Source organism: Nocardia sp. NPDC006630 (genome assembly GCF_040611495.1).
Classification (GTDB): domain Bacteria; phylum Actinomycetota; class Actinomycetes; order Mycobacteriales; family Mycobacteriaceae; genus Nocardia.
Window position 1 is genome coordinate 358,348 of the sequence record NZ_JBEXOK010000002.1, and the last position, 435,114, is coordinate 793,461.

Genomic DNA, 435,114 nt, shown 5'->3' on the forward strand with positions numbered 1-435,114 from the left:
TCGGCACCCGGCCCAGCCACACCTGATACAGCGAGCTCACATCCGACGTAATGGTCACATCGACCGGAAAACCCGGATCGGAATCGCATACCGACGGGATACCGGACTCCACCACGATCCAGTATCGGCGCGGATCATCGGTGAACAGGACGCCGAGCACATGCCGTTTGCCCGGGAATCCGGAGGTGTCCAGCCGGGTGTGCATCCACCAGACCAGCAGCTGCGCATCCAGCTCCGCAGGCTCCGGCTCACCGAAGGTCCAGCGCGCACCCCAGGCGCCCAGGCCGAAGAGAATCGGCTCCAGCTCATACCCGGCAGCGCTGAGCACATAGCCGCCGTCCGCGGTCCGCTCCACCAGACCGGCCCGCTCGAACCGGCGCAGCCGGCGCGCGAGCAGACTGCGCGAGAGCCCGGGCAGCCCGCGCGCCAGATCATTGAATCGCGAAGTGCCGGTGAGCAAATCACGCAGAATGAGCAGCGACCAGCGCTCCCCCAGCAGGTCGAGCGCCCGCGAAATCGGGCAGTACTGGCCGTAGCCTGCGGTCGCGGAGTTCACGGTTCACCTCTGTGCGATTCGGACGAGTCCACTTTCTGGACTATTCGGTTATCGCGAGAATCCATAGTTTCGGAAACATGACATCGACTCTTCCCGAAACCACCAGCTCCGAGTGGGTCGCGGCCGCCACCGGCGTCGGCGAAACGCTGCGCGCGGGCGTCGGCGATCGCGACCGCACCGGCGAACTCTCCCTCGCCGCCTATGATCTGCTGCGCTCCTCGGGGCTCAACCGGGCGCTGGTGCCCGCCGAATTCGGCGGCGGCGGGGCCACCCATCGCCAGATGGGCGACATACTGCGGGAATTGGGCAGACACGATCCGTCCACCGCGGTGGCCTTCGCCATGCATTCGCATCTGGTCGCCGCGCAGGTGTGGCGGCACCGGCACGGCATCGACGCCCGGCCGATGTTCGAAAAGATCACGGCGGGAGCGATTCTGGTCAGCACCGGCGCGTCGGACTGGGTGGATTCCAATGGCAGCGCGGTCCGGGCCGAGGGCGGCTATCGGGTCAGCGCGCGCAAGGCCCCGGCGAGCGGATGCGAAGCCGGAACGGTGGCGGTGAGCAGTATTCGCTGGGACGACGCCCCCGAGGGTCCGCAGGTGCTGCACTTCGCCGTGCCGCTCGACGCCGCCGGTGTGCGCATCGAAAAGACCTGGGACACCATGGGTTTGCGTGCCAGCGGTTCACACACCGTGGTCTTCGACGAGGTCTTCGTCCCCGACGCCGCGGTCTCGCTGATCCGCCCGGCGGGCGTCTGGCCGCCGATCCTCAATATCGTGGCGGGCGCCGCCATGCCGCTGGTGATGGCCGCCTACCTCGGAATCGGCGACCGCGCAGTGGAATCGGCGACCGAACTGATGGCCGGTCGCGGCGAGGCGCACACCGTGAGCCTGGCCGGCGAGATGATGAACTCCTACACCACGGCCGTCGATCTGATCGATGCCATGTTCACCGCCTCGGACAATCTGCGCTTCGCCAATACCGACGCGCACGCCGCGCGCACCCTCAGCCGTAAGACCGTGGCCGCCGACGCGCTCGTCGCCACCGTGCGACTGGCCATCGAAACCGTCGGCGGCGCAGGCTATTCCCGCGGTTGCTCACTCGAGCTCTGGTACCGCGATATCCACGGATGTCTGTTCCACCCGCTCCCGCGCGCCAAGCAGACCCATTTCACCGGGCAGGTACTGCTCGGACACGCACCGCGGGGCTGAGGAGCCCGGACTACCTCACGGGTTCGTGGTGCCCAGCGGGTTGATCACGAACACCGTCGCCCAATATTCGGCCGCAGAGGGGCCCAGGTACGGCATCAGGAAGTCGTAGAGCAGATAAGACACGAATCAGTTCACCTTCCACACACGGCCGGCCGCATCTCGTATGCGGCAAACCGAATCGACCCTAACCGAGATGCGGACCCGCCACATCCCGATCAAGCATTGCCCTGGCGGGCCCGCCCCAAACCTCGCTCAATCCCAGCGATCGAGGACGTAACGCACCCGCATCGCCGCCCGTGGTGACCCGGAAGGTGTGCCCGACCTTGCCACCTTTCGACAACAGCAGCCCGCACACTTCGGCCTCGTCCTTGCCTGAAGGGATCAATGTCCTTGCCTGATAGGGATCAATGCGGTGCCGCCGGGTCAGCGCACGCGGGCGGCGCTGTCGGCGAACCGCAATTCCATGGTGACCGGAACGACCCCGACCCCGAGCGCCTCCCGCAGCCGCGCCACCGCCTCACCGAGAATCCGGCGGCGCAGCGCGGTGATATCCGCACCGGGCTCGGCTGTGACGATGAGATGCAGTTCCGGCGCGCGCCCCGGACCCGACAGGAACGCCGACACCGACCGGGCGTCGGCATAGCTCTCGATATCGGCCGCCACCGCATCGGCGGCGACCGATGAGGCCAATACCGTTGCACCGGAGGACTGCTCGCTGGACAGGTCCCATTCCACCGCGCGCGGCAATCGGAACACCTGCGCGAGTAGCCAACGCAGACAGAGCAATCCGATCACAATGGCGCCGATCACAATGACCACCAACACCCAGTGCGGCGGCGCGCCCGTGCCCGGCGCCAGCGTTCCCTGCGAATCCAGCCAGCCGAGATGGCCGCGATTGGCGGCAATCGCGTACCCGCCCGCCGCCAGTAGCAGCAGCCCGAGCAGACCGAGCAGTGCCCGATTGAGCCGGGCCGGACGATTGATCGACGTCATCGATTCTCCCCTTTACCGGTCGATCGCAGCCGGGTCCGGACGGTCGCCGGCCGAGCCGGGGCGATGCGCTCCAGCGTGCCGGTCACCGCATCCCGCACCGCGCCGTCCACCTCGTCCGAGCCGATGCGCCCGGTACGCGCCGACACCAGAATCTTCTTGCTCCCCACACGAACTCGCGCCGAATCCACGCCGTGCACCGCACCGGCCGCGCGGCGCAGAGCGGCACGCAGACTGCGCCGCGACACTCCGGCGGAGCTGCCGTCGACCTCGTCGAGCGCCACCACCACCGGCCGTCCGGGCAGCAGTGCCAGCGCGAGCAGGAGCACACCCGCCACCGCGGCGGCCACTCCCACGCCGAGCACCAGCCCGTCACTCCAGTGGGTGTCGTGCAATCGGTGCGCGACCGAGTCGTAGGACACCACTTCCGATCTGCCCAGCAGCCGCCCGATCAGCGAGACCGCCGTGACGACGCACAGTGCGAGCAGCACCACCGCCACCACCACGGCCGGGCCGACCCGGCGCGGGCGGCGGATCATCGCACCCTCCGCCCGGAACCGGTTGCCGCCGAGACGGATTCGACAACCATGGCGGCGATCGCGATATCCAAAGCCGTCACCGTCACCCCCGTGAGCTCACCGGTCCGGCTGATCACATGGGTCCGGCACTCCTCGGCGATCCGGAGCACCGGCAGCGGATACCGGATCGGCAACCGCATGCGCAGCACGGCGGAATCACCCGTCACGCTGGCATCCACCGTGACCCCGTCCGCCACGCCGTCGATCTCGCGGGCGGCGCGCGCCGCAATGCGTTCCACGGCACGCTTACTCACCGTCGTCCGTCCCGCAGGTTCGAGTACGACGGCGGTGGTCATCGCCGGCCCCGGTCCCGGGCCGAACGCAATAATCCGGACAGGTCGATCTCACCATCCAGCCAGCGCCCGGCGACCAGGCCCAGCGCGGCGAACACCAGGACGATGGCGAAGGCGCCGAATCCGCCGAAGGCAGCGGCGAATCCGAGCGCGAGACCGACGGCCAGGCAGATCGATGTGGCGTTCATCTGCGACTCCCTCTACGAGGCGGGCGACTTACTGGACGCGAGTGGCTCCGGAAGCGGGGGCGTCATCGTCCTCGGGGATGTAGACGTCATTGACATTGATATTGACCTCGACGACCTCGAGCCCGGTCATCTGCTCGATCGCGGAGATCACATTGCGGCGGATCGAATGCGCCAATTCGGCGATGGCGACACCGTATTCGACGACGATCTCCAGATCGACCGCCGCCTGGGTCTCGCCCACCTCCACCGAAACACCCTGTCCCACACTGGCGGAAGCACCGGGAATGCGGTCGCGGAGGGCGCCGAACGCCCGGGCCGTGCCGCCGCCGAGATCGTGCACACCGCGTACATTGCGGGCGGCCAGGCCCGCGACCTTCTGCACCACGACATCGGCGATGGTGGTGGTGCCCTGCTCACTCTGCAGGGCGCTGGACGAGTTGGCCGAAGCCTTTGCAGTCGCGGTCTCGGCCTTCGGCTTCTCGGTTGCGGTAGCGGTCATGTCTGCCTCCTGATTCCCTTGTGTTGGAACGGATGAAACGAAACTGCACTGGTGGGACCCGGCATTCGGCCGCCTGTCACGGCGGCGTGACACAGGTCACGGACCCGCCCCGAATGCGGCGGCCTCGAGCTGGGTCACGATCAGGCGCACGGTCGCCCCGGCCCAGCGGGTGTCCACCAGCAGTGGCTCGACCGCGGCCGCCACCCTCTCCAGCAGCGGCGGCAGCGGCAAAGTGCTTGCGACGGCGCGTATTTCGACAACACCGTTGCCCAGATCGATCGCGGTGGACCGGCTCGGCCAGGGCAGGCGCACACCGTCCTTGATCGAGGATTCCAATCGCAGACCGGTCAATGCCGAGACCGCCTCGGCTATCTTGTCGGTCAGCTCCCCCGTGTCCTTCACCGCGCCTCCGGTTCGATATCGACAACCAGCACCGACACCTCGTCGATGCGCACCCCGGTCTGCTCGCGCACGGTCTGGATCACCCCGTGCTGCACCGCGGTCGCGACCACACCGGCATGCCGTTCCGGGCCGATGGCGATCTCCAGCTGCACCGCGAGCACGCCGTCATCACGCAGCACGCGCACGCCGTCGGTGGGCGCGGTCTCGAAGCCGGTCCACAGCTGCCGTCCGGCCCGGGTCAATTCGGCGACCAGGCCGCGCAATCCGGGTTCGACCCGGATCACACCCTGCACCGCGGCCGCGGCCCGGGCGGCGACGCCCGCCACCACCGCGTCCGCGACCACGAGTTCGGACCGGGTTGCCGCAGCGCTCACCGGCCGCCCTCCTGATAGACATCCACGATCGCGATATCCAGCCGTCCGACCAGCAGTCCTGTGCGGGCGGACGCCGCGGCCGTGACGCGCTCCCGGACCTTCGGCACCAGGCCCTGGACGCCGTCGCCGTTGACGTGCACCGCGATGGTCATCGAAATGTGCACGACGGTCTCACCTTCCGGGCCGATGCCGACATTGCTTATCCGGCAGCGCCGGGCACGGACACCCGGCACGCTGTCGGCGGCGAAACGCAGCACCACCGCGGCGGCCTGCTCGCTCACCGCGACCATGCCCGCATGCGGGGTCGGCAGGCCCAGGGCTTGGCCGCGCCGCAATTCCGCGCGCACCGCGGACATGATGCGCTCCACCAGATCCGAGGGCGGCGGATCGGGTTCGTCGATCAGCTCCTGGGTCGCGGTGCGCAGGCCCAGCAGGCTGTCGCGTGCCGTCCGGCAGTGCACACAGGTAGCCTCATGCGCGTCCCCGCCACCGTTCTGCACGCTGTCGAGGCGTTCCCACACGCGTTCCAGGCCACGGCCGCAGGGCAGTAGATAATCTTCCTGCTCGGTATCGGTCACCGCCATGGCTTCATCACCTCCGCCAACTGTGCTCGGGCCCGCGCGATGCGACCGCGTACCGCGGTGGCATTGGCGCCGACGATCTCGCCGATTTCCTCATAGGACCGGCCGTGTACCTCACGTAATAGCCAGCAGGCCCGCTGTTCGGGGGTGAGCTGCTGCAGCGCCACGGTCAGCGCCTCGAGCTGGCTGCTGACCTGCACCGCCTGCTCGGGCTGGGTCTCGGTGCGCGGCGAGGCGGTGGCGTCGGGATCGACGTCGGCCGGAAGTTGCCGGGACCGCAGCAGATTCAGGCAGCGGTTGGTGGTCATGCGGTAGAGCCAGCCCGCGAAGGCGCCGTCGTCCTGCAATTGGCCGATACGCCGCCAGGCGGTCAGGAAGACCTCCTGCACGATGTCCTCCGCCTCGGCCCGATCCGCGAGGATCCGCGACGCCAGCCGGAACATCTGCCCCTGATAGCGAACAACTAGCTGCTCATAGGCTCGGACATCACCGTCACGCACCCGAGCGGCCAGGGTCGCATCGTCCGACTCCACCTCGAGTGCTGCCTCTGGCACGGTCACAGCACCTCCTCATCGCTTACGACAGGAAGACACCCGCCGTCGCAGATCGTCACGCAGCTGTATCAGTGATCGTTGTCTCATCGGTTGCCGCGTGACAGTAGGCTGGCCGGAGTGTCCTGTCCGAGTACGACAAAGTTCGACCACCCCTACGGAGGATTCGAAATGTCTCTCAACGACAAGATCGGCCAGAAGGCGCAGGAAGTCGGCGGCAAGGCCAAGGAGGCCGCCGGCAATATCACCGGCGACGACGATCTGCGGGCCGAAGGCAAGGCCGATCAGATCGAATCGGGCCTGGAGAAGGCCGTCGACGAGGTGAAGGACGCCGTGGGCGGCGCCGTCAAGGCGGTCAAGGACAAGCTCGGCCGCTAGGCGCTCCGCGCGGCCCCCGATGACGAGAAGGGCTCGCTACCACCACATTCCGTGGTGGTAGCGAGCCCTTCTTCATGCCAGGAGGCGCAGCCGTCGGGCATTGTAGCCGAAAATGTGAAACGAATCACAGTTTGCATGAGATTAACCAGATAGATCCGCACCGCGCGGATCCGAAGGGAAAGACCATCATGTTGCTCTCACTGCTGATCAACACATTCGGCGCCTCCGCCGCGCTGGCCGCGAAGGCATTCCTCGCGACGCTGGGCTTCTTCATCTGATCGACGCCCAGTAATCCGATAGCCACCACAGGTAGCCACTGGTTACCGGCGGTGGCATTCGGCGTTTTCGGGCGTCAGAGTTTGTAGACGTACCGGCTGGTGGGGACCAGGTCCAGGTCCAGGTGGGCGCCGAAGCTTACGACGCTCTCCATCATGCGGGTGACGCGGCGCTGGAGTTCGGCGTCGTCATCGCCCGCGCCGTAGAAGGCGTGGGCACTGGTCATGGCCGCCATGGGGAACAGCTCCTCGACGAGAGCGTCGACGCGCCCGCCCTCCGTCACCGGTTCCAGGACGGTGTTCTGGACGTAGCCGAAGGTGTCCTGGGTTTCGATGGCCACCGGGGTGTGCAGGTCGTGCCAGCGGTGCAGCCATTCCTCGCGGGTCAGCTCGGCGGGGATGCGGAGTAGGGCGAAGTTCGCCAGCGCCGGCGTGCGCACCCCGTTCTCGACCGGCGGCGGCACGATCGGCGCCCGCTCGTCGACGATCCAGCCGTTCACCTCGGTGGCCACGGTGGTCAGGGCGGCCGTGACGCCCTCGTGCCCGCCGCCGGTGCGCACGCTCACAATGGCGGCGATCGGCTCGTCATAGGTGCTGTGCCGCACCTGGGCCGCGGCCACGTCGGCGTCACGGACGTTCACCTGCCACTCGGTGGCCCCGATATCCGCCAGCCGGTGCCGCAGCTCGGCGGCATGCAGCCGCTCGTCCAGATCGGCACCCCACAGCGCGTACATCAGCTTCATTTCGGACGTCCCTATCGCATAGCCGTTGTTGAACGGCCCACGGTAATGCCGGCGACGCGAGCGGCCACGCGCTTTCGGGCTCCGATCCCAGCCACCGGACTGCGAGAACGGTGGCCGGTCAAACACCTATTTTGATTTTGTGCCGAAAAAGGTGAAACGCATCACGGTTTGCGTGAGATTAACCGTGTAGATCCGCAAACAGCGGACACACGAAAGGAAAGAAATCATGTTGCTAGGACTTGGACTTGCCACTCTCGGCGGTGCCGCTTGGATCGCCGCCACCGCATTCCTCGCCACACTGGGATTCTTCATCTGACCAGGACAGCGCATGAGGGCTCGATAAGATATTCGGAGCCCTTTTCTCCGGAGTCCGAACGCCACCACAGACGACAACAGTTGTCTACGGTGGCGTTCGGCATTTCCGGGTATTTCAGCGAATCGAGCGGACCTCAGGGTCGGCATGGCCGTCAGCTGCGGCGATGGCTTCCTCCAGCAGCTCGTCCAGATGATAGGGATACACCGTTTCACCGGACCGATCGAGGGCTGCGATATCCCCGGCGTGACACCATTTGCTACCGGTAATAGACCGTCGCTCGACAAAATCCAATTTTGCCGGATTAGGTTCGAAGTTTTTAGCCCGCAGGACGAAGAAGAGTTCTTCGGAACGAATCAGTTCGCCATTGAACGGGAATACCGCCACACGACGCCAGAGCGGACCGTGCAGTGCGGAAGAGTCGGCGGGATAACCGGTTTCTTCGTATAGCTCGCGAATTGCGGCCTCACGCAAGGTTTCACCCGGATCGACACCGCCGCCAATGGTGAACCAGAATTCGACATCGGGGACTTTGGGATCGCGGCCGCGCAGCAGCAGTACCCGATTGTCCTCGTCCAGCAGCAGCACCCGCGCGGAGGTGCGCACGGTATCGACCTCCAGACCGGTGGAGGCGGCGGCCGTCACGCGTTCGGCGATCTCGAAATACGTGGGCAGCGGCGCGGTTCCGCCCAGGTGCAGCAGGCGGACCGAGCGGCGGGTACGCAGCGCGAGCGTGTCGCGCACCGCGTCATTGTGAAAACGCCTGGCAATCAAGACCCGTGCCTCGGCATCGGCGAGCTCGGCCACCAGCTGCGGCGGCAATTGCGAGATCTCGACCGCGGAAAGCGCTCCGGCCAGCTGATTCTCGACCGTTTCCCGGTCACGCCAGTCGGTGCGCTCGGCCCGTCCGGCCAGGGCGCCGAGGTGCCGGGCCTGGTCAGCGCGTTCCGGCTCGGCATCGACACCGAGCACGGTGGCCACCGTCCGGGCCACCACCGCGCGCCGATCGAGCGCGGCGCTCAAGGCATTCCGCGCCTGATCACTGCGCACGTGCAGCCGGTCGAGGCGATTGGCGGTGGTGTAGGCCCAGACGCCCAGGGTGATGACAAGCGCCGCGATTAAGGCCAGAACCAGAATCGTGGTGGCGGAGAAAGTGATCATCCAGCGGTCCTGACGCGGGAATCGCCCACGGTGACGGTTTCGTAGACTCGCAGAATCTGCTCGGCGACGACCGGCCAATCGTATTCGCCGACAACCTGATTCGCGGTGCGGATGAGTTCCGCACGGCGATCGGAATCGGTGAGCACCTCATCGAGCGCCGCGGCGAGCAGCTCCGAATCGCCGACCGGCACCAGCATGCCCGCGGTGCCGTCGCGCAGCACCCGGCGGAAGGCGTCCAGATCGCTGGCGACCACGGCGGTTCCGGCGGCCATGGCCTCCACCAGCACGATGCCGAAGCTTTCGCCGCCGAGATTGGGTGCGCAGTACACATCGGCGCTGCGCATGGCCGAGGCCTTCTCCGCATCCGAGACCTGCCCGAGAAAGCGCAGGTGCGAGGCGTTTTCACCGGCCTCGCGGCGCAGTCGCTCCTCATCGCCGCGGCCCACGATCAGCACCTCGATATCGGGATGGCGGCGTACCAGTCCCGGCAGTGCGCCCAGCAGCACGTCCATACCCTTGCGCGGCTCGTCGTAGCGGCCCAGAAACAGCACGGTGCCACCGGCGCGCGGGTAGCCCTCCAGCAGCGGGGCGTGCGCGAAAGCGGGAACATCGACGCCATTGGGGATTTCGACGGCATCCCCGCCGAGCGCCTCCACCTGCCAGCGCCGCGCCAGCTCGGAGACAGCGATCCGCCCGCTGATCTTCTCGTGGTACGGCCGCAGCACACCCTGAAAAGTGCTGAGCACCAATGATTTTGTGGTCGAGGTGTGGAAGGTCGCGACGATCGGGCCCTCGGCGATCTTCAGGGCCAGCATCGACAGGCTGGGGGCGTTCGGCTCGTGGATATGCAGCACGTCGAAGTCGTTGTCGCCGATCCAGCGGCGGATGCGGGTGTACGCGGTGGGGCCGAAGGACAATCGCGCGACGGACCCGTTGTACGGAATGGCGACCGCTTTACCGGCCGACACCACATAGTCCGGCAGCGGTGTGTCATCGGCGGCGGGTGCGAGCACGCTCACCTTGTGACCGCGTTCCAGCAGTACCTGGGCCAGTTCCACGACATGCGACTGCACACCACCCGGCACATCGAACGAGTACGGGCAGACCATGCCGATTCTCATAGTGCTGCGTCTCCCCTGTGCCCGTCGACGCCGTTCGCGCTGTGTACATCAACGCCTTCGGCACGGTGTACATCAACGCCTTCGGCTGTGCCGGGCTCCCGAATCCCCACACGATCCTTTGTGACAATCTGCTGCGCCGCCGCGATGCGGTCCAGCCGCGACTGCGACAGATCACTTTCCCACAGCGGTTGCAGCATGTGCCAGTCGGCGGGATGTTCGGCGATATTGGCCGCGAATCGATCCGCCAGCAGCTGGGTCGCCGCCGCCGCGCCACCCGAAACATCCAGCGCCGCTTCGGTCTTGAAACCCCAGCCTTCGCGGCCCTGCGCATCGACGGTGTTCCAGCAGTGCACCGGAATCAGCGCCGCGCCGGTTTCGATTGCCAGTTTCGCCGCACCGGCGGGCATCCAGGTGCGCTCGCCGAAGAAGTCGACCGGCACACCCTTGCCGGTGAGATCGCGCTCGCCCATGAGACACACCACGCGGTTGTGCCGCAGGCGATCCGCCAATTGCGGGAACGGCGGCTGCTCACCACCGGTGAGCGGGAACACCTCGAAGCCGAGGCTCTCGCGGTATTCGACGAAGCGCTCGAACAGCGATTCCGGCTGCAGCCGTTCATTGACCGTCGAGAAGGGGCCGTGGTTCTGCACCAGCCACACTCCGGCCATATCCCAGTTGCCGGAATGCGGGAGCGCCAATACCGCGCCGCGACCGGCGGCCAGTGCTGCCTCGAGATGCTCGACCTCGTTGACGAACAGCCGGCCCGACCTGACCATCTCCGCATGGTCCATGCCGGGCAGCCGGAACGCCTCACGCCAGTAGCGGGCATAGGACCGCATACTCGCACGGACCAGATCATCGGGCACCTGCTCGGGCGTTGTGCCGATGACCCGGGCGAGGTTGCGCCGCAACTGATTCGGATGCCCGGTGTGCGCCTTCCGATTCATCCGGCGGGCGGCCACATCGGCTCCGGTATCGAAACCGCGGCGCGCCGCGCCCTCCGGAAGTCCGCGCACCAGAGCCCATCCGGCCGCGTACGCCTTATCGGTCATCGCGGACGTGAAATCGGTGCTCACCGCTGGTGTTCCTCCGGCGCCTTCGCCACGGGGGCGATAATGTCGCGTGCGCCAGGCGAATTGCGCACGGCCAGCACACGCTGGAAGACAGTGACGATGCTCAGCACCGCCAGAACATAGATGGCCACATACACCGCGTAGGTGAGCCAGTCGATCTCGAAATACCCGCCGATGCCGGTGAATCCGGCGCCGACGAGACCGATGACCAGACGGTCGGGGCGCTCGATGATGCCGCCGTCGGCCGAGAGTCCGCTGGCCTCCGCGCGCGCCTTGGCGTACGAGATGACCTGCGAGGTCACCAATACCACCAGGGTAGCCGCGAAAAGCACCTTCGAGTTCTCGTGATAGACGGCCCACCAGGCCAATCCGCCGAAGATCGCGCCGTCGGCCACCCGGTCACAGGTGGCATCGAGCACGGCGCCGTATTTGGTGCCACCGCCACGCGCCCGGGCCATGGCGCCGTCCAGCATGTCGAACATGACGAACAGCCAGATCACCATGGTTCCCCAGAACAGGTGACCGGACGGGAACAGCGTCACCGCCGCGGCAATCGAGGCGGTGGTGCCGATCAGCGTCATGGCATCCGGTGTGAGTCCGGTGCTCACCAAGGCTTTGCCCAGGGGCGCAGTCGCTTTGGCGAACGTCTCGCGACCGAAGAAGCTCAGCACGCTATTCGGATTCCTTCCATGCTCCCGCCAGCAATGCCCGGGTTTCCCGTAGCAGCTGCGGCATGACCTTCACTCCGCCGACGACGGTAATGAAGTTCGCGTCGCCACTCCAGCGGGGCACGATATGTTGATGCAGGTGATCGGCGAGTGAACCACCGGCAACGCCACCGAGATTCAGGCCGACATTGAAACCCTCCGGCCGCGAGACCCGCTTCATCACGCGAATCGCCTGCTGGGTGAAGGCCATCAGCTCGGTGCTCTCGTCGAGCGTGAGGTCCTCGAGATTGGCCACCCGGCGGTAGGGCACCACCATCATGTGGCCGGGGTTGTACGGGTACAGGTTCAGGACCGCGTATACGAATTGACCGCGCGCCAGGACCAGGCCGTCCTCATCCGACATCTCGGGGATGTCGGTGAAGGGATGGCCGGTCTTCTTGGGCGCGTCTGTATCCGAGTCATCGGCGGGCTTGCGCTCGCCGGTCGCCCCGGTGATGTAGGACATGCGGTACGGCGTCCACAGCCGCTGCAAGCGGTCCGGGTCACCGGCGCCGCGATCGACGATCGTCTCTCGCGGCGAATCTCCAAGCCCCGCAGCGTCTTCGGAGAGACCGCCGGGCGCCGTGAATTCGCTCATGCCCTACCCGTTCGCCTTCTCGAAACGCTGCGCGGTCGGAGACTCGTTCTCGCGGCGCCTGATCCACTCGATGATCGTGGACACCGCCTCCGCGACCGGCACACCGTTGACCTGGGTGCCGTCGCGGAAACGGAAGCTGACCGCGCCCGCCTCCACATCCTTCGCGCCGGCGAGCAGCATGAAGGGCACCTTCTGCGCGGTCTGGTTGAAGATCTTCTTCTGCATGCGGTCGTCGCTACGGTCCACCTCGGCGCGCACATCGTGCTCGCGCAGCTGCTCGATCACACCGTCGAGGTGTTCGGCGAAGGCCTCGGCGACCGGGATGCCGACCACCTGCACCGGCGACAGCCAGGCCGGGAACGCGCCCGCGTAGTGCTCGGTGAGCACGCCGAAGAAGCGCTCGATGGATCCGAAGAGCGCGCGGTGGATCATGACCGGCCGGTGCTTCTGGCCGTCGGAGCCGGTGTACTCGAGCTCGAAACGCTCGGGCAGATTGAAGTCCAGCTGGATGGTCGACATCTGCCAGGTGCGACCCAGCGCGTCCTTGGCCTGCACGGAGATCTTCGGGCCGTAGAAGGCCGCGCCGCCCGGGTCCGGCACCAGGTCCAGGCCGGAGTCGGTGGCCACCTTGCGCAGGGTTTCGGTGGCCTCTTCCCACAGCTCGTCGGAGCCGACGAACTTCTTGGGGTCCTTGGTGGACAGCTCCAGGTAGAAGTCGTCGAGGCCGTAATCGCGCAGCAGGCTCAGCACGAACTGCAGCGTGGAGGTGAGCTCCGCGTGCATCTGCTCCTTGGTGCAGTAGATGTGCGCGTCGTCCTGGGTCATGCCCCGCACCCGAGTCAGGCCGTGGATGACACCGGACTTCTCGTAGCGGTAGACCGAGCCGAATTCGAACATGCGCAGCGGCAGTTCACGATACGAGCGCCCGCGCGAACGGAAGATCAGATTGTGCATCGGGCAGTTCATCGGCTTGACGTAGTAGTCCTGGCCGGGCTTGCGCACGGTGCCGTCGTCATTGAGTTCGGCATCGAGGTGCATGGCCGGGAACATGCCGTCGCGATACCAGTCCAGGTGACCGGAGACCTCGAAGAGATGACCCTTGGTGATGTGCGGGGTATTGACGAATTCGTAGCCCGCGGCGATGTGCCGGCGGCGCGAGTAGTCCTCGAGCTCCTTGCGGATAATGCCGCCCTTGGGGTGGAACACCGGCAGGCCGGAGCCCAGCTCATCGGGGAAGGAGAACAGATCCAGCTCCAGACCGAGCTTGCGGTGATCGCGCTTCTCGGCCTCGGCGAGCAGGTTCAGGTACTCGTCCTGCGCCTCCTGCGATTCCCAGGCGGTGCCGTACACGCGCTGCAGATCCTCGCGGCTCTGATCGCCCCGCCAGTAGGCGGCGGAGCTGCGGGTCAGCTTGAACGCGGGAATATACTTGGTGGTCGGGATGTGCGGGCCGCGACACAGGTCGCCCCACAGCTTTTCGCCGGTGCGCGGGTCCAGATTGTCGTAGATGGTCAGCTCTTTGCCGCCGACCTCCATGACCTCCGGATCGTCGATGCCCGACTTATCGGAGATCAGCTCCAGCTTGAACGGCTCCCCGGCCAGTTCGATACGAGCTTCCTCGACATCGGTCACGCGGCGCGAAAAGCGCTGTGCGCCTTTGATGATCTTCTTCATCCGGGATTCCAGCTTGGCCAGATCCTCCGGGGTGAAGGGGCGCTCGACCTGGAAGTCGTAGTAGAAGCCGTCCTTGATGGGCGGGCCGATGCCGAGCTTGGCCTCCGGGAACTCCTGCTGCACGGCCTGCGCGAGCACATGCGCGGCCGAGTGCCGGATGACGCTGCGGCCGTCCTCGGAATCGGCGGTGACGGCCTCGACCTCGGTGTCGGCGTCCGGAATCCAGGACAGATCCTTGAGATTGCCCTCTGCGTCACGGACGACGATGACGGCGTCGGGGCCCTTGCTCGGCAGGTCGGCCTCGCGCACCGCGGCACCCGCCGTAGTCCCGGCCGACACCCGGACGAGGGCGACGGGGCTCTTCGGGGCTGTGGTGGTCACGGCTGCGCACTCCTAGGCATTGTCGTAAGCGCGGGAATTCCCCGCGATGTCTGGCCGGTCCATGCTATCGGCACGGTGGTGGCGGTGCGCCGATGGACCGGGTGCCGGGGTGTCAGCCGCGCGCGGCCAGCTCCGCGAGCAGTCTTTCGCGCTCAGCCGCAGGTCGTTTCGGGCAACTCGTGCACATCTCGCAGCCCGGCACCTCGAATACCAGGCAGCAGGAGATGCGGCGCACAAAAGTACGGCCTCCGATATCACTGAATCGAGGCACCGGCAGCCGCCCCGCCACCTCCCTGGCCAGCAGCGCACCCGATTCCTGGGCGCCCGCATCGAGCGCACGATTGCCGATGGCATCCGCGACGATCGCCCACAGCGCAGCCACCCCCGCACCGGACACCTCCGCCACCACAGGCACCACCCGTGACAGCGTGTGCCGCAGCGCATGCCCGACAGATTCCGTCGGCAGTTCGTCAGCGGCCGTCCCCGTCAGCGGCAGCACCCGCTCCACTCCCCCGTCGGGCCGAATCTCACACCCGATCCGCTCCAAGGTGGGATCCAGCGCCGGCACCCCCTCCGCATAAGCCCCGACGATCGGATCCACCAGCGACGACGCTGCCATGCACCACCACAGGGTCCCGGAGACCCGAGCATCCCCCGTCCCCCACGAAATACCCATATCGGAGATCCGCTCAGCCAGCCACTGCGGATCCAGTAGCCGAGTACCGGGCACTTCACTCATCCGAACAGGGGGCTGCGCAACCATTTCCATCGGACTCCGATCCAGCCGCCACCACGGGGCTCACCAACCAGGATGTCACCGCGAGGTCGTCTTTTCCTCAGCAGCCGCTCCACCCTATGTCGACCGCCCCGGGCGCCTTCCGCAGGCGCGCCGTTCGACGGTTCCGGCAGCCGGGCGAATGCCCGCACACCACAACATGATCCAGGTGCGATTCGATCACTTCCGTCCAGCGTAATCTAGGTTAAACTGGACTAGTGTCATATGTGGAAGTGCTGATCCTGAGGCATCTCATGCGCAGCCCGGCGCACGGTTACGAGCTGCGCAAACATGTCGAACAGGACACCGGAATCACGCTGAACAACAACGCGCTGTATCCGGCACTGCGGCGGTTCGAGGACGCCGGTGCCGTCACCAAGACCTCGGAGCAGCAGCAGGGCCGCCCGGCCCGCACCGTGTACACCCTGACCACGGTGGGGCGGGAGCTGTTACAGGACATGCTGATCGACCTGCCGCCCGACCAGGCCGGCGACGAGGCCGAATTCCTCTCGCGGGTAGCACAATTCGCAATGCTGACACCCGATGAGCGCGGCACCGTTCTCGATGCGCGAGCCGGCGCGGTCCAGGCCCGGGCCGATCACCTGCGGGCGCTGTCGGCCCGCGCGACCGGCGAGGCGTGGGGCCTGCGCATCACCGAGGAGTTGATTCGGCGGTGCGACGACGAGATCGCTTGGCTGACAACACTGCGCGAACTCGCCGAACGCGCACCCGTGCGGCCCGAGGGCGAATAATGAAGGCCGCGACGGACTCCCGCGACAATGCTGCACGACTGCGGCCCGTCGTGCAGTACGCGCTGCTGGCCGGCCCGCTGTTGTCGATGCTCGATTCGAGCATTGTGAACGTCGCGGTCGCGCCCATCGCCGCCCGATTGCATGCGAATCTGCCGACCGTGGGCTGGACGATCAGCGGCTATCTGCTGGCCATGGGAGTCGGGCTGACAGCAACCGCGTCCCTGGCCCGGCGCTTCGGCACCCTCCCGATCTACCGCGCGGCGCTGGTCGGGTTCACGCTGTCCTCGGTCGCGTGTGCGATCGCACCCACGGTCGGCGCGCTGATCGGGGCGCGGGTGTGCCAGGGGCTGACCGGCGCGGCGCTGGTTCCCCTGGCAATGAGCATGCTGCTGGGCAGTGGCAGCACCACGCGGTCGATGTCACCGGCCGCGGGCATTCTGTTGTTCCTCGGCCCCGCGCTCGGACCCAGCGTGGGCGGGGCACTGATCGGCGCCGCGGGCTGGCGGGCCATCTTCCTGATCAATGTTCCAATAGCCGTGGCGGCAATCGTTGCGTCCCTGCGCATTCCGCCTGCGCTGGCACCCGGCCGAACCGCGGGCGCCCGGTTCGATCCGGTCGGCCTGATGCTGCTCGGGACGGGCTTGACGCTGCTGCTGTACGGCACGGGACAGGGCGGTTCACACGGATGGGCGGCAGCCGGGACGTGGACGCCGATAGTGCTCGGCATCGTCCTGTTGACGGCATACGGAGCCTGGGCCCGCCGCAGCACCCATCCCGCCCTCGATCTCGAAGTGGCACAACACTCTACGTCGATGTTGGCGTTGCTGCTCTGCGCCGTCGCATCGGTGGTGACTTTCGCCGCGGTGTTCCTGCTGCCTGTCTTTCTCCAGACAGCACAACACCATTCAGCATTGGCCGCAGGAATGGCGCTCCTCCCGCAAGGAGTGGTGACAGGCGTCAGCACCGTCGCCGGCCAGCGAATACTGACCCGAATCACGGTGCGTACCACAGTGATCGCGGGTTTCGCCGTACTCGTCGCGGCAACGGCAGCCCTCTTCGCGATCGACACCCACACCCCGATCTGGATAACCGCCGCGCTCCTGGCGGCCCGCAGCGCCTCCATCGGACTCGTGATCACCCCGCTGCTCACGGTCATGCTGAAACCCCTCAACACCGACCAATTGGCCGATGCCAACACACTTTTCAATATCTGCCAGCGCATAGCCGCATCCCTGGGAGTCGGCGTATTCGCAGGCTGGTACACCACCGTGGCCACCTACCACGGCCCCGTCACCGCACTCCATCAAACCGCCCTCGGCCTCACCGCACTCGCCGCCCTCGGGGCCACCATCGCCCTCGCTCTACCCTCCACCAGAAACACCGCCCTCACTCACCGCTGACCCTGTTCATCCGGCCTGGGGACAGTAAGCGGCGAGAAATGCGGTAGCGCCGGTATCGGCGATTTGTTCCAGTTCGTCAGGTGGTGGCGGCGGGGCGTCGGGGGTGAACAGGGCGGTGTCCAGAACTGTGCCCAGAACGAGGTACGAGTAGTGCTCGGCGGCGCGCCGGGGGTCGGGGGCGTGTAGTTCGCCGCGTTGATGGAGGGCCTGGAATGCGGTGGTCAGGGCGTCGATTACGCGGCCGGGGGCGCGCTGGTAGTACTCGGCGGCGAGGTCGGGGAAGCGGGTCGCTTCCAGGATGATCAGGCGGCGGAGTCGCAGGACGTGGGGTTGGGCTACGGCGGCCAGGTGGCGGCGGGCGAGGGATCGAATGGCGGCGGGTACGTCGGCCGCGTCGGCGAGGTTGGCGACGAGCTGTTCGGTGAACTCGGCGGCGGTCGGGGTGGCCCCGAGCACGATCTCGGTGAACAACCGCTGCTTGTCGCCGAAGTTGTTGTACACGCTGCGTTTTGACACCCGGGCCGCCGCGGCGATGTCGTCGATGCTGGTGCCCTGATAACCCTGGTGCAGAAACAGGGTGGTCGCGGCGGCGGCTATTGCTGTTCTGGTTCGCACAGCGCGTGGGTCGAGGCCCTGGCGCGGGCGTAGGTCACCGCCCGGCTTCGCCATCGGAATCCGCACCACCAGCATGTTCTCCGGGTTGCCGAGATCTTCCCCTGCCATGCGGCCCTCCTGTCATGCCTCCGACCAAACTGTTGCACCCTATCGTGCTACTAGGTACTGTACTGTGCATTATCCTTGGTACTGGTAAGTGCAAGAGGAGGGTGTCATGGCGGTTTCGGTACACACTGACCGCTGCGATCGCGAGACGGCGGTGACGCGGTCGCTGCTCGGGTACGGCATCCTGGCCGGCCCCTGCTATCTGATTGCCGGCCTGATCGAGGCGTCCACCCGGCAGGGATATCGCATCGCCCACCACGATCTGAGCCTGCTGGCCAATGGCCCACTCGGCTGGATCCACATCACGGTCCTGGTGGTGACCGGGGTGATGGTCCTGGCGGCGGCGACCGGGCTGCGCCGAGCTCTGGCGGGGCAGCCCGGCGGCGCGTGGGGGCCGGGTTTGATCGGCGGGTACGGGCTCGGGTTGATCGCGGCCGGGGTCCTGATCGCCGATCCGATGAACGGTTTTCCGACCGGCACGCCTGCCGGGAAGCCGGTACATCCGACACTCCACGGCACCGGTCACCTGATCGCCGGAGCAGTCGGTTTCGGCTGCCTGATCGCGGCAATGTTCTTGTTCGCCTGGGCATTTCGCCGCGCGAACCGTCCCGGCTGGGCTTGGTACTCGCTGGTCAGCGGCATCGTCTTCCTTGCGGGCTGGGTGGGCATCGCGACCGGCTCCGATAGCGCGGTGATCGTGCTGGCGTTCTGGGTCGCGGTCGCCGCCGGTTTCGCCTGGCTGGCCGCGGTGTCCGCCGCGCTGTACCGAGCACTCGCTCCCGCACGAGAAGCACTGTCTCCCAGCCGAGAAGGAGCCCCGCAATGAAATTCCGCACCACCGTCGAGGCCACCGGAAAGAACACGACCGGGATCGAGGTGCCCGCGGACCTGGTCGCGGCACTCGGGGCCGGTCGCCGCCCACCGGTCGCGGTCACGATCAACAGCTACACCTACCGGACCACCGTCGGAGTGATGGGCGGGCGGCAATTGCTCAGTGTCAGCGCCGATATCCGCGCCGCTGCCGGAGTAGCAGCGGGCGATGAGGTGGACGTCGAACTCGAACTCGACACCGCACCCCGCACCGTCGATGTCCCCTCCGACCTCGCCGCCGCCCTGGACAAGTCCCTGCGCAGCACCTTCGAGCAGCTGTCCCACAGCCGCAAGCAGCGCCTCCTCACCCCGATCGAGCAGGCGAAAACCCCCGAAACCCGGCAACGCCGCATTACCAAGGCCATCGACGAACTGCGCGCCGCACAACCGTCAGGCTGACCGACCCACCGAACGGCCGCACGGGCAGTCGATTACCGAATCACCCTGTACAACAATCCGATTCACACCGCACGCCGACCCAAACCAGGGCGTTTCGAATAATCGGTCGGGCCGGGTTTATCTGGGCCGGTTCGTTCGCGCCTGCTCTATGCGCGCGGCGAGTTCGACCAGGTCCTCGGCGGGACCGCTGGGAGGTGTCCGGCGGTGCCAGATCGCGCGGAACTTTCGGGTCAGGATGACCCCGTCGGCTAGCGGTACCTCGTGAAGGGTGCCTGCACGGAGCTCGTGCGCCACGATGAGGCGGCTGACCACAGCGGGTGCGGCACCGCTGCGGGCAGTAGTGAGAATCGCTGCGGCCGAGCCGAATTCGGCGGCTGGTTGCGCCGGGGCGCCGTGAATTTCGAGGGCTTCCCATACGGTGTCCCGGGTTCCGGAACCCTTCTCCCGCCACAGCAGCGGGGTGTCGGCGAGTTCGCGCGGCGTCACCGGACGGTGGCGGGTCGCCCAGGGATGCGTCCGGCCGACAACCACCACGAGCTCATCGGCGACGAGTACGCGGCTGCCCAACCCCGCCGGCGGATGGGGCCCTTCGACAAAGCCGAGTTCGGTCTCGCGGTCGCGCACCGCCACGGTCACCTGCCGGGAGTTCGCCACATCCAATTCCACGGCCAGTTCGGGGTAAATCTTCCGCAATGCGTTCAGCCAGTGCGGAATTCGATGATCCGCAATGGTCGTCGAGGCCAGAATGCGCAGACTCGGGCGCGCGACGCGATGCAGAGCCGCGACTCCTTCCGCCAGTTCCAGTGCGGCCGCCAGCACCGGTCGACCGAGTTCCACCAGGGTGTGCCCGGCGTCGGTCAAGGCCGACCCGGTGGGCCCGCGATCCAACAGCCGCAAGCGAATTCGCCGCTCCAGGGCTTTGATCCGCATACCGGCAGCAGGCTGGCTGATGCCGTGCCGCCGCGCGGCCGCGCCGAGACTGCCCAGCTCCGCCACTGAGACAAGCAGATCCAGCACCTCCAGATCGGGTGTCCCGGGCGGCAAGCTCATAAGGACACCTTATGAGGTGCGTGGCGTCAGGCCACTACCCGATCGCCTGCGCGAGCAACAGGATCGTAGATACCCCCGGTCGTGGGGCCAGCACCTCAGAGGAGAACATCGTGACGTTCGTAATCGGCGCCGCCTGCGTAGATGTACTCGATCGGTCCTGCATCGAGGAGTGCCCGATGGATTGCATCTTCATCGGCAACCGGATGGCCTACATCCAACCCGACGAATGCACCGACTGCGGTGCCTGCGAACCGGTCTGCCCGGTCGAGGCGATCTATTACGAGGATGACATGCCGCCGGGACAGGAGCAGTTCGTCGCCGAGAACGCCCGCTTCTTCGACGAGCCGCTGCCCGGGCGCACAGCACCACTCGGGCATCCCGGCGGCACAAGAGGTGTCGGCGCGCTGGGAGTCGATACCCCCTACGTGCAGGAATACCAGCCACATTCGCAGTAGATGGGCGATCGTGCGCAGTGAGCACCGATGAATTCGGCGGGGTCGGGTCGTCCTCATTTCATGACCAAGACGACATGTGCCGGTGTGCTGACTGTGGCTGTTCCCGTGACCGACCAGGACCGCAGTAAGGCGTTATGGCAGCAGCTCGGGTTCGAGACTCATATGGATGCCGAGTTGCAGCCGGGCTTTCGGTGGCTGGAGTTGCGGGTGCCGGGGGCCGAGACGACGCTCTCGTTCGTGCGCGCATCCGAGGAGCTGCCTGCCGGGATCGATACCGGGATCCGGCTGGCGACGCCCGATGCGCGCGCCGCGCACACCACCCTCGCCGAGCTCGGATTCACGGTCGGAACGCTGCTCGAATGGGAAACCGCCCCACCGATGTTCGCGTTCCGCGATCCGGACGGAAACACCTTCTACATCACTCAGACGGACTGAACGTTCGTCGTCAGCGCGGGAGGAGCGTGCTCAGTTCGTCGGCGAAGAGGAGCGCGGGGTCGAACTCCATTCCGGCGAATTGGCCGGCCAATTCGAGGGAGAGGACGCCGTGCAGGCGGGTCCAGAACGAGAGCGCCTGATGCAGGGTTGCGGCTGGGACCGGGTGACCGGCGGCCCAGCCGCCGTGGGTCTCGAGGTGGATGTCGAAGGGGGTTGGGGTGCCGATCCGGGGCTGTGCGGCAAAAGCTTCGAGCAGGACCGACATGATTTCCGAGGAGATCGCGGTGGTGTCGTCGGGGGCGTGATAGCCGGGGGTCGGAGTGCCGTAGATGAGGAAGTAGCGCTGCGGATCGTTCAGCGCCCAGTCGCGCAGGGCGTGGGCGAGCGCGGCCACGTCCGCGCCGGCGTCGAACTTCGCCCGGAGGGTGTCGGCGAGGCTGCGGTAGGCGTCGCGGATGAGTTCGGTGATCAGATCGTCACGGCTGGCGAAGTACGAGTACAGGGCGGGGCCGCTCATACCGACGAGTTTGGCGATGGCGTTGAGCGACAACGCCGATACGCCCGCGGTGGCGATCTGCTCCCAGGCGTGCTTCTTGACTTCCTCGCGCACCTGGGTGCGATAGCGCTCTCGCGAACCCGTCCGGCTCGGTGCCATTGTCGACCGCCTCCCTCTCAGAACTGATGACTTAGAGGCTATCAGCATCTCTACCCTCACTCAGATTTCTGATTGACACCCAATCTGTTCACTTATAACCTCTAAGTAAATCGAGTGTCATTAGATGGAACTGAACGAGGAGCGACCATGTCCCACCCGCACATCCGCCGCCGGTCCACCGCGCGCACCGCCCTGTTCCTGATCCCCCTGGCCGCCGCGATCACGCTGACCACCACCGCATGCGGTACCGACAGCAAGTCCGCCGACACCACCCCGAGTCCGACCACCACAACCGCCGCCCCCGCCGGATTGACCTGCGGCGGAGCCGGTATCGACAGCAAGGCCCCGATCCACTACCGGACCGAAGCCCTGATCAAAGCCCCGCTCGGCACCATCTGGAATCTGCAGACCGATGTCGAACACTGGCCCGCCTGGCAAAAGCCGGTCACCAGCAATAAGCGCCTGGACCAGGGACCGTTCCAGCCGGGCTCGCAATTCCGCTGGACAACTCCGGTGCCCGTCACCGCCACCACCCCCGCGACCACCCTCGTCATCACCTCCACCGTCCGGAATGTGCAGCCGGACAGCTGCATTCGCTGGAGCGGCCCCGCGCTCGGCGACGGGCTGAACATCGACAACGGTGTGCACGTCTGGAACTTCACCGAGGTCGACGGCGGCGTTCTGGTGCGCACCGAAGAGAACTGGAGCGGCGCACAGGTCGAAGCCGACGTCCCCACCTCCACCGCATTCCTCGGCGCTGGCCTCGAGGCCTGGATGAAGGACCTGAAGGCAGCCGCCGAGGCGCACGCCTGAACGCGACGCCGATCCTGCGAATAGTCCACTGCCCCAACAAGAAACGAGCCCCCGGTAGTCAAACCGGGGGCTCGTTCTGGGAAATGGAGCGGTCAGTGAGTCACTGCTGCCAGGACCGCTAGGTCAGGGTCCGATATCTCGGACAGATCATCGGCGGTTATCTGCAGCACCCTCGCGGTCCCGATGTCGAAGAACAACCCGGACACCGCGATCTCGCGCTGCTGCATGGTTCTTCGAATCACCGGGTGCGCGCGCAGGGTTTCCAGCTGGACCGCGACATTGACCATGGCCAGCTGGTCGGCCGGATCGAAACCGGCGGCCGCGGCAGCCGTGCCCACCGGATGACCCCGGTGCCAGCGGTCGACGCTGGCGTCGGCATTGGCCAGCCAGTCCCCCAGGCCGGGGCCCGCGGGAACTCCGCCGAGCAGGGCCTTCATCGCCCCGCACCCCGAATGTCCGCACACCACAACCTGATCCACCCGCAACTCCTCCAGGGCGAAGGACAGCGCCGCCTCGATGGAGTTGTCACGACCGTCCTTCGGAATCAGATTGCCGACATTGCGGACGGTGAACAGGTCGCCGGGCCCGGTATTGGTGATCAGGTTCGGGACGATCCGGGAATCCGCGCAGGTCACGAACAGCGAGTGCGGATTCTGCCCGTCCCGCAGCTCGTCCATGTGCGGACGCACCACATGCGCATTACGACGGTGATAGGCGGCCACACCGGTGGTGATGGGATTGCCGTCCGCACGCCACGGGCGCAGCACCCCGTCCAGCAGCCCCCGGGCCTGACCGCGCACCGGCGGTCCGGTCAGGGCATCGGCCATGGGCGCCGACCCCAGTTCCACGAATTCGACTCGGCCACCATGAGATTCGTGCTGTGCGGCCCAATCGTGAATGGCCTCGTACGCCGCGTGATCCAGGAAGTCGACGCTCAGCTCGACCAGCGCGTGTGCCCCCTCAGGCACCTTGGCCAGTTCCGCGGACAGCTTCGGCAGCGCCAGGAAGGTGCAGGTGCCGTCGATGCTGATCAGCCAGCGGTCGGTACCCGTCACCGGAGTCGCCGACACCGAAACCCGCACCACCCGCCACAGCAGCAGCGCGAAGGCCAGCAGCAACCCGATGAGCACGCCCTCCAGCAGGTTCAGGAAGACCACGGCCACCACGGTGACCAGATAGATCATCAGATCGCCGGTGCGATGGGCGAGCCGGATGTGCGCCAGCTTCACCAATTGGATGCCGACCACGATGAGCAGTCCGGCCAGCGCCGATTTGGGAATCTGCTGCACCACCGAGACCAGCGCCACCGAGAACACCAGGATCCAGATGCCGTGCAGGAAGGCCGAAGCGCGCGTGCGGGCGCCGGCCTGCACATTGGTGGCGCTGCGCACGATGACACCGGTGACCGGCAGTCCGCCGAGCAGACCGGAGGTCACATTGGCCGCACCCTGCGCCATCAGTTCCCGATCGAAATTGGTGCGCGGGCCGGTGTGCATCTTGTCGACGGCGACCGCCGACAGCAGACTCTCCACGCTGGCGATCAGCGCGATCGTCAGCACCGCGAGGGCGACCGCACCCCAGCCGCCGGACGGGATCTCCGGCAGGCCGATGGCGTCGAAGAGCGAGCCGCTCAAGACGATTCGTTCCACATTGCCGGGCAGGATCAGCGACAGCCCCGTGCCGATGGCGACCGCGACCAACGGTCCGGGCAGCACCCGCAGGCGTCCGGGGGCGTACTTCCAACTCAGCATGATGGCGATGACGACGGCGCCGATGAAGAAGTCGTCGCCGTGCAGCGAGAGCAGCTCAGCGGGCATCTCGGTCAGGTTTTCCCAGGCGCTGCTGCGCGAGGACCCGCCGAGCAGCACATGCAGCTGCTGCAGCGCGATGGTGATACCGATACCGGCGAGCATGGCATGCACCACCACAGGTGCGATGGCCAGTGCGGCGCGAGCAATACGGCTGAGGCCGAACAGAATCTGCAGCAGACCGGCGGCGGCGGTAATGAAACACGCCGTGCGCCAGCCGAATTGGTTGATGGTCTCGGCGACCACCACGGTCAGACCGGCGGCCGGTCCGCTGACCTGCAACGGGGAGCCGCCGAGCAGTCCGACCACCACGCCGCCGACCACAGCGGCGATGAGACCGGCGGCGATCGGGGCGCCGGAGGCGACGGCAATGCCGAGAGATAGCGGTAGCGCAACAAGGAATACGACTACTGAAGCGGGAAGGTCATGACGCAGCAGGGTGGCAGACCAGCGGTCCGCACCGCTGCGAAGCGGCGCATCGTTACCGCCTGGTGGTGAATCGGTGTCGGTGGACATCTCGGCTCCTTCTCCGGGCCGAATGACCCGGAAGCGTCGAATATGTTCTGTGGGCATCGAATTGCTGCTGTGGACAGCGTTGGCCACAGACTCACCGGACGAGCTCCGCCAAGATTAGAAGTAAAGACTTAGTAAACCCTGAGAAAAGCGAGGCCACAATGTAAAACGGGCGTGAATCCTTACGGATTCACGCCCGAAAAGCGACCTACGTCACACTGGCAATACCGCGATGACAGTTTGCAGCCGACCGCCCACATCCCCGATTTCGGCAATGCCCTCCACCGTGACCTCGATGACGCGAGCAGTCGCGATATCGAAGAAGAGTCCGGACAGCACCACCCCCCGGTCGACCGCACCCCGGCGTACCACCGGATGCGCGTACAGGGTTTCCAGCTGCACAGCCACATTCACCATGCCGAGCTGATCGACCGGACCGAATCCCGCGGCCGCGGCGGCCAGCGCCACCGGATGCCCGAGCCGGTACAGCTCCAGACTGGGCCGGGCATTGGCCAGCCAGCCGTCGAGTTCGGAGCCGGTCACCAATTCCGAATGCAACGCCGCCATCGCGCCGCAGCCGGAGTGCCCGCACACCACCACCGATCGCACATCCAGCTTGTCGAGGGCGTAGATGAGCGCGGCCTCCATCGAGAAGTCCTGGCGATCGGCCGGAACCAGATTGCCGATATTGCGGATCGTGAACAGATCGCCGGGACCGCTGTTGGTGATCACATTCGGCACAATCCGGGAGTCGGCGCAGGTGATGAACAGCGAATCCGGTTCCTGCCCATCGCGCAGCACATCGAGATGCGGGCGCACCACATGCGCGTGACTGCGGTGGTACGCCGCCACCCCCGCCACGATCGGATCGACATCGCCGCCGGAGCGCCGCCACGGCGCCAGCGCCTCATTGAGCATGAGCCGCGAGTCACCGCGCGCGGGCGGGCCGTCGGTCGCGCCTTCCATGCGCACCGAGCCCATTTCCACGAATTCGACGGTGCCGCCCCCGGCGCGGTGCTCGGCCACCCATTCCTCGATGGCGTCGTAGGCCGCGTGGTCCAGGAAGTCCACGGTCATTTCGAGCGTCACGTCCGCACCCGCGGGCACCCTCGCGAGCTCGGCCGCGAGTTTCGGCAGCGCGAGGAAGGTGAAGGTGCCGTCGACGGTGACCCGCCAGCGGTTGCGTTGCACGGCTTCGGCATTCACCGAGACCCGCACCACCCGCCACAGCAGCAGCGCGAAGGCCAGTGCGAGGCCGACGAGCATGCCCAGCAACAGATTCCAGAACACCACCACGATGATGGTCGCCGCGTAGACGATCAAATCACCGGTGCGCTGGGCGCGGCGCACGTGCGCGAGCTTGATCAGCTGAATGCCGACCACAATGAGCAGTCCGGCGAGCGCGGCCTTCGGAATCTGCCGCACCACCCCGACCAGCGCCACCGAGAACAGCAGCACCCACAGCCCGCACAGCATGGTCGAGGCCCTGGTGCGCGCTCCCGCCTTCACATTGGTGATACTGCGGACGATGACGGCCGCCACCGGCAGACCGCCGATCAAGCCGGACACCATGTTCGCGACGCCCTGCCCGATCAGTTCCCGATCCAAATCGGTACGGCGCGAGGCGTTCTGCCGGATCCGGTCGACCGCCACGGCCGATAGTAGAGTCTCCACACTCGCGATGAGCGCGATGGTCACCGCCATGAGCGCGATCGTTGCCCAACTGCCGTGCGGCAATTCGGGCAGGCGCAGTTCGTCCAGCAGCGAGCCGTTGAGCACGATGTGCTCGACCCGGACCGGAAGCACCAGTGCGAGCGCCGTCGCCGCGACGACCGCGACCAGCGGGCCGGGCACCGCGCGCACCGGGGCGGGCATGCGTTTCCAGGCGACCAGAATGACGATCACCAGCAGGCCGACGGCGAGATCGCCGCCGTGCACCGAGCGCAGCTCCTGCGGCAGCCCGGCCAGGCTGTCCCACGAGGAGCTCAGGGAATTGCCGCCGAGCAGGACGTGCACCTGCTGCAGCGCGATGACTATGCCGATCCCGGCGAGCATGGCGTGCACCACGACCGGCGCGATGGCCAGTGCGCCGCGCGCTATTCGGCTGAGCCCGAACACAATTTGCAGCAGGCCGGCCGCGACGGTGATGAAACAGGTGGCAGCCCAGCCGAATTGATTGATCGCCTCGGCGACGACCACGGTGAGACTGGCGGTCGGACCACTGACCTGCAGTGTCGAACCGCCGGCTAGTCCGGCTACCACCGCCCCTACGACCGCGGCGATCAGACCGGCGGCCACCGGGGCTCCGGCGGCGACGGCAATACCGATGGACAGCGGCAACGAGACCAGAAATACCACTAGCGAAGCCGGTAGATCGTGGCGTACCAACTCGGCGAGGCCTGGAAGCGACGTCCGGGGAGGCTGTTCGGTGTCGGTGGACATATTTCTCCTTCGCCGGCACGGCGGAAGCCGCCCGGTTCATCGGTCAACATGTACTGGCATCGAGAGCGAGCTGCGGGCGAGGCTGTGGACAGCACGACGCGCTATGCAGAACGCGGTAATCGTAAAGACTATGCAAAGGGTCTGGAAAGAGTTTGCGGCGATTGCGGTGAACCGCTATCAAACTGTGACCCGCGCCACTCTCGCCCGAGAGTAGACGTTTGCCATCGCCCGCCCAAATCGACTCAATCAGACATTCAATACAAAACAGTCCGGTCGGTGTGTTTCACTGGTTCGGTTCCAGCCCATCCGCATGACTTCCCCAACGGGAGGTTCGACATGTTGGCTCTCGGCAGAATTCTGACCAGTATCGGATCGATCGCGGCCGCTTCGATTTTCGCCGTCGGGCTGACACCCGGGACGGCCGCGGCCGACGGTCCCGCCGTTCTGGGCGGCGGCTCCGGTATCGCGATCAGCACCGACGATCCTCAGCTCTACGCACTGTGCACCGTGACCGCCGTGGGATTCGACGGCGGGAATCGGCTGGTCGCGGTGACCGCGGGACACTGCGGCGAGGTCGGCGCCTCGGTCTGGTCGGAGGGGTCGGTGCGCACCGGTGTGATCGGCAGGGTGGCCGAGGTCGACGACTACTGGGACTGGGCGGTCATCGAGCTCGATGCGGCCAAGGTGGTTCCGGTGCGGCAGATCACGCAGAGCGTGGTGAATGGAATCGGTTCGCCGCCGGGACTTTTGGAGACGGTCTGCAAGAACGGGCGCACCACCGGGTTCACCTGCGGCCCGGTCTGGCAGACGCTACCGGAGGGCTTCAGCAGTCATGTGTGCGCCGATCACGGGGATTCGGGAGCGCCGGTACTGGTCGGCGACCGACTGGTCGGCATGGTCATCGCCGGGCAATTACTGGACCTCGGCAGCGTGGTGCTGCAGATGCCCTCCTGCACCAACCCCGCCGACCCCGTGCACGAGCCCGACCTCTCCACCAGCATCGGCAATGTCCTGACCAGTATGGATCAGCACGGCGGCGCCGGAGCGGGCTTCCGGCTCCTCTGAGCACGGGGCCGACCTGCCGAGCGACCTCCGGTGCGCCGGGTCACCTTGCAATGCCGACATGGTTGGCGAATAGTCAGCAAATACTGCACGGTTGCGCCTGGCGATTCAGGAGGGTCTTCGATGCGTGGGCTTCGCAAATGGACCGGCGCCGTCATCGCGGCCACCGCGTCGGCGAGTATGGCGGTCGCCTTCGCTGCCGTACCCGCGGCCGCAGATCCGCCCGGGACACTGATCTCGGCCGAATCGCAATCGGACAGCTTCCACGGCATCCCCGGCGGATCGGTCGTCCGATACTGGATGGCCGATTCCGGCGGCGCGCCGAAGCAGGCCAGCGGCGCACTGTTCGTCCCGGCCGGACCGGCGCCCGAAAACGGCTGGCCGATAGTCGCTTTCGATCACGGCACCACCGGTTTGGGCATGGGCTGCGGCGGTAAATCCGATCCGAGCACCGCGCCGTACGACCACTTCATCGCGGATGAGGACAATGTCATGCGCTCCCTGGTCGCCCAGGGCTACGCGGTGGTGGCTCCCGATTATCTCGGGCTCGGGTTGTACGACACCGGCCCGCATCCGTACCTGGAACTGCAGAGCGAGGCGACCGCCACCATCGATATGGTGCGCGCGGCCCGAGCAGCCCGTCCCGAGCTGTCGAGGACCTGGGCCGTGGTGGGTCCATCGCAGGGCGGTCAGGCCGCATTGGCCACCAGCCACCTGCAAGCTACCTACTCCCCCGATCTCGACTTCCGCGGCACCGTCGCCATCGATCCCGAATCCGATGTCGAGAAGGCGCTCACGATCGCCGGGCCCACGACCCCGGCCATCCCCGGCACCGCCGAGACGGTCGGCTATCTCACCGACATTCTGGCTGGGCTGCGCGCCGCACGTCCCGACGCCGCCGTCGACAGTTATCTGACGCCGCTGGGTCATTCCGTGCTCGATCGGATCGGGACCATGTGCCAGCCGCAGATCAATGCCACCATCAGCGATCTGGGCATCGGCCAGCTGCTGAGCCGCCCGCTCGCCGACGGCCCGCTCATCGGGGCGGTGAACAGCTATATGGCCGTGCCGACCACCGGGTACAACCGGCCGATTCTCTTGCTGCTCAACGCAACCGACACCAGCGTGCCCTCGCCGCTGCACGCCGCTCTGGCCGCACAGTTCGCCGCGAACGGGGTCGATTTCCGCAGCGTTGTCGGCACCGGCGGCCATACGCAGCTCAATCCGCAGATGTGGGCCGCGCTCAACGACTTCCTCGCCGCCCACGTCCGCTCGTGAGCCGCGGATTCAGCTCGCGGGGTTCAGCGTCACCTTCACCGTGACCCGGCCCTTGTCGTCGCGCTTGGCGATCGCGAGCCCGGTGCGGTCGGAACCGTTGAGGTGCAAGGAGATCGGGCCGCCCTCGCCGAGGAAATTGCGCCACCACGACTTCGAATCCGCCATGGCGACACCGATCGTGAGCGTGTCACCCGAGCGCCAGTAGTTCACCGGCGTGCTGAAGGTCTTACCCGAGCGCCGCCCGACATACGTGATGACCACAAAACCCCGACCCAGCAGCGGGCCGATCACAGGTGCGTCGATCAGCTTCACGATCACACCGTTCATGCCGCGTGCGGCCTGTCCCAAAACTGATCCGAATGCCATGCTTCCTCCTGCTCATCTCCGGGAGTCCGCCTGCCGCACGGCCGCCCACCCCGGCGCCACCAATGATCTTGCTGCTTCGACCTTCAGCCTACGACCTCGCGGCCGCACTATCGACCGCTGAGGGACGGTGACTACACGCCGAGGGCGGCGGCGAAGACCGGCCAGGAGTCGTGCAGATCGTCCTGCCAGTAGGGCCAGGCGTGGGTGCCGTTGCGGAAGACCGCGGTGGCCGGGATGCCCAGCGAGGCGAGCCGCCCCGCAAGGGCGGCCGCACAGCCGTGCACCACCGATTCCATGCTGCCGCCCACCGCGAGGCGGTCGGTCAGCCGGCCGATATCGCCGCCGATCGACGGATCGGCGAGGGTGTCGTGCACGCCGGGGAGGCCGTTGCCGGCCGAAAGGTAGAGCGCCACACCGCGCAGCCGGTCGGCATTGAGCACCGCGTCGTGCGCCGCCCAGGCCGGATTGCCGGGTCCGCCCCACATATTGTCGGCGTTCGCGCCGAACAGTTGCAGTTCGGAGCGCACGACCGCGGCGGACATCGGATCGCTGGTGCCCGAGCAGCCGCTGAACGCGCCGACCGCCTGATACCGGCCGGGCGCCTCGATCGCCAGATCCAGCGCCGAGGTCGCCGACATCGATGTTCCGGCAATGGCATTGCGGCCGGTCAGGGCGAAACGGTCGGACAGCGCCACGGGCAGCTCGTCGATCAGGAAGGTCGACCACTTGTTCCGGCCGAGCACCGGATCATCCGCGGCCCAGTCGGTATAGAAGGAGGCGCGACCGCCGATCGGCTGAATCACATTGACCTGCTTGTCCGCGAAGAACTGCGCGGCATCGGTGCGATTGGTCCAGGGCCCGCCGGACTCGCCACCATCGACGGCATTGAGCAGATACAGCGCGGGTGCGGGACCGTCGGGGTGCGAAATCCACACCGGGATGGTCCTGTCCATGGCGGGCGAATAGACGTCGACCTCGAACTGCCTGCCACCCAGCGGCCGGACATCGACAATCGCCGCGGCGGCCCCCGCCGGGGCGGCTGCCATCACTGGCAGCAGACCAGCTACTACGGCGGTCAGGGTGGCAAGGCAAAGCGGTAGCCGGCGCATTATTGGAGTATCCCCCGTAAGAAGCCGGTTTTCCGTAATCACCGCGCGTGTTCGTCCGCGGAATGCATGCGCAGCGAGGTGATCCGCCCCGCGTCCGGACCGTCTACCCGCATTCGTTCGGCAATCGACCAGCGCAGCTTGCCGGGCAGATCCGGTGCGAATCGCGTGAAGTATGCGTACAGCCACTCGGTCCGGGCGACCAGGAACGGGAAGTCGGTGCTCATCATCGGACGGAGCACCAGCATCGGCACGGGGGCCTCGAGGGGATGGAAGTCGCTGTTCCACAGCCCCGGGACCGTGCAGCCCGGATAGAACTGGCCGAGCATCAGGCCTGCCGAGACCGCCTGCGTTTTACGGGCGCGGTGCACGGCATCGATCAGCTCGTAGCGGGTCAGTTCCGGGAAGAGGGTGACAAGCGCCAAACCCCTGGAGTCCACGGGGTTTTCCTGCCGCAGTCGCGCGTACACCGCGAACGCGTCGTCCATCACCTCCCCCATGCCCTCCGGCGACAAGTCCGTGCCGGTGGCCGCACCGGCCCAGAGCAGCTGCCGAGTGGTCGTATGCCGCATGAAGGGGCACACCGGGCCCGGACGGCCCAGTCCCGCATGGGGATTCAGCAGATGATCGCTCACCCACCGCACCAGGGTCGCGGCCGCCGGCCCCTGCTGATCCCAGCGCTGCGGATCTCCGTACACATTGCACCAGGTCACCGCGGCGCTCATCCGGCGTCCTGGCGTGCGAGGTGTGCGGCGAGCAGTGGGCCGATGACCGCGACGGCATCGGGGTTGGTGAGCTGGGCATGGGTGGCGGGGACGGGATGCTCGACGAGCGCGCCGGAGATGTACGGACGCCACATCTCCACCCCGAACGATTCGGTCATGCCACGAGTGGCCGAGAAGTACAGCAGGTCGCCGTCGAAGACGCCGGGGCGATAGCCGTGGGACAGGCGCACACCGTCGACGTAGCCGTGATGCAGGCGGGTGAGCTGCTCGGCCGTGAGGCCGGTGCCGAAAGACGCTGCCGCGGCAGCCAATTCGGCGGCCGCCTGATCGGCGGTGAGGTCGGGTAGCGCATCACCGTCCTCGGGTTCGTCGCCGAGCAGATGGGTCAGCAGATCGCGCATGCGCGGGACCGGTGGCGGCGGCATGTCCTCGGGGAAGACGATGCTGTCGAGCATGACCAGTGTCGCGACGGTGGCCCCGCGCTCCCGCAGGCGGACGGCGATGGCGTGTGCGATCTGCCCGCCCAGCGACCAGCCCAGCAGATGGTAGGGGCCGTGCGGTTGCACTCGAAGGATCTCGGCGGCATAGCCGTCGGCCAGATCGTCGATGGTGACGTCCGAGCGCGGCTCGCCCTCCAGCGTCAAAGCCTGCAGCCCGTACACCGGACGATCGATGAGATGGCGGGCCAGACCGGCATAGCACCAGGCCAGCGGGACGGCCGAGTGCACGCAGAACAGCGGGGGCCGGAAGCCGTTGCGGTGCAACGTGAGTACTACGCCCAAAGCGTCGTCGGTCGCGGTGCTGCCATCGTGAGCGGCCAGGCGATCGGCGAGTTCTCGGACCGTGGGTGCGGTGTAGAGCCAGCGGACCGTGACCGGCAGGCCGGTGGCGGCGGCGAGTTGGGCCGAAAGTGCCACGCCGAGCAGCGAATTGCCGCCTGATTCGAAGAAGTCGTCGTCGAGGCCGGCGCGCGGGGTGCCGGTGATCGCCGTGAAGTGTTCGGCGACCAGACATTCCAGCTCGGACTCGGGGGCGCGGTAGGGGCGCTGAACGGGCGTCGGGGCGGGTAGTGCGGCGCGATCGATTTTGCCGTGCGCGGTGACCGGCAACCGATCGAGCTCGACCAGCTGCGCGGGAACCAGAGCGGCGGGCAAGAGTTCGCGCAGCCGGCGGGTCAGAGCGGAGTGATCCGGCTGAATCCCCTGCGCGGCAACGATATAACCGATCAACCGGGTTCCGCCCGTACCCTCGTGTGCGGTGACGACAGCGTGTGAGATCTCGGGCAGCGCCGTCAGCGCGGCTTCCACCTCGGCGGGCTCCGCGCGCCGCCCGCGCACACTCAACTGGTCGTCGGCCCGGGCGAGGAACTCCAGACTGCCGTCCACCGCCGAGCGCACGAGATCACCGGTGCGATAGATCCTTTCGCCCTTGCCGAATGGATCGGCGACAAAACGCTGGGCCGTGCCGCCCGGGCGACCCCGGTAGCCTTCCGCCACCCCGGGACCACCCAGATACAGCTCACCGGTTCCGCAGCGTGCGGCGGATCGCAGCCGGTCATCCAGGACCAGCGCGCGCACCCCGGGCAGCGGTGCGCCGATCGGCACCGGTCCACCGGCGGTCAATGCCGCGGATTGGGTTGCCATGACAGTGGTTTCGGTCGGGCCGTAGCCATTGAACAGCCGTAGCTGAGGCGCCCAGCGTCGTACCAGTTCGGCAGGACAGGCTTCGCCGCCCACCACCGCGACCCGCAATCCCGGCACCTGGTCGGGGGTGAGCGTCGCCAGTACCGCCGGGGTGGTGAGGAAGTGGGTGATGGCGGCCTCTTGCAACAGGGCGGCCAATTCGGGTCCGGCCACCACCGATGGCGGTTCGACGACCAACCGGGCCCCGCCCGCGAATGCGGCCAGCAGCTCCAGCAGATGCGCGTCGAACGAGGGCGCGTGCGCGTGCAGGATCCGTGAATCCTCGTTCACGCCATAGTGTTCGACAATGTGGTCGGTGAGCGGACCGAGTCCGCGGTGAGTGACCGCCACACCCTTCGGCGTGCCGGTCGTGCCCGAGGTATAGATGAGGTAGGCCGGATACTCGGGGAACAGGGGCCGTGTCCGCCCGGAGTCCTGGATCGGTGCGACGGAGTGCCGGCCGACCCGCGCGAGAGTGTCCGGATCGTCCAGCACAATCCAGCCGGGTCCCGCAGGGAGACCGGCACGGGCGGCGCTCACGGTCATACCCCACCGCGCGCCGGAATCCGCTGCGACGGTGGCCGATCGAGGTGCGGGATCGGCAGGATCGACAGGGACGAACGCGGCTCCGGTCTTCGCCACGGCCCACACGGCGAGCACCGATTCGGCCGATCGCGGCACTGCCAGCAGTACGAAATCACCCGGGCCCGCGCCCGACTCGATCAGTTCACGCGCCCACTGTGACGACATTTCGTCCAGCTCACGGTATGTCCACGTACGCGCACCGTCCCGCACCGCGACCCGATCGCTCCCGTGCCCGCTGATCACCTTGCCGCACAGCAGATCCGGCAGCAACCGGTCGGTGCGCGCCGCCGGGGTGACCGGCAGGGCACGGTACGAGGTCAGGGTCCGCACGGGCTGATCCAGGTCGGCGAGGAAGTCATCCAGGTACGCCAGGAATTGCTGATGATGCCCGGCCAGCGCCTCCACCGAGTACATCCGCGAGTTCGCCTGCATATCGATGACGATCGACCGGTCGTCGGGCCCGATCTGATAGCCGTTGACCAGCAGGTCCTCCACGGGCCCCAGCGCCAGCAGTCGCATCTCCGCGGTGAGCGGCCCGATGCGCGGAGTTTCGACGAACCTGAGCATATTCAGCACGGGCCCGAAACCACCTCGCACAGTGTGATTTTCGCCGAGCCCGCGCTGCATGTCCTCATACCGGTACCGCTGATGCCGCAGCGCCCCCACCACCCGCGCCCGCACCTGTGCGACCATCTCTCCCGCCGTGGCCGCACCGAATCCACTCAGCCGCAGGGGAACCACGTTCGACACCGATCCACCCGACCGCCGCAGCGCTGCGCTCGGCCGCGCCGCCACCGGCAGGGACAGCAGCACCTCGTCCGCACCCGCCATCGCGGCGAGATAGCAACCGAACGCCGCAATCGTCAACTCCGGGAACAGATGCCCGTACCGCTGCCGCACCACGGTCAGCCGATCCGCGGTCTGCGGCGGCAGCGTCGCTCCCACCCGATGCGGTCGCAGCCCTGCGGGTTGCACACCCGCCAATCGCGCCGGCTCCCCGATGCCCGCCAAGTGCTCCACCCAGTACGCACCATCGGAGTGCGCGCGCGCGGAATCGGCGTAGGCCCGCTCCTCCTCCAGCAGTTCACCGATTGTCATCGGCCGTCGCGACAAACCGTTCGACTCGAGGGGCGAACCCGTTGCAGCCGCATACAATTCGGCCGTCCGGCGCAGTACCCCCGCCGCACCCATACCGTCGAGCACAATGTGATGGCTACGCAGATACAGCAGATTCACATCCGACCCGACGTGAAACAGAGTGGCGACCGTCAATCGATCGGTCAGCAAATCCAGCGGCGCCCCGTAATCCCGATCCATCGCCTCCCGCGCCACCGCAATCGGATCGGCACACCCACTCACATCCTCGAACCCCACCGCCCCGAACGCACCCAAGTCCACGTACTGCCGCGGATACCCCGCAACAATCCGAAACCGCACCAGCGGGGACTGCAACTCCCGAGCCGCCCGTCCAGCACACTCCCCCAGCAACCCCATCTCGAGCGGCCCCCGCAACTCCAGATACATAGCCACGGTATTGGGCACATCCGGATACAGCTGCTGCGCGACCCACCACCGCAATTGCGTAGCGGAAAGCGCAAAGTCGGCCTCCCCCGTGCCCCCGCCGCACACCACAGTTCCCGCCGCATCCAGGTCCCCGTCGACCCGCGCCAACGCACCTCCTCACGCCCGAACAGCAGGGTTTGAACCGTCAACGAGCAAACCTACGGCATCGCCCGACAACCCACCCGGTACCGCACGCGACGGCGAGTTCGATTCCGCACGGCATCGAGCCGCCGGCAGCGTTGGCGGTACGCTACGGCGTCCGGTGAGACCGGGGCCGCACGACCGAAGGGAAAATCGAGCGTGCGTATCCGGGAGCCGGCTATCGCAGTGGTTGCGGCCGCCTGTCTCGCGGCTGCCCTCGGTGCGGATGCGGGGGTTATTCCGACACCTGTCCGGGCCGCGCCCGCGGTTGCCGCCCGGGCGGTGCCGCCGATGGGGTGGAATTCCTGGAATTCCGGAATCTCTCTGTCCGACAAGAATATTCGGGCAACGATCGATGCCATGGTGGCCTCCGGAATGCGGGACGCGGGATACCGGTACGTGAATCTCGATGCCGGGTGGGCGGCGCCGACCCGGGATGGTCAGGGGAATCTGCGGGCCGATCCGGGGCGGTTTCCCGGGGGTATCGCCGCCTTGGCGCAGTATGCGCATGACCGCGGTATGTACCTCGGGTTGTATTCCAGTCCGTACAACCAGGTCTGCGGGCAGACCACGCGGAATGCCTCGCTGGGCCACGAGGTCGCTGATGCTCGCATGTTCGCCGCGTGGGGCGTCGACTATCTGAAGTACGACTGGTGCCGGAACGATGCGGATCTGGGCGATCAGGTGCGCGCCTTCACCGCCATGCGGGATGCCCTGCGGGCCAGTGGGCGGCACATCATCTACAGCATCAATCCGCACAGTTCGGCGGATCCGGCGGCGGATGCCGGCTATGACTGGTCGACGGTCGCCGATATGACCCGCAATAGCGGCGATCTGATTCCGCTGTGGCAGAACACTTTTTTCACGGTGCAGACGTACGGCTACTCGACCAGCTCGTATCTCGGCATCCTCGATCAATTGCAGGCCGCCGCACCACTGGCCGCGCGCAGCCGGCCGGGTTACTGGAACGATCCGGACATGCTGGTGGTCGGTGTCCCGATCGCCCGGTTCTTCGGCGTCCAGCTCAGCAATACGCCCGATTTCGCGCTCCCGGACAAGCTGACTCCGGACCAGACGCGACAGCTCGCCTCGGGAGTGCCGCTCACACCGGATGCGATTGCCCGGCTGGGTGATCTGCAGGAGGGCCTCACACCCGATGAGCAGCGCGCCCATTTCTCGCTGTGGGCCATGCTCGCCGCGCCTTTGCTCGCGGGCAATGATGTCCGCACCATGACCGAGCCGACGCGGGCGCTGCTGACCAATTCCGAGGTCGTCGCCATCGATCAGGACGCGCTCGTCGCGCAGGCCACGCCACTGCCGGGCGACGATCGGGTGCTGACCAAACCGCTGGCAGACGGCTCGCTCGCGGTGGCCCTGATCAATCGGGGCGGCCTCCCCACCACCATCGAAACCAGCCTTACCGCACTGGGCCTGCGGTCCGGGCAGTGCTATCAGGTGCGCGATCTCTGGGCGCACACCGGCGGTACCACCACCGACCGGGTAGCGGGCCGGGATATCCCCGCGCACGGCGTGGCACTGCTGAAACTCACCCGCTGCTGACCGATCTCGGACCGAATCCGGGCCTATCCGATTAATGCGTCAGCTTCTGGGTATTCCTTGACCCCATTGAGCGCCGTCGCGCAGACTGTCGGCGTGCGTCGCACCGTGTTGGGCTGGCTCGCTGCCGGTTTCGCTGTTCTGTCGGTTTCCGCTGTGTCGTCCTCGGTCGTGGCCTACCACGAGGATGCGCGCTCGCGGCCCGCGGTAGTCGCCCTCGTGCACGGGGGCCCGCACGCGGTGAACACTGCGGCGGCGAACCTCCCGGTGCTCGCGGTGGTCGGCGCGTCGTTCTCCGCCGGAACCGGAGCCGCCTCACCCACCCAGGCCTGGCCCCAGGTGCTCGCATCCTCGATCGGCTGGCGCGCGGTGGTCAGCGCCGATTCCGGCGCCGGCTACCTCGTCGGCGGTGCGCATGCACTCGGCCCGCTCAATAGGTTGCTGACGAAACTGGATCTGCCGCATCTGAAGCCCGCGCTGGTGATCATCCAGTCCGGTCACAATGACGTCGGCCAGCCCGATGCGCGCGTACGCGCCGGTGTGGTGCAGCTGATTCGGGAGATTCGCACCGAGTCACCCACCTCGGCAATCGCCGTGCTCACCGTCTTCCCCACCGGCGACCATCCCTCGAAGATCGTGTGGGACACCGACTCCGCCATCGTCTCCGCCGCGCGATCGGCCGATCCGGGCGTGTACGTCTTCGATCCGCTGGTATCGAGCTGGCGCTTTCCGCGGCTGCCCGACCAGTTACATCCGACTCCCGCGGGGCATCGCTGGATAGCCGACCAACTCGCGTCGGACCTGCGGGCCGACGGTCTCGTGCACGGCCCCGCCCAGGTGCCCGCCGTGCGCAGGCCGACCGCCTAGCCCGAGTTGACGGCAGGTTCGCCGGGCCGCGCACAGCAGGTTCACAGAACCGGGAAACGGGTATCACAGGTTCGGCGACGACCATGTGAGGAATGGATGCGGTGACCAAGTGTCAGGATCCAGCCGAGGACCCTTCGCACGCAGAGACACTCGTGACGATGATCGCCACGCGCGCCGATCTACATGCCTCGAAACCGATATTCGAGGATGCGCGCAGTGGCCGGACCGTCACCTACAGGCAATTGCACTCCGCGGTATCCGAGTGGTCCCGGCGCCTCGACGCGGTGGGCGCGGGACCGGGTGCGGTCGTGGTGGTCGATGTACCCGACCCGCTGACCTTCGCCGTGGTCTTCCTGGCGGTGATCGCGTCCGGGCGCTGCGCCCTCCCGGTCGACCCGCGCGCGCCGATCGGCGAACTGCTGCGGGTGCTGCTCGGCGTTCGCCCGGTCGTGGTGGTCGGCACCCGGCCTGAGCTGGCCGTGGTCTGCGATGCCCTGTTCATCTCCCCGACCGCCGAACCGGTGCGTTCCGGCCCGATATCGCTGGCGCGCCGCGGCTCGGTCCTGCTGTCGACCTCCGGTTCGACCGGAGAACCCAAAGCCGTCCCGCTGACCGAACAGCAATTGCTGCATGTCGCGGGCGCGGTGGTCCGGCATCATCGGCTCACCGATCACGACCGCGGCTACAACTGCCTGCCGCTGTTCCATATCAACGGCGAAGTGGTCGCGCTGCTGGCGACGCTGACCGCGGGCGGCTGCCTGGTACTGGATCAGCGGTTCCATGCCTCCGGATTCTGGGAACTGCTCGCCGCCAAGCGGATCACATGGCTCAATGCGGTGCCCGCGATCCTGTCGGTGCTCAGCGGCGATCTCACCGGCCACGAAAGCGCCTGTCCCGAACTGCGTTTCATCCGTTCCGCGTCCGCACCGCTGCCCAGCCCGGTGCGCAAGCGAATCAGTGCGGCCAGCGGCGTGCCGATCGTCGAGAGCTACGGCATGACCGAGGCGGCCAGCCAGATCACCGCCACACCGCTGGACGGTCCGACCCCGCTCGGTTCGTGCGGGCGCCCCGTGGGTGTTCAGCTGGAGATCCGGGACCAGGACGGCGCGGTGCTGCCACCGGAACAGATAGGGCACGTGCATATTCGAGGCGCCGGGGTGATCAGCGGCTATCGCGGTGGTCGCGCCCGCGAACGCTTCGATGCGCAGGGCTGGCTGGATACCGGTGATCTCGGGCACGTCGACGCCGCCGGATTCGTGTACCTGACCGGTCGCAGTGACGATGTGATCAATCGGGGCGGCGAACTGCTGTACCCGCGGGAGATCGAAGAGGTGCTGCTGGCCGATCCGGGCGTGCGCGATGTGGTGGTGGTCGGCCGCAGCGATCCCGTTCTCGGTTCTGTACCAGTCGCTTTCGTCGTTTCGACGCTGCCCCAGCGGGATGGCGGAATGGCATTGGCGCAGCAGCTGCACGACCTGTGCGCGCGTCAGCTGACCAGTTTCAAGCGGCCGACCGAGATTCGATTCGTCGACGACTTCCCGCGCGCGGCGACGGGCAAGGTGCGGCGCCATGTCCTGCGCAGCCAGGCTCACGATGCGGTCGGAACATGAGTACCGACGCGGCAATTCGTCCGCCCGAGACGACAGGTCGCCGGCAGAAGCGCCCCTACCTGCATCAGATCGACCTGTTCCGCATTCTCACCTTCGCCTGTGTCATCGCGGTGCACGTCATCGGCGGGGTGAACGATTCGGGCAGCGTCTCGGCGAACGGCGCCATGGCGCTGCTGCACTTCACCCGCTACGCCTTCTTCGCGCTGACCGGATTCGTGCTGATCTACCAGTTCGCGAACGACTCCTTCCGCGCCCGGAATTTCTGGCCGCGGCGGTTCGCGCTGGTCGGCATTCCGTATGTGGCCTGGTCGGTGGTGTATTGGGCGTATTCCATCTATCTGGGCCAGAACTACGGCAGCGTGGGCTGGCTGCTCAGCCGACTCGGACTGGACCTGGTATTCGGCACCGCGTACTACCACCTCTACTTCCTGCTGGTCACCATGCAGGTATACCTGCTCTTCCCGCTGCTGCTGAAGCTCTTGCGGCGCACCGAAGGACGGCACCGCTGGGTGCTGCTGGTCAGTGCCGCACTGCAATTGCTGTGCCTGTGGTCCCTGACGTATCCGCCGTTCACCACCGGTTTCGCGGGGCAGCTCTGGATACATCTGTACGCCACATTCATTCCGTACCAGTTCTTCACCGTGCTCGGCGCCATCGCCGCGTGGCATATCGATGCGGTGCAGGCTTTCCTGCGCAGACATGCCCGGGTGCTCGCGATCGCCGTGATCGCGACGGCCGTTGCCGCCGAATGGGATTACCTGCGCCTGGTGCACGGCGGTATGGCGCCGTGGATGGCCTCCGGTGAGTTCATGCCGGAGCGGATCATCTGGTTCATCGGGGTCACCGTCGGGCTCTACCTGATCGGAACGCACTGGGCCGCACAGCGACGGGACCACGATCTGCTGGCCCGCATGGTCCGCTACGGCGCGGATCGCTCGTTCGGCATCTTCCTGATCCATCCCCTCATGATCGAGATTCTGGCTCCTGCCTTCGTCTCCTGGGGATCGACGATCGGGCATTTCTGGGAGACCGTCCTGCTGTTTTTCGGGGTCGTGGCGCTATCGCTGATCGGGACCGAAATTCTGCGCCGCAGCCCCGGAAGTCTCTGGCTCACCGGACGACCCATGCTCCGCACCGACTTGTCCGTGCTGATCCCCCGGCGATTCCGCACCCCGGCGCCCGCCCGCGATTCCTCCAAGGAGGTCGTATGTTCGCCCACACCCTGAACCTGCCCGGCCGGGATGCCAAGCCGCGCGAGCGCGGTCTGACGATGGTGATCGACCCCGGACTCCCGAACAGCGTCTTCCGCGACATCATGGCGAGCTACGGCGATTTGATCGACTATGTGAAGTTCGGCTGGGGTACCTGCCTGGCCACCTCCGGCATTCTCGGCAAAACCCGCGCCGCCCGCGACTACGGTGTCGAATTCTATTTCGGTGGAACACTTTTCGAGAAGTTCCTGATCAACGATCGGGTCGACGAATGGTACAAGCTCTGTAGTGACGCGGGCGCCACCGTGGTCGAGATCTCCAATGGCACCATCCCGCTGTCCAATGCGGAGAAGGCCGGCTACATCCGGCAATTCGCCGACGAGTTCACGGTGCTCTCCGAGGTCGGCTTCAAGGATCCGGTCCGCTCGGAGACCTTGTCGCCCGCCCGCTGGATCGACTACATCCAGCAGGATCTGGACGCGGGCGCGCATTTCGTGATCGCCGAAGCCCGCGAGAGCGGCCGCAGCGGTATCTGCCGCCCCGACGGCGAACTGCGCTACGGGCTGATCGAGGAGATCGCCGAATCCGCGATCGATGTGAACCACTTGATGTTCGAGGCCCCGACCAAGGATTTGCAGATCTATCTGCTGCGGCGTTTCGGCCCGCAGGTGAATCTCGGCAATATTCCTTCCGGTGAGGTGATCGGGCTGGAAACCCTGCGGCTGGGCCTGCGCGCCGACACCCTCACCGATTTCGATGCGCTGGTGGCGCAGGAGCAGACCCATGCGTGAGATGCGCGACGCCTTTCACCTGGCAATCCCCGCACTCGATCTCGACGCCGCGGAGGAGTTCTATGTCCGTGGCCTCGGCGCGAAACTGGCCCGCCGCTACCCCGACCGCATCACCCTGGACTTCTTCGGCGATCAGGTCGTCTGCCATCTCTCGGACCGGATCGACCACGAACCCGATCTGTATCCCCGCCACTTCGGCGTGACCTTCCGCAGCAAAGAAGATTTCGACCGCCTGGTGCGCCTGGCCGAAACCCGCAAACTCCCCTTCTACGCACCGACATTCACCCGTTTCGCCGGAACCGCCGAAGAACACGTCAGCTTCGTTCTGCGGGATCCGTCCAATAATCTCCTGGAGTTCAAGCACTACCTCGACCCCCGCATGATGTATTGAGCAGACCCGCGTAGCTCCGGCGGCTTTCACGCCGAGCCGAGTCGTTCGCCGGCGCGGGCGAGCAGGCGTCGCGCCGAAACCGCCAGCGCTTCGTCGATCATTCGCCCGTCGAGCGCTATGGCCCCACGGTTGGTCGTCCGCGCCGCGGCGAGGGCATCGACGGTGGCGCGCGCCTGCGCGATCTCCCCTGCGCTCGGCGTGAAAACAGCTGTGACGGTCTCGATCTGGCGCGGGTGAATGACCCATTTGCCGTCGAAGCCGAGAGCCGCCGCATGTTCCGCGGATTCGCGGAGCTCATCGTCATCAGCGACGCCGAGGTAGGGCCCGTCGAGGGCGGCCAGGTCTGCGGAGCGGGCGGCAGTCAACACCGCCTCCTGGGCATAGAGCCATCGGTGTGCCCGCCGTGCGGTCGAGCGGCCGAGGGAGGCACCGAGGTCGGCGTATCCGAGCACCAGTGCACCGGTCCGATCCGAGGTCGCGGCGATCTCCCGCACATTGGCCAGTCCGGTCGCGCTTTCGATCAGCGCCAGCACCGCCAGCGGAGTCGTTCGACCGGATAGCGCCTCGGCGCCGGAGAGCAGGCGATCGAGGAATTCCAGGTCACCGGGATACTCCACTTTCGGCAGCATGATCGCGTCCGGTCCGCCGGGCACAGCGCAGGCCAGAACATCCTGATGACACCACGGCGTACCGACCGCGTTGACTCGCACGATTGTCGGCCTCGCACCGGCGATATCGGCGACAGCGTGGCGGGCGGTGTCCTTATCCCCCGGCGCGACCGCGTCCTCCAGGTCGATCAGCACCGCATCGGCATTCGCCGCCCTCGCCTTTGCGATCAGGGCGGGGCGGGAGGCGGGAACCGACACCAGGCAGCGGATCGCCTGCCACTCGCTGCTTTGCATGGTACATATTTTAATCTATATTAAAGTAAATAGTCCAGGTGCTGGAGGGACAACGGTGTCAAGCCTTTCCGATGACGAACAGATCGTCGTCAAGACCGTCCGCGAATTCGTCGACCGGGAGGTCCGGCCGGTCGTCCACGATCTCGAGAAGAACAACACCTACCCCGAGGCACTCATCGAGCAGATGAAACAGCTGGGAATCTACGGGCTGGCGGTGCCGGAATCCTATGGCGGAGCACCGGTTTCGATGCCCTGCTATGTCGGGGTCACCGAGGAGCTGGCACGCGGCTGGATGAGCCTGGCCGGCGCGATGGGCGGTCACACCGTGGTGGCGAAGCTGCTGCTGGCCTTCGGGACCGAAGAGCAGAAGCAACGCTATCTGCCCGCGATGGCGACCGGCGAGGTCCGCGCGACCATGGCCCTCACCGAACCCGGTGGCGGATCCGATCTGCAGGCCATCACCACGGTGGCGCGCCGGGAGGGCGAGGAGTACGTCATCTCCGGCGCCAAGACCTGGATCAGCAATGCCCGGCATTCGAAACTGATTGCGCTGCTGTGCAAGACGGACCCGAAGGCGCAGCCGCGCCATCAGGGTGTCAGCATCCTGCTCGTTGAGCACGGCCCGGGTCTCACCGTCTCGCGGGACCTGCCGAAACTCGGCTACAAGGGTGTCGAGAGCTGCGAGCTGTCCTTCGACGGCTACCGCACACCCCTGGATTCGGTACTGGGCGGTGTGGAGGGCCAGGGTTTCGCCCAAATGATGAAGGGCCTCGAAACGGGCCGCATCCAAGTCGCCTCCCGCGCACTGGGTGTCGCGCAGGCGGCCTTCGACGACGCACTGCGGTACGCACAGGATCGCCAGTCCTTCGGCAAGCCGATCTGGAAGCACCAGTCGATCGGCAACTACCTCGCCGATATGGCCACAAAGCTCACGGCCGCAAGACAATTGGTACTGCACGCCGCCGATCGCTTCGAATCCGGCGCCCGCTGCGATATGGAGGCGGGCATGGCCAAACTGTTCGCCTCCGAGGTGGCCATGGAGATCGCCCTCGACGCGGTCCGCATCCACGGCGGCTACGGCTACTCCACCGAATACGACGTGGAACGCTACTTCCGCGACGCACCCCTGATGATCGTCGGCGAGGGCACCAATGAGATCCAGCGCAATGTGATCGTCAATCAACTCATCAGCCGCGGCGGCCTGCCGCACTGAGCAAGGCTTCGCGCGCTCAGCGAAGAGCCCCTGGTCCGGTTGGGCCAGGGGCTCTTTCAGATCAGTTCGCTGTCACCGGGTGAGCGTCGCGGATCTTGTCCACGACGATCTTGGCCGTCTCGGCGCAGGCGGTGGTGCCGCCATTGGCGTATTCCTTGACCGCGTCACCGACATTCCAGAGATTGGCGATCGGGGTGTCGTGGGGGAGGTCGAAACCGGCTACCGCGCGCTGGGGCGGCCAGCCGTCGCGGGTGACATTGATCGAGAGGATGCGGGCCTCGTCGAAGCCTTCGATCTCATCGCGCAGATCCTGCAGTAGCAGTTCGGTTTCCGAAGCCTCGTCGAAGTCGCCGACGGCGGGTTTCGGGACTGCGGTGCCCTGGTAGAGGTACCAGCCCTCGGGGGACATCTCCGGGCACAGCTCGCTGAAATTCGCTACGTAGCACAGCCTTCGGGTCTGGGCGAAGCTGAGCAATCCCGGGGACTGCACCAGTTTGCGCTGGGCGGCGAAGTTCACCGAGATCATGCCGCAGGGGTTGTTGCCCGTCTCCACGGTCTCGACGTACTCGGCCGGAAGGTTGGCCCGGCCGACAAGATCGAGGGTGGCGAAGGGGCCGATATCGCTGACCGTGAAACGGCTGGAGATCTCGACGGTTTCGCCTGCCCGCTCGACAACGGCGCCGGAGATCACGCCGCCGGTGAGTGTCAGCGACTTGACCTCACTGCCGAGCCAGATCGCGCCGCCATTGCTTTCGATGACCTCGGCCAGCGATTTCCAGACGCCGAGGGTGCCGTCGGGACTGAAGCCGAACTTCTTGAATGCGCTCTTGCGGGTGAAGTAGGTGAGGAACACCCGGGCGGGCAGTTCCTCGGAGCCGACCGCGAATACCGAGCCGCACATATTGCGGAAGATGCCGTGCACGGCTTCGTTCTTCGTGTACTTGGCAACCCAGGCGGCCGTGGACAATTCGGCCTCGGGCAGGCCGCTGTCATTGCGCGCGGCGCCGAGGCCCTTGACCAGCTTCGCGCCCTGGCGGGTCAGTTTGGACAGCAGGAAGCCCCAGCCGCCGCCGGTGACGTCGACATCCTTGCCGCCGATGCGGTAGAGAATCGGCGGTTCGGGGCGGCGGATATCGAATTTCGCGCCGACCTCGTCGAAGGTCTCCTCGGTGATGCCGTCGAGTTCGATCACGATGGCGCCGTTATTGACCTTGAAGCCATCGATCTCATCCGTGGAGGCACGGCCGCCGACCTTGTCCAGTCGCTCGACGACCAGCGTCTTGTAGCCCAGGTGCGTCAGCCGTGCCGCGGCGAAGAGTCCACCCGCACCCGCGCCGACAACCAGTGCATCCCAATTGTTTTCGGTCATGTGAAGTCCTCCGGCTCAGCCGAGCGGGTTGATGCCGAGCTCCGCGCCCGACATATCGGTGATCTCGCCCCACTGCGCGGCGACCTCGTCGATGCTCGGCGGCGCGGTGAACACCGCGCCCTTGTTCTGGAACTGCGCGACCCGCTGCACGCGCCCGCCGCCGGCAACAACAACCGTTGCGGTGTCGGAGCATTCATCGCTCATCAGATACCCGACGACTCCGGCGACGTATGCGGGCGGCAGCTTGTCCAGCATCTCCTTGGGCGCGATGTCCTCGGTCATGCGCGTGGCCGCCAGCGGCGCAACGGCATTCGCGAGAATATTGTTTCTGGCGCCCTCGATCGCGAGCGTATTGATCAGTCCGACCAGACCGAGCTTGGCGGCACCGTAGTTGGCCTGACCGAAGTTGCCGAACAGACCGCTGGTCGAGGTGGCCATCACGACGCGGCCGTGGCTCTGCTCACGGAAGTACGGCCATGCGGCGCGCGTGACGAAGTACGCGCCCCAAAGGTGTACGCGCTGCACCGATTCCCAGTTCTCGGTGGTCATCTTGGCGAACGAGCCATCACGCAGAATGCCCGCATTGTTGACCACCCCGTGCACAGTCCCGAAGGCGTCCACCGCGGTTTTGATCAGCGCGGCCGCCCCCTCCTCGGTCGCGATGCTGTCGTAGTTCGCGACGGCGGTCCCGCCCGCGGCGCGAATCTCCTCGACGACGGTATCGGCCATCGAATGACCGGCACCCGAGCCGTCACGGGCGCCGCCCAGGTCGTTCACCACGACCAGCGCGCCCTCCCGCGCCAGTAGCAGGGCGTACTCGCGGCCGAGTCCGCCCCCGGCTCCCGTGACGACGATGACACGATCGGTTACTCCGGGCATTGTTCTTGTCTCCCTTGCTGAATCAGTAGGACGCGGGCAGTTTCAGGCTGGTCTGCGCGACAAAATTGAGGACCATCTCCCGGCTGACCGGCGCGGTCTTGAGCAGGCGTGCAGAGAACCAGAGTTCGGCCAGGCCGTACTCCTTGGACAGGCCATTGCCGCCGTGGGTCTGGATCGATTGATCGAGCGCCCGCAGCGAGGCGTCCGCGGCGGCGAGCTTGGCGATATTGGCGGCTTCGGCGGCGGGTTGTCCGGCATCGAACAGTTCGGCCGCGCGATAGGTCGCAAGCCGGGCGAGCTCCACGGCGATATGCGCCTCGGCCAGCGGATGCGAAATGCCCTGGTGCGCACCGATGGGCATATTCCACACCTTGCGATCGCGAGCATAGGCAACGGCCTTGGTGATGGCGAAGCGGCCGATGCCATTGCTGATGCCCGCCGCGAGAATACGTTCCGGGTTCAGCCCGGCGAAGACCTGGCGTAAACCATTGCCCGCCTTGCCGATCAAGGCCTCAGGCTCCACCCGGACCTCGTCCAGGAAGACGGTGAACTGCCCGTCCGGTGAGACCACCGCCGTCGGCAGCGGCTGCAGGGTCAGACCGGGAGAATCGGCAGGCACCACGAACATCGACAGCGGTGAGCGGGAATCGCCGACGAATTCCTGATCGCGCGCGACGATCAGCACCGCGTCCGCCTCGTCGATGGCCGAGATGAAGTACTTGCCACCGGAAATCAGCCAGCCGTCACCGTCGCGCCGGGCGGTGGTGCTGACATTGTGGCTGTTGGAGCCGGCATCCGGCTCGGTGAGTCCGAAGGCCATCTTCTTCGTGCCGTCGGCAATGCCCGGAAGCCACTGGGATTTCATCTCCGCCGAACCGTGCGCGGCGAGAATCGAACCACAGATCGCGGGCGAGATGACCGTCAGCAGCAGTGGAATACCGTGCGCGGCAAGCTCTTCGATGACGATCAGCAGCTCGGACATCCCCGCGCCGCCGCCACCGTATTCCTCAGGCAGATGCATGCCCAGCAGTCCGGCCTGACCGAGATCGGCCCAGAGCTCGTCGACCTTGCCCTGTGCGCGAGATCGCTCCAGAAAGTACTCCTGGCCGTATCTGGCCGCGATCTTGCCCGCGCTCTCGCGCAGTAGTTTGTGCTCGTCGGAATCGACGACGAATGCGGACACAGTTGTGCTCACTTTCCGGTGAAGGTCGGCTGCCGTTTGGCGAGGAAGCTGTTGATGGCGGCCGGGGCGTCGGCGGTCCGGGCAATGCGGCGCAGCGCGGCGGTCTCCTCCGACAGTGCCTGATCGAGATTGGTGGTCCAGGAGTTGTGCAGCAGGCGGCGCATTTCGCCATAGCCGCGGGTCGCACCGGCGGCGAGCTTGCGCACCACCGCTTCCGCCTCGTCGGCGAGCCGGTCGGCAGGCACGACCCGATTGATCAGCCCCCAGTCGGCGGCGGTCTCGGCATCGATGACGCGATCTTCGAAGAGCATTTCGGTGGCGCGCCGGATTCCGATGAATTTCGGTAGGTACCAGGTATTTCCGGAGTCGGCGGTAATGCCGATCCGGCCGAATCCGGTGGCGAATTTCGTACCCGCGGCGGCGAGGGTGATATCGGCCGGGTACAGCAGGGCGAGCGCACCACCGGCACACGCGCCGTGTACGGCAGTGACGATCGGCACCTCGACGCGGGCGAGGATGCGGATGGCGTCGTGCATGAGCAGCGCCATCCGGGCGAGCGTGTCCGGCAGATTCGCGGCGCCCTCGGCGAACGCGCCGATATCGCCGCCGACGCTGAACGTGGGCCCATTGCCGGTGATCAGCACCCCGCGCAGACTCTCGTCACCGGCAATGACCGTCGCCACCTCCAGCAGCGCCTCCCCCATCTCCTTGCTCAAGGCGTTGCGGGCCTGTGGGCGGTCCAGCCGGACGTATCCGATGCCGTCCTGCACGTCGTACGAGATCACACTCGCTCCCTCCGATTCGAATTTAATATAGATTAAACAAAACCGCAGGGTCAAGGTAGGAGAGGATCGAGGAATCATGAGTGGACTGGAGAGCTATCTCGCGCACTGGCAACCGGACCCCGTCGTCGAGCACGACGAGATGTCCGCACGGGAGTCCACGCGCTTCGCCGCACTCCTCGACCTCCCCGCAGCGCCGACCCCACTCCCCCCGCTGTGGCATTGGTTCCACTTCCTCGACTGGCCCGCACAGCGCGAACTCGGCACGGACGGACACCCCACGAATCGCGGCTTCCTGCCGCCGATTCCGGACCGGCGGCGCATGTTCGCCGGCGGACGCCTGCAGATCACCCAGCCGCTGGACATCGGACAACCGGCCGAACGCATCTCACGGGTATCGAAAGTAGCTGTCAAACAAGGAAAGTCCGGCGAACTCGCCTTCGTGACGATCCGCACGGACTACAGCCAGGCAGGCACCCCCCGCCTGACCGAAGAACAGGACCTGGTCTACCGCAGCGGCCCCGGCACACCCCGCCACTTCCCCACCACCACCCCCGCCCCGCAACCCTCCACGGCCCCTTGGCAATCCGAGCCCGATCTCTCCCCCACCCTCCTGTTCCGCTTCAGCGCCCTGACAGCCAACGCCCACCGCATCCACTACGACGAGCCCTACACCCGCGAAACCGAGGGTTACCCCGCCCTCGTCGTACACGGCCCCCTCCTGATCCTGCTACTCCTGGAACTGGCCCGAAAACACCGGCCGCACCGCCGAATCCAATCCCTGACCTACCGCTTACAGCACCCGGTGTTCCTCGGCAATCGAATACTGTTGTCCGGCACTATGACCGGCCCGGACACCGCGACCCTGACAGCCCGCGCCACCGCGAACACCAGCAACGCCTTCGCCGAAGTGCTCTTCGACGACCGATGCTGACTCCCGGTCCGGTGGTTCGGTGGCGTTTCAGTGGTCCCGGTCGGCGCGGAAGATCGGCCAGCCGATGTCGGTTTCCCAGGAGTCGGGGGCGGCACCGTCGTGGGCGCCGCGGCGGTAGTACTCGCGCAGTGATCCTTCGACGCTGATTTCGTGGCGGGTGGCGTAGGAGCCGAGTTCGCCGTAGGTGATATCCACGCTGTCGAGGGGACCGTGGTGGGTGATGATCGCCAGTTCCGCCGGTGGGACCAGGAAGGGTTCGGCTCGGCCGACGGTGCGCACGGCGCCGTGGACGGGGATGAACACGGTCGCCTCTCCTCGGTCGTGTTGGTAGAGGCCGCTGGTGAACAGGCCGCCGCTGGGTCCGGTCGGCGTGAGGTGCTGTGCGCGGACGGTGGCATGGAGTTCATCGAGCGCGTTGCGCCACCAGGCCAGAATGTCGTGGCGGTCGACGAGTTGCCGGATGGCGACGGCGGGGGTCGCCGGGACCGTGCGGTGCTCGACGGACGGTTGGGCCGGAGGGTGGGTGAGAAGGTTGCGCAGGGAGCTGACCGCCTCACGGGTCTGGGCCAGTTCGGTTTCGAGGCGATCCAGGTGCCCGGCTATCAAGGCATTGCGGCTCGTGGAATCCGGGGCTGCGAGTACGGCTTTCACGCCGGGGATGGGCATATTCAGGTCACGCAGGCGGCGGATCACCTGTGCGGCGGGGATCTGATCGACGGAGTAGTAGCGGTAACCGTTGCGCGAATCGATCTGGGCCGGTTCCAGCAGGCCCACCTGGTGGTAGTGGTGCAGCGTCTTGACGCTCAGGTGCGTCATTCGAGAGAAGTCCCCGACCGTGAGTCCCGCGTTCATGGTTCCAGTGTCGTTCCTCCGGTTACCGGAGGGTCGAATCGCGACGTGTGTGTTGACCCTCCCCCTACCGGAAGGGCGAGGGTGAACACCGAGGCCGCCGGACCCCGGCGGCACCGACCGAGGAGAACCATCATGACCGTCACCACCCTCACCGGAGTCCTGGCCGAGCACGTCAAGGCGGTGAACGCCTTCGATACCGACGCCATCGTGTCGACCTTCGCCGAGGACGCCCTGGTCAATGACGTGCGCCGGGAGTTCTGGGGTATCGAGGCGATCCGCGAATGGGTGATTCGGGAACTGGTCGGGGACAAGGTCACCCTGGAGGTGACCGAGATCCTGGACCACCACGGTGACACGATCGTGCGGGCCCGCTACGACGGTGAGTACGACAAGACCGGCCTGCCCGACGAGCTGATCCTGACCAACTACTTCACCGTCCGCGACGGCAAGATCGTCACCATGATCGTCATCCGCAACGAGCCGGTCTCCTGAAGCTGGCCGGCCTGGCAAGATGCTCGAGCTCTATTCGGGCTCAACATCATTCGCGCCGATACCGCCGGCGATGTCCCTGCTCGCGTGCTGAGTCAGCACAGCGCTGGCATCGACTTCGCGGGAGATGACCGCGCGCGCGAGATCGGCCAGGCGGGTATTGGTGTGGCGGGCGTGGGTGCGCAGCGCCTGGAAAGCGGCGTCCATATCGAGGCCGCCGTGTTCGGCGAGCAGACCCTTGGCCTGTTCGATGACGACGCGAGTATTCAACGCGCCCTGCAGGTGTGCGGCGACGGTGAGGTGATCGGCCAGTACGCGGGCATGCACGATGCCGATGGTCGCGACATCGGCCAGGGCCTGGGCGATCGCGACCTGGTCCTCGTCGAGGCGGCCGGGGCTGGTGGCGAACAGGTTCAGCGCACCGATGCGTTCCTCGCGCAGCCGCATCGGCAGTGCGTAGACCGATCGCAGTCCGTCCTCGCGCGCTCGCCGGGCGAAGGCGGGCCACCGATCCTGGTCGTGATCGAGGTCTTCGACCAGCACCGCGTGCCCGTCGCGGAATGCGGTCAGGCATGGCCCCGCGCGGGATTGGAGCTCGAACAGCTCGAGCAGCCTGGCCGCTTCGCTGGTGGAGGACAGCACCTGCAACTGGTCGCGGTAATCGACGAGCAGCACACCACCGGCGGTGACCGGCAGCAGTGCGACTGCGGCATCGACCAGCTCCTGGGCCAATTCGACCGGATCGTAGTCCGCGACCAGGGTGTCGGCCAGCTGCACGAACGCCGCGATCAGCGCACGTTCTCGCCCCGTCATCGTGTCGAACCTCCTGTAACGCAACAATTTCAAGTGGGGCCTGGATCGGGTTTCATGCCGTCGTCGGGGCGGAAGAGTACGCGGTGGGCCACCACCTCGGCACTGACCTGCGCGATCGGCAGGCCCGCGGCCAGCGCGTAGCCGACCAGTCGCGCATAGGCCGTGGTGATATCGGTGCCCAACTGTGCGGCGATCATCCCGGTGGCCTGATGAATCTCCCGGGTCGACTGCGCCGGCTCCCACCACGACCCGAGCCGATAGCTGTCATTGATGGCGTGTGTGAAGACGTCGATCGCATCGGCGCGGTGCTGCTCGGGCGAGACCGGCCGCAGATCCGGTGTGGCCGAAAGCAATAGGGTGGTAATCAGTTCGGCGACCTGCACCGCGGCGGCGAACCCGGCCTTGTCCAGCATGGCGGGGGCTTCGGCGTAGAGGTCCAGTGTCCCGACCCGGATCGCCCCCAATTGCAGTGGAAACGCGAAGACCCCGCCATCCTTGTGTGCGAATCCGGCCGCCGCCAGCATCGGCCACTTACCCGCCCCCAGCGCCGCCGCGATATCGGGGACCAGCACCGGTGCCTGGTATCGGTGAGCCTGCGGACCCGGACCCTCCCCGGTCGCGGCCTCCAATTGCGCGTTGTCGGCCGCCTCGGAATCGGAGGCGCCGAGCATCTCCCACCCGCCCGGCCCGGTACAGATCATGATCGCGGCGCGCGTCACCGGCAGCACCTGCACGCACGCAACGCTCAGCAGACCCGCACCGCGCGGACTCCCCGAACCGGCCGCCCGCGCCAGCGCTGCGACAAACCGCGCCCCGACCTCCTCGACCCCGGTCATCACATCCACCGAGCCGGTCCCGCGCGCCACCCCGCAGTCCCCGCGGTGAAAGCGCTACCGCCGTCTACCTTCAGCATCATTGTCCACGCCGCCAAGAAGCTGTGACGCCGACCAGCATTCACGGAGGGCGTCCATCTCGCCTACTCATTCCACCGTAGCCGTGAAATCGAATGCTGAAATTCTATCGCCGCACGCCTGCGGCGAAAAGCATTCCGGCGGCGGCGGGGTTGACCTCAACCATGGTTGAGGGGACACAGTAGAGGTATGACTAGGCCTGCTGAGTTCTGGGATTCCGTCTACGACAGTGGCGTCGCACCGTGGGTGATCGGCGAGCCGCAGCCCGCGATCGTCGAGTTGGAGCGGGCGGGGTGGATACGGGGGCGGGTGCTCGATCCGGGCACGGGCGCCGGCGAGCACACGATCTTGTTGACACGCTTGGGATATGACGTCCGGGGCGTCGATCTGGCCCCAGCGCGGTGGAGTGGGCGCGCCGCAATGCCGCGGAACAGGGTGTGCCACAGGCTCGTTTCGATGTCGCGGACGCATTACACCTGAGCGAGGCGCCGACTCTCGCCGATGACGGCGCGCCCGTATTCGACACCATCGTCGACAGCGCCCTCTTCCACATCTTCGGAACCGACCCCGATGCCCGCGCCGAGTACGTCCGCAGCCTGCACGCCGTATGCCGCCCCGACGGCTTGGTGCACGTACTGGCACTATCGGACAGCGAGGCCGGCTTCGGTCCCCGCATCAGCGATTCGGTGATCCGCGAATCCTTCACGGAGGGCTGGGAATTGGAAGACCTGCGCCCGGCCCGCTACCGCGGTCGCGTCACCGATTCGGTTGCCGAGGCGGCCGCCCACCTGGAACAGCACAACGGCCGGGTCGACGTCGCCGCCTGGCTGGCCCGCATCCGCCGCGTCTAGGGCAGACAGCGAAGTCGGCACGTTCACACGAGCTGGAAAACGTCTCAGCCCGTCGGCGTGCCGATCTGGTCGGGTTCCGGGCCGGAACGCAATGTCGCGAGGGCTTGTGCGGCGGCCGCCAGCGGGGACGCCTCGAGGGTGTCTTCAGCTGAGATCGCTGTTGTCCGCGGTTCAGTGTTCGGGCACGGCGTCAGCCGAGTTCCGAGCCGACGACCGAGACGAAGGAGACGCAGGCGCCGGGGCGGCCACCGAGGTTGTGGGTCAGGGCAAGTCGTGGATCCGCGAGTTGCCGGTCTCCGGCGGCGCCCTGGAATTGCAGCCAGCATTCGTAGAGCATGCGCAGGCCGCTGGCGCCCACCGGGTGGCCGAAGGATTTGAGGCCACCGTCGGGATTGACGGGCAGGCGGCCGGTCAGGTCGAAATCGCCTGCGAGGCTGTCTTTCCAGGCGCGGCCCGGGTCGGTGAAGCCGAGGTCTTCCATCAGGATCAGCTCGGTCGGGGTGAAGCAGTCGTGCACCTCGGCGAAGGACAGTTCGGTGCGCGGATCGCCAATACCGGCCTGGGCATAGGCGTCCGAGGCGGAGGCGACCACCTCGGGGAAGGTGGTGTAGTCGTACTCCGGATCGACCGCGCCGAGTCCCGCCCCCGCGGTGAGGGACAGGCCCTTCACGTAGAGCGGAGTGTCGGTGTAGTCGAGGGCATCCTCGGCACGCACGATAACCGCGCAGGCCGCGCCGTCGGAGACGCCCGAGCAGTCGAACACTCCGAGACGTCCGGCGACCAGCGGGGCACGGGCGATCTTCTCCTTGGAGACCTCGGAACGGAACTGGGCCTTGGGATTTCGCGCGCCGTTATGGTGGTTCTTCCACGCGACGTGGGTCATCGCCTCACGCATGGCGACCGGGTCCACGCCGTACTTGGCGCAGTAGGCGGGATCGAGGAGGGAGAACGCGGCAGGGGCGGTCAGGGACAGTTCGGCGGCGGTTCCGTCACTGGGCGGATCACCCCGCAGCAGACCGGAAAAGCCGGAGTCCTTGAGCTTTTCCACGCCGATGGCGACCACGCGATCGTAGGCGCCGGAAGCGACCGCGTAGCAGGCATTGCGGAAGGCTTCCGAGCCACTGGCGCAGTAGTTTTCGACGCGAGTGACCGGAATATTGGTCAGCCCGAGTGGCTTGCTGACGGTGAGTCCGCTCTGGCCGGTAGCCAGGGTGCCGAGCCAGTAGGCGTCGATCTCGCGACGGTCCAGTCTCGGGTTGCCGTCGAAGCAGTCGGCCATGGCATCGACGAGCAGATCGTCCGCCGAGCTCTCCCAGCGTTCGCCGAATCGGGTGCAGCCCATGCCGACAATGGCGACCTTGTCCCGAATCCCGTTGCTGCTCATATCACTCGCGCTTTCCAGAAGTAGTTGTGCACTCCCCCGGCACTGTGCAGCCGCCGGAACACCGTCTCCACGCGCGCGCCGACAGCAAGCCGGTCCGCGCCGCCGTCGGCGATCTCCAGGGTGTAGCGGCCGCCGCCCTCGAAATCGACGACGGCTTCGACAACCGGTGGGGCCGGAGAATAGGCGAGACGGTCCACGGTGAAGGTGGCGACCGTCGCCTGGCGATACGCCATGGATACAGCGGTCAGCTCGTCGATCGCACCGCAGCGCTTACAGATTCGGGCAGGTGGCAGCTGCACCAGATCGCATGCGGCGCAGCGACTGCCGATGAGGGAGTACTTCCAGCGAACGGCACGAGCCGAGGGTGGTGCGGCAACCCGGTCGGGTTCCGGGCGGCGCGGCGGTTCGCGATCGAGAATGCCCCGCCAGACGAGATAGCTCGGGTAAGGCACGGGCGTACCCGCAGCGAGCTGGTCCGCCACCGAAATCCGCTGCCTGCCTTCGGCCAATCGATCGGTGACACGCAACACCCACGCATCGCAGCCATCAGCGGCCGAGACCAGCAGCACCGTCTCGCCGGGTGTGGCGATATCCAGGGTCGCCGCCAGTGCTACACCGATATCCGCGGCGCCCGCGTGACCGATCGGAGAGTTCGTGGTGCTGAGCTTGCCCGGCAGCGCGAAGGCGGCACGCTTGGCCACCGCGAGGTTCGGTGATACCAGCACGACGTGGTCTGCCTCGGCAATGCCGGCTTCCGCCAGCACAGCCGAGACCGCTCGATCGATCAGCGGCTGATACCGCTGGACGCCGAAGCGCTCCTCCCACTGGGTTCCGGTCTGCGCCAGCGGATCACGCCAGCGGTCCAGAAACTCCGCGGTCATGCTGGATTCGGCAATGATCTCGGCGATCGGGTCCGGTCCGAACAGGAACGCGGCGGCGCCGTCACCACCGCCGCGTTCATCGGCGGAGCCGGGGCGCCCGACCCGAACATCGGCGAGTACCGCGAGCCCGCCCGAGGCGGCAGCGGCCCGCAGTGCGGCCACCCCGCTGCGGGCCGAGCCGGCCAGATCGACGGCGAAGCAGGACTCCGGAAGGTTCAGTGCGGCATGGATTGCCGTGGCATTGGTCTTGTCCGCGTACGCCGGTGTGGTGGTCGCGAAGTAGAGCGCAACAGCATCGGCTCCCGCGGGCAGCGCGCTTGCGGCGGCCGCCACACCCATCGTGGTGCTGTCCTCGTCATAGGACGCCACAACACGAGAACCCTTGCCCGCGTTGGTTCCCAGTGTCGCCCCGATACCGGCGTGCGGTACCCGATGCGCGGGCAGATACGTGCCGTAAGCGGTGATCCCGTAACTCATCACGGCGCCTCGAACAGTGCGGCCATACCCTGGCCACCGCCGACGCACATGGTCTCCAGTGCGTATCGCCCACCGCTCCTGCGTAATTCGTGCAGCATGGAGGTGAGAATGCGGACACCGGTCGCGCCGATGGGATGTCCGAGCGAGATACCCGAGCCGTTCACATTCAGGCGGTCGATGTCATCGAAGCCCCAGCCCTTCATGACGGCGAGCACCTGAACCGCAAAGGCCTCGTTGACTTCCACCAGGTCTATGTCGTCGAAGGTATGCCCGGTGCGCTGAAAGAGCTTGGCCACGGCGGGAACCGGGCCGATTCCCATCTCGGCGGGCTCGCAGCCGGCCGCCGCCCAGCCGACCAGATAGCCGAGCGGTTCCAGCCCCAGCTCGTCGAGCTTGTCCTCGGCGACCACCAGACAGGCCGCGGCCGCATCGTTCTGCTGACTCGAATTGCCCGCTGTCACTGTGCCCTCCGGCATGACGGTGCGCAGCCGAGCCAGGGTGTCCGCCGTCGAGTCGGCGCGCACGCCCTCGTCTCGGGTGAATTCAAGGGGTTCGCCCTTTCGCTGCGGCACCGATACCGGCACCACCTCATCGTCGAACTTCCCTGCCGCCCAAGCCGCAGCGGCGCGCTGATGGCTACGCGCGGCGAACTCGTCGGCCGCCGACCGGCTGATGTTGTATCGGGACGCCAGATTCTCGGCGGTCTCGATCATCCCGCTGATCTTCCCGAACCGCTCCTCGGGCTGGGAGCGTTCCCGTCCCCGTTCCAGCCGGTCGTAGAACGCGACATTGCCCGCACGCGAGCCCCACCGCATGTCCTGGGTGTAGTACTCGATATTGCTCATACTCTCGACGCCCCCGGCCAGCACCACATCGGCTGCGCCGGTCTGCACCATCATCGCCGCGGTGACCACGGCCTGTAGGCCACCACCGCAGCGGCGGTCGATCTGGAAGCCCGGAACTTCGATGGGGAGCCCGGCCGCCAACCCCGCCCAGCGGCCGATGCAGGGCGCCTCGGAGTTGGTGTACGACTGTGCGAACGAGACGTCGTCGATGCGCGCGGGATCGATGCCAGAGCGTGCCAGCACCGCCTTGATGATCAGGGCCGCCAGCTCCTCGGCGGGCATCGGCCGCAGCGCGCCGCCGAAGGTCCCGACGGGCGTGCGCAGCGGATTCACGATTGCCGCCCGCCTCATCGCGCCGACCTCGAATCCTCGAACCGGCTCAGCATGGAAACTCCTTCGCCCGCAGGGCTTCTCGATGGTCGGGGTGGGCGATCGCGAGCAGCCGTTCCCGGCGCTCGGACAGTGTGGTCCCGCGCAGATCGGCGACCCCGTATTCGGTGACGACGACGCCGGCATCGCTGCGCGCGGTGCTCACCGGGCCGGACAGCCGATCGACAATGCGCGTGCGGGCGCCCGCCGTCGCGGGGAGCGCCACAATCGGGACCCCGCCCACCGATCGTGCCGCACCACGCAGGAATTCGGCTCCGCCGCCGACGGCTCCCACATAGCGTCCGCCCGCGACCTCGGCATTGACCTGCCCGGTGAGATCTACCTCGATGGCCGAATTGATCGCTACGAAACGATGTTGTGCGGCAAGCCGTGCGGGATCGTGCGTGTACTCGATCGGCCGCAGCGAGACGGCCGGATTGTGGTGCGCGTGGTCGAACAGCCGTTGCGAACCGAGCAGCAGTGCGGCCACGGACACACCGCGATCGGCGGTCTTGCGGTCATTGGTGACCACGCCCTTGTCGATCAGGTCGACAACCGCGTCGGTGAGTATCCCGGAGTGGATGCCGAGGTCATTGTGCTCGCCGAGCGCCCCCAGCACGGCTTCCGGCACCGAGCCGATGCCGAATTGCAGGGTGGCTCCGTCGGGGACCACTCCGGCAATGCGCTCGCCGATCGCCGTCACTTCCGGTGATGCCGGAGCGGACAGGCTCTGCACCACCGGTCGCGAGGTCCGGACCTCGATATCGATATCACGCGCGGTGAGATACCGGGAACCCGATGTCGCCGGGGCCTGATCATTCACCTCGGCCACCACCACACGCGCGGAATCTATTGCAGCGGTGAGATAGTCATCCGCCAGCGAGAGGCTGTAGCGTCCCTGGGCATCCGGCGGTGCGCACTGGACCAGCACCACATTCGCCCGCGAGACGTATGCGGGCAATGTCGAATAGTGGCCCGGATAGATATCGAGCACCCCGGCGGCGGCCAGCGCGCGGTGGCCGCCGGACCCGCAGTACCCCACGAACCGAATATGGTCCGCGTGTTCGGGGGTCACCGTATCGGCGACCGGAATTCCGAGAAAACAGGTGATTCCACCGAACTCGGCGCGCTGGGCCAGCAGCCGTTCGGTGAGCGGCACCGGCTCCGCGCAGGCCTGACCCCACACCACGAAGTCGCCCGCGCGCACGATATCGCGAAAGTCGATGTCCGCCACCGTCACCGCTGATCCTCACGCCAGCGATCGGCGGATGGGTCGAGTAACTGCTCCAGCCGTCCGTCCGGCAGCCAGAGGATCGTCTCCAGTTCGAGAGCATCCAGATACCGGACCCGCCCCGACTTCAGATCCGTCAGCCGCAGCCGCGGGCCATTGCCCTCCTGGTCGATATCGACACGGACACCGGCGAATTCGCTGCTGATCACCCCATCCATCTCAGATCAGGAATCCGAGAGTGGGCAGCGCCTCGGCATTGTTCACCAGCAGTACGGTCTTGCCGACCAGCTTGATCTCCCCCTCCACCCGGCGCAACCGGTACAGATACCGGCCCGCCCAGGTCACCAACCCGCGCGGCTTCGACTCCAGCAGCACAAAATTCGCGCCGACACCGATATCACCGTCCTCGTTGCCGAGCAGTTCGACATTGGAAATGGTCCGGCGCAGATTCGACGGCGGCGATTGCGCATACCGCTTACCGGTACGCAGCTGCGCCAGCCGAGTGCTGATCCGGCGGCGATTGTCGTACATCACCGACACCGTCCGCTCCGGGTCGGCGAGTGAGCCGGCCACCGGCACCCAGTACAGCGCATCGTCGGTCCACAGCGCTTCCCACGCGTCGTACTGATGCTCGTCGGCGAAACGCGCTTCGCGGTAGAGGAATTGCTCGACTTCGCGAAGATCGATCAGCGCCGAGGAGTCGAGAGCGGGCTCGGATTCCATGGTGGTCATCACTTCTCCATGAGGGATTTGTAGTGCTGCCAGAACGCCCGCATCGCGGTCTCGTCGGTGGCGCCGCCGATGCGGAATCCGTTCTCGTCATCGGACTCTCGCTGCACGCCGCGGCGGACGTCCAGCCATTCGGGCAGCAGCTGTTCGACGCCGCGCTGATTGCGCTCGTACATTTCGGTGTCATCGGCCAGCAGCATGCCCGCCGGACCGACCGATCCGATCGACTGCGACAGCATGCGCTTGTTCAATTCCGGTGCGCCGTCGAGCTGTACGGCGGTGGAGAATTGGACGCATTCACGCTCGGAGATCGGCTGGATATTGAAGACCTGGATCTCGGCGACAAAAAGGTTCGGGAAGATCATGACGTGCGGCGCGCCCTCGATGAGGATCTCTTCGGCCGCGTCGCCGTGTTTTTCGCGCATCGCGGCCACATAGTCCGGCACGCGGGATTCGGTGGTCCCGAACCAGCGCATGGGCTCGGCGAACTTGCGGAACTCGGGGCGCAGGTCGTTCTCGCTGTGCCCGTTGCCGAAGGCCCGGGTCACCGCGCTGGAATTGTCGCTGTAGAGCGGCCCGATGGTGGAGCCGGTCACCGAGAAGATCGAGCTGTGCACGAATTGCGGGTGGTAGCCGTCGGTTTCGTTCTCCGCCAGCAATTTCCAATTCGCGTGTGTGCGGTGTTTGAGCCAGCCGGCATCCAGGGACACCTTGCCCACGGGTGAGAGTCGCGCCAGCCGGTCGAGTTCACCGGCTGCCCCGCCGAGATGCTCGGCGAGCGGCGGCACATCGGCATTGAAGCTGCCGAAGACGAACCCGTGATAGGACTCGACCCTCGGCACCGCACCGAGTCTGAGATCCAGCGCACCCTTGCCGCCGTAACCCTTGTTGAACGGCGCACCCAGCAGCTCACCGGAATTGCGGTAGGTCCACCCGTGATACGGGCAGCGGAACGAGCTGGAATTGCCGCTCGGCGCATCACAGACCAGATTGCCGCGGTGCGCGCAGCGGTTCACCAGCAGGTGCACCTCGCCGGTGCGGTCGCGGGTCATGATGATGTCCTGCGGCCCGATATTCTTGCGCACGTAGTCGTTCGGCTGCGGCACCTCACTGGTGTGCCCGACGAAGACCCAGCCGCCGTACCAGATCCGTTCCAGCTCATCGGCGAAGACTGCCGGGTCGGTGTACAGCGAGCCGTGCACGCGCTCGGGTTCGATGAGCGCGGAGTAGTCGACCCGTGGGGCCGTGCATGTTCCGACCGTCATAGTTGCTCCAATCGCTGTTTGAGCTGTGCCACCAGCTTGTACTTCTGAACCTTGCCGGTCGGCGTGGTCGGCAATTCCGAAGCCTCCAGGAACACAACATGTTTCGGTACTTTGAATCGAGCCAATCGCGCCTTGCACAGGGCGATCACAGCATCGGTGTCGATAAGGCTGTCCGGTGCGCGCACCACACAGGCGCATCCCGCTTCACCCCAGCGGTCGTCGGGAATGCCGACGGCGTAGGCCTGACTGATCTCTGGGTGCGCGGTGAGCAGTTCCTCGATCTCCTTGGGCATCACCAGTTCACCGCCGCTCTTGTAGAGCTCCTTGCTGCGGCCGGTGATCTCGAGATAACCGTCCGGGCGGACCCGGCCCAGATCTCCCGAGTACACCCAGCCGTCGCGCAGGCCGCGGGTGGTCTCCTCGGGCTTGTCCCAGAATCCCAGCATGCTCGTCGGGCCGTGTGACACCAGTTCACCCTCGGCGCCCTCGGGCAATACCTCACCGGTCGCCGGATCGACGGTGCGATACCACACCAGCAGGCCGTCGGAGAGTCCAGCTGCCCCAGCCGATTTCGGTTTGCCCACGGTGGTCGCGGTGAGTTCGAAGGAATCCTCGGGCCGGGTCAGCGTCATGGCGCCCCCGCATTCGGTCATGCCGTATCCGGTGACGATCTCGGTCGCACCCAATTCATCACGCACGCGCTCCCACAGCCACACCGGAGCTGGGGCAGCGCCCGACAACACCGCCGACAGCGAGGACAGATCGTAGGTGTGCCGGTCCGGATGCTCCAGAATCGCGACGGTCATGGTCGGCACGCAGAGGATGTCGTCGGCCCGATGTGCCTCGATCCCGGCCAGATACTGCACCGGATCGAACGCGGCCTGCATGATCACCGCACCGCCGACCATCATCGCCGCGATGAGCCCTTCGACATAGCCGAACATGTGATAGCAGGGCAGCGAGAACAGGATTCGCCGCCCGTCACCGAATGCCCGCGTCAGCGCCGAGGCGTAGCCGGTGCGCAGGACCGCGTCATGGGTGATCAGGACGCCCTTCGGCGATCCGGTGGTGCCGGAGGTGTAGAGAATATCGCCCACCTCGGCGGGGTCCACCGAAATGCCCTGGACGGCACCCACATTCGCGAGGCCGAGCGCTTCGAGGTCCGATAGCGTGCGCACCCCGGTCCGGGCATTGCCGTTCGCTGGTACTTGGATCACGGTGCGCAGCAACGGCAATCGCTCGGTCACGCCGTTTTCCCAGCCGGGTGCGATGGTATCGAGCATGCCCGGGTAATCGAGCGTGGCGAATCCGGTCATGGTGATCAGTACCCGGGCCTGCGACTGCGCGAGTACATACGCCAATTCCTCGGTGCGATAGAGGAAGTTCATCGGAATGGCTACGGCACCGGCCAGTGCGATGGCGAACTTCACCGGAACGAACTCCGGATAGTTGGCCATCAGCACACCCACGTGCTCGCCCGGCCGCACCCCGAGCGCCACCAGGCCATCGGCCAGGCGGGCAGCCCATTCCGCGGTCTCGCGGTAGGTGAGGGTGCGCTCGTCGGTAATGACGAGCGGGCGGTCACCGTACTCAGCCGCACACGTGCCGAGCCAATCCCCCAGCGAAGACGGCTGCCACTCGGGAAACCGTTCGATCAGTCGCTGCCGACGAGCGTCGAGGCCGTCCATGCCGCTCACCCGATCTCGTCGACGGATGCGGCGAGAATGGCCTCGCGCAGTTTGAATTTCTGGATCTTGCCCGACGGTGTTGTCGGCAGTTCGGTGGCGACGAACCAGCGGCGCGGAGTCTTGAACGGCGCGAGCCTCGCACTCAGATGCGCCTTCACCGAATCGACCAGATCATCGGGTCGTTCCCCGCGCACCACCAGCACCGCGGCGACGGTCTCACCCCATTTGTCGTGCGGCACGCCGACCACGGCCGCCTGCCGTACCGCATCGTGTTCGACCAGTCGTGATTCCACCTCGGCCGGCGCGATGTTCTCACCGCCGCTGATGATCATGTCCTTGAGCCGCCCGGTGACGGTGATGAAGCCCCGGCTGTCCATCGATCCCAGATCTCCGGTGTGCAGCCAGCCCTCGGCGTCGATGGTCGCGGCGGTGGCTTCCGGGTCCCGGAAGTACTCGATCATCTGCTGATAGCCACGCGCGCAGATCTCACCCTCGGCGCCCAGCGGCGCGACTCCGGCGCCGTCGCTGCCCGCGATCTTGGCCTCCACCTGGCCGATCGGACGCCCGACGGTCGCGAGCTGGTCCTCGATGGAATCCGACTTGCGCGTCAAGGTCAGGACCGGCGCGAGTTCGGTCTGACCGAACAGGTTGTGCACGGACGCGCCGAACGCCCGCGCCGAGCCCTCGATCAAGAACCGCGGGACATTGGCGGCGCCGCCGACAATGCTCGCGAATCGCGGTGCGGTGTCCTCTTTTCCGCGCACCTCCTCCAGCAGTGCGGCGAGCACCGTCGGAACGAAGAAGAGCACCTCGGCCCGCTCCTGCCTCGACCACTCCAATATCGCTGCCGGGGTGAAGGTTTCGACCAGTAGCAGGGTTCCCGCCTTCCAGACCGGGCCCAGCGTGCCGATCACGCAGGCGGCGGTGTGGAACATCGGCAGTGGATTGACGAAGACCGATCCCTCGGCGATCTCGGCGGCCTCCATGGTCATTCTGGCGACATTGACCAGCGAACGATGGCGCAGCAGCACACCTTTCGGATTGCCGGTGGTGCCCGAGGTGTACTGCAGCATCACCGGTGCGTCCGGATCGCTCGCCCAAGGACCGAATTCGGTACCGGCAAGGTACGGGGACTGCCACCGCTCGCGCTCGGACAGACTGATCAGGTGTTCCACACCGGGCGCCTCGGCGGCGGCCGCCTTCGCCACAGCCGCCATGTGGTAACCCCGGTTCTCCTCGGCGTGGATCAACACCTTCGCGCCGGAATGCCGCAGCGCGTAGGCGAGTTCACCCTGCCGGAATGCCGGATTGATCGCGACGAGCACCCGCCCCGACAGGGCCGCACCGAATTCGATGACCGGCCACTCCGCGACATTGGGAGCCCACAGGGCCACGAAGTCACCGGGTTCCGTCATGGTCGTGAGCGCGGCCGCGACGCGTAGCGCCTTGCCGTACAGCTCGGTATAGGTGAATCGGCACGGTTCCGTCGTGCTGTGCGGTGTGGCGACCAGGGCGATGGTGTCACCGTGGTGCGCGGCACGGTCGGCGAGCAGGGCACCGACGGTGTGATCGGACAGCGGCACGCTATTGTCGCGCGCCCAATACGATTCGATGAGGTTGCGTTCTGCCACAGAGGTCATGGGCGGGCTTCCATCTACTTCCCGCGAAACGCGGGTGTTCGCTTCTCATGGAACGCCGAGACTCCCTCGGCGAAATCTTCGGTGTCGAACAGCCGCACCTGGGCGTCGACCTCGCGCTCCAGCACCGCGAGCGGGTCGCCGGGCCAGCGTGCGAGCAGCGACTTCAGGGCGGCGATCGCCAAAGGTGGTGCGGCAGCGATGCGTTCGGCATCTGCCACGGCGCATTCCAATGCGGTGCCGGAGGGAACAACCACATCGGCGAGGCCGAGCATCGCGGCCTCGGTACCGGACAGCCGGGTCGGCAACAGCATCAGCTGCCGGGCCTTCGCAGGGCCGACCCGGGCCGGGAGCGAGGCGAAAATGCCCATATCCCCGGCCAGCCCGACACCGGTGAAGGCGGTGCTGAATACCGCGTCCTCAGCGGCGACCACGCGATCGCAAGCCAGGGCCAGCGATACTCCGGCGCCGAACGCGGACCCCTCGACAGCCGCGATCACCGGAGTGCCGCCCTGCCAGATCGCACGGACGACCCGCTGCGCGGCCTGCGCACGCGGGCGGGCTTCCGACTCGTCCATCCGCCGCATGGTCGAAATATCGCCGCCCGCACAGAATCCGGAGCCCGCGCCGGTCAGTACGATCGCACGGACAGTCGTATCGGCCATCGCCGTTTCGAGTCGATCGGCGAGGGCGAGCCGCAGTGGAATATCGATGGCATTGCGCCGATGCGGGCGGTTCAGCGTGATGATGCGGACCGCGCCGATGTCCTCGGTCAAGACCGGCGTCGCGGCAACAGGTTCAGTCATATTGTCGGACACCGTTATTCGCCCCGGAACTTCGGTTCACGCCGTTCGATCACCGCGGCGAGCCCCTCGCGGGAATCCGCCGTGCCGGACAGTTCGGAAACGGTGCGGGCTTCCTCCGGCAGGCGGTCGGCGAGCGTCGCACCGAGGCCACCCCAGACGAGCCGCTTGGTCGCACCGATCGCTTTCGGTGCGGTGTCGACGAATTGCCGGGCATAGGCAAATGCCTCCTGCTCGAGTTCCGCGGCCGGTACGACCTGTGTCAGCAATCCGATATCGAGCGCCTCCGCAGCGTCGAGCACCGGATTGGTGAGCAGAATGTGCATCGCACGGCGCAGGCCGACCAGTTGGGTAAGAGTCACCGAGACACCCGCGTCCGGAGCCATGCCGACACGCACCGCACCGGACATGAATTTCGCGGAGTCCGCGGCGATCACGAAGTCCGAGGCGCAGACCAGTCCGAATCCCCCACCACCGGCGGCGAATCCGTGGACAGCGGCGATGACCGGAGGATTCAGTTGTGTGAGTGCGGCCACCGCGATCTGCAACCAGGCCGTGGCCTCGCGCAGATAATCCGGCAGCTGCTCGCCCTTGGCAGCGAAGACCTTGATATTGCCGCCGGCGCAGAAGTTCCGCCCCGCGCCGGAGAGCACCACCGCCCGCACCCGGGGCTCACCGTGCACCCGCAGAATCGCGGCGTGCAGCGCCTGCAGGAACGGCACATCCATACCGTTGGAGGTCTCCGGACTGTTGAGCAGCAACCGGGCGATGCCATCGGCGTCGATATCGAGCCGGACCAGATCGGACATTATTTGCTCCCGCTCGGACACTATTTGCTCCCGCGATCCGTGGTGAACGAGGCGATTCCGGCTCCTGCCGTCGCACCCGAGAGATGGTCGAGCACTGCGTCGAATTCGAGATCGAGACCTTCGGTGAGCGGCAGGCTCAGACCGGTGCCGACCAGATGCTTGATCTCGGCCAGTGCTGCACGATCCTTGGAGGCCAGCCGCCGGGCGAATGCTGTGACTGCGGTATCGAATTCGGCGGCCGCCAGCTTGCGATAGGCCAGGCCCCAGGCCACCACCTCATCGGCCGAGAGGCTGTCACCGGTGAGAATGTGCGCCAGCGCCCGCTGGCGGCCGACCAGCCGGGGCAGGCGCTGACTGCCGCCGCCACCGGGTATCTGGCCGAAGCGCGAATGGGTATCCGCGACCACCGCCTGCTCGTGGATCAGGACGATATCGGCGGCCTGCATGAGTTCGAATCCGCCTGCCATGGCGTAACCCTCGACCGCACACACCACCGGTACCGGCAGGGTGGCAATGGCATCGCACGCCGCGCGGAAGTTGGTGAACAGCGGCGCCATGGCCGCCCGGCCCTGCGCCCGCAATTGCTCGAGTTCCCGGAAATCGCCACCGACACAGAAGTTTCCGCCGCTACCGCGAATCACGATCACATCGGCGGCGGCGGCCAGCGTCAACAGCTCGGCATGCAGTCGCGCACCCAATTCGACCGAAATGGCATTCATCTGCTCGGGCCGGTTGAGGGTGATGGTGGCGACCCCTTCCGACACCTCGGTCAGCACAATATCGCTCACATCAATCGCCCCCCGCCCACCTCGAGCACCGCGCCGGTCGTATAGCTGGACAGATCGGAGGCGAGATACAGTGCGGCGCCTGCGACTTCACGGGGCTCACCGGCGCGCTTCATCGGAATCGCGGCCTCGCGCTCGGCGAAGACCTCCGGCGGCATGGCCTCGGTCATGGCGGTGCGAATCAGGCCGGGCTGGATCGCATTGACCCGGACACCCTTGTGCGCCAATTCTTTTGCGCTCGCCTTGGTCATGCCGACAATGCCGGCCTTGGCGGCGCTGTAGTTGGTCTGCCCCGGATTGCCCGACTTTCCGGACAGCGAAGACATATTGATGATCGAGCCGCCACCGGCGTCGCGCATGACCGCCGACGCGGCGCGCACACCCAGCCAGGTGCCGCGCAGGTGGACGGCGATGACGGTATCGAAGTCGGCCACGGCCATCTTCCGCAGCGAGGCGTCGCGGGTGACCCCGGCATTGTTCACGAAGGCGTCCAGGCGACCCGACCAGCGCACGGCCTCATCCACCAGGCGCTGGACCGAATCCTCGTCGGTCACATCGCAGCCCACGCCGATGGCCCGAGCCCCGACCAGTTCGGCGGCGGATCGCGCACCGGCCTCATGGATATCGGCCAGCACCACCGCCGCACCGTGCTCGTGGAACAGTTGTGCGACAGCGAGTCCGATGCCACCCGCCGCGCCGGTCACCACGGCCGTCTTCCCGCTGAGCAGGCCCGTCATGCGAGGAACCGGGCGATCGATTCGGCGACACACGCGGGCTTGGCCGCGCCGTCGATCTCGATGGTGGTGCTGAACTTCGCCTGAACACCGCCGGGCACCTCGGTCACCGATTCGATCGTGGTGCTGCCGCGCACCCGGGAGCCCACCGGCACCGGAGCGATGAAGCGCACCTTGTCGAAGCCGTAATTGACTGCCATCGTGACGTTTTCGATCCGATAGAGCTCGTGATTGAGCACCGGCAGCAGCGAGAGCGTCAGCAATCCGTGCGCGATGGTCGACTTGAACGGTCCGTCCGCGGCCCGCGCCGGATCGGTGTGGATCCACTGGTGATCCCCCGTTGCATCGGCGAACCTGTTGATCCGGTCCTGATCGATGTCGAGCCATTCGGTGGTCCCGAGCGAGGTCCCCTCGGCGGCGGCGAACTCTTGGATGTTGGCGAAAACCTGCACGTCATCACTCCTGCCTGAATTTGAATCTAATATAGATTAGAAGATATGAGTGGTCAACGACACATCACCGGACGCCCGGGGGGCGCGCTGTCCGAGCAGGGCCCGACCTGGCCCTATAGTCGTCCCGTGGCCAGGAAATCAGCTTCAGCACCGACCGGCGACAGCATCGAGACCGGTGCCGAGTCGAAGGCGGTGCGCACCCGGAAGCGCATTCTCGACGCGGCCGCATACGTGCTGAGCCGCAAGGGATATGCCGGCACCCGGCTGTCGGAGGTGGCGGAGATCGCCGAGCTGCAGGCTCCGGCGATCTACTACTACTTCCCCTCCAAGGACGATCTGGTCGAGGAGGTCATGTGGGCGGGCATCGCCGATATGAATGTGCACGTGGGCGGCGTCCTGGCCGAGGTGCCCGCCGAGGTCCGGCCCATCGACCGCATTCTGGTCGCGGTCGAGGCGCATATGCGGCACGAGCTCGAGATCTCGGACTACACCACGGCTTCCATTCGCAATGCCGGTCAGGTTCCCGAGAAGATTCGGGTGCGGCAGCTGGAGGAGGAGGCCAAGTACGGCAAGATGTGGCGCGCCCTGTTCGATGACGCCGTGGCCGCCGGTGAATTGCGGGCCGGGCTCGATCCGGTCATCGCCCGCATGCTCGTTCTCGGCGCGCTGAATTGGGCGGCCGAATGGTGGACGCCCGAGCGCGGATCGCTCGATACCGTGGTGCGGACGGCACAGGATATCGTCCGCAACGGGCTCAGCCCGGGCCGCTAGCGACTGCTTGCAGGTCGCTCGAAACGGCACCGCTAGCGACTGCTTGCAGGTCGCTCGAAACGATACCGCTCAGCGACCCTCGAATGTGGGGCTGCGCTTGGCCGCGAAGGATTCGATCGCGTGCGTGGCGTCGGCCGAATTGCCGGTTGCGACAAGCGCTTCGGACTCTTCGACGAGCTGTTCGGAGAGGGTGTTGTCCCAGGACGCTCGTAGCAACGCGCGCATCTGACCGAAGGCCTTCGTCGGCCCGGCGGCAAGTTCACGAGCCAGGTCTTCGGCGCGATCCGTGAGTTCATCGTGTGGTACCACCTCCGTGATGAGCCCCCATTCAGCGGCCTCGCGCGCATCGAGAACCTTGTTCCGCAAATACATTTCGGCAGCGCGGCGCGGACCGACCAGGCGCGGCAGGAACCAGGTTCCACCGCCGTCACCGGAGATCCCGATCGCGGCGTACCCGGTGGCGAACTTGGTGCGCTCGGCCGCGAGCACGAAGTCGGCGATATACACCAGGCCGAGTCCGCCACCGGCCACCGAACCGTGGGCGGCGGTGACAATCGGCGGGTCCAGCCTGCTCAGAATGCGGAAGGCCTCGTGGAGCGGACCGGTCATGCGCCGGAACAGATCTCCATAGGGCTGCGCGGATTCGGTGAAGTAGCGAATATCGCCGCCGACGGTCAGCGCCGGTCCATTGCCCTTGATCAGGACCGCGCGAATATCGCGGTCGGCGGCGCAGCGCCGGGCGACGATCAGCAGCTCTTCGGCGAGCTGCAGGTCCATCGCATTGCGCGCCTCCGGACGGTTCAGGCAGAGGGTCGCAATGCCGCCGGCCACGGTGTATTCGATGGTCTCGAGCGGTCCGCCCGCGGCTACGACACCCATGGCTCACACTCCTGTTCGCAGCATCGTGCATGCCGCTCTGGCAATCGGCTGTTGTGAACTGCCCTGGTAGACAATCGCGTTCGCGGCCACGATCCGCTGTCCGGCGCGTTCGACCACGGCACCCGCCGTCACCGGCACAGTGCCGAGCAGACCGGGACGATGGAAGGTGATATCCACTCCGAGCGTCCGCACCCGGCCGGCAGCCGCGGCCGCGGCCTCCGCCAGCGCGAGTCCGGCCAAGGCGACCGGAATACCGCCGTGCAGAATGCCGTACGGGTTGGCCATCCACTCCGCGGGCCGCAGCACGAATCGGGTTTCCCCCGGGCCACCGGCGGCGGGCTCCGCACCCAACTGCACGGCGAGCGAATCCGTCTCGGGCACAGTCAGTTCCGATCCGGCGCCGGCAACCGGCTGCACGGAACCGGGAACGATTATGAATCGCCCGGTCACCTCCGCGACCAGGGTTCCCGCCTCATCGGTGATCCGCCCGCTCGCCAGGACCGAATGCGCACCGATCTCGACGACCTCCCCGGTGGCCAGAATGCGATGGCCACCGCGCAATCCGCCTGCACCGACCTGCATATGCAGCGACAGCGTACGAATGCCGACATCGGGGACGAGCGCCGATTGCACCGCACGCCCGGTGACAAAATCCGCGAGCGGACCGAGCCAGCCGATCGGCAACTCCCCCGCGCTTCCTACGGGCAAACGCTGCTCGACGGCGATTCGCTCGGGACCGTGGCCGATCTGGCGGACACCGAAGCGATCCTCCGGCCCGAGGTTCGGGAATCCGGCCACCTCCGCAGCTCGCGCCACCGGATCGGCCGCGGCAATCGCGGACAGCTCCACCGTCATAGGACCTCCTTGTCATATACCAGCCTTGCTTATTGAATTGAATATAGATTAAATTAAGCCGCAGGCAACAACGAAGGGGTACGACCGCATGGATCTTCAGCTGCACAACGCGCGCGTGCTCGTCACCGGCGGCGGCTCCAATATCGGCCGGGGCATCGTGCACGGCTTCGCCCGCGAAGGCGCGCGCATAGTGATCAGCGATATCGATGGGCCACAGGCCGAGAATGTGCGGGCGGAGGCGCTGGAACTGGGCGCCGCGGCCGTCGAGGTCGCCGCGGGTGATCTCACACTCGACGGCGTCGCACAGGAGGCGGTCGATCGCGCGGTACAGCACTGGGGCGGGCTCGATGTGCTGGTCAACAATGCGGGCTGGAGTGTGCCCGGCTTCATTGCCGAGGACACCGACCGCGCGAAATGGCAGCGCACCATCGAGATCAATCTCTACACCGCCATTGCCGCCACCCAGGCAGCGATTCCCGCCATGCGCGAGACAGGCTCCGGCGCCATCGTTTTCATTGCCAGTGACGCGGCCTTCGGGCAGATCCGCCAGGGCATCTACGGTGCGACCAAGGCCGGGTTGATCGCCCTGGCGCGCACCACCGCCCGCGAGCACGGCCGCCACGGCATTCGCTCCAATGTCGTATGCCCCGGCCTGGTCATCCCCGACGGGCCCGATGCGGTCGGGCCGAGCAGCCTGTGGGCGGTCGGCCAGGACGCGGTCTTCAACGAGAAGCAGATCGAGTTCCTGCGCAAGGACATTCCGCTGCGCCGGCTCACCACCGCCGAGGACATCGCCAATTCGGTGCTCTGGGTGTCCTCCGACAGTGCCGCGCGCCAGGTCACCGGTCAGGTGTTCTCGGTCAGCGGCGGATACACGATGCCGTAGCGATGGCCAGGCCGGCGAGGAATCCGGGCAATGGCAGCCGCGACCGCATTTTGGCGGCCGCCGCGGCCGTGCTGACCGAAAAGGGTTATGCAGCAGCGCGACTCACCGATATCGCCGAGGTCGCGCAGTTGCGCGCACCCGCCGTGTACTACTACTTCGATTCGCGGGAGGCCCTGGTCGCCGAGGTGATGATCGTCGGGCAGCAATGGCTGCGGCGGCACGTCACCGAGGCGCTCGATGCCCTGCCACCCGGTACCGCGGCCCTGGACCGGGTCTGCACCGCCGTCGACGCGCATCTGCGAGTCGAGCTGGAGCTCTCCGACTTCGCCACCGCCGTCACCCGCAATGCCGGGCAGCTGCCCGCCGATGTGCGCGCGCAGGTCGGCCGGGAAAGCGCTCAGTACCACGCCATTTGGCGCGCGCTCATCAGCGAGGGTCAGTCCGACGGCTCGATCCGCACCGATATCGATCCACGCTCGGCCCGCATGCTGATCATCGGCGCGTTGAACTGGGCGCCCGAATGGTGGCATGCCACAGCACAATCCATCGATCTGCTGATCAGCACCGCACAGTCGTTCATTCGCGCCGGCCTGTCCGCGCACTGAACTCCCCCACCGCACACCATCACCGGAGGAAAACCATGCCCGAGGCCTATATCGTCGACGCCACCCGCACCCCGGTCGGCCGCCGCAAAGGCGGTTTCAGCGACACCCATCCGGCCGATCTCGGCGCCCATGTCATTCGTGAGCTGGTCGAGCGCGGCGACTTCGATCCGGCCGCCATAGACGATGTGATCTACGGGTGCCTGGACGCGATCGGTTCACAGGCGGGCGATATCGCGCGCACCGCCGCGCTCGCGGCCGGGCTGCCGGAGACCGTTCCCGGGGTCACCATCGACCGGCAGTGCGGATCCTCGCAGCAGGCAGTGCATTTCGCGGCGCAGGCCGTGATGAGCGGGACCTGTGATCTGATCATCGCCGGCGGCGTGCAAAAGATGACCCAGTACCCGATCCTCAGTTCGTTCACCGCGGGCGAGCCGTTCGGTGCGACCGATCCGTGGACCGGATCCAAGGGGTGGGCAGCACGCTACGGCTCTGCCGAGGTCTCCCAATTCCGCAGTGCGGAAACGATTGCCGAGCAGTGGGGCATCTCGCGGGAGGATATGGAGCGCTTCGCTCTGGAGAGTCATACCCGCGCCGTTCGGGCCCGCGACGAGGGGCGGTTCGATCGCGAGATCTCCGCATTCGACGGGGTGACCCGGGACGAGGGGCCGCGCCCTGACACCACGCTGGAAAAGATGGCCTCGCTGCCGGCACTGGTCCCCGGCGGACGGGTCACCGCGGCGGTCTCCAGCCAGATCTCCGATGCGTCCTCGGCCGTGCTGATCGCGTCCGAGGCGGCGGTCGAGGCACACGGGTTCACCCCGCGCGCCCGCATCCATCACCTGTCGGTACTGGGCGCAGATCCGGTGAACCTTTTGACCGCACCGATTCCCGCCACCCGGCGCGCGCTCGCCAAGACCGGTCTGACCATGGCCGATATCGACCTCACCGAGATCAATGAGGCCTTCGCCTCGGTGGTCCTGGCGTGGTTGCACGAGCTTAAGGCCGATCCGGCGAAGGTCAATGTGAACGGCGGCGCCATCGCCCTCGGGCATCCGCTCGGCGCTTCGGGCACCCGGCTCATGATCACCCTGCTGCACGAACTCGAGCGCACCGGCGGCCGCTACGGGTTGCAGACCATGTGCGAGGGCGGCGGTCAGGCCAATGTCACCATTATCGAACGGCTCTGAGCCATGGACCGCGACTTCTACACCGAGGACCACGAACTCTACCGGCAGACGGTGCGCGAGTTCCTGACTCGCGAGGTGATTCCGCACCGCGAGCGCTGGGACGAGGAACGCTGGATAGATCGGAGCGCCTTCGCGGCGGCCGCGAAAGCGGGGATCTACGCCTTGCAGATTCCCGAACAGTACGGCGGCGCAGGCGAACTCGACTACCGCTATCGAATGGTCGTGTGCGAGGAGGTCTCCCGTGCGCACGCACTGTCCTTCGCGCTGACGCTGGCGCTGCAGGACGATCTGGTGCTGCACTATCTGCTCGATCTGACCACCGAGGAGCAGCAGCAGCGCTGGCTGCCGGGCTTCGCCACCGGCGAGATCATCGGCGCGCTGGCCATGACCGAACCGGGGGCGGGCAGCGATCTGCGGGGGATCCGGACCGAGGCGCGACAGGACGGTGCGGACTGGATCCTCAACGGGCAGAAGACATTCATCTCGAGCGGCATCATGGCCGATGTGGTGATCGTGGCGGCCCGCACCGATCCGGCCGGCGGTACCGGGGCCTTCACGCTCTTTGTCGTCGAGCGGGATATGCCCGGCTTCGAGCGGGGTCGCAAGCTCGCGAAGATCGGACTGCCGGGCCAGGACACCGCCGAACTGTTCTTCGACAATGTGCGGGTGCCGAGCGCCAATGTGCTCGGCGGTGTCGGACGCGGACTGCAGAATCTGATGAGTCATCTGCCCCGGGAACGACTCGGGATCAGCGCCGGGGCCATTGCACTGTCCCGGGCGATCTTCGAGGTGACGCGCGAATACTGCTTCACCCGAACGGCATTCGGCAAACCCATCGGCGATAACCAGCATGTGCGCTTCGAACTCGCCGAGATGGCCACCGAACTGGATATCGTCGAGGCCTACGTCGACAAGTCGGTGCACGCCTACAACGCGGGCACGCTGACGCCCGTCGACGCGGCAAAGGGCAAGTGGTACACCAGCGAACTGCAGAAGCGGGTCGTCGATCGCTGTCTGCAACTGCACGGCGGGTACGGGTACATGTCGGAGTATCCGGTGGGCCGCGCGTACACCGATACCCGCGTGCAAACGATCTACGCGGGCACGACCGAGATCATGAAGGAGATCATCGGACGCGATCTGGCTCGAAAGCCGTTGGGCTGAGCCGGGGTTCAGATGCCGGCGGCGCGGACCAGAGCATCGGCGAGACGTGGTGAAACGGTGGAGAGCAGGCGCAGGGCGGCGGCGTAGGTGGGGTACAGCTCGACCGGGCGATCGCGGATCGCGGTGAGTACCCACTGCGCGGCCTGCTCGGGAGTCAGCGTGGATTGGGTGTCGTAGTCGCCGGTGGGGCTGATCATGGGTGTGCGCACCAGCGGGAATCCGATTGTGGTGACCGCGATTCCGGTGCCGTGGCATTCGGCGCCGAGGCTGCGGCCGAAGGCCGAGAGCGCGGCCTTGGAGGCGTGGTAGGCGGTGAATTTGGGCATCACTCCGGCGGTGGTGCCCCAGGTGCCGATATTGATGATGTGGCCTCGACCAGCCTCGCGCAGGGCCGGGAGCAGCGCCAGGGTCAACCGGACGGGGCCGAAGTAGTTGACCGCCATGGTGCGTTCGTAGTCGTGCGGGCGATCGGCGGCCTCGAGCGCGGTGCGGCGGATCGAGCGGCCGGCATTGTTGATGACGATAGCGGGCGGGCCGAAGCGGTCGAGCACATCGGCGGCGAGCGCTGCCACCTCGTCGGCACTGGTCATATCGCAGGGCATGGGGTGAGCGGTGCCGCCTGCGTCCGTGATCACCTTGCACGCGGTGTCCAGTCGTTCGCGGTCGCGGGCGACGGCGAGGATATGAGCGCCGCGCGCGGCCAGCAGCTGTGCGGTCGATTCACCGATACCCGAGGAGGCTCCGGTCAGAACGACCGTCTTGCCGCGCAGATCGGGCGCGCCGCCGAAGAAGTCCCTGACCGACGGTGTCGGGTTGAGCAATGCGGTGATCAGTGGGTTCTTCATTCGACGCCGTCCTAGGTGATGTTCATGGGCTGCCGCAGCCCGGCGCACATTAATTGACTATTTGGTAAATTACCGAGAGCTCAATCCGGTGTCAAAGGGTGCGGACGGAAGGCGGCAGTGGTGAGCGGTGCGGGAACCAAAGGTGTGCCGCGGGCGCAGCGGGAGGCGCAGATCCTCGATGTCGCGGCCGCGGAGATCGCCCGGGTCGGTTATGCGGGCCTGTCACTCGGCGTGGTGGCCACCCGGGCCGGTGTGTCGAAACCGCTGGTGTACGCCTACTTCGACACCAAGGACGGGTTGTACGTGGCGTGTGTGCAGCGGGCCGCAGCCGCACTCGGCGATTCGATCGACGAGGCGATCAGCGGTCCGGCGACGCTGCAGATGGCCGAGCACACGCTGGCCGCCATCTTCACCGCGCTCGAACCGCGACCGCATGATTGGAAGGTCATTTTCGACCGCTCGCATCCCGCCGACGGGGCCGCCGCGCAGGCCGCCCAGGGTGCGCGGCGGCGCATTGCCGAACAGGCCGGACAGGGCGTGGGCCGGGTCCTCGACGGACGCGGGCTGACCGATCCGGAGGATCTGTCGGCGGTCACCGCGGTCTGGATGGGCACGGTCACCGCGCTGGTCGATTGGTGGCTGCACCATCCGAACGAGAGCGCCGCGGCGATGATCGCGCGCAGCCGCCGGCTCCTCGCGATCTTCGAATAGCCCGTGTCCCGTTTGTGCCAACCCACCGACGCGCCGTGCCATCCACTCCCCTCGGTTCGACGTCGGCCCCCACGTCCGTGAGACTTCTTGTGACCGGCGGAGATTCACCAGCAGTGGCGATCGCCGCCCGGTCTGCTCCGGGCACGGTGCGGCGCACCGCAAGCGTGCAGATATCGGGGAATGCGCTGGTCGTCGCGGCAACGCAGACTGCTTGCGATGATGGCGCACGATCCGATGGTGCCCAGCGGGACGCTGATACACAGCGCCGGTGGCCGGAACACGAAACGGTCCGGGAGTCGACCCCTCGACTCCCGGACCGTTGCCCAATCTCCCCGTGTGAGCTACATCAAGGTTCCGCCCGTCGGGACTTTTGCCTCTAACGAACACCGACATTCCCTGGTGAATTGGTCCGGACAACTCGGCCGCAGCGCAGCAGGCGCGGGCCCCGGATCCCAGGAGGATGGTTTGCCGCGTCAGCTGACCCAGCGAGAGATCCTGTCCGAGCTCGAACCCGTCGCCGAGGAATGCGTGCACCAGCATCTGGCGCGGGCCAAGGATTGGCATCCGCACGACTACATTCCGTGGGACGCGGGCCGGAACTTCGCCATGCTGGACGGAATCGACTGGGCGCCGGAGCAATCCACGCTCAGCGAGGTCGCCAAGGCGGCAATGATCACCAATCTGCTCACCGAGGACAACCTGCCCTCCTATCACCGCGAGATCTCCGAGAACTTCTCCCGCGACGGCGCCTGGGGCACCTGGGTGGGCCGCTGGACCGCGGAGGAGAACAAGCACAGCGTGGTCATCCGCGACTACCTGGTCGTCACCCGCGGCGTGGACCCCGTCGCGCTGGAGAACGACCGAATGGCGCATATGACACACGGTTTCAGTGCACCCACCGCCGTGCTCGACGGCGAAGCCGGCTTCCTCTACTCGGTCGCCTACGTCAGCTTCCAGGAGCTGGCCACCCGCGTCAGCCACCGCAATACCGCCCGCGTGTGCGACGACCCCATCGCCGACCGCATGCTGCAGCGCATCGCGGCAGACGAGAACCTGCACATGATCTTCTACCGCACCATGTGCGGCGCGGCCCTGGATCTGGTCCCGGACCAAGCCATGGAAGCCATCGACACCATTGTCGAGAACTTCCAGATGCCCGGCGCGGGCATGCCGAACTTCCGCCGCAACGGCGTCCTGATGGCCAAACACGGCGTCTACGATCTGCGCCAGCACCTCGAAGACGTCCTCATGCCCGTGGTCCGCCAATGGAACATCTTCGGCCGCAACGACTTCACCGCCCGCGGCGAACAAGCCCGCGAACGCCTATCCCGTTTCCTCGACGATATGCAGCACGTGAGGATCCCCCGCTTCGAGGAACAGCGCGACCGCGCCCTCGCCCGGGACAGAGCTCGCGCCTGAGCTCCCGGCACAGGCCATCCGCCCGGCCGGTGCCGGCCAGGCGGATGGAGCGTGCGCGTATTCAGCTGGCGGAGCGGGTGTTTCGGAAGGTCAGAGCGACGGCGAAGGTCAGGGTTGCGATGGCGGCGGCCGCGGTGAAGGCGGTGGTGATGCCGGTGACCAGGGCGTGCTGGGCCGAGCCGCCGGCGCTGCGGGATGCGGTGCCGAAGATGGTGACCAGGATGGCCAGGCCCAGGGAGGCGCCGGTTTGCTGAAGGGTTTGCAGTGCGCCGCCGGCGGCCCCGGCGTCGTGGGGTTCGACGTTCGACATGATGATCACATTGAGGGGCGAAACCGCCAGGCCGAGACCGAAACCCATCAGGAGCATGGCCACGAACAGCAGTGGGAAGTAGCCGCTGTCGGCCGTCAATCGAGTCAGCAGGACGAGTCCGGCGACCATCGATGCGGTGCCGGTCATGGCCAGAGGCTTCGGGCCGAAGCGCGGGAGTAGGCGCGGAATGGTGCGGATCATGGTGAACATCAGCAGGGCGGTGGGCAGGAAGGCGAAACCTGTTGCCAGAGCGCTCAATCCGAGGACGTCCTGCAGGAACTGGGTGAGGAAGAAGAACATCGACATGCCTGCCATGGGCGCCAGGAACATGCTCGCGTAGGCGGCGGCGCGATTGCGGTCGGCGAACAAGCGCAGGGGCAGAAGTGGCTGGGCCGTGCGCGATTCGATGACGAGGAAGACGGCGATCAGGATGACGCCGGCCGCGAGGGAGATATCGGTTGTCGCAGTGCCCCAGCCGTCCGACGCGGCGCTGATGAAGCCGTAGACCAGTGCGGCCACACCGGTGGTGGCGGTGATCGCGCCGGGCAGGTCCAGATGCGCGGATTGCCGCTCGGCCCTGGGCAGATAGCGCAGCGCCAGTGCCACCACCACCAGCCCGAAGGGCACATTGATGAACAGCACCGATCGCCAGCTCAGCCATTCGGTCAGCAGGCCGCCGACAATGAGGCCGATAGCGAAACCGGCACTGGACATTCCGGAGAACAGCGCCAGTACGCGGATTCGGGCCTTGGGTTCACGGAAGGTGGTGGTCAGCAGTGCGAGCGTGCTGGGCCCGGCCATCGCCGCGCCGATGCCCTGCACCACACGTGCGATGAGCAGCCAGGTCGCCGACGGCGCGAGACCGCCCGCGAGCGAGGCCACGGTGAACAGGGTGGCGCCGGCGATGAAGAGATTGCGGCGGCCGAACAGATCGCCGGCGCGCCCGCCGAGCAGCAGCAGTCCGCCGAAAACCAGGGTGTAGGCGTTCATGACCCAGGACAGGCTGGTGGCGCTGAAATGCAGATCGGCCTGAATGCGCGGCAGTGCCACATTCATCACCGTGACGTCCAGGACGATCATCAATTGGCAGGTCAGCAGCGTGACCAGCACAATGTTCGATCGAAATCGGCTTGATTCGGGGGGTGTGGAGACAACGGTGTCCGCGACAGCATTGTTCGAAGAAAGTGTGGTCGACAAGGAACGCTCCATCGAATGAAATCAAACGGAGGATGCCTCCGTTTCCATAGAGCTATCATATGGAGGGTTCCTCCACTTGCGCAAGTCTATCCGGAGGGTCCATCCGTTTTCTACTGGAGGGTCCGTGGAAGCACCGCCGACGGGAAAGCCGATGCGCGCCGATGCGCGGCGCAACTATGAGCGGATCGTGTCGGCCGCTCAGGAGGCATTCGCCGAGCTGGGTCCCGACGCACCGCTGGAGGAGATCGCGCGCCGCACGGGCGTCGGCATCGGCACGCTGTACCGGCACTTTCCTAATCGAGAAGTGCTGATCGAGGCCGTCTACCGCTCCAGCATCGAGCAGCTGAGCCAGCGCGCCCACGAGCTGCTCGAAAAGCACACGCCCGAAGAGGCATTCACGATCTGGCTCCGAGAGCAGGTGGAATGGGTGATGGCCAATCGCAGCCTCGCCACCACCCTGAAGGCCGGGATGGATCACAACACGCCGACCTTCATGCTGTGCCGCACGGCGATCACCGGGGCAGCGTCGGCGGTACTGCAGGCGGCGCAGGACGCGGGCGCGATCCGCAGGGATATCGAACCTCGCGATGTGCTCCGGTTCGGCCACGGGATCGGCGTGGCCTGCGAAACGACGCCCGAGGCGGCGGAACGACTGCTCGCGGTGACGCTCGACGGCCTCCGCGCGGCGCCCACCGACGCGCAGCCCTGATTTCACGAGGCGAAAACCGCTGCGGCGGTTGATTCGTGGAGGATTCTCGCAATCCCGGTGCGCTTGAATGCCTGTGCGCGCCGCAATCGGTACGTTGGCGAGCATGCGAACCGATGGAGATTCCTGGGATATCAATACCGGTGTCGGATCCACGGCATTGTTCGTCGCGGCGGCCCGCGCGCTGGCCGGCCGGGCGGCCGATGCACCGGCCCACGACCCGCTCGCCGAGATCTTCGTGCGGGCGGCCGGCCCGGAGTGGGTCGACCTGCTCGAGGGCCGTGTGCCCGGCCATCCACTGCTGACCCCCGAATTCGGGATGCAGTTCCAGCAGCATCAAATCACCCGCACCCGCTACTTCGACGATTTCCTGAACGCCGCTGCGGCCACCGGCATCCGGCAGGTGGTGATCCTGGCCGCCGGCCTGGACGCCCGCGCGTACCGCCTGCCGTGGCCCGACGGGACCGTGGTCTACGAACTGGACCGCCCGCAGGTACTGGAATTCAAACGCGAAACTCTCACCAAGGCGGGCCACAAGCCGCGCGCACAGCGCCATGAGGTGCCGGTGGACCTGCGCGAAGACTGGCCGAAAGCCCTGCGCGAGAGCGGCTTCGACCCATCCCTGCCCAGCGCCTGGCTGGTCGAGGGCCTGCTGATCTACCTGCCCCCGGCCGCACAGGACCAGCTGTTCGACGCCATCGACGCACTCAGCGCCCCCGGCAGCCGAATCGCGATCGAGCAGATGGATCCCCTGCCCGAAGCGGCCACCACCGCCATGGCCGACAGCGACGGCGGCTCGGACTGGGTACGCCTGATCTACAACGAGCCCCGCAGCGAAGCCACCGCATGGTTCGGCAACCGCGGCTGGACCGGCGACCGCGTCTACCTCACCGACTACATCCAGGAACTCGGCCAACCCCTCGCCGACGGCCCCCAGCAGCAGTCGTTGATCAACCTGGTGACCGTCGCACGCGACCGGACACCGATTCGGTAACCGATTGCAGCGCTGGAATAGTCGACCATAGTGGTCTACCGCGACATTGCGGTCGCCACCACCGCTTCGGTGACATGGGCTATTCGGGAGAGGCATCGGTGGGGGACAGCAGCAGTACAACCGGGGAGGGCGAGCATCTCGACGCCGAAGCGGTGGTCGCGGCACTGATTGCCGCGCACAACCGCGGCGATCATGAGCTGGCGCTGGAAAGCAGTTGTGGCGCATTGCGATCCGAGCTCGAGCAGATGACGGCCGCGGCCTTCGCCGAGCAGGCCCGGCGCGATGTCGAACGGCGGGGATCGGGCATGCTGTGGGGTGTCGTATCGATCACACTCACGCCACCCAGGGGATCACTGACGGCGTTCATTCGCTATACGACCGAACCCGATAAGAAGGGCGATCGGTACCTGTTCACCCTGGCGAAGACCGACAGATGGCGCGTCTGCGATCGGCCGGTACCGCAGGCGGACATGCGGCGGTAGGCAGCAGCCGCCAGTCGGGGGGCGATCCATTGCCTGCGTCGAATGGGCGCGGTTACAGTGAGTTAGCAAGATGCTTGCAGTTGTTAGCACCGACTTTGCTGTGAGCGCGACAGACAAAGGAGTCTGACTATGGCGGCTGCACACGCGTCGATGGTGATCGATGACCGGTTCACGGCGGTCGCGGCGAAGTTCTTCCATATGTTCCGCCGGAAGCGGCAGGGCGGCGGGGGGCTGTCGGTGTATCTGCACGGTGAGCCGGTGCTGGATATCTGGTCGGGGTGGGCGGCACCGGATCGGCGCTGGCAGGCCGACAGCATCGCACTGTCGTACTCCACGGGCAAGGGTGTCGCCGCGACTGTCGCGAACCGCCTGATCGACAGTGGCGTACTGGAATTGGATGCGCCGGTCGCGACCTACTGGCCGGAGTTCGCCGCAAACGGCAAGGCCGACATCACGATTCGCGATGTGCTCAGCCATCGTGCCGGACTGCAGCGCATTCGCGATCTGCTTCCAGACGCGCACCAGCTGCTCGACCACGACCTGGTGGCGGCGGCCATCGCCACGGCCGCACCGGATCCCCTGCGCCTGCGCGCCTCCGGCTATCACGCCATCACCTTCGGCACCCTCATCGCCGAGATCGCTCAGCGCGCCACCGGTCGCGACTTCCGCGATGTGCTGCGCAGCGAAGTGGCAGAACCCCTCGGCGACAATGACTTCTGGTTCGGCGTCCCCGAAGATCAGCGTCACCGCATCGCCACGCTGGGTCCGCGCCTGGGCGTCGCCCGCATACCGATCGATACCCTCATCGCACCCTTCGCCGGCGTCCGGCAGGTCCGCTCCGCCCGCAGCGCGGTCTATGACGGCTGGGCCGATATGACCACCGGACAGCGCCCGTACGACGCCATGATGCCCGGCTGGAACGGCACCTTCACCGCCCGCGCGCTCGGCAAGATGTATGGCGCCCTGGCCAATGACGGCCAACTGGGCCAGCGCCGCCTGCTGCGCTCCGAAACCGCTGCGGCCATTGCCCATATGCCCGCGAACAGCCGCTACGACTATGTCCTCGGCGCCGCACCACACTTCGCCCGCGGCTACCACCGCGCGATCGTCGGCACCCGCCTCACCCGCCGCGCCTTCGGCCACTTCGGCCTGGGTGGTTCCGGCGCGCTCGCCATCCCCGCCCTCGGGCTCTCCGTCGCCTTCGTCACCAACCACCTCGGCAGCATTCCGACCTCGGTGGCCGACACCCGCCTCCCGTTCCTCGCGGGCGCGGCACAGCGCGCGGCGCTGGAAGCAGCCGGCGCGAGCGCGGCACCGGCACGCTACGCACAAGCGGGTTAGGAAGTCCGGCGCGGATGGTCGATGGCGGCCATCCGCCCGCTACGCCGCCGCTTCCTGTGAGGTTCCTGGATATGCATACAGAACGAACCCACGCGCACTAGCCTCCGAAACACATTCGTTTCAGATGATTGAGGACCCCCTATATGCGCAAGTCACTCTGGGTCAGCGGGCTCGCTCTCGCCGCTACCGCCGTATTGAGCTCGACCGGTACCGCGAGCGCGGCCGGTACCAGCATGAGCACCGACTCCATCTTCAATGTCGGCACCGATATCCAGGCGGGCACCTACACCACCACCACCGCTCTCAGCACCTGCGCCTGGGCGCGACTGTCGGCGCTCACCCCCAGCGCCACCGCGGTGCTGCAGACCGGCGGGGCGGTGAACGGCTCGGCGAGCGTCACCATCCAGTCGACCGATATCGCGTTCTTCACCACCGGCTGCGGCACCTGGAACCTGCAGGTTTCGACCGGATCCTCGAGTCTGGGCAGCGGCAGCGCCAGCGGGCTGCTGTCCGGCCTGCTGTCGGGCACCGGATCGTCCTCCTGAGCCGAAACCGATGACGCGGCAACCGCATTCGCGGTGAGGCGCGCACATCGCGGAGGCCGGCCGGTCCATCACGAATCTGTGATGGACCGGCCGTTTCTCATGTGGGAGCTCAGTCGTGCGCGGGAACTCAGTCGTGCGCGGGCGCGACCACGGCAGCGGCGGTGACCGGTTCCACCTGCGGCGCAGTCGCTTTCGCGAGACCCGGATCGGGCATCCTGCGGTGCAGTTCGCTCAGCCCGCGACGAGCCACATCGGGCAGCAGCAGGTTGAACCACAGCGACAGCGCGCCGTGCAGGTTCTCCAGATGGGCGGGACGGCGCACGATGGCGTCGGACAGCATATCCACCGCGGCCTCGGCCGACAGCGTCTTGTAGCCGCTCCAGCCCAGCGAGGCGCTCATATCGGTGGCGACCAGCGGCAGCCGCACATCCGTGAAAGAGATTCCATCGGAAAGGCATTCGACCGCCGCCACCCGCATGACCGCCTCCAGCGCGGCCTTGGAGCCGAGGTAGGAGGAGAACCGGGGCACATCGGTGATCACGCCCAGCGAGGAACTCGACACGATATGCCCGGAACCGCGGCGGCGCATCTCCGGCAGGAACCGCAGCATCAGCCCGACCGGACCGAAGTAGTTGATCCGCATGGTGCGTTCGAAATCGTGCAGGCGGTGTTCGGAACTGGCGATCGAACGCCAGATGGAACGGCCCGCATTGTTGACCAGGATATCGGGCGCACCGAACTCGACGAGCACCTGATCGGCGAGCTTGTCGATGCCCTCGGCGGTGGACAGATCCGAGGTGAGCGCGAACGCCCGCCCGCCCCGCTCGCCGATCTCGGCGACCAGCTGATCCAATTCGCTTGTGCGGCGGGCCGTCACGATGACGGTCGCGCCCTCGTCCGCAATCCGCAGCGCCAGTGCGCGGCCGATACCGCTGGACGCTCCGGTGATGAGCACCGTCTTACCCTCGACCCGCTCACGCAGCGTCGGACCCCACGGCAGTGGCAACCGCTGCGGCACTGTCAGGACATTCACTACCTTCCGGACCAACTCGATCTGGACTCCCGCAATGACCTTACGAACGCTCATCAACGCACTACCCATACTTCCCTGAAACCGAATCTCACTGCGACGCGATCGTATTCGATCTTCGCGACCTGAGGGCTACCAGCGACCACGCAGCAGACGCCGACTGCGTCACTCGCCGAGCGCGTAGACCACGGCGTTCGCGCTCGACATGTCTTCGCCGGCCCGGCTCGCGGCCGCGAATCCCGCTGTACCCAGCGCCGATTCGGCAACCCGGACGCACTCGACGTGGCTGGCCATCAGATTCGGCAGCGAGATCGGCCAGCTGCTCGCCGCGGCGCCCCGCGCGGTCGCGGCACCCATGAGCACCGCGGCACGCTCCGGATCGCCGGTGTCGCAGGCGATCCAGGCCAGGGCCTCCAGGCACATGGCGGTGCCGACCGGATCGTCCACCAGCCGGGCCAGGCGCGTGAGCGCTTCACCCAAAAGTTCCGTGGCCCGGCCTGATTCACCGCTGTGCCACTGCAATACCGCCATGGACCATTGCGCATAGGATCGGCCCACCGATTCGCCTCGCGATTCGGTGATCTCCAAAACCTGTGTGTAGCAATCGCGTGCCTGTTCGGTGGCCCCGGACAGCGCGTGGCACAGGCCCAGAATGATCAGCGCCTCGACCAGCGGGGCGACTCGCTGCTGCCGGCCGAATTCCGCCACCGCATCGGTCAGCAGGGCGCGGGCGCGCGGAATCTGCCCGCCGCTGTAGGCGAGAAAGCCTGCCGCATAAGCCGCCATCGCCGCGACGGCCGGGTCCGCCGATTCCATTGCGAGCGACTGTCCTTCCCGGACCAGTGCCCCGGCGCCCTCGAGATCGCCCTGCATATCGGCGAGCGCGCTGTCGGCGTAGATCGCCATGACATGCTCGGCACGGTGGTTGCCCCGATCGCCGTCCAGCAGCCGATCGAACCAGCGCCGTCCCTCGCCGTACAAACCGCGCGAACTCCAGTACTGGTACAGCGCCGACGCGATGCGAAGTCCCGCGACCGGATCGTCGGAAACACTGAACTCCATGGCATCTCGCAGATTCGGCTGTTCCCGCTCGAGTCGCGCGATCCATTCCAGCTGCCGCGCACTGACCCATTCCTCCTGCGCCCGCAGTGCCAGCCGCAGGAACCAGTCGCGATGCCGGCGCCGCAGCTCCGGGTACTCGGCACTGTGCTGTGCCTGCTCGCGGCCGTAGTCACGCAGGATCTCGAGCATGCGGAAGCGCACCGACGACCCGTACGGCTCGCAGATCAGAATCGACTTGTCGACCAGCGCGGTGAGGAGGTCGAGAACGTCCCCGGAGGCCATCTCCGCAGCGCAGACCTGTTCTGCGGCTTCGAGATCGACGCCGCCCGCGAATACCGACAGCCGCGCCCACATCAGCTGCTCCTGCGAGGTGCACAACCGGTAACTCCAATCGATGCACCGCCGCAGCGCCTGCTGCCGAGTGGACGATCCGCGGGCGCCGCGGGTCAGCAATCCGAAGGAATCGGCGAGGCGGCTCAGGAGCTGTTCGGGAGACATGGCCCGCAGCCGCGCGGCAGCCAGCTCGATCGCCAGCGGCACACCGTCCAGCCGCCGGCAGATGTGAGCGATGACTGCCCAATTGTCCGCGGTGAGTTCGAATGTCGGCACCGCCGCCCGCGCTCGTTCGGCGAACAGCGCAACCGCCGCATACCGCTCCGATGCCAGCGGCGCCGGCGCACTGCGGGATTCGGGAATCGTCAGCGGCGGAACCCGCAGTACAGCCTCCCCGCCGATACCCAGCGCCTCTCTGCTCGTGACCAGAATCTGCAGCCGCGCACAGCCTTTGAGCAGGGTCTCGCAGAGTTTCGCCGCGCCGTCGATCACCTGCTCGCAATTGTCGAGAATCAGCAGTCCGCGGCGTGCACCCAGAAAATCGAGCAGCGTGTCCTCGGGCGACTGCACCGACTCGCGCAATCCCAGCGCGGCGACCACCACACCGGGCAGGAGCGCCTCGTCGACCAGCTCACCCAGCTCGACGAACCACACCCCGTCCGCGAAGTCGCGCGCGACCGCTGCGGCGAGGCGGACAGCCAAGCGGGTCTTGCCGACCCCGCCGATACCGGTGAAGGTGACCAGCCGGGCAGTCGACAGCAGACGCGTCGCGTCCGAGACTTCGCGGTCGCGACCGATGAGGCTGGTCAGTTCCAGGGGCAGGTTTCGGATCCCCCCTCCCTCGGGCACCGCCTCGGTCACCGGGCGTGATACCGATGGAGCACTGGGCCGAGATTCATCGGCGCCGAGCCGCAATGCCATGTCATCAACACGAAATCCATTGCGGTGCTGGATATTACGCAACTCCTCCCCCAGTGTCGCAGCGCTCGGCTGCCGATCCTCTGGGCGTGTGGCCATTGCCCGCTCGAGCACCGCGCAGACATCGTCGGGGACGCCCGCCGCGCGGAGATCCGGAACCGGCTGGGTGGTGATCCGCACGAATTGCGCCACCACCTGCTCCCCCGAATGCCGCTCGAACGCCGCATGACCGGTGAGCGCGCAGAAGAGGGTGGCGCCCAGGCTGTAGATGTCCGAGGCGATGCTCGGACTCCCCCCGGTGAGCACCTCGGGTGCGGTGAAGGCCGGGGATCCGGTCACCACCCCGGTCTCGGTCTGGAAGCCTCCCGAGAAGTGGGCTATCCCGAAATCGGTGAGCGCCGGCTCGCCGTAATCGGTGCGCAGAATATTGCCGGGCTTGATGTCGCGGTGCAGCACGCCGAGACGGTGGACGGTTTCGAGCGCACCGGCCAGCCGAACACCCAGTCGGAGAATGTCTTCCACGGGAAGCGGTCCGGTGGTCCGGATTCTCGCGTCGAGTGAGCCCTGGGCGCAGTACTGCATGACGATGTACGGACGCCCGCCGGTGGTGGTCCCGACCTCCAGCGCATCGACCACATTGGGGTGGCCGGTCAGTCGTCCCATCGCACGCTGTTCCCGGAGGAATCGCTCCCGGTTCTCGGCGTCGAGATCGGCGGTGAGCACCTTGACCGCAACCGTCCGGTCCAGGGCAGGCTGGCCGCAGCGATACACGACCCCGAATCCACCCCGCCCGATTTCCTCGACCTGCTCGAACCCCGCCGACTCGAGCTCAGCGAGCAGTGACGAGGCCACGTGGTCACGCTGCGTGTCGAACGGCTCGGGATCGATCATCGGCTACCAGGATCTATCGGGGACTCTCACCATATCGCTGTCCCAGTGGCCGCCGTGACCCTGATCAGGGTTTACGGCCCACACCGCAGTAACAGGACACCTTGGCATCGAAGGACGCGGAGATCTCCGTCGTCTCCGCCAAACCCCACCGATGCGGCGGCACCACACCCGGCTCGACCAACTCCAAACCCGAGAACCAACCGGTCACCTCATCACGGGTACGCACCTGCGCCGGCAACTTCCGCACCCGGTACACATCCTGCGCAGCAACCACCTGCTCCGGGGCGAAGTCGGCCGTGATCGTGCAGATCACCAGGAACGACCCCGGCGCCAGCGCGCTCAGGAACGCCGACACGATTGCCGGAATGCTGGCCTCCACGAAATGCAGTAGCGCGATCATGCTCAATGCGACCGGCTCGGAGAGATCCAGCACCTCACCCAACTCCGGGGCCGCCAGAATCGCGAGTGGATCGGTCACGTCACCCTGGATGTAGGTCGTCGCCCCAGCCGTTCCTCCGGGCATCAACGCCCGCGCGTGCGCCAAGACCACCGGATCGTTGTCCACGTACACCACCCGCGCATCGGGGGCGGCCCGCTGGGCGATCTGATGCAGATTCGGCTCGGTCGGAATCCCGGTCCCGATATCGAGGAACTGCCGAATCCCCGCCTCCGCCAGGTACCGGGTACTGCGCTGCATGAACTGCCGATTCACCCGCGCCGCGGTCCGAATATCGGGCCAGGCCTTCAGGATCTCGTCCGCGGCCTTGCGATCGGCCTCGTAGTTGTCCTTGCCGCCGAGGAAGTAGTCATAGATACGCGAGGTATGCGGCTGATCCAGCGGGATAACCCTGTCCAATCCAATCACCACTTCAATCGATCGACCGACCACATGCCCACCCGCACAGGCTAGTCCGCTACCCACCCGGACCGAAGGGTTTCATGTGGAAGGGATTCGGCTCTCCCGATATCCATTGCCGCCGGTCAAACCTTTGTCGCGTATGCCCGAAATGCCGTGCGTGACAGCTTCGATCGCGGTGCCCGCGCTTCTTCCAGAAGGAACGAAAACGGGGAAATCGCCATGAGCGGCGCCGAGGCGTGGATCATAGGCGCTGTGCCGTCGATCAACAGTCGTGTCGCCAGCATTACCGCCGAACTCGCGGAGCTGTACCGAGACCTGCACGCACATCCGGAATTGTCCTTCGCCGAGCACCGCACCGCGGCGATCGTCGCCCGGCGTGCGAAGGCCCTCGGCTATGAGGTGACGGAAGGAGTCGGCGGAACGGGTGTGGTCGCCCGCCTGGCGAACGGTCCCGGCCCGCTGATCATGCTGCGCGCGGATATGGACGCGCTGCCGCTGCGCGAGCAGACCGAACTGCCCTACGCCTCGACCGCCACCGATCCGGACAGCGGCCGGCCGACCATGCACGCCTGTGGCCACGATATGCACGTCACCTGCCTGCTCGGCACGCTCGACACGCTGGCCGCCGAGCGGGATCGCTGGTCCGGCACCGTGCTCGGGGTCTTCCAGCCCGGTGAGGAGATCGGCCTCGGCGCCCAGGCGATGGTCGACGACGGATTGTTCGAACGCTTCGGGAAGCCGGAAATCGTGCTGGCCCAGCATGTCCTGCCGATCGCGGTGGGCACCGTGGCGACACGCCCGGGCGCGATCCTCTCCGCGAACGACAGCTTACGGATCACCCTGCACGGCCGCGGCGGGCACAGCTCACGCCCGGAGACGACGGTCGATCCGATCGTGATGGCCGCCGCGACCGTCATGCGCCTGCAGACCATCGTGTCCCGCGAGGTCGCCGCGTCGGACCAGGCCGTTGTCACCGTCGGCACACTGCACGCGGGCACCAAGGAGAACATCATCGCCGATCAGGCCGAACTCGGCCTGAGCATTCGGACCTACTCCCCCGAGCTGCGCGCCAAGGTGCTCGAGGCGATACGGCGGATCGTGCACGCGGAGGCCGAAGCCGCGGGCGCGGACCGCGCGCCGACGATCGAGGCGCTGACCCGGCTGCCCGTCACCATCAACGAACCTGTCGCACTGGACAAGACGCGCGCCGCGCTGCGGGCCGCCCTCGGCGACGAGCAGGTCCTGGAAATGGGCGCCTTCCCGGCCAGCGAGGACGTCAGCATCCTTGCCGACGCCGCCGGGGCACCGCTGTCCTTCTGGTTCTTCGGCGGTGCGGACCCGGCGAAAGTCGCGGCGGCACAGGACAAGGGCACGGTCGACCAGGACATCCCGATGAACCACTCGCCGTATTTCGCACCGCTTGCCGAGCCCACGATCGCCCACGGCGTCACCGCGCTCACCGCGGCGGCCCTCGGCTGGCTCGATACCAGCCGCGCCGGTGCCGTCCCGGCGTAGGTAGTCGCGCCACTCGGGTCGGTGAATCCCGGCCCTGCACAGCACTTCCCGAACCGCCCCGGCCGCCGCGCCGAGGGCGCTCCCCCGCGTGTAGATCGCCGCCGGTGAGCGCCTGCCGACTCGTCGCCCATCGCGTTGTACGCGGTCGACTTCGCCTCGGACACACCACGGCGATTTGTCCAGTTGGTCATTTGCTCCATCGCACAGCTACTATTTAGCAACACGACTCGTTGGCCCCTCACGGCACGAGAAAAACGTGTTCTTCCTGCTTGAATTCGCTCAGACGTTGACGCACTCCGCTCGTCCGCATCTACGCACAGCACACTCAGCAAACGAATTCCTGGAAAGGATCCATGCACGTGTCGGTATCTGGCGGATCTCGCATGTCCATCGACGGACACGATATCCGGAACCGCAATCCTGATGTGCAGTGGCATGTTTCGGCGTTCCAAGCACCCCGCAGCGGGGCCGACCCCACCGGTCAGGTGCGGCGGTTACAGGAGCTGCGGGCTCGAATCCTGTACGACAACGGCCGGCGGCCGGGCTTCCGCGACGCCGCCGGCGCCCATGTCGACGATCAGGAATTGGATTACGGTGCCTGGCATTTCGTCGCCCGGCGACATCCGGACGGCCCGGTGCTGGGCTACATCCGGCTGTCGACCCCGGCGACCGGTGAGCTGTTCCAGTCCCGGGCGCATCTGGGTGAACAGCAGTACGAACAATTGCTGGCCGCCGAAGGCGCGGGGGTCGAGGAGACCTTCGAGCACAGCCGGCTGGTGGTGGAGCATCGAGCCCGGAAACTGGGGCTGGGCGCATATCTGAACGCGGTCGCGATCGGCGCCGCGCACTATCTCGGAGCCAAGATCATGATCGGCACCTCGGGAACCAGGGACGGCCAGGATCAGTTCCACGGCCGGTTCGGTTTTCATCCGGTGCCGGGGACGCGCTGCTATGTCGAGCGCTATACCGAGGAGGTGGTGATCCTGCTGCACCGGACTGCGGCGGGAGCGGGTGAATACACCGACCTGGTGAGCCGGATGTGTGCGGAGTTCCCGGCACTGACGAGCGGTGATCTCGGCGCGCCGGCGAGCGGCGATCTCGGCGCATGGACAGCGGCCGGGCTCGAAAGCCGCGACGCGCCAGCGGCTCTGGTGCAGGCCGCCGTACCGGATGGCGACGGGTGGCAGCCGGTGCTGCTCGAACCCACCCATGCCGCCGACTACGCGGCATTGACCGCACTGCTCGAATCCGGCCGCGTCACCGCCGTACACGACACCATCACCGCGCAGTTGGCCGAGCTGATCCGCTGCCGCGAGCCCGATCGCCGCTATGCCGGGGCCGAACTCGAGCGGAAGATCGAGGAGCAGCTGGCCGGGGTCGAGGCCTGGGCCTACGGGAGCTGGGTCTGGTACCCCTGGTCGGGGCGGCTGGTGCATGTGCTGCCGCGTGCGGAGTACCGGCTGGTCCGCACCGACCGCAATCGCGAAAAGATCCAACGTCCCCAGCAACGCGGGCTGCTCGATCGGCGCATCGGGATCGTCGGACTGTCGGTGGGCAACAGCGCCGCGGTCACGCTCGCGCTCGAAGGCGTCGGCGGCGCATTCCGGCTCGCCGACTTCGACGAGTTGAGCCTGTCCAATATGAACAGGCTTCGCGCGGGAGTGCATCACCTGGGCGTCGGCAAGGCGGTGATCTGCGCACGCCAGATGTTCGAGATCGACCCGTATCTGGATATCGAGATCATGACGAGCGGGCTGACCGAGACCACCATGGCCGAGTTCTTCCACGGCGATCGGGCACCGATCGATCTGCTGGTGGAGGAGTGCGATACGCCGTACGTCAAGATCGCGGCCCGGGAATACGCTCGCGCACTGGGGATTCCGGTGGTCATGGATTGCAATGATCGCGGCATGCTCGATATCGAACGTTTCGATCTGGAGCCGGACCGCCCCCTGCTGCACGGCAGAATCGGCGACCTGCGCGCTGCCGATCTGCCAGAACTCTCCGATCAAGAGAAAGCGGACCTCATCTTGTCCATGGTCGATGCCGAACGGATCAGCCCCGAACTCGCCGCCGCGTTCGGGGAAATCGGCCGGACACTGAGCAGTTGGCCGCAACTGGCCTCCGATGTGGCGCTCGGCGGTGCGCTCGTCACCTCGGCCGCCCGCCGGATTCTGCTCGGCAGCCACTGCGCATCGGGCCGGTTCTACATCGACCTCGATACGCTGATCGCTCCCGAGTACAACACCGCCACCGCGCTGGACGGTGCTCTCACATGACCATGGCGTACGCGACCGATCAACCGCGGTCCCTGCCGGTGCGGCCGCCCGTTCCGCTGCCGATCACGGTGTCGGGCTCCGGCATTCATCTGCCCGATACCGTCGTCACCAACGCGGACCTCACCCGGACGCTCGATACCTCGGCCGAATGGATTGTCGCGCGCACCGGTATCCGGGAACGCCGGCGTCTGGCGCCGGAGCTGGCGGTTTCGGATATGTGCATTGCGGCCGCACCCGCGGCGCTCGCCGAGGCGGGGATCTCGGCGCGCGATCTCGACGCCGTCATCGTCGCGACCTACACCTACGACCAGCCGCTGCCCTCGACGGCACTGATGGTCAAGGACCGCCTCGGCGCCGGTCGTGCGCTGCCGATCGACATCACCCAGGCCGCCTGTGCCAATGGGCTGCAAGCCATCCTGCTTGCCGCGCATCTGCTTCAGGTTTCCGCGCGGGCGATACTGGTCATCGCCGCCGACTGCGCCTCCCGGGTCACCGATCCGCTGAACCGCACCACGGGCGTTTTCTTCGGCGATGCGGCCGGCGCCGTCGTGCTGACCCGCACCGAAACCACCGGGGCCGGACTCCTGGCCTGGGACTTCGGCTCTCAGCTCTCCCATGACGTGGAAATCCGGGCCGGTGGATCTCGGCTACCGACCAGTGCCCAGACCGTCGCCGAGCGCGAGCACTATCTGCGGATGGACGGTCGCGCGGTCTGGGCGGCGGCGACCACGCGGTTGCCTGAGAGCATTCGCGCCGCCGCCTACCGCGCCGGGCTCGACGTCACCGAGATCGACCATTTCTTCCTGCACCAGGCCAATCTCAATATCCTCACCGCCGCGATGACCGAACTCGAGGTGCCGATGCAGCGTGCGCCCGTCACCCTCGACACCCTCGGCAATACCGGCTCGGCCGGGGTTCTCACCGCGCTGCATCAGGCGCGGACCGAGGACCGCCTCCTGCCCGGCGACACCTATGCACTGTCCGCCATTGGAGCCGGATTCCAGTGGGGCACATTATGTTTCCGTCAGGGATAGGCATCCGGCCGTCGCATACCTGATCGCCTGCTCGGCGTAGCGGATTCGGTCCGGGAGGCCACGTGCCTTCTGGACCGTTCGCCGACTTACCGCGCAGCGGGCAGTCGTCCCGGTTTGCGGCCGAACACCATCGAGGTCGGGCCGATCAAGTGCCGCTTCTTGATGTGGACGAATCCTGCGTCGCGAAGCCAGCCCGAGCACTGGGTGGTCGTGGCTTCGAAGCCCTCGCGCATCTCCAGCATGATGTTCAAGCTGGAGAGGAAGCTGATGAGGTTGTTCCTGCGGCCCGGGTCGGTCATGGCGTCGTAGACGAGTAGTACGCCACCGGGCGGCAGTGCCTCATAGGATTTGGCGATCAATTCGCGCCGCTTGGTTTCGCTGTAACCGTGCAGCAGATGGCCGAAGCAGATCACGTCCCCGCTCGGCAGCGGGCCCTCGTTCATATCGCCGGCAACGAAGGTGATCCGGTCCGCGAGTGCGAACGACTCGACGTATTCCTCGAAAATCGGGCCCACGGCGGGCAGGTCGTAGCTGACTCCCCTGATATGAGAGTGGGTGAGCGCGACCCGTACGGGCAGCGCCCCCTGCGCCGCGCCGACATCCACGAACGTCCGAAAACGCTGCCAGGGAAAACGTTTGGCAATGAGCATCGCCTCGCCGGTCGAGATTCCGGTCATCCCGGCCAGGAAGTTCCGCAGCGCCGCCTGGTCACCGTAGAGGGAGGAGAAGAATTCACTCTCCCCGTGTTCCTCCTCGGCCCCGGGACTGCCGGTCCGCAGCAGATCCCCCAGCCCCGACCAGAGGTCGTAGAGCCGGGTGCTCGACAGCTCCATCAACCCGCCAATGTAACTGGGTTTGGCGCGGTCCAGGAACAATGCGGCCTGACGCGAATTGGCATAGACCCCGCCGCGATTTCGCCGCAGCAGTCCCATATCGACCAGCGCCCCGAGAAACGGTCCCGTAGCCCGCGGATGCCACCCGAGCCGGTCCATCAATTCCTGCTCCGACAGCGGACTCACCGCCAACTCCGTGAAAACCCCCGCCTCGACCGCCGTGAGCACAACCCGCGAGGACCAGAACGCCATCCCCTGCTCCAGAATCTGCTGCGGATCGGCAAACCGCCGCAGCACCGGCCCGCCGATCCGACTCTGAAATGCCCGCATCAACAACAACTCTCGGCGAATACCACGATCCGCACCGGCTACCGCGGCCTCCCCCGACGACACCTCACGACCCGGGAGAAGCGGCCCGCCATCGATCGAACTCTCAGGATGCGCCATGTGCAATTCCTCCAGTGCTATGACCGACCTGCGAACCGGCAGCCAACGGCAATCCGCGCCGAACGCAAGGCTCGGCTCAATCACATCACCAATTGCCCGCCCACGGTGACGCAGCAGGAGATCGAGCCCGAGGCGGCCTGATTCTGCGCCTTCATGAACACTAACTGAGCCCACCGACAGGCCTCGGCGGCGCGGATCAGTGCTCGATTTCGGCCACAGAACAGGCAGAGTCCGGTTTCTGTATGCGGGAGCTTCAGGATCCTGGCTTCGGGGCAGGGCATTCGTTGGGCGCCGGGAGGTCGCGGAGGCGCTGGTCGAGCCAGTCGATGGCGCCGGGGAAGCCGACCATGAGGGTGATGGTGTGTTCGCCGGGGATGGAGCGGTAGACGGCGGGGACGCCTCGGGAGCATTGGTCGGCGAAGAGGTTGAGGGATTCGGTTTCGGGGACCCAGATGTCGAGCATGCCGTGGTAGATGTACAGCGGCGCAGCGGATTTGCGGTCGCGGAAGTCGGAGTTGCCGAACATGGCGGCGGCGACCGTGGTGTCGAGGGGGTGGGCATTGTTCGTGGCGATCTCGATCGGTACGCCGGTGATGCCGAGAATGCCGTTGCTGTCGCCGCAGGTGTCCTTGACCGGGGACGTGGCCAGCCATTCGCCGAGATTGTTCAGCTGGGTGAGCAGTTCGGGATGTTCGCGGGCGAAGGCGAGTGCGACCACCATCAGGATCCCGGATGCGAGACCGCCGTCGAAGTGGTGCGCGACCTCTCGATAATCGGTGACCAGCCCGCCCAGCGCGACACCCGCCAGGGACCCGGACAACTCCGGTGCGTACTCCCCCAGCAGCATATCCGCCGCATAGGCCGCGATCGCACCGCCGGAGTAACCGCCGATGGCAAACCTGCTCTGCCCCAGCGTATTCGGCTCCACATTACGAACGGACCGGATGGCGTCCAGCATCACGTGGCCGGCCACCCGGGGTTCCGCATAGGCCATCCGCGGCCCCTCGTGATCGGGGATGAGCACCCCGTAACCCCGTGACAGCGCCAGAAAGGTAGCGGGCGGAAACAGATCCCCGACGCTGAACTTGCTGTTCACACCGTGCGCCATCGCATAGCTGGGCGTGCACTGCAGCCCGAGCGAATTGATCGGTATCGCGTTCACCAGCACCGGCCGGTCCCCCGGCCCGGTCCAGCTCGCGGCCGGGACGAGCAGGGTGGCGGTGCCGAACGACGCCCCGCCCGAGGCCCCGGTGGTCCGGAACTTCAACAGCAGCGCCCGGGAGATCGGCACCCCGGCCAGTGGCGCAGCCGTCGCTGTGACGTCCCGAACCTCGATCGGATCACCGGGCTTCAGGGCATCCAACCCGCTCGGCCAATCGTCGAACAGCGGATCGCCACTGGCGGGCGACAGCGTGGACCGCCACAGCGAGGCGAGCTCGGGCGACAACTGCGCGTTCGGCGGCGACGGCGCCGGCGGCAGCACCGGCTTCGGCACGGTGTGATCGATCCAGCTCTGCCACTCGTTGGCATCGGTGGGCGCCGCATCCGCGGGCCCCTGATCGGTATGCCCCACCGGGGCGTAGAGCAGCACCGCGGTCACCGCCGAGGCGACGGCCACCAGTATCCGGACACGCTGCAACCAACCACTGAAAGACACTGTGCCCCTTAATAAATCAAGCTGCCCCGACGCGTCCCCAGACTACGGTCGACTGCCCCCGCCAGCAGTTTTCCCGTAGATCTCACAAAACATACCGCGCCCGGCTCCTCCTACACCACAACCCGTGCGCGTGGCGCACGGTATGGCGCGCGGATACCGGCGGAACTTGTCGGTGCCGTCACATACCTTGAGCGCATCTTGATCGATCGGGAGGGAGAACGATGGCCTCGAATTCGAGCGCCACGCCGGAGCAGCCGGCTTGGGAAAGCGCTTCTGTCGTAAGGGTTTTGCTCGCTGTCGCACCGCGCAAGCTGAACAAGGTGCCGTTCGTGGAGCTGGCCGACGGACGCTTGCAGGGGGTGGTGTCCAGTGGGTCCGATATTTCGCGGGTGTATGTGGCGTCGGTGACCGCGGGGACGCACGGGTTGAGCTGCAGTACCAATAACAACCGGCCGTGTGGCGGGTTGAACCAGGGGTGGGGGTGCTGCAAGCATCTGGATTCGCTCATCGAGGAAGCGGTGCTGCAGTACGGGCAGGACCGGGTGGCGCGGTTCCTGCGGGTCGAGGTGCCCGAGGGGGCACGACTTTCCGGTTGCCTCGAGGGAACTCGCGATCCGGCTCCGGCCGCCGCGGTGTTCAGCCGGTTCCTGCGGCACCTGACCTACCTGGAGTTGCCAGGTAGCGCGACGCCGATTCCGGAGTTGCACTGGTTCCCGGCGGGGGTGGGTCGCTGATGCAGGCAGTACAACTGACCGCGCTGGCGGACGCGCCCGCCGGTGTCACGGATGCCCTGGATGTCGTGAGCGGGTTCGATACCGCGCTGGTCAATGGCTTCGCCCGGGTTTCCGAACCGCAGGGCGCGGCGCTGACCGCGCTGGCCGGAGCCGTGGCGGGATCGCCACTGACCGGGGCGGTAGCCGCGGCGGTGTCGAAGGTGAGCACCGGGGCGATCGGCACGGATGAGCTGTCGGCATTGGCTGCCGCTCGGGCCGCAGTACTGGGCTCGGTGCACGACGCACTGGTCGAACAGGCCGATAATGCCTTGGGCCGCAACAGATTCGAGTGGACCACCGCACCGGATGCCGCCGCTCCGAGCCCGCTCGCGGCGGGTTCCCGCGCCTGGCTCGGGGAACTGGCCATCGCCGGATGGCGCGGCGTGGACCATGACCTGGTGGCCGCGGCGGATCGCACCGTGGAAGCGCTGCTGGCCGAACCCGCGCTGCGCCGGCTGGCGATGCTGCTGGATGGCTTCACCGCTGAACTGGGCGCGTGCGCACCGATCGCCACCATGGATCGGATACCGGCGCGCCGCTGGGCCGATCTGTGGACGCGCGCCCTGCTGCTGTCCTGGCGCGGCACGGAATCAGCTGCGCCCGAGGCAGTTTCGGGCCGCCTCCTCCCCCTGGGCGTGGACGTTCACGAGCACGGGACCGCCGTACAGGTACAAGTGCACGGCGTGCTGGGGACCGCGGGCGCACCGGCCCGCCAGGTGCGCGTGTCGGTCGCCTCGGCCAAGGTGGACACCATTGTTGGGCCTGCGGTATGGCAGCTACTCGGTACCCATCGGCAGTTGCTCACCGCGCTGGCCGAACACCGCGCGCTGGAGCTCACCGATATGCCGGTGACGGCAACCGGTGACCTGCTGTGGGATGACGATCGGGCGAAGGCTGGGGAGGCCGCCGATCCGTTCGTCACCGCCACCGTGCAACTGCCGCAGGCGCAGGCTCCGGCCGTCGCGCCGCTGGATCGCGATCCGGTGCATATCGCGGTACCGGTTCTGCTCGAGGGGTACCGGTTCCGCGACGGTGTACTGGAATTGGATGGGCAGCGCCTCCGGGTGGAGCTGGACGCACTGCCGTCCGCCGGTCCGCTCACTCCGGCCGGGGTGACCGGTTCCAGCACCATGATCGGATTGCTGCGCTGGGATGCGAGCGGCTGGTCGGTGCGACCGCTGGCCGTGCAGCGCAAGGTCAAAACCGTGCTCACCGCCTTCCACAACGGCGATTGGGCCCTCGGCCCGACCGACCCGAAAGTCGCCAAGGCACAGGCGAAGTCGGGCGATGCCGTGGCGGTGCTGCGTGAGCGCGCGGGACGGTTGCTGCGCAAATGACGAATCACGAGACACGACGCCAGGTCCTGTACTGGCGTCTGCTGGCCGGTGTCTTCACCGGGGATCAGCAGCCGACGCTGGAGCAGGCGAGCGCGGGGATCGTCGACGATCTGGGATTGCCGCTCGCGGTGCTTGATCCGGGCATCTCCATCGACAATGTGGTGCAACGGTATCCGGAGATGCAGTCGGAATTCGACAACCTGGACTTCTCCGAGACCGAACCTTCCGAGACCGATGCTTCCGAGACCGACGCGCAGGCCGCGGCCGTCGCCGAGACGCCGCAATCCATCGGCGCGGCCGATGTCCGCACTGCCGCACTGGTTTCCAAGCTGCTGCTGAACGTCTTCGCCACCGGCTCCGGCCAGGTCAGCGCGACCCAGCTGGCGGGCTGGCAGTCCGATGCCAATTGGCTGCGCCGCTGCCTGGGCGAAGAGCAGGCCGGCTCCGTGCAGGGCGTGCTCACCGGCCTGGAGGGCGAGCTGGTATCCCGCATGCGGCTGCGCGAAGTGCTGGCAGATCCGCATCTGGCCGCCCAGCTCACCCCGAGCATGTCGCTCATCGAACAGCTGCTGCGCGATAAGCACAATCTGTCCGGTGTGGCCCTGGCCAATGCCAAACGCCTCATCCGCCGCTATATCGACGAGGTCGCCGAGGTCCTGCGCACCCAGGTGCAGCAGACCAGCGTCGGCACCGTCGACCGCTCGGTCCCGCCCAAACGCATTCTGCGCAATCTGGACGTGGACCGGACCATCTGGAAGAACCTGCCCAACTGGAATCCCCAGGACGAGCGCCTCTACGTCGACCGGCTCTACTACCGGCAGACCGCCAAGCGCACCGTCCCCGCCCGCATGATCGTGGTGGTGGACCAGTCCGGTTCGATGGTCGACTCCATGGTGAACTGCACCATTCTGGCGTCGATCTTCGCGGGCCTGCCCAAGGTGGATGTGCATCTCATCGCCTACGACACCCGAGCCCTGGATCTCACACCGTGGGTGCACGATCCGTTCGAGGTGCTGCTGCGCACCAATCTCGGCGGCGGCAATGACGGCCCGATCGCCATGGCCATGGCCCAGCCCAAGATCACCGACCCGAAAAATACCGTGCTGGTGTGGATTTCGGACTTCTACGAATTCGACCGCTCGCAGCCGCTGTTCGAGTCCATGGAGGCGGTGCACCGCTCCGGGGTGAAGCTCATCCCGGTCGGCTCGGTCAACAGCTCCGGCCATCAGAGCGTCAACCCGTGGTTCCGCGAACGGTTCAAAGCCCTTGGCACCCCGGTGCTTTCCGGACGCATCCAGAAGCTCGTGCACGAACTCAAGAACTTTCTCGACTAGGAGACACAGCCCTCATGAACGACGTTTTGCGCGCCCCCGCCGAGATCAAGTACGCCGAGGAACTCGATTGGCTGGAGTCCATCGACGACGGCCCCAAGCCGTACACCTGGCGGCTGAGCCCGAAGATGGTGCGGCTGTTCATTCTCGGCTCCGAACGCGCCGACGGACTGGACCGGGAGGTGAGCCAGAAGTGGTTCGGTGACCGCAGTTTCGTCGAGCGCAGCATTGTCACGCTGGCCTCGGACCGGGGCCTGCTGCTCATCGGCGATCCGGGCACCGGCAAGAGCTGGCTGGCCGAACTGCTGGCCGCGGCCATCAGCCGCAATTCCACGCTGGTCGTGCAGGGCACCGCGGGCACCACCGAGGACCACATCAAGTACTCGTGGAATATCTCCATGGTCATCGCCAAGGGCCAGTCGCGGGAGTCGATGATCCCGTCCCCGATCATGACCGCCATGGAGCAGGGTGTGATCGGCCGCTTCGAGGAGCTCACCCGATCCACCAGCGATGTGCAGGACGCGCTGATCTCGATCCTGTCGGAGAAGTACGTCTCGATTCCCGAACTCGACGACGACAATGTGGTGTTCGCGCAGCCGGGCTTCTCCATTATCGCCACCGCCAACAGCCGCGACCGGGGCGTGAACGATCTGTCCTCGGCGCTCAAGCGGCGCTTCAATTTCGTGCGAATTCCGGTGGTGTCCAATAAGAAGAGCGAGGCGGAGATCGTGCGCTTCCGCACCGCGGAACTGCTGCGCCGGCATTCCCTCGAACTGGAACTGCCGCCCACGCTGCTGGACATCCTGCTGGAGAGCTTCGCCGATCTGCGCGCCGCCGCGGCCGCCGCCACCAGCGATGACGACAAGCTGGAGTCGGCGCTGTCCACCGCCGAGCAGATCGGTGTGCTCGAGGACGCCATCCTGCACAGCGAGTTCTTCGGTGCGAAGGAGCTGAGCGCCGAAACCCTCGCCGGGTCGCTGGTGGGATCCCTGGCCCGGCGGCAGCCCGAGGATCTGGCCATTCTCAACAAGTATCTGCACGGTGTGGTCGAGCCGCGCACCAAGGACAAGAAGGGCAAGGCGCCCTGGGGCGAGTTCCTGGAGGGCGGCCGGGCCGCGATCGCGAGGCTCTCGTGACCGTCTCCGATATTCGGCCCGCGCCGAATACCTTTGCCGCACTGCGGGATCAGCTGGCGGACGCGGCGGTCGCGTTCGCCGGCGCGCCCGGGGCGGCGGGCGATATCCTGGCGGGCATCGTCGATGATGTCGACCGGGCGCTGACGGAGCGGCTGGAGATCTTCCCGGTCTGCCACCACTCCCCCGCCTCCGGTCTGGCGATGGTGCGGCGGCTGCGCGAAAAACAGCCGAGCGTCATCTATTTGGAGCTGTGCGAGGATCTGCGGCCGCTGCTGGACGAACTGCGCAACTGCCGGTTGCCGGTGGCGCTGCAGGCCTTCGCCACCGATACCACGGGATTCCCGGCCGACTGGGCGCCGCTGTCGGTGGTCGCGCCGATCACCGAATCCTCGGCCGAGTATCAGGCCATCGCCTACGCGCTCGATACCCCGGGCGTCGAACTGGTGCTGGTGGATCGGTCCACCGATCATGTCTTCCAGTGGGCGCCCACCGCGGAATCGGCGCAGACGCCCGACGAGGGCGAACAGCCCGAGGACGACGGCCTGCACGGCGCGGCGGTGGGCATCGAAATCGGTGATCTGCGACCGCGTTTCGCCGAATTGGAAGAACACCTGCTGCACCACGGCAAGGTCCGGCACTGGTCGGAATGGTGGGATCAGTACGTCGAACAACCGCTCGCCGACGCCGACTACGACACCTACCGCCAGGTCATGGTGATGATCGGCAGCCTGTTCCGGCGACTGCGGCGCGGCAGCACGGCCGAGGACGAGGATCGCGAACGGTATATGTGGACCCGTATGCGGGAACACCTCTCCGCCGGCAAGATCGACCCGGCACGGGTGCTGTACGTATGCGGCGCGGCCCATGCGGCCAGCCCGGTCGAACAGTTCGGACTGGAGTCGGACGCGGCGTTCGAGATCTCGCCGCGCTCGGCCACCACCTGGCACTACGGGCTGATTCCGTCCAGCCACTCCGCGATCGAGGCGCAGTTCGGGCTGGCGGGCGGTGCGGTGTCGATCGCGGCGGCCACCTGGGCGAAGGGATTGCGGCGCGGCCGAGTGCAGCCGTTCCAGCTGGAAGGCCAGCCGGGGGCGAAGAAGGCCACCAAGAAGCTGCCGCTGCTTCCGGCCGAGTCGGAAGCCGAAGTGGCGGATCAACTTTCGGGATTCCTGTCCCGGCCGCCGGTGCTGGACCCGCTCGACGAGGCCGAGCTGCTGGAATGGTCGGTGGATATCGTCCGGCTGGCCCGGCGCAATGGCTATCTGGCCAGCACCGCCGACGCCATTGCCATCTTCGAGACCTCGATCCTGCTGGCGGGCTTGCGCAATCGCGCGCGGCCGACCCCGTACGACTTCCAGGACGCGGCCGTCACCTGCATCGAGAAGGACCGGGTGCCCGGGCGGCGCGATGTGCGGCGGCTGTGCGAAATCCTGCTCGGCGGCGACCGTATCGGCCAGGTCGGCTATGCGGCGCTGCCGCCGCTGGCCCGCGATGTGCTCGATCGGCTGCAACCGCTCGGACTGGATCTGTCCAAGCGGACGCTGCAGCGCGCACTGCTGGATCTGAAGGCGAATCCGGACCTGCGGCCGTGCTCGGATCTGCTGTGGCTGCTGCGCAGACTGCTGCCGCAGGACGCGCTGCGGCCGATCATGGGCTCGCGCGGACTGGGCGAGACTTCCATCCAGGAGAGCTGGGATATCGGGCTCGGCAAGTATCAGCGGTCGCTGGTGGAGCTCGGCTACGAGGGCGTATCGGTGGAGCAGGTGCTGGAGCAGCGCCTGCGGCGTGCGGTGACCGCACCGGACGCGACGGCCGCCGTCGCACTGGGTGCGGTCGAGGACGCGCTGGTGTATCTGGGCTCGGTCCGGCTCGCCGGCGAGCTGGGCAATCGCGCGGTCGAACTCCTCGCCGCCGAGCGAACGGTGGACGACGCACCCGTCGTGCTCCGCCGAATCCGGCTGCTGCTCAACTACTTCCGATCCACCGAAGGTGGCTTGCCGGCCTGGTGCGAACGGTTCGTGACAGCCGGATACTCGCACTACTGCACCCTGCTGCCCACCGCCTTCGCCGCCGAGGAGACCGGACCTGCGCAGGTGGCGGCCATGCTGGGCTTCCTGTTCGGGATGGAGAACCTGGCACTGTCGCTGGGCTGTGATCACACTCAGCTGGAATTGGCTGTGCTGCAATCACATCCGGAAGCACCGGCCAAGGTGGCGCTGCTCTGGGCGGCGCGGTTCCAGCTCGGCATGCTGACCATGGCCGAGCTGCGCGAGCGGTGCGACGCAATGCTCGCCAATCCGCTGGTGCTGCCCACGGTTCCGCATTACGTCAGCGGTTTCGTACAGGCCATCGACCCGGCCCCGGCGCTGAAGCCCTTTGTGGTGGAGCTGTTGTCGAAGGCATTCGGCACACTGCCGGACGCGGTACTGCTGCCATGGCTACCCAAGCTCATCACCACCCTGAAGGATCAGGCGGGCGACCTCATCCCGGGCCTGGTCCGGGAGGCAGCCCGCACCTTTCCCGGCGCACTGCCCGCCGTGGACGCCTTCGTACCGCCCTGGTCGATCGAATCCGCCACGGTCACAATGTCAACAGCAGCAGCGCCGAGCGGACCGGTCACCGAACTACTGGCCGCCCACCCCGCCGCCTGTGACGCACTCGCCGGGCTCCTCGGTATCGAGGGCAGCTGGCAGCAGACCGGGTCGGCCGGACACCGCGAGGTGACCGACCTGCTCGACCGGTTCCCCGCCACTGCCGCCGCTCTGGCGACGCAGCTCGGAGTGTCAGCCGCACCGAGCTGACAGCGACCCGGCCGGTTCGTCCCGGAAATCGACGGCCGGCCGGGCCTCCGGACACCGCTTCCGGAAAGTTGGGCTTTCGACCAATCGTTTCGACCGCGCATGACGAACTACCGAAGAAGTGCATTTTCAAACAGAGGTTGATCGAATGCGGTTTTTCGGCGGGATTTCAGCGGAACGGTCGGTGGTGCGCGGGGCACTACTGCCGGATCCGGCAGGCAGGCAGCGGGATTCGCCGGCGTCGAGCGTACTGGAACAGCCGGTGCGGGATGAACCGGTCGATACCGTCGTTCTCGAAGTGCTCGACGCGCTCGCCCGGGACGCACCGGAGATCAGCGATGTGGCGGTCGTATACCGCACGGTCACCGAACGGCGCGCCACCGTCTCGGCGCTCGCCGACGGGAAATGGCAGCGCGCCTCACACGTTTCGATCAAGGTCGCACTGCTGGCCCTGGCACAGGAGGCGGCCGGCACCGGGAATCTGATGGTGCTCGAACTGCTCGATCATCACACCGCATTCGTGCTGGCCACGCCCCGGCGCACCCAGATCATGGCGGCGGACTCCTGGTCCACCGGTGTCGTCGACGCACCCAGCACACAGGAGGCGATCGGGCGGATCCGGCCGATCCTGGACGCGATGGGTCTACGGCCGGACGCAGTCCTGGTCTGCGGTTCGGCGTTGGCCGATCCCGCTGTCGCCGAGGCGGTGCGGCTCGGATTCACCATGCCCGTCACCGAGGCGCCCGACGCCGCGAACGCGGCGGCGCGCGGCGGGGCACTGGTGGTGGCCGGACAGTCGCGACAACTGGAAGCCGAAGTCCCCAAGGGAAACCGCCGCCCCGGCCTGGTCCTGCTGGGAGTCGCCGTCGCCGCGGCGACACTCGCCGCCACCGGCTTCACCCTGGTGCAGATCCGCGAACACACCGCCGCGGTGGCACAGGTTCACATGACCCCCGCCGGCTCCAGCGCCGCACTACCTCCCACAACGCAAGCCCCCGCACCGATCCCGCCGCCGGCGGTTGCGACCGACAACCCCGCACCGATCCCAGCGCCGGACCCGGTCACCGACAACCCCGCGCCGGTCGCCACCACTCCCCCGAAACACACTCATCCTCCGCGCCCCACCACCACCGAGCCTGCCCAAACCACAACCACCACCGACCCGACTACCCCGGATGCCCCGCCCACCTCCACCAAAGTCGGTGCACCGGACGCCAACTGGCTCTTCCCCGGCGAATCCCCGCCCCCACCCGCCGGTTCGGACCCCGCGCGGATCCAAGCCTGGTGGGACAACCACCTCGCGCTGAAAGACCGCTGGTTGCACGGGGGTTAGGCGAAGTCCGCAATCAGCTCTGGGCTGATGTATCCAAAACCCACCGATCGTCGTACTGACGGCAGTGCACGCACGCCTCCGGGAGTTTGCGCGGGATGATTGCGCCGGCACCGCAAACCACCGCGCACCGAAGGCAAAAGGTCGGCTACTGGATGCCGAGGCGCAATGGGGCGCGCACAACGCCGGCCGCCACGACAACTACGGAGGAGCCATGAACGCTCGCACTCGTCAGACGGTGATCGGCGGTATCGCGTGGATCCTGGTGGTGCAGTACTTCGTCATGCTGGTCGTATCGCAGAGTCGATGGACCACCCCCTACAGCTGGTCGCGCAATGCGATCAGCGATCTGGGCGCCGCGACGTGCCATCGCTCCGATCAGCTCGAGGTGTGGGTGTGCTCGCCATGGCACGTGGCGACCAATATCTCGTGGACTATCGCCGGGGTGTGCATCTCTTTGGGGGCAGCACTCGTGAAACCCGCGCTGCCGCCGAGCCGGATCGCCGCGTTCGGGCTGGGTTTGGTCTTCATCGCGGGAATCGGCCTGTGCCTGGTCGCATTCAATCCCGAGGACACCGGCAAGACCATGCACGTGCTGGGCGCGACGATAGCGATCGGGAGCCTCGCCTTCGGGACATTCATGATCGGCGCGGCGCTGTGGCGAGCAAACCGGTGGAACCGGCTCGGGGCCTTGGGATTAACACTCGGGACGACGGCGATCGTGGGAATCGGCTTCATGCTGGCCAAGTTCGGCGGACCCGCGCAGTTCGGACTGTGGGAACGCATCGCCGCCTTCCCCGGCCTGCTGTATCTGATCGCCCTCGGCTTCCAGATTCAGCGACCGAGCGCCGCCGCACCCGCCTGAGCGAACTTCTCGTCCTGATCCCCACTCGGCGCGCCCGCCACACCGATACCGGCGACCGGCGCGCCCTTGGCGGCCACCGGCGCCCCACCCGCCAGGAACAATGTCCCCGGGATATCCGCCAGCTGCGGCGCCGACGACAACCGCTCCACCAGCTTGGAGGTGGGCGCATTCCACGACACCGCCGTAAATGCCTTCTCCCGGGCCGAATCGAACGACTGCGGACCCGCGCCGTCCCCGCGCAGCACCACGATGGTGTTGCCGTCACGATCCACCACGGCCACGCTGACGCGCTGATTCTCCTGCCGCGCCGCATCCAGCGCCGCCTGTGCGGCCCTGGTGGCAGCCGCCAGGGTGAGATGCGTACTCTGCTGCAGATTTCCGTCCGCCGCATCCGCGACCACAGGCGCCTTGGTTCCGGGCTCGGTGCTGTCCGCATTCGAAACCACCACGCCGACGACTCCCGCGGTCACCGCCACTGCCGCCACCCCGCCGATCAGAATTCGGGTCCGGGTCGATACACGCTTGTCGCTCATGCTATTTCCTCACGATCGCCATCGGTTCGGGCCGAGCGGCCCGTTCCCGATCAATCCTGCGAGCCCGCGCCGCACCTGCCATCGACGTCCCGGCCAGTGTCCGCGCCCCACCCGGCCGACCCAGGTATCAGCCGATCGGTTGACCCGCGCACCCGCCCGCGGCAGGCACAATGACACTGTTTGCCCAGTTCACCATCGATCCGAGGAGGTACCGAAGTGGCACCCAGCGCCGATTCGCGCCGCCTCGGCCTGATCATGGACGCTGCCTTCTACATCTTGCTGGCGGCCTCGCTGGCCCGCTTTCTCATCCGGCACCACGAAACGCCGCGCGCTCCGTGGGTGATCGCGCTCTCCCTCGGATTGGCCGTGCTGTACGTCCTGGGCTCCCGGCGCACGGTGTGGTTCGTTCCGGTGGTCGCGGTCTGGGCGGTCCTGGTGATCCTCGGTCCGAGCTTCGCCTGGTGTGCGGTACCACTGCTGTATCTCGCCCTGCGCATGCTGCCGCTGCGCGTGGCATTGGGTTTGGTGGTGCTGCTGACCGGGCTGGTGGTGGTCACCCAGGTGCGTTTGGCGGGCTGGCTGGATCCGAATGTGCTCTTGGCGCCGCCCGCGGTGGCCGCCGTCGCCACCGCGGTCTTCGTGCACATGCGACGGCAGACCGATCGTGAGGCGGCGCTCGAACGGCGTGCGGGGATGTTGGCGGAGCGCCAGCGGCTGGCCATGGAGATCCATGACACGCTGGCACAGGGGCTTTCGAGTCAGCGGATGCTGCTGCAGGCCGCCGAGCGGGTGTGGGCGGACGATCCGGCCCGGGCCCGGGAACATGTGGGCACCGCGGCCGAGATCGCCGATCGGAATCTGGCGGAGGCCCGGCGGTTCGTGCACGATCTGGCGCCCGCCGAATTGGCCGAAAATGGTTCGCTCACTGCGGCTTTGCGCACCCTCGCCGGGCGCGAGAGTAGTGATGCCCTCACGGTGAGTTTCCAGTCCGACGGCGTCCCGGCCGACCTGCCCGCGCGCGTGGAATCGACGCTATTGCGAATTGCCCAGGGCGCGTTGGCGAATGTGCGTGAGCATGCGCGCGCCACCACCGCCACCATCACGCTGTCCTACCTGGGCGATCAGGTCGCCCTCGATATTGCCGACGACGGTTGCGGTTTCGACCCCGAGCGCCCCGCCGTCGCCACCGCCGAGCGAGGTCACGGGCTCCCCGCCGTGCGCGCCCGCCTGCGGCAGTTCGGCGGCGCCCTGACCATTGAATCTGCGCCGGGCGAGGGCACAGTGCTCTCCGCCGCCATCCCCCTGGAGGCGAGATGACGGATTCCCCTGTGCGCCTGCTGATCTGCGATGACCACGCGGTGGTGCGCGCGGGGCTGCTGGCGCTGCTCTCGAGCACACCGGGCATCGAGGTGATCGGCGAAGCGGGCAGCGGCGCGCAGGCGGTCACACTGGCTGATCGCCTGCGCCCCGATGTCGTCCTCATGGACCTGCAACTCGGCGCGGATATGGACGGCACGGAAGCGACCCGCCGAATCACCGAACTCCCCGCTCCCACGCCCCGGGTCCTGGTGCTGACCACCTACGACACCGACGCCGACATCACCCGCGCGATCGCCGCCGGCGCCACCGGCTATCTGCTCAAGGCCGAGAGCCCCGAGGAACTCTTCACCGCGATTCAGGCTGCGGCCCAAGGCCGTACAACACTCTCCCCACCGGTGGCCCACCGTGTCATGGCCCACCTGCGCAACCCGCGACCCACCCTCACCGCCCGCGAACTGGACATTCTCGCCCAGCTCTCCCGAGGCTCGGGCAATCGCGAAATCGCGCGCGCCCTGCACATCAGCGAAGCCACCGTGAAGACCCACCTCGGCCGCATCTACGACAAACTCGCCGTCGACACCCGCGCCGCCGCCGTAGCGGTGGCGAAGGAACAGCGCCTGCTGCCCTGACGGAATCCGCTGAATCCGCTGGCTGGACCTCCTGCTCACCGCATACGAGCGGGAGCAGGAGGTCGAATGTCAGATGCCCGACACGCCCTGGCCCTGCTGGGAAATGACGAAGCCGCCTTCACCATTGGGGTCCTGACCGGTATCGAGGACCTTGTCGTCCAGGAATGCGGCGGCCTGCTGATCCAGGAACACTCGCGATCCCTCGGCGGTCACGACCTGATCCTGCTCGGCCGGCACCGGGGCGACCGCGAGCTGCAGGGTGGCGGAGTCGTCCGCCGTGAAAATTCGCAGCCCGGCATCCTCCGGCATGCCCTCCGCATGCGTGAGGGTGCGAACCACCTCGATGGCAGTGGGGGTGAGCGTCAACATATGTCTGGTTCCTTCCCGCTGTCGTGAAAGTCAGCCAGGTAAACGGCGAACTCCGGTTCCGCGGGGCAGCCTCCGACACGTTCATCATCGGCATCGGAAGGCACCACCACGTTCTTCAGGGGTAGCCATCGGTTGCTTCGCGAAACAATGTTTTTGGGCATGCGCCCCATTTCCCCTGCTCGGGGCCACGAACTCTGATCCCACCCGGTCAGTCGAGCGGCGTTCCAGCGGTCTCCGGTGTCCACGCCGCCACCGCTGCGCTGATCACCATGAGGACGAGCACGTAACCGGCGAAGAGGTTGGTGCGGCCCGAGGTGGTCAACCAGGTTTGCAGATAGGGCGCGGTGCCGCCGAAGGCGGCGGTAGCCAGTGCCGCGCCGAAACCGCTTCCGGTGGCACGCATTCCGGCCGGGAACAGTTCCGCGTATACCGCCGGAATGACCGCCGCGAACGGGGCCAGGAACACCATTGCGACGAACAGTGCGACGGCCATGGACCAGGCGCCGCCGTGCAGTAGCGCCATCGCGGGGAAGACCACGACCGCGGTGCCGAGGAACGACAGCAGCAGCAACGGGCGCCGGCCTATTCGATCCGACGCGATACCGCACAGCGGCAGCAGCGCGATCAGGAACGCCGAGGCCAGGACGCTGATCCACAGCGCCTGCGATGCCGGAATCCGGTGTGCGGCAACAGCTTGCGCCGGTGTGCCGATCACCCAGAGATAGAAGGCGACGGTGCCGCCGATGGTCAGCCCGAATGCTCGGGCGCATCCGGCGCGCTGCTGCCACAGGCCCCGCAGGAGCCGGCCGCCTGCGCTGGTCCGCGCCACGACGCGGGTTTCCGGCAGCCGCAATCGCATCACCAGCGTGTAGATGCCCACCACGCCGCCCAGTACGAACGGCAGTCGCCAGCCCCAGGATTCCAGCTGCGCCTTGCTCAGCAGACCCGACAGCACGGCGCCGAGGACCGTCGCCGCCACGATCCCGGTCGTCCCCGACACGTAGATGAAGCTGGCCCAGCGTCCCCGCCGACCCGGCGGTGCGGATTCGGCGAGATAGGTTTGCACGGCAGGCATTTCGCCACCGTGCCCGAGGCCCTGCGCCAGCCGGGCGAGGACGAGCAGGACCGGAGCCGCCACGCCGATCGCGGCGTGCGTGGGCGCGATACCGATCAGCAGGCTACCTGCCGCGGCGAGCGCGATCGCCCCGACCAGCGCCGGGCGGCGCCCCCGCCGATCGGCGTACCAGCCGAACACCAGGCTGCCGACCGGCCGGATGACAAACCCGACAGCGAAGACGACCAGCGCCGACAGCAAGGCCAGGGTGCCGGTTCTGGAGGGAAAGAACGCATGGGCGAAGAACGGTGAGAAGGTTCCGAAGATCGCCCAGTCGTACCATTCGAGCGCATTGCCGACCCCGGTCGAGGCGAGAGTGCGCCATGGACGAGAGGCCGTATCGCTTGCAGTGGAACCGGATTCGATGGGCGGGAGCGTGCGGACGGGGTGCGGGGCGGAGCCGATATCGGACATGAGCGACCTATCCGGTGTGGGCGTCGGCGGTCAGCCGATCGGCGGCGGCCAGTCTGCGGGCGGCGATCTCGGCATGCAGCAGCGCACCGTCGGTGAGCACCGCATCGTCGAAAACCGCGTAGGGCGAATGGTTGTCGAAGGCATCGGCGGGATCGAGCTCCGGTGGGCACGCACCGAGCAGGATCATCGCTCCCGGTACCCGGTCCAGGACCCGGCAGAAGTCCTCTCCGGCGCAGAGTGGTTGCGGCAGATCGCGATACCGCTGCGCGCCGTGCACCTCGGCCGCCACCATCGCGACGAAATCAGCCTCGTCCGGGTCATTGGCCGTCACGTCCAGGTACTCGACCACACCCGGCTCGGCGGTCACACCGTGTGCACGGGCGATCGAGTGGCACACTTCGGAAAAACCCTCTCGCAAGGCGTCGCGGGTGCGCACATCGTGCCAGCGCAGTGTGCCGAGCAGTTCGGCGCGCTCCGGAATGACGTTCCCCGCGGCGCCCGCGTGCATGGCACCGATGGTGAGCACCGCCGTATCGGCCGGGTCGACGGTCCGGGTGAGAAGACCCGGCAGCGCACCGACCACGGCCGCAGCAGCGGGGATCGGATCCCGGGCCAGGTGCGGGGCCGAGCCGTGTCCGCCGCTGCCGTGCACGGTCACCGACAGCAGGTCGGCACCGGCCATCAGGGGTCCCCTGCGAGTGGTGAAGATGCCGTGCGGGAATCGCGCCGACATGACGTGCGTGGCATAGGCCGCCACCGGGAGCGACCCGGCCGCCTCCAGCACGCCCTCGGCGATCATCTTCGCGGCCCCGTCCTCGCCCTCTTCGCCGGGTTGGAACATGAAGACCACATCGCCGGTGAGCCCATGCCGGCGCGCACTGAGCAGCCGGGCGGCGCCGACCAGCATCGCGGTGTGCAGATCGTGCCCGCAGGCGTGCATCGCGCCATTGCCCGAGGCGTAGTCGAGCCCGGTGCGCTCCACCACGGGCAGCGCGTCCATATCGCCCCGCAGCAGTACCGAGGGTCCCGGCCGACCGCCGCGGAGCACGGCGGTCACCGATCCGATATCGCGGCCGAGGGTGATCTCGAGTGGCAGCCCGGCGAGCGCGTCGAGCACTCGCTGCCGGGTGCGCGGCAATTGCAGTCCGACCTCCGGGTCGGCGTGCAGCTCGCGGCGCAGCCGGACCAGATCATGTTGGAGCACAAGCCTTTTCTGTGAAGTTCGCATTGCCGAGTCCTCCTGAGATGCGGAATCGTGACAGGATGGCGAGGCCTGTCGAAGAATGCGTAAATCCGCAGGATCTTCGAGGAATCGGGGTGAAGATGCAGGATTCTGCCATCACGCTGGACGAGCTGGATCTGGTGCTGATCAACTGCCTCGAGATCGCCCCGCGTGCCACCTGGCAACGAATCGGCGCGGCGCTGGACGTCGACCCCGTCACGGTGGCGCGGCGCTGGCAACGGCTCAGCGCCGCCAGGGCGGCCTGGGTCGGCGGCCGCGCCACCGGTGTGCCGGACGGCTGTCAGGCCATCGTCCTGGTCAGCTGCGCCAACGGGGCGGTGAGCGATACCGCGCAGCGGCTGGCCCGCTGGCCGCACGTCCTCAGTGTCGAACACATCAGCGGTGACCACGATCTCTCGCTGCTGATCAATGTGCCTGGGCTGGTGGCACTCTCGCGGCTGCTGCTGGAGTCGCTGTCGGCGGTCCCCGGGGTGGCCGCGACCAGCACGATGCTGGTGACGCGGGTGTACCGGATGGGCGACCAATGGCAGCTGAACGCACTGGATGCCGCGCAGCGGTCCCGCCTGATGGACGGTGCGCGGCCGTGGCCCGTGCGCCCACCGCCGACCCGGCCGCTCGATGCTGCCGACCGGACCCTGATCCTCCGATTGGGACACGATGGCCGCACCCCGCTGGCCGAGCTGGCGAGCGAAACCGGCTTGAGTATCAGCACAATTCGCCGCCGGCTCGACCGCATGATCACCGGCGGGCAGCTGGTGCTGCGCTGCGATCTGGCGCTGTCGCTGTCGAGCTGGCCGGTGGGCATGTGGCTGTGGGCGCGGGCCGATCCGAACGACCGGGCGACCGTCGAGGCGTTGCTCCGGATGCCGGGGGCCCGCGTGTGCATGCGGGTCTCCGGCGGCGAGCCGAGTCTCGCCGTCGGCTTCTCACTGCCGACCATTCACGAGGTGCTCGTGGTCGAGTCCCGGCTCTCGACCGAGGTACCGCGACTGACGATCCTCGGCACCTCGATCGTGCTGCGTTTCATCAAACGCATGGGGCGCGTGCTGGATTCGGCCGGACGCAGTGCGGAGACGGTCCCGATGGCCATCTGGACCGACCCCGACGGCCTATCGCACGGTCATGAATGACACTGCCCCGCAGTGGATTCCAGCGACAAGGCAGGCGCGGAACCGTTTGTCGTTCTCCGAGAATCCGGGTGGAGCCGGTCGGGAAGGCCGAACGCTGGGAACAGGGCCGGATCCAGGAAGGCGGCAACGCGGGAGATTCCTTCGGGAACAACGGTCAACACGTGAATGGCGTGTGCGCGCCAGTCTCCGGTGGTGTCGCGGGTATACAGGGCAAGTGCCGGTTGTCCGTTCGCCGAAATCGGCTGGACCAGGGCGGAACCCAGTTCCTCCATCCGGCTTCCGAGGAAGGCCACCGTAGCCGCCCGGTCCGCGAACCAGAGCGGGTCCGGCGGCATCTCCCAGGTGACGTCGTCGGTGAGCGCTGCCACGAGACCTCGGACATCCGCGTTCTCGAACGCGGCCGCGTATCGGTCGAGCAGCTCGCGCTGCCGAGCCTGGGTCGGTTCGGTCAAACCTTCTTCGGTGACGGGCAATTGGGCGCGGGCACGCTGCAGCGCGCTATTGACCGCGGCAACGGTCATCTCGAGCGCGGCCGCGACTTCCGTTGCGTGCCAATCGAGTACGTCGCGAAGTATGAGTACGGCCCGCTGCCGGGCAGGCAGCTTCTGCAGCGCGGCCACCAGCGCCAGCCGGGTGGTCTGTCGCGTTATCACCACCGAGGCCGGGTCGGACATGATCAGCCGGTCGGGGAACGGTTCCAGCCACCGCACCTCCGGGTCGCGCGCGCCCGCATCGGTGCCCGGCGGACCCAGACCCGACGGCAGCGGCCGATATCTGGCGCGTTCCAGCGCCCGGAGCGAGGCCCTCGTGGCAATCCGGTACATCCAGGTGCGCAATGACGAACGGCCTTCGAAACGGTCGTGGGCCCGCCACGCATCGAGGTAGACCTGCTGGACCACTTCCTCGGCATCGTGCAGTGAGCCGAGCATCCGGTAGCAATAGCCGATCAACTCGCGCCGCAGCGGCTCGGCCGACCGGGCGAAGTCCTCGTCACGCGAGCGATCCTCGATATCAGTGTTCATGACTGCCTCCAATTGTGGTCGTAGCCGCGCGCTTTGTCAGAGGTTGGCGCTGCCGTGGGCGCGGGATGGCGACGATGACGCCCAGAGCCGCGGCGACGGCGATGACTGCATATCCGCCGTGTACGCCGTGCAGGAAGTCGGCATGCGCGCCCAGCAGGACGGTGGACGCCGAGGCGATCACCACCGAACCACCGAACTCGCGCGAGGTCTCCATGAGACCCGAGGCCGCACCGAAATCGGTATCGGACACCTCGGTGAGGGCCGCGATCTGTACCGACGGTGCGAACAGGCCGACAGCAACCCCGGCGATCACCAACGTGGGCAGTAGGGAAACTTCGAAATGCGGATGCTGCGGAATGACCATCAGCCCGAGGGCACTAACCACCATCAATATCGATGCCAGCCCGATCAACCGGCGCGGACCGAAGCGTTTTGCCAGGACTGCGCCGGTCAGGCCCGCGAATACGAAGCCGGTGCCCGAGGTCAGCAGCCACACCACGCCGGTCTTCGTCGGTGAGTAGTGCAGTTGCTGTTGCATCAGCAGGGTCGTCAGGAAGATGAAGGCGAAGAAGCTGCCGTAGCCGGTGGCCGCCGCCAGATTCGCCTGCACTACCGGCCGGTTCGCCAGCAGCGAGGGTGGGATCAGCGGAGTGCGGCTGCGCGATTCCGACCAGGCGAACACCATCAGTGTCGCGATCGCCGCGGCGGCGAGCGCGAGCGTTGTCGCCGAGGTCCACCCGTCCACCACGCCCCGGTTGAGCGCATACAGGCCCAGCATCGATCCGCTCGTCACCGCCAGGGCGCTGCGCGGCTCGAAACCAGCTCCGCGACGGACGATTTGGCGTCCGCGCAGCAACACGACGGTGGCCGCCGCCAGCACCGCGCCGATCGGCACATTGACGAAGAAGATCCACTGCCAGCCGGGACCATCGGTGAGGAACCCACCGGCCAGCACGCCCACCGAGGCGGCCGCGCCGCCGAGCGCGCCATAGATTCCGAGAGCGCTGTTGCGTTCCTTTCCCTCCGGGAAGGTGTCCGCGACGACTGCGAGCGCCGATGGTGCGATCAGTGCTGCCCCGACGCCCTGTGCGGCACGCGATGCGATCAACATCGTTGTGCTGGTGGATAATCCGGCGATCAGTGACGCCAGGGTGAAGATCATCAGGCCGGCCAGTAGGACGCGGCGCCGCCCCAGCATGTCGCCGACCCGCCCGGCCAGTAGCAGCAGGCCGCCGAACGGCACGCTGTATCCGATGACGACCCACTGCAGGGCGTCCTCACCCAGCCCGAGATCCAGGGCCATCCTCGGCAGCGACACATTGACGATCGTCAGGTCGACCACCGTGATGAACATGGCGGCGCACGCCAGCGCCAACACCCGGTAGCGGCTGCGCACCGCCTGCTCCGTTCCGGAATCCATTGCCGTTTCCATGCTTCTCATTCCTTCGCTCGTCATTCGATTCCGTACGTGCCGACAACGGCTGCCCGCAGTACCGTCGCGGGTCCGACCAGGCGCGCGGGAAACTCCGCATGAAACGCCGCGAAGGCGCACGAATCCCCGAATGGGTCTGCTGTGCCGTCGAATACGGCGATGTGCACGAATCCCACACCGTCCTCGAGCCGGAACACCTGATAGCGCAATCCGCCCGGATCTCGTGCGTTGAGCTCCTCGACAACCCGCTCGGCAAGCCGTTGATTGTGTGCCGCGGAATCGGCCCTGGTTCGGTACTGCACCACGATCGCTGCGGTCATCTCGATCACCTCCTGCATGGATAGAGGCAACGACAGACCGGAACTAATCGCCGGCGCGGTGTGACCGCTCCGATCAGCGGGAGAAGCCGACGGTGTGGAACCACCACAGGGCCGCCGCCGACCAGGCGAGCACGAAGGTTCCGAAGACGAGCCCGCCCAGGACCGGCACCAGCCAGGCCGGTGCGTTGCGCAGGCGTAATGCCAGCATCTTGGCGGCGAACGCGCCGTAGAAGGCGGTGCCGGCGATCGAATGGATCAGGATGCGCGGTGGGATGCCGTCATCCAGGTGGAAACCGAAGCTGTAGAGGCAGTAGTAGCCCACCGGGAGGCTTGCGGTGAATGTGAGCGCGCCGGCAATGCGGTGGTAGCGATGCACCCAGCGTCCCGCGTGCCACCGGTAAATCCATACGGCCGTGAGCAATTGGGCGAGGATGAATATCAGCACCAGGCTGCTCAGATATGCCTTGAAGGTTTGTGGTGCGGAGAAACCCCAGGTGGGCAGTGGTCGAGGGACGGGCCCGAAGTGGGTGCCGAGCACCCCGAGTGTCACTGCGATCGCGGCGCCGGTCAGCAGCACCGCCACCGCGATCAGTTGCCGGACAGCGGTATTCGGCACGACGCCCGCCGGGCCCGATACGGTCGACTTCATACAGACAGATACGGCAACGGGTTACGCGGGTATCGATCGAACTCTCACCAGACCTGGATGGTCCCGAAGCAGCCCTTGCCCGCGCTCCCCGACACCCAGGGCGTCTCGAGCTCGAAGGGAATCGGCCCCGGCGGCTGCGGGCCGATCTCGACCCGGGTGTGCGGGTTGAAGTAGGCGCTCGGCAGGATCACCCGGATGCCCAGTGCGGGAATCCGGAACTGGGACGTATCGGTGAACTGGAAGGTGGTGTCGATATCGATATCGAACGCGGTATTCGCCGGCACACCGACCTCGGTCGTCGAGCAGTAGCCGTTGTGGAACCCGAGCTGCACGATCGGCAGCGGGTCCGCGAGTGCGGGGGACGCACCGATCAGCAGCACAGCAAGAACGCTCGCCGACACGGCTCCGAACACACCTCGGTGCATGCCCCGCATGGTCGATCCCTCTCGTTCCTGACCGATAGGACCCTCCAATGGACAATACTCCGCAACCTCACCGTCGCATGCGAACCGGAGATACTGGTTGCACCCGATTCCACAGCGGGTCACCCACCGCCGCGAGCGGGTTGCCGGTCGAGCTGTAGGACACCCGTCTGCTCAACTGCCGCTCCGCAATCCGCTCCACCAGCAGCGGTATGAATTCCCGAACCCGATGACCGTCGAATTCACGGTGTATCCCGCGCACTTCCTCACCGACCACCCGCGCCGCCAGATGCGGGAATTTATCGGCCAGCCGGCCGACGAGCTCACTGATCTGCCGCTCCTCTTCGGATGCGCTCATGCTCTGATTTCGCCTCCATATGCCAATGGATGACGCCGATAACCAAATCCTCATCAGGTGCCCGGCGACGGCCCCGCCCGGGCCGCATCCATGTAGTCTCGCGGCTACCGGCTGGCCCACCTACTCCGAATTCGTTTGTGGCACAGCGCGTCAGCCACTAGGCACCACATGTCCTCGACATCGACACCTGCAAGCGACAAATGAAATTGCAACTGCAACAGCGTGTTTACTCGGGCCGGCAAACGCTCGAACTCACCCGCCATCGCTTCCGGGCGGGTGAAGCAGTTGTCCGATGAGATCGCGGCGGCTGCGCACGCCGACTTTGTCGAAGACGGCTTTGAGATGGTCTTGGACTGTGTGCGGGGAGATGTGCAGGGTATCGGAGATGAGTTGGGTGGAGGTGCCGCGCAGCACGAGCCGTGCGACCTCCGCTTCACGCGGGCTGAGGCCGTGGGCCGACAGCAGGAGCGGAATCGTTGCGGCGGTTTCAGCTGTTTTGATCACGACGCTGATGCGTTGCTCGCTGGGTGGCCCTTGCAGACGGGATGCGTACACGGTGAGCCACTGTCCGTCGATGGTGCGAATTCGACTGGTGGGCAGTGTCCGCGACGGCGCCGTGCCCTGCTCGATCGCACGCAGCGCCATGGCCACGGTGTAGACGGCCAACGGAAGTGGGAGCTCGAGCGACCGGCGCTCCTCGACCAGGGACAGCAGGTGCGCGGCCTCCGGGGTGACAGCCACGATGCTGAGGTCTTCGGCGAGCAGCACCACACCCGGTTCCCCGCTACCACCGCTCGCCGGGGAACCGTGCAGCAGCACGGCTTGGCGGAGACCGTGGGCGAGATGCGGACCGATGCTCGCGATCAGTGCGGCCTCGGAGTCGGTGAAGCCGAGCGGATGGTCTTCGCGATGCAGGCACAGGTAGCCCCAGCACTGCGAACCCACGACCAATGCCGCACGCAGTTCGTCACCGAGCCCCAGCGGTCGCATGATCTCGCGATACCGCCCACTGGACCAGCGGTCGGAGTGTGTCGCGGTATCCAAAGAAGCGACATGATCGGCCGAAATGGCAAGTGACGTAAACCTGTTCACATCCGCGCCGCCGAATTCGTTGTCCAGGAACAGCGGTGTCGCCGCGTTCAGAGGTTCGTCGGCATACGCTCCGGTGAACAACAGGGTCTCGGGATCGGCGGTGGCGAAGAACGCCGCATCCACCGGCATGAGCCGCCGCACCGATCGCAGCATTTGCGCGTGCAGCCCGGGTACATCCAGCCCGCCGTGGCAATGGCGGATCAGGTCGTGCACGGCGCGAGCCGTATCGGTCGTTCTCGACACCTCCTCAGTATCCTCGGCCGATTCCGGTTCGGAACCCCCAACTACCTGGGATGGTGCGGCGCCCCGGCCGGTTCGACGATCAGACCATGACAATCAATCGCACCACTCAGAACAAGCAACTCGTCGAGACGTTCATCCAGGAACTGTTCACCAAGGGCAACCTCGATGCCGTCGACCACTTCCTCGACCCGGGTTTCGTCAATCACGACGAACCGTTTCCGGGAGCTCCGGCCGGTCCGGAAGGCCTGCGGCTCGCGGCCGCGATGTTCCGCGCGGCGCTCCCGGACTGGCACAGCGATATCGATCAGCTCATCGCCGAGGATGATCTGGTCGTCGAACGATTCACCGCCCGCGGCACCCATCGCGGCGAACTGATGGGCGTCGCGCCCACCGGAAAGACCCTCGTACTCAACGGCATTCAGGTGTTTCGCATCAGCGGTGACCGGATCGTCGAACGCTGGGGCCGCCTCGACGACATCGGCCTGCTCCGCCAGCTCGGCCTGATCCCCGGCTGATTCAGCGGCAGGCCGGGAATGCCGGCGAAACGGGTCAGTGTGAGGGTCCGCTGCTTCCGGCAGACCCCAGGTCCAGCTGGTTGAGGAGGTTCTGAATTACGACCCAGGGGTTCATCTGCTGGTCCTTCATCTCGGTTGGTAGCTGTCGGCGATTTCTGCCGATCGGTTGTGATGGCAGTCACCGTGTGCTGTCATAAAGATACTCAGATACATCACTCGTGTCTTTGTATCAGACTCAACGAAGAGGGACCTCGGGATGGATGCACATCGACTCAGCAGGCGTGACGCACTGAGGGCTGGCGGCGGATTTTTGGGCGCGGTCGGCGCGCTGGCACTGACGGCGCGCACGGCGAGGGCGGAGCCGTGGTCGTGGTCGCCGAACGATTCGGTGGTCGGCAGCGGAGGTGGGGCCGATCCGCTGACGGTGTACGACCCCGACGCCGATTCGGTGCTGGCGGATGTGATGGACCACGCCGATGTGCCCGAGGTGAACAGGCTGCTGGCGACGTGGACCCGCAATGGTCAGCCCCTACCGGCCGGATTGCCCACCGGGCTGGCCGATTTCATCGAACACGCCCGGCAGCTGCCGTCCTGGGCCGATCAGGGCAAGCTGGCGAACTCGTTCGAGTTCACCAAGAAGCGCGGCCTGTATCTGGGCGTGCTCTACGCGTTCGCCAGCGGGATGATGTCCACGGTCATTCCGCACGAAGCGCTTGCGGTGTACTACTCGCGGGGTGGTTCGCACCTGAAGGAACGCATCGCCAAGACCGCGAAATTCGGGTACGACATCGGCACGGTCAATGCCTACGGAGATGACGGCGAGATGGTCGTGACCTGCGTGAAGACCAGGATCATCCATGCGTCGGTCCGGCATCTGCTGCCACAGTCGCCGCACTGGCCCGCCGGCGTCACGCCGATCAGCCAGGACGATCTGATGGTCACCTGGCACAGTCTGGCGACCACGATCATGCGGACGCTCAACGCGTGGAAGGTGCCCATCCCCGCCGCCGAATCCGATGGCTACCTGCACAGTTGGCAGCTGGCCGGTCACCTGCTCGGCATTCGCGACGAATACATCCCCGCGACATGGGATCAGGCCGATGCGCAGGCCGCGCAGATGCTCGACCCGATCCTGGCGCCGACCGCCGAGGGCAACGACCTGGCCAACCAGCTGCTCAACCTCGGCGAGGACCTGGATCTCACCCTGATCAGCCGGGGCGTCCTGGGGGCGTTCACCCGATTTGTCATGGGAGACAAGGTCGCTGACTGGCTCACCATTCCCCGAGAGCCGGTGTGGAGCCCACTGCTCGAAGTCGCGTGGGGCCCGTTCGTCGCCGTCCGGGAAGGCGTGTTGTCGGTGGCACCGGTCGTGGACGCGCCGTATTGGATGTTCGACGAGTTCCTGCGCCAGTTCGCCCTCTGGTACGTGGCCGAGCTCCGGATGCCGCTCAGCATCGAAATCCCTTTGACCAACCGCTGATTCACGTCTGCGGCAGATATGCCCGCGGCGGGTGAAAGGAACAGTGCTGCCCTGCACCCGCCGCGCCGCTGCGTTCGGCCACCGAGGCCATACGATGGAACAGCTGACGTACCTACGTATCTCCGAGGAAGGCACCCGTGGAATCCGCGCTACCCGCTGGTACTCCCCCAACCGGTAAATCCCTGCTCGAGCGCGCCTACCTCGAGGCCATCGAACAGACCGGCACTACCGACGGGATTCGCGCACGTATTCTCGATGCGGCCAACCAGCAATTCCAACGGTGGGGCATCCAGCGCTCGACCATGGAGGATGTCGCCAAGCAGGCGGGCGTCTCACGCATCACCGTCTACCGCCGATTCGCCACCAAAGACGATCTGGTCGAACATGTTGTCCTGCGTGAATTCCGCCGCTACTTCGACAAATTCCTCGTCGACATCACCGCGGCCGCGACCCCGGGCGATCGCGTAGTACTCGGCTTCGTGAGCTCGCTGCGCGCACTGCGCGGCAATCCGCTGATCGGCTCCCTCATCACCGAGGAACCCGATCATTTCGTCAGTTCGCTCATCGGTGACGGCGGGCGCGCGGTAGCCATGGTCAGTGAATTCGTCGCCCACCAGCTCCGCCAGGAGCAGCGCGCCGGCACCATCTCCCCGGACCTGCGCACCGACTTGGTCGCCGAGCTGATGGTCCGAATCTGCGCCTCGTTCCTGGCGATCCCGAGCCATGTCATCGATCTGGACGATGACGAGCAACTGGCCGCGATCGCCCGCCAATTCCTCGTCCCGATGCTCGAGCCACCGACCGCAGGTTAGAAGTCCGGCGTCAGTGGTTGCCGAGGTATTCGATATACCCTGTGCCGCTGACGGGTTCACCGCGGAACCGGCCGGTGTACCGGTAGCTGCCGGCGTATCCGCCCGCCATTCCGAAGACGTAGTCGTCGTTGGTTGTGCCGTGGATTTCGATGAGTTCGGCGCCATCCTCATCGTCGACGCTCCAATCGAATTCTGACGCAAGGTGCATCGACAATCCGTTGGGTGTGCGGCGTGCAGCGGGTTCGAGGCGGCGGACTTCGAAACGGAAGTTGTTCTCGTACGTGCCGCCATGGTCGGTGAGCGAGCGGACGTAGACCGAACGCTGGACTGCCAGACCGAGCGGACCCAGCACCTCGACCATGAGAACTTGAGTCGTGTCGTCGATATTGATGATGTGGTAGGTGAAGAACGTGAACGGCAGCTTGATGTGCGCGCCGCGCGCGTATTCGAGGGTGTTGAGACCGGAGATTTCCAGGGTATCGCCCTGATAGGTGACGGCGCCCTCGTACTGGCACAGCAGTGACCAGTGGTCGTAGAGACCGCCGCGCAGTTTGACGAAGTGCGAGATCTTGTCGGTGGCGCGCACCCGCAGGTCCAGATCGAACGCGGGGTTGCGGTAGGTGACAGTGAAATTGGGGTAGGTGCCTTCGATCCGCAGATCGTCACCGAAGCGCACCAGGCTCGAGTCAGGAGCCAGCTCCAGATCGCGACCGACCCGGTAACCGCGGAACTGACCGGGGAATTCGACGCCGGTGCCGATGAGCAGGCTGGCGGTATCGGCGGCACTGGTTTCGACGAGGTGGTGGTTGTTCCACAGCGCGATTCTGGGCTGACCGATGACGGCGATGACGTCGATAAAGTTCAGTGGCGCAGGCAGATTCGGCAGCATCAGCCCGTAGTGCACGGTGCTGTGCCAGCCGCGGGGCGGGTGAAACGCGGTCGCGGGATCGAACGGAGTGCCACGCAACGCGTAGGAGCCGGAGATGCCGCGCTGGGCAGCGTGCAGTGCTACGTCTTTCAAGCTCACTTCGAGAGTCCTTTTCGCGAGCGCCAATGTATACGTAACCGACAGTATCGTATAGATTTGACTTACAGGTCATATGAGCGAGGCGGTGAGACGGTGACGGTGAGAACGGGCAGCAAGGGCATGCCGCGTGGCGAGCGCGAAGCGCAGATCCTGAATGCAGCCGCGATCGAGTTCGGAACCCGCGGGTACGCCTCGGTCCTCGTCGCCGATGTCGCCGTTCGCGCGGGAGTTTCGAAACCGCTTATCTACCTGTACTTTTCCTCAAAAGACGGATTGGGCGCCGCATGCGCGGAGCGTGCCGGGTCCGCACTGGCGGCAAAGATCGCCGAGGCGATGGGAGCGCCCGCACCGACCTTCCTCGCCGCCGCCGCGGTGCTCGACGCGATCTTCACCGCGCTCGAACCACGCCCGCACGATTGGAATGTGCTCTACGACCACGGCGCCCCACCGGACACCGAAACTGCCACCGTCGCCCGCCGGTACCGCCGGATCATCGCCGAACAGGCCGCCACCGGCGTCTGGTCGGCGCTGGCGGCCGGCGGCCTGTCCGACGGACGCGACCTGTCACTCCTCACCCACATCTGGATGAACAGCGTGACCGCAGTCGTGTCATGGTGGCTGGACAATCCCGATCAGTCAGCCGACGACATGAGCGCTCGCGCACACCGCATCCTGACCGCATTGACCACCGCCTGAACCTCGGCTAGGGCAACCCCGTCCAGGAGGTGCCGGACTCCCGGTGGCGCTCCCAGATCGACTCGTCGATCGGCCCGGCGCCCAGGTCGGCGACGAATTCGGCGGCGATTCGCTCGGCGACCGCCCGATCGAGTGTCGCCGCGCACCAGTTCATCGACACGTGGATGCGCCCATAGGCTTCGACGACATTGAAGCCCACGAAGTTCGGGCCCGGCGGTGCGATCGACACGGTGATCCGCGGTGGCGCCGAGCCGGCGGGCTGTGGCGCGTTCACCCACTTGGTCGCGTACGAGATCATCAAGCGGACGGCGCGGTCTCCGCGACTGCTCACCGCTGACCGGCCGGGGCGCGGAATTGCGTAGTGCCGCAAGGCATCACCGAAGATCAGCAATGGCAGACCGCTGTCGAGGATGCCGGCGATCCGGGCGCTCAGCTGCGTCGGCGTGTCCGAATCCGGGACCGGAACCGACTTCGACCAGCTGAAGTTGCCGTCGACCGACGCGTCGGCCACCAGATACCGCCGCAGGTCGACCATGAACGCGATCGAGCCGTCGACCGTGAGCCCGTGATGGCGGCACAGCAGCAGCGCCCGCATCGTCATGATCGACATCACCGACGCCGCCGATCCCCGCGCCGCGCGAAACACGCGGACCCGCTGGGTAAACGAATCGGGACTGACCGCTGTCACCACGGAGGAGGAATGGGAGCGACCCGCGCCTTCGACCGCACGCCGGGTGCCCGGCGGCCGCAGTTGCCGCAGTTCTCGGCGAACCGCGATCGCGTGCGGAAGTCGTGATCCGGGCGGACCGAATGCCCGCATCAGTCCACGAGTCAGTGGCGCGCCGGTCCGCTGACCGGATCGCATATCGTCCCGATCGCCCGGCGCCAGCAGCACTCCGAGGAAATACCATGCGGCGAAACCGTCACCCGGCGCATGCGAGTGACTGAACTGCACCCAGTCCCGGCCCAGGGTGAGCCGGAACGGCAACCCGCCCAAGTCGAGCCCGGCAGGATCCAGCGCATCATCCGCCGGACAGCTTTCGTCGGAGGCTGTCACAAGCGCCAGCAGAAAAGCCGCCTCCCGTCCCGGGCCCGGACGGCCGGTGCACCCACGCTCGGCACAAAGCAGCCGCACCCAGGGATCGTCGGGGTAGGCGACCGCCCAGTCCGCAAGCCGGGCCCGGACCTCCTCGACGCCGGGCGTCACAATCGACCGAATCACCTTCACAACTGGCACGCCGCACCACATGCGATCGCGGCGGCGGAGCCGGCGGATGTCGACTGCGGGCCAGCCGGCGATGTCCCCGACACTCGGGTTTCTCGCAAATCGCAGATCCAAGCGGTGATGTGCGTTCACCGGTCACAGTGTGCCCTCGGCGCACCCCGTGCGAGCCCGAAGCCGATTACTGGTACAGCATGTGCCAAATCTCACCTGTTACCGAAAGTTGCTGTGCCAGTTTCGAATCGAAGATTTCGATCCGATAATTTCGTGCCGGCTATTCCTCGGGAACCCTGCATGACACGAGCGGGTTCCGAGCCATCCCTCGCCCTGACCATTCCGAGCCAGGTCATCGAGCCCTCCCGGTGAACAGGCTCGGTCGAGCTGGGCGGGCCGTCCGGTGGAGGCGGGCAATCTACGTGAGCCCGAGAGCAACTCGGATGCTGTGTGTTCCACCGACCGGACCCCGCCGACTTCGGCGTCGATTTCTCGTGCGGTAAGCTCGCGAAACTTGAGGTTACTCCTCCATTTTCGGCTTTCTGTCGATCGGCCAGTCGTGCGGTGCGGTAGATCGGCAGAGCGGGCCGGGGGAACTGTTCGCATGCGTTGCGGGCCGCGGAAGTGTTGTACACGGGCCCCGAAATCGGCACACCCGGATACCACCTAGGAGAACCCTTCGTGTCCGTATACCTTTATCGGTGGGGCAAATTCGCGTTCAGACGCAAGTGGATCGTTCTTCCGGTGTGGCTCCTGCTGCTCGCGGCGCTCGCAGTCGGGGGCAGCATGCTGAGCAAGCCGATGAGCGACAAGTTCAGCATGCCGTCGCTACCGTCCGAGCGCGCCACCGACATCTTGGACAAGCAGTTCCCAGGCATGTCGGGACAGTTCGGCATCGATGCCGTCAGCGGAACGTACGTCATCAAGGCGCCCGCGGGTACGAAGCTGACCGATAAGGACAACACTGCCGCCATCGATGCGCTGATCACCGATCTCGGGAACCTTTCGGTCGAGGACGGCCACCAGCGACTCGTCACCGAAAAGGACTCCGCGGCACTGAAGAACCCGATCGCGGTGACCAAGGCGATGGGATGTCTGACCGAGGCGAACCCGGCGGTGTGCGCCGGTGCGCCGCTGAATGTGCTGAACAAGGATGCGCCGGCCACTGTCGCGATGCTCTCGGTGCCGTTCGATATCGCCTCGGCAGCGGACATCACCGACGCGCAGCGCCGGGCCGCCTACGACGTTGCCGCCCCCGCTCGCGCGCACGGGTTGACCGTCGAGATCGGCGGGGCGATCGAGCAGAAGCAGGGGAAGCCGAGCGGTCACTCCGAGATGATCGGCATGGGGGTGGCGCTGGTCGTCATGGTGATCGCCTTCGGGGCCATCGTGGCAGCCTTCGTGCCGATCGTCACCGCCATCGTCGGGCTCGGCGCCGCCATGATGGTGATTTCGCTGAGTACCTCGATCATCGAGATACCTAGCTTCACAACGTTTCTGGCGTCGATGATCGGTATCGCACTTTCCATCGACTACGCGCTGTTCATCGTCTCCCGCTACAAGCATGAACTGCGGGTCGCGGAGAGTTCCGAAGAGGCCGCGGGCATCTCGGTCGGTACCGCCGGTTCGGCGGTGGTGTTCGCCGGACTCACTGTCATTGTCGCCCTGGGTGCGCTGAGCATCGTCGGGGTGAACTTCCTGACGTTCATGGGCCTCGGCGGGGCCGTCGCCGCCTTCTTCGCGGTGCTCACCGCCATCACCCTGATGCCTGCTCTGCTAGGCGCTTTCGGCCGTTTCCTGTTCACGCCGAAGCTGCCGATGGTCGCTCGGCACGACCCGGAGGACAATACCTCGGTCACCCTCGGTACCCGGGTGGCCCGCCTGATCGGCAAACGACCATGGGTCGCATTAATCATCGCCGTGGCGGCCTTGGGCGCGTTGGCCGCTCCGGCACTCGGGTTGCAGTTGGGGCTGCCGGGTGAGAACAGCTTCCCGACCGATTCCACCGTCCGGCAGGCCTACGACATCAGGACCGCGGGCTTCGGCGAAGGCAGCAACGGTGTGCTGACCGTCGTTGCCGATCTGGAGAAGGTCCCGGCGGGCGAGCGTGATGCCGCGGTCGCCGCGCTGCGCGATCGGCTTGCCGGGTTCGGGCAGATGAATTACGTCACCGCACCGCAGCTCAGTGCGAACAAGCTCGGCGTAATGCTCAGTGGTGTCCCGAAATCGGGGCCCAACAACCAGGCGACCAAGGATTTGGTGCGCGCGGCCCGCGATGCCGAAGGCGAGCTGACCGCGCGGTACGGCATCGAATACGGAATCACCGGAACCACCGCCATTTACGCCGATATGGACCACGTCCTACTCGGCAAGATCGTGCCCTATCTGGCGATCGTGGCCGGCGCGGCCTTTGTGCTGTTGATTCTGGTTTTCCGGTCGATCCTGGTGCCGTTCACCGCGGCTGTCGGTTTTCTGCTGTCGATGGCCGCCACCTTCGGCGCTACCGTTCTGATCTTCCAGGAAGGCACCTTCGGCCTGATCTCCGATCCGCAGCCGATCATCAGTTTTCTGCCGATCATGTTGATCGGCTTGGTATTCGGGCTCGCCATGGACTATCAGGTGTTCCTGGTGACGCGCATGCGTGAGGAGTACGTCCACGGTAAGTCTCCGAAGGACGCGATGATCTCCGGGTACCACCACGGAGCCCGTGTGGTCACCTCGGCGGCGATCATCATGATCTCGGTGTTCGGCTCCTTCCTGCTGGAATCCGATGCCACCGCCAAATCCATGGGCTTCGCCCTGGCCTGCGGCGTAGCGATCGATGCTTTTGTGGTGCGCATGGTTGTGGTGCCGGCCCTGCTGGTGATCATGGGACACCGCGCCTGGTGGATTCCGCAGTGGCTCAACAGCATCCTGCCCGATATCGATGTCGAGGGCGCGAAACTGCGTGAGTTGCACCGGCCGCCGGTGCATCCCGACGTGCCCGCGCCAGTCGATGCCGCGCAGTCCGAGGCGGAGGAGCTCTCGCCCCCGGCCGGGGGCACGCAGGTCGTGGTCGAACAGAATCGCACCGATCAGATCGCGACGCGCAGTCGAGAGGCGGCCGACTCCGAACCACCCACCCCGGTCGATCACGACGCCGCGCACCTCGGGCTCGTCGCCCGCGAGCTGCGCCGGGGTGGACGGACCATTGGCGGCCGCATTCGCCGGGATGACCAGCACCCTGTTCCTGCGGCCATGTTGACACTGATCAGTCAACGCGGACAACAGGTTTCGCGAACAGTCGCGGACAGCAGCGGCAGTTACACGATCGAGCCGCCCGCACCTGGCAGCTACGTCTTGATCGTCTCAGCGGACGGACATGAACCGACCGCGCTGAACGTCACGGTGCGGAATGACGGCGCACACCGGCTCGACGTCACACTGTCGGGATCCGGCGAGGTGTCCGGCGTGGTGCGCACGACCGCGCACGAGCCGGTGCCGGACGCCACGGTCAGCGTGACCGACCTGCTCGGTGATGTAGCAGCTACCGCCGTCACAGCGGCGGACGGCACGTACACCTGCCATGGTGTGCCCGCCGGAACCTACACACTGGTGGCGGTCGCCGCCCGGATGCGGCCCACGGCAACAACATTGACAGTCCCCGACAGCGGCCGACTCCGTTTCGACGTCGTGCTGGCACCGATGGCGATGTTATCGGGCACGGTGCGCGCCAACGGCCACACGGTGCGCGACGCCAGAGTCACCGTGCTCAACTCGGCCGGCGACACCGTCGGAACCGCCCGCACCGACGAGTACGGCCGCTACACGGTGACCGGCCTGCCCGCCGACGAGTACACCGTCATGGTTCGCGGATATTCGATGGTGACCGATCAGGTCACCATCACCGGCGGCGCCGATCACAACCTGCGGCTCGGCTTCGACGAATACGCGCAGGTGCAGTGAAGCGTCAACTGATACATCGTGTGCGATGCTTTCCATATGGTGATCCACGGTGAAAGTTCGTCCAGGGTTCGACTAGCAGCGCAGGCCTTCCTCGGCGTGATGCTGATGTCCGCGGGCACGAGCCATCTGACCTTCGCTCGCAAAGATTTCCGCGCCCAGGTGCCGTCCTGGTTCCCACTCGACACCGATTTCGTCGTGCTCGCCTCCGGAGTCGTCGAGATCACCCTCGGCGCGGCACTTCTCAGCATGTGGAAGCAGCCCCGACGCGCACTCGTCGGAGCGATCGTCGCCGCGTTCTTCGTTGTCATTTTTCCCGGGAACATCGCGCAACTGGTCGAGCATCGCGACGCGTTCGGCCTCGATTCCGACACCAAACGCGCTGTGCGACTGGTGTTCCAGCCGGCTCTCGTCGCCTGGGCGTTGCTGGCCACCGACGCGATCGGCGTATGGCGCAGCAGCCGGGCACTAACAACCTCCTAGCCGGTCGGCGAAACTGCTCTGTGGCGCATGCCGAGTCGTCCCGCCATCGAATCCACCGGTGCGCGTTGGGAAGTCGAGCACTACCTCACAAATCTCAACGGCGCGTCATCGGTCACAATGAATCACTCATACCGGGGCGAGGTCAGCGCGAATAGCTGCTGATCGAGGCCGCAGCGCTGGAATCGGTCCGCAGAACCGATGTCCCGGACAGTTGTTCGCGTTCGCTGGTATCACACCGAACGCCGTTACCGGTCGGCGCGACCGTGACGATTTTTGTCGTCCCGCTTCGCGTGCGGGGGACGATCAGCACATGAGCCGCCGAGCGCCGAGCCACCTCGGTGTGAAACGAGCCGAACAATCGCCGCCATGAGGCGTCGAAGACACGCTCGCCGACGACGACCAGGTCTGCGCGGCAGCTTGCCGCCGCAGCGAGCAACACCTCGATCGGAGTACCGGGCATACTGCGCCCCACCGCTTCTGCCACCCCCGCCGCCCGGGCGTCGTCCACCGCAGCAGCGAGTAACTCGTCCATCGCCGAGACCGGCATGGAACTGTATGCGTCGCGACCCAGCAGGTCGTTGACGCGCGCCTGATCGCGCGTACGCACTCTGCGGTAGGCGCCCACGATGGTGAGCGTGGCGCGCGCATCCTTGGCCAATCGCGTTGCGGCCGCGATCGCCGGCTCCGATCGTGGCGTGTCAGCGATGCCCACCACGATCGAACGATAGCCGCCCAGAGTATGCGCTGGTGGGCAGCAATTCGTGACCTGCATCAGAACTCCCTCGATTATGTTGCTTCATCAATCCGCCGGTCCCGGTCGAGTCTTTTCATCGGCCCACCGCGCCGTTGACATCGAAAGGCGGGCAGTGCCCCTCCCCGGTTGCCTTGCGGTAACTAGCAGTACATTCGATGCGGCCCGTTGTCCGGACCGGTGCAGAAGTCGCAACAATCCACGCGGCAAACCGGACCGTCATAGCCTGAGGCACTCGCCGCGTTGCGCCACCCAGCCGGCCCCGGCACCCTGACCTAGTCACTCAGGAGTTCGGCAATGCGGAGACGGTCGTGTTCGGTCGCGGGCAGTTGCTCGACCAACACCAGATCGGGGTTCTCCACCAGCCGCAACTGGTAGAGGTCCAGGTTCAATACACCGGCCGGGGGGTGGTCGATGCCGATCGTCGCGGCCCGGAAGTCCTGCACCGGGTACTCCCGCCACCAGGTGCGGAACTCCTGGCTGGCATCGTTGAGACCGGCGACGATGGAGGTCAGGTAGGGATGATCGGGCGTCCGGCCGACGATGACACGGAACTGGCCGAGGATGGCGCGGGCGGCGGGTTCCCAGCGCAGCATCATGGCGCGATTGCGCTCGTCGGTGAACATCCACCACATGAGGTTCCGCCGGTCCTCGGGGAGATCAGCGGGGTCGACGCGAACGCGCGCGAATGCGATGTTCCAGACCACGAAATCAAAGAATCCATTATGGACCACCGCGAGGTTCGGCATCATCGAGTCGACGAGCCGCTGTAGCCGGAAGTCCTCAGTGTTCTTGTGCTCCACCGGATCTGCCAGCCCGGCAAGGCGACGAAGGTGTCGATGCTCTACCGGTTCCAGCTGCAGTGCCCGCGCCAACGCGTCGATCACCTGCGGGCTGGTCGCGATCTTGCGCCCCTGTTCCAGCCAGGTGTACCAGGTCAGACTCATCCCGGCCAGCTCGGCGACTTCCTCCCGCCGCAATCCAGGAGTGCGGCGTCTACCCGGTTCCATGTCCTCGAGCAGGCCGACCTCTTTCGGGGTCAGTCGCGCGCGCTGCGCCTTCAGGAATTCCGCCAGTTCGGCACGGTGCTCGTTGGACATTGAATTCGCCTCCCTGGCAAGCACTATCACTACCAGGACCGGGCGATCGATCATCCCTAGCGTTGTAGTCATCAGGTGATCGACAGACATCACCGGCCACTGAAGAGAGCATGACATGACGAACAACAAGGGACCGGTACTTGTCATCGGCGCGACGGGCCAGCAGGGCCGGGCAACAAACGAGCAGCTGCTGAAGCGCGGCTGGGAAGTACACGCTTTCGTGCGCAACCTGAACGCGCCCGCCGCGATGGCACTGCAGTCCCAGGGGGCCAATCTGATCGAGGGCGATCTGGACGATTCCGAATCGATCAGGGCGGCGATGGAAGGCGCATACGGCGTCTTCATGATGCTGACGATGATGACCGGGATCCATATCACGGCCGAAGGTATTGCGGCAGAACAGCGTTGGGGCAAGCAAGTAGCGGACATCGCGAAGGAGCTGGGAGTCGCGCATCTCGTCTACAGCTCGCTGCGCGGCGCAGAAGGAAACACCGGCGTCGAGTACTACGCGGCCAAGGAAGCGATCGAAGCGCACATCAGCCAACTCGAATTACCGGCGACCGTCCTGCGACCCACCTTCTTCATGGACAACCTCAATGCCTTCAACCGCCCGGTCCTGGACGAGAACGGCGAACTGGTGGTGAATCTCCCGGTACGCAGCGACATGCCGATCTCACTGATCTCGACACAAGATATCGGCGCCTTCGCCGCCCTCGCATTCGACCGTCCCGAGCAGTTCCTCGGCCGCACCATCCCCCTCGCCGGCGACTACCTGACCCCACCCCAGATCGCCGAGATCATCGGACGCCACGCCGGCCTGCCCACCCGCAGCAACCAGGTCCCCCTGGAACAGGTACGCGCCTTCGACAAGCACGTCGCCCAGATGTTCACACACTTCAACGAGAACCCCGACGGCCCACTCGACATCCCAGCACTCCGCACCGAGCACCCCGGCCTAATGGACCTGGATGCCTGGCTCCGCTCAGTCGCCTGGAAGCCGTGACTCCCCTACGGACCCACGAAGCTCGAACCGGAACACAAAATGCCCTCTCGCCCAGCGTTATCGCTGAGCCGGAGGGCATTCTGCCGATCAGGCGTAGAGCGCCTCGATCTCGGCGGCGTATTTCGCGTCGATGGGTTTGCGCCGCACCGGCGGGAGAGGAGTCTGAGGTTCTCCCGCCGGCACGTTGCGCGATCTCATGCTCGGTCCCCACCCCTGAGCAGGGGAGAACCGAAGGGCTACCTGGCGATGCAGCCCGGGTTTCCGAGAGCGGGGAGGACCAGTCCTCGCCGACGAATCCCCAAGTCGGACAGTAGCGCTGCTCGTTTCCTAGGCACATACCTCTTGCTCGATACGGCACGTCCGGTCCGTATTCGGCACGAGCTGTCACGCCGCACCGGGCCGCTCGATGGACGTGCGATGCCCGGCCGGCTGTCATGTGGCTGCTCCAGATGCATCAACGGCCTCGAACAAGTACTCGGGCAATGTATTCCGGACGGCTGTCCGCAGCGTACCGCCGCGAAGACACCCACTTCCAGATCCTGCTCGGCGCTGGCGTGGGCGGTTTCGGATCATCGCAACCGGGGTAAATCGGCCGCATCCGAACAGTGACGCAGGAGGTGAGGGTTATGGCGACACCGATGACCGATGATCTGCACCGCACCACAGACCGCGGCGTTGCGATGGATCTCGATCTCGACCAGATCGCACCGGCTCGGGCGCGGGCGATGATGCGCACGCTGCTGGCGCCGCTGCCGGAAATGGCGGTCGCGGACGCGATTCAGGTGTTCGACGAGCTGGCCACCAATGCCCGCCGCCACGGACGCGCGCCACGGCGAGCCCGGGTGTCACTGCCGGCGGACTGTTCGCTGCTGCGCATCGAAGTAGACGACACCGGCCCCGGTGACCCGCGCCCACGCCCGCCGGACGGGACCGGCGGACGCGGCATACTCCTGATCGACCGCCTCGCCACAGCGTGGGCGCACAACCGCCACCACGACCACAAGACCGTGTGGGCCGAGATCGCCGTGGACCGGCATCGGGGGTGAGTGCCGCACAGATCAGCGAGCTGGACCGCCGCCGGATCGCTGCCTGCGTGTGGAAACGCCGATGCGGAATCTGAATACAGGTCGAGCAGTTCCAGTGGCGCGGGTCGGCTCAGGGATGGTTCCAGTCGATGCAGACCACGACCGCGTCGTCGAGCAGATCGGTGTCCTCGTGATAGTCGAGCAACTCGGTGATGATGGCCCGCGCGGCTTCGGAGGCGGGCAAATTGCTGGAGGCGACTATCGAGAGGTCGAGGTTGGTCGTGCCGTATTCGACACCGGTCGGGGCTTGGGCGGTGTGCACTCCGTCGCTGACGATGACGAGCCGGTCGCCGGGTTCGACCTGGAAGGTTTGTTCGCGATAGTCGGTGCGGTCGAACATTCCCAGCGGCAGTTGCGCGTCGAACTCGATCAGCTCGACCACCCCGTCGCGCAGCCGCAGCGCGCGCGGGGAGCCCGCGTCGATCACTCCTACACGGCCGGTGGCGACTTCGAAGCGCAGCAGCAGGGTCTCGACGTACTGGCTGCCCCCGTACTGGGCGTAGAGGGCCTGATCGGCCAGGGCAGCCTGGTCGGCGATGTCCAGTCCGGCCCGGCGTGCGTTACGCAGCGCGCTGATGGCCAGGTTCGTCAGCAACGCGGCCCCGATGCCCTGGCCCAAGCCATTGGAGACGGTCACGGTGAGGTAGTCCGCGGAAGTGCTCCAGTCGAAGTTGTCCCCGCCGATGGTGTATGCCGGTTCGAGTTGCCCGCCCAGGGCGTACTCGGCGCGAGAACAGCCGCGTCCCGGCAGCAGTTGCCATTGCATCTCCGCGGCGAGGCTCAGTCGTTCGCGGCGGCGCGCTTGCAGATAGAGGTCGGTGTCGCGTTCGGCGACGATCAGTTCGTGTCCCAGCATGGTGGCCAGCCCGGCCAGGACGTCCTGCTCGGCGCCGGTGGGCGCGTGTGGCAGCAGCACCCGCAGAATGCCCAGCCGGTCACCGCGCACGGCCACCGGCAGGTGGATGACGACCCCCTCGGTGGCCGGGCCGGGTTCCAGGAGCACCTGCTGGGCGGTGAATGCCCGGCCGGCGGTCGTGGTCCTGATCGGTAGTGGCGGTGCGGTGTGGGGCAACTGGGTGACCGGCTGCAGCATCGACAATCGGTAGTCGGCCAGCAGCAGGTCCACCGCGGTCGCCGCGAAGTCCGTCTGCAGCGTGGCGCGGATGACATCGAGCAGCGCATGCGGGGCGCTGGCGCGCAGGGCTGCCTCGGCGTGAGCGATCGGGTCACCGTCGCGGGTCATATGGGCCTCTGAGAGTCGGCGAGCCCCCGGGGGCTTCGTGGCTGCGGTCGATCGCGGCAATTGTCGCGTGACACGGGTCCGACGACGTTACCCCGCGCGGGGGTGTCGTCACGGCGGGGGGCGACGTGTCAAAGTAGTGGCATGAGCAGTACGCGGCGGCCGGACCGCCCCGGGAGCGATCTCACCGCGGCCGTGGAACAGGCGGCGGAAGGACTGGTCGTGCTGTGGGGTCAGGCCCAGCAGGCCGTGGGGACACGAGTGTCACCGTCGCAACTGCAGGCACTGACGATTGTGCAGCACCATGGGCAGATCAATCTCAACGGCTTGGCCGTCGAGTTGGACGCGATGCCGTCCTCGGCAAGCCGGCTGTGCGACCGGCTACAGGCTGCGGGATTGCTCGCTCGCACAGCCAGTCCGGCCAACCGCCGCGAGGTGATGCTCATGTTGACCAGGGACGGGCAGCGGCTGCTCACCGAGGTCAGTGACACCCGGCGGCGGGACCTGGAACAGGTGCTGCAAGGGATGAGCGCGGCAGGTCGGCAGGCACTGCTGGCGGGTTTGGCGGAGTTCACCGCGAGCGCGGAAAACGGCACCGACACCGCGCCCCGGAAGCGCCGCGCCTGACCCGCTACACGGTCAATATTTTCTGTGCGGCAATCAATGAAACCGCCAGCGAATCGGGCGGTTGGAACGCCGTTTCTACCGAGAACTCACGCCGGGAAACCACGATCGCGGCGCGCGAGGGCGCTCACCACTCCCCAGCGGGAGGCAGGGGGTCTCCAATCCGGGATCGACATGCCACTTCCCGCCCACGGGCTCGCTTCTAAATATTTGTCGTGCGACAATTGTTCATCGGACCGCACCGGCCCGATGGAGACGAGGTCGATCGTGAGTTCATGCAGCGTCATCCCGGAGGTCTCCTCGATGCCCCGTCGATATCGGGACCGACAGCGTGGCGAGGTGCGGTGCTTCCCTCACGAACGACCCCCGCGGGTGGCGATGTACGGCGAGGTCGATCTGACCACCGAACCTCAGCTGAACGATGCCCATCGAGAACTTGCGCGGCTGGCGCCTGACGATGTTGTCCTCGACCTGGCCGGGGTCACCTTCTTCGGATGTGTGGCATTGCGGCTCGTAGTCCGGCTGACCGCACAACTCTCACTGACCGGGCACAAGCTGATCATCCAAACGCCCAGCCGGTCCGCGCAGCGCCTGCTCGAGCTCACCGGCTTTCTGTAGCCCGGCACTGACGGCGTGATGGTCGCGCTGGGCCTGCGCCTCGAGAGAATTTCCGCCGTCGGCCAACTCGGGTCTCACGAGTGTCATGCCGCTGCTGTGCGTTCAGCATGCTGGGCGAGAAATGTTACAGCAGAGGCGATTTCAACCGGATCGCGGTCAGCGGTGGGCGGCGATGCGGGCGGGTCGGGAGCGATGCGAAAAAGGATTGCGGGCCCGTGGGTGCCGGGGATCGGGGGATCTGGGTACGGCCGGGTCGGCGGGCATGGCGGGTTGCATGATCGATTCCCACCATGGGCGCAGGTGGCTCGGTTCGGGCCACCGCACCACCTCGGTGTTTTCGGGATCGGCTGCACGGGTTGATATCCGGCGCGCGGCCGGGGTAGGCCGGGCGAAATCGCGAGTGTCCTGAGGTGAGTGTGTCGATGTCATGGCGTCTATACCGGTTGTAGTGATTGCGTAGTCACGGTGAGGGATCGGGAGGGGCCGGGTGAGCCCGCAAGCCTGCGGCTGAACGAGCTCACCCGTCGACGGAGGATTTCGAAATGTCGTTCTCGCGCAACGACTTCGGACAGACATCTTCTCCCGAGTGCGCCGTCGCGGGACCCCCGAGAGAGTGGGCGCGTTCAGGCGTCGATGGCCTGGCGGTCGGGTTCGGTGCGGGTGATCTCGATCTTGCGGGGCTTGGCCTTCTCCGCAACCGGGATGCTCAGCCGTAGCACGCCGTCGCGGTAGTCGGCGCGGATCGCGTCGGTGTCGAGGTTCTCACCGAGGAACAGTTGGCGGGAGAACACTCCGCGAGTGCGCTCGGCCGCGATCATCGCCCGCCCCTGGTCCAGCTCCGGGCGTGAGGCCTTCACGGTGACCACATTGCGCTCGACATCCAGATCCAGGGAATCGGGGTCGATACCGGGCAGATCGAACTCGACGAAGAACTCGTCGCCCTCACGCCAGGCGTCCATCGGCATGACCACCGGACGCGCCGGCGTGCCGAAGACCTGCTGCGTCAAACGATCCAGGTCACGGAAGGGATCGGTACGCATCAGCATGGTCGCCATCTCCAACTCACTCCATTCTCGATCGAAGAGGATTCAGATAACCTCTGTCATCTGACAGAGATAATTTTTAGCACTCCCAATAGGAGAGTGCAAGAGTGCCCGGAAGGTAATCTGAAGGCTGGAGATCATGAACGAAGACAGGGAGATCGACACGATGCCGGGGCACGAACAAGGCCACCTCCCACTGCCGGGGCAGGCGGTCTACGCGATCTCAGTGGCCGCCGACCTCGCCGGCGTCGGCGTGCAGACACTGCGCCTATACGAGCAGCACGGACTGATCACCCCACTGCGCAGCGCCGGTGGCACCCGCCGCTACAGCGGCGAGGACCTTGCCCGCCTGGCCCGCATCATCGAACTGGCCGCCCAGGGCATCAACCTCACCGGAATCGGGCGCATCCTCGACCTCGAAGACACCAATACCGCCCTACGCGAAGCCAACACCACCCTCACCGACACCAACACCGCCCTGCACCGATCGAACACCGCACTCACCGCCGAACGCGACCAACTGCGCCCCCGCCGCTAGCGCGCCGAAGCCGGCCCTCGACGACCGGCAGGCATCGACGACAACTCGGACAGGGGATGACATTCAGGCGGTAGGACAAGCGCCGCAAGTGATTTGGCCTGGCATCGACACGACAGCAGACACGGTGGGGCATGATCATTTTCGTTGGCCACATCCCGGCCGAAGTCATCGAAAAACCGGTGGTCGAGCACCACCGCTCAATCCACGGAAAGCAAAAAGGGGCTTACCCCTGCCAGCGAGCGAACGCTGATTGGAATAAGCCCCTTTTGGTGGTCCCAGCTGGGATTGAACCAGCGACCCTTCGCGTGTGAGGCGAATGCTCTCCCGCTGAGCTATGAGACCTTACGGGTTGTTCGGCCGGTGTTTCTGTGCTGGTCGAACGAGAAAGAACATTAACACGCACTACCGGTGACATACCAAATCGCGTGGACAACGGCGTAAAAACGCGGTGCGACCGTGGGATGGGGGTGGTGGGTCCGCGTGGCGGAGTGGCGGCCTCAGCGGCGTCGCGGGCGGCTAGTGGGCGACGCGCCCGGATGCCGTGGACACACCTGTCATTGCCTTCTGTGACGTCGTCGCACTGGAGGCACAATCCGGGTCGTACGCTGCCGAACGTTCATTGACCCGTTCTCGAATCACATGCCTGTAGTTCACTTTTACCCCCATCTACCAGGCGATTTGTTGCTTGCGCAGATAGTCGGCTAATGTTCTCTCTCGTCAGCCGGACAGCCGCGAGGCACCGGGGGACAGAATGCGGATGTAGCGCAGTGGTAGCGCATCACCTTGCCAAGGTGAGGGTCGCGGGTTCAAATCCCGTCATCCGCTCGAAGGCCAACCCGGCCTTGGTTGGCGGTGTGGCCGAGTGGTGAGGCAACGGCCTGCAAAGCCGTGCACACGGGTTCGATTCCCGTCGCCGCCTCTTAAGAGGCAAAAGGAAATCTCGCGCGATTAGCTCAGCGGGAGAGCGCTTCCCTGACACGGAAGAGGTCACTGGTTCAATCCCAGTATCGCGCACCAGAGTTGCAGAAGGGCCCGGCAGAGATGCCGGGCCCTTCTGCTGTTTCCGGACCGGCCAATCCGTTGACAGCGGCCCGCACTGACAATAACTTGTTGGTTGACTAGTAAGTAAGTGGACCGAGGGGTTCGCCAGGGTTGAAGGGGCCGCCTCGTGAAGGTTCGGCATTTGAACTGCGGCACGATGCGTTTGCCGACCGGGGTCGACGTGGTCTGCCATGTGCTGCTGATCGAGACCGACAGTGGGCTGGTGCTCGTCGACAGCGGGTTCGGGCTCGAGGACGTCGCACAGCCTGCGCGGCGGATCGGGGCGTCGCGGCGATTGCTGCGACCGGTGCTCGATCCGGATGAGACGGCTGCTCGCCAGGTCGAGTACCTCGGGTTTCGACGGGCGGATGTGCGACACATCATCACCACACACTTCGATGCCGACCATATCGGCGGGCTGTCCGACTTCCCGCACGCCACCGTGCACACCACGGCGGCCGAATATCTTGGCGCGGTGGCGAATCCGACGCTGAGAGAGCGAATGCGGTTTCGCACATCGCAGTGGTCTCATGATCCGGCGATCGTTCAGCACGAACCCGACGGCGAGAAGTGGCGTGGTTTCGCCGCGGCGAAGGAGCTCACCGATATCGCGCCGGGAATCGTGCTGCTCGCGCTGCCGGGCCATACTCGCGGCCACGCTGCCGTGGCTGTTGATGCCGGTCATCGCTGGGTTCTGCACGCCGGCGACGCTTTCTACCATCCCGGCACCCTCGACGGTCGTTCTCACGTGCCGGCGGTGCTCTCCGGGATGGAGACCGCTATTGCCTGGAATGTGAAGCAGGTCCGCGACAATCACGCCCGCCTCGCCGAGCTCTACCGCCGCAATGACCCGGACCTGCTGCTGGTCTGCGCACACGATCCCGCCCTGCTGGAACACGGCAGGGCGACCGAATAACCGCCCGGCAGCACCACATTGGTGACAGGAGACGATGATGAGCCCAGGTAGTGCCTCCGAACGCCGCTCGCAGGAAGAACGCCGCGGCGAGGCGGAGCGGCGGTTGCTGGAGGCGGCGGCGGAGGCGGTCGCGGAATTCGGGCCCTCGCAGCTCACACTGGCCACCGTCGGTGAGCGTGCGGGGTACAGCCGCGGGCTGGTCACACACCATTTCGGGTCGAAGGGCGCGATGATGGAGCGGCTCGTGGGCACCGTCTCCGAGCAGTTCCGCGACGAAATTCTGGGCACGACCGGCTCGGGATCGGCCATCGAGGCACTGCGCGGATTCCTGGATATCTATTTCACGGTGGTCGCCGATCTCCCGCCGATCAATCGCGCCCGGCTGGTGCTGTGGGCCGATGCGGTGGCGACACCCTCGGAGCGGCGGGCAATCGTGCTGGCCTCCGATCGGGAGTTCCGCGAGGAGTTGACCGAACGCATCACGCAGGGCCAGCGAGCCGGGGAATTCGCCACCGAGGTCGATCCGCGGGGACTGGCCATCACGGTGGTCGGCGTATTGCGCGGTATCGCACTGCAATCGATGCTCGACCCCGAACTGGACCTCGCCGCCGCCCGGCGCGAACTCGAGCAGATGCTCTTCGCACGGCTTGCCCCACAACATATTTCGGATCCCCACAAGGAAGGGCAGCACCGATGAGCCGGATCTTCGGCAATATCACCCAGCTCGGTTACGTCGTCCGCGATATCCGGACCGAGATGCAGCGCTGGATCGATCAGGGCGTCGGCCCCTGGTTCTACGTCCACGACGTGCAGACCGATGACTTCACCCACCGGGGCACGCCCTCGCCGATGAAAATGAGTGTGGCGCTGGCGAACTCGGGCGACTTGCAGATCGAGCTGATCCAGCCTCGCAATGACGCGCCGTCACTGTACAAGGAGTTTCTCGACTCCGGTCGTGAGGGATTGCAGCATATTGCGTACTGGACCAACGATTTTCAGGGCCTGTACGACAGGGCGCTGGGCCTGGGCTACACCGTCGGGCACGAGGGCTCCATCGGCGGCGAACTCGGCCGCTTCGCCTATCTCGATACCGAGGAGTCCCTGGGGCACATTATCGAGATCTCCGATATCAGCGGCCCCAAGGGCAAGTTCTTCGAATACATCCGGGAGGTCGCGGCCACCTGGGATGGCAGTGAGCCCATCCGCGGCGAGGTCGACAAGCTCGCCTGACTCTATTCGTACTGCCTCGCAAAGGATTTCACTATGGAATACCCCGATACAACGAACCTGCCGAGCGAGCTGCAGGAGGCGCTGAGCACCCACAGCGCCAATATCTACCGGATGGTGGCGCACTCCCCCGGCATGGCCGCGAGCTTCCTGTCGATGGCCGATGCCATGCTGCAGGCCAACTCGCTCCCCCTGCCACTGCGGGAACTCGCGATCCTGCGCGTCGGCCATATCTATTCCGCGCCATACGAAATCCATCACCACGAGAGATTCGCTCGCGCCGTCGGCCTCGGCGATATCGCGATCGCGGCCGCCGCCACCGGATCCACCGACGGCCTCAGCTCCGAGGAGGCAGCGATTCTCGCGCTCACCGACCGGCTGCTGCTCAGCCACACCCTCGATGACAGCGACCGCAAGAGCGCACTCGAATTCCTCACCGTCACCCAGCTGGCCGACCTCGTGCTGACCGTCGGCTTCTACCAGCTGGTCTGCAATTTCCTCAACGCATTCGAAGTCACCACCGACGGCGAGCCCTTCTGACGCAGCGCGCGGCAGCGTCCGGAATCTGTCATGCTGCACGACTGATACCCGTCCTGATCCGAGGAGAGGTAGGTCGAGGGATGAAGGCTCTGGCACTGGTGGCGGTGTCGTCGATACTTCTGCTCGCCGGGCAGTTCGGAACCGAGGGCGCGGCCGCGGCGCAGAGTTCCAGCTCACTGGACTATCTGGTCGGGCTGCTGGCCGATCGTATCGATACCGCTGACACGGTGGCCGCGGTGAAGTGGGCTGTCGCGAGCCGCGACGGGCAGGAGCCGGTCATCGACGATCCGGTGCGGGAAGCGGCGATCTACGACGCGATGGCGCAGCTGGGGGCGCAGCGGAACCTGCCGGAGTCGTGGGTGCGCGAGGTTTTCCTGGGGCAGATCGAGGCGAGCAAGCTGGTGCAGCGTGGTCTGGTGCTGCAGTGGCGCTCGGGGCTCACGGCCGCTCCCACGCCGGCAATGGATCTCGCGGCGGTGCGTCCGGTGATCGACCGGGTCGATGCGGAGATCATTGCCGAATTGGCCGCTCGGCGAACCGAACTGGCGAGCGCCGATTGCGCGGCCCGGTTGGCGAGCAGCGTACTGGCGACCGCCGGCGCACGTCGGAGCGATCCACTGCACGAGGCAGCGCTGGTACGGGCGTCCACCCCACTGTGTGCCGCGCCGGGCCCGCGTTAGATACGACGCTCCCACCTCCTCGATAGTCGGTGGTGCGAGTCCTACCGCGGGTGCTAACGTTCGGCGCGGCCGGACCGACCGGTACGGCCGAACTGCATCGGGGGGGTTCCCGTGTTCAATTGGTATGTCGGTTTGCTGGCCATCAGTGGGGTTGTGATGCTCGCGATGGCGGCGGTGAAAAACGGGCAGAGCACCGGCTCACGCAGCATGAATGCCATCTTCGGCGCCGGATTCCTGGGCTATGCCGGGTATCTCGCGTTCCTGTTCGACGGCGGCTCGTATCTGATCTTCTTCCAGGCGTTCCTGCTGCCGGTGATGATGGTGGTGAACTTCTTCCGCAACCGCACCCCGCGTCCGAAACTGACCGAAACGCAGAAGGCATGGCGCGAGTACCAGAGCTCCGAGCAACAGCGGTAGGCGAGTGATCAGTCCTCGGCGTCACGGACGATGAGCGCCAGCTGGACTCGGTTCTCCACGGCGAGTTTGGCGAAAAGCCTTCCGGTGTGGGTCTTGACCGTGGCGACACTGAGGTAGAGCTCGGTGGCGATTTCGGCGTTGGACAGGCCGCGCGAGATTGCGCGGGCAATGTCGAGCTCTCGGGTGGTGAGTTGATCGAGCGCACGGCGGGCGGTGGCGTGGGCCGTGCGGCGAGCATCGGTGGGTACGCGTGCGGTGGCGGCGGTGATGAGTTGTGTTGTGACGCTGGGAGAAAGCATCGGCCGACCGGCTGCGGCGCCCTTGATCGCGGCGATGAGGTCCGGCGGCGGGGTGTCCTTGAGCAGGAAGCCGTGGCTGCCCAGGCGCAGGGCACGCAGCACCATATCGTCGGAGTCGAAGGTGGTGAGGACGACTATGCGGGGCGGCGTGCGCCAGGTGAGCAGTTCCGCGGTGGCGCTGAGGCCGTCGCGGACCGGCATGCGAATGTCCATGAGCACAACATCGGGATGCTGTTCGCGGACCACGTCGATAGCTTGGGCGCCGTCGGAGGCCTCACCTACGACGAGCAGTCCGGCATCGCCCCCGATGATCAGCGATAGGGCCGCCCGCACCAGTTGATCGTCGTCGACGAGCACTATGCGAATCGGTGGTGGGACAACGGCATTCATGAGACCTGCACCGACGCAGGCCAGGGCAGAATGGCGCGCAACCGGAAGCCGCCCTCGGGCTGTTGACCGAACGATATTGTGCCGCCCAGCAACTCGGCTCGTTCGGTGAGTCCGAGCAGGCCGTATCCGGAGACGGGCGCGGGCGCCGCGGACCCGGTGGAACCGGAGTCCAGTACGGTCACGGTCAATTCCTGCCCTTCCGCGCCTTCGATGCCGACCCAGACCGTCGCGCCGGGTGCGTGTTTACCGACATTGGTAAGCCCTTCCTGCACAATGCGATACGCCGTGCGAGCGCTCTTCGTCGGCGGCTCACCGGCGGTGCTGTCGGTGAGCGTGACATTCAGCCCGGAGATGCGCGCATCGGCCACGAGGGTGGGCAGCGCCGCGAGCGAGGGTTGCGGTGGTTCGGGTGGGTCGGTGGCATTGAGTTCATCGGCGCGCAGGACGCCGAGCACATCGCGCAGTTCCTCCAGTGCCTGGCGGGAGTTGTCGGCAATGGATTTCGCGATGGCGCCGACCTGTTCGGCAGATAGATCGGGACGGTAGCTGAGCGCTCCGGCCTGCATGGCGACGAGTGAAATCCGGTGCGCGAGTACGTCATGCATTTCGCGCGCGATACGGTGCCGTTCGAGGATTCTGGCCTCAGCGGCACGCGCGACCTGCTCACGTTCGGCTATTTCGGTGCGCTGCTGCAGCGACCACAGTTCCTCGCGGCGCGCCCCGACCGCGAAGCCGATCGCGACGATGGCCAGGACGGAGACGATCATGAAACCGGCAGTGAACCAATACTGCCCAGGTCCATCGGTCTGCACGTCGAGAGTCGGATAGAGGACGCTGATCGCCACGCCCGCGAGAACGAAGCCCACCCCGACCGCAAGGGTTTCCGCATAGCGCCGCCGGGTCGCCAGCGAGCACATCGCCAGCAGCCCGGCTCCGCTGGCGGTTGTCGATACCGCGGAAGCGGCGGTCGTGATGGCGGCGACAGCAACCGGGTAGCGGCGCCGGAACAGGACCAGCACGATGCTGAACACGCCGATGATCGGGTCCACGGCGAACAACCAGACCCGCAGCATCGGATGGACGCCCGAGGGCAGCCCGTTGGCGGTGAGAATCCAGGACAACACGCTGAAAGCGAGCACCAACAGCAGTCGCCAAGTCTGCTGCCACCGCTGTAGTGGCGCCGGAGATGGGCGCAGGGGTGCGATGCTGGCGGTCATCGGGTCAGCATTGCCGGTGCGACGCCCGCGCGCATCCGCCTGTGGTCTACGGCTCGATCACCCGAAGTATGACGCCGCCCCGACCGGCGATCGATGTGCCCGCCGCCGGAGGCCGTCAGGATGGAACCGCAGCGGGCAACCAGACCGCGAACCTGAGGAGTGTCGTGCGGATCTCTCGGCTGATCATTTCAGGCGTGCTCGTGGCCGGGCTCGCGGCCTGCGGGACCGACAACCACGCGACACCGGCCGACAATCTCGCGAGCACGCTCGAGCCGATCCGGAGCGAAGCCGCGATTCCGGGCATGGCGGCGGCGGTGTGGCGGGACGGCCGGCTCATCGCTCTCGGCGCGACGGGTGTGCGCAAGTTCGGCGATCCCACGCCTGTCACCGTTGATGACCAATGGCATCTGGGTTCCGATACCAAGGCGATGACCGCGACGCTCATCGGCCTGTATATCGATCGCGGCAGACTGCATTTCGACGATCGGCTCGGCACGCTCTTCGCCGGTGATCCGATCGACCCCGTCAATGCGAATGTCACCCTCGAGCAGTTGATGCAGCATCGCAGCGGCATGGCCGACGGGCCACCGGACAGTGATTCCGACGATTACCTGCACGGCACGCCCTCGGATATCCGGACCCGGGCTGTGCGCGCCGTGCTGGCCGCTCCCCCGGCTCGGCCGGTCGGGACATACGCCTATTCGAATATGGGATATGTGACGTTAGGTGTTGTGCTGGAACGGATTACGGGCAAGACCTGGGAGGATCTGATGCGGTCCGAGCTGTTCGGGAAGCTCGAAATGGATTCGTGCGGCTTCGGCCCGCCGGGAACTCGCGACACGGTGGATCAGCCGTGGGGGCACACCGTGGTCGATGACAAGCCGGTGCCGATGGCGCCCGGGGATCCGGCTTCGGACAATCCGCCCGCGCTCGGTCCGGCTGGGACCGTGCACTGTTCGCTCACCGATTGGGGCAAGTTCCTCGCCGTGCACCTGGCGGGCGCGCGCGGCGAGTCCACGATGTTGACCAAGGACACCATGACCAGGCTGCATCAGCCGCCGAGCGGTGGCGATTACGCCGCGGGCTGGATGGTCGCCGACCAACCCTGGGCGGGCGGACGCGTGCTGGCCCACGACGGCAGCAATACCTTCTGGTACGCATCGGCGTGGATCGCGCCCGAGAAGAATATGGTGCTCACGGTGGTCGCCAATCGGGCCGACGAGCGTGCGACCACCGGCATCGGCAAGGCGGTCACCGCGCTGGCCGACACCTACGCTGGGCACTGACGCCGCGCGAGGAACCCATCGTGGTCGCGGTCAAAGCTTCCGTCGAGCACGACCGATTCCGCGCTCAGCACATCCCTGACCGATCGCCGACCATTTTCGGCCGCTCGCGGTGTCCATCTCTATGAAAGGACCATCTTTCGGAGAGTAGGAGCCACTATGCGAGGGATTCCGGCGAGTAGGGGCGAGGCTCGGGCGACGGAGCTGCTGGAGCTGGCTCGGGGCGGGGACGGTGAGGCGTTCCGCGGGCTCGTCGAACCGTATCGCCGCGAGTTGCAGGTGCACTGCTATCGCATCCTCGGCTCGGTGCAGGACGCCGAGGATCTGCTGCAGGAGACATTGCTGGCGGCGTGGCGCGGGCTCGGCGGTTATGAGGAACGGGCGTCGGTGCGGACCTGGCTGTACCGGATCGCGACCAACCGCTGCCTCAATGCCTTACGGGCCGGCTCCCGGCGTCCGCATGATCTCACGGTCTACGAGACGGAGGTTCCGTTGCCCGAGCCATCACATCGCCGGCCGGAACCGAGCTGGCTGGAGCCGTACCCCGATCTGCTGCTCGACCGGATCGCCGACGACCTGCCGGGACCGGAGGCGCGATATGAGGCCAGAGAATCGGTGTCACTGGCGTTTCTTGCTGCACTGCAAGAACTTCCGCCGAGGCAGCGCGCGGTGCTGGTGCTGCGCGATGTGCTGGGATTCCGGGCGGCCGAGGTGGCGAACATTCTCGACACGAGCGAGAGCTCGGTGACCAGTGCGCTCAAACGCGCGCGCACCGCCCTGGCGGATCCGGCGACCGGTCTCGATCGGGAGAGCGCTCCCCTGCCGAACTCACCGCAGGAGCGCCGCGTGGTGGAGGATTTCATCCGCGCGTTCGATGCCGGGGATGTCGAGGCGATCGTGGCCGTGCTGACGGACGACGCCTGGCTGACCATGCCTCCGGTCCCACTGGAATACCAAGGCGTGGAGGCGATCCGGCACTTCCTGACCACGGTGGTGATGCGCAACGGCCCCCGCCATGTGCTGATCCCGACCCGCGCGAACGGCCAACCGGCGTTCGGCTACTACCTGCGTGATCCGCGGACGCCGATTCTGCACGCGCACGGAGTGCTCGTATTGACGTTGAGCGGCAGTCGAATTGCCGCGATGACCCGATTCCACGACAACTCACTGCTGCCGATATTCGGGCTGCCGCGCTCACTGCGGTACTGATCGCCGTTTGGTACCGACAATATTCAGCTTTGCACTAAGGAGTATCGGTGAATACCGACGAAGGACGAATGACGTCCAGGCAAGCATGGGTACTGGGGCTTGCTTCGGTGGCGTCATTCATGATGGCCCTGGACAGTTTGGTCGTGACGACCGCCCTGTCCACGATCCGGAAGGATCTCACGGCATCGGTCGAATCACTCGAATGGACTGTCAACGCATACAATTTGACGTTCGCGGTACTGCTGCTGACCGGCGCCGCACTGGGTGATCGCTACGGCCGCCGCCGCATGTTCAGCACCGGGCTGGCGGTGTTCACCCTCGCCTCGGTGGCGTGCGCGCTGTCGCCGAATATCGGCACGCTGATCATGTTCCGGGCGCTGCAGGGCGTCGGCGCCGCCATTGTGCTGCCGCTCTCGCTCACCCTGCTCACCGCCGCCTTTCCGCCACAGCACCGAGGCCGGGCGATGGGGCTGTACATGGGCATTACCGGGCTGGCGACATTCAGTGGGCCATTCATCGGCGGCGCCATTGCCGAAGGACTTGCGTGGCAGTGGATCTTCTGGCTGAACCTGCCGATCGGGCTGATCACCATCGCGTTGACGGCACGGCGCATCGACGAAAGCTTCGGTGCGAATGCGCGTTTCGATCTGCCGGGGGTCCTGCTCGTGACCGCGGGCGGGTTCGGGATCATCTGGGGTCTGGTGCGTGGAAATACCGCGGGCTGGAGCAGTTCGGAGGTATTGAGCACACTGATACTCGGTGTTGCGCTGTTGATTTCATTCGTATTGTGGGAGCAGCGCTCGACGGCGCCGATGCTGCCGATGCGGTTCTTCCGCGTGCGGGCGTTCGCCACCGGCAATCCGGCCAATGCGCTGCTGTTCGCTTCGCTGTACGGCACGCTGTTCTTTCTCGCGCAGTACTTTCAGATCGTGCGGGGCGACGGGCCGCTCGGTGCCGGACTGCGGCTGATGCCCTGGACCGCAACACTATTGGTGTGCGCGCCGATCGCCGGAAAGCTGACCGATAAGGTCGGCGAGCGGAAGTTCGTGATCGGCGGGCTGCTGCTGCAAACGATCGGCATGGGCTGGATCGCCCTTGCCGCCGAAGCGAATTCGAACTATCCGACCCTGTTGCCCGCGCTGATCATCGGTGGGGTCGGGCTGACCATGGCCATGCCGGCGGCGCAGAAATCTGTGGTCAGCGCGGTACAACCACACGAGATCGGTCAGGCGTCGGGAGCGTTCATGATGCTGCGCACCTTCGGTTGTGTGTTCGGTGTCGCGGTGGCGGTTGCCGTCTTCTCGAGCGTGGGGGGCTATTCGTCGCCCGAGCAGTTCACCCGGGGATTCTCGGCGGCGATGGGCGCGGTTGCCGCCTTCGCGTTCATCGGGATGCTCATTGCGATTGGAATGCCCGGGAAGCGGGTGGGCGAACAACCGCAAACGGCAAGTGCTGAGCCGGAGAGTGTGCCCTCGCCGCTCTGACCAACTCGGTCGAAATATGCAGTCATACTTCTGATTTGGAGGATATCGATGAGTACAGATGTGACAGTGCTGAAGGTGCGTGCCGAGTTGCTGCGGGATCTCCATCGCGGTGCGATGCTCGTCCTCCCCAATGCCTGGGACGCGGCCAGCGCGGCGATCGTGGCCGAGGCGGGGTTTCCCGTCGTCGCCACTGCCAGCGCTGCGATCTCAGCGATGCTCGGCTACCCCGATGGTGAGGGTGCGCCGTGGCAGGAGATGTTCGCCGCGGCCGGTCGTATCGCACGGGCGGTTTCGGTCCCGGTGACGGTGGATGCCGAGGCGGGCTACGGTATGCGGCCGCGCGAACTGGTGGATCGACTGCTCGATATCGGCGCGGTCGGCTGCAATCTCGAGGACACCGACCATCGGGCGGGCGGTCTGGTTGACGCCGAGACGCACGCTCAGTGGCTCGCCGGCGTCCGTTCCGCCGCCGATGATGCCGGAGTCCCGATTGTCATCAATGCGCGCGTGGATGCCTTCCTGCCGGTCGCCGGGATACCCGAGGCGGAACGGCTCGCGGAGGCCGTCCGGCGCGGCCGGCGCTATCTGGATGCCGGGGTCGACTGCGTCTATCCGATCGGTGTGCGGGACAAGCGCGATATCGCCACGCTGGTGAGCGAGCTGCCCGGCCCGGTCAATGGCAATACCGGGGAGTTTCTGGATCTGGCGACGCTGCGGGAGGTGGGTGTGGCACGCGTGTCGTACGGCCCCCGGTTCTACCGGGCCGCCCTGGCCGATCTGAAAGTTGCTGTCCAGCACCTGCGCAGCTGACTTACGATGCAGCTCAGGTCCCGCATTGCGGTGGGTTCGAGCCGCGGTGCGAGTCGCCCCGAGCGAAAGGCAGCGCCGCATGACCACCGCACGCATTATCGCCGTCGTGGCTTTTGTCCTGGCTATTTCCGGAGTCGGCGCGGTCGCCGGCCCCGCCGGTCCGGCACAGGCGTACGGACCGGCGTCGTGTGTGGCGGGAAATCCGTTGCAGCCCACCGCCGAACTGTTCGCGACCGATAACACGGACACGATTACCGATCCGAATGATCCGCGGTTGAATGATCAGCTGGGATCGTTCGAGATCGGGGTGGATGCGACCGCGGTGACCGAGCTCGCGCTGCCGATCTGGTCCGATCTGCTGGAGGGCGTCTTCTGGTCGGAGCAGAGCGGTGCGGCGACCTATGAGCGGTCCCGGGATTTCCACCTGGCGTGTACGGACAGTCGCAATCTGTTCTGGATCGCCGATGATGTGCGCGTGCGGTACCACCAGGAATCGGTGCTGACTTTCGAATTGCTGCCCGCCGATGATGCGCGGGCGAATGCCGTCAGCATTACCGTCACCGGGGTGGATCGGACGCGTTTCCACGATGCGCTGGAGGCTGATCCGCAGGTGTGGGATCGGATCGGCGGCGGATCGATCACCGATTCCGGGGCGCTGATTCTGGTGATCGATCGGGCCGATCTGGAGTTGACTCGGGATTTTGTCAGCGGTCTTGGCGGGCAATGGGATTCGGCCGGGCTGCAATATGGTGATCGGGAATTCGTCGACTCCTGAGTGTCAGCCGAGGAGATGCCTGGCGGCGACTTCTGTGCCATCGGTGCGTATTTCGGTGGTGAGCGAGCCGGCTCGGGCTACCGTATCGGCGGCCAGCGCTCGATCCAGCGCTGCGACAAGGGAATCCGTAGCGGGTTCACCGAGCGGCAGGGCGACGCCTATGCCGAGAGCCTCCGCTCGGGACGCCCAGTAGGGCTGGTCGTAACGCTGCGGGATGACCACCTGCGGCACACCTGATTTCGCGATTGCCGTGGTGGTTCCGGCGCCGCCGTGATGGACGACGGCGACCACCCGGGGGAACAGCGCCTGCTGGTTGACTTCGCCTATCGCCAGGCAGTCCGAGGCATCGTCGATCGGAGACAGGTCGGTCCAACCGCGTTGGACCACTGCGCGATAACCGAGTTTGCGAGCCGTCTCGATGAGGGTCCGGCCGATCTCCGGGGCCACGTGCATGCTGCCGAAGCCGAAGTAGATCGGCGGCGCCCCGGCTTCCAGGAAGGCGTCCAGTTCGGCGGCGAGTGGGCGGTCGTCGGGGACCAGCCACGCGCCGGTTTGCAGGACCGGCAGCGCGGCCGGTTGCGGCCACGGACCCAGGATCGGGTCGGCGGCGAGCCAGGGGCTTTCGGTGAAGATGTAGCCGCGGACGTCGGCCACCGGAGGCAGGCCCAGCGCTGCACGCTGAGAGTTGAGCGGGCCGGACCAGATCTGGTTCCAGCGTTGCGCGTCCTGCTCCCAGAGGGTCGGGACGTCGGTGGTCGCGGGCGGCGGGCCCGGCATGGGCGGCGGGGCCAGCTGTGGATTGGGGAGGGTATTGGGGCTGTAGGCGGCGTAGACGTACGGGATGCCACGTTGTTCGGCAAGACTGCGCGCCGCGATTTGCAATGCGCCGCAACCCAATACGATATCGCAGTCGTCAGCGGCGGGAGCGATGAACTCGAACTGGGTGGCCACCGTGTCCGGAATCCGGCTGCGCAATTCCGCGGGCGTGGGCTTGGCCCCGCCGCGGCCGAAGTGGCGGACTTCGGGACCGATCGGAACGAACGGAAGGTCGTAGCCCGCGATCAACTCCCGGAAATCCGGTGGTGCGCAGAGCCGGACCTCCTGACCGAGCGATCGCAGCCGCAGCGCCAGCGCCAGCACCGGCTGCACCTCACCGCGGGATCCGATCGTCGACAGCAGGACGCGCATGGGAACTCCTCTCGAAATGGCTTACGACCAGCGATTATGGTGGGCCACCGGGGTCTTGCGGCAAGAGGGTGTGTGCGCTATACATTGAAATGGGAAGAAGACCCGGCGCACCCCCGTTATGGTGGCGATTTGCAATCTGCGGCGGTTTGTCCCTAAAGTTCTGTCCCGCAAGCCGATCGGCTCCCGAGCCCCGGCAAGCAAGCGGATGTAGCGCAGTGGTAGCGCATCACCTTGCCAAGGTGAGGGTCGCGAGTTCGAATCTCGTCATCCGCTCAAAGGGGGAACACGCGCGATTAGCTCAGCGGGAGAGCGCTTCCCTGACACGGAAGAGGTCACTGGTTCAATCCCAGTATCGCGCACCATAGTTCGACCGGCCAGCGAGTTCCGCTGGCAGCCAGCCGATTTGATCCCACGCTGGGCGCTCTATGCTGCGGTGGGTGGTTTTGGCTGTGTGGTGATGTGGGTCTACCCGGGGGTTTGATATCGGCCGTCGGCAGCTGCGGTAAGTCGGCGAGCCAGGGCGCGTACGGCGTCATTGAGGGCATCGGGGCGTTCGATGATGAACGGGCGGTTCAGGCCGGCGAGCAGGGGAGGAATCCAGTCGAGTTGTTCGGCTCGGATTCGGACCCGGACCCACGGGCGGGCCTCGGGTGCGGAGTCGATTTCGTGCACCGTCGCGATCGTCGCGGGGAGCAGCGGGCGGACTTGGGCGAGCGTGCCCTGAACTCTGATCGATACGTCGTACCGGTAGGGCGCCGTGGCAAGTGCGGACAGCAGATGCGCGGCCGGGGTGAATCCGGCTGGTGGGGTGAATGTCCCGGGCAGCGTGGTCACTGCTGTGATGCGGTCCAGCCGGAACGGGCGTAGTTCGTTGCTATCGCTGTCCTTCCCGGTCAGGTACCACCGGCCGGAATGCGCGACGAGCCCGTAGGGGTAGACGGTCCGCTCGCTGGACCGCCCACCGCGGTCGGTGTATCCGATCGTGACCGGTTGGCGTTCGCGGGTGGCCTCGGCGAGCCGGAGCAGGACAGTGGTCTCGACGGCGGTTTCCGGGCTCTGGTCGGCGGTGAATTCGACGGTGTTGATCAGTGCGTCCAGCCGGGCCGTCAGATGGGTGGGCAGGACGCGACGGAGTTTGGCCGTGGCGCTGGCGGCGGCGTCGACGGCCGTTGCCGAGGAGCCGGTGCCGGTGGTGAGCAGGCCGAGTAATACGGCCACCGCCTCGTCGTCGGTCAGCATCAGCGGGGGCATTCGGTACCCGGGTGCGAGCCGGTACCCCCCGTAGCGGCCACGCACCGATCGAACGGGGATATCCAGATCGGTGAGATGGTCGACGTATCGCCGGACGGTGCGTTCATCGACTCCGAGCCGTCCGGCGAGTTCGCCGACGGTATGGGTGCCGCCGGTCTGCAGCAGTTCGAGTAGAGCCAGCACTCGGGCGGTGGGTCGCGTCATCGGGAAATTCTCGCATCTATACCGGGCGGAAACTGTCCGGTATTGACTCTACGGTGGCAGACATAGGCGGAACCACCGCCTCATCCGACAGAAAGGGCACACAGTGAAGCTCGTCTCGATTCGCCTGATCACTGACAACATTCAACGACTGGTCGGCTTCTATGAGCAGGTGACCGGTGTCGAAGCAACCTGGGCCACACCCGATTTCGCCGAAATCGGCACACCGGCAGGCACACTCGCGATCGGAAGCACCCGCACCGTGGCGCTGTTCGGGGCGGGCAGCGCGCGTCCGGCCGACAATCACACCGCGATCATCGAATTCCTGGTCCCCGACGTCGATGCGGATTACGACAGGTTGCGGGCTACCGTCGGCGATTTCGTCAACGAACCGACGACCATGCCGTGGGGCAACCGTTCGCTGCTGTTTCGCGATCCCGACGGCAACCTGATCAATCTCTTCACCCCGGTCACCGCGCAGGCCATCGCAAAATTCGCCGGTTGACCACGTCGGTCGAAACACAAGTTCTCACCGGCGAAGGTGACACGGAGGGCGCGGTCGAAATCGCGCACATAGCAACCTAACCCGACTGGAACTCGTGCACGGACACACCGCATAGTGTGAGGCATCGACCGATACGGCCGCCGCGCTACGGCACGAGGGTCGGCTGGTCTGCGGCCCACAGCCACGACCCAGCCCGTCGACGTCATCGGTCGCGCCCGAGATCGATATTTTTCCATCAGCCCTGATGGTGAGATCGTCTGGGAAGCAAGCTTTTCCAGCACTGCCGAGAGGAAATCGATGACAGAGTCGTTGCCAACAAAGGCCGTCGTCCGCGTCGGGCGAGTGACCTTCGATCCGAGCCTGTACGACGCGGTCGTCGCTGCGGACAAGAAGACGTCGGAGTACCTGATCCCGGCAATCCTGGCGCTGCCGGGCCTTCTGCACTGGTATGCGGGCGTCTCCCCCGAAGGCTCGCTCTCCCAGGTCAGCATTTGGGACTCCGAAGAGCATGCGGCGCAAATGGACGAGCTGAAGGAGATGAGGGTCAGGGCGCGTGACGACCTCAGAGCAGTAGGCGTGATCTTCACCGCAGAGACCGCGAAGTACGCCAACTACCCGATCACCTGGACCATCTGACCGAGAACCGACGGTGAACGTCGGAGGAAGAAAATCACTTTGAGCCGCAGCCGGTGGGGGACAGCACGCTTCTGGTGAACGGATAAGCCACCTGCGGCATACTGCTGCAAGTGTCCGAGACGTCCGACCCATGGGTGGTCGTGCTCACCCGCATCGGAGAAGACGGCTGGATCCAGAACGACGCCCGGGAATGGCTGCGCCAGCAGGGTATCGACTGGAATCCGTTCACCGTCGAGGAAGCACGATTCGACACCTACTGCACCCGCGACGCGAGCACTGTCGCGCGGACTTACTCGGTGCGAGAAAGCGCACTGCGCCGACTGGGGCTGGCCTGACCGGTTTCCTCGGCCGCCGGCCTACGCCATTCCGAGTACCGTCGGCAGTTCCAAACAGCCTGACATGCGGCGTGATCGGATATTCGGCGACAGTATTGCCGGTCGAGGTCTGGGCTCACTCGGTTGACGATCGGCTGATCGACTACGGAACCCGTTGCGACATGGACGGTTACGGCTGGGGAGTCCGCTGGCAGGTGCTATCCGGGCGCGAGACTCCAACTCGATTCCGCCGGGGCTCGGACCTGGTCGGCATTCCGTAGCGCAGCATCGCCCGGCGCACCAACGACGCGCATGGACGGTGTTGCGGCCGTCATACACGCGTGCCGCTGTCTTCCAGCCACGCAATAGCGTTCAAGATCACCGGCCCGATCTCTCGAGCCGTGGAAAACACGCGAGGTTCAAAATCAACTGAACTCGCCCTGTCATCGTGCAACCTATTGGTTAATGATCGGTCGATAGCACGCCAGTGCCGGTCGCGGTACCAGCAAAGGATCTACAGTCATGCGGAAATTACTGGGTGTAGCCCCCACTGGTGGCGCGATCGCCACAGACACCGTCGTCGGGACCGGCACCGCGAGCGCCACGCCCGCGCCGCCCGCACCCCTGTGCTCGATTGTGGGCTACCCTCTGGCGATCGTGGTCGAGCTGACCGGTGGTACGAGCAGCCCGGTAATTCCGGTGGCACAGGCGTTCACCGATTCGGTTTGCCGCTGATCCGCACAATGCGGAATTTCGCACAACCCCATCCCCATCGGGCAGGCAGCTGCCGGGTGACACCAACTGAAAGGGAATGCCGTGAAGCGTTCGTTGACCGTCCTCGCGGGGTTGGCCCTCATTCTGAGCGCCGCGGCGTGTTCGAATGACTCGTCGACCTCTCCGTCGCCCAGTAGCACGACGGTGAAGGCCGGCACGACCACAGCCGTCTCGGCCACGGCAGCCCCGGCCCCGGGGACCTCGGTCCAGCCGCAGCCGAACAACAACCCGCAGCCGAACAACAACCCGGGACCGCGCGGGGCCGACGGCTCCACCGGTAATGGTCTGAGCGCCGAGTACTGCGCGAAGAATCAGGACCCGGGCTGCCCGCTCGGCAGCTACGTCGGCCCCAACGCCATCCAGAATCCCAACGGCGACGGCACCTGGGTTCCGTGCGAGGGCACGATCTGCACCAACCCCAACAACGGCGCGGGCCCGGACAACAACCCACCCGCCGAGACCACCGCACCGGTTGTCGTCCCCACGACCACGTCCCCGCAGAACTCGGCTCAGGTAGACGGCGCACCTTGCGAAGGCGACGGTCACTGGGTTCACCTCGACGGTGGCAACGCCGGACACTACGGCACCGAATGGCTTTGCCAGCACTGACATTCGAATAGTCCGGCACCCCACCGGCGTTCGGCAGCGCTCGCAAATCCGAATCAGAGTCGGCCGAAATCAATGCGAGGCGATCAATGCCTCACGTTCGAATTCATACCGGTTCAATTCGCGGAGAGAGCTTGGGCGTTGGCTCAATGCAGCTGAGCCCGCCCCCGGTCGATGACCGCGCGTGCGTCCTTGGCGATGTCGCGCGCGGCGTCACCGGCCAGCCAATCCGCGCCGGTCGCGGCTTCGATCTGGGCCTGAGGGGCGAGTACGTGGTCTTGAACCCGGCGGTAGGAGCCGAGGAGCGTGGTGACCGCTGTCTGATTGTTGGACGCGATATCCAGGGCGAGCCGGCGTGCGGTGGGGAGCAGTTCGTCGTGCGGCACGACCTCGGTGACCAGGCCGTGCGAGAGGGCGGTGTGGGCATCGATGAAGTTGCCCGACAAGCTCATTCGGCGCGCGAACCCGAACCCGACGGCTTCCGGCAGGCGGGCGGTCAGGCCCCACAGCGGCATGACGCCGACGCGGGCATGCGTGTCGGCGAATCGCGCCCGGTCCGAGGCGATGAGGATGTCGCAAGCCAATGCGAGCTCGAGGCCGCCGGTCACAGCGGCTCCGTTGACCGCGCCGATGATCGGCTTGCTGATCGGCGTCCACGGGTGCCCGGCCGGGGCATCACCGGCGCCACCTTCCCCTCCACCCATGTTGTCCCAACCGCCTTCGGCGCCTATCACTCGAAGATCGACTCCTGCGCAGAACGCCGGATCAGCACCGGTGAGGATCACAACGGCAACATCTGGGTCGGAGTCAGCCGCGGCGATCTGAGTCTGCAACTCCTCAATCAACTGCGGCGACAATGCATTTCGCGATTCGGGCCGACTGAGCGTCAAGGTCAGGACGAAGTCGTTCTTATCGACGAGGAGCATCGCTGGATGCTAAGTGAGTGGCCGCGACGGGTCAATAGACCAACACGATCTCGCCGATGCTCATACAATCCCCTGCGCCCGCACATAGACCAGATCAGGCCCGGTTTCGGCCGGGCCCTTCTGTAGTCCCGCCTGGATCAGTGTGCGGAGAGGCTGCTGAGTACGCCGCCGGCGTAGCCGCCGCCGAAGGCGCTGCCGAGGGCGGCGGCGGTGCTTCCGGTGTCGACCGAGCCGGTGCCGATGGCATTGCCCAGGTCCGCGGCCGAGCCGGGGGTGATGTCGACGTTCTGGGCGGTGAGCGGAATCCCTTCTGCGGCAGCCGTGCCCATGGCACCACCGAGAAGGGCGAAGGCGGCGGCGCCGACGAGAATGGTTCGTTTCATGAAGTTGTCCTCAAATCTGTTTGCCGAGGCAGATGCGGTGTTCTGCCGCTCTGCCGGTGAGAGCATATGAAATAATCCCGGTTCAGATGATCGTTTTGGAAGACCCTGGTTGCGTGGGCCCAGCGGGCGCCCCGGTGGCGCCCGGCGGATCGGGACCCGCAACCTCTCTGCGGAGCGCATAATGACGCGACAGTGTTGCACCGCTTGGCCGGAGAGTCCGCATGAATGCAGAATCCCATGGACGTTTGTCAGCAATTCTTGCCATTTCGACAGTGTTACTAGCGTTTACAGCCGGATGCTCGGCGAATAACTCGACTACCAAGCCATCAGCTACCTCATCGAGCAGTCCGCCCGCGGCGGCTGCGACCTCGACCAATCCAGCCTCGGCGACCAGTGCTACTGCGCCGCAGGTGACGTCGGGGATACTTACGCAGATATTCGTCGGCACCGGATCCGTGGGGCATATGAACTATGGATTCATCGATCCCGGCTCCGGAAAGTATTCGCAAGTCGCCTCTTTCGATGTCTCCGCGTGCTCGAATACCTGCGATTCCGGAAATGTTCTCTCGGCGTCACCGGATCTCAAGAGATTCGCGTTCACCAAGAAGGTCGACGGGCATGACAGTGCTGGATGGATAGATGCCGGTGGGACATTCACCAATGTGACGCCCGCGGCCGCGCTCGGGCCATTCGGGGGTACGCAGCCGGATTTCGAATCCATCGGGTTCGATGGCGCGGGCAACTTCTATTACCGGCAGCCCGCGACACCGGTGGACAACTACTACGAGATACCGGCTGGGTCGACGAGTAATCCGCAGGCCGTGGGGCACGGACACCTCGGCGGTCCCTACCTCAACTATGACGGGACCATCGTGTTCCCCACCGCTGACTGCGGAACACTGATCTGGCTGGGTGGCCCTACCAAAGTGATAGATGCCAAGGACACTCAGGTATATCGGTCCGACGTCGTCAAGGATCCGGCGACCAATTGCTTCACCGCGAGCAACAGGACGCCACTGCTGCCCACCACGAATACAGCTGGTATATCGAACCCCGTGAGCAATCACGACGGCACTCAGATTGCCTTCAAGTACCTCGATACCCAGGGCACCGGCCAAACCTCCGTCTATGTCATCACGGTGGACGGCAGTAGTCCGCCGAAGAAGGTCGACCTGCCGACCATCACCAACGCGCAGCTCTCGAGCATGACCCTGATGAAGTGGCTGTAACCCACCACATCTCCCCCACCTTCGACCGAATCCTCCCTTCGCACACGTGAAATGACATCGACCAGGAACTGGTGGCGGCAAACGCCGAGTAGGCACCGCCACCAGTTCCTGGTCGATATTCACACGGCGGAAGGGATGACTCCCGGACGGCCCGCGCGCGGGCGGGTTCCCCAGCTGCAAACAACCGAAACCGTTGCAGCATAGGTGTGGAATTCCGGAGAGGAGAGCTATCGGTGGGCACGCAGGGCTGCTGACAGCCAGGCGAAGGCGGGGACCGCGCGCGGGGCGGGCTGGTACCCGTTGATCACGGTCAGCAGCTCCCAGTATCGCTCTACCTTCGGTTCGGACACGGTGTCGAGCCAGGCCACCAGGCCGACGGTGTCGGGTTCGGGAAGATCCGCGGGAACTATTCGCGCCAGGATCGCCTCGGCCGCAGGAGAATCCGGAGCGACGCCGGCGGCAACCGCCGGACCCGCGTGTTCGAGGATCAGGGGGCGGATGGTCAGGCCGAATTCGATGCGGTTGTCGGTGGCGCCGGAGAGGACCATTCGACGAAGGGTGTGCTGGAGGGATGTGTCGGATACCAAGTCGCCCAACTCGATCCAGGCGTCGACCTGTTCGGGGGACGGATCGTCGGGGAGTTCGGGTGGTATTTCGCGCATGAGATCGGCTATGGCCGTGCTGTCTTCGTCGGTGACACCCTCGAAGGCTCGGGCGACAAACTCGTCGATGATCTGCTGGCGTTCTCGCGCCGAGAGTGTGGCTAGTTTGTGCATCAATGTCAGTTCCTCGGTGGTGGATTCGCGGTCGGCGACGGTGCGGAGGACGGCGCACTGGAGGCGGAGGGTGCGGATTTCCGCCTCCAGTGCTCGGACGTGGGTTGCGGCTACGTCGGAGAGGGTGAGCTGGTTGTCCAGGATCTGACGGACGGTCTCCAGGCCGAGGCCCAGTTCGCGGAGGGTGCGGATCAGGTCGAGGCGGCTTGCGGCTGCTGCGTCGTACAGGCGGTAGCCCGCCGGGGATCGGGTTGCGGGGGTGAGGACGCCGGTGTCGGACCAGAAGCGGATGGTGCGGACCGGGAGGCCGGTGCGCTGGGCCAGTTCGCCGATCGTGTGGAGGTCGTCGGTCATGGCAATACGCTGCACCTTCCACCCACTGGAGACGCAAGTGGTTAAGTGACCGATGTGTTCGATAGGCGGGTCTTCGCGGGGGCTGTGGGGCTGATTGCCGGGCTCGGGTTGCTGACTGCCGCCACGCCGATCACGATCAGTCCGCAGGTGCGGCTGACCTTGCCGGGGCTCACTGGGCGGTATCGGGTGGGCACGGTGGATCTGCATCTGGTGGATGCGCGGCCGGATCCGTGGCAGCCGAGCGAGCAGCGGGAGCTGATGGTTACCGTGACCTACCCCGCGCAGGGCGGCGGGGAACTCGCCGACTGGATGTCGCCGCGGGCGGCGAGCGTATTCGATCAGAGCGTGCCCGATCCGGCCTTTCTGGATATGCCTGCGGGCGTGGTCGATTGGAGCGGAACCAAGCGGCCTGCTGTGGTGTCGGTGGCGGTGGATCGCACACAACGGTGGCCGGTGGTGTTGTTCTCGCACGGCCTCGGCATGATGCGGGAGCTCGGTTCGGTGCTCACCGATGATCTGGCCGGTCACGGCTATATCGTTGTCTCCCTGTCACATCCGCATGATTCAGCGGCAATCGAGTTCCCCGGTGGGCGGGTCGTCACCGGCAGCGCCGAGTCGAGCGTGGAATTCCTGCAGCGGACGATGGCTGCCCGCATTGCCGATACCCGGTTCGTGCTGGACGAACTGACGCGCTTGGACCGGGGCGACAACCCTGATGCCGGGAAACACCCGCTGCCCACGGGTCTGGTTGGAGCGCTGGATCTTTCGGCGATAGGCATGTTCGGACACTCACTGGGCGGATGCACAACCGCGGAGAGCATGTACTACGACCGGCGTATCGGCGCCGGGATCAACTTCGACGGCGCGATGTCGCCGGGTAAGACCGGGGAGAGCGTGCAGCACGGGTTGGATCGGCCGCTACTGCTGGTGGGCTCCGACTTCGTGTACCCGGCAACGGGTGACACGCTCGAGCATTCCCATATGAGCACCGATATCGATCCGTCGTGGATGGAGTTCTGGACAAATCAGCGGGCGTGGAAACGCGATCTGCACTTCGACGGCGCCGCGCACAATGGATTCACCGACCTGCAGGTCGTGGTTCCGCAGCTCGCACAGGTGCTGAAGCGGGGTGCACAGCAGCGGGAGATCGGGCGGATCGATCCCGAGCAGTCGGTCATCGCCCAACGTGCCTATGTCGCAGCGTTTTTCGATCTGCACCTGAAGCACGGCGACGGCCGCCTGTTCGACGAAGGCAATCCGGGCTACCCGAATACGAGATTCATTCCTTGAGGATCGCCGGTCGGCCTTTTCGTGCACTATCGACGCGGATTCGGTGGGAAACCGCCATTTGAGGCCGGGTAGTGCACGATTGGGCCGGTTGCTCACGTGAAATCAGCGGAGTGGCAGAGCAAAGCCTCCCGCTTACCCCTCCGCGGGTCCGAGGTCGATGCCAGGCGGAATCATTCGAGTGCGCCTGGCCCCCAACCGCTCCCGGTCCGCCGGAGTCATTGCGGCGAAGGCATCCTCGCGGCGTTTCAACAGTGCCGCAAACTCTTCCGCGCTCAAACTCCGCGCGAATTCCTCACGCTGCCGGATCAGGCGGGCGAATTCCTCCTGGGTCAGTGGCTGATTCATGGTGATGGTCTCCTCTATCAGTCGTAAGAACTCCGAGGTCGACGGCTCTACCGTTCGATCGAGGCCGTCGAGCACCTCGAGCAGGCGGTGTCGCAGGGCGTCGGCTCGGGCGATGCGATCTTCGACCAGCGTCAGCTGTTGCCGGATCAGGTCGCGGGGGTCCTGGTCGGGGTCGGCGTGCAGGAGGGCCGCGATGTCCTCGAGCGGAAATCCGAAGCCCCGCAAGGCGACAATGCGGTGCAGGCGGCGCACGTCGGACTCGGTGTAGCTGCGATGGCCGCCGGAGGTGCGCGAGGAGGGCGCCAGCAGACCGAGCTGGTCGTAGTGGTGCAGGGCCCGGACCGTGACGCCGGTTGCGCGGGCCAGATCTCCTACGCGCCATACCTGTTCGGCCACTGTGCACTCCTGTCGAATCAGCGGGTTGCCAGCATTGCGGCCACACCCGTGCCGCTGCGCCAGGTGTTGTGCAGCGCCATTTCGGTCAGTCGCCACCCGCTGCCGGTGCGCGTCGCACGGACATCGAATACGCCGCCGGCGAGGAAATGGGTCTCCAGGGAGTGAGAATCGGACTCCTCCGGAGACCAGAGATGCATGGCGGTCAGGTTGGCGCGCATTCTTGCTGTGCCACCGTCGATTTCGACAAGATGATCGCCGGTGACGTGATGTGTCGCCCGAAAGCGGGCGAAACTCGTGGACTGGCTTTCGAGGATGTTGTCGTGTCCGACAACAGCGGCCCCATTGGGACGGACGATCCGGCCGTCGGCCGCGAAAGTCGTGGTCACCACGGTGCGATCGAGCCGCTTATCGTCAACCGCCGCCAAGTAGCCGCTCAGCAACTCGACGATCTCCGTGCGATCGGACAGTCTCTGCAGGTCAGTGCTCATCTACTGCTCCTCGTCTCGATGTGCACCACCCACGCTAAAACCTAACGCTACGTCAGCTTCAAGGGTCAGCGGGATTTTGTTATCAGGGCGGCTCGGCCACGAGGGGTGATGCGGTAGCGGCCGCGGGGGCGGCTGGGCATGATGAGGCCTCGGGATTCCAGTTGGGACAGCGCATTTCGAGTGCGGGCGGCGGTCAGACGGGCGGCCTGCTGGACCTGGGCGGAGGTGAGCGGGAGGTTGGGGCGGAGCACGGCGAGGACTGCCAATTCTGCGGGGGTCACGGGGTCGGCTCCAGGTGGAGGCGGGTGAAGTGGGGCGCGCGGTGACGGCCGGTGGGGTGATCGGGAGCGAGGGGGACGTCGAGGTGACCGCCGCCTATGAGGTGCAGGCGTAGGGAGTCGACTTCCGCCGGATGGAGTTCGCGGTAGTAGCCCCAGCCGGACCAGACGATGACGGTGCTGCACAACACGATGATCGACAGCAGCGCCCAGATGTCCCAGGTCATTTCGGTCCACCTTTCATCAGAAGTTCGGTACGGGAATCGAATTCAGTACCGAGCAGTAGGTCGCAAGTTCTCACTTACACTCGGTATACAACTGTGATCCCGCAGAACTTCTGATGAAAGGTATCGAAGGGAATCCGCTGGAAGTCCAGCACGGACCGCTTCACGAAACGCTTCCCCAGATAGCGAGGCTAACGAAATGGTCGGATCCACTATCCCGCGTAGAGCATTCGGTCGCTTTCTTCGCTCCATCCGAGAACAAGCTGGCGCCACCCTATTGACTGCCGGATTGGAGATAGATACGTCGAAGCAAACCATCCTCCGACTCGAGGACGGTCTGCCGACCAAAGTGTCTACGCCACAGTTGAAGTCGCTACTCGACATGTACAGCGTCACCCCTGCGGTTCGAGCGGAGGTGCTCTTGCTGTGGGAAGAACTCAAGCAACAAGCCAAAGTCGCCAAGCTGCAAGGAGTCTCGACAGGATGGTGGCAGGCGTACTCCCGCCAGTACGCCCCGTACTTCAATCACTACCTGCGACTCGAAGCAGTGGCCGACCACCTGACATCGCATCAGCTCGTGTTCATACCCGGCATACTCCAGACGCCCGCATATCGCCGCAGCCTCATCGAGACCGCACTCCCCAACCTGCCCGAAATCGATGTGTCGAGTCGGCTCGAACTGGCCGCCCGGCGGCAGGAGCGGCTGGCCGACAATACTTTTCGAGTGGATGCACTCCTGTCGGAGGCGGTGCTACGCCATCGAATCGGAGGGCCTGCGGTTACGCGGGAGCAATTGCAGCGCCTGCAAGAGGCTGGAGCACAGGACAACATCTCGATCAGGGTCGTGCCGTTCAACGCGGGCACACACTCCGGATACTCGGTCGACTCATTCAGCATGCTCGAATTCCCTCCCCTTGCCAGCCGTTTGGTTGAGCCTCCGGTTGTCTATGTCGAAGGGTCCGAGGGAGCGCTTTACCTCGAGCATGCCGAGGTGATCGCCCGGTTCAGGCAAGCGGTTGTATCCATGAAGCGGGTAGCGTTGAGCGAGAACGACACCCGCGATCTGGTGTCGAGCATCGCGAAGGAGTACGCGCCATGATCAACGATCCCTCCGACGCCCAGTGGTTCAAATCCTCCAAGTCCCCCAGTGCCAATGAGTGCGTCGAAATCGCATTCCTCGGGGCGAACACAGTTGGGGTGCGTGATTCCAAGAACCCGAGCGGGCCGGTGCTCGTGTTCCCCGGCGAGCAGTGGGATCGCTTCCTGGCCAGCGAAATCTGGAATCACTGAACAGGCTGCACCAACAGGACGAATACCGCGCCGAGCCTGAAACAGGCTCGGCCCCAGTCACTATCCGGTCGGGAACCCGGTGGCAAGATTGATTGTCGACACGGATCGCCAGTACGTTCAGCCTGTCTCGGCAGGCCCCGAGCCGGGCCAAACCTGCCCGCTCCGAGATCGCGCAGCCCGCGTCGGAATCGCACAACCCCCACACCTGCTGCGTAGTGCGGAGACACGCTGCGCGATAGCCCGTTCCGGCTCCGAACAACCCGCGCCAGGACCTTTACAACCTGCCCAGGACCACACAGGCGTGAACGTCAGTTCCCGCACACTCCGGGCCTGCACGATGCGTATCGCCGCATCCGGCCTGCCGATGAACTGAAGGTCGCGGCCTCGGGTGCGGCGGCCATTCCGCCGGACACCCGCCACATTCTGTGCAGCGCAGAGACAGATTGACGGGGCCGGACCCGGGTTGGAATCGGGGGCGGCGATCGGTCCCATTGCCGGTCTGGGGCTGACAGCTACTTCGGGGCTTCCAGTTTCACCATGTCGGTGGGGAAGGCTGCTGGGGATTGGTTTCTGTTGGTTTTGGAGTTGAGGTCGGGGAGTTGGAAGCGCCAGTCGTCGGCGGACCAGACGACGGTCAGGAGGGTAGCCAGGATGCTGTTGTCGGAGAGGGTGCTGTAGACGGTGAGGTCGGTGCGCGCGGCGGTGTAGGTGTTGATTTTGTAGCCGGCGATGTGGGCGGTGGTGGCGGGATTCGCGGGGGCGGTGATCGAGATCTGGGCGCGGGCCAGGACCCAGGAGTCCTTGGCGGGGCCGGGCATGAGGGATTCGGCCGCTATGTCCGGCCACGCGCCGTCGGGGGCCAGGGTGAGACGAACGTTCTGATTGATGGCAGCGAGGGCCGCGCCCTGCGGAGTGTGGGAGTAGCCCGAGGCGGCGGGGCTCTGCCTGGTGGGTCCGTCGTGCGCGCCGATCGGTAGCTGGAAGCCCTGGTATGCCTCCCAATGGATATCGACGGGCGGGCGCGCCGGATCGGGGGGCGCGATGGTGGTCGTCGAGGGAGACGAGCTGAGGCCGCTGCCGCACGCGGTGAGTGTCAGGGCTGCCACGAGAGCGAGCAGCGATAGCGAAAAGTGTGCTGCAGGTAGACGCATGGAGCTTCCTTCCGAGAACCGGCGGACGCACGAGAGATAGTGCGGCACACGGTTCTTGCGGGGCGGAAGTGATCTTACGGTGCGCATGCGCACAGCAGCGGAATTCGTTCCGACTGATTTATACAAGAATTCGTCCCGACTGACCCGTATCAGGTTGTGAGCGGCACGGTTACGGGTAGGATCGACCCAGCAACATGATCATCGCACGGTGGTGGGGTTTCGTCATGGGTCAGCTGCGGTTCATGCGGCCGGAAGCGCGGAAAGCGCTGGTCGGCAGGGGGTTTCGGGTGGGTGGCCCCGCTACCGACCGTTCTGATGAGGGGAATGGGCAATGAATTCCAGACGCACTTCGCTCGCATTGTCGGTATTGCCGATAATGCTGGTGGCCAGCCAGGGAGTGGCTTCGGCCTCGCCCGGACAGCCGGGGCTGGCAGTGCCCGGCGAAGGTCAGCCGGGGTTGAGCACCACCCCGCAGCCTCCCGCCGCATCCGCGCCCAGCCCTGCGGATTTCATTCCGGATCCGCCTGCCCCGCCCGCCCGGCCGCGTCCGAAACAGCAGACCCAGCCGCCGGCCAATACGCTGGTACAGCCCGAGGCGTCGCCCGATGTTTCGGTGCAGCCGGAAGATTCGTCGCCGCAAGAAGCAAATAATCCAGCACCCGCAGTGGTGCCGGTAGATCCACATTTGCTCCGGGTCGGCTCCAATGCCGTCCAACTGCCTGGTTTCGTCGATGAAAAGACGCGAGACAAGGCACAGTCCTACGTCGACTACGCGGAGTGGCAGGTTGCCGCCACTTACGACCGCCTGGGTTTTCCGACAGACCAGTCGGATCGATTGGCCGCGTCGAGCTTTACCGGAGCCGGTATCGGCTTGGCCGCAGGCGGATTGGCAACCGTGGCTTTGGTGCCAGTCGGTTGTGCAGTCGGAGCTGTTGTCGGAGGCGTTGCAGGCGGACTTATCGGCGGCGTGCCGACAGCTGGAATCGGTGCTCCTGCGGGAGCCCTGGTCGGCGGCGTGACCGGATGTCTGGCAGGCGCTGCGATCGTCGGCGTTCCTGCGGTCGGCATCACCGGAACGCTGGCCGCAATAGTCGGTGGCGCACTGGGCGGAGGCAATGCGAACCAGCCCGCACCGCCCGCTCCCGCGCCTCTCATCGATCAGCCTGTGGCAGCTCCGGTTTCAGCCCCAGCTCCCGCACCGATCATCCCCGCCGTCGCGCCGATCGTTGCCCCGCAACCCATCGCGGAGGCTGCCGCACCGGTCGTCCAGCAGGTCAACACCGTTGTCGACCAGACAGTCAAACAGGTCAATCAGGCGGTCGATCAGGTCAATCAGCAGGTCGGCGCCACCGTCGACTCGCTGCGTTCCGCGGTCGCGCAGATGCCTCCACTAACCCCCGAATCCTTCCTGGCGGCGCTAGCGCCAGCTCCAGGTGCCTGACGGAAAAGACATGGGTGACGCCGTGATCGAACAGGAAGACCTCACGGCGCAACGCCCCGCTATGCCCGCGTTGCCGCCGACGAATCCGGGCCGCCATCGTGCGGACGAGCCGGATCCCACCCCCGCCTGGGCGCAGTGGCTCGATGAGGACCACACGCCCGACAGCGAGGCCACCACCCGAATTCGGCGGGTCACGTCCGCGGAAGCCGATCTGCTGTCGGATGATCCGATGGCCCCGCTGGTGCTCGCGGCCCGGGAACGCGCGGCGCAGACGCGGCGGCGGCGCGAGATACGCGAACGCGCGGCGCTGGCCGCCATCGTGGCGGCGGTGCTCGCCGTGATCGCGGGGATCGTCTGGGTGAAGGTCACGCCCGGAAACGATTCCGCACCGCAGGCCGCACCCGCGCCGACACTCGTTCCGGCAACCGCGAATCCGAACCAGCCCGCCAGCCCGGGCGCCTGGTGCCAGGCCGTCGAATCCGCCGATCGGGTGAGTGGTTCCAGCTCAGGCAATCTCAACACCGCGCCCGGTGTCATCATGCATCTGGAATACGCCTGGTATGTGCTGCGTGATGCCACCGTCGTGCGCAGCCTGCTCACCCCCGATGCCAAGGCCGCACCGGAACAGGCCACCCGGGACGCGATTTCGGCGGTCCCGGCCGGAACCCAGCACTGCGTCACCATCTCCCGGCTGCCCGCCGATCACTGGGATGTGAATATCGACGAGCGCCGCCCGGACGGCACCAAGAACACCTGGCAGCAGACCTTCACCACCACGACCGGCGGCGACGGCCGGGTGCTGATCAGCTCGATCATTTCGTCAGGCGGGTGAGCGATGGTCGATATCGACGATCTCATCCGGCGCGTGACCGAACCGCCCGCCCCGGAGCCAGGGCCGCGCACCCCCACCGGATCGCCGACCGATCCGGTCCCCCTGCACGGCGGACAGGGCCGCCTGCTGCGGGCCGTGCTGCCGTCGGTGCTGGTGCTGGGCGGGTCCGGATCGTCGGGATCGTCGACCACCGCACTGGGATTGGCCGCCGCGGCGGCCGTGGACGGTGAGGGTGAGATCTGGCCGGTAGCGGTGGACGCCACGCTCGGCGGCGGCGATCTCGGGCTGCGCGGCTGTGATGCCATGCCGGCGGTGAGCACCGTCCAGAACTGGCTCTCCGCCGAGCATCCCGAACTGCCCTCCACCGTCGGCGCGTGCTCGGGTCAGACCACCACGGGGGTGCGGGTGCTGAGCCGCAGCCCGGATCCGCTGCCGCGCCGGGAAACTCTGGTATCGGTCGCGCGGCATCTCGAAACCGCCGGACTGCTGGCCGTTTTCGATGCGGGCGCACCGGTGACCAGCCGGCTCGCCGCTCCCCTGCTGTCGGATCCGCGCGTGGGACTGGTGATCACCGTCGCCGCGCGGCCGGATGCGATCAATCGGCTGCAACCCTCGCTGAGCTGGCTGGACGAGCACTTCAGCGAATTCGTCGTCGGCGATGCCGTGATCGTGCTGACCGAACAGGTTCCGGACTCCGGCGCGGCCATCCTCGAGCATGTCAGCGCCCATCTCGGCTCGTGGGTGCGCGCGGTCATGCTGGTGCCCTTCGATATTCACCTCGCCGGGGGCGGGCTAATCTCGTGGCACCGGCTCGCGGCCGAGACCCGCGACGCCTACCTCACGCTCCTCGGGGAGCTGCGATGACCACCCTGAGCCTGCCGCCGGTGCCCATGTGGCATCGCGCCGTGCCGAATCGGCCCGATCGGCCGCCGCTGCTGTGGCTGGTCGGCGTGCACGGCGGCGCGGGCGTGAGCAGTCTGGCCGCCAGCATGAGCTGGGCCGGTGATGCCGGGCAGCGCTGGCCCGCGCGCATCGGCTTCGGCGCGGATATGGATTCGCCGCTGGTAGTCCTGGTGGCCCGCACCCATATGCACGGGCTGAACACCCTGCATCGCGCGCTCGTCTCGCACGAGCAGCAGGCCACCCCGGCGGGCAGTGAACTCGTCGGGATCATCACCGTCGCCGATTCCGCACGGCCGCTGCCCATGCCCGCCGAAGAGCGCCGGCACGACGCCGAGAACCTCGCGCACGAACTCGGCGCGCAGACCTGGCGGCTGGGCTGGCTGGAACAGTGGCGCGCCCTCGAACCGCACGATATGGCCGCGTGGATACCCGACGTCAACAGCTCCCCGCTGGACGACGGCGACCCCACACGCACACCGCCTCAACCGGTTCGGCTGCTGGCCGAGCAGATCCTCACGTCGGCCCGTACGGCCGGCGCACGGATCACCGCCCGCGCGCACCCAGGCGCGCAGAACCCGAGTCCATGATCTGAACGAGGTGCGGCGTGGTCCGGAAACTGCTGCTCATCACTACGAGCGTCTGCCTGTTCACGGCAGCGACCCTCGGTGTGGCCGACGCGGGCCCACCCGATACGAGCCTGGCCATCGACACCTGCCCGGCGCTGTACGCGCTCGGCATCCAGGGCACGGGTGAATCCTCGCCCGATGCGGCCGTCACCACCGACACCGGAATGCTGTCGACGGTGTTCCGGCCCATGATGTCCGAGGCCAGCGATGCCGGGCTGGTGGACCGGGCCTATGTGCCCTATGAGGCGTCCTTCGGCGGGGCCGTCTCCACCGATAAGACGACGTACTCGAAATCCATCGGCGACGGTCTGAGCACCCTGCGGTCCATGGCGAAACAGGTCGCCGATCGCTGCCCCAATACCCGGCTGGCTATCGCCGGGTATTCGCAAGGCGCACATGTGGCCTCACTGTTCGCGCAGGAGGTCGCCGGGGGCACGGGCGTGGTGACGGCCGATCGGATCGCCGCGGTCGCGCTGTTCGGTGATCCGACGCGTGCCGCCGGGGCGTCGATGTTCCCCGGCAAACCCGGGCAGAAGCAGCCCGATGCCGCGCCGGGCACCAATGGTGAAGCGGTGGCGAAACTTCCGCCGCCGCCGCAGTCCGACCAGCCTCCCGCCGGATCGGGGATGGGGACCGCGATCAGCAACAGCTCCATTAGTACGATCTCCAGCACGCTCACCACCGATGGCGGCACGGGTGCGGGCACCGCCAATTTCGGCAGCCTCAGCGGGCGGGTCGCGAGCTTCTGCGCCGACGGGGATCTCGCCTGCGACGCACCGGCCAATGCGCCGCTGCTGCGGGCAGTCGCCAATATCGCAGGGCAGGTGGAGATTTCGGGCGGTGACCCGATCGCCTCACTGAAATCCATTGCGGAGGCGCTGGCCTACACCTCCATCAAGACCGTCACCAATGTGGTGAACAACGATATCTCCGGGACCTCGCTCACCGATCTGTCGATCCAGCCGCAGAAGTCGCTGTCGCAGCGGATCGCCGAGGCATCGGATCCGAACAATGCGGTCGATCTGCCGGGAGCCATGCAGGCGCTGGTCAAGGTCGGCACCATTGCCTTCAATTCCGTGGTGGCCGTGGCGAAGAGCGTGCTCACCGCGACCAATATCGCCGAGATCGCGGCCGCGGGGCTGGCGAATCCCATTGCCGGACTCGCGGTGCTCGGCACCAAATTGGTTGGCGCGGTGGCCGATCTGGTGCCGCCGACCACCATCAGCAATCTGACCACGTCGGCGTTCACCGCGCTGGTGCAGAACGTCACCGACAACAAGGATCTGCTGGACGTCACCACCTGGGTGCGGTACTGGAACACCGCGGCCAAGCATGACTACACACATGCGCAGGGCGGCGGATTCGGCGACAGTCCAACACAATTCGTCGGAACGTGGTTCGCGGCGCTGGCGCACGATCTGTCCGGGGTGGCGGCGCCGGGGGCCACGCCGCGCGGCGGCAGTGACAAGCCCAGTTCCGGATTCGATTTCGCGCCCTCCAGCACGGTCGCCACCACGGCGCCGAACGGGGGCCAATTCCCGCTCGGCGGAGGCGATTCCGGCGCGCCGACCACCAGTGGTGACGCACCGCTGATCACCTCGGTTCCCACCAGCGCCGCGCCACTCATTCCGAACCTCTCACCGCAGGGGACGCCATGACCACCTACGACACCTCGACCGGACGCACCGACGGACCACTGGGGCCGGCCGAAGACGAAGACGAGCACACCGGCAACTGGGCGGACTGGATCGCCAGCGCGCCCGCGCCGGAACCTGCCCGGTACGAAGAGGATTCGGGCTACGACGACTACTACGACGATGACGAGCCGGAGGGTTACGAACCCGCCCTGCGGCCGCATCTGGGGGCACGGCATCGGCGCGCGATGCTGCCGTCCAAACCGCGGCCCCGGGCGTATCCCGCCTGGGCTGCACCACTATTGGGGGTGCTGGCGGTCCTCGTGGTGACCGCCGCCGTGGCCGTGCAGATCGCCAAGGTGAGTCCGGCCGACGACAAGCGGCCGATGCCGACTGTCGCCGCTCCCCCGGTGGCGCCCACCTCGTCGTCGGCCGCGCCTGCGGCAGCCGATAATCCGGCGCTGTGCCCGAACGAGATGAACGGCACCACCGTGCGCGGCAATGGTCCCGGCAGTACTCGCACCGCACCCGATGTCATCCTGGCGCTGCAGAATCGCTACTACGTGGAACGCAACGGTCAACGGGTGCACGAGATGTTCGCGCCCGATGCCACCGCGCCCTCGGTGGCCGATATCCAGGCGGGCATCGACTCGATTCCGGCCGGGACCACCTACTGCGTGCAGATCATGCCCGGGCCGTTCGCGGGGCAGCAGATCATGGTGGTCAGCGAGACGCATCCGGACAGCTCGCGCAAGGTCTGGCCACCGCAATTGGTGCTGACATCCACCACCGGGGATCGCACGCTCGTCTCGTCGATCGTGCCCCTGCCGGAGAACGCCACACCGCGTTAGAACCGCGGTTCGGAGCACGGGAAAGGGGGCGGTTTGGTGGATGGGCAGCGCGTCGGCTAATGTCTTTTCTCGCACGCCGGACAGCGCCGCAAGGCTCCGAAGGACGCGCAAGCGGATGTAGCGCAGTGGTAGCGCATCACCTTGCCAAGGTGAGGGTCGCGAGTTCGAATCTCGTCATCCGCTCAACACGAACCAAGGTTCGTATCTCCCGGGACGCATGTTCTGTATGCTCCACTTCGATGATCTCACTCGCCGATAGTGCGAAGATTCCTCGTATACCAGACGAAAGTCCCTCCCGCGCAGCAGATCTCAGGAACATTCCCGCGCATGTCGCCCGGTTTTCGGGGTAACGTTATGCGGGTGACTCCCATGCTCAGCGCCTTCCACGACACTGTGCTCGTTCATCTGAGCAGTCCCGTGCTGGCTCAGATCAGCAATCCGACGCCCGAGACACCGCCGGTGGCCGACAAGCTCATGAAGCTCGTGCGGTATTTCACCTGGTTCGTGCTGCTCTCCGGCGTTATGGGCATCACCTACGCGGGCGGTCGCTTCGCCTGGGAGAAGTGGTCCGGCAGCGGGCTCGCCTCGCCGAAGATGGTTGCGGGCGCCATGATCGGCGGCATTATCGCCACCAGTGCCGGCACCATCATGAACGCAGCCATCGGCTGAGTCTCTGACCCTTGCCGCGAAAGCTGTCCAACTGTCATCGGCTGGAACAGCTTTCGCGCAATACTGGCGCGCCATGTCAGAAGACAGCGCCATGTCAGAAGACGAAGCCGCGCAGCGCCAGGAAGCGCAGGCCGCCGACCACCGCCATGACGGCGATCATGGCGGTCGCCTGTGCGATCTCGCCCAGGCCCGGGGCCCAGAACTCCAGACCGGCCAGCGCTGCCGTACTGATCAGCAGGCCGATCATGGCCAGCGCGCCGCCCTCCCACTGTGCGCTGAACCAGCCGACGCGTCCGGCCGCGTGGAAGGTCAGCCGGCGGTGCAGCTCGTTCGCGATCATCGTGCTGACGATCGAGCCCGCGATATTGGCGACCATCGGGCCGATTCCGTTCATGGCCATGAACAGCAGGACATAGGCGATATTGCTGGAACCGCCGACCAGGGCGAAGCGGATCAGCTGCGCGAAGGCGTGATCGCCGCGCAGATACTGCGAGACGCGGGCCAGGCGGGCGAGCCACTGCGCGCGCAGCACCGGGCCGGGACCGACCGTCAGGTCGATGCCGGAGAGGATCGACTTGTCTCCGAAGGCGTTCCCCATTCCGGGGGCTGCGATTGCTGTGGTGTTCACATGGATACTGTCGCCAGAGCGGCTTACACCGACCTGACGCCGAACTGACACGGCGCTGGCGCGGGTCTGACCGGGGGTGCAAGGGCGGGAAGGCATCGCCTTCACGCGCGGTCGGCGGTGCTGGCGGATCCTCGGTCGGTGGCGCGGCGGATCCTCGATCAGTAGCGCGGCGAACTCCCGATCGGCGGCGCGGCGAATCCCTCGTCGGTGGCGCGGCGAATCCCTTGTCGGCCGCGCGGCGAATCCCTCGTCGGCGGCACCGCGCAGCAGCGATCGTGCGCGCCCGGCGCAGGTTCGCTACGGCTGGCGAACGTGACGTGTCCGATTCGTTCAAGACTTATGTCGGCGCGGAAGCGACGCTGGACCGGGCGTATCCGGTTCGATGAGCAGGGTCTATCGGCGGCGGTTGAGGATGTGGAGGAGGTCGGTATGAAGGTGAATATCGTGGCTGTGACGCTGGGCGTGCGGGATGTGGATCGCTCGTTGCGGTTCTATCGGGAGGGGCTCGGGTTGAGCTCGGAGGGGATCATCGGCACCGAGTATGTGCGCGACGAGGACAATCCCGGGGGTGCGGTCGCCATGTTCACGCTCGACAGTGGGCTGATTCTGTCGCTGTATTCGCGTGATGATTTGGCGCAGGACGCCGGGGTCGCTGTCGAACGGGTCGCTGGTTCACCGATGAGCCTGGGGTACTTCGTGGACAGTCGCGAGGAGGTGGACAGCACCCTTCAGCGCGCTCTCGAGGCGGGAGGCACCGTGGTGCGGGCGCCGCTCGAGCGACCGTGGGGGATTTATGCCGGGTACTTCGGCGACCCCGACGGGCATCTGTGGGAGGTGGTCTATTTCCTGCCGGGCAGTCAGCCGGGCTGATCGACTCTCTGCCCCAAGGCCGGTCTCTTCCCGCTAGGACTTAGCTCGTGCGTTGATCTCCCGGGGCTTTAGCACATGCGTGTCCGCCCCGGAGGCCGCGACGGCGATCATGGCTCGGCCGATCTCCCGATTGTCGTTGACCGCGTTCGGCGCCAGTCGCTTGAACAGTGGGATCAGCGGTCCGGTGATCGCGTACGCGACGCGATAGAGCGGGGTCTTGGAGATGACGCCGTCCATCGGCTGTACGAATCCGGGCCGGAACATGTACGCCTGGAAGGGAAGTGCGAGCAGATCGTTCTCGGTCTTTCCCTTGACCCGGCCCCACATGGAGCGACCCTGCTCGGTACTGTCGGTGCCCTGCCCGGAGACGTAGATGAACACCAGCTTCGGGTTCACGGCCGCCAGTGTGCGACCGACCTTCAGGGTCAGGTCGTAGGTGATCCGGCGATAGTCCGCCTCTTTCATGCCGACGGACGAGACGCCGAGGCAGAAGAAGCACGCGTCGAACTCCGGCAGCTCGCCGGCGATCGCGGAGAGATCGGTCGGATCGGGCTGGACCAGCTCGCGCAGCTTGGGATTCTCGATCCCCAGCGAGCTGCGCCCGACGGCGAGCACCTGCTCCACCCGCTCGTCCCGGAGGCACTCATTGAGTACCCCCTGCCCGATCATGCCGGTCGCGCCGAAAAGGATTACCTTCATGCCAGGCATCTTGCCTCAGCGGCAAGAGGATTGAGGGGATCTGCCGATCGCGAGGTTCGCTGTCAGGACCTTGGGCGCGCTCGCTCCCGCAACCGAGAAGGCGCACTCTTCGGTAACGCGTCCGGGGTAAGATCGACTGGCAGCGTGGCCATCGCAGGTTCGGGTCCGCACCCTAGAGGCTCGACGGTGGTTCGCCAGATCGAGGGATGCGCCGATGTCCGACCTGCGCACGTACGCAGCCTTGACCGCAGTGCCCGCACTTCTCGCGTTCGGATCCGGCACGGCCGCAGCACAATCCGCGGACCTCCCCCGGCCTGCGACGAGTCTGCTCGAAATACCCACCGCAGCAGCGGATCCCAACTCCCCGCCTCCCGCACCCGTGGCCGTCCAACTACCGCAGGGCCTCGACCCCCAGCTCCGCGACCAGGCCCAGAGCTATCTAGACGGTGTGCAGCAACAGATCACCACCGCCTACAACAACATTGGCTTCCCCCAAAGCGAATCCGACCGCCGCAGCACCTCCACCACGGCGGGAGGAGTCCTCGGCGCCCTCATCGGCAAGGTTGCCGTCTTCCCACTCGAGATCGTGGGTTGCGGAGTCGGCGCAGCGGTGGGCGCCGTCGCCGGTGCCGCCATCGGCGCCCTCCCGACCGTGGGTGCGGGCGCCCCCGTCGGCGCGGCGGTCGGCGGCGTATCCGGCTGCCTGCTCGGCGGTCTGGCAGTCGCCATTCCTGTAGACATTGCCGGTCTCGTCGGCGGCGCAGTCATCGGCGGACTCGCCGGTAGCGCATTGGGCTCCGGGACCGACCCAGCCCCGGCCGCCGCACCCATCCCCGACGCGAACACCCAAGCCTCCCAGTCCAATCCGCCGGCACCCGCCGCCATCACAACGGCGGTCGACGCCGTCGCGGCCGGCACCAAGCCCGCAGTCACCTCCCTGCGAACCGCGATCGCCGCAATGTCCCCACTCACCCCCGGCGCACTCGGCCCACTCACCCAACCCGCCAACGACCTTCTCGCAGCGGTACAGGCAGCAATCTGAGCGAATCCACGGCCGCATTGGCATGCTGAATACGGAGGCACGAACACCCTCATCCTGCGCTGACCGAATCGGCTACAACGGGCGGGCGAAGCGCAGGAGGCATAACGGCACACCCGTCGGCGGCTCACTCCTGCCCGGCGCGCTGATGGGCATCATGCAGGATTCCCCGGAGTTCACCGCGGCCATCAACCGCTACCTCACCCCCGACGGCAAGCAGAAGATCGCCCAGGCCACGAACGACTGCACTCCGCAGAACATCTTGTCCAACATCGGTTTCGACGTGAACCAGTACCTCACCGAACCCCTGAGCAGCCTCATCTCCAATATCGACACCCTCGTCTCCACCTACTGCGCCGCCGGCACCCCCGTCACCTACCGCCGAGAACAAATCGCCATGCCCGGCTCCGGTCACACCGGCGAATGGTTCCTCGGCGCCCCAGGCGCCCTCGCCTGGCTCCAACAGCAAGCCGAAGACCCTGCAGCCCACCCGAATTGCGACACACAGACCGTCCCCGCCACAGTCCTCGACCCTGCAGCCATGAACGCCCTCACCGCAGGCATCCTCACCGGCCCCGCCCGCACATTCCTCGGCCTCTGACCTCACTCAGGGCTGTCGGCTTCAACTCGACGTCGGTGTGCACCGAAATGCCGATGTGCGTGTGCCTGCGGCAATCGGCATAGTCTGCTCTACTGATCCCGCTTGCTCGACGCCATCCACTCATCGCGATAGACCGTCCATACGCTCTGGGGATGCTTGTCCGGCGCCAACTCCAGCCGTGGCTGTATCTGCTCGAACTCGGGAGCGCATCCGGCATCACCCGGGAACCGGTGCTCTCGATCCGGCCAGACACACTGCAGCACCGGCCATTCCGAGGCGGAGCGGTAGTAGCGAATCGCGGTACCGAAGAACGGCCTGCGCCAGGACGCGGCTATCGGGCGCAACGTCACCTGGTAGTCGTTGTTCAGCAGGTCGTCGAGCCGTCGGCCTGCTTCGAGTCGCGCACCGCCGACGACCTGGTCACCGGCGAGGTTGAGCATGGCCATGGCATTGTCCGGCGGAATCCCGAACATGGCGACCTCGGGCACTCGATAGCTGTGCCACAAGCCCACGGTGAACGCCCAGGGCCCATTGGATTCACTTGCGGGGATGCCGATCACGCCCCAGCCACGCATGCCGACGTTGTCGACCAACCGCTGTTCGGCGGGGTGCATCTCGGCGCGATCACCGTAGTCATGGCAGATCACACACCGACAATCCGAGCTACTCACAGCGGCGACCCTACGGGACAACAGAGACCGCCGATCGAGCTGAGATGAGCCCGGCCGCACTCTCATGTCGCGACTCGAACACTGCATCATCCCGATCCGGCGATGTCGGCGTTCAGTGCCCCATGTCGGCGTCGTTCACCGGGTGCCACCGGAACCACATGTCGGTGCCCTCGGCTCGATACCGATCGCCTTTGTCGAATCGCATCTCGGCCATCAGCTTTCGGGCGTTCGCCGGAACCTGACGATGCGGAGCCAGGAGGCCTTTCAGTTCGTCATAACGGGCATCGATGCCGCCGTGGCCCGGATGACTGTCGCCGTCTACCTCGCCGGCCACGTAGCGCTGATCCCAGCGAGCGAAGATCGCCCACCGTTCAAGCTCCCAGGCCACTGCTTCCTCGTTCGCGGGCCAGACGTTGAATACGTAACCTGCATCGACGCGATCGAAGGCCCAACCCTCGAAATAGTGTGGCTGCCCTCCGATGTCGGCGAGTCCTTCACGTGGCCAGTCATAGCGTTCAGATTCGACATACACATGCTCGAAGCCATCAGCAATCAGGACCGCTTCGTCCCACTCGTTACCCAGCACAGCCGAATGCTAGCCCCGAGCCACAGCGACCGCGGTGCTCCCGCAACGCACTCATCTGCCGCGGGCCGCACTGTTCGAAGCGGCCATGATGTGGCTGGCACCTGACGCAGCAGTACGGCCGCGCCGGCGCCCGCTACCATTCGCCGATGCCGCTCTCACCCGATGACGAGATCCAGAACCGAGCCGAGTTCGCAGCGTGTGTCGACGACCTCCGGATCAATCTGCAGGATCAACGCGATCGGTGGAACAACGCCACCCTCGAGTCGTTCCTAGAGGCGTTGAGCGCGTGGGTGGACGCCTCGGATGGCTGGTATCAGAACCGCGGTAAAGAGTTGCCCCGCAACGGCGACTGGACCTTCTTCGCTCGCGCGCTGACTGCTGCCGCGGTTTACGAGTAGTGAGTTTCCGGCGGCAGGGCATACCCAACACAGTCTCTTACTAGCCGCATACCGCGCCGACCGAACCTGCCGGTGCGGGTCGGCCGAACGTCCAACCGGCAGAGCCGATCCGAGATGGCAGAACGCACGCTACCGCCGCGCTGAGGTGCTGGCCATTCGTCGGTTCGGGTTCAGTCCAGGTGTGGATCTGTCAGCAGCACTACGCGGTCAGCGGCGGGGTCGAAACCGAGTACCGGGGAATGATGGCAGTCCTCCGTGTACATGGGCAAAGGGATGCCGGCGGGATTCCGGTAAGCGACGTGCTCAAGCCGACTTGCCCAATCTTTAGTACCCCCGGCGGGGTTTGAACCCGCGACCTTGACGTTATAAGCGTCCTGCTCTAACCGGCTGAGCTACGGGGGCATGTGCACGACAAAGCCCCGGGGCGGCTGGCCCCGGGGCTAGGTATGCACTGACCCAGCAGTTCGAGCATGAGGACAGTATGGCATCGGCCGGTGACACTGAGCCAGTGGCTGGGCCTCGAACTATGAATGCACGATAGTGCCGCTGATCGCTCGGTTCGAAGCGGCCACGCGGTGCGCCGGAAGTTCAACCGGCCGAGATCATCTCAGCCGATCGAAGCCAATGATCTGCCGACGAGTGGGAGAGGTGGCCACGGCTTGCGGCGCAGGGAATCGGAAACCGCGTGCGATGGAGCTGGCCCGCTCCCCTGTCATGCGTGATCGACTCAAGTGTGGAGCTTCTAGCCGGCTTCGCCCAACCAGCCTGCGGGCAAGCGCTCGTATAACTCGACCGGAATTTCCGTAGGGCGCTCGCGGCCGAAATCTGCGTACACATCGCCGTATCGAGTAGGGATGATCAGGCCGGTGAACTGGTCGAGCTCGGTGTCGCACCATCGTTGCAGCAGCGTGAAGAACTGCCTGATTTCTGTGTCAGTCATCCGTACGCCGGAGGTGTCTGTCATATCCAGAGACTAGGTGCGGTACGTGCCGAATCGCGATCGCGTTCACCCCCTTGCGCTTACGGCACCGCCGGTGCGGCCACCGAACCGAATCGGCCAGCGCGGCACCTTTGAAGATCAACCGTCCGTGGGCATCCGACGCCAGCCGAACGCAGGCTTCTGCCGATTAGAGAGCCTCCCACCGGGCACCTGGACTCGATCCTGGCCGGGACCAAGCCCAGACGCCAGCCTTAAGTAGGCTCCGATGACCGAGCGATATGGCCTACTTCGGCTGGGGCTCATACCCCGGTCAGTCCATCGATCCGTTCCCGCAGCAGATCCGCATGCCCGAGGTGCCGGGCGTATTCTTCGATCATGTGAGTCAGAATCCAGCGTAGCGACACCACCAGACCGGTGGCCCGGTGCAGTCCCGTAACATCCAGTGACTCAGCAACTTCCAGCCGCGTCCGCGATGCCGCGCATTCCTCAAGCCAAGCCTGCAGCGAAGATTCGACATCAGCGTCATCGACCGCGAAATCGATGTTCTGCTCCCCATTTTCGCGCCGCCAGTACAGGAACGGCACATCCTCGCCGCCCAGCACCCGCTGGAACCACACCCGCTCCACATCGGTCATATGCCGCACGAGCCCGAGCAGCGACAGCTCCGACGGATCCACAGCCCGCCGCCGCAACTGCTCATCGCTCAGCCCGGAACATTTCCACGCCAACGTATCCCGCTGAAACTGCAGGAAACCGGCCAGCGTCTCACATTCCCCCGCCTGCATCGGCCTGCCGGTCCGCTCATTGCCCTCCATAGGACCATCATCGCCCACACGAGGCCGCGCGGTTGGGAACGGCCGGGTACGGCCTCTCGGAAGCCGACTCCTGCTGTAACAGAACCGCTTTCATTCGAACCAGGGCCGAGAACCGCACCCAACCAACACCCGGCAATGCCGCAACCCGCGCGTTGGTCGGCCGCCGACACTGGTTGGCCGACAGCATTACTTCGACTGGCCAGATCGACGCGATAATTACCCTGCCATTGCAGATGCCGATCACGGTTGGCATTATTGCCCCGGTATGCCGCAACCATCCGATACTGCTCGTGACAGCCTCGACGGCCTGTCCGTGGGCGACGCACTCGGCGCCCAATTCTTCGTACCCGGCAGCTCGGTGCCCGACCTGCTCGCCGGACGCCCGCCCGCCGGACCGTGGCCCTGGACCGACGACACCGAAATGGCCTGCTCGGTGCACACCGAGATCCGCACCCGGGGCACCATCGACCGCAGTGCACTCGCGACCGCCTTCGCCGACCGCTGTGAGCCCTACCGTGGCTACGGCGCCGGCACAGTCGTTGTGCTGCATCAGATCCGCGACGGCCGCCCGTGGGCCGAAGCGGCCGGGGACGCATTCGGCGGACACGGTTCCTGGGGCAACGGCGCGGCCATGCGCGTCGCCCCGCTCGGCGCCCACTTCGCCGGAAACCCGGACCGGGCTGCCGCTCAGGGCGCCCGCTCGGCCGAGATCACCCACCGCCATCCTGAGGCGATCCTCGGCGCCATGTCCGTGGCCGTCGCGGCCAGCCACGCCGCGGCCACCCGCGAAACAGGTTGCACACCAGCGGAGCTGCTCGACGCGGTTGACCCTTACCTGATCGACGGACACACCGCCACGGGTATTCGCCGAGCCCGGGAACTGCTGGGCCACACGGTCGCCGAGGCTGCGTACGAACTAGGGAACGGTGCCCGGGTCAGTGCCCAAGACACCGTCCCGTTCACCCTCTGGGCTGCGGCCACCTACCTGCGCGACTACCCGGCCGCTATCATCGCCTGCATCGAAGCGGGCGGAGACGCCGACACCACCGCCGCCATCGTCGGCGGGATCGTGGCCGCGCACACCGGTATCGGGAACCGGGCTGGCGTCAGGGGAATACCGCAAGAATGGCTCCGCGCCAGAGAACCCCTCCCGCAGTGGGTGATTCACTGAGCAGGCATCCGCCGCTCGATATCGAGTGGGTGGCCCACCGTGCAGGAGCACACGAGTCTGCCGCGTCGCGCGCTGTCCGTCGGCCACGATGAAGGCGGGAGCCGACCTGGGCGGTCGCTGATTGCCTCGAAGTCACTGCGCGTCAGCGCATTAGAGTGATCTATTGGAAGATCAACAGCAGGCGGAGGGGAATCCAGTGGCCGAGACGGACATGTTCAGCGTCTATGCACGAATCTCGGCACAACCGGGTCAGCGTGACACTGTCATCGAGCTGATCAACGAGGCGGTACGAACTGGTGGGGAGACAAGCGGACTGATCTCCTACAGCATCAATGCGCCGCTCGACGAGCCAGATGCCCTGTGGGTCACACAGCTGTGGATCGACAAGGCGGCGCACGACACAACCACCCACAGCGAGCCGGTCAAGGCTGTGTCGCAGCGGATGGTTTCACTCCTGGCAGCACCACCGACTGGTTCCTACGGTCTCGCCGTCCACACCCAGGGATATAGCCGGTAGCGCAGCCGCCGATACCTCATCTGCCGCAACACGCGCATTCCGAAGCGGCTAGGAGGCCTGCCGAATCGACGGGCAGAGTGCAGTTCGGTCGCGGGGAACGCACCATATTGCCGATGACACGATGGCGGGTAGTGTCCCTACATCATGCGCCGTCTAGAAGTCCCCGAGATCGGGGAGCTGCTGGGTCTGGATGTCGTCGCGCATCTGTCGACGATCGACTCTGATGGTTACCCTCACGTCACCCCGATCTGGTTCTTGTGGGAGGACGGGTGTATCTACCTGACCAGCTATCCGGGCCGCCCGCATCTGGGCAGGATCATCCGGAATCCCAAGGTGGGGTTGGTGATCGACGTCGAGGCCGAACTGCGAGCCGACGGCGAACGGCCGAACAAACAGGTCAGGCTGGTCGGAGATGCGGCCGTCTCTATCGATCCGGATGAGACCTGGACTCGGCATATCCGGGCCAAGTACATCGACAGCGCTGTCGCACCGGGGATGGTCGATCGCGCGTTGAGTCGAGGGAGAATGGTTGTCGCAATCACCCCTCACACGATCACTGCGGTTGCCAGCGTTTGACGGGACGAACGCACTGTTCTGCCGCGACCCGGGCGTCGGTCTTCCGCCCAAAATGGTTGGCCGACAGCAGCTTTCCGTTGCCACAAGATACGAGGTTGTGCCGCCATGTGTGGGCCGACAGCGACACCTGGCCGGGACTTCTCGCTCGCGAAGTCATCCCTGCGGGCATGCCGAAGGACCGGGGTTCGGTCGCAAGTCATGTCGGCTCGAGGCTCGCAATGCGGCCTGCCTCGGCGGGCAAATCACGGGCGGTACTCCGGGCCTACTCGTCGGTCTCGAAGTATTGGCTGAGTAGGGGCTCAAGCCTGGATAGCAAGGGCGAGAAGGGTATTGACCGCGGTTTCGAACGGCTGGCTACTGCGTTGCACCTGAGCCAGGAGTGTCGCTCCTTGGAGCGTCGCGAGCAGAGTGGTGGCGAGGTCGTCCGGGTCGATGCCGGGTGGAAGCTTCCCGTCGGCATGAAGGATCTCGAGCCCGTCGCTGATCGCGGCTGTCCACTGATCGAACCCGGCCGCGATGAGCGCTCGGGCCTCGGGGTCGTTCTCGGCGAGTTGACCACCTAGCGAACCCAGTGGGCAGCCGCCCTCTGCTTGGGTCTGTCTCGCCGCGGTGATCACCATGTTCCGCCAGGCTTCGACTCCGTTCGCGCCGGTGAGCGCCTGCCGTTGGTGTTTGACGATGGTGTCGGCCTGGTAGTCGATGACCGCCTGGACGAGGTCGTTCTTGTCCGGGAAGTAGTGGTACAGCTGTGAACCGCTGACTGCCGCCGCCACTTTGACGTCCTCCAAGGTGGTGCCCGCCACCCCGTGCTGATGGATCAGGCCGGCGGCCTCCTCCACTATTCGCGCCCGGGTGCGTGCTCCCTTGGCAGTGAGCCTCGGCCGGTCAGCTGTCTCGCCGTTCATGAACCCAATTTAGCAGATTTTGAGTTTGACAACCCAGTCCGCCATGGCCATAGTGGGTTGTGTAACCCATTTCCGAAGAAAGGGTCAGGGGAACGAATGACCGATCCAAAAGGCAAGACTGCTTTGATCACGGGCGCTAACGCCGGGATCGGCAAAGACGTCGCCAGGCAACTGGCATTGCGTCCCGATACGGTGCGCATCTACCTGGCATGCCGGAACAAGGACCGTGCGATAGCGGCAAAGGCTGAGCTCGAGGCGGAGACCGGCCGGTCCATCTTCGACATTGTTGTCATGGATGTCGCCGATCTGGGTTCGGTCCGCGCAGGCCTCGCGGGCATCGACGGATCCGTCGACGCGCTGGTCATGAACGCCGGTGTCATTGGCCCGAAGACGATGGAGTTGACCGCTGACGGGGTCACGCGTGTGTTCGCGACGAATGTCCTCGGGCACGTCGCCCTGCTCGAAGGACTCTTGGCAGAGGGGCGGCTGGGCGAAGTCGCGGTCCTCGCCGGAAGTGAAGCAGCCCGCGGAGTTCCGAGGCTGCGGATGCAACGGCCGTCCTTTGTCTCAACCTCAGCCGATGAACTCGCCACCGTCATCGACGGCAGCTACTTCGCGAGCAGAAAACCCGACTTCAACCTGGCGTTCGGGCAGACCAAGTACATCGGGGCCTTGTGGATGGCCTACCTGGCCCGCCGACACCCGGACCGCCGATTTGTCACCGTGAGCCCCGGAGGTACCGCCGGTACCGAAGCCTCGAACGACCTTGCGCTACCGCTGCGTTTAGCGGCCAAGTACGTCATGCCCGCCTTGGGGATCTCCCACAAGCTCGAGGTCGGTGCGAAGCGACTGGTCGACGGCGTCACCGACCCGACCCTGTCCAGTGGCGTGTTCTACGCCAGCGCGGCCAACAAACTGACGGGTCCCTTGGTCAACCAAGCGGAATTCTTCCCCGACTTGGCCGACCCGTCGTTTCAGGACCACGCCAACAAGGCCATCCACCGCTTCATTTCATGACGACTCAATCGTGAAAGAGCCCCGAGAGGTTGGCCGCCCAGTGTTCGAGGGAAGGCTGTTGAAGAACTCGGGGTCCGGCCCTGATCTGATTCCGCCGGATTGCCCTGACGCCGGGCAATCAGGCCAGAACGGGGTAGTTGGCGCGGATGACCGCGTGGGGGTCGTGACTGTGTTTGATTGCGCGCAAGCGGGTTAGCGTTGCGGGCGGGAAAGCGCGTGCGGCGGTGTCGCCCGGCGTGAGAAATGTGAACGGTGCCCGGTCTGCCAAGACTGGGCGCAGGGCGTCGCGGTACTGCTGCCGCCGGGCCTGGATCGCCGCTTTGGATTCCGGAGTGGTGACCATCCCGATCGCAATGAGGCAGTAGGGTGCCGTCAACTGCCCGGCCGCGCTGTCGGATGCTCGGGCGAATGCGCCGCCGAGGTGCCGGATCTCCATCGCGAGCAGTGGCGTTATCGGCTGCAGCAGCGCTTCGGCGGTGTGATCGTCGATTCCGGTCAGCAGCTCGGAAGCGAACATTCCCGGACTGGGATCGGTTGACTCGGAAGCGATCTCGCCGAGGTCGGCGATCGCCACCATGCGGCGGGTGTCCTGGAACCTGCCCGGAATCGAGTCGAACCGCGACAACAATGTTCGCCCGCTGGCCTCGTCGCCCAGATAAGCGACCATAACGCTGGTGAGCACGGTGGGCGATCCCGGAGGCTGAATCTGCTGAAACCACACCGTCAATTCATCGGGCGCGTTCGCGGTCACGTCCAGGAAGGCCGCCATGACCGCGGGCGCGAAGGTCCCCGGCCACACCATTGTCCCGCCGAAAACCGCTGGGGCCGGGTGCAGATCGAACTCGACCGCGGTGACGAGAGCGAAATCGCCACCGCCACCGCGCATGGCCCAGAACAGGTCAGGGTCGGAGGTGGCGGTGATCCGGCCGGGGTGACCGTCGGGGTCGACGATGTCGAAAGCGGTGACGCTATCGGCGGCCCACCCGTATTTTCGTCCGAACCAGCTCAATCCGCCGCCGAGACAGAACCCGGTCACGTTGATCACCGCCGAACTGCCCGCCAGCGCGGTCAATCCGTGTGGTCCGGCTTCGGCGAGTACTCGACCCCATGGCACGCCAGCGCCGACCCGCGCGGTGCGCGCGGCGGGGTCTACCTGGACTGTGTCGAGTTTGCTTGTGCGCACCAGGATTACGCCGTTGAGATCGTCGCTGGCGCCATGACCGTTGGGCTGGACCGACAGCGACACTCCGGCGCGGCGGGCGTACCGCACCAGCGCGGCGGCATCGGCGGCGTCGGCGAGCTCCACCACCGCCCGCACTCGCTGAGTGACAGCGGTACTCCATGCTCGGGACGCCGCCGCGAACCCGGGGTCTCCAGGCAACGACACCGGGCCCCGCACGATCGCGCGCAGATTGTCGCCGCCAGCTGTCGCCGGGCGTGTCGTGACAAGGTCGCCAATCCCCCAGGCTGCCGCGCCGACGACGCCCACACTTGCCGCACCGATGAACGCTCGGCGACTGATTCCCCTGCTCAATTCCCCACCACCCCAACTTGTCCCGTGGCCGAGGCCGCCTTCAGGGTCTTGACCCGAGCCCGACAGCGGGCAGCCGGGGAAACTACAACTGGCATGACTACCTCCATAAACTACACACTATGTGTAGAAACTAAACTACACATAGTGTGCACACCCCCGCACGCGCTCACTCCACATCGCACGAACATTGGGAGACGGACGTGACCGACCCGCAGAACGCCAGAGGCCGCCGCACGGTCGGCGCCCTGTTGGCGGCGACCCGCGACATCATCGAGAACGACGGCCTGCCCGCGTTGACCATGGCAGCAGTCGCCGAGCGCGCAGGCGTCACCCGCCGAGCCGTCTACCTGCATTTCGCAACGCGGACCGACCTCGTCATGGCGCTCTACCGCAGCTTCGGCGAGAGCGAGAACCTCGCAGAATCACTTCAGGTCGTGTGGGACGCCCCCGATGCCGTGTCGGGTCTCCGCGAATGGGTCGCCCACCTAGTGCGAATAAACCTGCGAGTCCTGGCGGTGCTGCGCGCTTTGGAGCAAGCCCAACACACCGACCCGGATGCGGCAGCGTTGTGGCGGATCACCCAGGGCAACTGGCTCAAGAGCAGCCGCCGCGTCGTCGAACGGCTGGCGCAGGAGGGGGTGCTCGCCCCGCACCTGTCCGTCGACACCGCGACCGACCTACTGTGGGCGCTCATGTCGCTCGACCTGCTCGACCGCCTCGCTCACCAACGACGTTGGTCGAACAAACGACTCACCGAACAGCTCACCGCCATGTTCATCGCCACCTTTGTCGCACCGTCGTGACAGAGGTGGCAGTCGACCAGCGCTGACATCCCCCAGGGGACAAACGCATTATCTTGCTGCCTACCGCGCTGACCGAACCGGCCAGCGCGGTACCTCGGAAGGTCAACGGGCCGGACGACTTCCGGCCGCCGGCAGTGCACCCTATTGCCGAGAAGCGCGAATTCACTTGAACGCGTGCTTCTCTGACCTGTGGGGCCGTTCTGTCGCAAGCCTTTGATCCGTTACTGCGTGATCGAGCGGGCCGCGAGAACATTCAGCAGTGTGGTCACGAACGGCTCGGCCGAGCCGAGATAGCCAGCGTGGTCGCCGGGAAACTCGACGAGTTCAGCGTTGATCGTCGGCGCGAACTCCAGGGCAGGCAGCGCAGGCCGGAACGCACGCGAGTCCGCACCGATGCCGAAGATCAATCGGTCGGCCGACTTGGCGAGCGCGGGCACGTCCGGCTGGTAGCCGACCACGTCAAGCATTTCGCTGCCAAGAAAGAACGGCAGGTTGGCGTGCATGCGGGCGCGCATCTCGCCGATGGCGGGCGGCAGTTGCGTCGGCTCGGCCGACCGGTTCTGTGCTCGTATGCCGATACCCGCGCCGAACTTCTCGAACGCGGCATCGGTGCCCTCGCGCAGAAACGTGGCGTGGACGTCGGCGAAGAAGGCCGCGTGGTCGGCGGCGTCGGGCAGGACGGTGAACATCGGCGGCTCGTGCGCGATGACCAGGCGCACCCGGTCCGGATACCGGCTGAGCAGGTCGAGCGCGGTGATTGCACCGCCGCTATTGCCGAACACGCACGGCGGCTCATCGGTGAGCGCGTCGATGATCGCGAGCGCGTCATCCGCGCGTTCGCGCACCGGTTGCGGGCCGGGGTTGTCGATGGTCAGTGCGCTGCGCGAGTTGCCGCGCGCGTCGTAGGTGATGACCGTGTAGCGCTGCGCGAGCGGAGCGGCGAGGAACTGGAACACATCGCCGTCACCTGTATTGCCGTGCAACAGGACGAGCGGCGGGCCGTCGCCGCGAACCTCGTAGCGCAGACGGGCACCGGGCACATCGAGAAAACCGGTCGTACCGACCATTATTCGCTCCCCCCAGGAAGGTTGATATCGCCAGCGCCACTCTAGCTTCGGGGCCGCCCTCTGCCCCAGCGATTCCCGGGCGGGAGCGTTCTGCACAGGGAGTGCCCACCTCATAGGCTGACTATGGTTAACGAAAGTATCCGGTCATGCCTCGACCCGCGCGTCGGTCGGGCGTCCAAACCAGCTGGCCGACAGCGCTTCTCGGCGATGGACCGGTCCGCCGAACCGAGGGAATTCCGTGGTTGACCCAAGGTCACGGCCGAGTCGGACTTGTTCTCGGAGTTGGTGTTTACGGTCATGGGAACTCCTGACGGATCGATGGATCGGGGTAGTCGGCGATGTGGAGAATCCGTGGGCAGCTATCACTGCCCGTCGATCAACTCGAACCGCGAAGCTCACCAGCGTGCGCATCATGGTCCGTGGGGGCCATGCCGGAAGCGAGAGCGTGGGCAGCATCGGCGAAATATTGCTCGCCAGCACCATGGGCCAGGCCGAGGAGGGCGCCCTGGCCGAGGCCGACGAACAGTGCCCTGAGTGCCACGACCAGGCGTTGCGCCTGATGCGGCGTTCGGAACCGGCCGCGGGCTCCACCGGCGCGTACACGCACATGCCGATGAGGTACCTCTCACCAGATGGGCGCGACCACGATGAGTTTCGGACTCCCGCTTCGTCCTAACCCGTATCGCCGACCGGATGTGAAGGATGAAGCGGAATGTCTGAAGTATTCCTGACCATGGCAATGTCACTCGACGGGTTCATCACCGGTCCGGACGACAACGCCGAGAACCCCGCCGGTACCAACGGGATGCGGCTGATGGACTGGCTCAGTGGCGGAGGCGCATCCAATGCGGATGTGCCCCGCACCTTCCGCCCCACGTATCCCAACAGCCGACTCGTATTCGACGAGGCCATGGCGACCGGTGCCGTGATCACCGGGAAACGGACCGGAGACTTCGCCGGGTACTGGGGTGGGGACCACCACGACGGGGTGCCGATCTTCGTGCCGACACATCGACCATCGGCCGAGAACCCTTACGAGCGAGTGCATTACGTCACCGATGGCATCGCCGCCTGTGTCGAACAGGCCAAACAGGCCGCAGGCGGGCGGAACGTGATGATGCACGGTGCCTACACCGGTCAGCAGGCCTTGAAAGCGGGTGTACTGGACATGATCGATATCCAGCTCCGGCCGGTCCTGCTCGGCCGCGGCCGACGACTGTTCGATGACCTCCCGGCCGAGCACACAGAACTCGATCTGGTACGCACCCTGGAGGATCCCGGTGTCCTGCACCTGCGGTACGTAGTGCGCAAATAGCGGCGCGGCACGTGAACTACAGCGTGAGCCCAGATTCCCGGGTCCATCGCACAGCGGATCCCATCCGCTAATGCCTGCGGGTTCAGGCGGTCATCGCAACCGCGTGGAAGATCAATGGGTCGAGCTGCTCTCGACCGCCGGCGGTGCGCGCTGATGCCGAATACAGGATGGGTCGCGCCGTCCCTGGCTGACTATTGCCGTTTGCGGTTGGCTGAGGCCCAGATACGGATCGCTGCCACCAACTCCCGCCCCGGGCCGGGGGTTCCCGGGCGCCGAACCAAGGTGTCAGGCGAGTGGGTCCGGTTCGGCCTCCTCGGGTGCCTCGGCGCGCTTGGCCGCCGTGATCACCGCTTCAGGTTCTGTTCTCGCCCTGTGGACATGGGCTCTGGCCCAGGCTCGGATCAGGGCGCTCTGTTCCGGATAGCCACGCCGCACGCTTTCAGCGCTCATTCCGTGTGCGAGAGAAAAGTCGCGAGAGCTCTTCGAACTGCGACGGCGTCACGAAGACCAGGTAGTAGTCTTCGCCGGAAGCAAGCGACGCCAGGACAGTACCTAGGGCAAGGGCGTGCTCACCGATCTCTTCGAGGAACGCTTTGATGTAGCCGATTCGCTGGTCGTCGGCATGCTCGGCGTCGAAGGCGGCGACCCAATCCCAAGGCAGCGCAGTGGGATAGGAGTTCAGCGATGCCAATTGCTCGCGGACAGATTGAGGGTCCTGCTCAGGCGAGATGATCGCCATACCCGCGATCCCGTCCAGAGATTCGGCGTGGCTGACCCATTCAGCGGCACCCGGGATGAGATGTGCCAGTCGTTGCGCCATGATGGACCGCACGCTGAACTCGAAATCCGATTCCGTTACATCCGCGTAGCCGCGGTAGATGCCGTTTGTGTCTACCCTGTTCGCGAAGTCCTCCCAGTCCAGGTTCGCGTCGTTGATGTTGATGTCAACGCTCGACAGCTCGGCGGGCACCACCCGGAACGGCTTGTAGTCGCCTCGGTCGTACTCCTGGGGTGGCAGGACCCTGACTGCCAGGATGGGATGCTCGGGATCGGTGAGGGTGATCTCGTCGGCGAGGAAGGACACGATCGCCCCGCCCGGATGCTTCGCCTTCAGCGCTTCGGGACTCAGGCCTTCAAATTCCGGGTCGTTGACCAGGGACGTATAGGCGAGGGATCCCTCCATCCTGGGCATGAGGACCTCTCGGACCAGAGAACCCCACGCGCGGTCGTCACCGAACCACGTGCGGACGAGGACCGATTTGTTTGGTAGGTCTGCCATGGGCGAACCATAGAGGCTGGGGCCGACACACTCCGGTGCCAGCTCCTGCGCGACCCGAGCGTTGGTCGGCCGTCCACAATGGTTGCCCGACAGCGCTTCCCAACGCACGCACATGCGGAGTTCAGTGCGGTGGTGGCCCGTTGCTGCACTGTGCCTAGGCTGACCGCGTGTCGCATATCTTGCACGTGTACTTGGCCGACCTGGACGAACTTGCCGCTGTGATCGGCTCCCGGGACGAACGGCTCTTGAACCGCGTTCTGGCGAAGCTTCCCGACCCAGCCGGACTGGGTCCCGTTCTCGTCCGGGAGATCGTCGAGGGCGGTCCTTTTCGGCACGAAACCTCCAAGCTCTACGTCGAAGCGCTGGAACTGATTTGCGCAGAGCTCGGTTCGTACCTGGATGACGTGGGTTTCCGGTTCACATACGCGCCCGATGACATTATCGAACTGGCCCACGAGGAGTTCGATGCCGGACCATGGCCCGAACCGGAAGACGCAGGCTGGGGAGCGTGGGGCAAAGAGAGCGCCGCCGAGTGGCTGGCGGAGCTGGAAGCCGATGACGACGGCGATGACGATGACGATGGATATACCGAGCACCGATTGATGTGGTTGCGGGCTTCCAAGGAAGCGAACAAGGATTTGATCGGCTTTTGGGGCGCGTCCGGCGAGTTGCTGTGGGGCCTCGGGCATCCTGCTGAGCCGGATCCTGTCAAGTGGTCCAGGATCCGAATGCTGTGGGAAGGGTCAGAGTTTCGGTGGGCGTTGTCGAGATTCTGGACCCGTCTGTGGTGGTGAGTCCCCGCTCGGCGCGGTGCGGCAGACGTCAACTGGCTGTGGCGACCCGAGGTCGGCCCAATGCTCGCTCATGCCGCGACCCGCGCGTTGGTCGGTCGTCCAAACATGTTGGTTGACAGCGCCTCCCAACGCATGCACATGCCGATGGCAATGAGGAGTGCGTTCAGCTCACCCCTGGTCAGGGCACAGGTCGAGTCGGGGCCTGTGCTTCAACTTCATGCGCTCCTCTGGGAGTGGTGGCAGGATTGTCCCGGACCGAAAGCGACTGTGGCCGAGGCTATTTGACAGACAGGGAATGGGGCAGCATGAGAACCGTATTCTGTAAGCAGTTCGGTGAGCCGTACAACGAATTCTCTCGTGTGATCGAGACATCGGACGGCAGCATCGTCGCGGTCGGTGGTGGCTCGAAGGGGATCATCGTCAAACTCGATTCCCAGGGCGAGCTGGTGTTCACCCGTAGCACTGGCAAAGTGGCGCAATACAATGACGTGCTCATCGACGTCTCGGGAGCGATAGTCGCCGTAGGCGGCGGGACTATCAGCTCTGGCAACTCCACCATTACCAAACTCACCTCGACCGGCGATGTCGTCTTCGACAAAGCTTTCGGCTCCGGCACGGGAGGGTATTTCAACAGGGTCGTCGAAGACACCAATTCCGGCGGCTATGTTGCTGCGGGAACCGACGGTTCGCGACCCGCACGGGCTCGGGTTGCCGGGTTCACCAGCACCGGCAATCTGACCTTCGATCGAACCTTCGGCACGAGCGTGGAGTTCTTCGATGTCACCTACGGACGGTCAGGTGCCATTGTCGCAGTCGGCGGGACCAACGGTACGTTCGAAGGGCAGGCCACGATCGCGATTCTCAATCGCGTTGGAACGGTTGCCTTCTCCCAATCGCAAGGGGCGGCCGCTGGTTGGTACCGGGCGGTGAATTTCAAATCCGACATCCTGACCTTCGGGGGCGGTGCCGAAGTATCCGACGCCTCGCCTCGCCTCACCCGATTTCTTGATGACGGGACCGTGGTCTTCGATCAGCAACTCGCGACCGCACCCGGGACGGTGGTCTCGGTAATCGAAACCAGCAAAGGCGATTTCGGTGTGGTGACCGATCTCCGTGGCCGATCGAGTCTGGTCAGGGTCGAAGCGAATGGGAAGGTCTCCGTCGACAAACAGTTCGACGGATCGCTCTACGCGGTGGCAGCAAGCCGTGAAGGGACGCTGTCCGCGGCGGGTGCATCGACCGATGGCAGCGGGGTTGCGGTGACGGTGGACACGAACGGCAAAGTGCAGACGTTCACTGCGGACGCGCCACTGGGCGCCGCGGTGATCTCGAGTGCAGGCGTTCTCTACGCAGCGACGCTCGATGGCAGCACCCTCGTGGGTTACCGCTACGACGGAGTCGTCACCACGATCAATACCTACAGTCCAGACGGGTTACCCACTCCGTCGAAGAAGGCTCGGCTGACCAACCTCACGCTGACCTCCGATGGTGCGGGTGCCATCGCGTCGGCGGCAGCCATGGGTACGTTCGACGGCGCACCATGGCTCTACAAAGTCTCGTTCGACTGACCAGGCAACCTGATCAGGACTACACCGTGGGGGTGGGTGCGTATGTGCCCCCTCACGATGCACAAACCACGGCCAGGCGCAGCGAGCGGGCCTGATCAACACGGCCCAAGCCGAAACACACTGTATTAGCCGCGTAGCGCGCCAACCGAACCGGCCAGCGCGGGCTGGCGGAAGGTCAACTGCCCGTGTCTATCCGAGGCCGGCGGAACGTCCTCGACTGCCGATTACCGCGCACCGATCCGAGATGAACTTTCCCTGCAATCCATGGCCCTCATAGACGGATTTCCGCAGATCCACCCGCGACTTGCACGCACAGTTCACTTCCGCAGACGAATTCAGAGCCGTTCGGGGCCAGACAGCACCCCGTCCGCGACCAACACTCATCCCGCGTAGCAATCAGCAGCATCCGAACATGCCGCTGATCGCTCGGTTCGCAGCGGCCACGCGGTGCGGCGGAAGATCAAGTGGCGGTGGCTATTCGAGGCAGGCCGAACGCACACACATGCCGTCGCGGTCGGTGTGTCGCGCCAAAGCCAAGAGGTCCGCTCATGATGCGGCAGCTGTCCCCTATGTCTCCTCAGGTGAGGTAGACGGCCACACCGATTGTTGCGGCGCACGCCAGGGCCAATGACTGCAGGGTGCGGTCGCCCAGCACGATTTCCTCGGGTTCACCGGCTCCGGCGCCATCGACGTCGACCGCGTAACGCAGGATGCAGATTGTGAAGGGGATCATCGAGATTGCGAACCACGGGTTGTCCTTGTGATCGGGCTCGAACGCCCACAGCCCGTAGAAGACCACGACCGCGGTGCCCGACAAGGTCCAGACGAAACGGAGATAGGTGGGCGTGTAGTACTGCAACGACTTACGAATCTTGGCGCCGGTGTCCAGCGCGAGTTTCAACTCGGCATAGCGCTTGCCCGCCGCCATGAACAGCGAACCGAAGGCCGCGATCAGCAAGAACCATTGCGACAGATCAATACTCGCCGCCGCGCCGCCGGCAACCGCGCGCAACAGGAATCCCGATGACACGATGCAGATGTCGAGGACGGCCTGGTGCTTGAGACCGAAGCAGTAGGCCAGCTGGATGCCGACGTAAGCAGCCATCACCACGGCCAGCTGCCACGTCGCCAGGAACGAGAACAGGATTGAGGCCGTCAGCAGCACCACCGACAGCGCGTAGGCCAGACGCGCCGGAACCACCCCGGCGGCGATCGGGCGGAAGCGTTTGGTCGGATGCGCTCGGTCGGCTTCCACGTCGAGCGAGTCGTTGACCAGGTAGATGCCAGACGCTGCCAGGCAGAACACCACGAACGCGATACCGATGTGCAGATCGCGCGTGAGATCGGAGATGGCAAAGGTGTCGGTACCCGGAATCGTGCCCGCGGCCAGCGGCGCGGCCAGCACCAGAACGTTCTTCACCCACTGACGTGGCCGCAGGGCTTTGACCAGGCCGCTGGCCAGGGTCTTGGGCGGGCCGGTGAAGATGGCCTCGTCGAGTTCGATGGTGGTCGGCTCTTCGCTCATATCAACGTGACTGCTTCCTATGGCGCGGAGGAATCTCTTTCCGCGGGCATTGCGCTTCGACGGCTCCGCGATTGTGTCGACCCGCAACACCGCCGACGCCATACTCCCAAACACTCACCTGTATGTCTTGGGGTCAATTGCGATGATCCGTCGGCGGGACGTCGCCTAGATTCGGATCATGTTGGCGTACACGGACTTCCCGGCGAGCCTGTCCACTCAGCGACTCCGGCTGCGGCGCTGGCGTCCCTCGGACGCGCAGGCGCACCGGGCATTGTGGGCGGAACGCGATGTGCGGGCTCTGCGAAGGATCGACGCGGACGGGCGGCCGACGGTCGAGGAAATGCGTGAGTGGTTGGTAGCCAACCCTCTTGGCGCCGATCCTGGTCTGGGGTTGCTTCCCATCGAGCTTCGAGACACCGGCGAGTTCATCGGCTACTGCGGTCTGATCGTCGGCCAAGCGTCGTATGACGAACCGGAGATCGCCTACGAGCTTGCCCAGCGAGCCCACGGACGCGGGTATGCCACCGAGGCCGCCCGTGCAGTTGTCGAGGCCGCTGCCGACACGGGACGACGGCGATTGTGGGCGACGGTGCGGGAATGGAATACCGCTTCGTTCCGCGTTCTGGAGAAACTCGGCTTCGACCGCAGCGGGCGGGTCGACCCGGATACCGAACGCGGCGACTCGATTTGGCTGACACGCGAACTCGATACGCCGGCTGTGTAGATGCAGGCGTGACAGTTCATCCCGGCCAGACGTGTCCAATCGGCTCAAGCGCACTCGATTGCCGCGAGCCACGCTGACTGAACCGGCCGGCGCAATGCATCGGAAGCTCAACCAGCAGCATTCATCGTCATGGCCCGAACCGCTTGGGAAGCACGGGGGTTCGCCTCGGGGAATGTGATCTTGAAGGTTGATCGCGAGAACGTGCCGCTGATCGGCGATGATCGTCGAGTTCATGTGTGCGAGTGTTCTCAGGGGAATGTGCTTGATGAAGTTCATGGGTAAAGCCGTTGTCGCGGTTGCGGCGCTGGGCCTTACGGCCGGGTCTGCGATCGGTGCCGGTGCGGCGAAAGCGGCCGATACCGCACAGGGGTCCGAGCTGTTCGGTGCAATCGCGTTCAGTATGCAGGAGTGGAACTACGGCACCAGCGTTGATGCGGTGAGTGGCGAGGCGGCGGTCGACGAGGCGCTGGACAGCTGCGGCTGGGATGGCGCTACCGACTGTGTTGTCCTGGTGCACTGGGCCGATGGCTGCGGCGCGCTGGTCTACACCAGCGATGACACGAGCCATGGCGTCGGCGCGGGTGTGGGCGATGACCGAGACACCGCGTTACGCCGTGCGTACATCGGGCTGGCCCGCTACTATCCGCGAGCGATACTTGCCGATACCGGGTCCGCGGAACTGTCGCAGGCAGATGTCGTGGAAGTGCTCTGCACCTCGAACATGTGACTCGCAGCCTCCTAGGAAGAAGGCATTGTGCCGGTGACGATTTCATCGTCACCGGCACAATGCAACATCCTGAATGCCGTAATGCGCGCTGTTCGATGTGTTCGCGCGGCAAGCTACTGAGCAGAGTCGAAATCGGGCTGGTAGGCGTGATCGGTTTCCGTCCATTGTTCGGGCCTGCTCGCTGAGTCGAGACTGCCGGCGGTATGGGCGACCGAGCCGACCATGCTGATTCCGAAGCGGCCCTGGGCATCCCACATGGTCGCCGACCCGGTGGCGATACCGTCGCTGGAGAGGTGATTGTCGGCTTCGATCCCGACGACCGGGCTCATCGGCAGCCGCGCCAGCAGAATCGTCACGTCGTGGTTGATGAACCCGATTCCGCGGTCACTCCAACTGGTGAGAGTGTTGGTCAGTTCACCGACCATGGCGGCCCGGACGAACGGGGTGTTGTCCGTACCGGCGATGACCTGTGGCTGGTCGAACCACAGGCGTTTGCGGCCGGCGTTCTGGTGTTCGGGCATCGAACTGCTCCACCGGTCTGGATGCTCGTCGCTACCCCACAGAATGCCCGGCCTGGGAAGTTGCGCAGCCAGCGAGTCGGTGAGGGTCATCGAGTCACCAGCGGGCTGCCAGCGTGTGCCCGACGGATCACGGGACGGCCGGATCGCCACCATCGACGCGCGCGCGACGATCCGTTCACCCTGTCGCACAAGCACATCGGCGATGCGGATGCTTCGCCCTTCCCGCACGGGAGTGATCTGCGTCTGCAGCGGGGCATATGTCGGCTGCCGGAAGATGTCCAACACGAACTTCGCTGGGCGATATCCGGGTTCGGTCCAGGCTGATTCCACCGCGTGCGCGGTAAGCCCCGCGAGCGCCTGTCCGTTGATCGAGTCGGGAGACCACTGACTTTGCGCGAACGGGAGGGGATGGAACTGGTCGCCTCGATGTTCGAAATAGGCCATGCTTTCCCCTCCGTGCCGATCGTGACGCGTCCGACTGACGTCGCGAACATATTAGAACGTGTTTCACTTTGCTGCAATATCGGATGCCCGACCAGACAACTTTCAACATCTACAATGAGGGCCTCCGCAACACATCATGGGACCTGAGGTGCAATCTTGGTGGAGCGTCGCCGACAGACTCCTGGCCGCCACTGTCGATTACCCACGTCGAGACGTGTATGTAACGCGTTCTAGTTTATGTGCCAGGGGACACGCTGATCGAACCGGCCAGGATGCCGAAGGAGTATCCGGACCTGGGAATTCGCGGGCCTCGACTGGCCCTGGGATCTATTCGGGCGCAGGCGATGTCCTCGCTACACGTCCGATGTCACTAGGCGATCGAGGATTTCGGCTACCTCTTTGCCGTGCAGCCGTACTCCCGTATGACTGGTGTCGACGGTCTGGACATCGAAGCGATTGCCAGGGGTGAGGGCATCGGCCTCGGCGATCATCTTGTCCTGCAAGTCGATTGGTATGGCCCGATCCTGAGCAACTGCTCATCGGTGACTACGCCGCGGAATTGCCATGCGCTCCATGCGCGAGAACGAACGTCAGCCGGCCGTCCCATCGTCTCCTACCGCCGTCAGTAGCTAAGCCCTCCATGAACTTCCTTTCGTCGCATGCACCACTCGAGCCACCTGGCACACCATCCCTCTCGCTACGGTCGACACCCTGACTAATCAGGGTGAGATTGATTGGGGTACATGCGATTCGGGCGACATCAAGACCTCGGACGTCTGGGCGGCGATCTTCGGGAGCAATACATACAACTGCCGCGACCCGCGCGCTTCACGGCAGATTACGGACGCTTCTGCTCCCGAACGAAGCGCGCCAGCACGGCCGCCAGTGTTGGGCTATGCGAGGACGTCGAGACGACCTGGTCGTGTGGATCATCGCTCTCGGGGTTTTGCCACGTGAGGCGGAAGAGGTCCTGCGGATAGGGGCGTACGCCGTTCAGTCGCGAGTACGGGTTCGGCTGGACGAACAGTTCGTAAAGGCGTGCATCGGTTCCCACGACGTAGTCGCCGCCCGGCGAGTCGATCCTCCAGCCTCGAACAGACTGTCGTCGCCCCAGGAGGCCGAACTTCTTTGGGAGAGTCTGGTTATGTTCAGCCGTCGAGATCGAATACCCAGGCTCCGCATCGTCGTGACGAACGCGGCCAACTCCCGCTCCGCGTCCCGAACCGCAGATCGCTTCGCTTCGATCACGGCGTCAGATTCACCGCTCCCGGCTGCGTTCGCCGCCAATTGCACTTCCACATATCGATTTTGGTCTGTGGCACCGCTGTCCGGATCGGCCATACGGCTCTCCGAAAGATCAACGGGCAGAGTGCCGCTCGGGCACGGATAGTGCGCGATAATGCCGACGAGCTCGCGGACTACGGCTACGGGTCCGACTCATATTGAGCCACAAAGTCGTTCGGTCGTTCTCGCGCGAGGCGTCCATAGCGCTGCTGGTACTCGGTGATGGCATCGGAGCCGCTGCCCTCGATCTCTGCCTTGATTCTCTTGACTGCGAGATATGTTTGGCGGGTGAGGATGAGATCGTCGATCGACGCTTCGTCGGCGACGGCCGCACGATTCTGTTTGCGGAGCTGCACGAGCACCGGCTCGACCGACTGCAGCAGGCCCCGTTCGAAACGTGCACTGTAGCGGCGCTTGCGTCGAGACTCGGCATCGACGACCTCGAAGTCCAATATGACCCGGCTGTCGCCGAATCCATCGAAGAGGTCGAACGGACCCAGCCCACAGGCCTCGAATTCGTCCTGTGTGCACGACCATGGGGTCAGGTCGGCGACCGAGTCCAGCTTCGGCTGCGGAGCCCCGGGCCTTCGAAGGAGTCGACGGAAGACCTGACGGGGTCCCCGGGGTACCTCCATCAGCTCGATCTGGAAGTCGGGCCAGAATGACAGATCCCACCGCGCGTATCGTGCGACGTGCGCTCCGTCCGGGTGCGAGTCCTCTGAAGCCGTTGCGCCCCAAGCTGTTACGTATCCAGCGAGTGATCCGAAGCTACTCATCACATCCGCCGATCGCCACCGCTTCCCGGCGGCCGCGGAGTCTGCGTGAGTGGCACCGATCCGATCGAGCAGGTCTGCGACTCGAGCCGGGGCGGTCGTGCACATCGCGTGCAGCATCGCCAGTTGGTAGTCGTACAGCGTTGTCATAGGCTCGCCCCTCCCCCATCGGCTCGATCCTTACCGAACGTAGCAGCATGGCAAGAACACACTGATCCGCCGCATGTCGCGCTGATCGAACCGGCCAGAACGACGCGACGGAAGATCAACTGACTGTGGCCATCCCGAGGTTGGACGAGCTGCGTCGCCGTGCGCCTGCACTTACCCGAGCGATGTCTCTGTCGACGAGAATCCTGCGCCGAGGGCCGAGGTTCAAGCCATGCCTTCCAAGAGCGCACCGGATGCCCCTGGAGTAGGGATCATCCGTCCCAGTTCCCGAGATGTAGCGTACTGAGCCATTTCTCGGGTCGCCGCAGTGGCCCGATCGTGACTGCCTCAGAAAGGCCCGAGGGGCGGGTGTGTCTAGACCGCGTTGGCATCGACGAGTCGTTTGATCGCGGCCCAACCCCGCTGGGCTGGCGCGACGGCGATTGTGGGATCCTCGGCTGCGGCGGCTTCGGCAGCCGCACCGGTGGCGTAGAGGTTGACGTGGTTGCAGAACACGTGGCGGATCTCCCCGCCGGTGGCCGGTGCCAGGGACATGTGGGCGTCGGGGTGCGACAGGTTGTCCAGGCCGGTGGAGGTGACGGTGAAGGTGATCTTCTCCCCGGTGATCGGACAGATCGTTTCCGCGGGTGCGTCGACGCCCAGGAGGAGGGGGAACATGATCGCGTCACCCATGCACCAGTTGTAGTAACGCTTGCCGTAGAGCTCGGTGATGTGATTCGCGGTGGGGGCCAAGGAGATTCCGGCGCCGATGATGTCGCCGTTCTCGTCGAGTTCGACGTCGTAGTCGCGGTCGGAGTAGTACTTCACGAACCCGATGTGGCGGTCGGCCTCGGGCAGTCCGGCGTCGGCGACGCTGATCGGTACCGGTCCGTGTTCGAGCAGGTAGGGCATGATCGGCATCCCGGCGGCGAGGAGTTCACGGCCGGTTGGTGTGGACCATTTGGCGATGAGGTCGTCGGTGAGCTTGTCGAAGCGGGCCTGCATGGTGGTGTTCATGGCATGTCCTTTCGTCGAATGAAGCTGTCGAGTCATCGAATCGGGGTCCCGGTCCCCGGCGTCGTGGGTGGCTACCGGCGCTCGGCTCCCTTCAGCAGGCCATCGAGAACGGCGCGCAACGCGAGGCGGTCTGGCTCGCCGACGGTGAGCAGGCCAGCGGCCGCGGAGATCCAGTAACCGTCGGCCAGCAGCCGGCCGGCCAGGAGGGAAGCGCGTTCGTGCGCGGGCAGCTCTTCGGGCAACATCAGCCAGGGTTCGAAGTGCCGTGTCCAGGCTTCAGTGAGAGCCGGGCGGTAGTGCGCGTCGGCGAAGATCGCGAAGTCGCTGCGATCGAACTCCGCCTCCAACGCGACCCGGGCGTAGACACTGATCCGTTCGTATGGTGAGGCGTCCTGCGGCGGGTGGCCGAGCCGCTCTCGCAGCAGTCGTTCCCAGCGGGCGGCGACGTGATCGACCACGGCCAGCATCAGTGCGTGTTTGGTCGGGAAGTGATACATCAACCCGGGCTTGGTGAGCCCGACCTGGCGGGCCGCGGATTCGAGGGTGATCGACCCGCCCTCTTCGGCGCGCAGCAGCTCCAGCGCGCCGTCGAGGATCCGATTCCGAGAGTCAGCAACCATGCGGTTAACTTTACCATCCGGAAGGTAAAGTTCTCTGTGACGCGCAGCACCACCGCCCACGGCGCAGTCATTCGCCTAAGTTCGGGTCACGTCGACTGAGGTCGTCGAGGATGCGGTACGCCCATTCGCGAGTTCGCTCATTGTCGCTGCTGGCTGCTGCGACTGGAATGGCATGCCATAGCGGTGTGGTGATGAGTGACCAGTAACCGGTTCGTAGCGATTGCACAGTTTCCCAGTCCGGTGGAGGGACGTTGGGCCGACCGTCCAGAAAATGGGCGAGGGCCCACACCCAGCGATAACGATCAGGGCTTGGAGCGAGTCCACGTATATGTGAGAGGTAGTGGGCGAGAACCTGTTCGGCGTGTTCGTAGTCCCAGAGGGTGCCACCCATGCCGTCACACCAGGCCAGGGTGGATATCAGGTCGCCGGTGTGGTCGATGAGGGCCTCATCGGCGTCCGGTGCTGCGATCGCTTCGTGGACGGGTGCGGTGCAGGCGACCTTGTAGGCGAATTCGCCGTTGAGGTAGTCACCATCGCAAGCCTTGCGCAGTAGCCACGGCTCGGCTGCGCGATCACCTAGTTCGCAAATGGCATAGACCATGTACACCCGGCCCCAGCCCGCGGTGCGGTCGGCGAGCCAGATGAGGTTGGTCGTCGCATCGGGCAGCCGGGCAAGAGCCTGGGAGGCGAGCAGTCCGAAGGTATTGGACAGCAAACCGATCGTCTGGATCAGTGAGACGTCTTCGCCGGTTCCGACGACGGCGAGCATCGCCATGCCGAGCACGGCCGGGTTCTCGTCGGTGCTGGTGCGGGCGAGGTGGCGGCCGAGCTCGCGAGCGTGCCCGGGGTCCGCGCGGCTGATTGCCTCGGCGATCGAAGGCCACAGGGCAATCTCGATGTCGTACTCGATGACCTCGCGGCACAGCCGTGCGATGTCGCGGTGTTCCGTTGGGGTGCTGAAGTATTCATCGATGAGTCGACTTGTACGGGTGCCCTGGAAATCAGATTCATCGCCACTCGCCCGGCGGATGCCTCGGCGGTCGGCGTCGGGATACGGTCTGCCTTCATAAGGCAGGGGAATGCCTGGGTATCTGCGGGCAAGGGCGGACGCGTGGTCGTAGAAGGTGGTTTCTCGGCTGGGCTGAGCCGAGCCGGTGGACGCGCTCATCGCGCGGTGGAGAACTCGATTCTTCCGATCATGAGAGCCGATGGTGACAGGCGTTGGCGGCCTGGGCAACTGGATTGGCATCGCGGGCAGAGCGATCGCGTCGTCCGGTCACGCCACCGCCTCGCCCACCACGAGGAGATCGAGGGTCTACGAACAGAGGGTCGTGCGGCCGCTTTTCGGCCCGACGGGATCACGTACGGGTCCTGATCCATTCGTCACTTCGCGAGTACGCAGAGACGCACTGAAATTTCGCATTCCGCGCTAACCGAGGCAGTCACTGCGGGGCAGCGTGGAGGCGAGAACCTCGGCGATGCAAGAACATTCGCGAGTGCCGCAGTCGTAGCAGGTGACTTCACTCTCAGTGGCCGATCGTGGGATTCCTTGTGTGCCGATGGAAATCTAGGATCAACAGCGAGGTCCAAAAGGGAGGGAGCCCCATGACGGACACAGCATCCACCGCACAGGCAGCGCAACGGCCCTTGGTGGTATTCGATGGCGATTGTGCGTTCTGCACCGCCAGCGTCGATTTCATCCGGGACCGAATAGGGCCGGACGTCGATTTCGCGCCGTGGCAACGACTCGACCTGACCGCTCTGGGACTGACGGAACAGCAGGTCGAAACCGCTGTTCAGTGGATCGATGGTGGCGGGGGCCGAGCCTCAGGGGCGCGCGCCGGCGCACTGCTGCTGCGTCGTGCCACCCAGCCTTGGCGCGCAGTGGGCACGATCATGCTGGTTCCGCCGATCAACTGGCTGGCGGCCGGGCTCTACCGCCTCGTCGCCAAGAACCGGCATCGCCTCCCCGGCGGCACCCCCGCCTGTGCCTTCCCGAACCCGACGCAGAACTGAGGCGGTACCGCGTACAGCACGCACTCAATCGCCCTTGACCGCGTTGATCGGACCAGCCAGCCCGGAGATGCCGCATGGCGCGCGGTTCGGATAGGCCACCCGTGCTGCCGGAAGAACAACGGGCAGCGGAGATCTGGCGCTGGGCAGACGCACTGATCTCAGGGATCCGATCTTCGCACCAGTCTCGGGCTAGCCGAATGCCGGATGTGTAGCCGGCAGTGTCGTGGTTGCAGACAACCGCGCTGACAGGAATCAGCTCCTGCGGTTGAGCAGTCCTGAAAGCGCGCCGCAGTGTGTCGGTTAGGGCCTCAGCACGATTTTGCCGTGGGTGTGTCTGCGTTCGAGTTCGGCGTAGGCCTGGCGGACCTGCGTCAGCGGGTAGACGTTTGCGATCGGGACTTCGAGGTGTCCGTCGGCGATCAGGCGAGCCAGTTCGGCGAGGGGCTCGACACCCTGCCTGCCGTGGGGGCCTGGTTCGGTTTTGACCCCGTACCTTGCGGCTGCTGGGAAATCGATGAGGGTGTCGATCCGGTCGATTGCGATGCCGAGAGCGAGGGCCAGTTCGACGTAGCCGTCGCCGTAGGTGTCGATGAAGGCGTGGATGGCGGCCGGGGCGGCGGCCTTGATCCGGTCGGTGACGCCGTCACCGTGTGCGACGGGGATTACGCCGTGGCTTCGCAGCCACTCGTGGTTGCGCTCGCTCGCCAGGCCGATGACTGTGGCTCCGGCGCGGCGCGCGAGCTGAACGGCGATCGAGCCGACTCCCCCGGCCGCTCCGGAGACGACGACGGTCTCGCCCTGCTCGAGTTGTACGGAATGCACTGCACCCCATGCGGTTACGCCCGCAATGTACAGGCCGCCCGCCACCTCCCAGGGGACGTTCTTCGGTTTGGGGGTGAGGTTCGTGACGTCGACGAGGACCAACTCGGCCTGGGCGGACCGCTGCTCGGAGAATCCGATCACCTCGTCGCCGGGCGCGAATCGGCCGGCGCCGGCGCCGATCTCGGCGACAACCCCGGCGAGATCGCTGCCCTGCCCGGAGGGAAACGTCGAGGGAAAGATATGCGTCATCGCTCCGGTGCGCAGTGCCGCCTCACCGGGGTTGATGCCTGCCGCTCGCACCTGCACTAGGACCTGCCCTGCCCCCGGCACGGGGCGGTCGACCTCCTCGATCCGCAGGACGTCGATGCCGCCGAATTCGTCGTACCTGACAGCCTTTGTCGTGCCCGTCACCACTGCACTGTTCCCTCGTCATCGAAGAATCCGCCGGTCGGTCCGCCGTCGGGCAGGGTCGCGAGGTGAATCGCGATCGCCGCACCCTGTTCTGGTGTGCGGACACCCTGGAAGCCGTTGAGGTCGGTGGCGGTGAAACCGGGGCAGCCGGAGTTGATCAGGATGTTGGTGTCGCTCAGTTCCTTGGCGTATTGGATGGTGAGGGCGTTGAGGAAAGTCTTCGACGCCAAGTACGCGGCGGGAAGCGGGCCCATGTCGATGCCGGGTGTGGTCTGCACGGCGAGCGAGCCGACACTGCTGGACATATTGACGATTCGCGGTGAGGCCGAGGCGCGCAGCATGGGCAGCATCGCGTTGGTGACCCGGATGACGCCGATCACATTGGTTTCCACCACAGTTCGCACGATCGTGGGCTCGAGTGTGGTGGGTGTCTGTGGCATACCGCCGACGATCGCGGCATTGTTGACCAGAACATCGAGCCCTCCGGCATGGTCGGCGATCAGCTCGGCCGCCGCAGCCGCACTCGCGTCGTCGGTCACGTCGAGCGGCACACCGAACGCATCGATCCCGGCCGCGCGCAACTTCTCCACCGCGGTGTCGCGGCGCTGCCGATCCCTCGCGCCCACACCGATTCGCCAGCCGAGGGCACCCAAGCCCGCGGCGATCTCGTATCCGATTCCCTTGTTCGCGCCGGTCACCAGTGCGATCGTCCGTTCACTCATGCCTTTGATCATGTTGCGGGCTCGGGTGTGCCGTCCAAGACCGATTGAGTGGGCGGCGATACCGCACGGGTATCGGTCGTGGTGAGCGCCGGATACGATGACGCGGTGGAGACGCGGGAGTTGCGATATTTCGTCGCCGTCGCCGAGGAATTGCACTTCGGGCGGGCGGCACAACGGCTCGCGATGGCGCAACCACCGCTGTCGCGGGCGATCCAGCAGCTGGAACGACGGCTCGGAGTTGTTCTGCTGCACCGCAGTTCGCGCGCGATCACGTTGACCGAGGCCGGGTCGGTGCTGCTGCGGGAGGCCCGGCTCGCACTCGAAGCGGTCGAAGCCGCCGAGCGCCGCACCCGCCGCGCCGCCGCCGACCGGCCCGGTATGGTGCTGGCCACCAAGGCGGGAGCGTCCAGCGAACTGCTGGCGAAGCTGCTGGACGCCTACGCCGCCGAGCCCTTCGCCGTCGCGGTCGAGGTGATGCTGTGCGGGCCCGGCGAACCGGAAAGGCTGCTGCGCAACGGAAGTGCCGATGTTGCTCTGCTTCACCGGCCCTACGACACGACCGCCGGACTCGACACCGAGGACCTGCACACCGAACGGCAGATCGTGGTCCTGCCCGCGGGGCACCCCTTCGCCAACCGAACCCACCTATCGATGGCCGAGGTCGAAGCCCTGACGGACCTGCCCCTGCCGCGCTGGCCCCGACCGGATGGCAGTTATCCGGACGGCCCCGGCCCGCAGGTTCGCGACCATACCCAGCTGACCCAGCTGATCACGCTCGGACGGGCCTGCGCGGTGATGCCCGAATCGCTCCGCGCCCAGCTGCGCGACGATCACGCCATCGTGCCGGTGCCGGACGCACCGGCGGTCACGACCGTCATCGCCTGGCCGCCGCACAGCAGATCCAAAGCCGTCGCCGACCTCGTTCGCACGGCGATTCGCCTCTAGCCGACAAACATCCGCGGTCACACCCCGCGTCGGATGGTGCGCCCACTCCGGTGGGGTGCGACCGGCCGAGGAGGCGGTTATCGGTCGGCTGTGGCCTGCGCGGTCGGCCGGGCGAGCAGGGTGAGAGCGTTCTCCGAACGAGAACCGCTCGCGGTGGTGACCACGACGACGGACTGCTCCGGTGAGCGCGCCACGATCAGGATGTGCTGGGCGACGGTGAGCGTGCCCACCAGAGGATGGCGGAGTTCATACTCGTCGGCTTCGCACGGTGTGACCCGGTGATCGCTCCAGAGTGTGGCGAACGCAGGGCTTTTCATGGACAGCTCCCCGATCAGGGAGGCCAGCCGCGCGTCCTCGGGGTGCCGACCGGCGACGAGGCGAAGGTTGCCGACCACGGCGCGGGCCTTGCGTTGCCAATCCACATACAGGTCGCGGGTGTGTGGATCGAGGAACAGCAGGCGGGCCAGATTCGGGCGATCGGCGGGGCGGTCGGGCGCGGTGGCATCGATATGCCCGGCCAGTAGCGCGTGACCCAGTGTGTTCCAGGCCAATACATCGGTGCGCCGGCCGAGGACCAGGGCGGGCGCGGTCTCGAACGAGCGCAGCAGATCACGGGTCAGTGGACTGAGCCGTTCCGGCGCCGGCGTGCGCTGCGGCCGGGGACGCTGTGTGGCGAGTTCACGCAGGTGGGTCCGTTCGTGCTCGTCGAGTCGCAGGGCCGCGGCGAGCGCGTCCAGGACAGCATCGGAGGCGTTGACCGACTGGCCTTGTTCCAGACGCGTGTAGTAGGACACGCTCACCCCCGCCAGCTGGGCAAGTTCCTCCCGGCGTAGCCCGCTCACTCGCCGACGCTGCGGAAATGATTGCAGGCCAACGTCTTCGGGACGAAGGCGCGCACGTCGCGCGTGGAGAAACTCACCCAGCTGGCCAGCGATACCTGAACTCACATCCCCAGTATGCGTCGCACTCGCACGGCGAGCCTGTCCCTGCCGGGGGTAGGCACAAGCAGGGCTGGTTGCCCCCGCACACCGCGCTGCACGCTGGTCGAAAGATCAGCGAACCGCAAAGGAACGGCTATGAACGACACAACTGTGAACGACATCGTGCTCGGCGATGTGACGATCACCCGGGTCATGGAGTACTTCGGTTCGGTGGAGATGTCGCCGGCCACCTTCTTCCCGGAAAGCCCCGATACGGCGTGGCGGCAGCACCAATCCTGGCTTGCCCCAGACTTTCTCGACTCGGAGACCAACGGGTGCCGGTCGGCCTTGCAGACCTGGGTACTGCGCAGTGAGGGCAAGACGATCCTCATCGACACCGGCGCCGGCAATCACAAAGAGCGGCCCTACGCGCCGGTGTGGGGCCACCTGAACACCGACTTCCTCGGCAATCTCGCGCGCGCCGGGATCGCACCCGAGGACGTCGATGTGGTGGTCAATACGCATTTGCATGTGGACCATGTCGGCTGGAACACCCGCCTGCGGGATCGCACCTGGGTGCCGACGTTCCCCAATGCCACCTATCTCATGCCCAGGGCCGATTTCGATTTCTGGAATCCCGCCAACGGGCACAAGACGGTTTTCGGGCGCGGCAATCAGAACGTCTTCGAGGACAGTGTCGCCCCGGTGCACGAGGACGGACGAACGGTTCTGTGGGAGAACAGCTATCGGATCGACGGGAACTTGACACTGGACCTCGCACCCGGACACACACCCGGTTCTTCGGTGGTGACGCTGGAGTCGGGCGGCGATCGGGCGCTGTTCGTCGGCGATCTGCTGCACACGCCCTTGCAGTTCATCGAACCCGATATCAACAGCTGCTTCTGTGAGGATCCGGTGCAGGCCAGCGCCACTCGACGGCGGCTGCTGGGCTGGGCGGCGGAGCAGCACGCACTCGTATTGCCCGCGCACCTCGCCGGGCACGGCGCCGCCGAGGTCGCGCGCGAGGACGGCCGGTTCGTCATCAAGGAGTGGGCGCCCTTCGACCGCGTCTGACCCATACCTGACCCGCTGAACAGGAGCAAGCAGTGCCCGACCCGATCGTCACCACCACCGAGGGACTCGTCCGCGGCCGCGCCGAGGGCGGCGCCCACGTCTTCCTCGATATCCCCTATGCCGCAACGCCATTCGGTGCGGCGCGGTTCACCGCACCCGTATCGCACGCACCGTGGCAGGGCGTTCGAGACGCTTCTCGGCCCGGACCGACCGCACCGCAGCCGCGCCGGGACGGCTTCGGGGCGCTCGACATGTCACCGTATTTCGGTCCCGGCTGGGTGCCCGGCCAGGACTATCTGACGGTGAATGTGTGGGCACCTTCGACAGCCCGCAACTGCCCCGTCATGGTTTTCGTGCACGGCGGCGGGTTCGTCGCCGGTTCCACCCGGTCACCGCTCTACGACGGAACGGCCTTCGCCCGCGACGACATCGTGCTGGTGACTCTGAATTATCGGCTGGGCATCACCGGATTCCTCGATCTGCCAGGCGCACCGGCCAATCGCGGTCTGCTCGATGTGCTCGCCGCGCTGCGCTGGGTGCGCGGGAATATCGAAGCGTTCGGCGGTGATCCCGGCAATGTCACCGTATTCGGCCAGTCCGCCGGGGCCACGATCATCACCGGAATACTGGCCAACCCCGATGCGCGGGGACTGTTCCATCGCGCAATCGTGCAGAGCGGCAACGGACTTGGCGCCTTCACCGGCGAGCAGGCGGCACGGGTCACCCATGCCGCCGCCACCGCACTCGGTATCGAACCCACAGTCCCCGGCTTCGCCCGGATACCGGACGAACAGCTCATCGCGGTCCTGCCGAAGCTCGCCGGACTCGACCTGAGGACCGGTACCCACTGCGACCCGCTGGTCGGCCTGAGCCCGTTCAGTCTGGTGCTGGAGCGTCAGCCTGCCGACGCCGTGGCCGCGGGGGCCGGTGCGGAGGTCGCCCTCATGATCGGCACCACTACCGAGGAGGGCAATCTCTACCTTGTGCCACAGGGCAATCTGGCCACCTCGACCGATCAGGATGTGTACGACATCGCCGCCAGGATCCATGCCGACCCCGCCGCGCTGATCGCACACCACCGCACACGCCGACCGGGGGCCACGCCGGGTCAACTGCGTTCGGCAATCCTGGGCGACGCGTTGTTCGGCACCGGCAGCCGCCGGCTCGCACACGCGCATGCCGCCCGCACCTCGACCTACACCTACACCTACGAATTCGCCTGGCGCTCAACCGCGCTGAACGGTGCACTCGGCGCTGCGCACACCGTGGAACTGCCCTACGTATTCGACAACCTCCCTCTGCCCGCGCTCCACGGCCCCTCCGGGCTGCTCGGCGACACCGAACCTCCCGCCGCCCTCGCCATCGAAATGCACGGGGCGTGGGTCGATTTCGCTCGCACCGGCAATCCGGGCTGGACACCGCCGGAAACACATTCCTTCACCGCGGTCCCCGGGTGATAGTGAGGGCGCGCGTGCGATCCCGGCTATCTCAACTCCGCAGACGAGCTCCCCGATCCTCCCGATGAGGAGGTTGTCGAAGTCGCGAGTTCCCGCTGCGGATTCGCAGTCCCGATCTGGGACTCACACAGCCGCTTTCGCTGCCGTGTGAGTCGCAGATCGCGAGTCATGGGCTCGGCAGTAGTCGGCGGGCGGTGGCGGTGCCCATACCGGTCGGGCCGCCGAGGCGCCGGATGGGCGGCGGCTCGTTGTGTGCGGTAGCCGTGGAATCCTGCGGGTACCGTTCGGTGCGCGCGAACCATTCCTGCCAGCCCGGCACCCAGTCTCGGAGACCTTCGATGTATCCGAGCACGTTCGAGCTCTCGGCCGGGGTCGAGCCGCACTCTGCGATCATCGCCGGTACCTCGACGTCAGCGATGTACTCGAACTGCTGCAGCCGGGAGCGGGCCAGTTCGCTGGTCATGGTCACCGCCTGATCCAGATCGCAACCGAGGGATTTCCGCAGTACGAAAATCATATTGGCGGGCTCGTTCTCGCTCACAATCTCGCGCTGGTAGGAATGGATGTCGTTGACCAGGATGCTCGCGTCATTGACGCTGTCGACCAGCGAACGCATCGCCGGAGCATTCACGACCGACGCGGGCAGCTCCGCCGCTCGGGCATACTCGATCAGGCACGCGACCACGGGAGCGCCGTTGGTGATGCGCTTGAGTTCGAGGTAGTCGATCGGATTGCTGTTGTGCCGGTGTCGGTTTCGCCGCTCCTGGAGGTTGCCGCCCAGGCATTGCTCGATTCGCTCGCGCGTCCTGCACCGCCAGTCCTGCGACATGCCCGGCGCGGTGCGTGACCACAGATCGGCGAGACCATGTTCGGTGGGGGTGGTCGCCACCGGCACCCGCTGCGCCAGGTCGATTGGCATGAACTGCCCGATCCTTGCCAGCTGATCCTTGACCGACGTCGAATTGCCTTTGCGCTCAATGGCATCGGCGAAGAAGTCGTCGATGTAGAACAGCCACGTATTCCAGTCGGTGAGCACATCGATCTTGCCCACAGGAGCAGCGGGGAACATGTAGCAGGACAGCAGTGCGTAGTCCTCCTTCTCGAACTGCTGCTCGGTCCACGGCGCGATGCCGGCCTGCGTTGTGAACATGGACATGTCCCTGGCCCACGAAAGGGCATGTGCGCGAGCGGTTTCCACGTGCGGGTTGAGCCGGGCCGGGCGAAGTCCCTCGAATGTCGCTGACTGTAGCGGCTTCGCGACGACCGGGGCCGATACACTCGGGCCCGCGCTGAGTTGTCGCGCCAAGGCGACCAGTTCCGCTGCCGCTTTCCGCTCCGGGTTGGCAGCGTGCAGGCAAGTCAGCGCCGAGTCGAGTTGGCGCTGCGCTTCCTGGTACGCCCACGCGCGCCCACCGGCCTCCTCGATGAGGTCGACACAGGTGCGCAGGGCGTTGTCGTCCAATGACTCTGCACTGCAATATATCTCGGCCAGTCGTGCCGCGGCGCCATTGCCCGCGTTGAGCGCGGCCACCACCGGCAGCGACTTCTTGCGGGCACGCAGGTCGGACATCACGGGTTTTCCGGTCGCGGCCGGATCACCCCAGATGCCCAGAAGATCGTCGACCAGTTGAAATACCAGGCCGAGATGCTCACCGAACTGGCGCAGCTGCCAGACCCGCTGCGGTGACGCACCCGCGGACATGGCGCCGAGTTCGCATGCGGCGGCGAACAATGCGCTGGTCTTGTCACCCGCCATCGCCACGCATTCCTCCAGCGGCACATCGGCACGGCCCTCGAAGCCCAGGTCCGCGGCTTGGCCATCGTCGAGCCGCAGCAGCGCCTCGTGCAGCCGGGGTATCCCGTCGGCGGCCAGCGGTGGGCCGTCGGCCACGAGGGCCTCCGCCGCCAGGGTGCTCAGGGCGTCGCCGGCCAGGATCGCGGCGGGCACACCGAAGACGGTCCACGCGGTGGGCCGGTGACGGCGGACGCGGTCCTCGTCCATGATGTCGTCGTGCAATAGCGAAAAGTTGTGTGCCAGTTCAACTGCGACGGCCGCGTTGGTCGCACGCTCGGCGGTGCCGCCGACCGCTTCGGCCGCGAGCATGGCCAAAACGGGCCGCAGCGCCTTGCCGCTGTTCTCCTGCACCGGGTTGCCGTGCTCGTCCCACCAGCCGAAGTGGTAGCCGATGACCCTGCGCAGCGACGGGCTCATCCGATCCGCCGCGGCGCGCAGACCGGGGGCGATCAACCGGCGGGCGCGGAGGAAGGGGTCGGCTCCCGGCTCAGCGCTGATGGCCATTGACGCTCCCGAGCTGAACGTTCTCCAGAACGCCCAGCGCATCCGGCACCAGCACGGCCAGCGAGTAATAGCAGGTGATCAGGTAGTTGACGATCGCCTGCTGATCGATGCACATGAACCGCACGCTCAGACCGGGCTCGCGCTCGTCCACCAGGCCGGTCTTGCGCAGACCGATGACACCCTGCTCGGCCTCGCCGGTGCGCATCACGATCATCGAGGTGGTGCGCCGGTCGCTGATCGGGATCTTCCAGCAGGGATAGATGGGCACACCACGCCATGCGGAGACCCGGCCGCCGAGAACGTGGATGATCTCGGGGGAAATACCCTGCCGTGTGCACTCGTCGTGGAAGGCGGCGATGGCTTCCGGGTGCGCGAGAATGAAACTGGGGTTCTTCCAGACCGTGTTGAGCAGCTGATCCATATCGTGCGGGGTGGGCGGGCCGCTGCGGGTATAGACGCGCTGGCTGAAGTCCGCGTTGTGCAGCAGGCCGAATTCCTTGTTGTTGACCAGCTCGTACTCCTGGCGCTCGCGCACCGCTTCGATGGTCAGTCGCAACTGCTGCTCGAGCTGGTCGATCGGCTCGTTGTAGAGGTCGGAGACGCGGGTGTGCACGCGCAGGATGGTCTGGGCGATGCTCAGCTCGTATTCCCGCGGTTTGAGTTCGTAGTCGACGAAGGTGCCCGCGAGGGGAACCTCTCCGCGATGGCCGGAAATGACCTCCACGTCGGCCTCGCCATGGATGTTCTGCGCCTTGCCCACGGTCCGCTGATAGCGGTCCAGCTGGCTGCGCAGTGTGCCGGACTGCTCGAGCAGCTCCTGAAAGGCCGTTTTGGGCAATGACATGACCGTGCAGGAGGTGGTGGCCTTGACCGAGTAGCTCCAGGCGCAGTCGGGACCGACCAGTGCCTCATCGCCGAAATAGTCACCGTCGGCGATGATTTCCAGGGTCGACTCCTGCCCGTATTCGCCTTCGCTGAGTTTGGCGAGCCGACCGTGTACGAGCAGATAGAGTTCGTCGGCCGGGGCGCCGGCCGCTACCAGGACCTCGCCGGGTTCGTATTCGTGCCGAGTGAACCTGCCCGCCAAGGCATCCAGCACGTCGGTGTCGGCGAACGTCCGCAGCCAGGGCAGTTCAGTCAGCTCAGCCGGAATCACCTGCACCTCGTCGCCGATGGTGTGGAAGTCCAGCCGCCCGTCACCCAGTGTGTAGTTCATTCGCCGGTTGACTCGGTACGCGCCACCGCGCGCCTCTACCCACGGCAGTAGTCCGAGCAGCCAACGAGGAGTGATGCTCTGCATCTGTGGAACAGACTTGGTGGTCGCGGCCAACTTGCGCGCGGCCGCGGTACTGAGGCTGAGATGTCCAGTTCCATTGTGCCCATTGGTATCCGGGCTCAGTTCTGCTGTTGTTTCGGGCATGACTCGACCACCAATCGAATAGGTGAATTGGAGAGCTGTCACACGAAAGCAGCAACAATGACCGGCCAGCCACCATCGGCTTTCCGGCGCTTGCCGTCCATCGGACTTGCTGCTCAAAAGGATAGATCCGAGCCGACACCGCGGGGCTGGAATCAAATAAACCGGCGTGCAACGACATCCGGAACGACCGGGCTCGCGGGATGTTCTGCCTACGAGGGTGATTCGGGCGGATGCAGGACGAAAGGCCGTCGCTATGGTGGAGCGATGGCATCGGTGAGACAGGTCCAAGTCACCTTCGACTGCGCGGAACCTGAGCGCGTCGCTCGGTTCTGGAGTGAGGTGCTGGGGTACGAATATCAGGGTTCGGCGTGCGTTGATCCCTCGGGTGTGGGCCCGCGGCTGTACTTCCAGCGGGTTCCCGAGGGCAAGGTCGTCAAGAATCGGGTGCATCTCGATGTGCGGGTCGGCACGGGGCTTGTGGGTGAGGAGCGCCTGGCCGCACTCGAGGCCGAATGCGCACGACTGGTTGCGCTCGGCGCGGTCCGCGTGCGGCTGCTGCGCGCCGATGGCGTCAATGAGTCGTGCCTGGTGATGCAGGATATCGAGGGCAATGAGTTCTGCCTCGACTGAGTGCCGCCCGCTATTGGAGGCGGATATCCGTGGTGGCCAGGCCGAAAATCTTGCGACCGGCGGACTTTGCGATGAGAACGACTGTGGCGCTTCTGGTTTCCGGGTCGATCGATTTGATTCGGCCGCTGAATTCCACGTCTCCGGCCGAGACCGCTTCTACGACGGTGTAGTTCGACAGGCGGGCTGTGTACCGGATGATGGCACCGGGGTCGCCGAGCCAGTCGGTGACAAAGCCGGCGCCGAGGCCCATGGTGAGCATGCCGTGCGCGATGACATCGGGGAGGCCTGCCAGTGCGGCGACCTCCTCGTTCCAGTGGATCGGGTTCGCGTCGCCGGCGACTCCCGCGTAGTTCACCAGATCGCCGCGGGTCAGCCGGACAGTCCGGGCGGGTAGCTCGTCGCCGACGGAGATGTCGTCGAAGCGGATTGCGGTGTGCGGCACACGCGTTCGCGATACGCGCGAGGGGCGGGGCGCGGGCTGATCCGTCACCTCGGGTCCGGCATAGGGCGACAAGGGCGCGACGTCCACACCGCTCATGACCACACCCTCGATGGCATCGCTGATATCGGCATCGACGTCATCGCTGGTGATGCCGACGAGCGTGGTGTGCATGATCTGCACGATCTGCCCGGATCGGTCCGTGAAGGTATTGGTGACCGTGAGCAGGTCCCTGCCCGCCACACGGCGGACCGAGGACAGTTCGACATCGACGGTCAACCGGTCACCGGCCACGACGGGCTGGTGGAATTCGAAGACCTGGTCGGTGTGCAGGAACGTGTCGTAGCCGGTCATGACGTCCTCGAACAGCACACGATTTGTCCGCATGGCCACAATCGAGGTGAAGGTGGTCGGCGCGACCAGACCGGTGTATCCGAATTCGCCGGCGGCGGATTCGGTCCAGTGCGCTGGATGGTAGGCCTGGACAGCTCGCGCGTATTCGCGGATCTTCTCGCGGCCGACCTCGTAGTAGTCATCGGCGCGATAGCGGTAGCCGATCAGCCCGGCTACGTCGAATGCTGTCTCCATCAAGGCTTCCCTTCATCGTTCGAGCGGCTCCGGATCCGGAGAACCGAATTCAGGAGCGGGAACCACTCTTCCACAGGGAGAGCACACCTGCCGCCGCGCAGGGCGGTGCCGGAATCGGGCAGTGCGCGGGTCCGAAGGTCAACGGGCCGAGGGCATCTCGGGACGCGAGGCCGAGGAGCCGTATGCGACCTGGGACGACCATCGAGGTAGCGGCGGTGAATGACACGTTTCCCGCGGTGGCGGTTCGGCGGTTTCGGCAGCCCACAGATTCGTCGTGAACGCCGACCTGGATGATGGGGCGCATGCTTCCCACCGACCATCTGGCCCAGGCAGACAGTCGCCCAGCGGTGATCGACACGCCCCTCGGCACCGTCGGGTTCTCGCTCACGCTCGGATCGGACGCGCTACCCGCGGCGCCGAATACGCTGTGGTGCTTGCCGAACGGGTCACATCTGCACCGGTGGCAGCATCGCACCGCAACGGTCGATCTGCTGATCGGAAGCATCGAGGTGCCGGCCTGGGACGGCGGCGCGCCGGTGCCGGTGTGGGCCGGAATCTGGCAGGTGCAGGCGCGGGCGCGGGTATCCGGACTGGTCGTCTCGGCCGAAATGACCGATCTGCCCGCTGATGCCTTCGGCGGTCAGGACTCCGGCGAATGCCTTGCGGCGGTGAGTGTCGAGAACGAGCATTTCATGGTGTCGATCGGCGGGCCGGATTCCGAGCTGCTCGCCCTGCAGGCGGCGGACGGACGGCTGATGCCCACCAGCTGGGCGCGGCAGCTGCCGACCGATGAGGATGACTCCGAATACGGTGTGCGGTACGCGGATCCGGCTCGGATCGCGTGGCATCTGCCCGGGTTGGCCAGCACGGAAGTGGCTCGGCTGTGCATTGCGACTGCCTGGTGCCCGCGTGATGATGATCGGCCCGCGGCGTGGTTCGCGGTCGATATTCCGCTCGATACCGCGTATCTGCAGCTCATCGCCGATCCGGCCTGATCGGCACGGAGTCGGTCCGTCGTATCGGGTGGTTCGGCTCGGGGCTAAATACCGGCCCATGTCGGACCGTGGCGTCACACTCTTGGCATGGAGATCACATCGGCCGTCGGGGCGATTCTCGGTGCCTTCGGGCTGTCGGGGGCGGCGGGGCTCAATGCCTGGTTACCGCTGCTGGTGGTGGGAGTGGCCGATCGGGCCGGATGGATCGATCTGGGCAGTTCGTACGGGTGGCTGTCGTCGACTCCGGTATTGATCGGGATCGGGCTGGTGTTCCTGCTCGACCTTGTCGGGGACAAGATTCCCGCATTGGATTCGGCGCTGCACGCTATCGGGACACTGGTGGCTCCGACATCCGGGGCGATTCTCTTCACCGCTGAGAGCAGTCTGTCCTCGCATCTGTCGCCTGCTGTCGCCGCTGTTCTCGGCGCTGTCACCGCGGGCAGTGTGCACGTGGGGAGGTCGGTGGCGCGGCCGTTTGTCACGGGAACCACTGCGGGGCTGGGAAATCCGGTGGTTTCCAGCGCCGAGGACGGGACCTCGCTGGTGCTGACGATCCTGGCGCTGGTGGTACCGGTCGTGGCATTCATCGCGGTGCTGATACTGCTGATCGGGCTGGGCTGGTTGGCATTTCGGGCGGCTCGATGGCTACGCGGCAGGCGGGCGCGGCGGGCGGCGGAGCCGACGCTGTAGTTCACAGCAGACTGGCACCGGTTCACAGCAGACTGGCACCGAAGTCTGACCTTCTTCGCACCCTCGCCTGGTTGATTCAGGGTGCGGGTTCGCCGGTTCGCGGCGGCCCTGATGTCGTAGGAGAGCTGTGTCCACTTCACTCGTTCCCCGCTCCAGCCGCCTTCTCGCCGCAATCTTGCTGGCCGGTGCCCTCGCCGGTGCGCCGGCTGTTGCCGCCGCCGATGCGACCACCGGCGACCCGGGTGGCGGGGCATCCACTACACAGCCGTCGACGTCGCTCGACACTCCAGGGGCAGGGGACGGTCTGGGGACCTCGGGGGCGGGTACCGATGCGGGCGCGGGCGCAGGCACGAGCGCTGGGGCAGGGGCTGGCGCTGGAACGGGTGCAGGGACAGGCGCTGGGGACGGTGCCGGAGCAGGCGCAGGTGCCGGAGCAGGCGCGGGTACCGGAGCAGGCGCTGGTGCCGGAGCAGGTGCGGGTACCGGAGCTGGCACTGGCGCTGGCGCTGGAACAGGCACGGGCGCAGGCGGTACGGGCGCGGGTGCCGGAGAAGGCTCGCCGGGCACGGTAAACCCCGGTGGTCCCAACATTCCCACCTCGCCCGATCCGGTTACTCCCCCGCCGACTCCGCCGCCGAACTTGACCGAGCCGTGCGATCTCACCGATACCAGCTGCCTGCTCGCCAATCCGACCGATCCCAACAGTCCGCTGAATCCGAACAATCCGGCCAGCCCGCTCTACTTCCAGAACCACAACCAGGACAGCTCCCCCACTCCCGGTGACGAACCGGGCGATTCGACCGGTCCCAGCGGCGGATTGGGTGGCCTGCTGCCCAGCCTCAGCGGCTAGAAGCACCCGCAAGACCCGTTGGGGTTCACCACATTTGCCACGGCCGACGAGTAGATTCGAGCCGAAGCTCTCCACAACGCCACGGCACAATGAGGTGAGGAGTACGGATGGTCGAAGCTTGGAGCGGCCAGAGCGGGCATGGGCCGTTCGATGTCATATTCGACGGCAATGTCTACCGGAACCACTGGCGGGTGGAGGCGAGTCACTGTCCCGGCGATGTGGAATCCGCTCCGGAGGGGAATCCGTGGCGCTTCCTGCGGGAGGCGACGGCGGACGAGAGGGAGACGATCGGCAACCCGACGTCATGCGAGCCGGAAAAGTCGTCGGGCTGACCGATGGTCAAATGCTCAGGCTTGCTGGGTAATCCGGTCTACGTGGTCGTGGTGCCCGACCAGCCGAAGCTGAAGCTGTGGCCCTTCGAATTGCACCCGATCGCGCCGCGTCCGCCGCCGTAGCAGGTGGCGCCCGCATAGGTGATGGTCGAGCTGATCTCGGTGTTCGGGAGGGAGTTGGCATCGGAGCGACCGTACGGGCCGAACACGCCGAAGGTCGGGTGCGCGGGCAGGAATGCCACGTCGATGGCGAGATCGGTCACCGGAATCACGTTCAGCCACTTGGCGATACCGGATTGGATGTCACAGCCCGCGGTGCCATCCGGCTTGATCGAGCACTGTGCGTAACCCACATTGAAGTAGACGGTGTCACCGATCAGATAATCGTTCGGATTCACCGCATCGGCATTGGCGGTGCCCGTACCAACCATCGAAATCGCTGCTGCTGCCACGGCCATACCTGCGAAGACACGCATTTTCATTCGTTTCTCCCTTCGATGTTCTGTCCCGACCGATCTTGGACATTACCCGCAGCGGTGCAGATCGGTGATGGGGATTGCCGACACGGTGTTACGCGCGCGGGCCCGCATCCGATAGGCAGGTATAGCACCGCTATTCGTGGTGCCGACTGCGTATCGAATCCGAATCACGGTGTGCCGGTTGCGATCAGAGATGGAGAGACTGATGACAGCTCTGAAAACCACTGCCGCGGCATTGCTCGCGGTCGGCACGCTGGCACTGGCGGGATGCGGTTCCGGCAGCACCAGCGCCGGACCGTCGACCGTCACCGCGCCCGGCACCACCACCGCGCCGGCCACCGCAACCGACGGCGGCACCTCCGGCCCGAGCGCCACCACCTCCGCGAGCACCCCCGCCGGCCTGGGACTCTGCCGCACCGCCGATCTGAAACTGTCCAAAGGCCGATCCGATGGCACAGCGGGTAGCACCTACACCCCACTCATCTTCACGAACGCCGGACCGAAGCCCTGCACTGTGACCGGATTCCCCGGCGTCTCGCTCGCCGACAGCAATACCGGCGACCCGATCGGAGCCCCCGCCGATCGAGACAAACCGAAGCCGACCATCACCCTGGGAGTCAACGAGCAGGCCTCAGCCCTACTTCGCATCACCGACGCCGGAAACTACGGCGACAGATGCCGGCCGGTCACCGCCGCAGGCCTGCGAATCTACCCGCCGGACAACACAGAATCGATCTTCCTGCCCTCAGAACTCAGCGCATGCGCCAACACCGATGTCCATCTGCTGGAGATCTCGTCGCTCGTGCCCGGTGCGACAGGGAGTTGATCACCGGGTTTCCGCGGCGTAGGGCAGTCCTGCGCCTAGAGCCCAGTTGTCCTGGAAACTGGGAGACAAGACTGCGCCAGGCACTCTGGCCCGCCGCGAATCCCGTGGCGCCCAGGGCGTGGCAGAATTTACTCGGCCTGTCAGTGGCCCGCGATACGGTCGCTCCCCGCGTCGCGAGCGACGTCCGCGACGTCGGCGGCGGTTCCGCTGAATCGGGGATCGCGGCACCGTAGTGCGAAGGCGGCCAAGGGTTCTGCGATATCGCGGAAGACCTCGTCCTCGGTCTGTGCCGATGGGGTGTCGCACCAGATCGAGAAGACCGCGCCGGCGAGTTGGTCCGGGTACGGCGGGCCGTCGAGGTTCTGCGGGCCCGCCAGCTCGAGGGGAATCGGGCCCGGCGCCGACAGCGGCAGCATCGGGCTGAAATGGCCTGGGGCCCAACCGCTGTCGAGGATGCTCGCGGCCGTCGGGTGGGGGTAGACGAGGGAGTTGCCGAGCACGTAGTAGAGCTGGCGGTCGTTGAAGTTCACGAGCGTGTGGCCGGCGTCGAGGAACTGGCGCATCGGGACCTGCCCGGGCAGGGAGTGCGTCCAGTAGTGCACCACGATGTCCGGCGACAACTGCACCACCGGACTGCGCAGCATGCCGTCGTTCCACACGCTGACGATGTACCCGTGAGCCTGAAGGCGGTGCGCGAGGCGGTTGGCGATGCCGGTGCTGAGGTCGTGCTGGGTGGCGTCGGGCCCGTACAACTGCCGGGCCCGGTCATCGAGATTCGAATACAGTCCCTCGATCGACACCGCGCCCAGGAATTCGTCGAATCCCAAGTTCCAGTGCGTCGAATCGGGGAAGACTTCGGCGTAATCGTCCAGCAAATTCTCGGCGAGCTGCAGTGCGCTCTCGTTGGTGATGTCGAGCGCGGTAGGAAGCGTGCTGCCGAATCGGTTGGGCAGCTGGAACTCTGGGTGCGCACGCAGCACCGCGCCCATATGCCCCGGCATATCGAATTCGGGGACGATCGAGACGCCCAGATCCGCGGCGAATCCGATGAGTCCGGCGATCTCCGCCCGGGAGTACTGCCGGCCGTCATTGATCTCCGGATGCCGCTCGCTGACGATCCGAACGCACTCGTTCTCCGAGAAGTGCAGGTGCAATTCGTTCAGGCCGAGATCGGCACTGTATCGGACCAGGCGCTGGAGCCATTCCACGGTGAAGTACTTCCGCCCCACGTCCACCAGCACGCCGCGGCGCGCCACCGGCCATTCGACCGGACCCGATGAGGCGGGCACGGCGGCGGCGGCGGAGCGCCCCAGCAGCGGAACGACGGCCGCACCGAGTCCGAGTCCGAGTGCCTGTCTGCGGCTGATCATCGGGTCACCGTAACCGGAGCTTGCGCCGGGCAGGACACTCCGGCGTAGGCCGGGTCGAGCGCCTGCTGCACCAGGAATCCGACCGTGGGTGATTGCGGCAGCGTGCCGTGGTCGAAAGCGTCTGCAGGGCACAGGTCTTGGACCCAGACGTTGTCGACGTGGGCGCCCGGGCCCGCGGTCAGAAAGGTGGCTTCCGGCGGGGTGGAAACCTTGTCCACACGACTGGCGACGACCGTGTAGTCGATGCCGGGTTCGGTATCGCCGCCTGCGTTGAGCTGCTGGACGAAGGCGCTGCCGACCAGCTGCTGTACCGCGCCCACGCCGACCACGCGCGCGGCGATCCCCTCGGCGGATCCGGCGGAACTGCCGTTGTCGAGCAGGGTGTTCAGGCTATTCATGGTGGTCCCGTGATTGGTGCCCGCTATCGAGACGAATTTCTCGACGTGTGGCGCTCCGCCGTCGAAGCGCAGGTACTCGCGTGCCACCAGCGCACCTTGGGAGTGGGCGACGATATCGACCTTCGCCGACGCAGTCGCGGTGCGTACTCGTTCGACGAAGGTCTCCAATTGGTGCGCTGAATCCGTGATGTCACCGGTCGCGAATACGCCGGGTCGCGCACCCATGAGGCTCGTGGTGTCCCGGCCGTAATCGAGTGAGAAGACGCAGTAGCCCTGGACTTTCAATTGCGGGGCGAGAACGTCCCAGTCGTTCTGGTTGCCCCAGGTGCCGTGCACCAGCACCACCGGCTCGCGGTGTGCGGCGGCGGGACGGCAGGACCAGTCGTCGGAGCCCTGCGGCGGCACACTGCCATCGGGTTTGCTCGCGACACTCGCCTGCCCGACGTCCGCGGATGGCCCGGCGGAATCCGCCAGTGCAGGCGGTGCGCAGAGGCCGGCCACGACACCGGTGATCAGGCCCGCCATCGCCATGCGCTGCCGAGTGGTGTTCACGTCGATCGAAATCCCTTCCCCGGGATGCAGTCCACGCCGCTCGCCGCGGGCACGGCCGCGGCGGCTGGACGTCGTGACGAAAACCGTACAGTGCACGGTTTTCAACCGCAAAACCTGTGACACGAACCGATGCACGCCTCCTCGGCCCAGGTCGCCGCGGGTGTGTGATCCTGATCAACAATCCGCAACAGTTACTGTTCAGCTACAGATAAGTGGGTAGTCCCAGAGCAATTCCGAACCGTTTCCACAGGAGGATCGATGAAGCAGCGTGTAGCGATACTGACCGCAGCGGTGGGCACCGTCCTCGCGGCGCCGATGTTGATGACCGCGACCGCGAATGCCGATGTGTGGCAACCGGTGCCGGGTATTTCGATTCCGCTGCCCGACGGCGTGTTCCGGGGGCTGCCCGGCGTCATCGCCACCCCGCCGCCCGGACCCTCGCACACCGAGGGCGAATCCTGTGAGGGCGACGGTCACTGGGTCCATCTCGACGGCGGCAATGCCGCCCACTACGGCACCGATTGGATGTGCGCCCACATGTGACACCGTCCGGGTCCAGCCGGCGGGCGGGTCGGGGGCGCCGGCCGGCCGGGATCCACAGCATGATGGTGGGATGGTTGAGCGGGTGAGCGCATGCGCGCATTGGTGACATTGATCGTTCTGCTGGGGATCGGGGCGGTGATCGGCGACCGGGTGGCAGTCGTGATGGCGCAGAACGAGATCGGGCGCAAGATCGCCGCCGACTACAGCCTGCCGCAGCAGCCGAGGGTCACGATCGGCGGTATTCCGTTCCTGACCCAGGCCGCCGACGGCAAGTATCACGACATCGGTATTCAGGTGGGCGACTGGAGCGAGCAGAACCTCACGGTTCACGATCTCGACGTCCAACTGACCGATGTGTCGGCGCCGCTGACCGACCTGGTTCACAATCGCACTTCGAACCTGGTCGCGGCCACCGCGACGGCGACCGCGGTGGTCCCCTACGACGCCGTGAAGGGATTCGCGCCGTCGGGAGTGGAGTCGATCTCGAACAGTCCGGACGGGCTGCGGGTGACGGGGACCTTCTCGGTAGAGGGGCTTTCGGTGCCGGGGACGGTTGTCGTGACCGTCGCACCGACCGCCGACGGTATCGAAGTCACTCCGGTCTCGGTCCAGGCCGCGGCGGGCGGACCCGCGATTCCGCTGGCACTGCTGCGCCAAACCCTCGCCTTCACCGTGCCGCTGCAGCGGCTGCCGCTCGGTGCGCGGTTGACGGCGATCCAGCCGGGCCCCGACGGCCTGCATGTGACCGCCGCCGCGCAGAACGTGCACTTCTCCGACCTGCAGTGAGCCGGGGGCGACTCAGACGATTCCAGCTTCCCCCGCTCTGTCGGCCCGCACCGCTAGGCTCGTCGAACAGACTGGCGAAAAGGCAGGGGCCACTGTGACGAGTAGCGAGCGGACGAGCGAGCGTGAGGCGATCTCCTTCGGGTTGGAGGATATCGACGAGGTGCTGGCCGCGATGGCCGGTGAGCAGGCCGTCGATCGGCCGCGGGAGGGCGAGCTCATCACCTGCCGGCTCGGGCTGGACGGGGAGCCGCCGGAGACGCTCACACTGCTCGGCGCGCGGTTCGGGGTATCGCGGGACCGGGCGCGGCAGCTGTACACCCGGGCGGTCGGGAATATGGTGCGGCAGGCGCAGAATTCGGGCGTGCACGATCTCGGGGTGTTCACCGAGCGGTATCCGGTCGGCTGGAGCGATGAGCGGCTGGTCCGCACACTGCTCGCCGAAACGTATGCCACCGACAGCGATATCGCCGCACAGGACCGCGCGTATCTGAAGCTGCGGCTGGCGGGGCACGATCTGCAGGAATCGAAACGGCTGGCGGGCTTCGTATTCCAGCGCATCGCGGGCTGGCAGCAGAAGGGGCGCTGGCATCTGCTGCCGTCGCAGCAGGCGGACGAGGTGCCCGCGGGCGTCTGGAATCCCTGGCTGCACCGGGTCGAATGGGGTGACGGGACGCCTGCTGAGCTGCCCGCCGCGCCGGCCCGCACGCTCGATCTCGGTGATGACGGACGCGGGTTCGTGTACTCCGAAAAGCTCGGCCGGGAAACAACTTTCGATACCGGACTGCAGGCGCGGCTGTTCCGGCTGCTGGACGGGAGCGAGCGGGTCGAGACCTTTCAGGAGTACCCGGTCGAGATCGGCTACGAGATCGACGGCAGCGAACGACTGCACTACCCCACCGCTGCCGTCCGCTTCACCGATGGCCGGGTGGTGCTCATCGATGTCATACCGCTGGGCCACACCGCCTTCCACGTCAATCGCGTGAAGTCCACCGCCGGCCGCGCGTACGCCCACGCACACGGATGGGGATGGCTGGTGTGGACCGGAACCGACTGGGGCGTCACCGACCTCGCACAGCACAGCGTCGCGGCGCGGCACGAGAACATACTGCGGAACCGGCTGGCCAAAGGGCCGGTCGACTGGACGGAGCTACGCCGGTATCGCGACGACACCGGCATTCAGCTGCTGGACCTGGCCGCCATGGTGCTGCGGCACCAATGGCGCTGGGACCGTGGGCCGTTCCGGCTCAGCCGCTAGCACGCGCTGCGTCCCGCCCGCACCCGCCGGGAGCAGCTCCTCGTCATCCCGGCGCGTTTTTGGCCGGGATCCAACTGTGGATCCCGGCCAAATGCATGCCGGGATGACGAGGAGGACCTACGCCGGGGCATGAGCGGGGTGAGCTATTTGATCAGCAGGCCCGCACCGATGAACGCGACGATGATCAGCAGGGCGAACCAGGAGATGAGTTGCCAGTGCGCCAGCGCTGTCTTCTGAGCTGCCACGGTGATTCGGAGGGTGGCGTCGACTCGCGCGTGATCGGCGAGGCGGCGGCGGACCTGGGCCAGATCGTCGGCCTGCTGCTGGGCCGAGACCTCGGCGCGCTCGAGGCGGCCGGTCAATCTCAGCATCTGCTTGGTCTTGTCGCGGGTGGCCTTGCGGGCCAGGGCCAGTGCGGTGCGCTGGTTCATGATTTCCTGGCGCTGGCGCGCGATGACCGTGGCCTGTGTGCGCGTGTGCCGTTCCCAGTCCGTCACCATCGCCCAACCTCCCGTGTGCTCGTCGCGGAAGCCGTACGCGAGCTCCTGCGCGACCCATCCCGTGATGAACTCCCGTAATTCACAGGCGGTTTGGCTGGGTGACACCACCCCACCGGGGCCCGCGGCCAGCAGGCCGCCCAGCGCACGATAGTCGCAAGAGGCCGGGGCGAAGTCGTCGAGGCCCAGCGCGGGCAGCTGCGAGGTCCAGAATCCGGGCGGTGTGATCCACAGCACTTCACTACAGCCGCCGGTGCGCAGCGCCGCGGTGAGCTGCTTCGCGCGCACCAAATCCGGTGGCGTAGTGGATACCTCGATGGCGCAGACACGATCGTCCATGCGCCACAGCAGATCTGGGGTCAGTGTTCCGATCGGAGCATCGACCTGCACATCCTCCACACCGGCGGCCAGCAGCCGGGCGCGTAGCCAGAACTTCAGCCGCTGTTCGTCCCATTGGCAGTCCGGGCAGCCGGGTTCCCGGCAGCGGTCCGCTGGCCGATGCCCGCGCGAATCCGTCACCGCTGATTTCTGATTCGGTTCCGGATCGGCGAGAGCCACCGATTGCCCGCGCGGAACTTCCACTCGCCTCGTGCTCACACGATCACCGCCCCAGCCACTTCTCCATGGGCCGCTTCCGATGCGCCCGGAAACCACCGGCCCACGCCGTACCTTCCAGAGTGCCGCAGTGCACAGCCCCCTCGGCAGGAAAGCGGCAAGATTCGTTATCCAACCGCGAGCGGTACGTAATGAAGTGCCGCGCGGATTGTTATCCGTGCCCGGGATGCCGGACTGCTTTGCCGCCGCTACTCTTTCGGGATGCTCCCCCCGCAGACCACGAACCCGCTGCTCCGCGCGGCGCGCGCGGCGAATTCGGTGGCGTTCGCGCTGCAGGGATTCTTCCTGGCCGTCGTGCTGACCGAACTGCCGCAGCAGCGTGACAAGTTCGGCCTCACCGATACCTTGATCGTGGCGGCTGTGGCGCTTCTCTCACTGCTCGCGGGCGTCGGCAGCATCACCGCCGAGAAGGTCGCACTGCACTTCTCCAGTCGGACCGCATTGCGCATCGGTCTGCTGCTCATCGCCGCCTCGGGTGTCGGAGTCGCGTTCTCCCCGAACAAGATAGTGCTGTTCGTGACGCTGGGCGTGTACGGCCTGGCGGTCGGCATCGTCGATGCGGGCACGAATATGCAGGCGGTGTTCATTCAACACGGCTACGGCCGGTTCGTGCTGTCCTCGTTCTATGCGGCGTGGAGTGCCGGGTCGATCACCGGTGCGCTGTTCGTCGCGGCTTTCGAGGGTCTGCATGTATCCCTGCGCATCTCGATCCTGACGGCCGTGCTGGTGGTGCTGGCCGGGGCGCTGCTCGCGGGGCCGCGCCTGCTCGGCACCCAGGAGGCCGAGGCCGGGCCCGCCGAGCCGGAGCCCGCCGGCACGGTGCCGGTGCGCATCTTCCTGGCCTTCGGTGTGATCGTGGCGCTCGCCTTCGCCATCGACTTCGCGGTCGGCAACTGGTCGGCGCTGTATCTGACCGATGTGCTGCTGTCCTCCTCCGCTACCGCCGCCCTGGCGCTGGCCGCGTATCAGGGAGCATCGCTGGTCGGCCGCCTCACCGGTGATCTGTGGGTGCGGCGGTTCGGACCGCGCGCGGTGGTGCGCGGTGCGGCAGTGGTCGGTTCGATCGGCTTGCTTGTGGTGGTCACCGCACCCGCCCCGATTGCCGCCATTGCCGGATTCCTGGTCGCCGGTATCGGGCTGCCGCTGATCGTGCCGCTCTGCTTCAGCGAGGCCGGGCAGCTCACCAGCGGACGCGGCCTGGACGCGCTCATCGCCCGGCTCAACCTCTTCAATTACGGCGGCACCATTGTCGGCGGCGTGGTGGTCGGCGTGATCGCGGACGCCTCGAATCTGCGCGCCGGATTCGCGGTGCCGCTGGTGTTCGCGGTCGTGCTGATCGGCTGTGCGCGGGCCTTCCACACCCGCGCGGGAGCGGCAGAGGTCACAGCACAACCGGTGACCGGTCATGTTTCACTGGACGGGTGAGCAACTCCCCAGTCACCGTCACGCGGGCGGTACCCGCGGATGCGGTAGCGCTGGGTGACGTCGCGGCGGTCACCTTTCCGCTGGCCTGCCCGCCGGAATCCACACCCGCCGATATCGCCGCTTTCATCGACGACGTGCTTTCCCCCGCGCGATTCGGCGAATACCTCGCAGACCCGGATCGCACCGTGCTCAAGGCGGTTTCCGATGCGCGGATCGTCGGCTACTCCCTGCTCCACGCGGCCGAGCCCGCCGATCCGAAGGTCGCGGCCCTGATCGATCTGCGGCCGGTCATCGAGATCAGCAAGATGTATGTGCTGCCCGGGCACCATGGCAATGGCGTCTCCGGGGCGCTCATGGGTTCCGCGCTCGACCAGGCCCGTGCGGCCGGGCGCGCGGGCGTATGGCTGGGCGTGAATCAGCAGAATGCGCGGGCCCAGCGCTTCTACCGCAAACACGGATTCGAGATCGCGGGCACCAAGACCTTCACCGTCGGCTCCCAGCTGCACCACGATTACGTCATGCAGCGGGCGTTCTGAGCTGACAGGTCAGGTGGGGTTGGCGCTCGCATAGCGGGCGAGACCGGCGGCGAAGGATTCGAACATCGGCTGGAAAACTGTTCGTACCAGGCGGGATTCGATGGGTCGCAAGGCCGCGGCGGGATCCAGGTGGACCTGCCAGATCAGCTTGCACCGATCGGCTCCCACCGGCTCGAAGGTGATGTCCTCGATCATCCTGTGTGCCAGGGGAATCGACATGGCGTCGGTGGAGAAGGCGAATCTGACACCGGGCTCCCACGCCAGGAAGCGCTCACGGACGGTGATCCAGCGCAGGTGGATGTCACGCACCGTGGCGGCATCGTGCGGGGCTGTGCCGTACCACGTGGTGGCCCGATAGCCCTCCGCCCAATCCCGCTGGCCTTCACCGGCGGCCAGGACGGCGAAGGTGCGTTCCGCAGAGGCCGAGACCAGGCGTTCGCTGTGCAGGTGGTGACGCATTGCCGGGATATCGCCGAAGTAGCTGGGCCGTAGGGCGTACATGATTACTTGGCCCCCACCAGATTTCGCGTCACCCGAATGGTGGCGCGGCGCGGGAGCACTCGCGGCAGCCGGGACGACCAGCGGTTCGCGCAGCCGGAGACCACACTCGGCGGACGCCGGCGCTGATCCAGTGCGCGCATGGCGGTCTCGACGACCTGGGCGGGGGTTTGACGCTTTCCCACGCTCGCGGATTCGCCTGCCACATCGAAGAATTCGGTATCGGTCGCGCCGGGGCACAGCGCCAGGGCATCGACTCCGCTGCCTTCGAGTTCACCCCACAGCGCCTCGGTGAACGAGAGGACAAACGCCTTGGTCGCACCGTAGACGGCCATGAAAGGGATGGGCTGGAATGCCGCTGTCGAGGCGATATTCACGACGGCTCCCCGGCCGCGCGACACCATGCCCGGCACCAAGGCTCGCGTAAGAGCCACTACCGCAGCCACATTTACCGCTATCTCGTTGTTCATCCGGGTGGCGTCCTGCTCGGCGAACGTGCCGTGGGTGGCGAAACCGGCATTGTTCACCAGCACATCGATGGGTGTGCCCGAGGCGGCGAGGGTCTGGGCGAGGCGATCCACCTCCGAGAGCAGCGACAGGTCGGCGCTCACCACCTGGACCCGGACGCCGTATTCGCCCTCGATGCGGGTCGCCAGTTCACGCAGTCGATCCTCTCGCCTGGCGACGAGCACCAGATTGCACTGCCGCCGCGCGAGCACGGTGGCGAATTCGGCGCCGATTCCGCTGCTCGCACCGGTGATTACCGCCGTCGAACCGTTCCATTGATCCATGATCATCTCCTGAAGGTGAACAGGTGTTCAGTGAGTTAAACTTAACACCTGTTCAGTGATTGCTGTCAAGGAGGTCCGATGAGTACTGCGCGACCACGGCGGGTGCGCGGCGAAGGCGAGCAACTGCGCGGCGAGCTGGTCACGGCCGCCATCGACCTACTGCTGGAGCCGCAGGCGGTGCCCGCGCCGTCGCTGCGGGCCATTGCTCGCGCCAGCGGGGTCGCGCCGAGTGCGGTGTACATGCACTTCCCCTCGCAGGAGGCGTTGATGTACGCCGTCACCGAGGAGCTGTTCGGGCGCCTTCGCACCGCGTTGGATGCCGGTGAGACCTCCGAGGGCACACCCGAGACACGGCTGCGATCGCTGATCGGCGCGTATCTCCAGTGGTCCCGGGACTACCCGGGCGCGTACCAGCTGCTCTTCGAACGGCCCGATCCCGCAATCGATTCCGGCGCCGGGCCCGGCCTGGATCTGCTCGATCGGTTGGCCGACCTGCTCCAGGTCGCGGGCGCCGGCGCCGATCGCACACTGTCGCTGCGGATCTGGAGCGTCCTGCACGGCATCGCCTCGCTCCGGATCCACAAGCCCACCGCCCCGTGGACATCCGCACCCGAGGACGAGGCGTGGGCGATCATCCGCGCGCTGGGCGAGCTGCCGTGAACGATCGCCCCACGCGCAGCGGATGAACCACCGTGAATGACCGCTCCACGACGAGGTAAATCAGCGGAACCACTGTGGGCGACCGCACGATGCCTGCGCATGCGGCGGGTGCACCACCCCGGACGAACTCGACATGACTAGGTTGTGCGGTGAAGATGCTGCGACGCAACCATTTCCAAGCGTCGTCCCCGGAACTGCGCCCGCATCCGGCGATCGTGGGTGACCAGCACGACCGCACCCGCGAATCCGAGCAAAGCCTGCTCCAAGTCCTCCACCAGGGCCGGTGACAGGTGGTTGGTCGGTTCGTCCAACAGCAGCAGCTCCGCGGGATCGCTGACCAGCCTGGCCAATTCGATACGGCGGCGCTGCCCATAGGACAGCTCACCGATCCGCAGCCCCAGATCCGCCGGACGAAACAGCCCGAGCGCGAGCAGCTGCTCCGCATACTCGTCAGCACAGCCGAGACGATCGGACGCGAACGCATCCAGAACAGTCCGATCCGCCGCCCACGGCGATTCCTCCTGCCGCAGATGCCCAACCCGTCCCCGCACCGTCACCACACCTCGATCCGCCACCAACTCCCCCGCCAGCAATCGCAACAGCGTCGTCTTCCCGACCCCATTCGGACCGGTCACCAACACCCGGTCCCCCGCACCGATCCGCCACTCCCCCAACCGCAACCGCCCCTCCACCACCACATCGGCAAGCTCGGCAACCGGCAGCTCGGACAACCCACCGGCCGGGCCACCCTCGGCGCCGAACCGCCGCGGACCGTCCGCATACCCGGCGACCCCTCGCTCCGGTGACGCATCCGCTGAACGGTTCTCAGCGCTGATCGGCAGCGGACCCTCCGCGACCCGCTCGGCATACTCCCAGACGCGCGGTTCCGGTGACTCCTCCGCTTGCCGCCACTCGGTAGTGAAACGCAGGGGATCAGGCGGGGCGGCAGCGGGATTCGCGGTCAGGCGGTTTACTCGTTCCTTGGCGTTGCGGATGCGGGACATGGCGCCGTGGCCTCGGCTACGGGTGCGGAAGGGGCCGGCGGCGAATACTGCCAGTGGGAGTTTGCGTGGAATCGATTCCAGGCGGGCCACATTCGACTCGGCCAGGTGTCGGCTTCGCGTCAGCTCGGACTGCCAGGCGTCGTATTCCTGCTGTCTGCGTTGGCGTTCGGCGGCTTTCGCGGTGAGGTATCCCGGGTAGCCGTTGCCGTGGCGCGAGACGCGGCCGGCGTCCACTTCCAGTACCACCGAGGTGATGCGTTCCAGGAATACGCGGTCGTGGGTGACGGCGACGATCGTTCCACGATGTGCGCGTAGGTGCTGTTCCAGCCATTCGACGGCGGTGTCGTCGAGATCGTTGGTCGGCTCGTCCAGCAGTAGGAGCTCCGGGGCGGACGCCAGGGTGGCCGCGAGGGCCAATCGCCGGAGTTCACCGCCGGACAGCGTGCCCAGCAGGCGATCTCGGGCGAGGCCAGGGAGGCCGAGTCCGTGCAGCGCGGTCGCCACGCGCTGATCGATCTCATAGCCGCCGCGTGCTTCGAAGCGCAGCAGCAGATCGTCGTAGGCGGCCAGTCGCCTACCGAGCGGGCCCGGAGCGATGAGCGCCAGTTCGGCGGACCGCAGGCGCGCCTCGAGGTCGCGAATATCGTGCAACGCCAGGTTGATTGCGTCATCGACGGTAGCGGTCGGGGGCAGGTCCAGGGTTTGGGCCACATAGCCCATCCCGCCCGGTGATTGGACGATGACGTCGCCATTGTCTGGGCGCTCGCGGCCGGCCATCAGGCGCAGCAGCGTCGATTTGCCGGAGCCGTTGTCGCCGACGACGCCAACCTTGTCGCCGGGGCGGATGGACAGACTGACGCGGTCGAGCACGACGGAATCGTGGTAGCGCTTGGTGATTTCGGACAGCGTGAGTTGGCCGATAGGCATGGGTATCCCCTGTTCTCGGTTAGGAACCGGATCGCGGTGAGTGATCGACGCGGAGCGAATGCTCGACGCGTCGCCGGGGCGATTTACAGGAAGAAGTAATGCATGAGGGTTGCAAAGTTAGCGCGGCGCCGCTGCGACCGTCAATCGATTATTCGCGGCCGCCGGTCAGCAGCTGGACGATGGCGCGGACGAACCCTTCCAGTCGCTGCTTGGGGTATTCGTCCGGCTCGCTGACCGCGAGCCCGCCGAGCATCTCGGCGACGGTGAGCAGGGAATTGGTGAGCAGGCCGGAATCGACTGTGGCCCAGCGTGGATCGAGTGCCGCGCCCATGCGGACCAGTGCCTCGGCCTGTTCGAAGATGCCGGTGCGGGAACTGCGCAGTGCCGCACGGTATTCCGCGGGCGCACTGCCGGGGCTGGCCAGGATCAGACGCCAGCGGGTCGGATTGGCAAGCACCACACCGACAAACGCCTCGACTGCCGAGGAGGCCGCCACCACCGGATCCGCGCCGAGTAGATCGGTCGGCAGGGTGGTCACCACCTGCTCGAGCGCCAGTTCACGCTCGCGCTCCAGCAACGCCTCGACCAGATCTGCGCGGGTCTTGAACACGGTGTACAGCACCGGTTTTCCCACGCCCGCCGCCTGCGCCACCGCCTCCATGCTGAGTTCGTGCAGCTCCACCCGCGTCAGGACCTCGAAGGCGGCGTCGAGCAGCTGCGCCCGGCGCTGCTCGGGTGGCAGGCGCGGGGCATAGCGACGCCGCGGCCGTTCGGTCGCCGTTCCCGATTCCGTCACTGCTGCCACACCTCCACGACTGGCCTTCTCGAGGAAATCCTACGCGACCGTTGTATTACCCGCGACCAATTGCTACGGTGGCGTTGTATTCGCCGCTGAGGCGGGCAGCGCACAAGGGAGTGAACCGATGGGCTTCGATCCGACCACCCTTCGCCGGGACGACTACGGGTTCTTCGGGCCCGACTCCCCGAGCTGGAAGATCTGGACCGCGCCGACCGCGGTCATCGGCTTCCAGCGCGCGGTCGTCCTCGAGCATTTCGACCCGTTCCTGACCGCGGCGGTGGCCGATACCCGCCGCATCTACACCAACCCCCGGCAGCGGCTCGACCACACCTTCGCGTACTTCCTGCTGGTCGCGATCGGCGACGGGCGCACCGCCATCCAGGCCTCCGAGCACCTCATGCAGATCCACGCCCCGATGACCGGCATCGAGCCCATCACCGGAAAGCGATACGCCGCCAACAGCCCGGAAACACAGCTGTGGATCCACATCACCGGCTGGCATTCGGTGCTCAAGGCGTACGAGGTGTACGGGCCCGGACCGCTCAGCCCGGAGGACGAGCTGCGCTACTGGGAAGAATGCGCGATCGCCGCGGAACTGCAGACCTGCAAACCCGAGGACGTGCCGCGCACCCGCGAGGGCATCCGCGCCTACTTCGAGCAGGTGAAGCCGCGCCTGTGCAGCTCGGTCCGCGCCGAGGAGGGTATGCACCAGCTGCTGCGCACCTCACCGCGCAATGGGGCGGGCATCGTCTACGCGCTCGGCAGCATCGCGCTCTCGCTGACCACCTCCGCGCTCACGCCGATGTGGATGCGAAAGCTGGGGCGCTACAACGTGCCTCGCATCTCCGATCCGCTGGTGAAGCTGCCCGCGAAGATCATCGTGTGGCTGTTCACACTGTTCGGATCGTTCGGGCTGCTCACAGCCGCGCCGTTCATCGCGCCGATGGCGGGGCAGATTCTGAAGCAGCACCTGTCGAAGGAACTGCCGACCACATTGGAGACGATCACGCCGGCGCAGGCGCGGGAGCGATACAGCTTGCGCGGCAAGCAGAATCAGGTCGCCGAAGCCAGCTGAGGCCGGCCAGGCTGGAATGTGGTTCCGGCCTGGCCTTTTCAGCTGTCACGCACTGATATCTGCTGTCAGACGAGCAGTTTCGCCTTGAGGGTGGCGATATCGGTGGCGGTGAGGGCGAGGCCGGTGCTGACGTAGTTGGCGAAGCTGCCGTAGGTGGTATTCGCCTGGGAGAAGGCCGTTTCCAGCTCCGACGCGGTCACACCGTTCAAGGTGTCGCCGGATTGGGCGCCGCGGTAGTAGTTCGACAGCATGAAGTCGTACACCACGGTGTCATGGTCGACGCCCAGGATCGTCAGCAGCACAGCGGAAGTCCAGCCGGTGCGGTCCTTGCCCGCCGTGCAGTGATACAGCACCGCGCCCGGGTTGGTTTCGATATCGCGCAGTACCGCGGCGAAACCCGCGTTCGCACCCGGCGCGGTGATGAACGCCTGGTACAGGGCGCCGCCACCCGAGCCCGTGGACAGTCCCACCAGCGGCGAGGCCTGGCCGATGATGTCATTGTGGTACTCGGTGGCCCCGGCCGGAACCTTGTCCGCGCCCGACAGCGACTGCTCGGCGCTGGTGCGCAGATCGTGGACCGACTTCACATTCCGCGCCACCAGATTGGCCAGATCCGTATCGCTGGCGCCGTTCAGCGCGGCGGTGCGGTACACCAGGCCGGGCCGGACGGTGTGGCCGTCGGTGGTCCGGTAGCCGCCCGCGTCACGCGCGTTCTGCACACCCGACAGGTTCAGATTCCGGTCGGTGATGCTCAGCACGACGCTGCCGGTCGGGGTCGGCGGCTGAACCGACGACGAGGACGAGCCGGAGGACGAACCCGAGGAACCCGAGCCCGCGGAGCCGGTATCCGCCAGCGCCGCGGCGGGCATCGAGCCGATCGACAACGCGGAAGCCAGCAATAGCGAGGCGCCTAGCAGGCGGGGGCGAATCATAGGTGGTTCCCTTCGTGGAGACCCGGCTTGCCGCCGGTCGGCCACACAGTACGCAAAGCAAATGCTTGTTCGTTCACGTTGCGCACAAGACAGATGAACACCGCGGAAACACCTCGAACACCAGGACCGGGCCTATACAAGAGACCGGGCCGGAAGTATGCTTCCGGCCCGGTCTTTCGATATTCACACGGTGAAAGCTGTTGTCAGGACAGCAGTTTCGCCTTCAGCGCCGAGACATCCGCGTCGGTGAGCTTCAAGCCCTCGTGCACGTAGTTGTCGAAGCTGCCGTAGCTCTGGTCGACCTGATCGAACGCCGCCGCCAGCGCCGAGGCCGTGACACCGTTGAGCATGTCGCCGTCCTTGGCGCCGCGGTAGTAGTTCGACAGCAGGTAGTCGTACTGCACGGTGTCGTGATCGACGCCCAGAATGGTCAGCAGCACAGCCGAAGTCCAGCCGGTGCGATCCTTGCCCGCGCTGCAGTGGAACAGCACGGCGCCATCGTTGTAGGCGATATCGCGCAGAACGTCCGCGAAGCCCTGGCTCGCGCCCGGTGCGGTGATGAACGCGCGGTACAGGTCCGTGCCCGCCATCAGCGTGGACGCCATGACCTGCGGCGGAGCCTGGCCGATAATGTCGTTGTGGTACTCGGTGGCGCCGGCCGGAACCTTGTCCACGCCCATGAACTGCTGCTCATAGCTGGTCCGCAGATCGTGCACGGCCTTCACATCGCGACCCGACAGGTCGGCCAGATCGGCATCGGTGGCCTTGCTCAGATCGCCGGTGCGGTAGACCAGGCCGGTGCGCACGGTGTGCCCGTCGGTGGTCTTGTAACCGCCGGCGTCCCGGGCATTCACCACGCCCTGCAGGTTCAGCGAGCGGTCGGCCGTGTTCAGGACCACATTGCCGGTCGCCGCGGGCGGCTGCACCACGGACGGCGCGGGCTGGTCGGCCAGTGCCATGGCGGGCAGCGAGCCGAAGGACAGCGCGGAGGCCAGCACCAGCGACGCGCCGAGCAGACGAGGTCGGATCATACGAACTTCCCTTTCTCGAGCACCCGGCGCGCGGCCAGGGCAATTACGAAGTGGCTGCCGGGGTTTCGAACCGGGACAGCGCCAGCAGGCGCGAAATGGCACGCAGATACTTCTTGCGGTATCCGCCATCGAGCATTTCCTGCGAGAAAATCTGGTCCAACTTGGCTCCGGAAACGGTCACGGGAGTTCCCGCGTCGTAGAGCCGGTCGGCCAACACCACAATACGCAAAGCGACCGCTTGGTCTGTCACGGTGTGCACATCGGAGATGAACACCGCCGACACGCCCTGAATCAGCGCGTTGTACTTGGACGGGTGCAGCGTGCTCAGATGCTTCAGCAGCGCATCGAAGTCATCGAGCGTGGAACCCGGTGTGGCAGCGGCCTTCTCGGCCAGATGCTCGGGCGCGGTCGGCTCCGGGGCGGGCGGCAGATCACGGTGCCGGTAATCCGGGCCGTCGACGCGAATGGGCTCGAACAGCGAGCCCAGCTTCTTGATCTCGCGCATGAAATCCGAGGCGGCGAAACGCCCCTCGCCCAGCTGACCTGGCAGGGTATTAGACGTTGCGACAATCGACACACCGCGCGCGGTCAACTCCGCGAGCAGACGCGACACCAGCATGGTGTCGCCCGGATCATCGAGTTCGAACTCGTCGATGCAGAGCACGCTATTGCCCGCGAGGCGGTCGACGGCATTGTTGAAGCCCAGTGCGCCGACCAGATTGGTCACCTCACCGAAGGTGCCGAAGGATTTCGGCCCCGGCACGCTGTGATAGATCGAGGCCAGCAGGTGGGTCTTGCCCACACCGAAGCCACCGTCCAGATACAGGCCGATGCCCGAGACCGGCTTCTTCTTGCCGAACAGGGGCTTCTTCGAAGCAGCCTGATGCAGCTTGGTGACCTGCGCGGCGAATTCCTCCGCTTTGCGCACGGCCGCGGCCTGCGACGGCTCCTTCGGATCCGGGATGTAGCTGGCGAAGCTCACCTCGTCGAAGGTCGGCGGGGGAACCATCTGCGCCACGAGCTGGTCTGCCGGAACCTCCGGATGGCGATCGACAAGGCGTTGTTGCACGGCGACAGCGTAGTTACGTGGTGGAATCGGTTCTCATGCAGCGTATGCCCAATGCGATCCAGCTCACAGAACTCAACCACGACGACCTGCTGGCGCTGTACGCGTACCCGGCCGGGCCCGCGGCGCCGTGGATTCGGGTCAACTTCGTCACCAGTATCGACGGGGCGGTCACCATCGACGGCCGCTCCGGCGGCCTGGGGACGCCCGCCGATAAGAAGGTCTTCCAGATCCTGCGCGATCTGGCCGATGTGGTGGTGGTCGGCGCGGGCACCGCACGCTCGGAGAATTACGGTGCGGCACATACGGATTCACAGCTGCGCATGCGGCTGCACCATCACGGCTTCGGCGGCGATCCGACCGGGGCGGCGCCGCGCATCGCGGTGGTGACCGCCTCCGCCGATCTCGATCCGACCAGCCGGCTGTTCACCGACACCGGTGCGCGGCCGATCGTGCTGACCACCGCCGCCGCGCCCGCCGGCCGCAAGCGGGCGATCACCGCTGCGGGCGGCCAGGTGATCGAAGCAGGCGAGACCAGTGTCACCGCCGAAGGGCTGCGCAACGCCCTGGAGGAACTCGAGATGAGACGGGTTCTGTGCGAGGGCGGGCCCGCGCTCTTCGGTGATCTCATCGTCGCCCAGGCCGTCGACGAACTGTGCCTCACACTGTCTCCGATGCTGGTCGCGGGGACGGAGCGGCGAATCGCCGTGTCCCCCAATGCCATGCCCACGCCCATGACTTGCCGTCATCTGCTCTTCGACGACGACGGCACCATCCTGACGCGCTGGGTCGCCCATCACACCCTGTAGCTGAAACCGGACGCCGGACCTGGCAGGCTGTACCGCATGCGCTGGACTCGGGCCGCTCTGCTGGCGTCCACACTTTCGATCCTGGTGACCACCGGCTGTGGCGCCGGGCCCTCCGACCGGCCCGCCGTCGCCGTGGAACATCCCCACCAAGCGGGGGTCGCGGCGACCACCGCCTCGGGTCCACCCGCGCCGCCCGCACCCGAACTGCCCAAGACCGATCTCGCGTGGCACGACTGCACCGCGCCCACCTTCAGCCTGCTGTCGCTGGGCACACCGCCGCAGGGTCTCATTCTCGACTGCGCCGAATTCAGCACCGAGGTCGATGCCGCCGGTGCGGTCGGCGGTAATTTCCGCACCGCGGCCATGCGCGCCCGCTACGACCGGACGCCGAAAGATGCCGTGCCGCTGGTGCTGACGTCCGGGTACGACCGGGCCTCCACCGCCACGCTGGCGGGTCTCGCGGCCAGTCCGGCCGGGGCGCTGCTGGCGGCGCGGCCCATCGTGGCCATCGACCGGCGCGGTATCGGCAGTTCGCAGCCGGTCAGCTGCCTGACCGACGATATTCGCAAGGCGATCACCGATCAGGGCCAATTCACGCGCGGCACAACCGATCCGGTCGATGCGGTGGCCAAGGCCAGTCAGGACGCCACCATCGCGTGCCTGGACTTCCTCTCCCCCGCGCAGGGCACCTTCGATGCCGCGCACGCCGCCGACGATATCGACCAGCTGCGCAAGGCCTGGCAGGTCGATCACATCGCGCTCATGGGCACCGGCAGTGGTGCGACGGTCGCGCTCAGTTATGCGCACAAGTACGGCGATCACCTCGGCCGGGTGGTGCTCGATTCGCCGCAGGCGGTCGGTCTGGACGCCATCGGGCGCAGCGAACAGCAGGTGCGCGGGGCCGAGGCGGCACTGACCGGCTTCGCGCAACGCTGTGCGGCGCTGAACTGTTCGCTGGGCAGCGATCCGCATGCCGCCATCGTCACGCTGGTCAATCGGGCCGGCAATGGCGAATTCGGGGATCTGTCCGCGTCGGCGCTGGTCACCACGCTCAACGGCTTCCTCAGTGATCCGCGCACGCTGCAGAACGCGCAGCTGACCGAATTCGCCGATGCGCTGGCGGCTCTCGGGCGCGGGGATCGCGGACCCATTACACCGATCGTGCTGCGCCAGACCGCGGCCGTCGACAATGACGGCGAATTCGTGAATCGCTGCAGTGACAATCTGCAACCCACCACCCCGGTCCGCGCCAAAGAGCTCGAGAGCCAGTGGGCGGGCAAGTACACGGTGTTCGGCAGGTTCGCCGCCATCGATCTGATGGATTGCTCGGCCTGGCCGAGTGCCAATGCGATCGCCATGCCGGACAAGTTCGATCGACCCGTGCTCGTGGTCGGCGGCGACGCCGATCCGGTCGCCGGAGTCGACAGCAGGCCCACCGTCACCGGTGTGCTCGGCGCGGCCGGGGCGCGCACCTCCACCGTGGAATGGCAGGGCTGGGGGCACCCGGCCTTCGCGCACTCCGGGTGTGTTCAGCAGGCTGTCACCGACTACCTGAAAGATGCGACGCTGCCCGACGACGGCACGGCCTGCCCGGCCTAGCTGGTTCTACTCGGCAACCACTCCGGAACGAGACGACCCGCCAACATTTGGCGGGGCCCGTCGCGGCGGGTCCGCGCAACCGTGACCGGGGTATTCGGTGTACCGTGCCCGAGTGTTCCTTCGCCAGCTCGAGCCCCGCACCGCTCGCACCACCGCCGAGGTCCTGAACTTCGCTCTGTGGCCGTTAGCGGTCCTGACTGTGCTGCATCGGGTCTTCATCAAGGCCGTCAATGTGACGATCACCGATGACTTCAAGCCCGTGTACAACGCTTCGCTGGCGTTCCTGAACCATCGGGCGATCTACGCCGAGAACTTCAACTCGACCGACCCGCACTACCTGTATCCGCCGAGCGGCACGCTCATGATCGCGCCGCTGGCGATCATCGATCCGGAGAAGTCCCGCTGGTGCTTCATCCTGATCAATGCGATCGCCATTCTGGTGGCCTGGTATCTGCTGCTGAAGCTGTTCAACTTCACGCTGAATTCGGTTGCCGCACCGGCGCTGCTGCTGGCCATGTTCATGTCGGAGACGGTGATCAACACACTGGTCTTCACGAACATCGATGGCTGTCTGCTGATGGCGATGGTCGCGTTCATCCACCTGCTGCTCAAACGCCGGGATCTGTGGGCCGGTGTGGCATTGGGATTGGCGATAGCGGTGAAGGGCCCACTGATCGCCCCGCTGCTGCTGATCCCGCTGGTGCGCGGGCAGTGGAAGGTGTTCATCACCGCGCTGGGCATCCCGGTGGTGCTCAACCTGCTCGCGTGGCCGCTGATCGTGGACTACGGGCGATTCTGGAGCCATACGCTGCCGTACCTGGCCGAGTCCCGGGACTACTTCAACAGCGCGATCGTCGGCAATGCCATGTACTACGGCGTCGCGGAGTGGCTGACCTGGACCATCCGCATCGTCCTCGGCGTGATGGTGCTGATCTCGCTGTGGCTGCTGTACCGGTACTACCGCGAGGACGAGGTCTTCTTCATCTGCACCGCCTCGGGCATTCTCTTCGGCGGCACCATGCTGCTCGGCTCGCTGGGGCAGATGTACTACTCGATGTTCCTGATCCCGATGATCATGACCGTGGTGCAACGCAATTCGGTGATGCGGAACTGGCCGGCGTGGGTGGCGGTATTCGGGTTCATGTCCTACGACAAGTGGCTTTCGGATCGCTGGCAGAGCATCGGGCGAGATCTGGAATACCTGCGCATCACCTTCGGGTGGGGGCTGCTGCTCATAGTCGCGTTCTGCGTGCTGGGCGACCGCTATCTGGCCGCGCGGCGCGAGGGGCGGCTGGAGGTCGGCAAGACGCTCGATCCCGCCTGGATGCATCCCGAGCCGGCCCCGGCCGACCAGGCCAGCGTGCACAACGGGCATGCCCGGCACGCTGTTCCGGAGACCGTCACAACCTGAGCGGGACATGCTCGCAGGCGAGGTATTAGCGTGGAGCCATGAGTTCCGACGCTGATACCTCGCTACCGGCACCGCGCATTCAGCTCACGCCGCAGGAGTGGCGGGCCAAGCTGAGCCCGGACGAATACCGCGTCCTGCGGGAGGCCGGCACCGAACGCGCGTACACCGGCGAATACACCGATACCGAAACCGACGGCATCTACGAGTGCCGGGCCTGCGGGGCCGAATTGTTCCGCAGCGGTGAGAAATTCCATTCGCACTGCGGGTGGCCGTCGTTCTTCGATCCGGCGAAGTCGGAGGCGGTCATCCTGCGCGCCGACGATTCGCTCGGTGCGCACCGCGTGGAAGTGCTGTGCGCCAATTGCCACAGCCATCTGGGCCACGTGTTCGAGGGCGAGGGTTACCCCACGCCCACGGACAAGCGGTACTGCATCAACTCCATCTCGCTGCGTTTGCACCCCTCGGACAGCGCAACAAGCTAGTCGTAGAAACACTATGGGGCATACACGGTTTCGTGCATGCCCCAAATTTTCCGGGCAGCGGCCCGGGCGACCGATAACTGTTTACGGCAGAGCGGCGATGAGCTGCTCGACCTCGACGCGCGGGCCCGTGAAGAACGGGACCTCTTCGCGCACATGCAACCTGGCCTCGGTGGCACGCAGGTCGCGCATGAGATCGACGATGCGGTGCAGTTCCGGGGCCTCGAAGGCGAGGATCCACTCGTAGTCGCCGAGGGCGAACGAGGCCACCGTATTGGCGCGCACATCCGGGTAGCCGCGGGCGGCCTTACCGTGATCGGCCAGCATCTTGCGACGCTCCTCATCGGGGAGCAGGTACCAGTCGTAGGAGCGCACGAACGGGTACACGCAGATGTAGTTGCCCGGCTCCTCGCCGGTGAGGAATGCCGGCAGATGGCTCTTGTTGAACTCCGCCGGGCGGTGCAGGGCGGCATTGCTCCACACCGGGTTCGAGACCGAACCGAGCTCGGTGACGCGGCGGAAATCGGAGTAGGCGGCCTGCAGATCCTCGATCCGCTCGGCGTGCCACCAGATCATGAAATCGGCGTCGGCGCGCATACCGGCCACGTCGTACAGCCCGCGCACCACCACCCCGCGCTCTTCCAGCGAATCGAAGAAGGCCCGGGCCTCCTTGATGGCAGCCGCCCGATCCTCCCCCAGCACACCGGGCTCCACCTGGAACACCGAGAACATGAGATAGCGGATGGTGTCGTTCAGGGACTTGTAGTCGAGTCGCGCCATACCCCCATCGTGCCATTCGCCCGCACCGGGGGAAGCGGCGGACCCGCCGGATTCGGACAGGCTCAGCGCGCGGTCGCGGCCCAGGAGTCGATGAGGCGGCGCAGGCCGTCGCGGAACGGGTCCTCGGAGGTGACGGCGTCCGCGACCGCGTTCATATGCGCTGAGAGCAGCGGATATTCGTCCGGATCCAAGGCGGCGAGGTGCGTACGGGTGCGCAGCTGAACGGCTTTCAGATCCGTGTGTTCGACCAGTGCGGCGCAACCGAGCGTGAACAGGTACATCTCCCGATACGCTCGGAGGGCATCGGTCACGCTGAGACCGAGCGAAAGATTGTCGGCCACTTGTGGTTCGGTCAATCGAGCCAGGAGGCGGGGGCCGAGCAGGGGGCGCCGTTCGCGCAGCAGTACGAGCACCGGATGGGCGGCGATCAGGGTGTACCAGGCGCAGAAACGCTGCTCGGTGGCCTGCGCCCAAGGCAGGGAGCCCGGGGCGACATCGGGCAGATCGGCGGCGAGATGATCCGCGAGCAGGTCGAGCAGACCGTTCAGATCGCCACCGCCGCGGCGTACCACCGTGGTGTGCGAGACCTTCAGATAGGACGCGATGGCACGGAAACTCAGCTGCGCCGCACCGCGGGATTCGATGATCGCCAACCCGGCGCGCGCAATCGCCTCCGGGGTCGCCTGCTCGAGCGTCTTCGAGGTCCGTGGCATGAAACCAGCGTAAGTTACAGTGTAATTATCCGCCACCGCAACCCGCCCGAACCGATCCAGCGAAGGAAGTGCAGTGCATCCGACTTACGCCGACGTGAAGGCGGCCACCGACCGCATATCGGGACATGTGCGACCGGTCGTGCTCACCCCGAGCGAAGCGGGCCCGGGCCGGCAGTGGCGACTGGCACTCGAACATCTCCAGTACTCCGGCAGTTTCAAGGCGCGTGGTGCGGTGAATTTCATGCTGGCGCACCGGGAACGGGGGTTGCTGCCGCGGGTCGGGGTGACCATCGCCTCGGGCGGTAATGCCGGCGTCGCCTGCGCGTGGGCCGCGCGGATGGTCGATTCGGCGGCCACGGTATTCCTGCCCGACTCCGCACCGCCGGTGAAGGTTTCGCGGCTGCGGGCGCTGGGGGCACAGGTCATGTCGGGTGGAGAGTCGTACGCCGATGCCGCTGCCGAATGCGAAAGATACGCTGCGGCAACGGGAGCGCTGCGATCACACGCTTACGACGATCCGTACATCGCCGCCGGAGCGGGGACGCTGCTGGAGGAGATCGTCGCGCAGGCGCCCGATACCGATACGGTCGTCGTCGCGGTGGGCGGCGGCGGGCTGCTGACCGGGGTGGCGACAGCTGCTGCACACCATGGAATTCGGGTGATCGCTGTCGAACCCGAGTACTGCCGGGCCTTCAATGCCGGTCTGGCAGCAGGACATCCGGTGGATGTGCCGATCGACTCCATCGGCGCAGACTCACTGGGTGCGCGGCGCACCAGCGAAATGGCGATCGCGGTAGCCGCCGAGTGTGACGTGCGGTCGGTACTGGTGACGGATGAGCAGATCATCGCGGCACGCCAATTCCTGTGGGATGACCGCAGACTCGCGGTCGAGCATGCGGCGGGAACCGCGCTGGCGGCACTGCGGTCGGGAGCCTATGTGCCCGAACCGGACGAGCGGGTGGCCGTAGTGGTGTGCGGCGCGAACACCGATCCGTCCGACCTGGCGGGATAACGCACCGCCTGCTGCAGAGTCAGACCGCTGGCCCGCACGCCGATCAGCCTGGACCGTGCCGATCGAGCGGTGAAAATGTCTCGGGCACAGCCCAAACACATGGGACTAGGGTAGAGCCCATTGCATGGGAAATGGTGCCGTTGGGGTGGTCGGGGTCGGGCAGTGAGCTCATCCGGCTGGGCAGTGAGCCGATCCGATCGGGCGGTGGGCCCTGGAAGGTCAGGTCAGTCGCTCGGCGATGCGGGTGGCGGCGGCGGTGCCGGAGGCTGCGCATGCCGGGACGCCTACGCCGTTGAGATACGCTCCGGCCAGTGCCAGGCCGTCGAGATCGGCTGTGGCAGCGCGGAGTTCGGTGATGCGCGCGGTGTGGCCTGGTGCGTACTGCGGCAGGCCGCCCGGCCACCGTTGCACTACCGCGCTCACCGGATTGATGTCGGCGCCCGTCACCGTGGTCAGGTCTTCGACGGCGGCCTGGATCAGTTCCTCGTCCTGCCAGGACAGCATCGAATCGTCGCCGAAGCGGCCGAAGGAGGCGCGTACCAGGGCTACCTCGCGGGCGGCCAGGTGGGGCCATTTGCGGCTGGACAGGGTGAATGCCTTGGCGCGCAACGATTCACCGGTGGCTACGAGAATTCCTGAGTTGTCGGGGAGTGCGGTGTCCTGCGGGAGTGCCAGCGCCACTACCGCAGACGAGGACAATTCGATTCCGGCCGTCAGCTCGGCGGCTTCCGGGGCGACCTCTCGCAGCAGCTCGGCAGTCACGGGGGCGGGGGTGGCCAGGACTACGGCATCGACCGCGCCGATCGGGTCGAGCTGCCAGCCTGTGGTGGTGCGCGTGAGTCGCGTTACGGGAGTATCGGTTTCGACCTTCACGTCGGCGGCGGCGCGGAGGGCATCGAGCAGTACGCGGTAGCCGTCGCGGATTCCACCAAAGACAGGGGTGTCAGACGGCGGTGGAAGAGCGCCGGTGACCGCTTGCGAGAGACTGCGTGCCCCGGCGTCCAGTGCTGCGGCCAGGGTGGGGAGAGCTGCGCGGACTCCGATCGAGCCTGCGGTACCGGCATAGACACCGCCCAGTAGCGGATCGACGCTCCGGCGAACCACCTGCTCACCGAACCTGTCGGCGACCAGGGCGCCGACAGAGATATCGCTGCCGCGCTCCCAGGTCAGTGGCCTGTTCGGTTCGGCGGCAATGCGGGCGATCGTTTCGGCGTCCACCAGGCCGGACATAGCCTCGGGAGATGCCGGGATGCCCATGAGGGTGTTCCCCGGCAAGGGGTGGGGAACACCTTCAGACCAGACCAGAGGGCGGCGACCCGCGGGGTGCACCAGCTGATCCGCGATGCCCAATTCCCGCATCAGCTGGGGGATTTCGGGGCGGCGGCCTACAAAAGCCTCGGCTCCGAGGTCGACGGGATCGCCTTCGATGTCCGTGGTGCGGAGGATGCCGCCGAGGCGGTTGCGGCGATCGAGGAGGATCAGCTCGGCGGTAGGGCCCAGGGCTTTGCGGAGGCGGTAGGCCGCCACGAGGCCGCTGATGCCGCCGCCGACTACTGCGATCCGCATTGATCACTCCTCGTTCGTATGGGCTGTTCCGCTGTTTGCAACCTACCTTCGCGGGCGGTGTGAGCTGTGTCCGGTGTTGCTCCCGGTGTCACGCAGAACAAGAAGAACTATGGAAACCCGGGGAGACGAACCTGACCTCGGCTCCCAGTCAGGAGGAACCTGCGGTCTTGTGTGGGGTGATCAGCTGGGTCCGTCACTGGCGGAGGAACAGCGGAGAGAAGGGTGGTGTGTTGCTCGCTTCGGGGGAGAGATTCGAGGCCGAGGCAAGCCGGTGCACCTGGGTTGGTTGCGTCGAGGGGCGGTGTTGGGTCACCGGGTGCGGGCAGGGCCCGAGATAGCCGTGCTGGTGACCTCGGGTGGGGTACCCGACCTTGGCTCCCCAGCAGGGGAGGAACCTGCGGTCCCGACGGGGTGACCGGCTGTGGTCCGGTTTCAGAGACGAAACCCGAAAAGACAAACCCGAAAGACCGAGAACCCGAAGACCGAGAACCCGAAACACCCACCCGCGCAACGACCTGTAGCACCGACGGGAACGAACCCCGGCGGTGGAACAGGTGTAGCGGGTAGGTGGCAGACCTACTGTCGGTAGCGCTGTAGTTCCCGCTCGTTGCGGTCCCGGATCCGTGCCAGGGCAGCAGCTTTCAGCTCGAGCGGGTGATGCAGGTGGTTGACCTGTGGTTCCCCGGTCGGGTTGATGTGCGGGGGCCCGATCCACCCGGTCCGCCCCGCGAACTCCGAATCCGGTCCTATGACCACGGTTTTCCACCCTCCCGGCCCGTCATGAACCTGCGCATGGCAGTGATCGCACGCCAGGGTGAGGTTGTCGATATCGGTAGGCCCGCCGTTGCTCCACTCGGTGATGTGGTGCACCGCGCACATCGTCGCCGGGGCGTCACACCCGGGCCGGGTGCAACCCTTCTCCGAAGCGATGAGTGCCAATCGTTGCGCGGCACTGGCCAACCGAGGAATCCGGTCGCCACCGAACGTTCGCGGACCGAACACCAAACACGCAGGCCGAGTGCCCGCGCCGAGGCTCACCGACCCAAACTTACGCTCGGTACTCAGCTCGGTACCCGAGGAGTGGGAGTCGTGGTCGAGGGTGGCCGAGCGGGACTCGCGCTCGGTGTCGAACAAGAACAGGTCGTGGCCGGAACCGCTTGCCCGTGAACCAGGCTCGGCACTGACGGAACGAGCGCCGTGATCTCCGGGATCAACGCTCCCCGAACGGGACTCGCGCTCAGTGCACCGCTCGATACCCGAGGAGTGGGAGTCGTGGTCGAGGGTGGCCGAGCCGGACTCGCACTCGGTGCCGGTCGAGCGGAAGCCATTGCTGGAACCGGCCGGACGTGAACCGAACTCGGGACCGGCAGGGCCAGGCCCGTCGCTGAAGCTCGCCGACACGCAATCACCCTCGTCGCCGAACAAGCACAGGTCGAGATCGGAACCGCCTGCCTGCGAAACAGGCTCGGGGCTCGCGGAGCGAGCGCCGGAATCGAGGCTCCCCGAACGGGACTCACACGCGAGGCCGCTCTCGATACCCGAGGAGCTGCGGAGGTGCTCCAGATCCGCCGAGCGCTCACCCCGACCCAAATACAGCGGCAACCCCACCGGATTCAACACCGCCAGATACTTGTTCGACTTCACCGCCAACTCCAGAGCCTCCGGGATCGACACGATCCCACCCGAAGCCTTCGTCGCCACACCGGCTTCGGCTTCCAGATCGCTCACGCTCATCGTCACGATCACAGACACCGGCAGACCCCGATGCTTACCCAGCTTCGCCGGGCCACCGAACTCCGGCCGCAGAAACGCCAGCAACGCATCATGATTACGCTGCGCCGGAGTACGGGTATCACGCTCGACACACGCCGCCAACTTCTGCGCACTGAGCTTGTGATCGGACACCCACGGGCTGTCAGGGTCCTTCGGATTGCACATACCGGGACGGGCCAGTTTCGCGAACATCGGCTCGAGGACCGAGCGCAGTTTGCGGTTGATCTCCCCGTTCCACGGCGACATCCCATCGGCGCGTTCGGCACCGAGGGTGAGTCCGCGCATGCGTTCGCGGTCGGCGTCGGAACTCAACGAACCGTCCGGGTCGAGGCCTGCGAGCAGGACTTCGCCCATGACGGGCAGCCCTTCGGGGTACCCGGTGGGCGCGAATTCGGTCAACTGCAACTCCGTGGCTTCACGCACGTCCAGGTCGAGGCTGCCGGGCAACCGGTTCATCACCGTCATGATCCGACGCACATGATCGACACCGATCACCCCGTCACGATGCGCCTGAGCCACATGCGCGAGGGTCGGTTCGAGTTCGACACCGGAGACGATGCGCGGCCCGGTCTCTACCGCGATACTGACCCGGGAGGCGGCATCGGCGCGGGAGATGCCGAGGGTTTGACGCAGGAACACCTTCGCAGACGGGACACCACCACGCTGAGCCAACCCACGGCTGGTGGTTTCCACGACGAAACGGGTTTTGACTGCTTCGAGCTTGCGCGTGCAGGTCTCCACTTCCCGCATGAGGGCGATGAATTCATCATCCTGCAACGGAACCAAGGACGCGTTCAGGAGGTGATCGACCGCCACCGACAGTGCGCGGGCACTGTCGGTATTCGCGGATTCTCCCCCTGAATTCATACCCCTATTCTACCGCCGCAGCATAGGCCGGGAAAGGCGAATCATGTTGTGATATCAGGATATTCAGACTGGCGAACCGACCAGCCTCTTTCGTGCCGTTGCTCTTTTCTTGTTTTGTTCTTTTGTTGTTTTCTCTTCTTCTTGTCCAGGCGTCTTTATCTTTTGTTCTTTTCGCCCTCTAACCGATTCAGAGCGGCGCGGGCAGGCTGTGAATCAACTTCACCGTTTCGGTGATTACCGTCGGATCCGTATTCGGCAGCACTCCGTGCCCGAGATTGAAGATGTGCCCGGTGGCGCCCAATGTGATTGCCTCGTCGGCCTCGTGTGCAATTCGCCGGACCTCGGATTCGACCGCGGCGGATCCGGCGAACAGGACGGCGGGATCCAGGTTGCCCTGCAACGCTTTTCCGGGGCCGACGCGGCGGACGGCGTCGGTGAGTGGGACGCGCCAGTCGACGCCTACGACGTCGGCGCCGGCTTCACCCATGGCGCCGAGCAGTTCGCCGGTGCCGACGCCGAAGTGGATGCGGGGGATGCCGGCGGAGGCTACTTCGGCGAAGACTCGTTCGGAGTGCGGGAGGACGTACTCGCGGTACTGGGCGAGGGTCAGGGCGCCGGCCCAGGAGTCGAAGAGTTGGATCGCGTCGACTCCGGCGGCGATCTGCGCTTGCAGGAATTCGATGGTGATGTCGGTGAGGACGCCGAGCAGCTGGTGCCAGGTCTCGGGATCAGAGAGCATCATCGCCTTGGTGCGCTCGTGGTTCTTGCTGGGGCCGCCCTCGACCAGGTAGGAGGCGAGGGTGAAGGGGGCTCCGGCGAAGCCGATGAGGGGGGTGCGGTCCAGTGCGTCGAGCAGCAGGCCGATGCCGGCGGTGACCGCGCCGACCTCCTCCGCGCGCAGGCGCGGGAGGGCGTGCACGTCGGCGGTGGTGCGGATCGGGTTGGCCACGACGGGGCCGACGCCGGCGACTATGTCGAGGTCGATGCCCGCTGCCTTGAGCGGAACCACGATGTCGGAGAACAGGATTGCCGCGTCCACGTCGTGGCGGCGGACCGGCTGCATGGTGATCTCGCACACCAGCTCCGGATTGAAACAGGATTCCAGCATGCCGACCCCGACGCGCAGTTCGCGGTACTCGGGCAGGGAACGGCCTGCCTGGCGCATGAACCACACCGGACGACGATGCGGGACGCCACCGGTGGCGGCGACGAGGAGGGGGGCATCGGTCAGCTGGCGGCGGGAGTGAGTGCTCATCACGGCTCATCGTAAAGGCCGCGGGCGGCGCGCCTTCCACTACACCGCGCCGGAGAGGTCTACCGTCCTCATACGTGACACCGCTCGACTTCCGCGACGGCGCCGCACCGACCCCGGAGCCCGAAGAACCCGCAAGGTTCCGAGCCGCGGTCGATGCGATGGGAACCGCAACAATGCACCCCCGGATCGAGCTAGCTCCGATCCGCCCTCCACAGCGCCTGGCTCCCTACTCCTATGCACTAGGAGCGGAAGTCACTCGCCCTGACACGAATGTGGTTCCGGTCGATTCCGACGGGGATGCCTTCGGCCGCCTGATCCTGTTGCACGACCCGAACGGGCAGGAGGCCTGGAACGGCGTCTTCCGGCTGGTGGCCTATATCCAGGCCGATATCGACTCCGCGCTCGCCGCCGATCCGCTGCTACCCGAGGTGGCATGGAGTTGGCTGGTGGACTCGCTCGAATCGCGGACGCCGTTCACGGCGCTGGGCGGCACCGTCACCTCGACCAGTTCGGTGCGATACGGCGATATCGCGGGGCCGCCGCGCGCGCATCAGCTCGAATTGCGGGCCTCGTGGACGGTCGGCGATACCGCTATGCGGCCGCATGTGGAGGCCTTCTGCGAAGTTCTCGCGTACGCCGCGGGGCTGCCGCCGGCGGGGGTAACCCGACTGGATACCCGGCGCGGCGACATCGATTCCGACTAGGCTCGCGCGAGAACTTCTGTACTGCAACGAAATCGGCGCCGGGCAACTAGCATTCCCGAAAGTCCGGCGCCGAGTCGCCCTTGTTTGTTTATCCGACGTGACGCGGATCGCCACTGTCCTACCCGTAGAGTTCAAGACCATGTCCGTACCAGAAGAGCCCGAAGCCACTGCCGCGGTACCGTTGCTCGCGCCAGCGGAGGGTGTGCCGCCGGTATTGGACAGTGCTGCCGCGATCACGGACGCCGCGCGGCTGCTCGCCGCCGGCACCGGGCCGCTCGCGGTTGACGCGGAACGCGCCTCCGGCTTCCGGTACTCGAATCGGGCCTATCTCATTCAGCTGCGGCGGGCGGGCGCCGGCTCCTTCCTCATCGACCCGATTCCGGTGGACGGTGACCTCACGCCGCTCGCCGATGCGATCAATGATCTGGAATGGGTGCTGCACTCCGCCGATCAGGATCTGCCGGGGCTCGCGGAGCTCGGGCTGTACCCGGCGCGGCTGTACGACACCGAACTGGGCGGGCGACTGGCCGGGTACGAGCGGGTCGGGCTCGCCGCCATGGTGGAGAAGCTGCTCGGGCGGGAACTACGCAAGGGCCACGGGGCCGCCGACTGGTCGACCCGGCCGCTGCCCGATGAATGGCTGAACTACGCGGCGCTCGATGTGGAACTGCTGCTGGAGCTGCGGGACGCGGTCGCGCAGGAGCTCGAGGAGCAGGGCAAGACCGATTGGGCGGCACAGGAATTCGAGCATGTGCGGCTGGCCGAACCCTCCGCGCCCAAATCGGATCGGTGGCGGCGGACGTCCGGCATCCACACGCTGCGACGCACCAGGCAGCTGGGTGTGGTGCGCGAACTGTGGACCACCCGCGACCGGCTGGCCCGGCTCCGCGATGTGGCGCCGGCGCGCATTCTGCCCGATTCGGCGATCGTGGCCGCGGCCAATAGTGAGCCCAAGTCCATTGCCCAGCTGCGGGCGCTGCCGGTGTTCGGCGGGCCCCGGCAGCGGCGCTACTCGCGCGAGTGGCTGGGCGCGGTCGAACGTGCCCGGGCGCTGCCCGAGAGCGAGCTGCCGCCGCTCACGCAACCGTTCGACGGCCCGCCGCCGGTCAACCGGTGGGAACGCCGGGATCCGGCCGCCGCCGCGCGATTGCAGCACGCTCGCGCGGCCATGAGCGAACTTTCGAACGAAGTGTCGGTGCCGGTGGAGAACCTGCTGATGCCGGACCTGCTGCGGCGCATGTGCTGGGACGGGCTGCCGCGCACGATCACGGACGGCGAAGGCCCGGCCCTGATCGACGACTTCCTGTCCGCGGGCGGAGCAAGACCGTGGCAGCGGGAACTAGCCGTCTCGCGACTGGCCGATGCACTCTTCCCGGCCGACGACAAAGAAGCCTGAGCCGGACAACACTCTCGTCATCCCGGCATGCTTTTGGCCGGGATCCACCAGGTCGGCTGATCAGTCCTGAGTATGGATCCCGGCCAAAAACGCGCCGGGATGACGAAGTCAGTCTTCGAAGACCGGCGGGCGGCGGTCCTTGCGGGCGCGGATTGCTTCGTCGAAGTTTTCGGTGGTCAGGCGGACGTAGAGCTGGGCGGTGCCCTCGTGCTGCATGTGGGATTCGAAGCTGCCGGCTTCCATGCCACTCCAGAGCATGCGCTTGGTGAGTTCGGTGCCTACGCGGCTCCAGCGGATGATCTGGTCGGCCGTGTCGTAGGCGGACTCGAGGAGTTTGTCGGCGGGGACGACGCGCGAAACCAGGCCGATGCGTTCGGCTTCCGTGGCATCCACGTCGCGGCCGGTGAGCATGATCTCGAAGGCTCGGGTGGTGCCGACCACGCGCGGCAGCAGGTAGCTGATGCCTAGTTCGGCCGAGGTCAGGCCATTGTTGATGCCTGCGGCGCGGAAGTACGCCTCCTCGGAGGCGATGCGGAGATCGGTGCCGACGGCCAGGCAGAAACCGCCGCCGATGGCCGCGCCATTGATGGCGCTGAGCACCGGCTGATGCATGCGGCGGATGGTGAGCATCACATTGTTGAGCAGCTCCATGGAGCGGCGGGCGACGCTGGTCTTGGTCAGGCCCTCGACACCGGGCACGCGGCCCGCATGGGTCAGGTCCGCGCCCGAGCAGAAGCCGTCGCCGGCACCCGTGAGCACCACCACACGCACGTCATTGTCGGCGGCGACCGCCTCCAGGGTTTCGCGCAGCGGCACCATGACATCGAAGGCCATGGCATTCATCCGCTCGGGGCGGTTGAGGGTGACCAGTGCGATACCTGGGCGCGGCTTCTCGACGAGCACGAACTCTGGCGACATGCGAACTCCTGACCGGAAAAACTGCAACCGGTTACAGAATGTACGCGAGAAGCTCAGCGCTGCCTACGCTCGATCCCAATCCCGAAAAGCCGCGCCGGGCCGCCTATTCCGCCAGTACCCTGTCCTGTTCGAGTTCCACCGCGGTCGCCTGCTCGGCAACCTCGGCCAACCGCAGGCCCGCCCCGGGCACCTGCTCCTCGACCGCCTGCTGTGCGCTTCCGCTCAGCCAGCCGCCGATGCGCTGTGCCACATCGGCCGGGGTGAGACCGAGATCCTGCAGCACCTGGCCACGCGTGGCATGGTCCAGGAAGCGCTGCGGCACACCGATATCCCGCGTCGGCACATCGAGCCCGGCCTCACGCAGGCGCGCCGAGACCGTACAGCCGATGCCGCCGTGCAGGCCGCTGTCCTCGAGGGTGACCACGAGCCGGTAGTTCTCGGCCAGTTTCACCACCGCGTCCGAGACCGGGAGCACCCAGCGCGGATCGATGACGGTGACCGAAACACCCTCCGCCTCCAGCACATCCGCGACCTTCAGGGCGAGGTCCGCGAAAGCGCCGACCGCGACCAGCAGGACATCGGCGCGCACCGATTGCGCGGTGGCGTCGCCGGATTCGGGCAGGCGCAGCACATCCACGCCGTCGAAGCGCTCGACCGCGGAAATGTCTTCGGCGACACTGCCCTTGGAGAAGCGCACGGCCGTGGGCCCGTCGCTGATGTGCAGGGCCTCCCCCAGCTCCTCGCGCAGCGTCGCTGCATCACGCGGGGCCGCCACCCGGATACCGGGCACGATGCCGAGCACCGACAGGTCCCACATGCCGTTGTGGCTGGCGCCGTCGTCACCGGTGACACCGGCGCGATCGAGTACCAGGGTCACCGGCAGCTTGAGCAGCGCCACATCCATGAGCAGCTGATCGAACGCGCGGTTGAGGAAGGTGGAGTAGATGGCCACCACCGGATGCAGACCGCCCAGCGCCATACCGGCCGCGGAGGTCATGGCGTGCTGTTCGGCGATGCCGACGTCGAACATGCGCTCCGGGAAGCGTTTTCCGAATGCCGACAATCCGGTCGGACCCGGCATGGCGGCGGTGATGGCGACAATGTCGTCACGCTGCTCGGCCTGTTCGATCAGCTCCTTGGAGAAGATCGAGGTCCAGCTCGGCGCGGTCGAAGCACCCACCGGCTCACCCGTTTCCGGGTCGATGCGGTTGATGGCGTGCATCTGGTCGGCCACATGGTCCTCGGCCGGCTTGTAGCCGCGGCCCTTCTGGGTGACCACGTGCACCACCACCGGACCGCCGAAGTCCTTGGCGCGCCGCAGCGCCGCCTCGACCGCGACGGTGTCGTGACCGTCGACCGGGCCCACGTACTTCAGGCCCAGATCGCCGAACAGCTCCTGCGGCGCGACCGCGTCCTTGATGCCCGTCTTCAGGGCGTGCAGCATCGAATAGGCCGAATCCCCCACGCGCGGAATGGACTGCACGATGCGCTTGGTGGCGTCCAGCGCCTGCTCGTAGGCGGGCTGCATGCGCAGTCCGGCCAGCGTCTCGGCGAGACCGCCGATGGTCGGCGCATACGAGCGGCCATTGTCGTTGACCACCACGATGACCGAGCGCTCCTGGCCGGCGGCGATATTGTTCAACGCCTCCCAGCACATACCGCCGGTCAGCGCGCCGTCACCGACAACCGCGACCACATGCCGCTTCTGCCGGGTCAGCGCGAACGCCTTGGCCAGTCCGTCCGCATACGACAGCGAGGCCGACGCATGCGAGGACTCCACCCAGTCGTGCACGCTCTCGGCGCGGCACGGATAGCCCGACAGGCCGCCGTTCTTGCGCAGCGTGTCGAACCCGTCCTTGCGGCCGGTCAGAATCTTGTGCACGTACGACTGGTGCCCGGTATCGAAGATGATCGGGTCGGTCGGCGAATCGAAGATCCGGTGCAGCGCGATGGTCAGCTCCACGACACCGAGGTTCGGGCCCAGGTGCCCGCCGGTAACGGCGACTTTTCGCACCAGGAACTCGCGAATTTCCTCCGCCAGCTCGCGTAGCTCCGGTATCGACAACCGACGCAGATCCTCGGGCATGTCGACCCGGGAAAGCACTCCCACGGCTATTGCTCCCTCCGGATATCTCCTGTGATTGCAACAGTCTACGGAGCCTGCAGCGGCCCCCGACCCCAGGAACTAATTGTCACCTGCGACATCCGCAGGGAATGTGAGGCTCCACACACATTACGCGGATACAGTGGGCCTGTGGTCCCCCCAATTTCGGCCAACGGCGAGTCGCCGCAGACCGGCCACGGCGTGGTGGCTCGCATCATCGACGAAGTATACGAGTTGTGCCGCGCCGACACCTCCGGAGAGCTGGCCGACTACATCCCGGAACTGGCAGCGGTACAACCGGATTCGTTCGGCATCTGCCTGGCCACGGCCGATGGGCAGGTGTACGGCAGCGGAGATCTGGACACCTGCTTCACAATTCAGTCGATTTCGAAACCGTTCACCTACGCACTGGCACTCGCCGATCACGGAACCGCAGCGATGGCCGAGCGCATCGATGTGGAACCCACCGGGGAACCGTTCTACGAAATCAGTCTGGACCCCAAGACACAGCGGCCGCGCAATCCGATGATCAATGCCGGCGCCATTGCCGCGGCCGGATTGATCGAAGGCCGTGATGCGGCTGACCGGTTTGCCCGGATACGTCGCAGCTACAGCCGATTCGCCGGGCGCGAACTGAAACTCAACGAGGATGTCTACGCTTCCGAGGCGCGCACCGGATTCCGTAATCGCGCCATCGGATATCTGCTGCGCGGCGCGAACATCATCGACGGTGATCCGGAAGAAGCCGTGGACCGGTATTTCCGGCAGTGCTCCATCGATGTCACCTGCCGCGACCTCGCCATGATGGCCGCCACCCTGGCGAACAACGGCGTGAATCCGCTCACGCACGAACGCGCGCTCACCGGACCGCTGGTCGAGCAGGTGCTCAGCGTCATGACCACCTGCGGCATGTACGACGCGGCGGGCGACTGGGTGACCACCGTCGGACTGCCCGCGAAAAGCGGTGTGGGCGGCGGCATCCTGGCCGTGCTGCCCGGGCAGATCGGCATCGCGGTGTACTCGCCGCGGCTCGACGCACACGGCAGCAGCGTGCGCGGGGTGAAGGCCTGCCGGGAACTCTCACACCGATTGGGGCTGCACTTCCTGCATGTGACACGCGCCGCGCACACCGCCATTCGGACCGCGTACTCGGTGGCCGAGGCGCCCTCGCGACTGCGCCGGGACGCGGATGAGCTTGCGGTACTGCGGGAGTGGGGCGACCGCGCCCGCATCTTCGAACTGCACGGCGATCTGCTGTTCGCGGGTGCGGAATCCACGGTGCGGGCCGTGGAGGAAACCTCCGGGCAGCTGGAGGCGCTGGTGCTGGATCTGCGTGAGGTGGCCGATGTGAGCGAGATCGCGGTGCGCATGATCGATGATCTGCAAGCCGAACTGGCCGCCGCCGGATGCCGTGTCGCACTGGTCGATCCGGAGGCGAAGCTCGGGCATATGACCTCGAGCCTGGATCCCAAGGACCCGCACGGGCGGGTGTTCGCGGACCGGGACAGCGCCACCGAATGGTGTGAGCAGCTCATTGTCGACCGGTACCGGCCGGAGGACTGCACGCCCGCAGCGGCGCTGCGAGTGGAACAGCATCCGGCCATCGCCGATCTGCCCGATGATGAAAGGCAGCGGCTGGCAAAGGAATTCGAGATCCGGACGGTCGCGCGTGGGGAACGCATCGTGGCACGCGACAGTCCGCGCGCCGGGCTCTTCCTGATCCTCGACGGGCGGGTCCGGGTGACATTCGAGGATCGCGACGGGCGGCGGCACCGCTTGATCTCATTGTCACCGGGCATGTCGTTCGGTGAGATCTCGCTGCTGACCGGGGTGCAGTTCAGCAATGACATCTACGCCGAGACGACGGTGCGGCTCGCGGTGCTGCCGCCGGACAAGTTCGATCAGCTCACCGGTCAGGCGCCGGAGGTGAAACTGGCGCTGCTGGAACGGCTCGCCACCGCTGCCTACGCCCAAGCCGATGCCGCCGTACGCGCGCTGGCAGCCCACGGCGGGGTCTGAAGCCCACCAGCTCGGACGAATCCGGGCGGGGCCACGCGTGGTCCATCGACGCGCCCGATCACCCAGGACGCATTCGCGCCCGGTTCGAGCAAGGGCCACGCGAAATGATCGGCCCCGGCGGGCTCTGGCAACGCACTGCGAGGTTCAGCCCCGCCGGGAGTGACCGCGCGGCGCGGCGTTCGGTGTGTCGGGCGTCGGTAGCATCGGGGTGCCCTGGCACCGATCGAGGAGGACGCCGTGACCAGTACTGCCATCGATTCCGGCACCATTACGACGTTCGGCGCCGGGAGCGCGAGCGGCACACCCGATCTCATGCGGGTGACCATGTCGATCGAGACCAAGGCCGACAGTGTCGCGACCGCGTACGCGCAAGCCGGAGAGCGCGCGGACGCGCTCATCGGGTCACTGCGCGGCGACGGGGTGCCCGGGCGGGACATCTCGACCAGTGGGCTGTCGGTGCGCACGGAAACCGTATGGACGGAAGGCAATCGGGAACAGATCGTCGGATATGTGGCGAGCACCTCGCTGACGGTGACACTGCGCGATATCGCCACACCGTCGGGAGCGGCGAAGGGCACCGCGGACGGTGGTCCGGCCGCGATCATCGCGCACGCCGTCGAAGCCGGTGGCGACGATGTGCGGCTCGGCGGGCTGGCACTCACCGTGAGCGATCCCGAGAGCCTGCTCACTCGCGCCCGCGACGCCGCCTGGGATCACGCCCTCGCCAAGGCCGAGCAGTACGCCACCCGTGCGGGCCGCACCCTCGGCCCGGTCCTGGAAATCACCGAGAACACCTCTGGATCCTCAACCCCCATGCCCCGCATAGCCTTCGCCGCCGCCAAGAGCGATATGGGCGGCGCTCCCCCGGTACCGATGGAACTCGGCGAAAGCGAACTGTCCGCCACGATCCGGGCGACCTGGCTCCTCGGCTGAGCCTGCCTCAGCGCCGACGCCTGAGCACACACGGAGCCGCGCAGCGCCATCCCGGCATGCGCCCCTTGTCATCCCGGCATGAGCGGCCCCTCGCCACACCTGCATGACTGCCCCTCGCCATCTGGGCATGAGATCCCCCTCGTCATCCCGGCATGGTTTTGGCCGGGATCTCCCTCCGCTGATGGATCCCGGCCACAAGCACGCCGGGATGACGGGCGAAGTGTCGCGCCGGGACGAGTTGGCTCCGGGCGCAATTTGATGCTGTTGTGCTGCTTCAGAATTCGATGTGGGAGAGCAGGGTTTTCGCGCGGGTGGCGGTGAGTTGGATGCGGAAGCGGGTGGCGTCGGCTCGGGTGCGGTGGGGGTGGGGGTTGGTGGAGGTCATGATGCGGAGGTCGCGGAGTAGGCGGGTGCCGTCGCGGACGGTGAGGCGGGAGGTGTCTACGAGGTGGCGGACGTTTTTGGTGCTGTCCGGTTCGGGGGTGCCCACCGCGTAGGCGGTCAGGTGGTCGAGGGTGGCGCGGAGGTGTTCCTCGCAGGCGGCGTAGTCGCGGCGGGAGTAGCAGCGGGTGGCCTGCTGGAGGTGGTCCAGCGGGGTGTGCTGGCCGCGGAGTTCGAGTTCGGTTTCGATCAGGGCGATCTGCTCGGCCAGCTGCAGCGGCAGGCGGTGGGTGGGTCTGAGGCGGCAGCGGATCATTGTCTCGCCCGGCTGGTCGCCGCTGCGCTCGATGCGGAGTTGGTAGCCGTCGGTCAGCAGGGCCGCACGGAAGCCGGGGAGCCAGGGCGGTAATTGCTTGCGCTCGGTGGACTCACCGCGCAGGAACTTCTGCGCGGTGAGTTCGGCCAGATTCAACAGCGCCTGATCCGCCTCGGCGCTCCCGGCCAGTGCGGCCAGGCGCGCGCCGTACACCGGGGTGACCAGCCTGCCCCAATAGCTTTCGGCATTCACCCACATCGCCGCCGTGTACTCGGGGCGCTTGAGATCCACACTCAGCAGCAGCCCCTCCAGCGAGTGGAACTTGGACTGATCTGCGTAGATGAGTTCCAGCACCGCCGAAAGCGTCGGATCCGACAGCGTAGTCATGATCCTCATCTTGACCGATGCCCCGAATCGGCCGCCGCACAGCCAGTTTCCAGCGGGCCGGCGGAGAGCGGCACTCCCGCACCGCGATTCGGCTCAGCGCTCGAGCAGAGCCACGCATTCGATGTGGTGGGTGGCCGGGAAGGCATCGAATACCCGCAGGCCGCTGGGCTTGTACCCGGCATTGCGGTAGAGACCGAGATCACGGGCGAAAGCGGCTGGATCACAACCGATGTGGACGATCCGGCGCGGCCCGCGTTCACCGAGAGCGGCGATGACGTCCTTGCCCGCACCCGCGCGCGGCGGATCCAGCACCACCACATCCGGTGCGGTGTCGGGCTGTTCGACGATCCAGCGCTCGACCCGCTCGGCCCGCAACTGCACCCACGGCAGATCACGCAGGGCGGATTCGCCCTCCTCGACCGCGGAACGCGCGGACTCGACACCGTGCACGGCACCGTCCGCACCGACCTGATCGGCCAGGCGCGCGGCGAAAACGCCGACACCGCAGTAGAGATCCCAGCCCAGCGTGCCCGGCGCGGCATCGGACCACTCCGCCACCACATCCGAATACATCTGCGCCGCACCGGAATGCGGCTGCCAGAACCCGGTGGCCGAGACCTCCCAGCGACGGCCCGCGACATACTGCACGGCCACGCCGCTGCCCTCGATCACGCGCTCCGTGCGGGCACGGCTGGCGGCCGCACGGCGGGCCGCGGCGGAATTGCGGCCACCGCGGCGATCGCGGGCCTCCGGGCGGCTACCGGACCGCACCTCGGCGGGGGCCAGCTCCACAATGTGCCGCACGCCGTCACCGTCCACGGCGACAACAAGATCCGCGCCGGGAGTCCAGGTGCGATCGGCAATGCCGGTCATAGCTCCGGCGATCGGCTGCGGGCAGCGCAGATCGGTGATCACATCGGTACTGCGGTAACCGTGCACGCCGGCGCGGCCCTCGGCATCGACCACCAGGCGCACCCGCGAACGCCAGCCGCCGGAAGACGACAGCGGCGCAATGCCATTCACGTCGAGGTCACTCACCGTGAGGCCGTTCGCCTCGTCATGCACCGCACTGCCGGACACCCGGCCCGCCGCAGCGCCAGACACGCGGCCTGCCGCGGCGTCATACACGCGGCCCGCCGCAGCGCTCCGCACCCGCCCGGCCGCAATGCCGCGCACACCGCCGGTAGCGATACCGCTGCGTCCCACCCGTCGCGGCGCCGTGCCGCGCGGCGGAATCGGAATGACCTCGACCTCGAAATCCGTCTCCCAATCGGCAAGACGGCGCAGCTGCTCGGAGACCACGGACGCCTTCAGCGCACGCTGCGCTTCCGGTGTGGCATGCGAGAAATCACAGCAACCCGCGCCACCGGGTCCGGACACCGGGCACGTCGGATCGACCCGATCGACCGAAGGCTCCAGGATCTCGATGGCATCGGCGCGGCAGAACGAACCGCCGCGATCCTCAGTCACCTGAGCGCGCACCAGCTCCCCCGGCAGTCCGTGCCGCACGAACAGCACCCGGCCCTCGTGCCGGGCCACACAGAAACCACCGTGCCCGGGCGGGCCGAGGCGCACCTCGTACACCGCACCGCGCCAATTCTCGCCACTGCTCATGACTCGTCTCCGAAACCGCGCCGCACCGAACCAGGCGCATTGACTTCACGGCCCGCACGGGCCTTGGCGGAGGAGCTCAGCTGCCACGGCACGGAGGTCACCATGACACCCGGCTCGAACAGCAGGCGGCCCTTGAGGCGCAGCGCACTCTGGTTGTGCAGCAACTGTTCCCACCAGTGGCCGACCACGTATTCGGGGATGAACACGGTCACCACATCGCGCGGGGAATCCTTGCGGACGCGCTTCACGTAATCGACCACCGGTTTGGTGATTTCACGGTAGGGGGATTCGATCACCTTGAGCGGCACCGAAATGTCGCTGCGCTCCCATTCCCGCACCAACGCCCGGGTGTCTGGTTCGTCGACGTTCACGGTAATGGCCTCGATGGTGTCGGGTCGTGTGGCGCGGGCATACGCGATGGCCCGCTTGGTCGGTAGATGCAATTTCGACACCAGCACGATGGAGTGCGTGCGACTGGGCAGCACACCGTCCCATTCGGTCTCGTCCAGTTCCCTGGACACGGTGTCGTAGTGGCGGCGAATGAGCTTCATGATGCCGAAGATGGCGGCCATGGTGACAATCGCGATCCAGGCGCCCGCCAGGAACTTGGTGACCAGCACGATCACCAGTACGGCCGCGGTCATGCTCAGGCCGATCGCATTGATCACCCGGGACCGCTTCATACGCGCGCGCTGCGCCGGATCGGTCTCGGTGCGCAGCAGCCGCGTCCAGTGCCGCAGCATGCCGGTCTGACTGAGCACGAACGAGACGAAGACGCCGACGATGTAGAGCTGGATCAGGCGGGTCACCTCGGCGCCGAACAGCACCACGAACGCGATGGCCGCGCCGGCCAGGAAGATGATGCCGTTGCTGAAGGCCAGCCGATCACCGCGCGTATGCAGCTGGCGCGGCAGGTAGCGGTCCTGCGCCAGGATCGAGCCCAGCACCGGGAAACCGTTGAACGCCGTGTTCGCGGCCAGCACCAGGATCAGCGCGGTGACGGTGGTGATGAAGTAGAACCCGGCCGGGAAACCGTGGAACACCGCGCCCGCCAGCTGCGCGACGAGCGTCTTCTGCTCATAGCCGGCCGGTGCGCCGGTGAGATCGTCGGTGCGCTGCGCGTAGACGACGCCGACCTTCTGGGTGAGCACGATCATGCCCATGAACATGGTGATCGCAATGCTGCCCAGCAGCAGCAGCGTGGTCGCGGCATTGCGCGACTTGGGCTTCCGGAACGCCGGAACACCATTGCTGATGGCCTCCACACCCGTCAGCGCGGCACAACCGGACGAGAAGGCGCGGGCGATGAGGAAGACGAGCGGAACTCCCAGCAGATGCGATTCCTCGGCTTTGAGGCCGAACCCGTAGGACTCCGCGTGCACGTCCTGGCCGAGGATCCCGATCCGGGTGAACCCCCAGACCAGCATGACGAACATGCCGATCATGAAGGCGTAGACGGGAATCGCGAACATCGTGCCCGACTCCCGCACGCCGCGCAGATTCATAGCGGTGAGGATCACGATCGCCGCGACCGCGAACAACACCTTGTGTGTCGAGACGAACGGCACCGCCGAACCGATATTGGAGGCCGCCGAGGAAATCGACACCGCCACGGTGAGCACATAATCCACCAGCAGCGCACTGCCGACGGTCAGTCCCGCGGTCGGGCCGAGGTTCTTGGTGGCGACTTCGTAATCACCGCCGCCCGAGGGATAGGCGTGCACATTCTGCCGGTAGCTGGCGACCACAACCGCCATCACCAAAGCGACCACCAACCCGACCCACGGCGCATACGTGTACGCCGAGAGCCCGGCCACCGACAGCACCAGAAAGATTTCCTCGGGTGCGTAAGCCACCGATGACAAAGCATCGGAGGCGAAGACCGGGAGTGCGATCCGTTTGGGCAGCAGCGTATGGCCCAGGGAATCACTACGGAATGGGCGGCCAACCAGCATGCGCTTGGCGGCCGTCGTCAACTTCGACACTTTGGTGAGCATAAGGGAGCGCGGACCCCGCCGCGTCCACGGCGCGGCAGGTTCCGGTCCGGGACCGTAGTGTGGCCCCTGAACACGGTGAGTTTCTCCTGCTGCGCAGTGTGGGCTTTTTCCGATTCCGGTTTGAATACCGACCAGAGGGGGAAAGTGCCTCGGGGAAAACTCGAACGGTACGGTTGCCAACCGGCTGTGATTTCGACAAGCAGGCAACCAGACCGCACACCACGGTTTTCGGGAATGGGGTTCGCAGGGTGTACGTAGTGATCATGGGGTGTGGGCGAGTCGGATCCTCGCTGGCTCGCGCCCTGGTCCGCATCGGCCACGACGTCGCGGTGATCGATCAGAATTCGAGCGCCTTCCTCCGGCTGGGCCGTGACTTCCCCGGGTTGTGCATTACCGGCGTCGGATTCGACCGGGATGTATTGACCCGCGCGGGAATCGAACGGGCAGAGGCCTTCGCGGCCGTCTCCTCCGGCGACAACTCCAACATCATCTCCGCGCGGGTGGCGCGGGAGACCTTCGGCATCGACCGCGTGGTCGCCCGCATCTACGACGCCAAGCGCGCCGCCGTATACGAGCGCCTGGGCATTCCGACCATCGCCACCGTGCCGTGGACCACCGACCGGTTCCTGCGCGCACTGGTGGCCGATCAGTCCACCACCACCTGGCGCGACCCCACCGGCACCGTCGCGGTCACCGAACTCGCACTGCACGAAGAGTGGTACGGACGCACCGTGCACTCGCTGGAGAGCACCATCGGCGTCCGCGTCGCGTTCCTCATCCGGTTCGGCCAGGGTGTGCTGCCGAACGCGAAGACGCTGATGCAGGCCGACGACACGGTGTACATCGCGGCCACCTCGGGCACAGTAGGTGAAGCGGTCGCCTTGGCTGGAAATCCCCCCGCGAGCGAGGACTGATCATGAAGGTAGCCATTGCGGGCGCCGGCGCCGTCGGCCGATCCATCGCCCAGGAGCTATTGCGCGGCGGGCACCAGATCATGCTGCTGGAGCGCCGCCTCGACCACATCGACCCCGTCAGCGCGCCCGCCGCGGTGTGGGTGCACGCCGATGCCTGCGAGCTCGAGACGCTCGAAGAGGCCGGGCTGGAAACCTATGACGTGGTCATCGCCGCCACCGGCGACGATAAGGTGAATCTGGTGTTCGCCCTGCTCGCCAAGACCGAATTCGGCGTGGGCCGGGTGGTCGCGCGGGTCAACGATCCGCGCAACGAATGGCTCTTCGACACCTCGTGGGGTGTGGACGTCGCCGTCTCGACGCCGCGCCTGCTGGCCTCGCTCGTCGAGGAGGCGGTCTCCGTCGGAGATCTGGTGCGGCTCATGACATTGCGTCAGGGCCAGGCCAATCTGGTGGAGATCACGCTGCCGACCGATACGCCGTTGGCGGGCAAGGCCGTTCGCATGCTGAAGCTGCCGCGCGATGCGGCGCTGGTGACCATTCTGCGCGGCGGGCGAGTCATCGTGCCGCAGCCGGACGATCCACTGGAGGGTTCCGACGAACTGCTGTTCGTCGCCTCCGTCGAAGCCGAGGACGATCTTCGGAAAGCCCTCGGCGTCAACGGTTTCGGCAACCCGGTCGGCACAACCGCCTGATAAGGCCGATGCGGGCGGCCACCCCGCACTACGACGCCGACCGGAGTTCGGCGCGCAGCTTGTTGAGGGCGCGGTGCTGCATCACCCGCACCACGCCCGGACTGGTCCCGATGGCCTCGGCGGTCTCCGCGGCCGTCCAGCCCAGCACGATGCGCATGACCAGCACCTCGCGATGGGTGGGCGCCAGCACCTTCATGAGTTCCCTGGTGGCGGCACGGGTTTCGGACTGCAGCGCCCGCTCCTCCGGTCCGGCCTCGGTATCGGTGGCGTCCGGGAATTCCGCGACCGGATAGGCCGGATGCAGCTGCGCCCGGCGGAAGGCATCGGCGACCTTGTTGGCAGAGATGCCGTACACGAACGCCAGGAACGACTTGCCCTGATCCCGGTAGCGCGGAATGGCCTGCACGGTGGCCAGGCACACTTCCTGAGCCACATCATCGGCCGTCACATGCAGATGGCCCGCGCCACCGATGCGCGCGGCACAGTAGCGCCGCACCAGCGGGTAGACGATCCGGAGAATCTCCGTCACCGCCGCCCGGTCGCCCGCCGCCGCCGGAGCGATCAATTTCTCGAGTTCCGCTGCCGCACGCCGGGATTCCGACGTCGCCGCGGTACTGCCCTTGGTTCCCCGCCCCGCCGAATGCCGGCGCGCGGCCGTTGTCTGCACCGCCGCGCCGAGCCCCTCGCCACGGTCCTGCGATGCCACTGCCTTGCCGTCGGTAATCAACTCGAGATCCTTTCGCCGTTCGTTATACAACGATCGTGCGTGGATCGGAGCCGCCGAAATAGGTACCCCAGGGGTGGGGTGGCCACCCCCTGTCACCCCCGAATCGCCCCGAAGGTGTTTACGCGAGGGCAGTTTGACGCGATAAGGCGCCGAGATAACTCGGCGCCTACGTGGGAAAGACTCAGTTCGGAGCAGCCTCGGTGGCCTTCGCGGCGGGCATATGGCCCGCCTTGCGCACCGCCCACACCGTGACCACCAGCGCGACGGCGGTCAGCGGCCAGCCCATGGCCAGGCGCGCCACCGCCAGCAGGCCGGTGCTGTTGGAGTCGTAGAGGTGGTTCTGCACCAGATAGCGGGCCACGAAGACGATCGCCCACACCGCGGTGGCCAGATCGTAGAGGCGCATGGCGCGGCGATCGGAACGCCACTCGGTGCCGTGCCCGTTCAGCACACCCCAGATGACGCCCGCCAGCGGCCAGCGCACCAGCAGCGAGATCAGGAACGCGCCGCCGTAGATCAGGCTCGCGTAGATGCCGAACAGGAAGAAGCCCTTGGCCTCACCCATCCGATAGGCGATGAGCGCACACACGCCCACACCGAGGAATCCGGAGATCGCCGGCTGGATCGGACCGCGCTTGACCAGCCGCCAGATCAGGATGGCGGTCGCCACGCCCAGGGCCGCCCAGATGGCGGTGGTGAGCCCGCGCAGCGAATTCACCGGCACGAACACCAAAACCGGCAGCGAGGAGTAGATCAGGCCGCTGAAGCCGCCCAGCTGCTCGAGCAGGGTCTGCTCGATCTCCTCTTCCCGCTCCTGTTCCACCTCGTCGGCGAAGGCGTGGGCGAGTTCGTCCTCGCGGTCGGCCAATTCCGCCTCGAAGGCGTGTTCCAGCTCGCCGGGGGACGTGCCGTAGGCGCCATCGGATATGCGGCCGTCGTCATTGCTGCTGGGTATCGGCATAGGAGTCAGGAGTTCTCACGCAGTTCGTAGTAGGGGTTGTAGATGACCTTGCCGCCATCACGTTCACCGACGCGGCCGCGGACCAGAATACGACGACCCGGCTCGATTCCGGGGATGCGCCGCCTGCCGATGAAGACCAGCGCCACACTGTCGGTGCCGTCGAAGAACTCCGCCTCCACCTCGGCGCCCGCCGATTTGGGGCAGGCCTCGACGCTGCGCAGGCGGCCGAGCATGGTGACTTCCTCACCTCGGCGACACTGCGATGCCGCACACGCGCCCGACGCCTCCGACGTCTCGGCGAGCTCCTCGGCATCCAAACGATCCAGATCCTCCGTCAGGCGCCGGCTCAATCGCCGGAAATAGCCTGACGGGGCTTCCTTCCCACCCGAGGATGGCATCTCGCACGCTCTCCTGTAGAGCCATACGGCGTGGGTCTCACGTCGTTCTTCTCTCCGCATACCTCGTAGGTTTCCCACTCGGGCGCGGCGTACACACCGCCACTGTAGAGGTGACGGGGTGTACTCGCCACGCGCGCCCGTCCCAGTACGCTCGGCGGGTGCCAGATCTCTCACATCCGGCGGTCGCCGTCGCCCTGCCCGGAACCGGCTCCGATGCGCACTTCGCCGCGCGTGCCTTCGGAACCGCTTGCGCCGCAATGGATCTGCCGCTGCACGCGGTGGACCCGGACCCGCAGCGGGTCATTGCGAGCTATCAGGCGGCGCTCGATGCCGCCGCGCGATCCGGGCCGGTGCTCATTGCCGGTATTTCGCTCGGTGCGGCCGTTGCCGTGGATTGGGCGGCGCGGCATCCCGATTCCGTGTTCGGCGTGGTGGCCGCGCTCCCCGCCTGGACCGGGGCCGACACCACCGGCTGCCCGGCCGCGCTCAGCGCCGCGGCGACGGCGGCGCAGCTGCGGGCGGACGGCATCGACGCCATGATCGACCGCATGCGGGCCTCGAGCCCGGCCTGGCTGGCCGAGGCGCTCACCCGCTCCTGGCGGTCGCAGTGGCCGCAGCTGCCCGCGGCGCTGGAGGAGGCCGCCGCGTACGCCTGGCCCGAGGCCGAATTCTTGACGAAGGTCACAGTGCCGGTATCGATCGTCGGCGCGATCGACGATCCCGTGCACCCCTTCGCGGTGGCGGAGCGGTGGGCCGAGCTCATCCCCCACTGTGAATTGCACCGCATCACGCTCGACGAGCTGGGCGCGGACCCGGCGATCCTGGGCGAGCGCGGCATTCGGGCGCTGTTCGCCCGGCACATCAGCACACCCTGAAGCATCCGAGCCGCCGAAGCACCACACCACCCAGGTCGCCGCATCCTCGGATCACCGAACAACAATTCGCAGCACCTCGAATCACGCAGACAGCAAACGACCTTCGCACCTCCCCGAAAGCGGGCGGTGCGAAGGTCGTTTGTCGTTATGGCTATGGCAGGCCAGGCGCTAGTTGAGACCCAGCTGCTGCATCGCGGAACCCTCCGCGCCGCGACGCGGTTCGCCGTCCGGAGCCTGGATCGGCTGCGGTCCGCCCTGCATGGCGGCCAGCTGCGCGGCCACCGCCTGCTGCTGGGCATCCAGCTGCTGCTGGTGGGCCGCTGCGAGCTGATCGGCGAGTTCCTGGGGTAGGACCACCGGAAGGGGTTCCCGCACCGGTAGCGGCTCATCTCCGCGGCGGACCACGGTCTCGCCGAGGATGGCGCGGGCCGCGGCCACCAGGGCGGTGCCGTCGGTGGCAGCGCCACTGGGACCGGCCGCCACCAGGCGGACCATCCAGCGGTACCCGTCCACGCCGATGAAACGCAGATCCGCGCCCTCGGTGACCGCGTGCAGTTCCCGGCCCCACGGACCCTTCTGCACCGACACCTGGGCGCCGTCCTTGCGCAGCGTCTCCGCCAAATCCGCTGCGACCGAACGCCATTGGCCCGGCGACTTGGGCGCGGCATACGCGGCGACCGTGATGCGGCCGTGCTCGGTGGCCAGATGCACCGCCTGCGGCGCACCCTCCGGCGTCATCTCGACCTGCAGCTGCCCGCCCGGCGGGACCGGCACGATGACCGAACCCAGATCCAGGCGCTGCTCGCCGATGCTCTCGATCTGATCGACGACGTCCTCGTAGTTGTACGGGCCGGTGCGCTCGCCCGCGACCACGGGGAATTCGCCGGTGTCCTCATCGGAGTCGTCGTACACGGCGGCGGCCTCGTATTCGGCCTCCTCCTCGTACTCGTCCGCTTCGTCGTCGTATTCGTCGTACTCGGTGTATTCGTCGTCGTACGGTGCGGCGGCGTCGCCGGACTCACCGTTGCGCTTCTTGCGTCCGAACATCGTCATGCCTCCTTGCCGGCCACCAGGCTGGCGTGCCCACCACTGGATCCGTATCCTCCAGCGCCACGCTGGGTTTCGTCGAGATTGTCCACCTCGACGAAGTCGACCAGCTCCACCCGCTGCACCAGCAGCTGGGCGATGCGGTCACCGCGGCGGAGCTCGATGGGAGTGCGCAGATCGTGATTGATCAGGCACACCTTGATCTCGCCCCGATAGCCGGCATCAACCGTGCCGGGGGTGTTGACGACAGACAGGCCGGTCTTCGCGGCCAGGCCGGACCTGGGATGGATGAGACCGACCGTTCCGATCGGGAGGGCCACCGCGATGCCGGTACCAACCAGCACCCGCTCCCCCGGTTCGATGATGACGTCCTCGGTGGTACACAGATCCACCCCGGCGTCGCCCTCGTGGGCGCGCGTGGGTACAGGCATCGCGGGATCGAGCCGCAGCAGGGGAATTGGAGGAATACCGGTCACGTCGGCCGAGCCTACGCGTTCACCCCCGCAGCCATTGACCTAGTCTGATGTCGTGTCCGACCAGCCCCCTCAGGTGACCATGGAACCTCAGCAGCAGACCACGCCCCTCTACTCCGAGCGCCTCTGGGTGCCACTGTGGTGGTGGCCCGTAGGTTTGGCGGTCACCGGACTGCTGGCAGCCGAAATCCACATGGGCGCACCGGGTGTGCGGGCCTGGTTGCCCTACGTCCTGCTGTTCCCGATTCCCGTGTGGGTGCTGCTGTGGATGTCCCGGCATCGGGTGGAGGTGGCCCGCGACGCGGACGGCACGCCGGAATTGCGCATCGATACCGCGCATCTGCCCGCCACCTTCGTGGCGCGTGCCGCGGGCGTGCCCACCAGCGCGAAAAGCGCGGCGCTGGGCCGACAACTCGACCCCGCCGCGTACGTTCAGCACCGGGCCTGGGTCGGCCCGATGTTGTTGCTCGTGCTCGACGATCCGGACGACCCGACACCGTACTGGTTGGTCAGTACGCGTCGGCCCGATCGAATCCTGGAAGCGCTCGGCGTCAAAAACGCTGGTCAGCCCAGTAACTGAGACTGGTCAGCGCCGTGCTCGAGCCGAACGAATCCCCTTGCCGCGCTCGGCGAACCGAGCGCGGGCTGACGGATATTCCTGCGGGCTGAACGACCTGGATCAGGCCGCGCAGTCCATACAAATCAGCTGCCCGCTAGCTTCGCTGGCGAGCCGGCTGCGGTGGTGCACCAGGAAGCAGCTGGAGCAGGTGAACTCGTCGGCCTGCTTCGGGATGACCCGAACCGAGAGCACCTCCTCCGAAAGATCCGCGCCAGGAAGCTCGAACGACTCCGCGGTATCGGATTCGTCGATATCCACGACGGCGGACGCGGCCTCGTTGCGACGAGCCTTCAGCTCCTCGAGCGAGTCCTCCGACACTTCGTCGGTTTCACTGCGCCGTGGTGCGTCATAGTCGGTTGCCATGTCGTCTTCCCCTCGTCCTTACTCCGTATATCCCGGACCGGCTGGTTCCGTCCCGATTCCCGCAGGAACCGGGCCGGGATAGCCGCCCCGCCCGTGGTGTACGTCACGTGTACACCAGTCACCGACCTGGCCGGATACTCCTGGTCCGTACCTGATCGCGCTCGGTCAACGCAGGACAAGCCCTTGTTGTTCCCGAAATCGAACCCCCGATTCAACCCGGGCGATACGATCGCGGCCGCCAGACAATAGCGGACCCCACGGCAAAAGTCGCAATCAAAACACGCGTGATTCGAAAATGACGGGCAATCGTCACCGACCAGGGCACACAACGAGACCTTCGGGCCCGTAACCGAGACCCTTCGGTGGACTTACCGAGACCTTGCACGCAACTTGCCCCAGGTTTTTCGTAGAGTGTGACCGTGGTTTCACTGATCACCCAAGGCAGACCGACCGACCCCAAGGGGCGGCCCTTCATTCGGCGACGCTGGGAGCCGTGGGCAGCCATGGTGGCCGTCATCGCCGTGATCTGCGTCGGTGTGTGGTTTCGCGCACTGACGACGACCGAGGCCGATCCCGGTGCAATGGCGTGCAATTCGCCCAGTCCCGCCTCCAGCACCTCGGCGCCCGCGCCGGTGCCGCTGGGGCAGCGCGTATCACCCTCCAGACTGCGCGACGTCGAACCAGTACCGCTGGCGCAGGCAAAAGTGCGCGTGTTCAATGCCAACGGCCAGCGCGGGCAGGCAGCGCACGTTGCCTCCGAGCTGGGCGATCTCGGCTTTGCCAGCGCACCGGACGTTCAGGTGGGCAATGACCCGGTCTACGTCAACGGCGATCTGGAGTGCACCGGCCAGATTCGCTTCGGCGTGAACGGGCGGCCCGCCGCGGCGGCCGCGCAGCTGGTCACGCCGTGCGCCGAGCTCATCGAGGATCAGCGCACCGACGACACCGTGGATATGGTGCTCGGCTCACTGTTCCGCGATATCCAGCTGGGGACCGATGCCGAGGAGGTGCTCAAGTCACTGAAGAATCCGGCGCCGGGCAGCGCCCCCGCCATCGATCCGAAGCTGCTCGACGCGGCCCGGCACGCGAAGTGCTGATGCCTCTGCACTGAGTGCCGTACCGCGCGACGGCGGTACCGGGCCGACCATCCGGCGGCCGAAAAACCAAGTGTCCGTGACCGTTTCATCACACGATCGTTCGACAACCGAATCCTGGATCGCCGCGCCCGATGGGCGCGGCGATCAGTATTTCCGGACTCTGCGGCAACTTTGCGGCCTCGAGCTGTCTAGCCCGCTGTCCTCACTCCGGGATAGGGGTGGTGACACCGATTCGCTCGAGTAGACCGCTCAGTTCGTCGGCAATTCCGGGCGCGGCGGCCACCACCAATTCGCCCGCCGAACCGGACGCCGTCGGTGCCGGCAGGGTCAGCCGCGCGCCCGCCTCAGCGGCGATGAGCGCGCCCGCGGCCCAATCCCACAGGTTCAGGCCGTGCTCGTAGTGGGCGTCCACGCGCCCCTCCGCCACCATGCACAGATCGAGTGCGGCCGAGCCGAGGCGCCGAATGTCGCGAATCTGTGGCAACAGTTCCGCGATCAGTTCACCCTGCCTCGCGCGACGCTTCGGGGCGTACGCGAATCCGGTGGCGAGCAGGGCCATCGACACCGACTCGACCGGATTGCAGCGCAGCGGAATCGGTTCGCCGCCAAGAGGAGTCCGGTGCGCGCCCAGGCCGAGCCCGGCGCTGTAGGTCGCTCCGGCCACGACATCCGCCACGGCTCCGGCGACCGATCGGCCGCCGCGCACGGCCGCCACCGAGACCGAGTACGCGGGGATGCCGTAGACGAAATTGACCGTGCCGTCGATCGGATCGACGACCCACTGCACGGCGTCCGGATCATCGGCGAGGGTGCCGCCGTCCTCCTCGCCGAGGACGAGATCGCCCGGGCGCAGTTCGGCGACGAGCTTGCGGACCAGCGCCTCGGTTTCGGTATCGACGATGGTCACGGGGTCGGTGGGGGTGCTCTTGGACTGCACGGCGTCATCCGCGACAGCGCCCGGCCCGAAGACCTCGGGGCGGCGCGCCCGCACATGTGCGGCGGCGGTTTCGGCCAGATGTACCGCCACGCGCCGCAGTTCGGCGATGTCGGTCCCGTCGGAGGTCAGGGTGGTGTTCGATGCGGTGGAGGTGAAATCGGATTCCGGCACGTGGACCATCGCAGCACAGATCCCGCACACCTCGCATTAGGCTTGTCGGGCACATCACTGGGAGAACGAGGAGTCGTCATGTCCGCTCGGGGGCACGGGTTCGGTATCGACATCGGCGGTAGCGGCGTCAAGGGCGCTGCGGTCGATCTGGCCACCGGGGAGCTGATCCAGGAGCGCATCAAGGTGGCGACGCCGCATCCGGCCACGCCGAGCGCGGTCGCGGAGACCGTCGCGAAGGTGGTCGCGCAATCGGGTTGGGACGGTCCGGTCGGCATCACCATGCCGAGCGTGATCATCGGCGGTGTCGTGCGCACCGCGGCCAATATCGACAAGTCCTGGATCGGCACCGATGCCCGGGCGCTTTTCTCGCAGGCGCTCGGCGGCCGTGAGGTGACAGTGCTCAACGACGCGGACGCCGCGGGCATGGCCGAGGACCGCTACGGCGCGGCAAAGGATCTCGACGGTCTGGTAATGCTGCTCACCTTCGGCACGGGCATCGGATCGGCCGTGATGTACAACGGCGTGCTCATGCCCAACAGCGAACTCGGGCATATCGAGGTGGGTGGTCAGGAGGCCGAGCACCGGGCCGCCGCATCGATCAAGGATCGCGACGGCCTGACCTACGCGCAATGGGCGGTCGAGGTCAGTAAGGTGCTGGTCACGCTGGAAAATCTGTTCTGGCCGAACGTGTTCGTGGCGGGTGGCGGCATCAGTCGCGACTACGCTGAATGGATTCCGTTGCTGACCAACCGAACCCCCGTCGTCGCGGCCGATTTGAAGAACACCGCGGGCATCGTGGGAGCGGCAATGGCCGTGTCTGCCGGTATCGCGCCATAAGTACGCTGGTTCGATCGTTACAATGGAAGAAGCTCCGGCGGTGCGCCGGTGAAAACAACCCGGCACCAGCGCCGGTTACCCCCCTACAGACCGCTCCGCCGGATCACCACTCTGGCGTGACGCCGCACGAGACCGTCACGAAAGGGCGTACGTGGTAGCCACGAATACCCGAGAGACCGCCGAATCGGCCGACGAAGCCGACTCCGCAGACATCACCGCAGCACGGCCGGTCAAAAAGGCTGCCGCTAAGAAAGCCCCGGCCAAGAAGGCGGTGGCCAAAAAAGTCGCAGCCAAGAAGGCCCCTGCTAAAAAGGCTCCGGCCAAGAAGGCGGCAGCCAAGAAGGCCGGCAGCAAGGGCGAGGGCGACGACGGCGACGTCGATGTGAGCACCGACGAAGAGTCGGTGGACCTCGCTGACCTCGGCGACCTGGAGGTCGATGAGACCGACCTGGTCGAGGAGGATCTCGCCGAGGACGATGCCGAAGAGGCCGAGACCCCGGCGGCGGGCGAGGAAGCCGAAGAGGCCGAGGAGCCCACCGCCAAGGACAAGGCGTCGGGCGACTTCGTCTGGGACGAGGAGGAATCCGAGGCCCTGCGGCAGGCTCGCAAGGACGCGGAGCTCACCGCTTCCGCCGACTCGGTGCGCGCCTACCTCAAGCAGATCGGCAAGGTCGCGCTGCTCAACGCGGAGGAGGAGGTCGAGCTCGCCAAGCGCATCGAGGCCGGCCTCTACGCCACCGAGAAGCTGCGCGAGTTCGCCGAAAAGGGCGAGAAGCTCACCGTTCAGCTGCGCCGCGACCTGCAGTGGATCATGCGCGATGGCAATCGCGCCAAGAACCACCTGCTGGAAGCCAACCTACGACTGGTGGTTTCGCTCGCGAAGCGCTACACCGGCCGCGGTATGGCGTTCCTGGATCTCATCCAGGAGGGCAACCTGGGTCTGATCCGCGCGGTCGAGAAGTTCGACTACACCAAGGGCTACAAGTTCTCCACGTATGCCACCTGGTGGATCCGTCAGGCGATCACCCGCGCCATGGCCGATCAGGCCCGCACCATCCGCATCCCGGTGCATATGGTCGAGGTCATCAACAAGCTGGGCCGTATCCAGCGTGAGCTGCTGCAGGATCTGGGCCGCGAGCCCACTCCCGAAGAGCTCGCCAAGGAAATGGACATCACGCCCGAGAAGGTGCTGGAGATCCAGCAGTACGCGCGTGAACCCATCTCCCTCGATCAGACGATCGGCGACGAAGGCGACAGCCAGCTCGGCGATTTCATCGAGGACTCCGAAGCCGTCGTCGCGGTAGACGCCGTCAGCTTCACCCTCCTCCAGGACCAACTCCAGTCGGTCCTGGAAACCCTCTCCGAGCGCGAGGCAGGTGTAGTCCGACTCCGCTTCGGCCTCACCGACGGCCAGCCCCGCACCCTGGACGAGATCGGCCAGGTCTACGGCGTCACGCGCGAGCGCATCCGCCAGATCGAGTCGAAGACCATGAGCAAACTGCGCCACCCCAGCCGCTCCCAGGTATTGCGCGACTACCTGGACTGAGTTGTTGTCGAGAAAGGCCCCCTGAGCTGCTGCTTCGGGGGACTTTCTCGTTTTTCGACAGGCACAGCGCTCTCAGTCAAGGTATTGGGATGGGGAGAGATCGCTCAATCGATCTCGCGCAGAACGTAAGTCAGGCGAGACCGTCAAGTCGTACGGCCGGGGTGTCCGCGCGTTCCTGGAGTGGTGCGAGGCTAAGAGCGAGCCACCGATCTTGGAGCGAACGAGGGTCAATGCGTTCGTCGCCGACTTGCTGGCCGCCGGCCTGGAGGCGTCCACAGTTCGAGCCCGACAGCTCGGACTACCCCGATTCTCGGCATGGCTGACCGAAGAAGGCGAACTCGATTCCGACCCCCTCTTCGGCCTGAAGGCGCCCAAAACTTGACGAGAAGATGGTTCCATCCCTCTCGGATGACCAACTGCGCCAGCTCCTCAAGGCGTGCAGTGGCAAAGACTTTCGAGAGCGGCGTGACGAGGCAGTCGTCCGACCGATGATCGAGTCCGCGATGCGAGCGGGCGAACGCGTCGGAATCCAGTTGCCAGACTTGGACCTTCAGCGCGGACTCGTCATCATCCAACGCGGCAAAGGTGGCAAGGGCCGCGTCGTTCCCCTCGGCCCCCAGACAGGACGCACTCTTGACCGATACATCAGAATCCGCTGCAGCCACCGTCTCGCCGACTCCCCCAACTTGTGGCTCAGCGACCGCGGCAAAGGCTTCGGCTACTACGCGCTATACAACACTCTCACTTACAGAGCCGAATTGGGTGGAATTCCAGACTTCCACCCTCACGTTCTAAGCACACCGGCGCCTCCCGCTGGCTCGGCACCGGCGGAACCGAAGGCGGACTCATGGCCATCGCCGGTTGGAGCACACGCGACATGATCGACCGCTACACCCGATCGACCGCCGCAGCCCGGGCCGCCGATGAAGCGCGTGGACTGAATCTTGGCGACCTGTAGCCGAACTCACTCGAAGCCGCCACTAACTTACGAATGCTCTTGTCGTACAAGCTTTTCCAGCATGGCGACGAAACAGGCTCACGATCAACATGTCAGCGGTCGAGGTGGACAACTCTCCACCGTTGGTGTGTAAAACCAGTTCAGAACTAACCGTTCACGAACGGCGGCGACCTGCCAATACCTGATCAAACATTGGTACTGGTCAGGCATCTGCGCGATCCGCGTTCAGGATAGGAATGGACACAAGAACCCGCGTCTGGAAACTCATCTGCCCCATGTTTGCCCCACGACAGCGAACCTACTGCCCCACGTCCCATGAATTGGCGGTTGATGAGCGGGCCACGACAGCGGCGAGCAACGCACTGGGCGCGTACACCTAAGGATTACGAGTTCAGAGGAGCCTGACACTGCGCTGACCAGCGAAAATGCTGTTCCTCAGCGAGCGAAACGCGAGAATACATCACTCTTCCACCTTCGACGCGGCAGACCAAGTTTCAGCCGGATCGAGCTCGGCTTCGCACTGGCCAGTCGGCGACAATCCGGGTGTTGGCACTGAAACGCATCAGACCGGACATAACCGGTCGACTGGTTTGTTGATGTAGCACCGCAATCGCTCTAGCTTTCGGCTGCGATTCGCTGCCTGAGTGTGCGCTACTCGACAGTGTCGGACTGTGGTAATCGTGACGTCTAGTTGGAGCGACACGACACGACACGCCGTACCCTTGCCTCAAAAAAGTGTCAGGTAAGGCACCATCCATACATGGTAGTGGCGCTAAGCGCATTCTGGAGCTATACGCGCGACGACGACGAGTGCTCTGACAGACATGTAACGAAGCTCTCGAAACAGATCAGTCGCGCTTTCAAACTAATTAATGGCAACCCTCTTCAAGTATTTATTGATCGAGACAGTATTGAGTGGGGAGAAGAGTGGAAAACGAGGATTGACAACTCCATCCATGGAGCTACGCTGTTCATTCCGATAATCACGCCTTCTTACCTGCGCAGCAGCGCATGCCGCTATGAGTTTCTCACATTTTGGAGTAAATCTCGTCCTTCAAATCTTACGCAACTGGTACTGCCCATCGTATATGCGGATACTGATATGAATGTAGATTCCGACGATGAGATCGTTTCAATCATCAGTAGCTTGCAGTGCGAATTTTGGCATGAAACTCGACTCGAAGACGAATCGTCTAGCGTATACAAACGAGCCGTACATGATCTGGCGGTTCGAATTAAGCAGATATCCGATTCAATGGAATCCATCCCGGAAATAGTTTCTACTAGCGATAATCCGGATGATAGCGGAACTGGAGATGGAAGTCGCGTTGAAGATGAGGACGATGAACCTGGAATTCTAGAGCGGATAGCAGAGCTTGAGGAGCATGCCGAAATATGGCCTAGAACGGTCGAGGACATGACTGCGGCGATAAATTCATTAAGTGCAGCCATGGATGCATGCCAGCCCGATCTTGAAGATGCTAAACGCTCTTCACAAATGTCTCAACGCCTCGTGATATTCAGGCGTATCTCAAACCGCCTCTTGCCGCCGAGCAATGATTTCCACCAGGCTGCCGAGGTGTACAAGAATACTATGATAGCCATGGACGTAGGCTTCAGTGCGTTTATTCAGCACGCGAAGATGGCACCGTCGGAGGATCGAGAAGGTGTCGCCGATTTGGCGGACACGATCCAAGGTATGCACGAAGCGGTCACGCAGGCTCTTTCTGAATCAAAACCGCTGGCTGAGGCGATGGAGACTGCGTCGACGATGAGTCGTGACATGAGAAAGCCGAGCAGGGCCATCACTTCTGGTTTGCGAATGGTGGCGGATACTCAAACTATCATCGAGAACTGGTTAACCGGCCTACGGGGCTCTAAGTAAAAGAATATTTGCGGCGAAAGTCTTTCCGGGAGCTATATATGGTTGCGAATGAAGATTCTATAGAGCGCTATGCCGAGAGGTTGTCGGACGGTTCATATGAGTGGTACGTTAAAGCCTCGAAGAAATCGCGTCGATATCATCGAACTACTGAGATCATGCAACTAGTAGGATCTGCCTCAATCTCTGTCCTTGCGGTGATATTTTCAGGAAACACGGTTATTCCGGCCATTATTGGCGCCCTTATTGTTATCGTGACCGGATTGCGATCGCTTTTTCACTGGCAAGAAAACTACCTACGCTTCAGCAAAGCGCGTGAGGATGTAGAAGCTGAACGTAGAAGGTACCGGACTGAAATGTCACCTTATTGCGACTCAGCGACGCGCGGTCAACGGTTGGTAGAGGCGATTACAATGATCGAGAATGGAGAGATGGCCGGTTGGTTAGATGTTGCGGGACGGCGAACTTCTACCATAATTGAGCAAAAATCGGCTGCAGGTGAAATTCCCACCAAAGGCAATAATAGTTCCTGACACAATTTGTTTATCAAGCAGCTATACTCTACCCTTTCCGGAGTTGATTTATACAATTCAGCAATGGCGAGGAAGGGGCTGAGGTAAGTATCACGCCTCCCCTTGAATTTAACCGAATCGAATTGTCCGAACTCCTGATGCGATACCCTACTGGTTCAATCCCAGTATCGCGCACCAACGTACGACCAGGTCAGGCCCGGTATCCACCGGGCCTTTCTTGCGTCGTGAACTCAATGTGAACTGAGGGGCATGAACTCAGTGTGAACTGAGTCCCGGGTGCCAGGTTCGCCGTCGACATCGAACGCCCCACCGCAGTTGCCGCAGTAGATCAGCCCGGCTTCGAACACACTCGGCGAGACCCGAATCTTCCGGCCACACGCACACGCGGCGGACATCCCGTTGTTGTTGGACTTGCGTCCGCCGCGTCGATCGGGTTCCCGCCGGCGGTACGCCACCAAGGCGAAGGTCAACTCCTCCAGCTCCTCCTTGTACAGCTCTCGGGTCTTGTCCGGCACCGTGGTGACCGACCATCCGATCTTCGGGTGATGAACAAGGGTGAGCCCGAGCTCTTCTCCCAGGGCGCGGTATCGGTCGTTGTGCCACCGCCCCTGTCGGCTGGTGTCCTTGATGCCACGAGTGACCGCGACACCATGGCCGGCCTCATGCAACAGAGTGCCGAGGACATCAGCCCCACCGCGCTGGAGTCCTTCACCTCCGATGAACAGTTCGTGGAGCTCGTACTCGCCCCGTATCCATCGGTCCGGCGCGAAGTGCCCGAGTGTCAGATCACTTCCGCCGGTTGATCCTGAGCCCACGGTGAGTACCACCTCTGGTACGTCGGGGTGGTGGGATCGGATTGCCGCCCAAGCGCTTTCCAGTGCGGTGACGAGTAGACCGGTGATGGTGTCGGAGTCAGTCATGATCTCCGGGTCCTTCCGCGATGTTTTGACACGTACGTGTCAACCTGCCGCGCAATGGCTTTGACACGTACGTGTCAACGAATGGGGTCTCGACAGAGCGTGGATTTCCTGGGCGCGCGCCGCGCTCTATCGGGGCAGGCCCTGCGCCTGCCCCTAACGCCTGTCCAAGGCGTCGCAGAGGCTCCCGGCCGAGGAGGAATTTCCCATCGCCCTACGGTCACTGAATTTGCGGGCCAGGCGGGGAAATTCGTCCTCGGGCTGGAGGGGCGACGCCGATACAATGCGGCGCGCGCCCAGGGAATCCCCCGCAGGACAACACACTCCGGTCCACCCACCGGACTACCGAACGCGACCACCTGCACCGGGCACAGCCACATCCGCGCAACCCATGACACCGGACGTCACCACCGCGCCAGCGTTCCGAACGCCACCACGCAGTCCACCGCCACGTACGCACCCATCGTTACCCGACGCAACCACGCACCCAACAGCAACGCTTATTACCCAACGCAACCTACTTACTTACTACTTACTCACTCTTCTTCTCTTACTTTCTTACTTACCCCCCGCCCCGCCCCTTCTCTCTCAACTTCTCTCAGAGATCACCAAATACACACTGATGGAGGTATTTGGTGATCTCTGAGAGAAGTTGACGAAACCCCAGGTCAAGAGGCGGGGCGGGGGTAGAACTAGGGCAGAACTCGGGTACTGATCTCCCGCGTTCTACCCGCGTTTTTCCTCGATGTGCCGACTTGCACCCTGCTCTCACCGATCGTGCGCCTGTTTCTGCCCGGGTTTTCCCGGGTTTTGCCACCGGTTTCGGATCGTCCGGTCTATGGCCGGCCTCGGTATCGGGCCGATGTTTCCGCGGCCCGCCGCGTCCGGAGTGGGGTGGGGCGCGTGATTGTGTCAGCGCCGCCCCTCACGCCAAGCACGAATTTCCCCGCCCGGCCCGGTGGCCATCGCGGCGGTCTCGGAACGGGAAATTCCTACTCGGCGTGAGCCTCTCGGGCGGCGCCAGCGGACAGCTGGTGACGGGCAGGCGGGGCCTGCCCGCACTCTCCACGCACCCCACCCCACGCCTGCGCTAACCGCCGGCGTCCGCAAAATCGTTGAGCCGTGAAGGCATCGGTGGACTCCAGGACCGGTGCGAACACCGCCGGTAGCGCAAAGACGTGCGCTCGAATGGGTCACCACCGACTGGCCATTCCGTTGGTAGCTCGGTTGCGGCTCTTCACATCCCGCCAAGGTCTTGACCGAGACGGTGCCCTATGGCCTGGTGCCGATTCGTCAACTTCTGACAATGAACGCCAGTGCGAGTTCTACTGTCTACATATGCGACTCGCGCTCGTCTGCACGCTTGCGGTTCTGTTCTCGGCGGGCTGCTCATCATCCGCAACCGGCAGTCCTGCTACGACTACAGCAGCTCCGCCTTCTTACGCTGGGAAGCCAGGTGCTCCCATCCACGCGTCGGCTCGCAACGGTGCTACCGCCGACATCACTATGGGCAGCGTCGCGTGGGTGCCGCATTGCGCTGGTCAACTACCCTGCGGCGTCTTTGAACTCATATTCGCCGGTACATCGGCGCAACCGTTCAAGTACACCGAGGACTTCGTCACGGCCGGTTACGGCTGGCCCACTACCCATGGGGAGGGGTGGGGCGCTGACCCAATGGTCAACTATTCGGCGATCAACAAAGTGCCACCGCTGCGCTCCGGTCAGGTGACCACGGGCCAGACGGTCCATGCGTTTGTCGCAATCATGCTCGGCGAAGAAACACAGTGGTACGTAACGGTTAAAGATCCGGACGACGTCAGCAACGTCGAGGCTGGGTGGGCCGTCCACGCCTGATCCATCTGGGGTAGCCATGGGCTGACACCCTAGGCCGCGGGGCATGACCCTTCCGGCGGCGAAGACCGCGGCTGGATCACTCCGAACCAGCATCGAACCCATATTCTTGCCCGTGTCGTACCGATGGGGACTGCGAGACCGACCTCATTAGATGCCACGCTCCGTCGCCGGATTTTCCTTTGCTGCTTGCGATTTGGGCGAAGGCGAGAGTACAGGCAGACTATGAGAGATCTGGTACCGGCCGGTCGCGTGACGTAGTTGAGGTCGCTAGGGCGCGGCGAAAGGGCCACGGTCTCCTGCGGACTACGCTCAGATCTGAGGCATCGAGTTCCACTCTCGCCGCTTCTAAGAATGGTTCACGGTGTTCCTTCATGAACGTCCAAACCGTCTGCCCCGTTGGCAGGTCGCCCCATACTGATTCGTTCATTCGGAACGTGTAAGCCAGTGCCCTGCTACGCAGTTCAGCGCTGCCGATGACCTCTATACACTTGTATCGAAACCAGGTTTGATGCATGGCCTCGCGCGCCTGATTCTCGTCAAACCCCTTGCCTAGGTGCTTGAGGTCCGCGACTTCATCAGCAACCTGTGCGGCGTCGAGGAAGGCATAGATGGCGTCTCGTCGATCTGCTCGCAAAGTCAGGCGGTGACTTGCACGGGACAAGGCAGAGTTCGTATGCATCGCCATAAATTGGGCTGTGAGCGTTCCGACGGTGCCGATCGCTACCCCAACAAGTGGACCGACAATCGACCAGCTCATCTTGGCAATGGTAGTCGCCAGCAAGAGGTTCTGACCTCACATGGTGAACACCTGGGAGCTACCCGCTGCTGCCGGGTCTGCGCTTGCCGCTGGCGGTTGGGATCGAAGAAGAACGGAGCCACTTGGTTTTTGCACCAGATTTCCCAGTGCCAGAGGGCCTTTCCACACCCCTCGGTGCCGTCCGGACACCTCAGTCAAGGATATCGGCGGGTCTCACGCTCACCCACCACCTCGATTGTCCAGTGCCAGCACAGCGCACAACCCTTCCTAGTGCGCGACTACCTGGACTAGGTTGTTTGTCGAGAAAGGCCCCCTGAGCTGACGCTTCGGGGGCCTTTCTCGTATTTGCCGAATGTCGCAGTGCGGCAACAAGAACACGCCCTTCTTCTTCGCGCTCGCCGAGGGCGGGTATCACACTGGAGTCCTATTCCGTGTCATACCAAGGGGTTACAGGCGACGAGAATTTGGGCGATAGCTTCGGGGTATCGAAATCGGCGCCCTGCTCCGGCATCGACCGGCCGGCATCGTCGACGGACGGAGGTGGCGTCTCGGGCTCAGCTCTCAGGAAGATCTATGTCGACACCTGCGTTGGTCCCCGAGTCCTCTCCACGGTCGCCGCGGCGCGGCGCTGATGGTGATTACGCCCGTTTGCTGCGTCGGATCTCCGATGCGGGGCTGATGGAGCGACGTCCCGTCTATTACGCGATCCGGCTGAGTCTCGTCGGGGTCGCGTTCGTGGCGGGCTGGACCGCTTTTGTCCTGATCGGCGATTCGTGGTGGACGCTACTGGTCGCGGGGTTCATGGCGGTGACGTTCGCTCAGGTCGCACTCGTCATGCATGATGTCGCGCACCGCCAGGTCTTCCGGCTCCGGCGGCCGACGGAACTCGTCGGACGATTCGTCGGCAATGCCGGCATCGGTCTTGGCTACGGCTGGTGGCAGGACAAGCACACCCGGCATCACGCCAACCCGAACCACGAGGAGCTCGATCCCGATGTCGCGCCCGACATTCTGGTCTGGTCGCAACGGCAGGCACGGTCCAGCCGGGGTCTGGCCCGGCTCATCGGGCGGGCGCAGGCGTTCCTGTTCTTTCCCCTGCTATTGCTGGAGGGCCTGAACCTCCATGTGGCCGGCGTGCGTGCGCTCGGAAATCGGTCGGTCAAACACCGCTGGTGGGAAGGCGCGCTGCTGTTCGCCCACTTCGCCGTCTACCTGACCGCGCTGTTCGCAGTTCTGCCCGCCGACAAAGCCTTTGCGTTTCTGGCCGTCCATCAGGGCCTCTTCGGCCTTTACATGGGCTGCCTCTTCGCCCCGAACCACAAGGGCATGCCGACCCTGACCGGCGACGACCGCCCCGACTACCTCCGTCGCCAGGTCCTGACTTCGCGCAACGTCCGTGGCGGCGTATTAACCGACCTAGCCCTCGGCGGCCTCAATTATCAGATCGAACACCACCTGTTCCCGAGCATGCCGACCCCGAACCTCCGTCGCGCCCGGCCGATCGTCCGCGACTACTGCACCGAAATCGATGTGCCGTACCACCAAACAGGCCTGATCTCCTCCTACCGCGAAGCACTGACCCACCTGCACCACGTCGGCGCTCCCCTCCGCACCCCCGATCGCCACCCGGATTCCGAAGTGCCACAACACAATCACTGAACGCAAGCCGAGTATCACGACGTCCCGACGCTCACTCGCCACCAATTCCGCTCTCCCCCAGAGCGAATCAGCCGCGAGTGGGCTCTGGTGGTGGCGACACGCCGTGAAGGCCCACCGCCAGAGCCCACTCGGCGATGCCGCGCAGTGCGACTCGGTTGGTCAGTGCGGCCAGCAGGCGGGGGCGGTGCTGTCCATCCAGCAGTCCGAGCTTCCGGTGGGGACCAGCAGGGGGCCGAACATTCCTAATGCCATCGAGATCAGGTACATGGCTTTGAACCTTTCGCAATTTGGACTAGGACCGGGACAGTAGTTTGCGGTTGTGCGGGTGGGCAGCCCCGACTCCCAGGGGCCCCTTTTCCGGGGTCAGGGGTAGGCGAGGACGCGACTTCCCAAGGAGAGTGAAGGTGAGGCAGATTGTCCCTGCTTCGACGCGGCGAGCCCGCAGTGTCGTAGTCGAACCGTATTGTCCGGAGCATGACCGATATCGCTCCCCTGGCCGCGTTCGCACGGGCGAAATTCGGCGACCCCGGTGTGCACGCCATCGTCAGGAACGGGCGGACCGTGCATGCCGTCGGGCTCGGACAGTGGGTCGGCACCGAGGAAGTGCCGGAGCTGTTGTGTCACACCGGGGTTGCGGGGTGGTCTCCCAATGCGTTGCAGCCGACTCGCGCGGATGTCACATGCGTGCGCTGCCTGCGGAGCCTCTACGGCGAGGGCGAGAGCGATCCGTCGCAGCTGTCGCTGTTCAGCAGGGATTGGCAGGCCGAGTAGCCGGCTGGGCAACATATGGGCCGCCTGCGCATCGCGCGGCGGCCCTGTTTCACGCTTTCAGACGACGGTGGTGAGTCAGTCGCCCGCTACTACTTCGTTCAGTTTGCCGGTCGCGACGTCGAAGACGAAGCCGCGGATATTGTCCTTGTGCGGGATGTACGGGCTGGCGATGATGCGTGAGATGGATTGGCGGACATCGGTTTCCAGGTCGGTGAAGGACTCCGCAGCCCATTCCGGTTTGATACCGGTGTCTTGCTGGATGGCGGCTTTGAAGTCGTCGTCGGTGAAAGTCAGCATGCCGCAGTCGGTGTGGTGGATGAGGATGATCTCGCGGGTGCCGAGCAGGCGCTGGCTGATCGCGAGGGAACGGATCTCGTCGGCGGTGATGACGCCGCCCGCATTGCGGATCACATGCGCTTCACCATCCCCCAGGCCGAGCACCGCGTAGACGTTGATTCGCGCATCCATGCACGCGACGACGGCGACACCCTGCGACGGCGGCAGCGGCAGCGGGCCGGTGAAGGTGCCGGCATAGGTCGAATTGTTCTGCAGGTACTGCTCGGTGGCGGTCATAGTGGCCCCTTGCGCTCGGTATGCGTCAATCCCTATATGTGCCGCGACTCACGGTAGGCATTTCCGGGGGCAAAGAAACCGGTCCGGCTCAGGGAGATTCAAACGGTTGCCGACGTCTGCAATCTCAGCCAGCTAACTTTCAGAAACCATGATGTTTCAATTTCCCAATCGGGCAGGTGACCGGTACTCTTCGCTCGCAAACGCGATCCGCGAAACCCCTGTTCTGGCAATGGAGTTCGAGTGCTGGAAATTCACCACTTCACTTACGGGTGGGTTACCCCCGTAGTGGCCTACATCATGTCCGTCATCGGTTGCCTGCTCGGGTTGCGATGCACTGTTCGCGCGCGATCCGGAGAAGGCCGCCGGGGGTGGCTGATCGCCGCCGCGGTCGCCATCGGCGGCACCGGCGTATGGGTGATGCATTTCGTCGCCATGCTGGGGTTCTCGATCCACGGAGCGAATATTCGCTACAACGTGCCGATCACACTACTCAGCGCGGCGATCGCCATTGCGGTGGTGTGGGCGGGGCTGTGGATCGTGGCCTCCACACGGTGGGGTGGCTGGGAACTACTCGCCGGCGGCACGGTGACCGGGCTGGGCGTGAGTGCCATGCACTACGCGGGCATGTACGCCATGAACTCGGACGCGGCGATCGACTACAGCCCCGGGCTGGTCGCCTTGTCGGTGGTGATCGGCGTGGTGGCGTCGATCGTGGCGCTGTGGTTCACCTTGAATATCAACAGGATTCTCGCCACCGTCGGCGCCGCGCTGATCATGGGTGTCGCGGTCTGCGGCATGCATTACACCGGCATGGCGTCGATGAGCGCGCATCAAATGGACAATCCGACCCCGCCTTCGGGTGTGATCCCGTTCCAGTTGCTCGCCCCGCTGATGGTCAGCGTGACAATGGTGACCTTGATATTGGTCATTCACGTCGGGCTGACCGAGGTGGACGAGGCCAGTCGCGTTGCCGAACCGGCGCGGCCGGAACCGGCGCAGCACGACCCCTGGTCGCTTCGGTCGAGTTCCATTGCCCGCACGGACAATTCGATGGCCCCGGGCGCACGGTCCGCGTCGAGCGGTTTCGGTGCGGTCAAGCAGGATTACCGGCAGGTGCCGCAGTATCCGACCCCGCATCAGCAGCCCGAGCCGTACTACCCGAGCCAGCCGCCGCTGTACGCCCCCGAACGGCCCGGCGCCTACCCGCAGGGCGGTCTCGGAATGCCACCGGCCGGACCTTCGCCTTCCTGAGAGTCTCGCAGCGTAACTACTGAGAACACGGACCGGTTGGTCGACTTTCGGGCATATCGGCAGCAAACTGACGGGCGTGCACCACCAATTCGAGTTGATCTTCGTCGTCCTGCTCGCGACCATCATCGCGCAGCCGCTCGGCCGGCGGCTGGGTCAGGCGCCCGCGGTGCTCATGACCGTCTTCGGCCTGGTTCTGGCGCTGATTCCGCAGGTCCCGGATATCCGCATCGAACCGGAGCTGATCCTGCCGCTGGTGTTGCCGCCGCTGCTGTACGCCGCGGCCCGGCGCACCTCCTGGCGGGCCTTCTCCGAAAACTGGGGCGCCATCAGCCTGCGGGCGGTGGTCCTGGTCGCCGTGACGGCCGTGGCCGTGGCCCTGGTCTTCCGCGCCTGGTATCCGGCCGTCCCGATCGGCGCGGCTCTGGCACTCGGCGCTCTGGTCGCCCCTCCCGATCCGGTCGCGGTATCGGCGCTGGCGGGCAAGCTCGGGCTGCCCCGCCGCCTGGTGGCGGTGCTCGAGGGTGAGGGCCTGTTCAACGATGTGACCGCCATCGTCATCTACGCGGCGGCGATCCAGGCGGTGGTCACCGGAAAGTTCTCGGCCTGGCACGCGGCCGGGGATTTCGTGATCTCCGCGGTGGTGGGTGTGCTGGTCGGCCTGCTGCTCGGCTGGCTCGGCAGCAAGCTCATGCGGCGGCTCGGTGAGGCGCCCTGGCAGGTGGCGCTCGGCCTGCTGCTGCCGTTCGCGGCCTATGCGCTCGCCGAAGCACGCGGCGGCTCCGCGGTGCTGGCCGTGCTGGTGTGCTCGCTGTATCTCACCGATGCGGCAACGGATTTCAGCGACAGCGACTATCGGCTGGTCGGTGACTCCTTCTGGGAGATCACCGAGATGCTGGTCACCGGTTTCGCTTTCGGACTCATCGGCCTGGAACTCAGCACGGTGCTCCGAGATGCGGGACCGGACTGGCCGCGCTTCCTCGGCGGTGCGGCCGCGGTGATCGGCGTGGTGGTGGGGCTGCGGCTGATCTGGCTGCTGTGCACCACCGCCCTGTTCCGGAACCGTTGGCGCACACACGATGCCGATGAGCCCTACACCTGGCGGGAAACCATTGTGACGTGGTGGGCGGGTATGCGCGGGGTGGCCACGGTGGCGCTGGCGCTGGCCGTCCCGCTCACCACCGATTCCGGTGCGCCGTTCCCGGGCCGCTCCGAAATCCTGTTCACCGCTTTCGCCGTCGTGCTTTTCACGCTGCTGCTGCAAGGCACGACGCTTCCGGCGGTGGTGCGCGCGACGGGTGTGCACGCGGACACCGGGCGCGAACGGGAGATGGAGCGGCAGTTGTGGACCCGGGTCCTGCAGGCGGAACTCGCTCGGCTCAAAGAGATTTCGACCACCGAGCGATTGCCCGAGGAGATCTACGAGCGTCTGCGGGACGGCTTCGAACGCCGCCTGGCGCAGGCCGATCCCGAAGCGGCGGACAGCAATGCGCGCATCGCCACCGACCGCACCGTCGCCTTCACCAAGCAGATACGCGCCATCAGCGATGAGGTGCTGGAGGCCGGTCGCACCGAGGCGCTGGCGGCTCGCCGGGAGCCCGGTATCGCACCGGATGTGGTGGATCGGGTGATGCGCCGCCTGGATCTGCGCACGAAGGCCGGTCGGCCGTAGCTCGCGGCGTCAATCCGGAACATCAAGCCCGACAGGCAGATACGAATAGACGGTCGCCGCGGTTATCAGCGCGACGAGCACGCCCGCGACTACCAGATTGGCCCGCCGATGCGTGGACAGCATGGCGATGAACTCGCGCAGGAAGGCCGCGGGCACGAAGTAGCGTGCGGTCCGGGCGCCCGTGACCTGGGCGTCCAGATCGAGCCGGCGGGTCAGCGCGGCGGTGCGCATGACGTGAAAATCACTGGTTACCACCGTCATTCGTACATCCTCCGGCGCACAACCGCGCTCGCGGAGCAGAGCCGCGGTGAAACGCAGGTTCTCCCGGGTATTGCGGGATCGATTCTCCCGGACGATGCGTGCGGCGGGCAGTCCGGCGGCCTCGAGGTAATCGGCCATGGCATCCGCTTCCGCGACCGTCTCGCCGGGACCCTGTCCACCCGAGGTCACCAGCAGCGGATCCGCACCCGCCGCCACCTCGTCGCGATACACCTCGATCGCCCGGTCCAGCCGTGAGGCCAGCAGCGGAGTGACGCGCCCGCCGGCCAGTCCACAGCCCAGCACGACCACCGCATCGGTGCCGGATTGCCGCGGAAGTCGTGCGTACAACACCGCGTAGCCGGTGAATGCCAGCAACTGCACCAGCAGGAGCATTCCGAGCAGCAGGAACGCGACGACCACCGCCTCCTGCCAGATCGAGGTCTCGGGGCCGGGATCCATGATCCGATATGCCAGCAGCGGCAGCACCAGCAGCCCGATACCGGCGACGGGCGCGACGGCGGTGGCAATGCGCAGCCCCTCGCGCCGAGTCAGCACCACACCGTTGGCGACCAATCCGATGCCCGCCGCCAGCAGCGACAGCGGTGGCAGCAGAATGACATGCGCCAGGGCGATTTCCAGGGCCAGCGTGGGGTCCCAGTCGTGCACCGCCAGCAGTGCCCACAGCGCGAGCAATGCGATCGCCGCCAGCAGAACGAATCCGGTTGAGACACGCCGCGGATCCTTGATGATCCGGAACGCCCCGAGCGCCGCCAGCAGTACAGCGCCGGCCAATAGCAGCGCCAGCACGATCGGTGATCTCACGGCAGCCTCCCCTCGGCGCGCGGCACCGGCTGTGCCTCGGTCGCAGCCGTCACGCTATGCGCAGTGTGCAGAATAGTTGCGCCGGGCACGCCGGAGGTCGCCCCTCCCCCGCGCGGTGCAGGAACTGTCAACACCGGCATCGGCGATCACCCCCGGCGGGCGCGGAACCGGTGCAACGCTCGACGAGGTTGCCGGTCGCGGGTGTCAGTGATCGACGCTGGGCGTCGCTCCCCTTCCCGCTCTGTTGCTTCCGCCACTCAGAATCAGCGCACAGCGCCCGGATATGCGGCGCAGACCACTCAGCAGAGCCGCCTTGAAGGTGCTGAGCTGAGTGCTGATTCGGTCTACTCCGCGACGACCGAAACCACGCCGCAGTCCTCGGCGGGCTACGCCGGATCAGTCGCTTCCAAGATCAGAGCCGCGCTGCCGGTCAGTGTGGGGTCGGCGGAAGTGTCCTTGAGGTCGACGCCGGAACGGCCCAAGCGGCGAGCGCCTTCGACGAGGCCGGAGGCGACCTGGGCGGCGCGGATGTAGCCGAGGCCTTCGGGTGGGTGGATGTTGGAGATGCAATTGCGTTCGGAGTCGGCACGGCCGGGGCATGGGAGGTGGGTGAGGTAGATGCCGAGGCTGTCGGCGACGGACAGGCCCGGGCGTTCGCCGATGAGGACCAGGAGGGTGCCTACGCCTAGAGCTTGGCCGATATGGTCGCCCAGCGCCACGCGGGCTTGGGTGGCGATGACCGGCGGGGCGAGGGTGTAGCGGTCGCCGAGGATTTCGGCGAGGGCGGCGAGCATGGGTACGCCGTGGTCGGTGAGGGCGCGGGGCGAGAGGCCGTCGGCGAGGACGATGCCGATATCCGCGCCGGTGTACTGCACTGCCGAAAGTCCTTCGCGGGGCGTGGTATCCGTATCGGGCGCGGTCGCTGTATCGGACGGCAGTCGGCCCAGGTCTGGGCGGCGGAGGTATTCGGAGCGGTCGGTTGCGCGGCTGCGGATGTGGACCGCTTCGCCCAGGCCGAGGGCATTCACTTGGGCGGCAAGGGCATTCACGTCGAGTGGGTTGTGTACGGCGTCGCGGGCGGCGGCGTGGGCGGCGCGGAGTTCCAGGACGTCGGCGGTGGGTAGGGCGTCGCCGGTGCGGCCCAGTCCGATGCGCGCCTGGGTGGTGCGCCGGAGGTCGGCCCAGAAGGCCCGGGCCGCAATGTCTTCGATGCCTGAGGGACGCAGGGATTCGTTCACGAGGCGCTCGCCAGTCCGCGCAGGGGTGAGGAGAGGGGCGGGACCGGCAGGACGCGGCCGTCGGTTCCCATCATGCCGAGGCGTTCGAGCCAGGCGGCGAATTCGGGAGCGGGCCGCAGGCCCAATACTTTTCGGGCGTAGAGGGCGTCGTGGTAGGCCAGGCTCTGATAGCCGAGCATGACATCGTCCGCGCCCGGAACGGCGATGACGAAGGCGCAGCCCGCCGCACCCAGCAGCGTGAGCAGATTATCCATATCGTCCTGGTCGGCCTCGGCGTGGTTGGTGTAGCAGACGTCCACACCCATGGGCAGCCCGAGCAGTTTGCCGCAGCAGTGATCCTCGAGCCCGGCCCGGATGATCTGCTTACCGTCGTAGAGGTATTCGGGCCCGATGAATCCGACCACGGTATTGACGAGCAGCGGATCCAGCTCCCGCGCCACGGCGTAGGCGCGGGTCTCCAGGGTCTGCTGATCGACGGGCCGTCCGCCGGTGCCCAGGTGCGCACCCGCCGAAAGTGCCGAGCCCTGACCGGTTTCCAGGTACATGACATTGTCGCCGACGGTGCCGCGCCGCAGCGACCGCCCGGCCTCATTGGCCTCCCGCAGCAGCGAAATATTCACGCCGAAGCCGGAATTCGCACCCTCGGTCCCCGCAATGGACTGGAACACGAGATCCACGGGCGCGCCCGCCTCGATGAGCCCCATGGTGGTGGTGACATGCGAGAGCACACACGACTGCGTGGGAATATCGAACCGCTGCCGCACCTCGTCGAGCAGGTGCAGCAGATCGGCGGTGGCCCGCGGGGAATCGGTAGCCGGATTGATCCCGATTACCGCATCACCGCAACCCAACAGCAATCCATCCAGCACGGCCGCCGCAATACCGCGCGGATCATCGGTAGGGTGATTGGGCTGCAATCGGGTGGCCAGGGTTCCGGGCAGCCCGACCGTGGTGCGGAACCCGGCACGCACCTCGACGGCCTTGGCGACCGCGATCAGATCCTGATTACGCATGAGCTTGCTGACCGCGGCCACCATTTCCGGTGTGAGCCCGGGCGATACCGTGGCCAGCGTGCGCCCCGCTTCCGCCGTGGCGGCGACCCCGAGCAGCCAGTCCCGCAGCCCGCCCACGGTGAGATGCGAAATCGCTTGGAAGGCAACCCGATCGTGCGTATCGAGTATGAGCCGCGTGACCTCGTCGGTCTCGTACGGCACCACCGGATACTCGAGGAAGGTGCGCAGCGGCACCTCGGCCAGCGCCCACTGCGCGGCGGCGCGTTCCGCATCGGATTCGGCCGCGCATCCGGCCAATTCGTCACCGCTGCGACGTGGAGTCGCCTTGGCCAAGAGCTCGACCAGCCCGTCGAAACTGTAGGTCGCGCCGCCGATTCGCTGGTGGTACATGGCGCAATCCTCCGGAGCCCATGTTGCTGGGGTGTAACCGCGACTTTCCCGGGGCATTACTACGCGTAACTTCTCGACTCACCGCCGCATGGCACAGGCCCGCTTGACCTCGGGATACCATGGCACCGACACCCCCGCGGGCGTCGGTTCGGACGGTGACGACCAGCAGCGCACGGGAGAACGGACCGCATCAGATGACTCTGCGCACCTATCAGCCACCCTGGCTCGACACCGTCGGCATCACCGACGAGGTGCACGCCCTGAGCGCATGGTGGGCCCGCCCGCAGCGGCTGCGGCGTGCCGTCACCGCCTATCAGCGATTGCTGGCGGTGACCCCGGCCTGCATCGCCTACGCCTTCACCCTCTTCGTCACCTGGTGGACGCTGCGCGGCGCCAGCGATCTGGTCGGCCGCCGACTGATCCTGTCCGCCTCCACCAATCTCAAGAATATGCAGCGGGATCCGATCCAGGTGCTGCTCGCCTCCGCGTTCTGGACCGAGGGCGGCGGTTTCCCGTGGGGGGACATCATGATCCTGCTGACGCTGATGGCACTGGCGGAACGCTGGCTGGGTTCACTGCGCTGGATTCTGGTGGTGGCCATCGGGCATATCGGCGCGACCCTGATCACCGTCGTGGGCATCTCGCACGCCGTGCAGAAGGATCTCATCCCGTTCCGGGTGACGGTCGCCTCGGATGTCGGCCCCAGCTACGGGATTTCGACCATGCTGGCGGTACTGGCCTTCCGGCTGCGCGGCTATCCGCGACTGCTCTGGGCGACCGGGCTGCTGCTCTGGTACGGCTACGGCGTCTGGAAAGGCCGCACCTTCACCGATTACGGCCACTTCTCGGCGCTGATCATCGGCTTCGCGGTCGGCGGGATCGCGGTGCTGATCTCCCGCCGCCTGCTGGCCTGGCGGGAGTCCTCGGCCCGCCGCGCCACCGAGAAGGCCGCTGTCACACTACTTCCCGACCGGGTCGAGACCGCCCCGGTCGCGCTGCAGGAGCCGGACGGTCGGCTCGACCACGCGGGCGGCGATCGGGCCCAATACGGCCATCAATAGCACGTAGGCCGAGGCCAGCGCGGCCAGCCGGTGGTTCACCCCGCCCATCGAAACCGCAAGTCCGGCAATGACGATGGAGAACTCGCCGCGCGCCACCAGCGCGGCGCCGGCGCGGGCCCGGCCCATCCGGCGAATGCCCTGCCGCCGGGCCGCCCACCAGCCGGTGCCGATCTTGGTAAGCGCGGTGACCAATGCCAGTGCGATCGCCCAGCCCAGGACCGGCGGAATGGCGCGCGGATCGGTATTGAGCCCGAAGGCCACGAAGAAGATGGCCGCGAACAGATCTCGCAGCGGTTCCAGTAGTTTCGCCGCCTCCTGCGCCGTGCTGCCGGAGATGGCGATGCCCAGTAGGAACGCACCCACCGCCGCCGACACATTCAGGGCCGAGGCCGCACCGGCGACCAGCAGCGCCGCGCCGAGCAGCTTGAGCAGGAACACCTCATTGTCATTGCTGTCCACGATCTTCGAGACGTAGCGGCCGTAGCGCAGCGCCACCACCAGCACCACCGTGATGGCCACCAATGCGATTGCCAGCGATTTCAGCCCGCTGAAGAAGCTCAGCCCCGCCAGCATCATGGTGAGGATCGGCAGGTACACCGCCATGGCCAGATCCTCGAACACCAGAATGGACAGGATGACCGGCGTTTCGCGGTTACCCAGGCGGCCCAGATCATTCAGCACTTTGGCCACGATGCCCGACGACGAGATATACGTGACGCCGCCCATGGTCACCGCCCCCACCGGACCCCAGCCGAGAAACAGCGCCACCAGCACGCCGGGTGTGGCATTGGCGGCAATATCGAGGAAGCCGGCCAGCCAATCGCGGCGCAGTCCGGTCATCAATTCGGCTGGGGTGTACTCCAATCCGAGTAGTAGGAGCAGCAGCACCACCCCGATCTCACCGGCCAGGTGGCCGAATTCGGTGGCGGCCCTCATCTGGAAGATGCCGCCGTCACCGAAGGCGAGCCCGCCCAGCAGATACAGCGGAATCGGGGACATGCCGAAGCGGCCGGCGAAGCGGCCCATCATGCCGAGCGCGAACAAGATCGCGCCGAGCTCGATCAGGGCTAGGCCGGTCGAATCCACCGCTTCAGCCGTCGGCCAGGATGCGAGCGGCCGCGTCCAGCCCGTGCGGGGTACCGACCACTACCAGCAGATCTCCGGAGTCGAGAACAAAATCCGGCCCGGGTGAGGGGTGCAGCTGCCCGGCGCGCATGACCGCGACAATGGAGGCCTTGGTGCGGGTGCGCAGTCCGGTCTCGCCCAGCATGCGGCTGCGGTAGGGCGAACTGCCGCCGATGGGCAGCTGCCGGGTGGTGATCCCCGGTAGGTCCCGGTGATCCTCCTTGAGCTTCTCCACCAGCTGCGGCGCGCCCAGCAGATTGGCCAGCACCCCGGCCTCGTCGGCGGTCAGGGGCACCTGCGCCAGGCAGGCATCCGGATCGTCACGCTGGGACACGATCAGATCGATGGAGCCGTCCTTATGCGCCACCACCCCGATCCGGCGCCCGGCACGGACCTCGAAATCCTTCCGCACACCGATACCGGGCAGGGCTGTCACATCGACGTTCACCCGTCCAGATTAGGACAGACTGCCCCGATACCGGCGGAGCAGCTCAGTTAGCGGTGAGCGGGGCGAAAATACCGTCGGATCCCGGCAGGTAGGAGGCCACTTCGACCACCGCGTCGACCGGCAGCGGCCCGTACAGATGCGGGAACGTCATGGACTCCGGATCGGTCGGCACCCCCGGCTCCCACTTCACCGGCGCGCCGAGCCGCTCCGGATCCAGCCACAGCAGCACCAGATCCGTGCGCCCGGCGAAAATCCGATTGGCCGGCAGATGCGCCTGATACGGCGCGGACAGATGAATGAACCCCACCTCCGCCAGCGAGGGCGCCCGATACTCCCCCACCGCCCGCGCGGCCTCCCACTCCTCGCGAGCGCACATGTGCACCAGGCTTTTCGGCGTCGACTCCGTTTCGGTTCCCACCCGGCCAACCTAGTTCAGCAGGCCGCTGGATTCAGCACAGCGCTGGATTCAGCAGTGCGCTGGATTCAGCAGTGCGCAGATTCAGCACGGCGAAGGGTTCAGCAGAGCGCAAGGTTCAGCACGGCGAAGGGTTCAACACAGCGCAAGGTTCAGCACGGCGAAGGGTTCAACACAGCGCAAGGTTCAGCAGGGCGAAGGGTTCAGCAGAGCGCACTATCAATAGGGCGCGGGATGAGCGAGGTGGATCGAGACGTCGTTGACACCGACTCGGGCCGGGGCGAATCTGCCGATGGCGCGGGCACCTACGGCGGCGTCGGCGGTCCAGACGCTGATGCACGGTCCGGCGGGTGTCCGCAGGGCCAGTTCGAAGGCTTCGCCCGCGTCGGCGACCCGGACCACGGGCAGGATCGGGCCGAGGGTCTGCTGGGTGAGGACGGACATGGTGGGGTCGGCATCGGCCAGGACGGTGGGTTCGAAGCTGTGGCCGACCGCGGCGCCGCCGCAGCGCAGGGTGGCGCCCTTGAGGAGGGCGTCGCGGACCTGGTCGCGGACGAACTCGATGTGTTTGGCGGAGGTCATGACGGCGAAGCCGGTCTCCTCACCGAGGGCCGGGCCGAACGCGGCGGCCTCATCCACCAGTTTGTCGACAAAGGCGTCGTAGACAGCGTTTTCGACATAGACGCGCTCGATGCCGTTCGGGTTTTGCCCGCTATTTGCCAAGCCGCCCAGCGCAATACTGGCGGCCGTTTTGCCCAGATCCGCATCGGCGAGCACCACCGCCGCCGACTTCCCGCCCAGATCCAGGCAGCACGGAATCAGCCGGGCGGCCGCGCGCAGGGCGACCACCTTCCCGGTCTCCATACTCCCGGTGAAGCGGATGTAATCGACACGATCGAGGATCGCCGGACCGGCATCGTGCCCGGCGACCGATTCGAAAACCGCTGGGGCGCCGAGACTTGCCCAGCCCGCGGTGACGGCCCGCAGGGTGAGCGGGGTCTGGGAGGAGGGTTTGACGATCACCGCAGCCCCGGCCACCAGCGCCGGCAGCGCGTCGATCATGGTCAGCGCCAACGGATATGTCCACGGCCCGATCACCCCGACCACCGCGGACGCCTGCTGGGCGATGGTCAGCTGCATGATCGCGCCCGGCCGCATGGGCGCCTGCGGCAGTTTGCCGCCGAGGAAGTCGGCGGCATTGGCGCGGTAGTGGTCGAGGGCGTCGATGGTGAGCGCGAACTCCGTCTCGGCCTCGGTCTCGGATTTGCCGGTCTCCAGACCCAAGAGCAGGACCAGCCCATCGTGGTTGTCCAGCAACCAGTTTCGGAGCATATTGAGCCAGTGGACGCGGCCGACGACACCCAGTGACCGCCACAGCACACTGTTGTCGCGCAGCCGTTCGACGGCATCACGCACCTGGTCGGGCGTATCGGCGGGGACCGTGTCGATGACCCGTCCGTCGGCGGGAGCGATCACGATGAGCATCGGCGGGCCGACCTTTCCTGAAGACGGCACCTGGCGGGGACTTTCGGCGAAGTATGTGTTTTGCGCTGTGCGCATGAAACTCACCGTATGGCTGAGGTTTTCGAGCGACCAGCTGGCAATGGGCCAGGAATCGACGAATATGGGCCGTACCCAGGCAACTTACCGGCCGGTAACGGCCCGCACACGCCGAAAGTTTGCGAGACTGCCTGAGTGACGGAAGAGTTGGCGCAACTGCGGTCCATCACCAGCACCGCCCTGCTGGCCGACTTCGCCCTGGGCCGAGGCATGACCATGCGGTCCACCCTGCAGGAGAGCGGCATCCGGGATATCGATCTGCGCGACCCGTCGACCGAAATCACGCTGGCCCAGGAGTTTTCGGTGACCCGCAATGTGGTCGCCGGCATCCATGACGAGCCCGGTCTGGGGCTGCTGGCGGGCCTGCTCTGCCATCCGCCCACCATGGGTGTGCTCGGCTTCGCCCTCATGAGCAGCTCCAACCTGAAACAGGCCATGGATATCGCGCTGCGCTACGCCGATCTCTCCTTCACCGCCGCGCACCATTTCATCGAGGAGCGCGGCGCCGAAGTCTGCGTGGTGCGTGACGATTCCGCGCTACCGGCCGATATCCGCCGCTTCACCCTGGAACGCGATCTGGCGGCCATCGCCACGATCCAGCAGGACCTGCTCCCCATGCGAATTCCGGCCGTGCGCGTGGAGCTCGATGTGGAAGCCCATCCGATCTACGAGATGTTCGGCGCCGTTTTCGGCGTGGAGGAGGTCGCGTTCTCGATGCCACAGTCCCGCATCAGCTTTCAGGCGACCACTCTGCAAACCCCGCTGCCGCAGGCGAATATGTCCACCGCCCGCTTCTACGAGCAGCAGTGCGCGGATCTCATGGAGAGCCGGCACAGCCGCACCGGTCTGAGCGGCCGGGTCCGGCAGCTGCTCATCCGGCACGGCGGTTCGGCCGATCAGGCCCGGATCGCCGGGGACCTCGATGTCAGCGTGCGCACCCTGCGCCGCCGCCTCGCCGAGGAGGGCACCACCTTCCGCGAGCTCAGCACCGAGACGGTCGGCCTGCTCGCGGAGGAACTGCTCATTGCCGGGCTCACCGTCGAGCAGGCGGCCGAGCGGCTCGGCTACTCCAGCGTATCGGCCTTCGCCTCCGCGTTCCGCACCTGGAAAGGCCAGTCACCAGGACATTTCGGGCGGTTGCATCGGGGGCGCGCGTCGGTGCGCTCCTAGCTGAACGGCCGTCGCGGCGGCACGGGGTGGCGGGCACGGCGGGTCGGAGGTCATGGGTACTAGGGGCGTTATCTGGTAGACCGTCGGGTACGCCCCCGCACCCCACCCGACCGTTCGAGGAACCATGAACCCGTCCGTGATCATGTCCGCCCGCGATATCGAGTTCCTGCTCTACGACTGGCTGGATGTGGAGTCGCTCACCGGCCGGGAGCGCTTCACCGACCACTCCCGCGACACCTTCGATCAGGTGCTGCGCCTGTGCCAGGACCTGGCCACCACCTACTTCGCCCCGCACAATCGCGAGAGCGATCTGCACGAACCGGAGTTCGACGGCGAGCAGGTGCACACCATTCCCGCCGTCGGCAAGGCCGTGCAGGCCTTCGCCGATGCCGGAATGATCGGCGCGGCAATGGATTACGACATCGGCGGCATGCAGCTGCCGCATGTGGTCTACACCGCCTGCATGTCCTGGTTCCATGCCGCCAATGTCGGCACCGCGGCCTATCCCATGCTCACCACCGGCAATGCCAATCTCCTTGCCACACACGGCAGTCCGGAGCAGATCGACCGCTTCGTCCGGCCCATGCTGGAGGGCCGCTACCTCGGCACCATGGCGCTCTCGGAGCCGCACGCCGGATCCAGCCTCGCCGACATCACCACCCGCGCGGTCCCGCAGGACGACGGCAGCTACCGCGTCTTCGGCCGCAAGATGTGGATTTCCGGTGGGGACCACGAACTTTCGGAGAATATCGTCCACCTGGTACTGGCCCGCGTCCCCGGCGCGCCGGAGGGCACCCGCGGTATCTCACTGTTCCTGGTGCCCAAATTCCTGCCCGGCGAAGACGGTAATCCGGCGGTCCGCAATGACGTGGTGCTCGCGGGAATCAATCACAAGATGGGCTGGCGCGGCACCGTCAATACCGCCCCGATATTCGGCGACGGCAATTTCACCCCCGGTGATCAGCCCGGCGCGATCGGCTATCTGGTCGGCGAGCTGAATCACGGTCTGCCGCAGATGTTCACGATGATGAACGAGGCCCGCATCAGCGTCGGCCTGGCCGCCACCGCCCTGGGCTACACCGGCTATCTGAAGTCCCTCGACTACGCCCGCACCCGCCCGCAGGGCCGCCCGCTCGGCGCCCGCGGCGGCGCCCAGGTGCCGATCGCCGAGCATCCGGATGTGCGGCGCATGCTGCTCGCACAGAAGTCGTATGTGGAAGGTGCTCTGGCACTGCAGTTCTACTGCGGCAAGCTGGTCGACGAGCAGCGCACCGCGGCCACCGAGCCAGACCGCGCCGCCGCCGGAACCCTGCTGCGCATCCTCACCCCCATCGCCAAGAGCTGGCCGAGCCAGTGGTGCCTGACCGCCAACGATCTCGCCATCCAGGTGCACGGCGGGGCGGGCTACACCCGCGACTACGACGTCGAACAGCACTACCGCGACAATCGCCTCAATCCGATTCACGAGGGCACACACGGCATTCAGAGCCTGGATCTGCTGGGCCGCCAGGTGACCCTGGACAACGGCGCGGCGCTCACCGCACTGCTGACGACCATGGCGGCCACCATCGCCGCGGCACGCGCGAGCGAAGATATTGAATTGTCCGAATTCGCCGACGCTCTGGAAGCCGCCGCCGGACGGATCGCCGCCACCACCTCCGGACTGTGGCGCGACCTCGATCCGGAGTCGGCGCTCGCCAACTCCGCCGTCTACCTCGAGGCCTTCGGGCATGTGGTGCTGTCCTGGATCTGGCTCGAACAAGCCCTCGCCGCCGCACCCCATACGGCGCGTGGTGAAACCTTCGGACTCGGCAAGCGCGCCGCCGCCCGATACTTCTTCCGATGGGAATTGCCGCGCACCACTGCGATGTTCGATCTCCTCGATTCCCGCGACCGCACCACGCTCGATCTGAACCCCGCTTGGCTATGAGCTTGCTAAGCGTGTCTGGAGGGTTATGCAATCGGAGTGTGAGTGTCGGGGCCCGCGGGTAGTCTCCCGGTAGACAACTTGATCAGGGTGTTCGGAGGGTCGGCCCGAGGGGTTTCGCGGGTACCAGCCAAGGCCTGTTCGCTTTCAGCGAAATCGCAGGTCGTGTTAGGCAAAACACACGGGAAACATCCCGGGAACAAAGACCGCTCCCCGAACGTCTGACAGAGTAGTCATCAACCACTGCTGGGAAGTAGCGGTAGCGAGGCTCGCGAAGTGGATCGCGAGCCCCCACACCAGGCAAAGGATGTGCGAGCATTCCGGAGCCAGGACGGAGGAGTCATGCCAGGAACCCTGACTAGCACCCCACTGACTGCGGTCGACCGTTGTGACCGTTGCGGGGCGGCGGCGCGCGTGCGCGCAGTTCTTCCCGCGGGTGGTGAGTTGCTCTTCTGCCAGCATCACGCCAATGAGCACATGGATCGTCTTCGTGCGCTCGAAGCCGTGATCAACACGGAGTCGGCACCGGCGCTGTAACAGCTCCTCCACCTCGAGGATGGTTCACCACCTCGGGGGGTCCGCTCGAAAATTGAATCTTCCCAACAGAATTACCCCCATGAACTGCGGGCGGCCCATACGGGTCGCCCGTTGTTCAGTTTCCGGGTCTCGACTTGCGCAAAACCGTCTTGTTGTGTCCCGGGATGAATCCACCCCGCCCGGAGGAGCTCACTTGTCTACCGCGCACGCCACCTACCTGCCCGATCGTCACATGTTCGCCCTGTGGACCTGGGACGGGTCGGCGGTGGGTGAGGTACCGAAAATCCCCGGCGATCCCGAGGCGGTCGCGCTGGCCGTGCCGGACGGCCGGGGCATCGCGGTCGCGGAGGTGCCGTGCGTTCTGGTGGAGCCGGAGCGCTATCTGGGGCTGGAACTGTCCGATCCCGGGGCCTCGGCGCTGGCCTGGCGGGCCGCGCTGCAGGGTGAGCAGCCGGCGCTGCCGCCTGCCGCGCACGCCACGCCCAATGCGGGCGGGACGGCCATTGTTGCCGCGGCCCGCGCATTGCGGGTCCTACAGGACACCGTGGCGCTGTCCGGTGAGCTGCGCACGAGCCTGAAGGCCGAGCTGCGGCCCTATCAGGCGCGCGGCATCGCCTGGCTGCACGAGACCACCGATACGCACGGCGGTGCGGTGCTCGCCGATGAGATGGGCCTGGGCAAGACGGTCCAGGCGATCGGGTATCTGCTCGGGCGGGCGGAGGCGCGGCCGCACCTGGTGGTGTGCCCGACCTCCCTGGTCGGCAACTGGGTGCACGAGATCGAGCGATTCGGGCCCGGGCTGCGGGCGATCGGCTGGCGCGGCGGCGAGCTACCCGAGGCCGCGGCGGGCACGGTTCTGGTCACCGGATATCCGACGCTGCGGGGGCACGGGCCCGCGCTGCAGGGAATGCGGTGGGCGAGCATTGTTTTCGACGAGGCCCAGGTGCTGAAGAATCCGCGCACCCAGGTCGCCAAGGCGGCGCGCGCCATTCCGGCGGACGCCCGGGTGGCCCTGACCGGCACACCGGTCGAGAATCATCTCGAAGAGCTCTGGGCGCTGCTCAATCTGGTTGTGCCGCACGAGTTCACTCACAAGACCCAGTTCCGGCGGCGGTTCGTGCGGCCGATCAACGAGGGGTCCGGACCGGCGGTGCTGCGACTACGTGATGCCATCGAGCCGGTGGTGCTGGCCCGGCGCAAGTCCGAGGTGGCGGGCTCGCTGCCGCCCAAGATCCACTGCGATCTGGTCTGCGATCTCACTCGCGAACAGGAACGGATCTACGACCAGCTGCTCGATCGGGCCGAGGAGGAGGGCTTCGGATCCGGCGGGCAGCGGCACACCCGGCTGCTGGCGGTGCTCACCGAATTGAAGCAGGTGTGCAATCACCCGGGACTGATCACCGGCGATCTGGACGAATTGTCCGGGCGCTCCGGCAAGTTCGATGTGTGCGCCGATATTCTCGCCAACAATGTCGGCGCGGACGCGCCCACGCTGGTGTTCACCCAGTACCGGCGCACCGGCGAACTGCTGGTGCGGCACTGCGCCGAGGAGCTCGGGATCACCGTGCCGTTCTTCCACGGCGGGCTGAATCAGGCGCAGCGGACCGAGATCGTCACCGACTTCCAATCCGCGGACGGGCCACCGGTATTGGTGCTGAGCCTGCGGGCGGCGGGCACCGGTCTCACGCTCACCCGGGCCGCCGATGTCATCCACTTCGACCGCTGGTGGAATCCGGCTGTCGAGGCGCAGGCCTCCGACCGGGCGCACCGCATCGGGCAGACCCGCACGGTCACCGTCACCACGCTCACCTCGGGCACCACCATCGAGGAGCACATCGCGGGCATGCACGACCGCAAATCCGCGCTCACCGATCTCACCGATTCCGCCGGCGTCGCCGGGCTGGCCCGGCTCGACGACGACCGGCTGTTCGAACTCCTGCGCCGGAAGCGAGGCAACTGATATGGCCGACAATGAATTCGGGTACACCAGCTGGGGCATGGACTGGGTCCGGCTCGCGCAGCCGCTCAAGGTCAGCAAGCCGGAGCCGCTGCTCCCCCGCGCCTACAGCATCGCCCGCAACAACCTGGTGCAGACCGAAATCGAGAACACCATCGTGCGGGCCACCATCCACCGCGGCGCCGAGGCCTCGGTGACCTATCTGGAGCTGACGCCGCTGTCCGCCGCGACCATCACGGCCATCGGGAAACTGATTCCGGCGGAAACCCTGACGCTCACCGACGAACACCGCGCCGCACTCGCCGAGCACGGCATCACCGTCAAACCCCAGCTCGCGCGGACGGACTGCTCCTGCCGCGCCCGCACCGAACGCTGCGTCCATATGCTCGCCACCTGTTACGCGCTGGCCCGGCGGGTCGACGAAACGCCCTGGCTGGCACTGGATCTGCAGGGCTATCGCACCGGCGCCACAGCGGCGTCGGCGACCGGCGAAACCGGTCCGGCACGGTGGACCTCGATCGATACGCTCGATCCCGCTACGTTCTTCGGCGTCACCACCGGGTAGTAGCGCCCGCGCCGAGTGCTTGGATGCGGGGGTGACTATTCAGGGGAACGCGAACCTGCGGGCATTGCTGTTCGATGTGCAGGGCACCACGGTGGACTTCCACTCGGTGGTGACCGCTGCGGCGAGACGTATTGCGGGCGCCCGGTATCCGGACGTGGACTGGGCCGGATTCACGGATCGGTGGCGGGCGGAGTACTTCACGGCGCTCAAAGCCGCGACGCCGCAGCGTGATGCGGCCTGGGTGACGGTGCACTCGGTGTACCGCCGTGCGCTGGACCGGCTGCTGGCCGAGGACGGCCTCACCCTCACCCCGGATGAGCGGGACGAGCTGACGCTGTCCTGGCGGCGCATGGTGGCGTGGCCCGATACGGTAGTGGGACTGGGGCGGCTGGGGACCCGCTTCACCCTCGCCACGCTGTCGAATGCGGATGTCGCTGCCGTGGTGGATATCTCGAAGCGAGCGGGGCTGCTGTGGGATGCGGTGTTCACGGCGGAAATGGCGGGCGCCTTCAAACCGGACCCGGCCATCTATGCCATGGCGGCGCGGTACCTGGGTTTCGCGCCGGCGGAAATCATGATGGTGGCGAGCCACAAGTACGACATTCGCGCGGCGGGTGCGCTCGGGTTCCGGACCGCTTTCGTCGCCCGGCCGCTGGAGTTCGGCCCGGACGGCGCCGTGGACGTGAGCTACGAAGACGACTTCGATATCAATGCGCGCGACTTCCTCGATCTGGCCAGCCAGCTGGGCTGCTGACCGCGGGTTCAGGGTCTGCGCGCCCGGAAGCGGAATTGGTTTGCGGCGGTGCCGATCTCGATATCGGTGAAGCCGATGCCGGCTAGGCGATCGGTGAGGGTGGCCGGTGGTACGGGGACACAGGTGTCGCCAATGTGCATGAGGCGGAAGGCGCGGCTGTCCAGGCCGTCACTGCCCGCGAAGACGCCTTCGGGGCGCAGCACCCGGAAGGCCTCGGCGAACAGGGCGTCCTGCTGCGCGGGTGACGGGACGTGGTGCAGCATGGTGAAGCAGACCACCGAGCTGAATTCCTTGTCCGGCAGGGGCATTGCGGTGCCGTCGCCCTCCAGGACCCGCAGCTGCTCACCGCGGCGAGCACGCAATCGGGCGGCAAGGGCGGGGTCGATTTCCAAACCGGTGAGCGCGGTGGTGCGCGCGCTCAGAGTGCGCACGTTCGCACCGTAACCGGGGCCGACCTCAAGCGCACTGTCACCGAGTTCCACCCCGCCCAGGGCCCACGGGACGATGCGGGTGGCACTGTTGCGTTCCCACGCGCTGGAACGGCATAGCAGCTGATGGAAGATGTTCATTGCCATGGTTGTGACGGTAGGCGGGTCTCGCTGCGACCACGAGAGACTACGGTGACAGATTGTGTCGCCAGACAGCCAAGCCCCCGTTTTCGACGCACCGACCGGGCCCACTGCCATGTGGTTCGGCGTGGGCTCGCTGCGCGCCGGGCACTGGTTCGAGGAGCACGAGCATCCACAGCACCAGATCGTCTGGGCCGCACGGGGAGTCATGACGGTCGAGATCGGTGCGGGCAGGTGGGTGCTGCCGCCCACCCGCGCACTGTGGATTCCCGGCGGCGTGCACCATCGCACCGGCACCTGCGACGGCGCCGTCATGAGCGGCATCTTCCTGGAACCGGCCCGCAGCCCCGCGAATTTCCCGGCGCCGACCATGCTGCGGGTGCCGCGGCTGCTGCACGAACTGTTCGAGCACCTCACCGCTGATACGACGACGGCCGTCCAGCGCGAACGTGCGGAGGGCGTGGTCTTCGATCTGCTCCGACCGGTCGAGGTGATCCCCATCGGGGCGCGCATGCCCGAGGATCCGCGCGCCCGGCACGTGGCCGAGGCCCTCGTCGCCGACCCCGCCGATGCCCGCACCCTGCACCAATTCGCCGTCGCTGCCGCCGCGAGTCCGCGCACCCTGGCCCGCACCTTCGTCGCGGAAACCGGAATCACCTTCGGCCAGTGGCGAACCCAGGTCCGCCTGGCCGCCTCCCTCCCCCACCTGGCCGCCGCCATGCCCCTGGCCCGCATCGCCGCCCGCGTCGGCTACGCCACCCCCAGCGCCTACGTCGCCGCCTTCCGCCGCGAGGTGGGCGTCTCCCCCGGCCGCTACTTCGCCCACTGACCCGCACCGCCGATCGCCGCTACCCTCTGCCATCGCGGCAGCAACTCCCCCGGCCGATCACCACCCCGCTCGCCCGTGGTGGCGAAGGATGTTCGGCCAGTGAACAACTGACGATCTACATGCGGCGCAGGGCTGCGATGCGTTCGGTCAGCTGGTCGGCGGTGGCGAGGGCGGTGGGCGGGCCGCCGCACTCTCTTCGTAGCTCGCCGTGGATGACGCCGTGGGCCTTGCCGGTGCGGTGGTGGTGCATGGCGACCAGGCTGTTGAGTTCGCGGCGGAGTTCGCCGAGGCGGTCGGAGGTGGCGGTGCGTTCGGCGGAGGCGGCGTTGGTGAGCAGGGGGCGGCCGGATTCGGCTGCGGCGCTGCGGTCCTGGAGTTGGCGGGACTGACGGTCATTCAGCAGGGCGCGCATCTGATCGGCGTCGAGGAGGCCCGGAATGCCGAGGTAGTCGGCTTCCTCATCGCTGCCGGAGAAGGTGGCGGTGCCGAAGGAGTCGCCGTCGTAGATGACCTGATCGAGCTCGGCGTCGGCAGCCAGGGCGATGAACTTCTTCTCCTCCTCGCCCGGTTCGTCCTTCTGCTTGTTCGCGTCGATCAGCAGTTCGTCGTCGAGATCGCTCTTCTCCCGATGCGGCTTGCCGATGACATGGTCGCGCTGGACCTCCAGCTGCGCGGCCAGATCCAGCAGCACCGGCACCGACGGCACGAAGACGCTGGCGGTCTCCCCAGTCTTGCGGGCACGCACGAAACGGCCGATGGCCTGCGCGAAGTACAGCGGGGTCGAGGCACTGGTGGCGTACACGCCGACCGCGAGACGCGGGACGTCGACGCCCTCGGACACCATGCGCACCGCGACCATCCACGGGTCGGTGTTCCCGCTGAACTCGCCGATCCGGCTCGAGGACGCCGGATCGTCGGAGAGCACGATGGTCGGCTTGGTTCCCGAAATATGTTCCAGCAGTTCGGCGTAGTCGCGCGCCTTGTCCTGATCGGTGGCGATGACCAGGCCGCCCGCATCGGGCATACCGGTGGCGCGCAGCTGTCGCAGCCGGGTGTCGGCGGCAATGAGCACCTTCGACATCCAGTCGCCCGCCGGGTCCAGGGCGGTGCGCCAGGCGCGGGCGGTGTGTTCGGCGCTGAGCGGCTCACCCAGGCGGGCGGAGTACTCGTCGCCGGCGCTGTCGCGCCAGTGCGCCTCACCGGAGTAGGCCAGGAAGACCACGGGCCGCACCACGCCGTCGGCCAGCGCCTCGGAGTAACCGTAGGTGTGATCGGCGCGCGACTTCTCGAAGCCGGATTCATCGGCCTCATAGGTGATGAACGGAATCTTGGAGTCGTCGCTGCGGAAGGGCGTACCGGTCAGCGAGAGTCTTCGGGTCGCGTCCCCGAAGGCCTCCTCGACCGCCTCACCCCAGCTCTTCGCATCGCCGGCGTGATGGACCTCGTCCATGATCACCAACGTGCGCCGGTTCGTGGTGCGCACCCGATGCTTGAACGGATGCGAGGCCACCTGCGCATAGGTCACCACCACACCGTGGTAGTCCGAGGAGGTCGAACCCGTCGAATTGGAGAAGTTGGAGTCGAGCTGAATGCCCACCCGCGCCGCCGAACCGGACCACTGATGCTTGAGGTGCTCGGTCGGCGCGACGACCGTCACCTGATCGATGGTGCGGTCGGCCAGCAATTCCGCCGCCACACGCAACGCGAAAGTCGTCTTACCGGCGCCAGGGGTGGCTACCGCAAGAAAATCGCGAGGCTTGCTCGTCAGATATTTGGTGAGAGCCCTGCGCTGCCAAGCACGTAATGAACCGCCACCACCCGAAGTCACTTGGTAGAGATTAGCGATGCCGACCGACAACACACCAATTCGACACAGCACCAACTAGTGCCGCACGACACATCGCCGGTCCCCGCCCATTTGAAACGCTGGTGAGCGATGCTGTAGCCACCATGAACGAGCACGACAATCCGCCGCAACACGCCGACGTGTCCGCGCCGCCAGAGACCGACGTGGTCGTCGTCACACTTTGGGGCCGGATTCGCGAGCTCATCGTGCACGTGGCGGTCAAGGCGTGGGGCGATTCCATCTTCAACAAGTCCGCCGCGGCCGCGTTCTGGCAGACATTGTCGCTGGCCCCGCTGCTGCTGGGGCTGCTCGGCTCGCTCGGCTATGTCGGGCACTGGTTCGGCCCGGACACGGTCGACATCGTCGAGGGCAAGATCATCACCTTCAGCCGCAACCTGTTCAGTTCCAGCGTGGTCGACGACCTGATCGAACCGACCACCAGTGATGTGCTCAAGCGCGGGCACGGCGGCGTGGTGTCGGTGGGCTTCGTGCTCTCCCTGTGGGCAGGATCATCCGCGATGGCGACCTTCGTGGACGCGATCACCGCCGCACACGGGCAGGCCAATGCGCGACACCCGGTCTGGCAGCGCATTTTCGCGCTGTGGCTGTACGTGCAATTCCTGATCGCCGCGGTGCTGATCCTGCCGGTGGTCGCGCTGGGCCCGTCGCTGATCGGCCGGGTGCTGCCGCGCGGCTGGAAAGAGCCCGGCCTCAGGCTGATCGACACCTTCTACTATCCGGGCGCCGGACTGTTGCTGATCATCGGCCTGACCGCGCTGTACAAGCTGGCCCTGCACCGCACGCTGCCCTTTCACCGGCTTTTCGGCGGCGCCCTGGTCGCCGGCGTGTTCTTCATGGCCGCCAGCGAGGGACTGCGCCGATATCTGGCCTGGGTCACCCGGACCGGTGTCACCTACGGTGCGCTGGCCACGCCGATCGCCTTCCTGCTGTTCACCTTCTTCCTCGGCTTCGCGGTGATCCTCGGCGCGGAATTCAATGCCAGCATTCAGGAGTTCTGGCCCGCGCGCGCCACCCGCCTCACCCAGGTCCGGGCCTGGTTCGAGGCCCGCAGGCATAAACGGGCCGCCGCGGCGCTTCCTACAGTGGAACCGAAACCACCGCATCGACCCACGGGGACTCATGGCTGAGCAACTGACCATCATGGCTGTACACGCGCATCCCGACGACGAAGTCATCAGCACCGGTGGCCTTTTCGCGCGCTATGCCGCCGAAGGCATTCGAACCGTCCTGGTGACCTGTACGAACGGCGAGCAGGGCGACGGACCCGGCGGCATCAAACCCGGGCAGCCGGGCCACGATCCGGACGCGGTACGGGCGCTGCGGCTCGCCGAACTCCGCGAGTCGGCGGCGATCCTGGGCATCGAACATGTCGAACTGCTCGGCTACCGCGACTCGGGCATGGACGGCTGGGACGGCAATCAGGATCCCGAGGCCTTCTGGAACACCCCGGTCGTGCAGGCGGCGGCCCGGCTCGACGAGCTCATGCGGCACTACCGGCCACAGGTCGTCGTCACCTACGACGAAAACGGGAACTACGGTCACCCCGACCATATCCAGGCCAACCGCATCGCCCTGGCGGCGGCGGAATCCTCGGGCATCCCGGAAAAGCTGTACTACACCGCGATTCCACGCGAGAGCGCCCGCGAGATGTTCGAGGCCTTCAAGGCCAGCGGCCAGGACATGGGCGATTTCGAGCCGCCGGAGGACTTCGGCACCCCGATGGATCAGATCACCGCCGTGGTGGACGTCGCCCCGTACGTCCGGCGCAAGGTCAAGGCGCTCGAGGCCCACGGCAGTCAGGGCGACAGCATGCCGTTCCTGCGCCTGCCCGAGGACATCCAGCAGCTGGTCTTCGCGTCCGAGAGTTTCGTGCGGCACTTAAACCGCGTCGACGCGGCCCCCGCGCTGGAATCCGACCTCTTCGCCGGGCTGCGCTAGCGCCCGCCGAGCATCGGCAGCGTCGGGACCGCATCCAGCAGCGCCCTGGTGTACGGATGTCCCGGTGCCGTGAGGATGGATTCGGTCGCGCCCTGTTCGACGACCGCGCCGTCCTTCAGCACCAGGATTTCGGCGCACAGTTGCTGGACGACGCCGATATCGTGCGATACCAGGATCAGTGAGAGTCCGAAGCGGGACACCAGGTCTCGGACCATATCGATGATCTGGCCGCGGACCGTGGCGTCCAGGGCGGAGAAGGGTTCGTCGGCGACGAGCACCCGGGGCCGGGGAGCCAGTGCCCGGGCAATGGCGATGCGCTGACGCTGGCCGCCGGAGAACTCGTGGGGATAGCGTTGTGCCGCATCCGGTTCCAGTCCGACCGCGATGAGGAGCTCGGCCACCCGGTCGTCGTGATCGCCCGGAATCCGCAGGCATTCCAGGGGTTCGGCGAGGGAGTCGCGCACAATGCTGCGGGGATCGAGTGAGCTCATCGGATCCTGCAGGACCACTTGCACTTCGCGGCGGAACCAGAGCAGGTCGCGGCCGGTCACGGGACGACCGCGATAGCTGACCGTTCCGCTGTCGGGGCGATCCAATGCGAGCAGTAGGCGGAGCAGGGTCGACTTGCCGGAACCGGATTCGCCGACAATGCCGAGCCGCGCGCCTTCGGCCAGGGACAGGTTCACGGCACGCACCGCATGCCGGATCGGTGCCGGTCGCATCAGCGCGCGGCGAGGCAGCCGGAAAGAGCGGTGCAGTCCGGTCGCCTCCAAAAGCGCTGTAGCGGGGCCAGTTTCGGTGATCGTCATCGGGCAGCCTCGGGGGCACGGCGGAAGGACGCGGCACGAGCCAGTTCGAGCAGGTTTCGCGTGTACGGGTGCGTGGGTGCGCTGAGAATGTCCTCCAGGCTGCCCGATTCCAGCACCCGGCCCTCCCCCATGACCAGCACCCGGCGCACCACCTGGGCGAGCACCGCCAGATCATGGGTCACGAAGAGCAGTGCCGTGCCCTGTTCGGTGACGAGATCTTCGAGCAGACTGAGTATTTCGGCCTGCACGGTGACATCCAGCGCGGTGGTGGGCTCGTCGGCGAGCAGCAGCGCGGGACGGGATGCCACCGCCATGGCGATGCCGACACGCTGCCGCTGGCCGCCGGACAATTGGTGCGGGTAGGCGCGGACCAGATGCTCCGCATCCGGCAGACCGACTTTCTCCGCGAGTGAGATCACCTCCGCCAGTGCCTGTTTGCGGGAGAGTCCGCGATGCAGGCGCAGTGGTCCGCTGATCTGCTTGCCCACGCGCATCAGCGGATTCAGGGCCGACAGCGGTTCCTGGAACACCATGGCGATTCGATTGCCGCGAATGCGAGACAGTTCGCGATCACTGCGACCGAGCAGTTCGACACCGTCGAGCCGAATACTGCCCCGCACCTGCGCCTCCTCCGGCAGCAGGCCCAGGATCGCCAGGGCGGTCAGCGATTTCCCGGAGCCCGAGGCGCCGATGAGACCGAGCCGCTCCCCCGCGTCCAGGGCGAACCTGATACCGTCCAGCACTGTCACATCCCCGAAACGCACAGTGAGATCGTCGATTTCGAGCAGTGTCATGGCCGCCCTCCACTGCGCAGGCGCGGATCGGTGCCGTCGCGCAGCGCATCGCCGAGCAGATTGAAGCCGAGCACGGTGAGCGCCACGGCCAGGCCGGGCCAGATGACCAGCAGCGGCCGGACCCGGATGTAGTCCTGCTGGGTGTGCAGGAGTCCGCCCCAGGACGGCGTGGACGGGGAACTGCCGTAGCCGAGGTAGGTCAGGGTCGCCTCGGCCAGCACCGCGAGCGCCATGACCAGTGACAGCTGGACGATCAGGGTGGGTGCGATATTGGGCAGCAGGTGTTTTCGCACGATCCGCCCGGTCGAGGCGCCGGCGGCCCGCGCGGCGAGCACATACTCCTGGCTCAGCACCCGCGCGATCTCAGCGCGCGACACCCGGGCGACCCCGACACCGGCGCTGATGCCGACCGCCGCCACCACGGTCGCGAGCGAACCGCCGTATACCGCCGCCAGCACCATGGCCAGCAGCAGTCCGGGAAAGGCGATCATCAGGTCGATCGCCTGGACCACCACCGCGCCCACCGGCCGCGGTGACAGCACGGCCGCCACCGCGAGCAGTATGCCCAGCACGGCGGCCAGGAAGGCCGATCCCACTGCGGCGATGAGGGTTTCGCGACTCCCGGCCAGCAGCTGGCTGAACTGGTCGTGGCCGACCCGGTCGGTGCCGAGCAGATGCCCGCGCTGAAACGGCAGCAGCCAGGCGGCGTGCAGATCTGTGGCCTGCGGATCGAACGGGGTCCACCACACCGACACCACCGCCGCGAACACCAGCACCGAGGCCACCGTGACTCCGAAGGCTCCCGCCGGGCGACGCACCACCGCCGCCGCGACCGTCCGCAGCGTGCGCCACCGCCGCGCCGCCCGCCTCATACCGTGCTCCCTATGCGCGGGTCGATGATTCGGTGCACGATATCGACGAGGAATCCGAGGGTGAGCACCGCGCCGACGAGGATCAGCATCTCGCCCTGCACCTTCACCAGATCGCGATTGCCGATATCGGTCACGAGCATGCTGCCGACACCGGGCAGGGTGAAGACCTGTTCGATCACGACCGCACCGACCAGCAGCGCCGCCACCTGCAGCCCGAGAATCGAGACCACCGGCAGGGCCGCATTGCGAAAACCGTGCCGCAGCAGGGCCTGGGTGCGGGTGAGTCCCGTCGCCCGGGCGGTCCGCAGGAAATCGGAGTGCAGCACACCGAGCACGGCCGAGCGCACGAAGCGCAGCAGCACCGCGCCCTCGGTGAGTCCCAGCGCCAGGCACGGCAGCACCAGGGAGCGGAGGGCCGGTCCCGGCCGATCCCAGCCGTCCACCGGAAAGCCCTGTGCGGGCAGCCAACTCAGCTGCACGGCGAATACCCACACCAGCAGCAGCGCCAGCCACAGGCCCGGAATCGCGATACCGAACTGGGACAGCGCATTCAGCGCGCCGCCCGCGACCGTGCGGCTGCGGGTGGCGGCCCAGGTCCCCAGCGGCACCGCCACGAGCAGTGCGACCGCCATCGACCCCGCCGCCAGCGGCAGCGTCACCTCGAGTTTGCGATTCAGTTCGGCGCTCACCGCGGTGCCATTGAGCTGCGAATGCCCGAAATCGCCGTGCAAGACCCCGCCGATCCAGGACAGGTACTGCGCCGGCAATGACCGGTCCAGGCCCAAATCGGCACGGATGGCGGCGATTTGGGCCGGACTGGCCTGCGTGCCCGCAATGGTGGTCGCCACATCGCCGGGCAGCAGCCGCAGCAGGGCGAACACCACCACGCTGCCGGCGGCCAGCGAGATCGCGAGCAGCCCGAGACGGCGCACGATGTACCAGGTCACCGCCGCGTCACCCCTGCTTACCGACCGCGAGGGTGCTCAGATTGAGCCGATTGCTCGTCTCGTCCTGCGGTACGCCGTACACACCATTGCGCAGCACGGTGGTGGCCTGCACCAGGAACAGCCAATCGGCGGCGGCGTCCTGGGAGATCTGCCGGGCAACGTTTTTCAGCAACGCGTCACGGTCGGCATCGGTGGCGGCGGTGCGGGCCTGGGTGTACCACTGCTGCACCTGCAGGTTGTCGTAGCCGAAGTAGTACGTGGGCTTCGTGTAGTTGTCCAGGTCCCGGGCCTCGGCGTGGTCGACCAGGCTGAGCTGGAAGTCCTTGCTGGTGTACACCTTCGACAGCCAGGTCTGGAATTCCACCTGATGCACCGTGAGCGTGATGCCGACCTTCTTCAGGTCCGACACCAGCAGATCGGTGATGGTGGTGGGATAGATATTGGGCACATCCAGGGTCAGCGGCAGTCCGTCCGCGAATCCCGCTGCGGCCAAGAGCTTCTTGGCATTGTCCGGGTTGTAGGCGTCGATCCCGGTGAGATCCTCGTACCAGGGGTCCTGCGGTGGCACATTGCTGCCGATCGCGACACCCGCCCCATAGGCCTGGATCGCACCCTGCCGATCGATCGCCTGCCGGATGGCATGGCGCACATCGGGATTGGTGAAAGGCGCCCGCGCGCCGTTGAACGCCAGCGTGAACTTATCGGTGGTACTCCCACGCAGGACGGTGAACTTGTCATTGCCCGTGAACGGTTGCAGCAGTGTCGGATCGGCGGCGATCTGGATATCGGTCTGACCGGTCACCTCGGCATTGTTGGCGGAGTTGGGATCCTTGATATACGTGAAGACCACCTTGGCGACCTTGGGCCTCGCGCCCCAGTAGGAGTTGTTGCGCGCCAGGGTGATCGACGATCCACGGTTCCACTGCGCCAGCGTGAACGGCCCGGAACCGTTCTCCGCGCCTGCGATCCCGGCGAAGTCGGTGCCCTGCCTGTAGACGATGCCACCGCGCTGGGTGAGGTTCCACAGCAGCAGGGTGTCGCGCTGTTTCAGCGTGATCCGCACCGTGGCCGGATCCGGCGCAGAGACATCGGCAATAGACGTAAAGGCCGCCGCCTTGATCGATTTCGAGCCGGGCGCGATCTGCTGCTGTAGCGACCACACCGCATCGGCGGCGGTCAGCGGCGTGCCGTCGTGGAATTTCGCACCGCTCACCAGGTGGAAGGTATAGGCCAGCCCGTCCGGCGACTGCTCCCAGGAGGAAGCCAGGGCCGGGACGATCTTGTCCCCGGCCGTGGTGTCGATACTCACCAGCCCCTGGTAGACATTGTCCAGCAGCAGTTGATCCAGCGCCGCACCCGAGGTGCCGAAGGTATCGAGGCTGGTGGGCTCCAGGGTCAGCCGCACAGTCACCGTGGCATCGGTATCGAGCTTGTCGTCGGACGGCGTCGCCGCCTGCGTGGTCTGCACGGCGGCCGGCGCGCCGGTATCCGCACCCGTGCCGCAGGCGGCGGTGCAGAACACGGACAGCGCCGTCAGGGCCACCGGAACACGATGTGCCCATGCTGAATTCAGGAGTGTCACCCTCGTCCTCGGGATCTATAGCTGCGCAGCGACAAAATTCACGATGACGCGGTACACGTCCTCGCGATCGAGCTCGTTGAGAATGTTGTGCCGGTCGTGCGGGAAGATCTCGGCGCGGGCCGCGGGCAGCAGCTGCGCCGCCCGGAGCACGCCTGCGGCCGGAGCCATATCGTCCTCGGCGCCGTGCACGAACAGTACTGGCAGGTGCAGCTTTTCCAGGACCGCGGGCAGTCGCGCCGCCGTTTCGACCAGTGCGCCGAGGGTTTCCAGGCGCAGGCCGCCCTGCCAGGTCAGCGGATCATCGCGGATCTGCTGCGCGTACCCCTCGTGCCGAGTCAGCTCGAGGGGATCGCGGCGCAGATCCCAGGGGTCGATACCCGCGGCGAGCAATTCCGCGAGGGCATTGCGGGCCTCCGGGGCGGGGACCAGGGAGGAGCCCGCCAGTACCAATGCCTTTGCGGGAACGCCCCGTTCGGCTGTGAGCAGCACGCTGATGAGCGAGCCGAGCGAATGCCCCGCCAGGAACAGCGGCAGTTCCGGATGCGCCTGCCGAGCCAGATCGACCAGGGTCGCGGCATCATCGACGAGCGCGTCGACCGACGAGATCAGTACGCGCACACCGGCACTGCGACCGTGCCCGGCGTGATCACCGGCCCATACGGCGAACCCGGCGGCGTTCAGGGCCGCCACGAAGGGCTCGTAACTGCCGATGTGCTCACCCAGGCCGTGGAAGAACACGACCAGCGCCCGCGGATTCGGCGGCGCCCAGCGGTCGTAGTGGACAGTGCCTGCCGCGCCGTCGAATTCAGCCATGCAGTCCTGCTTCCAGATCCGCGATCAGGTCGGCGACCGACTCGAGTCCGGCCGACAGCCGCACCAGGCCGGGCGTCACACCGCTGTCGAGCTGCTGCTGCGGATCGAGCTGGGCGTGTGTGGTCGAGGCCGGGTGAATGACCAGGCTGCGCACATCACCGATATTGGCCAGATGACTGAAGAGCCGCAGCCGGTCGACCAAGCCACGTCCGGCATCGTGGCCGCCGGTCAGTTCGAAGGCGAGCACACCGCCCGCGCCCAGCGGGAGATACCGTTTCGCCGCATCGTGCCAAGGACTTCCGGGCAGGCCCGCATAGTGCACGCGCGCTACCTCCGGACGTTCGGCGAGCCATTCGGCAATGGCCTGGGCGTTCTCCGAATGCCGTGCGACGCGCAGCGAGAGGGTCTCCAGACCGTGCAGCAGCAGGAAGCTGTTGAACGGGGACACCGCGGGTCCGAGATCGCGTAAAAGCTTGGTGCGCAGGCGAACCGCATAGGCGAGTTCACCGAACTTCTCGCCGAAGACGAGCCCGTTGTAGCTGGGATCCGGGGTGTTGAACTGCGGCCAGCGCTCCGGATCGGCGCGGAAGTCGAACCGGCCGCCGTCGATGACGGCTCCGCCGATCGCGGTGCCGTGCCCGGACAGGAATTTGGTGGTCGAATGCACCACGATGTCGGCGCCGTGCTCGAGCGGCCGCAGCAGGTACGGCGTCGGCACGGTGTTGTCCACCACCAGCGGTACGCCCGCGGCATGCGCCACCTCCGCCACCGCGGCGGTATCGAGCACATTGCCGCGCGGATTGCCGAGGGTTTCGGCGAAGAGCGCCTTGGTATTCGGGCGGATCGCCGCCCGCCACTGGGCCAGATCATCCGGATCGGTCACGAAGTCGACCGTGATGCCGTGTTCGGCGAAGGTGTAGGCGAGCAGATTGTAGGTGCCGCCGTACAGCGTTGCGGCAGCGACAATGTGGTCACCGGCGCGCGCGAGGGTGAACAGCGCCAGCGAGGCGGCCGCCTGACCGCTGGCCACCGCGACGGCCGCCACCCCGCCTTCGAGGTCGGCCAGCCGCTCCTCCACCACCGCGGTCGTCGGATTCGACACCCGCGTGTAGACGTGAGTCTCCAAGTCGCGCAGAGCGAATGCGTCGTCAGCGTGCCCGGCATTGTCGAAGGTGTACGAGGTGGTCTGGTAGATCGGCACGGCGCGCGCACCGGTGACCGGATCGGGCTGGGCGCCGATATGGATCTGCCGGGTGTCGAATGACCAGTCCCGGCTCATGACCGCGCCTCCAGGACGTCGAACCACCATTTCTCGGCAACCTTGGGATGCGAACGGAGCCAGCCGATTACGGCGTTCTCACCGAATTGCGCCAGCAGCGGATTGTCGGCGTCCGCGCTCACCCCGCGCGCCTGCGCGGCCAGCTCCGCGGGGAGCACCAGCGGTTCGACCACCGCGTCCAGCCGTGGTCCCAGGAAGAACGGCACCGAATAGCGGTCCACCCCGGCCGGCGGGCTCACGACCCGGTGCCTGGTCGCGATCAGGTAGCCCTGGGTCGCGATCTCCAGCATCTCGCCGATATTGAAGACGAAGCTGCCCGGCACCGGCTCCGCGTCGATCCAGCCGTCGGGGCCCTGGACTTGCAGACCGCCGACCTCGTCCTGCTGCAGCAGCGCCAGGTAGCCGTAATCCTTGTGCGCACCCACGCCCTGATCGGAACCCGCGGAGTCCTGGCCCGGGTAATGGATGATCTTCACGTGCGTGGAGGCTTCCGCATCGAACCAGGCATCGAAGTAGCCCTCGTCCTGACCCAGCGCAACGGCCAAGGCGCGCAATACTTCCCGGCTCACCCGGAGTGCTTCAGCCTGCCAGGCCAGGGTGACCTGCCGCAGCCGCGGCAGCGCCGACGGCCACTGGTTCGGGCCGATCAACCGCCGCCAGGCGGGATCCCCGGCTGTTGCGGGGACGGCCTCCCGCTCGGGCCCGATATCGATCTGCTCCCGCCGATCCGGTGCGCCCGCGGTGTATTCGTGCCCGGTCGAGGTGTATCCGCGGAACTGCGGGGAGTGAATATTCTCGATCTCGAGGCGCTGCTGCGGCGGCAGCGCGAAGAACTCCCGCGCCACCTCGAAGATTCCGGAGGTCAATTCCTCCGGGACACCGTGCCCGACCACATAGAAGAATCCGACTTCGTGTGCGGCATAACGCAACTCGTCCAGAAGGGCGGCCCGCTCGGTGTCGCTCCCACGAAATCGTGCGATATCGATGATCGGCAATTGTGCTGTCATCACAGGCCTTTCGCGTTCGATACCGCGGACCGCACAGCCGGAAGCCCGAGATTGTCACGCAGTGTGGTCCCGGTGTACTCGGCGCGCAGCGCACCACGGTCCTGCAGCAGCGGCACCACCGTGTCGACGAATTCGTCGAGACCCGAAGGCACCAGATGGGATCCGATGATGAAACCGTCGGAGCCGTCGTTCTGGACGAAGGTGTCGATCTGCTCGGCGACCTGGGCCGGCGTGCCGATCAGCGGGCCGCGTTCGAACTGATCGATCACCACCTCGCGGAGCGTGAGCTTCTTGGCCTCGGCGACCTCGCGCAAGCGCTCGACCGTGGCGAAACGATCCTGATGCACGAAGGCGCGGCCCTGAATGATCGGCGCGGCCTCGGGATCCGGCTCGATATCGGGGACCGGGCCCTCCGGGTCGTAGCCGGACAGGTCGCGGTTCCAGATCTGCTCCAGCAGGATCAGCGCGGTCTGGCCGGTGACCTGCTCATTGCGAATGGCGTGGTACTTCTCGATCGCATCGGCCTCGGTATCGCCGAGCACAAAACTCGCCGAGGGCAGGATCTTGATGTCCTCGGCCGCACGTCCCGCCGCCACTGCCCGCGCCTTGATATCGCGGTAGAAATCCGCGGCCTCGGGCAGCTTGCCGTACGGGGAGAAGATGGCATCGGCATTGGCGGCGGCGAAGGCGCGGCCCTGCGGCGAGACCCCGGCTTGCAGCACTACGGGCCTGCCCTGCGGGCTGCGCGGCACGGTGAAACGACCGGAGATGTCGAACTGATCGCCGTGGAAGGCGAACGCCCCGGCGTCCGGGCGCGCCAGGAACCGGCCGGATTCCTTGTCCGCGACCACATCCTCGGCATCCCACGAATCCCACAGGGCGCGAACGGCGTTCAGCGTCTCCTCGGCCCGCACATAGCGGTCGGCCGGATCGAGGAAGCCGCCGCGCCGGAAGTTCTGGCCGGTGAAGGCATCGAACGAGGTCACCACATTCCACGCGGCGCGGCCACCGGAGAGGTGATCCAGGCTCGCGAACCGGCGGGCCAGCTCGTACGGCTCGTTGAAGGTGGCATTGATGGTGCCCGCGAGGCCGAGATGCTCGGTGACCGCAGCCAGCGACGCCAGCACGGTGAAGGTGTCGGGGCGGCCGATAATGTCCTGATCGAAGATCTGGCCCGCACGTTCTCGCAGGATGAGACCTTCCGCGAGGAAGAAGAAGTCGAACTTGCCGCGCTCGGCGGTTCTCGCGGTGTGTTCGAAACTGCTGAAATCGATTTGGCTGCCGGCCTCGGGATGCCACCAGGCGGTGTGGTGATTGACGCCGCCGAGATAGGCACCCAGGATGACCTGCTTACGGGGAGTGCTCATGATGACCTCGCTCAGGCAGTCGCGTAGCGGTTGGGAACTTCGGAGGGCAGGCCGAGCAGTGCGCGCAGCGAGCCTTCGGGATAGCCGGTGCGGAAGACGCCCCGGCGTTGCAGCGCGGGGACGAGCCGGTCGGCGATGGCGGTCAGATCATCGACCGCCACGCCGGGACGCAAACGGAATCCGTCGGCGCCGTCCACGCTCCAGGCGGTGAGCAGATCGGCGAGCTCCTCGGCGCTGCCCGCGAAAACCGCCGCATCGGAGGCGAATTCAGCTCCGGCGAGTTCGTTCAGGCGCGCCAGGCGCTGCGCGCCGGTCGCCTGGTCGGTATCGAGGAAGACAACGAGGTCGGCATAGACGCGCAGCGGTTCACCGGTGCGGCCCACGCGTGCCGCGGCGGCGGCCACCTCGTCCACGATGGCGCGAGGACCGGTCGCACGACCCGGGGTGACAAGAACCAGATCCGCACCGCGGGCGGCGAATTCGTAGATCAGCGGGGCATGCGCCAGCGCCGTCACCACCGGCTGCCCCTGGGGCGGGCGCGGTGTGATGGACGGTCCGCGCACACTGAAGAAGCGGCCCTCGAAGTCGACGCGGTGCAGCTTGTCGCGATCGATGAAGCGGCGGGTGTCCACGTCACGGATCTCGGCGTCGTCCTCCCAGCTGTCCCAGAGCCGCCGCACCACCTCGACGGCGTCGGCGGCCTCGTCGAACAGCTCGTGCACCTGGCCGGGGAACGTCCCGGAGGCCACCGCTTCCGCGATTTCGGCAGGGGTGAGCTCTCTGAATTCGCGCCGCCCGAAGTGCGCGGCCTCCTCGGCGGTGCCGGATACCCGCACCTGCCAGCCCGCCCGGCCGCGCGAGGTGTAGTCGAGGGTGGCGATCGCGGTGGAGACATGGAACGGTTCGGTATGCGTCGCGGTCACCGTCGGAATGAGCCCGATATGCCGGGTGATCGGGGCCACCCGCGCGGCGATCAGGCCCGCGTCGATCCGGGCCCGGACGCGGTCGACGGCGTCATCGGAGGGTGTGTGCGGCACGCCGGGCAGGGTCAGACTGTCCTCGATGCTCACGAAATCGAGCAGGCCGCGTTCGGCGGTGGCGACCAGATCCGTCCAATACCCGGGGCCGAACAATGCGCCGGGCCGCGAATTCGGCTCCCGCCAGGCGGCCGAATGCCAGCCGGCTCCGTCGAGCGCGACGCCGAGATGCAGTGGGTTCGATGCCATCGTCTCCCGTTTCTGTGCGGACGTGAATGTCCTGCACCATCCCGCCGGACGCGAGTGGAGTCAACGGTTGCGATCAGCCTGAGCCAGGGGAAATACCCTGCGGGCGAGCGGAATTGAATCCACTACACCGCAGTGTGCGCCGGGCGGGCGCGGCGCTGCCGTTCGGCGATGATCAGATAGAGCACAAATCCGAAAGCGGCACTGGTGAACAGGCTGCTGACGAAGAAGAGCCACGGTTTGGGCAGGCCCTTACGGAGGCCGCCCGCGATCGACATGATCGGCAGGATCAGGACGTTGAGGAAGACGTAATCCTGGGAGGCGGAGTCGGCGGCCCAGTTCGGGAACATGAGATAGATGTATTCCGCCCAGCTGGCCCCCGGCCCCCAGAGGGGATTCGTGCCGTCGTGGTGATATTCGAGCACGAAGCGAATATTGAAGTACCAGCCCAGCACCACCGAGCCGATACCTATTGCCCAGTAGGCGAGTTCGACCGCGCTGATGCGGGGCCGTCCCGGCACCGAGACGAACAGCGCTCGGTTCTCGCCGATGATCCAGGCGGTGACAGCGATGCCGAGGATCGCGTGGACGGTGAGACTGAGAACGTACATGGGCGGATTCTAGAACCGAGAAGTGTCACTCATGACAGATTTGGCAGATGTTTTGTCACTGTTGACATTTTGCCGGTCCGGTGGGACCGTTCGGCTTATGTCGGACTATGACGCGATCGTGATCGGGGCCGGGCACAACGGATTGGCGGCCGCGGCGATACTGCAGCACGCCGGACTGCGGACGGTCTGCCTCGAGTCCAATCACTATTCGGGCGGAATGGCCTCCACGGTCGAGCTGATCGACGGGTACCGATTCGAGATCGCCGGATCCGAGCAATTCCCCACCTCCGCGCAGCTCAGCGCCGAACTGGAGCTCGATGCGGTGCCCGCCGTGCCGCTCGAGGTCATGTCGGTGTCGACGCTCGGCAGAGGCGATCCGCCGTTCATCTACTACACCGATCCGATGAAGTTGCTCGAGCATGTGAGCGGCGTGCACGGCACCGAGATGCTGACCGGACTCGCCGGGCTGATGACCTGGGCACAGGCTCCGGCCCGGGCGCTCGGCCGGTTCGAGATACGGCGGGAGCCGAAGACCATCGATGAGATGTTCGCCTGCGCGACAAACGAATTCGAACGCGCGGCGATCTCCGACATGCTGTTCGGGTCCCTGTCGGAGGTGCTCGACCGCTATGTACCCCGCAGCGACAAGACCGGTGCGCTGCGCGGAATGATGTCCTTCCTCGGACTGAACATGACTTTTCGTGGCCCCGAAACACCCGGCACCGCAATGGCATTGGCGTTCGGGTTGGCCACTCCAGAGGGCGACGGCACACTGATGCGCAAGATCCGCGGCGGAATCGGCGCATTGACAGCACATCTGCGGGAAAGATTCGAAGCCGCCGGTGGTCAGGTCCGCTTGCGTACCCCGGTGACGCGGATACTCACCGAGGGAAAGCGGGTCACCGGAGTGCGCACCGGCGACGGCGGCGAGGTGACCGCGCCGATCGTAGTGTCTTGTATCGCACCGGATCTCACCGTCGGACAGCTGCTGGATCCGGAGGTGGTGCCCGCGGACACGCTGTCCCGATTCGCTCGCACCGACCACCGCGGCAGCTATCTGCAACTGCATTTCGCGCTCGACGGCATCCCGGAGTTCGCCGCGCCGTATGAGGTGCTCAACGATCCGGCCATGCAGTCGGCGATCGGCCTCTACAGCACTCCCGAAGAGCTGCAACAGCAGTGGGAGGATTGCCGGCGGGGCATAGTGCCCCAGGACCCGGCGGTAGTCCTGCAACTGCCCTCGGTGCACGATCCCTCGGTCGCGCCCGCGGGCAAACATGCCGCCTCCGCATTCGCGCTCTGGTTCCCCATCGAGGGGCAGCGGGAGGACTACGCACGGCTGAGGGCCGAGATGGCACAGCGGGTCACAGCCCGAATCTGCACCCTCGCAACGAATTTCAAGGACCTGATCGCCCGGCAAATCGTGTTCACCCCGCGACACATGGATCGGATGTTCGGCGCTCCGGGCGGCGACTACTGCCACGGCCTGGTGCACCCCGAACAGATGGGCCCCGGCCGCCCCGGCCCGACCGGCTTCCGGGACCTGCCCCTGCCCGTCACCGGGCTCTACCTCGGCAGCGCCGGATGCCACGGCGGTCCGTCGGTATCGTTCATTCCCGGCTACAACGCCGCGCACCGTGCGCTGGATGAGGCGAAGTAGGACCCTAGAATGCGGTCTATGCCTGCCGCGCCGTCACCCTCCAAAGCCGAGCGCACCCGCTCCACGCTGCAGCATGCCGCGCTGGCACGCTTCCTCGAGTACGGCGTGGAGGCCACAACGATCGCCGATATCGCCGCCGACGCCGGCGTCACGGAACGAACCTTCTACCGCCACTTCCCCTCGAAGCAGCACGTCCTGTTCGCCGATTACGACGCCCGGCTGGACTGGTTCCGCCAGGCCCTGTCCCTGCGCCCGCCCGGCGAACCGGTCACCACCTCGGTCCGCATCGCCGTCGAATCCTTCCCCTACGACGCCGCGCTGCACCAGATCGCGATCCTGCGCAGCAACCACCTGGAGCAGGACCTCGTCCAATCGCACATCAAGACCGTGCAAGCCGAATTCTCCCGCGAGATAGCCCAATTCCTCCTCGACCGCACCGGCGCCGCCCCCGACTCCGACGCCGCCTATCAAATCTCCATCACCGCACAGTGCGTCGCCGCGGTCATGTTCACCGCCACCGAAACCTGGTTCGCCAGAGGCGATCTCAATGTCCAGGAACTCTCCCGCCTCGTCGACATCGGCCTGCAGAGCCTCAAGGACGGCATCGCCTGAGTTCACAGCTCGCGGAAACGCCACCGTATTCTCGTGGATACACGGCGGCACACCGGGCCACGATAGATTGCCGGGATCATGGTGCCCGGAGTCATCGGGTGCAGATTCACCACGGAGGATTCAATGAAGTTGCGCATTGCTGGACTGCTGGGCGCCGCCGCAGTGGCCGGAATGGTCGCGGTGCTCGCACCCGGAACCGCCGGTGCGGCAACCGGAACGCTCGTCGAGAACGGCAGGGTCCTCGTCGATCCGACCGGATGCGTCCGGATCAAGCTGACCGACGAGAGCAGCACTGTGGTGGCGAACTCCACCGACCAGGACGCCACCTTCTACGCCAGCGGCGACTGCTCGGGCGATCCCATCGGCACCGTAGCCGCCGGAGCAAGCGACACTCCCCCGATGGCCGGCAGCTTCACCATCAACTGACGTAGAACGACCGCGCCCGGACCGGCATTCACGCCGGCCCGGGCGTTTCCGTCACCGGCACAACAATATTCAGCCCAGGATGATCGAGGCGGCGTGTTCGCCGATCATCATGGTGGCGGCGTTGGTATTGCCGCCGACGATGCTGGGCATGATCGAGGCATCGGCGACGCGCAGTCCCTCCACTCCGCGCACCCGCAGCAGGGGGTCCACCACCGCGCGCTCGTCCACGCCCATGCGGCAGGTGCCGACGGGGTGGTAGACGGTGGTTGCACGGTTCGGTACCTCGGCGGCCAGCTCTGCACGGCCGGGATACTGTGGGCCCGGGGAGATTTCGGCATCCACGTCTGCGGCGATCGACTTCGCGGACATGATCTCCCGGGTCAGTTCCATACCGTGCACCAGCGTGTTCAGGTCCTGCTGCTCGGCGAGATAGTTGGGGTCGATGGCGGGCGCGGCGGTGGGGTCGGCCGAGGTCAGTCGCAGGGTGCCGCGGCTCTGCGGGTAGATCATCGTGACCAGGACGGTCAAGGATTGGCGCGGATCGGGGGTGTGCCGGATCGGGGCGTCCTGATTCGGGCCGGGATAGCCCCACGGCAGGACGTGCAGTTGCAGATCGGGCGCGGCCGCGGCGTACGGGGTGCGCAGGAACGCGACCGCTTCGAAGACGCTGCGGGCCAGCCAGGTGCTGTTGTTGCGCAGAGACTCCCGCACGAAGGCGCGGGCGAAATACCCCGGCGCCGAACGGTTCACGGCGGTCGGCATGGCGAAGGACATCGGCACGAACAGATGGTCGTGCAGGTTGTCGCCCACCGGGAGGTCGGCGATGACATCGATGCCGAAGGCGCGCAGATGATCCGCCGGGCCGATGCCCGAGAGCATGAGCAGCTGCGGAGAGCCGAATGTGCCTGCGCTGACGATGACTTCACGCTCGGCCCGCAGCACCTCGGTGCCGTGCGCGGTCCGATACTCCACGCCGGTGGCGCGGCCGTTCTCGATCAGAATGCGCACGACCTGCGTATTCGGCAGCACGGTAAGGGTTTTCGGTCGATCGTCGAGATATCCGACCGCGGTGCTGTAGCGCAGCCCATTGCTGTTGCTCTGCTGCAGGATCGAGACGCCGTCCTGCTCGGCGCCGTTGTAGTCGGGATTGACTGCCGCGCCGGTGATTTCGACCAGCGCCTGCATGAACGACTCGGACGCGGGCCGCAGCTCGCGGGCGCGGATCACCTTGATCGGACCGGCATCACCGCGGAACCGGTTCGCGCCGTCCTCGAAGGATTCGAACTTCTTGAAGCTCGGCAGCACCTCGTCATATGACCAACCGGTATTGCCTTCCGCCGCCCAATCGTCGAAGTTGCGCCGATTGCCGCGCACGAACACCATGCCGTTGACAGAACTCGAACCGCCGACCACCTTGCCGTGCGTCTGCGGAATCGCGCGACCCAGCGCATGCTTCTGCTCGACGGTGTAGTGCCCCCAGTCGACCATCTTCTTCAACTGCGGCACGCTGTGCAGCGGGCCGATCATGCCCGGCTTGCGCACCAGCCGGGTGTTGTCCCGCCGGCCCGCCTCGATCAGCGTCACATCGGCGCCGGTATCGGCCAGCCTGCGAGCGATGATCGCCCCGGCACTCCCGGATCCGATGATGATGTAGTCCGCCATCGCCACGCCAGCCCTTCTGCCCACACCGTTTCACCCGAGTCACCGGCAAAACTGGAACGTGTTGCGAAACTACTCCACAACGGCTGCGCAGGAGCCCGATTCGGCCATAAGGGGAGCACCACCCAGCTCGGCCAGTCGAGGACCTTGACCAGTTCGGCGGCTTCCTTGATGCCGATCAATGCCGCGCCGCCGCCGACCACGAACCATCCGGCGGCCTTGTTCGAGTAGGTGACGAACTGGGTGCGCTGCTGCGGAGTCAGGGACTCCATGACCCGCTGCTGCCAGGCGCTCTCGTTCCGGCGGGTCAGCACATAGGCGATCGGCGGCAGCACCCACGCTCCCAGAATCCACACCATGCCGCGATCACATGCATGAGCGCAGTATGTGCGCTGCCGGTTCCGCGCCGGTGCCATCACCGGTACGCGTGGCGTGTCAGCGTGCGGCGGTTGCCTCGCGCACCGCCGGTACGACCTCATGTGCCCAGAGGTTCACTATTGTGTCGCTGATGATTTCGCCCGGCGCCTGCAGATAGACGAAGGCCGCGGCACGGTGTTCGAGTACGGCGAAAGTCAATTCCTCCACCCACTGCGCGACCGAGCCACCGAGCCAGCGGCCGTCCTCGTCGCGGGTCTGCGACAGTGTTTCCCGGCCGATCCGACCCGACACGTTGTAGATGGTCGCGATATCAGCAGGACTCCTCCCTGCCGATGCCGCCGCTTCGTCGATGATCGGGCGTGCCCGAGCGACCTCCGGGCTGCGCCAATCGGCGAGGTGTCCCGGTATCCAGCCGTCCGCGTGGCGGCCGGTGACCGCCAGCATCTTCGGGCCGAGCGCTCCGACCCAGATCGGTGGCGGCGGTGCGGCCGCCGGCATCAGGTCGGCGATCTGATAGAACTCGCCGTCGAAAGTGACCGGTTCACCACCGCCGGAGAGGGCCCGCACCACGGTGATCGCCTCCTCCAGCGCGCGCACGCGGTCCGCCGGCGACAGACGCGGAACACCAAGGGCGACAATCTCATCCCACAGGCCGCCGGCACCGATTCCGAGCACGAAACGACCACCCGAGATCGTCGACAGTCCCGTGACGGTCCGGGCGAGAATCGGAGCCGGGCGGCTCAGCAGATTTGTCATGATCGTCGCCGCGGTGACATTCCGGGTCGCACCCAGAACGAACGCCAGCGTGGCGTACGCGTCGATGCGGTCGGCGAAGTAGGGGTGGTCGGAGATACTGACCAGATCCAGACCCGCATCGTCGGCGGTGCGGGCGTGTCTGAGGATCTCGCTCACCTGGTCGACGCCGGTCTCGAGGTTCAGGCCGAAGAGGACTTTGTCCGAGGTCACGATGTCACCCTCCCGAGAAGTTGTCATGGGCTACTACCTGGACTTATGACAAAGCAGTCATATCACGAGGGCATCGATCTCAGACTTCGACGGGCTCCGCATCAGGTGCGGCGGTCCGGTCCTGCGCCGGCAGGGCGGCTCGGCCCGGAAGCAGCAGGCAGAGTGGGACAGCCGCGATCGTGAACGCGGTCGCCCACCAGAAGGCGTGACCGAAACCCGAGGCCAGGGCTGCCGGGGTGTGAGCGCCGGTTGCGGTGCGCTGCAGGATCATTGCGAGGACAGCGGTCCCCGCGGAGCCACCGACCTGCTGGGCGACGCGACTGATGCTGGAACCCTGCGGGATCTCCTCGGGCCGCAGTCCGACGAAGGCGCCGCCCATCAGCGTGATCATGGCCGCGCCCAGTCCGATACCGCGCACGAACAGCACGGCCATCAGCGCGATATTGCTCGTGGTCGCGGTGACGAAGCAGAACGGCACCGTGGCCGCGCAGGTGAGAACGAAGGCGGCGATGGCAACCGGACGCGCGCCGAAGCGATCCATGTACCGGCCCGCCAGCGAGCGGGAGACGAGGGTGCCCAGCCCCTGCGGGATGAGCAGCAGCGCCGCGCCGAGCGCGTCCTCGCCACGCACCTGCTGCCAGTACAGCGGGAGCAGCAACATGGTTCCGTACAGCGCGCCGCCGGTGAGGAAGACCAGCGCCGACGAGGCGGCGAGCGAGCGGTGACGGAAGAGCCGAATATTGATCAGGGCGTCCGATCCGCGCCGCAGTGCCCAGCCGACATATCCGGCGAGCAGGGCCAGCCCGGCGATCAGCGGCAGTCCGACCTCGAGGCTCGCGAGCCCACCGGATCCACCGAGCTGGGTGAGGCCGTAGATGACAGCGGCGATGCCGGGCGAAAGCAACAGCATGCCAACAGCATCCAGGCGCGCGCGGGGTCCGGGGCGGGGGGCGTCCCCGGGGAGGTTACGCACCGCCAGGTAGCCGCCGATAACACAGAACGGCACGTTGAACAGGAAGATCCAACGCCAGTCCCCCAGATGCAGAATGACGCCGCCGAGCACCGGGCCGAGCACCGGCCCCAGGGCGGTGGGCACGGTGATCAGCGACATGACTCTGCCGATGCTGCGCCCCTTGGCGGCCTGCATGATCAGCGTGGTCATCAGCACCATCATGATGCCGCCGCCGATGCCCTGGACTACCCGAAAAGCGATGAGGCTCGGGACATTCCATGCCGCGGCACACAGCAGTGACCCGATGAGGAACATTCCCAGCGCGGCGACCCACAGGCGTTTGCCGCCCAGGACCGACTGCGCCCATCCGACCGCCGGCATGGTGGCGGCAAGGGCCAGCAGATAAGCGGTGCTCACCCACTGGATGGCGCCGAGCGAGGCATGCATCTGCCCCGCGAGGCTGTTGATGGCGACGCTCATGATCGTGGTGTCGAAGATGACGGCGAGCGCGCCGATGATCAGGGTGAAGGTCATGCGCCGCAGGGCCGGATCGAGGCGATCCGGGTCCGCTGCGAGAGGTGGCGATGGGACAGCAGGGGTGTTCACGTAGCTCCTTAAGGTAGAGAGTTCTATCTTATTTCCGCTACGGTACCGCGCTACGATAAGATAGACAACCCTATCTAAAGGAGATCGACAGATGCCCGAGCGCCGCCGCGGAACCGAACTGGAACAGGCGCTTCTCGACGCGGCCTGGGATGAGCTCACCGATAACGGCTACGCCAGGTTCACCGTCGACGCCGTCGTCAAACGTGCGGGCACCAGCCCGTCCGTCCTCTACCGCCGCTGGTCCGATCGCAATGAACTCATCCGGGCCACGCTCGTCCACATCCTGCGCAAATCCCGCCTCGGCGTCCCCGACACCGGCACCCTGCGCGGCGACGTCCTCACCCTCATGCGCGAGATCAACGCCACCCGCCTCCAACTCTTCCTCGTCATGAGCGTGCAGCTGGCCAGCTACTACCAGGAAACCGGAATCAACCCCAGCGACCTGCGCGACCCGCTCTCCACCGGCCGAAAAGAAGCCGTCGACGTCCTCTTCGACCGCGCCGTAGCCCGTGGCGAGATCGCCCCGGAACACCTCACCGACCGCATCAAATCCCTCCCCTTCGACCTCCTCCGCAACGAATTCCTCACCACCTTCGCCCCCGCCCCCGACCACGTCCTCGAGGAAATCATCGACACGATCTTCCTCCCCCTCCTGCACCACACCTGATCTCACAGCAGTTGCTCACGGAGACCGAAACACGTTGGCACACTGCGGGTTAGGCGGCATCTTTCCGCGTGGACACCGGCGGAGGCGAGGCAGGACCGAGGGCCGTCCCGATCGGGGTGAGGAACGCGGCAGCGACGGCGCAGATCACCAGGAGGGCCACTGTGAGATACAGCGAGTCGGTCAGGGCCGAGGCGTACGGCGCTTTCAGGAAGGCCGGGAGGTGACCCGGTTCGGCGGTGGGCACCGAGTGGGCTGTCATGCGCGCGGTGAGCAGTACCCCGATGCCCGCGCTGCCGAGTACCGAACCGACCTGACGGGTGGTGTTGTAGACACCCGAGGCCGCCCCCAACTGCTGCAGCGGCAGGTTCCGCAGCGCGGTCGCGGGAAGCGGCGCCCAGATGCAGGAGCTGGCGATACCGCAGACCACGGACATCACGCACATCAGCGGAATGGATCCGTGCGGGGTGGCGAGGGTGATGAACCACAGCACCCCGACCGCGAACGCGGCGAAGCCGAACGTCAGTAGATTGCGCGGCGGCAATCTGTCCGAGAGCTTGCCGACCATCGGCGACAGGAAGGCGGAGACCACCGCCATCGGGGCGAATACCAGCGCCGCCTCGGTAGGAGACAGATCGCGCACCGCCTGTAGATAGAAATACGACGGCACCATCTGTGCGGTCATCGCCGCACCCAGGGCGCCGGTCGCCACATTGCCGAGCACAAAATTGCGGTCCCGGAACAGGGTCAGCGGCACCAGCGGCTCAATCTTGTTGCGCCCCTGGTAGATCACGAACAGTGTGAGGACGACCAGACCGCCGGCGATCAGACCCCACACCCAGCCCGCCCAGTGATAGGCATTGCCCTCCTGGAGGCCGAACACCAACGCCGACATACCGATTGCGACCAGCAGCACCCCGGGAATGTCGAAACGGTGACTGCTGGTCGGCAGCACCGGAACCAGCCACACGCCCAATCCGAACGCGATCACCCCGATCGGGATATTGACGTAGAAGATCCACTGCCAGCCGCCGTTGTCGATGAGCACACCGCCTAGCACCGGCCCGATCAGCGTGGCCACACCCGCGACGCCGCCCCAGACACCCATGGCCGCACCGCGTTTGGCCGCCGGGAAGATGCGGCCGATCACCGCCATCGTCTGCGGTGCGATCAATGCCGCGCCGAGGCCCTGTACGGCGCGCGCCGCGATCAGCGAGCCGATGCTCCCCGCCAGACCGCACCACAGCGATGCCAGCGTGAAGATCGAAAGTCCGCCCAGATACAGGTATTTGGGTCCGAACCGGTCACCTAGCCGGCCTGTGACGAGCAGCGGCACCGCAAAGGTGAGCAGGTAGGCGCTGGTCACCCAGATGACCGCGGACATGTCGGTATGCAGGCCCGACATGATCGCCGGGTTGGCCACCGCGACGATGGTCATATCCAGCAGGATCATGAAGTAGCCCACGCACAATGCGCCCAGCGCACCCCAGGCGCCGCGTTCGACGGTCAATGTCATCGCCCCCCATTTCTTTGTCGATCGACACAGAAATAGGTAGCAGCGGGCGGCAGACCCCGTCAAGAGATATCTTTAATGAGCGACACAGAATTCGATCAGGAAGGCAGATGACGGATGGGAGAGCGTGGTCGCCCGCGCGGCTTCGACCGCGACGCAGTGCTACGGCAGGCGATGATTACGTTCTGGCGCAACGGGTACGAGACGACGTCGATGGGAGACCTCACGGCCGCAATGGGAATCGCCTCGCCCAGCATCTACGCCTGCTTCGGCTCCAAGGAACAACTTTTCCGCGAGGCTGTCGAGCTCTACGACTCGATCGTGGGCGTTCCGGCGCGGCTCTCACTCGACCGGACACCCGTCGCCCGCGAGGCGGTACACAGCCTGCTGTCCGCGAGCGCCGACTTCTTCGCCGATCCCGCGACTCCGCCCGGATGCATGATCGTCATGGCCGCCCGGACCGCGATAGGCGCAGACGTTCAGATATTCCTCGCGGACCTGCGCCGCGGCATACAAGCCGCGCTCGAAACCCGGCTGCGACGTGCGGTCGACGAGGGTGAGCTCCCCGGCGCGGCAGCCGTCGAGGCGATGGCCGCGTTCTACACCACGGTCCAGCAGGGCATGTCGATCCAAGCCCACGACGGCGCGACCCGCGACGACCTGGAGGCCATCGCCACGGCCGCCCTCTCCGCATGGGAACCGTTGGCAGGCATACGCTGATCGATTCGTGACAGCAAAAAATCGGCATCGAGGGTGCGTACCAAACCCTCGATAGCCGATGACGACGAAGCGGAACTAGTCCTTCTTCATCATTTCGTAGACGCGCTTGCACTCTTCGCAGACCGGGGAGCCGGGCTTGGCCGAACGGGTCACCGGGAAGACCTCACCACACAGGGCCTGCACGAAGGTGCCCATGACGGCGCTTTCGGCGATCTTGTTCTTCTTCACGTAGTGGAAGAATTTGGGGGTGTCGTTGTCCGTCGACTCGTCTGTGGTCGTCTCCGGACGTACCAGGGTGTCTGTGCTCACGCACTCCATAATGCCAGGCCTCGCGGGCGAGGCAACCGACATGTGCATTCGACGGGCGGTAGTGCAAGACTCGAGGTATGCAGCGTGATGGGGATTCAGACGCCGGCGTCGGCGGCGGCGACGATCGCCCCGAGGTCGAATTCCGTCCAGCCGGTTCGAATCCCATGCCGGAGCGCAAACCCGCGGGCTTCTTCCGGGGTGAGAAGGAACAGCCCACGCTGATCACCGAGGCCGCGGTCTCACTGGAACAGCAGCATCACAATCGGGTCCGCCGGTACACGATCATCATGGCGTTCCGCATCCCCTGCCTGGTGCTCTCGGCCGTGGCCTACAGCATCTGGGGCAACTGGGTCATCTCCATGCTGATCATCGGCGTCTCCATTCCGCTGCCGTGGATCGCCGTGCTCGGCGCCAATGACCGGCCGCCGCGCAGCAAGGATGAGCCCAGCCGCTGGGACGGCCGGCGCAATCAGAAGGCGCTCGACTCACGCCCGCACAATGCCATCGACGGCTGACTACTCCACCCGCTTACGACGAATGCTCGCCGACATGAGCGCGGCGAAACCGCACAGCCCGCCCGCGATGTACCAGGCCAGGGTGTAGCTGCCCCGCATATCCCTGATGATGCCCGCGCCGACGGCCGCGATCGCCGCACCGACCTGATGCGAGGCGAAGACCCAGCCGAAGGCGACCGGTCCGTCCGCGCCGAAGTGCTCGCGGCACAGGGCGACCGTGGGCGGCACGGTGGCGATCCAGTCCAGGCCGTAGAACACCACGAACGCCCACATGCTCGGTTGCACATCGGGCCCGAACAGGTTGGGCAGGATCAGCAGCGACACCCCGCGCAGCGAGAAGTACGCCACCAGCAGGTACCGCGAGTCGACCCGATCGGTGAACCAGCCCGAGGCAATGGTTCCCGCCACATCGAACAGCCCGACCAGCGCGAGCAACCCGGCGGCCGTGGTGGCGGGCATACCGTGATCGTGCGCGGCACTGACAAAATGCGTGCCGACCAATCCATTGGTGGATGCACCGCAAATCGCGAAACCGCCTGCCAGCAACCAGAATACGGGCTTGCGCACCACGGTGAACAGTACGCCGAGCGCACGTCCGGCCCCGCCCACGGGCGCGGTGCGCACGCCGACCACGCTGCCGGGCTCGGCGCCGTACGCGGTGACACCCACATCACTCGGGAAGTCGCGAATGAACAGCAGCACCAGCGGCACCACCACCAGCGCGGCGCCCGCCACCAGGAGCGCCGGTGTCCGCCAGCCGTGATCGCCGGCGAGCCGGGCGATCAGCGGCAGAAAGACCAGCTGTCCGGCAGCGCCCGCAGCCGTGAGCACACCGGTCACCAGCCCGCGCTGACGCACGAACCAGCGGCCGGTAATGGTCGCGACGAACGGCATCGACATGGACCCCGTACCGATGCCGACCAACAGCCCCCAGGTGGCCATCAGCTGCCACGGCTGCGTCATGAAGACGGTGAGCCCACTCCCCGCGGCAATGAGCAGCAGCGCACTCGCCACCACCACACGAATCCCGAACCGGTCCATGAGCGCCGCCGCAAACGGCGAAATCAGCCCATAGAGCAGCACATTCACCGAAACCGCCGCACCGATGGTCCCGTGTGACCAGCCGAATTCGTCATGCAGCGGCTCCATGAGCACACCGGGCACCGACCGGAAGGCGGCCGCACCGATCAACGCGACAAATCCCACAGCCGCGACAATCCACGCCGGATGCAGCCGGCCTCCGACCATTCCCCAGGACGATGTCGGCGCACCGGGCACTGATTCTGTCGCGGGCTGTGCCGCTCCGGAGCCCGCACTCCGGTCCGACGCCCTGATGGCGTCCAGCCGCTCCATCACTCCACCATCCGGCTGCCGCGGCGGTTCACCGGTCCCGTCGAGCTGCGGCCCGGCAACCGCATCGGCCTGCGGCCCGGCCGCCGCTCCATCTGCCGCGGTGCCACGCGAAGCGGCTGTGCCGGAGGTCAATTCGATGACGGGATCGGTACCGATTTCACTCACCGCTGAAGCGTGCCGGAATTCGCACTCGCGCACGAGTGGCCTGACTGACACAATGCGTCAAGATCTGGCCAACGTATTGGAGAGGGGGTAGCCGATGCCCACGCCTCATCTGGTGGCCGTGCTCGCGCTGGAACCCGTTGTCGGATTCGATATGACGATCCCGCCCATGGTGCTCGGCTCGGCAGTCGACGACGCCGGAAACCCGCTGTACGAGGTGCACGTCTGCGGGGCGCATCCCCGCGGTATCGCCACCACGACGGGTTTCACCATCGTTCCGGAATGCGGGCCGGAGCTACTGGCCCGCGCGGATACCGTGATCGTGCCCGGCACCCGGATATCGGGACCGCGCACCCAGGGCGTGCTGCCACCGGAACTGGCGCCGGTGCTGGCCATGATCCGGCCGGACGCGCGGATCGTCTCGATCTGCACCGGCGCTTTCGTACTCGGCGCGGCGGGCCTGCTGGACGGACGGCGCGCGACCACCCACTGGCAGTTCGCGGAGATGTTCCGATCGCTCTATCCGGCTGTGCTGCTGGATGAGAACCTGCTCTTCGTCGAGGACGGAAACGTCTGGACCGCAGCCGGTCTCGCGTCCGGCATCGATCTGTGCCTGCATCTGATCCGTACCGATCACGGCAGCGCCGCCGCCAATCGGGTGGCCCGCTACTGCGTGGTGCCGCCGTGGCGCGAGGGCGGTCAGTCCCAGTTCATCGAACAGCCCATGCCCGAACCGGGCGCCGAGGGCACCGCGCCGACCCGCATGTGGGCGCTGCACCATCTCGACCGCGAGCTGGACCTCAATTCCCTTGCCGCGCACGCCTGTATGAGTGTCCGCACCTTCACTCGGCGCTTCAAGGCCGAGACCGGTATGGCGCCCGGCGCCTGGGTACTGCAGCAGCGACTGCGCCATGCCCGGCATCTACTGGAGACCACCCGGCTGGCAATCGACGAGGTGGCGCGGGCGGCCGGTATGGGGACCGCCGCCTCGCTGCGCCATCACATGCGCTCCGAACTCGGCGTACCGCCGCTGGCGTATCGCAAGACCTTTCGCGAAGATTGGAAGCGGGAACAATGGGAGACAGCATGATTCGGTGGCTCTGGGCCTTCATCGACCGACCCGCGGCGCAGTTCGGGGCGAGCACCGAATTCTGGACCACGGTCACCGGCACCACACTGTCGCCGACCCGGGGTGAGCACGACGAATTCGTCACGCTGCTACCGGATTACGGTGCGCCCACCGTGAAAATGCAGACCATCGACGGCGAGTCGCGCGTACACCTCGATCTCGACGTCGACGATGTCGTGGAGGCCACCGAGCGCGCGGTGCGGCTCGGCGCCACACTGGTCGGGGATTACATCCTGACCGAGCGCATCGGTTACGCCGTCCTGCGGTCCCCGCACGGAATGACCTTCTGCTTCACACCTTTTCGCGACGGTGCGGGCGCGCTCGCACCCACGGTCACCGGACCCGAAGGTGATCGCAGCCGGCTGGATCAGGTGTGCCTGGATATCGGCGCCTCCGATTACGGCACCGAGGCGCGCTTCTGGGCCGATCTGACCGGCTGGGCCTGGCGGCCCGGCAGTCTGCCGGAGTTCGCCCGGCTCTCGGCCCGGCCCGGCGTGCCGATCGATCTGCTGCTGCAGCGGCTCGGCGAGGACCGGCCCACCGCCGCGCACCTGGATCTGGCCTGCACCGATATCGAAGTCACCGCCGCCTGGCACGAAAAGCTGGGCGCGCGCCGGGTCGATCGGGGCAGCCGGTGGCTGGTCATGACAGATCCGGCCGGTCAGACCTATTGTCTGACCGGCCGGGAACCTGCTTGAGCTGCTGTCAGTTGGCGCCGGTCTGCGGCTGCTGCCGCGCCGCCGGAGCCGAATTGGCCAGCATTTCGAGATCGTCGAGGAAACGCTCGATGCTCTCGGATCTGGCCTGCGGTGTGCCGACCTGCTCGCGCACCTTTTCCTCGGTGAGGGCGAGCATGGCGGCCGACAGGTCGGCCTCCAGATCGCGCATCATCTGCCTGCGGAACTGCAGGATCTGATCGCGGCCGACACGGCGGACACGTTCGACCTCCGCGGTGGCCGCCTCGCGCATCTGCGCAATGATGCGGTCGGCATCGGCGCGGGCTTCCTCGCGCATGCGCTCGAGTTCGGCCTGCGCCTCGGCGACCGCGCTGTCGTAGGCGGTTTTGGCCGCGGTCAAACGCTCCGCTGCCGCTTCGCTCTCTTCGAGCTGCCGCCTGATGGTGTCCTGTGCCTTGTTCATCATCTTCTTCACGAAGGGGAGCAGGTATTTCACGAAAAGCCAGATGATAACGACGAAACCGAATAGCTGACTGAAGAAGACGGGCCAGTCGAAGGTGATGTTGTAGCCTTCGGCGAGCACGCCGGTCGTTGGCATCAGGGCGTCCCCCGTCCTCTCTGATTACCGGCACTGGACCGGGGACGATTCTTGACGCCGAGCATGCGATCAGCCAGATTCTGGGCCAGCGGTTCGACGGATTCACGGAGTTCGGCAGCAACCTGATCAGCCTCGGCACGCAGTTGTGCCGTGGATTCCGCGACGATGTGATCGGCCTCGCGCTGGGCCTCGCCGCGCAGCTCCTCGAGAATCTCCCGGCCTTGTGCCCGTGCGTCATTGCGGATTTCCGCAGCTTCCGCACGGGCCTTGTCGAGGGCCGTCTGATACCGGTCCTCGGCCTCGGTGAATATCTCGGTCGCCGACTTACTGATCTTCGCCGTCTCCTCGACCCGCGCCTCCCGTTCCGCCAGCACCTTTCGGATCGGCGGAACAACGAAAATCCAGATGACTCCGAGCACGATCAGGAAGATCGCGAGCTCAACGAAGAAGGTGCCATTGGGGATCAGGAAGTTCCCCGCGGCCTCCACATCTGTTCTCGGAGACATGATTTCGTCTACTTACCGGGAGTTGCGAAGACGAAGAGCGCCATGAACGCCAGGTTGATGAAATAGGCCGCCTCGACCAGACCGACGGTCAGGAAGAAGTTGCCGCGCAGCTTGCCCTCGGCCTCGGGCTGCCGGGTGACGCCATTGATCAGCGCGGCGCCGGCGAGACCGTCACCGATTCCCGCACCGATGGCACCGCCCGCCAGAATGATGCCGCCGCCGATGAGAGCGCCCTGGACGATACTCGCGGTTGCTGGATCTGCCATTTTTCACTTCCTTTTGAGATTGCCACCGAACAGCGGTGCCGATCAGTGATTTTCACTCTCCAGCGACATCGACTGGCTGAAGTAGAGAACGGTCAGCAGGGAGAAGATGAATGCCTGGATGGCGCCGACGAAGAGGTCGAACATCTTCCAGATGGCATTCGGGCCCCAGCTGATCCAGAAGGGGAACAGCGTGATCACCGAAATCATCACACCGCCGGCGAACATATTGCCGAAGAGTCGCAGCGAGAGCGACAGCGGTTTGGCGACTTCCTCGATCACATTGATGAAGATCATGCCCCAACCGGCATGGCCCTTGAGCGTCTGCTTGAGGTGATTCGCCGGACCACGCCGCCAGACACCGGCGGCCTGGTAGGCGATGAACACGAACAGCGCCAAGGCATAGACGAAGTTGACATCCGAGGCCGGAGGCGCGATCAATTCACCCGAGCCGTACTGGACCGGCAGCACCGACAACCAGTTGGAGAGCAGAATGAAGGTGAAGAGGGTGACGGCCAGGGGCAGCGCGAACGGCGCGACCTTCATGCCGATGGCGCCCTCGACCTGATTGCGCATCTGGACCGTGACGGACTCGAAGAACAACTGCACACCGTTGGGGACGCCCGAGGTGATCTTGACCCGCAGGTAGAAGGCCAGACCGAGCACAATGAGCGCGGCAACGGAGGTCGACACAATGGTGTCGATATTGAAGTCCAGGCCGAAGAAGTGCGCGGTGACATGGTCACCAACATGAATCTTCGACGGTGCCGCTGGAGCATCTTCGGCGCTCAGGGTCACATTTCCGGTCATCTGGGCAATCGAAGCGACGGAATGGCTCATGGCTGCTGTCGAAGGCCTTTCACTTCGGGCACCACCGTGTGGAGCACAAGAATCAATTGAAAGACGGCCAACCCGAAGAAGATACCGACACCGTACGGACGCGTGAAGAACGCGACGACTATCGACAGGCCCGTCAGTATGAGCAATCGCGCCGCAGAAGAGAGCGCGAGCTTCTGTTTGCTAGGAGTTTCCGCATCGGTGATGCGAACAATAGACATCCACGTTATTTGCGCATTGATCCCACCGAGTGCCAGTCCGGCGCACATGAATACGCCGAGCATCAATCGATCAAGCGCACCGGTGGCCATCAGAGCCAGTACGCCGAAGGCGATTGCAATTGCCGCCGCCCGCCGCATCCGGAGCCTGTTGACGTCCACTAATCGACACCGCCTCGCCCTCAATCCCACCTCGTAGTGGGGCTGTGCATGATCAGTAGCATACACAGACGAACCCCGTTGCGTAGCAGTATTTTTGATCTTCAAAATGTTGATCTTGAAATGGCAGAACGCCTTTCAGCGACATTTCAGCGACCATTCTTCTATATCGGTGCCGCGCAGCATTTTACGCTCCGGTCCCGGTCAGGGACCACGGTTCCATTCAGAATCAACACAGTTCGTCGTGCACCCTCGACAACACGGCCCCCAGACAGTTCGGGGCGAACGCTATGGGGCTGGACGCCGGACCGAATCGGGACCACCGCGAGGTACCGAACAGTCGCGATGGCAGAGTTCGATGCCATGCCGACGAATCGATCCCTCGACCAGCATTCGACGACCGCCTCGTCCTTGCTCGCCGACCTCGCCCCGGACCTGCGCACCGCGCTGACCCGGGTCGGATACGGCTCCGACAATCTTGTTGTGGCACTCGGGGACGTGGCGCACGCGGCGCTGTGGCGCTCCGAGCCGGTGCCGGTACGCCGCGCGGCCCGCGACGCCGGAGAACTCGGCACGCTCATTCGCCTGCTGCTACTCGGCGATCCCATGCCCGAGCGCGAGGTGGCCGCCGCGCTGGCGCCGGTGGATACAGAGCGCGCGATCGCCGCCGGACTCCTGGAACGCGACGGCGACGAAATACGCGCGGCCCTGGACCTGCGCCCGCTCGATCTCGGCGACGGCACCCGCTGGGTGCTGTCGGACCTCGACGACTCCATGCGCCGGCGCACCCTCGACGCCGATCACGTCCTCGGCGTGGGTCAGGCGTCACTATCGCTGCTGCGCGCCACCCCCACCCGTCCGGTCAGCACCGTGCTCGACCTCGGCACCGGCTGCGGTGTGCAGGCCATTCACGCGAAGTCCTACGGGCGCACCGTCACCGGCACCGATGTGAACGCACGCGCCCTGTGGCTGGCCGCGGCCACCGCCGCGCTCAATGATCTGGATATCGAGCTGTGCGAGGGCTCCTGGTTCGAACCGGTCGCGGGGCGCCGCTTCGATCAGGTGGTGGCCAATCCCCCGTTCGTGGTCGGCCCGGCACGTGTCGAGCACACCTACCGGGACTCCGGGCTGGCGCTGGACGGTGCGAGCGAACTCGTCATCTCCGGCATACCGGACATGCTCAATCCCGGTGGCACCGCGGCACTGCTGGCCTCCTGGGTCCATATCAATGGACAGGACTGGCGCTCGCGCGTCGCGAGCTGGCTGCCCGACCACGGCATCGACGCCTGGATAGTGCAGCGCGACATCGCCGATCCGGCCCTGTATGTCGGAACCTGGCTGCGCGACGCCGGATTGGATCCGCGCGAGCCCGCGGCGCAGGCGCGCGCCGAACGGTGGCTGGAGGCCTTCGCCGCCGCGAAGGTCGACGGCATCGGATTCGGTGTCGTCTATATGCGCGATATAGACGGACCCACCGAAATGCTCGCCGAGGACCTCACACACCCCTTCGAGGATCCGCTGGGCCAGGAGACCCATCGCTACTTCGAGCGCTCGGCATGGCTGCGCGCCGTCGCCACCGATCCGGGCCTGGTGCTGTCCTCGCGCTTCGAGGTCGATCCGGCCACCGCGCTGGAGCGGGTCTCGCTGCCGGGCACGGAGGGTTGGCAGCAGCGGATCGCACGGCTGCACCGGGGCGACGGACCGCTCTGGCAGCACGAGGTGGACGACACCACGGCGGCGCTGCTGGCCGGTATGCGCCCGGACGGACTGCCGCTGAGCGAGCTGGTGGAATTGCTCGCCTTCAGCGATACCGGAGACGCGGCCACTCCCGAGTTCGAATCGGCGGTGCTGGGCGTGGTGGTCAGCCTGGTTCGCCACGGGCTGATCCATCCGCGCTGAGTTCCCTCTCCCTCCGCGCTGCGTTCCTCCGCGCCGCACCTCCCCTCGGCCGCTGGGCATCCCTGCCCGGCGGCCGAGTCGTTTCCGGGCCGTGACCTGGCGTTTATCTGCGTAAAGTGAGCTATCTCATGTTTCGAACGGCGTCGGCGGGTACCTCGAGGAGGCCGCCGAACCGCACAGCACCGGAACATCCGCTCGAACGAACGCCGGCAATGCAAGGCCCGTACACACGTATTCGGTTGCCGCGCTCCGAAGTTCGACGCCGAAGGCGGCAACTCACCGGACATCGACAGCCGCCGACCGCAGGCGCGCGTTCCCCAGTACGCACGCTTCTCAGGAACTTCTCAGCCGTGGGTCGCAAAAACCGCAGCTCAGATACGGTTTATGTCCGCCGTTGCGGGGAACTTTCCTGATGTCGGGCCCGTTGTACGGAGCGAGACACCACCGACAGGAGGCAAGTCATGACAAGCCCCGCCACCACTGACGTGCGCATCAGCGAACAGGACCTCGACGCCGCAAGCCCCGCCGCCGACTTGGTACGCGTGTACCTGAACGGAATCGGCAAGACGGCGCTGCTCACGGCTGCCGACGAGGTCGAGCTGGCCAAGCGCATCGAGGCGGGCCTCTACGCTCAGCACCTGCTGGAGACGACCAAGCGATTGTCCTCGCCCAAGAAGAAGGATCTCGCGATCCTCGTGCGCGAAGGTCAATCGGCTCGCCAGCACCTGCTCGAAGCCAACCTGCGCCTCGTGGTTTCTCTGGCCAAGCGATACACCGGCCGCGGCATGCCGCTGCTGGACCTGATCCAAGAGGGCAATCTTGGTCTGATCCGCGCCATGGAGAAGTTCGACTACACCAAGGGCTTCAAGTTCTCGACGTACGCCACCTGGTGGATTCGTCAGGCGATCACCCGCGGTATGGCCGACCAGAGTCGCACCATCCGGCTTCCCGTCCACCTCGTCGAGCAGGTCAACAAGCTGGCCCGCATCAAGCGCGAACTGCATCAGCAGCTCGGCCGCGAGGCCACCGACGCGGAACTCGCCCACGAGTCCGGTATTCCGCAAGAGAAGATCGCCGATCTGCTCGACCACAGCCGCGACCCGGTGAGCCTGGATATGCCGGTGGGCAATGACGAAGAGGCCCCCCTCGGCGATTTCATCGAGGATTCCGAAGCCACCTCCGCCGAGAACGCCGTCATCGCCGGCTTCCTGCACCGTGACGTCCGCGTGGTCCTGACCACCCTGGACGAGCGCGAGCAGCAGGTCATCCGCCTGCGCTACGGCCTCGACGACGGCCAGCCCCGCACCCTCGACCAGATCGGCAAGATCTTCGGCCTCTCGCGCGAGCGGGTCCGCCAGATCGAACGCGAGGTCATGTCCAAGCTCCGCAAGGGCGAGCGCGCCGACCGCCTCCGCGCCTACGCCAGCTGAGAACCCCAGCGGCCGACCGAATTCCGGTCGGCCGCTTTCGTTTTCCCTCTCAGGCCTGGATGAGTTGCCAGTCGTCGGGTAGGCCCTTGACGGAAATTGTGGTGCCCTGCGCCTCGATGGTCACCGTCGCCGTGCCCAGTCGCAGATCCGCCAGTCGTACTCGCCCTGCTCGCTCGGGCAGGCGGGGTGCGACCGTCAGGGTGCGGTGCGGGACGTCCGGGACGAGGCCGAGGAACGAACGCATCAGCAGGAGTGGGGCCGCGCTGGACCACGCCTGGGGGGAGCATGAGGTGGGATACGGGATGGGGGAACGGAATTCGGTGCGGGGGAAGCCGCAGTACAGCTCGGGTGGGCGGGCGTCGAATTCCGCGATGGCTTCCAGGAGGCCACCGGCCAGTCGTTCGGCCAGTTCCAGGGCTCCCGGAATGTGCCGATAGCGCAGTAGGCCCGCGACGACGATGGCGGTGTCGTGCGGCCAGACCGATCCGGTGTGATATCCCATCGGATTGAAGCGGCGGGCCGTCGAAGACAGTGTGCGCAGGCCGAAGCCGCTGTCCATATCCGCGCCGCCGAGGCCTTTGATGAGAGCCGCGGCGTGTTCGTCGCTGACAATGCCGGTCCACAGGCAGTGGCCCGGATTGCTGGTCACGGTATCCACCTGCTGCTTCGCCCCGTCGAGGGCGAGAGCGTAGCGGCCCACGTCCGGGATCCAGAAGGCTTCGCCGAACCGCTGTTTCAGCTCCGCGGCCTGTGCGCGCAATCGCTGCGCGGTAGGGATATCACCGAAGGCCTCGGCCAGATCGGCGCGGCCCTGCCGGGCGGCGTAGACGTAACCCTGGACCTCGCACAGGGCCAGCGGCGGATCGGCCAGGTGGCCGTCCGAGAAACTGATGGCGTCCCAGCTGTCCTTCCAGCCCTGATTGGCCAGCCCGCGATCGGTCTTGCGCCGGTATTCGACAAATCCGTCACCGTCGCTGTCGCCGAAATTGTCGATCCAGGACAAGGCCGCGTCCGCGGCGGGCAGCAGTTCCCGGATCGCGGCCGGATCGACACCCCACCGCCAGCACTCGGCCAGCAGCATGACGAAAAGTGGTGTGGCGTCGGCAGTTCCGTAATAAACGCTGCCGCCGAGCACCGCATCGCCGCCGGGGCCGTGCCGCATCTCGTGCATGATGCGGCCGGGCTCCTCCTCGGTGAGCGGATTGCTCTGTGTGCCTTGCAGTTTCGCCAGCTGCCGGAGCGTGCCCAGGGCCAGATCCGAATCCAGCACCAGCGCCATCCACGAGGTGAGCAGACTGTCGCGGCCGAACAGGGCCATGAACCACGGCGCACCCGCGGCGACATAGGCGGTGCCGCCGCCCAGATCGTCCATCCGCAACGCACCGAGATCGCTCTCGGTGCGTTGCAGAATGGCGTTCAGACCGGCACCGCTGGCGGTGAGGCTGGTCGCGGTGGCCCGCCATTGCCGAATCTTGTTGGACGGGTTGTCATCCGAATCGTCGTCCAGATTCACCGTGACGGCATGGTGCCCGATGATCGGCTGACACAGCACCACGGTCTGCCAGCTGGAATGCCGTGGCACGACGATCCGCCAGCTCAGCGATCCGGGCTGCGCGGCCGGATCGCCACTGGCGATGACGACCAGCCCGCGCCCCGAATCATTGCGGTCGGTCAACCGCAGGGCGCCCTCCGCGGTGGCGAGTTCGCAGCTGCCGCTGTGCACCCGGCCCTCCTTGACCGCGAACAGATCGGCGAAATCGGAGTCGGCGATGAGGGTGACCGTCATGGCGGTGTCCTCATCGCCGAGATTGTGCACTGTGATCGTTTCGCGCATCCCCTCGCCGATCATCCGCCGCCGCGATACCAGCACCGTGGCATCGGCCACCCCCTGATTCGGAGGCTTCCGCGTCACGAAGCGGGCCCGGAACGCCTCGGCCATCATGACCGAAAGATGTTCCGGCGGATGGCCGTCCAATCGCAACTCCCAGCGCGCCAGTAATCGGGTGTCACGGTAGAACAGCCCCTGGGCGGAACCCGGATGGATATCGCCCAGCTGATCGGAGAGGCAGAACGTGCCGGCCTCCACCAGGGTGACGATGCCGCGACCGTCGACCGGTGATGGAGGGCCGGCGTTGAAAATGCTCACCCGCGGCTCCTACTCACGACCTCCGGCGGTGCGATCGCCGCTGTCCTGATCACCGCGTGATCGCCGGCGAAACGCAGTGGCACCCGCTTCGAAAGGTCGCCTATAGCTCCGTAATACGCCGCTTCGTAGCCCTGGACAAAGCGGGTGGAGGCGAACAGCCGCTCCACGCGCGCCCGGCAGGCATGCGGATCGATCTCCCCGGCCCGCGCGATCGCCTCGGGCAATTCGGCGGGATCTTCACAGATCCAGCCGGTGACACCGTGTTCGATCACCTCCGCGACCGCACCGCCGCGCAGGGCGATCACCGGCGTACCGCACACCATCGCCTCGATCATCACCAGGCCGAACGGTTCCTCCCACTGGATCGGGAACAGCAGGCAGCGCGCGCCCGCCAGCAGTTCCCGCTTGGCAATGGCGTCGGCCTCGCCGAATACCTGGTCGTCGGCGGTCAGCAGCGGGCGGATCCGCTGTTCGAAGTACGCCTTCTCGGGCGGTTCATTGCACTTACCGGCGAGAATCAACCGCAGACCTGCGGCGTGCGCGGCCTCGAGCGCCAGATCCGGGCCCTTGGACGGGGAATACCGCCCCAGGAACAGGCCGTAGTCCAGTTTCTCGGTGCGAAACGGCCATTCCTCGGGCCGAATCGCATTGTGAACGCGGGTAATCCAATTCAGGTCGGGGGCCAATTCCCGCTGCCGGTCGCTGATGGCGATGAGATTCACGCTGTGGTCGAAGGCCTGGTAGTACTCGTACATATCCGGTTCGACGGGCCCGTGGACGGTGACCACCGTGGGGATTCCCAGCATCCGGTAGGCCGCCGCATTGAGCGGACCAGCGAAGGTATGGTCGTGCACGATATCGACCGGATCCTCGGCATGCAGTTCTTCGATAATCCGGCAGGCCCGCATCGCGTTGACGATTTCTGGGAACGTCTCGCCCAGCCGCGCGGTCTGCACCTCGTCCCACACCCGGATGAACCGGGCGTTTGTACCCGCTCGACCTGCTCCGAGCAGGGTCACCCGGTGTCCTCGCTCGACCAGCGCATCGGCCAGGGTCGCCACCATCGCCTCGACCCCGCCGTATCCGGCGGGCGGGATGTCGAAATACGGCGGCGCCACCAGAACAATGTGCAGCGGCCGCTCGTAGAAATCGCCGTGCGCGAGCTGTGAAACAGAATTCGGGCGCTCCAGCAGAGCGTCGATCGAATCAGAGAACAAAGAGTCCGAAAGGTCGAAAGTCATTCCAATCTCCTCGTCGTTGAGGTCTGGATGCTTCTCGAAAACCAGATCCGGTCTCGTTCGGGCGTGATTGCCTCCCTGTCGGACAGACGGATGCGGCCATATGTCGTGGTAGTGATTACCGCGACATCAGCGTCGCAAACATTACTCTTTTCGTTTCGCTACCCAGCCAGGGTGGTCACCGATTGGCACGCGGTGGGTGCGGGCAGCTTGCCCTTGAAGAACCGATCCGGCGTCACACCCATGAGCGACCGGAAGTCGGCGGTCAGGTGCGACTGGTCGTAATAGCCGGTGGCGACGGCTATATCGGACCAGGGTGTGTTGCCGGCGGCATCGATCACCTGGCGGACCCGGGTGATGCGGGCATAGTGCTTGGGTGAGACGCCGACGCCGGCGGTGAAGAGATTGCGGAGTTGCCGCTCGCTGACCGCGAGCCGGGTCGCGACCTCCCGCAGCGGCGCGGCGTCGCCGTCGATGGCCGCGACGGCCGAATCGAGCAGGCGGCGGTGCTCACGGCGGGTCGGGCTTTCGGAAAGGACCTGCGGGAGAGTCGATTCCAGGAACGGCACGACATCGCCGAGGTCCATCTCGATGATCTCGCGCGCGAGCTCGGCCGCCGGGCCGGGCATATCGGCCAACCTCAGGACGCGGTTGGTGAGATCGGTTGCGGCGACACCGAACAGGGGGCGGACAGCACCCGGGGCCAACCGCAGGCGCAGGCAACCGGCGGGCTCTTTCGCACCGGCGTAGGTGGCGCGGGTGCGGGGGCCGACCACCAGGGCGTCGCGGCGGCCGGACGGCTCGGTGCGCAGCACCAGCGTGGTGACGGCCTGCGGAACGTGAGTGAAGTGCGTGGGCAGGTGCGTGAGCACCGGAATGCGGCCGACCTCCGCAATCCACGGGCGCAGCGACTCCGGGGCGGGGACCGACTCCTCGAAGCCGTCTGCGGTCTGGACGGCTGCCGGAGTCTGCATGACGGTCACCGCATCCACTGTAGGCGGGGCGCGCGCCCCGGAGTGTGCCGGTTTTTCCTAGAGCCGGCCGGGCGGGCGCGGCATCGTTGTCGGCATGATCGTAATCACCGGTGCCACGGGCACCGTCGGCAGTGAAGTTGTCCGGCAATTGGTCGCCCGGGGCGTGAAAGTCCGTGCGGTGACCCGTGATCCGCAGCGGGCGCAGCTGCCCGCCGAGGCCGAGGTGGTGCAGGGCGACTACGCCGATACCGCGTCGATGGCGGCGGCCTTCGCCGGAGCGGAGGCGGCGTTCCTGGTCGGTCTGCTGGGTCCGGACTATGTCGAACTGGATCAGGCCCTGGCCGCGGCCGCCCGCGATGCCGGTGTGCGGCGGCTGGTGAAGCTGTCGGCCATCGGCACCGGCTCCGCCGATATCGGCATGGTCGGCACCTGGCACGTTCCCGGCGAGCAGGCGGTGCAGAACAGCGGGGTGGCGTGGACCATCCTGCGCCCCAGCAGTTTTGCCACGAACACCCTGAGCTGGATCGCCCCGATCCAGGCGGGTCAGCCGGTCCCGAATATGTCCGGGGACGGCACGCAGGGTGTCGTCGATCCCCGTGATGTCGCCTCGGTCGCGGTCGAGGCGCTGCTGTCGGACGCGCATTCCGGCCGTATCTACACCCTCACCGGTCCCGAGACATTGAGCACCCACGACCAGGTGGCCGCGCTGGCATCGGCTCTGGGCCGTCCGATCGAGGTCGACGACATACCGCTCGAGGCGGCGCGCGATCTCATGGTGGCCTCGGGCCGGTCCCCCGAGTTCGCCGACGGCGCGCTGCAGGGTCAGGCGTATGTGCGCGCGGGCGGCAATGCCATTGTCACCCAGGATGTTCGGGAGGTGCTCGGCCGCGCACCGCGCAGCTATGCCGACTGGGTGCGCGACAATGCCGCCGCCTTCACTTCGTAACGAGTGCGCCCCAACCGGTTTCGAGTAGTTCGAAGATGCGGGTGAGGTCGGCCGCGGGGTCGGCGCCGCGCCGCGCCACCTCCAGCGCCCCGAATACGAAGTGCGCCAGTGCGATCACCTCGATATCACCGGGGTCGCGGCCCAGATCGGCGGCGATGGCCTGAGCCAGTGCGCCCTCGTGCCGCTGCCACATCCGCCGGAAGTAACTGGCGAGCGCGGGCGTGCTCTCCACCAGCTGCATGAACCCCTGCATCTCCGCCGACTCGGCGGGCCGCGGGGTGGCCAGGAAGGCATCCCGCAGACCCTCGAGCACGTTCTTTCCCGGCGCGCGATCGCGGACGGCCGCCACCAGGCTCTGTTCGCGATCCGCGTCGAGATCGAAGACGAGCGATTCCTTCCCGTCCGGGAAATGCGCGAAGAGCGTGGGCACCGAGACCTCGGCGGCCTCGGCGATCTCCTTCACACTGACCGCGTCGTAGCCGCGTTCGAGGAACAAGCGCAGCGCGGCATCGGCCAGGGCCGTGCGGGTCTGTGCCTTCTTGCGCTCGCGAAGTCCGGTCATGAGCACACCCTACCGAGATTTCCTTAGTCATACAATTTTCTAAGCGGTTGAATTTCTTAACTCGTTATGGTTTTCTGGAATCACACGGGCTCCGATCGGCACCCGAACCAGACCTCAACGAAGGGAGGGACCGCTATGACCACGCTTTCCGCACCGCAGACCGCACCGCGCAATGTGCGCTGGATTCTGCTGGGCGTCATGCTGGCGATGCTGCTGGGCATGCTCGACAACATGATCATCGGCACCGCCATGCCGACGATCGTCGGTGAACTCGGCGGCCTCGAACACCTGTCGTGGGTGGTATCCGCCTACACCCTGGCCACCGCCGCCTCCACACCCATCTGGGCCAAGCTCGGCGATCTGTTCGGCCGCAAGAACAACTTCCTGGCCTCGATCGTCATCTTCCTGATCGGTTCCGGCCTGGCCGGCGCAGCGCAGAACATGGATCAGCTCATCGGCTTCCGCGTACTACAGGGCATCGGCGCGGGCGGCCTGGCCGCCGGTGCGTTCGCCATCATCGGCGAACTCATCCCGCCGCGGGAACGCGCCAAATACATGGGCATGACCGCCTCGGTCATGGCCCTGGCCACCATCGGCGGCCCCCTGGTCGGCGGCTTCGTCACCGATCACGCCGGCTGGCGGTGGGCGTTCTACCTCAACCTGCCCCTCGGCTTGATCGCACTGGTGTGGTGCTACACCACGCTGCACCTGACCGCCCGGCGCCCGAATGCCAAGATCGATTACCTCGGGGCGGCGCTGCTGACCGTCACCATTTCCGCGATCGTGCTCGTCACCACCTGGGGCGGCACCGAATACGCTTGGGACTCACCGCAAGTGCTCACGACAATCGCCGTCGCGGTGCTCGGCCTGCCCGCGTTCATTTGGTCGCAGACCCGCGCACCCGAACCGATCATCCCGCTGAGCCTGTTCACCAACCGCAACTTCGTGCTCACCTCGGTGCTGTCGGTGGTGGTCGGTGTGGCCATGTTCGGCGCGGTCAGCTTCCTGCCGCTGTTCCAGCAGACCGTGCAGAGCGCCTCGGCCTCGAACTCCGGACTATTGCTGCTGCCCATGATGGTGCCGATCATCGTGGTCTCGCAGATCGCGGGCCGGGTGATGAGTAGGACCGGCCGCTACAAGATCTTCCCGATCCTCGGCGGCGTACTGCTCACCGGCGGCAGCATTCTGCTGGCCACCATGGACACCGGCACCAGCCGGCTCACCTCGGGCATCTATATGGCGATGCTGGGCGCGGGCCTGGGCTTCCTCATGCAGATGACGGTGCTCATCGCACAGAACAGTGTGGAGATGAAGAACATCGGCGCCGCCTCGGGCACCGCGACCCTCTTCCGCACCCTGGGCGGATCGTTCGGTGTGGCACTGTTCGGCGCACTGTTCAACCGGCAGATCACCAATTCGATGACCGGACACGGTGGCCACGGCGGACAACTCGATCCGGCGAAGCTGGGTTCGCTACCCGCCTCGCTGCGTGATGCGTACCTGCACGGTGTGGCCTCCGGCATGCACAGCATCTTCACCTGGTCCGCCGTGCTCTGCGGAATCGGCCTGGTCGCGGCGCTCTTCCTCGTCGAAGTTCCGCTGCGCCAAGCGGGTCCGCCCGCCGCAGCGCCTGCGAAGGAGCCGGAGAAGGCACCGGCGCGATAGCTTCGGGCCCCTTCCCCACCGCGCGATCTCATCCCGCAGACCATCGCGGTACCGGCGTTCGGCCCGCACCCCATTCGGGTGCGGGCCGTTTCCCGTCGCTGTACGACTACGCGGCGGCTACCACCTTCTCCAGACTGTCGTGCATGCTCGCCCAGCCGGGGCTCATGATCGAGCGCGTGCGCTGCGACACCGCATCGTCGGGATCGAATCCGGTGTGACTGAAGATGATTCGGGTGCCATGCCCCTCGGGACGCAATACCCAGCTCATGATCCAGCCGGAATCCGCCTCCATCTGGGCATCACTCCAGGTGATGCGAAGCAGTTCCGGGGCAATGACTTCCAGCACCCGGCCGCGAATCTCACCGGAGAAGTTCTGTCCCGGCATGGGCTGGGTCTTCATCTCGAAATGATTGCCCGCCACCGGTTCGAAGCCGATGGGCGCCATCATCCACTGCCCCATGAGCTCCGGCGTGGTGAGGGCGCGCCATACCTTCTCGGGCGGATGCGGATAGAAATGATCGAGTTCGATCGCGGTCAGGTTGTCGCTCATCGGGTTTCCTTCTCATCGGGATGGTCGGGCATGGCGTCGAGCACCGCACCCAGGGCATGCAGGCGCTGACGCCAGAAGCGCTCGAACGGATCGAGCCAGGACTGCAATTCGTGCAGCGGGTGCGGTTCGACGCGATAGAACCGCTGCCGCCCGCGCTTGTCCTCCTCGAGCAGCCCCGCGTCCCGCAGCACCTTCAGGTGTTCGGACACGCTGGGCCGGGCCATATCGAAGCGCTCGGCAATGGCCTGCACCGATTGCTCGCCGTCGAGCAGCAGCTCGAGAATGTCGCGCCGGGTCGGATTGGCGAGCGCTCCGAACACCAGGTCGGCACTGCCGGATTTCGTGCGGTAGGGCATGACCCAATATAGGTAGGCTTTTCCCTACCTGTCAACCGTAGGTTTTTTCCTACCCTTTCGCGGCGAAAATAGGCCGCGGAGTCACCCGAACCCCACGGCCTATCGAATCGCTGGTCTAGCCGGAGTTGCGCAGGGCTGTGGACAGGCCGTTCATGGTGAGCAGGATGCCGCGTTCCACCAGTTCGGAGTCGTCTCCGGCACGGCGGCGGCGCAGCAGGTCCACCTGTAGTTGGTTGAGGGGTTCGAGGTAGGGGAAGCGGTTGTGGATGGATTCGGCGAGGGCCGGGTTGTCCGCGAGTAGTTCGTCGGTGCCGGTGATGGCGGCGTGCATGCGCACGGTGCGGGTGAACTCATCGCAGATCATGCCGAAGATGGTGTCCCGCAGCGCTTTGTCGGGAACCAGATCTGCGTAGGTCGCGGCTATGTCCATATCCGCCTTGGCCATGACCTGGGCCAGATTGGACATGATGGTGCGGAAGAACGGCCAGCGCCGGTAGAGATCCGACAGTGCGGCCAGGCGGTCCGGATCATCGCCGATCCACTGCTCGAAGGCGGTGCCGGTGCCGTACCAGCCGGGCAGCATGACCCGGGACTGGCTCCACGCCATCACCCAGGGGATGGCGCGCAGGTCGTAGACGGAGTTGGTGGGCTTGCGGGAGGCGGGCCGGCTACCCAGATTGAGGTCGGCGACCTCCGCGATAGGCGTTGAGGCACGGAAGTATTCGACGAATCCGGGGGTTTCGTGCACCAGTCGCGCGTACGCCTGGCGAGCCAGCTCGGCCAGCTCGTCGAGAACCTCGTAGGAGGCTTCGGCCTCACTGCCCAAGCCCTCCACATCGAGCAGGGTGGATTCCAGGGTGCCCGCGACCAGAGCCTCGAGATTGCGGTACGCGGTACCCGGATCGGCGTATTTGGTCGAGATGATCTCGCCCTGTTCGGTCAGGCGCAGCGAGCCGCGCACGGCCCCGGCGGGCTGGGCGAGGATGGCGTCATAACTGCGGCCGCCGCCGCGGCCGACGGTGCCACCACGACCGTGGAAGAGCCGCAGGCGAATTCCGGTCTTCCGGGCGGTGTCCACCAGATCCAGCTCGGCCCGGTACAGCGCCCAGTTGGCGGCCAGGTACCCGCCGTCCTTGTTCGAGTCGGAGTAACCCAGCATCACCTCCTGCTGCATACCGCGCGCCGCGACCAGTCGCTGATAGGCTGGCACCTCCAGTGCCGCGGAAAGGATTTCGGCGCCACCGCGCAGATCGTCGATGGTCTCGAACAGCGGCACCACACCGACCGTGCTGGACGGCGGAGTGTTCGCATCGCCGGGATCGAGAATGCCCGCTTCCTTGAGCAGCAGCGCCGCCTCCAGCATGTCGCTGACCGAGGTGCACATGCTGATGATGTAGTTGGGCACGGTATCCGGGCCCAGATCGTCGATGGCGCTCTTGGCGGCGCGCACCACCGCGAGTTCCTTGGCCGCCAGCTCACTGAGCTGCGCCATGGGTCCGACAAGCGGGCGGCGCGTGGTCAATTCGGCCGCGAGCAGTTCCACCCGCTGCTCCTCGTCGAGCGAGGCGTAGTCCGAATGCACTCCGGCCCAGGCGAACAGCTCGGCCACCACCTGCTCATGCATTTCCGAGTTCTGCCGCAGATCCAGACTCTGCAGATGAAAGCCGAAGGTCTCCACCGCGCCGCGCAGCGCGGCCAGCTGATCATCGGCGAGCAGACCGTCACCGGAGGCGCGCATGGCCGCGTCGACCACATTCAGATCCGCGAGCAGCTCCTCGGGCCCGGCGTACGGCTCGGCGACGACATCTATACCGTCCGAAGGGATTTCGCCGAGCGAGCGGCGCGCCGCGGCACTGAGCCGAGCCCGGATGGCGCGCAGTGCGCGGCGATACGGTTCATCGGCGCGCTGCGGGGAGTCATCGAATCCGGCGCCGGCCAGCGCCGCGAGCTCCGGTGTCACCGGTACCAGCCGCGCCGACTGTGACATCGACTTCTCCAGCTCCACAATGGATTTCAGATACCGCTCGAAGACGAGGGCGCCCGCCCGGTGGGTGGCCCGGTGCACCACCTCGGCGGTCACGAACGGATTGCCGTCCCGATCACCGCCGATCCAGGAGCCTGGCCGCAGGATCGGCCGCGACAGCAATGCATGCTCCGGCCAGCGGGCCCGCAGTGCCGCCCGCACCTCGTCATTGATCTTCGGAATGACCTCGAACAGCGTGAGGTCGTAGTACCGCAGGCCGACCTCGATCTCGTCCTGAATCCGCAAGCGCGCCAATCGAATCAGCGCCGCCCGCCAGAGCTGCAGCACCTGCCGCCGGATATCGGTGTCGATGACGGCGAACTCGGGTTCGTGCTCGCTGTAGCGCTGCCGCCGGCGCATGAGTTCGGTGATGCGCGACTGCACATCGAAGATGGTGCGCCGCCGGGTCTCGGTCGGATGCGCGGTGATGACCGGTGAGACGAGGGCGTCGGTCAGCAGATCGACGACCGTATCGGCAGCAGGCGGTGCGGCGTCGAGCTTGCGGTAGGTGGCGGCCAGGCTGGAATCCTGGGGCAACTCCCCCGCCGCGATATGCACGGCGCGGCGACGGTCACGCTGCAGGTCCTCGGCCAGATTGGCCAGCAGCAGAAAGTGACTGAAGGCGCGGATCACCGGAATGGCGGTATGGATATCGACCCCGCGCAGCATGTCGGCGACGGCACTGCGCTCCACCTCCGACCTTCGCACCTTGAAGGCTTCCACACGGACCCGCTCGATGAGGTCGAAGACCTCCGGGCCCTCGTGGTCGCGGATGGTGTCCCCGAGAATCCCGCCCAGGAACCGGATATCGTCGCGTAGCGGCGCGGTGGCCGTCTCGATCTGATCTTCTCGCACTACGTTCACCTCTCCACACAGCGAATTTTGTTGGTTCTCAACCCATTCGTGCTGTTCTCAGTCCGTGCTGTTCTCAACCCATCCGGCGCGGACCGCTTTCGAACCTGTTGGGTTCCGGCCCGATGCGCACCCGCCCGTAGAGCACCGCGGCGCCCTCCGGTGAGGCCATAATGGGCTCGCACTGCAGTTCCCGCACCTCGGGCAGGTCATCGCAGAGCGCCGAGATGCGCTGTGCCAGTTCGGCGAGCGCATCCTTGTCCACCGGCTTGCCGATATCGCGGCCGCGCACGGTCCCCGAGAGCAGCGGGGCAGCGCGCGGTGCGTCGATCAACTCCGCCGATTCGTCCTCGGTCAGCGGCAGCGCCCGGTACACCCGGTCACCGAGCAGATCGATAATGGTGCCGGACAGGCCGAAACTGATCACCGAGCCGAACGACGGATCGTCCTGCACCCGGAAGCCACAGCCCACGCCCTTGGTGGCCATGCGCTGAATGTGCACCGGATTGCCGGAGATCTCGGCCAGTTCGGTGAAGGCCCGCCGCACCTCGTCCGGACGCCACAGATCCAGCCGCACCCCGGTCAGGTCGGGCCGATTGCGCCAGATCTCGCCGGTCGCCTTGGCCGCCACCGGATATCCGAACTGTTCGGCGGCGAGCACCGCGGTCTCGGCATCGAGCACCTCCCGGAATTCGACAATGCGAATTCCGTAGCAGCCCAGCAGCTCCGCGGCCTCCAGATCCGCGAGCCAGTGATCGGTCTCGGAGGACATCCATGCGGCGACCAGTTCACGAGCCCGGACGGTGTCCACGCCGCCGGGGCGGGCGACCTGCGATACCGGCCGCGTACGCCAATCGGCGTAGCGGCGCACCCGGGCAAGCGCCCGCGCCGCACGCTCCGGATCACCGTAGGACGGAATGGATCCGCGCTCCAGCATGCCGCCGGGCCCACGGGTCGCGAGCAGATTGGACATGCCCTGATCGGCGACGAAGGTGGTGAGAACCGGTGTCGCCGGATCGGATTGCGCGCCCGAACGGATGGCCTCGGCGAAGGCCGCCACGGCGACCGGCACCGGCGGTGAGTAGACGACGATGACCGAATCCACCGCACGATCGGTGACCGCCGCCGCCACCGCCGTCAGGAAGTCGGCCGGACCGGCCTGCGGCCCCAGGTGAATGGGCTCCTGCACGGTGAGCCCCTCACTGCGTCCGGCATCCACCGCGAGCCAGTTCAGAGCCGCGCTATTGCCGATCACCGCCAGTCGCGGTCCCGCCGGCAGCGGCTGATAGGCCAGCAGCATGGCGCAGTCGAAGAGTTCGGTAATGGAGTCGACCTGGATGATCCCGGCCTGCGCGAACAGATTGCGCACCAGCGAGCGATCCAGATCCTGCTCCCCCTCCACCCGCACCACATTGCGGCCACTGCTCACGGCCACAATGGGTTTGGTGCGCGCCACCCGGCGGGCGATGCGGGAGAACTTGCGCGGATTGCCGAAGGTCTCCAGGTACAGCAGCACCACATCGGTGCCGGGATCGCTGTCCCAGTACTGCAGCAGATCATTGCCGGAGACATCGGCGCGATTACCGGCCGAGACGAAGGTGGACAGCCCGAGCTGCCGCGCCGCCGCCTCACCGAGGATCGCCGCACCCAAAGGTCCGGACTGACAGAAGAATCCGATGCGCCCGCGCCCGGGCAGCACCGGCGCGAGAGTGGCGTTCAGCGCGACCGCCGGATCGGTATTGGCGATCCCCAGCGCACTGGGCCCCACCACCCGCATGCCGTGCGCGCGCACGGCATCGACGAGTTCGCGTTCGGCGTCGAAGCCGTGCGGACCGGTCTCGGAGAAACCGGCGGTGAGCACCACCAATCCCTTGACGCCCTTGGCCATACAGTCGTCGAGCACCGACCCGATTTCGGCCGCGGGCACCGCGATGACGGCCAGATCGACCTCGTCCGGAATATCGCGCACGGTCGGATAGGCGCGTACCCCGCGCACCGCGGTGCGCGTGCGATTCACCGGGAACACCGGACCCTGGAAGCCGCCGGACAGCAGATTGGCCAGCACCGCGCCGCCGACCCGGGTGCCGGACGGCGTCGCGCCGATGACCGCGACCGAGCGCGGCGTCAGCAGATTGCCGACACTGCGCGCCTCCGAGGCGTGTTCGCGCGAATCCCGCACCGACTGCAGCGCTTCGGTGGGGTCGATGGCGAATTCGAGGTGCAGCACCGAACCGTCGCGACTGCGCTGCACCTGATATCCGGCATCGCGGAACACCTGCACCATGGCGTTGTTCTCGGCCAGCACCTCGGCGACGAAGGTCTCGATATCGTTCTCCGCGGCAGCCCCGTTGAGATGCTCGAGCAGGATGGAACCCAGACCCCGGCCCTGATGGTGATCAGCGACCACGAACGCCACCTCGGCCGAACGCGGCCCCGGCCGATCGGGCAGATACTCGTAGCGGCCGACGGCGATGATGTCGTCGCCTAGCTCGATGACCAGGCCCACCCGGTCGCGGTAGTCGACATGGGTGGTGCGGTACAGGTCTTTCGGCGTCATCCGCGGGTACGGCCCGAAGTAGCGCAGATACCGGGTGCGGTCGGAGAGCCCCGTGTGAAAGCGCTCCAGACCGGCCGCGTCCTCGGGCGTGATCGGGCGCAGCCGCACCACGCCGCCGTCGGAGGCCAGCACGGCGGCGAACCAATGTTGCGGGGGCGGCGGCGGATTCGCCGGTGTGCCGGGTGTGTCCGCGGGCAATAGCGGCGGGGTCGAGGGGACCGCCGGATCGGCAGATTCAGTCACGGGGATCCTCCGGATCCAGGCCGAGCAGCCCGAAAGTCGCGCGGCGTGTTGCCAATACGGATGTGTCCAGGGCGCGCCGCGCGCGGTCGGTCCGCTCATCGCCGGTCTCGCGGCCACCGCCGGGGCCGTCCCAGCGTTCGAAACCGGTATCGGCGCCGTCGCCCATGGTGCCGGGCGGCGCGACGGTGGGCGCGTACGCCTCGACCAGTTCCTGCCATTCCCGCGGAATCACGGTATCGGGATCGATCGTCCGGTCCAGCGCGGTGGCCAGCAGATGGGTCCAGGCCCGCGGCACCACCCGGATCAGCCCGTATCCCCCGCCGCCGACCGCGAGCCAGCGGCCCTCGGCATAACGATCGGCCAGATCACGCATGGCGATGAAGGCCGCGCGCTGCCCGTCGACGCTCAATTCCAGATCGGCGAGCGGGTCCTCCCGATGGGTGTCGACACCGCACTGGCTGATCACGATCTGCGGCCGGAAGGCCGCCAGCGCGCCCGGGGCGACCGCATGGAAACCGCGCAGCCACAGCGGGTCCCGGGTGCCGGGCATGATCGGCAGATTGATGGCGGTGCCCTCGGCCGCGCCCGCGCCGGTCTCCTCCGGCCATCCGGTATTGGGCCACAGCGTCGCCGGATGCTGATGGATCGACAGCGTCAATACCCGTGGATCGCCGTAGAACACACGCTGCACGCCGTCACCGTGGTGCACATCCACATCGAGGTACGCGATGCGATCGAAGCCATTGTCCAGCAGCCACGAAATCGCTACCGCCACATCGTTGTACACGCAGAATCCGGCCGCCGAATCCGGCATGGCGTGATGCATGCCGCCGCCGATGCTGACCGCCCGGCGGGTGCGGCCGGCCGCGATCTCCTGTGCCGCCGCGAGCGTGCCGCCGACAATCACCGACGCCGCCTCGTGCATATGCGGAAAGACCGGATTGTCGGCCGAGCCGAGCCCGTACGGCGGTGCGGCGGGCATAACGCCCGCCGGTTGCTGAGCGTGCTTGACGGCCTCTATGTAGTCATGGGTGTGCACCCGCAGCAGTTCCGCATCCCCGGCCGCGACGGGGGTCAGGGTCTCCACCCCCTCCAACAGTCCCAGACTGCGGGCCAAAGCCATGGTGAACTGCAGCCGGACCGGCCGCATCGGGTGCTCCGGTGTCCACGTGTAATCGAGGAACCGATCGGTCCATATGACGGTTCCGTCTTCACGCGCGCGGCCAGGCATACTTGCCACGCTAGTGCGTCCGCTGCACTCGGAGGCTATGGACACTGTGACGCCGGAAACCCATGGGGAACACGCAGGCCGTCCTCGGTGTTGACTCGGAGTTCGCGAAATAAGCTGCAGCCCGGTGTAGCCGCCGCGCATGGGTAGAATTCGTGCCGACGAAGGGGTTAACAGGTGAAGGATCTGGTCGACACCACGGAGATGTACCTCCGTACCATCTACGACCTCGAGGAGGAGGGTGTCACGCCCCTGCGCGCTCGCATTGCCGAGCGCCTCGAGCAGAGCGGTCCGACGGTGAGCCAGACGGTCGCGCGGATGGAGCGCGACGGTTTGCTGACCGTTGCCGGTGACCGCCACCTCGAATTGACCGATAAGGGCCGCGGCATGGCGGTTTCCGTCATGCGCAAGCACCGGCTGGCCGAGCGGCTGCTGGTCGACATCATCGGCCTGGACTGGGAGAACGTGCACGCCGAGGCCTGCCGCTGGGAGCACGTCATGAGCGAGGAGGTCGAGCGCCGCCTGGTCGAGGTGCTCAACAACCCCACCACCTCGCCCTACGGCAATCCCATTCCCGGACTGGACGAACTGGGCGTACCGCCCCGCTCGGGCGCCGAGGAGAAGCTGATCCGCCTCTCGGACCTGCCCTCGGGCCAGGCCGCCGCAGTGGTCGTGCGCCGTCTGTCCGAGCACATCCAGACCGATCCCGAGGTCATCGGCCAGCTGCGCGAAGCCGGCGTGGTGCCCGACGCCCGCGTCAATGTGGAGACCCGGCCGGGTTCGGTGGTCATTCTGGTGCCGGGCCACGAAGGCTATGAACTGTCCGATGAGATGGCGCATGCCGTCCAGGTGAAGTTGGTCTGATCCGTGAAACTTCTCGTAACCGGAGGCGCAGGCTACGTCGGTGGCGTCTGCGCGCAGGTTCTGCTCGAAGACGGCCATGAGGTGGTTGTCGTCGATGATGTTTCGACCGGTAATGCCGACGGGGTTCCCGGGGGTGCGAAGTTCATCGAGGGCGATATCGCCACGGTGGGCGTCGAGCTGATCGGGTCCGAATCCTTCGACGGCGTGCTGCATTTCGCGGCCCAATCGCTGGTCGGCGAGTCGGTGGTGCAGCCGGAGAAGTATTGGCACGGCAATGTGGTGAAGACCCTGGCGCTGCTGGAGGCGATGCGCGAGGCGGGCACCCCGCGCCTGGTGTTCTCCTCCACCGCGGCGGTGTACGGCGAACCGGAGCAGGTGCCGATCGTCGAGGACGCGCCCAAGCGCCCGACCAATCCCTATGGTGCGTCGAAGCTCTCGATCGACTACGCCATCACCTCGTACGCCGCGGCGCACGGGCTGGCGGCCACCAGCCTCCGGTATTTCAATGTGGCCGGCGCGTACGCCGGGCTCGGCGAGAACCGCATGGTGGAAACCCATCTCATCCCCCTCGTGCTGCAGACGGCGCTGGGCCATCGGGAATCGATCTCGGTCTTCGGCACCGACTATCCGACGCCGGACGGCAGTGCGGTGCGCGACTACATTCACATTCGCGATCTGGCGCAGGCGCATCTGCTGGCGCTGGCGCAGTCACAGCCGGGCAAGCACCGCATCTTCAATCTCGGTAGCGGTACCGGTTTCTCGGTACGCGAGGTGATCGACTCCTGCCGGCGCGTGACCGGCCTGCCGATCACCTCGGTGGAGGCGCCGCGCCGGGCAGGCGATCCGGCGGTGCTCGTCGCCTCCAGTGCGCTGGCCACGGCCGAACTCGGCTGGCGACCCGAGCACACCGATCTGGACGAGATCGTCGCCGACGCGTGGGAGTTCCTGCGCTCGCTCGGCAATCGCGCGCACAGCGCCCGCTAGCACCGAATCACCGCGCGGCGCCGCGGATCTCACGGGTGCTCGGAACGCAGATCGACACCCAGATCCGCGGCGGCCTCGCGGCCGGCATCGGCGAGCCGGCGCAGCCGCTGCGGCGGCATACCGGTCTGCAATCCGATATCCAGCAGGTTGGCCATGCGGTGCGCGGGATCGGAATTCAGCGCGGCTTCCAGGGCGATACCGGCGAGCGGACCCTCCCCGCGCGCATAGGCGGCGTAGCCCAGCAGCATGGCCGCCTCGGCCCGATCCGGATCGGGCAGCGCCCGCGTCAATTGCAGCCACAGGGTTTCGGCGGCGCGGGCATGCGGACCTGGTACGAGACCGAAGAGAATATCGCGCACCGTCGAATCACGCAGTGCGACAGCCATTTCCGCAAGTTCCCGCGCATTCGGCAGCGTTCCCGCCTCGATGGCGGACAGCCACCTCAGCACGTTCCGGACGGCCGCGCGGCTGTAGGACTCCGGTTCATCGCGCCGCACGGCCTCGGCGAGCCGATGCGCGGCAGCCTCGGCGGCGGCGTCCAGCAGCGGCCGGAATCGTTCCCGGACAGCCGCGTCCACCTCGATCACATCGGTCAGCTCCGCCCGGGAGCCGCGCAGCGGCCGACCCGCCAGCACATGCCGGAGGGTGACCAGCGAGGTCGCCGGATCCGGTTGCCGACCGCGCCGCGCCGGACCCAGCAGACTCCACCACGGCAGCTCCGGGCCGATCGCGCGCACGGCCCACGCCCCGGCCAGCGGCACCGCCGCGGCGTCCAGGCGATGTTCCAGCGCACACACCAGATCTCGATGCCGGCGCGACCGCACCCCTCGATGCCGTTCGACCGGCGCGGTGGCGCGATCGTCGACGATCAGGGCCAGCACCGCGGCGGTGGTATCGCGCACGCAGACCCCCGCGACCCGTTCGACGAGCTGTCCGGTGGCCGCGCGGCCGGGACTGTCCAGATCCATCCGGGCCACCACATCGATTGTGGCCGTGCCGGGTTCGTCCACCGCCTCCCGAAGCACGGTCACCACCAGTGACCGGGCGGGCATGAATCCGAGCATGGCGGGCACCGCCGCGATGAAGTCGCCCGGATTCCGCAGATGCGGCTCCGGTTCGGATCCGCCTGCGGAATCGATGAACTCGGGATCGCCATGGCCAGGCTCGCTATGACCGGGATGGCTGTGCTCGGGACCGATACGGTCAGAATCGGTGTACTCAGGATCGGCGTGCTCGGGACCGATGAAGCCGGGATCGCCGTGCTCGGGATCGGTGCGGCCGGGAGGCGTTGGTTCGGCGGGAGTGGTCATGGAGTCGAGCGTGCGCGGCGGCGCCGTCACCACCGCGACATCCACCAGCGGTTTTGCCCGGCCTGTGGACAACCGGTCGCGCCGTGCGTAATTCGGCGTGGCGCGGAGCCCGGCAGCGAATATCTGTCGGACCCCGTTGTTACCGTGCGGGCAGATCGGAAGAAATGAAACATATTTGTTTCATTTCACCCGATCGCCCCTCACCCCGCTGCTACAGTCCCGCTCGGAAGTTACTCCGGACGCGCGGCGGCCAAGATCTCGAGGTAGTGCGGATTGGTCATGATGCCCAGTACATTGCCGAACGGATCCACCACGGCGGCGGTGACAAATCCGGTGCCCTCACCGCGCGCGGTGATCGGCTCGTACTCCTTCGCCCCCATTTCCAGCAGCCGTTCGAAGGTGGCCGCGACATCATCGACATGCCAGTTCACGATCTGACCGCCCGGCTGGTCCGGCGTCGTGGCCGCGTATTTGCGATTGATGAGACCGAGCTCGGCCTGGTAGTCGCCGATGCGGAACTCGTAGTACCCGCCGGGAACGGTGAAATACGGTGCGACGCCGAGGAATTCGCTGTACCAGTCCTTGGCTGCCTCCAGGTCGTCGGCGAAGTAGTTGACGGTGGCCATTCCACGCAGCATGTCGATCTCCTCATTGGGTTCCGCTGGTCGATACATCCATCATCGGCCGCAAAGTGCTCACCGAATGAGCACTTTTATTGGGAGAATTTCTCTCATGCGAGCCGATCGATTGGTAGCCACGCTGCTGTTCATGCAGACCCGCGGCCGGGTGACCGCTGCCGAGGTCGCCACCGAACTGGAGGTCTCGGTGGCCACCGCCCGCCGCGATCTGGAAGCCCTGTCCACGGCCGGGATTCCGGTGTACCCGCAGCCGGGGAGAGGCGGCGGCTGGGCACTGGTGGGCGGAGCGCGTACGGACCTGAGCGGTTTGACCGCCACCGAGGCGCAGTCCCTGTTCCTGCTCCTGGGCCCGATGGCCACCGCCACCCCTGCCACCCGATCCGCACTGCGGAAACTCTTGCGCGCCCTGCCACCACCGTTCCGCCTCGAGGCGGAGGCGGCCGTCGGCGCGGTGATCGTGGATCCGGCGCGCTGGGGCGAACGCGACGAACAGGCCCCACCACTGGTCGATCAGCTGCAGGCCGCGGTGGTCCGCCGCCGCCGGGTGCGATTCGACTACGGGCGTGCGGGCATTCGCACCCAGCGCACGGTCGACCCGTGGGGCCTCGTCGACAAGGACGGCATCTGGTACCTGGTAGCCGGAACCGACCGGGGGCAGCGGACTTTCCGCGTGGACCGCATGACGGAGGTCGAGGTGACCGCCGAATCCGCGCATCGCCCTGCGGATTTCGACCTCACCGCCGCCTGGTCGGAGGTGGTCGAGCAGGTGGAGCAGCACCGGTCGACGCTGTCCGCCACCGTGCTCGTACCCACCACGCTGCTTTCGGTGCTGCGCCACCAGCAGGGGCGGCACTGCGTGGTGGACGGTCCCCTACCCGACGGCCGCGTGAGCGTACGCATCACCGCGCCCACGCCGCTCATGATCGCCCAGCAATTGGCCGGTTGGGGAACGGCTTTGGAAGTGACCGAGCCGGAGTCGGTACGCGCCGAACTGGCCCGGCTGGGCACCGAACTCTCGGAGCGCTACCGGCTGCCGTGAGACGCCCGTTCCACAGTCATGCCATAACCGAATCATGTTGCAGCACTTTTCATTTCACGAAATATCAGGCTCACTCGCTGTTACAGTCCGCCCGGCGCCTGTCGGAGGCGCCGGAAGGAAGTACGCAATGACGAGAACACTTCGCACCGCGAGCATTGCCGCCCTGCTCACCGCACTCGCGGGGCCCACCCTGCTGGCCGGACCCGCCGCCGCCGATATCACCGATGTCAGCGTTGTCGGCGTCACCCCCGGATCGCAGTGCACCGTGACGGACGGCTGCACCATCATCGCCGGGGTGTCCGGCAACAACCGCTACGACCAGGTGCAATTCCTGATCAATGGCGCAGTCGTCGGATCCGCCACGCCGGTAGCCAATTCCGGTGTGGTCACCGCGACCTTCGCCTGGCACCCGACCAGCCCGGGCCCGGTCATGGTCGGAGCGACGCAGGGCACCTCCTCGTCGGCGGTCAGCTATCTCGTCGGCGGTGGCGGTTCGGCCTGCTCATGGCTGCCCAGCGGTTCGGCCGGCAGCGGTTCGGCGAGTGGCTCCGGCGGCAGCGGTTCTTCCAGCCTGTCGGGCGGAACCGGTTCGGCGGGTAGCGGATCCGCGGGCAGTGGTTCGGCCGGCAGCGGCTCCGCCTGCTGATTCGGTACGCGGGAGCCGGAACAGGCAGGGGGTCGGCTCCTCCCCGGGGGACATCCGCGCTTGTCCCCGACCGGGATTCAGCCCTTGCGCACCTTGCTCACCGCGGTGGTGAACAGGGCATCGAGAGCCTCGGTATCGGCCTTGCCATCGGTGAACGACATATAGGTCACATTGATCCGCACATTCCCGATCTGACCGAGCAGCGTCTGCATGTGCCGGGTGATACCCGCACTGCCGGACTCGGATTGGACGGTGCGCCGCAGCGCGAGGGTGTCGTCGGCGTTCAACGGCGGCGGCGGGTCCAGTTCGGTGGTGATGGTCGCGGTGGTTCCGGAGTGGCCGACGCGCACGGTCCCGCAGCGCTGCAATTGATCTCGCAGCGTGGACAGCGGCTGGTCGGTGCGCACCAATTCGACGGTGAGGGTCGCGCGGGTGGAATCGTCGGTGCCGACGGAGACAGCGGGTCCCGCGGTCGGGGCGCTCGGCGCACAGGTGGCCGGATCGATCTGAGCCCCGGGCAGAATGCCGTCCAGATCGCCTGCGGCTTGGCCGGCGGCATCGATCGGCAGCGTCACCGCCGTGTAGCGGGCGGGAAATTGGGAGGCTTCCGGCAGTAGCCGAGCCAGTCCACTATCGGTTTGCACTGTTGTCACCGAACTTCTGTTACCGACCGGATGGCCCGATACCGTGGTCCCGCAGGCCGCCAGCGCCACACCCACAATCGCGACCCCGAGGGCACGGAGAGGCCTTCGGCACAGCGGGTGGGCAGGCCTGCGGCAGGGCGCGATCACGTGTCCACTATGCCGAATTTCTGCTGATCACAGCGAATGCCACGCCGCGCGGCGAGCCTGCCGGGAATGCGTGTCCCGGTGTCACGCGTTGCACTCGCGGTGCGGGCAGTGCACGACCGCTCGGCGCATGAGGGACAATGGTTTCTAGGTCGCGCATGTGGGCCACGCAGGAAGGAGCACGCGATGGACTACGAGTCGCGAATGTACGAGCTGGAGTTCCCCGCTCCGCAGCTGTCGTCCGCCGACGGTGCTGGTCCGGTACTGGTGCACGGGCTGGAGGGTTTCACCGACGCCGGTCACGCCGTGAAGTTGGCCACCACGCATCTGCGGGAGAGCCTCGAGAGCGAACTGGTCGCCTCGTTCGATATGGACGAGTTGCTGGACTATCGCTCGCGTCGGCCGCTGATGATGTTCAAGACCGATCACTTCTCCGAATACACCGAGCCCGAGCTGAATCTGTGGGCGCTCAAGGACACCGCGGGCACCCCGTTCCTGCTGCTGTCCGGGCTGGAACCGGATCTGCGCTGGGAGAAGTTCGTCACCGCGGTGCGCCTGCTGTCCGAACAGCTGGGCGTGCGCCGCACCATCGGCCTCAGCGCCATCCCCATGGCCATTCCGCACACCCGTCCGCTCGGGGTCACCGCGCACGCCAGCAATAGCGATCTGATCGGTGATCACCAGCGCTGGCCGGGCGAGCTGCAGGTTCCCGGCAGTGCGTCCTCGCTGCTGGAGTACCGGATGGCTCAGCACGGACACGAGTCGGTCGGCTTCTCGGTGCATGTGCCGCACTACCTGACCCAGACCGCCTATCCGGAGGCCGCGCAGACGCTGCTGGAGAATGTGGCCGAGAACGCGGGCCTGGAGCTGCCGCTGGCGGCGCTGAGCGAATCGGCCGCGCGGGTGCGCGAGCAGGTCAATGAGCACATTTCCGGTAACTCCGAGGTGGAGAATGTCGTGCAGGCGCTCGAGCGGCAGTACGACAGCTTCGTGACCGCGCAGGAACGGCAGTCCAGCCTGCTCGCCAGCGATGCCGATCTGCCCACCGGCGATGAGCTGGGCGCGGAGTTCGAACGCTTCCTGGCCGAGCAGTCCGGGTTCACCGAGGGCGAGAGCACCGACGGCGGCGAGCCGCGCTGAGTGACCGTCGGCGAGTGCTGAGTGACCGTCGGCCGGCCGCGCTGAGCAACGGTCGGCGAGCCACACTCGGCAATACTCGGCCGACGCCGGGTAGTGGCGGCCGAAGTCGGGCAGACCGCCCAGTAACGTAGTGCCCCGTGCAGTTATCCGAACTCGTCCCCGACCAAGCCGTACCCGATGTGGACCCGGATTGGCTGTACGAAACCTTCTCCGAGTGGGCCGGGTCGCAGGGTCTGACCCTGTATCCGGCGCAGGAGGAAGCGCTGCTCGAGCTGTTCACCGGCGCGAATGTCATTCTGGCCACGCCGACCGGCTCCGGTAAGTCGCTCGTCGCGATCGGCGCGCACTACGCCGCGCTCAATCGCGGGCAGCGCAGTTACTACACCGCGCCGATCAAGGCACTTGTCAGCGAGAAGTTCTTCGCGCTGTGCGAGGTCTTCGGCGCGGACAAGGTCGGCATGGTCACCGGCGATGCGGCGGTCAATCCGGATGCGCCGATCATCTGCGCGACGGCCGAGATCCTGGCCAATCTGGCGCTGCGCGAGGGTTCGAGCGCCAATGTCGGCCAGGTCATCATGGACGAGTTCCACTATTACGCCGATCCGGATCGCGGCTGGGCGTGGCAGGTGCCGCTCATCGAACTGCCGGGCGTCCAATTCCTGCTCATGTCCGCCACTCTCGGCGAGATGGAATTCTTCGGCGAGGATCTGCAGCGCCGCACCGGACGCGATACCGCCATTGTCTCCGGCGCGGAACGACCGGTGCCGCTGAGCTTTTCGTATGTGAAGACCCCCATCACCGAGACCCTCGAGGATCTGGTGACGACCAGCCTCGCCCCGGTCTACGTGGTGCACTTCACCCAGGCCTCGGCCATGGAGCGCGCACAGGCGCTGATGAGCGTGAACTTCGCGTCCAAGGCGGAGAAGGACGCGATTGCCCAGGCGCTGGGCGAATTCCGCTTCGCCACCGGATTCGGCAAGACCCTCTCGAAGTTCATCCGGCACGGGATCGGCGTCCACCATGCGGGCATGCTGCCCAAATATCGGCGGCTGGTGGAGAAGCTGGCGCAGGACGGACTGCTGAAGGTGGTGTGCGGCACCGACACTCTCGGCGTCGGCATCAATGTGCCCATTCGTACCGTGCTGTTCACCGGGCTCACCAAGTACGACGGTGTGCGCACCCGCCGCCTGAATGCCCGTGAGTTCCATCAGATTTCGGGCCGCGCGGGTCGCGCCGGATTCGACAGCATGGGCACCGTCTGGGTGCAGGCGCCCGAGCACGAGGTGGAGAACGCCAGGCGCATCGCCCGCGCGGGCGATGATCCGAAGAAGCTCAAGAAGGTCCAGAAGACCAAGCCGCCCGAGGGTTTCGTGTCCTGGTCGGAGGAGACCTTCGACCGGCTCATCGCGGCCTCGCCGGAGCCGATGGTCTCCCGCTTCAATGTGACCAACGCCATGCTGTTGAATGTCATTGCGCGCAAGGGCAATTGCTTCTACGCCATGCGGCATCTGCTGGAAGACAACCACGAACCGCGGGCGGCGCAGCGCAAGCACATTCTGAAGGCCATCAAGCTCTATCGCGCACTGCGCGATGCCGGGGTCGTGCAGCAGCTCGACGAGCCCGACGAGTTCGGCAGGCATGCCCGGCTCATGGTGGATCTGCAGCGCGATTTCGCGCTCGATCAGCCGCTGTCGCCGTTCGCGCTGGCCGCGTTCGAACTGCTCGACAAGGAGTCGCCCACCTACACCGTGGATGTGATCTCGCTCATCGAATCGACCCTGGAAGACCCGCGGCAGCTGCTCATGGCGCAGCAGCACAAGGCGCGCGGTGTGGCGGTCGCGGAGATGAAGGCCGACGGGATCGAATACGAGGAGCGTATGGAGCTCCTGGAGGAAGTCACCTGGCCCAAGCCGCTCGGCGAGGAGCTCATCTACCCGGCCTACGAGACCTACAAGGCCGGTCATCCGTGGATTTCGGAGTTCGAGCCCTCCCCCAAGTCGGTCGTGCGGGAGATGGTCGAGCGCCAGCTCACCTTCGCCGAACTGGTCTCGCAGTACGAGCTGGCGCGCTCGGAGGGCGTGGTGCTGCGCTATCTCGCCGACGCGTACCGCGCGCTGCGGCGGACCGTGCCGGAGCAGGCGCGCACCGAGGAGCTCGACGACATCACCGAATGGCTGGGCGAGCTCATCCGCCAGGTCGATTCGAGCCTGTTGGACGAATGGGAGCAACTCACCAATCCGGGCGCCGAGACCGATACCGAACAGGTCGCCTTCGGCGCGGAGACCGTCCGGCCCATCTCGGCCAATGAGCGCGCCTTCCGGGTGCTCATCCGCAATGCCCTGTTCCGCCGGGTCGATCTGGCAGCGCTGCAACGCTGGGACGCGCTGGAGGAGTTCGGCGACGAGCTGGATTGGGAGACCGAACTCGAGCCGTACTTCGACGAGTACGAGGAGATTCGCACCGGCCCGAACGCGCGCGGCCCGAAGCTGTTCCAGGTGGAGCAGCGGGGCGAGTTCTGGCATGTGCGCCAGGTGCTCGACGATCCGGCCGGCGACCACGGCTGGTCCATCGACGCGGTCGTTGATCTGGCCGAATCCGATGCCGCGGGTGAAGTGGTTTTCGACGAAGTGACGGTCGTAGCGGGCTGACGTTCGCACTACCGCGGACGCACGCTCACGCTGCAGCGGTCACACTCTCGTAAGGTCGCGGGCCCGTTCACAGCGGGCCCGCCGCGTTAAGGTGACGTAATCGAACCTTCGCCAGTTCGTTTTCCAGGGCCAACCGCTGCTATTCTCGCTGGCTGTTGCCCGAGGCCGTTTCGGCGGCCCGAACAGTGGGGAGTTCCCTTAGATTGACCGTTTCAAACTCGGCCGAGTCGCCCCGTCTCGTCATCGACCTGAACCTGGTGCGTGCCAACTACCGCGCCCTGCATGCCGCGCTACCCGCAGCGCGAATTCGCTTCGCCGTCAAGGCAAGTCCCCTACCGGAGATCATCCGGCTACTCAATGACGAAGGCGCCGAGTTCGACGTCGCCAGCGTCGGCGAAATCGACCTGTGCCTCGCGCAGGGGGTTGATCCGGCGGTCATGTGCTACGGCAACCCGATCAAGAAGGCCTCCCATATCGCCGCGGCGTACGCGGCCGGGGTGCGGCGCTTCGCCTCCGACTCCGAGGGCGATCTGGAACGCATTGCCGAGCATGCGCCCGGCTCCGAGGTCGAGGTCCGATTCCTGGCTTCGGCGCCGCAGTCGCAGACGCCGTTCGGCGCCAAGTTCGGTTGCGCCCCCGGCGAAGCCGCGCAGCTACTGGTGCGCGCGCGCGATCTGGGTCTGAAGGTCGGCGGACCGTACTTCCACGTGGGCTCACAGCAGCTCGATCCCATCGCCTGGCAGATCGGTATCGAACAGGCAGGCGAGATCGCGGAAGTGCTGGCGGTCAAGGATATTGCCGTCTCGACGGTGAATATCGGTGGGGGACTACCGATTTCGTATGCCGACGCGGCCCCCGGCGTGGACGAGCTGGGCGCGGTCATCGCCGCGGCGGCCGCCCGCCATCTCCCGGAACACACCGCACTCATCGTGGAACCCGGTCGCGCCCTTGTGGGTAACACCGGTGTGATTCACGCCGAGGTGGTGAATGTTCGCCAGGCGCCGGACGGACGGCGCTGGATATACCTCGATATCGGCCGCTACAACGGCATGGCCGAAACCGAGAACGAGTACATCGCCTACCGCTTCCAGACCGACCGCGACAGCGATCCGATGGACGAGGCGGTGGTCGCCGGTCCAACCTGTGACGGCGACGATGTACTGTATCAGCGCACGCGGGTCCTTCTACCGACCACGTTGCGAGCCGGTGATCCTGTTCGGATCCTCGAGACCGGCGCCTATACGGCGAGCTATTCGTCGGTGTCCTTCAACGGTTTTCCGCCTTTGACTGTTCATGTCACTGGCGCTGAGCGAGAGTGAGTTTAGCCATGACGGCAGAATTCACCGGCTGGCATGTGCTGGCCGAGTTCGGTGGTGTCGACGCGGCCCTCTGCGACGACCTCGAACGACTCGAAGCCGCACTTCGAAAATCGTTGGTCGCCGCGGGGGTGACCATCTGTGATGTCGTGCGCAAGCAGTTCGAGCCGCAGGGTGTCACCATCCTGGCTCTACTGGCCGAGTCACACGCCTCGATCCACACCTATCCCGAATCGGGCGATATCTTCGTCGACGTCTTCACCTGCGGGAGCATCGGCGCCGGCGCCACCAAGGCCGTCGAGCTGCTGCAGCAGGAGCTGGCGCCGAAGTCGGTGAATATGGAGGTCATCCAGCGCGGCCACAGCGCCCGCCGGATCCATGAGCCGGTCGGCGACGGTCTGACCCGGGTGTGGAACATGTCCGAGGTCGTGGTGGACACCAATACCCCGTACCAGCACATGATCATCGCGCGCACCGAGCAGGGCCTGTCCCTGTTCTCCGACGACGATCGCCAGTCCACCGAGTTCTCGCAGCTCACCTACCACGAGGCCATGCTGGTCCCGGGGTACGCGCTGGCCGAGAAGCTGGACAAGGTGCTCATCATCGGTTCCGGTGAGGGTGTCGCCTCGCAGATGTCGGTGGCCGCGGGCGCATCGCTCGTCGATCACGTGGACATCGATCAGCTGGAGGTGGAGCTGTGCGCCGAGCACCTCCCCTACGGCTACTCGCAGGCCGATCTGGCCGAGGCGGTCGCGCAGACCGGCCCGATCAAGATGCACTACGCCGACGGCTGGGACTTCCTGGCCAAGGCCGAGGCCGCGGGCGTGCGCTACGACATGATCATCATCGATCTGCCGGACGAGCGCGTCGAGGATGCCCAGCACAACCGCCTGTACGAGGATGACTTCCTCAATCGATGTAAGGCACTGCTGTCCGACGGCGGCGTGATGGCGGCGCAGGCCGGCTGTCAGACCATGTGGCGCAACGAGACTCTCAAGCGCTCGTGGTCCCGCTTCCACAATCTGTTCGAAACCGTCGTCCCGTACGTCAGCGACGAGCACGAGTGGACCTTCATCTTCGGCGTCGTCAAGAAGATCGAAGACCCCGTGGCCAAGATGACCGCAACCCTGCCGACCCTCCCCTACAAGGCGGAGACCATCGACGAGCAGGCGCTGATCCGCGGCGCCATCGAGCCGCACGCCCTGCGCGTCGGCGCAACGGTCGGCTAGCCAACCGCTCCACCCCGCAGTGTGCCCGCACAGATCCCCGATCTGTGCGGGCACACTTCGCGTGATGGGCCTTACGGTGCTGCGGTGTCCGGTGCGCCAATCTGATCGAAGGTCAGGTGGAGTTCTTCGGGCGCGCCGACGCTGATACCGACCGCCGCGCGGACGTCCGAGTCCGGGACGAGGCGGAAGTTCGTCAGCCGGGCCAGCAGACGGTTGATGCCGATCTCCAATTGCAGGCGGGCGAAGTGCCGGCCCACGCAGCGATGGATGCCGATGCCGAAGGCCAAGTGCGGGTTGCGATTTCGGTCGAAGTCGAGGCTGTCGGGATGCTCGAACCTCGCGGTGTCGCGATTGCCCGAACGCCAGTGCACGGCGACGCGATCGCCCTTCGCGAGCGGCACTCCCAGCAGATCGTTGTCCTGCACGACCACCCGGCCCATCACGCTCACCGTGGAGGTGTAGCGCAGCAGTTCATCCAAATCGCCCTTGGCCCAGCCGGGTTCGCGCAGACGCGCCTCCAGGCCCGGCTCCTCGGTCAGGAATTTCGCGATGTATGACAGTGCCCCGCGCGTGGTGTCCAGACCACCCAGGAGTAGCACGGTGACCACACCCAGCCGCTCCTCCTGGGTCAGCGGCCGACCGCCCTCCACCGTGGCATCGACGACCGACTGCAAGAAGTCGTCGCGCGGTTCCCGCTCGCGTTCGGCCATCAGCTCGGCCGCGAGCATGGCGACGGCGGCGAAACTTTCGGGCGTGTTCTGCACCGAGACCGCGGTGACCGCATCGACCGCGCGCTGCAAGCGTTCCTCGTTGTCGTCGTCGAGCACCACCTTCGCCAGCGCACCCGCGCTGAAGGGGACGGCGAAGCGGCTGACGAACTCGACCTGCCCGTCCGCGACGAACCCGTCGATCAGCGCGTCGGCATGCTTTTCCAGAACCGGCTCGTAGCGCGCCAGGGCGGCCCGCGTGAACGGGCCGTTCAAGAACGCCCGAAAGTCACTGTGCAGCGGCGGATCGACGTCGATCGGCGGGAGCGCGACCGGCACGGTGGCGAGTCCGGGCATGGTCGAACTGAACACCTCGGGATGCGACGCCACCGTGACCAGATCCTCGTACCGCGTGACGATATGCATCCCGCCACCGAAGCCGGTGTGGACGACCGGGCACTGCGCGCGGGCCCATGTCAATTCCTCGTCCAGCCGGGCACAGTGCTGCTCGTCGAACCAATCGAGCTGATCGAAGAATGGTTGATGGCTGTCGGTCACGGCATGCTCCTTCGCCCGAAATTGCGCCGCTACCAGTGGAACACAGGCAACGGTCCGGCGGCGAGAACCGCTCAACCCACCCCCCGAATTGGGTGGATCGATACGCTGAAAGGTGGAACGACTCCAGCTGCGCACCGCTGCGATGTCGTTGGAGTCCGTCCGAGGCCGTATGGCTGCTCGGTGGTACGGCCGCGAGTTTCATTACGCGGGAAGGACATCGGCTGATGAGTGTGCGGCGATGGATGGCGGGGTTCTTGGCATCGGCGGGAATCGGTGCGCTGGTATGCGGAATCGGTACAACACCGGCCCAGGCGGATCCACTGCCACAGTGGGCGCCCTTCGGGACCACCCTCTTCACCTTCGGTGATGCAAACTTCTGCGCCGGGATGATCAATGTCGTGCTGGAGGCCACGCCGCACATGCCCGGCCATGTGCTGGCGCACGTCACGCCGCTGGGATATCTGAACGGCCCGTGCGGCAACCACGTATCGCTGGGCTGGCTGGGTTCAGCGGGCGGCCGCTCCCAGGACGTATACGTGCACTCCGACGGCCCCCACGCGGGCGACACTGTCACCGTTGACCTTTGGGTCGGCATGGGCCTGGCCAAACTCTTCGCGAACACCGCACCCATCCAGAGCCAGTGGGCGGAATGGTATCTCTGGGTGCCCTGATCCTGACGTGGCGCCTCGGCGCATCAATCCGCTTGCCCCACAGGCTCTTATCCCAGCCTGCGGTCACTCGACTGGCATCAGTTCGTTCTCCTTTGTAACTTGTTCTTGTACTTCCAGAGGAGGATCACAATGTCGACAACCCCACCGGGGCCCCGTGGGAAGGTTCGCGAGATCGACGTGGGCGCGGCGCCCACTCGCTACGCCCGGGGCTGGCATTGCCTGGGTCTCGCCAGCACCTTCCGTGATGGCAAGCCGCACGCGGTCAACGCTTTCGGCACCAAGCTGGTCGTGTTCACCGACAGCAAGGGCGATCTGAAGATCCTCGACGGTTACTGCCGCCACCTGGGCGGGGACCTGTCCATGGGCGAGGTCAAGGGCGATTCCATCGCCTGCCCGTTCCACGATTGGCGCTGGGGCGGCGACGGCAAGTGCACGGGCATTCCGTATGCCCGGCGCGTGCCCCCGCTGGCTCGCACCCGCTCGTGGAGCACCCTCGAGCGCAACGGACAGCTGTTCGTGTGGCACGACCACGAGGGCAGCAAGCCCACCGACGAGGTGACGATTCCGTACATCGCCGGGCCGTACGTCGACGCCGACGGAAAACCGCTCGAGCAGGTGGCCGGCGAGTGGACCGACTGGACCTGGAACTCGCTGCTGATCGAGGGCGCAAACTGCCGCGAGATCATCGACAACGTCGTGGATATGGCGCACTTCTTCTACATCCACTACACGTTCCCGACCTTCTTCAAGAACGTCTTCGAGGGCCACGTCGCCACTCAGTACCTGGAGTCGGTGGGCCGCAAAGACATCGGGATGGCCGCCGATATCGACGGCGACACGATGGTCAATTCGGAGGCCTCGTACTTCGGCCCGTCGTACATGGTCAATCCGCTGGTGAACATCTACGGCGGATTCGAGGTCAAGAGCGTATTGATCAACTGCCACTACCCGGTCACGCAGGATTCGTTCGTCCTGCAGTGGGGCGTTTCGCTGGAGAAGCCGAAGGGCCTGCCGGACAACGCATCACAGGATATGGCGGTCCAACTGGCCGATGGCATCAGCGAGGGCTTCCTGCAGGACGTCGAGATCTGGAAGCACAAGTCCAAGATCGACAACCCGCTGCTCACCGAGGAAGACGGCCCGGTCTACCAGCTGCGTCGCTGGTACGACCAGTTCTACGTGGACGTCGCCGATATCGACCCCAAGTCGACGCAGCGCTTCGAATTCGAGGTCGACACCTCCAAGGCGAACGAGGCCTGGACCGTCGAGGTCGAAGAAAACCTCCGCAGGGCCCGCGAGGAATCCGCCGCACTGCAGGACTGATGCGCAGCGGCACCGACCAGGAACTCGTGGCGGGCGCTTCTCGGCCTTTGCCGCCGCCAGTTCCTGGTCGTGATCGTTTCAATCGGCGCGGGTCACTTCGGCAGGACCTGGCCGGTGGTGGGATGGGTGCGCGGCGGCTGGGCCGACACACCGTGCCAGGTCGATTGGGCGCCGGACTCTCCGATGCGGTACACCTGCACCGTCGCCGCCACGCTCGCGGCGAGGGTGAGGACCGCGACGATGCCGACAAGCAGTCGAGACAGCGCGCGACCGTGGGACTCGCGTACGTGAACGAACGCTACGAGAGCCGCCGCAACAAGCAACCCGAGTGCGAAATAGATGAACGTATCGCCGAGGTGCGTATGCGTGCGCAGGTCGGGAGTTCGCCCGACGCGCTTCTCCAGCCACTCCCCCGCATCGGTCGTGATCGGGGTCAGGACCACCACGATCACGGCCAGCGCGAGGCTCAGCCAGACCAGACGATGTCGCGCAGCCGGCCATACCGCCGACAGGATCAGCAGCACCGCGGTCAACGGGGCCAGCACCACGATGAAGTGCACGAGCAGGATGTGGGCCGGGAGACTGTTGAAGGTCGACATCGGGAACTTTCTCGCGGGCGGACGTACGTGCCCACACGCTGTCACACATTCGCTGAGAGGACGCTGAGCCTCCCCTGGCAGCGGGACCCGACCAGGTGCTGCTCTCTTCTCCAAGCTGGAACTGGTGACTGCCAAGCTCTTTCGGGAATTGACCGGCCCGGCAGATGTCGTTAATGATCTTGACAGGCCATTGGTGGCACCGTCATCGGATCGGAGCAGGTATGCCCAGTTATGAAATCGACGGAGTGGTACCGGTTGTCGCTGTCGGCGCGTTCGTGCACCCGACAGCGGTGCTGATCGGCGACGTCGTGGTCGAAACCGGCTGCTATATCGGCCCGGCGGCGAGCATCCGAGGCGACTTCGGGTCGATCGTGATCGGTGCGGGGTCCAATGTGCAAGACGGCTGCGTGCTGCATTCGTTCCCCGGGCGAGAGTTGTTGCTGGAGAGCGAATCCCACATCGGACATGGTGCGGTACTGCACGGTTGCGTCATCGAGTCGGGCGCGATGGTCGGAATGAACGCCGTCGTGATGGACGGTGCCCGCATCGGGGCACGGTCGCTCGTCGGCGCCGGCAGCGTGGTGCGCGCCGAGACCACGATTCCCTCCGAGCACCTCGCCGTCGGCAATCCGGTGACGGCGACCACGCCCTTGGATGAGCAGACGCTGCAGTGGAAGGCCAACGGCGTCAAGGTCTATCAGGAATTGGCGAGGAGATCCCTGGCCTCCATGCGAGAAACCACACCCCTCACCGAGATCCCGATCAACCGCCCCCGGCTCAGCACCGGCCGCGACGTCTCGACTCCCCTGCGCGAACTGCGCCGCAACAACACTCCACCGCAGTCCCGATGACGCCCTTCAGACGAGCCGGTCGAGGATGGCCGCCAATTCACGCGCCTGATGACATGAGCGACATTGTCGTGCACTGTAATCGCGGCCATCGGCGACGGCCCAGTAGCGAACGCGGCAATGTCCTGCCCCTGATAGGACAGCGGAATCGAGGCCTCGAGCCCGTGCCCAGGCAGGTCCACCGGCAAGCTGCGATGTCCGAGCAATGCCAGTTCACGAACCACGGGCGTCCAGTAGTAGCTGTTGCTGGTCAATCCGTGCACGAACACGAATGTCGTAGCAGCGGTTGCGGTTTCAGGTTATCGGCGAGCAGATACGGTCACGAATCCTCCAATTGGGAGACTACGATAGATACCAATTCCCTTACCCACCAGGCCGAACGCCAATCCTCTCGAAGCCTGAGATGCTTTGCAGGTCAATCACTTCTACCTCCGATCAGCCCTGTGCCGCCCGCTGGAGCGCCCATTCGAACGACGAACAACCAGGCATCCCCCGCCTTCCAGCGGAAGCCGAAGTAGCTCCGCACGGCTCGCCGGGCTCTCACGATAGAACCCCCAGCAGGACCAGACGATAACCGAACCGCACAGTACGAATATCGACAGCAGTGCCCATGCATCCCAAGACATCTCGACCGCCCTCTCGGAAAACGCCCTTCAGGGTTCGGTGCCGAGGCTGTCGTTGAAATCGCTTGCCCTCTCGCCTATCGATAAGCACGTTGATCATTCCGGGCCTTCTTCAAACTGCGGACTATGCGCGCACCTTGGATCGGACCTACTTCCAGAACGACACCGACAGCGAGCTCGACCGACGTGTCGAAGTCCGGATGCGGAGGCAAGCCGTCGTGCTGCGAAACAGAAAGCCTGCCAATGCTTTTGTTGTCCTACATGAGGCCGCGATACGAACCCGCGTGGGCGATCGCCGTATCATGCCAGCCCAACTGCGGCACCTGGCGCACCTTGCGGCGGGACACGTCGGAGTTCGCGACAGCAAGCACCCCTCCGGCCCGGCGCTGGTGTTCGCGCCGGTCGACTGGGATGTATTCGAAGCTGCCGTACGGTCCGGGGCGTTCGATAGTTGACTTGGAGTGCGCTCCAGGTCGTAGGTTCGAGTGGTGAGCGTCGCTCACCTGACATCGAGTGCGACCCTAGGAGGAATCCCAGCATGATCGCTACCAGGAAACTCGGCGAGCTGACCGTTGGCGCGGAGGGGCTCGGGTGTATGGGCATGAGTTCTGCGTACGGGGTGTACACCGACGAGGCCGAGTCGATTGCCACCATTCATCGGGCGCTGGATCTGGGCGTCACACTGATCGATACCGCGAATGTGTATGGGCCGGAGACCAATGAGCGGCTGGTCGGGCGCGCGATTGCCGATCGGCGGGATCGGGTGGTGCTGGCTACGAAGTTCGGGATCGTCTGGGGCGAGGGCGGGTCGATGGGAGCGCGCGGTGATGCCGCGTTCGTGAAGCAGAGCTGCGATGAGTCCCTGGCCCGGCTGGGCGTCGACCATATCGACCTGTACTACCAGCACCGGGTGGATCCGAATACGCCGATCGAGGAGACCTGGGGCGCACTCGCGGATCTGGTGACCGCGGGCAAGGTGCGTTACCTCGGCATCTCGGAGGCCTCGGCGGAAACCATTCGCGCCGCGCACGCCGTCCACCCGATCACCGCCCTGCAGAGCGAATGGTCACTCTGGACCCGCGACCTCGAAGCCGAAATCGTGCCCACCTGCCGCGAATTGGGCATCGGCATCGTCCCCTTCTCCCCCCTCGGTCGCGGCTTCCTCACCGGCGCAATCACTTCCACCGCCGACCTGCCCGCCGACGATATGCGCCGCAACCTCCCCCGCTTCACCGAAGGCAACCTGGACAGCAACCTCGCCATCGTCGCTGCCCTCCGCAAGCTGGCCGACGAAAAGGGCGTAACCGCAGGCCAATTGGCCCTGGCCTGGGTCCTCAGCCGCGGCGACGACGTCGTCCCCATCCCCGGCACCAAACGACGCACCTACCTCGAGCAGAACGCCGCCGCGGTCGACATCGCCCTCAGCCCAGAGGATCTGGCCGCCATCGAAGCCGCCGCCCCCGCCGACGCCATCGCCGGCGCCCGCTACCCGGAGCACCTGGCCCGCGCAGCCGGAAAGTAGACACCTCGCTACCACCGAACAATTCTGACAATTCGGAGCGAATCACCAAATCCAGCAACACATATCGCTCGGGCTCCATACCGTCGATCCATGCCATCTCCACTGCATGAGGTGTTGCTGGAGCTCTTCACGAATCAACCCGGCCTCGCGGCCAGCCTGCTGTCCGCGCTCGGCTGGGACCTACCCGAGTACGAGGAGGCGAATACCGCCTGCACCGACCTCACCGATAAAGCACCGACCGAATACCGCGCCGACACGGTGGTCGTGTTCTCGAATTCGAAGGAACCGGTGCTGGCGGTGGTCGTCGAGGTCCAGTTGCGCCCGGACAAGGACAAGCGCTGGACTTGGCCGGTGTATGTGGCCACGCTCCGAGCGCGGCTGCGCTGCCCAACGGTGCTCTTGGTGCTGACCCCGGACAACCGGACGACTACCTGGGCGGCCAAACCCATCGATCTGGGATTCGGAGTCGGCAGCGTGCAGCCCGTCGTACTTGGGCCGGAGCAGGTCCCCGTCGTCACCGACCCCGCAAGCGCGGTCCGCACACCCGAGCTTGCGGTGCTGTCCGCCATAGCCCACCAGGGAAGCAAGGACCGCTCCCGCGTATTCGCGGCGACGCTGGCCGCGCTCGACAAGCTCGCCGCAGAACCCGGAAGCCGCGGGACTGAGCGGGCTACCATGTACTACGACCTTGTGACGTCGACCCTGAACCATGCGGCCCGATCATGCTTGGAGGCGATGATGACCACCGCAGCCCGCCGTGAGTATCTCAGCGACACCTTCCGCAATCTCGTGAAAGAGGGCCTACAGCAGGGCCGGGAACAAGGCTTGGAAGAAGGCCGGGTCGACGGCGAGGTCCGCATTCTGGAAACCATTCTCGACGCGCGGGGATTCGTAGTGTCCGCTGAGGTTCGTGCTCGCATCGAGGGCTGTACGGATGTCGATCAACTCGAGGTGTGGGCTCGGCGGGCAGTGACCGCAGCCGATGTAGCGGAAATCTTCGAGTAGGCACAATCGCTGTATGCGGATTTCGGTTGCGGCGGACGAGGACACCGGGGTGGCGGGGGCGGTCGTGGAGGAGTTGCGGCGGCGCGGGCACGAGGTGACGGTGCATGGGGCACTGGATCCGGATGAGCGGGATGATTGGGCTTGGGCCAGTGCCGCGGCGGCGCGTGATGTCGCGGAGGGGCGGGCTGCCCAGGCCGTGGTGTGCTGCTGGACCGGCACGGGGGCCTCGATCGCGGCGAACAAGGTGCCGGGGGTACGGGCGGCTCTGTGTGTGGACGGGTATACGGCCGGTGGCGCTCGGCGGTGGAACGATGCGAATGTGCTGGCGCTGAGTTTGCGGTTGACCTCGCGGGCGCTGCTCACCGAGATCCTGGACGCGTGGTTCGCCGGGGTCGCTAGTGCGGACCCCGGCGATATCGCGAACGTCGAGTATGCGGACCGGATTGCCGACTAGTTCGGCTGATCGGCGAGAGTCGCGTATTCCGAACGCAATTCGCGTTTGAGGATCTTGCCGCTGGGATTCTTCGGCAGCGCCTCGGTGAAGGTCACGAACTTGGGGACCTTGAAGGGCGCGAGATGCTGCTTGCAGTGGGCGATGATCGCCTCCGGGCTGGGGACAGTTCCGGTGCGTGTGACCACCACGGCGGTGACCGCCTCGATCCAGTGCGGATGCGGAATGCCGACCACAGCGGCTTCCGAAACATCGGGGTGCTGGTAGAGCACCTCTTCGACCTCACGACTGGCGACATTCTCACCGCCGGTCTTGATCATGTCCTTCTTGCGATCGACCACACTGAGGTAGCCGTCGCCGTCCAGCACACCCAGGTCCCCACTGTGAAACCAGCCGTCGCGGAAGGCTTCCGCGGTCTTCTCCGGATCATTCCAGTAGCCGAGCATGGCCTGCGGTGATCGGTGCACGATCTCGCCGATGACACCCGGAGCCACCGGCCCACCCTCGTCATCAACCACGCGGGTCTCGACATTCAACGCCGCCCGCCCGGCAGATCCGGGCTTGGTCAGCTGATCCTCCGGCGCGAGAACCGTTGCCAGCGGGGCGAGTTCGGTCTGCCCGTAGAAATTGACCAGCCCCACACCGGGCAACCTTTCGGCCAGCTCGTGCAGCACCTCGACCGGCATGATGCTCGCCCCGTAGTACCCCTTACGCAGCGAAGACAGGTCATAGCTGTCGAAATCCGGATGCCGCAGCAGCGACAGCCACACGGTGGGCGGGCAGAACAGCTTGGTGGCCCGCTCGGTTTCGACGGTCCGCAGAATGGACGTCGCGTCGGGCCCCTGCAACAGAATGCTGGTCGCACCCAAATAGATGTCGGGCGTGAGGAAGCAGTGCAGCTGAGCGCAGTGATAGAGCGGCAGCGCATGCACCTCGATGTCCTCGGCGGTCATCCGCCCGTCCACGATCGCGCTCACATACTGTGCGATCAGCCCGCGATGGGACATGATCGCGCCTTTGGGCCGCGATTCGGTGCCGGAGGTGTACATGAGCTGCACCGGATCGTCATCACCGATGAGCACCGCAGGTTCGGAAGCGTCGGCGTGTTCTTCCCACGCCGCGACATCCTCCCAACCCGCGGCCACCGGCAGCCCACTCAGTCCGATCCAGCCGAACAATCGAATATCGTTGTCCCCCAACTGCTTCACCGCCGCCTCGGCCTCTCCGGCAAGCGCATCCTCGGCAATCAGCCCGACAGCCCCGGAATGCCCCAGAATGTTGGCGACCTCATCAGCGGTGAGCATGAAATTGATCGGCACCGAAACCGCCCCGAGCCGCGCCAGCGCAAAATACAACAGCACGAACTCACGGCAATTATGCGAGAACACCGCAACCCGATCCCCCTGCACCACACCACGATCAGCCAAACTGTGCGCCACCTGATTGACGGCCTCGTCGAGCCCGCCGAAACTCTCCCGCCGCCCCCGCCACACCAGCGCCGTCTTCCCCGGAACCCGAGCAGCACTGCGCCGCAACAGATCCCCTATCGCCTGACTACGCGCCGCCGCAACCACACCAGCTGTCTCCATGCCAACACGTTCTACCCCAAAACTGTGTCCGGCGTCACGCAGTCCCGGTCAGCAGGATCGGCACAGAACCCCAGCACCCGGGCCACAAAACTGTCCGGATCCTCGATAGGCGGGAAGTGCCCCACATCCACCATCGACTCCACTCGCAAATCCGTTGCCCACCGGTCGAATCCGGTCATCTGCCCGGTAGACAGCAGCGGATCACGATCCCCCGACAGCACCAGCATCGGAACAGTGAGCCGCGACCAGCGGTACTTGCCGACCAGCAGCAGCGGCAGTTCGCGCCGCACTATGTTCCGGTAGTAGGACACGGTGGCTCGCACCCGAGCCGGATCCCGGAACTGCGCCAGAAAGATCCGGGCATCCTCGGAGGTCAGCGCCGCCGAGCGATACGTCCAATGCCGCAATGCCCACCTCGGCACCACCGACCCGGACATACGGCGACCGATCAACGGCGCCGCATTGAGCGGAATATGCCATACCCGAACCCCATTGAGCAGCACCCGCGGCGTGGGCCGCAGAAACGGGCTCGCCGTATTGACCGCGATGTAGTGCGACACCCGATCCGGACTGCGCAGCGCGAGCTGATAGCCGACCAGACCGCCCCAATCGTGCCCGACCAGGCGAAACCTGTGCACCCCCAGGCGGTCGAGCAATCCGGCGATATCGTCGGCCATCACCTCCGGCCGATAACCGTCCGGTGGAGCGTCGGTCCAGCCGAGCCCCCTCAGATCCGGGCAGATCACCCGATAGTGCTCGGCGAGTGGCCCGATGACCCGCCGCCACTCCCACCAGTGCTGCGGCCAGCCGTGCAACAGCACCAGCGGCTCCCCACTCCCGGCGACCGCGACGTGCGTACGCAGTCCGCGGACATCGATGAAGTGGTGTTCGACCCCGGGCAACTCGGGCATGCGCTCGATATTCATCGGACGTGCGCCGAACGCGACGCAGCCGCGAATTCCGCGATGGCGGTCGCCAGCCGAACCGGTTCATCCTCCGGCGAGAATCCCCGCGCCTCGGGTATCACCTCGAGCCGAGCATGGGGGAAATCGGTCGCCAGCCGCAGCGCATGGGCCATCGGGAAGATGGGGTCACGACCCGACCAGGCGATCAGCACCGGACGGTCGAACTCGGCGAAATGCGCTGCCGCACCCAGGGTATGGCGTCGATGCTGCCCGAACAGCGCACGACGCAGATCATCCCGAATATCCCGGGCGATCCCGGCGGGCAGTACATACGACTCAGCCGCCCGCGGTTCGATCGGCCGAATCGACAACGCGCCGAAGGCAATCGGCGAGTTGCGCACCCAGGGCAACCGCAGCGCGGACATGAGCAGACCCAACCCGCCCGGAATACGCGCGGTGAGCCGAATAGCGCGCACCAGCAGTGGCGGCATGTTCTCGTAGGCGTCGCACGAGGTCAGCACCAGCCGTTGCACCAGGTCCGGCCGACTCGTCGCGACCAATTGACACAGAGCGCCACCACTGTCATTGCCCACCAGCACAACCGGACCGAGTTCGAGCGCTTCGATCGCGGTGCACACCAACTCCGCCATCCCCGGCGGCGTGAGATCCGCCCCCGGCATGGACAGCGTGTGTGACCCGAACGGCATATCCAATGTCACGCAATGGAATTCACCGGCCAGCCGCGGCACCACCCCCCGCCACAGATTGGCATTGACCAGTAGACCGTGCACGAACACGATCGGACGACCGGTTCCGGACTCGAACACGGCCATTCGGCCCTGAGGTAGTGAAATCTCGCGGCGCGCACCCAGATCGGCAGCCCGCCAGGATGCGCGGGCGGTAGTAGTCGAGTCGATCATCTGGAACCCCCTGGATCAGCGACAATAGCTACAGCACCGACAATAACAAACAGTCTGCCTGTTTGTAAGTGTTGATGAGTCATGCCCAGGACACCCGAACGGAAAGCACCGATGAGCAGGCAAGCCGCCCGATCCGAGACGACCCGCACCAGCCTGATCAATGCGGCGCGCGAACTGTTCGCCGCGCGCGGCTACGCGGCCGTCGGCACCCCCGAGATCGTGGAGCACGCCGGCAGCTCCCGCGGCGCGCTCTACCACCACTTCAAGGACAAGCAGGAGCTCTTCCGCGCGGTATACGAGCAGATCCAGCAGCAACTCATGCAGCAGATCGCCGACGAACTGGCGCGGACCGAGACCACCGATCCGCTCACCGCCTTCGAGGCCGCACTGCGCATGTTCCTGCAGTCCTGCATGGAACCCGAACGCACCCGCATCTGCCTGATCGACGGGCCCGCGGTCCTCGGCTGGCAGGAGTGGCGCGCCCTCGACGAGAAGTACGCACTGGGCATGGTCGCGGCGAGTCTGCAACTGGGCGTGGATTCCGGAGCCCTGCGCAATGACGTGCCACTGCGACCCCTCGCCCACATGATCATCGCCGCCCTGGGCGAGGCCGGTCTGCTCATAGCGAGCTCCGATGATCCGGCCGCCGCCCGAATCGAATCCGAGGCGGCGGTACTCGCCATCCTGGACGGGCTGCGAACCTAGCTGCCCTGCAAGAGGTCTCGGCGCCACGTTGCGGATCGGGCGAGGTAGTCGGCGAGGTGATCGGCGGCGAAACGTTGCGCTGACCACTCCGCCGGTGTCACCGCATCGGTCCAGGCGTAGGTCCACGCGTAGGTGTGCTGATTACCCGCGTTTACGGGGATGGGGCGCAGTTCGTATTCGTCGTCCTCGAAGGTATCCAGTATCTGCCACTCGTCGGCGGTGAGCCCGTTGAGCAGGAAGCCTTGCGTCACACTGCCGTTGGCGGAGGTGAGTCCCGGATACACCCGGTCGGGCAGGACTGCCGCACGCTGCCCGAGCACTCGGGCGGGCTCCAATTCCGGTGCGCGGCCGAGCAATTCGATCAGCACCTCGGGGAATTGCAAGGTGCCGTAGACGAACAGCGGGGCGGGGCCGGAGGGAAGGGGGCGGGCCCGGCGCCAGGGACTCACCGGGCGGTCATCCGATGGAAGAGCGCCGCGTCGTGGGAATTGATGACGCTGATCTGATGGCCGTGCAGGCGCCTGAGTTCGCGCAGACGACGTTGATTCTCCCGATATGCATCGCGGACTATTGCTCCCTGTTCGTACATACGCAGCCACAAGGGAGTATTCGGACTCTCGGGGTCGATGGAGCTTTCCAACATGAAGGAATCTCCGGCGTGCAGCAGCCAGCCGTTGCCGCTGTCGATCGCGACACCGGCATGACCGCGGGTGTGACCGGCGAGCGGCACCACGAGGATCTCCGGGGGTAGGCCGGGTAGGTCACGCACCGAGGTGAAACCGAACCACTCCTCGGCCCCCTCGACCTCGTTGACCATCCACTTGGGTCCGTGCGCCCACTGCGCCGCGCGATACCGCAGGCGCTCGGAAAGGGTGGGTGTCGCTGTGGCGGCCCGGAATTCGGGACCGTGCACATGCACCGTCGCCTCCGGGAAGTCGGACAGGCCACCGGAGTGATCGAGATCGAGATGGGTGAGGATGACGTGCCGCACATCACGGGGGTCGTAGCCCAGCGCCTGAATCTGCCAGATCGCCGTCTCCTTTTCGGTGAGCTTGGGACCCATCAGGAATCGGCTCGCGCCCAGCATCTTTCCCGGCTCCCGCACGCAACCGAGCCCGTATCCGGTGTCGACCAGCACGAGTTCGGTCCGGGTCTCGACGAGCAGGCAGTGGTCGACCAGGCCGAAGGCCATGGTGCCGCAGTTCAGATGGTGAATGCGCATGGAGCCGAGCGTCCCAGACGTGCACGAACCGGTCAATTGGGGGTGCTCCAGACCTCACCCGGCACTGCGGTCAGCGCGGCCGAATACTTCGGATGATCTCCGCGAGACGCTCGTAATCCTCACCGCGCGCGGTCGAGGTGCGATAGGCCAGCCCGAGCGTGCGCCCCGGTGCGGGTGCGGCGAATCGCGCGATATCCAGAGTGCCACGCGAGGTTTCGGACTCGACCGCCATCTCCGGAATCAGGGTGACACCCAGATCGCCTGCCACACACTGCACCACGGTGGCCAGCGAGGCCGCACGGGTATCGCCGACCGCGCCGGGATGGGCATCGTGCGAGCGGCACAGATCCAGCGTCTGATCACGCAGGCAGTGCCCCTCGTCGAGCAGCAGCAGCGGCAGCGCGTCCAGATCGGCGGGCTTCAGATCGGTGCGCCCCGCAAACGCGTGCCCGCGCGGCACCACCAGGACGAATTCCTCCGTATAGAGCGGAATCTCGACCAGTCCGGTGGCATCGGCCGGCAGCGCCAGCACCGCGACATCGAGAACGCCGGAGCGCAGCCCGTCCACCAGTCGCGCCGTCTGATCCTCGATCACATGCGGCACCAGCGTGGGCAGCTGCGTGCGCAGCTCGGGCAGCAGCCGCGGCAGCACATAGGGGGCGACGGTCGGAATGATGCCCAATCGCATGGTTCCGCCGAGCCCGGATCCGGCCGCGGAAGCGACGAAACGGTCAGCGGCTTCCAGTGTTGCCATGGCCTGCGGCAGTAGCCGTTTGCCCGCGGGTGTGACCAGTACCCGGCGCGTACTGCGCTCGATCAATTGCAGACCGAGTCCGTTTTCCAGTGATGCCAGGGCCTGCGATAACGTGGGTTGGCTCACGCTCAGCCGGGCCGCCGCGGTACCGAAGTGGCGATATTCCGCGATCGCCACGAACGCACGCAGCTGCGACAGGGTCGGCTGATAAGTTTGATCAGTCACGCCTATCAGTCTAGTGCGACCCATCACCTTTGCCTTTAAGCGAGGTTCGGGCAAGATCGTTTACAGCAGTCACGACACGATCGATTCGACTACACAGAGGAGCAAGCATGGCACTGCTGACCATCGGCGACCAGTTCCCCGCCTACAACCTGACCGCGGTCATCGGCGGTGATCTCTCGAAGGTGAACGCTCAGCAGCCCGACGACTACTTCACCCAGATCTCGAGCGACGACCACGCCGGCAAGTGGCGCATCGTCTTCTTCTGGCCGAAGGACTTCACCTTCGTCTGCCCGACCGAGATCGCCGCCTTCGGCAAGCTGAACGAGGAGTTCGCCGATCGTGACGCACAGGTGCTCGGCGCGTCCGTCGACAACGAGTTCGTGCACTTCCAGTGGCGTGCGCAGCACGAGGAGCTCAAGACCCTCCCGTTCCCCATGCTGAGCGACCTCAAGCGTGAATTGGCCGCCGCCACCGGTGTTCTCAATGCCGACGGCGTCGCCGACCGCGCCACCTTCATCGTCGATCCGAACAATGAGATCCAGTTCGTCTCGGTGACCGCCGGTTCCGTGGGCCGCAATGTCGACGAGGTGCTGCGGGTGCTCGACGCCCTGCAGTCCGACGAGCTCTGCGCCTGCAACTGGAAGAAGGGCGACCCGACCATCAAGGCCGGCGAGCTCATGACCGCTTCGGTCTAATCTTCCCAATTCGGCTCTGATACAAAGGATTTCGCACTGTGACCATTGAGACCCTCAAGAACTCGCTACCCGAGTACGCCAAGGACCTCAAGCTCAATCTGTCCTCGATCGCTCGCACCACCGTGCTGAACGAGCAGCAGTTGTGGGGCACACTGCTGGCATCGGCCGCCGCCACCCGGTCGGCCACCACGCTGCGCGAAATTGCCGAGGAGGCCGCCGACGTTTTGTCGGCCGAGGCGTACAACGCCGCGCTGGGCGCCGCCTCGATCATGGGCATGAACAATGTGTTCTACCGCGGCAAGGCCTTCCTGGACGGCAAGTACGACGACCTGCGGGCCGGTCTGCGCATGCAGATCATCGGCACGCCGGGCGTGGACAAGGCCGATTTCGAGCTGTGGTCGTTCGCGGTCTCCTCGATCAACGGCTGCCAGCACTGCCTGGAGGCGCACGAGAACACCCTGCGCGAGGCGGGCGTCTCCCGTGAGGTGATCTTCGAATCGCTGCGTGCCGCCGCGATCGTGGCCGGTGTCGGCCAGGCCGTGGCCTCGACCGAGGCATTGGCTGCCGCCGCGGTCTGATCTCCTGCTTTTCGATCTGAAGCACTGCTGACAGGGGTGGTGCACCGATTCGGTGCACCACCCCTGTTTCTATTTGCTATCGGTTAGCTGAAATCAGGTCACCGGTCGGCAACATTGCCCGTTTCATCCGGTTTCCACCCCTAGACTCCCCCGCATGCCCGAGCGTTCCCGGACCACCGCCCGGCGCCGCTGGCGCAGATTCTTCGCCACCTCCGTCGTCCTCATCGCGGTGGCAGCGACCGGGCTCGCGCTCTGGAGCAATCGGCAGGAACCGGCGCACAAGAACACCGACACCGCCGCGGCCGATCCCACCAGCACGCCGCTCCCCGACCTGCTGCACGCGCAGGCCGACCTGGACCGGCTCACCATCGCCTGGAATCGGAACTGGGAATCCTACGAGCGCAACGCCTTCGGACCCGGCTGGTCCGGGCGCGGCGGCGAGCCCGTACTTTCCGACGGATGCACCGCCCGCGAGGACGTGATGAAGCGGGATCTGACGGAAGTCAAACTGGCGGAGAGCAATTCGTGCATGGTGCTGTCCGGCGTACTGAACGATCCGTACGCGGGCGAGCAACTGCCCTACGACCGGTTCCAGGCCTCCGACATCGAGATCGACCATGTGGTCGCGCTGGGCGACGCCTGGCGGTCCGGCGCCTCGGACTGGGATGCGGAACGACGGCAGTATTTCGCCAATGACGTGGGCAATCTGCTGGCCGTGCAGAAGCAGGCCAATCAGGACAAGGGCTCGAAGACCCCGGATCAGTGGCGCCCGCGCGCACAGTTCTGGTGCGAGTACGCACGCCGCTGGGTGGCCGTGAAATCCCGCTGGGGACTCACCGTACAGGCCACCGAGAAGAGCGCCCTGGCAGACATGCTGGGAGCATGCTCACCTCCCCCTGCGCGGTAACCAGCGGTAAGCTCGGCACCTATGAGCACCCCGGAAAGCGATGGCGCACAGATCGAAGTGGTTCGCGTATTCACCGATGCGACGGGCCGCTTCGGCAATCCGCTCGGCATCGCGCGCGCCGCCGATGTGGCCGGCGCCGACCATCAGGCCCTGGCCGCACGGGTCGGCTACAGCGAGACGGTCGTCCTCGAGGAGCCGGACAACGGCCGGGTCCGCATGCGCATCTACACGCCGTCGGTGGAATTGCCGTTCGCCGGGCACCCGACCGTCGGCACCGGCTGGTGGCTGTACCTGCGGGGCCGTCCGGTCTCGGTGATCGATGTGCCCGCCGGACCCGTGGACGTTTCGGTCACCGAGGGTATGGCGTGGGTGCGCGCGCGCTCGGAATGGGCCCCCGCCTTCACCTTTCACGAAATCGAGAGTGCCGAACTGCTGGCCACGCTGGACCCGGCCGACTTCCCCGAGGGCTCGCACTACGCGTGGACCTGGCACGACGAGGCCCGAGGTCAGGTGCGGACTCGAATGTTCGCCCCCGCCATGGGAATTGCCGAGGACGAGGCGACCGGAGCGGCAGCCATCGCACTCACGGCCAAACTACAGCGCGGGCTGTACATCACCCAGGGCGCGGGTTCGCAGCTGTTCACCGAATGGGACTCCGACGGCTGGGTGCGGCTGGGCGGGCGCGTTGTCGAGGATCATCCGGTCGTCATCTGACCGCTTCGGCCGCCGGTCGCGGCGCGGGAAAATATCTTCGGAGTGGATGTCCGGATCCGGTGCAGTGGCTCCGACGTCTCGGGTACAGACGCCACCGAGGCGCCGACAACGGAGGTGAGACCGATGAAGTACATGATTCTGTCCTACGGTTCGCAGCGGGACTACGACGGTATGACCGGCAAGGCGACGGGCGATTACGCCTGGACACCCGACGACTTCGCCGCGGTGACCGAGTTCATGCGGGACTTCACGGCAAAGCTCGAGGCGTCCGGAGAGCTGGTGGACACCCGCGGCCTCGTCGATCCAGTCCACACCCGCAGGATCAGCGGCAGCACCCGCGCGGGCCTGCCCGTGGTGATCACCGACGGACCGTATGCGGAAACGCAGGAGGTACTCGCCGGATACTGGATCGTGGAGTGCGAGAGCTTCGACCGGGCCACCGAGATCGCGGCGGAAATCACCGAATGCCCCGGCCCCGCGGCGGTGGCCGCGCGCGCCTACGTGGATGTGCGGCCGATCGCGGAAAGCGCTGATTCTCTGGAGATTTGATGACCGACACCCGCACCGGGGAGCTGCTGCGCGCACTCGCACCGCAAGTCCTCGGTGCGCTGGTGCGGCGCTACGGGCATTTCGATACCTCCGAGGATGCGGTGCAGGAGGCCCTGGTCGCGGCGACCGCACAGTGGCCAGAGTCGGGTGTGCCGCACGATCCGAAAGCCTGGTTGATCGCCGTCGCGGCCCGGCGGCTCATCGACCTGCTGCGCGCCGAGCAGGCGCGAAGGCGACGCGAAGATGCTGTGGCACAGGCTCTTCCACTCGAGCAGTGGACATTCCAGACGGTGGATGACCGTGTCGCGGACGCCGACGACACCCTGATCCTGCTGTACCTGTGCTGCCATCCGGCATTGGCCCCCGCCTCCCAGATCGCGCTTACTCTGCGCGCGGTCGGCGGCCTGACCACCGCGGAGATCGCGCGCGCCTTCCTCGTACCGGTGGACACCATGACCCGGCGCATCAGCCGGGCCAAACGCACGATCAAATCGGCAGGCACACCCTTCCGCATGCCGCTGCCCCAGGAGCGAGACGCCCGGCTCGCGGCCGTCCTGCACGTGCTGTACCTGATCTTCACCGAAGGCTATGCCGCCACGGCCGGACCCGACCTGTACCGCACAGACCTGTCGGCCGAGGCAATTCGATTGGCGCGCATCATGTATCGCCTACTCGACCAAGATGACGAAGTCGCGGGCCTGCTCGCCCTCATGCTGCTGACCGATGCCCGCCGACCGGCCCGCGCCGGGCCGCACGGCGAACTGATTCCGATGGCCGAACAGGATCGATCGCATTGGAACCGCAGCCTCATCACCGAGGGCATCGCACTGATCACCCTGGCACTGCCACGCGGCGGTCCGCCGGGACCGTACCAATTGCAGGCCGCCATCGCGGCCGTGCACGACGAGGCGGCCACCGCCGAGGACACCGACTGGCCGCAGATCGCCGCCCTCTACACGGCACTGCACGCACTCACCGACAATCCGGTAGTGGCATTGAATCGTGCAGTCGCGGTGGGGATGTCGAGCGGCGCCGAGGCCGGGCTGGCCATGCTCGCGGAACTGGAAACCGATGGCCGCCTAGGTGCCGACCATCGGTTCTATGCCGTACGCGCACATCTGCGGGAACTGAGTGGAGCCGACTCGGACGCGATCTCCGACTACCGCCACGCCGCGCAGCTGACGGGAACCGTTCCGCAGCAGCGTTACCTCAATTCCCGTGCCGACCGTCTGGCCGCCAGGCAGGACTAACCCAGCGCCCGGGCGAAGCCCGCCGCCAGTTCGGCGACCTGCTCCTCGGTGATGACGAAGGACGGGGAGATCTGCAGGGCGCCCTGACCGGCCGCGCGGCCCGAGATGCCGTGGGCGCGCAGGGTTTTCACGAACGGCATGGCCTCGGTGGGATCGGCGAGCTGGATGGCGGCGACGGCGCCCAGGCCACTGCGGACCTCGGCTACCCGGGGGTGCTCGGCCAGTGGCGAAAGGTGCTTGTGCAGCAGGGATTCCAGGTTCTTGCTGGCCTCGAGCAGGTTTTCCCGCTCCATGATGTCGAGGGTGGCCATGGCGGCGGCCGCGGCGCCGGCGTGGCCGCCGTAGGTGTAGCCGTGGCGGAACCAGGTGCCGCCGGCGAAGAACGGCTCGGCGATCCGCGGGGCGATGAACACCGCGCCCATCGGCACGTAACCGGAGGTCAGGCCCTTGGCGGTGGTCATGATGTCCGGCTGCAGGTCGAAACGTGAAGAGGCGAACCAGGATCCGCCGATGCGGCCGAAGCCGGTGACGACCTCGTCGGCCACGAACAGGATGTCGTTCTCACGGCAGATGCGGCGCACCTCGGCGAGATAGCCCTCCGGCGGCAGGTAGACGCCGCCGGCGCCGATGATCGGCTCGGCGAAGAAGGCGGCGATGCGCTCGGCGCCGACCTCTTCGATGAGCGCGAGCAGCGCCTTGGGGTCGTCCCAGCCGATGGTGCGGGCGTCGGGCATGAACTCGCCGTAGCCCTCGTGGTTCACCGGAATGCCCGCGAGCGAGGTACCCGCCACGTGCATGCCGTGGTACGCCTTCTCCCGGCCGACGATGATGGTCTTGCCCGGCTTGCCCATGACGTTCCAGTAGCGGCGCGCCAGCTTGGCCGCGGTATCGATGCCGTCGGACCCGCCGGAGGTGAAGAAGATCTTGCTGCCGGGCACCGGCGCGATGGCGGCGAGCCGTTCGGCCAGATCGCGCAGCACCGGGGAGGCCAGATCACCGAAGTTCGAATAGTGCGCGAGATTGCTCAGCTGCGCGGCCACCGCATCCGCGATCTCGCGGCGGCCGTGCCCGACATTGGTGAACCACAGTCCGGCGGTGGCATCCAGGTACCGGGTGCCGCCCTCATCCCAGATATAAGCGCCGTCGCCGCGCGCCACCACGAACGCACCGCCGTCTTCCACCGCACCCATATCGGCGAAGCCATGCCACAGCGAACCCATCCCGCACCTCCGTCACACCGACACCGACTGCCACTTTCCGGGCATGTCGACCAACCCCACCATCACACCATCACCGCCCGGAGCAGCGCGAACAGCCCCCGGCACTCGAGGTGTCAGCCCGCCGCGGCGAGCACGAGCATGTACGCGGTGCCCAGATCCATCACCAGATGCGGAAACACCGCCTTGGAACCGGTACCGACCGCATGCGGAAACATGTGCCACAGCGCACGCCGCGACGCCGGAACCGCCATGACCACCGCATCCGCGGTGAAAAGTGCGGCCAGCACGAGCATCGGCGCCGGGGCGGGCCCACCCGCCATGTGCATATGCATCCCGCGCTCGGCATGCCCGCTCATCGCGTACAACATCGCCCCCGCCGCCAGCAGGTGATAGGCGAACGTCGCGACACTCACACTGCGCCACCGCAGGATTCGACCCAGCAGAACTGCGGCGTAGACCACAATCATCGCGGTCAGCACACCGCGCAGCGCCCGCGGATCGGCCGCCGCCGGAAACACCAGCATGGCCAGCATCACCAGGCACATGAGCAGATGCGCCGCATCCGACTCCTGATCCACCCGAAACCCATTCCCCGCCAGCACCTCTCCCCCACCCACCGGCCGCACCGCGGCCAGCCGCCCCACCACAATCACCGCAGCCGTCACGAATCCGGCCACCACCAGCCACCGCAGCATCCCGCTGTCCTGCACGAATCCCGCCATGCCCCACCACCTCTCAGCGCGGAGTCCTGCCTCCCTCCATAGTGGCACCGCCCCCACCCTTCGGCACCGCCCTTACCCTGCCGAACCAAGGTCATCCCACCGCCACTCGGCGGCAGACCAGCAGGCAGCTGCCACGCAGCAGCGGTGTTCTGCGGCAACCTCGCACGTTTCGGTAGATCCCTGCACAGCCCTGGACAACGCAACTGGACGAGATGGGAAGGCGCGAGACATCGGCAAGGCGACTGCGACGGCCCGCCGTCGAGCACACCTCCTGTCATCCCGGCGCGCTTCTGGCCGTGATCCACGGAAACCGTTGACACGCTGCGGGTGTGGATCCCGGCCAAGAGCATGCCGGGATGACGGGGGTCGCGTGCCGGGAGACGGGGCTCGCGTGCCGGATGACGGGGGTCGCGTGCCGGATGACGGGGCTCGCATGCTGGGAGACGAGGCTCGCGCGCTGGGAGACGAGGCTCGCGTGCCGGGATGACGGGGGCGACTCACTCGCATAATTCAGGACGCCTCACGCAGACAACGCGAATCACCGCACCCGTCGGTCGAATTCGACGGGTGCGGTGATTCGGCTGCGGGTGAGAGGGCTCGCGAGGTCTCCGAGGACCTCGGTCAGCTGCCGACGTAGGCCGCGAGGTGTTCGCCGGTGAGGGTGGCGGGTTTGGCTATCAGGTCGGCGGGGGTGCCCTCGAAGACGATGAGGCCGCCGTCGTGGCCGGCGCCGGGGCCGAGGTCGATGATCCAGTCGGCGTGGGCCATGACTGCCTGGTGGTGCTCGATGACGATGACCGACTTGCCTGATTCGACGAGGCGGTCGAGGAGGCCGAGGAGCTGTTCCACGTCGGCGAGGTGCAAGCCGGTGGTGGGCTCGTCGAGGACGTAGATGCCCCCCTTGTCAGCCATGTGGGTGGCCAGTTTCAGGCGCTGGCGCTCGCCGCCGGACAGGGTGGTGAGGGGCTGGCCGATGGTGAGGTAGCCGAGACCGACATCGGCGAGCCGCTCGAGGATGGCATGTGCGGCGGGGATTTTCGATTCGCCGGCGGCGAAGAATTCCAGGGCCTCGCTCACCGACATGGCGAGCACCTCGCTGATATCGCGACCGCCGAGGTGGTAGTCCAGCACCGCCGCCTGGAACCGCTTGCCCTCGCACACCTCACACGTGGTGGCGACGCCGGCCATGATCGCCAGATCGCTGTAGATGACACCCGCGCCATTGCAATTGGGGCAGGCGCCTTCGGAATTCGCGCTGAAGAGCGCCGGCTTCACGCCATTGACCTTCGCGAACGTCTTGCGGATCGGCTCGAGCAGTCCGGTGTACGTCGCCGGATTACTGCGCCGCGAACCCTTGATCGCACCCTGATCGACCGAGACCACATTCTCACCGGCGGGAATCGATCCGTGCACGAGTGAACTCTTTCCGGACCCCGCGACACCGGTGATGGCGACCAGCACCCCGAGCGGAATATCGACATTCACACCGCGCAGATTGTGCGTCTTCGCGCCACGAATCTTCAAGGCCCCGGTGGACTTTCGCACCGCTTTCTTGAGCGCGGCCCGATCGTCGAAATGCTTGCCGGTAATGGTGCCGCTGCCCCGCAACCCGTCGACGGAGCCCTCGAAACAGATGGTGCCGCCACCCGCACCCGCACCGGGCCCGAGATCGACAATGTGATCGGCGATCGCGATGGTCTCCGGCTTGTGCTCGACGACGAGCACCGTATTGCCCTTGTCCCGCAGGCGCAGCAGCAGATCGTTCATGCGCTGAATATCATGCGGATGCAGCCCCGCGGTGGGCTCGTCGAAAACATAGGTGACATCGGTGAGCGCGGACCCGAGATGACGAATCATCTTGACGCGCTGCGCTTCACCGCCCGACAGCGTGCCCGACGTGCGCTCCAGACTGAGGTAGCCGAGCCCGATCTCGACAAACGAGTCCAGCGTCCGCTGCAAAGTCTCCAGCAGCGGCCCGACGGACGGTTCGTCCAGCCCCTTCACCCACTCGGCGAGATCGCTGATCTGCATCGCGCACGCATCCGCAATGCTGACCTTCTTGATCTTCGAGGACCGCGCTCCCTCGCTGAGCCGGGTGCCGTGGCATTCGGGGCAGATATCGAAGGTGACCGCCCGCTCCACGAACGCGCGAATATGCGGCTGCAGCGCATCGACATCCTTGGAGAGCATGGATTTCTGAATGCGCGGGATAATGCCCTCGTAGGTCAGGTTGATGCCATCGACCTTGATTTTGGTCGGCTCCTTGTAGAGCAGATCGGCCAGTTCGCGCTTGTTGAACTTCTTGATCGGCTTATCGGGATCGAAGAACCCGCACCCGGTGAAGATCCGGCCGAACCACCCGTCCATGGAGTAGCCGGGGATGGTCAGCGCGCCTTCATTGAGCGATTTGGTGTCGTCGTACAGCTGCGTCAGATCGATGTCATTGACCGAACCCCGGCCCTCGCAGCGCGGGCACATACCGCCGGTGATACTGAAGCTCCGCCGCTCCTTCACCGTCTTGCCACCGCGCTCGATCGCGACCGCACCCGCACCGCTGATCGAGGCGACATTGAAGGAGAACGCCTGCGGGGAACCGATATGCGGCTTCCCGAGCCGGCTGAACAGAATGCGCAGCATGGCATTCGCATCCGTGGCCGTGCCGACCGTGGAACGCGGGTCCGAACCCATCCGCTGCTGGTCGACCAGGATCGCGGTGGTGAGCCCCTCGAGCACGTCGACCTCGGGCCGCGCCTGCGTCGGCATGAAACCCTGCACGAACGAGCTGTAGGTCTCATTGATCAGCCGCTGCGATTCCGCGGCGATCGTACCGAAGACCAGCGAGCTCTTCCCGGATCCGGATACGCCGGTGAACACCGTCAACCGGCGTTTGGGAATCTCGATGCTGACGTCTTTGAGATTGTTGACCCGCGCGCCGAGCACGCGAATCAGCTCGTGACTATCGGCGGCATGCGATGCGGGCGCGGGCGTCCTCTTGGTGGCCATGCTTATCGTGTCTCCGTGATTCAGGGTCGGTGGCGGAGGAATGCCGGACGGGCTCAGCCCAGTTGCTGGATGCGGACCATATTGCCTGCGGGATCGCGGAAGGCGCAGTCCCGAACGCCATAAGGCTGGTCGGTCGGTTCTTGGACGACTTCCGCGTCGCTGGCCTGCACTCGCTCGAAAAGGCCGTCCAGATCTTTAGTAGCCAAAAGAATGCTGGAATAGGTGCCTTTAGCCATCATCTCGCTGATGACTCGACGCTCGTCCTCGGTGAGGCCGGGGTCGACGGCCGGCGGATGCAGCACGATCGAGGTATCGGGCTGTCCGGGAGGGCCGATGGTCAGCCAGCGCAAGCCGTTGTATCCGACGTCATTCCGGAGCTCGAAACCGAGGGTGTCGCGATAGAAGGCCAGCGCGGCTTCCGGATCGTCCTGCGGGAGAAAACTCGCGTGAATGGTGATGTCCATGAAGATCAGGCTAGTTGCGACTCGGTAGCCGCCGCTTCTCTATTCCTGATCGGTCTGGTTACTTGTTTCTCCACGCACGAGGGAATCCCCGAGGTAGCGGTCGCCTCACGCCGGTAGACGCTGGGCGGAACCCCGACCAATTCGGTGAAACGCGTGCTGAAAGTGCCCAGCGATGAGCAGCCGACCGCGAAACAGACCTCGGTGACGCTCAGATCGCCGCGCCGCAGCAGGGCCATCGCCCGCTCGATACGGCGTGTCATCAAGTACGAATACACCGACTCGCCGTACGCGAGCTTGAACTGCCGGCTGAGATGACCGGCCGATATGTGCGCATCCCGGGCGAGCGCCTCGACATCCAGCGGTTGCGCGTACTCCCGGTCGATACGGTCGCGCACACGGCGCAGCCGCGCGAGATCGCGCAGACGCTCTGCCCCGGATGGACTGCTGGTCACCTCACCGATCGTGCCATGCCCCGCCCGGCTTGCCTAGTTCACCGGCGCGCAGCTCCACCGCCGGTCAGCGCATCCGGAAGACCGGACCGCGGGGCCGGAAGGGCAAAGAGGCGCCCGCCGGAACGAGGAACGCATGCTCGTGCCGAATGCGCACGACATCGCACATGCCGTCGGTGATCACAAGAATCGGCCCGTCAGCGGGGAAATCGGTGGCGCGCTCCAGAAGTCGAATGCCGGGCTGCAACTCGGTACCGCCGCGGCCTCGGACCTGGACCTTCGAGGCGATCTCATCGACGGGCAGATACCCGGCGTCGTGGGCGGCCGCATCGCAGAACACCACGCGGGCACGCGGAACATCACGGGCACGGGCGTACGCGGCGATCGCTCCGAGACCCTTGCCCATGAGCTCGGTGGACATGGATCCGGAGGTGTCCAGGACCACGCCGAAGGTGGGCAGCCGGACGGATTCTTCCGGCCGCACCCAGGCGGGGCGCGGGATATCGGGCGTGGAGGACTGGCGGCGAGACGCGCGGGCATAACTGCGCTGCTTCTCGACGGCGGGCACATGTTCGTCGAACCACTGCGCCAATTGCGCGTCCCACGGCAGCGGCGGCTGATCGAGGGCGCGAATCTCCTGCTCCAGACCGGCGGGCAGCAGCCCACGGCCGCTGGACTGGTGGTAGGCCAGACCGGTCGCGAGCGCGCCGCGATAGTAGTGATCCAGATCGATATAACCGCCGGTAGTTCCATTGTGCGGCAATGGATCTCCGAAGATATCGGTGCGACCGCGCCCGCGCAGGGTGGCAAGCTTGCGAATACGGCGCAGATCACCCGCGATGCGATCGTAGATCTGTTCCGCGGCAAGACCTTTGAGCTCCGGGTCGTAGAGCAGCCCCTCGGGAAGCTCGCCGACACCCATCTCCACCAGCCAGCCGTTCACCACGTAATCGCAGGCCACATTGAACAGGTAGTGGTCGCGCCAGCCCGCCCGATCACCGTGTCGCAGTGCGGCATGCAGCATTTCGTGCGCGAGCACAAAACGCCATTCCTCATCGCTGAGACCGGCGAACGGGTTGATGTAGATCTCGGCGGCCTCGGCATTGACCGCGGCGATCGAAATGTCCCAGCCGCGAGCGACATCCACCTCCGCGACGATCGTCATCCCGGCGGCCAGCGCGCCGAGCAGCGGATAGGAGGAGACGAACCAATTGAGCGCACGATCCCACGACCGCATGACCTTGCGCCGCCCGGCGGTGACATCGTGGCCCGCATCGGCGAGCGCATCGCGGGCGGCCTCGCCTATGCCGATCGCGAAGTGTGTGCGGTGGTCGTGGTTCTTGGCGGTCTCGGCATCACCGACGAAGAAGTCCGGATACTCGGGCTGCCGATACTGCTCGGGAATGCCGGTGTGCCACCAGCGTTCGGTCAGCGCCTGCTCATCGGAGCCGCCGGGAGTCGGTGGCAGATCCGCCGGGGGACGACCGATCTTCAGGGTGAGCAGGTACTGATCGACCACCGCGCAGCACGCGGACCGATAGGCCGGATGCGGCTGCCGCGGGTTATTGAGCCAGGTGGATGCGAAGAGGTTCTCCTCCAGCATGTGCTCAGGAATGCCGCGCGGATCGAGATGCCCGAAGCCCGCGTGCAACAGCAAATGCGCGAAGGCCCAGGCCCATTCGTCGGCGGACGCTTTGCGTTTCGGCGCGAAATGGATGGTGCCGTGGCCCGAGATGACCGCCCACGCATCCGAGGGCAATCGGTCACCGGCGTCGACCAGCCCCCGGCGGGCCCAGCGGAACATCGGATTCTCCTGCACCTGCGCCCACCCGGCCAGCATGTTCTCGTACCAGGGGTCGGCGGCCCTGCGACGTTTGCGCGTCGAACGTCCCGACATGGTTACCTCCGCGCCGCCAGCCGCGGCAGATCCCGGGTGACCTCCACCAGGAACCAGGACGGCAGTACCGGCAGCCCGTTCTCATCGGCGGCAATGACCAGTTGCGCGCATTCCACCGAGATCTCCGCCAGCTCGGTGAGCATCGTCTTGGCGCGCAGCACAAAGCGTTTCAGCCCCGCCGAGGCGTGCTCGCGGGAGGCGGGCAACTCCTTGACCAGCCGGGCACGGAAGGTTTCGGACAGGAAGTAGAGCAGATCGCGGTCGGCCGGATCGCGCGGCCACGCCGCCTCGCCCTTGATGACCGCCTCCAGATCGAAGGCGTGCCGCACCGTCTTCACAAAGGCACGGAAGGCAGAAGCGTGTGCGGCGGTGAGTGTTCCGGAGGCCAGCACCCAGAGCGAGGTGTCGTCGATCCCGGTTCCGTAGGAGTGCAGCGCATCCGAGAGCATGTGCCAGCCGCGCGGCGTCGAGAACGCCTGCTCCGACTTGGGCGGTGCGGCCCACAGGTGATCGGGCCGCTGCATGATGTACTCCACCACCCAGGGGTGAATGTCATTGTGCGCGGCCCACTTCAGCCAATCGTCGACATCGGCGCGCAGGTGCACATGCACCATGCGGTTCACCAGCGCCGACGCCATGGGACGCGCGAGCGCATTGTCGGTGGCGCGGTTACCGGCGCCGATCACCACCGATCCGGCGGGCAGCTCGTAATTGCCCACGCGGCGATCGAGGATCAGCGAGTAGAAGGACTTCTGCACCTCGGAAGGCGCGGCATTGAGCTCGTCCAGGAACAGGCAGTAGGGCTCGGCCCGCGCGATCATCTCCGGCGGGGCGAATCGGCTGCGATCGTTCACGATCTGCGGGACGCCGATGAGGTCTTCCGGCGCGAGCTGCGTGCCGAGCAGGGTCACGCACTCCAATCCGAGGGAGTCCGCGAATGCCCGCACCAGCGAGCTCTTTCCGATACCGGGCGCACCCCACAGGAACACCGGGCGCACCACCGCGACGTGCAGTAGCAACTCCGGCAACTGATCCGGGGTCACCGTCACTGTCGCTTCCAAGGCGTCCTTTCCCATTGCTGCAAGGTCGTCTCAGGCTAGGTTCGGGACTGCGCGAATGCCATTGATTTTCGGGCGCCCACCAGTGATTTCCGGGCTCCGACCGGCCGGGAACCACGAGGCGCATACCACTCCGGCAACCGGCCGACCGGCATCGATAGCCTGAGGATATGCGCATTGTGGTGGACGATTTGTCCGGTGCCGAGGTGATCGGACTGCTGCAGACCCATGTGGCCGAAATGCTGGACAACTCCCCCGAGGACAGCATGCACGCGCTCGATGTGGACGCGCTGCGCAAGCCCGAGATCACACTCTGGTCGGTATGGGAGGGCGACGATATCGCGGGCTGCGGGGCGGTGAAGGAGCTCGATCCGACGCACGGCGAGATCAAATCCATGCGCATGGTCGAGGCCTGGCGCGGCCGGGGCGTGGCGACACTGCTGCTGGAGCACATTCTCGGCGTGGCGCGCGAGCGCGGGTATACGCGGCTGAGCCTGGAGACCGGGTCCTCGGAGTTCTATCGGCCCGCGGTCCGGCTGTACGAGCGGCACGGATTCGCGCTGTGCGGGCCGTTCGCGGAGTACACCGATGATCCGCACAGCGTGTTCATGACCCGGCAGCTCTGAGCCGGATCAAGACGTGTGCGTACGGCTTTCACGCCAGAAGCGCGCGAGGAAACCGTTCAGCGCGACCACGGCGGCGGCCAATATCGCGAAGAACACCACCATCAGCGCCAGCTTCCAGGACATTTCTAGGTAGCCCTGATGGCGCGGATCGATGAAGGGGTAGGGATACCAGTCCACGATCGGACCGCGGACCAGTGTGTACACGCCGTAGAGCACCGGGTAGATCAGCCACATGCCGATAAGCCGCGCGCTCAGCTTGATCGCGGCGGGAACCAGTAGCCAATCCGCCAGCACGACAATGGGCATCACCCGGTGCAGTGCGGTGTTGGTCCAGTGCTCGCCCAGTTGGACATCGATATTCGACAGCAGCAGCGCGTAGATGATGCCGGTGATGACCAGATAGAGGGTGCCGGCGCCGCGGAACAGCTGCCAGCCCCGGCTGATCGGCGCACGCAGTCCGCCCACCAGCAGCACCACCACACCCACGATATTGGACTGGATGGTGAAGTAGCTGAAGTAATTGGCTTCGGAGTACCCGGCGACGCCGATGTTCTCGATCGGGATCCACACCAGCGCGACGATGCCGAAAACACCGAAGGCAATGCGCAGCGCTCGAATCCACGCGGGCGTTCCGGCAGTGCTGTTCATGGCCTGATATTCGCACGGGAGCAGCCCGAAACGCGGACGATACGCCGATACAGCACACTTCAGGCAACCCTCGCTACGACGATCTGTGCCACCACGCCGACCGGCCGGGTCAGGACTTCGCTAGGCTTGACGGTGCAATGACCAGGACTGCCGCCACCGTTCGCGAGCTTCGTTCCCGCCTGGCCGACCTCTCGATCCGCGACGAATATCGTTTACGTCGACGCCTCGACCAGGTCCGCGGCGGCGACCTCAGCGCACTCGAAGCCGAAATCGATGCCGCCCAGCGGCGCGTCGACACCCGTCGCGCCGCGCTACCCACCATCAGGTATCCGGAGCAGCTGCCGGTCTCCGCGCGCCGCGAGGACATCTCGAAGGCCATCGCCGAGAACCAGGTCGTGATCGTCGCCGGCGAGACCGGCTCCGGTAAGACCACCCAGCTACCCAAGATCTGCCTGGAGCTGGGGCGCGGCATTCGCGGCACCATCGGGCACACCCAGCCGCGGCGCATTGCCGCGCGCACGGTGGCCGAGCGCATTGCCGAGGAGCTCGGCGGCGAACTGGGCGATGTGGTCGGCTATACCGTCCGATTCACCGATCAGGCCTCGGATCGGACCCTGGTCAAGCTCATGACCGACGGCATTCTGCTCGCCGAGATCCAGCGGGACCGGCTATTGCGCCGCTACGACACCATCATTATCGACGAGGCGCACGAGCGCAGTCTCAATATCGACTTCCTGATGGGCTATCTCAAACAGCTGCTGCCCAAGCGGCCGGATCTGAAGCTCATCATCACCTCCGCCACCATCGATCCGGAGCTGTTCGCCCGGCACTTCAGTGACGAGAACGGCGCTCCGGCACCGATTGTCGAGGTCTCCGGCCGCTCGTTCCCGGTGGAGATCCGGTATCAGCCACTGGCACTGGAGGTTCCGCTCACCTCCGATGATCCCGATGACGAGGACACCCAGGTCGTCGACCGCGATCCCACCGATGCCATCGGCGATGCGGTGCGCGAACTACTCGACGAGGGCGACGGCGACATCCTTGTCTTCCTGTCCGGTGAGCGTGAGATCCGCGATACCGCGGACACGCTGCGGGATATGAAACTGCCGCGCACCGAGATCCTGCCGCTGTACGCGCGGCTCTCCGCGGCCGAGCAGCACAAGGTGTTCAGCAACCACGCCGGTCGCCGGGTGGTGCTGGCCACCAATGTCGCCGAGACCTCGCTGACGGTGCCCGGCATTCGCTATGTGGTGGACCCCGGCACCGCGCGCATCTCGCGGTACTCGCTGCGCACCAAGGTGCAGCGGCTGCCCATCGAGCCGATCTCGCAGGCGTCGGCGCGGCAGCGCTCCGGGCGCTGTGGTCGTGTTGCCGACGGTATCGCCATTCGGCTGTACTCCGAGGACGACTTCGAATCACGGCCGCAGTTCACCGAACCGGAGATTCTGCGCACCAATCTCGCCGCCGTCATTCTGCAGATGACCGCGCTCGGGCTGGGCGATATCGAGAGCTTCCCGTTTGTGGAGGCCCCGGACAATCGCGCCATCCGCGACGGCATCTCACTGCTCGAGGAGCTCGGCGCGCTGGCTCGGCGCAGCGACGACGCCGATCGCGCCGAAATCCCCGATGCCGGACTGACTCTCACGGCCATCGGCCGGGAAATGTCGCAGCTGCCGGTGGATCCGCGCATGGCGCGCATGCTGGTGGAGGCGAACCGCACCGGCTGCCTGGCCGAGGTGCTGATCATTGTCGCAGCACTGTCGATTCAGGATGTGCGCGAGCGGCCGGTGGAATTCCAGCAGGCCGCCGATACCAAGCATGCCCGCTTCCACGTCGACGGCTCCGACTTCCTCGCCTACCTCAAACTCTGGGACTACCTGGGCGAGCAGCGACAATCGCTGTCCTCCAACCAGTTCCGGCGCATGTGCCGCGACGAGTTCCTGCACTACCTGCGCATACGCGAATGGCAGGACCTGCACGGCCAGCTCCGCACGATCACCCGCAGCCTCGGCTGGTCGACCGACTCGGGATCGTCCGAAAACGACACCCCTGAAACCGATTCCGAGTCGGGTCGCTCCGACGGCCGCGGCAATTCGCGGGGCCGCGGAAGAAACCGACGTGGCGGCGAAAGAGCCGACAGCTCAACATCATCCGGCCGGGCCGCCGGAACAGAGACCTCGAGCCGAGTCGCCACCGGTCGCATCACTGCCGACTCCGGAAGCAGCATCAGCGGAGACGTCGCCGCCTCAGGCAAGGACAGCGGCGGAAATACCAGCGCCGCAGGGAGAAATGCCGCGGGGAATTCCGGTGACTCCGGTAGGGGCGCTGCGGCTTCCGCCCAGGGCACGGGCTCGAAATCCATGTCGGGCAGCACTGCGACGTCCGGCGGCAACGCGACGTCCGGCGGAGGCTCAGCTATGCGCAGCACCTCCGCGAGTGGCGGCACCTCCGCAGCGGGCAAGGCCGTACGCGGTGGGCGTGGGCAATCCGGTGGGAGTGCGTCCGGCGGGTCCGATTCGGCTGCGCGGCTTGCTGCGCTGGCGGCTACCGCCGATGAGGCGCTGCCGTGGGATTCGCTGTCGATTCATCAGGCGCTGCTGGCGGGGATGCTGTCGCATATCGGTGTGCGGGAGGCCGAGAGCCGGGAATTCCTGGGTGCGCGCAATGCCAAGTTCATGATCTTTCCGGGGTCCTCGCTGGCCAAGAAGGCGCCGCGCTGGGTGATGGCCGCCGAGCTGGTGGAGACCTCGCGGCTGTGGGGGCGGACGGCTGCGCGGATCGAACCGGAGTGGGCCGAGCGGCTGGCTGGGGATCTGGTGAAACGCACCTACTCCGAACCGCATTGGTCCTCCAAGCGCGGCGCCGCCCTGGCCTACGAGCGGGTCACGCTGTACGGGATTCCGCTGGTCACCCAGCGGCGGGTGGATTTCGGGCGCATCGATCCCGAGCTGTCGCGTGAGCTGTTCATCCGGCATGCGCTGGTGCAGGGCGAATGGCAGACCCGGCACGAATTCTTCGAGCGCAATCGCGAATTGCTCGACGATGTTGCCGATCTGGAGCATCGGGTGCGCCGGCGCGACATCCTCGTCGACGATCAGGTGCTGTTCGACTTCTACGACGGCCGCATTCCCGCCGACGTGGTGTCGGTGCGGCATTTCGACAGCTGGTGGCGCAAGGCGCAGCGGCAGGATCCGACGCTGCTGAACTTCACGGCCGCCACCGTCGTGAACGAGGATGCGGCACTGCTGGATCCGACCGCGTTCCCGGACAGCTGGCGACAGGGTGAGCTGATCTTCCCGCTCACCTATCAATTCGAGCCCGGCAATGCCGATGACGGTGTCACCGTGCACATTCCGATCGCGCAGCTGGCGCATGTGCGGGCCGTCGGCTTCGACTGGCTGGTGCCCGGTATGCGCGAGGAACTGGCCACCGCGCTCATCAAGACGCTGCCCAAACAGCTGCGGCGCGCCGTCGTTCCGGCCCCCGATTTCGCGAAAGCCGCACTGGCACAGCTGACTCCGCGCGCCGAACCACTGCGCACCGCCCTGGTGCGGGAGCTCTCGCGCCTGGGTTCGGTCACCATCGCACCCGCCGATATCGACCCGGTCGCACTGCCCGATCACCTGCGCATGACGTTCGCCGCGACGGACGCCGCTGGAACCCTGATCGATCGCAGCAAGAATCTGGCCGAGCTGAAATCCCGTCTCGCGACCCAGGTGTCGAAGACGGTGGCCCGCGCGACCGCCGCCGCCGAGCGCGCCCCGGCCGCGGTATGGACCTCGGAATCGCTCGGCACGCTGGAGCCGACGGTGCGCAGGCAGGTCGGCGGGCAGACCATTACCGGTTATCCCGCACTGGTTCCCGAGGGCGACGGGGTGGCGGTCCGGGTGCTGAGCTCACCGGCGCAGCAGGCCGCGGCCATGCGCACCGGTACCCGCACGCTGTTGCTCAATGCACTTCCCAGTTCGGCACGAGCGGTCACCGCCGGGCTGCCGCCCGCCGATCGCCTTGCGCTGAGCCAGAATCCGTACGGTTCGCTCGACGCGCTGATCGAGGACTGCCGGGCCTGCGCCGCCGATCAGCTCATCGCGAATGCGGGTGGGCCGGTGCGCAGTCCGGAGCAGTTCAAGGCGCTCGTAGAGAAGGTGCGACCCGACTTCACCTCCGCCGTCGTACAGATCGTGCGACTGGTGGTGCCCGTGCTCGCCGAAGCGCATCGGGTACGTGCCGCCCTCGCCGATTCCCGTGATCGTGAAGCCGCACAGGACGTCACGCACCAGCTCGACGATCTCGTCTTCCGCGGCTTCGTCTCCGAATGGGGCAGTGTGCGATTGCGCGAACTGCCGCGCTATCTCGAAGCGGCGAAACTGCGCCTGGAAGCCCTGCCCGCATCCGCCAATCGCGACCGCGCGGGCATGGCCGAACTCGATCGGGTGCATGCCGCCTACGACCGCCTGCTCGAGTTGCTGCCCGAGGGCCGCCGCACCGGCCGCGATATCACCGAAATCTGGTGGATGATCGAGGAATTGCGCGTCAGCCTCTTCGCCCAGCAGCTCGGCACGCCCTATGCGGTCTCCGCCAAGCGCATCGAAAAGGCGATCGACGCCGCGCGCAAGCCGCCCGCCAAACGCTGATCGCGCGTGGGTGAATCAGCTATTCGGCTGCGACGCCCACCGCGTGTTCGGCGCGATGTTTGCGCAGTGAGGCGATCTCCTGCTCGAAATCCTCGGCGGAGCTGAAGGATCGGTAGACCGAGGCGAAGCGCAGGTAGGCGACTTCATCGAGATCGCGCAGCGGGCCGAGGATGGCGAGACCGACCTCATGGCTGGGCACCTCGGGAGCGCCCTTGGCGCGCACCGCATCCTCCACCTGCTGCGCGAGCAGGTTGAGGGCGTCGTCATCGACCTCGCGGCCCTGGCAGGCGCGGCGCACACCGCGAATAACCTTCTCGCGGCTGAACGACTCGCTCACTCCGCTGCGCTTGACCACCGAGAGAATCGCGGTTTCCACCGTGCTGAACCGTCGCCCACACTCGGGACAGGCACGACGCCTCCTGATGGCGCTGCCTTCCTCGGCTTCACGCGAGTCGACCACCCGGGAATCGGGGTGGCGACAGTACGGGCAATGCATCCGTGATCCTTCGTCGGGGCCTGGGCTCCTCAGCAATCTCGAGGATACCCGGACTGCTGCGATCGGCGTGCGTCCGCCCGTGCGAGCGGCCCAGATCAGGTGGTCAGCTGCCACTCAGCGGTCAGATCTCCGAGCAGATCGGGCAGACGCCGCAGCAGCCTTCCTTCGGCCAATTTATCCGAGAAGGGCTCCGCCAGCACCGGTCTCGCAACGGCCTGATTCGCGGAAAGCTCCAGGTAACGAGGCAGTAGATCATTCGTTATGTAGGTCCACCGCGTGTCGCGGTCGGCCCAGTTGAAATTCGGCAGCGGCGTGCGCAGTGACATGGCGCCCGCGGTGAGGGTGGTGGGCGCGAACACACCCGGGGCTCGCACGCCAGGGACGGCGGCCTTACCGGCGACGGTGCTCACATAGGTCATGACCCGTCCCATGACGCCGCGACCGGAGGAGGTGGCATCCCACTGGTCGGCAATGATCTGGTTCTGCTCCCGGTCGGTCATGCGATAGGCGGCATCGGCCAGTCCGGCGGGGGTACCACCGTCGAGCGCGCGCCAGGCGGTGACGGCATTGTCGTCGAGTACGCCGGCCTGGAACATCTCCTCGACCCCGGCCAGGCCGTCCGCCACATAGGCCTCGTGCATGGGCACCTGATCGATGAAGATGTGCTTCTGCATGATCATCAGCCGAGTCTGGTACCAGGTCAGATCGTCGGCGGTGAGCCGCTCACCCTCGGTGCCCAGCGCCTTGATATCGGCGGGCAGCAGATTCAGCAGATCGGCGGGCGTGCCGCGCAGCAGATCGGCCACCGCGCCGCCCACCTGATGGATGCCCGGGACGCTGACGATATTCGCGACATCACCCATATCGAAGAAGCCCGAGGCGAATGATCCGCCCGCGAGCCCGGCGAGCCCGGTCCAGTAGAAATCCGGATGCTGATTATTGAGCCGCAGGTAGTTCACGTACACCTGGATGAAGGTGCGCGAATTCGCCGCCACACCGCGCGCCGGATCCCAGGCGGCCAGATCGATATCGGCATTCCGGGTGGCGACGGTCAGCCAATACTGGTGCAGCAGTGTGGCGTAATGCCGCGGCGCCACACCCGCGGCCCGCGCTTCGTCGAGGGCGGTGCGCAATTGTGCGGGGTCCAGCGGTAGGGCTGGATTCAGGCCGCCGCCACCGGAACCGTCGCCATTGACCGACGGCAGATCCAGATAGGCGGCGTAGGTGGATTCGGCGTGTGCCGCCGGTACCGCGACCAATCCCAGCACCAGGCAGGTCAGCAGCCCGGCGAGTCGGATCAGGCTCTGGCCGCGGTGCGGCCGGGCCGTACCGCGCGAGTACGGTCTGCGCGCGCCTCGTGGGAGTGGCCTGCTCGCGCACTGCCGCGTGCCGCCGGTGCCCTGCGCCATTGCGCCCCCTTGTGCAATACACGCCGGTCCGTTCGGGGCCGGCGCGAATGTAGCCTCTGTCACATCTCGGGCACCGTAGCAACGTGTTTCAGTTTTCAATCTACTTTTTCGGCCATCCCCGTGGCCGACCATCCCTACTCCATGCCCGGCTATCGCCAGGCGAACGGCACTTCGGAAGCTTCGGGCCGCGACGCTTCCCCGCGCCACCGCTCCGTGGCCACCGAAGGGCAATCGGTTAGCGGGGCGGGGCTGGAGCGACCTGGACCACCGACGTGGTCTGCGAACCGAAGTCGCCGGACCGCAACTGCGCCAGCGCAATCAGACCGGCGACGGCCAGCGCTGTCATCAGGGCGGTTACCGCGAGCGCCGCGAAACCGAGCTGCGCGCGCTGCACGCGAGTGATCGGGTGCGCGCCACGCGCGCGCCCGGCGCGGCGCGCCACGATGTGCGCCCGCCCGGCACGCGCGCGATCACGCGGTACGGGCTGCAGCCGCGCCCGGCACGGCTGCCGGTCTGCCGCGGGCCGCCAGACGCCGTGTGCGACGGGGGCGGGGGCACGGTCGGCGCGCAGCTCCCACGGGATGCTGCTGAAGCCGAAATCGCTTGCACGAGTGTCGAAATCGCTGGTCACAGTGCGCATCGAAGAATCCTCCATGCTGGGCTTGCCGGATAACTCTGGACAGTTGACTCGCTCATGTGTTCGAAGAACTGATGTTCGAATTTCTACCACGGCCGACCGACAATGTCGCGTATTTGCGCGACATGCGTCGAACAGATGTTTGATCAGTCCGGAGTCTCGGACTACAGTCAGTCACGAGCTTCCCGGACGTTCGGCAAACAGCGCCCGGGGACGAATTCCGGTGAGACACAGCAGTGAACGGAGGACTGCGGCGGTGAGCGAACACAGCGCTGTGGAGGGTGACAACGGTCCGGCCGACCAAATCGGGGACGGCACCGAGACATCCAGCCAGGGGGCGGATCTCACGGCCCGCCAGCGGCGAGTGCTGGATGTCATCCGGAGCTCGGTCAGCGACCGCGGGTATCCGCCCAGCATCCGGGAGATCGGTGATGCGGTAGGCCTCACCTCCACCTCCTCGGTGGCGCATCAGCTACGTGCGCTGGAACGCAAGGGCTACCTGCGCCGCGATCCGAATCGCCCGCGCGCGGTGGATGTCCGCGGGCTGGACGAAACCGTCATGCGCGCCGCAGCCGGTGCGCCGCAGCTGCGTTCGGTCCCGGCGGAGGTAGAGAGCTCGGCCGATCGTCCGGTGCCCATCTTCGTCCCGGTACTGGGCCGTATCGCCGCCGGTGGTCCGATCCTGGCCGAGCAGGCCGTGGAGGACATCTTCCCGCTGCCGCGCGAACTGGTCGGCGACGGTTCGCTGTTCCTGCTGAAGGTCGTGGGCCAGTCCATGATCGACGCCGCCATCTGCGACGGTGACTGGGTGGTCGTCCGTCAGCAGAATGTCGCCGAGAACGGCGATATCGTGGCCGCCATGATCGACGGCGAGGCCACCGTCAAGACGTTCAAGCGCACCGGTTCCACGGTGTTGCTGATGCCGCACAACCCCCTGTTCGAGCCGATTCCGGGCAATGACGCCCAGATTCTCGGCAAGGTCGTCACGGTCATTCGCAAGATCTGACCGTGCCGGACTGCCGTGGCCCGGCGCCCGCCCGCAGACCGGGCGCCGGGTCACGACACTCACCCCGAGCCGCCGTGCGCTACGAGACGGTTCCGCCCCAGACCGCATGTGCCCCGGAATCTCCGACGCGATAGGTCTGCAGCACCGCTGCGGCTCCCGCCGCCAGCGCGATCACCGCGACGAGCACCTTCACCGCTCGGCCGAGTGAGTTCCCCCGGCCCTCCAGCACCTGCATCCAGGCCAGCAGTGCGGCCGGAATGAGCAGCGGCGCAACAAAATACAGCATTTCCTCGCCGAGGTTCACATGGCGTTCGATAGCCGGCGTCGATCCCAGTCGCTGCTGCAGCCACTCCCCCGCATCTGTTGTCAGCGGCGTCAACGCGACGACCAGCACTGCCAACCCGGCCGCCGGCCAGATCCATCGACGCCGCGCCGCGGGCCAGATCGCACAAACGACAAGTAGCACCGCCGTCAATGGCACAAGAACGACAATGGCGTGCACCAGCAGCACATGCGCGGGCAATCCACTGATTGTCGACATTCGACTCCCCTGATTCGGCGGTCCGTTGTTAACCAGGACAACGTAAGAGGACCGCCGCGGGTTCGGATGTAGCGCGCCGCTATTCGGGCGAGTTCGGCGCCTGCACCCGGGTCATGAGTACGGTGGCGTCGATATCGTTCGACTGTTCGGGGGCCGAACGCCTGATGACAGTCGTCGCCGCATCGCTCTCCTGGTCGTGGTCGTGGACCACGGCAGGCTCACTGTGCGGCACAGGATCATTCGGCCGAGCGATATCGCCGAGTTGCGCCTGACCGGTCATCGGGACGGGTGTCTCGGGAAGGGTCGAGTTGATGGACCCCGGGAGCCCCGGCGCCGGATCTTCGGCCAGCACCGAATCGGCCAGGGTCGCGGGCGGCGTCGGGCTCGCGAAGCCGAGCATTTCGTACTGGGCGCCAATGGTCATGGCCACCGAGTCCTTGTCCGCGGCGATGAAGCCTTGATTGGGGCCGATCACGCGGCGCAGGGACTCCAGCCAGCGGTGGTCGAGCACGCGGCAATCGGCCCACGGGAAGTATTCCAGACCGGTCCGCAGGAAGAAGCGATCACCGATTCGAGCCTGGCGCAGCAGCTCCAGCAACCAGGCGTCGATGCGATTGGGCTGCGCATTGCGATAGATGCGCGTATGCGGCGGCACGGCAGCGCTCGCGAACTCTCCGAATGCACTCAGCAACTTCACAGGGAACTCATCGGTTCTGACAAATCCGACAACATCGAGCCCCTGCAATTGGTCCGGAAGCTGCGCCGCGGCCCGGCGCTCGTCATGCAGTTTGAACTTCCTGTTGATGTCCTCGGTGCGCATTTATCCCCGCTTTCCCGCCATACTTCCGGGAACCCTAGCATGAACCCAACCGTTTCAAATCCAGTTGGTCACCTGGCCAGATAGGCCCTGACCCGCACTTCCGCTATGCATCCGCAACACATATGCGCACCTCTGGCGGCCGTCCATCGAGTCGCCGAATATCAGGGCCGATAGCGTCCGGTGATGATCTCGCCCTGGGTCTCCAGACCGGGGTTTCCGTTTCCCCAGTAATTGCCGTGCGCCCACGGATCGAAGGGCAGCAGCGATCCGTAGGGCAGCGCATGCAGCAGCAGTAGATTCAGCTTCGCGCCCGCGGAGGGGAAGACGGTCGCGCCGAAATCCGGATCGACCGGATCGGTGCCGTGGATCCAGCGCGCATAGAACGACACCGGATCGGCCGGATCCGCGGTGGCGTAGACATGCTCGTGATTGTGTTCCACGGGAATGTCGTCCAGTCGCAACTCGGAGACATCGTGGACCTCCACGCCCGGACTGCCCACGAAGATCAGATTGTCGGCCGCCAGTGAATTGCCATGACCGGCAGCAATTCCCATGAGCGTGGTGCCGTAGCTGTGCCCGACCACGGTGAGGTCGGCGGGCACGCCCGCATGGGTGGCACGTAGGCCCGATTCGAAGCGGCCCAGGGCCACAGCGCCCTCGTCGGCGTACCGGCCCGAGAGCGCGTTTCCCAGTCCGGGCGGCGATTCGTAGCCGTACCAGGCGATGACGGATGTACGCGCCGAGCGGTCGGCCTTGGCGGCGGCGGCCAGCAGAGCGCGAGCACGACCTGTTCCGGTGCCGATACCGTCGAGCGACGCGCCGGTGCCGGGGACGAACGTGGCGATATTGCTCGCGGCGTCCGGATTATTGAGGGCGATCGCCCCGTGCCCGGCATTGTCGACACCGAGCAGATAGCGCCCGGCGCCACCCGCCGCATCGGTGGCGGCCTGGTATGCGGCCAACTGCGTGTGGATCTGCTGACGTTCAGCGTCCCAGCGGTGCAGCGCGATCCAGTCATGTGCGGTGTCCGGGAGGTTCTCCCGGCGCGCCCAGTCCGGATGCTGTGCGTCCAGGCCGCGCAGGTCCGATTCCGCGGCCGCACGGAGGCGTTCGAGATCCATCCGGTTGTAGCAGTCCCTGGCGACCGCCGGAATACCGTCCCGATTGCCGATCGCGGGGTCGAAGGCGAACAGTGCGTCCTGATCCGCCGGTGCGAGCGACTCCCACAGCGCGCGCAGGGCTTTCGGGTCCTCGGGCAGGAAGGCATCACCGTCCAGAACGGCGGCCACCCGCGTACTCATCGACCCGCCCTGCGGCGCACTGCGCAAAGCCACCAGCGCCTCGACGGCAGCGGTGAGTCGCTGCCCGATCGACTGATCGGTCTCGCCGGCACAGTCCAGCAGCGGCAGCAGCCGTGCCTGTAGAGCCAGTGCCTTCCCGTCGAAGCAGGCCTGCAATACGAGATCCAATACGGCATTGCCGGTATCGGCATGCGGCGCCGCGACCGTCCCGTCATCGGCGATCACGCATCCATTGGCCGCGGCCTCGTCATCGATATCGCGAACCGTCGCGCACACTCCCGCCAGCGCGGCAGCGTCGGCGAGCGCATCAGCGATATCGAGCACAGCCGCCCCGATATGGTTCGCGGTCAACTGGGAGCTCAGTGCGTGCAAGGCCGCCGCGGTAGCCGCCGCACCCTGCCACCCCGAGACAGCCGCATCCACATGACGGCCGGCCGCTCGCATGGCGCCCCCGAAACGCAGATTCCCTTCCACCACAGCATCACTCGCGATTCCGGCCGCCGCCGGATCCCACCCGCGCACCTGTGACATGGTCGCTCTCGACAACGCTCCCTCCCGGCTCCTCCCCGCCTGCAACCCCCCTCCGAAGACCTACGCCCTCCCCTGCAGATAACTGTCGAGCTGACCCGTGAACGCCGCATCGGTCTCGGCATAACTGCGCGCCCCATGCTCGGACACCTCGGCCAGCTCGACCAGTCGAGCGGCCATCCCCCCGAGCGCGGACCGCAACGGCTCCCTCACCCCTGCCGCCGCCGCGCCAATGGCCGAGTTCGGCATGGCCCGGCCGACTTTCGCGATCACATCCACCGGATCGATCCCCGCAATCGTCTCGGCCTCCACTCGCACCGCCGCCGCCATAGCCCGCAGCGCCTCCACATCGGCACGCAACATATCCCCCATGAACTCCCCTTCTGTCGAGCTCAACCCTAATCCGATCGCGCCCCGCCGGATCGGCCCAAACCGAATCTGTGGATAGCCAACCCGCTATCCACAGCCGGATCAGCCGACTAGCTGCCAACCGGCGCCGTAGTACGCACGGAGCATGAGCGCCGACACGTTGGATCGTCGGGATCCGTCGTCGAGTGGGCTTCGGCGGTGGGCTCTCTCGGCGTGTTGCCACCACCGGAGCCCACGCGTGCTCGTTGTAGCGGTGGGTCAGGCGGATTCGCGGTCGCGCCGGGCGGCTTCGCGGGCCAGCGAGCGGTCGCGTTGCTCCTCGAAGCGGATGACGTCCTTGGCGAGTTGATCCAGATGCGCGCCCAGGTCCTCGCGGATCTGTTCGCCGCGGGCGGTGAAGTCGGTGCGGTCGAACAGGTTCCATTGGCGCAGCACCGGCATGATCACCTCGTCGAGGTGCTGGCGCAGGTCGTAGATGCCGTGTTTGGCGAGGAGCACGCTATTGCGGCGGAAGTCGGGCATGCCTGCGCCGGGCATACGGAAATTGCGGATCACCTCGGCGATGGCTTCGATGGCGTCATCGGGGACCAGGTCCAGGGCCGCACCGCAGATATTGCGGTAGAAGACCATGTGCAGGTTTTCGTCGGCGGCAATGCGCGCCAGCATGCGGTCGGCGATCGGGTCTTCGCAGACGCGGCCCGTATTGCGGTGCGAGACGCGGGTGGCCAGTTCCTGGAAGGTCACGTAGGCGACGCCGTGCAGAACGGCGTGATCGCCGGTGCCGGTGGGATCGTCGACACCCTGCGAAACGCAGATCATCCGAGCGTGCTCCAGCGCGACCGGATCGACGCCGCGGGTGACCACCAGATAGTCGCGGATGGCAATGCCGTGCCTGTTCTCCTCGGCGGTCCAGCGATCCACCCAGGTGCCCCAGGCGCGGTCGCGGGAGAAGGACTCCGAGATCAGGCGGTGATAGGAGGGCAGATTGTCCTCGGTGAGCAGATTGGTGACCATGGCGGCGCGCGCGAGGGGGCTGAGCCTGGATTGCTCTGGGCTCCAATCGGTTCCGCCCATGGCCGCGAAATTGCGGCCCTCACCCCAGGGCACATAGTCGTGCGGGTGCCAGGTTTTGGCGAGGGAGAGGTGCCGGTTCAGGTTTGCTTCCGCAACCGGCTCGAGCTCGGAGAGTAATTGCACCGGGGTCATGGATTTCGCCACAGGCGTGGTCCTCTGTCTGCACTTGACGGCCGAATCCGTTGTCCGCGAGCCTACCCGGATCGTGCCTCGGCCGCCCGGCCCTGGAACAAGACGACCGTTATGCAGCAACGCGCCGACGCCGGACCCGATCCCGCAGCCGCGGCCGCGGTGCGAGCCAGGCGGCCACCTCACCGTGCCCGATCCGCTGATTGAATCGGCCGATCTCCCGAATGGCCTCGCGGGCATCGGGGAGGATATCGGCGGCGGCGTGGAAGACGTGGATTCCCTTGTCCCAGACCTGTACCCGGCATTCGACCCCGGCGGACGCGCAGCGCTCCGCCAGCTTGTCGGCATCGGCGCGCAGTACCTCGGTGGACCCGATCTGGATGAGCACGGGCGGCATACCGCTGAAGTCCCGGTTGACCGGCGACCAGAGCGGATCCAGTACGCCGTCCACGGCGAAACCCCACATGGCCGGAATCGCCAGCGCTTCACCGGAAAGCATGGGATCGACCCCATTGTTCGGGTGGGCGATCTTATCGGTGCAGTCCAGATCCGCCCACGGCGCAATGGCCGCAATACCGCCCGGTATGGGCAGTCCGCGATTCCGCGCCTCCAATGCGGTGGTGAATGCCAGCCCACCGCCGGCGGAGTCCCCCGCGAAGACAATGTGCTCGGGCTCGAATCCCTCGGCGAGCAGATGCCGGTACGCGGCGACGCAATCCTCGATGGTGTCGGTGATATGCGCCCACGGCAGCTGCCGATAGTCGACATTCAGCAGCGGCATACCGCTTTCGCGGGCAATGCGCGCCACAATGCGCCGATGGGTATTGAGCCCGCAGGCGACAAATCCGCCGCCGTGGAAGTAGAGGATGGCGCCATCGCGCAACCGCTCCGGGTCGACGGTATTGGTGTGCCACACCCATTCGGCTCGGAAGTTCTCGAATCGAACCGACCGGCGCCGGGTGCCGCGCGGCGGGACGAGCACCCGCGCGAGCGGATCGGCGAGTTCGATGGGCGCGAAGATTCCGGTGCGCCCGCGGAGCGGCCGCGTGCCGCCGAACCACACCAGGGTGTTCATACCTCGCCGAAGTGTGTTGTAGGACAGCGGATGTGCGATGCGCAGCGGCAGGCTGGCCCGGCGGCGCAGTTCGATGGTGACGGATTCCGGCGCACGGTCGAATGCGGCGTTCCGGGATTGAGCGGGCATCAGCGACTCCTCGATGAACCACGGGCCTGCAGCTGTGGTGGCTTGTTCCGAGATTACACTGTCCCAGACAGTAGGCCAAGACGGAGAGCCCCCAACCGGACTCTCCGTCTCGCCCCGGCTACTTGGCCGGGGCGGCCGGTTGGATCGCGGGCAGGCCGGGCAGGCCCGCATCCGGCTGCCCGGGACCGGACTTGGCGCCGATATCCTTGTACCCGAACACCTTCCACTGCCCGCCGACCTTCATGAGGTCGATGTACTCGGTCACCGAACCGGTGGTCGGATCGTTCTGGCCGGGCGCCCTACCGGTCAGCTTGACCACGGCGAGCACGCGGATCAGGGTGTCGTTCTGACTGATCACCGCCGCGTCGGACACCGCGCCGGACATGCTGGCGTTCGATTCCGCGAGCAGGCTGAGCAGCGCCTTCGTCTGGCGCACCTGCTCCTTCAGAGTATCCGTCGTGGCGGCGGTCATGGCGGCATTCCACTTCGCCATGCCCTTATCGTTCACGGCATCAACGGTGTAGGCGGTGGCCAGAAAGTCCCCGCCGACCTTCAGCGCCGCATCCCGGTCCGCCGACTGCGCCGCATCGGCTGCCGCGGTATGCCGAAGTTCGCCGCGCGCATCGGCGAAATGCCATGCGCCGAAACCTAACCCGGCCGCAACCACCACCACCGCCGATACCGCCGCCATGACCACCGGTAGCCGAACCCTGCCCCCCAACCGAATCCGAATGCCTCGCACTCGGCCCGAGGCCGCCCGCACCACCCCCTCCGGGCCCGCAGCCGATCCCTTCCTATCCCGCGACGAGTCCCTCTTTCCCACAGCCGATTCCGCCACGGTGCCCAGGCCCGGCGCCTCCCCGCTCGAGGCTGATTCGCGGGTATTCTCGGCCGATTCCGCGGCAGCGGCCTCCGACGCCTCGATGTCCTGGACCCGCTCCTCGGCGGCCACCACTGTCGGCTCTGGATTCTCTTCTGTCGTCATAGGATTCCGCCTTTCGCGGTCAGCGCGGGGGCTCGGCGGGTGCGGGGGCATCGGCAGTGGGGGCGGGTGCAGTGGGGGCAGGTGGTAGGCCGCCGGCGGGGCCGTAGCCCGAGACCTTCCAGTGCCCGTCCAGCTTTCGCATATCGACCAGTGCGGAGCTGTCGCTGGTGCCGGGTTCCTTGGCATCCGGGTCGGTGCGCCCGGTCGATTCGATGACGGCCAGCAGGGTGACCGCATCGCCGTTCTGGGAGACGACTCCGACATCCTTGACCGTGCTGTTCATTTCCAGATGCGCCTTGACCAGCTTGTCGAGTACTGCGCGCCACTGCCCGAGCTGGTCGTGCATGGAGTCGGTGGTGCTCGCCAGCACGGCGCTGTCCCAGCGATCCAGGCTGCCGTCGTTCACCGTGAACATGGTGGTGAGGAAGTCCGCCCCGGCCTTCGAGGCGGCATCACGATCGGCTGTCCGCGCTCGGTCGGCGCGCACCGCATCGGCGGCGTGCGCGCGAGTGAACGCGAAATACCCGCACGCCGTACCGCTTCCGCCGATCAGCACCGCGGCCGCCGCAACAGCCACGAGCAGTCGCCGCTTGGTCAGCTCCACTTTCTTCTGCATGCGTACCGTCTCCTATCGCGGCTGTTCGGGCTGGACCGGGACGGCGGGCCCGGGCGTCACCGGCGCTTGCGTCGCGGCGAGATCGCTGCGCAGGGCCTGATCACCGCGCCCGGAGTCGACAGCTTTCCAACTACCGCTGTCGCGCGAAACCTCCACCCACACTGCCGAAGTCGTCTTGACCGGGTCGGGCGTCTGGAAGTTCTGTGTGCTTTCGTCGATCTGCGCGACCACCTTCACACCCTGATCTGCCTGCTGCGTACAGGCCGCGTCGGCGATGGTCGCGGATTTGCGGAGCTTCCCGGCCTTGATCAGCTCGGTATTGTCCTGCGCCACTTTGGCGGTGGCGAAGTAGTCGTGCACGGGCCCGGTGGTGAGCGCCGCCATTTTCGTCGTCCACTCCTCCGGCGTGCGATAGTCGAAGTTATTGGCCGCCAACAGGAAATCGGTGCCGGCCTTGATGGCGGCGGTGCAGTCGGCCTCCTTGCGCCGATACTGCGCGAGTGTGGCGCTGAGCGAATCGTTCCGGTCCGACAGCTCCCAGTTCCGGTACGACATCACCCCCACCATCGTCGCGATGACCAGCAGCGCCGCCGCCAGCCCGAGCAGGGGAATCGGAATTCCCCTGTCACTCCATACTTTCCAGCGAGTCTCCATCCGTGCCCTTTCCTCGCTGTGCCGCTGTTACCTGTCCCGCGTGCCGCCGCTAGTGCGGTATGTCCACAAGCACGCGAAACCCCTTCCCGTCCGGGAATGCGGCGAGCAGCCCGTCCATGGTCTTGCCCAGATCCACATACGAGTTCTCCACCGGATCGAACAGATACGGCCGCAGCACCTCCAGCGCCGGTCCGCCCTTGCCGATCAGCGCTGTCAGATATTTCATGAGTCGCTGCCCCAGCGGAATGAACGGAACCACCTGTCGCCCACCGCTTTCCTCGGTAATGTTGATCAGCTGATCGAGCAGCACCGGCAGCTCCGGCAGCAGGGTGTGGGCGAGCCGATCGGCGCTCTCGCGCAGCAGCGTGAGCTTCGCGCCCGAGGATTCCGAGGCCGACGACGCCAGGAAGCCCAGCAGCCGCTGAATGAGTTCGCGGTTCTGCCGCAGGGTGGTCGCGAACATGCTGCCGGACTGCACGAGCTTCTGAATGCTCGGCCCCACATCCTGAATGGCGATATCCGCGCCCTGCAGAATCGAATTGATGGCGTCCGGATCGATCTGCGCCATCACCGACTGCACCCCGCCGAGGGCCCGCGCAATGGTCAGTGGCTGCACCACCTGGGCGGCCGGAACCACGCCGCCGTCCGAGAAGTACGGTCCCTGAGTCGATTTCGGTGCGAAGTTGATGTACTGCTCACCCACGGCGGACAGATTCGCCACCGTCACCACCGAGTCCATGCCGATGCGATAGTCGGCCTTGACCGACAGGCTCGCCAGCACCCCGCCCTCGGCTTTCGCCAGCCCGACCACCTTGCCGACCTGTAAACCGTTGAGCGTCACCGGTGAGGTCTGCATGAGACCGCCCGAGGTCGGCAGCAGCACCGATAGCGCGTAGGTGCGCGCACCCGGCCGGAATCCGAAGACGCCGTAGGTCAGGTAGGCCGAGGCGCCGACGGCCATGATCACCATCGCCAGCGCCGACACCAGAATCTTGCGGGTCATCGCACCAACCCCACCAATTTCAGGACCGGATTCACTCGATCGCGGAAGGCCTGTTCATTCGCCGCGACAATGCGCGCATCCGCGACCGGATCACCGGTGAGCAGCTCCGGCGGCGTCTGCGGCGCGATATCGGTGATGGTGAGGGACGGCAGCCCACGCGCCGACAGGAACGGGACGATCTTGTTCTGCAGCAGCGCGTCGACGGCGCTCAGCGTGCGCGGCACCTCGTTCGGCGTGGCGATCACGGCCTGCGCCAGCGGTGTCCACACATCCAGGAATCGGTTGATCCGATCCACGCGGGCATCGGTCTTCGGATCCGCCTTGTCGATGAGGATGTCTCCGGCGTACGAGGCCAGATCCCGCAGCGATTCGATGAAGTACATGATGTCGGGCAGCACCTTCTGCACCACGCCCAGCAGCACCGGCGCCTGGTCGAAGACGAAGCGCCACACATCATCCGCCTGCCGGAAGGTGTCCAGCGCCGCGGTCGAATTATTGAGGATGGCGCTCAACTGTCCGGTGCTGGCCCCGATCCGGTTGATGGCCACCGAGAACTTCGACATGAAGTCCTTCAGGTCACCGGAATCGGCCGGGAAGGCTTGATTGACGCTGCTGACGAAGCTCTGCACAAACGGAACATTGCCGCCGGTCACCCAGCTGACAACGGCCGTCATGTACTGCTCGACGCTGGTGGCCTGTTTGGTCTGGGTGATCGGAATGACGCTGCCCTGCGTCAGCATGCGGCCCGAATTCGGTTCCGGAATAGTCAGTTTCACGAAGGTGTCGCCGAACAATGTCTGCTGCGCCATTTCCGCCTCGGTCTCGGCGGGCAGCTTCACATTCCGGTCGATGGCCAGGATGGCGGTCGGCTGATAGTAGGGCTGCTGATCGGCGGGCAGTTCCGCTACGTGCGCATCCGGCCGTGGCCGCACGCTCACCGAATCGACCACACCGATCTGCGCGCCATTGAGTTCGACCTTGGTCTTGAGCGGCAACGACAGCACATCACCGAATTCCACCCGCACCTGATAGGTCGGCTTGCCGTAGCGGGTGCCGGGCAGCGGCATATCGAGCGGCCGCACCGCGCAGCTGGTCACCGACGCCACCGTCAGTACGCCGAGCAACACTGTGCGCCAGAGCCTTCCGCTCATGAATTTCATCTCCCACCGGCCGCGGACATGAGCAGCTGTACCAGGCCCAGATCCACGGTCTCACCGGGCGCGAAATCGCGATCGCACTGTGCGAACCAGGGTTTGGCCACCGCGCAGATATCCCGGGCCAGTGACGGATCGATCCGGAAACTCGGCGGCACGTACTGCAGCCGCCCCGCGCCCAGGTTCTCGTCGAACAGGTGCGCGGCGCCCTGTAGCGCGGGCGGCACCTCCTTGGCGAGATTCACGAAATCCTGTGTGTGATCCAGGATTCGGAAGATCACCGGCATGAGCCCGTCCAGGCCCGCCATGATCAGTCGTCCCCACTTGTAGACGAGCAGATTGGCCAGTGGCGGCACCCAGACCGAGATATCGCTGATGATGCCGACCAGATCGGGTCCGATGCGAGTGATGATATTCAGCGCATCGGTGGTGGCATCGAGCAGGAATTCGCCGTCACCGGCGCCCTGGTCGAGATTCTCGCTGATCTTGCGGAACTCCTTGAGAATCGCGCCCATCAGATAGTTGGCGCCGGCCGCGGAGTCGCCGAGAATATCGGACACATTGCGAATGGCGCCGTTGAGCGGGACCGCACTGTCGTGCACCTGGTGCGCGATCTCCTGCAGCGAGTCACCGAGCACATTCGGCGCCGGCTGCTGCAACGGTGCGTCGTGCGGTTTGCCGGTGAGGTCCTCGGACAGCGTGGCCACCGCCCGCATGGCCTCGGTGAATCCGACCGGAGTCTTGGTGCGCTCCTTGGGAATACAGTGCCGGTAGTCGAACGTACCGCCGCCGCTGTAGGCCGGTCCGAGCTCGACCCGGCGGTCGGTGACAATGGAATTGGCAATGGTGACCGCGCCCAGCTGCTGCGCCAGCCGCACCTTCCGGTCGACGGTCATCCGCACCAGCACCCCGTCGGCCTGCGGTTCGATATCGGCCACGGTGCCCACCTGGATGCCGAGCATGGTCACCTTATTGCCCTTGTACAGCCCGACGGCATCCCGGAATTCCGCGCATACGGCGAGCGGGGCCTCGGTGCTGTCGTAGTACTGCTTGCCGGTGACGGCCACGAACAACCCCATCACCAGCGCGACCGCGCCGACCATGGCCAGCACCCGGCCTTTGTGGCTGCGCGGGAACACCCGACCGCGAAAGGCCCGCAATGGATTTCGAACGCTCATCTCAGCACCCCGGCTTCCCGTGCGGGCACAGCGGTGTATCGGTGATGGTGGCCCCCGAATGGTCGACACGGACGTAGGGGTTGGCGGAGTTCTCGGCGAACCACTCGAGCAGCCGTGCGAGATCGGTGTTCATGCCCGCCAGCGCGTCCTTGTTGCTCACCAGCTCGGCGACCTCCTTGTCCATGGAGTCGTAGAGCGGATCGAGCACCGGTCCCAATTGCTCATCGGCGAACTTGAACACCGGGGTGATGTAGTCGAACGCGCGCCGGATCTGCGCGACCAGGGTGACCAGCCCGTCCCGGTTCGCCGCCACTACCCGGTACAGGTCGAGCACGTGCTGTCCGGCGAGCTGCAGCCGGTCCAGCTTGTTCATGATCGTCTCGAGGTACTCCTTCGAAACGTCCAGGGCGCGCGCGAATTCGGTGCGGCGCTGCGCCACGATCGCCGAGAGACTGTTGACATTGTTCAGGATTCCGTCGAGCGCCTGCGGCTGCTCCTGGAAGGCCCCGGCCAGTTTGCCGATGGTCTCGCGCAGCTTGCCGACATCGAGTGCGGACAGCGCCGGCGTCACATCCTCCATGGCGGCGGACAGGTCGTACGGCGTCCTGGTGTGCTCGCGCGGAATGATCTTGCCCGAGGCGGTGTCCGGCCCGGCGGGCTCGACGGACAGATAGCGGCCGCCGATGGGGGTGAGCAGCTTGACCACCACGTGCGAATCCACACCGACATGCACCTTGCTGTCGAGTCCGAAGGCGATTTCGGCATGATCGCCGACCAGCGTCACCGTGCGGACCTTGCCGAGCGAGATACCGGCGACGCGAACGTCATCGCCCACCCGCACATCACCGGAACTCTTGAATTCGGCGCGATACACGTTCTCGCCGAACGGAATCACGAAGGCGCCGACGGCGGCGACCAGCGCACCGACGGTCAGCAGGATGGCGACGATTCCGACCCGGAACTCGAACTTGTTCTGCGCGTGCGCGCTACGAATGATCAAGCGCGGGAGGCGGATTCGTGGCACTCGCAGCCGCTGCAGCGTCGCGGTGGCCGATGACAGGTTCATTTGCAGCCCTCCATGCGCTCGGTGCCCATGAGAATCGTGGTCGGAATGGGCAGCCCGCTCAGGCAGCTCCAGGTCTCGCCCGCCTTCGGTTCCAGCACCAGGGTGTCGAGCGTCTGCGCGGCCAGCGGCACCGCGGCCAGCGTCTGCCGGATGAAGCCGACCATGTCCGGTCCGAGCAGGGTGCTGTAGAGCCGGTCCATGCCGGGGAAGTTGTCGTAATAGATCCCGACCAGCCGGTCGAACAGCGGCATGGCCGCGTTCAAACCCGGAATCGCCTTGTCTATCAGGCTTTTCAGCGAATCGAGCTTGCCGTAGAGCAGATCGACCGTATCCAGGAGCTGGTCGATCATTCCGTCGATCTTGGGCGACTGCCCCTGAAAGCGGTTGAGCAGTCCGGAGAAGTTGTCGGCGAGCAGCGTCACCACCGGCTCCTGATCGGCGGCCACCGCGATGATCTGGTTCAGGCTGTCCATGACCGGACCCAGTCCGCGCCCGTCACCGGAGACCACCAGCAGCAGGTTCTCCAGGAACTTGTCCACCGATCCGGCCGACAGCGTGTCGAAGATCGGCCGCACGGCATCGAAAAGCTCTGAGATGTCGAAGGATCCATGTGTGCGCTCGATGGGAATCATGGAGCCGGGTGGAACCTTGTTGCCGGGCGCGACCTTCTGCTGCACGGCCAGATACCGGTCGCCGACGAGCGACGAGAACAGCACGGAGACTTCGGTATTGTCGTAGAGCTGCTGCCCCTCGGCGACACTGAACTGCACGTATGCGACCGTGCCGTCGAGTGCGATATCGGTGACCTTGCCGACCTGCACACCCGCCATGCGCACGTCCGAGCCCTTCTTCAGGCCGGAAACATCGGAGATGTGCGCGGAGTAGCCGCGGACCTGTCCCTTGACCGGGGTCTGCAGGGCCGTCCAGATCATGGCGCCCATGACGGCGATGACCAGGCTGACGATGATCAGCCGAACCGCCGCTGCGCTGACGGATTTCATCGATCACCGCCCGCGGCCGGTGCGGGTGCGCCGAACAGTCCCGGCGGTATCGGGAGCCCCGGTATCTGCGGCAGGCCGGGAATCACGGACGGCGCGGCGGGCACGGTCTGCGGCCCGGCCGCGACGACCGCGGGATCGCCGCCGAGATACGGCAGACCTGCGAGCAAGAGTTGCACCTGGAGCGAGACCGTCCCATCGGGATTGGCGACAAAGGATTTGTCGATCTGGTCGAGCAATTGCGGCAGCCGGGTATAGAAGCTGGTGAGCCCGCCGGCCGCTCCGCTGATCGGCTTCAGCACGCTCAGCACCGCGTCGACGACCTGGGTGAATCCGGGCTGCGGGAAGATCTTGATCGCATCACCGATGACCTGTCCGATCAGTGTGACGATCCCCTCGAGGTCCTCATGCCTGCCGGTGAGGAAGGCAATGCGCGACGCCTGCGCCCGGAAGGTCTCCAGCACGCCGCGGGACACCGGCACCAGGTCCGCGCTGAAGCGCGCGCCGTCCCGCATCGCCGGCCGCGGGTCGAGCCCGACCAGAATGTCGTCGCCGACCTTCATGCGCCCGAGATCGATTGCGGTGGCGATCATCTTGCCGATCCCGTCGGCGCTGCCTTCGAAATCGAGCACCGCGCCGATGCGGCCGAGCGGACCGGAATCGATCTTGCCGAGCTGCTCGCCGACCATCCGGATGACCGAGGTGACGGTGACCGTCATGGAGTCCTTGGACAGCGTGATGGTCGCGCCACTGTGCAGCGGTGCGCCCCGGGCGCCGAGATAGAACAGTTCGAGCGCGGTCATGCCGAGGGTATTGGAGGATACGAACCGCGCCTGCACATTGTCGGCCAGGAACTTCGCATTCTCCGGATTCACCGACAGCCGCACGAACTGGCGCTGCGCGCCCTGGCTCTCCACCTTGCTGACCTGGCCTATGCGCAGCCCGTCCATCTTGACGTCGGCGCCCTCGACAATGCCCTCCCCGACCTGTTCCGCCTCGATATTCACGGTGAAGGCAGGCGTGAATCCGCCCTTGATGTAGGTGGCGAAGACCAGCGAGATCACCGCCAGCACCGCACCGCCCACCAGCCCGGTGAGCAGTAGCTGCCACGGCTTGGGACCCCGCCCGTCGACGGCCTGATACTTGGCAATTCCCATGGGCTATCCCGTAATTCGAATATCGCTGACGAACATGCCCCACAGCGCGGTGGTGAGCATCAGGTCCAGCACGACGATGAGCACCAGGCTGGCGCGAATGGCACGCCCGGAGGCCACACCCACACCCTCCGGGCCGCCCGAGGCGTAGAAGCCGTAGTAGGAGTGCACCAGGATGACCACGACGACGAAGACAATGGCCTTGAACAGCGAGAGGAAGATGTCCTTCGGATTCAAGAAGGCCTGGAAGTAGTGGTCGTAGGTGCCGCCGGCCTGTCCGTGGATCACCTTGATGAAGAAGGCCGTCGCGAAGTAGCTGCACGAGAGTGAGGCCAGGTACACCGGGATCACGATGAGCACACCGGCGATGACGCGAGTGGTGACGACGAACGGAATCGGTTCCACCGCAGTGGCTTCGAGGGCGTCGATCTCCTCCGATATTCGCATGGAACCGATTTCGGCGGTGATGCGGCAACCCGCTTGCGCCGCAAAGGCGATGGCGGCGATGAGCGGAGCCAGCTCGCGGGTGTTGGCGAAGGAGGAGATGAATCCGGTGAGCGGGCCCATACCCAGCATATCCAGCAGCCGGAAGGCTTCGATGCCGATGGCCGCACCGGTCATCAGGCCCATGAAGACCACCACACCGACGGTCCCGCCGCCGACGATGACGCGGCCGTTGCCCCAGCCGATGTCCATGAAGACGACACCGATCTGGCGGCGATAGCGGTGGATGGTGCGCGGGACGGCCCGTAATACGTGATAGGCGAAGGCGAATTGGTGACCGAGCCCCACAATGGGAGCGAGACTGTTGGCCGCGCGGGTGAACGAACGTGCCCCCAGCGCCCGGTATTTCGATGGCAGAACCATTCAGAGCCCCATATTGTCCGGAAACCAGATCGTGAGCAATTGGGTGATGAGCACATTCGCGGCGAAGGTGATCATGACGCCGAGCACGACGGTCGCATTCACGCAATCGGCCACACCTTTGGGGCCGCCGGAGGCCTCGAAACCGCGCTGGCTGGCGACCAGGACGACGAGGATTCCGAAAATGACCGTCTTGATGACGGCGATGAGCAGATCGCCGGTACTGGCAAAGGCCGCAAAGGAATTGAAGAAGGCACCGGGAACCCCGCCCTGTATCAGCGTCATCATGTAGATGGTCGACATGCCGACGAAGACCACGAGAATGCACATGAGCGGGCCCACGATGAACATGGCGGCCAGCCGCGGGGCGACTAATCGGTGATTCGGATTGATGCCCAGGGTGCGAATGGCGTCGATCTCCTCGCGAATCTTGCGGGCGCCCAGATCCGCGGCGACCGCGGCCCCCACCGCACCGCCCATGAGAATGCCCGAAATCATCGGGGCCGCTTGCCGAATCACGCCCAGCCCGCCAGCCGCACCGGCCTGCGAGGTGGCTCCGACCTGGGCCGCGAGGGATCCGGCCTGAATCTGGATGATCGCACCGAGCGGAACCGAGATGAGAATGGCGGGCCAGCCCGACACGCTCATCATGAACCAGGCCTGCGTGAGAGTTTCACGCCACGGGTGCTGGAGTTTGACGATATCGCGCACCAGCCCGTACATGGAATCGACGGTCAGCAGCACCAATCGGCCGAACGTTCCGATGGAGCCGAGCAGCGTATTCCAGGCCCACAGCGCCAATCCTGCGAATGGGCGCAGTATCGGCGGGATCGACTGCCGCAGTGCGGGTTCCGGTGCCGCGGTCTCGTCCGGCTCCGATTCCGGGTCGGCATGCTCTGCCACCTCGAGTCGCATATCTGAATCCTCCCCGCCACACTGTCTGAGACAATGTACCCAAATCGAGTAGAGCTGTCTGCGGTTTGCGCCATTCGATGAACGCCTACGGCGTCCACCACTCGACCACGGCCTGGACAGCAGGGTCACCGCCGTTACGCGCAATAGTCAGCGCATTCCGAGTCACCTGAACGGAAACTCCCGCACCCACTCCGGCCCAACCGCCACCCTGGGCGGCTGCGCCGGTGCGGATCGGCGTTCCGGTGGCCAATTCGTATGCCTTGAAATAGGACCCGCACACCACGAAGAGCGTGGACTCGGTACTGCCGACGGCCGTGGCCCGATTCCACTCGTCGCAGCGCGCTGATACCCCGTCGCCGCCGTACCAGCCGTACTGATCAGCAGTCCGATTCACGAAGTCCGGTAGCGCGCTGGTCGGCGCCGCCGTATAGCCGGCACCGTCCGGGAGCTGCGCCGGAATCGTTTCCGGCGCAGTGACGACCTTGGAGGTGGTTGCCACACTGCGCGTCGTCGGCACGAGCGCGGTGGTGCTCGACGCCGGCGCCCGCGCGACCACGATGATCGGTGGCGGCGCTCCGAAGTGCGCCTGAAACCACAGTGCCGCAGCGGTTCCGGTGGCGATGAGCGTCACCGACACCGCCAGTCCCGCGATGTACGCGGACGCCGCTCCCCGCGGTCGGTGCAATCTGACCACCCACCCCTCCGCGCGCCTCGCGCTTGATAAAACTGCACTACCGACTCAGACAGTTGTTAACATACTGTGACCCACGACCCAAAGCAACGCCGATTGCGATCGCGATCACATGGAGGGGACATGAAAGTCAGTCCAGGAACGGCACTCTCGCTTACCACAGCCGGAGCACTACTGTCTCTGACACTTACCGGGTGTGGCTCCGGAAACGTCCGGAGCAGCGATGTCACTATCACCATCGCTCCCACCACCACGGTCGCCGCCACCGTCAGCGGCGCACTCCCGACGCCGCTCACCGCCGATCAGCTGAATACGCAGCTGCAGAACCTGTTCGGCAAAGGCCGCCAGGTGACCGATGATCAGCGACTGTCGATTGTCTCGGGTGGCGAGAAGTTCCGCGGTGACCTGCCCGAACTCCAGAAGGCCATGTCCGAGAACCCGAATGCCACCTTCGGCGTGACGCCGGGCTCGGTGGTGCTCAATGGTGATGTGCTCGAGGCCGACTTCTGGCTGGACAAGGACGGCAATGGCAATCGCCGCTCGGCGCCGCTGAATCTCAGTGCGGTGAACGGGGAATGGAAACTTCCGGTCAGCGAGATCTGCGGAATCCTGGCTCAAACCGACTACAAGTCGCCCGCCTGCGCCTCCTGAGCGCGGGATCCCGAGGGGAGATCCGATCGTGTTCCACTGGATAGGGCGGTGGACATACCGCGCCCGCTACACCGTCATCATCGGATTCATTGTGCTGATGGGGGTTTCGGGCCTGTACGGGCTCGGATATCAGGACAAGCTGACCGCACAGGGCTTCTTCGACGACACCAGCGAATCGGTGGCCGGCACGAAGCTGGCCGACACCACCTTCGGCCGTGACTTCGACGGCGATGTGATCGCGCTGTACACCGCACCCGCCGGCAGGCATATCACCGATCCGGATATCGAGGCGTCCGGGCGGGAGCTGACCCGGAAGCTGTTGACCGACTACCGGACTCAGATCAAGGATGTCAGCGGCTACTGGAACGGCAGCCTGGGCAAGACCCGCTTCATCGACGATTCCGAGACCCGCGCCTTCGAGAGCATCGGACTGCAGGGCACCGGAGATCAGGACAGCGTGGATTTCTACCACCAGATCAAGGACAAGCTGGCGATTCCCGGTCTGGACCTGCGCATTGCCGGGCGGGTGCCGGTGGCCGACGCGGTCGGACTGACCATGCAGGCCGATATCGAGCGCATGCATCTCATCGCCCTGCCACTGGTGGCGGTGGTCCTGTTCTTCGTCTTCGGGGGCGTCATCGCGGCCGCGCTGCCGCTGATCATCGGCGGGCTCACCGTTGCCGGGGCCTGGGGTGTGATGAAGGTGCTGACCGGATTCATGCCCGTGCACCAGTTCGCCGATGCGGTCATCTCACTGATCGGGCTCGGACTGGCCATCGACTACGGATTGTTCATGGTGAGCCGGTTCCGGGAGGAGATCGCCGAGGGCCGCTCCACGGAAGAGGCCGTGCGCATTACCGTTTCGACCGCCGGACGCACCATCACCTTCTCGGCCACCATCATCGTGGTGTGCGTGGCGGGCGTGCTCATCTTCCCCATGACCTTCCTGCGTTCGGTGGCCCTGGGCGCGCTGACCGCCGTGATTCTCGCTGCGCTGCTGTCGATTACGGTGCTGCCCGCCATGCTCGGCGTGCTCGGCCGGCGGGTCGACGCCTTCGGGTCGAAGCGCTTCTCGCGGACCCGGACGACCGCGCAGATCGACGCCTCGTTCTGGTCGCGGCTGGCGACCTGGGCCATAAAACGGCCTGCGCTGCTGGCATATCCGATCATGCTGGTGCTGCTAAGCCTGATCCTGCCTTTCCTGCATGCGCAATACGCGGGACTGACCGAGAAGTATCTGCCGCCGGAAAATGAAACCCGTTCCGCGCAGCAGAGTTTCGATGCGGTGTTCCCCACGGAGCGAGTCTCGCCGATCAAGCTCGTGATCGAGGGCGCGGATCGGCCGACGCTGAGCGCGATTGTGGCCGCCGCCGATCAGACATCCGGGCGCACCGCCGATTTCGAGCAGCCGTTCGCCAACGGGGTGGCCGCGCCGGGCGTGAACGTCAAGGTGTACACCTCCGGCCTCACGGATCCGAAGAATGCCGATGACGTGATCGCGCGGCTGCGGGCCATCTCACCACCGGCGGGCGTGACCATGTACGTCACGGGTCTGCCCGTGCTGGAACGTGATTCGATCCACGGCGTCATTCACCGACTGCCCTGGCTGCTGGGCATCCTGGTGCTGGCCTCGTTCATCATGATGTTCCTGGCGTTCGGATCGTTCGTGCTGCCGCTCAAGGCGGTGCTGGTGAGCGCGCTCAGTCTGACCGCCACCCTCGGGTTCCTGTCCTTCGTCTTCTACGACGGGCACGGTGCGAAACTGCTGAACTTCACGCCGCAGCCGCTCAGCTTCCCGGTGCTGGTGGTCATCATCGCGATCATCTTCGGCCTCTCCACCGACTACGAGATCTTCCTGATGTCGCGCATGGCCGAGGCGCGGGCGCGCGGCGCGTCCACGCGGGAGTCGATTCGCTACGGCACCGCGCACACCGGCGGCATCATTACCGCGGCCGCCCTGGTGCTGATCGTGGTGACCGGCGCCTTCGGCTTCTCGGAGCTGGTGCTCATGAAGTACATCGCCTACGGCATGATCGTCGCGCTCGTCCTGGACGCCACCATTATTCGCATGCTGCTGGTGCCGTCGATCATGACATTGCTCGGTGACCGCTGCTGGTGGGCGCCGCGGTGGGCCAAGCGATTGCATGCGCGAATCGGACTCGCCGAATTCGACGATCACCCAGCGCCGGTGCGCCCGGCGACCGCAGACGTCCCGGTATGAGTCGTCCATTTTGGGAGGTTTCCTGCCCCTGATTCCGGGCAATCGGGGACGGTCCACCCAATTCCTCCAGTCCGGCAGCACCCCTGTTGCGCTGGAAGGGTGGCCGACCGAGCCCCGGGCACGTTAACCTCGGGCATCACCTCTGCGATGCACAGTTCAATTCCCGCGTCCGCGAACCAAGGAGAGCAGATGGTCCCGGCCATTCCCGCATCAGCGAGAAAGGCGCTCCCCACAGTCGTTTTCTCGGTCGTGGTGATCGCCGCCGCCATCTGGCAGCACGCGACGGTCGCGGCGGGCATGCGTGCCCTGCTCGGCGCCGATCCGCGCTGGCTGGCGCTGGCGGCCCTGGCCACCCTCGGCCTCTGGCCCACCTCGGTGTGGATGCTGCGCGGATCCATTCCGGCACAGCCCTCCGCACGCCGGCTCTTCGCACTCCAACTCGCCGTGCCCGCGATCGGACTGGTACCGGCCGCCTCACTGCTCATCCGGCTCCGATTTCTGCGCCGGGAAGGTCTCAGCCACAGTGCCGCGGTCGCCTCGATGACGCTGCTGGGCTTCGCCGCGCTGGTGGTGCGGATTCCACTGGTGATCATCGCACTGCTGGCCACACCCAGTCTGGTGCGGCGGACCGGGTCCCAGTCACCCTGGCACGATCTGGGCGCGCGGACCTCGGCGTGGTGGCATCACGCCACCGAAAGTCCCTGGCGCACAGGGGCTGTGGTGGCGGCAATACTCGTCGTCGTCGGCGCGCTTGCGGCATTCGGAGTGGTGACAGTCCGTCGCCGGGTGGCGGCCCGCGGTGGCTGGCGGGAGCTGGCGCACCGGGTCCGTTCCGGACGGACGGATGCGGAATTCGCGTGGAAGTCGGTGGCGGCCACCGCGCTCCGGCCCGGCCGCGCCGCACCGCTGTGGGTTGCCGCGCTGGTGCAGCCGTTGCTCATGGTGGTGGCGCTCTGGGCCGTGCTGCATGCCGTCGGCGCCGATCTGAGCCTGGCCGATACCTTCGTGGTTCAGCTGGTCACGGTGGCGCTGGGCCCGCTGCTGCCCTCCCCCAGCGGGGTGGCGGCGAAGGAGATCACCCTCGCTGCCGGACTGACGGCCATTGCCGGACTGACCGGCGGAGTGGCGGTCGCGGTGGCCCTGGGGTTCCGGCTACTCACCTTCTGGTTCCAGATCCCGCTGGGATTGGCCTCTTTCGCCTACCTGAACCACCGCCGCGCCATCTGAAGGTGTCAGCGTGCACTATCGGAGAGTGCAGCTCAGGCCGGAGTGCAGGTGATGGTCGAGAACTTGGCGGTTCCACTCCACATGGTCTTCGCCTGGCCCTGCGCCTGGCGCACACCCTGGGTCGCCGTCACCGATACGGTCGGCAGCGGATCCCCAGCCCAGGTCTGCGCGGTGCAGCTGTAGTTGACCGCGATACCCGGGTGGGACGGCAGCGCCTGCGCGGGCGCGGTCCCGGCCAGAGCGAACACCGGCGCCACCGCCAGCACCGCCGCGGGCAAACCGATCAGAAACCTCACACTCACAATGTCTCCTCGCGCACTATCGGGGCAATCGAGCAATCAAGCAGCCAGATTCTCGCACGGTAGCCCCGCTGCCGCCGGTTGGTCGGGAGATCAGGTTCCCGAGTAGGCATCGGCGAGAGCGGCGGACGTGGGGAACAGGTGGGTCAGGCCGAATCGGCCCAATCCCTCGACCGGGACGCCGTGCCGTTCGACGATTTCGGCGAGCACGCCGGGCGCGGCCGCCGCGCCGACCCTGTCCATCACCATATTTCGGACACCGGCCTCGTGCGGATCCCACGCCTGGCCACCGAGCAGCCGTTGCACCCGGGCCACCAGATGCAGCAGACCTTCGATTCGCGGCAGGTGCGCGAGCAGCAGCGGCTGACCCGAGGCGTCCGCGCTGATTTCGATGACACCCGGATCACCGTCCAGCGACACCGTGCGCCGGTAATGCTCCGCGGTGCCGTGCTCGAGGCCGCGGACGGCGGTCCGGGCGAGCTCGCTCAACCGCCGATCCAGCTGCACCGGTTCGGGCAGCGGGACCCGGAGTACAAGACCTCCGTCCGCCACCAGCCGATCGGCCCGGCGCCGCCGGGCACGCAATTGCTGTGGCGTGGCACGAAAGATCTCGGCCATCACCCGATTGAACTGGCGCAGGCTGCCGAACCCGGCGGCGAAGGCGATATCGGTGACCGGGAGATCGGTGTCGTCCAGCAGCCGCCGGGCGAAATGCGCGCGGCGGGACCGGGCCAGCTGATCGGGCGTGGCGCCGACCTGTTCGCGGAACATACGGCGCAGATGCCGCTCCGAAACCGCCAGTCGCGCTGCGAGATCGGCCTCGCTACCGGTGTCAAGCACCCCGGAGGCAATGAGATCCACAGCACGGCAGACCAATTCGGAAGAATTCGACGGCCTCCGGTCGCCGCGATACGGACGGCACCGATGGCACGCCCGGAAGCCCGCGGCCTCGGCGCCCGCGGCCGAGGCGAAGGACACCACGTTCTCCGAGAGCGGACGGCCAGGGCACGGCGGCAGGCAGTAGATGCCGGTCGTGACAACTCCCTGGAACGTGTCCATACCCCCGAGTCTGCTCGCGCCGCCGCGCCCCGGCCAGCCAGATTCGGACACGTACGTCAGCATGTCCGAATCCGGCGAGGCCGGCGCAGCCGGAACACCCAGGATTGGCCGAATGAACGCACAGACCAGCAAGGAATTCGTTCAGCACGCCTGGCAGGAATTCGCCTCAGGGGACCCCGACCGCATCGCCGCCGTCTTCACCCCCGACGCCGAATGGCTTGCGCCGCCGCAGAATGCAACGGCCCGCGCCCTCGACGGCAGCCATCATCTCCTCGGCCGGGACCGCATAGTCCACTTCCTGACCGCCGAATTCCCCACCGTCTTCGTCGCCGACCGCAAGATCGACTTCACCGCCTTCACCGCCGAGGGCAGCACGGTTGTCGTCGAGGAGCGTATGCGGGCGACCCTCATGAACGGCAATCACTACGACAATGACTACTGCTTCATCTTCGAACTGCACGGCGGCCTGATCCACCGAGTCCGCGAGTACATGGACACCCGCCGCGCCGAGGAGCTCTTCGCAGGCCACTCCTAGCCCGGAGGGCGGTCGGCCGAGTCAGCCTCACGGCATGACTCGGCCGAACGCCCACATGCCTGCCCTGAGTCCTACACCTTCAGGCCGTTTTTGGTGACGTACCAGTAGTGGAAACCGAACAGCACACCGAGCACGACCACCCATTGCAGACCCGTCACCAGCGGCACCGCATCGATCGGCAGCGTATAGGCCAGCACGACCCGCACCACGGCGTCGAGGGCGAAACCCGCGCCCCACACCGCGGTGAGAACCCGGATGTGCCTGCGGAAGCCGGCCTCGGTGTGCCAGCGGTCCTCCCACTCCTGGGCGCCCGCCGCGCCGACCTTCGCGGTCACCACCGCCCGAGCCGCGACGAGCATGAACGGCTTGCTGGTGAACAGCGAGCCGAGCACCCACAGTCCCAGCGCACCGAACAACCAGCTGTCGCGAACCAGCAGCACTCTGGGATCACCGGTGACCAATGACATCAGTGCGCCCAGCACCACGAAGCCCAGCGAAAAGGCCACCGTGGCATCAACTTTGCGCTGTTTGATCAGGGTGTAGCCGATTGCCGGGGTGACCAGCAGGCCCGCGCCCAGCACCGATACCCACTGACTGAATCCGGCGGCGTGCAGACCGTAGTAGCCGCCGATCGGGAGGCCCAGCTCGAGAATGAGATTGCGGGCCAACGCCTTTCGTGCGGCAGCGGACTTCTGCCGCTCGGTCGGCCGCTGCTCGCCGGGCTGAGCCGGGAGGAGCCGGGTCTGCCGATCGGCTTCGTCGTCTGTCGTCATGATGTACTGCCCCACTGCGATATCGGTCATGATTGTTTCCTTGTCGCTGCCTCGAAGAGATCGGCGAGCTCGCGTCCGCAGGCCGCGGTGTCGAAATCGGGTTCGACACTCGCCCGCACCGTCGCCTCATTGATGGCGCCGTGCAGCGCGAGCACCATCACTCTGGGGTCGAAGTCGCGAAACTCCCCGGCCTGCTGGCCTTCTCGGAAGCGCTGCTCCTGCATGGCGGCGGTGGCAGCCCAGACGGGCGTCAGGCCGCGCAGGTCGGGGTCCTCGATGCGGACCGCATTGATGATCTCCCCCGCCGCGACGAAGTGCTTCGGGAACTCGTCGAGCATGGCGATGCGGGCGACGATGAACGCCCGCAGCCGGCCCGCCAGCGTGCTCTCGGCATCCATCTTGCCGGTCAGATACTCCCCGGACAGGCGCAGGAATTCGGCGATGACCTCGCGGATCAGATCGTCCTTGCCCTTGAAGTGGTAGGAGATCATTCCGGTGCTGCTCAGTCCGGCCTGCTTGGCGATCTTCGCGAACGACGCATTGGCATAACCCTGTTCGGCGATGACCTCGACCGCGGCATTCACGATCTGCGCGCGGCGCGCGGATTCGATGAACGTCCGGCCTTCCTGCTTGGCCGAACTATTTCTTGCTTGCATGAGCTAAACCATAACGCCGTTTGCTCATCCGAGCAAGAAATAGTTCAGCCGAGCAGCTTCAGTGGGGCCAAGGGTAGTGCACGTCCGTGAGGGATTCACTCAGGCGCCAGAGCGCTCGTGCTTGAGTTCGGCTGTACGCCAATGGATTTCGGAACGCTCGCCGGGGATAGCCGAAGGTTTCGAAGGCCGGGCCGAGGTAGGAGTTGCCGGGGAGGCCCGGCATGGTGGCGGCATAGAGCTGGGGCAGCGCACCCATGCGATCGGATTGCGCGAGACCGACGAGGACCCGCTGCTGCAGGGCGGCCAGGCGGCCGCCCACCCCCTTCTCTGCTTCGGAATCGTAGAGGTTGGTGGCGGAGAGGCCGGGGTGCGCGGATACCGCAATCAGGGCGGTACCGTGTTCGCGCGCACGGCGATTCAGCTCCGCAGTGAAGAGCAGGTTCGCGAGTTTGGACTGACTGTAGGCGAGCCAGCGAACGTAGAGCACTCGCCAGTTCGGATCGGGCCAGTTGATGACGCCGCCCCACGCCGCGATCGAGGAGACAGTCACAACCCGCGGGTCGGGTGCACGCAGCAGAGCGGGCAGCAATAGACCGGTGAACGCGTAGTGACCCAGATGGTTGGTGCCGAACTGCGCGTCGAATCCCTCAGCGGTCCGCACATTGCGCGGCAGCGCCATCACACCCGCATTGTTGACCAGCACGTCGATGGCATTGCCGCGCACGTCGAGGTGATCGGCGGCGCGGCGGACGGAGGTCAGGTCGGCCAGATCCAGCGGCAGCACTTCGGGTTTGGGGCCGGTCGCGGCGGCGGCCACCGATTCCAGCGCCGCGGCGGCCTTGAGTTCATTGCGGCAGGCCATGAGCACGTGAGCGCCCTTGGCGGCCAAGGCTTCCGCAGTGCACAGACCCAGGCCGCTGTTCGCGCCGGTGACCACCGCGGTCTTACCGGTCTGGTCGGGGATGTCGTCGATGGTCCAGCGCCGTGCGATGAGCGGAAGGCTCGCCGTAGTCGTCCCGGCCGAGAACACATTGGCCATGCGATGTCACACTCCTCGGAAGAAATCTGCCGTCTGAGACAATCTACGCGACCATGTTAGGATGCGACAGTTCCGGCGGCAGGCGGTCGCCGATGATCACATCCACCGAGGGGGCCGCGGATGGCTACCGATCACTCCGGCTACAGCACGGCGCTCGAACCGCAACCGAGCCCGATCGAGCAGATCGTCCGAATTTTACTGGCCGAGCTGGCTGCCTGGCTCGGCCCGAAGCTCTACCGGGCCGGGAAATTTCTCGCCGCCGAAGTGGCCCGCGGCGTAATCGCGCTTGCCACACTGGGTTTCGCGCTCGTCGCAGCAGCCTACGGGACCATCTACTTCTTCCGCTTCCTGACCGAGCTGTTCACACAGTGGATGCCGAACTGGGCAGCCCTGCTGACCACCTCGGCGCTCATGCTGATTCCCGCGGGCATCGCCGCGCTGGTCGGAATCTGGCAGGTTCACCGCATGCGCACCGTCCGCGCGACGGCCTCGGCGGCCGCCGCCGTGGGCAGCGCCGCCCGGACCTTCGCGCGCCGGAATCCCCACGGCGCCAGTCGGTTCTGACGCCCATTCGCCGTTCGTCGAGAAGGAAACAACGTCATGGTCACAGTCATCATCGTCGTGGCGGTCATCGTCGTCCTCGGCGCGATCGCAGGCGGCATCACCGCACTGCTCATGCGCTTGTGGACCAAAGATGTGCTGGCGGACAACGGATTCGAGGTGCGGCCGGTCACCTCGGCGGAGGCCGGCGAATTCATCGAACGCGCCGCCTTCACCGTCACCGCCGGTCGCGACTTCCCGTTCCCGCCGCACAAGGTGTGGGACGCCTTGCAGCTCAACGGGACCTTCTCCTGGATCCCGCTGATCAATGGCATTCGCTATCGCGATGATTACCGCCGCGAGGGCGCGCTGCGCACCTTCGACGGACTGCTGTTCGCCGTGCAGGAGCGGGTGATCATCATGGCGCCGAACCAGCAGCTCACCGTCTCCGGCACCAAGATCTCGATTCCGTTCCTGATCAAGGCATTCGCCGAGGATTACCGGCTCACCGAGACCGCGGACGGCACCCGGCTGACCTGGACCATCGCATTCCAGCCTCGTATCGGGTCGTTCCTGCCGCTGCGCTGGGCCGCACCGTTCGTCCGGCCCTTCGCCCGCTTCGGCATCAAGGGTCTGGCCTCTCGCATCTGAGTGGCCGCGGCCGTGCGGATCCCGGCGCCCGCCGGGATCCCGCGCCGGGCTACCGGCGGTCCGGACCTTCCAGCTTTCGCGCCAGATAGTCGTCGATCCTGGTCAGCACCGACGGCCGGGGCACGCGTGTGCGCAATCCGGTCAGCCTGTCCGGCCGCAGAACTCGTGCGGCCAGGCGCGCGCCGCCGGGTGAGACGCGCGTTGCCAGGTACAGCGCCCGCGCCTCGATCGGCGTCGACACCACGGCGGGATTGCGCGCCGCCGCCCGGACGATGGTGCGCGCAATGTTCCCCGGGTCGGTGTCACCGTCCTCGTAGATTCCGGTGTGCACCGGGGCCGGACAGACCGCCGTCACACCCACACCGGTGCCGGCGAACTCCAAGCGCAATCCCTCGGTGAGCATGTGCGCCGCCGCCCGGCTCGCGCAGTACGCGGTGCTCAGTGGAATCGGCGTGAAGGCCGCCACCGAGGTCACATTGATAATGCGCCCGCCGCGCCCGGATTCGACCATCTGCCTTCCGAAGTGGGTGCAGCCGTATATCAATCCCCACACATTGACGCCGAGTAGCCGCTCCCAATCCTCCAGCGTGTGCTCCAGAAACGGACCGGCCGTGACATATCCGGCATTATTGACCAATACCCTCGGCGTCCCGAATTCGGTGTGAATGTCCTCGGCGAATGATTCCATAGCCACTCCATCGGCGACGTCCACCGCATAAGGTGTGGCGAAACCGCCGAATGCTTCGATGGATTCCACCGTGTGCACGGCCCGCGCCTTATCCAGATCGGCGGCGATGACGATGGCCTTCTTACGCGCGAAGCGTTGCGCCACCGCGCGGCCGATACCGCCACCGGCACCGGTGATGACGACAACTTCGTTCTCGAAGCCTGCCATGTGAGGTCCCCTGATTCCGCGGCTGCGGCGCTGCGTTCTCATACTTCCACATACTGTCCCAGACAGTGTACACTCCAACTCTCCAGCGGAGGAGTAGACCACAGATGAAACCGTTCCACCCGCACCTCGCCGTGGTGACCGGGGCGGGCAGTGGCATCGGCCGCGGCACCGCCAAGGCCCTCGCGGCCCGCGGGGCCGAGGTCATTGTCGCGGACATCAACTTCGCGACCGCTGAAGATACTGCGGCACTGATCCGTTCGGCGGGCGGTTCGGCCTTTCCGTATGCCCTCGATGTGGCCGATCCGCTCTCGCTCGAAGCGCTCGCGGACCATGTCAAGACCGCGCACGGCGTGCCCGATGTGGTGGTCAATAATGCCGGAATCGTGGTCGGCGGGCCATTTTTCGATATCCGGCCCGCTGATCTGCAGCGCATTGTCGATGTCAATCTGACCGCGATCGTGCACGGGTGCCGGCTGTTCGGCGCACAGATGGCCGAGCGCGGCACCGGCGGGCAGCTGGTGAACATCTCTTCCGTCGCGGCCTTCGCGCCCATGCGGATGGGGACGCCCTACGGCTTCACCGCGGCCGGGGTGAAGCAGCTCAGCGAGACGCTGCGGGTCGAAATGGCGCCGCTCGGAATCGGTGTCACCGTGGTGTGCCCCGGCCTGATCGCCACCAATCTGGCCGCGACCGCCACGCTGGCCACCCTCAGCACCGAGCAGGTCGCCATCACCCGGCAGATCGTGGTGAAGGGGATGACGCTGCTGGGCATGCATCCGGACAAGGCCGGCCGCAAGATCGTCGAGGCGGCCGCCACCGATCGGGCCATGCTGCCGCTGCGCGCGGAATCGCGGCTGATCTACTACTTCACCCGCGCCTTCCCCAATTTCACCCGCGCGCTCATGCGAGTGAGCAGCGGGCCCGAAGTGGAGCGGGTGGTGCGCTTCGTCATCGATCACCCCGGCTTCGTCGGGGTGGCCCGGGAGGCCGCCGAGCTCATGCCGCAGCGACCCGGACTGCAAACCTATTGGGAACCACCGGAATACGATGACCCGCCACCACCCATACCGATCAGGAGATGAACCCGATGGCCGATCGACCGACTCCCCCAGCCGAACCGCCCACTCCCCGGAACCTGGTGATCCTGACGGCGCTCGCCCTCACCGTGATCGCGGCGCTGATCGCGGCTGCCGCGCTCGTCGGGGGCTGAACAACCGCCTCGCCGGGGCTGAACAGCCATGGCAGCCTGGCGCAGCGGGGTGCGCCAGGCCGAAATCGCCTGTCGTTCAGGCGGCTTCGCCCTCTTGCAGGTAGCCCGGCAGCCAGCGCTCCACCAATCCGAGGTAGGCCCCCTCGGCATCCAGCTGCGCGCAGACCGCGATGACACCGCCGAGTACGCGGCCGAGCATGACCAGATCGGGGAGCTCCGGCGGCGTGCGCACCGCGAAAGTGTTGTTCACCGACATGTTCTGCATTTCCATGGCGCGCGACATATGACCCTGCAACAGGTCCCGCGTGATGCGCAGCCGATCTCCCTGCAATTCAGCGACGATCGGCGCCACCACGCGCTTGATCGGCTCCAGGTCGATGTGATGGCCGGGGCGCACGAAACCGTTCGCGTGCAGGGCGGCCATCAGCGCGTCGTAATCCTCGGCGACCGCGAGCCGGGCCAGCTCCCCCACCACCGGCGGCAGACCGTCGGGCAGGGCGATGGTGGCGCCGAAATCGATAATGCCCAGCCTGCCGTCGTCGAGCAGCTGATAGTTGCCCGGATGCGGATCGCAGTGCAGGGCGCCGACCCGCTTGGGTGAGCTCAGGCCGAATTCGACCAGCAGCTCTCCGGCCCGATTCCGCTGCTGCGCAGTGCCTTCGGCAATGATCTTCGACAGCGGGGTGGCCGCCATCCACTCGGTGACCATGACCTTGGGCGCGCTCGCGATCACCCGGGGTACGAAGAAGTTCGGGTCACCGGCATAGGCGGCGGCGAAGTGCCGCTGATGATCGGCCTCGAGCCGGTAGTCGAGCTCATCCTCGGTGCGCGCGACGAATTCGTCGATCAGCGCGCGGACGTCCACGCCGGGCATGAAGACCCCGAAGGTGCCCGAAAGCATCTGCAGCAGTTTGAGATCCGACATGAGTGCGATATCCGCGCCCGGGTACTGGATCTTCACCGCGACGGTGCGGCCGTCCTTCCAGACCGCCCGATGCACCTGGCCGATGCTCGCCGCCGCCACCGGCTCATCCTCGAAGGTGGTGAAGCGCTCGCGCCAGCGGGTGCCGAGCTGTTCATCGAGCACGCGGTGCGCCTGCGCCGTCGGCATGGGCGGAGCTTGATTCTGCAAGCGCGACAGGGCATCTCGATAGCGATCGGCGAAGCGGGAGGGCACCGCGGCCTCGGCGACACTGAGCGCCTGCCCGAGCTTCATGGCGCCGCCCTTGAGTTCGCCGAGCACCCGGAAGACCTCATCGGCGGCCTTGTCGATCAGCGCGTCGTCGATGGTGCCGCGATCGGCGCCGGTCATGATGGCTTTGCCGGTGGCGGTCATGCGCCGGGCCATAATGCCCATCGGCAGTGCCGCGATCTTCGCCGACCGTGCCAGACCGGTTCGTCTCTTGCCCGCCATGGTTCCTCGATTCGTATCGCCATTACTCGCCGCGGCGAGGGTGACAGAGCATGTCCCCGGGGACACGAATCGAAGACTAGAGTGTCTCAGACGGTTGGTCAAATGGCTTGTCACGCAGAAATTCCGGCAACCTCCGCGCCGACGCCGACCAATTCCTCGAAGCGCGCGACCACCTTCTCGTGGTAGAGCGCGAACAGGTCCTCGAACAGCGACAACTGCGGTTCGGACGGGCCCGAATCGGACTCCCAGACCGCCAGCAGCGAGCGCCACACCAGCACATGCAGATCCGGCGAGGCCGCGAAATACGCCCGCACCGCCTCCGGCACCTCGAACAGCATTTCACCGACCGAGTTCAGGACCGCACGCTGCACGCTGTGCCCGAGGTCGGTGAGAATGGTGCGCACCAGACCGATTTCGAGGGTGAGCATGGCGGCATGATCGGAATTCTCGCCGCGGGCCAGGGACTCCAGCTCATCGATGGCGCCGTGCAGCGCCACCGGGTCGACGCCGCCCTCACCCTCGGTGTAGTCCAGCAGCGCCTCGAGCACGATGGCCCGTTCGGCGGCAACGATATTGCGGAACATATCTGCTGCCAGCTCGGGTGCGTGCATGGAAAGCCGGAACAGCCGGCGGTAGACGTCCAGCCCGCCGGCACGGCGCACATCGCGCACCGTGAAGCCGCGGCCGCGGTGTGCGTCCACAAATCCGTAGGACTCCAGGCGGCCGAGCACCAGTTGTGCAGTTGCCCGATTCATCCCGAATTCCTCGGCGACCTGGCGAACGGACGGCATCAGATCACCGGGCGCGTATTCCCCGGTCGCGACGCGGCGAGCCAGCTCGTCGGCGACATCCGCGACGACCGTCTGGGCACCCATCCTGTCACCTTTCGACAACTTTCGGATACGTCCCAGACAGTTTAAGCTCTCATATGCCAAACTGCACGTGCGCACACCGCGGCGGGCTGCACGGAAACCGCCGCGCGCCGCGTACACAATGAGGTGAGCAATGACCAAGCGGCGAACCAGCAGTCGTTCAAGGGGTACCGGTGGCACGCCGCCGGTTCGGACCGCGGTTCGCAATGCCAAAATCGCTGCCCTGCCCATTGCGTTCGCCGGGCGGCAGGCGGCGGGTGTCGCGCAGCGGGCGCGGGGCAGATCTTCCGCCGAGGTCAGCCTGGATATCCAAATGCGCACGGCGCAGCACATTTTCGAGGTGCTCGGCGAACTCAAGGGTTGCGCCGCCAAACTGGGACAGCTGCTCGCGCTGTACGAACTCGCGCTGCCGCCGGATCTGGCCGAGCCGTATCGGAAGGCCTTGGCACAACTGCAGGATTCGGCGCCGACCATGCTGCCGTCCCGGGTGCACGAGGCCATGGCCGCGGAGCTGGGTGAGAGCTGGCGCTGGAACTTCCGGGAGTTCGACGATCGGCGGGCGGCGGGAGCCTCCATCGGCCAGGTGCATCGAGCGGTGTGGCGCGACGGGCGGCAGGCGGCGGTGAAGGTCATGTACCCGGGCGCGCACGAGGCCGTGCTCAATGATCTCGAACAGTTGCGGCGACTGTCGGTGCTGGCCACCGTTTTTGTGCCCGGCGCCGATGTGCCGGCGGTGACCGAGGCCATCTGCACCTCCGTGGCCGAGGAGCTCGACTATGCCGCCGAGGCCGAACACCAGCGGATCTTCGCCGACGCCTATGCCGACGATCCAGATTTTGTGGTGCCCAGAGTCATTACCCAGCGCGGCAATGTGATCGTCAGCGAATGGCTGCACGGCACTCCGGTCTCGCGCATTATCGAATCCGGGGCGCCGGAGGAGCGCAGTCGCGTCGGGATGCTCATTCTGCGATTCCTGCTGTCGTCCTGGACGCGCACCGGATTGCTGTACTGCGATCCGCATCCCGGTAATTTCCGGGTGCTGCCGGACGGGCGACTCGGGGTTGTCGACTTCGGCGCGTGTGTCGTCTGGCCGGCGGTCGGATTCGAGGATCTGGTCAGTGAGGTCATGGACGCCGCGCTCAATGGCACCATGGCCGATCTCGATACCGCGCTGCGGCAGCACGGGTTCGTCGAGGCCGATCGCGCCTACGATGTGGCAACTATCGCCGAGGGGATCGCGGTGACCACCGAACCCTTCACACAGCACGATTTCCGATTCAGCACCGAATGGTTGCGGCATCGGGTACGGCACGTCATGGATCTGCGGCTGACGAATGCGCATCGGCAGATGAGCATTCCGGCCTACGTCACGCCCTTCGCCCGCGCGCTGCTCACCGCTGTCGGTGTGGTGTGCCAGCTGGATACCGAAGGTCCGGTGCGCGGTGAATTCGCGCGCTGGTCGCCGGAATTGGCCGCGGTGTTCGAGCGGTTCGACACTCGCAGTGCCCAGCCGACGGATCTCGGCCTTGCTCGGCAGGTGCGGACCACGCCGGTCACACGGCGGTTCTCGGTCGTCAGCTGAAGCGGTGCCCGCGGACACCACACTGCGCACGCAGTACCGCGCCGAGAATGCCCGCGGCCGTCACGAGGACACGAAACGTCATGCGCTGCGGTTTCAGAGTAGTCACCGAACGCTCGCGACCGCAGCGCTGAAATGGGCATAGCGCGAGTCTCGGGTGGGCATAGAACGGTTCTATGTATCCATCGAACTGTGGCCGGTACCGGGGAATCCTTGCCGGGCCGATGCTGGATACATGACCACAGTGACCTTCCGCCGCAGCACCGATACCGTCTCCTCGGTTGCCGCCGCGCGTACGCCTGTGCAGTCGCGCCATGCTGTCCGCCCCTCCCCTGCACCCGGTGATGCCCTGCGTTCGCTGGGACCCAACTGGTTCGCCGTGGTGATGGGCACCGGCATTGTCGCCAACTCCGCCGCCACCCTCCCGCTGCGGTTCCCCGGTCTGCGGGCCGCTGCCACCGTGGTGTGGGCATCGGCCGCGCTGCTGCTGGTTGTGCTGGCCGTCGCATGGGTGGCGCACTGGCGGCGGTACCCCGAGATCGCTCGCTCGCACGGGGCGCATCCGGTGATGATGCAGTTCTACGGGGCTCCTCCCATGGCGCTGATGACCGTCGGCGCGGGCACCCTTGTGCTCGGCAGTGATGTGATCGGAATGCCGGCCGCCGTGGCCGTCGACTGGGTGCTGTGGTCGGTGGGCACCGCGCTCGGGCTGCTGGCCGCATGCGCCATTCCCTTCCGGATGATCACTCGCCACAATTTCGACGCCGATGCCGCCTTCGGTGGCTGGCTCATGCCCGTGGTGCCTCCCATGGTCTCGGCCGCCACCGGCGCCCTGCTCATCCCCCACATCCCCGCCGGCCAGCCCCGAATGACCATGCTGTTCCTCTGCCTGGCCATGTTCGGCCTGAGCCTCATTGCCGCCATCGCCACCATCACCGTGATCTGGTCGCGGCTGCTGCACCACGGTCTTCCCGCCGCGGGCATGGTCGCCACCGTCTGGCTGGTTCTCGGCCCCCTCGGCCAATCCGTCACCGCGGCAGGTCAACTCGCGAACGTGGCCCCCACCGCCCTTCCCGACCGCGAATCGGCAGGCCTCGACGTCTTCGCCCTCATCTTCGGCGTACCCACCTGGGGCTTCGCCCTCCTCTGGCTCTCCCTCGCCATCGCCGTCACCTACCACGCCCGAAAGACCATGCCCTTCAACATGACCTGGTGGGGCTTCACCTTCCCCCTGGGCACCTGCGTGACCGGCAGCACCGTCCTCTACACCCACACCGGCGCCAATATCTTCGCCATCACCGCAGTAGCCCTCTTCACCCTCCTCCTCACCGCCTGGGCCCTCGTAGCCCTCCGCACCCTCCGCGGCATCTACCACGGCACCCTCTTCCACCCCGCCCCCTGACCCCAGGAATGCCGAAGGCCTCAACGGTTCTAATCCGCTGAGGCCTTCCGCGTTCCTTCCGGATCATTCGGAGGGACGGGTCTCTGCGGGCGATCGAGGATTGAGAATCCGAAAAGCCAAGTCGGGCAGCAGGTGTGATGCCCTTCAGATGGATTCGAGGCCGAGATGAGCCGGTGCACCTGGGTTGCTTGCGTCGAGGGGCGGTGTTGGGTCACCGGGTGCGGGCAGGGCCCGAGATAGCCGTGCTGGTGGCGTCGGGTGGGGTACCCGACCTTGGCTCCCCGGCAGGGGAGGAACCTGCGGTCCCGGACGGGGTGACCGGCTGTGGTCCGGTTTCAGAGACAAACACGAAAAGACAAAAGCCGAAAGACCAAGAACCCGAAGACCGAGAACCCGAAACACCCACCCGCACAACGACCTGTAGCACCGACGGGAACGAACCCCGGCGGTGGAACAGGTGTAGCGGGTAGGTGGCGGACCTACTGTCGGTAGCGCTGTAGTTCCCGCTCGTTGCGGTCCCGGATCCGTGCCAGTGCAGCAGCTTTCAGCTCGAGCGGGTGGTGCAGGTGGTTGACCTGTGGTTCCCCGGTCGGGTTGATGTGCGGGGGCCCGATCCACCCGGTCCGCCCCGGATATTCCGAGTCCGGTCCCATCACAACCGTTTTCCACCCTCCGGGCCCGTCGTGAACTTGGGCATGGCAGTGATCGCAGGCGAGGGTGAGGTTGTCGATATCGGTCGGCCCACCATGAGCCCACTCATCGATATGGTGCACCGCGCACATCGTCGCGGGCATATCACACCCGGGCCGAGTGCAACCCCGCTCCGAGGCGATGAGTGCCAATCGTTGTGCGGCACTGGCCAACCGAGGAACCCGGTCGGGACCGAACGTTCGCGGACCGAACACCAAACACGCAGGCCGAGTGCCCGCGCCGAGGCTCACCGACCCAAACTTACGCTCGGTACTCAGCTCGGTACCCGAGGAGTGGGAGTCGTGGTCGAGGGTGGCCGAGCGGGACTCACACACGAGGCCGCTCTCGATACCCGAGGAGCTGCGGAGGTGATCCAGATCCGCCGACCGCTCACCCCGACCCAAATACAGGGGCAACCCCACCGGGTTCAGCACCGCCAGATACTTGTTCGACTTCACCGCCAACTCCAGAGCCTCCGGGATCGACACGATCCCACCCGAAGCCTTCGTCGCCACACCGGCTTCGGCTTCCAGATCGGCCACGCTCATCGTCACGATCACCGACACCGGCAACCCCCGATGCTTACCCAACTTCGCCGGGCCACCGAACTCCGGCCGCAAAAACGCCAGCAACGCATCATGATTACGTTGGGCCGGAGTACGCGTATCACGCTCGACACACGCCGCCAACGCCTGCGCGGTGAGCTTGTGATCGGACACCCACGGACTGTCAGGGTCCTTCGGGTTGCACATACCGGGACGTGCCAGTTTCGCGAACATCGGTTCCAGGACCGAGCGCAGTTTGCGGTTGATCTCCCCGTTCCACGGCGACATCCCGTCGGCGCGTTCGGCACCGAGGGTGAGCCCGCGCATGCGTTCACGATCGGCGTCGGAACTCAACGAACCGTCCGGATCCAAACCTGCGAGCAGGACTTCGCCCATGACGGGCAACCCTTCCGGGTAACCGGTGGGCGCGAATTCGGTCAACTGCAACTCCGTGGCTTCACGCACATCGGTGTCGAGGCTGCCGGGTAACCGGTTCATCACCGTCATGATCCGACGCACATGATCGACACCGATCACCCCGTCACGATGCGCGGCGGCCACATGCGCGAGGGTCGGCTCCAACTCCACACCCGAGACGATGCGAGGACCGGTCTCTACCGCGATGCTCACCCGGGAGGCGGCATCGGCGCGGGAGATACCCAGGGTTTGACGCAGGAACACCTTCGCAGACGCGACACCACCACGCTGGGCCAGGCCGCGGCTGGTGGTTTCCACGACGAAACGGGTTTTGACTGCTTCGAGCTTGCGCGTGCAGGTCTCCAC

The 435,114-nt window shown here is 66.2% G+C and carries 427 protein-coding genes, 8 tRNA genes and 6 pseudogenes (1 of these 441 only partly in view); 205 read left to right on the forward strand and 236 right to left on the reverse strand.

All coding sequences use genetic code 11. The features are described from left to right. Positions 1–556: the 5' portion of a winged helix-turn-helix transcriptional regulator gene (locus ABZX86_RS05975; protein ID WP_355120484.1), read on the reverse strand. 104 nt of this gene lie to the left of the window's left edge; only the first 556 of its 660 coding nucleotides appear in the window; it begins with the start codon at positions 554–556; its stop codon lies off the left edge, out of view. 77 nt (positions 557–633) lie between these two features. On the opposite strand from ABZX86_RS05975, the gene ABZX86_RS05980 reads away from it, so the two are divergent. Further along, positions 634–1,767: an acyl-CoA dehydrogenase family protein gene (locus ABZX86_RS05980; RefSeq protein WP_355120487.1), complete on the forward strand. Its 1,134-nt coding sequence runs from the start codon at positions 634–636 to the stop codon at positions 1,765–1,767. Positions 1,768–2,190: 423 nt separating this feature from the next. On the opposite strand, the gene ABZX86_RS05985 is transcribed toward ABZX86_RS05980, so the two are convergent. From ABZX86_RS05985 to ABZX86_RS06025, 9 genes are all read right to left on the reverse strand, one after another. After that, on the reverse strand, positions 2,191–2,760 hold the full coding sequence (locus ABZX86_RS05985) for an alkaline shock response membrane anchor protein AmaP (RefSeq protein WP_355120489.1): 570 nt from the start codon (positions 2,758–2,760) through the stop codon (positions 2,191–2,193). Next, positions 2,757–3,296: a DUF6286 domain-containing protein gene (locus ABZX86_RS05990; RefSeq protein ID WP_355120491.1), complete on the reverse strand. Its 540-nt coding sequence runs from the start codon at positions 3,294–3,296 to the stop codon at positions 2,757–2,759. Before ABZX86_RS05990 ends, ABZX86_RS05985 begins: the two co-directional genes overlap by 4 nt. Further along, the gene (locus ABZX86_RS05995) at positions 3,293–3,631 is read right to left on the reverse strand and encodes an Asp23/Gls24 family envelope stress response protein (RefSeq protein ID WP_355120493.1); all 339 of its coding nucleotides are present in this window, start codon (positions 3,629–3,631) and stop codon (positions 3,293–3,295) included. The genes ABZX86_RS05990 and ABZX86_RS05995 overlap by 4 nt, the downstream gene beginning before the upstream one ends. After that, a complete protein-coding gene (locus ABZX86_RS06000; protein ID WP_297610533.1) occupies positions 3,628–3,816 on the reverse strand; it encodes a hypothetical protein in 189 nt (62 codons plus the stop codon). The genes ABZX86_RS05995 and ABZX86_RS06000 overlap by 4 nt, the downstream gene beginning before the upstream one ends. Positions 3,817–3,844: 28 nt before the next feature. Then, the gene (locus tag ABZX86_RS06005; protein ID WP_355120495.1) at positions 3,845–4,315 is read right to left on the reverse strand and encodes an Asp23/Gls24 family envelope stress response protein; all 471 of its coding nucleotides are present in this window, start codon (positions 4,313–4,315) and stop codon (positions 3,845–3,847) included. Between the two features lie 96 nt (positions 4,316–4,411). Beyond that, positions 4,412–4,717, reverse strand: coding sequence for a hypothetical protein (locus ABZX86_RS06010; protein WP_355120497.1), 306 nt, complete (start codon positions 4,715–4,717; stop codon positions 4,412–4,414). Next, complete coding sequence (locus ABZX86_RS06015; protein ID WP_355120499.1) at positions 4,714–5,091, reverse strand: Asp23/Gls24 family envelope stress response protein; 378 nt, start codon at positions 5,089–5,091, stop codon at positions 4,714–4,716. The genes ABZX86_RS06010 and ABZX86_RS06015 overlap by 4 nt, the downstream gene beginning before the upstream one ends. Then, positions 5,088–5,675, reverse strand: coding sequence for an Asp23/Gls24 family envelope stress response protein (locus tag ABZX86_RS06020; protein WP_355120501.1), 588 nt, complete (start codon positions 5,673–5,675; stop codon positions 5,088–5,090). The genes ABZX86_RS06015 and ABZX86_RS06020 overlap by 4 nt, the downstream gene beginning before the upstream one ends. Further along, on the reverse strand, positions 5,666–6,232 hold the full coding sequence (locus tag ABZX86_RS06025; RefSeq protein WP_355120503.1) for an RNA polymerase sigma factor: 567 nt from the start codon (positions 6,230–6,232) through the stop codon (positions 5,666–5,668). The genes ABZX86_RS06020 and ABZX86_RS06025 overlap by 10 nt, the downstream gene beginning before the upstream one ends. Before the next feature lie 162 nt (positions 6,233–6,394). Here ABZX86_RS06025 and ABZX86_RS06030 point away from each other — a divergent pair, with 162 nt between their 5' ends. Further along, a complete protein-coding gene (locus ABZX86_RS06030; RefSeq protein ID WP_355120505.1) occupies positions 6,395–6,601 on the forward strand; it encodes a CsbD family protein in 207 nt (68 codons plus the stop codon). A 352-nt stretch (positions 6,602–6,953) separates the two neighbouring features. On the opposite strand, the gene ABZX86_RS06035 is transcribed toward ABZX86_RS06030, so the two are convergent. The 8 genes from ABZX86_RS06035 to ABZX86_RS06070 form a co-directional block, all read right to left on the reverse strand. Further along, positions 6,954–7,619 (reverse strand): hypothetical protein, encoded by a 666-nt coding sequence (locus tag ABZX86_RS06035; protein WP_355120507.1) that lies wholly within the window; start codon positions 7,617–7,619, stop codon positions 6,954–6,956. Positions 7,620–8,049: 430 nt separating this feature from the next. Then, positions 8,050–9,090: an NUDIX domain-containing protein gene (locus ABZX86_RS06040; RefSeq protein WP_355121287.1), complete on the reverse strand. Its 1,041-nt coding sequence runs from the start codon at positions 9,088–9,090 to the stop codon at positions 8,050–8,052. Further along, the gene (locus ABZX86_RS06045) at positions 9,090–10,214 is read right to left on the reverse strand and encodes a glycosyltransferase family 4 protein (protein ID WP_355120509.1); all 1,125 of its coding nucleotides are present in this window, start codon (positions 10,212–10,214) and stop codon (positions 9,090–9,092) included. The genes ABZX86_RS06040 and ABZX86_RS06045 overlap by 1 nt, the downstream gene beginning before the upstream one ends. Then, positions 10,211–11,266 (reverse strand): phosphatidylinositol mannoside acyltransferase, encoded by a 1,056-nt coding sequence (locus tag ABZX86_RS06050; protein ID WP_355121289.1) that lies wholly within the window; start codon positions 11,264–11,266, stop codon positions 10,211–10,213. The genes ABZX86_RS06045 and ABZX86_RS06050 overlap by 4 nt, the downstream gene beginning before the upstream one ends. A gap of 20 nt (positions 11,267–11,286) precedes the next feature. Beyond that, a complete protein-coding gene (gene pgsA, locus ABZX86_RS06055) occupies positions 11,287–11,958 on the reverse strand; it encodes a phosphatidylinositol phosphate synthase (RefSeq protein WP_355120511.1) in 672 nt (223 codons plus the stop codon). A 1-nt stretch (position 11,959) separates the two neighbouring features. Beyond that, complete coding sequence (locus tag ABZX86_RS06060) at positions 11,960–12,592, reverse strand: HIT domain-containing protein (RefSeq protein ID WP_355120513.1); 633 nt, start codon at positions 12,590–12,592, stop codon at positions 11,960–11,962. Positions 12,593–12,595: 3 nt separating this feature from the next. After that, complete coding sequence (gene thrS, locus ABZX86_RS06065) at positions 12,596–14,647, reverse strand: threonine--tRNA ligase (protein WP_355120515.1); 2,052 nt, start codon at positions 14,645–14,647, stop codon at positions 12,596–12,598. A gap of 112 nt (positions 14,648–14,759) precedes the next feature. Continuing rightward, a complete protein-coding gene (locus ABZX86_RS06070; RefSeq protein ID WP_355120517.1) occupies positions 14,760–15,386 on the reverse strand; it encodes a (2Fe-2S)-binding protein in 627 nt (208 codons plus the stop codon). 254 nt (positions 15,387–15,640) lie between these two features. On the opposite strand from ABZX86_RS06070, the gene ABZX86_RS06075 reads away from it, so the two are divergent. Beyond that, positions 15,641–16,174: a PadR family transcriptional regulator gene (locus ABZX86_RS06075; protein WP_355120519.1), complete on the forward strand. Its 534-nt coding sequence runs from the start codon at positions 15,641–15,643 to the stop codon at positions 16,172–16,174. After that, a complete protein-coding gene (locus tag ABZX86_RS06080; protein ID WP_355120521.1) occupies positions 16,174–17,574 on the forward strand; it encodes a DHA2 family efflux MFS transporter permease subunit in 1,401 nt (466 codons plus the stop codon). The genes ABZX86_RS06075 and ABZX86_RS06080 overlap by 1 nt, the downstream gene beginning before the upstream one ends. 6 nt (positions 17,575–17,580) lie before the next feature. Here the strand turns inward: ABZX86_RS06080 and ABZX86_RS06085 are convergent, their stop codons facing one another. Continuing rightward, positions 17,581–18,297, reverse strand: coding sequence for a TetR/AcrR family transcriptional regulator (locus ABZX86_RS06085; RefSeq protein WP_355120523.1), 717 nt, complete (start codon positions 18,295–18,297; stop codon positions 17,581–17,583). Between the two features lie 106 nt (positions 18,298–18,403). On the opposite strand from ABZX86_RS06085, the gene ABZX86_RS06090 reads away from it, so the two are divergent. Both ABZX86_RS06090 and ABZX86_RS06095 read left to right on the forward strand, forming a co-directional pair. Continuing rightward, positions 18,404–19,120, forward strand: a complete 717-nt coding sequence (locus tag ABZX86_RS06090) for a DUF998 domain-containing protein (RefSeq protein ID WP_355120525.1) — start codon at positions 18,404–18,406, stop codon at positions 19,118–19,120. Next, complete coding sequence (locus tag ABZX86_RS06095) at positions 19,117–19,563, forward strand: YdeI/OmpD-associated family protein (protein WP_355120527.1); 447 nt, start codon at positions 19,117–19,119, stop codon at positions 19,561–19,563. Before ABZX86_RS06090 ends, ABZX86_RS06095 begins: the two co-directional genes overlap by 4 nt. Before the next feature lie 117 nt (positions 19,564–19,680). Here the strand turns inward: ABZX86_RS06095 and ABZX86_RS06100 are convergent, their stop codons facing one another. Then, entirely contained in the window at positions 19,681–20,613 is a 933-nt protein-coding gene (locus ABZX86_RS06100; RefSeq protein ID WP_355120529.1) for a LysR family transcriptional regulator, read from the reverse strand. Between the two features lie 110 nt (positions 20,614–20,723). On the opposite strand from ABZX86_RS06100, the gene fdxA reads away from it, so the two are divergent. Both fdxA and ABZX86_RS06110 read left to right on the forward strand, forming a co-directional pair. Next, the gene (gene fdxA, locus ABZX86_RS06105; RefSeq protein ID WP_355120531.1) at positions 20,724–21,068 is read left to right on the forward strand and encodes a ferredoxin; all 345 of its coding nucleotides are present in this window, start codon (positions 20,724–20,726) and stop codon (positions 21,066–21,068) included. 60 nt (positions 21,069–21,128) lie between these two features. Next, complete coding sequence (locus ABZX86_RS06110; RefSeq protein WP_355120533.1) at positions 21,129–21,503, forward strand: VOC family protein; 375 nt, start codon at positions 21,129–21,131, stop codon at positions 21,501–21,503. Positions 21,504–21,513: 10 nt separating this feature from the next. Here ABZX86_RS06110 and ABZX86_RS06115 read toward each other — a convergent pair whose 3' ends face one another. Continuing rightward, positions 21,514–22,158 (reverse strand): TetR/AcrR family transcriptional regulator, encoded by a 645-nt coding sequence (locus ABZX86_RS06115; protein ID WP_355120535.1) that lies wholly within the window; start codon positions 22,156–22,158, stop codon positions 21,514–21,516. 147 nt (positions 22,159–22,305) lie between these two features. On the opposite strand from ABZX86_RS06115, the gene ABZX86_RS06120 reads away from it, so the two are divergent. Further along, positions 22,306–22,971, forward strand: a complete 666-nt coding sequence (locus ABZX86_RS06120; RefSeq protein WP_355120537.1) for an SRPBCC family protein — start codon at positions 22,306–22,308, stop codon at positions 22,969–22,971. Positions 22,972–23,063: 92 nt separating this feature from the next. Here ABZX86_RS06120 and ABZX86_RS06125 read toward each other — a convergent pair whose 3' ends face one another. Both ABZX86_RS06125 and ABZX86_RS06130 read right to left on the reverse strand, forming a co-directional pair. Continuing rightward, entirely contained in the window at positions 23,064–25,295 is a 2,232-nt protein-coding gene (locus ABZX86_RS06125) for a bifunctional SulP family inorganic anion transporter/carbonic anhydrase (protein WP_355120539.1), read from the reverse strand. 210 nt (positions 25,296–25,505) lie between these two features. Continuing rightward, positions 25,506–27,734: a SulP family inorganic anion transporter gene (locus tag ABZX86_RS06130; RefSeq protein ID WP_355120541.1), complete on the reverse strand. Its 2,229-nt coding sequence runs from the start codon at positions 27,732–27,734 to the stop codon at positions 25,506–25,508. Positions 27,735–28,070: 336 nt separating this feature from the next. Here ABZX86_RS06130 and ABZX86_RS06135 point away from each other — a divergent pair, with 336 nt between their 5' ends. Together ABZX86_RS06135 and ABZX86_RS06140 are read left to right on the forward strand one after the other, a co-directional pair. Next, complete coding sequence (locus tag ABZX86_RS06135) at positions 28,071–28,799, forward strand: S1 family peptidase (RefSeq protein ID WP_355120543.1); 729 nt, start codon at positions 28,071–28,073, stop codon at positions 28,797–28,799. Positions 28,800–28,919: 120 nt separating this feature from the next. Further along, complete coding sequence (locus ABZX86_RS06140) at positions 28,920–30,074, forward strand: lipase family protein (protein WP_355120545.1); 1,155 nt, start codon at positions 28,920–28,922, stop codon at positions 30,072–30,074. A gap of 9 nt (positions 30,075–30,083) precedes the next feature. Here ABZX86_RS06140 and ABZX86_RS06145 read toward each other — a convergent pair whose 3' ends face one another. From ABZX86_RS06145 to ABZX86_RS06160, 4 genes are all read right to left on the reverse strand, one after another. Further along, positions 30,084–30,440 carry a hypothetical protein gene (locus tag ABZX86_RS06145; protein WP_355120547.1) on the reverse strand — a complete coding sequence of 119 codons (357 nt, stop codon included), beginning with the start codon at positions 30,438–30,440 and terminating at the stop codon, positions 30,084–30,086. A gap of 131 nt (positions 30,441–30,571) precedes the next feature. Next, positions 30,572–31,486, reverse strand: a complete 915-nt coding sequence (locus tag ABZX86_RS06150) for an alpha/beta hydrolase family protein (RefSeq protein WP_355120549.1) — start codon at positions 31,484–31,486, stop codon at positions 30,572–30,574. Between the two features lie 101 nt (positions 31,487–31,587). Next, complete coding sequence (locus tag ABZX86_RS06155) at positions 31,588–32,271, reverse strand: DUF6875 domain-containing protein (RefSeq protein WP_355120551.1); 684 nt, start codon at positions 32,269–32,271, stop codon at positions 31,588–31,590. Beyond that, positions 32,268–36,209: an amino acid adenylation domain-containing protein gene (locus ABZX86_RS06160; protein WP_355120553.1), complete on the reverse strand. Its 3,942-nt coding sequence runs from the start codon at positions 36,207–36,209 to the stop codon at positions 32,268–32,270. The genes ABZX86_RS06155 and ABZX86_RS06160 overlap by 4 nt, the downstream gene beginning before the upstream one ends. A 192-nt stretch (positions 36,210–36,401) precedes the next feature. Here ABZX86_RS06160 and ABZX86_RS06165 point away from each other — a divergent pair, with 192 nt between their 5' ends. From ABZX86_RS06165 to ABZX86_RS06190, 6 genes are all read left to right on the forward strand, one after another. Next, on the forward strand, positions 36,402–37,802 hold the full coding sequence (locus tag ABZX86_RS06165) for a glycoside hydrolase family 27 protein (RefSeq protein ID WP_355120555.1): 1,401 nt from the start codon (positions 36,402–36,404) through the stop codon (positions 37,800–37,802). A gap of 93 nt (positions 37,803–37,895) precedes the next feature. Then, positions 37,896–38,666: an SGNH/GDSL hydrolase family protein gene (locus ABZX86_RS06170; RefSeq protein WP_355120557.1), complete on the forward strand. Its 771-nt coding sequence runs from the start codon at positions 37,896–37,898 to the stop codon at positions 38,664–38,666. A gap of 158 nt (positions 38,667–38,824) precedes the next feature. After that, positions 38,825–40,276, forward strand: coding sequence for an AMP-binding protein (locus ABZX86_RS06175; protein ID WP_355120559.1), 1,452 nt, complete (start codon positions 38,825–38,827; stop codon positions 40,274–40,276). Next, positions 40,273–41,502, forward strand: coding sequence for an acyltransferase (locus tag ABZX86_RS06180; protein WP_355120561.1), 1,230 nt, complete (start codon positions 40,273–40,275; stop codon positions 41,500–41,502). Before ABZX86_RS06175 ends, ABZX86_RS06180 begins: the two co-directional genes overlap by 4 nt. Then, positions 41,484–42,278, forward strand: coding sequence for a phosphosulfolactate synthase (locus tag ABZX86_RS06185; protein WP_355120563.1), 795 nt, complete (start codon positions 41,484–41,486; stop codon positions 42,276–42,278). Before ABZX86_RS06180 ends, ABZX86_RS06185 begins: the two co-directional genes overlap by 19 nt. Continuing rightward, on the forward strand, positions 42,271–42,669 hold the full coding sequence (locus ABZX86_RS06190; RefSeq protein ID WP_355120565.1) for a VOC family protein: 399 nt from the start codon (positions 42,271–42,273) through the stop codon (positions 42,667–42,669). Before ABZX86_RS06185 ends, ABZX86_RS06190 begins: the two co-directional genes overlap by 8 nt. A 26-nt stretch (positions 42,670–42,695) precedes the next feature. Here ABZX86_RS06190 and ABZX86_RS06195 read toward each other — a convergent pair whose 3' ends face one another. Further along, a complete protein-coding gene (locus ABZX86_RS06195; RefSeq protein WP_355120567.1) occupies positions 42,696–43,571 on the reverse strand; it encodes a CoA ester lyase in 876 nt (291 codons plus the stop codon). 55 nt (positions 43,572–43,626) lie between these two features. Here ABZX86_RS06195 and ABZX86_RS06200 point away from each other — a divergent pair, with 55 nt between their 5' ends. Next, the gene (locus tag ABZX86_RS06200; RefSeq protein ID WP_355120569.1) at positions 43,627–44,784 is read left to right on the forward strand and encodes an acyl-CoA dehydrogenase family protein; all 1,158 of its coding nucleotides are present in this window, start codon (positions 43,627–43,629) and stop codon (positions 44,782–44,784) included. 61 nt (positions 44,785–44,845) lie between these two features. On the opposite strand, the gene ABZX86_RS06205 is transcribed toward ABZX86_RS06200, so the two are convergent. The 4 genes from ABZX86_RS06205 to ABZX86_RS06220 are packed head-to-tail and all read right to left on the reverse strand — an operon-like array spanning position 44,846 to position 49,000. Beyond that, positions 44,846–46,153 (reverse strand): NAD(P)-binding protein, encoded by a 1,308-nt coding sequence (locus ABZX86_RS06205; protein WP_355120571.1) that lies wholly within the window; start codon positions 46,151–46,153, stop codon positions 44,846–44,848. A 15-nt stretch (positions 46,154–46,168) separates the two neighbouring features. Continuing rightward, positions 46,169–47,032, reverse strand: a complete 864-nt coding sequence (locus ABZX86_RS06210; RefSeq protein ID WP_355120573.1) for an SDR family oxidoreductase — start codon at positions 47,030–47,032, stop codon at positions 46,169–46,171. 22 nt (positions 47,033–47,054) lie between these two features. Continuing rightward, complete coding sequence (locus tag ABZX86_RS06215; RefSeq protein WP_355120575.1) at positions 47,055–48,215, reverse strand: acyl-CoA dehydrogenase family protein; 1,161 nt, start codon at positions 48,213–48,215, stop codon at positions 47,055–47,057. Between the two features lie 8 nt (positions 48,216–48,223). Further along, complete coding sequence (locus tag ABZX86_RS06220; RefSeq protein WP_355120577.1) at positions 48,224–49,000, reverse strand: enoyl-CoA hydratase-related protein; 777 nt, start codon at positions 48,998–49,000, stop codon at positions 48,224–48,226. Positions 49,001–49,076: 76 nt separating this feature from the next. On the opposite strand from ABZX86_RS06220, the gene ABZX86_RS06225 reads away from it, so the two are divergent. After that, entirely contained in the window at positions 49,077–49,931 is an 855-nt protein-coding gene (locus ABZX86_RS06225; RefSeq protein ID WP_355120579.1) for a hypothetical protein, read from the forward strand. A 27-nt stretch (positions 49,932–49,958) separates the two neighbouring features. Here the strand turns inward: ABZX86_RS06225 and ABZX86_RS06230 are convergent, their stop codons facing one another. Beyond that, positions 49,959–50,783 (reverse strand): MerR family transcriptional regulator, encoded by an 825-nt coding sequence (locus ABZX86_RS06230; protein ID WP_355120581.1) that lies wholly within the window; start codon positions 50,781–50,783, stop codon positions 49,959–49,961. A gap of 132 nt (positions 50,784–50,915) precedes the next feature. On the opposite strand from ABZX86_RS06230, the gene ABZX86_RS06235 reads away from it, so the two are divergent. Beyond that, a complete protein-coding gene (locus ABZX86_RS06235; protein WP_355120583.1) occupies positions 50,916–51,275 on the forward strand; it encodes a nuclear transport factor 2 family protein in 360 nt (119 codons plus the stop codon). Positions 51,276–51,305: 30 nt separating this feature from the next. On the opposite strand, the gene ABZX86_RS06240 is transcribed toward ABZX86_RS06235, so the two are convergent. Together ABZX86_RS06240 and ABZX86_RS06245 are read right to left on the reverse strand one after the other, a co-directional pair. Next, positions 51,306–52,085: a GAF and ANTAR domain-containing protein gene (locus tag ABZX86_RS06240; protein WP_355120585.1), complete on the reverse strand. Its 780-nt coding sequence runs from the start codon at positions 52,083–52,085 to the stop codon at positions 51,306–51,308. A 29-nt stretch (positions 52,086–52,114) separates the two neighbouring features. Next, positions 52,115–52,951, reverse strand: a complete 837-nt coding sequence (locus tag ABZX86_RS06245) for an ANTAR domain-containing protein (protein ID WP_355120587.1) — start codon at positions 52,949–52,951, stop codon at positions 52,115–52,117. 234 nt (positions 52,952–53,185) lie between these two features. Between ABZX86_RS06245 and ABZX86_RS06250 the strand changes: the two are divergent. Then, positions 53,186–53,847, forward strand: a pseudogene (locus ABZX86_RS06250) (class I SAM-dependent methyltransferase). A 190-nt stretch (positions 53,848–54,037) separates the two neighbouring features. Here ABZX86_RS06250 and ABZX86_RS06255 read toward each other — a convergent pair. From ABZX86_RS06255 to ABZX86_RS06320, 14 genes are read right to left on the reverse strand one after another with little or no spacing between them, the layout of a single operon-like run. Then, on the reverse strand, positions 54,038–55,231 hold the full coding sequence (locus ABZX86_RS06255) for an acetyl-CoA acetyltransferase (RefSeq protein WP_355120589.1): 1,194 nt from the start codon (positions 55,229–55,231) through the stop codon (positions 54,038–54,040). Next, positions 55,228–56,589 carry an OB-fold domain-containing protein gene (locus tag ABZX86_RS06260; protein WP_355120591.1) on the reverse strand — a complete coding sequence of 454 codons (1,362 nt, stop codon included), beginning with the start codon at positions 56,587–56,589 and terminating at the stop codon, positions 55,228–55,230. Before ABZX86_RS06260 ends, ABZX86_RS06255 begins: the two co-directional genes overlap by 4 nt. Further along, on the reverse strand, positions 56,589–57,785 hold the full coding sequence (locus ABZX86_RS06265) for an acetyl-CoA C-acetyltransferase (RefSeq protein WP_355120593.1): 1,197 nt from the start codon (positions 57,783–57,785) through the stop codon (positions 56,589–56,591). The genes ABZX86_RS06260 and ABZX86_RS06265 overlap by 1 nt, the downstream gene beginning before the upstream one ends. Positions 57,786–57,813: 28 nt before the next feature. Continuing rightward, entirely contained in the window at positions 57,814–59,043 is a 1,230-nt protein-coding gene (locus tag ABZX86_RS06270; protein ID WP_355120595.1) for an acetyl-CoA hydrolase/transferase C-terminal domain-containing protein, read from the reverse strand. Beyond that, positions 59,040–59,252, reverse strand: coding sequence for a hypothetical protein (locus ABZX86_RS06275; RefSeq protein ID WP_355120597.1), 213 nt, complete (start codon positions 59,250–59,252; stop codon positions 59,040–59,042). Before ABZX86_RS06275 ends, ABZX86_RS06270 begins: the two co-directional genes overlap by 4 nt. 1 nt (position 59,253) lies before the next feature. Continuing rightward, positions 59,254–59,766, reverse strand: coding sequence for an aromatic-ring-hydroxylating dioxygenase subunit beta (locus tag ABZX86_RS06280; RefSeq protein ID WP_355120599.1), 513 nt, complete (start codon positions 59,764–59,766; stop codon positions 59,254–59,256). Then, positions 59,766–61,028 (reverse strand): aromatic ring-hydroxylating dioxygenase subunit alpha, encoded by a 1,263-nt coding sequence (locus tag ABZX86_RS06285; protein ID WP_355120601.1) that lies wholly within the window; start codon positions 61,026–61,028, stop codon positions 59,766–59,768. The genes ABZX86_RS06280 and ABZX86_RS06285 overlap by 1 nt, the downstream gene beginning before the upstream one ends. Next, positions 61,025–62,716, reverse strand: coding sequence for an AMP-binding protein (locus ABZX86_RS06290; protein WP_355121291.1), 1,692 nt, complete (start codon positions 62,714–62,716; stop codon positions 61,025–61,027). The genes ABZX86_RS06285 and ABZX86_RS06290 overlap by 4 nt, the downstream gene beginning before the upstream one ends. 5 nt (positions 62,717–62,721) lie before the next feature. Next, positions 62,722–64,356: an AMP-binding protein gene (locus ABZX86_RS06295; protein WP_355120603.1), complete on the reverse strand. Its 1,635-nt coding sequence runs from the start codon at positions 64,354–64,356 to the stop codon at positions 62,722–62,724. A gap of 14 nt (positions 64,357–64,370) precedes the next feature. Next, on the reverse strand, positions 64,371–65,159 hold the full coding sequence (locus ABZX86_RS06300; RefSeq protein ID WP_355120605.1) for an enoyl-CoA hydratase-related protein: 789 nt from the start codon (positions 65,157–65,159) through the stop codon (positions 64,371–64,373). 14 nt (positions 65,160–65,173) lie between these two features. Then, positions 65,174–65,965 carry an enoyl-CoA hydratase-related protein gene (locus ABZX86_RS06305; RefSeq protein WP_355120607.1) on the reverse strand — a complete coding sequence of 264 codons (792 nt, stop codon included), beginning with the start codon at positions 65,963–65,965 and terminating at the stop codon, positions 65,174–65,176. 20 nt (positions 65,966–65,985) lie between these two features. Next, positions 65,986–66,753 carry an enoyl-CoA hydratase/isomerase family protein gene (locus ABZX86_RS06310; RefSeq protein WP_355120609.1) on the reverse strand — a complete coding sequence of 256 codons (768 nt, stop codon included), beginning with the start codon at positions 66,751–66,753 and terminating at the stop codon, positions 65,986–65,988. Continuing rightward, the gene (gene fabG / locus ABZX86_RS06315) at positions 66,750–67,487 is read right to left on the reverse strand and encodes a 3-oxoacyl-ACP reductase FabG (RefSeq protein WP_355120611.1); all 738 of its coding nucleotides are present in this window, start codon (positions 67,485–67,487) and stop codon (positions 66,750–66,752) included. Before fabG ends, ABZX86_RS06310 begins: the two co-directional genes overlap by 4 nt. Continuing rightward, entirely contained in the window at positions 67,484–67,936 is a 453-nt protein-coding gene (locus ABZX86_RS06320) for a MaoC family dehydratase (protein ID WP_355120613.1), read from the reverse strand. Before ABZX86_RS06320 ends, fabG begins: the two co-directional genes overlap by 4 nt. A 126-nt stretch (positions 67,937–68,062) precedes the next feature. Between ABZX86_RS06320 and ABZX86_RS06325 the strand changes: the two genes are divergently transcribed. Further along, positions 68,063–68,707, forward strand: coding sequence for a TetR/AcrR family transcriptional regulator (locus tag ABZX86_RS06325; protein ID WP_355120615.1), 645 nt, complete (start codon positions 68,063–68,065; stop codon positions 68,705–68,707). 69 nt (positions 68,708–68,776) lie between these two features. On the opposite strand, the gene ABZX86_RS06330 is transcribed toward ABZX86_RS06325, so the two are convergent. Together ABZX86_RS06330 and ABZX86_RS06335 are read right to left on the reverse strand one after the other, a co-directional pair. Beyond that, complete coding sequence (locus ABZX86_RS06330; protein ID WP_355120617.1) at positions 68,777–69,586, reverse strand: enoyl-CoA hydratase-related protein; 810 nt, start codon at positions 69,584–69,586, stop codon at positions 68,777–68,779. 3 nt (positions 69,587–69,589) lie between these two features. Next, the gene (locus ABZX86_RS06335; protein WP_355120619.1) at positions 69,590–70,441 is read right to left on the reverse strand and encodes a hotdog fold thioesterase; all 852 of its coding nucleotides are present in this window, start codon (positions 70,439–70,441) and stop codon (positions 69,590–69,592) included. 88 nt (positions 70,442–70,529) lie between these two features. Between ABZX86_RS06335 and ABZX86_RS06340 the strand changes: the two genes are divergently transcribed. The 4 genes from ABZX86_RS06340 to ABZX86_RS06355 are packed head-to-tail and all read left to right on the forward strand — an operon-like array spanning position 70,530 to position 74,283. Continuing rightward, the gene (locus ABZX86_RS06340; RefSeq protein ID WP_355120621.1) at positions 70,530–71,327 is read left to right on the forward strand and encodes an SDR family oxidoreductase; all 798 of its coding nucleotides are present in this window, start codon (positions 70,530–70,532) and stop codon (positions 71,325–71,327) included. A gap of 2 nt (positions 71,328–71,329) precedes the next feature. Further along, entirely contained in the window at positions 71,330–71,932 is a 603-nt protein-coding gene (locus ABZX86_RS06345) for a TetR family transcriptional regulator (protein ID WP_355120623.1), read from the forward strand. Positions 71,933–71,967: 35 nt separating this feature from the next. Further along, positions 71,968–73,119, forward strand: coding sequence for an acetyl-CoA C-acetyltransferase (locus tag ABZX86_RS06350; protein ID WP_355120625.1), 1,152 nt, complete (start codon positions 71,968–71,970; stop codon positions 73,117–73,119). A gap of 3 nt (positions 73,120–73,122) precedes the next feature. After that, the gene (locus tag ABZX86_RS06355; RefSeq protein ID WP_355120627.1) at positions 73,123–74,283 is read left to right on the forward strand and encodes an acyl-CoA dehydrogenase family protein; all 1,161 of its coding nucleotides are present in this window, start codon (positions 73,123–73,125) and stop codon (positions 74,281–74,283) included. Positions 74,284–74,291: 8 nt separating this feature from the next. On the opposite strand, the gene ABZX86_RS06360 is transcribed toward ABZX86_RS06355, so the two are convergent. Then, positions 74,292–75,128, reverse strand: coding sequence for an SDR family NAD(P)-dependent oxidoreductase (locus tag ABZX86_RS06360; protein ID WP_355120629.1), 837 nt, complete (start codon positions 75,126–75,128; stop codon positions 74,292–74,294). Between the two features lie 120 nt (positions 75,129–75,248). On the opposite strand from ABZX86_RS06360, the gene ABZX86_RS06365 reads away from it, so the two are divergent. Next, complete coding sequence (locus tag ABZX86_RS06365) at positions 75,249–75,839, forward strand: TetR/AcrR family transcriptional regulator (protein WP_355120631.1); 591 nt, start codon at positions 75,249–75,251, stop codon at positions 75,837–75,839. Positions 75,840–76,304: 465 nt separating this feature from the next. Next, positions 76,305–77,258, forward strand: coding sequence for an acyl-ACP desaturase (locus ABZX86_RS06370; RefSeq protein WP_355120633.1), 954 nt, complete (start codon positions 76,305–76,307; stop codon positions 77,256–77,258). Positions 77,259–77,319: 61 nt separating this feature from the next. Here the strand turns inward: ABZX86_RS06370 and ABZX86_RS06375 are convergent, their stop codons facing one another. Then, entirely contained in the window at positions 77,320–78,678 is a 1,359-nt protein-coding gene (locus ABZX86_RS06375) for an MFS transporter (RefSeq protein WP_355120635.1), read from the reverse strand. Between the two features lie 238 nt (positions 78,679–78,916). Between ABZX86_RS06375 and ABZX86_RS06380 the strand changes: the two genes are divergently transcribed. The 5 genes from ABZX86_RS06380 to ABZX86_RS06400 all read left to right on the forward strand — a co-directional run bounded on the left by ABZX86_RS06380 (position 78,917) and on the right by ABZX86_RS06400 (position 82,833). Then, entirely contained in the window at positions 78,917–79,474 is a 558-nt protein-coding gene (locus tag ABZX86_RS06380) for a TetR/AcrR family transcriptional regulator (protein ID WP_355120637.1), read from the forward strand. A gap of 103 nt (positions 79,475–79,577) precedes the next feature. Continuing rightward, complete coding sequence (locus ABZX86_RS06385) at positions 79,578–80,465, forward strand: SAM-dependent methyltransferase (protein WP_355120639.1); 888 nt, start codon at positions 79,578–79,580, stop codon at positions 80,463–80,465. Between the two features lie 98 nt (positions 80,466–80,563). After that, on the forward strand, positions 80,564–80,947 hold the full coding sequence (locus tag ABZX86_RS06390; RefSeq protein WP_355120641.1) for a hypothetical protein: 384 nt from the start codon (positions 80,564–80,566) through the stop codon (positions 80,945–80,947). 129 nt (positions 80,948–81,076) lie between these two features. After that, positions 81,077–82,288 carry a serine hydrolase domain-containing protein gene (locus tag ABZX86_RS06395; protein ID WP_355120643.1) on the forward strand — a complete coding sequence of 404 codons (1,212 nt, stop codon included), beginning with the start codon at positions 81,077–81,079 and terminating at the stop codon, positions 82,286–82,288. A 143-nt stretch (positions 82,289–82,431) separates the two neighbouring features. Then, positions 82,432–82,833, forward strand: a complete 402-nt coding sequence (locus ABZX86_RS06400) for a hypothetical protein (RefSeq protein WP_355120645.1) — start codon at positions 82,432–82,434, stop codon at positions 82,831–82,833. A gap of 127 nt (positions 82,834–82,960) precedes the next feature. On the opposite strand, the gene ABZX86_RS06405 is transcribed toward ABZX86_RS06400, so the two are convergent. The 3 genes from ABZX86_RS06405 to ABZX86_RS06415 all read right to left on the reverse strand — a co-directional run bounded on the left by ABZX86_RS06405 (position 82,961) and on the right by ABZX86_RS06415 (position 87,923). Next, positions 82,961–83,920 (reverse strand): SDR family NAD(P)-dependent oxidoreductase, encoded by a 960-nt coding sequence (locus ABZX86_RS06405; RefSeq protein ID WP_355120647.1) that lies wholly within the window; start codon positions 83,918–83,920, stop codon positions 82,961–82,963. Between the two features lie 108 nt (positions 83,921–84,028). Further along, positions 84,029–87,067 carry a protein kinase gene (locus ABZX86_RS06410; protein ID WP_355120649.1) on the reverse strand — a complete coding sequence of 1,013 codons (3,039 nt, stop codon included), beginning with the start codon at positions 87,065–87,067 and terminating at the stop codon, positions 84,029–84,031. Positions 87,068–87,131: 64 nt separating this feature from the next. Beyond that, positions 87,132–87,923 carry an SAM-dependent methyltransferase gene (locus ABZX86_RS06415; RefSeq protein WP_355120651.1) on the reverse strand — a complete coding sequence of 264 codons (792 nt, stop codon included), beginning with the start codon at positions 87,921–87,923 and terminating at the stop codon, positions 87,132–87,134. A 222-nt stretch (positions 87,924–88,145) separates the two neighbouring features. Here ABZX86_RS06415 and ABZX86_RS06420 point away from each other — a divergent pair, with 222 nt between their 5' ends. From ABZX86_RS06420 to ABZX86_RS06430, 3 genes are all read left to right on the forward strand, one after another. Beyond that, on the forward strand, positions 88,146–89,441 hold the full coding sequence (locus ABZX86_RS06420) for an amidohydrolase (protein ID WP_355120653.1): 1,296 nt from the start codon (positions 88,146–88,148) through the stop codon (positions 89,439–89,441). Between the two features lie 383 nt (positions 89,442–89,824). Further along, positions 89,825–91,720, forward strand: coding sequence for a ThiF family adenylyltransferase (locus ABZX86_RS06425; protein WP_355120655.1), 1,896 nt, complete (start codon positions 89,825–89,827; stop codon positions 91,718–91,720). After that, positions 91,717–92,754 carry a ketoacyl-ACP synthase III gene (locus ABZX86_RS06430; protein WP_355120657.1) on the forward strand — a complete coding sequence of 346 codons (1,038 nt, stop codon included), beginning with the start codon at positions 91,717–91,719 and terminating at the stop codon, positions 92,752–92,754. Before ABZX86_RS06425 ends, ABZX86_RS06430 begins: the two co-directional genes overlap by 4 nt. An 86-nt stretch (positions 92,755–92,840) precedes the next feature. Here the strand turns inward: ABZX86_RS06430 and ABZX86_RS06435 are convergent, their stop codons facing one another. Both ABZX86_RS06435 and ABZX86_RS06440 read right to left on the reverse strand, forming a co-directional pair. Then, complete coding sequence (locus ABZX86_RS06435; RefSeq protein WP_355120659.1) at positions 92,841–93,917, reverse strand: methyltransferase; 1,077 nt, start codon at positions 93,915–93,917, stop codon at positions 92,841–92,843. A 370-nt stretch (positions 93,918–94,287) separates the two neighbouring features. Then, positions 94,288–95,691, reverse strand: a complete 1,404-nt coding sequence (locus ABZX86_RS06440) for a lipase family protein (protein ID WP_355120661.1) — start codon at positions 95,689–95,691, stop codon at positions 94,288–94,290. Between the two features lie 221 nt (positions 95,692–95,912). Here ABZX86_RS06440 and ABZX86_RS06445 point away from each other — a divergent pair, with 221 nt between their 5' ends. The 7 genes from ABZX86_RS06445 to ABZX86_RS06475 all read left to right on the forward strand — a co-directional run bounded on the left by ABZX86_RS06445 (position 95,913) and on the right by ABZX86_RS06475 (position 105,261). Continuing rightward, positions 95,913–96,425, forward strand: a complete 513-nt coding sequence (locus ABZX86_RS06445; protein ID WP_355120663.1) for a hypothetical protein — start codon at positions 95,913–95,915, stop codon at positions 96,423–96,425. After that, complete coding sequence (locus tag ABZX86_RS06450; RefSeq protein ID WP_355120665.1) at positions 96,425–97,801, forward strand: hypothetical protein; 1,377 nt, start codon at positions 96,425–96,427, stop codon at positions 97,799–97,801. The genes ABZX86_RS06445 and ABZX86_RS06450 overlap by 1 nt, the downstream gene beginning before the upstream one ends. Continuing rightward, on the forward strand, positions 97,798–99,135 hold the full coding sequence (locus ABZX86_RS06455) for a VWA domain-containing protein (RefSeq protein WP_355120667.1): 1,338 nt from the start codon (positions 97,798–97,800) through the stop codon (positions 99,133–99,135). Before ABZX86_RS06450 ends, ABZX86_RS06455 begins: the two co-directional genes overlap by 4 nt. Before the next feature lie 14 nt (positions 99,136–99,149). Further along, positions 99,150–100,268, forward strand: coding sequence for an AAA family ATPase (locus ABZX86_RS06460; RefSeq protein ID WP_355120669.1), 1,119 nt, complete (start codon positions 99,150–99,152; stop codon positions 100,266–100,268). Then, on the forward strand, positions 100,265–103,069 hold the full coding sequence (locus ABZX86_RS06465; RefSeq protein WP_355120671.1) for a DUF5682 family protein: 2,805 nt from the start codon (positions 100,265–100,267) through the stop codon (positions 103,067–103,069). Before ABZX86_RS06460 ends, ABZX86_RS06465 begins: the two co-directional genes overlap by 4 nt. A gap of 145 nt (positions 103,070–103,214) precedes the next feature. Beyond that, a complete protein-coding gene (locus ABZX86_RS06470) occupies positions 103,215–104,399 on the forward strand; it encodes a hypothetical protein (protein ID WP_355120673.1) in 1,185 nt (394 codons plus the stop codon). A gap of 211 nt (positions 104,400–104,610) precedes the next feature. Next, positions 104,611–105,261, forward strand: coding sequence for a DUF998 domain-containing protein (locus ABZX86_RS06475; RefSeq protein ID WP_355120675.1), 651 nt, complete (start codon positions 104,611–104,613; stop codon positions 105,259–105,261). Here the strand turns inward: ABZX86_RS06475 and ABZX86_RS06480 are convergent. Continuing rightward, the gene (locus ABZX86_RS06480; RefSeq protein WP_355120677.1) at positions 105,231–105,794 is read right to left on the reverse strand and encodes a heme-binding protein; all 564 of its coding nucleotides are present in this window, start codon (positions 105,792–105,794) and stop codon (positions 105,231–105,233) included. The two genes, ABZX86_RS06475 and ABZX86_RS06480, sit on opposite strands and share 31 nt — an antisense overlap. A gap of 216 nt (positions 105,795–106,010) precedes the next feature. Here ABZX86_RS06480 and ABZX86_RS06485 point away from each other — a divergent pair, with 216 nt between their 5' ends. Together ABZX86_RS06485 and ABZX86_RS06490 are read left to right on the forward strand one after the other, a co-directional pair. After that, complete coding sequence (locus tag ABZX86_RS06485; RefSeq protein ID WP_355120679.1) at positions 106,011–107,111, forward strand: sensor histidine kinase; 1,101 nt, start codon at positions 106,011–106,013, stop codon at positions 107,109–107,111. Beyond that, positions 107,108–107,743: a response regulator transcription factor gene (locus ABZX86_RS06490; protein ID WP_355120681.1), complete on the forward strand. Its 636-nt coding sequence runs from the start codon at positions 107,108–107,110 to the stop codon at positions 107,741–107,743. The genes ABZX86_RS06485 and ABZX86_RS06490 overlap by 4 nt, the downstream gene beginning before the upstream one ends. A gap of 69 nt (positions 107,744–107,812) precedes the next feature. Here ABZX86_RS06490 and ABZX86_RS06495 read toward each other — a convergent pair whose 3' ends face one another. The 3 genes from ABZX86_RS06495 to ABZX86_RS06505 form a co-directional block, all read right to left on the reverse strand. Further along, entirely contained in the window at positions 107,813–108,112 is a 300-nt protein-coding gene (locus ABZX86_RS06495; RefSeq protein ID WP_355120683.1) for a hypothetical protein, read from the reverse strand. 208 nt (positions 108,113–108,320) lie between these two features. After that, on the reverse strand, positions 108,321–109,640 hold the full coding sequence (locus ABZX86_RS06500) for an MFS transporter (protein ID WP_355120685.1): 1,320 nt from the start codon (positions 109,638–109,640) through the stop codon (positions 108,321–108,323). A 7-nt stretch (positions 109,641–109,647) separates the two neighbouring features. Further along, on the reverse strand, positions 109,648–110,868 hold the full coding sequence (locus ABZX86_RS06505) for a M20 family metallopeptidase (protein WP_355120687.1): 1,221 nt from the start codon (positions 110,866–110,868) through the stop codon (positions 109,648–109,650). A gap of 95 nt (positions 110,869–110,963) precedes the next feature. Here ABZX86_RS06505 and ABZX86_RS06510 point away from each other — a divergent pair, with 95 nt between their 5' ends. Next, the gene (locus ABZX86_RS06510; RefSeq protein ID WP_355121293.1) at positions 110,964–112,013 is read left to right on the forward strand and encodes an AsnC family transcriptional regulator; all 1,050 of its coding nucleotides are present in this window, start codon (positions 110,964–110,966) and stop codon (positions 112,011–112,013) included. Here the strand turns inward: ABZX86_RS06510 and ABZX86_RS06515 are convergent. The 7 genes from ABZX86_RS06515 to ABZX86_RS06545 all read right to left on the reverse strand — a co-directional run bounded on the left by ABZX86_RS06515 (position 112,004) and on the right by ABZX86_RS06545 (position 117,551). Further along, positions 112,004–113,035, reverse strand: a complete 1,032-nt coding sequence (locus ABZX86_RS06515) for a sigma-70 family RNA polymerase sigma factor (RefSeq protein ID WP_355120689.1) — start codon at positions 113,033–113,035, stop codon at positions 112,004–112,006. The genes ABZX86_RS06510 and ABZX86_RS06515 overlap by 10 nt on opposite strands. Continuing rightward, positions 113,025–114,455 carry an MFS transporter gene (locus ABZX86_RS06520; RefSeq protein WP_355120691.1) on the reverse strand — a complete coding sequence of 477 codons (1,431 nt, stop codon included), beginning with the start codon at positions 114,453–114,455 and terminating at the stop codon, positions 113,025–113,027. The genes ABZX86_RS06515 and ABZX86_RS06520 overlap by 11 nt, the downstream gene beginning before the upstream one ends. A 32-nt stretch (positions 114,456–114,487) precedes the next feature. Beyond that, complete coding sequence (locus ABZX86_RS06525) at positions 114,488–114,787, reverse strand: antibiotic biosynthesis monooxygenase (protein ID WP_355120693.1); 300 nt, start codon at positions 114,785–114,787, stop codon at positions 114,488–114,490. A 73-nt stretch (positions 114,788–114,860) separates the two neighbouring features. Next, positions 114,861–115,436 carry a DUF6529 family protein gene (locus ABZX86_RS06530; protein ID WP_355120695.1) on the reverse strand — a complete coding sequence of 192 codons (576 nt, stop codon included), beginning with the start codon at positions 115,434–115,436 and terminating at the stop codon, positions 114,861–114,863. Positions 115,437–115,480: 44 nt separating this feature from the next. Next, a complete protein-coding gene (locus ABZX86_RS06535; RefSeq protein ID WP_355120697.1) occupies positions 115,481–115,861 on the reverse strand; it encodes a hypothetical protein in 381 nt (126 codons plus the stop codon). 67 nt (positions 115,862–115,928) lie between these two features. Continuing rightward, on the reverse strand, positions 115,929–116,216 hold the full coding sequence (locus ABZX86_RS06540) for a three-helix bundle dimerization domain-containing protein (protein ID WP_355120699.1): 288 nt from the start codon (positions 116,214–116,216) through the stop codon (positions 115,929–115,931). A 252-nt stretch (positions 116,217–116,468) separates the two neighbouring features. After that, entirely contained in the window at positions 116,469–117,551 is a 1,083-nt protein-coding gene (locus ABZX86_RS06545) for a LuxR C-terminal-related transcriptional regulator (protein WP_355120701.1), read from the reverse strand. Between the two features lie 86 nt (positions 117,552–117,637). Between ABZX86_RS06545 and ABZX86_RS06550 the strand changes: the two genes are divergently transcribed. The 3 genes from ABZX86_RS06550 (at position 117,638) to ABZX86_RS06560 (ending at position 120,358) form a co-directional block, all read left to right on the forward strand. Continuing rightward, positions 117,638–118,066 carry an ester cyclase gene (locus tag ABZX86_RS06550; protein WP_355120703.1) on the forward strand — a complete coding sequence of 143 codons (429 nt, stop codon included), beginning with the start codon at positions 117,638–117,640 and terminating at the stop codon, positions 118,064–118,066. Between the two features lie 256 nt (positions 118,067–118,322). Next, positions 118,323–119,546, forward strand: coding sequence for an oxygenase MpaB family protein (locus tag ABZX86_RS06555; protein WP_355120705.1), 1,224 nt, complete (start codon positions 118,323–118,325; stop codon positions 119,544–119,546). A gap of 137 nt (positions 119,547–119,683) precedes the next feature. Further along, positions 119,684–120,358, forward strand: a complete 675-nt coding sequence (locus tag ABZX86_RS06560; RefSeq protein ID WP_355120707.1) for a TetR/AcrR family transcriptional regulator — start codon at positions 119,684–119,686, stop codon at positions 120,356–120,358. Positions 120,359–120,368: 10 nt separating this feature from the next. Here ABZX86_RS06560 and ABZX86_RS06565 read toward each other — a convergent pair whose 3' ends face one another. Then, positions 120,369–121,385 (reverse strand): DUF6670 family protein, encoded by a 1,017-nt coding sequence (locus ABZX86_RS06565; RefSeq protein WP_355120709.1) that lies wholly within the window; start codon positions 121,383–121,385, stop codon positions 120,369–120,371. A gap of 93 nt (positions 121,386–121,478) precedes the next feature. On the opposite strand from ABZX86_RS06565, the gene ABZX86_RS06570 reads away from it, so the two are divergent. Continuing rightward, the gene (locus ABZX86_RS06570; RefSeq protein WP_355120711.1) at positions 121,479–122,081 is read left to right on the forward strand and encodes a TetR/AcrR family transcriptional regulator; all 603 of its coding nucleotides are present in this window, start codon (positions 121,479–121,481) and stop codon (positions 122,079–122,081) included. A gap of 7 nt (positions 122,082–122,088) precedes the next feature. Here the strand turns inward: ABZX86_RS06570 and ABZX86_RS06575 are convergent, their stop codons facing one another. Continuing rightward, the gene (locus tag ABZX86_RS06575; protein ID WP_355120713.1) at positions 122,089–123,303 is read right to left on the reverse strand and encodes a hypothetical protein; all 1,215 of its coding nucleotides are present in this window, start codon (positions 123,301–123,303) and stop codon (positions 122,089–122,091) included. Between the two features lie 675 nt (positions 123,304–123,978). Here ABZX86_RS06575 and ABZX86_RS06580 point away from each other — a divergent pair. Continuing rightward, positions 123,979–127,242, forward strand: a complete 3,264-nt coding sequence (locus ABZX86_RS06580; protein WP_355120715.1) for an MMPL family transporter — start codon at positions 123,979–123,981, stop codon at positions 127,240–127,242. A 36-nt stretch (positions 127,243–127,278) separates the two neighbouring features. Then, positions 127,279–127,722, forward strand: coding sequence for a hypothetical protein (locus ABZX86_RS06585; protein ID WP_355120717.1), 444 nt, complete (start codon positions 127,279–127,281; stop codon positions 127,720–127,722). 142 nt (positions 127,723–127,864) lie between these two features. On the opposite strand, the gene ABZX86_RS06590 is transcribed toward ABZX86_RS06585, so the two are convergent. Both ABZX86_RS06590 and ABZX86_RS06595 read right to left on the reverse strand, forming a co-directional pair. Further along, positions 127,865–128,494: a universal stress protein gene (locus ABZX86_RS06590; RefSeq protein WP_355120719.1), complete on the reverse strand. Its 630-nt coding sequence runs from the start codon at positions 128,492–128,494 to the stop codon at positions 127,865–127,867. 254 nt (positions 128,495–128,748) lie between these two features. Continuing rightward, positions 128,749–129,573 carry a helix-turn-helix transcriptional regulator gene (locus ABZX86_RS06595; protein ID WP_355120721.1) on the reverse strand — a complete coding sequence of 275 codons (825 nt, stop codon included), beginning with the start codon at positions 129,571–129,573 and terminating at the stop codon, positions 128,749–128,751. Positions 129,574–129,688: 115 nt separating this feature from the next. Here ABZX86_RS06595 and ABZX86_RS06600 point away from each other — a divergent pair, with 115 nt between their 5' ends. Further along, a complete protein-coding gene (locus ABZX86_RS06600) occupies positions 129,689–130,576 on the forward strand; it encodes an NmrA/HSCARG family protein (RefSeq protein ID WP_355120723.1) in 888 nt (295 codons plus the stop codon). A 626-nt stretch (positions 130,577–131,202) separates the two neighbouring features. After that, positions 131,203–131,622, forward strand: a complete 420-nt coding sequence (locus ABZX86_RS06605) for an ATP-binding protein (RefSeq protein WP_355120725.1) — start codon at positions 131,203–131,205, stop codon at positions 131,620–131,622. A 109-nt stretch (positions 131,623–131,731) separates the two neighbouring features. On the opposite strand, the gene ABZX86_RS06610 is transcribed toward ABZX86_RS06605, so the two are convergent. After that, entirely contained in the window at positions 131,732–132,904 is a 1,173-nt protein-coding gene (locus ABZX86_RS06610; RefSeq protein ID WP_355120727.1) for a PP2C family protein-serine/threonine phosphatase, read from the reverse strand. Between the two features lie 141 nt (positions 132,905–133,045). Here ABZX86_RS06610 and ABZX86_RS06615 point away from each other — a divergent pair, with 141 nt between their 5' ends. Continuing rightward, positions 133,046–133,528 carry a MarR family transcriptional regulator gene (locus tag ABZX86_RS06615; RefSeq protein ID WP_355120729.1) on the forward strand — a complete coding sequence of 161 codons (483 nt, stop codon included), beginning with the start codon at positions 133,046–133,048 and terminating at the stop codon, positions 133,526–133,528. 86 nt (positions 133,529–133,614) lie between these two features. Here the strand turns inward: ABZX86_RS06615 and ABZX86_RS06620 are convergent, their stop codons facing one another. Next, positions 133,615–133,812, reverse strand: coding sequence for a hypothetical protein (locus tag ABZX86_RS06620; protein WP_355120730.1), 198 nt, complete (start codon positions 133,810–133,812; stop codon positions 133,615–133,617). 91 nt (positions 133,813–133,903) lie between these two features. On the opposite strand from ABZX86_RS06620, the gene ABZX86_RS06625 reads away from it, so the two are divergent. Further along, a complete protein-coding gene (locus ABZX86_RS06625) occupies positions 133,904–134,143 on the forward strand; it encodes an STAS domain-containing protein (RefSeq protein WP_355121295.1) in 240 nt (79 codons plus the stop codon). Between the two features lie 623 nt (positions 134,144–134,766). On the opposite strand, the gene ABZX86_RS06630 is transcribed toward ABZX86_RS06625, so the two are convergent. Then, positions 134,767–135,189 (reverse strand): HSP20 family small heat-shock protein, encoded by a 423-nt coding sequence (locus tag ABZX86_RS06630; RefSeq protein ID WP_355121297.1) that lies wholly within the window; start codon positions 135,187–135,189, stop codon positions 134,767–134,769. 163 nt (positions 135,190–135,352) lie between these two features. Between ABZX86_RS06630 and ABZX86_RS06635 the strand changes: the two genes are divergently transcribed. Further along, complete coding sequence (locus ABZX86_RS06635) at positions 135,353–135,724, forward strand: MerR family transcriptional regulator (protein ID WP_355121298.1); 372 nt, start codon at positions 135,353–135,355, stop codon at positions 135,722–135,724. 267 nt (positions 135,725–135,991) lie between these two features. Here the strand turns inward: ABZX86_RS06635 and ABZX86_RS06640 are convergent. Further along, a tRNA-Val gene (locus ABZX86_RS06640) sits at positions 135,992–136,066 on the reverse strand. Positions 136,067–136,477: 411 nt separating this feature from the next. On the opposite strand from ABZX86_RS06640, the gene ABZX86_RS06645 reads away from it, so the two are divergent. The 9 genes from ABZX86_RS06645 to ABZX86_RS06685 all read left to right on the forward strand — a co-directional run bounded on the left by ABZX86_RS06645 (position 136,478) and on the right by ABZX86_RS06685 (position 140,545). Next, positions 136,478–136,549, forward strand: a tRNA-Gly gene (locus ABZX86_RS06645). 23 nt (positions 136,550–136,572) lie between these two features. Next, positions 136,573–136,643 (forward strand) — tRNA-Cys (locus ABZX86_RS06650). A gap of 23 nt (positions 136,644–136,666) precedes the next feature. After that, positions 136,667–136,741: transfer RNA gene (locus ABZX86_RS06655), tRNA-Val, on the forward strand. Positions 136,742–136,892: 151 nt separating this feature from the next. Then, positions 136,893–137,681, forward strand: a complete 789-nt coding sequence (locus ABZX86_RS06660; protein WP_355120732.1) for an MBL fold metallo-hydrolase — start codon at positions 136,893–136,895, stop codon at positions 137,679–137,681. Positions 137,682–137,718: 37 nt separating this feature from the next. Next, on the forward strand, positions 137,719–138,378 hold the full coding sequence (locus ABZX86_RS06665; RefSeq protein ID WP_355120734.1) for a TetR/AcrR family transcriptional regulator: 660 nt from the start codon (positions 137,719–137,721) through the stop codon (positions 138,376–138,378). Further along, entirely contained in the window at positions 138,375–138,911 is a 537-nt protein-coding gene (locus tag ABZX86_RS06670) for a VOC family protein (RefSeq protein WP_355120736.1), read from the forward strand. The genes ABZX86_RS06665 and ABZX86_RS06670 overlap by 4 nt, the downstream gene beginning before the upstream one ends. A gap of 33 nt (positions 138,912–138,944) precedes the next feature. Next, positions 138,945–139,448: a carboxymuconolactone decarboxylase family protein gene (locus ABZX86_RS06675; RefSeq protein WP_355120738.1), complete on the forward strand. Its 504-nt coding sequence runs from the start codon at positions 138,945–138,947 to the stop codon at positions 139,446–139,448. An 80-nt stretch (positions 139,449–139,528) separates the two neighbouring features. Then, positions 139,529–140,128: a chorismate mutase gene (locus tag ABZX86_RS06680; RefSeq protein ID WP_355120740.1), complete on the forward strand. Its 600-nt coding sequence runs from the start codon at positions 139,529–139,531 to the stop codon at positions 140,126–140,128. A gap of 111 nt (positions 140,129–140,239) precedes the next feature. Then, positions 140,240–140,545: a hypothetical protein gene (locus ABZX86_RS06685; protein WP_355120742.1), complete on the forward strand. Its 306-nt coding sequence runs from the start codon at positions 140,240–140,242 to the stop codon at positions 140,543–140,545. 8 nt (positions 140,546–140,553) lie between these two features. Here the strand turns inward: ABZX86_RS06685 and ABZX86_RS06690 are convergent, their stop codons facing one another. Then, complete coding sequence (locus tag ABZX86_RS06690) at positions 140,554–141,234, reverse strand: response regulator transcription factor (RefSeq protein ID WP_355120744.1); 681 nt, start codon at positions 141,232–141,234, stop codon at positions 140,554–140,556. Beyond that, on the reverse strand, positions 141,231–142,451 hold the full coding sequence (locus ABZX86_RS06695) for a sensor histidine kinase (RefSeq protein WP_355120746.1): 1,221 nt from the start codon (positions 142,449–142,451) through the stop codon (positions 141,231–141,233). Before ABZX86_RS06695 ends, ABZX86_RS06690 begins: the two co-directional genes overlap by 4 nt. Positions 142,452–142,615: 164 nt before the next feature. On the opposite strand from ABZX86_RS06695, the gene ABZX86_RS06700 reads away from it, so the two are divergent. From ABZX86_RS06700 to ABZX86_RS06720, 5 genes are all read left to right on the forward strand, one after another. After that, a complete protein-coding gene (locus ABZX86_RS06700; protein WP_355120747.1) occupies positions 142,616–143,737 on the forward strand; it encodes a serine hydrolase domain-containing protein in 1,122 nt (373 codons plus the stop codon). A gap of 156 nt (positions 143,738–143,893) precedes the next feature. Next, complete coding sequence (locus ABZX86_RS06705; protein ID WP_355120749.1) at positions 143,894–144,943, forward strand: sigma-70 family RNA polymerase sigma factor; 1,050 nt, start codon at positions 143,894–143,896, stop codon at positions 144,941–144,943. A gap of 68 nt (positions 144,944–145,011) precedes the next feature. Then, positions 145,012–146,427: an MFS transporter gene (locus tag ABZX86_RS06710; RefSeq protein ID WP_355121300.1), complete on the forward strand. Its 1,416-nt coding sequence runs from the start codon at positions 145,012–145,014 to the stop codon at positions 146,425–146,427. Between the two features lie 48 nt (positions 146,428–146,475). Continuing rightward, on the forward strand, positions 146,476–147,237 hold the full coding sequence (locus tag ABZX86_RS06715; RefSeq protein ID WP_355120751.1) for an isocitrate lyase/phosphoenolpyruvate mutase family protein: 762 nt from the start codon (positions 146,476–146,478) through the stop codon (positions 147,235–147,237). Positions 147,238–147,316: 79 nt separating this feature from the next. After that, entirely contained in the window at positions 147,317–148,012 is a 696-nt protein-coding gene (locus ABZX86_RS06720; protein ID WP_355120753.1) for a hypothetical protein, read from the forward strand. A 3-nt stretch (positions 148,013–148,015) separates the two neighbouring features. Here ABZX86_RS06720 and ABZX86_RS06725 read toward each other — a convergent pair whose 3' ends face one another. Further along, positions 148,016–149,200 (reverse strand): glycosyltransferase, encoded by a 1,185-nt coding sequence (locus ABZX86_RS06725; RefSeq protein WP_355120755.1) that lies wholly within the window; start codon positions 149,198–149,200, stop codon positions 148,016–148,018. A gap of 201 nt (positions 149,201–149,401) precedes the next feature. Between ABZX86_RS06725 and ABZX86_RS06730 the strand changes: the two genes are divergently transcribed. After that, a tRNA-Gly gene (locus tag ABZX86_RS06730) sits at positions 149,402–149,473 on the forward strand. A 14-nt stretch (positions 149,474–149,487) separates the two neighbouring features. After that, positions 149,488–149,562, forward strand: a tRNA-Val gene (locus tag ABZX86_RS06735). Between the two features lie 103 nt (positions 149,563–149,665). On the opposite strand, the gene ABZX86_RS06740 is transcribed toward ABZX86_RS06735, so the two are convergent. Continuing rightward, the gene (locus tag ABZX86_RS06740; protein ID WP_355120757.1) at positions 149,666–150,655 is read right to left on the reverse strand and encodes a YafY family protein; all 990 of its coding nucleotides are present in this window, start codon (positions 150,653–150,655) and stop codon (positions 149,666–149,668) included. Between the two features lie 103 nt (positions 150,656–150,758). Here ABZX86_RS06740 and ABZX86_RS06745 point away from each other — a divergent pair, with 103 nt between their 5' ends. The 5 genes and pseudogenes from ABZX86_RS06745 to ABZX86_RS06765 form a co-directional block, all read left to right on the forward strand. After that, positions 150,759–151,157: a VOC family protein gene (locus ABZX86_RS06745; protein ID WP_355120759.1), complete on the forward strand. Its 399-nt coding sequence runs from the start codon at positions 150,759–150,761 to the stop codon at positions 151,155–151,157. Positions 151,158–151,454: 297 nt separating this feature from the next. Then, the gene (locus tag ABZX86_RS06750; protein WP_355120761.1) at positions 151,455–151,793 is read left to right on the forward strand and encodes a hypothetical protein; all 339 of its coding nucleotides are present in this window, start codon (positions 151,455–151,457) and stop codon (positions 151,791–151,793) included. A gap of 110 nt (positions 151,794–151,903) precedes the next feature. Further along, positions 151,904–152,128: a hypothetical protein gene (locus ABZX86_RS06755; protein WP_355120763.1), complete on the forward strand. Its 225-nt coding sequence runs from the start codon at positions 151,904–151,906 to the stop codon at positions 152,126–152,128. Positions 152,129–152,629: 501 nt separating this feature from the next. Further along, a complete protein-coding gene (locus ABZX86_RS06760) occupies positions 152,630–152,842 on the forward strand; it encodes a hypothetical protein (RefSeq protein ID WP_355120764.1) in 213 nt (70 codons plus the stop codon). A 288-nt stretch (positions 152,843–153,130) separates the two neighbouring features. Further along, positions 153,131–153,325, forward strand: a pseudogene (locus ABZX86_RS06765) (hypothetical protein); the annotation flags it as partial. 308 nt (positions 153,326–153,633) lie between these two features. On the opposite strand, the gene ABZX86_RS06770 reads toward ABZX86_RS06765, so the two are convergent. After that, the gene (locus tag ABZX86_RS06770; protein ID WP_355120766.1) at positions 153,634–154,413 is read right to left on the reverse strand and encodes an enoyl-CoA hydratase; all 780 of its coding nucleotides are present in this window, start codon (positions 154,411–154,413) and stop codon (positions 153,634–153,636) included. A gap of 137 nt (positions 154,414–154,550) precedes the next feature. After that, positions 154,551–154,796 (reverse strand): hypothetical protein, encoded by a 246-nt coding sequence (locus ABZX86_RS06775; protein WP_355120768.1) that lies wholly within the window; start codon positions 154,794–154,796, stop codon positions 154,551–154,553. A gap of 221 nt (positions 154,797–155,017) precedes the next feature. On the opposite strand from ABZX86_RS06775, the gene ABZX86_RS06780 reads away from it, so the two are divergent. Then, positions 155,018–156,025 (forward strand): hypothetical protein, encoded by a 1,008-nt coding sequence (locus ABZX86_RS06780; protein WP_355120770.1) that lies wholly within the window; start codon positions 155,018–155,020, stop codon positions 156,023–156,025. A gap of 227 nt (positions 156,026–156,252) precedes the next feature. On the opposite strand, the gene ABZX86_RS06785 is transcribed toward ABZX86_RS06780, so the two are convergent. Then, positions 156,253–157,155, reverse strand: coding sequence for a MerR family transcriptional regulator (locus tag ABZX86_RS06785; protein ID WP_355120772.1), 903 nt, complete (start codon positions 157,153–157,155; stop codon positions 156,253–156,255). 45 nt (positions 157,156–157,200) lie between these two features. Here ABZX86_RS06785 and ABZX86_RS06790 point away from each other — a divergent pair, with 45 nt between their 5' ends. Further along, the gene (locus ABZX86_RS06790; RefSeq protein WP_355120774.1) at positions 157,201–158,445 is read left to right on the forward strand and encodes a hypothetical protein; all 1,245 of its coding nucleotides are present in this window, start codon (positions 157,201–157,203) and stop codon (positions 158,443–158,445) included. Positions 158,446–158,577: 132 nt separating this feature from the next. On the opposite strand, the gene ABZX86_RS06795 is transcribed toward ABZX86_RS06790, so the two are convergent. The 4 genes from ABZX86_RS06795 to ABZX86_RS06810 form a co-directional block, all read right to left on the reverse strand. Further along, positions 158,578–159,186, reverse strand: a complete 609-nt coding sequence (locus ABZX86_RS06795; protein ID WP_355120776.1) for a MerR family transcriptional regulator — start codon at positions 159,184–159,186, stop codon at positions 158,578–158,580. Between the two features lie 17 nt (positions 159,187–159,203). Beyond that, the gene (locus ABZX86_RS06800; RefSeq protein WP_355120778.1) at positions 159,204–159,674 is read right to left on the reverse strand and encodes a nuclear transport factor 2 family protein; all 471 of its coding nucleotides are present in this window, start codon (positions 159,672–159,674) and stop codon (positions 159,204–159,206) included. 65 nt (positions 159,675–159,739) lie between these two features. After that, a complete protein-coding gene (locus tag ABZX86_RS06805; RefSeq protein WP_355120780.1) occupies positions 159,740–159,955 on the reverse strand; it encodes a hypothetical protein in 216 nt (71 codons plus the stop codon). Continuing rightward, positions 159,952–160,179 (reverse strand): hypothetical protein, encoded by a 228-nt coding sequence (locus ABZX86_RS06810; RefSeq protein ID WP_355120782.1) that lies wholly within the window; start codon positions 160,177–160,179, stop codon positions 159,952–159,954. Before ABZX86_RS06810 ends, ABZX86_RS06805 begins: the two co-directional genes overlap by 4 nt. Before the next feature lie 196 nt (positions 160,180–160,375). Between ABZX86_RS06810 and ABZX86_RS06815 the strand changes: the two genes are divergently transcribed. Then, positions 160,376–161,275 carry a helix-turn-helix transcriptional regulator gene (locus ABZX86_RS06815; protein ID WP_355120784.1) on the forward strand — a complete coding sequence of 300 codons (900 nt, stop codon included), beginning with the start codon at positions 160,376–160,378 and terminating at the stop codon, positions 161,273–161,275. Further along, positions 161,272–161,466 (forward strand): DUF397 domain-containing protein, encoded by a 195-nt coding sequence (locus tag ABZX86_RS06820; RefSeq protein WP_355120786.1) that lies wholly within the window; start codon positions 161,272–161,274, stop codon positions 161,464–161,466. Before ABZX86_RS06815 ends, ABZX86_RS06820 begins: the two co-directional genes overlap by 4 nt. A 512-nt stretch (positions 161,467–161,978) precedes the next feature. Here ABZX86_RS06820 and ABZX86_RS06825 read toward each other — a convergent pair. Further along, entirely contained in the window at positions 161,979–162,617 is a 639-nt protein-coding gene (locus tag ABZX86_RS06825; protein ID WP_355120788.1) for a hypothetical protein, read from the reverse strand. Between the two features lie 331 nt (positions 162,618–162,948). Here ABZX86_RS06825 and ABZX86_RS06830 point away from each other — a divergent pair, with 331 nt between their 5' ends. From ABZX86_RS06830 to ABZX86_RS06865, 8 genes are all read left to right on the forward strand, one after another. After that, on the forward strand, positions 162,949–164,058 hold the full coding sequence (locus ABZX86_RS06830; protein WP_355120790.1) for a hypothetical protein: 1,110 nt from the start codon (positions 162,949–162,951) through the stop codon (positions 164,056–164,058). 10 nt (positions 164,059–164,068) lie between these two features. After that, positions 164,069–164,890 (forward strand): hypothetical protein, encoded by an 822-nt coding sequence (locus tag ABZX86_RS06835; protein WP_355120792.1) that lies wholly within the window; start codon positions 164,069–164,071, stop codon positions 164,888–164,890. Between the two features lie 3 nt (positions 164,891–164,893). Continuing rightward, positions 164,894–165,754, forward strand: coding sequence for a hypothetical protein (locus ABZX86_RS06840; RefSeq protein WP_355120794.1), 861 nt, complete (start codon positions 164,894–164,896; stop codon positions 165,752–165,754). Continuing rightward, positions 165,751–166,380: a hypothetical protein gene (locus tag ABZX86_RS06845; RefSeq protein WP_355120796.1), complete on the forward strand. Its 630-nt coding sequence runs from the start codon at positions 165,751–165,753 to the stop codon at positions 166,378–166,380. Before ABZX86_RS06840 ends, ABZX86_RS06845 begins: the two co-directional genes overlap by 4 nt. 17 nt (positions 166,381–166,397) lie before the next feature. Further along, complete coding sequence (locus ABZX86_RS06850) at positions 166,398–168,077, forward strand: cutinase family protein (RefSeq protein ID WP_355120798.1); 1,680 nt, start codon at positions 166,398–166,400, stop codon at positions 168,075–168,077. Continuing rightward, positions 168,074–168,904 carry a hypothetical protein gene (locus ABZX86_RS06855; RefSeq protein WP_355120800.1) on the forward strand — a complete coding sequence of 277 codons (831 nt, stop codon included), beginning with the start codon at positions 168,074–168,076 and terminating at the stop codon, positions 168,902–168,904. The genes ABZX86_RS06850 and ABZX86_RS06855 overlap by 4 nt, the downstream gene beginning before the upstream one ends. A 111-nt stretch (positions 168,905–169,015) precedes the next feature. After that, positions 169,016–169,087: transfer RNA gene (locus tag ABZX86_RS06860), tRNA-Gly, on the forward strand. A gap of 186 nt (positions 169,088–169,273) precedes the next feature. After that, positions 169,274–169,573 (forward strand): hypothetical protein, encoded by a 300-nt coding sequence (locus ABZX86_RS06865; protein WP_327146498.1) that lies wholly within the window; start codon positions 169,274–169,276, stop codon positions 169,571–169,573. Positions 169,574–169,667: 94 nt separating this feature from the next. On the opposite strand, the gene ABZX86_RS06870 is transcribed toward ABZX86_RS06865, so the two are convergent. Then, complete coding sequence (locus ABZX86_RS06870; protein WP_355120802.1) at positions 169,668–170,201, reverse strand: GtrA family protein; 534 nt, start codon at positions 170,199–170,201, stop codon at positions 169,668–169,670. Positions 170,202–170,630: 429 nt separating this feature from the next. Here ABZX86_RS06870 and ABZX86_RS06875 point away from each other — a divergent pair, with 429 nt between their 5' ends. After that, positions 170,631–171,071 carry a VOC family protein gene (locus tag ABZX86_RS06875; protein ID WP_355120804.1) on the forward strand — a complete coding sequence of 147 codons (441 nt, stop codon included), beginning with the start codon at positions 170,631–170,633 and terminating at the stop codon, positions 171,069–171,071. Positions 171,072–171,104: 33 nt separating this feature from the next. Here ABZX86_RS06875 and ABZX86_RS06880 read toward each other — a convergent pair whose 3' ends face one another. Continuing rightward, positions 171,105–171,770, reverse strand: coding sequence for an epimerase (locus tag ABZX86_RS06880; RefSeq protein ID WP_355120805.1), 666 nt, complete (start codon positions 171,768–171,770; stop codon positions 171,105–171,107). A gap of 214 nt (positions 171,771–171,984) precedes the next feature. On the opposite strand from ABZX86_RS06880, the gene ABZX86_RS06885 reads away from it, so the two are divergent. Then, entirely contained in the window at positions 171,985–172,812 is an 828-nt protein-coding gene (locus tag ABZX86_RS06885) for a hypothetical protein (protein ID WP_355120807.1), read from the forward strand. Between the two features lie 145 nt (positions 172,813–172,957). Further along, complete coding sequence (locus tag ABZX86_RS06890; protein WP_355120809.1) at positions 172,958–173,410, forward strand: hypothetical protein; 453 nt, start codon at positions 172,958–172,960, stop codon at positions 173,408–173,410. Between the two features lie 89 nt (positions 173,411–173,499). Here the strand turns inward: ABZX86_RS06890 and ABZX86_RS06895 are convergent, their stop codons facing one another. Together ABZX86_RS06895 and ABZX86_RS06900 are read right to left on the reverse strand one after the other, a co-directional pair. Continuing rightward, positions 173,500–174,057 carry a DUF4262 domain-containing protein gene (locus tag ABZX86_RS06895; RefSeq protein ID WP_355120811.1) on the reverse strand — a complete coding sequence of 186 codons (558 nt, stop codon included), beginning with the start codon at positions 174,055–174,057 and terminating at the stop codon, positions 173,500–173,502. A 136-nt stretch (positions 174,058–174,193) separates the two neighbouring features. Further along, positions 174,194–174,667 carry a hypothetical protein gene (locus ABZX86_RS06900; protein ID WP_355120813.1) on the reverse strand — a complete coding sequence of 158 codons (474 nt, stop codon included), beginning with the start codon at positions 174,665–174,667 and terminating at the stop codon, positions 174,194–174,196. Between the two features lie 146 nt (positions 174,668–174,813). Between ABZX86_RS06900 and ABZX86_RS06905 the strand changes: the two genes are divergently transcribed. Further along, the gene (locus ABZX86_RS06905) at positions 174,814–175,065 is read left to right on the forward strand and encodes a hypothetical protein (RefSeq protein WP_355120815.1); all 252 of its coding nucleotides are present in this window, start codon (positions 174,814–174,816) and stop codon (positions 175,063–175,065) included. Positions 175,066–175,393: 328 nt separating this feature from the next. On the opposite strand, the gene ABZX86_RS06910 is transcribed toward ABZX86_RS06905, so the two are convergent. The 3 genes from ABZX86_RS06910 to ABZX86_RS06920 all read right to left on the reverse strand — a co-directional run bounded on the left by ABZX86_RS06910 (position 175,394) and on the right by ABZX86_RS06920 (position 176,820). Continuing rightward, positions 175,394–175,467, reverse strand: a tRNA-Ile gene (locus ABZX86_RS06910). A gap of 340 nt (positions 175,468–175,807) precedes the next feature. After that, positions 175,808–176,029, reverse strand: a complete 222-nt coding sequence (locus ABZX86_RS06915) for a hypothetical protein (protein ID WP_355120817.1) — start codon at positions 176,027–176,029, stop codon at positions 175,808–175,810. Positions 176,030–176,304: 275 nt separating this feature from the next. After that, positions 176,305–176,820, reverse strand: coding sequence for a DinB family protein (locus ABZX86_RS06920; protein ID WP_355120819.1), 516 nt, complete (start codon positions 176,818–176,820; stop codon positions 176,305–176,307). Positions 176,821–177,085: 265 nt separating this feature from the next. Here ABZX86_RS06920 and ABZX86_RS06925 point away from each other — a divergent pair, with 265 nt between their 5' ends. The 3 genes from ABZX86_RS06925 (at position 177,086) to ABZX86_RS06935 (ending at position 179,084) form a co-directional block, all read left to right on the forward strand. Next, entirely contained in the window at positions 177,086–177,991 is a 906-nt protein-coding gene (locus ABZX86_RS06925; RefSeq protein ID WP_355120821.1) for an ADP-ribosylglycohydrolase family protein, read from the forward strand. A gap of 163 nt (positions 177,992–178,154) precedes the next feature. Continuing rightward, the gene (locus ABZX86_RS06930) at positions 178,155–178,508 is read left to right on the forward strand and encodes an antibiotic biosynthesis monooxygenase (protein WP_355120823.1); all 354 of its coding nucleotides are present in this window, start codon (positions 178,155–178,157) and stop codon (positions 178,506–178,508) included. Between the two features lie 144 nt (positions 178,509–178,652). Then, positions 178,653–179,084, forward strand: a complete 432-nt coding sequence (locus ABZX86_RS06935) for a pyridoxamine 5'-phosphate oxidase family protein (RefSeq protein ID WP_355120825.1) — start codon at positions 178,653–178,655, stop codon at positions 179,082–179,084. A gap of 299 nt (positions 179,085–179,383) precedes the next feature. Here the strand turns inward: ABZX86_RS06935 and ABZX86_RS06940 are convergent, their stop codons facing one another. Then, complete coding sequence (locus ABZX86_RS06940; RefSeq protein ID WP_355120827.1) at positions 179,384–179,989, reverse strand: TetR/AcrR family transcriptional regulator; 606 nt, start codon at positions 179,987–179,989, stop codon at positions 179,384–179,386. A gap of 96 nt (positions 179,990–180,085) precedes the next feature. On the opposite strand from ABZX86_RS06940, the gene ABZX86_RS06945 reads away from it, so the two are divergent. Next, a complete protein-coding gene (locus ABZX86_RS06945; RefSeq protein WP_355120829.1) occupies positions 180,086–181,006 on the forward strand; it encodes an SDR family NAD(P)-dependent oxidoreductase in 921 nt (306 codons plus the stop codon). Between the two features lie 118 nt (positions 181,007–181,124). Here the strand turns inward: ABZX86_RS06945 and ABZX86_RS06950 are convergent, their stop codons facing one another. Then, positions 181,125–182,324 (reverse strand): FAD-binding oxidoreductase, encoded by a 1,200-nt coding sequence (locus ABZX86_RS06950; protein WP_355120831.1) that lies wholly within the window; start codon positions 182,322–182,324, stop codon positions 181,125–181,127. A gap of 416 nt (positions 182,325–182,740) precedes the next feature. Here ABZX86_RS06950 and ABZX86_RS06955 point away from each other — a divergent pair, with 416 nt between their 5' ends. Continuing rightward, positions 182,741–183,343, forward strand: a complete 603-nt coding sequence (locus tag ABZX86_RS06955) for a TetR/AcrR family transcriptional regulator (RefSeq protein ID WP_355120833.1) — start codon at positions 182,741–182,743, stop codon at positions 183,341–183,343. Positions 183,344–183,564: 221 nt separating this feature from the next. Here ABZX86_RS06955 and ABZX86_RS06960 read toward each other — a convergent pair whose 3' ends face one another. Continuing rightward, positions 183,565–184,410, reverse strand: coding sequence for an alpha/beta hydrolase (locus ABZX86_RS06960; RefSeq protein ID WP_355120835.1), 846 nt, complete (start codon positions 184,408–184,410; stop codon positions 183,565–183,567). Positions 184,411–184,822: 412 nt separating this feature from the next. Between ABZX86_RS06960 and ABZX86_RS06965 the strand changes: the two genes are divergently transcribed. Both ABZX86_RS06965 and ABZX86_RS06970 read left to right on the forward strand, forming a co-directional pair. Continuing rightward, positions 184,823–185,086 (forward strand): hypothetical protein, encoded by a 264-nt coding sequence (locus tag ABZX86_RS06965; protein WP_355120837.1) that lies wholly within the window; start codon positions 184,823–184,825, stop codon positions 185,084–185,086. A 36-nt stretch (positions 185,087–185,122) separates the two neighbouring features. Further along, positions 185,123–185,725 (forward strand): dihydrofolate reductase family protein, encoded by a 603-nt coding sequence (locus tag ABZX86_RS06970; protein WP_355120839.1) that lies wholly within the window; start codon positions 185,123–185,125, stop codon positions 185,723–185,725. Positions 185,726–186,164: 439 nt separating this feature from the next. On the opposite strand, the gene ABZX86_RS06975 is transcribed toward ABZX86_RS06970, so the two are convergent. Continuing rightward, the gene (locus ABZX86_RS06975; protein WP_355120841.1) at positions 186,165–187,004 is read right to left on the reverse strand and encodes a hypothetical protein; all 840 of its coding nucleotides are present in this window, start codon (positions 187,002–187,004) and stop codon (positions 186,165–186,167) included. A gap of 167 nt (positions 187,005–187,171) precedes the next feature. On the opposite strand from ABZX86_RS06975, the gene ABZX86_RS06980 reads away from it, so the two are divergent. Beyond that, positions 187,172–187,798 (forward strand): hypothetical protein, encoded by a 627-nt coding sequence (locus tag ABZX86_RS06980; RefSeq protein ID WP_355120843.1) that lies wholly within the window; start codon positions 187,172–187,174, stop codon positions 187,796–187,798. Between the two features lie 305 nt (positions 187,799–188,103). Further along, complete coding sequence (locus ABZX86_RS06985; protein WP_355120845.1) at positions 188,104–189,366, forward strand: hypothetical protein; 1,263 nt, start codon at positions 188,104–188,106, stop codon at positions 189,364–189,366. Positions 189,367–189,943: 577 nt separating this feature from the next. Here the strand turns inward: ABZX86_RS06985 and ABZX86_RS06990 are convergent. After that, entirely contained in the window at positions 189,944–190,891 is a 948-nt protein-coding gene (locus ABZX86_RS06990; protein WP_355121302.1) for a decaprenyl-phosphate phosphoribosyltransferase, read from the reverse strand. A gap of 178 nt (positions 190,892–191,069) precedes the next feature. Here ABZX86_RS06990 and ABZX86_RS06995 point away from each other — a divergent pair, with 178 nt between their 5' ends. Together ABZX86_RS06995 and ABZX86_RS07000 are read left to right on the forward strand one after the other, a co-directional pair. Next, the gene (locus ABZX86_RS06995; RefSeq protein WP_355120847.1) at positions 191,070–191,615 is read left to right on the forward strand and encodes a GNAT family N-acetyltransferase; all 546 of its coding nucleotides are present in this window, start codon (positions 191,070–191,072) and stop codon (positions 191,613–191,615) included. 217 nt (positions 191,616–191,832) lie between these two features. Continuing rightward, positions 191,833–192,342 (forward strand): DUF4189 domain-containing protein, encoded by a 510-nt coding sequence (locus tag ABZX86_RS07000; protein ID WP_355120849.1) that lies wholly within the window; start codon positions 191,833–191,835, stop codon positions 192,340–192,342. A 113-nt stretch (positions 192,343–192,455) separates the two neighbouring features. Here ABZX86_RS07000 and ABZX86_RS07005 read toward each other — a convergent pair whose 3' ends face one another. The 6 genes from ABZX86_RS07005 to ABZX86_RS07030 all read right to left on the reverse strand — a co-directional run bounded on the left by ABZX86_RS07005 (position 192,456) and on the right by ABZX86_RS07030 (position 198,316). Next, positions 192,456–193,307: an acyl-CoA thioesterase domain-containing protein gene (locus ABZX86_RS07005; RefSeq protein WP_355120851.1), complete on the reverse strand. Its 852-nt coding sequence runs from the start codon at positions 193,305–193,307 to the stop codon at positions 192,456–192,458. 353 nt (positions 193,308–193,660) lie between these two features. Next, positions 193,661–193,810 carry a hypothetical protein gene (locus tag ABZX86_RS07010; RefSeq protein WP_355120853.1) on the reverse strand — a complete coding sequence of 50 codons (150 nt, stop codon included), beginning with the start codon at positions 193,808–193,810 and terminating at the stop codon, positions 193,661–193,663. Positions 193,811–194,731: 921 nt separating this feature from the next. Continuing rightward, on the reverse strand, positions 194,732–195,514 hold the full coding sequence (locus ABZX86_RS07015; protein WP_355120855.1) for a hypothetical protein: 783 nt from the start codon (positions 195,512–195,514) through the stop codon (positions 194,732–194,734). A gap of 372 nt (positions 195,515–195,886) precedes the next feature. Further along, positions 195,887–196,528 carry an organomercurial lyase gene (gene merB, locus ABZX86_RS07020; protein WP_355120857.1) on the reverse strand — a complete coding sequence of 214 codons (642 nt, stop codon included), beginning with the start codon at positions 196,526–196,528 and terminating at the stop codon, positions 195,887–195,889. Between the two features lie 71 nt (positions 196,529–196,599). Further along, a complete protein-coding gene (locus ABZX86_RS07025) occupies positions 196,600–197,148 on the reverse strand; it encodes a TetR family transcriptional regulator (protein WP_355120859.1) in 549 nt (182 codons plus the stop codon). A gap of 67 nt (positions 197,149–197,215) precedes the next feature. Continuing rightward, positions 197,216–198,316 carry a hypothetical protein gene (locus ABZX86_RS07030; protein WP_355120861.1) on the reverse strand — a complete coding sequence of 367 codons (1,101 nt, stop codon included), beginning with the start codon at positions 198,314–198,316 and terminating at the stop codon, positions 197,216–197,218. A gap of 437 nt (positions 198,317–198,753) precedes the next feature. On the opposite strand from ABZX86_RS07030, the gene ABZX86_RS07035 reads away from it, so the two are divergent. Further along, the gene (locus ABZX86_RS07035) at positions 198,754–199,164 is read left to right on the forward strand and encodes a DUF393 domain-containing protein (RefSeq protein ID WP_355120863.1); all 411 of its coding nucleotides are present in this window, start codon (positions 198,754–198,756) and stop codon (positions 199,162–199,164) included. A 300-nt stretch (positions 199,165–199,464) separates the two neighbouring features. Here the strand turns inward: ABZX86_RS07035 and ABZX86_RS07040 are convergent, their stop codons facing one another. Beyond that, positions 199,465–200,397, reverse strand: a complete 933-nt coding sequence (locus tag ABZX86_RS07040) for an NADP-dependent oxidoreductase (protein ID WP_355120865.1) — start codon at positions 200,395–200,397, stop codon at positions 199,465–199,467. Then, entirely contained in the window at positions 200,394–201,119 is a 726-nt protein-coding gene (locus ABZX86_RS07045; RefSeq protein WP_355120867.1) for an SDR family NAD(P)-dependent oxidoreductase, read from the reverse strand. The genes ABZX86_RS07040 and ABZX86_RS07045 overlap by 4 nt, the downstream gene beginning before the upstream one ends. A gap of 48 nt (positions 201,120–201,167) precedes the next feature. On the opposite strand from ABZX86_RS07045, the gene ABZX86_RS07050 reads away from it, so the two are divergent. After that, complete coding sequence (locus ABZX86_RS07050; RefSeq protein ID WP_355120869.1) at positions 201,168–202,064, forward strand: LysR family transcriptional regulator; 897 nt, start codon at positions 201,168–201,170, stop codon at positions 202,062–202,064. 77 nt (positions 202,065–202,141) lie between these two features. Here the strand turns inward: ABZX86_RS07050 and ABZX86_RS07055 are convergent, their stop codons facing one another. After that, on the reverse strand, positions 202,142–202,999 hold the full coding sequence (locus ABZX86_RS07055) for a helix-turn-helix transcriptional regulator (RefSeq protein ID WP_355121304.1): 858 nt from the start codon (positions 202,997–202,999) through the stop codon (positions 202,142–202,144). A gap of 156 nt (positions 203,000–203,155) precedes the next feature. Between ABZX86_RS07055 and ABZX86_RS07060 the strand changes: the two genes are divergently transcribed. Together ABZX86_RS07060 and ABZX86_RS07065 are read left to right on the forward strand one after the other, a co-directional pair. After that, entirely contained in the window at positions 203,156–204,058 is a 903-nt protein-coding gene (locus ABZX86_RS07060) for an MBL fold metallo-hydrolase (RefSeq protein WP_355121305.1), read from the forward strand. 32 nt (positions 204,059–204,090) lie between these two features. Continuing rightward, positions 204,091–205,515 (forward strand): carboxylesterase family protein, encoded by a 1,425-nt coding sequence (locus ABZX86_RS07065; protein ID WP_355120871.1) that lies wholly within the window; start codon positions 204,091–204,093, stop codon positions 205,513–205,515. Positions 205,516–205,681: 166 nt separating this feature from the next. Here the strand turns inward: ABZX86_RS07065 and ABZX86_RS07070 are convergent, their stop codons facing one another. Continuing rightward, a complete protein-coding gene (locus tag ABZX86_RS07070) occupies positions 205,682–207,814 on the reverse strand; it encodes a polyprenyl synthetase family protein (protein WP_355120873.1) in 2,133 nt (710 codons plus the stop codon). Then, positions 207,798–209,234: a family 2B encapsulin nanocompartment shell protein gene (locus ABZX86_RS07075; protein WP_355120875.1), complete on the reverse strand. Its 1,437-nt coding sequence runs from the start codon at positions 209,232–209,234 to the stop codon at positions 207,798–207,800. The genes ABZX86_RS07070 and ABZX86_RS07075 overlap by 17 nt, the downstream gene beginning before the upstream one ends. Positions 209,235–209,498: 264 nt before the next feature. On the opposite strand from ABZX86_RS07075, the gene ABZX86_RS07080 reads away from it, so the two are divergent. Next, entirely contained in the window at positions 209,499–209,864 is a 366-nt protein-coding gene (locus ABZX86_RS07080; protein ID WP_355120877.1) for a VOC family protein, read from the forward strand. A 10-nt stretch (positions 209,865–209,874) separates the two neighbouring features. Here ABZX86_RS07080 and ABZX86_RS07085 read toward each other — a convergent pair whose 3' ends face one another. Further along, on the reverse strand, positions 209,875–210,891 hold the full coding sequence (locus ABZX86_RS07085) for a fused (3R)-hydroxyacyl-ACP dehydratase subunits HadA/HadB (protein WP_355120879.1): 1,017 nt from the start codon (positions 210,889–210,891) through the stop codon (positions 209,875–209,877). A 302-nt stretch (positions 210,892–211,193) separates the two neighbouring features. Here ABZX86_RS07085 and ABZX86_RS07090 point away from each other — a divergent pair, with 302 nt between their 5' ends. The 5 genes from ABZX86_RS07090 to ABZX86_RS07110 all read left to right on the forward strand — a co-directional run bounded on the left by ABZX86_RS07090 (position 211,194) and on the right by ABZX86_RS07110 (position 213,758). Continuing rightward, positions 211,194–211,886: a hypothetical protein gene (locus ABZX86_RS07090; RefSeq protein ID WP_355120881.1), complete on the forward strand. Its 693-nt coding sequence runs from the start codon at positions 211,194–211,196 to the stop codon at positions 211,884–211,886. A gap of 87 nt (positions 211,887–211,973) precedes the next feature. Continuing rightward, the gene (locus tag ABZX86_RS07095) at positions 211,974–212,576 is read left to right on the forward strand and encodes a DUF4126 domain-containing protein (RefSeq protein WP_355120883.1); all 603 of its coding nucleotides are present in this window, start codon (positions 211,974–211,976) and stop codon (positions 212,574–212,576) included. A 329-nt stretch (positions 212,577–212,905) separates the two neighbouring features. Further along, a complete protein-coding gene (locus ABZX86_RS07100) occupies positions 212,906–213,148 on the forward strand; it encodes a hypothetical protein (RefSeq protein ID WP_355120885.1) in 243 nt (80 codons plus the stop codon). Between the two features lie 68 nt (positions 213,149–213,216). Then, positions 213,217–213,426 carry a hypothetical protein gene (locus ABZX86_RS07105; protein WP_355120887.1) on the forward strand — a complete coding sequence of 70 codons (210 nt, stop codon included), beginning with the start codon at positions 213,217–213,219 and terminating at the stop codon, positions 213,424–213,426. 107 nt (positions 213,427–213,533) lie between these two features. After that, a complete protein-coding gene (locus tag ABZX86_RS07110) occupies positions 213,534–213,758 on the forward strand; it encodes a hypothetical protein (RefSeq protein WP_355120889.1) in 225 nt (74 codons plus the stop codon). 38 nt (positions 213,759–213,796) lie between these two features. On the opposite strand, the gene ABZX86_RS07115 is transcribed toward ABZX86_RS07110, so the two are convergent. Beyond that, complete coding sequence (locus ABZX86_RS07115; protein WP_355120891.1) at positions 213,797–214,240, reverse strand: hypothetical protein; 444 nt, start codon at positions 214,238–214,240, stop codon at positions 213,797–213,799. A gap of 202 nt (positions 214,241–214,442) precedes the next feature. On the opposite strand from ABZX86_RS07115, the gene ABZX86_RS07120 reads away from it, so the two are divergent. After that, the gene (locus tag ABZX86_RS07120) at positions 214,443–215,063 is read left to right on the forward strand and encodes a DUF4232 domain-containing protein (protein ID WP_355120893.1); all 621 of its coding nucleotides are present in this window, start codon (positions 214,443–214,445) and stop codon (positions 215,061–215,063) included. A gap of 140 nt (positions 215,064–215,203) precedes the next feature. On the opposite strand, the gene ABZX86_RS07125 is transcribed toward ABZX86_RS07120, so the two are convergent. Both ABZX86_RS07125 and ABZX86_RS07130 read right to left on the reverse strand, forming a co-directional pair. Further along, complete coding sequence (locus ABZX86_RS07125) at positions 215,204–216,433, reverse strand: family 20 glycosylhydrolase (RefSeq protein ID WP_355120895.1); 1,230 nt, start codon at positions 216,431–216,433, stop codon at positions 215,204–215,206. Beyond that, positions 216,430–217,383 (reverse strand): alpha/beta fold hydrolase, encoded by a 954-nt coding sequence (locus tag ABZX86_RS07130; RefSeq protein ID WP_355120897.1) that lies wholly within the window; start codon positions 217,381–217,383, stop codon positions 216,430–216,432. Before ABZX86_RS07130 ends, ABZX86_RS07125 begins: the two co-directional genes overlap by 4 nt. 258 nt (positions 217,384–217,641) lie before the next feature. On the opposite strand from ABZX86_RS07130, the gene ABZX86_RS07135 reads away from it, so the two are divergent. The 3 genes from ABZX86_RS07135 (at position 217,642) to ABZX86_RS07145 (ending at position 219,967) form a co-directional block, all read left to right on the forward strand. Next, positions 217,642–217,926, forward strand: coding sequence for a hypothetical protein (locus ABZX86_RS07135; protein WP_355120899.1), 285 nt, complete (start codon positions 217,642–217,644; stop codon positions 217,924–217,926). 90 nt (positions 217,927–218,016) lie between these two features. Then, positions 218,017–218,712: a DUF2993 domain-containing protein gene (locus tag ABZX86_RS07140; protein WP_355120901.1), complete on the forward strand. Its 696-nt coding sequence runs from the start codon at positions 218,017–218,019 to the stop codon at positions 218,710–218,712. A gap of 94 nt (positions 218,713–218,806) precedes the next feature. Further along, a complete protein-coding gene (locus ABZX86_RS07145; RefSeq protein WP_355120903.1) occupies positions 218,807–219,967 on the forward strand; it encodes a hypothetical protein in 1,161 nt (386 codons plus the stop codon). A gap of 143 nt (positions 219,968–220,110) precedes the next feature. On the opposite strand, the gene ABZX86_RS07150 is transcribed toward ABZX86_RS07145, so the two are convergent. Then, on the reverse strand, positions 220,111–221,061 hold the full coding sequence (locus ABZX86_RS07150; RefSeq protein ID WP_355120905.1) for a hypothetical protein: 951 nt from the start codon (positions 221,059–221,061) through the stop codon (positions 220,111–220,113). A gap of 219 nt (positions 221,062–221,280) precedes the next feature. Here ABZX86_RS07150 and ABZX86_RS07155 point away from each other — a divergent pair, with 219 nt between their 5' ends. Both ABZX86_RS07155 and ABZX86_RS07160 read left to right on the forward strand, forming a co-directional pair. Next, entirely contained in the window at positions 221,281–222,504 is a 1,224-nt protein-coding gene (locus ABZX86_RS07155; RefSeq protein ID WP_355120907.1) for an MFS transporter, read from the forward strand. Further along, positions 222,501–223,040, forward strand: coding sequence for a GNAT family N-acetyltransferase (locus ABZX86_RS07160; protein WP_355120909.1), 540 nt, complete (start codon positions 222,501–222,503; stop codon positions 223,038–223,040). The genes ABZX86_RS07155 and ABZX86_RS07160 overlap by 4 nt, the downstream gene beginning before the upstream one ends. A gap of 9 nt (positions 223,041–223,049) precedes the next feature. On the opposite strand, the gene ABZX86_RS07165 is transcribed toward ABZX86_RS07160, so the two are convergent. Together ABZX86_RS07165 and ABZX86_RS07170 are read right to left on the reverse strand one after the other, a co-directional pair. After that, entirely contained in the window at positions 223,050–223,541 is a 492-nt protein-coding gene (locus ABZX86_RS07165) for an SRPBCC family protein (RefSeq protein WP_355120911.1), read from the reverse strand. A gap of 2 nt (positions 223,542–223,543) precedes the next feature. After that, positions 223,544–224,329, reverse strand: coding sequence for an SDR family oxidoreductase (locus tag ABZX86_RS07170; RefSeq protein WP_355120913.1), 786 nt, complete (start codon positions 224,327–224,329; stop codon positions 223,544–223,546). Between the two features lie 78 nt (positions 224,330–224,407). Here ABZX86_RS07170 and ABZX86_RS07175 point away from each other — a divergent pair, with 78 nt between their 5' ends. After that, the gene (locus ABZX86_RS07175) at positions 224,408–224,989 is read left to right on the forward strand and encodes a TetR/AcrR family transcriptional regulator (protein WP_355120915.1); all 582 of its coding nucleotides are present in this window, start codon (positions 224,408–224,410) and stop codon (positions 224,987–224,989) included. A 137-nt stretch (positions 224,990–225,126) separates the two neighbouring features. On the opposite strand, the gene ABZX86_RS07180 is transcribed toward ABZX86_RS07175, so the two are convergent. Together ABZX86_RS07180 and ABZX86_RS07185 are read right to left on the reverse strand one after the other, a co-directional pair. Further along, positions 225,127–226,920 carry an ABC-F family ATP-binding cassette domain-containing protein gene (locus tag ABZX86_RS07180; protein WP_355120917.1) on the reverse strand — a complete coding sequence of 598 codons (1,794 nt, stop codon included), beginning with the start codon at positions 226,918–226,920 and terminating at the stop codon, positions 225,127–225,129. Between the two features lie 148 nt (positions 226,921–227,068). Beyond that, positions 227,069–227,716, reverse strand: a complete 648-nt coding sequence (locus tag ABZX86_RS07185) for a helix-turn-helix domain-containing protein (protein ID WP_355120919.1) — start codon at positions 227,714–227,716, stop codon at positions 227,069–227,071. 127 nt (positions 227,717–227,843) lie between these two features. On the opposite strand from ABZX86_RS07185, the gene ABZX86_RS07190 reads away from it, so the two are divergent. Then, positions 227,844–228,794 carry an oxygenase MpaB family protein gene (locus ABZX86_RS07190; RefSeq protein ID WP_355120920.1) on the forward strand — a complete coding sequence of 317 codons (951 nt, stop codon included), beginning with the start codon at positions 227,844–227,846 and terminating at the stop codon, positions 228,792–228,794. 65 nt (positions 228,795–228,859) lie between these two features. Here ABZX86_RS07190 and ABZX86_RS07195 read toward each other — a convergent pair whose 3' ends face one another. The 3 genes from ABZX86_RS07195 to zapE form a co-directional block, all read right to left on the reverse strand. Continuing rightward, complete coding sequence (locus ABZX86_RS07195; RefSeq protein ID WP_355120922.1) at positions 228,860–229,726, reverse strand: tyrosine-protein phosphatase; 867 nt, start codon at positions 229,724–229,726, stop codon at positions 228,860–228,862. A 203-nt stretch (positions 229,727–229,929) separates the two neighbouring features. After that, positions 229,930–230,757, reverse strand: coding sequence for a tyrosine-protein phosphatase (locus ABZX86_RS07200; RefSeq protein ID WP_355120924.1), 828 nt, complete (start codon positions 230,755–230,757; stop codon positions 229,930–229,932). Positions 230,758–230,800: 43 nt separating this feature from the next. Continuing rightward, complete coding sequence (gene zapE / locus ABZX86_RS07205) at positions 230,801–231,826, reverse strand: cell division protein ZapE (protein WP_327145324.1); 1,026 nt, start codon at positions 231,824–231,826, stop codon at positions 230,801–230,803. A 35-nt stretch (positions 231,827–231,861) separates the two neighbouring features. On the opposite strand from zapE, the gene ABZX86_RS07210 reads away from it, so the two are divergent. From ABZX86_RS07210 to msrB, 4 genes are all read left to right on the forward strand, one after another. After that, positions 231,862–232,632 (forward strand): pyrimidine reductase family protein, encoded by a 771-nt coding sequence (locus ABZX86_RS07210; protein WP_355121307.1) that lies wholly within the window; start codon positions 231,862–231,864, stop codon positions 232,630–232,632. Positions 232,633–232,668: 36 nt separating this feature from the next. After that, positions 232,669–234,231 (forward strand): alpha/beta fold hydrolase, encoded by a 1,563-nt coding sequence (locus tag ABZX86_RS07215; RefSeq protein WP_355120927.1) that lies wholly within the window; start codon positions 232,669–232,671, stop codon positions 234,229–234,231. Between the two features lie 112 nt (positions 234,232–234,343). Beyond that, positions 234,344–235,642, forward strand: a complete 1,299-nt coding sequence (locus ABZX86_RS07220) for a glycosyltransferase family 87 protein (RefSeq protein ID WP_355120929.1) — start codon at positions 234,344–234,346, stop codon at positions 235,640–235,642. Between the two features lie 38 nt (positions 235,643–235,680). Next, a complete protein-coding gene (gene msrB, locus ABZX86_RS07225; protein ID WP_355120931.1) occupies positions 235,681–236,124 on the forward strand; it encodes a peptide-methionine (R)-S-oxide reductase MsrB in 444 nt (147 codons plus the stop codon). An 81-nt stretch (positions 236,125–236,205) separates the two neighbouring features. Here the strand turns inward: msrB and hemQ are convergent, their stop codons facing one another. Both hemQ and ABZX86_RS07235 read right to left on the reverse strand, forming a co-directional pair. Further along, a complete protein-coding gene (gene hemQ, locus ABZX86_RS07230) occupies positions 236,206–236,901 on the reverse strand; it encodes a hydrogen peroxide-dependent heme synthase (RefSeq protein WP_297609242.1) in 696 nt (231 codons plus the stop codon). A 62-nt stretch (positions 236,902–236,963) separates the two neighbouring features. After that, complete coding sequence (locus ABZX86_RS07235; protein ID WP_355120934.1) at positions 236,964–237,614, reverse strand: TetR/AcrR family transcriptional regulator C-terminal domain-containing protein; 651 nt, start codon at positions 237,612–237,614, stop codon at positions 236,964–236,966. A 73-nt stretch (positions 237,615–237,687) separates the two neighbouring features. Here ABZX86_RS07235 and ABZX86_RS07240 point away from each other — a divergent pair, with 73 nt between their 5' ends. Continuing rightward, on the forward strand, positions 237,688–238,626 hold the full coding sequence (locus ABZX86_RS07240; RefSeq protein WP_355120935.1) for a threonine/serine dehydratase: 939 nt from the start codon (positions 237,688–237,690) through the stop codon (positions 238,624–238,626). 219 nt (positions 238,627–238,845) lie between these two features. Here ABZX86_RS07240 and ABZX86_RS07245 read toward each other — a convergent pair whose 3' ends face one another. The 4 genes and pseudogenes from ABZX86_RS07245 to hemE all read right to left on the reverse strand — a co-directional run bounded on the left by ABZX86_RS07245 (position 238,846) and on the right by hemE (position 244,087). Continuing rightward, positions 238,846–240,192: a protoporphyrinogen oxidase gene (locus tag ABZX86_RS07245; protein ID WP_355120937.1), complete on the reverse strand. Its 1,347-nt coding sequence runs from the start codon at positions 240,190–240,192 to the stop codon at positions 238,846–238,848. Positions 240,193–240,768: 576 nt separating this feature from the next. After that, positions 240,769–241,155: pseudogene (locus tag ABZX86_RS07250) on the reverse strand (HNH endonuclease signature motif containing protein); the annotation flags it as partial. Between the two features lie 615 nt (positions 241,156–241,770). Further along, positions 241,771–242,832 (reverse strand): annotated as a pseudogene (locus tag ABZX86_RS07255) (DUF222 domain-containing protein); the annotation flags it as partial. Between the two features lie 187 nt (positions 242,833–243,019). Then, positions 243,020–244,087: a uroporphyrinogen decarboxylase gene (hemE, locus tag ABZX86_RS07260; RefSeq protein WP_355120939.1), complete on the reverse strand. Its 1,068-nt coding sequence runs from the start codon at positions 244,085–244,087 to the stop codon at positions 243,020–243,022. 74 nt (positions 244,088–244,161) lie between these two features. On the opposite strand from hemE, the gene ABZX86_RS07265 reads away from it, so the two are divergent. Together ABZX86_RS07265 and ABZX86_RS07270 are read left to right on the forward strand one after the other, a co-directional pair. Continuing rightward, positions 244,162–244,791, forward strand: a complete 630-nt coding sequence (locus ABZX86_RS07265) for a DUF3000 domain-containing protein (RefSeq protein ID WP_355120941.1) — start codon at positions 244,162–244,164, stop codon at positions 244,789–244,791. Positions 244,792–244,930: 139 nt separating this feature from the next. Further along, on the forward strand, positions 244,931–246,187 hold the full coding sequence (locus ABZX86_RS07270; RefSeq protein WP_355120943.1) for a ribonuclease D: 1,257 nt from the start codon (positions 244,931–244,933) through the stop codon (positions 246,185–246,187). Positions 246,188–246,295: 108 nt separating this feature from the next. On the opposite strand, the gene ABZX86_RS07275 is transcribed toward ABZX86_RS07270, so the two are convergent. After that, on the reverse strand, positions 246,296–247,105 hold the full coding sequence (locus ABZX86_RS07275) for an enoyl-CoA hydratase (protein WP_355120944.1): 810 nt from the start codon (positions 247,103–247,105) through the stop codon (positions 246,296–246,298). Positions 247,106–247,208: 103 nt separating this feature from the next. Further along, positions 247,209–249,215 carry a 1-deoxy-D-xylulose-5-phosphate synthase gene (dxs, locus tag ABZX86_RS07280; RefSeq protein ID WP_355120946.1) on the reverse strand — a complete coding sequence of 669 codons (2,007 nt, stop codon included), beginning with the start codon at positions 249,213–249,215 and terminating at the stop codon, positions 247,209–247,211. Between the two features lie 144 nt (positions 249,216–249,359). On the opposite strand from dxs, the gene glsA reads away from it, so the two are divergent. Together glsA and ABZX86_RS07290 are read left to right on the forward strand one after the other, a co-directional pair. Continuing rightward, a complete protein-coding gene (glsA, locus tag ABZX86_RS07285; RefSeq protein ID WP_355120948.1) occupies positions 249,360–251,228 on the forward strand; it encodes a glutaminase A in 1,869 nt (622 codons plus the stop codon). 237 nt (positions 251,229–251,465) lie between these two features. Further along, complete coding sequence (locus tag ABZX86_RS07290; RefSeq protein WP_355120950.1) at positions 251,466–252,161, forward strand: SIMPL domain-containing protein; 696 nt, start codon at positions 251,466–251,468, stop codon at positions 252,159–252,161. Between the two features lie 274 nt (positions 252,162–252,435). Here ABZX86_RS07290 and ABZX86_RS07295 read toward each other — a convergent pair whose 3' ends face one another. From ABZX86_RS07295 to ABZX86_RS07305, 3 genes are all read right to left on the reverse strand, one after another. Beyond that, positions 252,436–253,245: a hypothetical protein gene (locus tag ABZX86_RS07295; protein ID WP_355120952.1), complete on the reverse strand. Its 810-nt coding sequence runs from the start codon at positions 253,243–253,245 to the stop codon at positions 252,436–252,438. Positions 253,246–253,338: 93 nt separating this feature from the next. Next, on the reverse strand, positions 253,339–254,859 hold the full coding sequence (locus tag ABZX86_RS07300) for a TRAM domain-containing protein (protein WP_355120954.1): 1,521 nt from the start codon (positions 254,857–254,859) through the stop codon (positions 253,339–253,341). Further along, positions 254,856–256,844 (reverse strand): APC family permease, encoded by a 1,989-nt coding sequence (locus tag ABZX86_RS07305; RefSeq protein WP_327145218.1) that lies wholly within the window; start codon positions 256,842–256,844, stop codon positions 254,856–254,858. The genes ABZX86_RS07300 and ABZX86_RS07305 overlap by 4 nt, the downstream gene beginning before the upstream one ends. Positions 256,845–257,104: 260 nt before the next feature. Here ABZX86_RS07305 and ABZX86_RS07310 point away from each other — a divergent pair, with 260 nt between their 5' ends. Both ABZX86_RS07310 and ABZX86_RS07315 read left to right on the forward strand, forming a co-directional pair. Then, the gene (locus ABZX86_RS07310; protein WP_355120956.1) at positions 257,105–257,770 is read left to right on the forward strand and encodes a TrkA family potassium uptake protein; all 666 of its coding nucleotides are present in this window, start codon (positions 257,105–257,107) and stop codon (positions 257,768–257,770) included. Positions 257,771–257,772: 2 nt separating this feature from the next. Then, the gene (locus ABZX86_RS07315) at positions 257,773–258,462 is read left to right on the forward strand and encodes a TrkA family potassium uptake protein (RefSeq protein WP_327145216.1); all 690 of its coding nucleotides are present in this window, start codon (positions 257,773–257,775) and stop codon (positions 258,460–258,462) included. Positions 258,463–258,490: 28 nt separating this feature from the next. Here the strand turns inward: ABZX86_RS07315 and shbA are convergent, their stop codons facing one another. The 3 genes from shbA to ABZX86_RS07330 all read right to left on the reverse strand — a co-directional run bounded on the left by shbA (position 258,491) and on the right by ABZX86_RS07330 (position 260,548). Then, positions 258,491–259,129: an RNA polymerase sigma factor ShbA gene (gene shbA / locus ABZX86_RS07320; RefSeq protein ID WP_327146494.1), complete on the reverse strand. Its 639-nt coding sequence runs from the start codon at positions 259,127–259,129 to the stop codon at positions 258,491–258,493. 241 nt (positions 259,130–259,370) lie between these two features. Continuing rightward, positions 259,371–260,150 carry a DUF3159 domain-containing protein gene (locus ABZX86_RS07325; protein WP_355120959.1) on the reverse strand — a complete coding sequence of 260 codons (780 nt, stop codon included), beginning with the start codon at positions 260,148–260,150 and terminating at the stop codon, positions 259,371–259,373. A gap of 5 nt (positions 260,151–260,155) precedes the next feature. Beyond that, positions 260,156–260,548 carry an OB-fold nucleic acid binding domain-containing protein gene (locus ABZX86_RS07330; RefSeq protein WP_327145214.1) on the reverse strand — a complete coding sequence of 131 codons (393 nt, stop codon included), beginning with the start codon at positions 260,546–260,548 and terminating at the stop codon, positions 260,156–260,158. Positions 260,549–260,706: 158 nt separating this feature from the next. Between ABZX86_RS07330 and ABZX86_RS07335 the strand changes: the two genes are divergently transcribed. Further along, positions 260,707–261,423 (forward strand): alpha/beta hydrolase, encoded by a 717-nt coding sequence (locus ABZX86_RS07335; protein WP_355120961.1) that lies wholly within the window; start codon positions 260,707–260,709, stop codon positions 261,421–261,423. A 168-nt stretch (positions 261,424–261,591) separates the two neighbouring features. Here ABZX86_RS07335 and ABZX86_RS07340 read toward each other — a convergent pair whose 3' ends face one another. Beyond that, on the reverse strand, positions 261,592–262,470 hold the full coding sequence (locus ABZX86_RS07340) for a DUF3710 domain-containing protein (RefSeq protein ID WP_355121309.1): 879 nt from the start codon (positions 262,468–262,470) through the stop codon (positions 261,592–261,594). Positions 262,471–262,472: 2 nt separating this feature from the next. Further along, on the reverse strand, positions 262,473–262,946 hold the full coding sequence (gene dut / locus ABZX86_RS07345; RefSeq protein ID WP_355120963.1) for a dUTP diphosphatase: 474 nt from the start codon (positions 262,944–262,946) through the stop codon (positions 262,473–262,475). Positions 262,947–263,025: 79 nt separating this feature from the next. On the opposite strand from dut, the gene ABZX86_RS07350 reads away from it, so the two are divergent. Next, positions 263,026–263,523, forward strand: coding sequence for a DUF3093 domain-containing protein (locus tag ABZX86_RS07350; protein ID WP_355121311.1), 498 nt, complete (start codon positions 263,026–263,028; stop codon positions 263,521–263,523). Positions 263,524–263,622: 99 nt separating this feature from the next. On the opposite strand, the gene ABZX86_RS07355 is transcribed toward ABZX86_RS07350, so the two are convergent. Next, positions 263,623–263,925, reverse strand: a complete 303-nt coding sequence (locus tag ABZX86_RS07355; RefSeq protein ID WP_327145210.1) for a DUF4193 domain-containing protein — start codon at positions 263,923–263,925, stop codon at positions 263,623–263,625. A 419-nt stretch (positions 263,926–264,344) separates the two neighbouring features. Between ABZX86_RS07355 and cei the strand changes: the two genes are divergently transcribed. Beyond that, positions 264,345–265,022: an envelope integrity protein Cei gene (cei, locus tag ABZX86_RS07360; RefSeq protein WP_355120965.1), complete on the forward strand. Its 678-nt coding sequence runs from the start codon at positions 264,345–264,347 to the stop codon at positions 265,020–265,022. A 202-nt stretch (positions 265,023–265,224) separates the two neighbouring features. On the opposite strand, the gene ABZX86_RS07365 is transcribed toward cei, so the two are convergent. Further along, positions 265,225–266,139: an inositol monophosphatase family protein gene (locus tag ABZX86_RS07365; RefSeq protein WP_355120967.1), complete on the reverse strand. Its 915-nt coding sequence runs from the start codon at positions 266,137–266,139 to the stop codon at positions 265,225–265,227. A gap of 69 nt (positions 266,140–266,208) precedes the next feature. On the opposite strand from ABZX86_RS07365, the gene ppgK reads away from it, so the two are divergent. From ppgK to ABZX86_RS07395, 6 genes and pseudogenes are all read left to right on the forward strand, one after another. Beyond that, positions 266,209–266,967, forward strand: coding sequence for a polyphosphate--glucose phosphotransferase (ppgK, locus tag ABZX86_RS07370; RefSeq protein WP_355120969.1), 759 nt, complete (start codon positions 266,209–266,211; stop codon positions 266,965–266,967). 151 nt (positions 266,968–267,118) lie between these two features. Then, on the forward strand, positions 267,119–268,513 hold the full coding sequence (locus ABZX86_RS07375; RefSeq protein WP_355120971.1) for an RNA polymerase sigma factor: 1,395 nt from the start codon (positions 267,119–267,121) through the stop codon (positions 268,511–268,513). Between the two features lie 133 nt (positions 268,514–268,646). Next, positions 268,647–268,895: pseudogene (locus ABZX86_RS07380) on the forward strand (site-specific integrase); the annotation flags it as partial. Between the two features lie 7 nt (positions 268,896–268,902). Further along, the gene (locus ABZX86_RS07385) at positions 268,903–269,394 is read left to right on the forward strand and encodes a tyrosine-type recombinase/integrase (RefSeq protein WP_355120973.1); all 492 of its coding nucleotides are present in this window, start codon (positions 268,903–268,905) and stop codon (positions 269,392–269,394) included. A gap of 837 nt (positions 269,395–270,231) precedes the next feature. Further along, complete coding sequence (locus ABZX86_RS07390; protein ID WP_355120975.1) at positions 270,232–271,356, forward strand: TIR domain-containing protein; 1,125 nt, start codon at positions 270,232–270,234, stop codon at positions 271,354–271,356. 38 nt (positions 271,357–271,394) lie between these two features. After that, the gene (locus tag ABZX86_RS07395; RefSeq protein WP_355120977.1) at positions 271,395–271,886 is read left to right on the forward strand and encodes a DUF4231 domain-containing protein; all 492 of its coding nucleotides are present in this window, start codon (positions 271,395–271,397) and stop codon (positions 271,884–271,886) included. Positions 271,887–272,116: 230 nt separating this feature from the next. Here ABZX86_RS07395 and ABZX86_RS07400 read toward each other — a convergent pair whose 3' ends face one another. After that, entirely contained in the window at positions 272,117–272,806 is a 690-nt protein-coding gene (locus ABZX86_RS07400) for a hypothetical protein (RefSeq protein WP_355120979.1), read from the reverse strand. A gap of 1,503 nt (positions 272,807–274,309) precedes the next feature. On the opposite strand from ABZX86_RS07400, the gene ABZX86_RS07405 reads away from it, so the two are divergent. Beyond that, on the forward strand, positions 274,310–274,657 hold the full coding sequence (locus ABZX86_RS07405; RefSeq protein ID WP_355120981.1) for a hypothetical protein: 348 nt from the start codon (positions 274,310–274,312) through the stop codon (positions 274,655–274,657). A gap of 220 nt (positions 274,658–274,877) precedes the next feature. On the opposite strand, the gene ABZX86_RS07410 is transcribed toward ABZX86_RS07405, so the two are convergent. Then, entirely contained in the window at positions 274,878–275,414 is a 537-nt protein-coding gene (locus ABZX86_RS07410) for a hypothetical protein (protein WP_355120983.1), read from the reverse strand. 678 nt (positions 275,415–276,092) lie between these two features. Here ABZX86_RS07410 and ABZX86_RS07415 point away from each other — a divergent pair. Both ABZX86_RS07415 and ABZX86_RS07420 read left to right on the forward strand, forming a co-directional pair. Beyond that, positions 276,093–277,073, forward strand: a complete 981-nt coding sequence (locus ABZX86_RS07415; RefSeq protein ID WP_355120985.1) for an acyl-CoA desaturase — start codon at positions 276,093–276,095, stop codon at positions 277,071–277,073. A 474-nt stretch (positions 277,074–277,547) separates the two neighbouring features. Continuing rightward, on the forward strand, positions 277,548–277,844 hold the full coding sequence (locus ABZX86_RS07420; RefSeq protein WP_355120987.1) for a hypothetical protein: 297 nt from the start codon (positions 277,548–277,550) through the stop codon (positions 277,842–277,844). A gap of 75 nt (positions 277,845–277,919) precedes the next feature. Here ABZX86_RS07420 and ABZX86_RS07425 read toward each other — a convergent pair whose 3' ends face one another. Further along, positions 277,920–278,417, reverse strand: a complete 498-nt coding sequence (locus tag ABZX86_RS07425) for a carbonic anhydrase (protein WP_355120989.1) — start codon at positions 278,415–278,417, stop codon at positions 277,920–277,922. Positions 278,418–278,657: 240 nt separating this feature from the next. Here ABZX86_RS07425 and ABZX86_RS07430 point away from each other — a divergent pair, with 240 nt between their 5' ends. Together ABZX86_RS07430 and ABZX86_RS07435 are read left to right on the forward strand one after the other, a co-directional pair. After that, on the forward strand, positions 278,658–279,668 hold the full coding sequence (locus ABZX86_RS07430) for an MHYT domain-containing protein (protein WP_355120991.1): 1,011 nt from the start codon (positions 278,658–278,660) through the stop codon (positions 279,666–279,668). 76 nt (positions 279,669–279,744) lie between these two features. Then, on the forward strand, positions 279,745–281,337 hold the full coding sequence (locus ABZX86_RS07435; protein WP_355120993.1) for a Na+/H+ antiporter: 1,593 nt from the start codon (positions 279,745–279,747) through the stop codon (positions 281,335–281,337). Positions 281,338–281,346: 9 nt separating this feature from the next. On the opposite strand, the gene ABZX86_RS07440 is transcribed toward ABZX86_RS07435, so the two are convergent. The 3 genes from ABZX86_RS07440 to ABZX86_RS07450 form a co-directional block, all read right to left on the reverse strand. Next, positions 281,347–282,420, reverse strand: a complete 1,074-nt coding sequence (locus ABZX86_RS07440; RefSeq protein WP_355120995.1) for a YdcF family protein — start codon at positions 282,418–282,420, stop codon at positions 281,347–281,349. 386 nt (positions 282,421–282,806) lie between these two features. Then, entirely contained in the window at positions 282,807–283,631 is an 825-nt protein-coding gene (eutC, locus tag ABZX86_RS07445) for an ethanolamine ammonia-lyase subunit EutC (RefSeq protein WP_355121313.1), read from the reverse strand. Positions 283,632–283,654: 23 nt separating this feature from the next. Further along, positions 283,655–285,061, reverse strand: coding sequence for an ethanolamine ammonia-lyase subunit EutB (locus tag ABZX86_RS07450; RefSeq protein ID WP_355120997.1), 1,407 nt, complete (start codon positions 285,059–285,061; stop codon positions 283,655–283,657). Positions 285,062–285,216: 155 nt separating this feature from the next. On the opposite strand from ABZX86_RS07450, the gene ABZX86_RS07455 reads away from it, so the two are divergent. Beyond that, positions 285,217–286,122: a rhomboid-like protein gene (locus ABZX86_RS07455; RefSeq protein WP_355120999.1), complete on the forward strand. Its 906-nt coding sequence runs from the start codon at positions 285,217–285,219 to the stop codon at positions 286,120–286,122. Here the strand turns inward: ABZX86_RS07455 and ABZX86_RS07460 are convergent. The 4 genes from ABZX86_RS07460 to ABZX86_RS07475 all read right to left on the reverse strand — a co-directional run bounded on the left by ABZX86_RS07460 (position 286,021) and on the right by ABZX86_RS07475 (position 289,670). Next, the gene (locus tag ABZX86_RS07460; protein WP_355121001.1) at positions 286,021–287,208 is read right to left on the reverse strand and encodes a cation:proton antiporter; all 1,188 of its coding nucleotides are present in this window, start codon (positions 287,206–287,208) and stop codon (positions 286,021–286,023) included. The genes ABZX86_RS07455 and ABZX86_RS07460 overlap by 102 nt on opposite strands. Before the next feature lie 4 nt (positions 287,209–287,212). Continuing rightward, a complete protein-coding gene (locus ABZX86_RS07465) occupies positions 287,213–287,695 on the reverse strand; it encodes a cation:proton antiporter regulatory subunit (protein ID WP_355121003.1) in 483 nt (160 codons plus the stop codon). A 43-nt stretch (positions 287,696–287,738) separates the two neighbouring features. Next, the gene (locus ABZX86_RS07470) at positions 287,739–288,071 is read right to left on the reverse strand and encodes a DUF952 domain-containing protein (protein ID WP_355121315.1); all 333 of its coding nucleotides are present in this window, start codon (positions 288,069–288,071) and stop codon (positions 287,739–287,741) included. 258 nt (positions 288,072–288,329) lie between these two features. Further along, a complete protein-coding gene (locus tag ABZX86_RS07475) occupies positions 288,330–289,670 on the reverse strand; it encodes an aldehyde dehydrogenase family protein (protein WP_355121005.1) in 1,341 nt (446 codons plus the stop codon). Between the two features lie 135 nt (positions 289,671–289,805). Between ABZX86_RS07475 and ABZX86_RS07480 the strand changes: the two genes are divergently transcribed. From ABZX86_RS07480 to ABZX86_RS07505, 6 genes are all read left to right on the forward strand, one after another. Then, complete coding sequence (locus ABZX86_RS07480; protein ID WP_355121007.1) at positions 289,806–290,840, forward strand: AraC family transcriptional regulator ligand-binding domain-containing protein; 1,035 nt, start codon at positions 289,806–289,808, stop codon at positions 290,838–290,840. 124 nt (positions 290,841–290,964) lie between these two features. After that, positions 290,965–292,770 (forward strand): acyl-CoA dehydrogenase, encoded by a 1,806-nt coding sequence (locus tag ABZX86_RS07485; RefSeq protein ID WP_355121009.1) that lies wholly within the window; start codon positions 290,965–290,967, stop codon positions 292,768–292,770. Between the two features lie 339 nt (positions 292,771–293,109). Further along, positions 293,110–293,304 (forward strand): hypothetical protein, encoded by a 195-nt coding sequence (locus ABZX86_RS07490; RefSeq protein ID WP_327145189.1) that lies wholly within the window; start codon positions 293,110–293,112, stop codon positions 293,302–293,304. A 232-nt stretch (positions 293,305–293,536) separates the two neighbouring features. After that, entirely contained in the window at positions 293,537–295,264 is a 1,728-nt protein-coding gene (locus ABZX86_RS07495; protein ID WP_355121317.1) for a DEAD/DEAH box helicase, read from the forward strand. Between the two features lies 1 nt (position 295,265). Next, positions 295,266–295,826, forward strand: a complete 561-nt coding sequence (locus ABZX86_RS07500) for a hypothetical protein (RefSeq protein WP_355121011.1) — start codon at positions 295,266–295,268, stop codon at positions 295,824–295,826. A 31-nt stretch (positions 295,827–295,857) separates the two neighbouring features. After that, positions 295,858–296,580 (forward strand): haloacid dehalogenase type II, encoded by a 723-nt coding sequence (locus tag ABZX86_RS07505; RefSeq protein WP_355121013.1) that lies wholly within the window; start codon positions 295,858–295,860, stop codon positions 296,578–296,580. Positions 296,581–296,588: 8 nt separating this feature from the next. On the opposite strand, the gene ABZX86_RS07510 is transcribed toward ABZX86_RS07505, so the two are convergent. Next, on the reverse strand, positions 296,589–297,155 hold the full coding sequence (locus ABZX86_RS07510) for a class I SAM-dependent methyltransferase (RefSeq protein WP_355121015.1): 567 nt from the start codon (positions 297,153–297,155) through the stop codon (positions 296,589–296,591). Positions 297,156–297,210: 55 nt separating this feature from the next. Here ABZX86_RS07510 and ABZX86_RS07515 point away from each other — a divergent pair, with 55 nt between their 5' ends. Further along, positions 297,211–297,978: a helix-turn-helix transcriptional regulator gene (locus tag ABZX86_RS07515; protein WP_355121017.1), complete on the forward strand. Its 768-nt coding sequence runs from the start codon at positions 297,211–297,213 to the stop codon at positions 297,976–297,978. 115 nt (positions 297,979–298,093) lie between these two features. On the opposite strand, the gene ABZX86_RS07520 is transcribed toward ABZX86_RS07515, so the two are convergent. After that, entirely contained in the window at positions 298,094–299,806 is a 1,713-nt protein-coding gene (locus ABZX86_RS07520; RefSeq protein WP_327145183.1) for a DEAD/DEAH box helicase, read from the reverse strand. 101 nt (positions 299,807–299,907) lie between these two features. Here ABZX86_RS07520 and ABZX86_RS07525 point away from each other — a divergent pair, with 101 nt between their 5' ends. Together ABZX86_RS07525 and ABZX86_RS07530 are read left to right on the forward strand one after the other, a co-directional pair. Further along, the gene (locus ABZX86_RS07525) at positions 299,908–300,972 is read left to right on the forward strand and encodes a YihY/virulence factor BrkB family protein (protein ID WP_355121019.1); all 1,065 of its coding nucleotides are present in this window, start codon (positions 299,908–299,910) and stop codon (positions 300,970–300,972) included. Beyond that, positions 300,965–301,783, forward strand: a complete 819-nt coding sequence (locus tag ABZX86_RS07530; RefSeq protein WP_355121021.1) for a PIG-L family deacetylase — start codon at positions 300,965–300,967, stop codon at positions 301,781–301,783. Before ABZX86_RS07525 ends, ABZX86_RS07530 begins: the two co-directional genes overlap by 8 nt. Here the strand turns inward: ABZX86_RS07530 and ABZX86_RS07535 are convergent. From ABZX86_RS07535 to ABZX86_RS07585, 11 genes are all read right to left on the reverse strand, one after another. Then, positions 301,780–302,592 (reverse strand): ATP-binding cassette domain-containing protein, encoded by an 813-nt coding sequence (locus ABZX86_RS07535; RefSeq protein WP_355121023.1) that lies wholly within the window; start codon positions 302,590–302,592, stop codon positions 301,780–301,782. The two genes, ABZX86_RS07530 and ABZX86_RS07535, sit on opposite strands and share 4 nt — an antisense overlap. Next, positions 302,589–303,386, reverse strand: coding sequence for an ABC transporter ATP-binding protein (locus ABZX86_RS07540; protein ID WP_355121025.1), 798 nt, complete (start codon positions 303,384–303,386; stop codon positions 302,589–302,591). Before ABZX86_RS07540 ends, ABZX86_RS07535 begins: the two co-directional genes overlap by 4 nt. Further along, positions 303,383–304,258: an ABC transporter permease gene (locus tag ABZX86_RS07545; protein ID WP_355121027.1), complete on the reverse strand. Its 876-nt coding sequence runs from the start codon at positions 304,256–304,258 to the stop codon at positions 303,383–303,385. Before ABZX86_RS07545 ends, ABZX86_RS07540 begins: the two co-directional genes overlap by 4 nt. Next, positions 304,255–305,205 (reverse strand): ABC transporter permease, encoded by a 951-nt coding sequence (locus ABZX86_RS07550; protein ID WP_355121029.1) that lies wholly within the window; start codon positions 305,203–305,205, stop codon positions 304,255–304,257. Before ABZX86_RS07550 ends, ABZX86_RS07545 begins: the two co-directional genes overlap by 4 nt. Positions 305,206–305,212: 7 nt before the next feature. Further along, positions 305,213–306,748, reverse strand: coding sequence for an ABC transporter substrate-binding protein (locus ABZX86_RS07555; protein WP_355121031.1), 1,536 nt, complete (start codon positions 306,746–306,748; stop codon positions 305,213–305,215). 54 nt (positions 306,749–306,802) lie between these two features. Next, entirely contained in the window at positions 306,803–307,600 is a 798-nt protein-coding gene (locus ABZX86_RS07560; RefSeq protein ID WP_355121033.1) for an alpha/beta fold hydrolase, read from the reverse strand. Continuing rightward, positions 307,593–308,879: an aminotransferase class I/II-fold pyridoxal phosphate-dependent enzyme gene (locus ABZX86_RS07565; RefSeq protein ID WP_355121035.1), complete on the reverse strand. Its 1,287-nt coding sequence runs from the start codon at positions 308,877–308,879 to the stop codon at positions 307,593–307,595. The genes ABZX86_RS07560 and ABZX86_RS07565 overlap by 8 nt, the downstream gene beginning before the upstream one ends. Further along, the gene (locus ABZX86_RS07570) at positions 308,876–309,886 is read right to left on the reverse strand and encodes a 2-oxoglutarate and iron-dependent oxygenase domain-containing protein (RefSeq protein ID WP_355121036.1); all 1,011 of its coding nucleotides are present in this window, start codon (positions 309,884–309,886) and stop codon (positions 308,876–308,878) included. Before ABZX86_RS07570 ends, ABZX86_RS07565 begins: the two co-directional genes overlap by 4 nt. Next, positions 309,886–311,253 carry an NtaA/DmoA family FMN-dependent monooxygenase gene (locus tag ABZX86_RS07575; RefSeq protein ID WP_355121038.1) on the reverse strand — a complete coding sequence of 456 codons (1,368 nt, stop codon included), beginning with the start codon at positions 311,251–311,253 and terminating at the stop codon, positions 309,886–309,888. Before ABZX86_RS07575 ends, ABZX86_RS07570 begins: the two co-directional genes overlap by 1 nt. Before the next feature lie 11 nt (positions 311,254–311,264). Further along, a complete protein-coding gene (locus ABZX86_RS07580; RefSeq protein ID WP_355121040.1) occupies positions 311,265–312,479 on the reverse strand; it encodes an LLM class flavin-dependent oxidoreductase in 1,215 nt (404 codons plus the stop codon). Between the two features lie 122 nt (positions 312,480–312,601). Further along, a complete protein-coding gene (locus tag ABZX86_RS07585; protein ID WP_355121042.1) occupies positions 312,602–313,087 on the reverse strand; it encodes a DUF2834 domain-containing protein in 486 nt (161 codons plus the stop codon). A gap of 97 nt (positions 313,088–313,184) precedes the next feature. Between ABZX86_RS07585 and ABZX86_RS07590 the strand changes: the two genes are divergently transcribed. The 3 genes from ABZX86_RS07590 to ABZX86_RS07600 all read left to right on the forward strand — a co-directional run bounded on the left by ABZX86_RS07590 (position 313,185) and on the right by ABZX86_RS07600 (position 315,785). Further along, the gene (locus ABZX86_RS07590; protein WP_355121044.1) at positions 313,185–314,747 is read left to right on the forward strand and encodes an NAD(P)/FAD-dependent oxidoreductase; all 1,563 of its coding nucleotides are present in this window, start codon (positions 313,185–313,187) and stop codon (positions 314,745–314,747) included. Positions 314,748–314,765: 18 nt separating this feature from the next. Then, complete coding sequence (locus ABZX86_RS07595) at positions 314,766–315,359, forward strand: TetR/AcrR family transcriptional regulator (protein ID WP_355121046.1); 594 nt, start codon at positions 314,766–314,768, stop codon at positions 315,357–315,359. A 123-nt stretch (positions 315,360–315,482) separates the two neighbouring features. Beyond that, positions 315,483–315,785 carry a hypothetical protein gene (locus tag ABZX86_RS07600; protein WP_327145166.1) on the forward strand — a complete coding sequence of 101 codons (303 nt, stop codon included), beginning with the start codon at positions 315,483–315,485 and terminating at the stop codon, positions 315,783–315,785. 69 nt (positions 315,786–315,854) lie between these two features. Here the strand turns inward: ABZX86_RS07600 and ABZX86_RS07605 are convergent, their stop codons facing one another. From ABZX86_RS07605 to ABZX86_RS07620, 4 genes are all read right to left on the reverse strand, one after another. After that, entirely contained in the window at positions 315,855–317,447 is a 1,593-nt protein-coding gene (locus ABZX86_RS07605) for an FAD-dependent oxidoreductase (protein ID WP_355121048.1), read from the reverse strand. Then, positions 317,366–317,803, reverse strand: a complete 438-nt coding sequence (locus ABZX86_RS07610) for a hypothetical protein (RefSeq protein WP_355121050.1) — start codon at positions 317,801–317,803, stop codon at positions 317,366–317,368. Before ABZX86_RS07610 ends, ABZX86_RS07605 begins: the two co-directional genes overlap by 82 nt. A gap of 76 nt (positions 317,804–317,879) precedes the next feature. Then, entirely contained in the window at positions 317,880–318,815 is a 936-nt protein-coding gene (locus ABZX86_RS07615; RefSeq protein WP_355121052.1) for an LLM class flavin-dependent oxidoreductase, read from the reverse strand. 52 nt (positions 318,816–318,867) lie between these two features. Next, on the reverse strand, positions 318,868–320,346 hold the full coding sequence (locus ABZX86_RS07620; RefSeq protein WP_355121054.1) for an MDR family MFS transporter: 1,479 nt from the start codon (positions 320,344–320,346) through the stop codon (positions 318,868–318,870). 91 nt (positions 320,347–320,437) lie between these two features. On the opposite strand from ABZX86_RS07620, the gene ABZX86_RS07625 reads away from it, so the two are divergent. Next, positions 320,438–321,013 (forward strand): TetR/AcrR family transcriptional regulator, encoded by a 576-nt coding sequence (locus ABZX86_RS07625; protein WP_355121056.1) that lies wholly within the window; start codon positions 320,438–320,440, stop codon positions 321,011–321,013. Positions 321,014–321,062: 49 nt separating this feature from the next. On the opposite strand, the gene ABZX86_RS07630 is transcribed toward ABZX86_RS07625, so the two are convergent. Further along, positions 321,063–322,526 (reverse strand): MFS transporter, encoded by a 1,464-nt coding sequence (locus tag ABZX86_RS07630; RefSeq protein WP_355121058.1) that lies wholly within the window; start codon positions 322,524–322,526, stop codon positions 321,063–321,065. Positions 322,527–322,640: 114 nt separating this feature from the next. On the opposite strand from ABZX86_RS07630, the gene ABZX86_RS07635 reads away from it, so the two are divergent. Next, a complete protein-coding gene (locus tag ABZX86_RS07635) occupies positions 322,641–323,243 on the forward strand; it encodes a TetR/AcrR family transcriptional regulator (protein WP_355121060.1) in 603 nt (200 codons plus the stop codon). A gap of 75 nt (positions 323,244–323,318) precedes the next feature. Here ABZX86_RS07635 and ABZX86_RS07640 read toward each other — a convergent pair whose 3' ends face one another. Next, entirely contained in the window at positions 323,319–323,552 is a 234-nt protein-coding gene (locus tag ABZX86_RS07640) for a DUF3039 domain-containing protein (protein WP_327145161.1), read from the reverse strand. 164 nt (positions 323,553–323,716) lie between these two features. Here ABZX86_RS07640 and ABZX86_RS07645 point away from each other — a divergent pair, with 164 nt between their 5' ends. After that, the gene (locus tag ABZX86_RS07645; RefSeq protein ID WP_355121318.1) at positions 323,717–324,067 is read left to right on the forward strand and encodes a DUF3099 domain-containing protein; all 351 of its coding nucleotides are present in this window, start codon (positions 323,717–323,719) and stop codon (positions 324,065–324,067) included. Here ABZX86_RS07645 and ABZX86_RS07650 read toward each other — a convergent pair whose 3' ends face one another. Next, the gene (locus ABZX86_RS07650; RefSeq protein WP_355121320.1) at positions 324,068–325,315 is read right to left on the reverse strand and encodes an MFS transporter; all 1,248 of its coding nucleotides are present in this window, start codon (positions 325,313–325,315) and stop codon (positions 324,068–324,070) included. A 364-nt stretch (positions 325,316–325,679) separates the two neighbouring features. Here ABZX86_RS07650 and ABZX86_RS07655 point away from each other — a divergent pair, with 364 nt between their 5' ends. Next, positions 325,680–326,672 (forward strand): helix-turn-helix domain-containing protein, encoded by a 993-nt coding sequence (locus ABZX86_RS07655; protein WP_355121062.1) that lies wholly within the window; start codon positions 325,680–325,682, stop codon positions 326,670–326,672. After that, positions 326,669–327,409 (forward strand): VOC family protein, encoded by a 741-nt coding sequence (locus ABZX86_RS07660; protein ID WP_355121064.1) that lies wholly within the window; start codon positions 326,669–326,671, stop codon positions 327,407–327,409. Before ABZX86_RS07655 ends, ABZX86_RS07660 begins: the two co-directional genes overlap by 4 nt. A gap of 7 nt (positions 327,410–327,416) precedes the next feature. Here ABZX86_RS07660 and ABZX86_RS07665 read toward each other — a convergent pair whose 3' ends face one another. Genes ABZX86_RS07665 through ABZX86_RS07685 form a run of 5 tightly spaced genes read right to left on the reverse strand, consistent with a single transcriptional unit; the run spans position 327,417 to position 329,972 of the window. Further along, positions 327,417–327,986, reverse strand: coding sequence for a hypothetical protein (locus tag ABZX86_RS07665; RefSeq protein ID WP_355121066.1), 570 nt, complete (start codon positions 327,984–327,986; stop codon positions 327,417–327,419). Further along, on the reverse strand, positions 327,986–328,492 hold the full coding sequence (locus tag ABZX86_RS07670) for a F0F1 ATP synthase subunit B (protein ID WP_355121068.1): 507 nt from the start codon (positions 328,490–328,492) through the stop codon (positions 327,986–327,988). Before ABZX86_RS07670 ends, ABZX86_RS07665 begins: the two co-directional genes overlap by 1 nt. 8 nt (positions 328,493–328,500) lie before the next feature. After that, the gene (locus ABZX86_RS07675; RefSeq protein ID WP_327145156.1) at positions 328,501–328,758 is read right to left on the reverse strand and encodes a F0F1 ATP synthase subunit C; all 258 of its coding nucleotides are present in this window, start codon (positions 328,756–328,758) and stop codon (positions 328,501–328,503) included. Positions 328,759–328,800: 42 nt separating this feature from the next. Continuing rightward, positions 328,801–329,565: a F0F1 ATP synthase subunit A gene (gene atpB, locus ABZX86_RS07680; protein WP_355121070.1), complete on the reverse strand. Its 765-nt coding sequence runs from the start codon at positions 329,563–329,565 to the stop codon at positions 328,801–328,803. Between the two features lie 26 nt (positions 329,566–329,591). Continuing rightward, positions 329,592–329,972, reverse strand: a complete 381-nt coding sequence (locus tag ABZX86_RS07685) for a hypothetical protein (RefSeq protein ID WP_355121072.1) — start codon at positions 329,970–329,972, stop codon at positions 329,592–329,594. Positions 329,973–330,332: 360 nt separating this feature from the next. On the opposite strand from ABZX86_RS07685, the gene ABZX86_RS07690 reads away from it, so the two are divergent. Together ABZX86_RS07690 and ABZX86_RS07695 are read left to right on the forward strand one after the other, a co-directional pair. Further along, on the forward strand, positions 330,333–331,868 hold the full coding sequence (locus ABZX86_RS07690; protein ID WP_355121074.1) for a methyltransferase: 1,536 nt from the start codon (positions 330,333–330,335) through the stop codon (positions 331,866–331,868). Positions 331,869–332,329: 461 nt separating this feature from the next. Next, positions 332,330–333,298, forward strand: coding sequence for a sigma-70 family RNA polymerase sigma factor (locus ABZX86_RS07695; RefSeq protein ID WP_355121076.1), 969 nt, complete (start codon positions 332,330–332,332; stop codon positions 333,296–333,298). A gap of 49 nt (positions 333,299–333,347) precedes the next feature. Here ABZX86_RS07695 and ABZX86_RS07700 read toward each other — a convergent pair whose 3' ends face one another. The 3 genes from ABZX86_RS07700 to ABZX86_RS07710 all read right to left on the reverse strand — a co-directional run bounded on the left by ABZX86_RS07700 (position 333,348) and on the right by ABZX86_RS07710 (position 337,656). Continuing rightward, positions 333,348–335,444, reverse strand: coding sequence for a glycogen debranching N-terminal domain-containing protein (locus ABZX86_RS07700; RefSeq protein WP_355121078.1), 2,097 nt, complete (start codon positions 335,442–335,444; stop codon positions 333,348–333,350). Further along, positions 335,441–336,685 (reverse strand): glycosyltransferase family 4 protein, encoded by a 1,245-nt coding sequence (locus tag ABZX86_RS07705; protein ID WP_355121080.1) that lies wholly within the window; start codon positions 336,683–336,685, stop codon positions 335,441–335,443. The genes ABZX86_RS07700 and ABZX86_RS07705 overlap by 4 nt, the downstream gene beginning before the upstream one ends. 158 nt (positions 336,686–336,843) lie before the next feature. Beyond that, positions 336,844–337,656, reverse strand: coding sequence for an AraC family transcriptional regulator (locus ABZX86_RS07710; RefSeq protein ID WP_355121322.1), 813 nt, complete (start codon positions 337,654–337,656; stop codon positions 336,844–336,846). A 94-nt stretch (positions 337,657–337,750) separates the two neighbouring features. Between ABZX86_RS07710 and ABZX86_RS07715 the strand changes: the two genes are divergently transcribed. Continuing rightward, positions 337,751–338,602, forward strand: a complete 852-nt coding sequence (locus tag ABZX86_RS07715; RefSeq protein WP_355121082.1) for an NAD(P)H-binding protein — start codon at positions 337,751–337,753, stop codon at positions 338,600–338,602. On the opposite strand, the gene ABZX86_RS07720 is transcribed toward ABZX86_RS07715, so the two are convergent. After that, positions 338,592–339,164, reverse strand: a complete 573-nt coding sequence (locus ABZX86_RS07720; RefSeq protein ID WP_355121084.1) for a TetR family transcriptional regulator — start codon at positions 339,162–339,164, stop codon at positions 338,592–338,594. The two genes, ABZX86_RS07715 and ABZX86_RS07720, sit on opposite strands and share 11 nt — an antisense overlap. A gap of 135 nt (positions 339,165–339,299) precedes the next feature. Between ABZX86_RS07720 and ABZX86_RS07725 the strand changes: the two genes are divergently transcribed. Beyond that, on the forward strand, positions 339,300–340,829 hold the full coding sequence (locus ABZX86_RS07725; protein WP_355121086.1) for an MDR family MFS transporter: 1,530 nt from the start codon (positions 339,300–339,302) through the stop codon (positions 340,827–340,829). 106 nt (positions 340,830–340,935) lie between these two features. Here the strand turns inward: ABZX86_RS07725 and ABZX86_RS07730 are convergent, their stop codons facing one another. The 5 genes from ABZX86_RS07730 to ABZX86_RS07750 form a co-directional block, all read right to left on the reverse strand. Further along, on the reverse strand, positions 340,936–341,379 hold the full coding sequence (locus ABZX86_RS07730; RefSeq protein WP_355121088.1) for an SRPBCC domain-containing protein: 444 nt from the start codon (positions 341,377–341,379) through the stop codon (positions 340,936–340,938). Continuing rightward, positions 341,376–341,735 carry a metalloregulator ArsR/SmtB family transcription factor gene (locus ABZX86_RS07735; protein WP_355121090.1) on the reverse strand — a complete coding sequence of 120 codons (360 nt, stop codon included), beginning with the start codon at positions 341,733–341,735 and terminating at the stop codon, positions 341,376–341,378. Before ABZX86_RS07735 ends, ABZX86_RS07730 begins: the two co-directional genes overlap by 4 nt. Positions 341,736–341,850: 115 nt before the next feature. After that, positions 341,851–344,613 carry a phosphoenolpyruvate carboxylase gene (gene ppc / locus ABZX86_RS07740; RefSeq protein WP_355121092.1) on the reverse strand — a complete coding sequence of 921 codons (2,763 nt, stop codon included), beginning with the start codon at positions 344,611–344,613 and terminating at the stop codon, positions 341,851–341,853. A 73-nt stretch (positions 344,614–344,686) separates the two neighbouring features. After that, positions 344,687–347,365, reverse strand: coding sequence for a GNAT family N-acetyltransferase (locus ABZX86_RS07745; RefSeq protein WP_355121323.1), 2,679 nt, complete (start codon positions 347,363–347,365; stop codon positions 344,687–344,689). Positions 347,366–347,402: 37 nt separating this feature from the next. Continuing rightward, the gene (locus ABZX86_RS07750) at positions 347,403–348,641 is read right to left on the reverse strand and encodes an acetoin utilization protein AcuC (RefSeq protein WP_355121094.1); all 1,239 of its coding nucleotides are present in this window, start codon (positions 348,639–348,641) and stop codon (positions 347,403–347,405) included. 174 nt (positions 348,642–348,815) lie between these two features. Between ABZX86_RS07750 and ABZX86_RS07755 the strand changes: the two genes are divergently transcribed. Further along, entirely contained in the window at positions 348,816–349,502 is a 687-nt protein-coding gene (locus ABZX86_RS07755) for an iron dependent repressor, metal binding and dimerization domain protein (RefSeq protein WP_355121096.1), read from the forward strand. Positions 349,503–349,505: 3 nt separating this feature from the next. After that, positions 349,506–350,486 (forward strand): UDP-glucose 4-epimerase GalE, encoded by a 981-nt coding sequence (gene galE, locus ABZX86_RS07760; RefSeq protein ID WP_355121098.1) that lies wholly within the window; start codon positions 349,506–349,508, stop codon positions 350,484–350,486. Positions 350,487–350,515: 29 nt separating this feature from the next. On the opposite strand, the gene ABZX86_RS07765 is transcribed toward galE, so the two are convergent. Then, positions 350,516–351,868, reverse strand: coding sequence for a DUF4192 domain-containing protein (locus tag ABZX86_RS07765; RefSeq protein WP_355121100.1), 1,353 nt, complete (start codon positions 351,866–351,868; stop codon positions 350,516–350,518). Positions 351,869–352,026: 158 nt separating this feature from the next. Beyond that, positions 352,027–352,434, reverse strand: a complete 408-nt coding sequence (locus ABZX86_RS07770) for a VOC family protein (protein WP_327145139.1) — start codon at positions 352,432–352,434, stop codon at positions 352,027–352,029. Between the two features lie 94 nt (positions 352,435–352,528). On the opposite strand from ABZX86_RS07770, the gene ABZX86_RS07775 reads away from it, so the two are divergent. Both ABZX86_RS07775 and ABZX86_RS07780 read left to right on the forward strand, forming a co-directional pair. Continuing rightward, positions 352,529–353,473, forward strand: coding sequence for a WYL domain-containing protein (locus ABZX86_RS07775; RefSeq protein WP_355121102.1), 945 nt, complete (start codon positions 352,529–352,531; stop codon positions 353,471–353,473). 127 nt (positions 353,474–353,600) lie between these two features. Further along, on the forward strand, positions 353,601–354,119 hold the full coding sequence (locus tag ABZX86_RS07780) for a hypothetical protein (RefSeq protein ID WP_355121104.1): 519 nt from the start codon (positions 353,601–353,603) through the stop codon (positions 354,117–354,119). Between the two features lie 77 nt (positions 354,120–354,196). Here the strand turns inward: ABZX86_RS07780 and ABZX86_RS07785 are convergent, their stop codons facing one another. Then, positions 354,197–354,772: a DUF5642 family protein gene (locus ABZX86_RS07785; RefSeq protein WP_355121106.1), complete on the reverse strand. Its 576-nt coding sequence runs from the start codon at positions 354,770–354,772 to the stop codon at positions 354,197–354,199. 321 nt (positions 354,773–355,093) lie between these two features. On the opposite strand from ABZX86_RS07785, the gene ABZX86_RS07790 reads away from it, so the two are divergent. The 4 genes from ABZX86_RS07790 to speD all read left to right on the forward strand — a co-directional run bounded on the left by ABZX86_RS07790 (position 355,094) and on the right by speD (position 361,240). Beyond that, complete coding sequence (locus tag ABZX86_RS07790) at positions 355,094–356,047, forward strand: PAC2 family protein (RefSeq protein WP_327145135.1); 954 nt, start codon at positions 355,094–355,096, stop codon at positions 356,045–356,047. Positions 356,048–356,184: 137 nt separating this feature from the next. After that, positions 356,185–358,695 (forward strand): DUF3516 domain-containing protein, encoded by a 2,511-nt coding sequence (locus ABZX86_RS07795; RefSeq protein ID WP_355121108.1) that lies wholly within the window; start codon positions 356,185–356,187, stop codon positions 358,693–358,695. A 242-nt stretch (positions 358,696–358,937) separates the two neighbouring features. Then, positions 358,938–360,014: a type III PLP-dependent enzyme gene (locus tag ABZX86_RS07800; RefSeq protein WP_355121325.1), complete on the forward strand. Its 1,077-nt coding sequence runs from the start codon at positions 358,938–358,940 to the stop codon at positions 360,012–360,014. Between the two features lie 8 nt (positions 360,015–360,022). Continuing rightward, positions 360,023–361,240, forward strand: a complete 1,218-nt coding sequence (gene speD / locus ABZX86_RS07805) for an adenosylmethionine decarboxylase (RefSeq protein WP_355121110.1) — start codon at positions 360,023–360,025, stop codon at positions 361,238–361,240. Positions 361,241–361,311: 71 nt separating this feature from the next. On the opposite strand, the gene ABZX86_RS07810 is transcribed toward speD, so the two are convergent. Next, the gene (locus tag ABZX86_RS07810) at positions 361,312–362,505 is read right to left on the reverse strand and encodes a cytochrome P450 (protein WP_355121112.1); all 1,194 of its coding nucleotides are present in this window, start codon (positions 362,503–362,505) and stop codon (positions 361,312–361,314) included. Between the two features lie 224 nt (positions 362,506–362,729). Between ABZX86_RS07810 and ABZX86_RS07815 the strand changes: the two genes are divergently transcribed. Together ABZX86_RS07815 and ABZX86_RS07820 are read left to right on the forward strand one after the other, a co-directional pair. Then, positions 362,730–363,176, forward strand: a complete 447-nt coding sequence (locus ABZX86_RS07815; protein WP_355121114.1) for a hypothetical protein — start codon at positions 362,730–362,732, stop codon at positions 363,174–363,176. A 129-nt stretch (positions 363,177–363,305) separates the two neighbouring features. Next, positions 363,306–364,499: a Rieske 2Fe-2S domain-containing protein gene (locus ABZX86_RS07820; RefSeq protein WP_355121116.1), complete on the forward strand. Its 1,194-nt coding sequence runs from the start codon at positions 363,306–363,308 to the stop codon at positions 364,497–364,499. A gap of 92 nt (positions 364,500–364,591) precedes the next feature. Here ABZX86_RS07820 and ABZX86_RS07825 read toward each other — a convergent pair whose 3' ends face one another. Continuing rightward, on the reverse strand, positions 364,592–365,098 hold the full coding sequence (locus ABZX86_RS07825; protein WP_355121118.1) for a DUF2231 domain-containing protein: 507 nt from the start codon (positions 365,096–365,098) through the stop codon (positions 364,592–364,594). 221 nt (positions 365,099–365,319) lie between these two features. On the opposite strand from ABZX86_RS07825, the gene ABZX86_RS07830 reads away from it, so the two are divergent. Next, positions 365,320–365,949: a gamma carbonic anhydrase family protein gene (locus tag ABZX86_RS07830; RefSeq protein WP_355121120.1), complete on the forward strand. Its 630-nt coding sequence runs from the start codon at positions 365,320–365,322 to the stop codon at positions 365,947–365,949. Between the two features lie 110 nt (positions 365,950–366,059). Here ABZX86_RS07830 and ABZX86_RS07835 read toward each other — a convergent pair. After that, positions 366,060–366,215: pseudogene (locus tag ABZX86_RS07835) on the reverse strand (alpha/beta fold hydrolase); the annotation flags it as partial. Between the two features lie 446 nt (positions 366,216–366,661). Here ABZX86_RS07835 and ABZX86_RS07840 point away from each other — a divergent pair. The 4 genes from ABZX86_RS07840 to ABZX86_RS07855 all read left to right on the forward strand — a co-directional run bounded on the left by ABZX86_RS07840 (position 366,662) and on the right by ABZX86_RS07855 (position 369,550). Continuing rightward, positions 366,662–367,024: a Scr1 family TA system antitoxin-like transcriptional regulator gene (locus ABZX86_RS07840; RefSeq protein WP_355121122.1), complete on the forward strand. Its 363-nt coding sequence runs from the start codon at positions 366,662–366,664 to the stop codon at positions 367,022–367,024. 83 nt (positions 367,025–367,107) lie between these two features. Next, complete coding sequence (locus ABZX86_RS07845) at positions 367,108–368,091, forward strand: aldo/keto reductase (protein ID WP_355121123.1); 984 nt, start codon at positions 367,108–367,110, stop codon at positions 368,089–368,091. A gap of 90 nt (positions 368,092–368,181) precedes the next feature. Next, on the forward strand, positions 368,182–369,096 hold the full coding sequence (locus tag ABZX86_RS07850) for a hypothetical protein (protein WP_355121125.1): 915 nt from the start codon (positions 368,182–368,184) through the stop codon (positions 369,094–369,096). A 13-nt stretch (positions 369,097–369,109) separates the two neighbouring features. Then, positions 369,110–369,550 carry an RpiB/LacA/LacB family sugar-phosphate isomerase gene (locus tag ABZX86_RS07855; protein ID WP_355121127.1) on the forward strand — a complete coding sequence of 147 codons (441 nt, stop codon included), beginning with the start codon at positions 369,110–369,112 and terminating at the stop codon, positions 369,548–369,550. On the opposite strand, the gene ABZX86_RS07860 is transcribed toward ABZX86_RS07855, so the two are convergent. Genes ABZX86_RS07860 through ABZX86_RS07870 form a run of 3 tightly spaced genes read right to left on the reverse strand, consistent with a single transcriptional unit; the run spans position 369,547 to position 372,961 of the window. Beyond that, positions 369,547–371,136 carry an acyl-CoA synthetase gene (locus ABZX86_RS07860; protein WP_355121128.1) on the reverse strand — a complete coding sequence of 530 codons (1,590 nt, stop codon included), beginning with the start codon at positions 371,134–371,136 and terminating at the stop codon, positions 369,547–369,549. The genes ABZX86_RS07855 and ABZX86_RS07860 overlap by 4 nt on opposite strands. 11 nt (positions 371,137–371,147) lie before the next feature. Then, the gene (locus ABZX86_RS07865) at positions 371,148–372,047 is read right to left on the reverse strand and encodes an alpha/beta hydrolase (RefSeq protein ID WP_355121130.1); all 900 of its coding nucleotides are present in this window, start codon (positions 372,045–372,047) and stop codon (positions 371,148–371,150) included. 11 nt (positions 372,048–372,058) lie between these two features. Then, a complete protein-coding gene (locus tag ABZX86_RS07870; protein WP_355121132.1) occupies positions 372,059–372,961 on the reverse strand; it encodes an alpha/beta fold hydrolase in 903 nt (300 codons plus the stop codon). 111 nt (positions 372,962–373,072) lie between these two features. Between ABZX86_RS07870 and ABZX86_RS07875 the strand changes: the two genes are divergently transcribed. Beyond that, on the forward strand, positions 373,073–373,666 hold the full coding sequence (locus ABZX86_RS07875; RefSeq protein ID WP_355121134.1) for a helix-turn-helix domain-containing protein: 594 nt from the start codon (positions 373,073–373,075) through the stop codon (positions 373,664–373,666). On the opposite strand, the gene ABZX86_RS07880 is transcribed toward ABZX86_RS07875, so the two are convergent. The 3 genes from ABZX86_RS07880 to ABZX86_RS07890 all read right to left on the reverse strand — a co-directional run bounded on the left by ABZX86_RS07880 (position 373,663) and on the right by ABZX86_RS07890 (position 375,867). After that, a complete protein-coding gene (locus ABZX86_RS07880) occupies positions 373,663–374,115 on the reverse strand; it encodes a gamma-glutamylcyclotransferase family protein (protein WP_355121136.1) in 453 nt (150 codons plus the stop codon). The two genes, ABZX86_RS07875 and ABZX86_RS07880, sit on opposite strands and share 4 nt — an antisense overlap. Then, positions 374,112–374,888, reverse strand: coding sequence for an MBL fold metallo-hydrolase (locus ABZX86_RS07885; protein ID WP_355121138.1), 777 nt, complete (start codon positions 374,886–374,888; stop codon positions 374,112–374,114). Before ABZX86_RS07885 ends, ABZX86_RS07880 begins: the two co-directional genes overlap by 4 nt. A 70-nt stretch (positions 374,889–374,958) precedes the next feature. Continuing rightward, positions 374,959–375,867 (reverse strand): hydrogen peroxide-inducible genes activator, encoded by a 909-nt coding sequence (locus ABZX86_RS07890; RefSeq protein ID WP_355121139.1) that lies wholly within the window; start codon positions 375,865–375,867, stop codon positions 374,959–374,961. 107 nt (positions 375,868–375,974) lie between these two features. Between ABZX86_RS07890 and ABZX86_RS07895 the strand changes: the two genes are divergently transcribed. The 6 genes from ABZX86_RS07895 (at position 375,975) to ABZX86_RS07920 (ending at position 380,560) form a co-directional block, all read left to right on the forward strand. Then, a complete protein-coding gene (locus ABZX86_RS07895; RefSeq protein WP_153806595.1) occupies positions 375,975–376,562 on the forward strand; it encodes a peroxiredoxin in 588 nt (195 codons plus the stop codon). 38 nt (positions 376,563–376,600) lie between these two features. Beyond that, positions 376,601–377,140 carry a carboxymuconolactone decarboxylase family protein gene (locus ABZX86_RS07900; RefSeq protein ID WP_355121142.1) on the forward strand — a complete coding sequence of 180 codons (540 nt, stop codon included), beginning with the start codon at positions 376,601–376,603 and terminating at the stop codon, positions 377,138–377,140. A 154-nt stretch (positions 377,141–377,294) separates the two neighbouring features. Further along, complete coding sequence (locus tag ABZX86_RS07905) at positions 377,295–378,047, forward strand: HNH endonuclease family protein (protein WP_355121144.1); 753 nt, start codon at positions 377,295–377,297, stop codon at positions 378,045–378,047. Positions 378,048–378,068: 21 nt separating this feature from the next. Then, complete coding sequence (locus ABZX86_RS07910; protein WP_355121146.1) at positions 378,069–378,761, forward strand: PhzF family phenazine biosynthesis protein; 693 nt, start codon at positions 378,069–378,071, stop codon at positions 378,759–378,761. A 123-nt stretch (positions 378,762–378,884) separates the two neighbouring features. Beyond that, positions 378,885–379,310, forward strand: a complete 426-nt coding sequence (locus ABZX86_RS07915) for a YciI family protein (protein ID WP_355121148.1) — start codon at positions 378,885–378,887, stop codon at positions 379,308–379,310. After that, positions 379,310–380,560, forward strand: a complete 1,251-nt coding sequence (locus ABZX86_RS07920) for a DUF6596 domain-containing protein (protein ID WP_355121150.1) — start codon at positions 379,310–379,312, stop codon at positions 380,558–380,560. Before ABZX86_RS07915 ends, ABZX86_RS07920 begins: the two co-directional genes overlap by 1 nt. On the opposite strand, the gene ABZX86_RS07925 is transcribed toward ABZX86_RS07920, so the two are convergent. From ABZX86_RS07925 to ABZX86_RS07955, 7 genes are all read right to left on the reverse strand, one after another. Further along, positions 380,557–381,780 carry an aminotransferase class III-fold pyridoxal phosphate-dependent enzyme gene (locus ABZX86_RS07925; RefSeq protein ID WP_355121152.1) on the reverse strand — a complete coding sequence of 408 codons (1,224 nt, stop codon included), beginning with the start codon at positions 381,778–381,780 and terminating at the stop codon, positions 380,557–380,559. The genes ABZX86_RS07920 and ABZX86_RS07925 overlap by 4 nt on opposite strands. Before the next feature lie 113 nt (positions 381,781–381,893). Then, entirely contained in the window at positions 381,894–382,502 is a 609-nt protein-coding gene (locus ABZX86_RS07930) for a DUF5134 domain-containing protein (RefSeq protein WP_355121154.1), read from the reverse strand. Positions 382,503–383,123: 621 nt separating this feature from the next. Continuing rightward, positions 383,124–385,505 carry an excinuclease ABC subunit UvrA gene (locus ABZX86_RS07935; protein ID WP_355121156.1) on the reverse strand — a complete coding sequence of 794 codons (2,382 nt, stop codon included), beginning with the start codon at positions 385,503–385,505 and terminating at the stop codon, positions 383,124–383,126. 53 nt (positions 385,506–385,558) lie between these two features. After that, positions 385,559–385,969 (reverse strand): VOC family protein, encoded by a 411-nt coding sequence (locus ABZX86_RS07940; RefSeq protein WP_355121158.1) that lies wholly within the window; start codon positions 385,967–385,969, stop codon positions 385,559–385,561. 5 nt (positions 385,970–385,974) lie between these two features. Beyond that, positions 385,975–386,421, reverse strand: coding sequence for a helix-turn-helix transcriptional regulator (locus ABZX86_RS07945; protein ID WP_327145105.1), 447 nt, complete (start codon positions 386,419–386,421; stop codon positions 385,975–385,977). 64 nt (positions 386,422–386,485) lie between these two features. Next, positions 386,486–388,315, reverse strand: a complete 1,830-nt coding sequence (locus ABZX86_RS07950; protein WP_355121160.1) for a hypothetical protein — start codon at positions 388,313–388,315, stop codon at positions 386,486–386,488. Between the two features lie 2 nt (positions 388,316–388,317). Then, on the reverse strand, positions 388,318–389,391 hold the full coding sequence (locus ABZX86_RS07955) for a MoxR family ATPase (protein ID WP_355121162.1): 1,074 nt from the start codon (positions 389,389–389,391) through the stop codon (positions 388,318–388,320). A gap of 152 nt (positions 389,392–389,543) precedes the next feature. Here ABZX86_RS07955 and ABZX86_RS07960 point away from each other — a divergent pair, with 152 nt between their 5' ends. Beyond that, positions 389,544–389,999, forward strand: a complete 456-nt coding sequence (locus tag ABZX86_RS07960; protein WP_355121164.1) for a GNAT family N-acetyltransferase — start codon at positions 389,544–389,546, stop codon at positions 389,997–389,999. Positions 390,000–390,005: 6 nt separating this feature from the next. On the opposite strand, the gene ABZX86_RS07965 is transcribed toward ABZX86_RS07960, so the two are convergent. Next, positions 390,006–390,647, reverse strand: coding sequence for a Pr6Pr family membrane protein (locus ABZX86_RS07965; protein WP_355121166.1), 642 nt, complete (start codon positions 390,645–390,647; stop codon positions 390,006–390,008). A gap of 137 nt (positions 390,648–390,784) precedes the next feature. Here ABZX86_RS07965 and hrpA point away from each other — a divergent pair, with 137 nt between their 5' ends. Beyond that, the gene (hrpA, locus tag ABZX86_RS07970) at positions 390,785–395,281 is read left to right on the forward strand and encodes an ATP-dependent RNA helicase HrpA (RefSeq protein WP_355121168.1); all 4,497 of its coding nucleotides are present in this window, start codon (positions 390,785–390,787) and stop codon (positions 395,279–395,281) included. 19 nt (positions 395,282–395,300) lie between these two features. Here hrpA and nrdR read toward each other — a convergent pair whose 3' ends face one another. The 3 genes from nrdR to ABZX86_RS07985 form a co-directional block, all read right to left on the reverse strand. After that, positions 395,301–395,777, reverse strand: a complete 477-nt coding sequence (gene nrdR, locus ABZX86_RS07975; RefSeq protein ID WP_327145099.1) for a transcriptional regulator NrdR — start codon at positions 395,775–395,777, stop codon at positions 395,301–395,303. A gap of 95 nt (positions 395,778–395,872) precedes the next feature. Next, positions 395,873–397,186 carry a hypothetical protein gene (locus tag ABZX86_RS07980; protein WP_355121170.1) on the reverse strand — a complete coding sequence of 438 codons (1,314 nt, stop codon included), beginning with the start codon at positions 397,184–397,186 and terminating at the stop codon, positions 395,873–395,875. Between the two features lie 235 nt (positions 397,187–397,421). Further along, complete coding sequence (locus tag ABZX86_RS07985; protein WP_355121172.1) at positions 397,422–397,826, reverse strand: hypothetical protein; 405 nt, start codon at positions 397,824–397,826, stop codon at positions 397,422–397,424. Positions 397,827–398,127: 301 nt separating this feature from the next. Here ABZX86_RS07985 and lexA point away from each other — a divergent pair, with 301 nt between their 5' ends. Then, entirely contained in the window at positions 398,128–398,829 is a 702-nt protein-coding gene (gene lexA, locus ABZX86_RS07990) for a transcriptional repressor LexA (protein WP_355121327.1), read from the forward strand. Between the two features lie 79 nt (positions 398,830–398,908). Here lexA and ABZX86_RS07995 read toward each other — a convergent pair whose 3' ends face one another. From ABZX86_RS07995 to ABZX86_RS08080, 18 genes are all read right to left on the reverse strand, one after another. After that, complete coding sequence (locus tag ABZX86_RS07995; RefSeq protein ID WP_355121174.1) at positions 398,909–399,370, reverse strand: DUF2231 domain-containing protein; 462 nt, start codon at positions 399,368–399,370, stop codon at positions 398,909–398,911. Between the two features lie 79 nt (positions 399,371–399,449). Then, on the reverse strand, positions 399,450–400,190 hold the full coding sequence (locus ABZX86_RS08000) for a hypothetical protein (RefSeq protein WP_355121176.1): 741 nt from the start codon (positions 400,188–400,190) through the stop codon (positions 399,450–399,452). Between the two features lie 161 nt (positions 400,191–400,351). Beyond that, positions 400,352–402,037 (reverse strand): alpha/beta hydrolase, encoded by a 1,686-nt coding sequence (locus tag ABZX86_RS08005; protein ID WP_355121178.1) that lies wholly within the window; start codon positions 402,035–402,037, stop codon positions 400,352–400,354. Between the two features lie 45 nt (positions 402,038–402,082). Further along, positions 402,083–402,391 (reverse strand): hypothetical protein, encoded by a 309-nt coding sequence (locus ABZX86_RS08010; protein ID WP_355121180.1) that lies wholly within the window; start codon positions 402,389–402,391, stop codon positions 402,083–402,085. Positions 402,392–402,646: 255 nt separating this feature from the next. Further along, positions 402,647–403,606 (reverse strand): acyl-ACP desaturase, encoded by a 960-nt coding sequence (locus tag ABZX86_RS08015; protein ID WP_355121182.1) that lies wholly within the window; start codon positions 403,604–403,606, stop codon positions 402,647–402,649. A 97-nt stretch (positions 403,607–403,703) separates the two neighbouring features. Then, complete coding sequence (locus ABZX86_RS08020; RefSeq protein ID WP_355121184.1) at positions 403,704–404,795, reverse strand: alpha/beta hydrolase; 1,092 nt, start codon at positions 404,793–404,795, stop codon at positions 403,704–403,706. 118 nt (positions 404,796–404,913) lie between these two features. Then, complete coding sequence (locus ABZX86_RS08025; RefSeq protein ID WP_355121186.1) at positions 404,914–405,780, reverse strand: hypothetical protein; 867 nt, start codon at positions 405,778–405,780, stop codon at positions 404,914–404,916. 19 nt (positions 405,781–405,799) lie between these two features. Next, positions 405,800–406,396 carry a hypothetical protein gene (locus tag ABZX86_RS08030; RefSeq protein ID WP_355121188.1) on the reverse strand — a complete coding sequence of 199 codons (597 nt, stop codon included), beginning with the start codon at positions 406,394–406,396 and terminating at the stop codon, positions 405,800–405,802. A 12-nt stretch (positions 406,397–406,408) separates the two neighbouring features. After that, positions 406,409–407,050: a hypothetical protein gene (locus tag ABZX86_RS08035; protein ID WP_355121190.1), complete on the reverse strand. Its 642-nt coding sequence runs from the start codon at positions 407,048–407,050 to the stop codon at positions 406,409–406,411. A 49-nt stretch (positions 407,051–407,099) separates the two neighbouring features. Next, positions 407,100–408,053, reverse strand: a complete 954-nt coding sequence (locus ABZX86_RS08040) for an MlaD family protein (RefSeq protein ID WP_355121192.1) — start codon at positions 408,051–408,053, stop codon at positions 407,100–407,102. After that, entirely contained in the window at positions 408,050–409,204 is a 1,155-nt protein-coding gene (locus ABZX86_RS08045) for an MlaD family protein (protein ID WP_355121194.1), read from the reverse strand. The genes ABZX86_RS08040 and ABZX86_RS08045 overlap by 4 nt, the downstream gene beginning before the upstream one ends. Before the next feature lie 5 nt (positions 409,205–409,209). Further along, positions 409,210–410,385, reverse strand: a complete 1,176-nt coding sequence (locus ABZX86_RS08050) for an MlaD family protein (RefSeq protein ID WP_355121196.1) — start codon at positions 410,383–410,385, stop codon at positions 409,210–409,212. Between the two features lies 1 nt (position 410,386). After that, entirely contained in the window at positions 410,387–411,451 is a 1,065-nt protein-coding gene (locus tag ABZX86_RS08055; RefSeq protein ID WP_355121198.1) for an MlaD family protein, read from the reverse strand. Continuing rightward, positions 411,448–412,452 (reverse strand): MlaD family protein, encoded by a 1,005-nt coding sequence (locus ABZX86_RS08060; RefSeq protein ID WP_355121200.1) that lies wholly within the window; start codon positions 412,450–412,452, stop codon positions 411,448–411,450. Before ABZX86_RS08060 ends, ABZX86_RS08055 begins: the two co-directional genes overlap by 4 nt. Continuing rightward, entirely contained in the window at positions 412,449–413,606 is a 1,158-nt protein-coding gene (locus ABZX86_RS08065; RefSeq protein ID WP_355121202.1) for an MlaD family protein, read from the reverse strand. The genes ABZX86_RS08060 and ABZX86_RS08065 overlap by 4 nt, the downstream gene beginning before the upstream one ends. Before the next feature lie 3 nt (positions 413,607–413,609). Next, a complete protein-coding gene (locus tag ABZX86_RS08070; protein ID WP_327145081.1) occupies positions 413,610–414,470 on the reverse strand; it encodes an ABC transporter permease in 861 nt (286 codons plus the stop codon). Further along, positions 414,471–415,382, reverse strand: a complete 912-nt coding sequence (locus ABZX86_RS08075) for an ABC transporter permease (protein ID WP_355121204.1) — start codon at positions 415,380–415,382, stop codon at positions 414,471–414,473. It lies immediately after the preceding gene. An 85-nt stretch (positions 415,383–415,467) separates the two neighbouring features. Then, positions 415,468–416,076: a hypothetical protein gene (locus ABZX86_RS08080; RefSeq protein WP_355121206.1), complete on the reverse strand. Its 609-nt coding sequence runs from the start codon at positions 416,074–416,076 to the stop codon at positions 415,468–415,470. A 120-nt stretch (positions 416,077–416,196) separates the two neighbouring features. Between ABZX86_RS08080 and ABZX86_RS08085 the strand changes: the two genes are divergently transcribed. The 3 genes from ABZX86_RS08085 (at position 416,197) to ABZX86_RS08095 (ending at position 420,172) form a co-directional block, all read left to right on the forward strand. Continuing rightward, positions 416,197–416,724, forward strand: coding sequence for a hypothetical protein (locus ABZX86_RS08085; RefSeq protein ID WP_355121208.1), 528 nt, complete (start codon positions 416,197–416,199; stop codon positions 416,722–416,724). A 28-nt stretch (positions 416,725–416,752) separates the two neighbouring features. Continuing rightward, positions 416,753–418,945: an MMPL family transporter gene (locus tag ABZX86_RS08090; protein WP_355121210.1), complete on the forward strand. Its 2,193-nt coding sequence runs from the start codon at positions 416,753–416,755 to the stop codon at positions 418,943–418,945. Positions 418,946–419,134: 189 nt separating this feature from the next. Beyond that, positions 419,135–420,172: a YbhN family protein gene (locus ABZX86_RS08095; protein ID WP_355121212.1), complete on the forward strand. Its 1,038-nt coding sequence runs from the start codon at positions 419,135–419,137 to the stop codon at positions 420,170–420,172. A 32-nt stretch (positions 420,173–420,204) separates the two neighbouring features. On the opposite strand, the gene ABZX86_RS08100 is transcribed toward ABZX86_RS08095, so the two are convergent. Together ABZX86_RS08100 and ABZX86_RS08105 are read right to left on the reverse strand one after the other, a co-directional pair. Beyond that, positions 420,205–420,474: a hypothetical protein gene (locus tag ABZX86_RS08100; RefSeq protein ID WP_355121213.1), complete on the reverse strand. Its 270-nt coding sequence runs from the start codon at positions 420,472–420,474 to the stop codon at positions 420,205–420,207. Between the two features lie 90 nt (positions 420,475–420,564). After that, a complete protein-coding gene (locus ABZX86_RS08105; protein ID WP_355121215.1) occupies positions 420,565–421,530 on the reverse strand; it encodes a helix-turn-helix domain-containing protein in 966 nt (321 codons plus the stop codon). Between the two features lie 112 nt (positions 421,531–421,642). On the opposite strand from ABZX86_RS08105, the gene ABZX86_RS08110 reads away from it, so the two are divergent. After that, positions 421,643–422,065: a nuclear transport factor 2 family protein gene (locus ABZX86_RS08110; RefSeq protein WP_355121217.1), complete on the forward strand. Its 423-nt coding sequence runs from the start codon at positions 421,643–421,645 to the stop codon at positions 422,063–422,065. A gap of 71 nt (positions 422,066–422,136) precedes the next feature. Here ABZX86_RS08110 and ABZX86_RS08115 read toward each other — a convergent pair whose 3' ends face one another. Genes ABZX86_RS08115 through ABZX86_RS08125 form a run of 3 tightly spaced genes read right to left on the reverse strand, consistent with a single transcriptional unit; the run spans position 422,137 to position 424,533 of the window. Beyond that, a complete protein-coding gene (locus ABZX86_RS08115) occupies positions 422,137–422,868 on the reverse strand; it encodes a VC0807 family protein (protein WP_355121219.1) in 732 nt (243 codons plus the stop codon). After that, entirely contained in the window at positions 422,865–423,494 is a 630-nt protein-coding gene (locus ABZX86_RS08120) for a TetR/AcrR family transcriptional regulator (RefSeq protein WP_355121221.1), read from the reverse strand. Before ABZX86_RS08120 ends, ABZX86_RS08115 begins: the two co-directional genes overlap by 4 nt. A gap of 58 nt (positions 423,495–423,552) precedes the next feature. Next, on the reverse strand, positions 423,553–424,533 hold the full coding sequence (locus ABZX86_RS08125; RefSeq protein WP_355121223.1) for an oxidoreductase: 981 nt from the start codon (positions 424,531–424,533) through the stop codon (positions 423,553–423,555). Positions 424,534–424,653: 120 nt separating this feature from the next. Between ABZX86_RS08125 and ABZX86_RS08130 the strand changes: the two genes are divergently transcribed. Both ABZX86_RS08130 and ABZX86_RS08135 read left to right on the forward strand, forming a co-directional pair. After that, on the forward strand, positions 424,654–425,097 hold the full coding sequence (locus ABZX86_RS08130) for a phage holin family protein (RefSeq protein ID WP_355121225.1): 444 nt from the start codon (positions 424,654–424,656) through the stop codon (positions 425,095–425,097). 36 nt (positions 425,098–425,133) lie between these two features. Continuing rightward, entirely contained in the window at positions 425,134–425,724 is a 591-nt protein-coding gene (locus tag ABZX86_RS08135; RefSeq protein WP_355121227.1) for an SRPBCC family protein, read from the forward strand. Between the two features lie 49 nt (positions 425,725–425,773). Here ABZX86_RS08135 and ABZX86_RS08140 read toward each other — a convergent pair whose 3' ends face one another. Beyond that, positions 425,774–426,619: an SDR family NAD(P)-dependent oxidoreductase gene (locus tag ABZX86_RS08140; RefSeq protein WP_355121228.1), complete on the reverse strand. Its 846-nt coding sequence runs from the start codon at positions 426,617–426,619 to the stop codon at positions 425,774–425,776. A gap of 104 nt (positions 426,620–426,723) precedes the next feature. On the opposite strand from ABZX86_RS08140, the gene ABZX86_RS08145 reads away from it, so the two are divergent. Then, the gene (locus ABZX86_RS08145; protein ID WP_355121230.1) at positions 426,724–427,701 is read left to right on the forward strand and encodes an SDR family NAD(P)-dependent oxidoreductase; all 978 of its coding nucleotides are present in this window, start codon (positions 426,724–426,726) and stop codon (positions 427,699–427,701) included. A 5-nt stretch (positions 427,702–427,706) separates the two neighbouring features. After that, positions 427,707–427,829 carry a hypothetical protein gene (locus ABZX86_RS08150; protein ID WP_355121232.1) on the forward strand — a complete coding sequence of 41 codons (123 nt, stop codon included), beginning with the start codon at positions 427,707–427,709 and terminating at the stop codon, positions 427,827–427,829. Between the two features lie 76 nt (positions 427,830–427,905). Here the strand turns inward: ABZX86_RS08150 and ABZX86_RS08155 are convergent, their stop codons facing one another. Together ABZX86_RS08155 and ABZX86_RS08160 are read right to left on the reverse strand one after the other, a co-directional pair. Next, on the reverse strand, positions 427,906–429,243 hold the full coding sequence (locus ABZX86_RS08155) for an AarF/ABC1/UbiB kinase family protein (protein WP_355121234.1): 1,338 nt from the start codon (positions 429,241–429,243) through the stop codon (positions 427,906–427,908). A 110-nt stretch (positions 429,244–429,353) separates the two neighbouring features. Then, a complete protein-coding gene (locus ABZX86_RS08160; RefSeq protein ID WP_355121236.1) occupies positions 429,354–430,118 on the reverse strand; it encodes a winged helix-turn-helix domain-containing protein in 765 nt (254 codons plus the stop codon). 130 nt (positions 430,119–430,248) lie between these two features. Between ABZX86_RS08160 and ABZX86_RS08165 the strand changes: the two genes are divergently transcribed. Further along, the gene (locus ABZX86_RS08165) at positions 430,249–431,697 is read left to right on the forward strand and encodes an AarF/ABC1/UbiB kinase family protein (RefSeq protein WP_355121238.1); all 1,449 of its coding nucleotides are present in this window, start codon (positions 430,249–430,251) and stop codon (positions 431,695–431,697) included. Positions 431,698–431,929: 232 nt separating this feature from the next. Next, entirely contained in the window at positions 431,930–433,096 is a 1,167-nt protein-coding gene (locus ABZX86_RS08170) for a TDT family transporter (RefSeq protein WP_355121240.1), read from the forward strand. Positions 433,097–433,575: 479 nt separating this feature from the next. Here the strand turns inward: ABZX86_RS08170 and ABZX86_RS08175 are convergent. After that, on the reverse strand, positions 433,576–435,114 hold a 1,539-nt coding region (locus ABZX86_RS08175), incomplete at its 5' end, for a DUF222 domain-containing protein (protein WP_355121242.1).

Excerpts from the sequence above, each read along its gene's own strand:
- ABZX86_RS05980 (WP_355120487.1), top strand. The coding sequence starts at position 634 with ATGACATCGACTCTTCCCGAAACCACCAGCTCCGAGTGGGTCGCGGCC.
- ABZX86_RS05985 (WP_355120489.1), bottom strand. The coding sequence starts at position 2,760 with ATGACGTCGATCAATCGTCCGGCCCGGCTCAATCGGGCACTGCTCGGT.
- ABZX86_RS05990 (WP_355120491.1), bottom strand. The coding sequence starts at position 3,296 with ATGATCCGCCGCCCGCGCCGGGTCGGCCCGGCCGTGGTGGTGGCGGTG.
- ABZX86_RS05995 (WP_355120493.1), bottom strand. The coding sequence starts at position 3,631 with ATGACCACCGCCGTCGTACTCGAACCTGCGGGACGGACGACGGTGAGT.
- ABZX86_RS06000 (WP_297610533.1), bottom strand. The coding sequence starts at position 3,816 with ATGAACGCCACATCGATCTGCCTGGCCGTCGGTCTCGCGCTCGGATTC.
- ABZX86_RS06005 (WP_355120495.1), bottom strand. The coding sequence starts at position 4,315 with ATGACCGCTACCGCAACCGAGAAGCCGAAGGCCGAGACCGCGACTGCA.
- ABZX86_RS06020 (WP_355120501.1), bottom strand. The coding sequence starts at position 5,675 with ATGGCGGTGACCGATACCGAGCAGGAAGATTATCTACTGCCCTGCGGC.
- ABZX86_RS06030 (WP_355120505.1), top strand. The coding sequence starts at position 6,395 with ATGTCTCTCAACGACAAGATCGGCCAGAAGGCGCAGGAAGTCGGCGGC.
- ABZX86_RS06035 (WP_355120507.1), bottom strand. The coding sequence starts at position 7,619 with ATGAAGCTGATGTACGCGCTGTGGGGTGCCGATCTGGACGAGCGGCTG.
- ABZX86_RS06045 (WP_355120509.1), bottom strand. The coding sequence starts at position 10,214 with ATGAGAATCGGCATGGTCTGCCCGTACTCGTTCGATGTGCCGGGTGGT.
- ABZX86_RS06050 (WP_355121289.1), bottom strand. The coding sequence starts at position 11,266 with ATGACCGATAAGGCGTACGCGGCCGGATGGGCTCTGGTGCGCGGACTT.
- ABZX86_RS06060 (WP_355120513.1), bottom strand. The coding sequence starts at position 12,592 with ATGAGCGAATTCACGGCGCCCGGCGGTCTCTCCGAAGACGCTGCGGGG.
- ABZX86_RS06070 (WP_355120517.1), bottom strand. The coding sequence starts at position 15,386 with ATGAGTGAAGTGCCCGGTACTCGGCTACTGGATCCGCAGTGGCTGGCT.
- ABZX86_RS06080 (WP_355120521.1), top strand. The coding sequence starts at position 16,174 with ATGAAGGCCGCGACGGACTCCCGCGACAATGCTGCACGACTGCGGCCC.
- ABZX86_RS06085 (WP_355120523.1), bottom strand. The coding sequence starts at position 18,297 with ATGGCAGGGGAAGATCTCGGCAACCCGGAGAACATGCTGGTGGTGCGG.
- ABZX86_RS06090 (WP_355120525.1), top strand. The coding sequence starts at position 18,404 with ATGGCGGTTTCGGTACACACTGACCGCTGCGATCGCGAGACGGCGGTG.
- ABZX86_RS06095 (WP_355120527.1), top strand. The coding sequence starts at position 19,117 with ATGAAATTCCGCACCACCGTCGAGGCCACCGGAAAGAACACGACCGGG.
- ABZX86_RS06100 (WP_355120529.1), bottom strand. The coding sequence starts at position 20,613 with ATGAGCTTGCCGCCCGGGACACCCGATCTGGAGGTGCTGGATCTGCTT.
- ABZX86_RS06110 (WP_355120533.1), top strand. The coding sequence starts at position 21,129 with ATGACCAAGACGACATGTGCCGGTGTGCTGACTGTGGCTGTTCCCGTG.
- ABZX86_RS06115 (WP_355120535.1), bottom strand. The coding sequence starts at position 22,158 with ATGGCACCGAGCCGGACGGGTTCGCGAGAGCGCTATCGCACCCAGGTG.
- ABZX86_RS06120 (WP_355120537.1), top strand. The coding sequence starts at position 22,306 with ATGTCCCACCCGCACATCCGCCGCCGGTCCACCGCGCGCACCGCCCTG.
- ABZX86_RS06125 (WP_355120539.1), bottom strand. The coding sequence starts at position 25,295 with ATGTCCACCGACACCGATTCACCACCAGGCGGTAACGATGCGCCGCTT.
- ABZX86_RS06130 (WP_355120541.1), bottom strand. The coding sequence starts at position 27,734 with ATGTCCACCGACACCGAACAGCCTCCCCGGACGTCGCTTCCAGGCCTC.
- ABZX86_RS06135 (WP_355120543.1), top strand. The coding sequence starts at position 28,071 with ATGTTGGCTCTCGGCAGAATTCTGACCAGTATCGGATCGATCGCGGCC.
- ABZX86_RS06140 (WP_355120545.1), top strand. The coding sequence starts at position 28,920 with ATGCGTGGGCTTCGCAAATGGACCGGCGCCGTCATCGCGGCCACCGCG.
- ABZX86_RS06145 (WP_355120547.1), bottom strand. The coding sequence starts at position 30,440 with ATGGCATTCGGATCAGTTTTGGGACAGGCCGCACGCGGCATGAACGGT.
- ABZX86_RS06150 (WP_355120549.1), bottom strand. The coding sequence starts at position 31,486 with ATGGCAGCCGCCCCGGCGGGGGCCGCCGCGGCGATTGTCGATGTCCGG.
- ABZX86_RS06155 (WP_355120551.1), bottom strand. The coding sequence starts at position 32,271 with ATGAGCGCCGCGGTGACCTGGTGCAATGTGTACGGAGATCCGCAGCGC.
- ABZX86_RS06175 (WP_355120559.1), top strand. The coding sequence starts at position 38,825 with ATGATCGCCACGCGCGCCGATCTACATGCCTCGAAACCGATATTCGAG.
- ABZX86_RS06180 (WP_355120561.1), top strand. The coding sequence starts at position 40,273 with ATGAGTACCGACGCGGCAATTCGTCCGCCCGAGACGACAGGTCGCCGG.
- ABZX86_RS06185 (WP_355120563.1), top strand. The coding sequence starts at position 41,484 with ATGTTCGCCCACACCCTGAACCTGCCCGGCCGGGATGCCAAGCCGCGC.
- ABZX86_RS06190 (WP_355120565.1), top strand. The coding sequence starts at position 42,271 with ATGCGTGAGATGCGCGACGCCTTTCACCTGGCAATCCCCGCACTCGAT.
- ABZX86_RS06195 (WP_355120567.1), bottom strand. The coding sequence starts at position 43,571 with ATGCAAAGCAGCGAGTGGCAGGCGATCCGCTGCCTGGTGTCGGTTCCC.
- ABZX86_RS06205 (WP_355120571.1), bottom strand. The coding sequence starts at position 46,153 with ATGACCGAAAACAATTGGGATGCACTGGTTGTCGGCGCGGGTGCGGGT.
- ABZX86_RS06210 (WP_355120573.1), bottom strand. The coding sequence starts at position 47,032 with ATGCCCGGAGTAACCGATCGTGTCATCGTCGTCACGGGAGCCGGGGGC.
- ABZX86_RS06225 (WP_355120579.1), top strand. The coding sequence starts at position 49,077 with ATGAGTGGACTGGAGAGCTATCTCGCGCACTGGCAACCGGACCCCGTC.
- ABZX86_RS06230 (WP_355120581.1), bottom strand. The coding sequence starts at position 50,783 with ATGAACGCGGGACTCACGGTCGGGGACTTCTCTCGAATGACGCACCTG.
- ABZX86_RS06235 (WP_355120583.1), top strand. The coding sequence starts at position 50,916 with ATGACCGTCACCACCCTCACCGGAGTCCTGGCCGAGCACGTCAAGGCG.
- ABZX86_RS06240 (WP_355120585.1), bottom strand. The coding sequence starts at position 52,085 with ATGACGGGGCGAGAACGTGCGCTGATCGCGGCGTTCGTGCAGCTGGCC.
- ABZX86_RS06255 (WP_355120589.1), bottom strand. The coding sequence starts at position 55,231 with ATGAGCAGCAACGGGATTCGGGACAAGGTCGCCATTGTCGGCATGGGC.
- ABZX86_RS06260 (WP_355120591.1), bottom strand. The coding sequence starts at position 56,589 with ATGAGTTACGGGATCACCGCTTACGGCACGTATCTGCCCGCGCATCGG.
- ABZX86_RS06265 (WP_355120593.1), bottom strand. The coding sequence starts at position 57,785 with ATGAGGCGGGCGGCAATCGTGAATCCGCTGCGCACGCCCGTCGGGACC.
- ABZX86_RS06275 (WP_355120597.1), bottom strand. The coding sequence starts at position 59,252 with ATGGATGGGGTGATCAGCAGCGAATTCGCCGGTGTCCGTGTCGATATC.
- ABZX86_RS06280 (WP_355120599.1), bottom strand. The coding sequence starts at position 59,766 with ATGACCACCATGGAATCCGAGCCCGCTCTCGACTCCTCGGCGCTGATC.
- ABZX86_RS06285 (WP_355120601.1), bottom strand. The coding sequence starts at position 61,028 with ATGACGGTCGGAACATGCACGGCCCCACGGGTCGACTACTCCGCGCTC.
- ABZX86_RS06290 (WP_355121291.1), bottom strand. The coding sequence starts at position 62,716 with ATGGACGGCCTCGACGCTCGTCGGCAGCGACTGATCGAACGGTTTCCC.
- ABZX86_RS06295 (WP_355120603.1), bottom strand. The coding sequence starts at position 64,356 with ATGACCTCTGTGGCAGAACGCAACCTCATCGAATCGTATTGGGCGCGC.
- ABZX86_RS06300 (WP_355120605.1), bottom strand. The coding sequence starts at position 65,159 with ATGACTGAACCTGTTGCCGCGACGCCGGTCTTGACCGAGGACATCGGC.
- ABZX86_RS06305 (WP_355120607.1), bottom strand. The coding sequence starts at position 65,965 with ATGTCCGATCTGGTCCGGCTCGATATCGACGCCGATGGCATCGCCCGG.
- fabG (WP_355120611.1), bottom strand. The coding sequence starts at position 67,487 with ATGACGGGCCTGCTCAGCGGGAAGACGGCCGTGGTGACCGGCGCGGCG.
- ABZX86_RS06330 (WP_355120617.1), bottom strand. The coding sequence starts at position 69,586 with ATGGGTGTCGTAGCCGCGGGCGGACCGCTCGAGACCATCGAATACACC.
- ABZX86_RS06335 (WP_355120619.1), bottom strand. The coding sequence starts at position 70,441 with ATGACGGTGGAGCTGTCCGCGATTGCCGCGGCCGATCCGGTGGCGCGA.
- ABZX86_RS06340 (WP_355120621.1), top strand. The coding sequence starts at position 70,530 with ATGGATCTTCAGCTGCACAACGCGCGCGTGCTCGTCACCGGCGGCGGC.
- ABZX86_RS06345 (WP_355120623.1), top strand. The coding sequence starts at position 71,330 with ATGGCCAGGCCGGCGAGGAATCCGGGCAATGGCAGCCGCGACCGCATT.
- ABZX86_RS06350 (WP_355120625.1), top strand. The coding sequence starts at position 71,968 with ATGCCCGAGGCCTATATCGTCGACGCCACCCGCACCCCGGTCGGCCGC.
- ABZX86_RS06355 (WP_355120627.1), top strand. The coding sequence starts at position 73,123 with ATGGACCGCGACTTCTACACCGAGGACCACGAACTCTACCGGCAGACG.
- ABZX86_RS06360 (WP_355120629.1), bottom strand. The coding sequence starts at position 75,128 with ATGAAGAACCCACTGATCACCGCATTGCTCAACCCGACACCGTCGGTC.
- ABZX86_RS06380 (WP_355120637.1), top strand. The coding sequence starts at position 78,917 with ATGCGCGCCGATGCGCGGCGCAACTATGAGCGGATCGTGTCGGCCGCT.
- ABZX86_RS06385 (WP_355120639.1), top strand. The coding sequence starts at position 79,578 with ATGCGAACCGATGGAGATTCCTGGGATATCAATACCGGTGTCGGATCC.
- ABZX86_RS06395 (WP_355120643.1), top strand. The coding sequence starts at position 81,077 with ATGGCGGCTGCACACGCGTCGATGGTGATCGATGACCGGTTCACGGCG.
- ABZX86_RS06400 (WP_355120645.1), top strand. The coding sequence starts at position 82,432 with ATGCGCAAGTCACTCTGGGTCAGCGGGCTCGCTCTCGCCGCTACCGCC.
- ABZX86_RS06405 (WP_355120647.1), bottom strand. The coding sequence starts at position 83,920 with ATGAGCGTTCGTAAGGTCATTGCGGGAGTCCAGATCGAGTTGGTCCGG.
- ABZX86_RS06410 (WP_355120649.1), bottom strand. The coding sequence starts at position 87,067 with ATGATCGATCCCGAGCCGTTCGACACGCAGCGTGACCACGTGGCCTCG.
- ABZX86_RS06420 (WP_355120653.1), top strand. The coding sequence starts at position 88,146 with ATGAGCGGCGCCGAGGCGTGGATCATAGGCGCTGTGCCGTCGATCAAC.
- ABZX86_RS06425 (WP_355120655.1), top strand. The coding sequence starts at position 89,825 with ATGTCCATCGACGGACACGATATCCGGAACCGCAATCCTGATGTGCAG.
- ABZX86_RS06430 (WP_355120657.1), top strand. The coding sequence starts at position 91,717 with ATGACCATGGCGTACGCGACCGATCAACCGCGGTCCCTGCCGGTGCGG.
- ABZX86_RS06435 (WP_355120659.1), bottom strand. The coding sequence starts at position 93,917 with ATGCGGGCATTTCAGAGTCGGATCGGCGGGCCGGTGCTGCGGCGGTTT.
- ABZX86_RS06445 (WP_355120663.1), top strand. The coding sequence starts at position 95,913 with ATGGCCTCGAATTCGAGCGCCACGCCGGAGCAGCCGGCTTGGGAAAGC.
- ABZX86_RS06450 (WP_355120665.1), top strand. The coding sequence starts at position 96,425 with ATGCAGGCAGTACAACTGACCGCGCTGGCGGACGCGCCCGCCGGTGTC.
- ABZX86_RS06455 (WP_355120667.1), top strand. The coding sequence starts at position 97,798 with ATGACGAATCACGAGACACGACGCCAGGTCCTGTACTGGCGTCTGCTG.
- ABZX86_RS06460 (WP_355120669.1), top strand. The coding sequence starts at position 99,150 with ATGAACGACGTTTTGCGCGCCCCCGCCGAGATCAAGTACGCCGAGGAA.
- ABZX86_RS06470 (WP_355120673.1), top strand. The coding sequence starts at position 103,215 with ATGCGGTTTTTCGGCGGGATTTCAGCGGAACGGTCGGTGGTGCGCGGG.
- ABZX86_RS06475 (WP_355120675.1), top strand. The coding sequence starts at position 104,611 with ATGAACGCTCGCACTCGTCAGACGGTGATCGGCGGTATCGCGTGGATC.
- ABZX86_RS06480 (WP_355120677.1), bottom strand. The coding sequence starts at position 105,794 with ATGAGCGACAAGCGTGTATCGACCCGGACCCGAATTCTGATCGGCGGG.
- ABZX86_RS06490 (WP_355120681.1), top strand. The coding sequence starts at position 107,108 with ATGACGGATTCCCCTGTGCGCCTGCTGATCTGCGATGACCACGCGGTG.
- ABZX86_RS06495 (WP_355120683.1), bottom strand. The coding sequence starts at position 108,112 with ATGTTGACGCTCACCCCCACTGCCATCGAGGTGGTTCGCACCCTCACG.
- ABZX86_RS06500 (WP_355120685.1), bottom strand. The coding sequence starts at position 109,640 with ATGTCCGATATCGGCTCCGCCCCGCACCCCGTCCGCACGCTCCCGCCC.
- ABZX86_RS06505 (WP_355120687.1), bottom strand. The coding sequence starts at position 110,868 with ATGCGAACTTCACAGAAAAGGCTTGTGCTCCAACATGATCTGGTCCGG.
- ABZX86_RS06510 (WP_355121293.1), top strand. The coding sequence starts at position 110,964 with ATGCAGGATTCTGCCATCACGCTGGACGAGCTGGATCTGGTGCTGATC.
- ABZX86_RS06515 (WP_355120689.1), bottom strand. The coding sequence starts at position 113,035 with ATGAACACTGATATCGAGGATCGCTCGCGTGACGAGGACTTCGCCCGG.
- ABZX86_RS06520 (WP_355120691.1), bottom strand. The coding sequence starts at position 114,455 with ATGGATTCCGGAACGGAGCAGGCGGTGCGCAGCCGCTACCGGGTGTTG.
- ABZX86_RS06525 (WP_355120693.1), bottom strand. The coding sequence starts at position 114,787 with ATGACCGCAGCGATCGTGGTGCAGTACCGAACCAGGGCCGATTCCGCG.
- ABZX86_RS06530 (WP_355120695.1), bottom strand. The coding sequence starts at position 115,436 with ATGAAGTCGACCGTATCGGGCCCGGCGGGCGTCGTGCCGAATACCGCT.
- ABZX86_RS06535 (WP_355120697.1), bottom strand. The coding sequence starts at position 115,861 with ATGCACCGAGGTGTGTTCGGAGCCGTGTCGGCGAGCGTTCTTGCTGTG.
- ABZX86_RS06540 (WP_355120699.1), bottom strand. The coding sequence starts at position 116,216 with ATGAGCGCATCCGAAGAGGAGCGGCAGATCAGTGAGCTCGTCGGCCGG.
- ABZX86_RS06550 (WP_355120703.1), top strand. The coding sequence starts at position 117,638 with ATGACAATCAATCGCACCACTCAGAACAAGCAACTCGTCGAGACGTTC.
- ABZX86_RS06555 (WP_355120705.1), top strand. The coding sequence starts at position 118,323 with ATGGATGCACATCGACTCAGCAGGCGTGACGCACTGAGGGCTGGCGGC.
- ABZX86_RS06585 (WP_355120717.1), top strand. The coding sequence starts at position 127,279 with ATGGTGATCCACGGTGAAAGTTCGTCCAGGGTTCGACTAGCAGCGCAG.
- ABZX86_RS06590 (WP_355120719.1), bottom strand. The coding sequence starts at position 128,494 with ATGCAGGTCACGAATTGCTGCCCACCAGCGCATACTCTGGGCGGCTAT.
- ABZX86_RS06595 (WP_355120721.1), bottom strand. The coding sequence starts at position 129,573 with ATGTCCAACGAGCACCGTGCCGAACTGGCGGAATTCCTGAAGGCGCAG.
- ABZX86_RS06600 (WP_355120723.1), top strand. The coding sequence starts at position 129,689 with ATGACGAACAACAAGGGACCGGTACTTGTCATCGGCGCGACGGGCCAG.
- ABZX86_RS06605 (WP_355120725.1), top strand. The coding sequence starts at position 131,203 with ATGGCGACACCGATGACCGATGATCTGCACCGCACCACAGACCGCGGC.
- ABZX86_RS06610 (WP_355120727.1), bottom strand. The coding sequence starts at position 132,904 with ATGACCCGCGACGGTGACCCGATCGCTCACGCCGAGGCAGCCCTGCGC.
- ABZX86_RS06615 (WP_355120729.1), top strand. The coding sequence starts at position 133,046 with ATGAGCAGTACGCGGCGGCCGGACCGCCCCGGGAGCGATCTCACCGCG.
- ABZX86_RS06620 (WP_355120730.1), bottom strand. The coding sequence starts at position 133,812 with ATGACGCTGCATGAACTCACGATCGACCTCGTCTCCATCGGGCCGGTG.
- ABZX86_RS06625 (WP_355121295.1), top strand. The coding sequence starts at position 133,904 with ATGTACGGCGAGGTCGATCTGACCACCGAACCTCAGCTGAACGATGCC.
- ABZX86_RS06630 (WP_355121297.1), bottom strand. The coding sequence starts at position 135,189 with ATGCTGATGCGTACCGATCCCTTCCGTGACCTGGATCGTTTGACGCAG.
- ABZX86_RS06635 (WP_355121298.1), top strand. The coding sequence starts at position 135,353 with ATGCCGGGGCACGAACAAGGCCACCTCCCACTGCCGGGGCAGGCGGTC.
- ABZX86_RS06665 (WP_355120734.1), top strand. The coding sequence starts at position 137,719 with ATGAGCCCAGGTAGTGCCTCCGAACGCCGCTCGCAGGAAGAACGCCGC.
- ABZX86_RS06670 (WP_355120736.1), top strand. The coding sequence starts at position 138,375 with ATGAGCCGGATCTTCGGCAATATCACCCAGCTCGGTTACGTCGTCCGC.
- ABZX86_RS06675 (WP_355120738.1), top strand. The coding sequence starts at position 138,945 with ATGGAATACCCCGATACAACGAACCTGCCGAGCGAGCTGCAGGAGGCG.
- ABZX86_RS06680 (WP_355120740.1), top strand. The coding sequence starts at position 139,529 with ATGAAGGCTCTGGCACTGGTGGCGGTGTCGTCGATACTTCTGCTCGCC.
- ABZX86_RS06690 (WP_355120744.1), bottom strand. The coding sequence starts at position 141,234 with ATGAATGCCGTTGTCCCACCACCGATTCGCATAGTGCTCGTCGACGAC.
- ABZX86_RS06695 (WP_355120746.1), bottom strand. The coding sequence starts at position 142,451 with ATGACCGCCAGCATCGCACCCCTGCGCCCATCTCCGGCGCCACTACAG.
- ABZX86_RS06705 (WP_355120749.1), top strand. The coding sequence starts at position 143,894 with ATGCGAGGGATTCCGGCGAGTAGGGGCGAGGCTCGGGCGACGGAGCTG.
- ABZX86_RS06710 (WP_355121300.1), top strand. The coding sequence starts at position 145,012 with ATGACGTCCAGGCAAGCATGGGTACTGGGGCTTGCTTCGGTGGCGTCA.
- ABZX86_RS06715 (WP_355120751.1), top strand. The coding sequence starts at position 146,476 with ATGAGTACAGATGTGACAGTGCTGAAGGTGCGTGCCGAGTTGCTGCGG.
- ABZX86_RS06720 (WP_355120753.1), top strand. The coding sequence starts at position 147,317 with ATGACCACCGCACGCATTATCGCCGTCGTGGCTTTTGTCCTGGCTATT.
- ABZX86_RS06725 (WP_355120755.1), bottom strand. The coding sequence starts at position 149,200 with ATGCGCGTCCTGCTGTCGACGATCGGATCCCGCGGTGAGGTGCAGCCG.
- ABZX86_RS06740 (WP_355120757.1), bottom strand. The coding sequence starts at position 150,655 with ATGACGCGACCCACCGCCCGAGTGCTGGCTCTACTCGAACTGCTGCAG.
- ABZX86_RS06750 (WP_355120761.1), top strand. The coding sequence starts at position 151,455 with ATGACAGAGTCGTTGCCAACAAAGGCCGTCGTCCGCGTCGGGCGAGTG.
- ABZX86_RS06760 (WP_355120764.1), top strand. The coding sequence starts at position 152,630 with ATGCGGAAATTACTGGGTGTAGCCCCCACTGGTGGCGCGATCGCCACA.
- ABZX86_RS06770 (WP_355120766.1), bottom strand. The coding sequence starts at position 154,413 with ATGCTCCTCGTCGATAAGAACGACTTCGTCCTGACCTTGACGCTCAGT.
- ABZX86_RS06775 (WP_355120768.1), bottom strand. The coding sequence starts at position 154,796 with ATGAAACGAACCATTCTCGTCGGCGCCGCCGCCTTCGCCCTTCTCGGT.
- ABZX86_RS06780 (WP_355120770.1), top strand. The coding sequence starts at position 155,018 with ATGAATGCAGAATCCCATGGACGTTTGTCAGCAATTCTTGCCATTTCG.
- ABZX86_RS06785 (WP_355120772.1), bottom strand. The coding sequence starts at position 157,155 with ATGACCGACGACCTCCACACGATCGGCGAACTGGCCCAGCGCACCGGC.
- ABZX86_RS06800 (WP_355120778.1), bottom strand. The coding sequence starts at position 159,674 with ATGAGCACTGACCTGCAGAGACTGTCCGATCGCACGGAGATCGTCGAG.
- ABZX86_RS06810 (WP_355120782.1), bottom strand. The coding sequence starts at position 160,179 with ATGACCTGGGACATCTGGGCGCTGCTGTCGATCATCGTGTTGTGCAGC.
- ABZX86_RS06815 (WP_355120784.1), top strand. The coding sequence starts at position 160,376 with ATGGTCGGATCCACTATCCCGCGTAGAGCATTCGGTCGCTTTCTTCGC.
- ABZX86_RS06820 (WP_355120786.1), top strand. The coding sequence starts at position 161,272 with ATGATCAACGATCCCTCCGACGCCCAGTGGTTCAAATCCTCCAAGTCC.
- ABZX86_RS06825 (WP_355120788.1), bottom strand. The coding sequence starts at position 162,617 with ATGCGTCTACCTGCAGCACACTTTTCGCTATCGCTGCTCGCTCTCGTG.
- ABZX86_RS06830 (WP_355120790.1), top strand. The coding sequence starts at position 162,949 with ATGAATTCCAGACGCACTTCGCTCGCATTGTCGGTATTGCCGATAATG.
- ABZX86_RS06835 (WP_355120792.1), top strand. The coding sequence starts at position 164,069 with ATGGGTGACGCCGTGATCGAACAGGAAGACCTCACGGCGCAACGCCCC.
- ABZX86_RS06840 (WP_355120794.1), top strand. The coding sequence starts at position 164,894 with ATGGTCGATATCGACGATCTCATCCGGCGCGTGACCGAACCGCCCGCC.
- ABZX86_RS06845 (WP_355120796.1), top strand. The coding sequence starts at position 165,751 with ATGACCACCCTGAGCCTGCCGCCGGTGCCCATGTGGCATCGCGCCGTG.
- ABZX86_RS06855 (WP_355120800.1), top strand. The coding sequence starts at position 168,074 with ATGACCACCTACGACACCTCGACCGGACGCACCGACGGACCACTGGGG.
- ABZX86_RS06865 (WP_327146498.1), top strand. The coding sequence starts at position 169,274 with ATGCTCAGCGCCTTCCACGACACTGTGCTCGTTCATCTGAGCAGTCCC.
- ABZX86_RS06875 (WP_355120804.1), top strand. The coding sequence starts at position 170,631 with ATGAAGGTGAATATCGTGGCTGTGACGCTGGGCGTGCGGGATGTGGAT.
- ABZX86_RS06880 (WP_355120805.1), bottom strand. The coding sequence starts at position 171,770 with ATGAAGGTAATCCTTTTCGGCGCGACCGGCATGATCGGGCAGGGGGTA.
- ABZX86_RS06885 (WP_355120807.1), top strand. The coding sequence starts at position 171,985 with ATGTCCGACCTGCGCACGTACGCAGCCTTGACCGCAGTGCCCGCACTT.
- ABZX86_RS06890 (WP_355120809.1), top strand. The coding sequence starts at position 172,958 with ATGGGCATCATGCAGGATTCCCCGGAGTTCACCGCGGCCATCAACCGC.
- ABZX86_RS06905 (WP_355120815.1), top strand. The coding sequence starts at position 174,814 with ATGCCGCTCTCACCCGATGACGAGATCCAGAACCGAGCCGAGTTCGCA.
- ABZX86_RS06915 (WP_355120817.1), bottom strand. The coding sequence starts at position 176,029 with ATGACAGACACCTCCGGCGTACGGATGACTGACACAGAAATCAGGCAG.
- ABZX86_RS06920 (WP_355120819.1), bottom strand. The coding sequence starts at position 176,820 with ATGGAGGGCAATGAGCGGACCGGCAGGCCGATGCAGGCGGGGGAATGT.
- ABZX86_RS06925 (WP_355120821.1), top strand. The coding sequence starts at position 177,086 with ATGCCGCAACCATCCGATACTGCTCGTGACAGCCTCGACGGCCTGTCC.
- ABZX86_RS06935 (WP_355120825.1), top strand. The coding sequence starts at position 178,653 with ATGCGCCGTCTAGAAGTCCCCGAGATCGGGGAGCTGCTGGGTCTGGAT.
- ABZX86_RS06940 (WP_355120827.1), bottom strand. The coding sequence starts at position 179,989 with ATGAACGGCGAGACAGCTGACCGGCCGAGGCTCACTGCCAAGGGAGCA.
- ABZX86_RS06945 (WP_355120829.1), top strand. The coding sequence starts at position 180,086 with ATGACCGATCCAAAAGGCAAGACTGCTTTGATCACGGGCGCTAACGCC.
- ABZX86_RS06960 (WP_355120835.1), bottom strand. The coding sequence starts at position 184,410 with ATGGTCGGTACGACCGGTTTTCTCGATGTGCCCGGTGCCCGTCTGCGC.
- ABZX86_RS06965 (WP_355120837.1), top strand. The coding sequence starts at position 184,823 with ATGGTCCGTGGGGGCCATGCCGGAAGCGAGAGCGTGGGCAGCATCGGC.
- ABZX86_RS06970 (WP_355120839.1), top strand. The coding sequence starts at position 185,123 with ATGTCTGAAGTATTCCTGACCATGGCAATGTCACTCGACGGGTTCATC.
- ABZX86_RS06975 (WP_355120841.1), bottom strand. The coding sequence starts at position 187,004 with ATGGCAGACCTACCAAACAAATCGGTCCTCGTCCGCACGTGGTTCGGT.
- ABZX86_RS06985 (WP_355120845.1), top strand. The coding sequence starts at position 188,104 with ATGAGAACCGTATTCTGTAAGCAGTTCGGTGAGCCGTACAACGAATTC.
- ABZX86_RS06990 (WP_355121302.1), bottom strand. The coding sequence starts at position 190,891 with ATGAGCGAAGAGCCGACCACCATCGAACTCGACGAGGCCATCTTCACC.
- ABZX86_RS06995 (WP_355120847.1), top strand. The coding sequence starts at position 191,070 with ATGTTGGCGTACACGGACTTCCCGGCGAGCCTGTCCACTCAGCGACTC.
- ABZX86_RS07000 (WP_355120849.1), top strand. The coding sequence starts at position 191,833 with ATGATCGTCGAGTTCATGTGTGCGAGTGTTCTCAGGGGAATGTGCTTG.
- ABZX86_RS07005 (WP_355120851.1), bottom strand. The coding sequence starts at position 193,307 with ATGGCCTATTTCGAACATCGAGGCGACCAGTTCCATCCCCTCCCGTTC.
- ABZX86_RS07015 (WP_355120855.1), bottom strand. The coding sequence starts at position 195,514 with ATGACAACGCTGTACGACTACCAACTGGCGATGCTGCACGCGATGTGC.
- merB (WP_355120857.1), bottom strand. The coding sequence starts at position 196,528 with ATGAACACCACCATGCAGGCCCGCTTCGACAAGCTCACCGACGACCTC.
- ABZX86_RS07025 (WP_355120859.1), bottom strand. The coding sequence starts at position 197,148 with ATGGTTGCTGACTCTCGGAATCGGATCCTCGACGGCGCGCTGGAGCTG.
- ABZX86_RS07030 (WP_355120861.1), bottom strand. The coding sequence starts at position 198,316 with ATGAGCGCGTCCACCGGCTCGGCTCAGCCCAGCCGAGAAACCACCTTC.
- ABZX86_RS07035 (WP_355120863.1), top strand. The coding sequence starts at position 198,754 with ATGACGGACACAGCATCCACCGCACAGGCAGCGCAACGGCCCTTGGTG.
- ABZX86_RS07045 (WP_355120867.1), bottom strand. The coding sequence starts at position 201,119 with ATGAGTGAACGGACGATCGCACTGGTGACCGGCGCGAACAAGGGAATC.
- ABZX86_RS07070 (WP_355120873.1), bottom strand. The coding sequence starts at position 207,814 with ATGGCCATCAGCGCTGAGCCGGGAGCCGACCCCTTCCTCCGCGCCCGC.
- ABZX86_RS07075 (WP_355120875.1), bottom strand. The coding sequence starts at position 209,234 with ATGCCCGAAACAACAGCAGAACTGAGCCCGGATACCAATGGGCACAAT.
- ABZX86_RS07080 (WP_355120877.1), top strand. The coding sequence starts at position 209,499 with ATGGCATCGGTGAGACAGGTCCAAGTCACCTTCGACTGCGCGGAACCT.
- ABZX86_RS07085 (WP_355120879.1), bottom strand. The coding sequence starts at position 210,891 with ATGGAGACAGCATTCGACGTAGCCGGGCTGATCGGCTACCGCTATCGC.
- ABZX86_RS07090 (WP_355120881.1), top strand. The coding sequence starts at position 211,194 with ATGCTTCCCACCGACCATCTGGCCCAGGCAGACAGTCGCCCAGCGGTG.
- ABZX86_RS07095 (WP_355120883.1), top strand. The coding sequence starts at position 211,974 with ATGGAGATCACATCGGCCGTCGGGGCGATTCTCGGTGCCTTCGGGCTG.
- ABZX86_RS07100 (WP_355120885.1), top strand. The coding sequence starts at position 212,906 with ATGCGGGCGCGGGCGCAGGCACGAGCGCTGGGGCAGGGGCTGGCGCTG.
- ABZX86_RS07110 (WP_355120889.1), top strand. The coding sequence starts at position 213,534 with ATGGTCGAAGCTTGGAGCGGCCAGAGCGGGCATGGGCCGTTCGATGTC.
- ABZX86_RS07115 (WP_355120891.1), bottom strand. The coding sequence starts at position 214,240 with ATGAAAATGCGTGTCTTCGCAGGTATGGCCGTGGCAGCAGCAGCGATT.
- ABZX86_RS07120 (WP_355120893.1), top strand. The coding sequence starts at position 214,443 with ATGACAGCTCTGAAAACCACTGCCGCGGCATTGCTCGCGGTCGGCACG.
- ABZX86_RS07125 (WP_355120895.1), bottom strand. The coding sequence starts at position 216,433 with ATGATCAGCCGCAGACAGGCACTCGGACTCGGACTCGGTGCGGCCGTC.
- ABZX86_RS07135 (WP_355120899.1), top strand. The coding sequence starts at position 217,642 with ATGAAGCAGCGTGTAGCGATACTGACCGCAGCGGTGGGCACCGTCCTC.
- ABZX86_RS07140 (WP_355120901.1), top strand. The coding sequence starts at position 218,017 with ATGCGCGCATTGGTGACATTGATCGTTCTGCTGGGGATCGGGGCGGTG.
- ABZX86_RS07155 (WP_355120907.1), top strand. The coding sequence starts at position 221,281 with ATGCTCCCCCCGCAGACCACGAACCCGCTGCTCCGCGCGGCGCGCGCG.
- ABZX86_RS07165 (WP_355120911.1), bottom strand. The coding sequence starts at position 223,541 with ATGTACGCCCTACGGCCCAGCTACTTCGGCGATATCCCGGCAATGCGT.
- ABZX86_RS07170 (WP_355120913.1), bottom strand. The coding sequence starts at position 224,329 with ATGGATCAATGGAACGGTTCGACGGCGGTAATCACCGGTGCGAGCAGC.
- ABZX86_RS07175 (WP_355120915.1), top strand. The coding sequence starts at position 224,408 with ATGAGTACTGCGCGACCACGGCGGGTGCGCGGCGAAGGCGAGCAACTG.
- ABZX86_RS07180 (WP_355120917.1), bottom strand. The coding sequence starts at position 226,920 with ATGCCTATCGGCCAACTCACGCTGTCCGAAATCACCAAGCGCTACCAC.
- ABZX86_RS07190 (WP_355120920.1), top strand. The coding sequence starts at position 227,844 with ATGGGCTTCGATCCGACCACCCTTCGCCGGGACGACTACGGGTTCTTC.
- ABZX86_RS07195 (WP_355120922.1), bottom strand. The coding sequence starts at position 229,726 with ATGATTCGCCCCCGCCTGCTAGGCGCCTCGCTATTGCTGGCTTCCGCG.
- ABZX86_RS07200 (WP_355120924.1), bottom strand. The coding sequence starts at position 230,757 with ATGATCCGACCTCGTCTGCTCGGCGCGTCGCTGGTGCTGGCCTCCGCG.
- ABZX86_RS07210 (WP_355121307.1), top strand. The coding sequence starts at position 231,862 with ATGCAGCGTATGCCCAATGCGATCCAGCTCACAGAACTCAACCACGAC.
- ABZX86_RS07215 (WP_355120927.1), top strand. The coding sequence starts at position 232,669 with ATGCGCTGGACTCGGGCCGCTCTGCTGGCGTCCACACTTTCGATCCTG.
- msrB (WP_355120931.1), top strand. The coding sequence starts at position 235,681 with ATGAGTTCCGACGCTGATACCTCGCTACCGGCACCGCGCATTCAGCTC.
- hemQ (WP_297609242.1), bottom strand. The coding sequence starts at position 236,901 with ATGGCGCGACTCGACTACAAGTCCCTGAACGACACCATCCGCTATCTC.
- ABZX86_RS07235 (WP_355120934.1), bottom strand. The coding sequence starts at position 237,614 with ATGCCACGGACCTCGAAGACGCTCGAGCAGGCGACCCCGGAGGCGATT.
- ABZX86_RS07245 (WP_355120937.1), bottom strand. The coding sequence starts at position 240,192 with ATGCGGATCGCAGTAGTCGGCGGCGGCATCAGCGGCCTCGTGGCGGCC.
- hemE (WP_355120939.1), bottom strand. The coding sequence starts at position 244,087 with ATGAGCACTCACTCCCGCCGCCAGCTGACCGATGCCCCCCTCCTCGTC.
- ABZX86_RS07270 (WP_355120943.1), top strand. The coding sequence starts at position 244,931 with ATGTCCGTACCAGAAGAGCCCGAAGCCACTGCCGCGGTACCGTTGCTC.
- ABZX86_RS07275 (WP_355120944.1), bottom strand. The coding sequence starts at position 247,105 with ATGTCGCCAGAGTTCGTGCTCGTCGAGAAGCCGCGCCCAGGTATCGCA.
- ABZX86_RS07295 (WP_355120952.1), bottom strand. The coding sequence starts at position 253,245 with ATGACTACGCTGTCGGATCCGACGCTTTCGGCGGTGCTGGAACTCATC.
- ABZX86_RS07300 (WP_355120954.1), bottom strand. The coding sequence starts at position 254,859 with ATGAGCAGTGGCGAGAATTGGCGCGGTGCGGTGTACGAGGTGCGCCTC.
- ABZX86_RS07315 (WP_327145216.1), top strand. The coding sequence starts at position 257,773 with ATGAAGGTAGCCATTGCGGGCGCCGGCGCCGTCGGCCGATCCATCGCC.
- ABZX86_RS07325 (WP_355120959.1), bottom strand. The coding sequence starts at position 260,150 with ATGCCGATACCCAGCAGCAATGACGACGGCCGCATATCCGATGGCGCC.
- ABZX86_RS07330 (WP_327145214.1), bottom strand. The coding sequence starts at position 260,548 with ATGCCATCCTCGGGTGGGAAGGAAGCCCCGTCAGGCTATTTCCGGCGA.
- ABZX86_RS07340 (WP_355121309.1), bottom strand. The coding sequence starts at position 262,470 with ATGTTCGGACGCAAGAAGCGCAACGGTGAGTCCGGCGACGCCGCCGCA.
- ABZX86_RS07350 (WP_355121311.1), top strand. The coding sequence starts at position 263,026 with ATGGAACCTCAGCAGCAGACCACGCCCCTCTACTCCGAGCGCCTCTGG.
- ABZX86_RS07355 (WP_327145210.1), bottom strand. The coding sequence starts at position 263,925 with ATGGCAACCGACTATGACGCACCACGGCGCAGTGAAACCGACGAAGTG.
- ABZX86_RS07365 (WP_355120967.1), bottom strand. The coding sequence starts at position 266,139 with ATGGTCCACGTGCCGGAATCCGATTTCACCTCCACCGCATCGAACACC.
- ppgK (WP_355120969.1), top strand. The coding sequence starts at position 266,209 with ATGTCCGCTCGGGGGCACGGGTTCGGTATCGACATCGGCGGTAGCGGC.
- ABZX86_RS07385 (WP_355120973.1), top strand. The coding sequence starts at position 268,903 with ATGGTTCCATCCCTCTCGGATGACCAACTGCGCCAGCTCCTCAAGGCG.
- ABZX86_RS07390 (WP_355120975.1), top strand. The coding sequence starts at position 270,232 with ATGGTAGTGGCGCTAAGCGCATTCTGGAGCTATACGCGCGACGACGAC.
- ABZX86_RS07395 (WP_355120977.1), top strand. The coding sequence starts at position 271,395 with ATGGTTGCGAATGAAGATTCTATAGAGCGCTATGCCGAGAGGTTGTCG.
- ABZX86_RS07400 (WP_355120979.1), bottom strand. The coding sequence starts at position 272,806 with ATGACTGACTCCGACACCATCACCGGTCTACTCGTCACCGCACTGGAA.
- ABZX86_RS07405 (WP_355120981.1), top strand. The coding sequence starts at position 274,310 with ATGGGCAGCGTCGCGTGGGTGCCGCATTGCGCTGGTCAACTACCCTGC.
- ABZX86_RS07410 (WP_355120983.1), bottom strand. The coding sequence starts at position 275,414 with ATGAGCTGGTCGATTGTCGGTCCACTTGTTGGGGTAGCGATCGGCACC.
- ABZX86_RS07415 (WP_355120985.1), top strand. The coding sequence starts at position 276,093 with ATGGAGCGACGTCCCGTCTATTACGCGATCCGGCTGAGTCTCGTCGGG.
- ABZX86_RS07420 (WP_355120987.1), top strand. The coding sequence starts at position 277,548 with ATGACCGATATCGCTCCCCTGGCCGCGTTCGCACGGGCGAAATTCGGC.
- ABZX86_RS07425 (WP_355120989.1), bottom strand. The coding sequence starts at position 278,417 with ATGACCGCCACCGAGCAGTACCTGCAGAACAATTCGACCTATGCCGGC.
- ABZX86_RS07450 (WP_355120997.1), bottom strand. The coding sequence starts at position 285,061 with ATGTACCACCAGCGAATCGGCGGCGCGACCTACAGTTTCGACGGGCTG.
- ABZX86_RS07470 (WP_355121315.1), bottom strand. The coding sequence starts at position 288,071 with ATGTGCGCTCGCGAGGAGTGGGAGGCCGCGCGGGCGGTGGGGGAGTAT.
- ABZX86_RS07475 (WP_355121005.1), bottom strand. The coding sequence starts at position 289,670 with ATGCGCACAGCGCAAAACACATACTTCGCCGAAAGTCCCCGCCAGGTG.
- ABZX86_RS07485 (WP_355121009.1), top strand. The coding sequence starts at position 290,965 with ATGAACCCGTCCGTGATCATGTCCGCCCGCGATATCGAGTTCCTGCTC.
- ABZX86_RS07490 (WP_327145189.1), top strand. The coding sequence starts at position 293,110 with ATGCCAGGAACCCTGACTAGCACCCCACTGACTGCGGTCGACCGTTGT.
- ABZX86_RS07495 (WP_355121317.1), top strand. The coding sequence starts at position 293,537 with ATGTTCGCCCTGTGGACCTGGGACGGGTCGGCGGTGGGTGAGGTACCG.
- ABZX86_RS07500 (WP_355121011.1), top strand. The coding sequence starts at position 295,266 with ATGGCCGACAATGAATTCGGGTACACCAGCTGGGGCATGGACTGGGTC.
- ABZX86_RS07510 (WP_355121015.1), bottom strand. The coding sequence starts at position 297,155 with ATGGCAATGAACATCTTCCATCAGCTGCTATGCCGTTCCAGCGCGTGG.
- ABZX86_RS07530 (WP_355121021.1), top strand. The coding sequence starts at position 300,965 with ATGGCTGAGCAACTGACCATCATGGCTGTACACGCGCATCCCGACGAC.
- ABZX86_RS07535 (WP_355121023.1), bottom strand. The coding sequence starts at position 302,592 with ATGACGATCACCGAAACTGGCCCCGCTACAGCGCTTTTGGAGGCGACC.
- ABZX86_RS07540 (WP_355121025.1), bottom strand. The coding sequence starts at position 303,386 with ATGACACTGCTCGAAATCGACGATCTCACTGTGCGTTTCGGGGATGTG.
- ABZX86_RS07545 (WP_355121027.1), bottom strand. The coding sequence starts at position 304,258 with ATGAGGCGGGCGGCGCGGCGGTGGCGCACGCTGCGGACGGTCGCGGCG.
- ABZX86_RS07560 (WP_355121033.1), bottom strand. The coding sequence starts at position 307,600 with ATGGCTGAATTCGACGGCGCGGCAGGCACTGTCCACTACGACCGCTGG.
- ABZX86_RS07565 (WP_355121035.1), bottom strand. The coding sequence starts at position 308,879 with ATGAGCCGGGACTGGTCATTCGACACCCGGCAGATCCATATCGGCGCC.
- ABZX86_RS07570 (WP_355121036.1), bottom strand. The coding sequence starts at position 309,886 with ATGACAGCACAATTGCCGATCATCGATATCGCACGATTTCGTGGGAGC.
- ABZX86_RS07575 (WP_355121038.1), bottom strand. The coding sequence starts at position 311,253 with ATGAGCACTCCCCGTAAGCAGGTCATCCTGGGTGCCTATCTCGGCGGC.
- ABZX86_RS07580 (WP_355121040.1), bottom strand. The coding sequence starts at position 312,479 with ATGGCATCGAACCCACTGCATCTCGGCGTCGCGCTCGACGGAGCCGGC.
- ABZX86_RS07585 (WP_355121042.1), bottom strand. The coding sequence starts at position 313,087 with ATGTACGTTCTCAGTCTCACCGTCCACGCGATCCTCGGCATCGCTGTC.
- ABZX86_RS07590 (WP_355121044.1), top strand. The coding sequence starts at position 313,185 with ATGTCGGACTATGACGCGATCGTGATCGGGGCCGGGCACAACGGATTG.
- ABZX86_RS07595 (WP_355121046.1), top strand. The coding sequence starts at position 314,766 with ATGCCTGCCGCGCCGTCACCCTCCAAAGCCGAGCGCACCCGCTCCACG.
- ABZX86_RS07600 (WP_327145166.1), top strand. The coding sequence starts at position 315,483 with ATGAAGTTGCGCATTGCTGGACTGCTGGGCGCCGCCGCAGTGGCCGGA.
- ABZX86_RS07605 (WP_355121048.1), bottom strand. The coding sequence starts at position 317,447 with ATGGCGGACTACATCATCATCGGATCCGGGAGTGCCGGGGCGATCATC.
- ABZX86_RS07610 (WP_355121050.1), bottom strand. The coding sequence starts at position 317,803 with ATGGTGTGGATTCTGGGAGCGTGGGTGCTGCCGCCGATCGCCTATGTG.
- ABZX86_RS07615 (WP_355121052.1), bottom strand. The coding sequence starts at position 318,815 with ATGACAACTTCTCGGGAGGGTGACATCGTGACCTCGGACAAAGTCCTC.
- ABZX86_RS07625 (WP_355121056.1), top strand. The coding sequence starts at position 320,438 with ATGCCCGAGCGCCGCCGCGGAACCGAACTGGAACAGGCGCTTCTCGAC.
- ABZX86_RS07630 (WP_355121058.1), bottom strand. The coding sequence starts at position 322,526 with ATGACATTGACCGTCGAACGCGGCGCCTGGGGTGCGCTGGGCGCATTG.
- ABZX86_RS07635 (WP_355121060.1), top strand. The coding sequence starts at position 322,641 with ATGGGAGAGCGTGGTCGCCCGCGCGGCTTCGACCGCGACGCAGTGCTA.
- ABZX86_RS07645 (WP_355121318.1), top strand. The coding sequence starts at position 323,717 with ATGCCGGAGCGCAAACCCGCGGGCTTCTTCCGGGGTGAGAAGGAACAG.
- ABZX86_RS07650 (WP_355121320.1), bottom strand. The coding sequence starts at position 325,315 with ATGGTCGGAGGCCGGCTGCATCCGGCGTGGATTGTCGCGGCTGTGGGA.
- ABZX86_RS07655 (WP_355121062.1), top strand. The coding sequence starts at position 325,680 with ATGCCCACGCCTCATCTGGTGGCCGTGCTCGCGCTGGAACCCGTTGTC.
- ABZX86_RS07660 (WP_355121064.1), top strand. The coding sequence starts at position 326,669 with ATGATTCGGTGGCTCTGGGCCTTCATCGACCGACCCGCGGCGCAGTTC.
- ABZX86_RS07665 (WP_355121066.1), bottom strand. The coding sequence starts at position 327,986 with ATGCCAACGACCGGCGTGCTCGCCGAAGGCTACAACATCACCTTCGAC.
- ABZX86_RS07670 (WP_355121068.1), bottom strand. The coding sequence starts at position 328,492 with ATGTCTCCGAGAACAGATGTGGAGGCCGCGGGGAACTTCCTGATCCCC.
- ABZX86_RS07675 (WP_327145156.1), bottom strand. The coding sequence starts at position 328,758 with ATGGCAGATCCAGCAACCGCGAGTATCGTCCAGGGCGCTCTCATCGGC.
- atpB (WP_355121070.1), bottom strand. The coding sequence starts at position 329,565 with ATGACCGGAAATGTGACCCTGAGCGCCGAAGATGCTCCAGCGGCACCG.
- ABZX86_RS07690 (WP_355121074.1), top strand. The coding sequence starts at position 330,333 with ATGCCGACGAATCGATCCCTCGACCAGCATTCGACGACCGCCTCGTCC.
- ABZX86_RS07695 (WP_355121076.1), top strand. The coding sequence starts at position 332,330 with ATGACAAGCCCCGCCACCACTGACGTGCGCATCAGCGAACAGGACCTC.
- ABZX86_RS07705 (WP_355121080.1), bottom strand. The coding sequence starts at position 336,685 with ATGACTTTCGACCTTTCGGACTCTTTGTTCTCTGATTCGATCGACGCT.
- ABZX86_RS07710 (WP_355121322.1), bottom strand. The coding sequence starts at position 337,656 with ATGCAGACTCCGGCAGCCGTCCAGACCGCAGACGGCTTCGAGGAGTCG.
- ABZX86_RS07715 (WP_355121082.1), top strand. The coding sequence starts at position 337,751 with ATGATCGTAATCACCGGTGCCACGGGCACCGTCGGCAGTGAAGTTGTC.
- ABZX86_RS07720 (WP_355121084.1), bottom strand. The coding sequence starts at position 339,164 with ATGACCGGACTTCGCGAGCGCAAGAAGGCACAGACCCGCACGGCCCTG.
- ABZX86_RS07725 (WP_355121086.1), top strand. The coding sequence starts at position 339,300 with ATGACCACGCTTTCCGCACCGCAGACCGCACCGCGCAATGTGCGCTGG.
- ABZX86_RS07730 (WP_355121088.1), bottom strand. The coding sequence starts at position 341,379 with ATGAGCGACAACCTGACCGCGATCGAACTCGATCATTTCTATCCGCAT.
- ABZX86_RS07735 (WP_355121090.1), bottom strand. The coding sequence starts at position 341,735 with ATGCCCTACCGCACGAAATCCGGCAGTGCCGACCTGGTGTTCGGAGCG.
- ABZX86_RS07750 (WP_355121094.1), bottom strand. The coding sequence starts at position 348,641 with ATGCCTGGCCGCGCGCGTGAAGACGGAACCGTCATATGGACCGATCGG.
- ABZX86_RS07770 (WP_327145139.1), bottom strand. The coding sequence starts at position 352,434 with ATGCTGCGTGGAATGGCCACCGTCAACTACTTCGCCGACGACCTGGAG.
- ABZX86_RS07775 (WP_355121102.1), top strand. The coding sequence starts at position 352,529 with ATGCGAGCCGATCGATTGGTAGCCACGCTGCTGTTCATGCAGACCCGC.
- ABZX86_RS07780 (WP_355121104.1), top strand. The coding sequence starts at position 353,601 with ATGACGAGAACACTTCGCACCGCGAGCATTGCCGCCCTGCTCACCGCA.
- ABZX86_RS07790 (WP_327145135.1), top strand. The coding sequence starts at position 355,094 with ATGGACTACGAGTCGCGAATGTACGAGCTGGAGTTCCCCGCTCCGCAG.
- speD (WP_355121110.1), top strand. The coding sequence starts at position 360,023 with ATGACGGCAGAATTCACCGGCTGGCATGTGCTGGCCGAGTTCGGTGGT.
- ABZX86_RS07815 (WP_355121114.1), top strand. The coding sequence starts at position 362,730 with ATGAGTGTGCGGCGATGGATGGCGGGGTTCTTGGCATCGGCGGGAATC.
- ABZX86_RS07820 (WP_355121116.1), top strand. The coding sequence starts at position 363,306 with ATGTCGACAACCCCACCGGGGCCCCGTGGGAAGGTTCGCGAGATCGAC.
- ABZX86_RS07825 (WP_355121118.1), bottom strand. The coding sequence starts at position 365,098 with ATGTCGACCTTCAACAGTCTCCCGGCCCACATCCTGCTCGTGCACTTC.
- ABZX86_RS07830 (WP_355121120.1), top strand. The coding sequence starts at position 365,320 with ATGCCCAGTTATGAAATCGACGGAGTGGTACCGGTTGTCGCTGTCGGC.
- ABZX86_RS07845 (WP_355121123.1), top strand. The coding sequence starts at position 367,108 with ATGATCGCTACCAGGAAACTCGGCGAGCTGACCGTTGGCGCGGAGGGG.
- ABZX86_RS07850 (WP_355121125.1), top strand. The coding sequence starts at position 368,182 with ATGCCATCTCCACTGCATGAGGTGTTGCTGGAGCTCTTCACGAATCAA.
- ABZX86_RS07855 (WP_355121127.1), top strand. The coding sequence starts at position 369,110 with ATGCGGATTTCGGTTGCGGCGGACGAGGACACCGGGGTGGCGGGGGCG.
- ABZX86_RS07860 (WP_355121128.1), bottom strand. The coding sequence starts at position 371,136 with ATGGAGACAGCTGGTGTGGTTGCGGCGGCGCGTAGTCAGGCGATAGGG.
- ABZX86_RS07865 (WP_355121130.1), bottom strand. The coding sequence starts at position 372,047 with ATGCCCGAGTTGCCCGGGGTCGAACACCACTTCATCGATGTCCGCGGA.
- ABZX86_RS07870 (WP_355121132.1), bottom strand. The coding sequence starts at position 372,961 with ATGATCGACTCGACTACTACCGCCCGCGCATCCTGGCGGGCTGCCGAT.
- ABZX86_RS07875 (WP_355121134.1), top strand. The coding sequence starts at position 373,073 with ATGAGCAGGCAAGCCGCCCGATCCGAGACGACCCGCACCAGCCTGATC.
- ABZX86_RS07885 (WP_355121138.1), bottom strand. The coding sequence starts at position 374,888 with ATGCGCATTCACCATCTGAACTGCGGCACCATGGCCTTCGGCCTGGTC.
- ABZX86_RS07895 (WP_153806595.1), top strand. The coding sequence starts at position 375,975 with ATGGCACTGCTGACCATCGGCGACCAGTTCCCCGCCTACAACCTGACC.
- ABZX86_RS07905 (WP_355121144.1), top strand. The coding sequence starts at position 377,295 with ATGCCCGAGCGTTCCCGGACCACCGCCCGGCGCCGCTGGCGCAGATTC.
- ABZX86_RS07910 (WP_355121146.1), top strand. The coding sequence starts at position 378,069 with ATGAGCACCCCGGAAAGCGATGGCGCACAGATCGAAGTGGTTCGCGTA.
- ABZX86_RS07915 (WP_355121148.1), top strand. The coding sequence starts at position 378,885 with ATGAAGTACATGATTCTGTCCTACGGTTCGCAGCGGGACTACGACGGT.
- ABZX86_RS07920 (WP_355121150.1), top strand. The coding sequence starts at position 379,310 with ATGACCGACACCCGCACCGGGGAGCTGCTGCGCGCACTCGCACCGCAA.
- ABZX86_RS07925 (WP_355121152.1), bottom strand. The coding sequence starts at position 381,780 with ATGGGTTCGCTGTGGCATGGCTTCGCCGATATGGGTGCGGTGGAAGAC.
- ABZX86_RS07930 (WP_355121154.1), bottom strand. The coding sequence starts at position 382,502 with ATGGCGGGATTCGTGCAGGACAGCGGGATGCTGCGGTGGCTGGTGGTG.
- ABZX86_RS07935 (WP_355121156.1), bottom strand. The coding sequence starts at position 385,505 with ATGGCCACCAAGAGGACGCCCGCGCCCGCATCGCATGCCGCCGATAGT.
- ABZX86_RS07940 (WP_355121158.1), bottom strand. The coding sequence starts at position 385,969 with ATGGACATCACCATTCACGCGAGTTTTCTCCCGCAGGACGATCCGGAA.
- ABZX86_RS07950 (WP_355121160.1), bottom strand. The coding sequence starts at position 388,315 with ATGTCGGGACGTTCGACGCGCAAACGTCGCAGGGCCGCCGACCCCTGG.
- ABZX86_RS07955 (WP_355121162.1), bottom strand. The coding sequence starts at position 389,391 with ATGGGAAAGGACGCCTTGGAAGCGACAGTGACGGTGACCCCGGATCAG.
- ABZX86_RS07960 (WP_355121164.1), top strand. The coding sequence starts at position 389,544 with ATGCGCATTGTGGTGGACGATTTGTCCGGTGCCGAGGTGATCGGACTG.
- ABZX86_RS07965 (WP_355121166.1), bottom strand. The coding sequence starts at position 390,647 with ATGAACAGCACTGCCGGAACGCCCGCGTGGATTCGAGCGCTGCGCATT.
- hrpA (WP_355121168.1), top strand. The coding sequence starts at position 390,785 with ATGACCAGGACTGCCGCCACCGTTCGCGAGCTTCGTTCCCGCCTGGCC.
- nrdR (WP_327145099.1), bottom strand. The coding sequence starts at position 395,777 with ATGCATTGCCCGTACTGTCGCCACCCCGATTCCCGGGTGGTCGACTCG.
- ABZX86_RS07980 (WP_355121170.1), bottom strand. The coding sequence starts at position 397,186 with ATGGCGCAGGGCACCGGCGGCACGCGGCAGTGCGCGAGCAGGCCACTC.
- ABZX86_RS07985 (WP_355121172.1), bottom strand. The coding sequence starts at position 397,826 with ATGCGCACTGTGACCAGCGATTTCGACACTCGTGCAAGCGATTTCGGC.
- ABZX86_RS07995 (WP_355121174.1), bottom strand. The coding sequence starts at position 399,370 with ATGTCGACAATCAGTGGATTGCCCGCGCATGTGCTGCTGGTGCACGCC.
- ABZX86_RS08000 (WP_355121176.1), bottom strand. The coding sequence starts at position 400,190 with ATGCGCACCGAGGACATCAACAGGAAGTTCAAACTGCATGACGAGCGC.
- ABZX86_RS08010 (WP_355121180.1), bottom strand. The coding sequence starts at position 402,391 with ATGGGGGATATGTTGCGTGCCGATGTGGAGGCGCTGCGGGCTATGGCG.
- ABZX86_RS08020 (WP_355121184.1), bottom strand. The coding sequence starts at position 404,795 with ATGCCCGCTCAATCCCGGAACGCCGCATTCGACCGTGCGCCGGAATCC.
- ABZX86_RS08025 (WP_355121186.1), bottom strand. The coding sequence starts at position 405,780 with ATGACGACAGAAGAGAATCCAGAGCCGACAGTGGTGGCCGCCGAGGAG.
- ABZX86_RS08030 (WP_355121188.1), bottom strand. The coding sequence starts at position 406,396 with ATGCAGAAGAAAGTGGAGCTGACCAAGCGGCGACTGCTCGTGGCTGTT.
- ABZX86_RS08035 (WP_355121190.1), bottom strand. The coding sequence starts at position 407,050 with ATGGAGACTCGCTGGAAAGTATGGAGTGACAGGGGAATTCCGATTCCC.
- ABZX86_RS08040 (WP_355121192.1), bottom strand. The coding sequence starts at position 408,053 with ATGACCCGCAAGATTCTGGTGTCGGCGCTGGCGATGGTGATCATGGCC.
- ABZX86_RS08045 (WP_355121194.1), bottom strand. The coding sequence starts at position 409,204 with ATGAGCGGAAGGCTCTGGCGCACAGTGTTGCTCGGCGTACTGACGGTG.
- ABZX86_RS08050 (WP_355121196.1), bottom strand. The coding sequence starts at position 410,385 with ATGAGCGTTCGAAATCCATTGCGGGCCTTTCGCGGTCGGGTGTTCCCG.
- ABZX86_RS08055 (WP_355121198.1), bottom strand. The coding sequence starts at position 411,451 with ATGAACCTGTCATCGGCCACCGCGACGCTGCAGCGGCTGCGAGTGCCA.
- ABZX86_RS08060 (WP_355121200.1), bottom strand. The coding sequence starts at position 412,452 with ATGAAATCCGTCAGCGCAGCGGCGGTTCGGCTGATCATCGTCAGCCTG.
- ABZX86_RS08065 (WP_355121202.1), bottom strand. The coding sequence starts at position 413,606 with ATGGGAATTGCCAAGTATCAGGCCGTCGACGGGCGGGGTCCCAAGCCG.
- ABZX86_RS08070 (WP_327145081.1), bottom strand. The coding sequence starts at position 414,470 with ATGGTTCTGCCATCGAAATACCGGGCGCTGGGGGCACGTTCGTTCACC.
- ABZX86_RS08075 (WP_355121204.1), bottom strand. The coding sequence starts at position 415,382 with ATGCGACTCGAGGTGGCAGAGCATGCCGACCCGGAATCGGAGCCGGAC.
- ABZX86_RS08085 (WP_355121208.1), top strand. The coding sequence starts at position 416,197 with ATGAAAGTCAGTCCAGGAACGGCACTCTCGCTTACCACAGCCGGAGCA.
- ABZX86_RS08095 (WP_355121212.1), top strand. The coding sequence starts at position 419,135 with ATGGTCCCGGCCATTCCCGCATCAGCGAGAAAGGCGCTCCCCACAGTC.
- ABZX86_RS08105 (WP_355121215.1), bottom strand. The coding sequence starts at position 421,530 with ATGGACACGTTCCAGGGAGTTGTCACGACCGGCATCTACTGCCTGCCG.
- ABZX86_RS08110 (WP_355121217.1), top strand. The coding sequence starts at position 421,643 with ATGAACGCACAGACCAGCAAGGAATTCGTTCAGCACGCCTGGCAGGAA.
- ABZX86_RS08115 (WP_355121219.1), bottom strand. The coding sequence starts at position 422,868 with ATGACCGATATCGCAGTGGGGCAGTACATCATGACGACAGACGACGAA.
- ABZX86_RS08120 (WP_355121221.1), bottom strand. The coding sequence starts at position 423,494 with ATGCAAGCAAGAAATAGTTCGGCCAAGCAGGAAGGCCGGACGTTCATC.
- ABZX86_RS08125 (WP_355121223.1), bottom strand. The coding sequence starts at position 424,533 with ATGGCCAATGTGTTCTCGGCCGGGACGACTACGGCGAGCCTTCCGCTC.
- ABZX86_RS08130 (WP_355121225.1), top strand. The coding sequence starts at position 424,654 with ATGGCTACCGATCACTCCGGCTACAGCACGGCGCTCGAACCGCAACCG.
- ABZX86_RS08135 (WP_355121227.1), top strand. The coding sequence starts at position 425,134 with ATGGTCACAGTCATCATCGTCGTGGCGGTCATCGTCGTCCTCGGCGCG.
- ABZX86_RS08140 (WP_355121228.1), bottom strand. The coding sequence starts at position 426,619 with ATGGCAGGCTTCGAGAACGAAGTTGTCGTCATCACCGGTGCCGGTGGC.
- ABZX86_RS08145 (WP_355121230.1), top strand. The coding sequence starts at position 426,724 with ATGAAACCGTTCCACCCGCACCTCGCCGTGGTGACCGGGGCGGGCAGT.
- ABZX86_RS08150 (WP_355121232.1), top strand. The coding sequence starts at position 427,707 with ATGGCCGATCGACCGACTCCCCCAGCCGAACCGCCCACTCCCCGGAAC.
- ABZX86_RS08155 (WP_355121234.1), bottom strand. The coding sequence starts at position 429,243 with ATGGCGGGCAAGAGACGAACCGGTCTGGCACGGTCGGCGAAGATCGCG.
- ABZX86_RS08160 (WP_355121236.1), bottom strand. The coding sequence starts at position 430,118 with ATGGGTGCCCAGACGGTCGTCGCGGATGTCGCCGACGAGCTGGCTCGC.
- ABZX86_RS08165 (WP_355121238.1), top strand. The coding sequence starts at position 430,249 with ATGACCAAGCGGCGAACCAGCAGTCGTTCAAGGGGTACCGGTGGCACG.
- ABZX86_RS08170 (WP_355121240.1), top strand. The coding sequence starts at position 431,930 with ATGACCACAGTGACCTTCCGCCGCAGCACCGATACCGTCTCCTCGGTT.